404 protein-coding genes, 12 tRNA genes and 8 pseudogenes (2 of these 424 running past the window's edge) are annotated in these 453,740 nt (G+C 74.1%); 206 read left to right on the forward strand and 218 right to left on the reverse strand.

What is annotated here, in order from left to right; all coding sequences use genetic code 11:
* Positions 1-864, reverse strand: partial view of an amidophosphoribosyltransferase gene (gene purF / locus QSK52_RS03840; RefSeq protein WP_285733576.1) — the 5' portion only. 717 nt of this gene lie to the left of the window's left edge; only the first 864 of its 1,581 coding nucleotides appear in the window; it begins with the start codon at positions 862-864; its stop codon lies off the left edge, out of view.
* 194 nt (positions 865-1,058) lie between these two features.
* Entirely contained in the window at positions 1,059-1,874 is an 816-nt protein-coding gene (locus QSK52_RS03845; protein WP_352230266.1) for a diacylglycerol kinase, read from the reverse strand.
* A 126-nt stretch (positions 1,875-2,000) separates the two neighbouring features.
* On the opposite strand from QSK52_RS03845, the gene QSK52_RS03850 reads away from it, so the two are divergent.
* Both QSK52_RS03850 and QSK52_RS03855 read left to right on the forward strand, forming a co-directional pair.
* A complete protein-coding gene (locus tag QSK52_RS03850; RefSeq protein ID WP_285733578.1) occupies positions 2,001-3,284 on the forward strand; it encodes an adenylosuccinate synthase in 1,284 nt (427 codons plus the stop codon).
* A gap of 131 nt (positions 3,285-3,415) precedes the next feature.
* Positions 3,416-4,009: a GNAT family N-acetyltransferase gene (locus QSK52_RS03855; RefSeq protein ID WP_285733580.1), complete on the forward strand. Its 594-nt coding sequence runs from the start codon at positions 3,416-3,418 to the stop codon at positions 4,007-4,009.
* Between the two features lie 10 nt (positions 4,010-4,019).
* On the opposite strand, the gene QSK52_RS03860 is transcribed toward QSK52_RS03855, so the two are convergent.
* The 3 genes from QSK52_RS03860 to QSK52_RS03870 all read right to left on the reverse strand — a co-directional run bounded on the left by QSK52_RS03860 (position 4,020) and on the right by QSK52_RS03870 (position 5,885).
* Positions 4,020-4,442: a DUF350 domain-containing protein gene (locus QSK52_RS03860; RefSeq protein ID WP_285733582.1), complete on the reverse strand. Its 423-nt coding sequence runs from the start codon at positions 4,440-4,442 to the stop codon at positions 4,020-4,022.
* Positions 4,443-4,535: 93 nt separating this feature from the next.
* Positions 4,536-5,027, reverse strand: a complete 492-nt coding sequence (locus QSK52_RS03865; RefSeq protein ID WP_285733584.1) for an LURP-one-related/scramblase family protein — start codon at positions 5,025-5,027, stop codon at positions 4,536-4,538.
* A gap of 69 nt (positions 5,028-5,096) precedes the next feature.
* Complete coding sequence (locus tag QSK52_RS03870) at positions 5,097-5,885, reverse strand: aminoglycoside 3'-phosphotransferase (RefSeq protein ID WP_285733586.1); 789 nt, start codon at positions 5,883-5,885, stop codon at positions 5,097-5,099.
* A 119-nt stretch (positions 5,886-6,004) separates the two neighbouring features.
* Between QSK52_RS03870 and QSK52_RS03875 the strand changes: the two genes are divergently transcribed.
* Positions 6,005-6,748 (forward strand): phosphotransferase, encoded by a 744-nt coding sequence (locus tag QSK52_RS03875; RefSeq protein WP_285733589.1) that lies wholly within the window; start codon positions 6,005-6,007, stop codon positions 6,746-6,748.
* A 15-nt stretch (positions 6,749-6,763) separates the two neighbouring features.
* On the opposite strand, the gene QSK52_RS03880 is transcribed toward QSK52_RS03875, so the two are convergent.
* Positions 6,764-7,888 carry a hypothetical protein gene (locus tag QSK52_RS03880; RefSeq protein ID WP_285733591.1) on the reverse strand — a complete coding sequence of 375 codons (1,125 nt, stop codon included), beginning with the start codon at positions 7,886-7,888 and terminating at the stop codon, positions 6,764-6,766.
* A gap of 142 nt (positions 7,889-8,030) precedes the next feature.
* Here QSK52_RS03880 and QSK52_RS03885 point away from each other — a divergent pair, with 142 nt between their 5' ends.
* The 3 genes from QSK52_RS03885 to QSK52_RS03895 all read left to right on the forward strand — a co-directional run bounded on the left by QSK52_RS03885 (position 8,031) and on the right by QSK52_RS03895 (position 11,469).
* Positions 8,031-8,741, forward strand: coding sequence for a hypothetical protein (locus tag QSK52_RS03885; protein ID WP_285733593.1), 711 nt, complete (start codon positions 8,031-8,033; stop codon positions 8,739-8,741).
* Between the two features lie 108 nt (positions 8,742-8,849).
* Complete coding sequence (locus QSK52_RS03890; RefSeq protein WP_285733595.1) at positions 8,850-9,467, forward strand: hypothetical protein; 618 nt, start codon at positions 8,850-8,852, stop codon at positions 9,465-9,467.
* Between the two features lie 181 nt (positions 9,468-9,648).
* Positions 9,649-11,469 (forward strand): NHL domain-containing thioredoxin family protein, encoded by a 1,821-nt coding sequence (locus QSK52_RS03895; RefSeq protein WP_285733597.1) that lies wholly within the window; start codon positions 9,649-9,651, stop codon positions 11,467-11,469.
* A 52-nt stretch (positions 11,470-11,521) separates the two neighbouring features.
* Here the strand turns inward: QSK52_RS03895 and QSK52_RS03900 are convergent, their stop codons facing one another.
* Together QSK52_RS03900 and QSK52_RS03905 are read right to left on the reverse strand one after the other, a co-directional pair.
* The gene (locus QSK52_RS03900; RefSeq protein WP_285733599.1) at positions 11,522-12,823 is read right to left on the reverse strand and encodes a M18 family aminopeptidase; all 1,302 of its coding nucleotides are present in this window, start codon (positions 12,821-12,823) and stop codon (positions 11,522-11,524) included.
* Between the two features lie 253 nt (positions 12,824-13,076).
* Complete coding sequence (locus QSK52_RS03905) at positions 13,077-14,906, reverse strand: acyl-CoA dehydrogenase (RefSeq protein WP_285733601.1); 1,830 nt, start codon at positions 14,904-14,906, stop codon at positions 13,077-13,079.
* A gap of 213 nt (positions 14,907-15,119) precedes the next feature.
* On the opposite strand from QSK52_RS03905, the gene QSK52_RS03910 reads away from it, so the two are divergent.
* The 7 genes from QSK52_RS03910 (at position 15,120) to QSK52_RS03940 (ending at position 21,168) form a co-directional block, all read left to right on the forward strand.
* On the forward strand, positions 15,120-15,608 hold the full coding sequence (locus QSK52_RS03910) for an SseB family protein (protein ID WP_030459265.1): 489 nt from the start codon (positions 15,120-15,122) through the stop codon (positions 15,606-15,608).
* 138 nt (positions 15,609-15,746) lie between these two features.
* Positions 15,747-16,703: a pirin family protein gene (locus QSK52_RS03915; RefSeq protein WP_285733603.1), complete on the forward strand. Its 957-nt coding sequence runs from the start codon at positions 15,747-15,749 to the stop codon at positions 16,701-16,703.
* Positions 16,704-16,880: 177 nt separating this feature from the next.
* Positions 16,881-17,453, forward strand: a complete 573-nt coding sequence (locus tag QSK52_RS03920) for an excalibur calcium-binding domain-containing protein (RefSeq protein WP_285733605.1) — start codon at positions 16,881-16,883, stop codon at positions 17,451-17,453.
* A 143-nt stretch (positions 17,454-17,596) separates the two neighbouring features.
* Positions 17,597-18,100, forward strand: a complete 504-nt coding sequence (locus QSK52_RS03925; protein ID WP_285733607.1) for a SigE family RNA polymerase sigma factor — start codon at positions 17,597-17,599, stop codon at positions 18,098-18,100.
* 106 nt (positions 18,101-18,206) lie between these two features.
* Complete coding sequence (locus QSK52_RS03930) at positions 18,207-19,079, forward strand: hypothetical protein (protein WP_285733609.1); 873 nt, start codon at positions 18,207-18,209, stop codon at positions 19,077-19,079.
* 149 nt (positions 19,080-19,228) lie between these two features.
* Positions 19,229-20,395: a hypothetical protein gene (locus QSK52_RS03935; RefSeq protein ID WP_285733611.1), complete on the forward strand. Its 1,167-nt coding sequence runs from the start codon at positions 19,229-19,231 to the stop codon at positions 20,393-20,395.
* Between the two features lie 107 nt (positions 20,396-20,502).
* Positions 20,503-21,168 carry a class I SAM-dependent methyltransferase gene (locus QSK52_RS03940; protein ID WP_285733614.1) on the forward strand — a complete coding sequence of 222 codons (666 nt, stop codon included), beginning with the start codon at positions 20,503-20,505 and terminating at the stop codon, positions 21,166-21,168.
* Positions 21,169-21,184: 16 nt separating this feature from the next.
* Here QSK52_RS03940 and QSK52_RS03945 read toward each other — a convergent pair whose 3' ends face one another.
* On the reverse strand, positions 21,185-22,057 hold the full coding sequence (locus tag QSK52_RS03945; protein ID WP_285733616.1) for a hypothetical protein: 873 nt from the start codon (positions 22,055-22,057) through the stop codon (positions 21,185-21,187).
* Positions 22,058-22,152: 95 nt separating this feature from the next.
* Here QSK52_RS03945 and QSK52_RS03950 point away from each other — a divergent pair, with 95 nt between their 5' ends.
* Complete coding sequence (locus QSK52_RS03950) at positions 22,153-22,707, forward strand: maltokinase N-terminal cap-like domain-containing protein (protein ID WP_285733618.1); 555 nt, start codon at positions 22,153-22,155, stop codon at positions 22,705-22,707.
* 28 nt (positions 22,708-22,735) lie between these two features.
* Here the strand turns inward: QSK52_RS03950 and QSK52_RS03955 are convergent, their stop codons facing one another.
* Positions 22,736-23,557 (reverse strand): integrase, encoded by an 822-nt coding sequence (locus tag QSK52_RS03955; protein WP_285733620.1) that lies wholly within the window; start codon positions 23,555-23,557, stop codon positions 22,736-22,738.
* Between the two features lie 167 nt (positions 23,558-23,724).
* On the opposite strand from QSK52_RS03955, the gene QSK52_RS03960 reads away from it, so the two are divergent.
* Together QSK52_RS03960 and QSK52_RS03965 are read left to right on the forward strand one after the other, a co-directional pair.
* Positions 23,725-23,871: a hypothetical protein gene (locus QSK52_RS03960; RefSeq protein WP_285733621.1), complete on the forward strand. Its 147-nt coding sequence runs from the start codon at positions 23,725-23,727 to the stop codon at positions 23,869-23,871.
* Positions 23,872-23,980: 109 nt separating this feature from the next.
* A complete protein-coding gene (locus QSK52_RS03965; RefSeq protein WP_285733623.1) occupies positions 23,981-24,223 on the forward strand; it encodes a DUF5302 domain-containing protein in 243 nt (80 codons plus the stop codon).
* Positions 24,224-24,309: 86 nt separating this feature from the next.
* Here QSK52_RS03965 and QSK52_RS03970 read toward each other — a convergent pair whose 3' ends face one another.
* From QSK52_RS03970 to QSK52_RS03995, 6 genes are all read right to left on the reverse strand, one after another.
* Positions 24,310-25,212 (reverse strand): alpha/beta hydrolase, encoded by a 903-nt coding sequence (locus tag QSK52_RS03970; RefSeq protein WP_285733625.1) that lies wholly within the window; start codon positions 25,210-25,212, stop codon positions 24,310-24,312.
* 88 nt (positions 25,213-25,300) lie between these two features.
* Positions 25,301-25,921, reverse strand: a complete 621-nt coding sequence (locus tag QSK52_RS03975) for a TetR/AcrR family transcriptional regulator (RefSeq protein WP_285733627.1) — start codon at positions 25,919-25,921, stop codon at positions 25,301-25,303.
* 106 nt (positions 25,922-26,027) lie between these two features.
* Entirely contained in the window at positions 26,028-26,264 is a 237-nt protein-coding gene (locus QSK52_RS03980) for a hypothetical protein (protein ID WP_285733629.1), read from the reverse strand.
* An 86-nt stretch (positions 26,265-26,350) separates the two neighbouring features.
* Positions 26,351-26,749, reverse strand: a complete 399-nt coding sequence (locus tag QSK52_RS03985; protein WP_285733631.1) for a YciI family protein — start codon at positions 26,747-26,749, stop codon at positions 26,351-26,353.
* Between the two features lie 119 nt (positions 26,750-26,868).
* Positions 26,869-28,107 (reverse strand): MFS transporter, encoded by a 1,239-nt coding sequence (locus QSK52_RS03990; protein WP_285733632.1) that lies wholly within the window; start codon positions 28,105-28,107, stop codon positions 26,869-26,871.
* Between the two features lie 103 nt (positions 28,108-28,210).
* The gene (locus tag QSK52_RS03995; RefSeq protein ID WP_285733634.1) at positions 28,211-28,879 is read right to left on the reverse strand and encodes an ATP-binding protein; all 669 of its coding nucleotides are present in this window, start codon (positions 28,877-28,879) and stop codon (positions 28,211-28,213) included.
* A 230-nt stretch (positions 28,880-29,109) separates the two neighbouring features.
* Here QSK52_RS03995 and QSK52_RS04000 point away from each other — a divergent pair, with 230 nt between their 5' ends.
* The 9 genes from QSK52_RS04000 (at position 29,110) to QSK52_RS04040 (ending at position 39,387) form a co-directional block, all read left to right on the forward strand.
* Positions 29,110-29,949 (forward strand): hypothetical protein, encoded by an 840-nt coding sequence (locus QSK52_RS04000; protein ID WP_285733636.1) that lies wholly within the window; start codon positions 29,110-29,112, stop codon positions 29,947-29,949.
* 141 nt (positions 29,950-30,090) lie between these two features.
* Complete coding sequence (locus tag QSK52_RS04005; protein WP_285733638.1) at positions 30,091-30,822, forward strand: YcnI family copper-binding membrane protein; 732 nt, start codon at positions 30,091-30,093, stop codon at positions 30,820-30,822.
* Between the two features lie 96 nt (positions 30,823-30,918).
* The gene (locus tag QSK52_RS04010; protein ID WP_285733640.1) at positions 30,919-31,599 is read left to right on the forward strand and encodes an SCO family protein; all 681 of its coding nucleotides are present in this window, start codon (positions 30,919-30,921) and stop codon (positions 31,597-31,599) included.
* Complete coding sequence (locus tag QSK52_RS04015; RefSeq protein WP_285733642.1) at positions 31,596-32,075, forward strand: copper chaperone PCu(A)C; 480 nt, start codon at positions 31,596-31,598, stop codon at positions 32,073-32,075. The genes QSK52_RS04010 and QSK52_RS04015 overlap by 4 nt, the downstream gene beginning before the upstream one ends.
* Positions 32,076-32,108: 33 nt before the next feature.
* On the forward strand, positions 32,109-34,436 hold the full coding sequence (locus QSK52_RS04020; protein ID WP_285733644.1) for a copper resistance CopC/CopD family protein: 2,328 nt from the start codon (positions 32,109-32,111) through the stop codon (positions 34,434-34,436).
* Complete coding sequence (efeB, locus tag QSK52_RS04025; RefSeq protein WP_285733646.1) at positions 34,433-35,656, forward strand: iron uptake transporter deferrochelatase/peroxidase subunit; 1,224 nt, start codon at positions 34,433-34,435, stop codon at positions 35,654-35,656. Before QSK52_RS04020 ends, efeB begins: the two co-directional genes overlap by 4 nt.
* Positions 35,657-35,777: 121 nt before the next feature.
* Positions 35,778-36,713, forward strand: coding sequence for a prephenate dehydratase (gene pheA / locus QSK52_RS04030; RefSeq protein WP_285733648.1), 936 nt, complete (start codon positions 35,778-35,780; stop codon positions 36,711-36,713).
* A 547-nt stretch (positions 36,714-37,260) separates the two neighbouring features.
* On the forward strand, positions 37,261-38,541 hold the full coding sequence (gene serS / locus QSK52_RS04035; protein WP_285733650.1) for a serine--tRNA ligase: 1,281 nt from the start codon (positions 37,261-37,263) through the stop codon (positions 38,539-38,541).
* 30 nt (positions 38,542-38,571) lie between these two features.
* Positions 38,572-39,387 carry an HAD family hydrolase gene (locus QSK52_RS04040; RefSeq protein WP_285733652.1) on the forward strand — a complete coding sequence of 272 codons (816 nt, stop codon included), beginning with the start codon at positions 38,572-38,574 and terminating at the stop codon, positions 39,385-39,387.
* Positions 39,388-39,472: 85 nt separating this feature from the next.
* Here the strand turns inward: QSK52_RS04040 and QSK52_RS04045 are convergent, their stop codons facing one another.
* Positions 39,473-41,257 (reverse strand): LCP family protein, encoded by a 1,785-nt coding sequence (locus QSK52_RS04045; protein WP_285733654.1) that lies wholly within the window; start codon positions 41,255-41,257, stop codon positions 39,473-39,475.
* A 360-nt stretch (positions 41,258-41,617) separates the two neighbouring features.
* On the opposite strand from QSK52_RS04045, the gene QSK52_RS04050 reads away from it, so the two are divergent.
* A complete protein-coding gene (locus tag QSK52_RS04050; RefSeq protein WP_285733656.1) occupies positions 41,618-42,337 on the forward strand; it encodes a FadR/GntR family transcriptional regulator in 720 nt (239 codons plus the stop codon).
* A gap of 69 nt (positions 42,338-42,406) precedes the next feature.
* Positions 42,407-43,654: a CynX/NimT family MFS transporter gene (locus QSK52_RS04055; RefSeq protein WP_285733659.1), complete on the forward strand. Its 1,248-nt coding sequence runs from the start codon at positions 42,407-42,409 to the stop codon at positions 43,652-43,654.
* A 63-nt stretch (positions 43,655-43,717) separates the two neighbouring features.
* On the opposite strand, the gene QSK52_RS04060 is transcribed toward QSK52_RS04055, so the two are convergent.
* From QSK52_RS04060 to QSK52_RS04105, 10 genes are all read right to left on the reverse strand, one after another.
* Positions 43,718-44,434 carry an ABC transporter permease gene (locus tag QSK52_RS04060; RefSeq protein WP_285733661.1) on the reverse strand — a complete coding sequence of 239 codons (717 nt, stop codon included), beginning with the start codon at positions 44,432-44,434 and terminating at the stop codon, positions 43,718-43,720.
* 10 nt (positions 44,435-44,444) lie between these two features.
* Positions 44,445-45,362, reverse strand: a complete 918-nt coding sequence (locus QSK52_RS04065) for an ABC transporter ATP-binding protein (protein ID WP_285733664.1) — start codon at positions 45,360-45,362, stop codon at positions 44,445-44,447.
* A 9-nt stretch (positions 45,363-45,371) separates the two neighbouring features.
* Positions 45,372-46,265, reverse strand: coding sequence for an ABC transporter permease (locus QSK52_RS04070; protein ID WP_285733666.1), 894 nt, complete (start codon positions 46,263-46,265; stop codon positions 45,372-45,374).
* Positions 46,262-47,278, reverse strand: coding sequence for an ABC transporter ATP-binding protein (locus QSK52_RS04075; protein WP_285733669.1), 1,017 nt, complete (start codon positions 47,276-47,278; stop codon positions 46,262-46,264). The genes QSK52_RS04070 and QSK52_RS04075 overlap by 4 nt, the downstream gene beginning before the upstream one ends.
* 124 nt (positions 47,279-47,402) lie before the next feature.
* Positions 47,403-48,422 carry a hypothetical protein gene (locus tag QSK52_RS04080; protein WP_285733671.1) on the reverse strand — a complete coding sequence of 340 codons (1,020 nt, stop codon included), beginning with the start codon at positions 48,420-48,422 and terminating at the stop codon, positions 47,403-47,405.
* Positions 48,419-49,192: a hypothetical protein gene (locus QSK52_RS04085; protein ID WP_285733673.1), complete on the reverse strand. Its 774-nt coding sequence runs from the start codon at positions 49,190-49,192 to the stop codon at positions 48,419-48,421. The genes QSK52_RS04080 and QSK52_RS04085 overlap by 4 nt, the downstream gene beginning before the upstream one ends.
* The gene (locus QSK52_RS04090) at positions 49,189-50,184 is read right to left on the reverse strand and encodes a hypothetical protein (RefSeq protein ID WP_285733675.1); all 996 of its coding nucleotides are present in this window, start codon (positions 50,182-50,184) and stop codon (positions 49,189-49,191) included. The genes QSK52_RS04085 and QSK52_RS04090 overlap by 4 nt, the downstream gene beginning before the upstream one ends.
* Before the next feature lie 34 nt (positions 50,185-50,218).
* On the reverse strand, positions 50,219-51,094 hold the full coding sequence (locus QSK52_RS04095) for a hypothetical protein (RefSeq protein ID WP_285733678.1): 876 nt from the start codon (positions 51,092-51,094) through the stop codon (positions 50,219-50,221).
* A gap of 245 nt (positions 51,095-51,339) precedes the next feature.
* Positions 51,340-52,701, reverse strand: coding sequence for a glycerophosphoryl diester phosphodiesterase membrane domain-containing protein (locus QSK52_RS04100; protein WP_285733680.1), 1,362 nt, complete (start codon positions 52,699-52,701; stop codon positions 51,340-51,342).
* A gap of 244 nt (positions 52,702-52,945) precedes the next feature.
* Positions 52,946-56,218: a discoidin domain-containing protein gene (locus tag QSK52_RS04105; protein ID WP_285733682.1), complete on the reverse strand. Its 3,273-nt coding sequence runs from the start codon at positions 56,216-56,218 to the stop codon at positions 52,946-52,948.
* A gap of 477 nt (positions 56,219-56,695) precedes the next feature.
* Between QSK52_RS04105 and QSK52_RS04110 the strand changes: the two genes are divergently transcribed.
* The 8 genes and pseudogenes from QSK52_RS04110 to QSK52_RS04140 form a co-directional block, all read left to right on the forward strand.
* Positions 56,696-57,745: a hypothetical protein gene (locus QSK52_RS04110; RefSeq protein WP_285733685.1), complete on the forward strand. Its 1,050-nt coding sequence runs from the start codon at positions 56,696-56,698 to the stop codon at positions 57,743-57,745.
* Between the two features lie 66 nt (positions 57,746-57,811).
* On the forward strand, positions 57,812-58,336 hold the full coding sequence (locus QSK52_RS04115; protein ID WP_285733686.1) for a hypothetical protein: 525 nt from the start codon (positions 57,812-57,814) through the stop codon (positions 58,334-58,336).
* A 651-nt stretch (positions 58,337-58,987) separates the two neighbouring features.
* Positions 58,988-61,597: a class III lanthionine synthetase LanKC gene (gene lanKC / locus QSK52_RS04120; protein WP_285733688.1), complete on the forward strand. Its 2,610-nt coding sequence runs from the start codon at positions 58,988-58,990 to the stop codon at positions 61,595-61,597.
* Positions 61,598-61,704: 107 nt separating this feature from the next.
* Entirely contained in the window at positions 61,705-61,842 is a 138-nt protein-coding gene (locus tag QSK52_RS04125; RefSeq protein ID WP_176189324.1) for a SapB/AmfS family lanthipeptide, read from the forward strand.
* Positions 61,843-62,054: 212 nt separating this feature from the next.
* Positions 62,055-63,893 (forward strand): ABC transporter ATP-binding protein, encoded by a 1,839-nt coding sequence (locus QSK52_RS04130; protein WP_285733693.1) that lies wholly within the window; start codon positions 62,055-62,057, stop codon positions 63,891-63,893.
* Positions 63,894-63,972: 79 nt separating this feature from the next.
* Positions 63,973-64,260: a colicin E3/pyocin S6 family cytotoxin gene (locus QSK52_RS39425; RefSeq protein ID WP_352230269.1), complete on the forward strand. Its 288-nt coding sequence runs from the start codon at positions 63,973-63,975 to the stop codon at positions 64,258-64,260.
* On the forward strand, positions 64,257-64,520 hold the full coding sequence (locus QSK52_RS04135) for a DUF7683 domain-containing protein (RefSeq protein WP_285733695.1): 264 nt from the start codon (positions 64,257-64,259) through the stop codon (positions 64,518-64,520). The genes QSK52_RS39425 and QSK52_RS04135 overlap by 4 nt, the downstream gene beginning before the upstream one ends.
* Positions 64,521-64,530: 10 nt before the next feature.
* A pseudogene (locus tag QSK52_RS04140) lies at positions 64,531-64,697 on the forward strand (LLM class flavin-dependent oxidoreductase); the annotation flags it as partial.
* Here the strand turns inward: QSK52_RS04140 and QSK52_RS04145 are convergent.
* Positions 64,690-64,776, reverse strand: a pseudogene (locus tag QSK52_RS04145) (DNA-binding protein); the annotation flags it as partial. The pseudogenes QSK52_RS04140 and QSK52_RS04145 overlap by 8 nt on opposite strands.
* A 215-nt stretch (positions 64,777-64,991) precedes the next feature.
* On the opposite strand from QSK52_RS04145, the gene QSK52_RS04150 reads away from it, so the two are divergent.
* The 4 genes and pseudogenes from QSK52_RS04150 to QSK52_RS04165 all read left to right on the forward strand — a co-directional run.
* The gene (locus tag QSK52_RS04150) at positions 64,992-65,717 is read left to right on the forward strand and encodes a WXG100 family type VII secretion target (RefSeq protein ID WP_285733697.1); all 726 of its coding nucleotides are present in this window, start codon (positions 64,992-64,994) and stop codon (positions 65,715-65,717) included.
* Positions 65,714-69,481 (forward strand): RHS repeat-associated core domain-containing protein, encoded by a 3,768-nt coding sequence (locus QSK52_RS04155; RefSeq protein ID WP_285733699.1) that lies wholly within the window; start codon positions 65,714-65,716, stop codon positions 69,479-69,481. The genes QSK52_RS04150 and QSK52_RS04155 overlap by 4 nt, the downstream gene beginning before the upstream one ends.
* Positions 69,481-70,110 carry a hypothetical protein gene (locus QSK52_RS04160; RefSeq protein ID WP_285733701.1) on the forward strand — a complete coding sequence of 210 codons (630 nt, stop codon included), beginning with the start codon at positions 69,481-69,483 and terminating at the stop codon, positions 70,108-70,110. Before QSK52_RS04155 ends, QSK52_RS04160 begins: the two co-directional genes overlap by 1 nt.
* A 224-nt stretch (positions 70,111-70,334) precedes the next feature.
* Positions 70,335-70,577: pseudogene (locus QSK52_RS04165) on the forward strand (LLM class flavin-dependent oxidoreductase); the annotation flags it as partial.
* A gap of 38 nt (positions 70,578-70,615) precedes the next feature.
* Here QSK52_RS04165 and QSK52_RS04170 read toward each other — a convergent pair.
* The 3 genes from QSK52_RS04170 to QSK52_RS04180 all read right to left on the reverse strand — a co-directional run bounded on the left by QSK52_RS04170 (position 70,616) and on the right by QSK52_RS04180 (position 72,557).
* Positions 70,616-71,008 carry a type II toxin-antitoxin system VapC family toxin gene (locus tag QSK52_RS04170; protein ID WP_285733703.1) on the reverse strand — a complete coding sequence of 131 codons (393 nt, stop codon included), beginning with the start codon at positions 71,006-71,008 and terminating at the stop codon, positions 70,616-70,618.
* Positions 71,005-71,286, reverse strand: coding sequence for a hypothetical protein (locus QSK52_RS04175; protein WP_285733705.1), 282 nt, complete (start codon positions 71,284-71,286; stop codon positions 71,005-71,007). Before QSK52_RS04175 ends, QSK52_RS04170 begins: the two co-directional genes overlap by 4 nt.
* A 92-nt stretch (positions 71,287-71,378) precedes the next feature.
* Positions 71,379-72,557, reverse strand: a complete 1,179-nt coding sequence (locus QSK52_RS04180; protein ID WP_285733707.1) for a hypothetical protein — start codon at positions 72,555-72,557, stop codon at positions 71,379-71,381.
* 83 nt (positions 72,558-72,640) lie between these two features.
* On the opposite strand from QSK52_RS04180, the pseudogene QSK52_RS04185 reads away from it, so the two are divergent.
* Positions 72,641-72,880: pseudogene (locus tag QSK52_RS04185) on the forward strand (LLM class flavin-dependent oxidoreductase); the annotation flags it as partial.
* Between the two features lie 48 nt (positions 72,881-72,928).
* On the opposite strand, the gene QSK52_RS04190 reads toward QSK52_RS04185, so the two are convergent.
* Both QSK52_RS04190 and QSK52_RS04195 read right to left on the reverse strand, forming a co-directional pair.
* Positions 72,929-73,330, reverse strand: coding sequence for a DNA-binding protein (locus QSK52_RS04190; protein WP_285733711.1), 402 nt, complete (start codon positions 73,328-73,330; stop codon positions 72,929-72,931).
* The gene (locus QSK52_RS04195; protein WP_030906175.1) at positions 73,327-73,575 is read right to left on the reverse strand and encodes a type II toxin-antitoxin system CcdA family antitoxin; all 249 of its coding nucleotides are present in this window, start codon (positions 73,573-73,575) and stop codon (positions 73,327-73,329) included. Before QSK52_RS04195 ends, QSK52_RS04190 begins: the two co-directional genes overlap by 4 nt.
* A 61-nt stretch (positions 73,576-73,636) precedes the next feature.
* Between QSK52_RS04195 and QSK52_RS04200 the strand changes: the two genes are divergently transcribed.
* Entirely contained in the window at positions 73,637-74,524 is an 888-nt protein-coding gene (locus tag QSK52_RS04200; protein WP_285733714.1) for an LLM class flavin-dependent oxidoreductase, read from the forward strand.
* Between the two features lie 15 nt (positions 74,525-74,539).
* On the opposite strand, the gene QSK52_RS04205 is transcribed toward QSK52_RS04200, so the two are convergent.
* On the reverse strand, positions 74,540-75,013 hold the full coding sequence (locus QSK52_RS04205) for a hypothetical protein (protein WP_285733715.1): 474 nt from the start codon (positions 75,011-75,013) through the stop codon (positions 74,540-74,542).
* Positions 75,014-75,177: 164 nt separating this feature from the next.
* Here QSK52_RS04205 and QSK52_RS04210 point away from each other — a divergent pair, with 164 nt between their 5' ends.
* Positions 75,178-76,245, forward strand: a complete 1,068-nt coding sequence (locus QSK52_RS04210) for a ParB/Srx family N-terminal domain-containing protein (RefSeq protein WP_285733717.1) — start codon at positions 75,178-75,180, stop codon at positions 76,243-76,245.
* A 76-nt stretch (positions 76,246-76,321) separates the two neighbouring features.
* Here the strand turns inward: QSK52_RS04210 and QSK52_RS04215 are convergent, their stop codons facing one another.
* Complete coding sequence (locus QSK52_RS04215; RefSeq protein ID WP_285733719.1) at positions 76,322-77,056, reverse strand: SDR family NAD(P)-dependent oxidoreductase; 735 nt, start codon at positions 77,054-77,056, stop codon at positions 76,322-76,324.
* A gap of 70 nt (positions 77,057-77,126) precedes the next feature.
* On the opposite strand from QSK52_RS04215, the gene QSK52_RS04220 reads away from it, so the two are divergent.
* The 4 genes from QSK52_RS04220 to QSK52_RS04235 all read left to right on the forward strand — a co-directional run bounded on the left by QSK52_RS04220 (position 77,127) and on the right by QSK52_RS04235 (position 80,562).
* Entirely contained in the window at positions 77,127-78,068 is a 942-nt protein-coding gene (locus QSK52_RS04220; RefSeq protein WP_285733721.1) for a LysR family transcriptional regulator, read from the forward strand.
* A gap of 136 nt (positions 78,069-78,204) precedes the next feature.
* Positions 78,205-78,648, forward strand: a complete 444-nt coding sequence (locus QSK52_RS04225) for a hypothetical protein (protein WP_285733723.1) — start codon at positions 78,205-78,207, stop codon at positions 78,646-78,648.
* Between the two features lie 95 nt (positions 78,649-78,743).
* The gene (locus QSK52_RS04230; RefSeq protein WP_285733726.1) at positions 78,744-79,673 is read left to right on the forward strand and encodes a hypothetical protein; all 930 of its coding nucleotides are present in this window, start codon (positions 78,744-78,746) and stop codon (positions 79,671-79,673) included.
* Positions 79,674-79,749: 76 nt separating this feature from the next.
* Entirely contained in the window at positions 79,750-80,562 is an 813-nt protein-coding gene (locus QSK52_RS04235) for an HAD family hydrolase (RefSeq protein ID WP_285733728.1), read from the forward strand.
* Positions 80,563-80,575: 13 nt separating this feature from the next.
* On the opposite strand, the gene QSK52_RS04240 is transcribed toward QSK52_RS04235, so the two are convergent.
* From QSK52_RS04240 to hisC, 13 genes are all read right to left on the reverse strand, one after another.
* Complete coding sequence (locus QSK52_RS04240; protein ID WP_285733730.1) at positions 80,576-81,478, reverse strand: DUF72 domain-containing protein; 903 nt, start codon at positions 81,476-81,478, stop codon at positions 80,576-80,578.
* 51 nt (positions 81,479-81,529) lie between these two features.
* Complete coding sequence (locus QSK52_RS04245; RefSeq protein WP_285733733.1) at positions 81,530-83,320, reverse strand: sensor histidine kinase; 1,791 nt, start codon at positions 83,318-83,320, stop codon at positions 81,530-81,532.
* Positions 83,321-83,378: 58 nt separating this feature from the next.
* The gene (gene cydD, locus QSK52_RS04250) at positions 83,379-86,822 is read right to left on the reverse strand and encodes a thiol reductant ABC exporter subunit CydD (RefSeq protein WP_285734412.1); all 3,444 of its coding nucleotides are present in this window, start codon (positions 86,820-86,822) and stop codon (positions 83,379-83,381) included.
* Between the two features lie 34 nt (positions 86,823-86,856).
* A complete protein-coding gene (gene cydB, locus QSK52_RS04255) occupies positions 86,857-87,864 on the reverse strand; it encodes a cytochrome d ubiquinol oxidase subunit II (protein WP_285733734.1) in 1,008 nt (335 codons plus the stop codon).
* 12 nt (positions 87,865-87,876) lie between these two features.
* Complete coding sequence (locus tag QSK52_RS04260; protein WP_285733735.1) at positions 87,877-89,418, reverse strand: cytochrome ubiquinol oxidase subunit I; 1,542 nt, start codon at positions 89,416-89,418, stop codon at positions 87,877-87,879.
* 269 nt (positions 89,419-89,687) lie between these two features.
* On the reverse strand, positions 89,688-91,151 hold the full coding sequence (locus QSK52_RS04265) for a sensor histidine kinase (protein ID WP_285733736.1): 1,464 nt from the start codon (positions 91,149-91,151) through the stop codon (positions 89,688-89,690).
* Between the two features lies 1 nt (position 91,152).
* Complete coding sequence (locus tag QSK52_RS04270) at positions 91,153-91,914, reverse strand: response regulator transcription factor (protein WP_285733737.1); 762 nt, start codon at positions 91,912-91,914, stop codon at positions 91,153-91,155.
* A 149-nt stretch (positions 91,915-92,063) separates the two neighbouring features.
* Positions 92,064-92,708: a DUF5666 domain-containing protein gene (locus tag QSK52_RS04275; RefSeq protein WP_285733738.1), complete on the reverse strand. Its 645-nt coding sequence runs from the start codon at positions 92,706-92,708 to the stop codon at positions 92,064-92,066.
* Between the two features lie 12 nt (positions 92,709-92,720).
* A complete protein-coding gene (locus QSK52_RS04280) occupies positions 92,721-93,923 on the reverse strand; it encodes an ABC transporter permease (protein WP_285733739.1) in 1,203 nt (400 codons plus the stop codon).
* The gene (locus tag QSK52_RS04285; protein ID WP_285733740.1) at positions 93,920-94,696 is read right to left on the reverse strand and encodes an ABC transporter ATP-binding protein; all 777 of its coding nucleotides are present in this window, start codon (positions 94,694-94,696) and stop codon (positions 93,920-93,922) included. The genes QSK52_RS04280 and QSK52_RS04285 overlap by 4 nt, the downstream gene beginning before the upstream one ends.
* On the reverse strand, positions 94,696-96,057 hold the full coding sequence (locus QSK52_RS04290; RefSeq protein ID WP_285733741.1) for an efflux RND transporter periplasmic adaptor subunit: 1,362 nt from the start codon (positions 96,055-96,057) through the stop codon (positions 94,696-94,698). Before QSK52_RS04290 ends, QSK52_RS04285 begins: the two co-directional genes overlap by 1 nt.
* Positions 96,058-96,253: 196 nt before the next feature.
* Positions 96,254-97,549 carry a TrpB-like pyridoxal phosphate-dependent enzyme gene (locus QSK52_RS04295; protein WP_285733742.1) on the reverse strand — a complete coding sequence of 432 codons (1,296 nt, stop codon included), beginning with the start codon at positions 97,547-97,549 and terminating at the stop codon, positions 96,254-96,256.
* A 97-nt stretch (positions 97,550-97,646) separates the two neighbouring features.
* On the reverse strand, positions 97,647-98,723 hold the full coding sequence (gene hisC, locus QSK52_RS04300; protein WP_285733743.1) for a histidinol-phosphate transaminase: 1,077 nt from the start codon (positions 98,721-98,723) through the stop codon (positions 97,647-97,649).
* A gap of 286 nt (positions 98,724-99,009) precedes the next feature.
* Here hisC and QSK52_RS04305 point away from each other — a divergent pair, with 286 nt between their 5' ends.
* From QSK52_RS04305 to QSK52_RS04315, 3 genes are all read left to right on the forward strand, one after another.
* A complete protein-coding gene (locus tag QSK52_RS04305; protein WP_285733744.1) occupies positions 99,010-100,167 on the forward strand; it encodes a LacI family DNA-binding transcriptional regulator in 1,158 nt (385 codons plus the stop codon).
* A gap of 151 nt (positions 100,168-100,318) precedes the next feature.
* Positions 100,319-101,476, forward strand: a complete 1,158-nt coding sequence (locus QSK52_RS04310; RefSeq protein ID WP_285733745.1) for a metallophosphoesterase — start codon at positions 100,319-100,321, stop codon at positions 101,474-101,476.
* Positions 101,477-101,639: 163 nt separating this feature from the next.
* Complete coding sequence (locus QSK52_RS04315) at positions 101,640-102,506, forward strand: hypothetical protein (RefSeq protein WP_285733746.1); 867 nt, start codon at positions 101,640-101,642, stop codon at positions 102,504-102,506.
* Between the two features lie 183 nt (positions 102,507-102,689).
* On the opposite strand, the gene QSK52_RS04320 is transcribed toward QSK52_RS04315, so the two are convergent.
* Entirely contained in the window at positions 102,690-104,081 is a 1,392-nt protein-coding gene (locus QSK52_RS04320) for an MFS transporter (RefSeq protein WP_285733747.1), read from the reverse strand.
* A gap of 122 nt (positions 104,082-104,203) precedes the next feature.
* On the opposite strand from QSK52_RS04320, the gene QSK52_RS04325 reads away from it, so the two are divergent.
* Positions 104,204-105,199 (forward strand): Lrp/AsnC family transcriptional regulator, encoded by a 996-nt coding sequence (locus QSK52_RS04325; protein WP_285733748.1) that lies wholly within the window; start codon positions 104,204-104,206, stop codon positions 105,197-105,199.
* A 16-nt stretch (positions 105,200-105,215) separates the two neighbouring features.
* On the opposite strand, the gene QSK52_RS04330 is transcribed toward QSK52_RS04325, so the two are convergent.
* Both QSK52_RS04330 and QSK52_RS04335 read right to left on the reverse strand, forming a co-directional pair.
* Complete coding sequence (locus tag QSK52_RS04330; RefSeq protein ID WP_285733749.1) at positions 105,216-106,430, reverse strand: M20 metallopeptidase family protein; 1,215 nt, start codon at positions 106,428-106,430, stop codon at positions 105,216-105,218.
* Between the two features lie 85 nt (positions 106,431-106,515).
* Positions 106,516-107,118 carry a TetR/AcrR family transcriptional regulator gene (locus tag QSK52_RS04335; protein ID WP_285733750.1) on the reverse strand — a complete coding sequence of 201 codons (603 nt, stop codon included), beginning with the start codon at positions 107,116-107,118 and terminating at the stop codon, positions 106,516-106,518.
* 97 nt (positions 107,119-107,215) lie between these two features.
* On the opposite strand from QSK52_RS04335, the gene QSK52_RS04340 reads away from it, so the two are divergent.
* From QSK52_RS04340 to QSK52_RS04350, 3 genes are all read left to right on the forward strand, one after another.
* Positions 107,216-107,740: a carboxymuconolactone decarboxylase family protein gene (locus QSK52_RS04340; RefSeq protein WP_285733751.1), complete on the forward strand. Its 525-nt coding sequence runs from the start codon at positions 107,216-107,218 to the stop codon at positions 107,738-107,740.
* On the forward strand, positions 107,737-107,937 hold the full coding sequence (locus QSK52_RS04345; RefSeq protein ID WP_285733752.1) for a hypothetical protein: 201 nt from the start codon (positions 107,737-107,739) through the stop codon (positions 107,935-107,937). Before QSK52_RS04340 ends, QSK52_RS04345 begins: the two co-directional genes overlap by 4 nt.
* Before the next feature lie 156 nt (positions 107,938-108,093).
* A complete protein-coding gene (locus tag QSK52_RS04350) occupies positions 108,094-109,386 on the forward strand; it encodes a hypothetical protein (protein WP_285733753.1) in 1,293 nt (430 codons plus the stop codon).
* A gap of 93 nt (positions 109,387-109,479) precedes the next feature.
* On the opposite strand, the gene QSK52_RS04355 is transcribed toward QSK52_RS04350, so the two are convergent.
* Both QSK52_RS04355 and QSK52_RS04360 read right to left on the reverse strand, forming a co-directional pair.
* Positions 109,480-109,899 (reverse strand): LppU/SCO3897 family protein, encoded by a 420-nt coding sequence (locus QSK52_RS04355; protein ID WP_285733754.1) that lies wholly within the window; start codon positions 109,897-109,899, stop codon positions 109,480-109,482.
* A 168-nt stretch (positions 109,900-110,067) separates the two neighbouring features.
* Positions 110,068-110,820: a DUF6585 family protein gene (locus tag QSK52_RS04360; RefSeq protein ID WP_285733755.1), complete on the reverse strand. Its 753-nt coding sequence runs from the start codon at positions 110,818-110,820 to the stop codon at positions 110,068-110,070.
* Between the two features lie 451 nt (positions 110,821-111,271).
* Between QSK52_RS04360 and QSK52_RS04365 the strand changes: the two genes are divergently transcribed.
* A complete protein-coding gene (locus QSK52_RS04365) occupies positions 111,272-111,478 on the forward strand; it encodes a hypothetical protein (protein ID WP_285733756.1) in 207 nt (68 codons plus the stop codon).
* A gap of 30 nt (positions 111,479-111,508) precedes the next feature.
* Here the strand turns inward: QSK52_RS04365 and QSK52_RS04370 are convergent, their stop codons facing one another.
* Positions 111,509-112,264, reverse strand: a complete 756-nt coding sequence (locus tag QSK52_RS04370; protein WP_285733757.1) for an SDR family NAD(P)-dependent oxidoreductase — start codon at positions 112,262-112,264, stop codon at positions 111,509-111,511.
* Positions 112,265-112,334: 70 nt separating this feature from the next.
* On the opposite strand from QSK52_RS04370, the gene QSK52_RS04375 reads away from it, so the two are divergent.
* From QSK52_RS04375 to QSK52_RS04410, 8 genes are all read left to right on the forward strand, one after another.
* Positions 112,335-113,195 (forward strand): LysR family transcriptional regulator, encoded by an 861-nt coding sequence (locus tag QSK52_RS04375; protein WP_285733758.1) that lies wholly within the window; start codon positions 112,335-112,337, stop codon positions 113,193-113,195.
* 356 nt (positions 113,196-113,551) lie between these two features.
* Positions 113,552-113,743, forward strand: a complete 192-nt coding sequence (locus QSK52_RS04380) for a hypothetical protein (protein ID WP_285733759.1) — start codon at positions 113,552-113,554, stop codon at positions 113,741-113,743.
* A gap of 97 nt (positions 113,744-113,840) precedes the next feature.
* On the forward strand, positions 113,841-114,374 hold the full coding sequence (locus tag QSK52_RS04385) for a MauE/DoxX family redox-associated membrane protein (RefSeq protein WP_285733760.1): 534 nt from the start codon (positions 113,841-113,843) through the stop codon (positions 114,372-114,374).
* Between the two features lie 70 nt (positions 114,375-114,444).
* A complete protein-coding gene (locus tag QSK52_RS04390) occupies positions 114,445-114,948 on the forward strand; it encodes a TlpA family protein disulfide reductase (protein WP_285733761.1) in 504 nt (167 codons plus the stop codon).
* Positions 114,945-116,813 (forward strand): ABC transporter ATP-binding protein, encoded by a 1,869-nt coding sequence (locus QSK52_RS04395; protein ID WP_285733762.1) that lies wholly within the window; start codon positions 114,945-114,947, stop codon positions 116,811-116,813. The genes QSK52_RS04390 and QSK52_RS04395 overlap by 4 nt, the downstream gene beginning before the upstream one ends.
* A 22-nt stretch (positions 116,814-116,835) precedes the next feature.
* On the forward strand, positions 116,836-117,279 hold the full coding sequence (locus QSK52_RS04400; protein WP_285733763.1) for a S26 family signal peptidase: 444 nt from the start codon (positions 116,836-116,838) through the stop codon (positions 117,277-117,279).
* A 39-nt stretch (positions 117,280-117,318) separates the two neighbouring features.
* Positions 117,319-120,093, forward strand: a complete 2,775-nt coding sequence (locus tag QSK52_RS04405; RefSeq protein WP_285733764.1) for an ABC transporter permease — start codon at positions 117,319-117,321, stop codon at positions 120,091-120,093.
* Between the two features lie 6 nt (positions 120,094-120,099).
* Complete coding sequence (locus tag QSK52_RS04410; protein ID WP_285733765.1) at positions 120,100-120,789, forward strand: ABC transporter ATP-binding protein; 690 nt, start codon at positions 120,100-120,102, stop codon at positions 120,787-120,789.
* 226 nt (positions 120,790-121,015) lie between these two features.
* Here QSK52_RS04410 and thiC read toward each other — a convergent pair whose 3' ends face one another.
* On the reverse strand, positions 121,016-122,821 hold the full coding sequence (gene thiC, locus QSK52_RS04415; protein WP_285733766.1) for a phosphomethylpyrimidine synthase ThiC: 1,806 nt from the start codon (positions 122,819-122,821) through the stop codon (positions 121,016-121,018).
* 277 nt (positions 122,822-123,098) lie between these two features.
* On the opposite strand from thiC, the gene QSK52_RS04420 reads away from it, so the two are divergent.
* From QSK52_RS04420 to QSK52_RS04450, 7 genes are all read left to right on the forward strand, one after another.
* A complete protein-coding gene (locus QSK52_RS04420) occupies positions 123,099-123,299 on the forward strand; it encodes a hypothetical protein (protein ID WP_285733767.1) in 201 nt (66 codons plus the stop codon).
* A 186-nt stretch (positions 123,300-123,485) separates the two neighbouring features.
* Positions 123,486-124,979, forward strand: coding sequence for a flotillin family protein (locus QSK52_RS04425; RefSeq protein ID WP_285733769.1), 1,494 nt, complete (start codon positions 123,486-123,488; stop codon positions 124,977-124,979).
* Positions 124,980-125,124: 145 nt separating this feature from the next.
* Entirely contained in the window at positions 125,125-126,132 is a 1,008-nt protein-coding gene (locus QSK52_RS04430; RefSeq protein ID WP_285733771.1) for a 3-oxoacyl-ACP synthase III family protein, read from the forward strand.
* Positions 126,129-126,884, forward strand: coding sequence for a glycosyltransferase family A protein (locus QSK52_RS04435; protein WP_285733773.1), 756 nt, complete (start codon positions 126,129-126,131; stop codon positions 126,882-126,884). The genes QSK52_RS04430 and QSK52_RS04435 overlap by 4 nt, the downstream gene beginning before the upstream one ends.
* 221 nt (positions 126,885-127,105) lie before the next feature.
* The gene (locus QSK52_RS04440; RefSeq protein ID WP_285733775.1) at positions 127,106-128,581 is read left to right on the forward strand and encodes an AMP-binding protein; all 1,476 of its coding nucleotides are present in this window, start codon (positions 127,106-127,108) and stop codon (positions 128,579-128,581) included.
* A gap of 130 nt (positions 128,582-128,711) precedes the next feature.
* The gene (locus tag QSK52_RS04445) at positions 128,712-129,749 is read left to right on the forward strand and encodes a cytochrome P450 (RefSeq protein WP_285733777.1); all 1,038 of its coding nucleotides are present in this window, start codon (positions 128,712-128,714) and stop codon (positions 129,747-129,749) included.
* Positions 129,750-129,786: 37 nt separating this feature from the next.
* Positions 129,787-130,695, forward strand: coding sequence for an NAD-dependent epimerase/dehydratase family protein (locus tag QSK52_RS04450; RefSeq protein WP_285733779.1), 909 nt, complete (start codon positions 129,787-129,789; stop codon positions 130,693-130,695).
* Here the strand turns inward: QSK52_RS04450 and QSK52_RS04455 are convergent.
* The 3 genes from QSK52_RS04455 to QSK52_RS04465 form a co-directional block, all read right to left on the reverse strand.
* Positions 130,692-130,892, reverse strand: a complete 201-nt coding sequence (locus QSK52_RS04455) for a hypothetical protein (RefSeq protein WP_285733781.1) — start codon at positions 130,890-130,892, stop codon at positions 130,692-130,694. The two genes, QSK52_RS04450 and QSK52_RS04455, sit on opposite strands and share 4 nt — an antisense overlap.
* A 177-nt stretch (positions 130,893-131,069) precedes the next feature.
* Positions 131,070-131,726 (reverse strand): thiaminase II, encoded by a 657-nt coding sequence (gene tenA / locus QSK52_RS04460; protein WP_285733783.1) that lies wholly within the window; start codon positions 131,724-131,726, stop codon positions 131,070-131,072.
* 37 nt (positions 131,727-131,763) lie between these two features.
* Positions 131,764-132,081: a cupin domain-containing protein gene (locus tag QSK52_RS04465; RefSeq protein ID WP_033217784.1), complete on the reverse strand. Its 318-nt coding sequence runs from the start codon at positions 132,079-132,081 to the stop codon at positions 131,764-131,766.
* Positions 132,082-132,174: 93 nt separating this feature from the next.
* On the opposite strand from QSK52_RS04465, the gene QSK52_RS04470 reads away from it, so the two are divergent.
* Complete coding sequence (locus QSK52_RS04470; RefSeq protein WP_285733788.1) at positions 132,175-132,555, forward strand: phage holin family protein; 381 nt, start codon at positions 132,175-132,177, stop codon at positions 132,553-132,555.
* 102 nt (positions 132,556-132,657) lie between these two features.
* Here the strand turns inward: QSK52_RS04470 and QSK52_RS04475 are convergent, their stop codons facing one another.
* Together QSK52_RS04475 and QSK52_RS04480 are read right to left on the reverse strand one after the other, a co-directional pair.
* Complete coding sequence (locus QSK52_RS04475; protein WP_285733791.1) at positions 132,658-133,086, reverse strand: SsgA family sporulation/cell division regulator; 429 nt, start codon at positions 133,084-133,086, stop codon at positions 132,658-132,660.
* A gap of 308 nt (positions 133,087-133,394) precedes the next feature.
* On the reverse strand, positions 133,395-134,207 hold the full coding sequence (locus QSK52_RS04480) for an IclR family transcriptional regulator (protein WP_285733795.1): 813 nt from the start codon (positions 134,205-134,207) through the stop codon (positions 133,395-133,397).
* A gap of 363 nt (positions 134,208-134,570) precedes the next feature.
* Here QSK52_RS04480 and QSK52_RS04485 point away from each other — a divergent pair, with 363 nt between their 5' ends.
* On the forward strand, positions 134,571-135,098 hold the full coding sequence (locus tag QSK52_RS04485) for an NUDIX domain-containing protein (RefSeq protein WP_285733797.1): 528 nt from the start codon (positions 134,571-134,573) through the stop codon (positions 135,096-135,098).
* Between the two features lie 21 nt (positions 135,099-135,119).
* Here the strand turns inward: QSK52_RS04485 and QSK52_RS04490 are convergent, their stop codons facing one another.
* The 4 genes from QSK52_RS04490 to pdhA (QSK52_RS04505) form a co-directional block, all read right to left on the reverse strand.
* Entirely contained in the window at positions 135,120-136,787 is a 1,668-nt protein-coding gene (locus QSK52_RS04490) for a globin domain-containing protein (protein ID WP_285733798.1), read from the reverse strand.
* Positions 136,788-137,091: 304 nt separating this feature from the next.
* The gene (locus QSK52_RS04495) at positions 137,092-138,417 is read right to left on the reverse strand and encodes a dihydrolipoamide acetyltransferase family protein (protein WP_285734415.1); all 1,326 of its coding nucleotides are present in this window, start codon (positions 138,415-138,417) and stop codon (positions 137,092-137,094) included.
* A 5-nt stretch (positions 138,418-138,422) separates the two neighbouring features.
* Positions 138,423-139,430, reverse strand: a complete 1,008-nt coding sequence (locus tag QSK52_RS04500; protein ID WP_285733800.1) for an alpha-ketoacid dehydrogenase subunit beta — start codon at positions 139,428-139,430, stop codon at positions 138,423-138,425.
* Positions 139,427-140,587: a pyruvate dehydrogenase (acetyl-transferring) E1 component subunit alpha gene (pdhA, locus tag QSK52_RS04505; RefSeq protein ID WP_435053154.1), complete on the reverse strand. Its 1,161-nt coding sequence runs from the start codon at positions 140,585-140,587 to the stop codon at positions 139,427-139,429. Before pdhA (QSK52_RS04505) ends, QSK52_RS04500 begins: the two co-directional genes overlap by 4 nt.
* A gap of 147 nt (positions 140,588-140,734) precedes the next feature.
* On the opposite strand from pdhA (QSK52_RS04505), the gene QSK52_RS04510 reads away from it, so the two are divergent.
* On the forward strand, positions 140,735-141,202 hold the full coding sequence (locus QSK52_RS04510; protein WP_285733805.1) for an Lrp/AsnC family transcriptional regulator: 468 nt from the start codon (positions 140,735-140,737) through the stop codon (positions 141,200-141,202).
* 9 nt (positions 141,203-141,211) lie between these two features.
* On the opposite strand, the gene QSK52_RS04515 is transcribed toward QSK52_RS04510, so the two are convergent.
* Together QSK52_RS04515 and QSK52_RS04520 are read right to left on the reverse strand one after the other, a co-directional pair.
* The gene (locus QSK52_RS04515; protein ID WP_285733806.1) at positions 141,212-141,736 is read right to left on the reverse strand and encodes a hypothetical protein; all 525 of its coding nucleotides are present in this window, start codon (positions 141,734-141,736) and stop codon (positions 141,212-141,214) included.
* Positions 141,733-142,317, reverse strand: coding sequence for a TetR/AcrR family transcriptional regulator (locus tag QSK52_RS04520; protein ID WP_285733808.1), 585 nt, complete (start codon positions 142,315-142,317; stop codon positions 141,733-141,735). Before QSK52_RS04520 ends, QSK52_RS04515 begins: the two co-directional genes overlap by 4 nt.
* A gap of 164 nt (positions 142,318-142,481) precedes the next feature.
* Here QSK52_RS04520 and QSK52_RS04525 point away from each other — a divergent pair, with 164 nt between their 5' ends.
* Positions 142,482-143,747 (forward strand): glycosyltransferase family 39 protein, encoded by a 1,266-nt coding sequence (locus QSK52_RS04525; protein ID WP_285733810.1) that lies wholly within the window; start codon positions 142,482-142,484, stop codon positions 143,745-143,747.
* A 140-nt stretch (positions 143,748-143,887) separates the two neighbouring features.
* Positions 143,888-145,582 (forward strand): phenylacetic acid degradation protein PaaN, encoded by a 1,695-nt coding sequence (gene paaN / locus QSK52_RS04530; RefSeq protein ID WP_285733813.1) that lies wholly within the window; start codon positions 143,888-143,890, stop codon positions 145,580-145,582.
* Between the two features lie 106 nt (positions 145,583-145,688).
* On the opposite strand, the gene QSK52_RS04535 is transcribed toward paaN, so the two are convergent.
* A complete protein-coding gene (locus tag QSK52_RS04535; protein WP_285733815.1) occupies positions 145,689-146,924 on the reverse strand; it encodes a glycosyltransferase in 1,236 nt (411 codons plus the stop codon).
* Between the two features lie 125 nt (positions 146,925-147,049).
* On the opposite strand from QSK52_RS04535, the gene QSK52_RS04540 reads away from it, so the two are divergent.
* The 4 genes from QSK52_RS04540 (at position 147,050) to QSK52_RS04555 (ending at position 153,673) form a co-directional block, all read left to right on the forward strand.
* Positions 147,050-148,528 (forward strand): FAD-dependent monooxygenase, encoded by a 1,479-nt coding sequence (locus QSK52_RS04540; RefSeq protein ID WP_285733817.1) that lies wholly within the window; start codon positions 147,050-147,052, stop codon positions 148,526-148,528.
* Positions 148,529-148,704: 176 nt separating this feature from the next.
* On the forward strand, positions 148,705-150,873 hold the full coding sequence (locus QSK52_RS04545) for a protease pro-enzyme activation domain-containing protein (RefSeq protein ID WP_285733819.1): 2,169 nt from the start codon (positions 148,705-148,707) through the stop codon (positions 150,871-150,873).
* A gap of 248 nt (positions 150,874-151,121) precedes the next feature.
* Positions 151,122-152,120 carry a hypothetical protein gene (locus QSK52_RS04550; protein ID WP_285733821.1) on the forward strand — a complete coding sequence of 333 codons (999 nt, stop codon included), beginning with the start codon at positions 151,122-151,124 and terminating at the stop codon, positions 152,118-152,120.
* A gap of 275 nt (positions 152,121-152,395) precedes the next feature.
* The gene (locus tag QSK52_RS04555; RefSeq protein ID WP_285733823.1) at positions 152,396-153,673 is read left to right on the forward strand and encodes a peptidoglycan-binding protein; all 1,278 of its coding nucleotides are present in this window, start codon (positions 152,396-152,398) and stop codon (positions 153,671-153,673) included.
* Positions 153,674-153,695: 22 nt separating this feature from the next.
* Here the strand turns inward: QSK52_RS04555 and QSK52_RS04560 are convergent, their stop codons facing one another.
* Genes QSK52_RS04560 through QSK52_RS04580 form a run of 5 tightly spaced genes read right to left on the reverse strand, consistent with a single transcriptional unit; the run spans position 153,696 to position 159,419 of the window.
* Positions 153,696-154,355, reverse strand: a complete 660-nt coding sequence (locus tag QSK52_RS04560) for a TrmH family RNA methyltransferase (protein WP_285733826.1) — start codon at positions 154,353-154,355, stop codon at positions 153,696-153,698.
* Positions 154,352-156,502 (reverse strand): FUSC family protein, encoded by a 2,151-nt coding sequence (locus QSK52_RS04565; RefSeq protein ID WP_285733828.1) that lies wholly within the window; start codon positions 156,500-156,502, stop codon positions 154,352-154,354. The genes QSK52_RS04560 and QSK52_RS04565 overlap by 4 nt, the downstream gene beginning before the upstream one ends.
* 51 nt (positions 156,503-156,553) lie before the next feature.
* Positions 156,554-157,570: an HTTM domain-containing protein gene (locus QSK52_RS04570; RefSeq protein ID WP_285734417.1), complete on the reverse strand. Its 1,017-nt coding sequence runs from the start codon at positions 157,568-157,570 to the stop codon at positions 156,554-156,556.
* Positions 157,571-157,611: 41 nt separating this feature from the next.
* Positions 157,612-158,247, reverse strand: a complete 636-nt coding sequence (locus QSK52_RS04575; RefSeq protein ID WP_285733830.1) for a DUF5819 family protein — start codon at positions 158,245-158,247, stop codon at positions 157,612-157,614.
* 50 nt (positions 158,248-158,297) lie between these two features.
* The gene (locus tag QSK52_RS04580; RefSeq protein ID WP_285733832.1) at positions 158,298-159,419 is read right to left on the reverse strand and encodes a rhodanese-like domain-containing protein; all 1,122 of its coding nucleotides are present in this window, start codon (positions 159,417-159,419) and stop codon (positions 158,298-158,300) included.
* A gap of 214 nt (positions 159,420-159,633) precedes the next feature.
* Between QSK52_RS04580 and QSK52_RS04585 the strand changes: the two genes are divergently transcribed.
* Entirely contained in the window at positions 159,634-162,294 is a 2,661-nt protein-coding gene (locus QSK52_RS04585; protein WP_285733834.1) for an ATP-binding SpoIIE family protein phosphatase, read from the forward strand.
* A gap of 25 nt (positions 162,295-162,319) precedes the next feature.
* Here the strand turns inward: QSK52_RS04585 and QSK52_RS04590 are convergent, their stop codons facing one another.
* Positions 162,320-163,090 (reverse strand): hypothetical protein, encoded by a 771-nt coding sequence (locus tag QSK52_RS04590; protein WP_285733836.1) that lies wholly within the window; start codon positions 163,088-163,090, stop codon positions 162,320-162,322.
* Positions 163,091-163,296: 206 nt separating this feature from the next.
* Positions 163,297-165,039, reverse strand: coding sequence for a phosphatidylglycerol lysyltransferase domain-containing protein (locus QSK52_RS04595; RefSeq protein ID WP_285733838.1), 1,743 nt, complete (start codon positions 165,037-165,039; stop codon positions 163,297-163,299).
* 217 nt (positions 165,040-165,256) lie between these two features.
* Here QSK52_RS04595 and QSK52_RS04600 point away from each other — a divergent pair, with 217 nt between their 5' ends.
* The gene (locus QSK52_RS04600) at positions 165,257-165,925 is read left to right on the forward strand and encodes a response regulator (protein WP_285733840.1); all 669 of its coding nucleotides are present in this window, start codon (positions 165,257-165,259) and stop codon (positions 165,923-165,925) included.
* The gene (locus tag QSK52_RS04605; RefSeq protein ID WP_285733841.1) at positions 165,922-167,079 is read left to right on the forward strand and encodes a sensor histidine kinase; all 1,158 of its coding nucleotides are present in this window, start codon (positions 165,922-165,924) and stop codon (positions 167,077-167,079) included. The genes QSK52_RS04600 and QSK52_RS04605 overlap by 4 nt, the downstream gene beginning before the upstream one ends.
* Before the next feature lie 110 nt (positions 167,080-167,189).
* Here the strand turns inward: QSK52_RS04605 and QSK52_RS04610 are convergent.
* A tRNA-Leu gene (locus QSK52_RS04610) sits at positions 167,190-167,273 on the reverse strand.
* A gap of 353 nt (positions 167,274-167,626) precedes the next feature.
* On the opposite strand from QSK52_RS04610, the gene QSK52_RS04615 reads away from it, so the two are divergent.
* From QSK52_RS04615 to QSK52_RS04635, 5 genes are read left to right on the forward strand one after another with little or no spacing between them, the layout of a single operon-like run.
* A complete protein-coding gene (locus tag QSK52_RS04615; RefSeq protein ID WP_285733843.1) occupies positions 167,627-168,496 on the forward strand; it encodes an FhaA domain-containing protein in 870 nt (289 codons plus the stop codon).
* Between the two features lie 12 nt (positions 168,497-168,508).
* The gene (locus tag QSK52_RS04620) at positions 168,509-169,033 is read left to right on the forward strand and encodes an FHA domain-containing protein FhaB/FipA (RefSeq protein WP_285733844.1); all 525 of its coding nucleotides are present in this window, start codon (positions 168,509-168,511) and stop codon (positions 169,031-169,033) included.
* Between the two features lie 45 nt (positions 169,034-169,078).
* Complete coding sequence (locus tag QSK52_RS04625) at positions 169,079-170,602, forward strand: PP2C family protein-serine/threonine phosphatase (RefSeq protein ID WP_285733846.1); 1,524 nt, start codon at positions 169,079-169,081, stop codon at positions 170,600-170,602.
* Between the two features lie 35 nt (positions 170,603-170,637).
* On the forward strand, positions 170,638-172,146 hold the full coding sequence (locus tag QSK52_RS04630) for an FtsW/RodA/SpoVE family cell cycle protein (RefSeq protein ID WP_285733848.1): 1,509 nt from the start codon (positions 170,638-170,640) through the stop codon (positions 172,144-172,146).
* Positions 172,143-173,600 (forward strand): peptidoglycan D,D-transpeptidase FtsI family protein, encoded by a 1,458-nt coding sequence (locus QSK52_RS04635; protein WP_285733850.1) that lies wholly within the window; start codon positions 172,143-172,145, stop codon positions 173,598-173,600. The genes QSK52_RS04630 and QSK52_RS04635 overlap by 4 nt, the downstream gene beginning before the upstream one ends.
* A 92-nt stretch (positions 173,601-173,692) precedes the next feature.
* Here the strand turns inward: QSK52_RS04635 and QSK52_RS04640 are convergent, their stop codons facing one another.
* Entirely contained in the window at positions 173,693-173,836 is a 144-nt protein-coding gene (locus QSK52_RS04640) for a hypothetical protein (protein WP_285733852.1), read from the reverse strand.
* 44 nt (positions 173,837-173,880) lie between these two features.
* Here QSK52_RS04640 and pknB point away from each other — a divergent pair, with 44 nt between their 5' ends.
* Positions 173,881-175,929 (forward strand): Stk1 family PASTA domain-containing Ser/Thr kinase, encoded by a 2,049-nt coding sequence (gene pknB / locus QSK52_RS04645; RefSeq protein ID WP_285733855.1) that lies wholly within the window; start codon positions 173,881-173,883, stop codon positions 175,927-175,929.
* A 76-nt stretch (positions 175,930-176,005) separates the two neighbouring features.
* On the opposite strand, the gene QSK52_RS04650 is transcribed toward pknB, so the two are convergent.
* The 5 genes from QSK52_RS04650 to QSK52_RS04670 form a co-directional block, all read right to left on the reverse strand.
* Positions 176,006-176,737, reverse strand: coding sequence for a class E sortase (locus QSK52_RS04650; RefSeq protein WP_285733857.1), 732 nt, complete (start codon positions 176,735-176,737; stop codon positions 176,006-176,008).
* A gap of 18 nt (positions 176,738-176,755) precedes the next feature.
* On the reverse strand, positions 176,756-177,700 hold the full coding sequence (locus tag QSK52_RS04655; protein ID WP_285733859.1) for a class E sortase: 945 nt from the start codon (positions 177,698-177,700) through the stop codon (positions 176,756-176,758).
* A 3-nt stretch (positions 177,701-177,703) separates the two neighbouring features.
* Complete coding sequence (locus QSK52_RS04660) at positions 177,704-178,366, reverse strand: aminodeoxychorismate/anthranilate synthase component II (RefSeq protein ID WP_285733861.1); 663 nt, start codon at positions 178,364-178,366, stop codon at positions 177,704-177,706.
* A 59-nt stretch (positions 178,367-178,425) separates the two neighbouring features.
* A complete protein-coding gene (locus QSK52_RS04665; protein ID WP_033254177.1) occupies positions 178,426-178,596 on the reverse strand; it encodes a hypothetical protein in 171 nt (56 codons plus the stop codon).
* A 151-nt stretch (positions 178,597-178,747) separates the two neighbouring features.
* Positions 178,748-179,518 carry a DUF881 domain-containing protein gene (locus tag QSK52_RS04670; RefSeq protein ID WP_285733863.1) on the reverse strand — a complete coding sequence of 257 codons (771 nt, stop codon included), beginning with the start codon at positions 179,516-179,518 and terminating at the stop codon, positions 178,748-178,750.
* A gap of 154 nt (positions 179,519-179,672) precedes the next feature.
* Between QSK52_RS04670 and crgA the strand changes: the two genes are divergently transcribed.
* A complete protein-coding gene (gene crgA / locus QSK52_RS04675) occupies positions 179,673-179,927 on the forward strand; it encodes a cell division protein CrgA (RefSeq protein WP_285733865.1) in 255 nt (84 codons plus the stop codon).
* A gap of 256 nt (positions 179,928-180,183) precedes the next feature.
* Here crgA and QSK52_RS04680 read toward each other — a convergent pair whose 3' ends face one another.
* Both QSK52_RS04680 and QSK52_RS04685 read right to left on the reverse strand, forming a co-directional pair.
* Positions 180,184-181,131 (reverse strand): rhomboid family intramembrane serine protease, encoded by a 948-nt coding sequence (locus QSK52_RS04680; protein ID WP_285733867.1) that lies wholly within the window; start codon positions 181,129-181,131, stop codon positions 180,184-180,186.
* 123 nt (positions 181,132-181,254) lie between these two features.
* Positions 181,255-181,782, reverse strand: coding sequence for a peptidylprolyl isomerase (locus QSK52_RS04685; protein WP_285733869.1), 528 nt, complete (start codon positions 181,780-181,782; stop codon positions 181,255-181,257).
* A gap of 170 nt (positions 181,783-181,952) precedes the next feature.
* On the opposite strand from QSK52_RS04685, the gene QSK52_RS04690 reads away from it, so the two are divergent.
* Positions 181,953-182,852, forward strand: coding sequence for a DUF5324 family protein (locus QSK52_RS04690; protein WP_285733871.1), 900 nt, complete (start codon positions 181,953-181,955; stop codon positions 182,850-182,852).
* Between the two features lie 282 nt (positions 182,853-183,134).
* Here the strand turns inward: QSK52_RS04690 and QSK52_RS04695 are convergent.
* From QSK52_RS04695 to dnaA, 14 genes are all read right to left on the reverse strand, one after another.
* Positions 183,135-183,207 (reverse strand) — tRNA-Ala (locus tag QSK52_RS04695).
* A 110-nt stretch (positions 183,208-183,317) separates the two neighbouring features.
* Positions 183,318-183,446 carry a DLW-39 family protein gene (locus QSK52_RS04700; RefSeq protein WP_014137031.1) on the reverse strand — a complete coding sequence of 43 codons (129 nt, stop codon included), beginning with the start codon at positions 183,444-183,446 and terminating at the stop codon, positions 183,318-183,320.
* Between the two features lie 100 nt (positions 183,447-183,546).
* A complete protein-coding gene (locus QSK52_RS04705; RefSeq protein WP_352230268.1) occupies positions 183,547-183,936 on the reverse strand; it encodes a DUF6191 domain-containing protein in 390 nt (129 codons plus the stop codon).
* Positions 183,937-184,012: 76 nt separating this feature from the next.
* Positions 184,013-185,035 (reverse strand): hypothetical protein, encoded by a 1,023-nt coding sequence (locus QSK52_RS04710; RefSeq protein ID WP_285734452.1) that lies wholly within the window; start codon positions 185,033-185,035, stop codon positions 184,013-184,015.
* A 293-nt stretch (positions 185,036-185,328) separates the two neighbouring features.
* Positions 185,329-185,402 (reverse strand) — tRNA-Ile (locus QSK52_RS04715).
* 16 nt (positions 185,403-185,418) lie between these two features.
* The gene (locus QSK52_RS04720) at positions 185,419-186,813 is read right to left on the reverse strand and encodes an SAM-dependent methyltransferase (protein WP_285733873.1); all 1,395 of its coding nucleotides are present in this window, start codon (positions 186,811-186,813) and stop codon (positions 185,419-185,421) included.
* Positions 186,814-187,045: 232 nt separating this feature from the next.
* Complete coding sequence (locus QSK52_RS04725) at positions 187,046-187,690, reverse strand: DUF3566 domain-containing protein (RefSeq protein WP_285733875.1); 645 nt, start codon at positions 187,688-187,690, stop codon at positions 187,046-187,048.
* A gap of 150 nt (positions 187,691-187,840) precedes the next feature.
* Entirely contained in the window at positions 187,841-190,441 is a 2,601-nt protein-coding gene (gyrA, locus tag QSK52_RS04730; RefSeq protein ID WP_435053155.1) for a DNA gyrase subunit A, read from the reverse strand.
* A gap of 37 nt (positions 190,442-190,478) precedes the next feature.
* Positions 190,479-192,470: a DNA topoisomerase (ATP-hydrolyzing) subunit B gene (gene gyrB / locus QSK52_RS04735; protein ID WP_285733876.1), complete on the reverse strand. Its 1,992-nt coding sequence runs from the start codon at positions 192,468-192,470 to the stop codon at positions 190,479-190,481.
* A gap of 273 nt (positions 192,471-192,743) precedes the next feature.
* Positions 192,744-193,256 carry a DUF721 domain-containing protein gene (locus QSK52_RS04740; protein ID WP_033254171.1) on the reverse strand — a complete coding sequence of 171 codons (513 nt, stop codon included), beginning with the start codon at positions 193,254-193,256 and terminating at the stop codon, positions 192,744-192,746.
* 67 nt (positions 193,257-193,323) lie between these two features.
* Complete coding sequence (recF, locus tag QSK52_RS04745; protein WP_285733878.1) at positions 193,324-194,460, reverse strand: DNA replication/repair protein RecF; 1,137 nt, start codon at positions 194,458-194,460, stop codon at positions 193,324-193,326.
* A 34-nt stretch (positions 194,461-194,494) separates the two neighbouring features.
* Entirely contained in the window at positions 194,495-195,421 is a 927-nt protein-coding gene (gnd, locus tag QSK52_RS04750; protein ID WP_435053156.1) for a phosphogluconate dehydrogenase (NAD(+)-dependent, decarboxylating), read from the reverse strand.
* Between the two features lie 92 nt (positions 195,422-195,513).
* A complete protein-coding gene (gene dnaN / locus QSK52_RS04755) occupies positions 195,514-196,644 on the reverse strand; it encodes a DNA polymerase III subunit beta (protein ID WP_285733882.1) in 1,131 nt (376 codons plus the stop codon).
* A gap of 1,207 nt (positions 196,645-197,851) precedes the next feature.
* Positions 197,852-199,726 (reverse strand): chromosomal replication initiator protein DnaA, encoded by a 1,875-nt coding sequence (dnaA, locus tag QSK52_RS04760; protein ID WP_285733884.1) that lies wholly within the window; start codon positions 199,724-199,726, stop codon positions 197,852-197,854.
* Between the two features lie 434 nt (positions 199,727-200,160).
* Here dnaA and rpmH point away from each other — a divergent pair, with 434 nt between their 5' ends.
* The 9 genes from rpmH (at position 200,161) to QSK52_RS04805 (ending at position 206,769) form a co-directional block, all read left to right on the forward strand.
* Positions 200,161-200,298, forward strand: a complete 138-nt coding sequence (rpmH, locus tag QSK52_RS04765) for a 50S ribosomal protein L34 (protein WP_043915359.1) — start codon at positions 200,161-200,163, stop codon at positions 200,296-200,298.
* Between the two features lie 19 nt (positions 200,299-200,317).
* Positions 200,318-200,746: a ribonuclease P protein component gene (gene rnpA, locus QSK52_RS04770; RefSeq protein ID WP_285733891.1), complete on the forward strand. Its 429-nt coding sequence runs from the start codon at positions 200,318-200,320 to the stop codon at positions 200,744-200,746.
* A complete protein-coding gene (gene yidD / locus QSK52_RS04775; RefSeq protein ID WP_033214182.1) occupies positions 200,743-201,057 on the forward strand; it encodes a membrane protein insertion efficiency factor YidD in 315 nt (104 codons plus the stop codon). Before rnpA ends, yidD begins: the two co-directional genes overlap by 4 nt.
* A 3-nt stretch (positions 201,058-201,060) precedes the next feature.
* Positions 201,061-202,233 (forward strand): membrane protein insertase YidC, encoded by a 1,173-nt coding sequence (gene yidC, locus QSK52_RS04780; protein WP_285733893.1) that lies wholly within the window; start codon positions 201,061-201,063, stop codon positions 202,231-202,233.
* A 57-nt stretch (positions 202,234-202,290) separates the two neighbouring features.
* A complete protein-coding gene (locus QSK52_RS04785) occupies positions 202,291-202,812 on the forward strand; it encodes a protein jag (RefSeq protein ID WP_285733896.1) in 522 nt (173 codons plus the stop codon).
* A gap of 139 nt (positions 202,813-202,951) precedes the next feature.
* Positions 202,952-203,728 carry a 16S rRNA (guanine(527)-N(7))-methyltransferase RsmG gene (gene rsmG / locus QSK52_RS04790; protein ID WP_285734422.1) on the forward strand — a complete coding sequence of 259 codons (777 nt, stop codon included), beginning with the start codon at positions 202,952-202,954 and terminating at the stop codon, positions 203,726-203,728.
* Between the two features lie 201 nt (positions 203,729-203,929).
* Positions 203,930-204,964 carry a ParA family protein gene (locus tag QSK52_RS04795; protein WP_435053165.1) on the forward strand — a complete coding sequence of 345 codons (1,035 nt, stop codon included), beginning with the start codon at positions 203,930-203,932 and terminating at the stop codon, positions 204,962-204,964.
* Positions 204,961-206,031: a ParB/RepB/Spo0J family partition protein gene (locus QSK52_RS04800; protein ID WP_285733898.1), complete on the forward strand. Its 1,071-nt coding sequence runs from the start codon at positions 204,961-204,963 to the stop codon at positions 206,029-206,031. Before QSK52_RS04795 ends, QSK52_RS04800 begins: the two co-directional genes overlap by 4 nt.
* 120 nt (positions 206,032-206,151) lie before the next feature.
* The gene (locus QSK52_RS04805) at positions 206,152-206,769 is read left to right on the forward strand and encodes a GNAT family N-acetyltransferase (RefSeq protein WP_285733900.1); all 618 of its coding nucleotides are present in this window, start codon (positions 206,152-206,154) and stop codon (positions 206,767-206,769) included.
* A 233-nt stretch (positions 206,770-207,002) separates the two neighbouring features.
* Here the strand turns inward: QSK52_RS04805 and trxA (QSK52_RS04810) are convergent, their stop codons facing one another.
* The 7 genes from trxA (QSK52_RS04810) to QSK52_RS04840 form a co-directional block, all read right to left on the reverse strand.
* Positions 207,003-207,329, reverse strand: a complete 327-nt coding sequence (gene trxA, locus QSK52_RS04810) for a thioredoxin (RefSeq protein ID WP_285733902.1) — start codon at positions 207,327-207,329, stop codon at positions 207,003-207,005.
* A 140-nt stretch (positions 207,330-207,469) separates the two neighbouring features.
* Positions 207,470-208,438: a thioredoxin-disulfide reductase gene (trxB, locus tag QSK52_RS04815; RefSeq protein ID WP_285733904.1), complete on the reverse strand. Its 969-nt coding sequence runs from the start codon at positions 208,436-208,438 to the stop codon at positions 207,470-207,472.
* Positions 208,439-208,591: 153 nt separating this feature from the next.
* Positions 208,592-209,518 (reverse strand): hypothetical protein, encoded by a 927-nt coding sequence (locus tag QSK52_RS04820; RefSeq protein ID WP_285733906.1) that lies wholly within the window; start codon positions 209,516-209,518, stop codon positions 208,592-208,594.
* On the reverse strand, positions 209,515-210,333 hold the full coding sequence (sigM, locus tag QSK52_RS04825; protein ID WP_285733907.1) for an RNA polymerase sigma factor SigM: 819 nt from the start codon (positions 210,331-210,333) through the stop codon (positions 209,515-209,517). The genes QSK52_RS04820 and sigM overlap by 4 nt, the downstream gene beginning before the upstream one ends.
* A 121-nt stretch (positions 210,334-210,454) precedes the next feature.
* Positions 210,455-212,617 carry a serine/threonine protein kinase gene (locus QSK52_RS04830; RefSeq protein WP_285733909.1) on the reverse strand — a complete coding sequence of 721 codons (2,163 nt, stop codon included), beginning with the start codon at positions 212,615-212,617 and terminating at the stop codon, positions 210,455-210,457.
* Positions 212,618-212,908: 291 nt separating this feature from the next.
* The gene (murJ, locus tag QSK52_RS04835) at positions 212,909-215,299 is read right to left on the reverse strand and encodes a murein biosynthesis integral membrane protein MurJ (RefSeq protein WP_285733911.1); all 2,391 of its coding nucleotides are present in this window, start codon (positions 215,297-215,299) and stop codon (positions 212,909-212,911) included.
* A gap of 51 nt (positions 215,300-215,350) precedes the next feature.
* A complete protein-coding gene (locus QSK52_RS04840; RefSeq protein ID WP_285733914.1) occupies positions 215,351-217,660 on the reverse strand; it encodes a DUF6049 family protein in 2,310 nt (769 codons plus the stop codon).
* Between the two features lie 295 nt (positions 217,661-217,955).
* Here QSK52_RS04840 and QSK52_RS04845 point away from each other — a divergent pair, with 295 nt between their 5' ends.
* Positions 217,956-219,392: a CCA tRNA nucleotidyltransferase gene (locus QSK52_RS04845; RefSeq protein ID WP_435053166.1), complete on the forward strand. Its 1,437-nt coding sequence runs from the start codon at positions 217,956-217,958 to the stop codon at positions 219,390-219,392.
* A 28-nt stretch (positions 219,393-219,420) separates the two neighbouring features.
* Here the strand turns inward: QSK52_RS04845 and QSK52_RS04850 are convergent, their stop codons facing one another.
* Both QSK52_RS04850 and QSK52_RS04855 read right to left on the reverse strand, forming a co-directional pair.
* Positions 219,421-220,107, reverse strand: coding sequence for an LppU/SCO3897 family protein (locus tag QSK52_RS04850; protein ID WP_285733915.1), 687 nt, complete (start codon positions 220,105-220,107; stop codon positions 219,421-219,423).
* Between the two features lie 65 nt (positions 220,108-220,172).
* Positions 220,173-221,477, reverse strand: a complete 1,305-nt coding sequence (locus QSK52_RS04855) for an MFS transporter (protein ID WP_285733917.1) — start codon at positions 221,475-221,477, stop codon at positions 220,173-220,175.
* A 165-nt stretch (positions 221,478-221,642) separates the two neighbouring features.
* Here QSK52_RS04855 and QSK52_RS04860 point away from each other — a divergent pair, with 165 nt between their 5' ends.
* Positions 221,643-222,413 carry a peptidoglycan-binding domain-containing protein gene (locus QSK52_RS04860; RefSeq protein WP_285733919.1) on the forward strand — a complete coding sequence of 257 codons (771 nt, stop codon included), beginning with the start codon at positions 221,643-221,645 and terminating at the stop codon, positions 222,411-222,413.
* A gap of 112 nt (positions 222,414-222,525) precedes the next feature.
* Here the strand turns inward: QSK52_RS04860 and QSK52_RS04865 are convergent, their stop codons facing one another.
* A complete protein-coding gene (locus QSK52_RS04865; RefSeq protein ID WP_285733922.1) occupies positions 222,526-223,608 on the reverse strand; it encodes an inositol-3-phosphate synthase in 1,083 nt (360 codons plus the stop codon).
* Between the two features lie 144 nt (positions 223,609-223,752).
* Positions 223,753-224,415 (reverse strand): PadR family transcriptional regulator, encoded by a 663-nt coding sequence (locus QSK52_RS04870; protein WP_285733924.1) that lies wholly within the window; start codon positions 224,413-224,415, stop codon positions 223,753-223,755.
* 578 nt (positions 224,416-224,993) lie between these two features.
* Here QSK52_RS04870 and QSK52_RS04875 point away from each other — a divergent pair.
* Both QSK52_RS04875 and QSK52_RS04880 read left to right on the forward strand, forming a co-directional pair.
* Entirely contained in the window at positions 224,994-227,438 is a 2,445-nt protein-coding gene (locus QSK52_RS04875; protein ID WP_285733926.1) for a transglycosylase domain-containing protein, read from the forward strand.
* A 91-nt stretch (positions 227,439-227,529) separates the two neighbouring features.
* A complete protein-coding gene (locus QSK52_RS04880) occupies positions 227,530-229,137 on the forward strand; it encodes a glycosyltransferase family 87 protein (protein ID WP_285733928.1) in 1,608 nt (535 codons plus the stop codon).
* 99 nt (positions 229,138-229,236) lie between these two features.
* On the opposite strand, the gene QSK52_RS04885 is transcribed toward QSK52_RS04880, so the two are convergent.
* The 3 genes from QSK52_RS04885 to QSK52_RS04895 all read right to left on the reverse strand — a co-directional run bounded on the left by QSK52_RS04885 (position 229,237) and on the right by QSK52_RS04895 (position 231,925).
* Positions 229,237-230,268, reverse strand: a complete 1,032-nt coding sequence (locus tag QSK52_RS04885; protein WP_285733930.1) for an alanine racemase — start codon at positions 230,266-230,268, stop codon at positions 229,237-229,239.
* Positions 230,269-230,299: 31 nt separating this feature from the next.
* Positions 230,300-231,418 (reverse strand): lipid II:glycine glycyltransferase FemX, encoded by a 1,119-nt coding sequence (locus tag QSK52_RS04890; RefSeq protein ID WP_285733932.1) that lies wholly within the window; start codon positions 231,416-231,418, stop codon positions 230,300-230,302.
* A gap of 186 nt (positions 231,419-231,604) precedes the next feature.
* Positions 231,605-231,925 (reverse strand): hypothetical protein, encoded by a 321-nt coding sequence (locus QSK52_RS04895; protein WP_285733934.1) that lies wholly within the window; start codon positions 231,923-231,925, stop codon positions 231,605-231,607.
* Between the two features lie 237 nt (positions 231,926-232,162).
* On the opposite strand from QSK52_RS04895, the gene rpsF reads away from it, so the two are divergent.
* The 4 genes from rpsF (at position 232,163) to rplI (ending at position 233,910) form a co-directional block, all read left to right on the forward strand.
* Complete coding sequence (gene rpsF / locus QSK52_RS04900) at positions 232,163-232,453, forward strand: 30S ribosomal protein S6 (protein ID WP_030457607.1); 291 nt, start codon at positions 232,163-232,165, stop codon at positions 232,451-232,453.
* Positions 232,454-232,554: 101 nt separating this feature from the next.
* Entirely contained in the window at positions 232,555-233,142 is a 588-nt protein-coding gene (locus tag QSK52_RS04905) for a single-stranded DNA-binding protein (protein ID WP_285733937.1), read from the forward strand.
* Between the two features lie 67 nt (positions 233,143-233,209).
* Complete coding sequence (gene rpsR / locus QSK52_RS04910; protein WP_030457605.1) at positions 233,210-233,446, forward strand: 30S ribosomal protein S18; 237 nt, start codon at positions 233,210-233,212, stop codon at positions 233,444-233,446.
* A gap of 17 nt (positions 233,447-233,463) precedes the next feature.
* Positions 233,464-233,910, forward strand: a complete 447-nt coding sequence (gene rplI, locus QSK52_RS04915; RefSeq protein WP_285733940.1) for a 50S ribosomal protein L9 — start codon at positions 233,464-233,466, stop codon at positions 233,908-233,910.
* Positions 233,911-233,982: 72 nt separating this feature from the next.
* Here rplI and QSK52_RS04920 read toward each other — a convergent pair whose 3' ends face one another.
* On the reverse strand, positions 233,983-235,320 hold the full coding sequence (locus QSK52_RS04920; protein WP_285733942.1) for an MATE family efflux transporter: 1,338 nt from the start codon (positions 235,318-235,320) through the stop codon (positions 233,983-233,985).
* Between the two features lie 523 nt (positions 235,321-235,843).
* Here QSK52_RS04920 and dnaB point away from each other — a divergent pair.
* The gene (gene dnaB / locus QSK52_RS04925; RefSeq protein WP_435053167.1) at positions 235,844-237,388 is read left to right on the forward strand and encodes a replicative DNA helicase; all 1,545 of its coding nucleotides are present in this window, start codon (positions 235,844-235,846) and stop codon (positions 237,386-237,388) included.
* A gap of 35 nt (positions 237,389-237,423) precedes the next feature.
* Here the strand turns inward: dnaB and QSK52_RS04930 are convergent.
* Together QSK52_RS04930 and QSK52_RS04935 are read right to left on the reverse strand one after the other, a co-directional pair.
* A tRNA-Gln gene (locus QSK52_RS04930) sits at positions 237,424-237,501 on the reverse strand.
* 50 nt (positions 237,502-237,551) lie between these two features.
* Positions 237,552-238,763 carry a GNAT family N-acetyltransferase gene (locus QSK52_RS04935; protein WP_285734429.1) on the reverse strand — a complete coding sequence of 404 codons (1,212 nt, stop codon included), beginning with the start codon at positions 238,761-238,763 and terminating at the stop codon, positions 237,552-237,554.
* Positions 238,764-238,882: 119 nt separating this feature from the next.
* On the opposite strand from QSK52_RS04935, the gene QSK52_RS04940 reads away from it, so the two are divergent.
* A complete protein-coding gene (locus QSK52_RS04940; protein ID WP_285733946.1) occupies positions 238,883-239,434 on the forward strand; it encodes an HD domain-containing protein in 552 nt (183 codons plus the stop codon).
* On the opposite strand, the gene manA is transcribed toward QSK52_RS04940, so the two are convergent.
* On the reverse strand, positions 239,431-240,627 hold the full coding sequence (manA, locus tag QSK52_RS04945) for a mannose-6-phosphate isomerase, class I (protein ID WP_285733948.1): 1,197 nt from the start codon (positions 240,625-240,627) through the stop codon (positions 239,431-239,433). The genes QSK52_RS04940 and manA overlap by 4 nt on opposite strands.
* 207 nt (positions 240,628-240,834) lie before the next feature.
* Between manA and QSK52_RS04950 the strand changes: the two genes are divergently transcribed.
* The 4 genes and pseudogenes from QSK52_RS04950 (at position 240,835) to QSK52_RS04965 (ending at position 244,004) form a co-directional block, all read left to right on the forward strand.
* On the forward strand, positions 240,835-241,791 hold the full coding sequence (locus tag QSK52_RS04950; protein ID WP_285733950.1) for an MBL fold metallo-hydrolase: 957 nt from the start codon (positions 240,835-240,837) through the stop codon (positions 241,789-241,791).
* A 10-nt stretch (positions 241,792-241,801) separates the two neighbouring features.
* A pseudogene (mobA, locus tag QSK52_RS04955) lies at positions 241,802-242,370 on the forward strand (molybdenum cofactor guanylyltransferase); the annotation flags it as partial.
* A gap of 132 nt (positions 242,371-242,502) precedes the next feature.
* On the forward strand, positions 242,503-242,778 hold the full coding sequence (locus QSK52_RS04960) for a DUF6457 domain-containing protein (protein WP_435053168.1): 276 nt from the start codon (positions 242,503-242,505) through the stop codon (positions 242,776-242,778).
* A 35-nt stretch (positions 242,779-242,813) separates the two neighbouring features.
* Positions 242,814-244,004 (forward strand): molybdopterin molybdotransferase MoeA, encoded by a 1,191-nt coding sequence (locus tag QSK52_RS04965; protein WP_285733952.1) that lies wholly within the window; start codon positions 242,814-242,816, stop codon positions 244,002-244,004.
* A gap of 132 nt (positions 244,005-244,136) precedes the next feature.
* Here the strand turns inward: QSK52_RS04965 and QSK52_RS04970 are convergent, their stop codons facing one another.
* Positions 244,137-245,195 (reverse strand): potassium channel family protein, encoded by a 1,059-nt coding sequence (locus tag QSK52_RS04970; protein WP_435053169.1) that lies wholly within the window; start codon positions 245,193-245,195, stop codon positions 244,137-244,139.
* Positions 245,196-245,395: 200 nt separating this feature from the next.
* Between QSK52_RS04970 and QSK52_RS04975 the strand changes: the two genes are divergently transcribed.
* From QSK52_RS04975 to QSK52_RS04995, 5 genes and pseudogenes are all read left to right on the forward strand, one after another.
* Positions 245,396-246,382, forward strand: a complete 987-nt coding sequence (locus QSK52_RS04975) for an NAD(P)H-quinone oxidoreductase (protein ID WP_285733954.1) — start codon at positions 245,396-245,398, stop codon at positions 246,380-246,382.
* Positions 246,383-246,707: 325 nt separating this feature from the next.
* A complete protein-coding gene (locus QSK52_RS04980) occupies positions 246,708-247,781 on the forward strand; it encodes a hypothetical protein (protein ID WP_285733956.1) in 1,074 nt (357 codons plus the stop codon).
* A gap of 82 nt (positions 247,782-247,863) precedes the next feature.
* Positions 247,864-248,484 (forward strand): bacterial proteasome activator family protein, encoded by a 621-nt coding sequence (locus QSK52_RS04985; protein WP_388027796.1) that lies wholly within the window; start codon positions 247,864-247,866, stop codon positions 248,482-248,484.
* Positions 248,485-248,589: 105 nt separating this feature from the next.
* A pseudogene (locus tag QSK52_RS04990) lies at positions 248,590-249,879 on the forward strand (protein kinase domain-containing protein); the annotation flags it as partial.
* Positions 249,880-250,073: 194 nt separating this feature from the next.
* A complete protein-coding gene (locus QSK52_RS04995; protein ID WP_285733958.1) occupies positions 250,074-251,789 on the forward strand; it encodes a protein kinase domain-containing protein in 1,716 nt (571 codons plus the stop codon).
* Between the two features lie 14 nt (positions 251,790-251,803).
* Here QSK52_RS04995 and QSK52_RS05000 read toward each other — a convergent pair whose 3' ends face one another.
* Positions 251,804-252,889, reverse strand: coding sequence for a phosphotransferase enzyme family protein (locus QSK52_RS05000; protein WP_285733960.1), 1,086 nt, complete (start codon positions 252,887-252,889; stop codon positions 251,804-251,806).
* Between the two features lie 56 nt (positions 252,890-252,945).
* Positions 252,946-253,605 carry a response regulator gene (locus tag QSK52_RS05005; protein ID WP_285733962.1) on the reverse strand — a complete coding sequence of 220 codons (660 nt, stop codon included), beginning with the start codon at positions 253,603-253,605 and terminating at the stop codon, positions 252,946-252,948.
* A 303-nt stretch (positions 253,606-253,908) separates the two neighbouring features.
* Between QSK52_RS05005 and pdhA (QSK52_RS05010) the strand changes: the two genes are divergently transcribed.
* From pdhA (QSK52_RS05010) to QSK52_RS05020, 3 genes are read left to right on the forward strand one after another with little or no spacing between them, the layout of a single operon-like run.
* The gene (gene pdhA / locus QSK52_RS05010) at positions 253,909-255,060 is read left to right on the forward strand and encodes a pyruvate dehydrogenase (acetyl-transferring) E1 component subunit alpha (protein ID WP_285733965.1); all 1,152 of its coding nucleotides are present in this window, start codon (positions 253,909-253,911) and stop codon (positions 255,058-255,060) included.
* Complete coding sequence (locus tag QSK52_RS05015) at positions 255,060-256,034, forward strand: alpha-ketoacid dehydrogenase subunit beta (protein WP_435053157.1); 975 nt, start codon at positions 255,060-255,062, stop codon at positions 256,032-256,034. The genes pdhA (QSK52_RS05010) and QSK52_RS05015 overlap by 1 nt, the downstream gene beginning before the upstream one ends.
* Positions 256,035-256,047: 13 nt before the next feature.
* Positions 256,048-257,508: a dihydrolipoamide acetyltransferase family protein gene (locus QSK52_RS05020; protein ID WP_285733967.1), complete on the forward strand. Its 1,461-nt coding sequence runs from the start codon at positions 256,048-256,050 to the stop codon at positions 257,506-257,508.
* Between the two features lie 114 nt (positions 257,509-257,622).
* Here the strand turns inward: QSK52_RS05020 and QSK52_RS05025 are convergent, their stop codons facing one another.
* On the reverse strand, positions 257,623-257,886 hold the full coding sequence (locus tag QSK52_RS05025) for a helix-turn-helix domain-containing protein (RefSeq protein WP_285733968.1): 264 nt from the start codon (positions 257,884-257,886) through the stop codon (positions 257,623-257,625).
* Positions 257,887-258,179: 293 nt separating this feature from the next.
* Here QSK52_RS05025 and QSK52_RS05030 point away from each other — a divergent pair, with 293 nt between their 5' ends.
* Positions 258,180-259,376 (forward strand): M64 family metallopeptidase, encoded by a 1,197-nt coding sequence (locus tag QSK52_RS05030; RefSeq protein WP_285734438.1) that lies wholly within the window; start codon positions 258,180-258,182, stop codon positions 259,374-259,376.
* Positions 259,377-259,440: 64 nt separating this feature from the next.
* On the forward strand, positions 259,441-260,802 hold the full coding sequence (locus QSK52_RS05035) for an MFS transporter (RefSeq protein WP_285733970.1): 1,362 nt from the start codon (positions 259,441-259,443) through the stop codon (positions 260,800-260,802).
* 45 nt (positions 260,803-260,847) lie between these two features.
* Here QSK52_RS05035 and QSK52_RS05040 read toward each other — a convergent pair whose 3' ends face one another.
* Positions 260,848-261,675 (reverse strand): maleylpyruvate isomerase family mycothiol-dependent enzyme, encoded by an 828-nt coding sequence (locus tag QSK52_RS05040; RefSeq protein ID WP_285733972.1) that lies wholly within the window; start codon positions 261,673-261,675, stop codon positions 260,848-260,850.
* 158 nt (positions 261,676-261,833) lie between these two features.
* On the opposite strand from QSK52_RS05040, the gene QSK52_RS05045 reads away from it, so the two are divergent.
* The 3 genes from QSK52_RS05045 (at position 261,834) to QSK52_RS05055 (ending at position 264,360) form a co-directional block, all read left to right on the forward strand.
* Positions 261,834-262,631, forward strand: coding sequence for a carbon-nitrogen family hydrolase (locus QSK52_RS05045; RefSeq protein WP_285733973.1), 798 nt, complete (start codon positions 261,834-261,836; stop codon positions 262,629-262,631).
* Between the two features lie 134 nt (positions 262,632-262,765).
* Entirely contained in the window at positions 262,766-263,668 is a 903-nt protein-coding gene (locus tag QSK52_RS05050; RefSeq protein ID WP_285733974.1) for a GntR family transcriptional regulator, read from the forward strand.
* A 44-nt stretch (positions 263,669-263,712) separates the two neighbouring features.
* Entirely contained in the window at positions 263,713-264,360 is a 648-nt protein-coding gene (locus QSK52_RS05055) for a hypothetical protein (protein ID WP_285733975.1), read from the forward strand.
* A 77-nt stretch (positions 264,361-264,437) separates the two neighbouring features.
* On the opposite strand, the gene QSK52_RS05060 is transcribed toward QSK52_RS05055, so the two are convergent.
* Positions 264,438-265,223 carry an SLATT domain-containing protein gene (locus QSK52_RS05060; protein WP_435053158.1) on the reverse strand — a complete coding sequence of 262 codons (786 nt, stop codon included), beginning with the start codon at positions 265,221-265,223 and terminating at the stop codon, positions 264,438-264,440.
* A gap of 483 nt (positions 265,224-265,706) precedes the next feature.
* Between QSK52_RS05060 and purD the strand changes: the two genes are divergently transcribed.
* The 4 genes from purD (at position 265,707) to QSK52_RS05080 (ending at position 271,542) form a co-directional block, all read left to right on the forward strand.
* Positions 265,707-266,951: a phosphoribosylamine--glycine ligase gene (purD, locus tag QSK52_RS05065; RefSeq protein ID WP_285733976.1), complete on the forward strand. Its 1,245-nt coding sequence runs from the start codon at positions 265,707-265,709 to the stop codon at positions 266,949-266,951.
* 441 nt (positions 266,952-267,392) lie between these two features.
* Positions 267,393-268,880: a hypothetical protein gene (locus QSK52_RS05070; RefSeq protein WP_285733977.1), complete on the forward strand. Its 1,488-nt coding sequence runs from the start codon at positions 267,393-267,395 to the stop codon at positions 268,878-268,880.
* 162 nt (positions 268,881-269,042) lie between these two features.
* Entirely contained in the window at positions 269,043-270,584 is a 1,542-nt protein-coding gene (locus tag QSK52_RS05075; protein WP_285733978.1) for a N,N-dimethylformamidase beta subunit family domain-containing protein, read from the forward strand.
* A 58-nt stretch (positions 270,585-270,642) separates the two neighbouring features.
* Positions 270,643-271,542 (forward strand): phosphoribosylaminoimidazolesuccinocarboxamide synthase, encoded by a 900-nt coding sequence (locus QSK52_RS05080; RefSeq protein WP_285733979.1) that lies wholly within the window; start codon positions 270,643-270,645, stop codon positions 271,540-271,542.
* 40 nt (positions 271,543-271,582) lie between these two features.
* Here the strand turns inward: QSK52_RS05080 and QSK52_RS05085 are convergent, their stop codons facing one another.
* The 7 genes from QSK52_RS05085 to QSK52_RS05115 form a co-directional block, all read right to left on the reverse strand.
* Entirely contained in the window at positions 271,583-272,197 is a 615-nt protein-coding gene (locus tag QSK52_RS05085; protein ID WP_285733980.1) for a response regulator transcription factor, read from the reverse strand.
* A complete protein-coding gene (locus QSK52_RS05090; RefSeq protein WP_285733981.1) occupies positions 272,194-273,441 on the reverse strand; it encodes a sensor histidine kinase in 1,248 nt (415 codons plus the stop codon). The genes QSK52_RS05085 and QSK52_RS05090 overlap by 4 nt, the downstream gene beginning before the upstream one ends.
* Before the next feature lie 39 nt (positions 273,442-273,480).
* Positions 273,481-274,302: an ABC transporter permease gene (locus QSK52_RS05095; RefSeq protein ID WP_285733983.1), complete on the reverse strand. Its 822-nt coding sequence runs from the start codon at positions 274,300-274,302 to the stop codon at positions 273,481-273,483.
* Positions 274,299-275,288: an ABC transporter ATP-binding protein gene (locus QSK52_RS05100; RefSeq protein ID WP_285733985.1), complete on the reverse strand. Its 990-nt coding sequence runs from the start codon at positions 275,286-275,288 to the stop codon at positions 274,299-274,301. The genes QSK52_RS05095 and QSK52_RS05100 overlap by 4 nt, the downstream gene beginning before the upstream one ends.
* A 157-nt stretch (positions 275,289-275,445) precedes the next feature.
* A tRNA-Gly gene (locus tag QSK52_RS05105) sits at positions 275,446-275,521 on the reverse strand.
* Positions 275,522-275,565: 44 nt separating this feature from the next.
* Positions 275,566-275,638 (reverse strand) — tRNA-Gly (locus QSK52_RS05110).
* 151 nt (positions 275,639-275,789) lie between these two features.
* Positions 275,790-276,107: a histone-like nucleoid-structuring protein Lsr2 gene (locus tag QSK52_RS05115; protein ID WP_033250394.1), complete on the reverse strand. Its 318-nt coding sequence runs from the start codon at positions 276,105-276,107 to the stop codon at positions 275,790-275,792.
* Positions 276,108-276,553: 446 nt separating this feature from the next.
* Here QSK52_RS05115 and purS point away from each other — a divergent pair, with 446 nt between their 5' ends.
* From purS to QSK52_RS05135, 4 genes are all read left to right on the forward strand, one after another.
* On the forward strand, positions 276,554-276,808 hold the full coding sequence (purS, locus tag QSK52_RS05120) for a phosphoribosylformylglycinamidine synthase subunit PurS (protein ID WP_033250393.1): 255 nt from the start codon (positions 276,554-276,556) through the stop codon (positions 276,806-276,808).
* Positions 276,805-277,482 (forward strand): phosphoribosylformylglycinamidine synthase subunit PurQ, encoded by a 678-nt coding sequence (purQ, locus tag QSK52_RS05125; RefSeq protein ID WP_285733987.1) that lies wholly within the window; start codon positions 276,805-276,807, stop codon positions 277,480-277,482. The genes purS and purQ overlap by 4 nt, the downstream gene beginning before the upstream one ends.
* Positions 277,482-279,737 (forward strand): phosphoribosylformylglycinamidine synthase subunit PurL, encoded by a 2,256-nt coding sequence (gene purL, locus QSK52_RS05130; RefSeq protein ID WP_285733990.1) that lies wholly within the window; start codon positions 277,482-277,484, stop codon positions 279,735-279,737. The genes purQ and purL overlap by 1 nt, the downstream gene beginning before the upstream one ends.
* A 77-nt stretch (positions 279,738-279,814) precedes the next feature.
* Complete coding sequence (locus QSK52_RS05135) at positions 279,815-280,627, forward strand: maleylpyruvate isomerase family mycothiol-dependent enzyme (protein ID WP_285733992.1); 813 nt, start codon at positions 279,815-279,817, stop codon at positions 280,625-280,627.
* A gap of 26 nt (positions 280,628-280,653) precedes the next feature.
* On the opposite strand, the gene QSK52_RS05140 is transcribed toward QSK52_RS05135, so the two are convergent.
* The 5 genes from QSK52_RS05140 to QSK52_RS05160 all read right to left on the reverse strand — a co-directional run bounded on the left by QSK52_RS05140 (position 280,654) and on the right by QSK52_RS05160 (position 285,006).
* The gene (locus QSK52_RS05140; protein WP_285733994.1) at positions 280,654-281,502 is read right to left on the reverse strand and encodes a DUF3152 domain-containing protein; all 849 of its coding nucleotides are present in this window, start codon (positions 281,500-281,502) and stop codon (positions 280,654-280,656) included.
* A 190-nt stretch (positions 281,503-281,692) separates the two neighbouring features.
* Complete coding sequence (locus QSK52_RS05145; protein WP_285733996.1) at positions 281,693-282,559, reverse strand: nucleic acid/nucleotide deaminase domain-containing protein; 867 nt, start codon at positions 282,557-282,559, stop codon at positions 281,693-281,695.
* A 58-nt stretch (positions 282,560-282,617) separates the two neighbouring features.
* Complete coding sequence (locus QSK52_RS05150) at positions 282,618-283,262, reverse strand: SUKH-4 family immunity protein (RefSeq protein WP_285733998.1); 645 nt, start codon at positions 283,260-283,262, stop codon at positions 282,618-282,620.
* A gap of 59 nt (positions 283,263-283,321) precedes the next feature.
* Entirely contained in the window at positions 283,322-284,239 is a 918-nt protein-coding gene (locus QSK52_RS05155) for a nucleic acid/nucleotide deaminase domain-containing protein (RefSeq protein ID WP_285733999.1), read from the reverse strand.
* On the reverse strand, positions 284,236-285,006 hold the full coding sequence (locus QSK52_RS05160) for a WXG100 family type VII secretion target (RefSeq protein ID WP_285734001.1): 771 nt from the start codon (positions 285,004-285,006) through the stop codon (positions 284,236-284,238). The genes QSK52_RS05155 and QSK52_RS05160 overlap by 4 nt, the downstream gene beginning before the upstream one ends.
* 114 nt (positions 285,007-285,120) lie before the next feature.
* Here QSK52_RS05160 and QSK52_RS05165 point away from each other — a divergent pair, with 114 nt between their 5' ends.
* On the forward strand, positions 285,121-286,911 hold the full coding sequence (locus QSK52_RS05165) for a WD40 repeat domain-containing protein (protein ID WP_285734003.1): 1,791 nt from the start codon (positions 285,121-285,123) through the stop codon (positions 286,909-286,911).
* 316 nt (positions 286,912-287,227) lie between these two features.
* Here the strand turns inward: QSK52_RS05165 and QSK52_RS05170 are convergent, their stop codons facing one another.
* Positions 287,228-287,653: a DUF3151 domain-containing protein gene (locus tag QSK52_RS05170; RefSeq protein ID WP_285734004.1), complete on the reverse strand. Its 426-nt coding sequence runs from the start codon at positions 287,651-287,653 to the stop codon at positions 287,228-287,230.
* A gap of 106 nt (positions 287,654-287,759) precedes the next feature.
* Positions 287,760-288,782: a class II fructose-bisphosphate aldolase gene (fbaA, locus tag QSK52_RS05175; protein ID WP_285734006.1), complete on the reverse strand. Its 1,023-nt coding sequence runs from the start codon at positions 288,780-288,782 to the stop codon at positions 287,760-287,762.
* A 277-nt stretch (positions 288,783-289,059) separates the two neighbouring features.
* Between fbaA and QSK52_RS05180 the strand changes: the two genes are divergently transcribed.
* A complete protein-coding gene (locus QSK52_RS05180) occupies positions 289,060-289,782 on the forward strand; it encodes a DedA family protein (protein ID WP_285734008.1) in 723 nt (240 codons plus the stop codon).
* 97 nt (positions 289,783-289,879) lie between these two features.
* On the opposite strand, the gene pyrE is transcribed toward QSK52_RS05180, so the two are convergent.
* The 4 genes from pyrE to QSK52_RS05200 all read right to left on the reverse strand — a co-directional run bounded on the left by pyrE (position 289,880) and on the right by QSK52_RS05200 (position 293,959).
* Positions 289,880-290,416, reverse strand: coding sequence for an orotate phosphoribosyltransferase (gene pyrE / locus QSK52_RS05185; protein WP_030905690.1), 537 nt, complete (start codon positions 290,414-290,416; stop codon positions 289,880-289,882).
* A gap of 34 nt (positions 290,417-290,450) precedes the next feature.
* Complete coding sequence (locus QSK52_RS05190) at positions 290,451-291,356, reverse strand: CoxG family protein (RefSeq protein WP_285734010.1); 906 nt, start codon at positions 291,354-291,356, stop codon at positions 290,451-290,453.
* Between the two features lie 205 nt (positions 291,357-291,561).
* Positions 291,562-293,265, reverse strand: coding sequence for a spermidine synthase (locus QSK52_RS05195; protein ID WP_285734012.1), 1,704 nt, complete (start codon positions 293,263-293,265; stop codon positions 291,562-291,564).
* Between the two features lie 79 nt (positions 293,266-293,344).
* Positions 293,345-293,959, reverse strand: coding sequence for a DUF2617 family protein (locus QSK52_RS05200; protein ID WP_285734014.1), 615 nt, complete (start codon positions 293,957-293,959; stop codon positions 293,345-293,347).
* 378 nt (positions 293,960-294,337) lie between these two features.
* On the opposite strand from QSK52_RS05200, the gene QSK52_RS05205 reads away from it, so the two are divergent.
* On the forward strand, positions 294,338-294,736 hold the full coding sequence (locus QSK52_RS05205) for a hypothetical protein (RefSeq protein WP_285734016.1): 399 nt from the start codon (positions 294,338-294,340) through the stop codon (positions 294,734-294,736).
* A 69-nt stretch (positions 294,737-294,805) separates the two neighbouring features.
* On the opposite strand, the gene QSK52_RS05210 is transcribed toward QSK52_RS05205, so the two are convergent.
* From QSK52_RS05210 to QSK52_RS05230, 5 genes are all read right to left on the reverse strand, one after another.
* Entirely contained in the window at positions 294,806-295,975 is a 1,170-nt protein-coding gene (locus QSK52_RS05210; RefSeq protein ID WP_285734018.1) for a pyridoxal phosphate-dependent aminotransferase, read from the reverse strand.
* A gap of 67 nt (positions 295,976-296,042) precedes the next feature.
* Positions 296,043-297,356 carry a DUF4419 domain-containing protein gene (locus QSK52_RS05215; RefSeq protein WP_285734020.1) on the reverse strand — a complete coding sequence of 438 codons (1,314 nt, stop codon included), beginning with the start codon at positions 297,354-297,356 and terminating at the stop codon, positions 296,043-296,045.
* A 234-nt stretch (positions 297,357-297,590) separates the two neighbouring features.
* The gene (locus QSK52_RS05220; protein WP_285734022.1) at positions 297,591-298,154 is read right to left on the reverse strand and encodes a YbjN domain-containing protein; all 564 of its coding nucleotides are present in this window, start codon (positions 298,152-298,154) and stop codon (positions 297,591-297,593) included.
* 167 nt (positions 298,155-298,321) lie between these two features.
* Positions 298,322-300,925 (reverse strand): ATP-dependent chaperone ClpB, encoded by a 2,604-nt coding sequence (gene clpB / locus QSK52_RS05225; RefSeq protein ID WP_285734024.1) that lies wholly within the window; start codon positions 300,923-300,925, stop codon positions 298,322-298,324.
* 101 nt (positions 300,926-301,026) lie between these two features.
* Entirely contained in the window at positions 301,027-301,968 is a 942-nt protein-coding gene (locus QSK52_RS05230) for a LysR family transcriptional regulator (protein WP_285734027.1), read from the reverse strand.
* A 70-nt stretch (positions 301,969-302,038) separates the two neighbouring features.
* Here QSK52_RS05230 and QSK52_RS05235 point away from each other — a divergent pair, with 70 nt between their 5' ends.
* From QSK52_RS05235 to QSK52_RS05275, 9 genes are all read left to right on the forward strand, one after another.
* Positions 302,039-303,139, forward strand: a complete 1,101-nt coding sequence (locus QSK52_RS05235; protein ID WP_285734030.1) for a C4-dicarboxylate ABC transporter — start codon at positions 302,039-302,041, stop codon at positions 303,137-303,139.
* 656 nt (positions 303,140-303,795) lie between these two features.
* Positions 303,796-305,013, forward strand: a complete 1,218-nt coding sequence (locus QSK52_RS05240; RefSeq protein ID WP_285734032.1) for a LuxR family transcriptional regulator — start codon at positions 303,796-303,798, stop codon at positions 305,011-305,013.
* Positions 305,006-306,082 (forward strand): helix-turn-helix transcriptional regulator, encoded by a 1,077-nt coding sequence (locus QSK52_RS05245; protein ID WP_285734034.1) that lies wholly within the window; start codon positions 305,006-305,008, stop codon positions 306,080-306,082. Before QSK52_RS05240 ends, QSK52_RS05245 begins: the two co-directional genes overlap by 8 nt.
* Positions 306,075-307,091 carry a LuxR C-terminal-related transcriptional regulator gene (locus tag QSK52_RS05250; protein WP_285734036.1) on the forward strand — a complete coding sequence of 339 codons (1,017 nt, stop codon included), beginning with the start codon at positions 306,075-306,077 and terminating at the stop codon, positions 307,089-307,091. Before QSK52_RS05245 ends, QSK52_RS05250 begins: the two co-directional genes overlap by 8 nt.
* Entirely contained in the window at positions 307,084-308,040 is a 957-nt protein-coding gene (locus QSK52_RS05255; RefSeq protein ID WP_285734038.1) for a LuxR C-terminal-related transcriptional regulator, read from the forward strand. The genes QSK52_RS05250 and QSK52_RS05255 overlap by 8 nt, the downstream gene beginning before the upstream one ends.
* Complete coding sequence (locus tag QSK52_RS05260) at positions 308,037-308,990, forward strand: LuxR C-terminal-related transcriptional regulator (protein ID WP_285734040.1); 954 nt, start codon at positions 308,037-308,039, stop codon at positions 308,988-308,990. Before QSK52_RS05255 ends, QSK52_RS05260 begins: the two co-directional genes overlap by 4 nt.
* Positions 308,987-309,940 (forward strand): LuxR C-terminal-related transcriptional regulator, encoded by a 954-nt coding sequence (locus tag QSK52_RS05265; protein ID WP_285734042.1) that lies wholly within the window; start codon positions 308,987-308,989, stop codon positions 309,938-309,940. The genes QSK52_RS05260 and QSK52_RS05265 overlap by 4 nt, the downstream gene beginning before the upstream one ends.
* On the forward strand, positions 309,937-310,959 hold the full coding sequence (locus tag QSK52_RS05270; RefSeq protein WP_285734045.1) for a LuxR family transcriptional regulator: 1,023 nt from the start codon (positions 309,937-309,939) through the stop codon (positions 310,957-310,959). The genes QSK52_RS05265 and QSK52_RS05270 overlap by 4 nt, the downstream gene beginning before the upstream one ends.
* Positions 310,956-311,933 (forward strand): LuxR C-terminal-related transcriptional regulator, encoded by a 978-nt coding sequence (locus QSK52_RS05275; RefSeq protein WP_285734047.1) that lies wholly within the window; start codon positions 310,956-310,958, stop codon positions 311,931-311,933. The genes QSK52_RS05270 and QSK52_RS05275 overlap by 4 nt, the downstream gene beginning before the upstream one ends.
* 7 nt (positions 311,934-311,940) lie before the next feature.
* Here the strand turns inward: QSK52_RS05275 and QSK52_RS05280 are convergent, their stop codons facing one another.
* The 6 genes from QSK52_RS05280 to dnaK all read right to left on the reverse strand — a co-directional run bounded on the left by QSK52_RS05280 (position 311,941) and on the right by dnaK (position 318,628).
* Positions 311,941-312,555: a hypothetical protein gene (locus QSK52_RS05280; RefSeq protein ID WP_285734049.1), complete on the reverse strand. Its 615-nt coding sequence runs from the start codon at positions 312,553-312,555 to the stop codon at positions 311,941-311,943.
* 577 nt (positions 312,556-313,132) lie between these two features.
* On the reverse strand, positions 313,133-314,137 hold the full coding sequence (locus tag QSK52_RS05285; protein ID WP_285734051.1) for a hypothetical protein: 1,005 nt from the start codon (positions 314,135-314,137) through the stop codon (positions 313,133-313,135).
* Positions 314,138-314,352: 215 nt separating this feature from the next.
* Positions 314,353-314,892, reverse strand: coding sequence for a heat shock protein transcriptional repressor HspR (locus tag QSK52_RS05290; protein WP_285734052.1), 540 nt, complete (start codon positions 314,890-314,892; stop codon positions 314,353-314,355).
* A gap of 7 nt (positions 314,893-314,899) precedes the next feature.
* Positions 314,900-316,045, reverse strand: a complete 1,146-nt coding sequence (dnaJ, locus tag QSK52_RS05295) for a molecular chaperone DnaJ (RefSeq protein WP_285734055.1) — start codon at positions 316,043-316,045, stop codon at positions 314,900-314,902.
* 145 nt (positions 316,046-316,190) lie between these two features.
* Positions 316,191-316,781: a nucleotide exchange factor GrpE gene (gene grpE, locus QSK52_RS05300; protein ID WP_285734057.1), complete on the reverse strand. Its 591-nt coding sequence runs from the start codon at positions 316,779-316,781 to the stop codon at positions 316,191-316,193.
* Positions 316,778-318,628 carry a molecular chaperone DnaK gene (dnaK, locus tag QSK52_RS05305; RefSeq protein ID WP_285734059.1) on the reverse strand — a complete coding sequence of 617 codons (1,851 nt, stop codon included), beginning with the start codon at positions 318,626-318,628 and terminating at the stop codon, positions 316,778-316,780. Before dnaK ends, grpE begins: the two co-directional genes overlap by 4 nt.
* 315 nt (positions 318,629-318,943) lie before the next feature.
* On the opposite strand from dnaK, the gene QSK52_RS05310 reads away from it, so the two are divergent.
* The 5 genes and pseudogenes from QSK52_RS05310 to QSK52_RS05330 all read left to right on the forward strand — a co-directional run bounded on the left by QSK52_RS05310 (position 318,944) and on the right by QSK52_RS05330 (position 325,750).
* The gene (locus tag QSK52_RS05310) at positions 318,944-321,157 is read left to right on the forward strand and encodes a (Fe-S)-binding protein (RefSeq protein WP_285734061.1); all 2,214 of its coding nucleotides are present in this window, start codon (positions 318,944-318,946) and stop codon (positions 321,155-321,157) included.
* A 110-nt stretch (positions 321,158-321,267) separates the two neighbouring features.
* Positions 321,268-322,332, forward strand: a complete 1,065-nt coding sequence (locus QSK52_RS05315) for a LamG domain-containing protein (protein ID WP_285734063.1) — start codon at positions 321,268-321,270, stop codon at positions 322,330-322,332.
* A gap of 202 nt (positions 322,333-322,534) precedes the next feature.
* Positions 322,535-323,608: pseudogene (locus tag QSK52_RS05320) on the forward strand (sugar phosphate nucleotidyltransferase); the annotation flags it as partial.
* A 182-nt stretch (positions 323,609-323,790) separates the two neighbouring features.
* Positions 323,791-324,786: a Yip1 family protein gene (locus tag QSK52_RS05325; RefSeq protein ID WP_285734065.1), complete on the forward strand. Its 996-nt coding sequence runs from the start codon at positions 323,791-323,793 to the stop codon at positions 324,784-324,786.
* Positions 324,787-324,856: 70 nt separating this feature from the next.
* Positions 324,857-325,750, forward strand: coding sequence for a metal-dependent hydrolase (locus tag QSK52_RS05330; protein WP_285734068.1), 894 nt, complete (start codon positions 324,857-324,859; stop codon positions 325,748-325,750).
* 133 nt (positions 325,751-325,883) lie between these two features.
* On the opposite strand, the gene dcd is transcribed toward QSK52_RS05330, so the two are convergent.
* Positions 325,884-326,459 carry a dCTP deaminase gene (gene dcd, locus QSK52_RS05335; protein ID WP_285734070.1) on the reverse strand — a complete coding sequence of 192 codons (576 nt, stop codon included), beginning with the start codon at positions 326,457-326,459 and terminating at the stop codon, positions 325,884-325,886.
* Between the two features lie 71 nt (positions 326,460-326,530).
* Positions 326,531-326,752, reverse strand: a complete 222-nt coding sequence (locus tag QSK52_RS05340; protein WP_285734454.1) for a hypothetical protein — start codon at positions 326,750-326,752, stop codon at positions 326,531-326,533.
* 157 nt (positions 326,753-326,909) lie between these two features.
* Here QSK52_RS05340 and QSK52_RS05345 point away from each other — a divergent pair.
* Both QSK52_RS05345 and QSK52_RS05350 read left to right on the forward strand, forming a co-directional pair.
* Positions 326,910-326,983: transfer RNA gene (locus tag QSK52_RS05345), tRNA-Gly, on the forward strand.
* Between the two features lie 346 nt (positions 326,984-327,329).
* Positions 327,330-327,536 (forward strand): hypothetical protein, encoded by a 207-nt coding sequence (locus tag QSK52_RS05350; protein WP_285734072.1) that lies wholly within the window; start codon positions 327,330-327,332, stop codon positions 327,534-327,536.
* A 1,003-nt stretch (positions 327,537-328,539) separates the two neighbouring features.
* On the opposite strand, the gene QSK52_RS05355 is transcribed toward QSK52_RS05350, so the two are convergent.
* On the reverse strand, positions 328,540-328,932 hold the full coding sequence (locus QSK52_RS05355) for a hypothetical protein (protein WP_285734074.1): 393 nt from the start codon (positions 328,930-328,932) through the stop codon (positions 328,540-328,542).
* A gap of 110 nt (positions 328,933-329,042) precedes the next feature.
* Between QSK52_RS05355 and QSK52_RS05360 the strand changes: the two are divergent.
* Together QSK52_RS05360 and QSK52_RS05365 are read left to right on the forward strand one after the other, a co-directional pair.
* Positions 329,043-329,809 (forward strand): annotated as a pseudogene (locus QSK52_RS05360) (transposase).
* A gap of 324 nt (positions 329,810-330,133) precedes the next feature.
* The gene (locus QSK52_RS05365) at positions 330,134-330,385 is read left to right on the forward strand and encodes a hypothetical protein (RefSeq protein ID WP_285734076.1); all 252 of its coding nucleotides are present in this window, start codon (positions 330,134-330,136) and stop codon (positions 330,383-330,385) included.
* A gap of 5 nt (positions 330,386-330,390) precedes the next feature.
* Here QSK52_RS05365 and QSK52_RS05370 read toward each other — a convergent pair whose 3' ends face one another.
* The 3 genes from QSK52_RS05370 to QSK52_RS05380 form a co-directional block, all read right to left on the reverse strand.
* Positions 330,391-331,683: an MFS transporter gene (locus tag QSK52_RS05370; protein ID WP_285734080.1), complete on the reverse strand. Its 1,293-nt coding sequence runs from the start codon at positions 331,681-331,683 to the stop codon at positions 330,391-330,393.
* A 7-nt stretch (positions 331,684-331,690) separates the two neighbouring features.
* Complete coding sequence (locus QSK52_RS05375; protein WP_285734082.1) at positions 331,691-332,425, reverse strand: pyridoxamine 5'-phosphate oxidase family protein; 735 nt, start codon at positions 332,423-332,425, stop codon at positions 331,691-331,693.
* 152 nt (positions 332,426-332,577) lie between these two features.
* A complete protein-coding gene (locus QSK52_RS05380; RefSeq protein WP_285734084.1) occupies positions 332,578-335,889 on the reverse strand; it encodes a BTAD domain-containing putative transcriptional regulator in 3,312 nt (1,103 codons plus the stop codon).
* Between the two features lie 319 nt (positions 335,890-336,208).
* On the opposite strand from QSK52_RS05380, the gene QSK52_RS05385 reads away from it, so the two are divergent.
* Complete coding sequence (locus tag QSK52_RS05385) at positions 336,209-337,498, forward strand: flavin-containing monooxygenase (protein WP_285734086.1); 1,290 nt, start codon at positions 336,209-336,211, stop codon at positions 337,496-337,498.
* 119 nt (positions 337,499-337,617) lie between these two features.
* Here QSK52_RS05385 and QSK52_RS05390 read toward each other — a convergent pair whose 3' ends face one another.
* The 10 genes from QSK52_RS05390 to QSK52_RS05435 form a co-directional block, all read right to left on the reverse strand.
* Positions 337,618-338,673, reverse strand: coding sequence for a tryptophan dimethylallyltransferase family protein (locus QSK52_RS05390; RefSeq protein WP_285734089.1), 1,056 nt, complete (start codon positions 338,671-338,673; stop codon positions 337,618-337,620).
* A gap of 283 nt (positions 338,674-338,956) precedes the next feature.
* On the reverse strand, positions 338,957-340,276 hold the full coding sequence (locus tag QSK52_RS05395; protein ID WP_285734091.1) for a cytochrome P450: 1,320 nt from the start codon (positions 340,274-340,276) through the stop codon (positions 338,957-338,959).
* 15 nt (positions 340,277-340,291) lie between these two features.
* On the reverse strand, positions 340,292-340,903 hold the full coding sequence (locus QSK52_RS05400) for a GTP-binding protein (RefSeq protein WP_285734093.1): 612 nt from the start codon (positions 340,901-340,903) through the stop codon (positions 340,292-340,294).
* The gene (locus tag QSK52_RS05405; RefSeq protein ID WP_285734095.1) at positions 340,878-341,258 is read right to left on the reverse strand and encodes a DUF742 domain-containing protein; all 381 of its coding nucleotides are present in this window, start codon (positions 341,256-341,258) and stop codon (positions 340,878-340,880) included. Before QSK52_RS05405 ends, QSK52_RS05400 begins: the two co-directional genes overlap by 26 nt.
* Positions 341,255-341,656, reverse strand: coding sequence for a roadblock/LC7 domain-containing protein (locus tag QSK52_RS05410; protein WP_285734097.1), 402 nt, complete (start codon positions 341,654-341,656; stop codon positions 341,255-341,257). The genes QSK52_RS05405 and QSK52_RS05410 overlap by 4 nt, the downstream gene beginning before the upstream one ends.
* Positions 341,653-342,912, reverse strand: coding sequence for a sensor histidine kinase (locus QSK52_RS05415; RefSeq protein WP_285734100.1), 1,260 nt, complete (start codon positions 342,910-342,912; stop codon positions 341,653-341,655). Before QSK52_RS05415 ends, QSK52_RS05410 begins: the two co-directional genes overlap by 4 nt.
* A 492-nt stretch (positions 342,913-343,404) precedes the next feature.
* Positions 343,405-345,102 carry a proline--tRNA ligase gene (locus tag QSK52_RS05420; protein WP_285734102.1) on the reverse strand — a complete coding sequence of 566 codons (1,698 nt, stop codon included), beginning with the start codon at positions 345,100-345,102 and terminating at the stop codon, positions 343,405-343,407.
* A 138-nt stretch (positions 345,103-345,240) separates the two neighbouring features.
* Complete coding sequence (locus tag QSK52_RS05425) at positions 345,241-345,840, reverse strand: LppU/SCO3897 family protein (RefSeq protein ID WP_285734103.1); 600 nt, start codon at positions 345,838-345,840, stop codon at positions 345,241-345,243.
* A 170-nt stretch (positions 345,841-346,010) separates the two neighbouring features.
* On the reverse strand, positions 346,011-346,664 hold the full coding sequence (locus tag QSK52_RS05430; RefSeq protein WP_285734105.1) for a hypothetical protein: 654 nt from the start codon (positions 346,662-346,664) through the stop codon (positions 346,011-346,013).
* Between the two features lie 44 nt (positions 346,665-346,708).
* Positions 346,709-348,229 (reverse strand): LCP family protein, encoded by a 1,521-nt coding sequence (locus QSK52_RS05435; RefSeq protein WP_285734106.1) that lies wholly within the window; start codon positions 348,227-348,229, stop codon positions 346,709-346,711.
* A gap of 222 nt (positions 348,230-348,451) precedes the next feature.
* Here QSK52_RS05435 and QSK52_RS05440 point away from each other — a divergent pair, with 222 nt between their 5' ends.
* From QSK52_RS05440 to QSK52_RS05450, 3 genes are read left to right on the forward strand one after another with little or no spacing between them, the layout of a single operon-like run.
* Complete coding sequence (locus tag QSK52_RS05440; protein ID WP_285734108.1) at positions 348,452-349,555, forward strand: sugar ABC transporter substrate-binding protein; 1,104 nt, start codon at positions 348,452-348,454, stop codon at positions 349,553-349,555.
* A gap of 31 nt (positions 349,556-349,586) precedes the next feature.
* Positions 349,587-350,369: an ATP-binding cassette domain-containing protein gene (locus tag QSK52_RS05445; protein ID WP_435053159.1), complete on the forward strand. Its 783-nt coding sequence runs from the start codon at positions 349,587-349,589 to the stop codon at positions 350,367-350,369.
* On the forward strand, positions 350,366-351,685 hold the full coding sequence (locus QSK52_RS05450) for a sugar ABC transporter permease (protein ID WP_435053160.1): 1,320 nt from the start codon (positions 350,366-350,368) through the stop codon (positions 351,683-351,685). The genes QSK52_RS05445 and QSK52_RS05450 overlap by 4 nt, the downstream gene beginning before the upstream one ends.
* A gap of 50 nt (positions 351,686-351,735) precedes the next feature.
* On the opposite strand, the gene QSK52_RS05455 is transcribed toward QSK52_RS05450, so the two are convergent.
* Entirely contained in the window at positions 351,736-351,963 is a 228-nt protein-coding gene (locus QSK52_RS05455; protein WP_033214328.1) for a hypothetical protein, read from the reverse strand.
* A 162-nt stretch (positions 351,964-352,125) separates the two neighbouring features.
* On the opposite strand from QSK52_RS05455, the gene QSK52_RS05460 reads away from it, so the two are divergent.
* Positions 352,126-353,319 carry an ROK family transcriptional regulator gene (locus QSK52_RS05460; RefSeq protein ID WP_285734114.1) on the forward strand — a complete coding sequence of 398 codons (1,194 nt, stop codon included), beginning with the start codon at positions 352,126-352,128 and terminating at the stop codon, positions 353,317-353,319.
* A 153-nt stretch (positions 353,320-353,472) separates the two neighbouring features.
* Here QSK52_RS05460 and QSK52_RS05465 read toward each other — a convergent pair whose 3' ends face one another.
* The 4 genes from QSK52_RS05465 to QSK52_RS05480 all read right to left on the reverse strand — a co-directional run bounded on the left by QSK52_RS05465 (position 353,473) and on the right by QSK52_RS05480 (position 357,266).
* Complete coding sequence (locus QSK52_RS05465) at positions 353,473-354,351, reverse strand: PhzF family phenazine biosynthesis protein (protein WP_285734116.1); 879 nt, start codon at positions 354,349-354,351, stop codon at positions 353,473-353,475.
* Between the two features lie 394 nt (positions 354,352-354,745).
* Positions 354,746-355,987, reverse strand: coding sequence for an RNA polymerase sigma factor (locus QSK52_RS05470; protein WP_285734118.1), 1,242 nt, complete (start codon positions 355,985-355,987; stop codon positions 354,746-354,748).
* Complete coding sequence (locus QSK52_RS05475) at positions 355,984-356,337, reverse strand: YciI family protein (protein WP_285734121.1); 354 nt, start codon at positions 356,335-356,337, stop codon at positions 355,984-355,986. Before QSK52_RS05475 ends, QSK52_RS05470 begins: the two co-directional genes overlap by 4 nt.
* 128 nt (positions 356,338-356,465) lie before the next feature.
* A complete protein-coding gene (locus QSK52_RS05480; RefSeq protein ID WP_285734123.1) occupies positions 356,466-357,266 on the reverse strand; it encodes a GNAT family N-acetyltransferase in 801 nt (266 codons plus the stop codon).
* An 85-nt stretch (positions 357,267-357,351) separates the two neighbouring features.
* Between QSK52_RS05480 and QSK52_RS05485 the strand changes: the two genes are divergently transcribed.
* From QSK52_RS05485 to QSK52_RS05510, 6 genes are all read left to right on the forward strand, one after another.
* Entirely contained in the window at positions 357,352-357,768 is a 417-nt protein-coding gene (locus QSK52_RS05485; protein ID WP_285734126.1) for a MerR family transcriptional regulator, read from the forward strand.
* Positions 357,769-357,799: 31 nt separating this feature from the next.
* Positions 357,800-358,123 (forward strand): thioredoxin, encoded by a 324-nt coding sequence (gene trxA, locus QSK52_RS05490; protein ID WP_285734128.1) that lies wholly within the window; start codon positions 357,800-357,802, stop codon positions 358,121-358,123.
* Between the two features lie 104 nt (positions 358,124-358,227).
* Positions 358,228-359,301, forward strand: a complete 1,074-nt coding sequence (locus QSK52_RS05495; RefSeq protein WP_285734130.1) for a hypothetical protein — start codon at positions 358,228-358,230, stop codon at positions 359,299-359,301.
* A 54-nt stretch (positions 359,302-359,355) separates the two neighbouring features.
* Positions 359,356-359,778 (forward strand): MarR family winged helix-turn-helix transcriptional regulator, encoded by a 423-nt coding sequence (locus QSK52_RS05500; protein WP_285734132.1) that lies wholly within the window; start codon positions 359,356-359,358, stop codon positions 359,776-359,778.
* A 25-nt stretch (positions 359,779-359,803) separates the two neighbouring features.
* A complete protein-coding gene (locus QSK52_RS05505) occupies positions 359,804-360,238 on the forward strand; it encodes a PPOX class F420-dependent oxidoreductase (RefSeq protein WP_435053161.1) in 435 nt (144 codons plus the stop codon).
* Between the two features lie 82 nt (positions 360,239-360,320).
* Positions 360,321-361,106 (forward strand): MerR family transcriptional regulator, encoded by a 786-nt coding sequence (locus tag QSK52_RS05510; protein ID WP_285734136.1) that lies wholly within the window; start codon positions 360,321-360,323, stop codon positions 361,104-361,106.
* Between the two features lie 73 nt (positions 361,107-361,179).
* Here the strand turns inward: QSK52_RS05510 and QSK52_RS05515 are convergent, their stop codons facing one another.
* From QSK52_RS05515 to QSK52_RS05525, 3 genes are all read right to left on the reverse strand, one after another.
* Positions 361,180-362,196: a helix-turn-helix domain-containing protein gene (locus tag QSK52_RS05515; RefSeq protein WP_285734138.1), complete on the reverse strand. Its 1,017-nt coding sequence runs from the start codon at positions 362,194-362,196 to the stop codon at positions 361,180-361,182.
* Positions 362,197-362,580: 384 nt separating this feature from the next.
* Positions 362,581-364,074: an aminopeptidase P family protein gene (locus tag QSK52_RS05520; RefSeq protein ID WP_285734140.1), complete on the reverse strand. Its 1,494-nt coding sequence runs from the start codon at positions 364,072-364,074 to the stop codon at positions 362,581-362,583.
* Positions 364,075-364,212: 138 nt separating this feature from the next.
* The gene (locus QSK52_RS05525) at positions 364,213-365,646 is read right to left on the reverse strand and encodes a PP2C family protein-serine/threonine phosphatase (RefSeq protein ID WP_285734143.1); all 1,434 of its coding nucleotides are present in this window, start codon (positions 365,644-365,646) and stop codon (positions 364,213-364,215) included.
* A gap of 437 nt (positions 365,647-366,083) precedes the next feature.
* On the opposite strand from QSK52_RS05525, the gene QSK52_RS05530 reads away from it, so the two are divergent.
* Positions 366,084-366,746: a bifunctional DNA primase/polymerase gene (locus QSK52_RS05530; RefSeq protein WP_285734145.1), complete on the forward strand. Its 663-nt coding sequence runs from the start codon at positions 366,084-366,086 to the stop codon at positions 366,744-366,746.
* Positions 366,747-366,975: 229 nt separating this feature from the next.
* On the opposite strand, the gene QSK52_RS05535 is transcribed toward QSK52_RS05530, so the two are convergent.
* From QSK52_RS05535 to QSK52_RS05550, 4 genes are all read right to left on the reverse strand, one after another.
* On the reverse strand, positions 366,976-367,953 hold the full coding sequence (locus QSK52_RS05535; protein WP_285734147.1) for a DUF5926 family protein: 978 nt from the start codon (positions 367,951-367,953) through the stop codon (positions 366,976-366,978).
* A 76-nt stretch (positions 367,954-368,029) separates the two neighbouring features.
* Positions 368,030-368,524: an ATP-binding protein gene (locus QSK52_RS05540; protein ID WP_285734442.1), complete on the reverse strand. Its 495-nt coding sequence runs from the start codon at positions 368,522-368,524 to the stop codon at positions 368,030-368,032.
* A gap of 246 nt (positions 368,525-368,770) precedes the next feature.
* Entirely contained in the window at positions 368,771-369,517 is a 747-nt protein-coding gene (locus QSK52_RS05545; RefSeq protein ID WP_285734444.1) for a glycerophosphodiester phosphodiesterase, read from the reverse strand.
* A gap of 141 nt (positions 369,518-369,658) precedes the next feature.
* Positions 369,659-370,996, reverse strand: coding sequence for a purine-cytosine permease family protein (locus QSK52_RS05550; RefSeq protein ID WP_285734149.1), 1,338 nt, complete (start codon positions 370,994-370,996; stop codon positions 369,659-369,661).
* Positions 370,997-371,474: 478 nt separating this feature from the next.
* Here QSK52_RS05550 and QSK52_RS05555 point away from each other — a divergent pair, with 478 nt between their 5' ends.
* Positions 371,475-373,175 carry a S1C family serine protease gene (locus QSK52_RS05555; protein WP_285734151.1) on the forward strand — a complete coding sequence of 567 codons (1,701 nt, stop codon included), beginning with the start codon at positions 371,475-371,477 and terminating at the stop codon, positions 373,173-373,175.
* 59 nt (positions 373,176-373,234) lie between these two features.
* Positions 373,235-373,320: transfer RNA gene (locus QSK52_RS05560), tRNA-Ser, on the forward strand.
* A gap of 152 nt (positions 373,321-373,472) precedes the next feature.
* Here QSK52_RS05560 and QSK52_RS05565 read toward each other — a convergent pair.
* Positions 373,473-373,694: a hypothetical protein gene (locus QSK52_RS05565; protein ID WP_285734153.1), complete on the reverse strand. Its 222-nt coding sequence runs from the start codon at positions 373,692-373,694 to the stop codon at positions 373,473-373,475.
* A 106-nt stretch (positions 373,695-373,800) separates the two neighbouring features.
* Here QSK52_RS05565 and QSK52_RS05570 point away from each other — a divergent pair, with 106 nt between their 5' ends.
* Positions 373,801-375,165, forward strand: coding sequence for an FAD-binding oxidoreductase (locus tag QSK52_RS05570; protein WP_285734155.1), 1,365 nt, complete (start codon positions 373,801-373,803; stop codon positions 375,163-375,165).
* A 522-nt stretch (positions 375,166-375,687) separates the two neighbouring features.
* Positions 375,688-376,020 (forward strand): hypothetical protein, encoded by a 333-nt coding sequence (locus QSK52_RS05575; RefSeq protein ID WP_285734158.1) that lies wholly within the window; start codon positions 375,688-375,690, stop codon positions 376,018-376,020.
* A 286-nt stretch (positions 376,021-376,306) separates the two neighbouring features.
* Here the strand turns inward: QSK52_RS05575 and QSK52_RS05580 are convergent, their stop codons facing one another.
* Entirely contained in the window at positions 376,307-377,263 is a 957-nt protein-coding gene (locus QSK52_RS05580; protein WP_285734160.1) for an EamA family transporter, read from the reverse strand.
* 140 nt (positions 377,264-377,403) lie between these two features.
* Here QSK52_RS05580 and QSK52_RS05585 point away from each other — a divergent pair, with 140 nt between their 5' ends.
* From QSK52_RS05585 to QSK52_RS05595, 3 genes are all read left to right on the forward strand, one after another.
* Positions 377,404-378,474, forward strand: coding sequence for a DUF1906 domain-containing protein (locus QSK52_RS05585; protein ID WP_285734168.1), 1,071 nt, complete (start codon positions 377,404-377,406; stop codon positions 378,472-378,474).
* Positions 378,475-378,650: 176 nt separating this feature from the next.
* Complete coding sequence (locus tag QSK52_RS05590) at positions 378,651-380,324, forward strand: long-chain fatty acid--CoA ligase (protein WP_285734170.1); 1,674 nt, start codon at positions 378,651-378,653, stop codon at positions 380,322-380,324.
* Positions 380,325-380,446: 122 nt separating this feature from the next.
* Positions 380,447-381,022 carry a DUF4396 domain-containing protein gene (locus tag QSK52_RS05595; protein WP_285734172.1) on the forward strand — a complete coding sequence of 192 codons (576 nt, stop codon included), beginning with the start codon at positions 380,447-380,449 and terminating at the stop codon, positions 381,020-381,022.
* A 58-nt stretch (positions 381,023-381,080) separates the two neighbouring features.
* Here the strand turns inward: QSK52_RS05595 and QSK52_RS05600 are convergent, their stop codons facing one another.
* Positions 381,081-381,821 carry a PepSY domain-containing protein gene (locus QSK52_RS05600; protein ID WP_285734175.1) on the reverse strand — a complete coding sequence of 247 codons (741 nt, stop codon included), beginning with the start codon at positions 381,819-381,821 and terminating at the stop codon, positions 381,081-381,083.
* Positions 381,822-381,957: 136 nt separating this feature from the next.
* On the opposite strand from QSK52_RS05600, the gene QSK52_RS05605 reads away from it, so the two are divergent.
* Positions 381,958-382,635: a response regulator transcription factor gene (locus tag QSK52_RS05605; protein ID WP_285734178.1), complete on the forward strand. Its 678-nt coding sequence runs from the start codon at positions 381,958-381,960 to the stop codon at positions 382,633-382,635.
* Entirely contained in the window at positions 382,628-384,079 is a 1,452-nt protein-coding gene (locus tag QSK52_RS05610) for a HAMP domain-containing sensor histidine kinase (RefSeq protein ID WP_285734180.1), read from the forward strand. Before QSK52_RS05605 ends, QSK52_RS05610 begins: the two co-directional genes overlap by 8 nt.
* A 7-nt stretch (positions 384,080-384,086) precedes the next feature.
* Here QSK52_RS05610 and QSK52_RS05615 read toward each other — a convergent pair whose 3' ends face one another.
* Positions 384,087-387,434, reverse strand: coding sequence for a PAS domain-containing protein (locus QSK52_RS05615; protein ID WP_285734182.1), 3,348 nt, complete (start codon positions 387,432-387,434; stop codon positions 384,087-384,089).
* 201 nt (positions 387,435-387,635) lie between these two features.
* Here QSK52_RS05615 and QSK52_RS05620 point away from each other — a divergent pair.
* From QSK52_RS05620 to QSK52_RS05630, 3 genes are all read left to right on the forward strand, one after another.
* Positions 387,636-387,726: transfer RNA gene (locus tag QSK52_RS05620), tRNA-Ser, on the forward strand.
* Between the two features lie 238 nt (positions 387,727-387,964).
* Positions 387,965-388,040: transfer RNA gene (locus tag QSK52_RS05625), tRNA-Arg, on the forward strand.
* Positions 388,041-388,075: 35 nt separating this feature from the next.
* A tRNA-Arg gene (locus tag QSK52_RS05630) sits at positions 388,076-388,151 on the forward strand.
* Positions 388,152-388,258: 107 nt separating this feature from the next.
* Here the strand turns inward: QSK52_RS05630 and QSK52_RS05635 are convergent.
* Positions 388,259-389,458 carry a globin domain-containing protein gene (locus QSK52_RS05635; RefSeq protein ID WP_285734184.1) on the reverse strand — a complete coding sequence of 400 codons (1,200 nt, stop codon included), beginning with the start codon at positions 389,456-389,458 and terminating at the stop codon, positions 388,259-388,261.
* A gap of 10 nt (positions 389,459-389,468) precedes the next feature.
* The gene (locus QSK52_RS05640) at positions 389,469-389,945 is read right to left on the reverse strand and encodes a globin family protein (protein WP_285734187.1); all 477 of its coding nucleotides are present in this window, start codon (positions 389,943-389,945) and stop codon (positions 389,469-389,471) included.
* Positions 389,946-390,184: 239 nt separating this feature from the next.
* Between QSK52_RS05640 and QSK52_RS05645 the strand changes: the two genes are divergently transcribed.
* From QSK52_RS05645 to QSK52_RS05655, 3 genes are all read left to right on the forward strand, one after another.
* Positions 390,185-393,682: an Ig-like domain-containing protein gene (locus QSK52_RS05645; protein ID WP_285734189.1), complete on the forward strand. Its 3,498-nt coding sequence runs from the start codon at positions 390,185-390,187 to the stop codon at positions 393,680-393,682.
* A gap of 212 nt (positions 393,683-393,894) precedes the next feature.
* Positions 393,895-395,274, forward strand: coding sequence for an SPFH domain-containing protein (locus QSK52_RS05650; RefSeq protein WP_285734191.1), 1,380 nt, complete (start codon positions 393,895-393,897; stop codon positions 395,272-395,274).
* Positions 395,271-396,233, forward strand: a complete 963-nt coding sequence (locus tag QSK52_RS05655; protein ID WP_285734193.1) for a C40 family peptidase — start codon at positions 395,271-395,273, stop codon at positions 396,231-396,233. Before QSK52_RS05650 ends, QSK52_RS05655 begins: the two co-directional genes overlap by 4 nt.
* A gap of 122 nt (positions 396,234-396,355) precedes the next feature.
* On the opposite strand, the gene QSK52_RS05660 is transcribed toward QSK52_RS05655, so the two are convergent.
* Complete coding sequence (locus tag QSK52_RS05660; RefSeq protein WP_285734195.1) at positions 396,356-397,312, reverse strand: aldo/keto reductase; 957 nt, start codon at positions 397,310-397,312, stop codon at positions 396,356-396,358.
* 150 nt (positions 397,313-397,462) lie between these two features.
* Here QSK52_RS05660 and QSK52_RS05665 point away from each other — a divergent pair, with 150 nt between their 5' ends.
* Together QSK52_RS05665 and QSK52_RS05670 are read left to right on the forward strand one after the other, a co-directional pair.
* Positions 397,463-397,666, forward strand: a complete 204-nt coding sequence (locus tag QSK52_RS05665) for a hypothetical protein (RefSeq protein WP_285734197.1) — start codon at positions 397,463-397,465, stop codon at positions 397,664-397,666.
* A gap of 104 nt (positions 397,667-397,770) precedes the next feature.
* On the forward strand, positions 397,771-398,619 hold the full coding sequence (locus tag QSK52_RS05670) for a tyrosine-protein phosphatase (protein ID WP_285734200.1): 849 nt from the start codon (positions 397,771-397,773) through the stop codon (positions 398,617-398,619).
* 29 nt (positions 398,620-398,648) lie between these two features.
* On the opposite strand, the gene QSK52_RS05675 is transcribed toward QSK52_RS05670, so the two are convergent.
* The 8 genes from QSK52_RS05675 to QSK52_RS05710 form a co-directional block, all read right to left on the reverse strand.
* Positions 398,649-399,515: an RNA polymerase sigma factor SigF gene (locus QSK52_RS05675; RefSeq protein ID WP_285734202.1), complete on the reverse strand. Its 867-nt coding sequence runs from the start codon at positions 399,513-399,515 to the stop codon at positions 398,649-398,651.
* Positions 399,516-399,671: 156 nt separating this feature from the next.
* Entirely contained in the window at positions 399,672-400,589 is a 918-nt protein-coding gene (locus QSK52_RS05680; RefSeq protein WP_285734204.1) for an RNA polymerase sigma factor SigF, read from the reverse strand.
* Positions 400,590-400,792: 203 nt separating this feature from the next.
* Positions 400,793-401,086 carry a Dabb family protein gene (locus QSK52_RS05685; protein ID WP_285734206.1) on the reverse strand — a complete coding sequence of 98 codons (294 nt, stop codon included), beginning with the start codon at positions 401,084-401,086 and terminating at the stop codon, positions 400,793-400,795.
* A gap of 76 nt (positions 401,087-401,162) precedes the next feature.
* Positions 401,163-401,327, reverse strand: a complete 165-nt coding sequence (locus QSK52_RS05690; protein WP_199811186.1) for a hypothetical protein — start codon at positions 401,325-401,327, stop codon at positions 401,163-401,165.
* A 379-nt stretch (positions 401,328-401,706) separates the two neighbouring features.
* Positions 401,707-401,796, reverse strand: a tRNA-Ser gene (locus QSK52_RS05695).
* A gap of 52 nt (positions 401,797-401,848) precedes the next feature.
* Positions 401,849-402,439, reverse strand: a complete 591-nt coding sequence (locus QSK52_RS05700) for a nucleoside deaminase (protein WP_435053162.1) — start codon at positions 402,437-402,439, stop codon at positions 401,849-401,851.
* 29 nt (positions 402,440-402,468) lie between these two features.
* The gene (locus tag QSK52_RS05705) at positions 402,469-403,035 is read right to left on the reverse strand and encodes a hypothetical protein (protein WP_285734209.1); all 567 of its coding nucleotides are present in this window, start codon (positions 403,033-403,035) and stop codon (positions 402,469-402,471) included.
* Positions 403,036-403,321: 286 nt separating this feature from the next.
* Positions 403,322-403,558, reverse strand: a complete 237-nt coding sequence (locus tag QSK52_RS05710; RefSeq protein WP_285734211.1) for a hypothetical protein — start codon at positions 403,556-403,558, stop codon at positions 403,322-403,324.
* Between the two features lie 156 nt (positions 403,559-403,714).
* Between QSK52_RS05710 and upp the strand changes: the two genes are divergently transcribed.
* Entirely contained in the window at positions 403,715-404,350 is a 636-nt protein-coding gene (gene upp / locus QSK52_RS05715) for a uracil phosphoribosyltransferase (RefSeq protein ID WP_285734213.1), read from the forward strand.
* 102 nt (positions 404,351-404,452) lie between these two features.
* On the opposite strand, the gene QSK52_RS05720 is transcribed toward upp, so the two are convergent.
* The 3 genes from QSK52_RS05720 to QSK52_RS05730 form a co-directional block, all read right to left on the reverse strand.
* Positions 404,453-405,145 (reverse strand): LytR C-terminal domain-containing protein, encoded by a 693-nt coding sequence (locus tag QSK52_RS05720; RefSeq protein WP_285734216.1) that lies wholly within the window; start codon positions 405,143-405,145, stop codon positions 404,453-404,455.
* A gap of 204 nt (positions 405,146-405,349) precedes the next feature.
* Positions 405,350-405,646 carry a type II toxin-antitoxin system VapB family antitoxin gene (locus tag QSK52_RS05725; RefSeq protein WP_014136828.1) on the reverse strand — a complete coding sequence of 99 codons (297 nt, stop codon included), beginning with the start codon at positions 405,644-405,646 and terminating at the stop codon, positions 405,350-405,352.
* A 145-nt stretch (positions 405,647-405,791) separates the two neighbouring features.
* Positions 405,792-406,955, reverse strand: a complete 1,164-nt coding sequence (locus QSK52_RS05730; protein ID WP_285734217.1) for a hypothetical protein — start codon at positions 406,953-406,955, stop codon at positions 405,792-405,794.
* Between the two features lie 94 nt (positions 406,956-407,049).
* Here QSK52_RS05730 and QSK52_RS05735 point away from each other — a divergent pair, with 94 nt between their 5' ends.
* Together QSK52_RS05735 and QSK52_RS05740 are read left to right on the forward strand one after the other, a co-directional pair.
* On the forward strand, positions 407,050-407,898 hold the full coding sequence (locus QSK52_RS05735) for an alpha/beta hydrolase (RefSeq protein WP_285734219.1): 849 nt from the start codon (positions 407,050-407,052) through the stop codon (positions 407,896-407,898).
* Positions 407,899-408,078: 180 nt separating this feature from the next.
* Positions 408,079-408,600, forward strand: a complete 522-nt coding sequence (locus tag QSK52_RS05740) for a YbhB/YbcL family Raf kinase inhibitor-like protein (protein WP_285734221.1) — start codon at positions 408,079-408,081, stop codon at positions 408,598-408,600.
* A 3-nt stretch (positions 408,601-408,603) separates the two neighbouring features.
* On the opposite strand, the gene QSK52_RS05745 is transcribed toward QSK52_RS05740, so the two are convergent.
* The gene (locus tag QSK52_RS05745; protein ID WP_285734223.1) at positions 408,604-409,098 is read right to left on the reverse strand and encodes an FBP domain-containing protein; all 495 of its coding nucleotides are present in this window, start codon (positions 409,096-409,098) and stop codon (positions 408,604-408,606) included.
* A gap of 114 nt (positions 409,099-409,212) precedes the next feature.
* Between QSK52_RS05745 and QSK52_RS05750 the strand changes: the two genes are divergently transcribed.
* Both QSK52_RS05750 and QSK52_RS05755 read left to right on the forward strand, forming a co-directional pair.
* Entirely contained in the window at positions 409,213-409,734 is a 522-nt protein-coding gene (locus QSK52_RS05750) for a SixA phosphatase family protein (protein ID WP_285734225.1), read from the forward strand.
* A gap of 26 nt (positions 409,735-409,760) precedes the next feature.
* Positions 409,761-410,357, forward strand: a complete 597-nt coding sequence (locus tag QSK52_RS05755; RefSeq protein WP_285734227.1) for a hypothetical protein — start codon at positions 409,761-409,763, stop codon at positions 410,355-410,357.
* On the opposite strand, the gene QSK52_RS05760 is transcribed toward QSK52_RS05755, so the two are convergent.
* Positions 410,348-411,313 carry a hypothetical protein gene (locus QSK52_RS05760; protein WP_285734228.1) on the reverse strand — a complete coding sequence of 322 codons (966 nt, stop codon included), beginning with the start codon at positions 411,311-411,313 and terminating at the stop codon, positions 410,348-410,350. The genes QSK52_RS05755 and QSK52_RS05760 overlap by 10 nt on opposite strands.
* 211 nt (positions 411,314-411,524) lie before the next feature.
* A complete protein-coding gene (locus tag QSK52_RS05765; RefSeq protein WP_285734230.1) occupies positions 411,525-412,646 on the reverse strand; it encodes a hypothetical protein in 1,122 nt (373 codons plus the stop codon).
* A gap of 311 nt (positions 412,647-412,957) precedes the next feature.
* Here QSK52_RS05765 and QSK52_RS05770 point away from each other — a divergent pair, with 311 nt between their 5' ends.
* Both QSK52_RS05770 and QSK52_RS05775 read left to right on the forward strand, forming a co-directional pair.
* Positions 412,958-413,755 (forward strand): VOC family protein, encoded by a 798-nt coding sequence (locus tag QSK52_RS05770; RefSeq protein ID WP_285734232.1) that lies wholly within the window; start codon positions 412,958-412,960, stop codon positions 413,753-413,755.
* A 3-nt stretch (positions 413,756-413,758) separates the two neighbouring features.
* Positions 413,759-414,280, forward strand: a complete 522-nt coding sequence (locus tag QSK52_RS05775) for a DinB family protein (RefSeq protein ID WP_285734234.1) — start codon at positions 413,759-413,761, stop codon at positions 414,278-414,280.
* A 30-nt stretch (positions 414,281-414,310) separates the two neighbouring features.
* On the opposite strand, the gene QSK52_RS05780 is transcribed toward QSK52_RS05775, so the two are convergent.
* Complete coding sequence (locus QSK52_RS05780) at positions 414,311-415,282, reverse strand: NADP-dependent oxidoreductase (protein ID WP_285734236.1); 972 nt, start codon at positions 415,280-415,282, stop codon at positions 414,311-414,313.
* A 117-nt stretch (positions 415,283-415,399) separates the two neighbouring features.
* Between QSK52_RS05780 and QSK52_RS05785 the strand changes: the two genes are divergently transcribed.
* The gene (locus tag QSK52_RS05785) at positions 415,400-415,975 is read left to right on the forward strand and encodes a TetR/AcrR family transcriptional regulator (protein ID WP_285734237.1); all 576 of its coding nucleotides are present in this window, start codon (positions 415,400-415,402) and stop codon (positions 415,973-415,975) included.
* Positions 415,976-415,988: 13 nt separating this feature from the next.
* Here the strand turns inward: QSK52_RS05785 and QSK52_RS05790 are convergent, their stop codons facing one another.
* Positions 415,989-416,381, reverse strand: a complete 393-nt coding sequence (locus QSK52_RS05790) for a MerR family transcriptional regulator (protein WP_285734239.1) — start codon at positions 416,379-416,381, stop codon at positions 415,989-415,991.
* Entirely contained in the window at positions 416,378-417,364 is a 987-nt protein-coding gene (locus QSK52_RS05795; protein WP_285734241.1) for a helix-turn-helix transcriptional regulator, read from the reverse strand. Before QSK52_RS05795 ends, QSK52_RS05790 begins: the two co-directional genes overlap by 4 nt.
* A gap of 106 nt (positions 417,365-417,470) precedes the next feature.
* Between QSK52_RS05795 and QSK52_RS05800 the strand changes: the two genes are divergently transcribed.
* The 5 genes from QSK52_RS05800 (at position 417,471) to gap (ending at position 422,006) form a co-directional block, all read left to right on the forward strand.
* On the forward strand, positions 417,471-418,076 hold the full coding sequence (locus tag QSK52_RS05800; RefSeq protein ID WP_285734243.1) for a DinB family protein: 606 nt from the start codon (positions 417,471-417,473) through the stop codon (positions 418,074-418,076).
* Positions 418,077-418,220: 144 nt separating this feature from the next.
* Entirely contained in the window at positions 418,221-419,114 is an 894-nt protein-coding gene (locus QSK52_RS05805) for a sigma-70 family RNA polymerase sigma factor (protein WP_285734245.1), read from the forward strand.
* Positions 419,115-419,133: 19 nt separating this feature from the next.
* Positions 419,134-419,802, forward strand: a complete 669-nt coding sequence (locus QSK52_RS05810) for an NAD(P)-dependent oxidoreductase (RefSeq protein ID WP_285734247.1) — start codon at positions 419,134-419,136, stop codon at positions 419,800-419,802.
* Between the two features lie 113 nt (positions 419,803-419,915).
* Positions 419,916-420,872, forward strand: coding sequence for a GlxA family transcriptional regulator (locus QSK52_RS05815; RefSeq protein WP_285734248.1), 957 nt, complete (start codon positions 419,916-419,918; stop codon positions 420,870-420,872).
* Positions 420,873-421,007: 135 nt separating this feature from the next.
* Complete coding sequence (gene gap / locus QSK52_RS05820) at positions 421,008-422,006, forward strand: type I glyceraldehyde-3-phosphate dehydrogenase (RefSeq protein ID WP_285734250.1); 999 nt, start codon at positions 421,008-421,010, stop codon at positions 422,004-422,006.
* A 49-nt stretch (positions 422,007-422,055) separates the two neighbouring features.
* On the opposite strand, the gene QSK52_RS05825 is transcribed toward gap, so the two are convergent.
* Positions 422,056-422,415, reverse strand: a complete 360-nt coding sequence (locus QSK52_RS05825; RefSeq protein WP_285734252.1) for a VOC family protein — start codon at positions 422,413-422,415, stop codon at positions 422,056-422,058.
* A gap of 73 nt (positions 422,416-422,488) precedes the next feature.
* Between QSK52_RS05825 and QSK52_RS05830 the strand changes: the two genes are divergently transcribed.
* Positions 422,489-423,496 (forward strand): sigma-70 family RNA polymerase sigma factor, encoded by a 1,008-nt coding sequence (locus QSK52_RS05830; protein WP_285734255.1) that lies wholly within the window; start codon positions 422,489-422,491, stop codon positions 423,494-423,496.
* Between the two features lie 24 nt (positions 423,497-423,520).
* On the opposite strand, the gene QSK52_RS05835 is transcribed toward QSK52_RS05830, so the two are convergent.
* The gene (locus tag QSK52_RS05835; protein ID WP_285734257.1) at positions 423,521-423,949 is read right to left on the reverse strand and encodes a hypothetical protein; all 429 of its coding nucleotides are present in this window, start codon (positions 423,947-423,949) and stop codon (positions 423,521-423,523) included.
* A 161-nt stretch (positions 423,950-424,110) separates the two neighbouring features.
* Here QSK52_RS05835 and QSK52_RS05840 point away from each other — a divergent pair, with 161 nt between their 5' ends.
* Positions 424,111-424,689 carry a SigE family RNA polymerase sigma factor gene (locus QSK52_RS05840; RefSeq protein ID WP_285734259.1) on the forward strand — a complete coding sequence of 193 codons (579 nt, stop codon included), beginning with the start codon at positions 424,111-424,113 and terminating at the stop codon, positions 424,687-424,689.
* Positions 424,686-425,564, forward strand: coding sequence for a hypothetical protein (locus QSK52_RS05845; protein ID WP_285734261.1), 879 nt, complete (start codon positions 424,686-424,688; stop codon positions 425,562-425,564). The genes QSK52_RS05840 and QSK52_RS05845 overlap by 4 nt, the downstream gene beginning before the upstream one ends.
* 552 nt (positions 425,565-426,116) lie before the next feature.
* Here QSK52_RS05845 and QSK52_RS05850 read toward each other — a convergent pair.
* The 3 genes from QSK52_RS05850 to QSK52_RS05860 form a co-directional block, all read right to left on the reverse strand.
* Positions 426,117-426,896 (reverse strand): ABC transporter permease, encoded by a 780-nt coding sequence (locus tag QSK52_RS05850; protein WP_285734263.1) that lies wholly within the window; start codon positions 426,894-426,896, stop codon positions 426,117-426,119.
* Complete coding sequence (locus QSK52_RS05855; protein ID WP_285734265.1) at positions 426,893-427,891, reverse strand: ATP-binding cassette domain-containing protein; 999 nt, start codon at positions 427,889-427,891, stop codon at positions 426,893-426,895. The genes QSK52_RS05850 and QSK52_RS05855 overlap by 4 nt, the downstream gene beginning before the upstream one ends.
* A 184-nt stretch (positions 427,892-428,075) precedes the next feature.
* The gene (locus QSK52_RS05860) at positions 428,076-428,747 is read right to left on the reverse strand and encodes a DUF4097 family beta strand repeat-containing protein (protein WP_285734267.1); all 672 of its coding nucleotides are present in this window, start codon (positions 428,745-428,747) and stop codon (positions 428,076-428,078) included.
* A 246-nt stretch (positions 428,748-428,993) separates the two neighbouring features.
* Between QSK52_RS05860 and QSK52_RS05865 the strand changes: the two genes are divergently transcribed.
* Positions 428,994-429,758 (forward strand): helix-turn-helix domain-containing protein, encoded by a 765-nt coding sequence (locus QSK52_RS05865; RefSeq protein WP_285734269.1) that lies wholly within the window; start codon positions 428,994-428,996, stop codon positions 429,756-429,758.
* Positions 429,759-429,945: 187 nt separating this feature from the next.
* Positions 429,946-431,262 carry a cellulase family glycosylhydrolase gene (locus QSK52_RS05870; RefSeq protein WP_285734271.1) on the forward strand — a complete coding sequence of 439 codons (1,317 nt, stop codon included), beginning with the start codon at positions 429,946-429,948 and terminating at the stop codon, positions 431,260-431,262.
* A gap of 66 nt (positions 431,263-431,328) precedes the next feature.
* Here the strand turns inward: QSK52_RS05870 and QSK52_RS05875 are convergent, their stop codons facing one another.
* Positions 431,329-432,186: a helix-turn-helix transcriptional regulator gene (locus QSK52_RS05875; RefSeq protein WP_435053163.1), complete on the reverse strand. Its 858-nt coding sequence runs from the start codon at positions 432,184-432,186 to the stop codon at positions 431,329-431,331.
* Positions 432,187-432,449: 263 nt separating this feature from the next.
* Between QSK52_RS05875 and QSK52_RS05880 the strand changes: the two genes are divergently transcribed.
* A complete protein-coding gene (locus tag QSK52_RS05880; protein ID WP_285734276.1) occupies positions 432,450-433,523 on the forward strand; it encodes a class I SAM-dependent methyltransferase in 1,074 nt (357 codons plus the stop codon).
* An 82-nt stretch (positions 433,524-433,605) separates the two neighbouring features.
* On the opposite strand, the gene QSK52_RS05885 is transcribed toward QSK52_RS05880, so the two are convergent.
* Positions 433,606-435,576, reverse strand: a complete 1,971-nt coding sequence (locus tag QSK52_RS05885) for a lamin tail domain-containing protein (protein WP_285734277.1) — start codon at positions 435,574-435,576, stop codon at positions 433,606-433,608.
* Positions 435,577-435,797: 221 nt separating this feature from the next.
* Here QSK52_RS05885 and QSK52_RS05890 point away from each other — a divergent pair, with 221 nt between their 5' ends.
* Entirely contained in the window at positions 435,798-436,760 is a 963-nt protein-coding gene (locus tag QSK52_RS05890) for a LysR family transcriptional regulator (protein WP_285734279.1), read from the forward strand.
* 27 nt (positions 436,761-436,787) lie between these two features.
* Here QSK52_RS05890 and QSK52_RS05895 read toward each other — a convergent pair whose 3' ends face one another.
* The 3 genes from QSK52_RS05895 to QSK52_RS05905 form a co-directional block, all read right to left on the reverse strand.
* Complete coding sequence (locus tag QSK52_RS05895; protein WP_435053170.1) at positions 436,788-437,993, reverse strand: metallophosphoesterase; 1,206 nt, start codon at positions 437,991-437,993, stop codon at positions 436,788-436,790.
* Between the two features lie 188 nt (positions 437,994-438,181).
* Positions 438,182-440,980: a helix-turn-helix transcriptional regulator gene (locus tag QSK52_RS05900; protein WP_285734281.1), complete on the reverse strand. Its 2,799-nt coding sequence runs from the start codon at positions 440,978-440,980 to the stop codon at positions 438,182-438,184.
* Positions 440,981-440,990: 10 nt separating this feature from the next.
* On the reverse strand, positions 440,991-442,649 hold the full coding sequence (locus QSK52_RS05905; protein ID WP_285734283.1) for an MFS transporter: 1,659 nt from the start codon (positions 442,647-442,649) through the stop codon (positions 440,991-440,993).
* Positions 442,650-442,823: 174 nt separating this feature from the next.
* Here QSK52_RS05905 and QSK52_RS05910 point away from each other — a divergent pair, with 174 nt between their 5' ends.
* Positions 442,824-443,408 (forward strand): NADPH-dependent FMN reductase, encoded by a 585-nt coding sequence (locus tag QSK52_RS05910; RefSeq protein ID WP_285734285.1) that lies wholly within the window; start codon positions 442,824-442,826, stop codon positions 443,406-443,408.
* A 78-nt stretch (positions 443,409-443,486) separates the two neighbouring features.
* Here the strand turns inward: QSK52_RS05910 and QSK52_RS05915 are convergent, their stop codons facing one another.
* Positions 443,487-444,698 (reverse strand): hypothetical protein, encoded by a 1,212-nt coding sequence (locus tag QSK52_RS05915; protein WP_285734287.1) that lies wholly within the window; start codon positions 444,696-444,698, stop codon positions 443,487-443,489.
* 222 nt (positions 444,699-444,920) lie between these two features.
* On the opposite strand from QSK52_RS05915, the gene QSK52_RS05920 reads away from it, so the two are divergent.
* Complete coding sequence (locus QSK52_RS05920; protein WP_285734289.1) at positions 444,921-446,198, forward strand: MFS transporter; 1,278 nt, start codon at positions 444,921-444,923, stop codon at positions 446,196-446,198.
* 167 nt (positions 446,199-446,365) lie between these two features.
* On the opposite strand, the gene QSK52_RS05925 is transcribed toward QSK52_RS05920, so the two are convergent.
* Both QSK52_RS05925 and QSK52_RS05930 read right to left on the reverse strand, forming a co-directional pair.
* Complete coding sequence (locus QSK52_RS05925; RefSeq protein ID WP_285734291.1) at positions 446,366-448,867, reverse strand: ABC transporter permease; 2,502 nt, start codon at positions 448,865-448,867, stop codon at positions 446,366-446,368.
* Positions 448,864-449,598 (reverse strand): ABC transporter ATP-binding protein, encoded by a 735-nt coding sequence (locus QSK52_RS05930; RefSeq protein WP_285734293.1) that lies wholly within the window; start codon positions 449,596-449,598, stop codon positions 448,864-448,866. Before QSK52_RS05930 ends, QSK52_RS05925 begins: the two co-directional genes overlap by 4 nt.
* A gap of 85 nt (positions 449,599-449,683) precedes the next feature.
* Between QSK52_RS05930 and QSK52_RS05935 the strand changes: the two genes are divergently transcribed.
* Positions 449,684-450,292 carry a response regulator transcription factor gene (locus QSK52_RS05935; RefSeq protein WP_285734295.1) on the forward strand — a complete coding sequence of 203 codons (609 nt, stop codon included), beginning with the start codon at positions 449,684-449,686 and terminating at the stop codon, positions 450,290-450,292.
* Between the two features lie 20 nt (positions 450,293-450,312).
* Here QSK52_RS05935 and QSK52_RS05940 read toward each other — a convergent pair whose 3' ends face one another.
* From QSK52_RS05940 to QSK52_RS05950, 3 genes are all read right to left on the reverse strand, one after another.
* Positions 450,313-452,658, reverse strand: a complete 2,346-nt coding sequence (locus QSK52_RS05940) for a histidine kinase (protein WP_285734297.1) — start codon at positions 452,656-452,658, stop codon at positions 450,313-450,315.
* A 137-nt stretch (positions 452,659-452,795) separates the two neighbouring features.
* Positions 452,796-453,338, reverse strand: coding sequence for a carboxymuconolactone decarboxylase family protein (locus QSK52_RS05945; protein WP_285734299.1), 543 nt, complete (start codon positions 453,336-453,338; stop codon positions 452,796-452,798).
* Positions 453,335-453,740, reverse strand: the 3' portion of a protein-coding gene (locus QSK52_RS05950) for a class II aldolase/adducin family protein (RefSeq protein WP_285734333.1). The gene runs 260 nt beyond the window's last position; only the last 406 of its 666 coding nucleotides appear in the window; its start codon lies off the right edge, out of view; the stop codon is at positions 453,335-453,337. The genes QSK52_RS05945 and QSK52_RS05950 overlap by 4 nt, the downstream gene beginning before the upstream one ends.

Here is a 453,740-nt window from a genome sequence, read left to right on the forward strand (position 1 = left end):
CCGGGAGAGGTGCACGTTGCGGCCGGAGATGGTGGTGTCCGGGCGGGCCAGGTAGACGTACTCGAAGACGCAGCCCTTGGGCTTGGCCTCGGCGAAGCGCGAGGTGCGCATGCCGTTCTCGTCGATGGCGATCAGCTCGCCGGGCTCGACCTCGCGGATGAAGCTGGCGCCGACGATGTCGAGGGCGGAGGTCTCCGAGGCCACCACCCAGCCGCGCTCGATCCGGCCGAGCACCAGCGGGCGGATGCCCTGCGGGTCGCGGGCGGCGTAGAGCGTGTGCTCGTCCATGAAGACCAGCGAGAAGGCGCCCTTGACGCCGGGCAGCACCTTGCGGGCCGTCTCCTCGATCGTCAGGTCCGGGTGGCCGGCCAGCAGGGCGGTCAGCAGGTCGGTGTCGTTGGTGGCCGCGGTCCGGCCGGAGCGGGAGACGTGCTCCTCGCCCGGCAGTTCGGCGACCATCGCCGCGAGTTCGGCGGTGTTGACCAGGTTTCCGTTGTGGCCGAGGGCCAGCGAACCGTGGACGGTCGCGCGGAAGGTCGGCTGGGCGTTCTCCCAGACCGAGGACCCGGTGGTCGAGTAGCGGGCATGTCCGACGGCGATATGCCCGTGCAGCGACCCCAGGGAGGTCTCGTCGAAGACCTGGGAGACGAGTCCCATGTCCTTGAAGACGAGAATCTGGGAGCCGTTGCTCACTGCGATGCCCGCGGATTCCTGTCCGCGGTGCTGCAGGGCATAGAGGCCGAAGTACGTGAGCTTCGCGACCTCTTCGCCGGGAGCCCAGACACCGAAGACGCCGCAAGCGTCCTGGGGGCCCTTCTCGCCGGGGAGGAGGTCGTGGTTGAGTCGTCCGTCACCACGTGGCACGTCTCCGAGTCTAGGGCAGCCTGGGCGAACGGCCTGATGGCAGCCTGCTGGTACGCGCGTAGATACCGCCTCTTACCAGTTTTCCGCCCGCGGGGTGGCCGCCTTCACGCCCTTGTCATCGGGCCTTCGCACGGTGGACGGGCGGGCGAACGTGAGCCTGCTCACCCTGGGTGACCGGGAGCGGTCGCGGGCGCTCAGGCGGCGGGCAGCAGCAGCCGCCAGGAGGCGGGGCGGACCGTCCAGGTGCGGTGCCGGACCGGGCCGACCGGGCAGCCGTCGGCCTCGTAGCCGAAGTCGCGCCCGGCGACGGTGAGCAGGCCGGCCCGGTGGCGCTGCGGGCGGCCGTCGAGGTCCAGGGCGAGCTCCATCGCGCCGTCGACCATCGCCACCCGCAGGTGGCGGACCCGCTGGTGGACGTCGGCCAGCAGGCGGCCGTCCGCCTCGATCCGCAGTTCCTCCGGGCCGGAGGGGCTCGCCTGCTCGGCCGCAGCCAGTTTCGCCCATAGCGAACGCCAACCACCCGTCCGGCCCTGGCGCGGCCCGGTGAAGCGCACCTCGGCCAGCACCACGCCGCCGCCGTCGTCCAGCAGCAGGTCCAGGCGCCGGGCGGTGCCGCCCAGCACGGCCCGGGCCGCCGCGACCGGCTCGGCGGGCACCCCGAGCAGCCGGGCGGTGGCGGTGGCCACCGGGCCGCCGACCGGGACGAGGCCCACCGGGTCGGCGTCCAGCTCGCGCTGCCGGTGCAGGGCCTGCAGCACCCGCTGCAGCGCCTGGTCGGACCCGATCACCACGGCCCGCCGCCGCCCCCGGTGCGCCAGCACCCGGTCCAGCTCGGACGGGCTCTCCGGCAGCGCGACCTTCACGTCGGCGCCGCCGCACAGCACGTCCTTGGCGATCCGCACCGACTCGCCGTCGGCCTCCCGCGCCGAGGGGTCGAGCAGCACCAGCAGCGGCCCGGGGCCCCCGGTGTCGTCCGGGGGGCGGGATACGGGCGTGGACAGCGACGACACGACCGGTCCTTCCTCAGGTAATCTCTCGGTGCAAGAGCCCCTTGCGCCATTGCGCTAGGGGCTTCGTCCATCTCGGGCCAGACTGCGGTCTACGCAGGATGCCCCAACCGGAAGGGGTGTACGCCTGTGCCGGCACTCGTGCTCGTTGGTGCCCAGTGGGGAGACGAGGGCAAGGGGAAGGCCACCGACCTCCTCGGCGGCTCCGTCGACTACGTCGTCCGCTACCAGGGCGGCAACAACGCCGGTCACACGGTGGTCATCGGCGACCAGAAGTACGCCCTGCACCTGCTGCCCTCCGGCATCCTCAGCCCCAACGTCGTGCCGGTGATCGGCAACGGCGTCGTGATCGACCCGGGCGTGCTGCTCTCCGAGCTCAAGGGCCTGGACGAGCGCGGCATCGACACCTCGAAGCTGCTGATCTCCGGCAACGCGCACCTGATCACCCCGTACCACCGGACGCTGGACAAGGTCACCGAGCGCTTCCTCGGCAAGCGCCGGATCGGCACCACCGGCCGCGGCATCGGCCCCGCCTACGCCGACAAGATCAACCGCGTCGGCATCCGGGTCCAGGACCTGTTCGACGAGTCGATCCTGCGCCAGAAGATCGAAGCCGCGCTGCACGACAAGAACCAGCTGCTGGTGAAGCTCTACAACCGGCGCGCGATCCCGGCCGAACTGGTGCTCGAGGAGTACCTGGGCTACGCGGACAAGATCAAGCCGTACCTGGCCGACACCACCCTCGTCCTGGACGAGGCGCTGAAGGCGAACAAGGTCGTCCTGCTGGAGGGCGGCCAGGGCACCCTGCTGGACGTGGACCACGGCACGTACCCGTTCGTCACCTCGTCGAACCCGACCTCCGGCGGCGCCTGCACCGGCTCCGGCATCGGCCCGACCAAGATCGACCGGGTCATCGGCATCCTCAAGGCGTACACCACCCGCGTCGGCTCGGGCCCGTTCCCGACCGAGCTGCTGGACGCCGACGGCGACGCGCTGCGCCGGATCGGCGGCGAGCGCGGCGTCACCACCGGCCGCGACCGGCGCTGCGGCTGGTTCGACGCGGTGATCGCCCGCTACGCGACCCGGGTCAACGGCCTGACCGACTTCTTCCTCACCAAGCTGGACGTGCTGACCGGCTGGGAGCAGATCCCGGTCTGCGTCGCGTACGAGATCGACGGGCAGCGGGTCGAGGAACTCCCGTACAACCAGTCGGACTTCCACCACGCGAAGCCGATCTACGAGAACCTGCCCGGCTGGAGCGAGGACATCTCGAAGGCGAAGACCTTCGCCGAGCTGCCGAAGAACGCGCAGGCGTACGTGAAGGCGCTGGAGGAGATGTCCGGCGCCCCGATCTCGGCGATCGGCGTCGGCCCCGGCCGGACCGAGACCATCGAAATCAACTCCTTCCTGTAGGCCCGGAAGGCGCCCGCGGAAGGCCCGGCACCCCTGCTGCAGGGGTGCCGGGCCTTCCGCATGCCCGGGAAGGTTTGCACTAGTGCATATATCGCTTGCTACTGGTGCAATGAGGCCCTACGGTGGGGCGCATGACCGCGAAGCTGCCCGCACCCGTCGTCCTCACCGGCCGCCACGTCCGGCTGGAGCCGCTCACCCGCGCCCACGTGCCCGACCTGTTCGCGGCCGGCGGCGGGGACGAGGAGGTGTGGCGGTGGATCCCGGTGCCCGTGCCGCGCACCGAGGCGGAGATGGCGGAGGTCATCGACGACCGGCTCGCCGACCGGACCTGCACGCCGTTCGCGGTGGTGGCGGTGGGGAGCGGGCGGGCGGTCGGGGTGAGCTGCTACTTCGACGCCAGTGCCGAGGAGGAGCAGCTGGAGATCGGCGGCACCTGGTACGGCCGCGCGGTGTGGCGCACGGCGGTCAACACCGAGGCCAAGCTGCTGCTGCTCGCGCACGCCTTCGAGGACCTCGGCATGGGCCGGGTCTGCTGGAAGACCGACCACCTCAACGAGCGCTCGCAGAACGCGATCCGGCGGCTCGGCGCCTCCTACGAGGGCACCTTCCGGCGCGCCAAGCGGCGGCCGGACGGCAGCTGGCGCGACAGCGTGTACTTCTCGATGCTGGCCGACGAGTGGCCCGCCGCCAAGGCCCGGCTGGCCGGGCGGCTGGCGGCCGGCTGAGGACCGGGGGTCAGTAGATGGCGGCGGAGACGATCGCCGCCACGGCCAGGTTGGTGGAGGCGGTCACCCAGACCGCCGGGTGCGGCTCGGGGTCGACCAGCAGCTCGCCGAGCCGGCCGGGCGTGACCAGGTCCAGCACCCAGAACGAGACCGCCATCAGCAGCAGGCCGAACAGGCCGAACACGGCGGCCGCGACCAGGCCCTTCACGAACTCCTGGTAGGTCGACACCACCGCGGTGAACACGATCGCGCCGATCGCCAGCAGCGCCGAGCTGAGCACCACGGCCGCGTTGCGGTTGCGGTCGATCCAGATCTGGCGGCGCAGCTCACCGGGCGTCAGCGCGTCCACCAGCAGCACGCCGAGCAGCAGCAGCACCAGGCCGACCGCACCGTACGCCGCCGCGTAGCCCAGCTGCTGAAGGATGTCGTCCATCCGCTCCGCCCCTCCTGCCCGTCCGCTCGCCGGCCCCGTGCCGAGGACCGGCACAACATAGCGCACGGGGCGGGCGGAGGCGGGGGCCGTGCCTCAGTCGTTGTGCTCGACCAGGCGGTCCAGGCAGACCGCGATCGCGATCATCAGCGGGACGTCGACGCCGTCCTCGACCTCCACGCCGTAGGTGTCGCGGATCCGGAACCACTTGCGGGAGACCTCGGCGAGGCGGTGGCCGTCGCCCTTGACGGTGTACTCCTTGTCGATCAGGTCGCCGTGCACCTCGTACTCGCCGCCGCCCTCCAGCTCCACGTGGTACTTGTCGTGGAACGGGGTGAACAGCTTCTTGCGGACGGTCGCGACCACGTCCCCGTCCGCGTTCTCGATCTTCATCGCGTCGCGGACGGTCAGCACCTTCTCCCGGATGGTGGCGACCGTGTTGCCTTCGGTGTCCTGCAGCTCGAAGGTGTCGCGGACCCGCAGCACCTTGCCGTCCACCAGGAACGCCTTCTCGCCGTGCTCGTCCTCGACCCAGTAGTCGTCGCCGACCGCGAAGAGGCGCTCCTTGACCACGAACTTCCGACCCATGTCCCCGACTCCTCGTCTGGTGCTCGCCGGCCCGCCGTCGGGCGGCACCCGACATGGTGCCACCGGCCCCTACGTCAGGTCCCACAACAGGCGGTAGTAGGCGAGGCGTTCGGCGTCCGGCTCGACGCCGTACGCCTCCAGCAGGGGACGCTCCCAGCCCAGGCCGTAGTTCCACACCGTGCTCCAGGAGGCCACCGCCAGGTCCGCCCAGCGGTCGGCGGTGCCCAGGGCGCCCAGGTCGACGTGGCCCGAGAAGCGGCCGTCGTCGCCGACCAGGGTGTTGGGCGCGCAGGCGTCGCCGTGGCAGACCACCTCGACGTCGACCGGCGGCGGGTCGGCGAGCACCGCCAGCGCCCGGTCCACCGTGCCGTGGTGGCGCACGTCCTCGTGCCAGTCGGCCGGGTCGCGGCGCAGCGCGACCGCCCGGGCGACCCGGCCCGGCGCCGACCAGTCGTACGGGCACTCCGCGACCGGCAGCGCCTCGTGGAAGGCCCGCAGGCCCTCACCGACGGCCCGCACCGCCGTCGCCGGATCCCGCCCGAACGCCTCGTCGACGGCCGAACGCCCCGGCAGGCCGGCCGTCAGCAGCCAGCTGCCGCGCTCGTCGCCGCCCAGCCCCAGCACCTCCGGGACGGTGGTGAACCGCCGCGCCCAGCCCAGCCGTTCGGCCTCCGCCGCCAGGTCCGCCGGGCTGCCGGACGGCGCCCACTTCACGAACCGCCGCCCCGGCCCGTCCCCCAACCGGAACGTCAGGCCGTCCAGCACGTTGCGCCACACCGCGACGATCGGCTCTCCGGCGGCCAACTCGACGACGGCGGGCGGAACTTCGGTGTCACCCTCCGGTACGTACGCGATCATCCGGCCATTGTCGCGCGGGCGGCGGCCGGGCGTCACCCGGGTTTCCGGCGCGGAACCGGGGCCGCCCCCGGGGCGTACTAGCGGCTGGCGGCTGGCGGTACGGAGAACGGAGGAAGCACGTGCTCGACGGTGTCCACGACGCACCACTCGGCGAACTGCTCGGCGAACCGCCCGGCGAACTGCTCGGCGCCGGTCGGACCGCCGACGTCTTCGCGCTGCCCGACGGCCGGGTGCTGCGCCGCTACCGCACCGGGGCCGACGCCCGCGGCGAGGCCGAACTCATGGCGCACCTCGCCGGGCACGGCTACCCGGTGCCCGCGGCGTGGCCCGGCGAACGGTCCACGGACCTGCTGATGGAACGGCTGGACGGCCCCACCCTGGCGCAGGCCGTCATCACCGGCACGCTCGCGCCCGACGCCGCCGGACGGATGCTCGCCGACCTGCTGCGCCGCCTGCACGCCGTCCCGCCGCGCACCGCCGCCCGGCCCGGCGACCGGCTGCTCCACCTCGACCTGCACCCCGAGAACGTCCTGCTCACCGCCCGCGGGCCGGTCGTCATCGACTGGGCCAACGCCGCCGAGGGCGACCCCGGCCTGGACGGCGCGATGAGCGCCCTCGTACTCGCCCAGGCCCTGCTCGGCATGCCGCCCGCGTACGCCGAGGCCGCCACCGCCGTCCTGGTCCCCCTGCTGCGCGGCCTCCCCCCGCTCACCGCCCACCACCTCGCCGCCGCCCGCGAGCGCCGCGCCGCCGACCCGGCGCTCGACGCCGCGGACCACGGCCGACTGGACGCGGCCCTCGCCCTGGTCCGCGCCTGCGCGGCGGAGGCGGCAGAGCAGAGGGGTAGCGGGGCAGCGGGGTAGCGGGCGGGTTGCCGGTCAGGCGTCTGCGGTTTCGGCTTCGGCTTCGGCTTCGCCGAGCAGTCCGGTCAGGAACTCCAGCCGGGCGCTCGCCGGGCCGGTCCTGCGGGCCGCGGCCAGCGCGGTGCGGGCCTCCTCGGCCCGGCCCGCCCGGTGCAGGGCCAGCGCCAGCGTCGCGTACGCCATGCTGCGGCGCAGCGGAGGGCTGGCGACGGCGGCCGCCGAACGGGCCTCGTCGACGGCCGGTCCGGTGCGGCCGTTGGCGAGGTGGTCCAGGGCGATCAGGTCGGTGCCGGTGCGGTAGTCGCGCGGCAGGAGGCGGGCGGCGGCGTACTGGGCGCGGAAGGCGGCGCGGTCGGCATCGGTGGCGGCGCCGGTCTCGTCCAGGTAGGCCAGCGCCCGGGCGTGCAGCAGGGCGGCATGGTCCACGCCAGTGGCGGCCAACTCCACTGCCAGGTCGGCGAGTTCGCGGTAACGGCCCTCGGCGAGCAGCACGCTCAGGGCGACCGCCCCGGTGTCGGGGCCCTCCCCCTCCGGCAGCGCGTCCAGCAGGCGACGGGCCTCGGCGACGTCGCGCTGCAGCACCTCCGCCACTTCCGGCAGGCCCGCCGGGGCCGGCTCGGGGGCGGGGACCGCACTGACCGCGACCGTCAGCAGCACCGGCCGGACCACCGAGAACAGGCACATCACCGCGGCGGACCGGCCGAAGCTCCCGCCCGCCAGGGCCAGCAGCTGCGAAGCCAGCACGGCCACCGTGAGGAACAGCAGCAGGGCGGGGACCAGCCGTCCCGGCCGCAGCGGCCTCCCGGGCCGGGCGCCGAGGGCGACGGGGGCCAGCACCGGCAGCGGGATCCGCCGCAGGTACCGCGGCCCGCTCCGCCCGAGCGTGGCGCGCACCACCCTCCCGACGCCGAACGACCAGCCGGCCGCCTGCAGCCCGAACCACCGCCCCGGCCCGGCCAGGTAGCCGGCCCACAGCCACCGCAGGGCGTACGTCCCGGCGAGGGCTCCGGCGGCGGGCGGCAGCACCGTCTCCGCGCCGCCGCCCACGTAGGGCAGGCACAGCGCCGCCGTGGCCGCGACCAGGAGCACCCGGTAGGTCTTGTCCACCAGCGTCCAGCGCCGGAGCAGCAGGTTCCTCACGGCGGGCGATCGTGCCAGAGCCCCCGCCGCGGTCCGCGCCCGGGGTCTCCAGACCGCGGCTTGCCGAAGCTTTGCCCGGCGGCCCGGGACGCGGCCGCCGGACCCGCAGTAGCCTCGCCCGGCGTACTCGGGGGGAGCGGCGATGACGAGCAGAGCCCAGCGCAGGAAGCGGACGCAGCCGGGGCGGCGCGCCCCCGTGCCCGCTCCCCTCGGGCGGCGGGACGCGGCGCTGTCGGCCCGGGCCGGGGCGAACGGCGTCCCGGCCCGGCGGACGCGCCAGCGGCTGCGGGCCGGGTGGGCGGTGATCGCGCTCGGGGCGGCGCTCTGCCTCGTCGGGCTGGAGGCGCTGCGCCGGGCGCACCTGCTGCCCGGGGACGCGCTGTTCTTCCTGGGGGACGGGCTGGTCGGCATCGTGCTCCAGGGGCTGCTCTGGTCGACGGTCGAGGGCCGCACCGTCGTCCACGGCCCGGGCGGACGGCTGGCCACTGCCCGGACCCTGATCGGGCTCCGGACCCTCCGCCTCGACCTGCCCGCCCGGGTCCGCCGGGTGCGGCTGTGGGGGCGCCCGCGGGTCTGGGACGGGCTGTGGGTCACCGACCGCCGGGGGGTGACCCTGCTGCTGGACGACGCCCGGGCGGTGGCCCGGATCGGCGCGGCGGTGCGCGCGGCGCAGCAGGCGGGGGAGCCGGTCCGGGTCTCCCGGTCCGCGGCCGTCCGGCTGGGTCTGGAGCCGCCGCCGGGCCGGGTGCGGCGCACCGTCCGGGGCGTGGTCGACTTCTCCCTGCAGATCGCCGTGCCGCTCGGGACGGTCGGACTCTGCGGCCTGTTCAGCTGGGTGCTCACCTTCGGCTGACCCGGCTCCCCGGAACCGGACACCGTCCCGAACCGTCTTGCACGGGTGGAGAGTTTGAACACGAAGGGCCCGACCGGGACCGACACCGCGAACGGCCAGGAGACGACGATGCGGTTCCCGCGGGTGCCGGAGCACCACCGGCGCCGGACGGGCGTGCTGCTCGCCGCCGCCTCCCCGCCCGTCCTGATCGGCCTGGGCCTGCTGAGCACCGGCGCGGGCCACGAGGACGTCTGCGCCGCGGCGGGCCTCGCCGTGCTGGCCGTCTCCCTGCTCGGGCTGGCCGCGCTGCGGGCGGGCCGGGCGCGGACGGCGGCGGCCGGGCTGTGCGGGTTAGCGCTGCTGCTGGTGCCGGGGTGGCTGCTCACCGACCAGCTGCGGCACCACCGGGGGGTGCTCGCCGAGGTCACCGTGACGGGGGCACACCGCACGGACGGCCTGTTCTCCGCCCCGTCCTGGGCCTGCGACGTCCGACGCACCGACGGACGGCCGCTGGCGCACCCGGTCGTCCCCCGCTGCGGCCCGTCCGACCTCGGCACCACGGTGACCCTCCTGGTGGACCCGGACGGCTGGCTGCCCCCGGCCTCCGCCGAGCGCAGCAACTGGGACGACCCCTCCCCCGCCCCGGACCTCGCCCTGACCGCCCTCGCCCTGACCGCCTGGGCCCGGATCACCCTGCGCACCACCGCGCCCGCCCGGCCCGCTGAAGGCGCCCGGGGCGCTCGCTGACGTCACGCCCCGGCCGGGGGACGGGCGCACTCCTCCCCGGCTGCGGCCGGCGCGTACAGCCGCCGCCGCTCCTCCTCCACCCCCGCCGGGTCCTCCCCGTCCACCACCGACTCCTCCCGTCGAGCTCCCGGCGAGCTCCCGCGCGGAATGCTGCCGCCGCGCGATGGGGTTGACTGGGGTCATGACTTCTCGTGCACGCGTCCGCGCCCCCGAACTGGTGGGCAAGGGCGGATGGCTGAACACCGGGGGCAAGGACCTGTCCCTGGTGGACTTCCGCGGCAAGATCGTGATCGCGGACTTCTGGACCTTCTGCTGCATCAACTGCCTCCACGTCCTGGACGAGCTCCGGGAGTTGGAGGAGAAGCACCGGGACACCGTGGTGATCGTCGGCGTGCACTCGCCGAAGTTCGTCCACGAGGCCGACCACCGGGCGGTGGTCGACGCGGTGGCCCGGTACGAGGTGCACCACCCCGTGCTGGACGACCCCGAGCTGGTGACGTGGAAGCAGTACGCGGTGCGGGCCTGGCCGACGCTGGTGGTGATCGACCCGGAGGGGTACGTGGTCGCCCAGCACGCGGGCGAGGGGCACGCGCACGCGATCGCGAAGCTGGTGGAGGAGCTGGAGGCCGAGCACGCGGCGAAGGGGACGCTGCGGCGCGGCGACGGGCCGTACGTGGCGCCCGAGCCGCAGGCGGGCGACCTGCGCTTCCCGGGGAAGGCGGTGTGGCTGCCGGACGGCCACTACCTGGTCGCCGACTCGGGGCACCACGCCCTGGTGGAGCTGGACGCGGACGGCGAGCGGGTGGTGCGGCGGATCGGCGACGGGGTGCGCGGGCTGGTGGACGGCGCCGAGCCGCGGTTCAGCGAGCCGCAGGGTCTGGCGCTGGTGCCGGAGGGGCTCGACCTGGGCTACGACGTGGTGGTGGCCGACACGGTGAACCACGCGCTGCGCGGGGTGCGGCTCGCCGACGGCTCGGTGACCACGCTGGCGGGCACCGGCAAGCAGTGGTGGCAGGGCTCGCCGACCGCCGGTCCGGCCCGCGGGGTCGACCTGTCCTCGCCGTGGGACGTCGCGTTCTTCGACGGCCGGGTGTGGATCGCGATGGCGGGCGTGCACCAGCTGTGGTCCTTCGACCCGGCGACGGGGACGGTGGAGGTCGCGGCCGGCACCACCAACGAGGGCCTGGTGGACGGCCCGGCCGACCAGGCCTGGTTCGCCCAGCCCTCCGGCCTGGCGGTGTCCGCGGACGGCGAGCGGCTGTGGGTGGCCGACTCGGAGACCTCCGCGCTGCGCTGGGTCTCCCGTGGGACCCACGAGGTGCGCACCGCCGTCGGCACCGGCCTGTTCGACTTCGGCCACCGCGACGGCGCCGCCGAACAGGCGCTGCTGCAGCACCCGTTGGGCGTGACCGTGCTGCCGGACGGCTCGGTGGCGGTCAGCGACACCTACAACCACGCGCTGCGCCGCTACGACCCGGCGTCCGGCGAGGTCAGCACGCTGGCCACCGACCTGCGCGAGCCGTCCGGCGCGGTGGTGGTGGACGGCGACATCGTGGTGGTGGAGTCGGCCCGGCACCGGCTGACCAGGCTGCGGCTGCCCGAGGAGGCCGTCCGGGTCGAGGCGGTGGCGCACCGCACGCAGCGGGCCGCGACCGAGGTCGCCCCGGGCGCACTGCAGTTGGACGTGGTGTTCTCCGCGCCGACCGGCCAGAAGCTGGACGAGCGCTACGGCCCGTCGACCCGGCTGCTGGTCAGCTCGACCCCGCCCGAGCTGCTGGTCTCCGGCGCGGGCGCGGACAGCGCGCTCAGCCGCGAGCTGGTGCTCTCCGCCGAGGTCGCCGAGGGCGTGCTGCACGTCTCGGCGATGGCGGCGTCCTGCGACGACGACCCGGAGGTCGAGTACCCGGCCTGCCACGTGCACCAGCAGGACTGGGGCGTGCCGGTGAAGCTGGTGGCGGGCGGCGCGAGCCGGCTGCCGCTGGTGCTGGCCGGGATGGAGTGAGACGCGGACGGGGGCGGGCCCGCGGGCCCGCCCCCGTCGTCCGGGAGGTCGTTCAGCCCTCCAGGAAGGCCTTGATCGCGCTCGCCAGGTAGTGCGGGTCCTCCGCGCCGCACAGCTCGCGGGCGGAGTGCATGGACAGCGCGGCGATGCCGCAGTCCACCGTGGTGATGCCGAGCCGGGCCGCGGTGATCGGGCCGATCGTGGTGCCGCAGGGCATCGCGTTGTTGGAGACGAAGGACTGCCACGGCACGCCGGCCTTCTCGCAGGCGGCGGCGAACACCGCCCGGCCGACCCCGTCGGTGGCGTACCGGTTGTTGACGTTGACCTTGAGGATCGGGCCGCCGTTGGGCATCGGGTGGTGGCCGGGCTCGTGCCGCTCGGTGTAGTTCGGGTGCACGGCGTGGCCCATGTCGGAGGAGAGGCAGACGGTGCCGGCCAGCGCGCGGGCGCGGTCCTCGAAGCCGCCGCCGCGGGCGTGGCAGGAGCGCTCCAGCACGTTGCCCAGCAGCGGGCCCTGCGCGCCGGTGTCGGACTCGCTGCCGGTCTCCTCGTGGTCGAACGCGGCCATCACCGGGATGTACGGCAGCTCGCCGCCCGCCTCGGCGACGGCGGCCAGCGCGGCGGTGGCGGCGTGCACGGACAGCTGGTTGTCCAGCCGCGGCCCGGCCAGCAGCTCGCGGTCGCGGCCGAGGTAGGCGGGCGGCTGGATGTCGTGCGCCATCAGGTCCCACCCGGCGACGTCGGCGGCGGCCAGGCCGGCCTTCTGCGCGACGTACTCCAGCAGGGCGCCCTCGCTGGTGCCGCCGATGCCCCAGACCGGCGTCAGGTGGCGCTGGCGGTCGAGCTTGAGGCCGTCGTTGACCCCGCGGTCGAGGTGGATGGCGAGCTGGGGGATGCGCAGCAGCGGCTCGTCCAGGTGCACCAGCCGGGTGCTGCCGTCGCGCAGCGCGAGCCGGCCGGACAGCCCCAGGTCCCGGTCGAGCCAGGTGTTGAGCGGGACGCCGCCGTAGATCTCCACCGCGACCTGCCGCCAGCCGGCCGAGCTGGTGTCGGGCACCGGCTTGACCCGCAGGTTCGGCGAGTCGGTGTGCGTGCCGGCCACCCGGTAGGGCGTCGCCGCCGTCGCGTTCTCCGGCACGTACCAGGCGACCATCGCGCCGCCGCGCACCAGGTAGCGGCCCCCGCTGCCGCCGTCCCAGGCGTCCGTCTCGCTGACCCGGCGGAAGCCGACCCGCTCCAGCCGCTCGGCCGCGCTCGCCACCGCGTGGTACGGGGACGGGGAGGAGGCGAGGAAGGCGATCAGGTCGTCCGTGTGCTTCCGGTCGAAGTGGGCCGTGCGGGCGGCGGTCGACATTTTGCTCCTGGGTAGAGGGCGGGGCGGGCCTGGTGGGGTTGCGGGTCCGCCCCCTGAGCATATGCCCGTACACGGACAGGACCGCCGGAAGTCCGCAACGGTGACACAACGGTGAACACCGCGCGACCCGGCGCGGTGCGCCCGCCCCCGGAGCCGGGCGGGGCGGGCCCGGTACGACGCCGCGGGGCCCGGTGCAGTACCGGGCCCCGCGGGGTGAGGGTGGGTCAGGCGGTCCTGTGGGGGCCGCGCCGGGTCAGAACGCCTCCTCGGCCAGCTCCATCAGCTCGTTGTCGACGGCCTCGGCGATCTGGCGCTGCGCGGCGGTGGTCGGCAGCACGGTGCGGGCGAAGTGCTTGGCGGCGGCGACCTTGCCCCGGTAGAACGGGACGTCCTTCTCGGAGGCGCCGGCCTCCAGCTTGGCGAGGGCGACCGCGGCCTGGCGCAGCAGCAGCCAGCCGACCACCACGTCGCCGGAGACCATCAGCAGGCGGGTGGTGTTCTGGCCCACCTTGTACATGTTCTTGACGTCCTGCTCGACCGCGGTCAGGTCGGCGATCAGCTTGCCGACGATGGCCTCCAGGTCGCCCGCGGCCTTGGCCAGCAGGTCGCGCTCGGCGGCCAGCTCGGCGCCGCCCTCGCCGGTGGCGAGGAACTTGGCGATCTGCTCGTTGACCGCGGTCAGCGCCTGGCCGCCGTCCTTGACGATCTTCCGGAAGAAGAAGTCCTGGCCCTGGATGGCGGTGGTGCCCTCGTACAGGGTGTCGATCTTGGCGTCCCGGATGTACTGCTCGATCGGGTACTCCTGCAGGTAGCCGGAGCCGCCGAAGGTCTGCAGCGACTGGGCGAGCTGCTCGTAGGACTTCTCCGAGCCGTAGCCCTTCACGATCGGCAGCAGCAGGTCGTTCAGGCGCTCGGCGGCGGCGTCGTGCTCGCCGCGCAGGCGGGCGGCCAGCATGTCGTCCTGGACCGAGGCGGTGAACAGCACGAGGGCGCGCATGCCCTCGGCGTACGCCTTCTGGGTCAGCAGCGAGCGGCGCACGTCGGGGTGGTGGGTGATGGTGACGCGCGGCGCGGTCTTGTCCATGAACTGCGAGATGTCGGCGCCCTGCACGCGCTCCTTGGCGTACTCCAGCGCGTTCAGGTAGCCGGTGGACAGGGTGGCGATGGCCTTCGTGCCGACCATCATCCGGGCGAACTCGATGATCTTGAACATCTGGCGGATGCCGTCGACGGTCTCGCCGAGCAGCCAGCCCTTGGCCGGGTGCTTGGCGCCGAAGGTCATCTCGCAGGTGTTGGACGCCTTGAGGCCCATCTTGTGCTCGACGTTGGTGGCGTAGACGCCGTTGCGCTCGCCGAGCTCGCCGGTCTCCCAGTCGAAGTCGAACTTCGGCACGATGTACAGGCCCAGGCCCTTGGTGCCCGGCTTGCCGCCCTCGGGGCGGGCCAGCACCAGGTGGATGATGTTCTCGGACATGTCGTGCTCGCCCGAGGTGATGAAGCGCTTGACGCCCTCGATGTGCCAGGAGCCGTCCTCCTGCTTGATCGCCTTGGTGCGGCCGGCGCCCACGTCGGAGCCCGCGTCCGGCTCGGTCAGCACCATGGTGGCGCCCCACAGCCGCTCGACCATGCGCTGGGCGACCTTCTGCTGCTCCTCGGTGCCCTCGTCGTAGACGACGCCGGCGAAGGCCGGGCCGGAGGAGTACATCCAGATCGCCGGGTTGGAGCCGAGCACCTGCTCCGCGTACGCCCAGACCAGGGAGTTCGGGGTGACCTGGCCGCCGATGCCCTCCGGGATGCCCAGGCGCCACCACTCGGCGTCCATGAAGGTCTGGTAGCTCTTCTTGAAGGTCTCCGGGATCGGAGCGGTGTTGGTCTCCGGGTCGAACACCGGCGGGTTGCGGTCGGCGTCGACGAACGAGGCGGCGAGGTCGTTCTCGGCCAGCCGGGCGATCTCGCTGAGGATGTTCTTCGCGGTGTCGACGTCCATCTCGGCGAACGGACCGGTGCCGTACACCTGGTCGCGGCCGAACACCTCGAAGAGGTTGAACTCCACGTCCCGCAGGTTGGACTTGTAGTGACCCATGACCGTTTCTCCGGTTCGTCTGCTCCACGGGCGGCCGCTTCCGGCGCACCGCTTACCCACCAGTACGCCCCATGATGCTACCCGTTGGTAACTTGTTCAAGCCCCCTGACGTGACGGGGCTATGAACGTGGTCACGTCCCACAATGGCGCCCCGGCCGGGATTGTGCGGATCACCCGCCCCCAAGCGGGGCGCGGCCCGATAGCCTTGTCCCCGTGTACGGCTACGAGCAGAGCGCCTACCAGGACCCCTACCAGCAGCAGATGCAGCAGGGGATGTCCGGCATGCCCGGCCCCGGGTACGGCGACCCGCAGGCCGCCCAGCAGTCGCTCTACCCCGAGCCCTCCCCGCCCTCCCTGGCGGACGCGGTGCGCGCCTTCACCACCGGCGCGATGCCCGTGGAGGACTTCCAGGCCATCTTCATCACCTCCAAGGTGTACTGCCCGCGCGGCGACCGCCCCGGCTTCCTGGCCCTGCACAACACCCCGACGCCGGTGATCCCGATGTTCAGCTCGCTCAAGGAGCTGAAGCGGTACGCGGGCAAGGAGTCCAAGCACTTCTCGGTGACCGGCGCCGAGGTCCTCGACCTGCTGCCCACCGGGTACGGCTTCGCCCTCGACATGGAGGGCGAGCACCGGATGGTCTTCGACGCCCGCGCGGTCGAGCAGATGGTGGACTTCACCATGCGCCGCATGTACGGCTGACCCGCCCCCCTCCCCCCGCCCTCCCCGTCTCCGCCCGGGCGGGAATGCGCCCACATAGTTCAACGTTCAACCTTGCGAGTGGTTGAGAGTTGAACTACTGTGGTGGACGTAGGCCACAGACCGCCGAAGGAGGCCGACATGCCCGCCGTGACCGTCGAGAACCCGCTGATCCTGCCGCGCATCGCCGCCCCGGCCGAGGGCACCGCCCCCCGCCCGGTGCTGACGGTCGCCACCGCGCCCGAGGGCTTCGAGGGCGAGGGCTTCCCGGTCCGCCGCGCCTTCGCCAAGATCAACCAGAAGTTCCTGGACCCGTTCATCATGATGGACCAGATGGGCGAGGTGGACTACCAGGCGGGCGAGCCCAAGGGCACCCCCTGGCACCCGCACCGGGGCTTCGAGACCGTCACCTACATCATCGACGGCACCTTCATCCACCGTGACTCGCACGGCGGCGGCGGCGTCATCACCGACGGCGACACCCAGTGGATGACCGCGGGCTCCGGCCTGCTGCACATCGAGACCCCGCCGGAGTCGCTGGTGATGTCGGGCGGCGTCTTCCACGGCCTCCAGCTCTGGGTGAACCTGCCCGCCTCCGACAAGATGATCACGCCGAAGTACCAGGACATCCGCGGCGGCAGCGTCAAGCTGCTCGCCTCCGCCGACGGCGGCGGCCTCGTCCGGGTCATCGCGGGCGAGCTCGACGGCCACCAGGGCCCCGGCACCACCCACACCCCGATCACCATGATCCACGTCTCGGTGAACCCCGGCGCCCAGGTCACCCTGCCCTGGCGCCCGGACTTCAACGCCCTGGCCTACGGCCTCGCGGGCAGCGGCTCGGCGGGCGAGGAGCGGCGCCCGTTCCGGATGGGCCAGGCCGTGGTCTTCGGCGACGGCGACAGCCTCACCATCCGCGCCGACGAGAAGCAGGACTCCCGCTCGGCCAACTTCGAGGTCGTCCTCCTCGGCGGCCTGCCGATCCGCGAACCCCTCGCCTGGTACGGCCCGTTCGTGATGAACAGCCACCGCGAACTCCAGCAGGCCATGGAGGACTTCCAGGCCGGCCGCCTCGGGACCGTCCCGGCCGACGAGAACTGACCCGTCGGCACCCCCCGAACGCCCGCGCCGCTCCCCTACCCCGAGGGGCGGCGCGGGCTTTCGCCGTGCCCAGGGGCGGCTCCGTTCCGGTGAGGCAACGCGGCCAGGGCGCCATGTGCCCGGCACTGCGGGTACGGATGCGGGTCCACGCACCGCTGAGCCGAGGGAGGATCGCCGGTGCACCCTCACGAAACATCGCCCGAGCCGGAGAAGAGGAGCGTAGGGCACCTGTGGGGGCGGATCGCCCTGCTGGTGCTCCTGCCACCGGTTGCCCTGGTGCTGGTGTGGCGCTCGCACCGACTGCGGCGGACCGAGCAGGTTCTGCTGACGGTGCTGTGCGGGCTCTGGACGGTGCTCCTGCTCGCACTGGTCATCAACTCGTTCGCAGGGAAGGACGCCCCCGCCCCGACCGGGAACGACCCCTCGCCGCCGCCCGGCAGCAGCTCCGGCCCGTCGAGCCCGAGCCCGCCGCCCAGCCCGAGCCCGCCGACCAGCCCGACCCCGCCGTCCAACCCGACATCGAGCCCGACGACCGGTGCACCGACGGCCGTCGTGAGCCCGCCCGCCGTGGTGACGCCGACGACCGAAACGGCCGCACCCGAGTCGGCTGCCAGTAGCGCGTCGGCCAGGCCGTACTACGGCAATTGCGCGGAGGCGAAGGCCGCAGGCGCAGCCCCCCTGCACGCGGGACAGCCCGGCTACCGTCCCGGGCTGGACCGGGACGGTGACGGGGTGGCCTGCGAGAAGTAGGCGTCCGGCCGGTGGAGGAGCCCGTCCCCGACCGCTGCGAGGCGGTGGGGCGGGCTTCTCCGCGTTCCGGGCTCAACCTTCCGGAGGGTTCGCGCATTGAGAACGGTTGACAGGGGCGGGTCGCCGGAGGGGCGGGGGAGCGGATGCGCGGGCAGGACGAGTTGAGCTTCGAGGAGTACGCGGCGGTGTGCGGGCGCCGGCTGTACCGGACGGCGTACCTGCTGTGCGGGGACGTCCACCGGGCCGAGGACCTGGCGCAGGCGACGCTGGCCAAGCTGTTCGCGCACTGGCGGCGGGCGTCGCGGATGGAGCACCTCGACGCCTACGCCAGGACGGTGCTGACCCGGACGTTCCTGGCCGAGCAGCGCAGACGGGCGGTGGCCCGGCGGCTGGGCCTGCTGGCGTCGCGGCCCGAGAGCTCGCCCGGCGAGGACACCGACCTGCGGGTGACGCTGATGAACGCCCTGGCCGAACTACCGGTCCGGGCGAGGGCGATGGTGGTTCTGCGCTACTGGGAGGACCTGAGCGTGGAGACCGTCGCCGACCTGCTCGGGTGCAGCACCGGCACCGTCAAGAGCCAGTGCTCGCGCGCCCTGGCCAGGCTCCGCGAGCAGCTGGGCGAGTCCAGCCCGTACGCGGCCGCCTGAGCGCCCGTTCGCACGCCCCCCCTTGCCGCACGAGGCACGTAGGCACGAGCTCGGGTGCGCGGCGGACGCCGGGCCCGAGGACGAGACACCGTGAAGGAGCTTCGACATGCAGGATCAGGAGCAGGTCCCCGGGGCGCTGTTCGTCAGAGGGGCGATGGGCCGGGTCACCGACGGCCTGGCCGAACCGGTCGGGCTGACGGCCGGGGCGGTGCGGCGGGGGCGTCGGCGGCGGCTGCGGGCGCGGCTGGCGGTCGGCGGGGCGGCGGTGTGCACGGCGGCGCTGGCCGCGGCGGGGCTGGCCCTGCTGCCCCAGCCCTCGGGCGGGGGCGCGGGGTCGGCGCCGTTGCAGATGGCCGCGGCGCCGACCGCGAGTCCGCGGGCGTTCCCCACCACGACGGTCGCCCCGACCGCGTCCCCCGACCCCTCGCGGTCCGTCCCGGTGGTCCCGGAGGCCGAGCGGCTGCGGATCGAGGACTTCCGGCAGCGGAGCGCCGCCGTGCTGCAGGACCTGCTGCCGCCGGAGGTCGGCGCGGTCAGCCTGCTCAGCGACCGCGTCTCCGACTACCTGGGGAGGTCCGCGCAGGGCGACCTCCTGCTCCGGTTCTCGGTGCGCCCCCACAGTGACGCGGGTCCGCCGAGCACGCTCTGCGCCGACACCCCGATCGGGCAGGAGGTGCAGGTGAAGGGCTCGACCTGCAAGCGGGTCCAACTGGCCGACGGCCGCACGGGCACCGCCTGGACGGGGCTGGACAGCGACGGGCGGACCTCGACCAGCGTCGTCTTCCGGCTCGGCAACAGCGACGTGGACCTGAGCGTCGGCCCGTACGCGCACGGGGGCGGCACCCCGGTCTCGTCCCCGCTGACGGTCGACCAGGTGGTCGCCTTCGCCCAGCAGCCCCGGGTGACGGCCCTGCTCGACGAGGGCGACCTGCACCCGGTGGAGGAGGCCCAGGTCCACTCCCCCGCGTACGAGGAGTAGGCCCCGCCCGCACCGGACGGCCGGGCGGGTCTTCCGGCCCGGTCCCTCCCGCCCCGCCCCTCGGCCGCCGCACCGGCGACGGCTCGCGGCACATGTCTGTCATGCCCATGCACACACGGCGTTCGACGTCCGACGAAGGAGAGAGACCGTTGAAGCACCGCACCGCCACGGCCGCCCTGCTGCTGGCCGCCGCCCTGTCGGCCACCGCCGCCCCCGCGGGCGCGCAGTCCGTCCCGCCGCCCGGGGAGCGGGTCCGGGTCTGGACGGTGGACGCCTTCCCGGCGTCCGACGTCCGCCTCCAGGACGCGGCCCGCAGCGGCGGCGGGAGCTGGGCGGTCGGTGCCCGGGTGGCCCCGCAGGGCCGGGGCGAGTCCGTCTCCCCGGTGGCCTTCACCCGGGGCGGCGCCGACCGCCCCTGGCGCGAACTCGCCCTCCCCGCGGGCCTGGAGGCGGACACCGTCGCCCCCGACGGCTCCGGCGGCACCTGGGTGACCGGCAGCCGGCGGGGCGGCGGCGTCCCGATCGGCCACTACCGCGCCGGGCGCTGGCAGGTGCAGGACGCGCCGCTGCCCGCGCACGCCGTCGGCGGCGGGTTCGGCGGCATCACGACGGCCGGCGGCCCGGACGACGCGTGGGCGGTGGGCTCCTACCAGCCGGACGACCTGCTGACCTTCTACGGCGTGATCGAGCACTGGGACGGCGCCTCCTGGCGGCAGGTGCCGACCCCCGACCTCGGCACCGACTACTGGACGCTCTCCGACGTGGCCGCCACCGGCCCGTCCGACGTCTGGGCGGCCGGCTCGGTCGGCACCCCGGAGGGCTGGCCGCGCCCGCTGCTGCTGCACTACGACGGCCGCGCCTGGAGCCGGGTCGCCGCCCCCGACCTGGACGCCCGCTACGGCGAACTCACCCGGCTGGTCGTGGCGGGCCCCGGCGACGTCTGGGCGGCGGGCACCGAGAACGACGCCTCCCGCACCAGCTACCGGCCGCTGGTGGCCCGCTTCGACGGCCGCGCCTGGACGCACCAGGACACCGGCATCGCCGGGGGCCGTCTGAGCGGCCTCGCCCGCACCCCCGGCGGGGTGGCCGTGGTCGGCTCGGTCGCCGTCGACGGCGTCTCCCGCCCGACCGGCGCCCAACTGACCCACCGCGGCTGGGAACCGCTGGACCTCCCGCAGGGCACCGCCCCCGGCGGCCGCGTCCCCCGCGGCGTGGTGAGCGTCGACGGACGGCTGACCGTCGTCGGCCTCGACTCCGCGGGCACGGACGCGGACGGCCGACCGCTGCCGCCGCAGCCCTTCTCGGTGACGCGCTGACCCGGTGCCGCCCCGACGGCCCCTTCGCGCGCAACCCTCCGGGCCCGGACCCGCGTCCGGAGGGTTTCCGCACGAACCGTTCGTGCGGCCGCGGAAGGACGGCACACGTGCACGACGACCACCCCGGCGACTACCTCGACGCCACCGTCCGGGCCTACGACCTGGACCCCGCCCGCTACGAGCGGGCCACCGCCGCCATGCTGCCCACCACCGAGATCGACGCCTTCGTCCGGCTGCTGCCCGACCCCGCCGGGCGGGTGCTGGACGTCGGCTGCGCCTTCGGCCGCGACACCGCCCTGCTCGCCGACCGCGGCCTGCGCGCCCAGGGCGTCGACCTGTCGCCCGCCTTCGTGGCCCGCGCCGCCGAACGCCGCCCCGACCTGAGCTTCCGGGTCATGGACGCCCGGCAACTCGACTTCCCGGACGGGCACTTCAGCGGCATCTGGTGCCAGGCCGTGCTGCTCCACCTCAAGGACCACGACATCCGCACCGCCCTGGCCGGCTTCCGCCGGGTGCTGGCCCCCGGCGGCGCGCTGTTCGCCAGCTTCAAGGAGGGCGAGGGCGAGGAGGAGGTCGTCGAACCCTTCAGCAGCGACGCGTCCCGCTTCTACCGCTACCAGTCCGTGGCCCGGGTCACCGACCTCCTCACCGCCGCGGGCTTCCGCCCCGCCGCCGTCGACCGCTCCCACGAGTCCGAGCGCTACGGCCCCGGCCACCGGGACCTGACCTGGCTGCACGCCTTCGCCACCGCCCCGGCCGGGGCGGTGGGCTGACCCGCTCGACGGGCGGTCAGTCCCGGGGCGGGCGCCGGGCGTCCAGCTGTTCCAGTTCGGCGAGGGCGGCGGCGCCCACCTCGGCCTTGCTCCGCCCGGCGTCGGGGTCGGCCTCGGCCTCGGGGTCGGTGGCGCGCAGGCGGCGGAGGGCCTCGGCGAGGCGGTCGGTGGCGCCGCGGAGCTGGGCGGCGCGTTCGGCGTGCAGGCCGGTCATCGGGTCGTCGACGACGGTGACCGGGACGCCCCGCTCCCGGGCGGCGGCGAGCAGGGCCTCGCCCGCCTCCGGGATCAGGGTGAGCGCGGAGGCCGCGAACAGGCCGCCCGCCAGGTTCTTCGGACGGCCGATCAGGTTCTTCGCGACGATCTCGCAGGGCAGCGAGCGCTCCTGGCGCTCGGCGGCGGCGCTCGCCGCGAGGGCGACCGTGAGCAGCGCCTCGGCGGCCCTGGTGACCAGCCACCTGCGGCCGGGGACGGGCGGCAGGAACTCGCGGATCCGGTCGACCTCGCGCTCGACCACCACGTCCGGCAGCAGGTCGACGGTGCTGTGGCAGCGGATCTCCAGGACCTTGCCCCAGGCGACCGACTCCCCGTCGAAGCCGACCTCCTCCGGCCCGACCGCGACCTGGCCGAGCCCGTCCAGCAGGTGCAGCAGCCGCACCGCCGGGCCGGGGACGTGCGGGAGGCGGCCGATCAGCCCGGCGAGCGAGACCTCCCACTCCTCCTCCAGCGGCACCCCCGGCTTCGGGTGCGTCTCCAGGGCCCGCCGCGCCCAGTCCGGCCCGGCCTTGGCCCGCGCCGAGGCGACCGCCCCCGAGACCGCGCCCGTCACGGCGCCCGACACCGACCCCAGCGCCGCGCCGACCCCCTCGCCGACCTGCCTGATCCCCACGACCGCCCTCCCCGCGTTCCGTCCGGCCCACCACGCTACCGGCCCGGGGTTCGTAGGCTGGGGCCGACGGGAACCATCGGAGCGAGAGGCCGGCCATGGCGACGATCCACCACACCACGATCGAACCGGGGAAGCTGGAGCTGCTGGCGGCGTGGCTGCCGGCACAGAGCTGGTTCCGGCCCGGAGGAGGGGAGTTGACCCGGGCCGGCGGGTTCCGGCTGGACGATCCGGCGGGCGAGGTGGGCATCGAACTGCTGGTGGTGACGGACGACCGGGACGCCTACCTGGTGCCGATGGCGTACCGGGGCGTGCCGCTGGCGGGGGCTCCGGAGGGGGCGCTGATCGGGACGGCCGAGCACGGGGTGCTGGGCACCCGCTGGTTCTACGACGGGGCCCAGGACCCGGTGGTGCGCGCGGAGTTGGCGCGGCTGCTGCGCGGGGAGACGGTGCCGCAGCAGCAGTCCGAGAGCGACGCGGTCGACACGAGCGTGACGGTCGCACCGGTGGCGGGCGCGGTCGAGCCGGTGGTGCACCGGGTGCTGGCACCGGTCGAGGAGTCCGCCGGGGAGCCCGTGGCGGGCCGGGTGGTGGCCGGGTACACCGCACCGGACGGGTCGGCGCGGCGCGCGGTGTTCGTGACGGCGGGCTGACGGCGGGCCGACGGCGGCCGACTCCGGGTCAGAGGCGGGCGTAGAGCGCGGCGGCGTCGTCGTGGGCCTTGCCGCGGGGCCAGCGCAGGCAGGCGGAGTCGGAGCGTTCGGCGGCCCGGACCTGGGCGATCAGCTCGGCCGGGCCCGCCTCCGCGAGCAGCCGCACCGCGTCGGCCCAACTGCCCAGCTCCAGGCGGTCGGTGTAGCGGGCCGCGCCGTCGGAGAGGGCGGCCACGCCGTGCAGGTCGGCCCGGACGACGGTGCCGGTCTCGGCGTGCTCGGCGGCGTGCGGGGTGGCGGCGGCGATCCACGGGCCGTGGCCGGTGTTGCGGGCGGCCCGGACGGCGACCGCGTACCGCAGGTAGAGCGCGGCGCGTTCGGCGGTGCCCGGGACGGTCGACCAGATCTGTCGGCGCAGCGCCTCGCCGCCGGGGAAGCGCTGGTTGTCGCCGATCACCCGCGGCGGGCCGTCCTTGAGGTGCAGCACCAGCAGGGAGTCGCCGAGCGCCAGGTACTCCAGGGTGTCCTCGCGCAGCCGGGCGGCGACCACCATGGCGGCGGGGGTGGCCGGGTTCGCCAGGTCGCAGCCGCCGCCGTGCAGGGCCGCGGTCTCGGCGATCGCGTCGGCCAGGCAGTCGGCGATCGGCCGGTCGGCCCGGTCGGTGAGCCTGGCCAGCAGGTGGACGCCGAGGCGGCGCACGTACCAGGCGATGCCGTGGGTGCAGCCGGACGGCAGGGTGTCCGGGGCACTGGAGCCGTCCAGGAGGACGAACGCCTCCGGGGTGGCGACCGCGAAGTCCTCGTTGGCCCGGTCGGGGCGGCGCGCGTCGACTGCCAGCTCTACCCGCATGCCCTCCAGTCTGCGGCCGCGGCCCGGTCCCGAACAGGGGTCCGACCACGATCCGTCCCGGGAGTGGCCGGGAGCGCGCGGGAGTGGCCGGGAAAGATCGGACATAATGGTGCGAAGCCGGTCAATCGGCCTCGGCTCTCCCGACGTCCCGCGACAGGAGCGACCCCATGGTCTGGCAGTTCTTCGTACTGGTGATCGCCTCGATCGGCTTCCCGACGCTCACCCTGCTGTTCATGATCGGCGGTCTGGAGTACCGCGAGGACCGGCAGCACCCGAAGGCGGGCGCCGACCGGGGCGCCCACCGGGTGGCATAGCGCCGGCACGGCGCGCCGGGGGCGCGGACGCCGATATCGGCTGACAGCACCCCCGGTCGGCATGGCAGGGTGTGCTGCAGCACACCCGCTCCCCGTCCAGGAGGTCCCCATGAGCAGCGACACCGCCCCGGCCGCCGAGCCCGCGCCGGACGCCACCGCCGACGCCGAGACCGGCACCGGCGCCGGGGCCGCCGCCCCGGACGACCAGAAGGCCAAGTTCCTGGCCGCCCTGCAGCGCAAGGGCAGCGGCAACCGGAGCACCGGCGGCGGCCCCGGCGGCGACTCGAAGATCCACGGCACCCACGGCGCGGCGGGCGGCAAGCGCACCTTCCGCCGCAAGAGCGGCGGCTGAGCGCCGTCCGCCCACCCGTCGCACCTCCGGACGGCCGGTCCCGCGCACGCGGCGCGGGACCGGCCGTCCGGCGTTCCGACCCGCCGTCAGGCGGCGGGCACCGCGGGCCCGACCGGCGCCGACGCCTCCGGCCCGACCGGCAGCGGTTCGGCCAGGAAGGCCAGCACGTTGTCGACCACCGTCGGCTCGGTGAGCACCCGGCGGTGCCCCAGGCCCCGGGTGGTGACCAGCCGCACCTGCCCCTCGCCGTACGCCGCGCGCAGCAGTTGCGACTGGCGGTACGGGACGACGTCGTCCTCCTCGTCGTGCACCGCCAGGATCGGCGCGGTGACCAGCTCCGGGCGGCGGGTGGCGTCGAAGCGCCGCCAGACGTCCCCGGCGCCGGGCAGCAGGACCTGCTCGATCCGGCGGACCAGGTCCCGCTCCAGCCGCTCGTTCAGGCCGGTCACGGCGCTGAACGCCTCGACCAGGTAGCCGAATTCGGCGAGCCCGGCGATCGAGGCGAACCGCCCGACCGGCACGCCCTCGGCCATCGCCAGGAAGGTGCAGCAGGCCCCGAAGGAGTGCGCCACGGCGGCCTCGAACGGCCCGTACCGCTCGGCGAGCCGGACGATCAGCTCGTGGTACTCCAGGATCGTGACGGTCCGTCCGCCCGAGTCGCCGTGCCCGGGCGCGTCGAAGGCGAACGGGCTCATCCCGAGGTCCAGCAGCCCCTGCACGTACGGGGTGAACCGGGACGCCCGGGAGCGCCAGCCGTGCACCAGCAGCACCGGCCGCCGCCCGTCGCCCCAGCGGTAGACCCGCACCCGCTTGCCGTTCACCGACAGCTCCTCGGTGACCGCGCGGTCGTGCAGCTCGCGCTCGGCGGGGCGGACCCGGCTGCGGCGGATCGGGTGCCGGAAGAGCTCGAAGGCCACCCGGCCCGGCGGGGCGGTGGCGACCCGGGAGGTGGCGTTCAGCGCGGTGCGGACGAGAGCGGAAGCGGCCATGGGCGGGATATTAGCACGACCGTTCGTACAGTTTTAGGGGCGGCCGCAGAACCCGGCGGTCGGGCGGGAAGGCCCCCGGAGCGGGCGGTCAGGCCGGCGGGAAGCCCAGCAGGCGGCGGATCGCGCGCATCGTCCGGTCGTAGCGGGACGGGTCGTCGTGCAGCACCGCGAGGCTGTTGGCGCTGTCCATCAGGCCGGTCAGCAGCATCGCCAGCTCCTCCGGGTCGGGGCCCGGCGGCAGTTCGCCGGCCGCCCCGGCCTCCCGGGCCAGGTCGACCACCAGGCCCTCCCACTCCAGCGCCGACCGGGCCAGCGCGTCCCGCACCGGACCGGGCTGGGCGTCGAACTCGGCCGTCACCGAGTAGAAGAAGCAGCCGCCGTCGAAGACCCGGCCCCGCGAGTACTCCAGCCAGTGCTCGCACAGCGCCAGCAGCCGGGACGCCCCCGCGGGCCGCTCCAGCGCCGGGGCCACCACCCGGTCGTGGAAGATCCGCCGCGCCGCCCGGACGGTCGCCAGCTGCAGCTCCTCCTTCGAACCGAAGCCCGCGAACACGCCGCTCTTGCTCAGCCCCAGGTCCGTCGCCAGCCGCCCGATCGACAGCGCCCCCAGCCCCTCGACCGAGGCGATCTGCACCGCCCGGCCGAGCACCGCCCGCCGGGTCTCGTTGCCGCGCTGGACCCGGCCGTCGGTGGTGGAGTCGATGACCACGGGAGCACCTCCGGCGGAACGGGTCGGGACACCCGCCAGGGTACGCCGGGGCCGACGACCGCCGGGGCCCGGCGGTCGTCGGCCGTCAGCCGTCGTCCTTCGGCCGTCAGCGCTCGTCGTGCTCGTCCGGCAGGTACGGGGTCTCGCGCAGGAACAGCGCCCCGCAGGTGTGGCAGTTGTGGTCGGGGTCGACCGTCCAGCGGGCGGCGTCCTGGACGGGCGCGGCGGCGGCCAGTTCCCGGCCGCACAGCGCGGTGAGGTCCGCGTTGCGGACGATGTGCCAGCTGACCACGGAGTCCGTGGCGCCGGCGGGGTCGGTCTCGGCGCGCATCTGGTGCATCATGATCACCATGGTCCGCCGCCCGGACCGCCCCGGCAATTCGCGCGGGGAGCGGCGGCACGGCGGCGCCGCGCCACCGCTCCGCCCCCTCAGCCCTGTGCCGGGGGCTCCGACATCAGCTGGCGGACCTCGATCGGCATGTTCATCGGCTTCCCGTCGTGCCCGGGCGCGGCGGAGATCCGGGCCGCGATCTCGACCGCCCGGGCCTCGTCCGCGCAGTCGACCAGCCACCAGCCGAACAGGAACTCCTTGCTGCTCGGGAACGGCCCGCCGGTGACGAGCGGTGCCCCGTCGGTGGCCCGGACGATCCGGGCGGTGTCGGGCATGGCGAGGCCGCGGGCCTCGACCAGCTCGCCGGTGGCGGTCAGGTCGGCCACCGTCCGCCGCATGTGCGCGACGTGGACGGCCACGGCTTCGGGGCTCCAGGTGGGGATCGGCGGGACGGCGGTGTCGTCCTGGCTGAAGTGCATCTGCAGCACGTACGTCACGGCGGGGGCTCCTCGTGGTGCGGTTCGGTGTCTTCCGCACCTGGGTCGGAGCCGGGACGCCGTTCTCGACGTCCCGCTGCCGGGCGGCACCCCGCGGTCCGGCGCGGGTCCGGCGCGGGTCAGGTGTTCGGGCGCAGGGCCCGCCAGGCCGCCAGGGTGGCGAGCAGGAGGGCGGTGCCGGAGAGGGAGAAGCCGAGCCGGGCGTCGACGTGCTGGGAGACGGCGGTGACGACGAGGCCGGTGACGGGGAGGGTGCCGGTCATCGCGCTGCCCCACAGGGACATCACGCGGCCGCGCATCTCGGGCGCGGAGCGCAGCTGGGCCAGGGTGTTGGCGGTGGCGATGAACCAGATCGAGGTGAGGCCGACGGCGGCCAGGCCGGGCACGGCGACGTAGGTGTTCGGCGCCAGGGCGGTGAGCAGGATCGCGGCGCAGGTGGCCAGCGACAGCGTGCGCACCCGGCGCGGGGTGGGTTCCGGCGAGGCCGCGGCGAGCAGGGCACCGGGCAGGCCGCCGATGCCGAACGCGGCCATCAGCAGGCCGTACCCGCCGCCGCCCCCGTGCAGGGAGTAGCTGACCAGCGGAGGGAGGGTGAGCCCCATCGCGAAGATCAGGCCGCTGGCGGCGGACATCGGCAGCAGGCCGCGGACGAGCGGGGAGCGCCAGGCGTACGAGAGCCCCTCGCGGGCCTTCGCCCTGGGCGCCCGGACCCGCTCGCGGCGCGGACCGCCGCCCGCCGGGCGGAGCCTGACCAGGGCGACCATCGGGGCGGTGTAGGAGAGCGTGTTGAAGGCGAAGCAGAACGCGGGGCCGCTGGTGGCGAGCAGGGCGCCCGCGATGCTGGGGCCGATCACCCGGGAGGCGTTGAGCGCGACCTCCCAGAGCCCGACGGCGCTGGCCACCGCGCCGGAGCCGACCAGGTCGACCACGAAGACCTGGCGGGCCGGGGAGTCGACGGTGGTGATCAGCCCGGTGCAGGTGGAGAGCGCCAGCAGCACCCACAGGTTGAGGCCGCCGAAGGCCGCGATCAGGGCCAGGGCGAGGCTGACGGCCGCCATCAGGCTCTGGGTGACCAGCAGCAGGCGGCGCCGGTCCGCGCGGTCGACCAGCGCCCCGGCCCACGGGCCGAGGACCAGGGTCGGGCCCCAGGCGCAGGCCGTCTGGACCGTCAACCAGACGGCGTTGTGCGTGAGTTCGAGGATCGTCCAGGAAGTCGCGACACCCTGCGCGAGGGCGCCGGACGCGGAGGTCAGCTGGCCGTGGAACCAGAGCCGGAAGTCGCGCCCCTGCAGGGCCTGGCCCATCCGGGACAGCGCGCGACGGGAGGCGGAGGCGGGCTCCGCAGCAGTGGTGGTCATGGTCCCCTCCGGTGGCTGGTCCAGACCATAACCGGCGGCCTCGGAGACCCCGCCAGCGAATTTCGGACCGTGAGACGCCCGGGAGGGGGCGGGGCGCGACCGGTCAGGAGGCGGTGCGCAGCAGGGCGGCGGCGGGGCGCGGGGTGAGGAGCTTGTCGAAGCTGACGGTGGCGCCGCGCAGCGGGTGGGTGCGCAGCTGGACGTGGTCGGCCAGGGCGTGGATCAGGAACAGGCCGCGGCCGCACTCGGCGTCCAGGTCGGGCAGGCCGTCGGGGGCGGACAGCACGGGGCGCAGCACGGGGGGCAGCACGTGGGTGTCGTACGGGGCGGGGCGGTCCGCGGCGGGGCGGTGCGCGGTGAGCACCCGGGCCGGGACGGAGGCGCGGCCGCGGCGGGTGCGGCAGCGCGGGGCGGGGCGCTCGGCGGCGGGTCGGCGCGGGGCGGCCGGACGCGGGGCGGGGCGGTCGGCGGGCGGGCGCTCGGCGAGCGGGACGCCGAGGAGGGCGGGGGCGGGCGCGGCCGGACTGGCGTTGGCGACCTCGATCCGCAGCAGGTCGCCGCTGCGCGAGACGGTGACCTGGAAGGTGTCCCCGGCGGGGGCGGGAGCGGCGTGCTCGACCGCGTTGGCGCAGGCCTCGGTGAGGGCGAGGCCGAGGTCGAAGGCGACCTGCGGATCGACCCCGGCGGAGTCCATCGCCCCGAGCAGGATGCGGCGGGCGAGCGGCACGCTGGCCGGTTCGCGCTTGAGGTGCAGAGTCCACCAGATTTCCACGGGAGATCCCTCCTGGCTGCGGCTCCACATACAACTAGCTATCTCCTCGGCGGTGCACGGCGAACCGTCCGCACGAGCCAAGCCCGCCCGTTCGGCGGATGGACTGGTCCCGTCGGGTGTGCCGATCAGCGCGCGGACGGGTGAGTGCGCCGGTCGGTTTCTCGCCATTCGGGGCCGGTTCACGCCCCTGCCCGGGGGCCGGGTGTAGGCGGTGAGATGATGTCCCGGCCATGACCGTATCCACCGCCGCCGCCCGCCGGGGCGCCGCCGTGCCCGCCGGACGGGTGCCGGTGGCGGCCTGGGACCTGCGGCTGCTGCGGGCGGTGCCGTTCGCGCTGGTGTGCACGCTGGTCGCGGCCCTCGGGCACGCGCGGGCGGGTGGCACGGTGGCGCCGGACGTGCTGCTGCTGGGGTTCGCCGCGGTGTGCGCGGCGGCGGCGCTGGTCGGCGGGCGGGAGCGCTCGCTGCCGGCGATCGCGGCGGCGCTGGGCGCCGGGCAGCTGGGACTGCACCTGCTGTTCCACTTCCTCGGCGGCGGCCTGGGCGGCGGTGCGCCGATGGCGCACGCGCAGATGGCGGGGATGGCCGGTTCCGGTCCGGCGGACCCGCTGACGGTGGTCGCCGGTCGGCTGCTGTGCGACGACGCCCCCGGCAACGGGCTGACGGTCGTCCCGCTGGACACCACGCCGGAGCAGGTGGTGAGCGCCGCGGGCCTGGACCCGCAGGCGCTGGTCGCGGCCGCGGCGCCGCACGCGGCGTCCGGCTGGATGGGGCTCACCCCCGGCATGCTGCTGGGCCACCTGGCGGCCGCACTGGTCGCGGGCTGGTGGCTGCGGCGCGGCGAGGCCGCGCTGTGGCGGCTGCTGCGGACGGCCGCGCTGACCGCCCGGGAGTGGGCGGCCCCGCTGCGCACCGCGGTGGCGCTGCTGACGGCGCTGGTGCTGGGTGCCGAGCGCCCGGCCGCGCCGCGCCCGACCGGGCGGGCGGAGGACTGGCCGCTGCCGGTGGCGGCGGCGCTGCGGCACAGCCTGCTGCGCAGGGGACCGCCCGCGGTGGCGTTCGCGCGCTGATCGGGTCCGGGGCAGACGCCGGGGCCCGGGCGCGCACCGCTGCCGCCGTGCCCGCGCCGTGAGCGGGCCGGACGAGTCCCCGCACCTCCCCCCGTGCCGACGCGGCACCGCCGCTCGGCCCCCTTCCTCAGGAGTCCCCTGATGCGTTCGCTTTCCGCCCGTCGTTCCCTCGGCGCGCTCGCGCTGGCCGCGGGCGCCCTGCTGGCGTCCGCCGTCCCCGCCTCGGCGCACGTGACCGTCCAGTCGAACAGCGCCCAGCAGGGCGGGTACACCGCCGTGGCGTTCCGGGTGCCGAACGAGAGCGACACCGCCTCCACCGTGAAGGTCGAGGTCAACCTGCCGCTGGACCACCCGATGGCCTCGGTGCGCACCCAGCCCGTCCCCGGCTGGACGGCCGTGATGGAGAAGTCGAAGCTCGACAAGCCGCTGAGCTCGCACGGCCAGCAGATCACCGAGGCCGTCTCGAAGATCACCTGGACCGCGAACGACGGGACCAGGATCGGGCCCGGGCAGTACCAGGACTTCGCGGTCTCGCTCGGCGCGCTGCCGACCGACACCGAGCAGCTGACCTTCAAGGCGCTGCAGACGTACGACAACGGCGACGTGGTCCGCTGGATCGAGGAGGCCAAGGACGGGCAGCCCGAGCCGTCCAAGCCCGCCCCGACGCTGAAGCTGACCAAGGCGGCTGGCGCGGCCTCCGCGGCCGCCGACCACCACTCGACGGACTCCTCCGGCACCCAGCAGGCCGCCGCGTCCGACGCAAAGGCCTCCGACGCGACGGCCCGCACCCTGGGCGTGGTCGGCATCGTGGTCGGCGTGGTCGGCGCGGCGCTCGGCGTGGCCGGGCTGCGCCGCCGCTCCGCGCAGTCCTGAACCACCGCCGGGACGGGGCCGCGCGCCCCGTCCCGGCGCTCCTCCCCCTTCCGTGGACGTACGCTCCCCCGCACCCCGCACGAACAGGAAAGTCCCTTGGCTCCCCTCCACCGCCCCCGCCCCCGGCTGCTGACCGCCGCCGCCCTCGTCCTCGGCGCCTCGCTGGCGCTGTCCGCCTGCTCCTCCTCCGGTGGCGGCGGGGAGAGCACCGGGGCGGCGAAGGTCAGCCGGAAGGCGTCGACCAGCCAGTACCAGGGCACCGTGCTCAGCAAGAACTTCGAGAAGCCGGACCTGGTGCTGAACGACACCTCCGGGCAGCCGTACGACCTGCGGGCCAGGACCGCGGGCAAGACGGTGCTGCTGTTCTTCGGCTACACCAGCTGCCCGGACGTCTGCCCGACCACGATGGGCGACATCGGCGTCGCGATGTCGAAGCTGACCGCCGAGGAGCGGGAGAAGCTGGCGGTCGTCTTCGTCTCCACCGACCCGGAGCGGGACACCCCGCAGGTGCTGCGGACCTGGCTGGACTCGATGGGCAAGGACTTCGTCGGGATGACCGGCGACCTGGCGAAGGTGAAGGCCGCGGCCAGGCCGCTGGGCATCGCGGTCGAGGACCCGGTGGTGGACGCCAAGGGCGCGGTCACCTCCACCCACGGCGCGCAGGTGCTGGCGTTCCTGCCCACCGACGACAAGGCGCACCTGCTGTACATGGCGGGCACCTCGATCGACGTCTACCGGCACGACCTGGAGCTGATGGCGAACGGGGTGGCGGTGTGAGCAGCCGATCGTTCCGGCGCTCCGCGCTGCTCGGGGCGGGGCTGGCGGCCGCGCTCGCGGTCGGCGCGGGCGCGGTGGCGTACCGGTCCGGGGACGACGACGGCGGCGCGCCGCGGCTGACCGTCGCGGACCCGTACATACCGCTGCCCGCCACGCCCGGCGGGATGGGCGCGGGCTACCTGACCGTCCGCAACAGCGGCGGCGCGGACACCCTGGTCAGCGTGAGCAGCCCGGCCGCCGGGTCGGTGACCATGCACCGCTCGACCGACACCTCGATGGAGCCGGTCGACCGGATGGACGTCCCGGCCGGCGGCACCCTCGACCTGTCCCGCGGCGGCGCGCACCTGATGATCATGGACTGGACCGCGCAGCCCGCGCTGGGCGACGAGTTGGAGCTGGACCTGCAGTTCGCCAGGGCGGGCCGGGTCGTGGTCAAGGTTCCGGTGAAGCCGCTGACGTACCGTCCGGGTAGCTGATCGGCGATGGCGACGAGGAGAGGCACGCACGTGGTGACAGGGGCGAGGCGGCGGCTGGGCGCGCTGCTGGCGGTGCTGGTGGCGGCGCTCGGGCTGGTGCTCGGCGGGGCGACGGCGGCGTCCGCGCACGCCACCCTGGAGGGCACCGACCCGGAGCGGGGCTCGGTGGTGGCGACCGCGCCCACCGCCGTCACGCTCACCTTCAGCGAGGGCGTGTCGCTGTCCACGGACTCGGTCCGGGTGCTCGACCCGCAGGGCAACGCGGTCGACGACGGCAAGCCCGAGCACGTCGACGGCCGGGCCGCCACCGCCCGGGTCGCGCTGCGCTCCGGCCTCGCCAACGGCACCTACACGGTCGCCTGGCGGGCCGTCTCGGAGGACTCGCACCCCGTCGGCGGCGCCTTCACCTTCTCCGTCGGGGCCCCGTCCGACACCTCGGTGAACGCCGCCGCCGTCCAGGGCGCCGAGGCCGACGACGCGGTCGCCCTCGCCTACGGCACCGCCCGCACCGTCGCCTACCTCGCGTTCGCGCTGCTGGCCGGGGCCGCCGCGTTCGTCCTCGCGGTCTGGCCCGGCGGCGCGGCCGTGCGCGGCGTGCAGCGACTGCTGATGACCGGGTGGGTCGCGCTGCTGCTGTCCACCGTCGCCGTGCTGATGCTGCGCGGCCCGTACGAGCGCGGCACCGGCCTCGGGCAGTCCTTCGACCTCTCGCTGGTGCGCGCCACCCTGGACGAGCGGATCGGCACCGCGCTCGCCGCCCGGCTGCTGCTGCTCGCCGCCGCGGGCGTCTTCCTCTCGCTGCTGGTCGGCCAGTTGGGGACGCCGCAGCCGAAGCCCGCCCCCGCCGCGGGGACCGCGGGGACCGAGGAGCCCGCGGAGACCGAGGAGCCCGCGGACGAGGAGGAGGCGGAGCTGCGCCGGCTGGAGCGGGCCGCCGCCGAGCGCCCGCAGCGCGACGCCCGGCTCGGCCTCGGCCTGGCCGGACTCGCCCTCGCCCTCGCGCTGGCCGCGACCTGGGTCGGCGCCGACCACTCCTCGGTCGGCATCCAGGTGCCGCTGGCGCTCCCGATGGCCGCCCTGCACCTGCTCGCGATGGCCGGCTGGCTCGGCGGCCTCGCCGCCCTCGCCGTCGGTCTGCGTCACGGCCTGCCCGCCGCCGCCGTCGACCGCTTCTCCAGGCTGGCGTTCTGGCTGGTCGCGGTGCTCGCGGTGACCGGCGTCTACCAGTCCTGGCGCGGCCTCGGCTCCTGGAGCGCCCTGGTCGACACCGAGTACGGGCGGCTGCTGCTGATCAAGGTCGGCTGCGTGGCGGCAATGCTCGGCGTCGCCTGGATCTCCCGCGCCTGGACGGCCAGGCTGCGCACCGCCGACGAGACGGCGGCGGTCACGGCCGGGGCAGCCGGGATCGGCGGGGCTGCTGGGGCGGCCGGTGCCGGGGGCGGCGCGAACACCGCGGTCACCGCGGGCGCGGGAACTGCCGCGGACGTCGACGGCGGGGCCGTCGCGGACGGGGAAACCGTCGCGACCGGGGCGGAGCGCGCCGCGCGGGCGGCCGGCGCCGCGGGCGTGGCCGGTGCGGCGGGCGCGGACGCCCAGGACCGTTCGGCGGCCGTCGCGGGTGCCGACCCGGAGCGGGCCGCGCGGGCGGCCGGCGCCGCGGACGGGGCCGGTGCGGGCGCGAACACTGCGGTCACCGCGGGCGCGGGAACCGCCGCGGGCGGGGCCGGTGCGGCGGGCGCGGACGCGGCCGTCGCGGGTGCCGACCCGGAGCGGGCCGCCCAGCTGGCCCGGCAGCGGGCGGCGCGTGACCGGGCCCGGGGCGAGCGGGCCGCCGACGGCTCCCCCGCCCGGGCCGGGTTGCGGCGCAGCGTGGTGGTGGAGACCGCGGTGGCGGTGCTGGTGCTGGTGGTGACCACCATGCTGACCAACTCGCCGCCCGGACGCGTCGCGCAGGCCGTCGCGGGCGCCCCCGCCGCGTCGACCCCGTCGGCCGGGGCCCCGTCGGTGCCGGGGCGGACCGAGGAGCTGAAGCTCCCATACGACACCGGTGGCCGCACCGCCGGTGCCAAGGGCACCGCGGTCGTCACCGTCAACCCGGTCGCCACCGGGCCCAACGCCGTGACCCTGACGCTGACCGACTCGGCCGGGCAGCCCGCCGAGGTGCCGGAGCTGGAGCTGGCCTTCACCCTCCCCGACCGCGATCTCGGCCCGCTGCCGGTGGCCCTGCAGGCGCAGGGCACCGGCCGGTGGACCGGCACCGCGCAGCTGCCGCTGAACGGGGTGTGGGTGGTGTCGGTGACCGTCCGGTCCTCCGACATCGACCAGGTCACCGCCACCCAGCAGCTGAAGGTGGGGCAGTGAGCGGCGGTGCGGTCGGGCCGTCCCGGCGGGCGGTGCTCGGCGGGGCCGGGGCCGGGCTCGCGGTGGGGGCGGTCGGCGGGGCGTGGGGCGGGCGGGCGTCCGCGCACGCCCCCGCCGACGGGGGGACGCCGGGCGCGGCCCGGGTGCCGTTCCACGGGCCGCGGCAGGCCGGGATCGTCGAGCCCGCCCAGGCCCGGGTGGAGTGGGCCGCGTTCGACCTGCTGGCCAGCACCGGGCGGGACGGGCTGACCGCGCTGCTGCGCGGCTGGTCGGCGGCGGCCGCCCGGATGGCCGCGGGCGAGCCGGCCGCGGAGGGCGAGAACCAGATCGCGCTGGACGCCGGACCGAACTCGCTGACCGTCACCTTCGGCTTCGGCGCGTCCCTGTTCGACAAGGTCGGCCTGGCCGACCGCCGTCCGGCGGCGCTGGCCGCGCTGCCCGCCTTCCCGGGCGACGCGCTGGACCCGGCCCGCTCCGACGGCGACCTGTGGGTGCAGGTCGGCGCGGACGACGCCCTGGTCGCGGTGCACGCGCTGCGGGTGCTGGTGCGGCTGGCCACCGGGCTGGCCGCGCCGCGCTGGCTGATGTCGGGTTTCGCCCGCACGCCCGGGGCGACGCCGCACCCGATGACCGGCCGCAACCTGATGGGCCAGGTCGACGGCACCAACAACCCGCGCCCGCAGGACCCGGACTTCGCCGCCACCGTGTTCGCCACCGGCCCGGACTGGATGGCCGGCGGCAGCTACGCGGTGCTGCGCCGGATCCGGATGCTGCTGGAGGGCTGGGACACCCTGCCGCTGGACAAGCAGGAGCGGATCATCGGCCGCCGCAAGAGCGACGGCGCCCCGCTCTCCGGCGGCCCCGACGCGGTCGAGCGCACCCCGGTCGACCTGGCCGCCACCCACGCCGACGGCACCCTGAAGATCGCCCCGGACGCGCACGTCCGGGTCGCCGCGGCGGTCTCCAACGGCGGGGCGGCGATGCTGCGGCGCGGCTTCTCCTTCCACGACGGCCTGCTCGCCGACGGCTCCCCCGACGCCGGGCTGCTGTTCGCCGCGTACCAGGCCGACCCGGCGCGCGGCTTCGTGCCCGTGCAGCAGCGGCTGTCCCGGGGCGACGGCCTGTCCCGGTACCTGCGGCACGAGGCGTCGGCGCTGTTCGCGGTGGTGCCGGGCGCGCCCGCGGGCGGGTACGTGGGACAGCAGCTGCTGGAGGGCTAGCCCCCGGTCCGGTCCGCTGCCCGCAGAGCGGGACGGGGCCGGGCGGGGCCGGGAAAGTGGCTATGGTGACGGGGTGGGCCGGGGATGCCCACGCGTACGCGCAGTGAGTTCGGAGGCGGTCATGTCGGCGACCCGTTACACCTACCTCGGGCCCGCGGGCACCTTCACCGAGGCGGCGCTGCGCACCCTTCCGGAGGCGGCGACCCGGGAGCTGACGCCGGTGGCCTCGGTGTCGGCGGCGCTGGACGCGGTGCGGGCCGGCGAGGCCGCGGGCGCGATGGTGGCGATCGAGAACTCGGTGGACGGCGCGGTCACCACCACCAGCGACGAGCTGATCAACGGCAGCCCGCTGATGATCTACCGCGAGGTGCTGCTGCCGATCTCGTTCGCGGTGATGGTCCGGCCCGGCACCACCGCAGGCGACGTCAAGACGGTCAGCGGCCACCCGGTGGCGCAGCCGCAGGTGCGGCACTGGCTGGCCACCAACCTGCCCGACGCGCAGTGGGAGTCGGCGGCGTCCAACGCGGAGGCGGCCCGGCTGGTGCAGGAGGGCCGCTACGACGCGGCGGTGGCGGGGGCGTTCGCGGCCGAGCTGTACGGGCTGGAGGTGCTGTCGGACGAGATCCACGACGCGGCCGCGCCGACCACCCGGTTCGTGCTGGCGGGCCGTCCGGGGCGGGTGTCCTCGGCGACCGGCTGGGACAAGACCTCGATGGTGGTCTGGCTGCCGGACGACCACCCGGGCGCGCTGCTGGAGCTGCTGCAGGAGTTCGCGGTGCGCGGGATCAACCTGATGCGGATCGAGTCCCGGCCGACCGGCGAGGGCATGGGCAACTACTGCTTCCTGATCGACTGCGAGGGGCACCTGAGCGAGCGGCGGGTCAGCGAGGCGCTGATGGGCCTGAAGCGGATCTGCCCGCAGGTGCGCTTCCTCGGCTCCTACCCGCGGGCCGACAAGGGCACCGCCTTCCCGCTCCGCAACGGCACCTCGGACCTGGACTTCGCGAACGCCGCGGACTGGCTCTCGCGCTGCCTGGACGGGCGCGGCGAGCTGTAACCGGGCCGTTCTCCGGGCGGGGCCGCCCGTTCACCTCCGGCCCGCCCGGAGGTCACCCGCCCGGCGCAGCCCCGTTCACCTGGGGCGCGGTCGGCCCGGCCGGTCCGGGCGGCGGGCGGGGCGGTTCATCCACAGGCGGACGGGCGGCGTCCACAGGCCCGGTTGTCCCCAGCTGACGGGCAGTTATCCACAGGCCTCGGCCGGAGTCGACAAAGCGGTAAGGAAACCCCCAGAGCCGGTCAGATCATCTACTAGCGGCGCGGAGTGGACTTATCGGACCAGAGTCGCCCCCGCAGTGACAAATCACCTGGGCGAGCGAGCGAATTCCCTCACTCGGGAAGCCGAATCGAGGTTTGAAACCTGCAATTCGCGGTTCGGACGTCTGCGGACCTTTGCTCCCCCACTGTCCACAGGATGACGTGCGGTCCTGTGGATAACCCGCTCCCGGAAGGGTTTTCCACCGGGGTTATCCACAGGCGGAGCGCAGTTATCCCCAACCCCGGGCGGCGTCCCGGAACGGCCCCCGGCCACCGGTAGGCTGGAGCGCGTGATCGACCTCCGCCTGCTCCGTGAAGACCCCGAGCGAGTGCGCGCCTCGCAGCGCTCCCGTGGTGAGGACGTCGACCTGGTCGACGCCCTGCTCTCCGCCGACGAACGCCGCCGCGCGTCCGGCACCCGCTTCGACGAGCTGCGCGCCGAGCAGAAGCAGCTGGGCAGGCAGGTGGCCGCCGCCAAGGGCGAGGAGAAGGCCGCCCTGCTGGCCCGCACCAAGGAGCTGGCCGCCGAGGTGAAGGCCGCCGACGCCGCCCAGGGCGAGGCGAAGGAGGAGGCCGAGCGGCTGCAGCGCGCGCTGGCCAACCTGATCGACCCGGCCGCCCCGGTCGGCGGCGAGGAGGACTTCGTCACGCTGGAGGAGATCGGCACCCCGCGCGACTTCGCCGCCGAGGGCTTCGAGCCCCGCGACCACGTCGAACTGGGCCAGCTGCTCGGCGCGATCGACACCGAGCGCGGCGCCAAGGTCGCCGGTGCCCGCTCCTACTACCTGACCGGCCCCGGCGCGCTGCTGGAGCTCGCCCTGGTCAACATGGCGATGGCGCAGGCCACCGCGGTCGGCTTCACCCCGATGATCACCCCGGCGCTGGTCCGCCCCGCCGCGATGGACGGCACCGGCTTCCTCGGCCAGGCCGCCGAGAACGTCTACTACCTCGCCGACGACGACCGCTACCTGGTCGGCACCAGCGAGGTCCCGCTCGCCGCCTACCACATGGACGAGATCCTGGACGCCGAGCGGCTCCCGCTGCGGTACGCCGGCTTCTCCTCCTGCTTCCGCCGCGAGGCCGGCACCTACGGCAAGGACACCCGCGGCATCATCCGCGTCCACCAGTTCGAGAAGGTGGAGATGTTCGTCTTCACCACCCCCGAGGACGCCGAGGCCGAGCACCGCCGCCTGCTCCAGTGGGAGAAGGACTTCCTGAACGCGCTGGAACTGCCCTACCGGGTCATCGACGTCGCCTCCGGCGACCTCGGCGCCTCCGCCGCCCGCAAGTTCGACATCGAGGCGTGGGTTCCGACCCAGGGCAAGTACCGCGAGGTCACCTCCACCTCCAACACCACCGAGTACCAGGCCCGCCGGCTCTCCATCCGGATGCGCGACGGCGAGGGCGTCCGCCCGCTCGCCACCCTCAACGGCACCCTGGTCGCCGTCCCCCGGGTGATCGTCGCGCTGCTGGAGAACCACCAGCGGGCCGACGGCTCGGTGGTCCTGCCCGAGGCGCTGCGACCCTTCCTCGGCGGGAGGTCCGTGCTGGAGCCCGTCGCCGCCCGGTAACCCCACCTTCGTCCAGGAGCACCCCGCGCCATGAGCACCGCCCCCCTGCCCTACCGGCTGGTCGCCACCGACCTCGACGGGACGCTGCTCACCAGCGCCGAGAACGTCTCCGCCCGCACCCGCGAGGCCCTGGGCGCGGTCACCGCGCTCGGGGCGAAGCACATCATCGTCACCGGCCGCTCGGCCGGCTGGACCAGGCCGGTCCTCGACGAGATCGGGTACACCGGGATAGCGGTCTGCGGGCAGGGCGCCCAGGTCTACGACGCGGGCGCGCACAAGCTGCTCACCTCCGTCACCCTGGACCGGCAGCTGGCCGCCCTCGCCCTCGCCAAGATCGAGGCCGAGACCGGCCCGCTGGCCGTCGCCGCCAACCGGGACGGCCTGGACGGCGAAGTGGTCGCCGGGCCCGGCTACCGACTGCGGATCGGCACCGACCTGCCGATCCGGCCGGTCGCGCCCGAGGAACTGCTCGCCGCCCCCGTCAGCAAGCTGTACATCCAGCACCCCGACCTGACGGACGACCAACTCGCGGAAGCCGCACAGGCGGTGGCCGGGCAGCTGGTCAACGTCACGATGGCCGGCGAGAGCATCGTCGAGCTCCTCCCGCTCGGTCTGACCAAGGCCACCGGCCTCTCGCTGGCCGCCCGCCGCCTGGGCGTCACCGCCGCCGAGACCATCGCCTTCGGCGACATGCCCAACGACGTCCCGATGTTCCGCTGGGCCGGGTACGGCGTGGCGATGGGCAACGCGCACGAGCAGCTGCGCGCGGTGGCCGACGAGGTGACGGTCGGCAACGACGAGGACGGCGTCGCCGTGGTGCTGGACCGGGTGTTCGGGCTGCGCTGAACCCCGCGCCCGCGCCCCGCGCACGGCCGTCGCCGGGCGCGGGGAGCCGGACGCGGGGAGCCGGGCGCGGGGTTCCGACGGGCCGTCAGCCGAAGGACAGGTCGGAGCAGGCGTCCTGGTCCGCGGAGCGGGCCCCCTCGGCGACCTGGGAGGGGACCGGGCCCGGGTTGGTGGCACCGGCCGAGGCCGTCCCGCCCCCGGCCGCGGCCGCGTAGTCCTTGCCGAGCACCAGCGAGATGCCGGACGCCCCCCCGGCCTCGACCGTCGCGCCGGGGAACAGCGCGGCCACGGCCTGCGCACGCTCCTTCAGCGCGGCCGAGGCGTACTGGACCACCGTGGTGGCGTGGCTCTGGCTGGGCGCGTTGCCGGTCGTGGTGACGGTGTAGTTGGCGGCCTTGAGCGTCGCGGCGGCCTTGTTGCCGAGGCCGCCGGTGGTGGTGCCGTTGTAGACGGCGACCTTGACGCCGGTGCCGTCCGCCGGCGGGGCGGGCGTCGCGGTGGGCGTCGCGGTGGGCGTCGCGGCCCCGGCCGGGGACGGGGAGGCGCTGCCGGCGCTGGCGTCCCGGTTGTCGAGGGTCCGGTCGGCCTTCAGCGCGGCCCACAGCTGGTCGACCTCGGGGTGGTCGAGGCCGATCTTGGCGCCCTCGTAGTGCCAGGGGGTGGTGACGAACTTGATGTCGTGCAGGTCGATGCCCTTGAGCGTCATCGCCAGGTCGGTCAGCTTCTCGACGCTGTCCAGGTCCTCGTCCACGGTCAGCGACCTGGTGGCGGCGTCGGCCAGCGGGTACAGGCTGGTCGGGCTCATCCCGTTCGACTTGACCTGCTTGATCAGCGCCGAGAGGAAGGCCTGCTGGCGCTTCATCCGGCCCACGTCGGAGCCGTCGCCGATGCCGTGCCGCAGTCGGACGTAGTCCAGCGCGCCCTGGCCCTCCACCTTCTGGACGCCCTTGTGGTAGATCAGCTTGCCCTTGTGGCCCAGGTTGGGGTTGAGGTCGCCCTCGTAGATGTCGTTGGGCAGGCAGACCTGGACGCCGTCGACGGCCTTGGTCATCGAGGAGAAGCCCTCGAAGTTGACCACGATGGTGTGGTCGACCCGCAGGTCGGTGAGCTTCTCCACGGTGTTCTGGGTGCAGGCCGGGTTGCCCTGCTCGGTGTTGCCGACCGAGAAGGCGGCGTTGAACCGGGTGCCGGTCTGCTCCTTGGTCCACGTCTTGTTCGGCAGCTTGCAGCTGGGGATGGTGACCAGCGCGTCGCGCGGGATCGAGACGCCGACGGCGTGCTTGTGGTCGGCGTAGACGTGCAGCAGGATCGTGGTGTCGGAGCGGGCGCCGCCGTCCTCGCCGCCGCCGAGGTCCTTGTTCGCGCCGTCGCGCGAGTCGGAGCCGATCAGCAGGATGTTCATCGGCTTGTTGCCGTTGGCGTCGGCCGCCGCCTCCGGGGGGCGGCTCTGGCTGACGCCGGACTTGTCCCAGGAGGAGAGGTTGGAGTTCAGCCGCCAGTAGAGGAAGCCGCCGGTGCCGACCACCGCGAGACTGGTGCCGACCAGGCTCCAGACCACGATCCGCTTGGTCCGGCGGGGCTTGCGGCGCCCCTGCGCCGCCCGCCGGGCCCCGGCCCGGCCGCCCTCCGGCGGTCCGCCCGCGTCCGCGCCCTGGGTCCGCCGTCCGCTCCGCCCCTGCGCGGCGCGGCGCGCCTCGGCCCGGCCCCCGGTGGGGGCGGCGTCGTGGCTGCCGGTGCGGCTGCGCGGCACCCGCGGCCCGGGTGCGTCGTCGCGCTGGGGCGCGTCCTGCCGGTACGGATCACCCTGCGGGGTGAGGTCCTCCCACCACCCGGGGTCCTCACCCGGCGCCCCCGCCCTGCGGCCTGTCATACCTGCACCCTTCACCGGAGGCGGCCTTCGGGCGCCTCTGCCACCGCTCGCCGCCGCACGCGTCGTCGCCGACGGGCGGAAGGAGCCGGAGAGCGGAGCATACAAAGGGATCATTTCCGAGTCACTGCCCGGGGCACGCTCCGTGCAGTGGAACGCCCGTGCGCGGACCGCCGGTTCCCGGACCGGGGTGTGAGGCGCGCAACGCCCGGCGGCGGGACGGGCGTTCGCCGCTCCCGGCGGCGGGCGGCGAACGCGCGTCCGGGACGCGGCGCCGGGGTCCGGATCAGTTGTAGGATGACCGGGCAAGCAGTTGTAGGATGACCGGGCAGGTCGGCGGTGAGCATGGAGAGGAGTCCGGACGTGGAGGGGTTGCAGGCGGCGGGGCGGCGGTCGCTGGTGGATGCCGCGATCGAGCAGCTGCGCGAGCAACTGGCGTCCGGGGTCTGGGCGGTGGGGTCGCGGATCCCGACCGAGCACGAGCTCGCGGAGCGGCTGCAGGTGGGGCGCAACACGGTGCGCGAGGCGATCCGGGTGCTGGTGCACGCGGGGATGCTGGTCTCCCGGCAGGGCGAGGGGACGTTCGTCCGCTCGACCAGCGACCCGGCGGCGGTGCTGCGCGGGGTGCAGCGCTCGGGGGTGCGGGACGTGCTGGAGGTGCGGGCCGCGCTGGAGACCGAGGCCGCCCGGCTGGCCGCCGAGCGGCACACCCCGGAGGACCTGACCCGGATGCGGGCCGCGCTGGCGCGCGAGGCCGAGGTGATGGCCGCGCACCCGGAGCGGGCCGGCCGGGAGGCCACCGTCGAGCACGACCTGGAGTTCCACACGGCCGTGGTGGAGGCGGCGCACAACCCCGCGCTGACCGAGGTGTACCGGTACTTCGGGGCCTCGGTGCGGGAGTCGATGCGCACCGCGTTCGGCGACCACGACATGCCGGAGGTGGTGATCGCCACCCACGCGGCGCTGGTCGACGCGATCGAGAGCGGCGACCCGGAGCGCGCCGAGGCGGCCTGCCGGGCGCTGCTGGCGGAGCCGACGGCGGCGGTGGAGCACCTGCTCGCCGCGATCGCCGCGCGGAAGTGACCCGCGGCCCGCTCCCGCCGTCCGCGCCGTAGCCAGTAGCACCACCGAGCACAGAGAGTCAGTCCAGCCATGTCGGTCACCCGTGCCGTTCAGCCCGCCCTCGACCGGAAGGTCGGTACCCGAACCGCCGCCCGCTTCGCCCACCCCGCCCTGCTGCTGGCCGGGATCGTGCTGGTGGCCCTGAACATGCGGGCCTGCCTGGCCGCGGTCTCGCCGATGGTCGCGGAGATCCAGCGCACCTTCGGCCTGTCCGCGACCGCCAGCGGCCTGATCACCACCGTGCCGGTGCTGTTCCAGGGCGTGGGCGCGCCGCTGACCCCGCGGCTGACCCGGCGCTTCGGCACCGAGCGGGTGGTGCTGGGCGCGGTGCTGGCGCTGGGCGCGGGCGTGCTGCTGCGGGTGCTGCCCTCGGTGGCGGCGCTGTACGCGGGCTGCGTGGTGATCGGCGTGGCGATCGCGGTGCTGAACGTGTCGATGCCGGGCCTGGTGAAGCGGGAGTTCCCGCACAAGGCGGCCATGATGACCGGCGTCTACTCGACCACCATGCTGGTCGGCGCGACCATGGCGGCCGCGCTGTCGGTGCCGCTGGAGCACGCGCTGGGCGGCGGCTGGCGGGCCTCGCTGGGCGCCTGGTCGGTGCTGGCGCTGGTCGCCGCGGTGGCCTGGCTGCCGCAGGTGCTGCGGGCCCGGCAGCAGCGCACCGTGCCGGTGCAGGCGGTCGGCGCGGTGCCCGCGAAGGCGGTCCCCGGCAGCCCGTGGAAGTCCCCGCTGGCCTGGCAGATCAGCGTGTTCATGGGGATCTCCTCGCTGCTGGTGTACACCCTGGTGGCGTGGATGCCGACGATCCTGTCCGACCACGGGATGCCGCGCGGCGAGGCGGGCCTGGTCTTCGCGTTCAGCAACCTGGTGCAGGTCGCCGGGGCGTTCCTGGTGCCGCTGCTGGCGGGCCGGATGACCCGGCAGCGCGCCCTGGCGCTGGCGATGGCCGGGCTGAACGGGGCGGGCGTGCTGTGGCTGCTGCTGGCGCCGGTCTCCGGGGCGTGGTTCTCGGCGACGCTGCTGGGCCTGGCGCAGGGCGGCTCGCTGGGCCTGGGCCTGGCGTTCATCGTGCTGCGCACCGACAGCGTGCTGGGCGCGGCCCGGCTGGGCGGGATGAGCCAGGCGGTGGGCTACCTGGTCGCGGCGGCCGGCCCGGTCGGCGCGGGCGCGCTGCACCAGCTCACCGGCGGCTGGGACGCGACGCTGCTGGTGCTGCTGGTGCTGGCCGCGGTCGCGGCGGTGGCGGGCTGGGGCGCGGGCCGCAACCGGACGGTGTGAGGCACGGGAACGGGCGGGGACGGTCGGCACGACCGTCCCCGCCCGTTGCGCGTCCGGCCGGGCCTACTCCTCGCCGCTGAGCGTCAGCCCGGAGAGCTTGACCGAGGCGTACGCGGTGGCGCCGACCCCGACGATCACCAGCAGCCACAGCGCGGTGCCCAGGCCGACCGGGGCGATGACGGTGCCGTCGGCGGCGATCGCCTCGGCCAGCGACAGGCCCCACTGCTGGACGGAGAGGGTCTGGGCGCCCTCGACGTAGCTGCCGATCAGGCTCTCCCAGATCAGCGCGTAGGCGAGGCCCGCGATCACCGCGTGCCGGGTCAGCACGCCCAGCAGCAGGAACAGCGCGCTGTACGCGGCGCCGGAGGCGAGCGCGCCCACGGTGTAGCCCAGCACGACCCGGTCGCCGGTGCCGTACAGGAGCAGTCCGGCGACGTAGAGCGGGACGGCGGAGAGCAGCCAGGTGCTGCCGACCGCCACGACCAGCTTGGTGGTGACGATCTTCCAGCGGGGCAGCGGCTTGGCGAGCAGGTAGACGATCGAGCCGTCCTCGATCTCGGTGGCGATCACGCCGGTGCCGACGATCAGGCCGGTGATCGGGACGAGCGTGCCGAGGGCGAGGGTGCCCAGGACGCGGTGCGCGAGGTCCAGCTCGTCCAGGCCGCTGCTGCGGGCGAGCACGGAGACGACCAGCAGCAGGACCGGGACGGCCAGCAGGATCAGGACCCGGCGGCGGCCGAACAGGCCGCGCGCGGTGAGCCTGGCGACGGTGGTGTTCATCGGGGGCCCTTCAGGACGAGACCAGGTACGAGAAGACGCTTTCCAGCGACTCGTCGGCCGGGGAGACGGTGTACAGGCGGATGCCGGCCGCCCGGGCGACCCTGGGCAGCAGGGTGGTGAAGCCCTGGAAGTCGACCGCCTGGATGCGCAGGGCCTTCTCGGAGGCGTCGAACTCGATGCCCGCGGTGGAGCCGTCCGCGATCAGCGCCGAGGCGAGCTGCCGGTCGTCGCTGGAGCGCACCAGGTAGCGGTGCGGGCGGTCGGTCATCAGGCGGCGGATCTCGCGGAAGTCGCCGGAGGCGGCGTGCCGCCCGGCCACCACCACCTCGATGTGGCGGGCGAGCTGCTCGACCTCCTCCAGGATGTGCGAGGAGAACAGCACGGTGCGCCCGTCGGCGCCGAAGCGGCGCAGCAGCTCCATCAGGTGCAGGCGCTGGCGCGGGTCCATGCCGTTGAACGGCTCGTCCAGCAACAGCACCGAGGGGTCGTGGACCAGCGCGGAGGCCATCTTGACGCGCTGCTTCATGCCCTTGGAGTAGGTGCCGGTGTGCCGGTCCTGGGCGTAGCCCATCTCGACCAGGGCCAGGGCCCGCTCGGCGGCGGCGCCCGGGTCGGCCAAGCCGTGCAGTTCGGCGTTGGCGAGGACGAACTCCCAGCCCGTCAGGTAGTCGTACATCGACTCCTTCTCGGGGACGAGGCCGATCTCCCGGTACACCTCCTGGTTGCGCCAGATCCGGGCGCCGTCGAGGGTGACGGCACCGGCGGAGGGGGCGAGGAACCCGCTCATCATGTGGATGAGGGTGGACTTCCCGGCGCCGTTGGGGCCGAGCAGGCCGGTGATGCCCGGCCCGATGGTCATCGTGACGTCGTTGACGGCGACCACGTTCCCGAACCAGCGGGAGACCTTGTCGATGGTGATGACGGCCATGGCTGCCTCTCAGACGTTCCGGTAGCGGCGCAGCGTCAGCGCGTAGCCGCCGGCCGTGAGGGCGAGGAGCACCGCCAGGAAGACCGCCGCACCGGCCCCGGTGGGGGCGTGCAGGGCGGAGAAGTCGTCGGTGCTCAGGTCGAAGAGCCGGTTGACCAGGGCCTCCACCGAGGCGGACGGCGAGATCAGGAACGCCCAGGAGGAGGAGGTCCGCGCCGGGTTGAAGCCGCCGTTCAGGGCGTAGGTGAGGTTGGCCAGCGCGAAGCTGATCATCAGCACGCCCATGATCGCGGCCACGCCGAAGCCGCGGCGCGGGGTGGCGGCGGCGATCAGCAGGCCGAGCGCGGTGTACACCAGCGCGTACAGCACCGCCGCGACCAGGCCGTACAGCAGGTGCAGCAGGTTGTCGCCGACCGGGAACTTCGCCAGCATCGCGCCGGTGAACAGCAGCAGCAGCGGCAGCGCCAGCACGATCATCAGCGCGCTGAACATCGCCGCGAACTTCGCCGCCACGTAGTCGCCGCGGGTGGCCGGGCGGGAGAAGTACAGCGGGACGACGTGGTGCCGCAGGTCACGGGACATCAGCACCGGGGCCTGCGCGGCCAGGAAGATCTGCGGCAGCACCGAGAACGAGGCCAGGTAGTCGACGTAGTCCTTCGGCATCCTGTCCAGGTGCGCGAACAGCGCGATCGCCAGCATCACCAGCGCGGGCGCCGCCATGCCGCCCAGCAGCAGGAACGGCAGCACCTTGGACCGGCCGGAGCGGCCCAGGCCGAACGCGGCCCGCAGGCTCTGCACGTACAGCGAGCGGGTGGCGTACCGGCGGCCCAACCGCGGCCCGGTGTACGGGCGGTAGCCGATGTCGTGGATGACGCCGCCGTGGGCGTCGGAGCGGGTGGTCATGCCTGCTCGCCTCCTGCGGCCGCGGCCCGGTGCGCGTCCGCGCCCGCGTGCCCGTGCTCGTGCCCGTACTCGTCCGCGTCCTCGTCGGACCGGGTGCTGAAGATCTCGGCGACCCGGTGGCGGCGCTGCTCCAGCCGGACCAGGCCCAGGCCGAGGTCGTCCACGGCGTCGCGGACGGTGTCGTACGTGTCGTCACCGGTCAGCTCCACCAGCAGGATCCGGCTGCCGTCGCCGCGGACGGACAGGCCCGCCGCGGTCAGCCGCTCGGTCAGCACCGCGTCGGCGTCGAAGGCGCGGTCCACCGGGTGATCGGTGACCTCGACGGCCAGCAGCTGGGTGGTGCCGGTGAACGAGGCGGTGGAGGAGGAGCGCAGCAGCTTGCCGCCGTCGATGACCACCAGGTGGTCGCAGGTCCGCTCCAGCTCGCCCAGCAGGTGGGTGGTGACCAGCACCGAGATGCCGAAGTCGGCGTGGATGCGGCGGATCAGCCCGAGCATCTCGTCCCGGCCGACCGGGTCGAGGCCGTTGGTCGGCTCGTCCAGCAGCACCAACTGCGGGTCGTGGACCAGCGCCTGGGCCAGCTTCACCCGCTGCTTCATGCCGGTCGAGTAGCCGCCCATCGGGCGGTAGCGCTCCTCGTACAGGCCGACGTGGCGGAGCGTGTCGGCGGTGCGCTCGCGGGCCGCGGAGGCGGGCAGGCCGGACATCCGGGCCATGTGCACCACGAACTCGGTGGCGGACACGTCCGGCGGCAGGCAGTCGTGCTCCGGCATGTAGCCGACCCGTTCGCGGATCGCCGGGCCCTGGGTGGCGATGTCCAGGCCGAGCACCTGGCCGGTGCCCTCGGTGGCCGGGGACAACCCGAGGAGGATCTTGATGAGAGTGGACTTTCCCGCACCGTTCGCCCCGACCAGGCCGACCACACCGGGCTCCACCTCCACGGTGAGCCGGTCCAGCGCGGTGACCCCGGGGAACCTCTTGGTGAGGCCGTCCGTCTTGATGACTGTGGACACGGGCTCAACGTAGCCGTCCGGCCCCACCGTGCGGAATGCGCTGCGGAGCCCGGGTTGCCTCCCTCCACGGGATGACCTCCCCGGTCCGCCCCCTAGGGGACGGCGGCGGACCGGGCCGCGGCGCTCAGGCCAGCAGGCTGCTCTGCAGGGCGACCACCTGCCGGAACGCCTGCGCGGGGACGCCCTCGGGGTTGGTCATCTGGATCAGCGCGACCACGTCGCCGCTCTGCAGCCAGCACAGGCTCCCGGTCGGTGCCCCGCCGGCCTTCTCCTCCGACAACCGCACGTCCAACTGCCCCGCCGCGGCCGGGTACTTCCCGTCGCTGTCCAGGGTGGTCGTGCCGATGTCCTTCGTCCCGTTCATCATCCGGGCGCCCGCGAAGTAGTCGGCGGCCTCGTCGGACGACCCGAAGTGGAACAGCCGCAGCTCGGTGCGGGTGCCGTCGGGGGTCGTCCAGCCCTGCGCGGCCGCGCCCCGGCAGGCGTCCTTGGTCAGCCGCAGGGTGTACGTGTCGTCCGTGGCCAGCATCGCGTCCCGGTCGCACGGGATCCAGCGGCCCGCCACCGACGGCAGGCTCGGCATCGGGGACGCCGGGCCGGACGGGGACGCGGACGCCGGAGCGGACGGGGACGGGGACGCCGGGGCGGACGGGGCGGCCGAGGCGGACGGGGCGACCGACGGGCCGGTGGCGACCGCTCCCGCCGGGAGCGGCAGCAGCAGCCCCCGCAGGTCCGCCGCGTGCGTCTTCAGCTTGGAGTCGGCCGGCGCCGACGCGCCCACCGGCAGCGGCGGCAGCGTCAGCTCCGGGAAGGCGTACCGGCCGTCGTTCGGCGTGGCCAGGCCCGGAACGTCGGTGCGCTCCGGCAGGGTCACCAGCACGGCCGCGGCCGCCCCGGTCACCACCGCCAGCAGCAGCGCCCCGCCGACCTGCCAACGGCGGCGGCGCTCGGCCCGCGACGGCCCCGCCGGGGCGCCCGGCTGCTGCGAGGGGTCCTGCCACGGGGCCTGCCACGGGTCCGACGGGTCCTGTGCAGGGCTCTGCGGCGGGACCGGCGGGGGCGGCGGGGTCTCCTCGACGACCGGTCCGACGGCCGGCTCCGACCCGGCGTCCGGCCCGCTCTGGGGGGTGGTGTCACTGCTCATGCGGAGGCTCCCGGTCGGGCCAGTCGGTCCAGTTGCTGACGGAACAGGTCCACGACCTTGTTCTGGTCGAGGGGCGCGACCCCCGAGACCCGCATCCCCACCAGCAGGTCGCCCTCGGCGGAGTAGCAGGACATGTAGTCGAGCTGGTCGCCCGCGACCAGCGGCGGCAGCGCGCAGCGCGCGTCCGGGTGGCCCGGCACGTCCGGCCCGCGCCGGAACAGGTCGGTGTCGTCGACCAGCGCGCCGAACAGCGCGCCCCGCTCCGACACCGCCAGCTGGTTGAACTGGGTCAGCTTCAGCACCACCATCAGCCGGTCGTCGGTCGGCACCAGGGTGCGCACCCCGAGGCCGGTGAAGTGCAGGCTGGTGAGCGCCTCCTTGTACTGGCCCCGGTACTTCTCCGGGACCGCGGACAGCTCCTCCTCCTGGGCCTGCTCCAGGGTCCCGGCGAACTCGCCGTCGTTGCCGAGGCCCTTGTAGTCCGGCCCGAGCCGGTACCCGTCGGGCACCGGCAGCAGCAGGTCGCGCAGGCTGCCGAAGTGGTTGCCGTTCGACTTGGCGCCCCACGGGGCGGTCCCGCTCGCCGACGGCGCCGGGGCGGGCGCCGCGACCGCCGGGCGGTCCGGCCCGTCCTCGTAGTGCACCTTGATGATCAGCTCGCCGACGCCGACGCCGACCAGCGCCGCCGCGAGCACCGCCGCGAGCGCCCTCGGCGCCCGCCGCCGCGGCTTCGCCGGGACGGCCGTCCCGGCGGATTCGATGTCGGTCACGCGAGCTTCTCCCACTGGCGCTTGGCGATGTCTTCGAGTTGCGCCCGGTCCACCGGGTTCTTGGCGTAGACCGCGACGGTCATCACCACGTTGCCCTTCCGGGCCAGCGCCTCGCCGTAGTAGTAGGTGTCGGTGCTGCGCGCGTAGTGCAGGGGCTGCTTGCCGATCACCAGGTAGCTCTCGGAGTTGCCCGGGATCGCCGTGACCTCCGAGTCGCGGGTCGAGTTCGGGGCGGCGTTGGTGATCGCCTTCAGCGTCGACTCCGGCGCGTACTGCACCAGCGCGACCTGGTACAGGTCGTCGCCCGACTTCCAGGCCACCGAGGCGGCCCGGCGGAAGCCCTCCGACAGCATCGAGCTGAACTGGCGTGCGCTGTCGCCGTAGTTCTCCGCCACGTCGGCCGGGGACACCCAGCCGTCACCGTCGCCGTCGGTGCGGTCCTCGGTGCCCGCCGGACGCTCGATCAGCAGCTTGCGCAGGTCGCCGTCGATGTCCAGCGGCTGCGGCCCGGCCGCGGCCAGCGCCTTCGGGTCCACCCGCTCGGCCGGGTAGGACAGCTTCGGCGCGGCGATCTTCGGCAGCGGCGTCGGCGGCCGGGACGCCTGGATCGCGTACCCGACCCCGGCCCCGACCACCGGACCGGCCAGGACCGCCGTCAGGAACAGCGTGCCCGCCCCGAACCGCGGCTTCTTCCGGACGGGTTCGGCACCGGCCTCGATCACCTCGACCGCGCCGAAGGCCCCGGGGACCGCGGAGGTCTCGGGGACCGCGGAGGTCCCGGGGACCGCGGGCGGAGCGGGCGGCGTGGAGGTCCCGGGCGGCGCGGAGGGCCCGGGCAGGGACGGCCGGGCGAACGGGTTCGCGGGCTGCGGCGCGGCCGCGGCGGGCGGGGCGGCGGGCGGGGCGGCGGGCGGGGCGGCGGGCGGCGGGGTGGACGGCTCAGCGGCAGCGGCCGTCCCGGGCTCCGCCGCGTCCGCGGATTCGGTGCTCAACTCTGGCTCCTGGGAAGGGGGTTCGGGTCGGCCGTCAGCCGTTGGCGAGGCGGTCGCGGGTGCGCTTCATCGCATCGGCGAGCAGCGCCTTGTCGGGGTCTCCCTGCACGTCGACGGTGACCTCGTAGACCACGTCGCCGACCACGCCGATGCCGATCAACTCACCGGTGTACGCCTGCTGTTCGGGCTTGAAGACGTAGCCCTTGGCGTTCGGCACCCCGTCGACGTCGAAGGACTCCCGGTCGTAGCTGCTGTGGTCGGCGAAGCCCTGGGCCCGGTCGGTGCGCTTGAAGCGCTTGAGCTCGACCCGCACCTCGGTCTTCCCGTCCCGGGTGCGGTAGGTGCGGGTGGCCGCGTCCTTGAAGTCCCAGGAGTCGAGGATCTCCTTGATGTCGACGTCCTTGCCGTACCCGGCCTGGATGTCGTCCATGGTCATCATCGCGCCGTCCGGGGAGCCGTACGGGTCCGCGTCGTCGGGCACCGGCAGCAGGAAGTAGCGCAGGTCGCCGCTGTGCTTGCCGCCCGAGACGCTGCCCTGCAGGGTGCTGGCCGGGCGCGGGGCCACGGTCGGCGACGGCGTCGGGCTCGGGGTGGGCGTGGGCGTCGGGCTCGGGGAGGCCGACGGGGACGGGGCGGTGCTCGCGACCGCGCCCGGCGAGGCCGCGGCGACGGCCTGCCCGGGGTGGTCCGGCCTGCCCACCGCGACGGTGACGGCCGCGCTGGCCGCGGTCACCGCGAGCAACCCGGCCACCGACAGCGCCACCCCGACCGCCCGGGGCAGCCGCCGCGGGGCGTCCGGCGCGGACACGGGCCCGGCCCCGCTCGCGGGTTCGGCCGCAGCTGCGGGCACGGTCGCGAGGGCGGGGTCGGGCTCGGGTGCGGCCGCGGCCGCCGGTTCGAGCGCGGGCACGGGTTCGGGACCGGCCGCCGGTTCAGGGGACGGTTCGGGAACGGACAAGGGTCTCCCCCCAGGGTTCACATGGCTGCCCGCGCCGCAGTACGAGCCGTCCCCCCGGTCGGCTCGAACGTGGTCGTCTACACGCGGTGCACGAATTATGTGAGACCTGTGCTCCCGTCAACAACAGGGTTCCGGGGCCCATTTGCCGTAATGGCGGCCAATCGGGCAGCCCGTGACTGAACCGCAACCAGCCGCGGTCAGCTGTCCTCCGACCGCTCGTCCGCGGGGCGCCCGTCCGCGGGCCCCCCGTCCGCGGGCCGCTCGGCGGTCGGCGCGGGCTGCGCGGGGGCGGGCGGCGCGGGCTGCGAAGGCACCGACGGGGCGGTCGGCGCGGGCTGCGCGGGCGCGGCCTGGGCGGGGACGGGGGCCTGCTGCGGGTAGCCGTAGGACTCGGCGAGGTGGATGCCCGCGGCCTCGGCCAGCGCGATGTCCAGGCGCTCCCTGCGGATCCGGCGGTCGATGTAGAGCACGCCGTTGGCCAGCGGGACCAGCGGGCCGGTCGCCACCGCGGTGAGCAGCGCGATGCCCGTGCTGAGCATCAGCACCAGGGTCATCGTGCCGTGGGTGACCTGCCCGCCCAGGGCGCTCCCCGCGTAGTCGGTGGTGGTGGTGGTGTCGAACGGCAGGGCCAGCGTCACGACGATCCGGAGCGGGAGGCTGACGAGGCCGGCCGCGAACGCGCCGGCGATCGAGGTCACCGTGACGAGGCCCAGGGAGCGCCACCAGTTGCCCTTGTTGAGCTGCCAGGCCCGGCGGATCGCGGTCTTCGGGCCGCTCTCCTCCAGCACCACCACCGGCACCTGCAGGGTCAGCCGGACGATCGCGTACAGGGCGCCGACCATGAGCGCCCCGAACAGCAGGAGCAGGGCCAGCGCCCCCAGGTCCCCGTCCACCAGGCCGATCAGGAGCCCGGCGGCCACGACCAGCAGGTACCCCAGCAGCACCCCGCCGAACAGCAGCGCCGTCACGGCGGCGGTGGTCCGGAGCCGGGGACGGGTCTCCCGCCAGGCCTGGCCGGGCGTCAGCTTGCGCCCGAGGGTGGCGGCCCGCAGCACCACCGTGGCCAGCGGACCGGCGACCACGTACTGCACCACGAGCGCCAGCAGGTACAGGCCGCCGAGGACCAGGACCGGGCGGACCACGTCCCACAGCTGTTCGGAGGTGGCGTCCGCGGGGTCCGTGGGGAACGCTTCGAGCGCGTCCGCCAGGGGCCCGGCCAGCATGGCGCAGGCCACCAGCAGCGGCACCGCGAGGATCGCGGCGAACACCGCCAGCGGCAGGTAGAGCGCGGCGGCGTAGCGGCGCACGGTGTCGACCACGGCGCTGAACATCTCGCCGAACCCGAGCGGGCGCAGCGGCAGCACGCCGGGCTGCGGCGCGACCGGGGGGAGGCCCCACGGGCCCTGGCCCCAGCCGCCGCCGGTGTTCCACCCCGGCTGCCCGTAGGCCGGCCCGTACCCCGGCCAGTGGCCCGGCCCGCCGGTCGGCCCCTGGGCCCCCGGCCCGTACGGCTGTCCGCCGTGCTGCTGCTGACCCGGACTGCCGCCGTCCCCGCTCATCCGTACCCCTCCATGAGGCCGTCGGGCCCGACGTTCGGGCTCCGGGTCCGAGCCTAGGGCCCGGTTCGGACCCTCGTGGAGGCGCCCCGGCGTCGATGCCCGGGACGCGGCACGGCTCGAAACCGGACCGGCACGGACCCCGGCCCCGCACGGGCGGACCACCGCACCGGTCCGCTCCCTGCGCGACCTGGTGGGCGACCGGGAGCGCTTCCGGCCGGCCCGCGGGCCGGCCGGAAGGCTGGTCTCAGCTGCTCACGGACATCTCACCGAGCTGCAGGTAGGACGTGCCGAACTGGTCGGCGCTGAGCTTCGTCCCGCTGACCTTCACGTACCGGGCCGTGACCGCGGGGAACGTGAAGCTCTGGACGGCCGTGGTGGGCCGCGGGTACCCGGTCCGGGTGACCACCGTGGTCCAGTTCACGTTGTCCGGTGACACCTGGACGGTGAAGTCGACCGGGAAGCCCAGTCCGGTGTTGGCGCCGTCGGTCCGGGCCGTGAGGTCGACCCTGCTGACCGGAGTGGCACCGCCGAGGTCGACCGTCGCCCACTCCGCTCCGGTCGCGGTGCTCGCCCGGCTGCTCCACCCCATCGAGTACCCGAGGTTCGAGGCGACCGAGCCGTCCGTCAGGGCCGGGCGGACCCAGCCCGCGCCGTAGTCGTCGACGGAGCTGGAGGCGCTGACCGGACGGCCGAGCGCGAGGTCGCCCCCCGCGGCCTGGATCTCGGCGAACTGCATGTAGTAGTGGCCGAGTTGGTCGGTGCTCAGCTTGGTGCCGGTCACCTTGACGAAGCGGACGTCGGTCGTGGCGAACGGGAAGGACTGGGCTCCGGCGCCCGGCCGGGGACTGCCCGTCACCGAGGCCACGGTGGTCCAGTTGGTGTTGTCCGCGGAGACCTGGACGGTGAAGTCCACGGGGAAGCCCATCCCGGTGTTGGCGCCGTCGCTGCGCGGGAACAGGTCGATCCGGCTGAGCGGCTTGGCGGTGCCAAGGTCGGCGGTGATCCACTCGGTGCGGGCGGGGGTGGTGCCGAGCGCGCTGGACCAGCCCATGGAGGCCGGGCCCGACCCCTTGGCGCCGTCCACGGCCGCGCCCGCGCTCCAGCCGTCGGCCTCGTACGAACTGGAGACGGTGACCGCGGCGGCCTCCACCGGATTCACCATCGGGTTGATCCGCACGTTCGAGAACTTGGCGCTCGCCCCACCGGTGGCCAGGCCGATGCTGCCGACCGGGAAGCTGCCGTCCGTGACGGTGAGCAGCGGGGCGGTTCCGTTGGCGTACACCTGGATGGTGCTGCCGCGCGTGACCACGCGCAGGTGCACCGGCTGGCCGGCCGTGTAGCCGGGGACGGTGGTCGAGGCGAGCTGGGTGCCGCTGCGGTAGACGAACAGACCGCCGTTGTTGCGCACGGCGACCAGGTATCCCGAGTCCGTGTCGGTCGGGTTCAGGCTGTGCACGGTCAGACCGGCCCAGTTGCTGTTGCCGCCGTCCGCGGTGTTGACCCCGGTGATCTGCAGGTCGACCGCGGCCGCCACGTCCCGGTAGGCACGGCCGGCGACGGCTGACACCACGTCCCAGGAAGCGGTGCCGGTGCTGCTCTGGACGTACGCGGGGTCGGCGGTGACGGACCAGGAGCCGTTGAGGTGGCGCCAGTTGGCGTCGTTGCCCGAGCTGAAGTCGTCCGCGAACGGGAAGCTCGCGTCGCCGCCCGGCGCGACCAGGGCGTCGAGGATCTGCTTGTGGCGCTGGTCGATGTCGGCGCCCGAGGTGTCGTAGGTCGTGGTGTTGGTGACCAGCGTGTTGAGCAGGGCCCGGGCGGTCACCGGCTTGACCGCGGAGAGCTGGTGCAGCAGCTCGTAGTCCTGCAGGCCGTAGAGCTGGGCCTCGCTGCGCACGCTGTCGTAGATGCCGTAGGTCGCCTTGTCGGGACGCACCAGCATGTAGTTGCCGCTACTGGCGCTCGCGGTGACCTGGTTGGAGTAGTTGAAGGTGTCGAGGGTGACGAAGCCCTTGCTGTAGTCGTTCCAGTCGAGCGGGTCCACCCAGTAGTTCCAGCCCCAGTGCAGGTAGCCGACCGCGCCGACGCTCGACTCCATCAGCGGGATGAGCCGCGACTCCGCCAGCGGGTAGCTGATGAAGCGGTTCAGGTGGTCGTCGATCGGGTGGTCGGCGTCGTACAGCCACAGGTCCTTGCCGGCCAGGCGCTGGCTCTGGTAGTAGGCGTAGTGGGCGTCGAAGTCGGTGTCGTTGCCGACCGGCGTCAGCGTGGAGAGCCGCTGGTGGTCGCTCGGCGCGATGTTGTACTGGGCCTCGTTGGTCATCCCGCCCGGGAAGTGGGCGTGGTACCGGTCGTAGAGCCAGTTGGCCGCGGCCATCTGCGCGGTGTCCGCGTTGGTCGGCTCGTCGACGGCGCTCATGTAGAGGACGTCGCTCCAGCGCCGGCCCGGCGCGCAGGTGGGGGTGGTGTCGAGGCACTTGCTGTCCAGGTGGGCCTTGAGGGCGGCGAACACCGTGTCGAGGTAGGCCGTGGCGGCGGCGGTGTTGGCCGGGGCCCGGACGTGGCCGAGCACGCCGTTGACGTTCTGCAGCTCGTGCAGTTGGGGCGAGCCGTAGGTCCCGCCGATCAGGGGCGTCTGGTAGATGTACTGGAGCGCGCCCGCGTCGATGAAGGTCTGGATGAAACGGTCGTACGTGTCCCAGCCGAAGGTGTAGTTGCCGTTCGCGTCCTGGCTGGAGTTCGGGATCAGCAGCGCCTGGAAGTCCGCCCAGATCACGTTGTTGCGGTGCTTGGCGTGGTCGGCCGCGATGTTGCCGATGACCTTCCACCAGTTGGCGTCGTACATCTTGACGCCGTACTGGAGCGGGATGGCCTGCTCGGTGCCCGCGTAGTCCCAACCCGCCGAGGTGAACCAGTTGTTCATCCGGAAGGTCGACCGGTTCGTCGGCGGCACCGTGACGTCGTACACGGTGACGCTCACCGGGACGGACACGTTGCCGAGCGAACTCTGCACGGTGGCCGTACCGGAGTAGACGCCGGGCGCCTGCCCGGTCGGGACGGCGACGCTGTAGTAGTACGGCTGCGTGTAGTTGGCGGCCAGCGCGCTCGGGGTGTTCTCGACCAGGGCGTCGTAGTAGTTGCTGCTTCCGTCGGGCGGGTTCTGGGTCTGCGCGCCCGGCTTGTTGACGTTGGGGTGGTTGTACTCCGACGACACCGTGATGTCGGCGGCCGGAATGCTCGCTCCGCCGGGACCGGTGAGGTCACCGGCCACCACCGAGACCCCGGTCGCGTTCGAGGTCGAGCGGACCGCGATCTGCGCGGCCTGGACCTCGTTGCGGGCCGCGTACAACGCGATGCCGGTGACCGGCGCCGACGGCCGCACGGAGGACGAGAAGACGTGGTCGGAGGCGCTCTGGACCCAGACGGACGGAGTGGCCGCGAAGGCCGGCCCCTGGGCGAGCCCGGCGAAGAGTGCGGACGCTGTCAGGAAGACCGACGACTTGAGCAGGCGTCTGCTCATGTTTCCCCCCTCGGATGACGCAGCAGCCGCTCGTGCTTCGGACGAGCGGCTCGGATGCGCGCATGGTATCGATGCGTGCACGGCCGGTCCTGCCGATATCGACCCCGGCCGGAATCCGCAGGCCACCACGCCGGGGGCGTCCAACAGGCGGACACCGATGAGCAGTTGGCCCGCGCGGACAGCGTGGTGCTTCGCACCGTGCCGCGGCCTCCCGAGCCGACGGCACGCGTGCGAACCGAACCTCTCGGACGGATCGGGCGATACCGCCGGCCGCGTTTCTCACATGCCGAGAAGCTTCGGAAGTTCGACCCCGTTCAATCAAATCCCGTGCCAGGCTCATGAATTGACAAAGAGCCGGTAAAGGACCGCCCCCGCGACAAACCCGTCCGCCCCGCCGCCGGCCCGGCGCTCGGGGCGATCGCCCCCCAGAAGGTCCGGGACCAGAGCGCCGCCCAGGAACTGGCCGACCGGATCACCGTGCTGGCTCGCACGCAGCCGTCGACCGGGTTCACCGGCCTGACCGTGACTCCCGACGGGCTCACCGTGCACTGGAAGGGCCGCGTTCCGGCCCAGGTGCAGAAGCTGGTCGACGCCTCCCCGGTCGCCGTGACGATACGGCCGACCGCGTTCTCCCTCGCCGAACTGGACCGGGCGGCCCGCGAGCTGGCCGACTCCGTCGCGGCGTCGGGCGCAGCGGCCTCCCGGATCGGGCCGTCGGCCGATTTCTCGGCCATCGAGGTGTCGGCCGCATCGCCGGTCAGCACGCTGGCGGCGCAGCTCGCGGCAGGCCGGAGCGGCATCCCGGTCCGGTACGTCGTCGAGCCGGAGGCCGTCCCCGCCTACGGCCGCTGGGACGACACGTCGCCGTTCTGGGGCGGCAACGCCATCGACCGCCTGACCGACCCGATCCTCCGCCACTACACCTACTGCACCACCGCGTTCTCCGTGACGAAGCCCAACGGCACCTCGGGCCTCCTCACCGCCCAGCACTGCGGCACCAACGAGGAGTGGCGCACTCCTTACGGCGACGCACTGGTCGGCACCAGCGACGGCGGCAACACGACCCTCGACTCCGTGGTGATCACCGGGAGCTCCTACGCGCCCGTCGTCTACGTCGGCGACACCAACTCCTCCAGCGGTGCGGCCGTGACCGGCGCGGCCAACCCCGGGGTGGGGTCGTACGTCTTCGCCTCCGGTTCGTGGTCCGGCGCCTCCGTGCTCAAGGTCACCGCGGTGAACCAGTACGCGGTGGCGGACGGCGTGACGCACGGCCCCGGCTTCTGGGCCGTCAACGAGGAGGGCGTCGCGAGCGTCGGGCAGGGGGACAGTGGTGGACCGGTCGCCGGGGTGAACAGCGACCTGCAGACGGTCAGTGCCCGCGGTCTGATCTCCATGGTGTCCACCGGCTCCTACCAGGGCGCCTGCGTGGGCCGCACCTCTGACGGGCGCATCTGTTCCACGCGTTCCTTCCACATCAACATCGACGCGGTCACCTCCGGTCTCGGAGTCTCCGTGGCCACGCTCTGACCGAACGGTTACGGTGAAGTCATGACTCCTCTTTGGAATCGTCAACTCGCTTACCACGCAAGGTTGTTGGCCGCTTCCTTGGCTCTGGCCGCCTGCGGGACGGCCGGCAGTCCGGAGGGTGCGGCGACCAAGCCCTCCCTCCCGGCGAGCGCGTCCCCGCCCGGGGCGGGCACGCCGACTGCCGGGGACAGGAGCGCGGCCGTCGCGGAGTTCGCGCGTCGACAGTTCCCCGAGGTGTTCAGCGGCCTGACCGTGGACCGCGACGGCACGACCGTGCACCGGGTCGCGCGGGGTGCCGCCGCCCTGGAGCAGGCGCTCGCCCGGGAGTTCCCGGGCGAGCGCCTGCGCTTCGCGGACTCCCCCCGCACCGCGGTCGAACTCGACGACCTCGCCCGCCGGGTGGCCGCCGACGTGCCCGGGCTGCAGGAGGAGGGCGTCAGCGTCACGGAGGTCGGCCCCGATCCCGCGCTCGGCACCGTCAGGGTCACCGTCGAGGACCCGGACGCCGCCCGGGACCGGCTCGCCGCCCGCTACGGGCCCGGCGTCACGGTCACCGGTCCCGGCCCGGACGCCGTCCCCGCCGGGGGGTGAACGAGGCCCGGTCAGGGCGGACGGCCCGGAGACCGGGCGGCGGAACCGTTGTAGGCCGTCCGTGTCGCCGGTGTTCACGGTGACGTCGCCGCGTGCTCTTCGCGGGCGCCCGTCGTCGAGGAGTCCACAGGGGCGTTCACCGGTTGCGGAGACACCGGGTTCACGCCTCCACGTGCAGTGTCGGATCCGGTTCGGCCCGGTGCGGATTCGCCGGACCGGCCGGTGGAAGGCATTTGTGTGAACAAGAAAGCGAATCTCGTGCATTCTCTCGTTCGCAGGTGATGGCACCTTCGCGCGCCGGTGGCTCCCCGGCGACCGGGCTCCGGCGACCGGGCGGCCGGGGCCGCGGACGTCCTCCAACCGGCAGCTCAGGACGGTGTTCGGGGGCCGGACCGACGGCCGGCCGAGCCCGTGGTCGGCGACGGAGAAGGCGGCGCACCAGCAGGGGCGCACATGTCGGCGCTACGGATCGTCCGGGGGACGAAGCACGCGCCCGGTGCGTTTATTGCGCCGGAACGGAATCCGCACTCCGTTGCCCACGGAATCATCGGGAATAAATACTTCTGGTTGTCGCATCGACGGCGAAGGGATTTCCCTCACCGCCGACCCGGCGTCACGGCCCGTCCGCACCCCCGCGCCGAGGAGGTTTCGTTGGACAACCGCTACGAGGCGTACGCCTACGCGGACCCGCTCTTCTACGACTCGCCCCGCCGCTGGGGGGCCGCCGAGGAGTTCGACGCCGTCACCCGCCCGCTGCCGGCCGGTTGGGAGCGCGGCGACCTGGAGATCTGGGCCGTCGTCAGGCCCACCGGGGTGCGGCTGCCGGACCAGGGCTGGAAGGTCCACGTGTCCTCGTGCGCCGAGGACGCCGAAGAGGTGCTGGAGACGGTCTTCGCGTACTGCCTGCGCGAGCGGATCGCCTTCAAGTTCCTGCGCGGACTGCCGATCCTCCAGGTCCAGAACTCCAAGTACGCGGCGCGTGGTGCCAGCGGCAAGTTCTGCACGATCTACCCGGTCGACGACCACGCGCTGGAGCGGTGTCTCGACGGCCTCGGCGCCCTCCTGGCGGGTCGGCGCGGCCCCTACGTCCTCAGCGACCTGCGCTGGGGCGAAGGGCCGCTCTACCTGCGGTACGGCGGCTTCGCCGAGCAGTACTGCCGCAACGAGGCGGGGGAACGGGTGCTCGCGCTCACCCGCCCCGACGGCCGACAGGTGCCCGACGTGCGCGGGCCCGGGTTCGCCGTCCCCGACTGGGCGCCGGTGCCGTCCTTCGTGGCCGCCGCCGTCGCGGCCCGCGCCGCCCAGCACGACGACCAACTGCCCTACATCGTCGAGCGGGTGCTGCACTTCTCCAACGCCGGCGGCGTCTACCTGGGCCGCGCCGCCGAGGGGGACGGCCCGCAGGTGGTGCTCAAGGAGGCCCGGCCGTTCGCCGGCCTCGACCAGCGCGGGGTGGACGCCGTCACCCGGCTGCGCAACGAGCACCGGATCCTGACCCGGCTCGCCGGCCTGCCCGGAGTGCCCGAGCAGTACGGGCTGCTGACGGTCTGGGAGCACGAGTTCCTGGTCCAGGAGTACGTCGAGGGCCGATCGCTCAGCGAGTGGCTGACCGCCGAGTACCCGCTCGTCCACCCGGACGCCGGCCCGGAAGCCGTCGCCGCCTACACCCGCGACGCCCTCGGGATCGTCGACCGGCTGGAGCGGACCCTGGCCGGCCTCCACGCCCGCGGAGTGGTCTTCGGCGACCTCCACCCCCGCAACCTGATCCTGCGCCCGGACGGCGAGCTCTGCTTCATCGACTTCGAACTGGCCAGCACCGTGGAGGAGTTCGTCCGCCCGGCGCTCGGGGCCGCCGGCTTCACCGCACCGAGGGGCTACACCGGAGCGGAGATCGACCGCTACGCGCTCGCGGCGGTCCGGCTCTGGCTGTTCTACCCGCTGGCACAGCTCCCCGCGCTCGACCCCGGCAAGGCCGGGGAACTCGCCGACGCGATCGAGGCCCGCTTCCCGGTCCCGGCCGGGTTCACGGACCCGATCCGCCGCTACCTCGGCGCCGCCCCGCACGACGGGCGCGCCGAACGGCCCGCGCTGGGCCGGGGGCGGGCCGAGGCGCACGCCCTGCTGGCCGCGGCGGAACCGGACTGGCCCCGGATCAGGGACGCCCTGGCCGACGGGATCACCGCCACGGCCACCCCCGACCGCGCCGACCGGCTGTTCCCCGGTGACGTCGCCCAGTTCACCCACGGCGGGCTCGGGATCGCCCACGGCGCCGCGGGCGTCCTGTACGCCCTGCACGTCACCGGAGCCGCCGTCGACCCCGGCCACGTCCGCTGGCTCACCGACGCCGCCCGCACCCGCGGCACCACGCCCGGCCTGTACCACGGCGGCCACGGCGTCGCGTACGTCCTCGACCTGCTCGGCGAACGCGAGACGGCCCTCGGCCTGCTCGAACGCGCGGCCCCGCCGGGCACCCGGCAGAGCCGCGGAGCGGCCGACGAACGGGCCGACGGGGACCCGGGCACCGGGCTGGCGACGGGCGCGCCCGGCATCGCCCTGACCCTGCTGCACTTCGCGACCGTCACCGGCGACGAACGGCACCTGGACGACGCCCTCGCCCTCGCCCGCTCCGCGGCCGCCACCCTGGAGAAGGCCGGACGGGCGGATCCCGGGCGGCGCGCCGGACTGCTCGCCGGTGCCTCCGGCGCCGCCCTGGCCCTCGTCCGGCTGGCCGAGCACACCGGGGACCGGGCCCTGCTGGACCAGGCCGAGGCACTCCTCGAGCTCGACCTCGACCGCTGCGCCGCCGTCGCCGACGGCACCGTCCAGGTCGTCGACGGGCGCCGGGTCCTGCCGTACGTCGAGACCGGCAGCACCGGCATCGGGCTCGCCGTCGACGCCCTGCTCGCCCACCGGCCGGACAGTCCCGCCGGACGGCACCAGGCGGCGATCCGCGGCGCCGCGGCACCCGAATTCATCATCCAGCCCGGCCTGTTCAACGGTCGGGCCGGACTGATCGGCTACCTCGCGCTCACCCAGCACCGGGCCGCGGACCCCGACGACCGGACGCTGCTCGACCGTCACCGTGCCCTGCTGACCCTGCACCAGACCACCTACCGGGGCCACCCCGCCTTCCCCGGCGACCAGTTGCTGCGGCTGTCCGCCGACCTGGCCACCGGCTCCGCCGGCATCCTGCTCGCCCTGGGCACGGCCCTGGCCGGGACACGGTTCCTGCCCTGGACCGGCGCCGGCGGGCAGGACTGACACCGCGGCGGGAACGGCCGCACGCCACCACCGGGCGCACCCCGCGCCCCCACCGAACTCCCGGCCGTCCGGCCGGGTGGGTCACTGTAGTGAGAAGGAGAAACGTCATGGCGATCCTCGACCTCCAGACCATGGAGCTGCCCGAGACCGAGGCGGCCCCGATCGACGACACCCTCGCCAGCACCAGCTCCCTGAGCGTCCTCAACTGTGGGACCAGCACGGTCAGCACCCTCCTCTGCCTGTGATCTGATCCCGCACCGTTCGCGGCGCGGAAGGGCAGGAACGCCGGTCGGGTCCCTCGCACCACGGGGCCCGGCCGGTCTCCGGGCCGCAGCTCACCGCTGCGGCCCGATCCACGTCCGGGCCGCGCCCCGCCCGGCCCCGCGCCTGCGCCCCGCCGAGCAGCGCACCCGGTGCCGCCCACGAACCGAGTCCCGTTCGAGCAGAGAGGTTGGCCGTGGCCGTCGACCGTTCCCCCCGGACCACCCCGCGCACCGCCGACCCGGCACGGCTCCGGCTGCGCCGCGAACTCACCTCCCACCCGGTCCGGCTGTTCTGCGCCCTGCTGTTCGCCCTCGCCGCCACCGGCGCCGGCCTCTCCCTCCCGCTCCTGGTTCAGGAGGTCATCGCCGACTTCTCCGCCCACCGCCCGCTCGGCCCCGACGTGCTGCTGATGTGCGCGGCGGCCGTCGCCGGCGCGCTCGCCCAGACCGGCTCGGGTTTCCTGCTCGCCAGGATCGGGGAGCGGCTGGCGTACCGGCTGCGGACCCGGCTGATGGAACACACCCTGCGGCTGCCGCTGGCCGTGGTCCGCGCCCAGGGCGTCGGCGAGCTCGCGGCCCGGATCACCTCCGACGCGCTGCTGCTGCGCCAGGTCGTCGAGGTCGCCACCCAACTGCCACTGGCCGCCCTGACCGTCCTGGCGACGCTCCTCGTGATGGTGTGGATCGACTGGGTCCTCACCGCGGTCACGGTCGCCGCGCTCGGCGTGCTCACCGCCCTGGTGCTGCTGATCGTGCGCCGGATGAAGGGCAACGTGACCGGGCAGCAGGACGCCGTCGGCCGGATCGCCCAGCGCTTCACCGCCACCCTCGACGCCCTGACCACCGTCAAGGCGTACCGCGCCGAGCCGGTGGCCGCGCGGGCCCTCGCCGCTGACGCCGAACGGCTGCGGGTGGTGTCGCTGCAGGGCGCGAGGCTGAGCGCCCTCGTTCCTGCGGCGCTGACCCTCGGCAACCAGTTCGCGATGATCGCCGTGATCCTCACCGGCGGTGCCCGGCTGGCCTCCGGGGACCTGGAGGTCGGTGCGTTCGCGGCGTTCCTGCTGTACCTCCTGCAGACCGTCCCGGCGGTCAGCACGCTCGCCACCGGCTTCGGCCGCCTCCAGGCCGGTCTGGCCGCCCGCGACCGCTGCAACGACCTGCTCGCCCTGCCGCCCGAGGCCGACCCTCAGGACACGGCGCGGCCCGCGCCCGTCCCCGTCCCGGACGCGCCCGCCGTGGTCTTCCGCGGCGTCAGCTACACCCACGCCGGTGCCACCGACGCCGCGCTGCGCGGCGTCTCCTTCACCACCGCCCGCACCGGTCTGACCGCCGTGGTGGGCGCCTCCGGTGCGGGCAAGAGCACCACGCTCGCCCTGATCGACCGGTTCATCCACCCGTCGAGCGGCTCGATCACCGTCCTCGGGCACGACGCCGCCCACTGGCCGCTCGACGCCCTCCGGGCCCGGATCGCCTACGTCGACCAGGCGTTCACCCTGCTCGAGGCCACCGTCCGGGAGAACCTCCAGCTCGGACGCCGCAGCACCGCCACCGACCACGACCTCGACGCCGCGCTGGAGGCCGTCGGACTCGGCGAGGACGTCGCCCGTCTGCCGCAGGGCCTCGACACCCCGATCGGACGCGAGGCCGACCTGTCCGGCGGGCAACGACAGCGGATGGCCCTGGCCCGTGCGCTCCTCTCGGACGCCGAGATCATCCTCCTCGACGAGCCCACCAGCCAGCTCGACGGCCTGAACGAACAGCGCTTCCGCGGCATCGTCGGCCGTCTCGCCGCCACCCGGGCCGTCATCGTGGTCGCCCACCGGCTCTCCACCGTGCAGGACGCCCAGCACGTGGTCGTGATGAACCAGGGCGCCGTCCTCGACGCCGGCGACCACCGCACCCTGCTGGGGCGCTGCGCCCCCTACCGGGACCTGGTCGCCAGCCAGGCGCCCGCCCCGCGCGCACCCGGACCGGGTGGTCCAGAGCGCCCCGCCCTCGTCGTGACCCGTCGCGCCACCGGACCGCGCGCGTAGGGCTCGGCACCACCGTGGTCAGCTACGGTTACGACGCGCGGCCGACCGGGTCGGCAAGGGGCACGGGTCGGGCGGGGCCCTGGAGGCGACGTTCACCTACGACGGAAGCCCCGTCCCCACCGTCACCGACCGGGCCGGACCGACCACCGCACTCACCGACCCGCCCGGTCACGCCAAGAAGAAGCGATCGGGTGGCGGCGGCAACCTGCGGCCCCGCCGGGAGGACGGGAGGCACATCCACGAGTGGGACTCGCGGCACGGTGAGATCGGGAAGTGCACCAAGCAGGGCAAGCACCTCGGCGCCTACGATCCTGTCTCCGAACAGCAGCTCAAGGGCTCCGATCCAGGGCGGAAGTGCGTGAAATGATCTGGGCGGTACTCGGTTTCGACCGGAACAGCGACTCCGTGGTGGTGGAACGGGAGCTGCCCGCGAGCTTCACCGAGGACGACGCGGCACGGCTGGTCGGACCGCACCCCGACCTGGTCGGGTCGTCCTTCCCGCTCTCGGAGAGTCAGCTCGCAGCGGTCGCCCCGCTCCTGGGGGTCAAGCCGGACACCGATCGGATCGCCTACTTCCTCGAAGCACAGGACGATTCGTGGGGGACCCACTGGTCCTTGGTGACGTAGGGACGCCGACATGCGTCCGAGTACGGTGACCCTCCCCGTCCACCGGTGGAGCGAGGGCAGAAGGTGTGGCGGCGGGCCGAGGAACTCGGCTTCCACGCCGCGTGCACCTACGACCACCTGTCGTGGCTGTCGTTCCGGGGCGAGCCTTGGTTCTGCTCGGTGCCGACCCTCACCGCTCGGCCATGTCGTCGACGTCCGAGGTGAGCACGGCAACCGGCCCCGGCTGGCGGAGCGCCCTCTCGGCGACAGTGGCGTCGGCGCCGATCACCAGGGGGTTCCGTCGAGTGGAGAACCCTGATCATCGCGAGCCCGTCCCGGTCAGGGCGTCCGTCGGAGCCGGCCGACAGTCGTGCCCCGCCCGTGAACGGAGGCTTCCCGTCCACGGTCAAGACTGGGAAAAGTCCGCCTGTCGGCCGCCGTTGCTGGCTAGGGTCGGGCGAACGTGCGTTCGTCTTCGGGGGAGGGCTTGGCGTGGCGATCGAACTGCCGGGTGAGGTCGTGGAGTTGCTGTCGTTCTTCGGCATCAACTGGCCGACGGTGAACGAGGACAGGGTGCGCGAGTTCGCCGCGCACGTGCGGGAGTTCGCGCAGAACGTCGAGTCCTCGCACCAGGAGTCGACGGCGACGGTGCAGCGGTTGGGCGAGGCGTACGAGGGGGCGTCGTACGAGGCGCTGCTGGCGAAGTGGGCGTCGGTCTCGGACCGGCACCTGAACGAGCTGGTGCAGGCGTGCCACGTGGTGGCGGAGGCGTTGGACGTCGCGGCGGGCGTGATCGTGGCGATGAAGGTCGAGACGATCGCCGAACTCGTCGCGCTGGCGGCGGCGTTGGTGGCGGACCAGGCCGCAGCGGTGGCCACCTTCGGGATCGCGGAGGCCGCGGTGCTGGCGATCGAGGAGGCCGCGAAGCGTCTGATCAACTACCTGGAGCAGCAGTTGGAGCAGTACATCATCGCCCAGGTGGTGGAGGCCGCGATCGGCCCGCTGGTGGACACGGTCGCCAACGCGGTGAGCGGGCTGGTGTTCCAGGCGGCGGAGTCCGCGCTGGGGGTGTCCGGCGGCGGGGGCGGCGGCAGCGGGTTCCGGATCGACCCGGACGCGCTGGAGGAGCACGCGCGGATGATGCACGACCACGCGGAGACCGTCGCCGGGCACGCCGAGGTGTTCCAGTCGAAGGTTGCGGGGGTGAGCTTCGAATGAGCAACCAGATCGTCAGGGCGCTGGAGCACGCGGCGCAGAAGCTCGGCAAGACGCTGGCCGAGGACGCCGGGAAGGCGCTGAAGGGCTTCTACCGCAAGGCCGGCGACAACATGAGGAAGGTCGCCAAGAACGTCCGCGAGGTCGAGGAGAAGCACGCCAAGGACCTCGCGAAGATCATGCGCGGCGAGGGCAGGGACGGCGTCCCGCACCCGCGTTCGGGCGGCGGGCGGCGGCCGGGCCGGGGCGGCTCGCACCCCAGGGGCCGCGGCCGCGACCAGGTCAAGAGCCCCCGCACCGAGGGCCGCCCGCAGGACACCCGCTGCGGCGGCGGCGAGCCCGTCGACATGGCCACCGGCCGGATGTACATCGACCAGGTCGACGCCTCGCTGCCCGGCTCGCTGCCGCTGCTGTTCACCCGCAGCTTCGACTCCGGTCTGCAGACGGGCCGTTGGATGGGCACGCGCTGGATCTGCACCTTCGACGAGCGCCTGGAGATCGACGCCGACGGCGTCGTCCACGTCCGCCCGGACCGGATCACCCAGGCGTACCCGCACCCCGAACCAGGCGACCCGGTCCACGCCTCGGCCGGCTCCCGACACGAACTCGACCTCGTCGAAGGCCGCTTCACCGTCACCGACCCCTCCACCGGCCTGGTCAAGACCTTCATCCCCACCCCCGACGGCGACGAGGCCCTGCTCACCGAGGTCCGCGACCGCCACGGCCGCCACTACACCCTGGCCTACGACGAGGACGGCGTCCCGCTCTCGATCACCCACTCCGGCGGCTACCGGCTCCTCGTCACCGTCGACAACGACCGCATCACCGCCCTGCGCCTCGCCAACGCCACCGAGAGCGGCGGCGACGCGCTCCTGATGCGCTACTCCTACACCGACGGCCACCTCAGCGCCGTCTACAACTCCTCCGGCAAGCCGATGCGCTTCACCAACGACGCCACCGGACGCCTCACCTCCTGGACCGACCGCAACAACTCCCAGTACCGCTACACCTACGACCACCTCGGCCGCGTCACCGACGAGGGCGGCACCACCGGCGCCCTGCGCTTCACCTTCACCTACTCCGACCCCGACCCCGCCACCGGCCTGCGCACCCACACCGAAACCAACGCCCTCGGCCACACCACCACCTACACCGTCAACGACCACGCCCAGATCACCGCCGTGACCGACCCGCTCGGCCACACCACCACCTACGAACGCGACGAGTACGACCGCCTCCTCGCCGAGACCGATCCCCTCGGCCGCACCACCCGCTACGACTACGACGGCGCCGGCGACCTCGTCCGCATCACCCGCCCCGACGGCGAAGAGTCCACCGCGCAGTACACCGACCGGTTCAGCCTGCCCACCGTCATCACGATGCCCGGCGGTGTGACCTGGGAGCAGACCTATGACGAGAGCGGTCGCCGACTCACGCTCACCGACCCGCTCGGCGCCACCACTCAGTACGACTACGACGACCTGGGTCACCCGGTCTCGGTCACGGACGGGCTCGGCGGTGTCACCCGGCTTCGGTGCAACCCGGCCGGCCTTCCGATCGAGGTGACCGGCCCCACGGGGGCCACCGCCTACTACCAGCACGACGTCTTCGGACGCACCGTCGCCATCACCGATCCTCTCGGTGGTGTCACCCGCATGACCTGGGCCGTCGAGGGTCACCTGGTCAGCCGGACCACCCCCGACGGCGCCACCCGGACCTGGACGTACGACGGCGAGGGGAACCGGCTCACCCACACCGACCAACTGGGCCGTACCACCACTTTCGAGTACACCCACTTCGAGACCCTCGCCGCCCGTACCACCCCCGACGGCGCCCGCTACACCTTCGACTACGACGCCAACATGCAGCTGACGGCAGTCACCGATCCGCTCGGTCGACAGTGGACCTACGGCTACGATCCGGCCGGACGGGTCATCGCCGAGAGCGACTTCAAAGGGCGCGGTACCACCTGCGGGTACGACGCGGCCGGTGGCTTGACGGAGGTGACCGATGCCCTCGGCCAGCAGACCCGGTACCGGTACGACCAGCTCGGCCGGGTCGTCACCAAAGAGATCGATGATCGTGTCACGACATACGACTACGACGCTGCCGGACACCTGATCGGTGCTGCCAATCCGGACGCGGAGATCTCCCGGACCGTCGACGCGCTCGGCAATCTGCTGAGCGAGACCGTCAACGGGCGCACCCTGGTTCAACAGCGCGACGTCCTCGGCCGCCGGACCCGGCAGATCACCCCGACCGGGCACACCAGCACCTGGACCTACGATGCGGAGGGCCGGCCGACCGAACTGTCCACGTCCGGAGGCAAGTTCGACTTCGCCTACGACGCCGGCGGCCGCGAGTACGAACGAACCGTCAGCGGCACCCTGACCCTCACCAGCGCCTGGGACGGGCGGCACCGGCTCACCGGCCAGGCCCTCCGCAGCAGGTCCGCCACCCTGCAACGACGCAGTTACCACTACGAGGCCGACGACAGTCTCGTCGGTATCACCGCCCAGGTCGGCGGCGAGCGCACCTTCGAGCTGGACAGGGCCGGCCGGGTGACCGCCGTCCGGGCCGAGACCTGGACCGAGAGCTACGCGTACGATCAGACCGGCAACCTCGTCGACGCTCATTGGCCCGCCGGTGAATCGGCGGGTGCCGCCCTCGGTGCCCGCACCTACGAGGGCACCCAGCTCGCGACCGCCGGCCGGGTCCGCTACGAGTACGACGCCTCGGGGCGCACGGTTCTCCGGCAGAAGACGCGCCTTTCCGGCAAGCGCGACACCTGGCGCTACACGTGGAACGCCGAAGACCGGCTGACCGGCGTCGTCACCCCGGACGGCACCCTTTGGCGCTACCGCTACGACCCGCTCGGTCGCCGCATCTCGAAGGAACGGCTCGCAGCCGACGGCTCGACGGTCGAGGAGCGCGTCGAGTTCACCTGGGACGGCTCGCGCCTCGCTGAGCAGACCACCCACGCCCCGTATCTGCCCGGACCCTACACGCTCAGCTGGGACCACCAGGGGCGGCACCCGCTCGCCCAGACCGAGACGATCACCACCAACAGCGCCTCGCAGGACCAGGTCGACCGCCGGTTCTTCGCCATCGTCACCGACCTCGTCGGCACACCCACCGAACTCGTCGACCCGACCACCGAGACCGTGTCATGGAGGAGCCTCGCGACCTTGTGGGGCAACACCACCTGGCCCAGCGACAGCGCCGCGTACACACCGTTGCGCTTCCCCGGCCAGTACTTCGACCCGGAGACGCGGCTCCACTACAACCTGCACCGGTACTACGACCCGGAGACCGCCCGCTACACGTCCCCGGACCCGCTCGGCCTCGCTCCCGCACCGAATTCGGACACCTACGTCCACAACCCGCACACCTGGTCCGACCCGCTCGGCCTCTCCCCGCACCCGCCGCGACCGCCCATGCGGTGGGATCCCAAGAACATCGACGCAAAGTACGACAAGCACGTCCTGGGACAGGGGAAGCGTCCCGGGGAGAAGGCCGACATGCCCGAGTACAAGGACCGGGACAAGAACGACGACGGCTTCGGCCGGTACGAGCAGGACGCGGAGGACTTGATGAACCGTCCCTTGGGCCCTGACATCAGAGAGGCGGTTCGCGCGAGCGACGGCGCCGTCCTCCGCCTGCACACGCCCACGGGCCGCCTCGTGTTCGGCCAGAACGGTAAGATCACCAACTTCTTCCGGCCGGACGACGCGCTCGAGTACATGGAGAAGGAGAGCAACAGATAGTGGGATCGGATTTCGATCGGGAGTTCTCACTCGCCTTCGCCGAACAGGGGTGGCGCACCGAGACCTCCCCTCGGGAGGCCCTGAACCAGTGGCAGCGGTTCGCCGCCGACTGCACGGCCGGGTTCCCCTGGGACCTTGAGGACTACCTCAACGACCTGTCGCTGCGGACCGTCCTCTCGAAGGTCCTGCCGGAACTGACCGGCCCGGAAGCCGACGGTGTCCGCGACGCCGTCGAGCGGGCCGACGTGGATGTCCGGCAGGTGCTGACCCAGGAGTCGTTCCTGTCCTTCCCGAACGACCAGTGGTGGCTGCGGAACAGTCCGTCGTACGCCGCCCGGCATTTCTGCGAGGAGTTCGAGTCCGCATACGGTGTACGGATCCGTGCGCGGTCACGCTTCGACGACGACGTGGCCGCGTTCTCCCTGCTGGTCGCCGACGGGTTCGAGCCCGCCGACGCCTGCCTGCGCTTCCGGAGCTCCGGCCGCTACGCCACCACCGCGAACGGGCTGTTCCTGCGTGCCGCCAGGGAGGCCCTCGGCCTTGACCGGAGAGCCGCCAGGACAGTCTGGTCATGGCTCACCGGCGAGATCACGGACGACGAGTTCCGGGCGTCCCTCCGCGCGGCGTGACGATCCTCCCGCCAGAGCCGGCGGCGGGACTGCCTGGGGAACCCGCTGGACGTGTCCGGTCAAGTGCCCGCCCGACAGCGTCAAGGAAGGGCATCTGACCACCGAGGCCCTGCGAGGAAAGGTCGGGGCGGGTGAGCGGAGCAGAGGGGGACGGGTCGGCCGGAGACGGCACCGTGGCTGCGCCTGGGAGGGCGGGGGCCGCCCCGCGACGTAGGGTCGCCCATATGCGACTGAGTACGGTGATCCTCCCCGTCCACCGGTGGAGCGAGGGGCAGAAGGTGTGGCGGCGGGCCGAGGAACTCGGCTTCCACGCCGCGTACCCGTACGACCACCTGAGCTGGCGGAGCTTCCGGGACGAGCCCTGGTTCGGGTCGGTGCCGACGCTGACGGCGGCGGCGTGCGCGACCGAGCGGATCAGTCCGGGGACGCTGGTGACCTCGGTCGAGCCTCGTTCACCCATCACGATCTGACCTGCGAAGACGCGGCAGGTCGTCGAGTGGGGTGCTCAGATCGGCTCGACCGCCACCCGTGGGTGGCAGAGTCGGCGGAGGTCGTCGGTGTCGCTCGTGACCACGGTGACGTCGCCGCGTTCAAGGTGGGCCGTGGCCGCGAGCATCGCGTCGATGGCGTACTTGTGGCCGTGCAACCCTTCGGTCGCAAGGAGCTTGCTCGCGGCGCGTGCGATCTCCTCCGTGACGGGGCGCACCTTGGCCAGGGAGACGGCGTGGTCGAACGCGGCTTGCGGCACTTTCGGATCACGGGCCTCCACCAGGGTCGCCGCACTGGTGACGACCAGGAGGTCGAGGGTGCGGGCGACGTCCAGCCAGACCGTCATGTCACGGTGGCGCCGGGAGAGCTTGGAGAGCGCTTCGCTGTCGAGGACGAGCGTTCCGCTCACGCCGCGTCCGCCGGAGCCGAGCTGCCGCGCCGGGCGGCGTGGTGGGTGCGGATGCGTTCCACTCTGGCCGCCACTTCGGCCGGATCAACAGGGCCGTGCTCCGCTTCAGCGGTGGCGATGTACTCGTCGATGGCTTCGCGCTGGAGCTGACGCTGCACGGCCTCCTCGATGTACGAGGAGACCCCCTGCTTCCCGGCGCGCGCGCGGATCGCCTCCAGCGTCTCGGCGCGCAGGGAGACGCTGGTGACCCGGGTCTTGCCGGCGCGGGGAGCATCCATGGGAAAATTGTAGTACACCACTTGTGAATCGTGCGGCGACGCTCCGCATTCCGGAGACCCGGGCGATCCCGACGGCAGTGCACCGCCCGGTACTACCGCCGACCGGCGGCGAGTTCGGCGAGGCGATCGCCGATCACGGAGACACCGGGGCGGGGCTCGTTCTCGTAGTACCAGGGCTTGCGCCGACGCAGCAGTTCCTCACCGTGCTCGGCCCAGCTGAATCCGGGTTGCCGCAGCAGTTTCCGGAAGACCGTGTCGACGGTCCCCGGGTGGGCGGCGGCGAGGCGGCGGATCGGCAGTGGTGTGATCGAGTCCTCGCGCAGGTAGGTGCGCAGCAGGTCCTGGTGCTTCCGGCGGCCCGTCAGGTTCGGGTCGGCGAACAGGTCTCGCAGCATCCCGTAGTCGGCGTAGAAGTTGAGCCCGTCGATCTCGTCGTAGATGATGCCGACGGTGTCCGCGTCCGCGAGGTCGGGCGGCAGTTCGAAGGACGGGAAGTCCGGATCGGGCAGCCGCTTTCCCCGTGCGCGGCCGGGGTGCGCAGCAGCGGTGGTCTCCTGCCGGTGCCGGTAGTAGGCGTTCAGCAGTTCCTCGGCGTCGCCCGGGGAGAGGACGAGTTCGCCGGCGCCGCAGAACTCGACGAAGGCGGTCCGGTCCTCCCGCATCTGCTGCCAGCCCTGTTCGATCTTCTCGGGGTTGCGGAAGACCAGTTCGGGCCGACTGACTGCCAGGTGGAGCGCGGCCTGGGCGATTTCGGCGGCGCCGGCCCCGAGGTAGTGCTCCATGGCGCCCGAGACCAGCCAGGCCCCGTCGGCCGGGACGAGGGGCACCAGGCAGGTGAGGAGGAACCCTCCCTCGGACACGCCGCGGAACGCGGCCTGCCCGACGTTCGAGTACGTGCGGTACTCCAGGTCGTCGACCAGGTTCAGCAGGACGACGGCGTCGCCGTCCTTGCGCCGCACCTCGAAGATCCCTTCGACCGGCTCGCGCCAGCCGAGCAACAGCTCCCGGTCAGCCTCGGTCAGGTCCCGCCGTCCGGCGACGAACCGGTCCACCACGGTCGCACCGTCCGGTAGGCGGTACCGCAGGAGGAAGTGGTCGATGATCCGGATCGCCTCGGTCTCGTCCAACTTCAGCTCCGGGCCGGCGGCCTCCAGCAGCAGCGGCGTCAGCCACCGGTCGAAGCGCGCGCTCTGCCCGAAGGCAACCAACTCACCCTTCAACTCGGCACTGCGGTCGATCAGGTTGGCAAACACGCGCGCGTCCGAGTCCACGGCACCACGTTAGCGATCGCCCTGGCGCCTTCGCTCCGCGTTGCCCGGTCCTCACCCGTAGCGGCTCGCGTAGGGTCGGGGCCATGCGACTGAGTACGGTGATCCTCCCCGTCCACCGGTGGAGCGAGGGGCAGAAGGTGTGGCGGCGGGCCGAGGAACTCGGCTTCCACACGGCTTACACGTACGACCACCTGAGCTGGCGGAGCTTCCGGGACGAGCCCTGGTTCGGGTCGGTGCCGACGCTGACGGCGGCGGCGTGCGCGACGGAGCGGATCAGGCTCGGCACGCTGGTGACCTCGGTCAAGCCTCGTTCACCCATCACGCACTGACCTGCGGGAACGCGGCCGTGAACGCCCTGACCTGCTGTCGGCTCACATCGCGATGAGCTGGATCCGGTCACCGCAGAGCTTGGCCATGTCGTCGACGTCCGAGGTCAACATGGCCACCGGACCTGGCTGGCGGAGCGCCATCTCGGCGACGGTGGCGTCGATGGCGTACTTGTGACCGTGCAGACCCGCCTGCTTGAGAAGCGCCGCGGAGGCTCTGGCCGCGTGCTCGGTCACGGGCTCGATCCTGACCTGCGAGAGCACCCAGTTCAGGCGAGCGGTGTTCGCCCTGGCGTGCGAGATCTCCACGATGGTGTTGGCGCCAATGACCAGGCCGGCCCCCATCGAGTGGAAAGCCTTGATCATCGCGAGCACGCCCCGGTCCTGCGAGATCCAGGCGGACATTCCCTGGGAGTCCAGCACGACGGTCTCGATCCGCACGCTCACGCGGCAGCCGCTCCGCTGCCCGGCTCGGACGAACCGAAGATCCTTGCGTGCGCGGCAGCAAGCTCCTCTTCCGTGAACGCGCCGTGCTCCTCCTCGTACTGACGGAGTTCCTCCGCGAGCAGTTGGTGCCTGATCTGCCGGGCCACCGCTTCCGCGACGTAGCCGGAGACGTTGTCGGTGAGCTTCTTCAGCTCGGCCACCTGCTCAGTGGGCAGGGTGACCGTGATGCGCGTGGTAGCCGCCATGAAGCAAGCATACCGCCGGTATGCACGTTCCGGCTGGTCTTCGGCGGCATAGTGTCGGGCCATGCGACTGAGTACGGTGATCCTCCCCATCCACCGGTGGAGCGAGGGGCAGAAGGTGTGGCGGCGGGCCGAGGAACTCGGCTTCCACGCCGCGTACACGTACGACCACCTGAGCTGGCGGAGCTTCCGGGACGAGCCCTGGTTCGGGTCGGTGCCGACGCTGACGGCGGCGGCGTGCGCGACGGAGCGGATCAGGCTCGGCACGCTGGTGACCTCGCCCAACTTCCGGCATCCGGTGACGCTGGCGAAGGAGCTGATCACGCTGGACGACGTCTCGGGCGGGCGGTTGACGCTGGGGATCGGGGCGGGCGGGGTCGGGTTCGACGCGACGGCGCTGGGGCAGGAGGCGTGGTCGGCGAAGGAGCGGGCGGCGCGGTTCGGGGAGTTCGTGGGGCTGCTGGACGCGCTGCTGCGCAACGACGCGGTGACCCGGGAGGGGCAGTACTACTCGGCGGTGGAGGCGCGGAACGTCCCCGGGTGCGTGCAGGCGCCGCGGGTGCCGTTCTACGTGGCGGCGACCGGTCCGCGCGGGCTGAAGCTGGCGGCCGAGCACGGGCAGGGCTGGGTGACGTACGGGGACCCGCGCGGTCCGGCGGACGTGCCGGTCGAGCAGGCGCCGGAGGTGATCGCCCGGCAGGTCGAGAAGCTGGCGGCGGCCTGCGAGGCGGCCGGGCGGGACGTCGGCGAGTTGGAGAAGGTGCTGCTGCAGGGGTCGACGGCGGAGAAGCCGCTGCAGTCGGTGGACGCGTTCGTGGACTGGGCCGGCCGGTACCGGGAGTTGGGGATCACCGAGCTGGTGATCCACTGGCCGGTGCCCGGATCGATCTTCGAGAACGACCTCGGCGTCTTCGAACGGATCGCCACCGAGGGCCTGGCGCAACTGGGCTGAGCCGGGGCGGGCCGGTCAGCGGCGGCGCCGGACCCGCTGGAGGAGCGAGCCGAGCGGGTCGGCGCAGCCGTAGTACAGCCGCTGCCCCAGGCCCTGCACCCCGGACACGCACCGGCGCCACCGGAACCACGGGGGCAGCTCGGCCCACGGGACGAAGGTGAGGACGTCGAGGACGGCGTCCTGCGCCTCGTGGTGTGGGCCGAGTTCGCGCAGCCGGGCGTAGATGCCCGGGGAGAGGCGGCCGAAGACCCGGGTCATGTCCCCGGCGGCGACGCAGCCGAGTTGGCGGGTGTAGAGGTCGGGCGCGTGCAGGGCGCGCTCGACCCGGGGGGCGACCAGGGCGAGGTCGGGGCAGCGGAGGACCATCCGGATCACGGCGGTGCCGGCCAGCCGGTCGCCCCGGTCGAGGGAGGCGTCGACTTCGGCGGGGGTGCGGACGGCGTCCAGTCGCCGGTCGAGTTCGGCCGCGGTCGCGTCGTGGTCGGTCACGGGTGCTTCCTCTCGGGGCGGGCCGTCAGGAGAACGGTAGGACGGGAGAGGGGCGCGGTCGGATCGTTCATCCGCGTTCTCCCGGCGTCCACGGCGGTGCCTCCGGGTGTTGGCCGGTCGCTGGCACGCTCACGGCCACATCCAGCCGTCCCGCAGGGAGCACCATGCGATTCCGAGTCCCGTCCGCCGTGCCGCTGCTGGCGGTCGGCGCGGCCCTGGTCAGCGTCGCCACCACCGCGCCGGCCGCGTTCGCCGCGCCCGGCGCGCCGGGTGAGCGGCCGTCGTTCTGCGGCCACGACAACCGCAGCACGCCGTTCGCCCCGTACCTGTGCGCCCGGCCGGGCCAGTTGCTGGACGTGCGGATCGGCGACGTGCACCCGACCCAGCCGTCGCTGGGCTACGACGAGGTGTACTACAAGCTCGGCCGCTACACGCTGGGCAAGGACGCGATCAACAAGAAGTTCAGCGACTGGTGCGAGGCCGACGGCCGGGTCGAGGCGGTCGCGGTGCAGCCGGGCGCACGCCTGGACGACCCGTCCTCGTTCACCTGCGCGCTGCCGGTGGGCGGCGAGACCGCGGACAGCACCGCCGCGATGAAGACCGTGGTGATCGGCCCGGGCGGCGAGCCGTTCCTGACGGACGGCCACCACACCCTGACCTCGTTCTACGAGACCCCGGACGGCGGCGCGGACCTGCACGTGCGGCTGCGGGTGCTGGCCAACCTGAGCACGCTGACCCGGAAGGACTTCTGGGCGCAGATGCAGGCGAACAAGTGGGTGTACCTGAGCGACCCCGCGGGCCGCCCCGTCGAGGTCAACCGGCTGCCGAGCTCGGTCGGGCTGGCGAACTTCCAGGACGACGCGTACCGCAGCCTGCTCTACTTCGGCCGCGACATCGGCTACACCCAGGACTCGGTGCCGTTCCAGGAGTTCTACTGGGGCAGCTGGATCCGCGACCGCTCCGGCGTCGACCTGTCCGGCTGGGACCGGAACGACCTGACCAGCTACCTGGCCGCGGTCGAGGCCACCACCCGGGCGATGACCGCACTGCCGAGGACCGCCCCGGTCGACAGCGGCTTCACCGCCGGCGACCTGGACGCGCTGGACCGGTGGAACGCCGGGAAGGCCGCCGACAAGGGCGAGTTCGGCAAGCTGAGCAAGCCGTACGCGGACGCCAAGCCGGGCAAGCTGGCGTACGCGCTGGAGTACAAGCGGGTCAACGGCCTGGGCTGACCGGCCGCTCGAACGCCCCGCCGGTGCGCGGTTCCGGCACCGGCGGGGCGTTCGCCCGCGCACGGGCGGCGCGCTCTCACCAGGGGATCGGCCCGTCCTCCGTCAGCAGGGCGCCCGTCGGGCCGTCCTCGCCCACCGTCGCCAGGGCGACCGCGACGGCCGCGCCCTCCCCCGCCGTGCGCACCCCGCTGTGCCGGTTGAGGTCGGTCGCGCAGTAGCCGGGGCTGACCGCGTTGACCAGGATGCCTTCGGCGCGCAGTTCGTTGGCGTAGAGCACGGTGACCGCGTTCAGCGCGCTCTTCGAGGTGCAGTACGGGAGCAGGACGGCGGTGTAGGGGGCCCACGGGCCGTCCGGGTCGGACAGGTGGGAGAGCGAGCCGAGTTCGCTGGACATGTTGACGATGCGTCCGGCGGCGGAGCGGCGCAGCAGCGGGAGCACGGCGTTGGTCACCGCGATGACGCCGAACACGTTGGTCTCGTAGACCTCCCGGACGGTGGCGGCGGAGGTCTCGCTCGGCCTGCGGTGCCCGACGGCGATCCCGGCGTTGTTGACCAGGACGTCGAGGCGGCCGAAGGCGGCGTCGATCCGTTCGGCGGCGGCCCGGACCGAGCTCTCGTCGGTGACGTCGAGCGGGAGGAAGCGGGCGTCGGCGCCGTCGGCGCGGAGCTCCTCGGCGGCCGCCTCGCCGCGCTCGGCGTCGCGGGCGCCGATCAGCACGGTGGTGCCGAGGGCCGCGAGTCCGCGCGCCGTCTCCTTGCCGATGCCCTTGTTGGCGCCGGTGACCAGGGCGATCTTCTGCGGTGTCGTCATGCCCCAACCCTCCCTTCTCCCACGGCCGGTGGGGAAAGACCGGGAGGCTCTGGACCTATAGTCCACGGGTATGAACGAGCTGGAGGTACGGGAGCTGAGGTACTTCGTCGCGGTCGCCGAGGAGCTGAACTTCAGCCGGGCCGCGCAGCGCCTGCAGATGGCGCAGCCCCCGCTGTCGAAGGCGATCGCGCAGTTGGAGTCCCGGCTCGGCGTGCGCCTGTTGGAGCGCACCACCCGGCAGGTGCGGCTGACCGCCGCCGGGCAGGTGCTGCTCGACGAGGCCCGGCTCGTGGTCGACGCGGTGCGGGCGGCGGCCCGGCGCACCCGCCGGGCCGGACGGCCGACGCCCCGGCTCGTCGTGGCGGTCAAGCCGGGCGGCGACGCCGGACTGCTGGGGGAGGTCCTGGCCGCCTACCGGGGGGCGGACCCGCGGCTGCCGCCGCCCGAGGTCGTGGTCGGCGGCAGCGGGGAGCCGGTCGCCATGCTGCGGGACGGCCGGGCCGACGTGGCGCTGCTGCGCAGCCCGTTCGACGGGCGGGGGCTGGACTCCCAGCCGCTCGTGGTCGAGCCGCGGCTGGCCGTCCTGCCCGCCGCGCACCGCCTGGCCGGTCGTCGGCGGCTGCGGCCGGGCGACCTCGCGGGCGAGCCGGTGCCGCGCTGGCAGGGGGCCGACCCGGCCGACGCCGCCTACTACGCGGGGCGCGACGGGACGGGCGACGGCCGGACCGGCCCGGTGCCGGACGACGCTCCCGAGGGGCCGCTGGTGGCCAGCGTCGAACAGCTCCTGGAGGTGGTCGCGCTGGGCCAGGCGGTGGCCTTCCTGTCGCTCTCCACCACCGAGCGGCACCGGCGTCCGGACCTCGCCTACCGGCCGGTGGTCGGCCTCAGCCCCAGCACGGTCGTGGTCGCCTGGCCGGAGACCTCGCGGTCCGCTGCGGTCGCCGCCTTCGTCCGGGCCGCCCAGGACGTCGCCGCCCGGCAGCCCGACCCGCTGGCCGACCCGGCCCTCTGACCGGGGCCCTCGCCGGAGCCTCCCGCACGACCGCACGACTGCACGACCGCACGGCCGCACGACCGGACGACCGCACGACCGGACGGGCATGCGGACGCACGGTCGTTCGATACCGGGAGGGGGTATGGTGAGCGGGATGACGGAGTGGACGGCGCGGGCCACGGGAGCGGCACCGGCCGGGCGGACGGCCGCCCGGTGGACGGTGCTGTGCGCCCTGCTGCTCGGGCTGTTCCTGATGCACGGCAGCCCGGCGAGCGCCACCGGCTGCCACCCCGCACAGACCCCCCGAACCGCGCACCCCGCGCACCCCGCACGGACCGCCCACCCCGCCCGGCCCGGGCACGCCGCGGACCACCCGGCCGTCAGCACGCCGCTCCCGCACGGGAGTTCGGCGTCCGCCTGCGTCTCCACCCCGGCCCGCGACCGGCTGCCGCTGCCCGCCCCGGGCCCGGCCCTGCCGCCCGCCCCGCCGCACCCGCAGCTCGCGGGGCCGCCGGGCACCGGCGCGGAGCGGGGCGGACGGGCGCCGCCGGACGGCGGGCGGGACCTGCTGCTCCTGGTCTGCGTCGCCCGCAGGTGAGGGCGCCTCCCGGCCCGGTCCGCACCCGCGCGACCGGCCGGGCGCCGCGTCCTGTCCGTGACCGCGCACCCGCGCGCACCCTGGAGCGACCTCCGATGACCCGTACCACCACCCCCCGCCGCCGCGCCCTGCTCGCCGCCGCCGCGGCCGCCGCGCTCTCCCTCACCCTGGCCGCCTGCGGCGGCGACACCGACGGCACCGACGGCACCGGCGACATGAGCGGCATGCACCACGCCGCCTCCCCCGCCGCCACCGCCTCCCCCACCGGCCACGACATGGCCGGGATGAGCCACGGCCCGGACGGCGCGGGCAGCGGTGGCGCCGCCGACGGCCCGGCCGCCGAGCGGGGCGGCTACCGGCTGGACGGCGCGCTGTCCGGCGCCGAGTACCGGTTCACCGTGACCGGCCCGGACGGCAGGGCGCTGACCTCGTACCGGCCCGAGCAGACCAAGGAGATGCACTTCTACGCGATCCGCTCCGACCTGTCCGGCTTCCGGCACCTGCACCCCGCGATGGCGCCGGACGGCACCTGGACGGCCCCGCTGGAGGGCCTGGAGCCCGGCGACTGGCGGGTGTACGCCTCGTTCGTCCCGGGCGCGGGCAGCGGGGCGGGCACCGGCCTGGTGCTCAGCCGCACCGCGACGGTGCCCGGCGCGGCCACCCCGGTGCCGCTGCCGCCCGCGGCCACCAGCACCACCGCGGACGGCTACACGGTGACCGTGGCGGGCACCCCGAGGGCCGGGGCGGCCGGGGAGCTGACCGTCACCGTCAGCAAGGACGGGCAGCCGGTCACCGACCTGCAGCCCTACCTGGGGACGTACGCGCACCTGACCGCCTTCCACGCGGGCGACCTGGCGTTCGCGCACCTGCACCCGGAGTCGGAGGCCGCCGGGAGCGCGGGCGGCGGCCCGACCCTGGCCCTGCACGCCGAACTGCCGCAGCCGGGGAACTGGCGGCTGTTCCTGCAGTTCCAGACCGGCGGCACGCTGCACACCGCGGCGCTCACCCTGGACGTCGCGGCCTGACCCCGGCCCGGCCCCGGACCGGACCCGCCCGCACCGGGCGGGTCCGGTTCCCCGGCGAGTGCGCGAAGATGGACGGATGACCGCCTCCCCGCGCCCCCGTCTGATCGCCACCGACCTCGACGGCACCCTGCTGTGCTCCGGCGGCACGGTGACCGCCCGGACGGCCGCCGCGCTGGCCGCCGCCGAGGCCGCCGGGGTGCAGGTGGTGTTCGTGACCGGGCGGCCGCCGCGCTGGATGCGGCACCTGGGCGCGCACATCGGCGGCCACGGCGTGGCGATCTGCTCCAACGGCGGCGCGGTGGTCGACGTCCGGCGCGGCGAGCTGCTGGAGACCTACCCGCTCGACCCGGCCGGGACGCTCACCGTGGTGGACCGGCTGCGGGCCGAACTGCCCGGCACCGCCTTCGCGTTCGAGTTCCCCGGCGGCTTCGCCCGGGAGCCGGGGTACGACGTGCTGATGTGGGAGTCCGACCAGGAACACCCGGTCGGCACCGCCGCGGAGCTGCTCGCCGCCGGGCAGGTCGAGGGCCTGTTCAAGATCCTGGGCAAGCACCCCGACCTCTCCCCCGACGCGTTCCTGGACCGGGCCCGGGCCGCGGTCGGCCCGCTCGCCGAGGTGACCCGCTCCAGTCCGATCCCGCTGGTGGAGATCAGCGCCCCCGGTGTCACCAAGGCCAGCAGCCTGGCCCGCTGGTGCGGCCAGCAGGGCATCGACGCCGCCGAGGTGGTGGCCTTCGGCGACATGCCCAACGACCTGGAGATGCTCGCCTGGGCCGGGCAGTCCTACGCCGTCGCCAACGCCCACCCGCTGGTGCTGGCCGCGGTCGGGCAGCACACCGTCAGCAACGAGCAGGACGGCGTCGCCGCGGTCATCGAGACCCTGCTCTGACCTCCGCCCGCCCTCACAGGCCCAGGTCCAGCTCCGGCTCCCGGGGCGGCTCCGGCTCCCGGGGCGGGTCCAGGCCGAGCAGGCCGGTCATCGTCTCGGCGGCCCGGACGGCGGCGTCGGCGCAGCAGTTGTTGAACAGCACGTGCACCTCCCGGGCCCGGTCGGCCATGGCGCGGACCCGCTCCACCCAGGGGGCGAGTTCCGCGGGCGCGTAGTCGTGGCGGAAGCGGTCCTCCTTCGAGCCGGTGCCCCAGGCGGGGCTGCGGCCGTGGAAGCGGACCACCGCGAGGTCCGGGGAGGTGACCGGGGCGACCGGCGGCATCGAGGTGGGCAGGCCCTGGGCGGTGTCCACGGCCACCGCGGCCGCGTCCAGCTCGGTCAGCAGCGCGCGGGTGTCCTCGGCGAGCTCCGGGCGCCACCAGTCGGGGTGGCGGAACTCCACCGCCAGCGGCCAGCCCGCGGTGCGCTCCCGGCAGGCCCGCAGCACCGCCCGGGCGGGGGCGCCCGGGGTCAGCCGCGGCGGGAACTGGAAGAGCAGGGTGCCCAGGCGCCCGGCCGCCCGCAGGGGTTCGAGGGCGCCGCTGAACCGGGCCCACGCCTCGTCCAGCAGCCCGGGGTCGTCCCGGCGGGCCGTCCGCAGGTCGGCGGGGAGCGCGGCGGCCCGGGTGGGGTGGCCGGTGAGCAGCGAGAACGCCTTCACGTCGAAGCGGAAGCCCGCGGGGGTGCGCTCGACCCACAGGGTGCTGTTGCGGGTGCTGGGCAGCGCGTAGTACGTGGCGTCGACCTCGACGACCGGGAACCTGCTCGCGTAGTGGCGCAGCCTGCCCTCGGCGTCCCGGTGGCCCGCCGGGTACCAGCCGCTGGCCAGCAGCTCCCGGTCCGTCCAGGAGCACGCACCGACCCTGATCTCTCCCATGCGGCCGCGCCTTCCCCGTCCGGGCCCGGTGTAACGGCCGGGCCGCCGTCGTCAGAGCCGGGCGGTCCAGCGGACCCGGGTGCCCTTGCCGTGCGGTCCGGCCTCGTGCCAGGCATCGCCGCCGAGGGCCTCGGCGCGGCGGGTGAGGTTGCGCAGGCCGGAGCGGCGGCCGCCCTCGGGGATGCCGACGCCGTCGTCGGTGACGGTGAGCAGGACGCCGGGCGGGCCGGTGCGGCCCGGGGCGGGCGAGAGCGGGCGGCCGTCCTCGCCGAGGTGGACGGTGGCGTCGAGCTCGACGGCGACCCGGGAGGCGCGGGCGTGCCGGGCCGTGTTGGAGAGCATCTCGCGCAGCGCGGCCAGCAGTTGGCGGGAGGTCTTCTCGCCGACCAGGCTCTCCACCGGGCCGGTGAAGGTGACGGTGGGCCGGAAGCCGAGCGCCGCCGCGGCCTGGCTGCCCTCGCGCAGCACCCGGGTGCGCAGGGTGTCCGGCTCGTCGTCGGTGTCGCCGTGCTGGAGCGCGTAGATGGTGGTGCGGACCTCCTGGATGGTGGCGTCCAGCTCGTCCACGGCCTGGCCGATCCGTTCCTGCACCTCGGGGACGACGGCCCGGCGGGCCGCCGACTCCAGCATCATGCCGGTGGCGAACAGCCGCTGGATGACCAGGTCGTGCAGGTCGCGGGCGATCCGGTCGCGGTCCTGGAACACCGCCAGGCGCTGCTGGTTGCGCTGGTACTCGGCCAGCCGCAGGGCCAGCGCCGCCTGCGAGGCGAAGGTCTGGGAGAGCTGCCGCTCGGTGTCGGTGAACGGCACCGTCCCGGCCTCGCGCCACACGCACAGCGCGCCCAGCACCCGGCCCGCGGAGACCATCGGCACCGCCATCGCCGGGCCGAACTCCCGTGCCAGCCGGTCGAACTGGGCGTCGGAGCCGGTCTCCGGCGCGGTCGCCAGGTCGTCCAGGTAGACCGCCTCCCCGGCCAGCAGCCGGGGCGCGAAGCCGTCCTCCGGCAGCAGTTCGCCGGTCAGGTGGTCGGCCCGCTCGCCGGAGGCGTGCGCCACCCGCATCCGGTCCTCCCCCGCCGGGAGCAGGATCATCCCCAGGGCGCCGTCGGCGAGTTCGCGGACCTGCTCGGCGGCGACGGTGAGCGCGACCTGCGCCTCGTCGGTGGACAGCAGCGAGGTGGTGACCGCGGCCGCGCCGGTGATCCAGCGCTCGCGGCGGCGGCCCTGCTCGTACAGCCGGGAGTTCTCGATCGCCACGCCCGCGGCCGCGCCGAGCGCCAGCACCACCTGCTCGTCCTCGGGCGTGAACGAGCCGCCGCCCTTCTTCTCGGTCAGGTACAGGTTGCCGAACACCTCGCCGCGGACCCGGATCGGCACCCCCAGGAAGGACACCATCGGCGGGTGGTGCGCCGGGAAGCCGACCGAGCGCGGGTCGGTGGACAGGTCGGTCAGCCGCAGCGGCCGCGGGTCGTCGATCAGCGCGCCCAGGATGCCGCGGCCGGTCGGCAGGTGGCCGATCTCGGCGGCCGTCGCGTCGTCGATGCCGATGTGGATGAAGTCCGACAGGCCGCTGCCGTTCGGGTTCACCACGCCCATCGCCGCGTACGTGGCGTCCACCAGCTCGGCCGCGCCCGCCGCGATCCGCTGCAGCGTGGCGTGCGGGTCCAGGCCCGCGCCGACCGACACCACCGCCTCCAGCAGCCGCTGCATCCGGTCGGTCACCGCGGCGGCCGACTGCAGCCGCTCGGAGACCTCGGTGACCAGGGTGTCCAGTCCGAGCGAGGAGATCTCGGGGATGCGCGGCCGACCGCCCGTGGCGGCCGGCTCCTCCGGCGTCTGCATGCCACCAGTGTGCACGTACGTCCCGGTTTGACCCGTTTCCCGGGACGGTCGGGCCCGGTCAGGCCGCCACCCGCTCGCCCGCCCGTTCCCGCTCCGCCATCGCGGCCAGCCGACCGCCGGGCCGCGCCACCAGCTCCGACCAGCGGCCGCGCTCGACCACCCGTCCGCCGTCCAGCACCAGCACCTCGTCCACGCTGCCGTCGTCCAGACCGGCCAGCCGGTGCGTGATCAGCAGCGTGGTGCGGCCCGCGGTGGCGGCCAGCAGGTCGGCGGTCAGCGCGTCCGCGGTGGCGACGTCCAGGTGCTCGGCGGGCTCGTCCAGCACCAGCACCGGGAAGTCGGCGAGCAGCGCCCGGGCCAGCGCCAGGCGCTGGCGCTGGCCGCCCGACAGCCGGGCCCCGTGCTCGCCGACCATGGTGTCCAGGCCCTCCGGCAGGCCGTCCACCCAGTCCAGCAGCCGGGCCGCGGCCAGCGCCGCCCGCAGCGCCGCCTCGTCGGCGTCCGGCCGGGCCAGCCGCAGGTTCTCCCGCACCGAGCTGTCGAAGACGTGCGCGTCCTGCGCGCACAGCCCCACCACCCGGCGGACGTCCTCGCCCGCCAGCTCCCGGGTGTCGGTGCGGCCCCCCAGCAGCACCGCCCCCGCCGACGGCTCGACGAAGCGCAGCAGCGCCTGCGCCAGCGTGGTCTTGCCCGAACCGGACGCCCCCACCACCGCGACCCGCCGCCCGGCCGTCAGCTCCAGGTCGACCCCGCGCAGCGCGTCCCGCCCGGCGCCGGGCCACCGCACCGTCAGGTCCTGGACGGAGACCGGCAGTCGTACGGCGGGAAGCGGCTGCGGCGCGTCCGGCTCGCGGACCGGGAGCGGCGCGGCCAGCACCTGCTCCAGCCGCTCCCGGGCGGCCCGGGCCCGCTCCCGGTGGCGCACCGCCGTCGGCATCCCCGCCACCGCCTCGAACGCCGCCAGCGGCGTCAGCACCACCACCGCCAGGCACACCCCCGGCAGCGCCCCCGCCGCCACCGCGTGCACCCCCGCCGCCGAGGCCGCGACCACCGTCAGGCCCGACACCAGCGCCACCAGCCCCGCCGAGAGGCCGCCCGCGGCGGCCGAGCGGGCCGCCAGCCGGGTCAGTGCGCCGTCCGCGTCCGCCGCGGCGGCCAGCCGCCGCGGCAGCGCCCCGGCGACGGTCAGCTCCGCCGTGCCGGTCAGGGTGTCGACCACCGCGGTCGCCAGCTCGCCGCGCGCGGGGGCGTGCCGCCGCTCCGTCCGGCCCGAGACCCACCGCTCCAGCGCCGGGACGGCCGCGCCCGCCAGCAGCAGGCCCAGCGCCAGCACCAGGCCCGCCAGCGGCAGGAACGCGGCCAGCGCGGCCGAGGCGCCCAGCGAGACCAGCACGGCGACGGCGGCGGGCAGCCGCCAGCGCAGGTGGAAGTCCTGGACCGCGTCCACGTCCGCGACCAGCCGCGACAGCAGGTCGCCCCGCCGGAACTGCGGCAGCCCGGCCGGGGCCAGCCGCTCCAGCCGCCGGTAGACGGCCGTCCGGACGCCGCCGAGCGCCTTCAGCACCGCGTCGTGCGCGACCAGCCGCTCCGCGTACCGGAACACGCTCCGCCCGATCCCGAACGCCCGCACCGAGGTCACCGCGACCATCAGGTACAGCACCGGCGGCATCTGCGAGGCCCGCGAGATCAGCCAGCCGGAGGTGCCCATCAGCGCGACGGCGCAGCCGAGCGCGAGGGCGCCGAGGACGACGGCGAGCCAGAAGCGGGGGACGCGCTGCCGGGCGGCCCCTTCGGGCGGCAGGTCGTCGTCGTGCCGGGGCCGCGGGGCGGGTCCTTCCGCTCCGCGCAGTTCCTCGCGCCCCTGGTTTCGCCCCTGGTTTCGCCCCTGCGGGGCGGCGGTCGGCCCCGGCAGGTGGACGTGGTGGTCGGCGAGGGCCGTGAGCGCGGGGCGGTGGGTGATGAGCAGGACGGTGCGGTCCAGGGCGCGCAGGGTGTCGAGGAGGGCGGCCTCGGTGACGGGGTCGAGGTGGGCGGTGGGTTCGTCGAGGATCAGGACGGGGCGGTCGGCGAGCAGGGCGCGGGCCAGCGCGAGGCGTTGGCGCTGGCCCGCGGAGAGGCCGTGGCCGTTCTCGGCGAGGGGGGTGTCGGGGGTGGTGAAGTCGACGTGCGCGGCGGCGAGGGCGGCGGCGAGTTGGGCGTCGCTCGCGTCGGGGCGGGCCAGGCGGACGTTCTCGGCGACCGTCCCGGCGAACAGGTGGGGGTGCTGCGGAACCCAGGCGACCTGGGCGTGCCAGCTGGCCCGGTCGGTCTCGGCGAGGTCCTGCTCGCCGAGCAGGACGCGTCCGCCGTCGGGGCGGGTGAAGCCGAGCAGGGCGCTGACCAGGGTGGTCTTGCCCGCGCCGCTGGGGCCGGTGAGGACGGTGGTGCGCCCGGCCGGGACGGTCATCGAGAACCCCGACAGCGTCTCGCCGCCGCGGCCGGGGTGGCGGACGGTCAGCCGCTCGACCCGCAGGTCGGTGCCGGTGGGGGCGGGTCGGGTGCCGTCCGCGGGGAGCGGGGTCTCCAGGACCTCGAAGATCTTCCCGGCGGCGGCCAGGCCCTCCGCGCTGGAGTGGTAGAGGGCGCCGACCTGGCGGATCGGCAGGTAGACCTCGGGGGCGAGGACGAGGACCAGCAGCCCGGTCTCCAGGTCGAGGGTGCCGTCCACCAGCCGGAAGCCGATCGAGACGGCGACCAGGGCGACCGAGAGGGTGGAGAGCAGTTCCAGGGCGAAGGAGGAGACGAAGGCGAGGCGCAGGGTGCGCAGGGTGGCGCGCCGGTAGTCCTCGGTGATCCGGCCGATCGCCCGGGTCTGGGCGCGGGCCCGGCCGAAGACCTTGAGGGTGGGCAGCCCGGCGACCACGTCGAGGAAGTGGTGGGAGAGCCGGGCGAGTCCGGCGAACTGGCGGTCGGTGCGGGCCTGGGTGGCGTACCCGATCAGGACCATGAACAGCGGGATCAGCGGCAGGGTGACGCAGACGATCGCGGCGGACTCCCAGTCGGCGCCGAGGATCCGGGCCAGCACGACGAGCGGGACGACCACGGCGAGGGCCAGCTGCGGGAGGTAGCGGGCGAAGTAGTCGTCGAGGGCGTCGACGCCGCGGGTGGCGAGGGTGGCGAGGTCGCCGGTGCGGCGGCCGGTGAGGTGGGCGGGGCCGAGGGCGGTGGCGTGGTCGAGCAGGCGGCGGCGCAGGGTCGACTTGACGGTGGCGACCGAGCGGTGGGCGGTGAGTTCGGTGAGCCAGGCGACCAGGGCCCGGCCGAGGGTGACGGCGGCCAGGCCGAGCAGCTGCCCCCACAGGGGGGAGCGCCCGTCCTGGAACGCGCCGACCACCAGGGAGGCGATCAGCGCGGCCTGGGCCACCAGCAGGACCGCGCCCGCCCCGCCGAGCAGGACGGTGCCGACGAGGAAGGCGCGGGTGGTGCGGGCGTGCGCCAGCAGCCGGGGGTCGATCGGACGCATCCGCTGCTGGCGGTCCATGGGTTCTGCTCCTGCGTCAGTGGTGGGCGGCGGCGGGGATGTGCTGGACGCCGATCCGGCGGCGGAACACCCAGTACGTCCAGCCCTGGTAGAGCAGCACGAGCGGGGTGAAGACCACGGCGACGACCGTCATCACCTTGAGCGTGTAGCCCGAGGAGGAGGCGTTGTCGACGGTCAGCGACCAGTCGGGGTTCAGCGTGGAGGGCATCACGTCGGGGAACAGCGACAGGAAGAGCATCGCGACGGCGGCCACGATGGTCAGGCCGCTGAGCGCGAACGCCCAGCCCTCGCGGGCCAACCGGTTGGCGCCGAGCGCGCCGAGCAGGGCGAGCACGGCGACCACCAGCGCGGCCAGGCTCCAGCCGTTGCCGGAGTGCGCCTGCGTCCAGACCAGGAAGACCAGGGCGAGCACGGCGGTGGCCAGGCCGAGCCCGGTGGCCTGGGCGCGGGCCCGGAGCCGGATCTCGCCGCTGGTCTTGAGCGAGGTGAACACCGCGCCGTGGAAGGTGAACAGCACCAGGGTGGTGAGCCCGCCGAGCAGCGCGTACGGGTTGAGCAGGTCCCCGAGGGTGCCGACGTAGTTCTTGTCGGCGTCGATGTCGACGCCGTGCACGATGTTGCCGAAGGCGACGCCCCACAGGAAGGCGGGCAGCAGCGAGGTCCAGAAGATCGCCAGCTCCCAGTTGCGCTGCCAGCGTTCGCCGCTGCGCTGGTGCCGGTACTCGAAGGAGACGCCGCGGACGATCAGGCAGACCAGGATCAGCAGCAGCGGGACGAAGAAGCCGCTGAACAGGGTGGCGTACCAGTCGGGGAAGGCGGCGAAGGTGGCGCCGCCCGCGGTGAGCAGCCACACCTCGTTGCCGTCCCAGACCGGGCCGATGGTGTTGATCAGGACGCGGCGTTCGGCGGTGTTCCGGGCCAGCGTGCGGGTGAGGATGCCGACGCCGAAGTCGAAGCCCTCCAGGAAGAAGTAGCCGGTCCACAGGACGGCGATCAGGATGAACCAGAGGTCGTGCAGGTGCATGGTGATCCGTCCTCAGTACGCGAAGGCGAGGGGTCGGTCGGCGTCCTCGTCGTCGGAGGGTCCGCGCAGGGTCGGGTCCTTGGCGGGCGGCTGCTCGCCGGTGTCGGGCCCGGCGGCGGCGTACTTGGCGAGCAGCCTGACCTCGATGACGGCGAGGACCGCGTACAGCACGGTCAGCGTGGTCAGGCCGACCAGCTGGGTGCCGACGGTGACGTTGGGGGAGACCGCGTCGCGGGTGCGCATCAGGCCGAACACCACCCAGGGCTGGCGGCCCATCTCGGTGAAGATCCAGCCGAAGCTGTTGGCGACCAGCGGGAAGCCCATGGTGAGGATGCCGATCCGCCAGCTCCAACGGGTGAAGAAGACGTTCATCTCGCGGTTCCGGGTGAGCATCAGCTTCGGCGGCTCGTCCTCGCCGGTGCGGTGCTCGGGGGCCAGCCAGAACTTCCGGCGGGTGGTCCACAGGCCGATCAGGGCGGCGGCGAAGGAGGTCATGCCGAAGCCGATCATCAGCCGGAACCCCCAGTAGGTGACGAAGATGTTGGGGATGTAGTCGTTCGGCTGTCCGCCGTACTTCGCGGCTTCGGCGGCGGCGGTGTCGTTGATGCCGGGGACGGCGGAGGAGAAGTCGCTGTGGGCGAGGAAGGACAGTATCCCGGGGATCTCCAGCTCGACCGAGTTGTGGCCCTTGGACACGTCGCCGATCGCGAACACCGAGAACGGGGCGGGCGCCTGGGTGTCCCACAGCGCCTCGGCGGCGGCCATCTTCATCGGCTGCTGCTCGAACATCACCTTGCCGAGGGTGTCGCCGCTGATCGCCACGCCGAGGCCGGCCACCACGGCGATGGCCAGGCCGACCCGCAGCGAGGTGCGCATCGCGGCGGTCCGCTTCCGGTCGGTCTCCTTGCCGCGCTTGGCCCGCCACAGGTGGTAGCTGGCGATGCCGACCACGAAGGCGGCGCCGGTGAGGAAGGCGGCGGTGAGGGTGTGGAAGACCTGGACGACGGTGGTGTTCTGGGTCAGCACCCGGACGATGTCGGTGAGCTGGGCCTTCCCGGTGGCCGGGTCGATCCGGTAGCCGACGGGGTGCTGCATCCAGGAGTTGGCGGCCAGGATGAAGTACGCGGAGAGCGCGGTGCCGATCGCCACCAGCCAGATGCAGGCCAGGTGGACCTTCTTCGGGAGCCGGTCCCAGCCGAAGATCCACAGGCCGATGAAGGTCGACTCGAAGAAGAAGGCGATCAGCGCCTCCATCGCCAGCGGGGCGCCGAAGACGTCGCCGACGAAGCGGGAGTAGTCGGACCAGTTCATGCCGAACTGGAACTCCTGGACGATGCCGGTGACCACGCCCATGGCGATGTTGATCAGGAAGAGCTTGCCCCAGAACTTGGTGGCGTGGAAGTACTTCTCCTTGCCCGTGCGGACCCAGGCGGTCTGCAGACCGGCCACGATCGAGGCCAGGCTGATCGTGAGGGGCACGAAGAGGAAGTGGTAGACGGTGGTGATGCCGAACTGCCATCGCGAGATGGTCTCGTGAGCGACTGCTAGGTCCACTGCGCCCTCTCTCACAGGGGTTGTGCCACATACCGGACGAAAGGGAAGATCTAGCACGCAAGCGTGCCGAAGCATCCCAAGCTTGTCCGCTTGTGAACGTGAACACGTTCACAAGGGAAGTATCCACGATGCTTATCAGTGCGGTGGCAGGGGGGTTGGGTGTTGTGCGACACACCGATGATCCGGCCTCCCGCCGACCGCCCACAAGCGGCAGCCGGGCAGGCCGGGTGTACCGAACGGCGCTTGACGCGGACGCCCCTGACGGGACGTCAGTACTGGCGGGGCAGCGTGAGCCGGAAGGCCGCGCCGTGGCCCGGGGCGGTGCGCAGGGACAGCTCGCCGCCGTGCGCCGAGACCAGGGCGTTGGCGATCGCCAGGCCCAGCCCCGATCCCCCGCTCTCGCCCGCCCGGCGGCTGCGCGAGGCGTCCGCCCGGTAGAAGCGCTCGAAGACCAGGGCCGCCTGCTCCTCGGTCAGGCCGGGACCGCGGTCGGCGACCTCCAGCAGGCAGCCGCCGTCCGCCCGGCCCACGCCGATCCGGACCGCGGTGCCGGCCGGGGTGTGCTTGACCGCGTTGCCGACCAGGTTGGTCACCACCTGGCGCAGCCGGGCCTCGTCGCCCAGCACCGGGGCGGGCTGCGGGGCGCCCTCGCCGCCCGGGCCGGTCAGGGCGACCGGGCGGCCCGGGTCCAGGGCGGTCAGGTCGTGCAGGGCGTCGGCGGCCAGCGTGCGCAGGTCCATCGGGGCCAGGTTGAGCGGGCGCTCCTCGTCCAGGCGGGCCAGCAGCAGCAGGTCCTCGACCAGGGCGCCCAGGCGCACCGCCTCCGACTCGATCCGGTCCATCGCCCGGTCCACGTCCTGCAGCGCGCCCATCCGGTGCAGCTCGGCGAAGCCGCGGATCCCGGCCAGCGGGGTGCGCAGCTCGTGCGAGGCGTCCGCGACGAAGCGGCGCATCCGCTGCTCGGAGGCGGCCCGGGCGGCGAACGCGGTCTCGATGTGGGTGAGCATCCCGTTCAGCGCCGCGGACAGCCGCCCCGCCTCGGTGCGGACCGGCAGCTCCGGCATCCGGTACGACAGGTCGCCGTCGGCGATCCGCTGGGCGCCCGCCTCCAGCTGGCGCAGCGGCCGCAGCCCGGCCCGCACCGCGAGCGCACCCAGGCCCGCGAGGCCGACCAGCACCGCGCCGCCGATGGTCAGGAAGGTGGTGCGCAGGTGCGAGATGGTCGACTGGACGTCCGCCAGCGGCACCGCGACCTGCACGTACCGGGGCGCGGTGGGGTCGTTGGCGGTGGCGCGCTGCAGCGGCTTCACCATCGAGCGCCACTCGCTGGAGCGCGGCCCCGAGGCGGTGAACGGCTCGTCCAGCCGGTCGGTCAGCCCCTTGCGGTCCAGGGCGGGCAGCTGCGGGGCCGGGTCGGACTCGCTCAGCGGCTGCCGGATCACCGACAGCACCGTGCCGTCCTCGGCCAGGTAGCGCACCACGTACTCGCTGGGCAGGCCCTGGCCGGTGCGGCGGCCGGGGGTCTGGGTGCTGCTGAACACCGAGGCGGTGCTCTGCTTGGTCGGCGCGCGGCGCGACAGCGGCTCGGCGAACCGGTCGAGCTGCTCGTCGGCCCGGTCCACCAACTGCCCGCGGACGGTGCCCAGCACCAGGGTGTCGCTCACCACCAGCCCGGTGGTGACCAGCAGCAGCGCGAGCACCAGCAGGCGCACCCGCAGCGAGAAGCGGGCCATCTCAGCTGTTCGGCGGGCGGCGCAGCGCGTAGCCGATGCCGCGCACCGTGTGGATCAGCTTGGGGCCGTGCGCCGGACCGGAGTCGAGCTTGCGGCGCAGGTAGGAGATGTACGACTCGACGATCGACAGGTCGCCGCCGAAGTCGTACGCCCACACGTGGTCGAGGATCTGCGCCTTGGAGACCACCCGGCCGACGTTGGCCATCAGGTAGTGCAGCAGCTTGAACTCGGTGGGGGAGAGCGAGACCGGGACGCCGCCGCGGGTGACCTCGTGCGCGGTCGGGTCCAGGGTGAGGTCGGCCACCACCAGGCGGCCGTCGTCGGCCGGGCCGCCCGCCCGGCGCAGGATCGCCCGGATCCGGGCGATCAGCTCCTCCAGGCTGAACGGCTTGGTGACGTAGTCGTCGGCGCCGACCGCCAGGCCCTGCACCTTGTCGCCGGTGCCGTCCTTCGCGGTCAGGAACAGCACCGGGACGTGCTCGGGGCTCTGCGGCCACTGGGCCTGGTCGCGCAGCCGCTGCACCACGGTGAAGCCGTCCAGGTCGGGCAGCATCACGTCCAGCACGACCAGGTCGGGGCGCTCGGCGGCGACCGCGTCCAGGGCCTCCTGGCCGGTGGCGGCGGAGGCCACCCGGAAGCCGGAGAAGCGCAGGCTGGCCGAGAGCAGCTCGCGGATGTTGGGTTCGTCGTCCACGACCAGGAGGAAGGGCTCGCCCCCGACCTGGGTCGCCGCCGCCGGGCTCGACTGCACTGCGCCTGACACGATTGCTCCGCCTCCCGGCCGGACGAATGGGCCACCCCCGGACACCGCGGGGTCTGTCCGACGGCGCCCGCCGGGTTGCACCCCGGCGGAAACCGTCGTACAGACCCTAGCCCGGGCAGGCTACGCGAAGGGAATGAAGATTGGATTAGTCATCCGGTCGTGCCCGAACCGGTACCCGCGCCGCCGCCGTTCCCGCCGGTGCCGCCGGTTCCGCCGCCCGCGCCGCGGCCGCCGAAGCCGCCCGCCGCGTTGCCCTCGGTGAGCTGGGTGGCGCTGTAGGAGCCGTCCGCGCCCTTGCTGCCCAGCACGGTCACGGTCTGGCCGGGCTGCAGGTCGCCGACCTTGCCCTCCTTGGTGGTGGTGACCTTGGTGGAGTCCTGGGTGGTGACCTTGACGGTGTTCCCGTTGGCGTCGGTCAGGTAGACGGTGCTGCCCTCCACCGACTTCACGGTGCCGCGGGTGAAGCCGCCCGCCGCACCGCCGGGGAACTGGCCGCTGCCGCCGGCGCCCTGGCCGGCGCCGGCACCGTAACCACCGCGGCCGGTGCCGGCGCCGTAACCACCGCGGCCGGTGCCGCCGGCGAAGCGGTCGCCGGAGGCGCCCGCCCGGTTGCCGGTGCCGCTGCCGTCGTCCTTCTGGTACCAGACGCCGCCCGCGAAGGAGAGCACCGCGATGACGCAGCCGGCCAGCGCCAGGGTGGGCCAGGGGAGCTTGCGGCGCGGCGGCGCGGCCAGCTCGGCGGTGATGTCGCGGGCGTCCGGCGCGGTGGCCAGCAGCTCCTGGTCGTCAGACACGGGGGTCTCCTTCTACTCGTGCCGGAGGGCGTCGATCGGGCGCAGCGCGGCGGCCCGGTTGGCGGGGTAGCTGCCGAAGAACAGGCCGATGGCGACGGCGATGCCGAACGCGCCGAGCACCGACTCGGGGATCACCACCGGCTTGATGCCGACCACCGAGAAGTGCGAGCCGACGATGCCCGCCAGCACGCCCAGCCCGGCGCCGATCACCGACAGCAGGGTGGACTCGGCCAGGAACTGGCCGAGGATGACCGCGCGGGGCGCGCCGAGCGCCTTGCGGATGCCGATCTCCTTCGTCCGCTCGGTGACGGTCACCAGCATGATGTTGGTGATGCCGATGCCGCCGACCAGCAACGAGATCGCGGCGACCGCGCCGAGCAGGACGGTGAAGGTCCTGGTGGTCGACTCGCGGGCGCTCAGCAGCGAGGTCTGGTTGCTGATCCGGAAGTCGACCTTGGTGGCGTCCTTGACGGCGTGGGTGCCCATCAGGATCCGGGTGATGTCGGCCTGCGCCTCGGTGGTGCTCTCGGCGGAGGACGCCTGCACCAGGATCTGGTTGACCGAGCCGAAGCCGGTGAACGCGTTCTGCACGGTCGGCAGCGGGGCGATCACCACGTCGTCGGGGTCGTTGAAGCCGGTGGAGCCCTTGGTCCTCAGCACGCCGACCACGGTGAACGGGGTGCCGCCGATGGTGATCCTCTTCCCGACCGGGTCCTCGGTGGCGAACAGCTCGGTGGCGGTGGTCGAGCCGAGCACCGCGACCTTGCGGGAGTTCAGCACGTCGTCGGCGGAGAAGTAGTCGCCCTTGTCGACCTTCAGGTTGGCGGTCTCGAAGTAGGCGGGGTAGGTGCCGACGATCTGCCCGGGCTGGTACGAGACGTTCCCGTACAGCGCGGTGCCGCTGGTGGTGACCACCGGGGCGACCGACTTGATGGACGGGGCGTCCGCGGCCGTGGCGAGCGCCTTGGCGTCCTCCACGGTGAGCTTCTTCGCGGCGGTCGCCGATCCGCGCGAGGAGGCCGAGGAGACGGTCAGCGCGTTGGTGCCGAGCGAGGTGATCGAGTCCTTGACCGCGACCGAGGAGCCGTTGCCGACCGCGAGCAGCAGGATCACCGAGGCCACGCCGATCAGCACGCCGAGCATGGTCAGCGCGGAGCGGACCTTGTTCGCGGCCAGGCCGGCCACCGCGAAGCGGAGCATCTGCCAGGCGATCACGCGACCACCCCCGCGGCGGCCAGCGCGGGCGGCGGCCCGTCGACCGGGGCCTGCCGGACGTCCGAGACGATCGCGCCGTCGACCAGCCGCAGCACCCGCTTGGCGTGCAGCGCGACCTCGTCCTCGTGGGTGATCACCACCACGGTGCGGCCGCGCGCGTTGAGTCCGTCGATGATGCCCAGCACCTCCTCGGTGGAGCGGATGTCGAGGTTGCCGGTGGGCTCGTCGGCGAGCAGCATCGCGGGCGCGGTGACCAGTGCCCGGGCCACCGCGACGCGCTGCTGCTGGCCGCCGGAGAGCTGGTTGGGCTTGTGCCCGGCCCGGTCGGCCAGGCCGACCAGGCCCAGCGCGGCCATCGCCCGGCGGCGCCGCTCGGCGGACCGCACGCCCGCGTAGGCGAGCGGCAGTTCGACCTGGGCCAGCGCGGTGGTGCGGGGCACCAGGTTGAAGGACTGGAACACGAAGCCGATCTTGCGGTTGCGGACCAGGGCGAGCTGGCCCTCGTCGAGGTGGCCGACGTCGGTGCCGTCCAGCAGGTAGCGGCCGGAGGTCGGCACGTCCAGGCAGCCCAGGATGTTCATCAGGGTCGACTTGCCGGAGCCGGAGGAGCCCATCACCGCGACGTAGTCGCCCTCCGCGACGTCCAGGTCGACGCCGAGCGGCTCGCCGCCGCCGGTCACCGGCCCGCGCAGGGCGTGCACGACGGCGTCGCCGTGGCCGTACGACTTGGTGACCCGGCGGATCTGGATCACCGGGGGCTTGGCGGTGCGCATCAGCGGGTGCCTCCGGCGCCGCCGTTGCGGGTGCCTCCGGCGCCGCCGAAGCCGCCCGCCGCGCCGCCCGCGCCCGGGAACTGGCCGGACGGGAAGCCGTTGCCGGTGCCCGCGGTGGTGGAGGTCAGCTCGACCTTCTCGCCCTCGGTCAGGCCCTCGGTGACCTGCACGGTGCTGTCGCCCTCGATGCCGACGGCGACCTGCACCCGCTCGGTGGAGCCGTCGTCGTGCACCACGGTCGCGGTGCGGGTGCTGCCGGTGCCCTGCAGGGCCGCGGTGGGCACCGACAGGGCGTTCTCGGCGGAGCCGGTGGTCACCGAGATGGTGGCGCTCAGGCCGGTGCGCAGGGTCGAGGTGTCACCGGTGATCTGCAGCGTCGCGCCGTACTGCACGGCCCCGTTGGTGGAGCTGGAGGGCAGCGAGCTGACCGACAGGACGGTCGCCTCCAGCTTGGTGTCGGACTGCGCGTTCAGGGTGACGGTGGCCGGCTGGCCCTTCTTCAGCTTGAGCGAGTCCAGCTCGGAGAAGTTCGCGGTGACCTCCATCCCGGTCGGGTTGGTCAGCACGATGAAACCGGACGGGGTGGTGCTCGAACTGCCGCTTCCGGTACCGGTCTTGGTGCCCGAGGAGGAGCCGCCCGAGGAGCCGCCCGCAGAGCCGCCGGAGGAGGACGAACCGGAGGAGCCGGTGCCGGGGACGGTGTCGCCGACCTTGCCGGAGATCGAGGCGACGGTGCCGTCGGTGGTCGCGGTGAGCGTCGTCCCGGCCAGCGCCTCCTTGGCGTTGGTCAGCGTCGTCTCCGCGTTGTCGACCTGCTGCTGGGCCGCGGCGACCTGCGCCTGGTCCACCTTGACGGTGGTCGTGGTGGTCGGCTGCGGGGTGCTCTGGGCTCCCGCGCCGCCGGAGGCCGCGCCGCCGCGGCCGGAGCCGGAGGAGCCCGCGGAGCCGGCCACCGTGGTGGTGACGCTCTCGCCCGCCTCGGCCTTGGTCAGGTTCGCCTCCGCCGTGTTCAGCGCGGACTGCGCCTGGTCGACCTGCTGCTGGGCCGCGGTGGTGTCGACGGTCGCCAGCACCTGGCCCTTCTTCACCGCGTCGCCGACCGCGACCTTCACCGAGGTGAGCCTGCCCCCGGTGACGAAGTCCTGCCCGGCGTCGGAGGGCGAGAACAGCGTGCCCGAACCGGACACGGTGGCCTGGACCGTCCCCTTGGCGACCGTGGCGGTCCTGACCCTGGACGTGGTCGCGGCCTTGCTGCTGCCACTGTCCAGGGTGGTGTACGCCAGCGCGACCCCGCCCAGCAGGGCCACGCCGAGCGCGGAGTTGACGAGGACGGCCCCACGCCGTCGCGGAAGCACCTTCATGGCGCAGAAGCATCGCCCCGCGCTCTTGCGCCGCCCTGTGCGGATCCTGGACGCCCGCTGTGACCAGCGATCCGGACGGACCGGCACGAAACGACCGCCCGGGGGCCGGTGGTCTACCGGCCGACCACCAGCCCTTGACCCGGCTCCCAGAAACCTCCCAGCGAAGTCCCGTCACCGCTTCACGCGGGCCCGGCGGTCAGTCCGTGAGCCGCCCCGCGAAGTGGTCGAGGTACGCCTGCATGTCGAAGTGCCCGTGGCCGGACAGCGCGAACACGATCGCCTTCGACTCGCCGGACTCCCGGCAGGCCAGCGCCTCGTCCACGGCCGCCCGCACCGCGTGGGTGGACTCCGGCGCGGGCACGATGCCCTCGGCCCGGGCGAAGGCCACGCCCGCCTCGAAGCAGGCGGTCTGCGGCACGGCGACCGCCTCGACCAGCCCGAGCTCCTTGAGGTGGCTGACGATCGGCGACATGCCGTGGTAGCGCAGCCCGCCGGCGTGGATCGCGGGCGGGGTGAAGCCGTGCCCCAGGGTGTGCATCTTCATCAGCGGGGTGGTGCCCGCGCTGTCGCCGAAGTCGTAGTCGTAGCGGCCCCGCGTCAGCGAGGGGCAGGACGCGGGCTCCACCGCGACCGCCCGCACCGCCCGGCGGCCCGCCAACTGCTCGCCCAGGAACGGGAAGGCCAGACCGCCGAAGTTGGAGCCGCCGCCCGCCGCGCCGATCACCACGTCCGGGTAGTCGTCGATCCGGGCGAACTGGGCCAGCGCCTCCTGTCCGATCACCGTCTGGTGCAGCAGCACGTGGTTCAGCACCGAACCGAGCGCGTACTTGGCCGCGCCGCCCGCCGCCGCCACCGACTCGACCGCCTCGGAGATCGCCAGCCCCAGGCTGCCGGTGGCCGCCGGGTCGGCCGCCAGCGCGGCCCGCCCGGCGGCGGTCAGCTGGGAGGGCGAGGCGTGCACCGCGGCGCCGTAGGTCTCCATCAGGGCCCGCCGGTACGGCTTCTGGTCGTAGGAGACCCGGACCATGAAGACCTCGCAGTCCAGCTCCAGGAAGGAGCAGGCCAGTCCGAGCGCGCTGCCCCACTGCCCGGCGCCGGTCTCGGTGACCAGCCGGGTCACCCCGGCCCGCTTGTTGTAGTACGCCTGCGCCAGCGCGGTGTTGAGCTTGTGCGAGCCGGTCGGGTTGCCCCCCTCGTACTTGTAGTAGATGCGGGCGGGGGTGCGCAGCGCACGCTCCAGGCGCTCGGCGCGCACCAGGGGCGCGGGGCGGAAGCGGCGGTACAGGTCGAGGACCGGGCCGGGGACGTCGACCTCGCGGGGGCCGCCGAGTTCCTGGGCGACGAGTTCGGCGGGGAACAGCGGGGCGAGGTCGTCGGCGGTGACCGGCTCCTTGGTGCCGGGGTGGAGCATCGGCGGGAGGGGCTCCGGCAGGTCCGGCAGGATGTTGTACCAGGCGGTGGGGGTGAGGTCGGCGTCGTGCTGGGTGGTCATCCGGGCTTCTCCCTGTGGTGCGTGGGCCTGCCCCCGGAGTCCTTCCACCGCGGCGGGGCGGGCAACCGCGCTGCTCGCCCCGCCTTCTGACGAGCGCTCAGAGCTCCTTGCGGAACGCCTCCGCGGCGCCCAGGAACAGGTCGTTGCCCTTGACCTCGCCGATCGAGACCCGCACGCCCTCGCCCGCGAAGGGGCGGACCACCACGCCGGCCTCGGCGCAGGCGGCGGCGAAGTCGAGGGTGCGCTCGCCGAGGCGGAGCCAGACGAAGTTGGCCTCGGAGTCGACGACCGTCCAGCCCTGGGCGCGCAGCGCGGCGGTGACCCGGGTGCGTTCGGCGACCAGCGCCTCGACCCGCTCCAGCAGGGCGTCCTCGGCGCGCAGCGAGGCGACCGCGGCGTCCTGGGCGAGCTGGCTGACGCCGAACGGGACGGCGGTCTTGCGCAGCGCGTCGGCGACCGGCTCGTGGGCGATCGCGAAGCCGACCCGCAGGCCGGCCAGGCCGTACGCCTTGGAGAAGGTGCGCAGCACGCAGACGTTGGGGCGGTCGCGGTAGAGCTCGATGCCGTCGGGGACGTCGGCGTCGCGGATGAACTCGCGGTAGGCCTCGTCCAGGACGACCAGCACGTCGGCCGGGACGGCGTCCAGGAAGCGGACCAGCTCCTCGCGGTGGATGGCCGCGCCGGTCGGGTTGTTGGGGTTGCAGACGAAGACCAGCCGGGTGCGGTCGGTGATCGCGGCGAGCATCGCGTCGAGGTCGTGGGCCTCGTCGTCGGTCAGCGGGACGGGCACGGGGGTGGCGCCGGCGACCTGGGTGATGATCGGGTACGCCTCGAAGGAGCGCCAGGCGAAGACCACCTCGTCGCCGGGGCCGGCCGCGGAGAGCACCAGGGACTGGGCGACGCCGACCGAGCCGGTGCCGGTGGCGACGTGCTCGGCGGGGACGCCGAAGCGCTCGGCGAGTTCGGCGACCAGGCCGCTGACCGCCATGTCGGGGTAGCGGTTGAAGTCGCCCGCGGCGGCGACCGCGGCCTCCAGCACGCCGGGCAGCGGCGGGTAGGGGTTCTCGTTGGAGGAGAGCTTGAAGGCGTCGGCCCCGGCGGGCTTGCCCGGCTTGTAGCTGGGGATGCCGCCCAGGCTGGGCCGCAGGCGGGGGCCGTGTTCGCGCTGAACCACGGGGTTCTCCGTTTCTCGTTACTCGGCGGTGGCGCCGTTCCGCCCCGGTCGGGTGCCGCGAACGATACCGGCCGCCCTCACCCGTGCGGGTGAGATGCTCGTCCGGGTTACGGGTGCAGTTCGGCCATTCTGCCGGGTTCCTTTGGCACATGTCAGAGGTATCCCGGCCGGAAAACCGTGGCGATCGAAGGGCACCCACCCAAGGCGTTCATGGAGAAACGTATCTCCGGCCTCCTGTAGCGAACCGGTCACGCAGCGCCGTCACGAGCCATACGATCGGTCCGCCATGACAGCAGCAGCCAACCAGAACGGTCGACGGGCCACCGCGTCCCGGCGCCTGGAGCGGGCCGGCATCCGGGACGTCGCGGCGGCCGCCGGCGTGTCCATCACCACCGTCTCGGACGCCCTGAACGGCAAGGGGCGCCTCCCCGACGAGACCCGCAGCCGGGTCCGCGAGGTCGCCGAGCGACTCGGGTACCGGCCGTCCGCGGCCGCCCGCACCCTGCGCACCGGCAGGTCCGGCCTGATCGGCCTGACGGTCACCACGTACGGCGAGGAGCCGTTCACCTTCACCGAGTTCGCCTACTTCGCCGAGATGGCCCGGGCCGCCACCAGCGCCGCGCTCGGCCGCGGCTACGCCTTGGTGGTGCTGCCCGCCTCCTCCCGGCACGACGTCTGGAGCAACATCGCGCTCGACGGCACGGTGGTGATCGACCCGCCCGACCAGGACCCGCTGGTCACCGAGCTGTACCGGTCCGGCGTCCCGGTGGTCTCCGACGGCAAGCCCGGCAACTGCCCGGTCACCGCCTGGGTCGACAACGACCACGAGGCCGCCGTGCTGAACATCCTGGAGCACCTCAGCGAGGCCGGGGCCCGCCGGATCGGCCTGCTCACCGGCACCTCCACCGACACCTACACCCGGCTCTCCACCGAGGCGTACCTCGCCTGGTGCGACCGGGTCGGCCAGGAGCCCGTGTACGAGGCCTACCCGGCCCACGACCCGGCCGCCGGGGCGGTGGCCGCCGACCGGCTGCTGGCCCGCCCCGACCGGCCCGACGCGGTGTACGGCCTGTTCGACCCGAACGGCACCGACCTGCTGGCGGCCGCCCGCCGCTACGGGCTGCGGGTGCCCGACGACCTGCTGCTGGTGTGCTGCAGCGAGTCCGACGTGTACGCCAACACCGAACCCCCCATCACCACGCTGTCGCTGAAGCCCCGTCGGATCGGCACCACCGTGGTCAACCTGCTGATCGACGCGATCGAAGGGGTCGACGCGGGCACCGGCACCGCCACCGGACGGCTCTTCCCGCCGCGCTACCGCACCGCCGGGACCGGCCCGCCGCCCGGCACCCTGATGCCCACCGAGCTGCTCGTCCGGGCCTCCTCGCAGCGCCGCACCCCGCGCACCACCGTCAGCCCGCCCCGGGCCCCCGGCGAGGGGTAGCCGCGGGCCCGGCGGCCCCGGCCCGGACCACCCCAGACCGGTACGGACCGGACGGCCGGAGGGCCCGTGCGGGGCCGGCCGGGCGGGCCGACAGGAATCGGATGGCAACCAGGTGAGGACGACGGGAGAGTGCGCTTCCTATGATGGGCGAATGACACCCGAGGACCTCTTCCGCGAACCCGAGCACCCGCACTCGGGCCCCCGCCCCCGCCAGGACCTCGACGTGCTCCCGCAAGGCTCCTACTTCGAACCCGCCGAGCCCGCCGGGTACCCGTACGAGGAGACGTACAGCACCTACGGCGGCGCCCGCTACCTGGAGCAGCACTGGGCACCGGCGGGCCAGTTCGGCGCCGACGCGCCCCCCGCGCCCGGCCAGCCCGGCCACTACGCGCCCACCGGCGGGGCCCCGCACGAGGACCCGCCGACCATCGAGCTCGGCCCGCCGATCGACACCCCGCCGGTCGAGGTGCACTTCCCCTACCCGCAGCCCGAGCCCGGCGAGGGCCCCGGACCGCTGTTCGTCATCGGCGACGTCCACGGGTACCTCGACGAGCTGCTCGCCGCCCTCCACCAGCAGGGCCTGATCGACACCGAGGGCCACTGGTCGGCCGGCCGCTCCCGGGTCTGGTTCCTCGGCGACTTCACCGACCGCGGCCCCGACGGCATCGGCGTCATCGACCTGGTCATGCAGCTGGCCGCCGAGGCCGCCGCGGCCGGCGGCTACTGCCGCGCCCTGATGGGCAACCACGAACTGCTCTTCCTCGGCGCCTCCCGCTACGGCGACGAGGCCGTCCAGTCCACCGCCGGGACCGCCTCCTTCCTCGCCGCCTGGCGCCTCAACGGCGGCCAGCAGCACGACCTGGAGCGCCTGCAGCCGCACCACATCAGCTGGCTCTCCCGGCTGCCCGCGATGGCCCTGGAGGACGGCCACCTGCTGCTGCACTCCGACACCACCGCGTACCTGGAGTACGGCGAGACCATCGCCGACGTCAACGACGCCGTGCACGCGCTGCTCGCCGACGAGGGCATCGACGAGTGGTGGGACGCCTTCCGCAAGTTCACCAAGCGCTTCGCCTTCCGCGGCCAGGCCGGCACCATGGCCGCCCAGGAACTGCTCGCCGTCTACGGCGGCTACCGGGTCGTCCACGGCCACAGCCCGATCCCGTACCTCACCGGCGACCAGCCCGAGGACGGCACCCCGCCGCACGTCCCCGGCCCCTACATCTACGCCGACGAGCTGGCCATCGCGATGGACGGCGGCGTCACCATGGACGGACGCCTGCTGGTCGCCCGGCTGCCGCTGAACTGACACCCGCGGGCCCGGCCCGGAACTGAACAACTGAACGGCACGCGCCTTGTCCGGCAAGGGAACTGAGCACCCGGAAGTTCCGGAAAGAGGCTGTCGGCCCGCTCCCGCGCGCCCCTACCATCGAGGCCACTGACCTCCGTCGACCTCGCGGAACGGGGTACCCATGAGCAACCCCCCGCGCCTGCTCGCCGAGGACCGCGCCGACTTCGCGCGGCTGCTCGACGAAGCGCTGCGCGACACCGGCGTCCGCCAGGCCCTCGCCGGGCCCGGCGAGCACCTCACCGCCGAACAGCTCCACACCAAGGCGCTCGCCGACGCCGACACCGTCGCCGCACCCGCCGCCCCCGAGTACGCGCACTACCTGGCGCTGCGCACCGCGCTCGCCGAGCACCCCGGCAGCGCACCGCCCGCCGGGGCCGGGCTGTTCCCCGTCCTCACCGTGCTCACCCCCGTCCTGGCGGGCGCCGCCGGGCTCGTCCTGCTGCTGCTGGGCTGGCTGCTGCGCGCCGCCGCGCCCGACCTCGCGCTCGGCCGCTCCACCGTCACCGCCGGGGTCGTCGCCCTCGCCATCGCCGCCGCCGCCCTGCTCGTCGGCGGCGCCGGGCTCGTCCTCACCGCGCTGCGCGACGCCTCCACCGGCCCCGGCCACGTCGACCCCCAGCAGCACGCCGACCTCGCCGAGGCCCGCGAGGCCTGGCGCACCGCGCTGCGCGAACGCGCCCTGCTGCCCTGGCTGCACGCCAACCTGTCGGCCGCGCCCGTCGCCCCGCTGCCGCCCGCCCGCACCGCCCCGCCCGACCTGCACAGCCCCGGCTACAGCCGCGCCGCCTACTCCTCCCCCGGCTTCACCAGCCCCGGCGTCGAGGGCCTCACCGACGACCGGGGGCGCCCCCGCGAACGCTCCGCGGAGTTCACCGGGCCCGGCTACTCCTCCCCCGACTTCACCAGCCCGGGCCCGGAGGGGCTCACCGACGACCGGGGGCGCCCCCGCCCCGAGGGCCCGGGGTTCACCGGCCCCAACGAGGTCTGAACGCCCGGAGGCCCCGTCAGGGGCTCGGGGAACGGCGAGTCCGAGCTGCTGACGGCCGGAGCCCATCGGAATGTCCGTGCTGCTTCGGGCCGTGGTGACAGAACCCGAAGCCCATGGCACGCACCGGCAGTGCACCAGCCAGCAGGCCCGAGCCCGCCGTTCCCCGGGCCCCTGAAGGGCCCTTCAGCAGCGGGCCCGCAGGGCGACCGGCACGCCCAGGGCGCACAGCAGCGCGCAGCCCGTCCACAGCAGGGTGTACGCGCCCTCGGTGGGCACGCCCGTCCGGAGCACCAGGTGGTTCAGGACCGCGGCGGCGACCACCCCCGCGGCCGCGCCCGCCAGGGACTTGAGGGTGTTGTAGACGCCGGTGCCGATGCCGGTCCGGTCGGCGGGCAGCCGCTGCATGAGGAGGGCCGGGAGCAGGCTCAGCCCCAGCCCGGCGCCGTAGCCGGCCAGCGCGCCGCCGAGGACGAACTGCCAGGCGGCCGCGTGCCCGAGGGCGATGGCGCCGTAGCCGGTGGCGCACAGCGCGAACCCGGCGGCGAGGACGGCGGCCGGGGCGCGGCGCCGGGTCAGCCGGTGGGCGGTGAGGGCGCCGAGGGTGGCGGCGGCGGTCTGCGGGAGGACCAGCAGGCCGAGCACCAGCGGCACCGCGCCCAGCCCGTAGCCGGTCTCGGCGGGCTCGGCGGCCTGGAAGGCCAGGGTGGGGCCCTGGGCGCCGTACAGGGCGCAGCCGAGCAGGAAGCTGAGGGCGAGGACGGGGGCGGTGGCCCGGCGGACGAGCAGCCGGACGTCCACCGTCGGGGTGTCGGTGCGCAGTTCCCGGCGGACGAACAGCGCCAGCAGGGCGGCGCCCGCGGCCAGCAGCGGCAGGGTCGCGGTGACCGGCAGCACCCCGCTCGCGCCGAGGGCGGACAGCAGCAGGGTCAGGCCGAGCGAGAGCAGGGCGGTGGCCGCCCGGTCGACCCGGCCCGCGGCCCTGGTCCGGGACTCGGGGACGAGCCGCCACACCACCGGCAGGGCCAGCGCCGGGAGCACGGCCAGGGCCCACAGCAGCGGGCGGGTGGCGGCCGGGTCGGCGCCGAGGCCGCCGACCGCGAGGGCGCCCAGGGTGGAGCCGACGGTCAGCGAGCCGACCAGCGGGCCCACCGCGCGTCCGCCGCGCTCCTCGCCGAGGCGGTCGCGCAGGATCGCGAACTCCAGCGGCAGCCAGCAGGCCAGGAACCCGGCCAGGGCCCGTCCGGCGAGCAGGACCGGCAGGTCGGGGGCGAGGGCGGTGACGACCGAGCCGAGCAGGGTGAGCAGGACGGTGGCGCGCAGCAGGCGGCGGTGGCCGTACAGGTCGCCGAGCCGGGAGGTGAGCGGCACGGCGACGCCCGAGACCAGGAACTCGACGCCCAGCGCCAGGCTCAGGTCGGCGGCCCGCAGGCCGAGGTGGTCGCCGAGGCGGGGCAGCAGGATCGGGAAGCCGCCCTGCAGCACGCCGCTGGCGAACTCGACCAGGGCCAGCAGCAGGACGGCGGAGCGGACGGGGCGGGCGGAACGGGCGGGCGGGGGCACGACGGTGGCGGTCATCGGCGGTTCCGTGGGGGTGCGGAGGGGTGGTGGGGGTGGCGGCCAGGATGGCTAACCTGGAGGCCACCGCACCGCCCGCGCACGAATCCGTTCCTGCGGCCGACCCCGCGCAAGGATCAGCCATGATCGACGAACTCGACCTGGCGCTCGTCGACGCCCTCCGGGTCGACCCGCGAGCGCCGTGGTCCCGGCTCGCCGCCCCGCTCGGCGTCGACCCGGCGACGCTCTCCCGCCGCTGGGCGCGGCTGACCGCGGACGGGGACGCCTGGGTGACCTGCTACCCGTCGGCGGACCGGATCGGCCGCGGCCTGACCGCGCTGGTCCAGGTCGACTGCCCCGCCGACCGGGTGGGCGCGGTGGCCGCGGCGGTGGCCCGGCACCCGCAGACCGCCAGCATCGAGCTGGTCACCGGCGACGCCGACCTGCTGCTGACCGTCGCCGCGTACGACCACGGTTCGCTGACCTCGTACCTGCTGGAGCGGCTCGGCGCGGTGCCCGGGGTGCTGCGCACCCGGACCGCGCTGGTGGAGCGGACGCCGGTGGAGGGCAGCCGCTTCTCCAACGGGGCGCTGGACGCCGAGCAGCGGCGGGCGATCGCGGCGCCCGTGCCGGGGGCGGCCCGGCCGGTGGCGGACCGGCGGGTGGAGGAGGACCTGGCGCTGATCCGGGCGCTGGGCGCGGACGGCCGGATGTCCTACGCGGAGCTGTCCGCCCGCACCGGGCTGCCCGCCAGCACGGTGCGCCGCCGGCTGGCCGACCTGCGGGACTCCGGGCGGGCGGTGCTGCGCTGCGACGCCTCGCCGCGGGTCACCGGCCATCCGGTGGGCGCGATGCTGTGGCTGGACGTGCCGCCCGCGGACCTGCCCGACACGGTGCGGCGGCTGACCGCGCTGCCGCAGACCCGGATGTGCGCGGTCACCGTCGGCCCGGCGAACCTGGCGCTGTACCTGATCGCCCCGCAACTGCCGGACCTGCGGCGGATCGAGCAGGAGCTGGCGCGCCACCACCCGGCGATCCGGGTCCACGACCGGCACGTGACCCTGCGCACCCTGAAGCTGGTCGGGCACCTGCTGACCGCGGACGGCCGCCGGACCGGCTACGTCCCGATCGAGCCCTGAGCCTCCCGCGGCCCGGCTACCGCAGCCGGCCGAGCGCCAGCGCCGCCAGCAGGGCCGCCGCGTCGCCGAGGACGCCGTCGTCGAAGCGGGCCTCGGCGGAGTGGTTGTAGGCGGCGGTGAACGGGTCGGCGTCGGCGGGGCAGGCGCCGACCATGACGTACGCGGCGGGGACGTGCTCGGCCAGCACGCCGAAGTCCTCGGACCCGGCCAGCGGGCGGGGCATCTCGACGTAGCGGTCCTCACCGAGGAGTCGACGCACGGTGCGTTCGGCGTACGCGGCCTCGGCCGGGTCGTTGACGGTGACGGGGTAGCCGGGCTCGACCACCGCGTCGACCTGGCAGCCGTGCGCCTCGCCGATGCCGCGGACCACCCGGACGGCCTCGGCGAGGACCAGTTCGCGGGCGGCGGGGGAGAAGGAGCGGACGGTCGCGCCGAAGGCGGCCTCGTCGGGGATGACGTTCTCGGCGGTGCCCGCGTGGAAGGTGCCGACGGTCAGCACGACCGGGTCGAAGGCGTCGAAGCGGCGGGTGACCATGGTCTGCAGGGCGAGCACGGCCTCGCAGGCGACCGGGACGGGGTCGGTGGCCAGGTGCGGGCTGGAGCCGTGGCCGCCGCGGCCGCGCACCACGACCCGCAGGGTGTCGGAGGCCGCCATGATCGGCCCGGGCCGTCCGGCCACGTACCCGGCCGGGAGCAGCGCGGCGCCGACGTGCAGGGCGTACGCGGCGGCGACCCGCTCCCCGGCCGCGTCCAGCACGCCGTCCTCGACCATCAGGGCGGCGCCGCCGCCGCCCTCCTCGCCGGGCTGGAACGCGAGCACCACGCTGCCGGACAGTTCCTCGCGGCGGGCGGCGAGCAGCCGGGCCGCGCCGACCAGCGCGGCGGTGTGCAGGTCGTGGCCGCAGGCGTGCATCGCGCCGGGGGCCTGGGAGGCGTACGGGAGGCCGGTGTTCTCCTGCACGGGCAGGCCGTCCAGGTCGGCGCGGAGCAGCACCGCGGGGCCGGGGCGGGCGCCGCGCAGCACGGCGGTGACGGAGGAGAGCCGCTCGCCGAGGGTGACCTCCAGCGGGAGGCCGTCCAGGGCGGCGAGGACCCGGGCCCGGGTGCGGGGGAGGTCGAGGCCGATCTCGGGTTCGCGGTGCAGGGCGCGCCGCAGTGCGACGAGTTCGGGGTGGAGCGCGGCGGCGTCGCGGCGGAGTCCGTCGAGCGGGGGGTGAACGTCGGCCGACATGGGTGCGCCTCCTGGGTGGACGGGGAGCGGACGGTTCCCCGGCATCCTCGTACCGCCGCGCGTGCGCCCGGCCCGGGCGCACGGATCACCCGCGGGCGGCGGGCTCCGCGCACGGATCTTCCAGTCCCGGTCCCGGCGGCTCGGCGGCCAGCAGGGCGGCGGCGATCGTCCGGGCCTCGGCGGCGGGGGCGGGGGTGCCCTCGCGCAGGGCGGTGACGATCGCGCCGTCCATCAGCAGGACGATCCGGTGGGCGAGGGCGGCGGCCCGGTCGGCCGGGTGGCCCCGGTCGGCGAGCAGCGCGGCGACGTAGTCGACGACCTGCTGCTTGTGGGCGGCGGCGACCCGGTGGGCGGGGCTGTCGGGGTCGGCGGTCTCGACCATGGTGTTGATGAAGGCGCAGCCGCGGAAGTCGGCGCGGGCGAAGCGTTCGGCGAGGGCGTCGAACACGTCGAGGGGGCGGCCGCCGAGGGCGGTGACGCGGTCGGCGAGCCAGTCGCGCCAGGCCCGGTCGCGGCGGGTGAGGACGGCGACGACCAGGGCGTCCTTGCCGGTGAAGTGCCGGTAGAAGGAGGCGCGGCCGACGCCGGACTCGGCGAGGATCCGCTCGACCCCGACCGCGCGGATCCCTTCGGCGTAGAACAGCGCCTCGGCGGTGTCGAGCAGGCGGGCGCGTGCGTGGGTGGCCATGTCCCCCAGGCTAGCGGGTGGTTGACGGATTTCGGTACCGATCGGTACCGTCTTGTCGCGTCAGAACGGAACCGATCGGTACCATCTGGAGGGGACGATGCCACGCCTGCCGCAGCTCACCGAGGACCCGGACGGACTGCTGGAACGCACCCGCGCCCGCCTCGGACGGCTCCCCAACCTGTACGCCACCCTCGCCAACTCCCCTGCCGCCCTGGGCGGTTACCTCGCCCTGCACGAGCACCTCGGCAACGGCGCCCTCACCCCGAAGCTGCGCGAGCAGCTCGCCCTGCTGACCGCCCAGCACAACGAGTGCACCTACTGCGTCAGCGCCCACACCCTGCGCGGCCGCCGCCTGCTCGGCCTCAGCGAGGAGCAGCTCGCCCGCACCCGCCGGGGCGCCGACGACACCGACCCGCACGCCGACGCGGTGCTGCACCTGGCCGACCGCGTCCTGCACAGCCGCGGCCGGGTCACCGACGAGGAGCTCGCCGCCGCCCGCGCGGCCGGGGTCACCGACGCCGAGCTCGCCGAGATCACCGCCCACGTCGCGCTCAACACGCTCTCCAACTACTTCAACCACCTCGCGCAGCCCGCGCTCGACTTCCCGGAGGTCCCGGCATGACCCCCGCCCCCCGCCGCGGCACGGTCGAACTCCGCCCCGGCTACACCGTCCTGGACGCCACGGGCACCCCCGTCGACCGCGCCGAGGACGTCGAGTTCACCCTGGAGGGCGGCTTCGCCCACCTCCGGCTGCCCGGCACCGACACCGTCCAGGTGGTCTCCGCCCCGGCCGTCCACCGCCTCACCCACCCGGCCTGATCCCACCCCGGCCCGCGCTCCCCGCGCCCACCCCGCTCCGCCCGGCCCGCCGCCCAGGACGGCTAGGATGTGTGCCAATTGTGTTCGGGGGGCGATGTGGGTGCTCCCCCGTATCCGGGGAGATCGTCTGTGAACGCACCGAACATATCCGGTGGAGTGCGGGGAGCACTGTCGAAGCCGCCGGTCCGCCTGTTGCTGGCCGTCGTCGTCGTGGCGGCCTGCCTGGTCGCCCGGCTGCCGAAGTGGCACGCCGAATCGGTGGACTACCAGGTCTTCCTGCAGAACTGGTACCACTACATCGCGGACCACGGCGGCCTCCGGGCGCTCAGCGACCCCGGCTTCGCCGACTACAACGTCCCGTACCTGTACCTGCTGGACGGCCTGACCCACCTCCCGGTCTCCGCGCTCACCGGGATCAAGGCGCTCTCCGTCGCCTTCGACCTGCTGCAGGCGTTCTTCGTGTTCAAGCTGGTGGCCCTGCGCTTCCCGGGGCGCTCCGCGTGGCAGCCGTTCGCGGCGGCACTGCTGGCCGTGCTGCTGCCGACCGTCGCCGCGAACAGCGGGTGGTGGGCGCAGGCCGACTCGATCTACACCTCGTTCGTGGTGGGCGGCGTCTACTTCGTGCTCCGACACCGCCCGTGGTGGGCCTGCACCCTGTTCGGCCTGGCCTTCGCGTTCAAGCTCCAGACCATCTTCGTCTTCCCGTTCCTGCTGGTCATGGTGGTCACCCGGCAGGTCAAGTGGCAGAGCCTGCTGGCGATCCCGGCCGTCTACCTCGCCCTGGACGTCCCGGCGCTGCTGGTCGGCGCGGACCCGGTCCAGCTGCTCACCGTCTACAGCCGCCAGACCGGCAGCTACCAGAGCCTGGCCCTCAACGCCCCGTCGCTCTACCACTTCGTCAAGACCCCCGGCAGCACCGGGACAGCCGACCTCGTCCGCACCGTCGGCGTGGCGTTCGCGGCCGCCGTGGTGATCGCCCTGACCGCGTTGGCCGTGTTCTCCCGGACCGGCCGCCGCGCAGTACGCCGCGCCTCCACCGGGGCCTCGCTCACCCCGAACCAGGTCCTGCTGACCGCGCTGGCCTCGGCGGTCACCGTGCCGATGCTGCTCCCCTCGATGCACGACCGGTACTTCTACATCGCGGACGTGCTCAGCCTGGTGGTGGCCTTCCAGCTGCCGCGCCGGCTCTGGTACGTGCCGGTCCTGGTGCAGGCTGCCTCGCTGGCCAGCTACCTGCCGTTCCTGTACTACGAACTGCCGGGCCACTACCGGAAGTACCACTGGTCGGCGAACGAATGGCGGCTGATCTCCGGCCTGATGATCCTGGCCGCCCTCGCCGTCCTGACCGCCGCCGTCCGGGAGTACCGCTGCGGCCCCGCCGAGTCCGCCCGGGCCGCCTCCGCCCACGACTCCGACCAGCCCCCGGCCGAAGCCGCGCTCTCCCGCTGACGGGGCCCCGGCCCGCAACGCACGCGGCCCCGGCGGGATCTCCCGCCGGGGCCGCGCCGTCACTGCTCGCGCCGCGTCACTTCTCGCGCCGCGTCACTTCTCGGTCGGCGTCAGGCACAGCACGAACTTCTCGGTGCCCTTCTGCTGCGCGATGGCCACGAAGTCGTCGCCGCAGGCGTTCACGTCGAAGCTGTTGTCGATGACCTTCGAGACCTTGGTGTTGGCCTTGGCGTCGTCGCAGCCCACGACCTTGAAGTCCGGGTCCTTGTCGGTGCCCGCGACCACGGCGCAGTCGCCGACCTTGGCGCGGACCGGGTCGTCGCTGAACAGCGAACCGACGCCGACCTTGACCGCGACGATGAGGGCGATCGTCCCGACGGCGGCGAGCACCTTCTTGCCCTTGCCGCCCTTCTTGGGAGCCGCGGCGGCCTGCGCGGCGGCGTACTCGAAGGGGGCGGCGGGCGCCGCGGGAGCGGCCGGGGACTCGGGCTGGGGGGTCTGCGGAGTGGACATGGGTTCCTCTGGTCTGGGTCGCCCTGCGACGATGGTGCGCGCACCCTATCCAGGTCCGAATCGGGCCTTCCCGGCATTCACCGCGATATCCAGCGGGCGTGACCCAAAAGAAATGCAAAGAATTCCCAAAGGGATTCCCGGGCCTTCCGCCGGTCCCGGCCCGGATGCCTACAATGCGCCGTTCCGGGCCCGGAGTTCCTCGACCACGCAGAGGAACAGGAAGAAGTTCGGGATCTTGTGGACCGGGGTGTTCGACCAGGGCAGCCACTTCCCCGCCCGGCGCACCGCCACCGTGCCGCGCCGGACCTCGACCTGCTCGACCTCGCCCCACGGCACACCGTTGCGGTTGGCCGTCGCCACCCCGGCGGCGTTCACCACCATGTCGCCGAAGTGGACCGTCCCGCCGCCGCCCAGCAGGCCCAGCACGCCCGGCAGCTGGGCCCGGGTGATCTCGTGCTGCACGGCCGCTCCCCACACCTCCGGGTCGGCGTAGAAGCCGGTCAGCCGGGCCTTCACCCCGTCCGGCCGGAACAGCCGGTACTCGTAGGACGTCCCGACGTAGATCCCGTTCACGTACCGCCGGGTGATCCGCTGCAGCACCGAGAGCGCGTCCCAGCGGAACGCGAGCGGGCCGCCCGGCTCGTCCAGCACCAGCCCGTGCTCGAAGCAGTGGATCCGGCGGGCCGCCTGCCTCCGGTTGACGTTGGGCGTCTGCCAGAGCTGCCACAGGAAGAACAGGCCCGGCAGCACGAAGACGAACAGGCCGAACAGGCCGAACACCGCCAGGCCCAGGATGCTCCAGGCACTGCGGCGCTTCGGGGCGAACGAGGCGCGGAGCCCGCCCAGTCCCTCCGCGGCCGCCAGGGCGGCCACGTCGTCGGAGAACGGCTGCCCGGCGGGCGGGGCCTGTACGTCGTGCACGGAATTACCTCTTCACTGCGCATCACCACCGACAACACCGCAGGTCAGCGGCGGAACCGGATGCTACTGGCAATCGGCCGCCCCGAACAGGCCCTTTCCAGGGGGAGGACGACGCCCGTTCCGGCGCCTTACGGTCGGGTGCGGAATTCCCTTTCCGGCCCCGCCGCCCCTTCCGCGGAACCGGTCCGCGCCCATCCCGCCGACCGCCGGACCGACCACCACGAAGCACCCGCGCCGCACCGCCGACTCCGCCGCCCTGCTGCTCGTCTGCGCCCTCGGCACCGCCGCCTGCGCCTCCGACCCCGCACCGCCGCCGCCCGCTTCACCGTCCGCCCCCACCGACCCGGCCGCACCCACCGGCCCCCGGACCACGACCACCTTCACCACCGACCGGCCGCTGAGCGCCGACGCGCTCGACCGGGCCACCGAACAACTGCGCCACCGGGCCGAGTTGCTCGACCCGGCCGACCCGAAGGTGACCACCGCCGACGGCGACGTCCTCTCCCACCCCCTACGTCAGCCAGGCCATCACCGGCGGACAGGCCGTCGCTCCGGCTCCTTCAGCGAGGAGGAGGCCCAGCAACTGGCCGCCCAACTCGCCACCCCCGCCCTCCCGCCCGGCCTCCACCCGAGCAGCACCACCACCCCCGCCCCCTGAGCCCGACCGGCCCGCCGACCCGGTCGCCGGTCACCAGCGGACCGGGCCGTCGTCCTCGAAGAAGCCGCCGGTCGGCCCGTCCGGCCCGAGGGTGGCCAGCCGGACGGCGACCGCCGCACCCTCGTCCGCGGTGCGGGTGACACCGCGGGCGAAGGGGAGACCGCTGGTGAAGTCGGTGGCGCAGGCGCCCGGGGCGGCGGCGTTGACCAGGATGCCCTCCGGTCGGAGCTCCCTCGCGTACTGCACGGTCAGCATGTTGAGCGCGGCCTTGCTCACGGGGTAGGCCGCCATCGGCGGCAGGCCGGACACGTAGTGACCGGGGTCGGTCTGCCGGTCGAGGGAGCCGAGCCCGCTGGACACGTTGACGATCCGGGCCCGGGCGGAGCGCCGGAGCAGGGGCAGCATCGCGTTCGTCACGGCCAGCACCCCCAGGACGTTCGTCCCGAGGACCGCGCCCACCTCCTCCGGCGTTGCGGCGCTGGGGGGTCGGCGGTCCACCGCGCCGGAGATCCCGGCGTTGTTGACCAGGACGTCGAGCCGGCCGAACCAGGCGTCGACCTGCCGGGCGGCCTCCCGGACGCCGGACGGGTCGGTGACGTCCAGGGTCAGCGGCCGGGCCGCGGCCCCGGCGGCACGCAGCCGCTCGGCGGCGGCCGCGGCCCGCTCCGGGCTCCGGGCGGCCACCAGGACGGTCAGGCCGCGTTCGGCGAGTTGCCGGGCGATGGCGAACCCGATGCCCCGGTTGGCCCCGGTCACCAGTGCGAAGGTGCTGCTGTCATCGGTCATGCCTCCAGCCCACCACCCCCAACACACCGGCGAACAGGACCAGTTGGGTCGCGAACGATACCGTGGCGGTATGGACCGACCGGAGACCCGCGAACTGGCGTACTTCCTGGCCGTCGCCGAGGAACTGCACTTCGGCCGGGCCGCCCGACGCCTCGGCATGGCCCAGCCCCCGCTGTCCCGGGCGATCCGCCAACTGGAGCGGCGCATCGGTGTCCCGCTGCTGTTGCGCGAGCACCACCGGCTGACGCTGACCGAAGCGGGCCGGGTGCTCGCCGAGGAGGCCGCCGCGGTCCTGGCCGCGGCGAGCGCGGCGGTCCGCCGCACCCGGCGGGCCGGACGGCCGGATCCCCGCCTGGTGGTCGCCCTGAAGTCCGGCGGGGACGGCGACCTGCTGCCCGCCCTCCTCGCCGCCTTCCCCACCGCACCGGAGGCCGTCCCGGTCGAGGTCCTGCTGTGCGACGTCCCCGACCGGGCCCGCCTGCTCCGGGACGGCACCGCCGACGTCGCGTTCCTGCACGCCCCGTACGAGGACTTCACCGACCTCGACACCGAACCGCTGCTCACCGAACGCACCGTGGCGGTCCTCCCCCGCTCGCACCGGCTCGCCGACCGCCCCCGCCTGCACCCGGCCGACCTGGCCGACGAACCCACCGCCCGCTGGCAGGGCCGGCCGGGCACCGGCCCCGAAGTCCGCGACCTGGCCCAGCTGATGCACCTCGTCGCCCTCGGCCGCGCCGTGGCCCTCGCCCCCGCGTCCGTCCGCACCCAACTCCGCCGCGACCTGTGCTGCGTCCCCGTCCCCGACGCCGCCCCGACCACCCTGGTCCTCGCCTGGCCCTCCCGCTCCCGCTCCCCGGCCCTGGCCGCCTTCGTCCGCACCGCCGCCGCGGTGGCCGCCGGACACCGGCCCCCGGCGGGCCCGAACGGCTGATCCGGCCGCGAGGGATTCGGCTGTCGAGGCCCCATATCTGTCAGGATCAGAACAACAATCGCGGGAGCCCGGCGGCGCGGGTCGGCGCGGCCTCTGTTCCGAGTGTCCGGAATGGCGCCATATCCGGCGTTCACGCGCCCGAAATACTACTTGGCTGCAGACTGTCGCAATTGCCGACCGGAATTACCCGTTCCGCATCCCTCCGGAGCCGCTCCGACCGCGGCAATATTCTGGTCTAGACAACGTATCGATACGTCCTATAGCCTCGGTCCCGCGAGCTCGCCGGCAATGCAACACCGAAGAACCGGAATTTTCGCCCGTCAATGGGGGTTGGAATGCTTCAGGCAATGAAGGCCATGGCTGACCAGATGCTCGGGAAGCTGCTCAGGGAGGAGACGGCCGAGGCCGACGGGTCCGCCGGCTGCCTCCGGTACACCGGCACGGAGGGGTGCAGCGCGGGCGGCTGGCGCTGCCGCTACGCCTGGTACTCCTGGAACTGCGCCGCGCAGCCGCAGCTCGTCTGCGCCGAGTACAGCGTCCGCTGCTAGTCGCAGGCGGCGTCGGCCGCTGACGGCCGAACGGCCGACCGCCCCCGGTGCCGTCCACGGGTGGCACCGGGGGCGGGTGCGCGGAATGGGGGAAATCATGAACGACCAGCTCCTCCTGGTCTGTCGTGCCGTGATGACGATCGTCTTCGCGGCCTCCGTACTCGGGAAGGTGCGGTCGCCGGGGGCGTTCGCGGCCGCGGTGCGGGTGATGAGGGTGGTTCCGGCGCGGCTGGCCGGCCCGGTGGCGGCCGCGGTGCCGGTGCTGGAGGCGGGGCTGGCGCTGGCGGTCTGGGTGCCCGTGCTGACCGCCTGGGCGTTCGGCGCGGCCGCGGTGACCCTGGTCGCGTTCACGGCGGCCCTGGTCGCGGTGCTGCGGCGGGGGATCGACGCCTCGTGCTCCTGCTTCGGGATTTCCGCGGCCCCGGTCGGGCCGGCCCAGGTGGTGCGCAACTGCGTTCTCCTCGCATTCTCCTCCACCGGCCTGGCGACGGCGCTGGCCGCCGACGGCGGAGCAGTTCCGGCGGATCACGGGAAAATCCTGCTCGGAATTCTCGTCGCCGCCCCCCTGAGTATTCTTCTCATTTTTTCCGAGGTCCTTCACGAGGTCTTCGGCAGATCAACGGTGAAATGACACCGGACTGTCGGGGCGTGCTTTCCGGATTGCCTGATCGGGGTTCCCTGTGTTGGTCGCTGCAGTTGTCGTGATCGCTCTTCTGTCCGTTTTCAACCTGGTCCTCACGTTCGCGGTGGCCCGCAGGATCTCCGGCACCGCGCAGCAGACCCCCGCGCTACCGGGCAACCGGTTGCTCAGCGGGTCCCCGCTGCCGGAGTTCGCCGCCGTCACCCGCTCCGACGGCCCGGTCACCCGGGCCGACCTGAGCGGGGAGGCGTTGATCGGCTTCTTCTCCAGCACGTGCGAACCGTGCCTGGAGCAGGCGCGCGAATTCGTCGTCACGGCGCGTGCGCTGCCGGGCGGACGCGACGCGGCGCTGGCCGTGGTCAAGGGCGGCGGCCCGCTGGAGGAGGAGCTGGTGCAGCTGGTCGAGCCGGCGGCCCGGGTGGTCGTGGAGTCGTCCGGCGACGGGCTCATCGACGCGTTCGGCATCAAGATCTGGCCGAGCTTCCTCTCGGTGGGCCCCGAGGGGAACACCGCCTGGGTTCCGCCGTCCGGCGGCCGACTCGTGTCCGCCGGCGGGGCCGGGTGAACGGCCCCCGCCCCGAACGGCGCTCCGAGCACCGGCTCCTGGGGTCCGCCGCCCGGGCGGCGGTCCTGGCGTGGAGGTCGGGAAGGGCCCTGCTCCTGGGCTCCCTGGCCGGGAGCGTGCTGGTCGGCCTGCTGCCCACCGGAACGGCGCTGCTGGTCCGGGACCTGTTCGACACGGTCGTCCGGAACCCCTCGGACGACCGCCTGTGGCGCACCGCCGGCCTGTTGGCCGCCGCCACGCTGGCCATGGCGGTACTGCCCGCGCTCACCTCCTACCTACAGGCCCAGCACGCCCGCCGGGTGCAGCTGCGGGTCCAGGACGAGCTGTTCGAGGGCGTCAACCGGCTGCCCGGCCTGCGGCACTTCGAGGACCCGGCGTTCCAGGACGAGCTGCGGCTCGCCCAGCAGTCCGGGCAGACCGTACCCTCCCAGCTGATCGGCTCCGCCGTCTCCGCGCTCCAGGCCGCGGTCACCCTGGCGGGCTTCCTGACCACCGTGTTCGTGCTCAACCCGGTGCTCGGGGCGCTGGTCGTCCTGGCCGCGCTCCCGGTGCTGGGCACCCAGCTCACCGCCGGGCGCCGCCAGGCCGTCCTGCAGCAGGGCATCACACCGGCCCTGCGGCGGCAGATGTTCTACGGGAGCCTGCTCACCGACGTCGACGCGGTGAAGGAGATCAGGCTGTTCGGCCTGCAGGACTTCTTCCGCGGCCGGGCCCACCAGGAGCTGGCCTCGGCGGTCGAGGCCGAACGCCGCACCGCCCGGCGCAACCTGCTGTGGCAGCTCCCGCCGTCGGTCCTGGTCGCCGTGGTGTACGGCGTCGGCCTGTTCTGGGCGGTGCGGGAGGCCCGGGCGGGGGCGCTGTCCCTCGGCGACGTGTCGGTCTTCCTGGCCGCTGTCGCCGGGGTGCAGGGCGGGGTCACCCAGATCGCCGGCACCGGCGGCTCCGTGTACCAGGGACTGCTCACCTTCGGGTCCTACCGCGCGGTGCTCGGCACCACGCCCGACCTGGCCCTGCCCGGGACGGCCGTCCTCCCGGTCTCCCCGGTGTCGGCGATCACCGTCGAGGACGTCTGGTTCCGCTACCACGAGGACGCGCCGTGGGTGCTGCGCGGCGTGGACCTGACCATCCCGGTCGGTGGGACGCTCGCCCTGGTCGGCCTGAACGGCGCGGGCAAGAGCACCCTGGTCAAGCTGCTGTGCCGGCTGTACGACCCGACCCGCGGCACGATCCGCTGGGACGGCACCGACATCCGCGAGTTCACCCCGGAGCAGTTGCGCGAACGGATCGGCGTGGTCTTCCAGGACTACTGCCACTACGACCTGACGGCCGGCGAGAACGTCGGTCTGGGCCGGATCGACCGGCTCCACGACGCCGAGGCCGTCGCCGACGCGGCCCGCGCCGCCGGCATCCACACCCGGCTCACCGAGCTCCCGGACGGCTACCGCACCCTGCTCAGCCGGATGTTCGCCCCGGACCCGGGGCAGGGCGGCAGCGCCTCGGGCACCTCGCTCTCCGGCGGGGAGTGGCAGCGCGTCGCGGTGGCACGGGCGTTCATGCGGCGCGACTCCGACCTGCTGATCCTGGACGAGCCCAGCGCCGGCCTGGACGCCGAGGCCGAGAAGGAGATCCACGACCACCTGCGCACGCTGCGCGCCGGCACCACCGCCGTGGTCATCTCGCACCGGCTCAGCTCCGTCCGCGACGCCGACCGGATCGCGGTGCTGCGGGACGGTCGGATCGCCGAACTCGGCGACCACCGGAGGCTGATGGAGCTCGGCGGGGACTACGCCCGGCTGTTCGACGCCCAGGCCGACGGCTACCGCGACCCGGCCGACGACCGGCAGACGATCGGCGCGTCGAGGTGAGCGGCGCGGAGAGGAGGGGGACGTGATCGAGGGCTGCGTGCTGGTGGCGACGGTGCTGGCGGCCGCCGCCGGGACGGCGGTGCTGCTGCGCCGGTCGTTGGTGCGGCTCCGGATCAGCGGACCGAGCATGGAGCCGACCCTGCGCAGCGGTCAGCGGGTGCTGTACCTGCGCTCCCGTCGGCTCGCGGCGCGCCCCGGACGGATCGTGGTCGCCACGGTGCCCGCGGACCTGCGGGGCGGCCGGAGCGGCCTGGTGGTGAAGCGGGTCGTCGCGACCGCCGGGCAGCCGATGCCGGACGAGGTCTGCGCCGCGGCGGGGCTGCCCGCCGGGTCCGCGGTACCGCACGGGCAGGTCGTCCTCCTCGGCGACAACATGTTCGCCAGTCGCGATTCCCGGCTCTGGGGACCGGTCCCGGTGTCCGGCGTGGTCGGCGCGGTCATCGGTGCGAGCGGACCGCGAGGTTGACGGAACGATGAGCGGAACGGGCGGTTCGGCGTGTTGTTGATGGTGCGTTCGCAGGTGCGGCACCGGTGGGGCCGGGCGGTGGCGTTGATGTCGGGGATCGCGGTGGCGACCTCGGCGTTCACGGTGCTGACGGGGGCGGCCCGGACGCAGGAGTTGCAGGTCGAGGAGACGGTGGAGGCCAACTCCCGTTCCTCGTACGACATCCTGGTCCGGCCGGTGAACGCGCGCAGCGCCACCGAGCGGGACCAAGGGCTGGTACAGGCCGGGTTCCTGTCCGGGATCTTCGGCGGCATCACCCTCGACCAGTGGCACCGGATCCAGCAGGTCCCGGGGGTGCAGGTCGCCGCTCCGCTGGCGCTGGCGGGCTACATCACCCCGGAGGTCGCCGTCCCGATCGAGCTGGAGTCCCAGATCCCGGCGGGGCAGGACAGCGCGCTGTTCCGGGTCACGGCCACCACCACGACGGACGGCGGCCGCAGTCGGCTCCCCACCGGCACCACCTACCTGTACCTCACCCGCAAGGGCCTGGTCCGGCAGACCGGGGACCCGACGCACCGCCTTCCGGTGCTGGAGGAACAGCCGGACGGGACCCGGGTCGAAGCCTGTCCGGTGGACGACCCGGGTGTCGGCAGCGGTCCGTTCGACCGGCCCGACCGGGTCGCCTGCGACTCCACCGCCGGGTCGCGGACGGAAGCGAACGGAGAGGCGCTCCCGGGCGGCGGGGCACCGGCCGGTCCGGTGGGCTACCGGGCCGAGATCCCGACGCCGATGCTGATCGGTGCGATCGATCCGGCCTCGGAGGCGGCACTGGACGGCCTCGACCGCGCCGTGGTCTCCGGCCGGTACCTCGCCGACCACCAACTGCCCGGCACCCACGAGGTGCCCGCCACCGTGACGGGCGGGAGCACCACCACGGTCCAGACCCTCACGATGCCGACCTTCCCGGTGCTGGCGGCGAACCGCAGCGACCTGGACAGCACCGTCGACATCACCGTCCAGCGGCTGGACGGCACCGGCGGCCGCACCCCGCTCCAGCTCGGCCGGGACGTCCTGGGCACCCTGACGGGCCGGCAGGTGGCGGCCCGGACGGTCACCGCGGGCGAGGCGTACGACCGGGCGCTGGCCGACGCCGCGAGCGGCGAGCCCGGTTCGATCAGCAACAACAGCTTCTACGCGGCGTTCACCGTCGGCCCGGTCCGGTGGAGCACCGGCCCCGACGGGTCCCTGGTGCCCGCTCCGGTCGACAACCCCGACGACACCTGGTCGGTGACGGACCAGGGCACGACCTGGATGAACGTGCCGCGGAGCAACGCGGACACCGCGGTGCGCGAGGTGCGGACCCACCGGTCGGCCTCCCTGTCCTGGCCGCTGCCCAGCATCGAGGGCGTCTACGACCCGGCGAGGCTGGCGGCCGTCAACCCGCTGACGGCCGTTCCGCTCGGCGCGTTCGACGCGCCGGTCACCACGGGGGCCGACGACGCCTCCCGGCAGGCGCTCGGCGGGCAGCCGATGCGGCCCGACGGCAACATGGCCGGGCTGCTCACCCAGCCGCCGCAGCTGCTCACCACGCTGGACTCGCTCCACACGATCACCGGCGGTGCGTACGCGGGGAACATGCACTTCGGGGATCCGATCAGTTCGATCCGGGTGAAGGTGGCCGGGGTGACCGGCACCGACCCGGTGAGCCGGGAGCGGGTGCGGCTGGTCGCGGAGCAGATCCAGCAGGCCACCGGGCTGCTGGTGGACGTCACCTACGGTTCCTCGCCCCGGCCCGTCCGGATCGCGCTCCCCGCGGGCGAGTTCGGTCGGCCGGCGCTGCTGCTCGACCAGAACTGGGTGAAGCTGGGGGTGGCGTTCACGGTGCTGGACGCCCTCGACCGCAAGAGCCTGACGCTGTTCGTGCTGATCCTCGCCGTGTGCGCGTTGTTCGTCGTCAACTCGGTCTCAGCAGCGGTCCGTTCACGGCGCACCGAGCTGGGTGTGCTGTCCTGCCTGGGCTGGACGGCGGGCCGGATCGGGGCGACGCTGCTGGGCGAGGTGGCACTGCTCGGGCTGGTCGCCGGGCTGGCGGGTGCCGGGCTGGCGTGGCCGGTGGCCGGGTTGTTCGGCCTGCACGCGACCCTGCTGCGGGCCTCCCTCGCCGTACCCGGCGCGGTGGTGCTGGCGCTGCTCGCCGGGGCGGTACCGGTGTGGCGGGCCTCCCGGGCGGTCCCCGCCGAGGCCGTCCGGGAGGCCGTGTCCGACCCGCGCCGGACCCGGCGCAGCCGCGGACTGCCGGGTCTCGCCGCGGGGAACCTGCGCCGCACCCCCGGACGGAGCCTGCTGGGCGTGCTGAGCGTGGCGATCGGCAGCACCGCGCTGACGGTGCTGCTCGGGATCACCTGGGCGTTCCGGAACTCGCTGGTGGGCTCGCTGCTGGGGCAGGCCGTCTCGTTCCGGATCCGGGGCATCGACTACGCGGCCGTGGGCACCGTGCTGGTGCTCGGCGCGCTCGCCGTCGCCGACGTGCTCTACCTGGGCCTGCGCGAACGCGCCGGGGAACTCGCCGCGCTGGCCGCCTCCGGCTGGCGCGACGGCGAACTCGGCCGACTCGTCCTCGCCGAAGGCTGTCTGCTCGGCCTGACCGGCGCCCTCGGCGGGGCCGCCGCCGGGACGGCCGTCACGGCAGTACTGGCCGGACGGCTGCCCGCCCCCCTGCTCGCCACCGCCGCTCTCGTCGCCGCCGGAGCCGTCCTGGTCACCGTGCTGGCCTCCCTCGTCCCGGCCGCCCTGCTGCGCCGCATCCCGCTCGGCCGACTGCTCACGGAGGACTGACCCCCCATGACCGAGACCCAGCTCCCCCGGGGCGCGAAGGTGGTCGTCACCGACGTCCGCAAGACCTTCCGGACCGGCGGCGACCAGCAGCTGGCCGCCGTCGACGGCGTCAGCCTGCGGATCGAACCGGGCCGGCTGGTCGCCCTGACCGGCCCCTCCGGCTCCGGGAAGTCGACGCTGCTGCACCTGCTCGGCGCCATCGAGCGCCCCGACAGCGGCAGCATCGAAGTGGCCGGAACCGACATCGCCGCACTCGGCCGCCGAGCCCTCGCCGACTACCGGCGCGGCATCGGCATCGTCTTCCAGCGCTTCCACCTGCTGCCCGCACTCACCGCCCTGGACAACGTGATCGCCCCCGTCCTGCCCGTCCGCACCACCTACGACAAACGCGCCCGCGCCCGCGAACTCCTCACCGCCGTCGGCCTCGCCGGACGGGAGGACGCACTGCCCTCCAAGCTCTCCGGCGGCCAACAGCAACGGGTCGCGATCGCCCGCGCCCTGATCAACTCACCCGCCCTGCTGCTCGCCGACGAACCCACCGGCAACCTGGACAGCCGCACCGGCGCCGAAGTGGTCCACCTGCTGAAGGAACTGCGCACCACCCACGGCACCACCATGGTCATCGCCACCCACGACCAGGACCTGGCCGACGGCTGCGAACAACAGGTCCGACTGCACGACGGCCGACTGCTCTGAGTCACCGCCCGGGAGGAGTTGCCCGCTCCTCCGGCACGTCCGCGTCGCTCACCCCTGCCAGCGCGTCCCGGACCGAGGCGTCGGGCTCCACCCCCCACCCGGTCCTCCGTCAGCCCCAGTGGACCAGGCCCGACCGGCACCGGCACCGACCGGGACACCGCACCGGGGCACCGCGCCGGGAAGCCCCCTCCTGCCTCCCGGTGCGGTGCCCCGGTGAGCTGCGTCGTCAGTCGGCCAGCGGGAGGTAGACCCGGTTGCCCCGGGCGGCGAACTCGGCGGACTTCTCGGCCATCCCGGCCAGCGCGACGCGTTCGGCCTGTTCGGCCTCGCCGCCGTGCTCGTCGCGGATCTGGCGGCTGATCTTCATCGAGCAGAACTTCGGACCGCACATGGAGCAGAAGTGCGCGGTCTTGGCGGGTTCGGCGGGGAGGGTCTCGTCGTGGAAGGCGCGGGCGGTCTCCGGGTCGAGGGCCAGGTTGAACTGGTCCTCCCAGCGGAACTCGAAGCGGGCGTCGGAGAGGGCGTCGTCCCAGGCCCGGGCGCCGGGGTGGCCCTTGGCGAGGTCGGCGGCGTGGGCGGCGATCTTGTAGGTGATGACGCCGGTCTTGACGTCGTTCCGGTCGGGCAGGCCGAGGTGTTCCTTGGGGGTGACGTAGCAGAGCATCGCGGTGCCCCACCAGGCGATCATCGCGGCGCCGATGCCGGAGGTGATGTGGTCGTAGCCGGGTGCGACGTCGGTGGTCAGCGGGCCGAGGGTGTAGAACGGGGCCTCGTCGCAGATCTCCTTCTGCAGGTCCATGTTCTCGCGGATCTTGTGCATCGGGACGTGCCCGGGGCCCTCGATCATCACCTGGACGTCCTTGGCGCGGGCGATCCGGCCGAGTTCGCCGAGGGTGGTGAGTTCGGCGAACTGGGCCTCGTCGTTGGCGTCGGCGATGGAGCCGGGACGCAGGCCGTCGCCGAGCGAGAAGGTGACGTCGTAGGCGCGCAGCAGGTCGCAGAGCTCCTCGAAGTGCGTGTAGAGGAAGTTCTCCCGGTGGTGCGCCAGGCACCAGGCGGCCATGATGGAGCCGCCGCGCGAGACGATGCCGGTCTTGCGGCGGGCGGTCAGCGGGACGTACCGCAGCAGGACGCCCGCGTGCACGGTCATGTAGTCGACGCCCTGCTCGCACTGCTCGATCACGGTGTCCCGGTAGACCTCCCAGCTGAGTTCCTCGGCCCGGCCGTCGACCTTCTCCAGCGCCTGGTAGAGCGGGACGGTGCCGATCGGGACGGGGGAGTTGCGCAGGATCCACTCGCGGGTGGTGTGGATGTTGCGGCCGGTGGAGAGGTCCATGACGGTGTCGGCGCCCCAGCGGGTGGCCCAGGTCATCTTCTCCACCTCCTCCTCGATGGAGGAGGTGACCGCGGAGTTGCCGATGTTGGCGTTGATCTTCACCAGGAAGTCGGTGCCGATGACGGCGGGTTCGACCTCGGGGTGGTTCACGTTGACCGGGATGACGGCCCGCCCGCGGGCCACCTGCTCGCGCACGAACTCCGGTTCCAGGCCCTCCCGCAGGGCCACGAACTCCATCTCGGGGGTGATCAACCCGCGCTTGGCGTACGCGAGTTGGGTGACAGCAACGCCGTCGCGGGCGCGCAGCGGCCGGCGCGGGCGGCCGGGGAAGACGGCGTCCAGGTTGCGCAGGTCGCCGCCGCGCGGGGCGGTGTGCCGGATGCCGTCGTCCTCGGGCCGGGCCTCGCGGCCCTCGTACTCCTCGACGTCGCCGCGCTGGCGGATCCAGGGGTCGCGCAGCGCGGCCAGGCCCCTTCGGACGTCGGTGGGTTGCGACGGGTCGGTGTACGGCCCCGAGGTGTCGTACAGCGGGACGGTGCGCCCGTCGGTGAGGTGGACCTCGCGGTAGGGCACCCGCAGGTCGGGGCGGCTGCCCTGGCGGTACGCCTTGCGCCAGGCCGGGGTCGGGTACCCGGTGGCGGACGGCCGGTCGGCGGACGGCTGGTGGGCAGACGTGTGCTCGGTGAATGCGGTCATGCGACCTTCAACTCCCTACGCCGGCATTACCCGGTCAGGTTCCTGCGGTCGGCGCAGCAGGTGGTACGCGGGCCCGCGTACCGTCAGCGCCCTCTCAGCCCGGTGCTCCGAGCTCCCGTTCCGCGCAGGGGCGTGCGCCACCTGCGTTCGCCGACCACGGTAGGGCACCGGACGGGCACCGGTCCAGGGCGCCGCAGCCGGTACGGGCGCGCGGGGGTAGAACTCCCGGGCGGGGCTTCGCTGTTCACACCGGCGCCCCGAGGGGGAGAATCCCGGTGTGATCGGACTGGTGGGGCGGGTGACGGGACGGATCGGCGCGGGCCTGGTCGGCGAGGTGATGGTGCACGTCCCCGAACGGCTGGGCACCGAGGCGTTCCTGGCGTACCGGGCCGTGCCGGGCGAACCGCTGCTGCCCGGCACCATGGTGGTCGTGGTCGATTACCAGCCACCGCGCACGGTGTACGTGGAGCCCTTCTGACCTCTCCCCGCCAACCGCGGGCAAACCCCCTGCAACAGTTTCGGGACAGTGAGGGCCACCACCGTCGCGTCCCCTTCCCCCGCGATCACGACAGGCGCAGAATGCGGCTGCCACCGGGTTCCGCGCCCACGAACTGCACCACCCAGCGCAGCCACGGACCGGTGTGCCACGAAGGGGGAGATCGCGATGCTGATCGGCATCGTCGGAGCGGTTGTTGCAGGACTCGTCCTGATCGTCCTGCTTTTCAAGCTGATGTGGCGCGTTGCCGAACCCAACGAGGCCCTGGTCATCTCGGGTTCCAAGCACGGCGAGGGCCTCGGCTTCCGCGTGGTCACCGGACGGGGCACCTTCGTGGTGCCCGGCGTCCAGGTGGTCCGGCGGCTGTCGCTGGACCTCAACGAGGCCGCGCTGGACGTCGAGTGCGTGACCTCGCAGGGCATCCCGGTGCACGTCAAGGGGGTCGTCATCTTCAAGGTCGGCGACGACCCGGCGTCGATCGCCAACGCCGCCCGCCGCTTCCTGGACCAGCAGAAGATGATGGGCCAGCGGGTGCACAACGTGTTCGCGGGCCACCTGCGCTCGATCGTCGGCGGGCTGACCGTCGAGGACATGATCCGCGACCGCGAGCGGCTCACCGGGGAGACCCGCTCCGCCTCGGGCATCGAGATGGAGAAGCTCGGCCTGATCATCGACTCGCTGCAGATCCAGGAGATCCTGGACCCGACCGGCTACATCACCAACCTGGCCGCGCCGCACGCCGCCGCCGTCCAGCGCGACGCCCGGATCGCGGCCGCCGAGGCCGACCGCCGGGCCACCGAGGCCGAGCAGGAGGCGTTCGCCCGCAAGGCCGAGGCGACGCGCAACTCCGGCATCCAGCAGGCCGGTTACCAGGCCGAGATGGACACCGCCGCGGCCCGCGCACTGCAGGCCGGGCCGCTCGCCCAGGCCGCCGCCCGACAGGAGGTCGTGGTCCAGGAGACCAAGGTCGCCGAGCTGGAGGCGCACCGCAAGGAGCAGCAGCTCCAGGCCGACGTCCGCAAGCCCGCCGACGCCCGCGCGTACGAGACCCGCACCAAGGCCGAGGCCGACCGCGACGCCCGGATCTCCGCCGCCGAGGCGCTCTCCCGGGAGACCGAGCTGAAGACCGCCGCCGAGGCCAACCGGGTCAAGGTCGCCGCGGCCGCCGAGGCCGAGGCCACCCGGGCCCGCGGCCTGGCCGCCGCCGAGGCCACCCGCGCCACCGGTGAGGCCCAGGCCGCCGCCGAGGCCGCGAAGGGCCTGGCCGAGGCCGAGGCCGCCCGCGCCAAGGGCCTCGCCGAGGCGGAGGCCACCCGGGCCCAGGGTCTGGCCGAGGCCGAGGGCATCAAGGCCCGCGCCGCGGCCCTGGCCGAGAACCAGGAGGCCGTCGTCGCCCAGCAGTTGGCCGAGAACTGGCCCGCCATCGTCCGGGCCGGTGCGGACGCCTTCGGCAACGTCGAGCACATGGTGCTGCTGAACGGCGCCGAGGGCATGTCCGAGATGTTCGCCAAGGCGCTCACCATGGGCGGCACCGGCCTCGGCCTGGCCCGCCAGCTGCTCAACTCGATGAACGCCCCGGCCCCGGCCGAGGCCCCGGCACCCGCCCCGGCCCCGGCCCCGGCCACCCAAGTCATCCCGGTCCAGGCCGGCAACGGCGACTGACGCACCCGCGCACCACGGCCCGTACGGCAGCACCACCGCCGTACGGGCCGCGCCGTCCCCGCACCCCGCGCCGTCTCCGCATCCCCGGCCCCGGCTGAGTACCCGTACTCACGCCCCGCCCGCCGCCCCGGACGACCATCGGGGCATGGACCTGCTGCCCCGCGTCGGAATCACCGCCGTCGGCTCCCACCTCCCGCAACGGACCGTCACCTCACGGCAGTTGCAGGACGAGGTGGCCGCCGGTGCCCGCCTCCCGCTGCCCGACGGCATGTTCGAGAAGGCCACCGGCATCCGCACCCGCCGCTTCGCCGGACCGGACGAGCACCCCTCCACCCTCGCCCTCGGCGCCGCCCGCACGGCCCTCGCCCGCCGCGGACTGGACCCCGCCGACCTCGACCTGCTGCTGTTCGCCTCCGCCTCCCGGGACGTCTGCGAACCCGCCACCGCCCACCTCGTCCAGGCCGAACTCGGCTCCCGGGCCCACGCGTTGGACGTCTCCAACGCCTGCAACAGCTTCCTCAACGGCATCGACACCGCCCGCGCGATGATCCTGGCCGGCCGGGCTACCCGCGCCCTGGTCGTCACCGGCGAGACCCCCAGCCGCGCCATGCGCCGCGACCCCTCCGGCCTGGCCGAGTTCCGGGAGGGCTTCGCCGGGTACACCTTCGGCGACGGCGCCGCCGCCGTCCTGGTCGAACGCGTCGAGCGCGGCGGCATCCTCGACGTGGAGACCCAGACCGCCTCCGAGCACTGGGAGGTCGGCGGCATCCCCGGCGGCGGCTCCCGCCACCCGCGCGGCGACGAGTGGAGCTACTTCCGCGGCGGCGGCAAGGAGTTGCGCGGCGTCTTCGAGCAGATCGGCGCCGACATCCTCACCCGCGTCGCCGCCCGCACCGGCCTCGGCTGGGACGCCTACGCCCGCGTCCTGGTCCACCAGGTCACCCTGCCCTACCTGGAGCGCTTCGTGGAGCTCACCGGCGTCCCCGCCGACCGGCTGGTCGTCACCGTCCCCGAACTCGGCAACCTGGCCTCCGCCACCATCGGCGTCCAACTCGACCTCGTCATGGACGAGTTGGACGCCGGTGACCGCGTCCTGATGGTCGGCCTCGGCGGCGGCGTCAGCCTGATCACGATGGTCTGGGAGAAGTCGTGACCGAACCCCGCACGACCGACCTGTGGGTGGTCGTCCCCGCCTACCAGGAAGCCGCCCGCATCGACGGCACCCTGCACGCCCTCGCCGCCCAGCACGACCGCGACTTCACCCTGCTGGTCGTCGACAACGGCTCCACCGACACCACCGGCGACCAGGTCCTCGCCTTCGCCCGCACCGCGCCCTTCCCCGTCCACCTGATCACCGAACCCGAGAAGGGCGTCGGCTGCGCCGTCGACACCGGCTTCCGCCACGCCATCGCCCGCGGCGCGAGCCTGCTCGCCCGCACCGACGCCGACTGCCTCCCCGAACCCGGCTGGACCGGTGCCGCCCGCGCCGCCATGCTGGCCTGCGGCGGCCTGGTCTGCGGACGCGTCACCGCCCGCCGCGACGAGCACGGCCCCCTCGGCCGCGCCGTCTTCCGCGTCCTGGTCGCCCTCGGCGCCCTCTTCGGCCGCCTCCGCCCCGCCCACCACCGCCGCCACGGCTACCTCACGCCCTACCGCATGCACGCCGGCAACAACATGGCCGTCACCGCCGCCCTCTACCTCGCCACCGAGGGCATGCCCCGCCGCCCCTCCCCCACAGACCGCACCTTCATCAACCGCGTCCGCCGCCACACCACCGCCATCGTCCACCGCCCCGACATGGTCGTGCAGAACTCCACCCGCCGCATCCGCGCCTACGGCCTGCGCGGCACCGCCCGCTGGTACCTCGAACGCGGCCCGGGCCACCGCGACGTCGACATCAGGTGAGGGAGCCCCGCCGGGGAGCCCCACCAGGGGCTCGGGGAACGGCGAGTCCGTGCTGCTGGCGGCCGGAGCCCGTCGAGGTGTCCGTGCTGCTTCGGGCCGCCCGAACAGAACCCGGAGCCACCGCACGCAACGGCAGTGCACCGCCGGCAGCCCCGAGCCCGCCGTTCCCCGGGCCCCTGACGGACCCTCTCCTCCCCCTCCGACTGCCGAAAGGTGACGCCGTGCTCGACCAGCTCGCCCGCACCCTGCACGAGGGCGCCTCCCGCCCCGCCCTCCTCGGCACCACCCGCCGCGGCGCCCCCCGCGTCCTCGCCCGCTGCGGCGACCTCGCCGCCCTCGCCGAGCGCTACGCCGCCGCCCTGCACCACGCCCACGGCCTGCGCCCGGGCGACACCCTGGGGGTGGCGGTGCGTCCGGGCCCGCGGGCCCTCGCGGTGCTGCTGGCGGCGCACCGGCTGGGCCTGCGCAGCGCCGTGCTCGACCCGGGCGCCGGGCCGGAGGTGCTGCGGGCGCGGCTGGCGCTGGCCCCGCCCGCGCTGGTGCTGGCCGACGCGACCGCGCAGGCCGTCGCGGGGTGGGCCCGTCCGCTGGCCCGTCGCGCGCGGCTGGAGCTGCCGCCGCTGAGGACCCTCGGCCCGGTGGCCACCGTCGGCCCCCGCCACCCGTGGTGCGCCCGCCCGCTGACCGAGCACGCCGCGCCCGCCCCGGCCGCGTACGAGGGCGACGGCGACGCGGTGGTGGTGTTCACCTCCGGCACGACGTCCGCGCCGCGCGCGGTGGTGCACTCGCGGGCCTCGCTGGCCGCCGGGATGCGGGCGGTCGACGCGCTGGTGCGGCCCCGGCCGGGGCGCACGGTGCTGGGCGGGACGACGTTCGTGCTGGTCCCGGCGCTGGCCGCGGGGGCGACGGTCGCCCTGCCGGCCCGCCGCCCTGCCGTGCTGCAGCGCCAGGTCGACCGGCTCGCCCCGGACGAGACCTACCTGACGCCGCCGCAGCTCCGTCCGCTGACCAGGCTCACCGGCCGGGTCTGGACGGGCTCCGCCCCCGCCGACGCCGCCCTGCTGCGCCGGGCGAAGCGGGCGGGCGCGAGCGAGGCGTGGGGGGTGTACGCGCTGACCGAGCTGTTCCCGGCCGCGGCCGTCGAGGAGCGCGACAAGAGCGCCCACGACGGCCCGGGTGACCTGCTGGGCCACCCACTGCCGGGCGTCCGCACCCGGCTCGGCGCGGACGGCGAACTGCTGCTCGCCGCCCCGTCCGCCCGCGACCGCTACCTCGGCGAGGCCCCGGACCGGTGGGTGCGCACCGGCGACCTGGCCCGCCTGGACCCGGCCGGGCGGATCGTGCTGGCCGGGCGCCTCAAGGACATGGTGCTGCGCCGCGCCGAGAACATCTACCCGGGCCTGTACGAGCCCTCCCTGCACCTGCCGGACGTCGAACTGGCCGTCCTGGTGGGCGTTCCGGCCCCGGACGGCGACGAACGGCTGGTCGCCCTGGTGCAGCCCCGCCCGGGCGCCGACCCGCACCGCCTGCGCGCCGCCCTGCACGTCCCGCTCGCCCGGATGGGCACCGCCCGCCCCGACGCCCTCCTGCTGGGCCCCGTCCCGCTGACCGGCCGCTCCCGCAAACCCGACCGCCCCGCCGCCGCCCGCTACTGCGCCGCCCGGCTCGCCGACTCCCGCTCCCGGAACACCCGTTGACCCGCACCTCAACTCAACACCGCTTCCCAGCAGTCCCGTTGCCCACCTCTGCCCAGCAACCCGCCCCCCCGACACCCCCGTTGCCCCGCCACACTCCCCAGCTCGTCAACTACCTTCCCCGGAGCCCCCGTTGACCCGAGCCAGCCGCTCCGACCGCACCGTCTACCTGCGCAGCCACCCGCTGCTGTTCGCCCTGCTCGCCGCGACCAGGCGGCGTCCGCTGCTCCGGCTCGGCCGCACCGTACTGGTCCACCACCCGGACGCCTACCGCGAGGTCCTCACCCGCGTCCCGCTCGACCGGACGGCCGCGCGCACCACCGGCGGCACCGCCGCCCGCCTCACCGGCGGCAGCCTGCTCTTCGACCAGCAGGGAGCCGAACACCGCACCGCCCGCCGCGAGTTGGCGCACCTGCTGGGCCCGGCGGGGGTGGCCGCGCTGCAGCCGCTCTGGCAGCGGATCCTCGACCGGCACCTGGGCGGCCTGACCGCGCCGGTCGACCTCGTCCCGGCCGTCCGCGAACTGGCCGGCGCGACCGCCGCCGCGCTCACCGGCAGCGACGCCGACCCCGTCCGCCTCGCCCTGGCCGCGGAACGGGCCGCCGCCGCCACCGCCCGCGCCCACCTGCCCGCCCTGCTGCCCCGCCCGGGCCGCGGCCGCCGCGCCCGCCGGGCCGCGCTGCGGCTGCAGGAACTGCTGCCCGACCCGCGGGACGCGATGCTCGCCGTCGCCGCGGTCAACACCACCCTCGCCGCGCTGCCCCGCGCCGCCGCCTGGTGCGCCCGCGACCGCCTCTGGGCGCAGGCCCGCCACGACGCCCCGGCCCTCGCCGCGGAACTGCTGCGCCGCACCGCGGCCTCCCCCGTCCTCCCGCGCGCCGCGGCCGCCGACGCGACCGTCCTCGGCCACCGCATCCGGCGCGGCGACCGCCTCCTGCTGGTCGCCCGGCACGCCGCCCAGTCCCACCACGACACCCCCACCCACTCCCACGCCGTCCGCGCCCCCTTCGGCCTGGGCCCGCACGCCTGCCCCGGCGCGGCCCTCGCCCGCGCCCAACTCACCCTCCTGCTCAGCACCCTGGCCCCCCACCGCCCCCGCGTCCTGCGCACCGCCCCGCACCCCGCGGGCGCCCTCCCCTCCTACCGCACCTGCATCGTCCGGGCCTCCTGAGCCCTCGGCAGCGGCCCCCGCCGGAAGGAATCCCGCCGTGTCCCTCACCCTCGCGCTGACCGGTGCCACCGGCTTCTGCGGCTCCCACCTGGCCGCCCTCGCCACCGCCCGCGGCCACCGCGTCCTGGCGCTCGGCCGCCGCCCGCCCCGCCACGGCACGCACGTCCCCTGGGACGCCACCTCCGCCGCCCCCGTCCCGCCGGAGGTCCGCGCGGCGGACCTCGTGGTGCACTGCGCCGCCGCCGTCGGCGACCACCCGCCCGGGTCGCCCGCGGAGCGGACCCAGCACCTGGTGAACGTGGTGGCGACCGAGCGCCTGCTGGCGGCCGCCGCCGGTCGGCCCTTCGTGTTCGTGAGCAGCGCGAGCGTCTACGACCCGCGCCGGGACCGCTCCTCGGTGACGGAGGAGCACCCCACCACCGGCGGCCACCTGAACGCGTACGGGCGGACGAAGTCGCTCGCGGACGCCCTCGCGCTGGCCGCGGGTGCCGTGGTGCTGCGCCCGCGCGCGGTGTACGGGCCCGGGGACCCGCACCTGGTGCCGCGGCTGCTGGCGTCCGTCCGGTGCGGGGTGCTGCCGCTGCCGGGCGGGGACGTGGCGCTCAGCCTGACGGCGGTGGAGAACCTCGCCGAGGCGTGCCTGCGGGCGCGGGACTGGCCGCCGGGGGCGTACAACGTCGCCGACCGCGCCCCGTACGCCCGGGACGCCGCGCTGCGCGCCGTCCTCGCCGCGCACCGGCGGCGGGCCCGGCTGCTGCACGTCCCGCCCCGGCTGGCGGCGCTCGCGGTGGGCCGCCGACCGCACCTCACCGCGTACGCGCTGGACCAGTTGGCGCACCGGGTGGTGCTGGACACGCGGAAGTCCCGGTCCCGGGGCTTCACCCCGGGCCGGGACCTCGACGACTACCTGGCGGGCCTGGCCGCCCCGGCCCGCGGGGGCCGCTAGCTCCTGGCGGCCTTCTTGAGCAGGATCACCACGACCGCGGCGATGCCGACCAGCACCAGCACGTTGATCGCGAACCCGATGATGCCCGCCACCACGGCGAGGATCGCCGTGAAGATCTTCCAGGCGAGCACCAGCAGCAGGATCGGCACCACGATGTTGCGCACCCACGAGGGCAGCGACTTCCAGAGCTCGGCCATGTCCGTGCCTTCTCCTCTCGGGGTCGGTGCCGGTGGTTCCGGCTGCGTTCCCGCTCCCTCGATCTCGACACGTCGATCGTAGGCGGGGCCGGGAGCCGAAATCGAGGGGGAACGGCCCGGAGAGAACCCGGAGATCCTTCCCTGACCCGGGGCCCGGTCCGGCCTCGGGGAGAACCCTCAGACCGGCCAGGTCTCGCCGCGCCAGGCGGCGTCCCAGAACATCCACTCGTAGCGCGAGGTGGTGGTGAAGTGCCCGACCACGCGCCGCCGTTCGGCCGCGGACAGCTCCTCGCCGACCCGGTCGGTGAGCTCCAGGACGCGGCGCACCACGGTCTGGAAGCCCTCGTCCCCGTAGGCGGCGATCCACTTGGCGTAGAGCGGCTCGGGGGAGGAGCGGCGGGCCAGCTCCTCGCCGACCCGGGCGTAGATCCAGTAGCAGGGCAGGACGGCGCCGAGCGCCTCGGCGAAGGAGCCGCCGTACGCGGTGGCCAGCAGGTAGGAGGTGTAGGCGCGGGTGGTGGGCAGCACCACCTCGTCGCCGTCGGCGGCGCCGCCGAGCGCGGCCATGAACTCGCCGTGCATCTCCTGCTCGGCGGCGATCGCGCCGACCGCGTCGTTGGAGAAGGCCAGCACCTCGTCCTCGCCGGGGGCCTTGGCGGCGCAGACGGCCAGCGCCCGGGCGTAGTCGCGCAGGTAGTGGGAGTCCTGGACGACGAAGTGCCGGAACGCGGCGCGCGGGAGGGTGCCGTCGGCGAGGCCGAGCAGGAAGGGGTGGTCGAGGATCCGGCGGTAGGTCGGCTCGGCGGCCGCCCACAGTTCGTCGGTGAGCTTCACGGGTTCGTCCTCCTGCGCGGGTGCGGCCTCGGCACGGTCAGTCCTCCGGCGGGGAGAAGACCACGAGCACCCGCAGTTCCTCGGTGATGTGGTGGAAGCGGTGCTCCGTCCCGGCGGGGACGAACACCACGCTGCCGCGCCCGACCGTGGCGGTCTCCCGGCCGACGGTCAGCTCGGCCCGGCCGCTGACCACCAGGTAGATCTCGTCCTGGGCGTGCGGGGTCTGCGGGTCGGTGTCACCGGGGGAGAGCGCGTACAGCCCGGCGGACATCGTCGGCTGCTTCAGGAAGCGCAGGTACGCGCCGTCGCCCGCGGCGCGCTCGGCGTCGAGTTCGTCCAGCCGGAACAGCTTCATCGGGGCTCGGCTCCTCTCCCGGTCGGGCCCCATTCAACAACACCGCCCCGGAGAGCTTCCGCCCACCCGTCCGGGCCTGTCACCATCCGCAGCATGAAGAATTTCGTGATCAAAACGCTCATCAACGCGGCGGCGATCTGGGTCGCCGCCTGGATCGTCACCGGGATCACGCTCACGGGGGACAACGACGACTGGCAGCACAAGGCGCTCACCGTGATCGGGGTCGCCCTGGTCTTCGGCGTGATCAACTTCCTGATCAAGCCGCTGGTGAAGCTGTTCTCGCTACCGCTGTTCGTCCTCACCCTGGGGCTGATCACCTTCGTGATCAACGCCCTGATGCTGTGGCTGACCTCCTGGGCCTCGGACAAGCTGAACCTGGACTTCCACGTGGACGGCTTCTGGTCGGCGCTGCTCGGCGCGCTGATCATCAGCCTGGTGTCCTGGGGCCTCAACCTCGCCTTCGGCGACGACTGAGCCGACCGGAACGACCGGGACGACCGACCGGCCGGTCCTGCGACGGGTGCACCGTCGGAGGACCGGCCGGTCCTGCGGGCCGGCCCCGGAACGCACCCGGGGTCAGCCCGCGTTCTCGTGCCCGGTGGTGGAGAGGATCGAGGCGAGTTCCTCGTCCAGCTCCCCGCCGGCCAGCTCCTGGCCCATCGGCACCAGCCGGTCGGTGCGGGCCAGGAAGGCCAGCAGCGGCGGTGCGGCCGCGCGCATCAGGGCGTCGCCCTCGGCGGAGCGCAGCACCAGGCAGACCTCGGCGAGGTCGTCGCCGACCGGGTGGATGTGCACGTCGCCCTCACCGGTGGGGCGGCTCATCCCGTCGACCAGGAGCTCGCGGGCGAACACCCAGGTCACCGGTTCGTCGCCGGGCAGGTGGAAGGTGAAGCGGACGGCGAACGGGTCGTCACCGTCGTAGTCCAGGTCGACCGCGATGCGGAAGGAGAGCTCGCTCGACACCACGAGGTGCATCGCCGTCTGGGCTTGGACCGTGCTGTGCATGCGCCAGTACCTCTCGTTCTGCCCGCCCGGTGCGCCGAGGGTCGAGCGGTGGGCGGGCATATCGGTTCGATCTTGTTCGCTGTGCTGGAACGGCACCCCGGTGGGGCTGGCCCGTCAGGTCGTGCGGGTACCTGCGGACGGGTGGCTGCATCTGTGGGGCTTTGTCCCCTGATTCCCCGTTCGAACCTCATCGTCCACGTTTGCCAGCGATGCGGACAAGGTTCGCTTTTTCAAATGGTGAACGAACACGACACGGAATCACCGCACGGGAGCACCCCTCCACCACCTCCTCCACCGCGCGGGGCCCCTCACCGCACGAACGCCGGGAACATCGCGCCGACCAGCGAGCGCAGCCGGGCCGCCGCGGGGCCGAGCCGGTCGGCCTGCTCCAGCGGCAGCGAGATGGCCATGGTGGCGACCACCGAGCCGACGGTGATCGGGACGGCCGCGCAGACCGTGCCGAGCGCGTACTCCTGGCGCTCCAGCACCGGCATGGTCGGACGGACCCGCTCCAGCCTGCGCAGCACCGCCCGGACGTCCCCCGAGGTGGACGGGGTGAGGGCGGCCGGACGGTGCCGGGAGAGGTGGTCGAGCTGCTCCTCGGTGCCGAGCTGGGAGAGCAGGCAGAGCCCGATCGCGTGCGCGTGCGCGGTGGACCGGAAGTCGGCCCACTCCTCGACCTGCGGCTGCCCGGTGCCGGAGACCACGTCGACCACCCGCACCTCGCCCTCCTGGTAGACCGCGTAGTAGACGGCGGCGCCGAGCTCGTCGCGCAGCTCCTCCATCCGTCCGTGCAGGTCGACGTGCTCGGACTGCCGGGTGTCGGCGCGGCTGATCCCGTCGACCGAGGCGCCGTAGTAGAACCGGCCGCCCTCGCGCCGCAGGTAGCCCTCGTGGGTGAGGGTGCGCAGCAGGTGGTAGGTGGTGCCGAGGGGGAGCCCGGCGGAGCGGGCCAGCTGCTTGGCGGTGGCGCCGTGGACGTGCGAGCCGACCGCCTCCAGCAGGCGCAGGGCGCGCTGCACCGAGGTGATCAGGGTGGGCGCCCGCGGCGCGCGTATGGCGCTGTCGGTCGTCGAAGCCGTCCCCCGGCCCGCGGGTTCCCCGATCCGGTGCATGCTCATCCCCATCCCCCGGGCGTCGACTGGCACTCGGAGGAGGCTGCTCCGAATCCGCCCGGCAGGCGGACATTTGAGCACAGGGCGGGCATCGCCGCAATGACAATGATGTACACATCGGGCAATTCGCCTTCAATGCGAAGGATACACCCCAAGTATGTCGATAGATTACAAGGCGTCAGTTCGCAGGGCAGGACGAATCGAAGATCCATAGCGGATGTGTCCATCGCCACGGCCTGACACCCCCGGGCATGCCGGTGCGCCCGTACGGCGCAACAGGTCCCGCCGATTCGTCCCCGTGTGCGAGTTTCGCGCCCTCCGCCGCGCGGCAGACTCCCGCACAACGCTCGCGCCCCGGAGGTGGCAGCCATGTCGGGCCCGGTCCGTCCTGTCGTCAAACGCACCGCCCGCGCGATCCTGCTGGAGGTCGATCCGGACGACCCGCACGCGCCCGCCTCGCTGGTGCTGATCCGCCGGGTCCGCCCCGGTTCCCCGCGCCCGTACTGGATCACCCCCGGCGGCGGCGTCGAGCCGACCGACCCGACGGTGGTCGCCGCCCTGCACCGGGAGGTGGACGAGGAGCTGGGCGGCAAGGTCACCGACGTGGTGCCCGCCTTCGTCGACACCGTGGCGCACTCCCACCACGAGGACGGCACCCCGGCGCACCCGCACGGCGTCAAGGTGCAGCACTTCTTCGTCTGCCGCCTCGCCGGGATGGACGAGTCCCGTCGGCACGGCCCCGAGGTGGAGCAGCCGAACGGCGAGTACGCGATCGTCCGCGTCCCGTTCACCCGCGAGGGCGTCACCTCGGTCAACGTGGTCCCTCCCAGCCTCCGCGCCTACCTCGCCGCCAACATCGAGGGCGTCCGCGCCCTGCTCGCCCCGGACCTGGGCTGACCGGACGTCAGCCCGGTCCCGTCAGTCCCGCCCGTCCTCCCGCGCCGCCAGGTCGTGCCGGACGCTCCCCTCCGGCACCCCGCAGCGCCGCAGCACCGCCGCCCCGGACCGCACCATGGCCGCCGGGCCGCTCAGGTACGCCGCGAAGCCGTGCCAGGGCGCGTAGCGGGCCACCGCGTCCGGCAGGTCGCCGAGCAGTGCCCCGGCCGGGGCGCCCGCCGCCTCCGACACCACCGGGCGGACCGTCAACCAGGCGTGCCGGTCCGCCAGTTCGCGCAGCTCCTCCAGCCGGTACAGCTCCGCGGCCCGCCGCGCCCCGTAGAACACCTCCACCCGGCGCCCGGCCGCGCCGCGCTGCGCGACCTCCTCGACCAGCGCCGCGACCGGCCCGATCCCGGTGCCGCCGCCCACGCACAGCAGGTCCTCCCCCGCCGCGTGGTCCACCGTCATCGTCCCCTCCGCCGCCCCCAGCCGCAGCACGTCGCCCGGCCGCGCCCGGTGCACCAGCGCGTTGCTCACCCAGCCCGCCTGCACCGCCTTCACGTGCAGCGTCAGCAGCCCGTCCGGCCGCGGCGCCGAACCGAACGAGTACGGCCGCCACACCCGCGGCCACCACGGCGTCTCCACCGCCGCCCACTGCCCGGCCCGGAACGGGTACGCCTGGTCGGGGCGGAGCGTCAGCACCGCCACGTCCGGGGTGGCCTGCCGGTGCTCCACCACCTCCGCCTGCCACCACGGCGGGGCCGAGCGGGCCTCCTCCTCCGCACCCTCCACCATCAGCCGGGACACCAGCGCCAGCAGCCGCCGCCAGGCCGCCTCGGTGCGCCCGTCCCAGCCGCTGCCGCCGTACCTGGCCAGCGCCGCCACCAGGCAGTCCGCCACCGAGGCGTAGTGCCGGGACAGCGCCCCGTACTTGCGGTGCCGACGCCCCAGCGGGCCCAGGTACGCGCGCAGCGCCTCCGGGTCGCCCGCCCGGGACGCGCAGAGCCGCAGGGCCTGGAACAGCCGGGTGCGCTGCTCGTCCATCGCGGCCGGGAACATCGCCCGCAGCTCCGGGTGGCGCAGGAACATCAGCGCGTGGAAGTGCGCCATCGCCCGGTCCGCGTCCGGTGCCACCGCGGCCAGGCAGGCCCGCACCAGCACCAGGTCCTCGGCCCCCGGCGGCTCGACGTCCGCCTCCGCGGCCCCCACCGGCTCCAGCGCGGCGGGCGCCTCCACCGCCGTCTGCACGCCCCAGGCCCTGGTCCACCGGTCGTCCGGGCCCACCCAGTTCAGCGCCGGGGCCTGCCGGAACAGCGGCTCGAACGGCGCCGCGGCGGGCGCGACGGCCACGGCGGGCGCGGCGGGCGCGGGCACCGCGGGCGCCCAGGTCGGCTTCGCCGGAACGGCCGGCACCGGGGTCAGCCCCGGCGGCCGCACCGGCCCGAGCGCCGGCGGCGGCACCGCGGAGACCGACCGCGACCCCACCACCACCGCCGGGGCCGACTCCGCCCCGGCGGCCGGCTGCTCCGCCGCCCCGGACGGCTCCCGCGGCTCCGGCGCGGTCGGAGGTTCGTCCGCGGGCTCGGCCGGGGCGGACGGGCTGGCGGGAGCGGCTTCGGCACCGGGCAGCACGGGGCCGGCCGCGGTGCCCCGGCCGACCCCTGCCTTCGACGGCCTGCTCTCCCGTACGAGCTGACGAGTGCTCAAGAGAATCGTTTCGCTTCCGATCGACCTGTGTACTGACGCCCCAGCACACTGACACCGACCGCACAGCTCATCAGACGAATCCAGCGAACCCCGGACACCCGGGCCGTCCACCCGCTACCCTCCCCCGCGCCACCCCGGGACGCCCCCTACAACGCCCGCACCAACACCCCCGGCCGCTCCACGCAGTCCGCCACGAACCGCAGGAACCCACCCGCCGTCCCCCGTCGCACACCCCGCTCCCCCACACCCGCCCCGCGGCGCCGCGCAGCGCCCCCCACCCCGCGCAGCGCCCCGGAACAGCCCCTTACAACGCCCGCACCAACGCCCCCGGCCGTTCCACGCAGTCCGCCACGAACCGCAGGAACCCGCCCGCCGTCCCCCCGTCGCACACCCGGTGGTCGAAGGTGAACGACAGCTGGGTGACCTGGCGGACCGCCAACTCCCCCTCGTGCACCCACGGCTTGGGCGCGATCCGCCCCACGCCGAGCATCGCCGCCTCCGGGTGGTTCAGGATCGGCGTCGAGCCGTCCACCCCGAAGACCCCGTAGTTGTTCAGGGTGAACGTCCCGCCGGTCAGCTCCGCCGGGGCCAGGGTGCCCGCCCGGGCGCCCTCGGTCAGCCGGGCCATCTCCTGCGCCAGCCGCTCGGTGCCCAGCCGCCCGGCGTCGCGGACCACCGGCACCAGCAGCCCGCGCGGGCCCTGCGCGGCGAAGCCCAGGTGCACCGAGGCGTGGCGCCGCACCGCCTCTCCCTCGACGCTCGCGTTCAGCTCGGGGAAGCGCTCCAGCCCGGCCAGGCAGATCCGGGCCAGCAGCGCGAGCACGCTCAGCTTCGGCCCCGGAGCCCGGTTCGACTCCGCGCGCAGCGCCATCAGCGCGGTGGCGTCGGCGTCCACCCAGCAGGTCGCGGCGGGGATCTCCCGGTGGCTGCGGGTCAGCTTCTCGGCGACCGCCCGGCGCAGCCCGCGCAGCGGCACCAGCTCGTCCTCCGGCCCGGTTCCACGTGGAACAACCGCGGGCTCGGGCGCGGAGGTTGCCGCGATCGCCCGCTCCACGTCCCGCCGGGTGACCAGTCCGTCCGGCCCGCTGCCGGGCACCGCGGCCAGGTCGAGGCCGTGCTCCCGGGCGATCCGGCGCACCAGCGGCGAGATCACCGCCACCACGCCCGGAGCCGCCGCCGCGGCCGGAGCCACGCCCGGAGCCGCCGCGGCCGGAGCCACGCCCGGAGCCGCCGCGGGCACCTCAGCAGGCACCGCGGGCACCGCAGGGACCTCCGCAGACGCCCCGGCCGGTCGCACCCGCCGCCGCCCGGCCCGCCGGGTCTCGGCGACCCCGTACCCGACCAGCGGCCGCTCCACCGCGGGTTCGTCCGCACCCCCCGGCACGGGCGCGACCGCGACGGTCACCAGCGGGGCGCCGACCGGCACCTCCTGCCCGACCTCGCCGTACCGCGCGGTCACCACCCCGCCGTACGGGCAGGGCACCTCGACCACCGCCTTGGCGGTCTCCACCTCCACCACCGGCTGGTCGACGGCGATCACCTCGCCGACCTCGACCATCCAGCGCACCACCTCCGCCCCGGTGAGTCCCTCACCGAGGTCGGGCAGCGTGAACTCGCGGACCACCGGCATCGCCATCACTCCTCCCATTGGAGCCGGGCGACGGCGTCCAGGATCCGGTCCACCCCGGGCAGGTGGTGGTGCTCCAGCATCGGCGGCGGGTACGGGACGTCGAAGCCGGTGACCCGCAGCACCGGCGCGGCCAGGTGGTGGAAGCACTTCTCGGTGAGCCGGGCGGCGATCTCCGCCCCGGCCCCGCCGAACCCGGCCGACTCGTGCACCACCACGGCCCGGCCGAGCGAGCGGACCACCTCGCAGGCGGTGGCCTCGTCGAACGGCACCAGGGTGCGCAGGTCGAGCACCGCCAGGTCCCACCCCTCGGCCTTCGCGGCCTCGGCGGCCTCCAGGCAGACCGGCAGCGAGGGCCCGTAGGTGACCAGCACCGCGGAGCGGCCGGGGCGGCGCAGCACGGCCCTCCCGATCGGTTCGACGGCCGCCGCCGGGTCCCACTCCGCCTTGCCCCAGTAGAGCCGCTTGGGCTCCAGGAACACCACCGGGTCGTCGGAGGCGATCGACTCCCGCAGCAGCCCGTACGCGTCGGCGACGGTCGCGGGGGTGACCACGTGCAGGCCGGGGGTGTGCGCGTAGTACGCCTCGGAGGCGTCGCTGTGGTGCTCGACGCCGCCGATGCCGCCGCCGTACGGGATGCGGACGGTGATCGGCAGCGGGAGCTTCCCGGCGGTGCGGTTGCGCATCTTGGCGACGTGCGAGAACAGCTGCTCCAGCGCCGGGTAGGCGAAGGCGTCGAACTGCATCTCGACCACGGGGCGCAGCCCGTACATGGCCATGCCGACGGCGGTGCCGAGGATGCCGGCCTCGGCCAGCGGGGTGTCCAGGCAGCGGTCGGGGCCGAACTCGGCGGTCAGGCCGTCGGTGATCCGGAAGACGCCGCCGAGCGCGCCGACGTCCTCGCCGAGCACGTGGACGGTCTTGTCGGCGCGCATCGCGTCGCGCAGCGCGAGGTTGAGGGCCTGCGCCATGGTGCCGGTGCGCAGGCCGGACTGGTCGCGGACGGCGGTGCTCATCGGCTGTGCCCCCCGCTCCCGGCCTCGGCCTCCGCGGCGAGTTCGGCCGCCAACTGCTCGGCCTGCTCGCGCAGTTGCTGGGTGGGTTCGGCGTAGACGTGCGCGAACAGCGACATCGGGTCGAGCTCGGGGTCGGCGTGGAACTCGGCGCGCATCCGGGCGGCCAGCTGCTCGGCCTGTTCGGCGGCGTCGGCGGCCAGTTGCTCGTCGAGCAGTCCGCGGCCGCGCAGCGCGTCCTCCAGCAGCCGGACGGGGTCGTGCGCCCGCCAGGCGTCGACCTCCTCGGCCTGCCGGTAGCGGGTGGCGTCGTCGGCGTTGGTGTGCGCGTCGAGGCGGTAGGTGAGCGCCTCGACCAGGGTGGGGCCGCCGCCGCTGCGGGCCCGCTCGACGGCCTCGGTGAGCACCTGGTGCACGGCGAGCGCGTCGTTGCCGTCGACCAGCCGCCCGGGCATGCCGTAGCCGACCGCCTTGTGGGCGAGGGTCGGCGCGGCGGACTGCCGGGTCAGCGGGACGGAGATCGCGTAGCCGTTGTTCTGCACCAGGAACACCACGGGCGCGTGCAGCACGGCCGCGAAGTTCAGGCCCTCGTGGAAGTCGCCCTCGCTGGTGCCGCCGTCGCCCAGCAGGGCGAGCGCGACGGTGTCGTCCCCGGCCAGCCGGGCGGCGTGCGCCAGGCCGACGGCGTGCGGGACCTGGGTGGCCAGCGGGGTGCACAGCGGGGCGGTGCGGGTGGCGCGCGGGTCGTAGCCGGTGTGCGCGTCGCCGCGCAGCAGGGTGAGCGCCTGCAGCGGGTCGACGCCGCGGGCGACCACGGCGAGGGTGTCCCGGTAGGAGGGGAACAGCCAGTCCTGGGGGCGCAGCGCGAGCGCGGCGGCGACCTGGCAGGCCTCCTGGCCGGTGGAGGCCGGGTAGACGGCGAGGCGGCCCTGCTTGGTCAGGGTGGTGGCCTGCTGGTTGTAGCGGCGCCCGGCGACCAGGCGCCGGTACAGCTCGCGCAGCAGCTCGGGGTCGGCCGCGTCGGCGGCGGCGGTGCCCAGCGCGCGGTGCGGTTCGGGGTCGGGCAGCAGCGGGGCGGGGTCGGTGCGGGGCGCGGTGGCGCCGGGCCGCCAGCCGGGCACGGCCGCTACCGGGTCGTTCCTGTGGTCCAGGACGGTCATCTGGGGCACCTCCGGGGTGGTGGGGGCTCCCTACCGATTGTTCGGTCGTCTGTTCATCTTGACCATAACCCCGTCAAGACGGTGGACAGTCGGCCGAAAGGGAGGTCTGCTGGGGCCAGCACGTCCAATCGCGAGGGGTGGGGGGCCATGTCGGCTGAACAGGTGTCCAGACTCGACCGTGTCGACCGGTCGATCCTGCGGCTGCTGCGGCAGGACGGTCGCGCCTCGATCCGCTCGGTGGCCGAGCGGGTGCACGTGTCCCGGGCGAACGCGTACGCCCGGATCTCCAGGATGGTCGAGGACGGGGTGATCCGCGGCTTCACCGCCCGGGTCGACCACGAGAAGGCCGGGCAGGCCGCGTCCGCGTACGTCACGCTGCGGATCGTGCAGAACTCCTGGCGCACGGTGCGCGAGCAGCTGCTGCGGCTGCCGGGGGTGGCGCACATCGCGCTGGTCGGCGGCGACTACGACGTGCTGATGCTGGTCCACACGGCTGACAACCGGGAGCTGCGCGAGCTGGTGCTGGGCAGCATCCAGTCCATCCCGGAGGTGCTGAGCACCCGCACCATGCTGGTGTTCGAGGAGACCGACCAGATCCCGGCGGACGGGCTGTGACGCCCCGGCTCAGTCCTCGCCGGTGGCGACGGCCACCACCGTCCGGCCGCCCCCGATGCCGACCAGCGCGGCGTCGAAGGTGAACGGGGTGACCGGGCTCCAGCTGCGGTTGCCGCCCGCGGGCGCGGGGTGCGCGGCGTAGCCGTTGGCCCGCCAGTCGGCGTCCGGGCCGAGCAGCTCGACGATCGGCTCGGCCAGCGCCCGGGCGTTCGGGCTCGGGCCGCCCGAGCGGTGCACCAGGCTCCCGCCGAGCGTGTGGGTCATCCAGGCCGGTGCGTCCGCCGCCGGGACCCGCACCCGCAGCCGCTCGTGCATCAGCCGGTCGTCGTGCGGGACGCTGTGCCAGCCGGGGTCGCGGCACCAGCATCGGGGGCCGACCAGCCCCGCCGCGCCGAGCACCTCCCAGCACAGCGCGCCGTGGTCGAGCCCGCGGTCCTCGCCGATCTCCACCACCAGGTCGGAGTGCTGGTGGGCGGCCCAGTCGGCCAGCAGCTCGCGCAGCGCCGCCAGCTCGTCCGGCAGGTGCAGGCTCACCGGGCGCGCAGGCCGTCGAAGGCGAAGCGGGCCACCGCGTCGGGCAGCCCCTCGGCGCCGCGCTGGCCCGGCCGGTACCACTCGACCAGCGAGTTGACGGTGCCGAACAGCAGCCGGGTGGCCAGCCGGGGCTCGACGTCGGCGCGCAGCTCACCGGCGGCGACGGCGGCCTGGACGAGTTCGGCGACCCGGTGGTCGAAGTCGCGGCGGCGCTCCAGCGCCCACTGCTCGGTGGCGGTGTTGCCGCGCACCCGCAGCAGCAGCGTCACGTACGGGAGTTCGGCGAGCAGCACCTCGGCGGTGCGGCGCACCACGTGCTCCAGCCGGTCCACCGGGCGGCCCGCGGCGGCGCCCGGCTCGTCCAGGATCGCGAACAGCGCGTCCAGCGCCCGGCCGACGGCGAGCCGCAGCAGCTCCTCCTTGCCGCGCACGTGGTGGTAGATCGAGGACTTGGAGATCCCGGCCGCCCTGGACAGGTCCTCCATCGAGGTCCCGTCGTACCCGCGTTCGTTGAAGACCCGCACGGTGACCGCGAGGAGCGACTCGACGGTGTAGGCGGCGCGCGTGGAGTGGTCGGCCATGCGACGAGTATCCCCGGGGCGCCGCGGCACCGCCCCGGGGGGTGGCCCCCGGGAAAGGGCGCAACCGCACGCCGTGCGACCAGGTACAGACCAGGGGTGCGTGCCGTAGGCTCGCCCGAGCATCCTGGTGGCCCGGCGCGGCCCGAGAATCCGGACAGGACCTGATGGCGATGGCAGTGAGCCCCGACACCGAAGTGGCCGAACGACCCGAGCCGCCCGCGGACGCCGACGCACCGGAGACGGGCCCCCGCGCCTGGCTGCGGCGCGCCGTCGAGGAGTACGGGCCGGCCCTGGCGGTGTTCGCGGCGGTCCGGCTGATCGCCTTCACCGTCTTCATGTGGCTGCTGTCCTGGTCCGGCGAGTACCTGACGAAGAACCCGAGGTTCGGCGGCGGCAAGAACGTCTGGGACGTGCTGGGCGGCTGGGACGGCTGGTGGTACCAGCAGGTCGCGCAGAACGGCTACGACCCGAAGCTGCTGCCGTCCGCCTCCGGCCCGTGGACGCTGGAACAGAACTCGGTGGCGTTCTTCCCGCTCTACCCCGGCCTGATCAAGATGGTCTCCACCGTGACCGGCCTGAACTCGCTGGGCGCGGGCATCCTGGTCTCGGTGCTGACCTCGTTCGTCGCGGCGGCCGGCATCTACGCGGTGGCCAAGCTGGTCTCGGGGCGCCGGACGGCGGTGATCGCGGCGGGCGTCTGGGGCCTGTTCCCGGGCTCCGGCGTCGAGTGGGCGGTCTACTCGGACTCGCTGTTCGTCGCCCTCGCCGCCTGGGCCTGCTACTTCGTGATGACCCGCAACTGGCTGGCCGCCGGCGTCACCTCCTTCGTCGCCGGACTGAACCGCCCGACGTCGGCCGCCCTGGCCGCGGCGATCGGCGTGGCCGCCCTGATCGCCCTGTTCAGGCGGAAGGACGGCGTGCTCGGCCCGCTGTCCGCCATCGTGATCGCCCCGCTCGGCTTCGTCGGCTACATCGCCTGGGCGAACTGGCGGATGGGTAGTTGGACCGCCTACTTCGACCTCCAGCGCGGTGCCTGGCTGCACTACTTCGACTGGGGCAAGCACACCGAGAACGTGATCCGGAACATCCTGTTCGGGCAGCACGACTACATCTTCGGCTACCCCACCGAGGACCTGATCGCCCTGCTCCTGGTGTTCAGCCTGCCGGTCCTGCTCTACCTGCTGATCCGGATGCGCCCGCCGGTCCTCCTGGTCGTCTACACCTGCGTCACCGTCGTCCTGGTCCTCGGCAGCCAGCAGATCTTCGGCAACACCTCCCGCTACCTGCTCCCCTGCTTCCCGCTCTTCCTCCCGATCGCCGAGGCCCTCAAGCGGCTCTCCCGCACCTCACTGGCCGTCACCCTGGGCACCGTCGCCGCACTCTCCGGCTGGTACGCCGGCTACGTCCTGTTCGAACTGGGCATCCCGTAGGACCCGCACCCCGCCGCGGACCAGGTCGTCACCCCCTGGACCGGGCGCTCCTCCCGGAAAGCGCCGCGGGCCCCTTGCACCGACCGATCGTTCGGTTACGCTGAGGAGCGTCCCGCCCAGCCCCCCGTGAGGAGCGCACCATGGCCGCTGCGACCCCCGCCCTGCCGGTCGCCGAACTGCTCGCCCGCCACCAGGACACCCTGGACCGCGCGCTGGCCGCGATCGCCGCCCGCGACTACTGGTCCCCGTACCCGGAGTTCCCCAAGGCGTACGGCGAGGGGGCCGCCGCCGACGGCAAGGCCGCCTTCGAGGCGCTGCTGGGGCGGGAGTTCGAGCTGCCCGGCCACCCCGGCGGCGGCGAGCCGGTGACCGGCGAGGCGAGCCCGTACGGCCTCGAACTGGGCGTGAGCTACCCGCACGCCGAGCCGGACGCGCTGCTGGCCGCGCTGGAGGCGGCCCGGCCGGGCTGGGCGCGGGCCACCCCCGCCGAGCGGGCCGCGGTCTGCCTGGAGGTGCTGGCCCGGATCAACGCCCGCTCGCACGAGTTCGCGCAGGCGGTGATGCACACCACCGGCCAGGCGTACGGCATGGCCTTCCAGGCGGGCGGCCCGCACGCGCAGGACCGCGGCCTGGAGGCGGTGGCGTACGCGTACGCCGAGCAGACCCGGCTGCCCCGCTCGGCGAGCTGGTCCAAGCCGCAGGGCAAGCGCGAACCCCTGGTGCTGACCAAGGAGTTCACCGCGGTGCCGCGCGGCACCGCGCTGCTGGTCGGCTGCAACACCTTCCCGACCTGGAACGGCTACCCCGGCCTGTTCGCCTCGCTGGCCACCGGCAACGGCGTGCTGGTCAAGCCGCACCCGCGGGCGGTGCTGCCGCTGGCGCTGACGGTGCGGATCGCCCGCGAGGTGCTGGCCGAGGCCGGGTTCGACCCGAACCTGGTCTGCCTGGCCGCCGAGCACGAGGGCGCGGCGGTCGCCAAGGTGCTGGCGCTGCGGCCCGAGGTGAAGCTGATCGACTACACCGGCTCCACCGGCTTCGGCGACTGGCTGGAGGACAACGCCCGGCAGGCGCAGGTCTACACCGAGAAGGCGGGCGTCAACACCGTCGTCATCGACTCCACCGACGACTACCGCGGCATGCTGGACAACCTGGCGTTCGCGCTCAGCCTGTACAGCGGCCAGATGTGCACCACCCCGCAGAACCTGCTGATCCCGCGCACCGGCATCCGCACCGAGGACGGCGAGCGCAGCTACGAGCAGGTCGTCGCCGACCTGGCCGCCGCGGTCGAGGGCCTGCTCGGCGACGACGCCCGGGCCGCCGCGATCCTGGGCGCCGTGGTCAACCCGGGCGTGCTGGCCCGCAGCGCCGCCGCCGCGGGCGGCGAGTACGGCGAACTCGCCCTGGCCCCGCGGGTGGTGGCCTCCCCCGAGTTCCCCGGCGCGACCATCCGCACCCCCGCCCTGGTGAAGGCCGACGCCGACAAGCCGGACGACCGCGCCCGCTTCCTGACCGAGTGCTTCGGCCCGGTGGCCTTCGCGGTCGCCGTGGAGTCCACCGCCGCCGCCGTCGAGCTGCTGCACCGCACCACGGTCGAGCACGGCGCGATGACCGCGGGCGCCTACACCACCGACCCGGCGGTGGCGGACGCCCTGGTCGGGGCCTGCCTGGACGCCGGGGTCTCGCTCTCGCTCAACCTGACCGGCGGCGTCTACGTCAACCAGACCGCGGCCTTCTCCGACCTGCACGGCACCGGCGCCAACCCGGCCGCCAACTCGGCGTACTGCGACGCCGCGTTCGTGGCCAACCGCTTCCGCACCGTCGAGATCCGCAAGTAGCCCGGCCCGGCAGCGAAGAGCGGGCCCGGTCGCCGTCCCACAACGGCGTCCGGGCCCGCGCCCTGTCCCGGGAGGGGGGAGAAGGGACAGGGGGTCGGGGGAGCGGCTACGCGCGCCGCGGGTGGAACACCCAGGCCCGCAGCAGCACGAAGCGCACCAGCGTCGCCGCCGCGTTCGCCGCCACCAGCACCGCCAGTTCCACCCCGTGCCCGGCGTCCGGCGCGGCCGCGTGCAGCCCGGCGACGGCGCCGCTGCTGAGCACCAGCCCGACCAGGAAGGCCAGCCCGCCCTCCAGTTGGTGCCGGAGGGCGCCCCGGCGGCCCGTCACGCCGAAGGTGAAGCGCCGGTTCGCGGCGGTGTTGACCACCGCGGTGACGGCCAGCGCCAGCGCGTTGGCCGCCAGCGCGGGCACCACCTGCCGCGCCAGCAGGAACAGCAGCAGGTACGCCAGCGTGCACAGGCCGCCGACCACCGCGAAGCTGACGGCCTGTCGGCCCGGCCCGGGCGGCACCCGCGCGCCGCGCCCCCGCCCGGGCAGGTCGACGCTCCCCTTCCCGGCCAGGGTGCGCCGGGCGACCCGGGCCATGCCCCTGAGGTCGTCGACGACGGTGCGGACGATGTCGACCCGGCTGTCCGGGTCGTCCACCCAGTCCACCGGCACCTCGTGGATCCGCAGCCCGGAGGCCTCGGCCAGCAGCAGCAGTTCGGTGTCGAAGAACCAGGCGTTGTCCTCGACCTCCGCCAGCAGCCGCTTGACCACCTCGGTGCGGCCCGCCTTGAACCCGCACTGCGCGTCGGAGAACCCCGCCGCCATGGTGGCGCGCAGCAGCAGGTTGTAGGTGCGCGAGATGAACTCCCGCTTCGGGCCGCGCACCACCGCCGAACCGCGGTGCAGCCGGCTGCCGATGGCCAGGTCGCTGTGGCCGGACAGCAGCGGTGCGACCAGTGGCAGGAAGGCGTCCAGGCCGGTGGACAGGTCGACGTCCATGTAGGCCACCACGTCGGCCCCGCTGGCGCCCCACACCTCGCGCAGCGCCCGGCCCCGGCCCTTGAGGTCCAGGTGCACGGCCCCCACCGGCGCGAGTTCCGCGGCGAGCGCGGTGGCGACCTCCCAGGTGCCGTCGACCGAGGCGTTGTCCGCCACCGTGATCAGGTAGTCGTACGGGAAGGTCTCCGCCAGGTAGGCGTGCAGCTCGCGGACGCAGCGCTCCAGCGAGTGCTGCTCGTTGTACACGGGTACGACGACCTCCACGAGCCTGGTCCCCACCACGGTGTCGGCCCGGTCCCGGCCGTCCACCGCCGGGACGGGGCGCAGGTTTTGGCGCATCGCTGGCTGTGTCATGGGAAGGAGGTTCACAGCCCCCCATGGGCCCGCGATGATGTGAGTCTGAGAGCGCGCTGAGAACCCGGGCGCCGTGACTCCGGCCGGTGACCGCCGGCCCTGCTGCAAGACGAGGGGAGAGACGGATGTCCGAGACGGAGTTCACCGCCGACGTGCTGGTGGTCGGCGCGGGCCCGACCGGCCTGCTGCTGGCCGGCGACCTGGCGGCGGCCGGGCTGCGGGTGACGGTGCTGGAGAAGCGGACCGAGGAGTCCGGCCTGACCAGGGCGTTCGCCGTGCACGCCCGCACCCTGGAGCTGCTGGACGCCCGCGGCCTGGCCGACGAGCTGATCGCCACCGGGACGGCGATGTCCTCGCTGCACCTGTTCGGCCGGATCCGGGTCGACCTGGCCCACCTGCCCACCCGCTTCCCGTTCGTGCTGGTGACCCCGCAGTACAACACCGAGCGGGTGCTGCGCGAACGGGCCGTCAAGGCCGGGGCCGACCTGCGCCGCGGCACCGAGGTGACGGGCCTGCGGCAGGACGCCGAGGGCGTCACGCTGACCGCCCGCACCGCCGACGGCACCGAGCAGGGCTTCCGGGCCCGCTACGCGGTCGGCGCGGACGGCGTCCGCTCCGCGGTGCGCGACCTGCTGGGCGTCCCGTTCCCCGGCGAGTCGGTGGTGCGCTCGGTGATGCTGGCCGACGTCCGGCTGGAGCACGCGCCCGAGGAGCCGCTGACGGCCGGAGCGGGCGACGCCGGGTTCGCCTTCCTCGCCGGGTTCGGCGACGGCTGGTACCGGGTGATCGGCTGGAGCCGCGAGCACCAGGAGCCGGACTCCGCACCGGTCGACCTGAGCCGGCTCGCGGACCTGGTACGCGAGGTGACGGGCCGTGACCACGGCATGGGCGAGGCCCGCTGGACGTCGCGCTTCCACAGCGACGAGCGGCAGGCCCCGAGCTACCGCTCCGGCCGGGTGCTGCTCGCGGGCGACGCCGCGCACTGCCACTCCCCGGCGGGCGGCCAGGGCATGAACACCGGCCTGCAGGACGCCGCGAACCTGAGCTGGAAGCTGGTCTCGGTGCTCCGCGGCTGGTCCCCCGACGCCCTGCTGGACACCTACCAGACCGAGCGCCACCCGGTCGGCCGGGCGGTGCTGCGCTCCTCCGGCGCCCTGGTCCGCCTCGCCCAGGGGCGGCACGCCCCGACCCGGGCGCTGCGCTCGGCGATCGGCGCGGCCGCCGGGCACCTGGCCCCGCTGGCCGAACTGGGCGCCAAGCAGGTCTCCGGCATCGGGTACGCCTACCCGGCGGAGAAGGGCGCCCACCCGCTGGTCGGCCGCCGCGTCCCCGACCTGCGCCTGGCGGTGGACGCGCCGGGCGGCCCGGCCCGGCTGCACGAGGCGCTGCGCTCCGGGAAGGCCGTGCTGGTCAGCAACGACGAGCTGTCGGTGGCGGACTCCTGGGCGGAGCGGGTGGTCACCGCCGCCCCGGCGGACCCGCACGGCAAGCTGCGCGACACCGTGCTGCTGGTCCGTCCGGACGGGTACGCGGCCTGGGCCTGCGCGGACCCGACCCGGGGCGAGCTGCGGGCGGCGCTGAGCCATTGGCTGGGCCGCCCCTGACATTCAGTTTCCACCGCACCGGAATTGAATCAATTCACTGAATTGCCGTCCGTTTCACAGTTGACTGTTTTTTAGTAAGCAATTGCTCAGGCATGGGCCTTTTCCTGCGAGTTCTCTGAGAGATTCTGGCGAGCGTTTTCGAAACCCGGAACGCCGCCAGATTTCCGGAGGAGCCCGTGCGACCCCGCTCGCTCGCCCTTGCCGCCGCCCTCGCGGTCCTTCCCCTCGCCGCCCTCTCCCTGGGCACCGCGACCGCCCAGGCCGCGCCGACCCCCAACGCCGCGGCCCGGGTGGCCCTGCCGCAGACCGTCACCCCCGCGGTCGCCCGCTCCCACAAGCAGGGCGACGTCCCCGCCGACCGCCGGATATCCGTCGCGGTCTCGCTGAAACTGCACGACACCGCCGCACTGGACCGTTTCCTGACCGCGGTCGCCACCCCCGGCACCGCCGATTACGGGCACTACCTGACGCCCGCCCAGTTCACCGAGCGCTTCGGCCCGACCGCGGCCGACGTCGAGCAGGTCCGGGCGTTCCTCACCGCCCAGGGCCTGACCGTCGACGCGGTCAGCGCCAACCGCCAGGTGGTGGACGCCACCGGCACCAGCGCGCAGCTGGCCGCCGCCTTCGGCACCCACGAGTCGACGTACACCGACCCGCAGGAGAACGGCCGGACCTTCTTCGCCAACGACGCGGCCGCCTCGGTGCCCGCCGCCCTGGCGGGCGTGGTCGAGGGCGTCAGCGGCCTGAACGACCACACCGTGCGCACCACCCGGATCGCCAAGCCCTCGGCCGCCACCCCGCAGGCCACCCCGTCCGGCTACGGCCCGGCGACGTACGACGGCGCCTACCGGCTGAACCAGCTGGGCGCCGACGGCACCGGCTCGACCGTGGCGCTCTGGGAGTTCGACGGCTACAAGTCCTCGAACCTGACCACCTACGACAGCCAGTTCGGCCTGTCCGGCCCGGCGGTGAGCACCGTCTCGGTGGACGGCGCGAACTACGACGCCAGCCCCGGCCAGGGCCAGGGCGAGGTGGAGCTGGACTCCGAGATCGTCCGCGGCGTCGCCCCGAAGGCCACCCAGCTGGTGTACGAGGCGCCCAACAGCGACCAGGGCGAGATCGACATGGCCGCCAAGATCGTCGCGGACAACCGGGTCTCGGTGATCTCCATCTCCTGGGGCTCCTGCGAGCCGGACACCACCGCCTCCTCGATGACCGCGGTGAACAACTCCTTCAAGCAGGCCGCCGCCCAGGGCATCTCGATCTTCTCGGCCTCCGGTGACGACGGCTCCCGGGACTGCACCCGCTCGACCTCCGGCTCGACCGTGAAGGCCGTGGACTTCCCCGCCTCCAGCCCGTACAACACCGGCGTCGGCGGCACCAACCTGAAGGTCTCCGGCACCACCTACAGCTCGGAGAGCGCCTGGTCGACGGCGGGCGGCGGGGTCTCCACCCAGTTCGCCAAGCCGAGCTGGCAGACCGGCACCGGCGTCAGCGGCACCATGCGCACCGTTCCGGACGTCTCCTCCAACGCCGACCCGAACAGCGGCTTCGCGATCTACACCCAGGGCAGCTCCGCCCCCGGCTGGCAGGTCTACGGCGGCACCTCGGCGGCGGCCCCGCTGTGGTCCGGCTTCGCGGCGCTGTACAACCAGAAGGCCAAGGCCGCCACCAAGCCGGTGCTGGGCGAGGCCAACCCGAAGATCTACGCGGTCACCACCTCCGCCTCCTACGGCAGCGCCTTCCACGACGTCACCAGCGGCGCCAACCAGGACTTCTCCACCAGGACCGGCTACGACCAGGTCACCGGCTGGGGCAGCCCGATCGCCGACGGCCTGGCCACCGCCCTGCTGGGCGGCGGCGGCACCACCCCGCCGCCCACCGGCTCCTGCACCGCCGCCCAGCTGCTGGGCAACCCGGGCTTCGAGACCGGCACCGCCTCCCCCTGGACCGCCTCCTCCGGCGTGGTCGACAACTCCTCCTCCGAGGCCGCTCACAGCGGCTCCTGGAAGGCCTGGATGAACGGCTACGGCTCCGCCCACACCGACAGCCTCGCCCAGACGGTGTCCGTCCCGGCCGGCTGCACCGCCAAGCTGAGCTTCTGGCTGCACGTGGACACCGCGGAGACCAGCACCACGACGGCGTACGACAAGCTCACCGTCTCGGTGAACGGCACCACCGTCGCGACGTACTCCAACCTGGACAGGAGCACCGGCTACGTGCAGAAGACGATCGACCTGAGCTCCTACGCCGGGCAGAGCGTCACGGTGAAGTTCAACGGCGTCGAGGACGCCTCGCTGCAGACCTCGTTCGTGGTCGACGACACCGCGCTCAACGTGTCCTGACCCCGCATCGGCCCGGGTGCCGGGGGACCCTCCGCGGGTCCCCCGGCACCCGTGTGTCGGCAGTGTTGCCGGTTCGGTCCGCTTGCGAAATGCTTGTCGTGACCACTGTCATATGTCCTGATTAATGACGTAGCCTCTCAACCCTCATAGGGTTCCCACACGCTCGGCGGCGCACCACCGACGCACCGTCCGAGCACCGTGGAGCCGGGGGTGATCCCGCCGAACCCGCCGGGTGGGGAAGGTGTCGCATGGGCTCGCAACAACCGCAGCACGCCGGCCGGCTCCGACTGGTCGGCCAGCGCGACCACAGCGGCGAGCAGCCGCCACCGCCGCCGACCGGCCCCCCGGCCCCGGCGGGCGGGTTCGCCGAGGCGCTCAACGCCGCCATCGAGAGCAGCGGACTGAGCCTGGACCGGATCCGCGCCGCGCTCGCCAAACAGGGCGTCAGGATCAGCGTCACCACCCTCAGTTACTGGCGCCGCGGCCGCAGCCAGCCCGAGCGCGCCACCTCGCTGCGCGCCGTCCACCTGCTGGAGGAGCTCCTCGGCCTGCGCCACACCGCGCTGACCGCCCTGCTCGGCCCGCCCCGCCCGCGCGGCCGCTGGGTCACCCAGGGTCCGGCCCCGGACGGCCTGCGGCTGGAGCAGGTCTGGCCCGGCCAGGCCGAACTGGTCGAGGTGTTCGCCGAGCTGGACGCCCCGCCGGCCGGCCAGCTGGAGCGCCAGTCCATCCACGACGCCTACTACGTCGACGCCTCCCGCCGCGGCCACCTGCTGCGGATGCGCCAGGTGGTGCGCGCCACCGTGGACGGGGTCACCCGGCACGTGGTCGTCCACCAGGCCGACGAGGGCGTGGAGAGCTGCCCGGAGATCACCTCTGTCCGGCACGCCCGCCTCGGCCGGGTCCGCCGCCGCCCGCTCAGCGGGCTGCTGGTCGCCGAGCTGCTGCTCGACCGGCCGCTGGCCCTGGGCGACTCCACCGTCCTCGAGTACGAGGTGCAGATCCCCGACTCCGGCCCGACCACCGACTACGGGCGGTTCTTCCCCGCCCCGGTGCGCGAGTACGTGCTGCAGGTGCACTTCGACCCGGCCGCCGTGCCGGTGCAGTGCGAGCGGTTCGACCGCACCCCCGGCACCGAGGTCGACCGGCACCGCGAGCCGCTGTGGATCGGCGCCTCCGCCAGCGCCCACGTGCTCACCGCCGACCAGCAGCCCGGCCAGGTCGGCATCCGCTGGCAGTGGGAGTAGCCCCCGCCGCCCCTCCGCTTCCCTCCTGGTCCTTCCCTATCCTTCCCTTTCCCTCCCATTCGCTCCCTTTTATTACCTTTCCTTCAATTTCGTTCACTTTCGCCCGTTTCACCCCGTTGGCCCCGTTTCGCCCCTCGCCACGCCCGACCCCGCGGTGCGCGCGTTCACCCGAACCGCCCTGCCGGACGCCCCATCAGGTGGTCCGCACCACCGGCCGCGGGGAACGTGAGTCCCACTCAGCGAGCTCACCGAGGAAAGGCGGGACCCCCGTGCTGATGGAGTTCAGCGATGTCGAGCCGGACGACTCCTGCACCTGCGGCGGCTGCACCGACCGCCGCCGGGCCCGGTCGCACGCCGTCCGCTCCCCCCGCCACCGCCCCCTGCGGGCCCGCCAGGCGGCCGTCCTGCTCGCCGCCGTCGGCGGCGTCCTGGGCGGCTCCGCCGCCTCCCTGGCCGCGGCCGCGCCGCGCACCGACAGCAGCCCGCTGATACCCGACTCCCCGCAGGGCGAGGTGGCGGGCCCGTACGGCGAGGACGCCCGGGCCCGCACCTCGATAGCCGCCCAGCCCGCCACCACCCGGGCGGAGATCCTGCGCCGGGCGCAGGTCTGGGTGGACCGGAAGGTGCCGTACAGCATGGCCGCGTACTGGTCGGACGGCTACCGCCAGGACTGCTCGGGTTTCGTCTCGATGGCCTGGGGCCTGGGCAGCAGCCAGACCACCTGGACGCTGCCGGACTTCGCCGACCGGATCACCAAGGACGAGCTGCAGCCCGGCGACGCGCTGATCTACAACAACCCCAAGGACCCCGAGGGCGGCTCGCACACCGTCCTGTTCGGCGGCTGGGTCGACGCGGCGCGCACCAGGTACACCGCCCTGGAGCAGACCCGCCCGGGCACCACCAAGCGCAGCACCCCGTACGCGTACTGGAGCAACGCGAGCGGCTACCTCCCCTACCGCTACAAGGGGCTGAGCCAGCCGATGCCCGCGCCGGACGACCCGGACGCCTTCCCCGGGGCGGACAAGTTCGGGCCGGGCAAGGTCAACGCGTACGTGACCAGGCTGGGGAGGATGCTGGTCGAGCGGGGCGGCGGGCGGTTCTACCACGAGGGGCCCAGCCCGGACTGGGGCGAGGCGGACCGGAAGGCCACCGAGGCGTTCCAGCTGGCGCAGGGCTGGCGCGGCGCCGAGGCCGACGGCTACCCGGGCAAGGACACCTGGGACTACCTGGTGCACCACAGGGGCAAGGACATCCCGCCCGCGACCGCCCCCGCCCCGGCCCCCGGCACCCCGAAGCCCCCGCCGCCCGCGCAGGCCCCGGCCTTCCCCGGCGCCGACCGCTTCGGCCCCGGCCGGGTCAACGACGACGTGCTGCTGCTCGGACGGCAACTGGTCGCCAAGGGCTTCGGCGCCGCCTACCGGGAGGGCCCCAGCCGGGACTGGGGCGAGGCCGACCGCCTCAACGTCGCGGCCTTCCAGCGCGCCCAGGGCTGGAGCGGCGCCGAGGCCGACGGCTACCCCGGCCCGCACACCTGGCGGCTGCTGTTCTCCTGAGCCCGGCCCGGCGGGAGCGCGCTCAGGACGGCGCGGCGTGCTCCCGCACCCAGGCGTGCATGGCGATCGCGGCGGCCGCGCCCGCGTTGATCGAACGGGTCGAGCCGAACTGGGCGATCGAGCAGACCGCCGCCGCGTGCTCCCACGCCTCGGCGGTCAGCCCCGGCCCCTCCTGCCCGAACAGCAGCACGCAGCGCTCCGGCAGCCGGAAGGTCTCCAGCGGCACCGCGCCCGGCAGGTTGTCGATCCCGATCACCGGCAGCCCGCGCTCCGCCGCGTAGGCGGCCAGCGAGGCCACCGAGCCGTGGTGGCGCACGTGCTGGTAGCGGTCGGTGACCATGGCGCCGCGCCGGTTCCAGCGCCGCCGCCCGACGATGTGCACCTCCTGCGCCAGGAAGGCGTTGGCGGTGCGCACCACCGACCCGATGTTGAAGTCGTGCTGCCAGTTCTCGACCGCGACGTGGAAGCCGTGCCGCCGGGTGTCCAGGTCCGCGACGATCGCCTCGTGCCGCCAGTAGCGGTAGCCGTCGACCACGTTGCGGCGGTCCCCGGCGGCCAGCAGCTCCGGGTCCAGCCGGGGGTCGTCCGGCCACGGCGCGGGGTGCGGGCCGACGCCGATCTCCCGGTCGTCGCCAAGGTCGTCGTACTGCTCGCCCAGCTGGGGCACCGAGGTGTCGCTCACGCCCCCAACGGTACGGGCTCGGGCCTGGTCGGCCGCGTCCGCGTCCGCACCGAGCGCTCCAGCTCGGTGAGGGCCTGCATGACCAGCCGGGCTCCCGCCCGGGTGACGTCGATCCGGTCGTCCCGGGGCAGCGCGGCCAGCTGGTGGTCCCAGGTGCGGTGGGCGTCGCGCAGCTGGGCGAAGTCGACGTCCTGGCCGAGCAGGACGGCGGCGGCGGCCAGCGCGGTGGCGTCCCGCAGCTCCTCGCCGAACGCGGCGGCGCCCGGCACCGGCGGGGCGTCCTCGCCCGGCAGGTGGGCCTCCAGCAGGACGGTCGAGCGGTCCAGCATGCCGACCGCCGAGCGGGCCTTGTCGAACTGCTTGCGGGTCAGCTCCCGCAGCACCTGCTCGTCGTGCCGCACCGGTTCCACCTCGGCCCGGTCCAGCGCCGCCAGCATCTCGCTGCGCGCCTCCCGCACGTCCAGCAGCGCGGGCCGCACGTCCTGCTCCGCGTGCCCGCCCGCCGGGTCCCCGTACGCGGTGAACACCGCCGCCGCGTACCGCCCCGCCGAGGCCAGCCACTCAGCCAGGCGCTCCGGCAGCCGGGCGGTCTGCCAGGTCGGGAACAGCGCGTACGCGGCGAGCGCGACGAACCCGCCCAGCAGCGTCATCGACACCCGGTCCACCGCCAGCCGCACCGGGTCGCCCGGCTGCAGGCCGAGCAGGAACACCACGTACGAGGAGATCGCCACCGTGGTCACCGCGTACCCGGTGCGCATGGTCAGGTACGCCAGCCCCATGCAGCACACCGCCAGCACCGCCAGCACCCAGTCCCCCGGGTCGAACAGCTGCACCACGGCGGTGGACAGCAGCACCCCGGCGGCCGTCCCGGCCACCCGGGCGACGCCGCGGCTGAAGGTCTGCGCGAAGTCCGGGCGCATCACCATCGCGGTGGTCATCGGCGCCCAGTAGCCGTGCTCGATCCGCAGCAGCCGGGCCGCCAGGTAGGCGGAGGTGACCACCACCGCCATCCGCGCCGCGTGGTGGAAGATCGCCGAGTGCCGGTGCAGCTGCCGCCCGACGGTGGCCAGCGCGGCGGGCGCCACCTCGACCAGCGGCGGGCGGCGCAGGCCGGTGGTGGGCTCGGTGCGGGCCTGGACGGTGCCGCGGTCCTGCCGGTCGAGCCGGTCGGCGGCCCGGCCCAGCAGCCCGGACAGCCGGCGGGCCGAGCGGCGGGCGCCGCCGCGCAGCAGGTCCTCGCCGCTGCCGCTGCCCGGGCGGGCCAGCGCCAGGCCGGGGGTGTCCTTGGGCAGCCGGAGCGGGTCTCCGCTGCGGATCGCCCGGGTCAGCGCGTCGAGCACCTCGGCGGCGGCGGCCAGCACCTCGCGGGCCCGGTCCCGCTCCGGCCCCTCCTCGGCGGCCCCGACCCGCGGGTCGGCCAGCGCGGCCAGCGCCGGACGGATCCGCTCGGCGATGGTGCGCAGGCCGCGCAGCTCGGGCGGGCGGCGCCGGGCCTGCCGGGCGGTCAGCTTGGCGGCCTGCCGCCCGACGATGAACGGCTCCGGGTCGACCTGCGCCACCGGGTCGTGCCGCAGGCGGCGGGCGTAGTCGCCGAGCCCGGCGTAGATGTCGGCGAGCGCGTCGCGCTGGGCCCGCCAGCTGTCGATCGGCCAGAGCGTGACCACCAGGGCCTGGACGGCGCCGCCGACCGAGCAGAGCAGCCCGTGCTCGACCGCGGTGGGCACCGACACCGGCAGCTGCACCACCACCATCATCACGGCCAGCGTGTTCGCGGCCACCACGCCCGCGGTCGGCCCGATCGCCCAGGCCAGCCCGGCCCCGAACGCCCACAGCGCCAGCAGTACCGGGTACGCGCCCGGGATGCCGACCGCGACGTAGCCCAGGAAGGTCGACAGCCCCAGCCCGGCGGCCGCCACCAGCGCCAGCGAGGCGCGCGGGCGGAAGGAGCGCTGGAAGGTCGCGGTGCCCGCGATGAACGCGCCCATCGCGGCCGAGGTGGCCTGCGCGGGGCCGAACAGCAGCAGCGTCGGGAAGACCACCAGCGCGGCGGCCACCGCCCCGCGCAGCGCCCGCTTGGGGTTGGTCAGCGAGCGGTCCACGGTCAGCCCGGCCTTCGCGGTGTCGCGCAGGGCCGTGAACCAGGACATACCGCGAGCTTAACGACTTTTCGCCCACCGGCCCGTCGGTCGCCCGGCCCGTCAGCCGTCGGCCCCGCCCACCGGCTCGACCTCGGCGTCCACGGGCCGGGCCGTCTCCCCGGCCGTCTCCCCGGCCGTCCGGCCCGCCCGCCGGGCCGCCCACCAGCCCGCCGCCCGCCCCTGCACCGCCAACAGGAAGGCCGTGGGCAGGAACACCGCGTCCGCCGAGACCATCGCCAGCGAGAAGAACGGCAGCCCCAGCAGCAGCGCGATCGCCAGGTGCTCGACCACCATCACCGCCAGCAGCACGTTCTTCAGCCGCCGGGCGGCCAGCGAGAACGGGAAGCCGACCTGCATGACCACGGTGCCGTAGGTCAGCACGAAGGTCACCAGCAGGCTGCCGCCGAGCAGCCCGGACAGCTCCGGCCAGGGCGTGAAGTAGTCCAGCTGCAGCGGGTAGAAGACCGCGGTGCCGTCCTGCCAGCGGCTGCCCTGCACCTTGTACCAGCCGGCCGTGGCGTACACCAGCACCACCTGGACGGCGATCACCAGCATCGCGCAGTTGTGCAGCATCGCGGCCAGCGCGTCGGCCAGCGCCCGCGGCTCGCCCCACTCGGCCGGGTCCCTGCCCGGCCGGCGGGCCCGGCGGCGGGCGTCCAGCGACCAGACCGCGCCGCAGCGGGTGAACACCAGGTAGATCGCCATCAGGTGGACCAGGTTGTCGCCGCCGTCGCCGAGGAACACGTTCCGGTTCTGCAGCGACAGCACGGTCAGCGCGAACAGCACCGTGGACGCCCGGGTGCGCCAGCCCAGCGCCACCGCCCCGGCCGAGAGCAGCGCCAGCAGGTACACCGCCTCGAACCACCAGCGGCCGTCGCTCCAGGACAGCGCGGTGAACGCGTGGGTGTCGGCCAGCAGCCGGTCGTTCAGCTCCGCCGACCAGGGCGAGCGGTCCCCGTACAGCACCCGCCGGTTGCCCCACTCGCGCAGCAGGTAGGCGCCCCACGTCCCCGCGGTGCCGATCCGCACCACGGCGGCCTGGTACGGGGCGAGGGTGGTCAGCAGGCGCGGCAGCACGGACCGGACGTCGGCAGGAGCGGGGGCAGGGGCGGGGGCGGTCACGACAGGCCCTTCCCGTCCTCGGGCTGGACCGGCCACCAGGGCAGCTCGCGCACGTGCGGGGCGGTGTCGACCTGCTCCCGGCTCCAGGCGGGCGGGGCGACGGCGGTGACGGTGACCCGCAGCTGGACCTGGATCACCCGGCCCCCGGCGGAGACGATCCGCTGCAGGGCGATCCGCTCCAGGTACCGCTCGGCCAGCTGCCCGCGCGAGCCCGGCACCGCCCGCGCGTCGCCCTCGCCGTGGGTCGACTCGTAGAAGTCCCAGGCCCGGCGCAGCAGGTTCTGGTCCCGGTGGCTGGGCGCCGGGTCGTGCCGGATCGCCGCCCAGTCCTCGGCGCTCAGGCCGTGCCAGTCGCCGGTGACCACCGTCCCGTCCGGGCCGATGCTCTGCACCCGGGCGTCCACCGCGACGTTGCGCTGCAGCGGGTCCGGCGCGAACAGCTTCCAGTTCTGCTCGAACTCCGGGTACACCAGCCGGTCGACCTGGGTCCGGTACTCCTTCGACAGCGAGTTCGCGGGCGCCACGTGCAGGAAGAGCGCGCCGAGGAACGCCAGGACGCAGGCCCCCAGGCCCACCCCGGCGACCACCAGCACCACCCGGGCGGGCTTGGACCAGACGCGCACGGCGGACATCCTGCCGCACCGCCCACGCGTTCGAACAGGGGCCGGAGCCCTTGCGGCCGCTACAGGACGAACGGCTCCTGCCCGGTGCCGCTCACCATCGGACGGCCCGCGGCCTCCCAGGCGAACATCCCGCCGTGCACGTTGACCGCGTCCCGGCCGCCCGCCACCAGGTACTGCACGACCTGCGCGGAGCGCCCGCCGACCCGGCACAGCACGTACAGCCGCCCCTCGGGCAGCTCGTCGAGCCGGGCCACCACCTCGCCCATCGGAATGTGCAGCGCGCCCTCCACGTGCCCGGCGTCCCACTCGTCCTGCTCGCGGACGTCGAGCAGGACGGCGTCGTCGGGCACCGAGGCGGCGTCGGCGGTGGGCAGCTGAGCGAACATCGGGGGGGTCTCCTGAGGGGTGTCGGACGGTGTGTTCCCGCCATTGTCGGGCAGCAGCGCGGCCAGCCTCGCCTGCCGGTCGGCGGCGGTGGCCAGCAGCTGCTCGGCGAGCTCCTCCAGCAGCCGCTCCGGCTCGTCGGGGCGCAGCAGCAGCAGCTCGCCCATCGGGGTGCGCTCCAGCCGGACGCGCTCCACCGCCAGCGCGGTGATCCGGCCGGTCAGCCACTCCAGGCGCTGGCGCAGCCAGGCCAGCCGGTCGGGGGAGTCGGCGGCGGGCGCCGAGTCCGGGGAGGTGGACCACTCATCGGCCAGTCGCTCCAGCCCGTCGGTGTCGGCCAGCGCGTACGCCTCGTTGACCCGGGCGATGAACGCCGAGCGGCGCTCCTGCTCGGCCGGGTCCGTGGTCAGGTCGGGGTGGGCGCGGCGGACCAGCTCGCGGTAGACCCGCTGGGCGTCCTTGTCGGGGCGCACCCGGCGGGCCTCCGGCTCGCCCTCGCGCGGGCCGCGCTCCTGCGGCGGCTCGACCCGCTCCCGGGCCTCCCGGGCCCGCCGCAGGTCCTCCGGGTCGCCGCTGAGCGCCGCCACCGACTCGGCGATCAGCGCGTCCAGCTCGTCCAGCTCGGCGTACAGCGGGCCCAGCAGCTGGTGGTGCGCCAGCGCGAAGTTGTCGATCTCCACCCGCAGGGTGGCCACGTCGACGTCCAGGGTCAGCCAGGCCAGCTCGGCCGCCGCGACCCGCTCCTCCAGCTCCTGCCGCTCCGGGTCCGCCCACACCTCGACGCTCGGTACGCTCACCCTGGCCACCCTACCGGGGTCCGCCGCGCACCCGATCGGGTGACGTAGCAGCAGTCCGGGGCGTACGCCGGACGACACGCAACTGATACTGACGAATCTGCCCGATTAACTACCTCCCCCCGGCATCTCCGTGCTTCATTGGAGGGCGCGTGCAAGGACGCGCGCACCGGCCAGGAGGAGCAGCAAGCACAACAAAAGGGGCAGACCGATACCCATGGTGGACCAGCCCGACTCCCCACCCCCCTCCGGAGTGGTCGCCCTGCTCCGGGTCGCCGCCGTGCTGGTCGACCCGGACGGCCGGATCGCCCTGTGGAACCGCACCGCGGAGGAGCTGTTCGGCCACCGGGCCGAGGTCGCCCTCGGCCGCACCGCGCACGGTCTGCTGCCCGCCGTCGAGCCCCGCCCGGACGGCGCCGTCCCCGCCCAGCGCCACGACGCCCTCGACACCCTCGACGACCTCGTGCTGGACGGCCCGTGGGCCGGTCCGATGGCCGTGCACGACCGCGAGGAGCGGCTGCGCGACGTCCTGTGGTGGGCCTACCCGCTGGTCGAACCGTCCGGCCGCTCGCTGCTCGCGCTGGCCGCCGACGCCCGCCCGCTGCGCACCGCCGGGCCGCGGATCGCCCTCGGCGAGCGCCTCGTCCCGTACGCCGCCGCGCCCGCCGCGGCCCGCCCGCAGCAGGTCGCCGCCGCGTTCGCCCCGCCCGGCCCGGCCGCCGCCGAGGCGCTCGCCGCGCTCCTCCCGACCACCTCCGAGGAGCGCCGCCGCCGCCTGCTGGACGCCCTCGCCCAGGCCGGCCCGCCCGCCCTGCAGGTGGACGCCGCGACCCGGCTGCCGGTGGTGCCCTACCAGTCCTCCCCGGAGGGCACCGGCACGGCCAGGGTCGCCGCCGGGATCGGCCGCCGCTACCCGACCCCGCAGCAGCGCGCCGCCCGCCGCGCGGACGCCGCCGCGCCGGGCACGGGTGCCCAGGGCGGCGCCGGGGTACGGATAGCGCCTGCCGGGTCCGCCGCCGCCCCGCAGGGCGCGCCGGGGACCGGCCGCACCGTCCCCGGACAGCGCGAAGCCGCCGCCCACCGCCCGAACCCGGGAGGCCCCGCCATCGACCCCGCAGCCGCCGCCCCCGAACCGACCGCCGCCCCCACCGCCGCCGTCCCGCCCAGCCGGACGGCCGACCCCGGCACCGGCGTGGAGGTGGTCCGCGGGCTGCCCGACGACGGCGACCTCGCGCTGCTGGCCTCGGTCGGCAGCCAGGTCGGCACCACCCTCGACCTGGACACCACCGCCCGCGAACTGTGCGAGGTGCTGGTCCCCCGGGTCGCCGACTTCGCCTGCGTCGACCTGCTCGACGGCCTGATCTCGGACGGCGAGCTGCCCGCCGCCTCCCCCGACGACACGGCCGTGCTGCGCCGGGTGGCCCGCACCTTCAACCCGTCCTCGCAGCGCTGGAACCACGTCCTGGACGAGGGCGCGCTGCTGACCATGCCGCGCTCCACCCCGCCCGGCCTGGCCCTGCAGGAGAACCAGCCGGTCCTGGTGCCGCTGATCTCGCCGGACGTCGCGGTCGACTACGCCGCCTCGCTCGGCGGCCCCGAGCTGGAGCCGACCGTGGTGGGCCGCTCGATGCTGGTGCTGCCGCTGTCCGCCCGCGGCGCCGTACTGGGCATCCTCAAGCTGCTGCGGCTCTCCGACCGGGCCCCGTTCGGCCGCTCGGACGCCGACACCCTCAAGGAGATCGCCGCCCGCGCCGCGCTCTCGCTGGACAACGCCCGGCTGCACCGGGCCGAGTCCAAGGTCGCCACCACCCTGCAGCGCTCGATGATCCCGACCCGCCCGCCGAAGATCCCCGGCGTGCAGGTCGCCCACCGCTACATGCCGGGCGACCGCAAGGCCGAGGTCGGCGGCGACTGGTTCGACGCCATCCAGCTGCCCGGCAGCCGAGTCGCCCTGGTGGTCGGCGACGTGATGGGACACGGCCTGCACTCGGCCGCCGCGATGGGCCGCTTCCGCACCGCCATGCAGACCCTGGCCGCCCTCGACCTGCCGCCCGGCCAGCTGCTTCGCCACCTCGACAACCTGGCCCACAAGCTCGGCGACGACCACCTGGCGACCTGCCTGTACGCCGTCTACGACCCGATCAACCGCACCTGCGAGCTCGCCTCCGCGGGCCACGTCCCGCCGGTCCTGGTGCACCCCGACGGCCGCGGCGAGCTGCTGGAGCTGCCCTCCGGCGCACCGATCGGCGTCGGCGGCGTCCCGTTCCAGACCAAGAAGATCGACGTCTCGGACGGCTCGATGCTGGTGCTGTGCACCGACGGCCTGGTCGAGGTCCGGGGCGGCGACATAGGGGAGGGCCTGGCGGCGCTCTGCGGCAACCTGATCGACCCCAAGCAGACCCCCGACGAGGCCTGCGACACCGTCCTGAACACCCTGCACTCCGACGACCGACAGGACGACATCGCCCTGCTGGTGGCCCGCTTCGACGGCGTCCCGCCGACCGAGGTCGCCACCTGGCAGCTCGGCGTCACCGAGCTGGAGGTCGGCCGGGCCCGCCGCCTGGTGCGCGACCAGCTCACCGCCTGGCAGCTGGACCCGCTCGCCGAGACCGTCGAACTCCTGGTCTCCGAACTGGTCACCAACGCGGTGCGGGTGGCCCGGGCCGAGGTGCAGCTGCAGCTGATCCGGGTCGACAAGCTGCTGGTCGAGGTCAGCGACGACAACCACAACCTGCCCTCGCTGGAGCCCGCCGAGTCGATGTCCGAGCACGGTCGCGGACTCAACCTGGTCAGCAAGCTGGCCGAGAAGTGGGGCACCTCCCGCAAGGCCGTCGGCAAGGTCGTCTACTTCGAGATGCCGCTGCCGCGCAGCACCTGACCGCCCGACCCCGCCGACCGCCGGATCAGGGGGTGATGACCGCCCTGGTCCGGCGCTGCGCGGCCACCGCCGCGGCCGCCCCGACCCCGGTCAGCACCCGCGGCCAGTAGTCGCCGAACACCTCGACCCACACCGCGATCAGCACCGCCGCGCTGATCGCCACCAGGTGCTCCAGGCCCGCCAGGTTCGGCAGCACCAGCGCCTCCAGCGCCATCGCCAGCACCACCGCCCCGCCCGTCCACCACGCCCGGCAGCGGAACGCCACCACCACGGCCAGCGCCACCACCGCCGCCGAGGGGCCGGTGTCCCGCACGTGCGCCACCCAGCGCGGGAAGCCCAGCGCGTGCTGCGGGCCCAGCGCCACCCCGACCCGGGCGAACAGCGTGCCCGCCACGGTGCAGACGTACGCCACCACCAGGGTCAGCCGGCGGCCCAGCACGATCTCCGCCACGCCGAACACCAGGAACACCTGCGCCAGCGCCCCCCACACCGGCAGGTCCAGCGCCGGGACGTACAGCGACAGCGGCGTCCGCAGCAGCGACACGTCCAGCGGCAGGGCCGCCTTCACCACGCCGATGTCGGACACGAACCTGTCCCCGCCCGGCAGGTGCTGCACCACCGAGAACAGCAGCACCAGCGCGGTCGCCGCGGTCGCCAGCGGCACCGCGGCGAATTTCCGCCGCACCACCCTTTCCTTCACGGAGGCGAAGAGCTCCCCCCACTCGGCGACCGCGGCCCGGCGGAATACCGCCCACCGCTCCGGCCGCGCGCCCCCCGCGCGGGTGATCAGCTTCACGAGCCCGTTTCTCCCGTCCGATCCGGTACCTCTCCGAACCACCGCTTCTTCTACGCCTCGTACCCGAGGCTACGCACCGGATTAACCGGCGGCATCAGCTTCGATGACCATTCGCCTCATCCTTTCGGAGGGGGTGCGGGGCCCGCTCCGCCCCCCGGCGGAGGGACCACCCCCGTCCCGTGCCGTGTCCGGCCGGGAAGCGCTCCTCACCCGTGGCGGCGGCGGAACAGCACCGGCATGCTCGGCGCCGTGATGAACCCCTCGGCGCGGGCGCTGGCGATGCCGATCCGGGGAATCTCGCTGCTCTTCTCGAAGAGCAGGTAACGCGGTTCCCAGATCGGCCGGTATTTCGCGTTCGCCCGGTAGAGCGACTCGATCTGCCACCAGCGGGAGAAGAAACCCAGCACCGAACGCCACAACCGCAGCACCGGCCCGGCGCCCAGCTTCGACCCGCGCTCGAAAACCGACCGGAACATCGCGAAATTCAACGAGACCCGTTCCAGCTCGACCTCCTTCGCGCGCTGCAGGAGCTCGATCACCATGAACTCCATCAGCCCGTTCTCGCTGTCCCGGTCGCGCCGCATCAGATCCAGCGACAGCCCGTGCTCCCCCCACGGGACGAAGCTCAGCAGCGCCCGCAGCTCGCCCTCCCCGTCGAAGCACTCCAGCATCACGCAGCGCCCGTCGCCCGCGTCCCCGAGCCGGCCCAGCGCCATCGAGAACCCGCGCTCGGTCGCCCCGTCCCGCCAGTGGTCGGCCTTGGCCACCAGCTCGGCCATCTCGCACTCGGGGATGTCGCCGTGCCGGCGGATCCGCACCGTGTACCCGGCCCGCTTGACCCGGTTGTACGCCTGCCGCACCACCCGCATCGCCCGGCCGTCCAGCGAGAACTCGTCCAGCTCGACGATCGCCTCGTCACCCAGCTCCAGCGCGTCCAGCCCGTGCCGGGCGTAGATCACCCCCGCCTCCTCCGAGGCGCCCATCACCGCCGGCACCCAGGCGTGCTCGCGGGCCTCCGCCAGCCACGCCTCGATCGCCCCCGGCCAGGCCTCCGGGTCGCCGATCGGGTCGCCCGAGGCCAGCGTCACCCCGCCCACCACCCGGTAGGCCACCGCCGCCTTCCCGGAGGGGGAGAACACCACCGCCTTGTCCCGGCGCAGCGCGAAGTAGCCCAGCGAGTCCCGCTCGCCCTGCTTCTCCAGCAGCCCGCGCAGCCGCTCCTGGTCCTCGTCGCTCTGCAGCTCCTCGCCGCGCGGCGAACGGAACGCCACCCACAGCACGAACAGGAACAGCACCGCGCTCATCGCGTTGATCGCCGCGTTCACCCAGGTCGGCACCGAGACCACGTCCTGGACCCGCTCGGACGGGTTCAGCGTGATCATCCGGTGCACCGCGTAGCTGAAGCGCATGCCGAAGCCCGCGCCGGAGACCTCGTTGGTCGCCTGCACCAGCACCGAGCCGACCAGGCCGCCCAGCAGCAGCCCGCCCACCGCGGCGGCCGCGGCGGTCTTCGGGTTGGAGCGGTCGCCCTTGGAGGTGAACTCCCGGCGGGAGACCAGCAGCGCCACCAGGAACAGGCCGGTCAGCGCCACCGAGAAGTAGTTCCAGGGATGGTCCTTGTAGCGGTCGCCCCAGGCCAGGAAGGCCAGGTACCCGAGGAACGTCACCCCGGCCAGACCGGTGTTGAAGATCCACGCCGCCCGCTTGCGGCGGCGCATCGCCACCGCCAGGAACAGCGACGCCAGCACGAAGGTCAGGCCGCCGGTCATCAGGTAGGGGGTGAAGTACTCCCCCTCGCGGTGGCGCTCCACCTGGTCCCGGAACGGCACCGAGAGCACCGCCACCAGGTTCAGCAGGGCCATCAACCGCAGGTACCAGACGGTCGACGCGGCGGCCCGCGGCCGCCACCGTGCCAGCGGCCCGGGGTCCTCGCCGTTGGTGGGGGACACGGCAGAGGAAGCCGTCTTCACAGTGGACACAGCAACCATTCCAGACGATCGATCAGCGGGGCGCATCCGCTCGCGGTCGCGCGCACTCCACCCCGATTTCCATGGTTGCCCAGCGGAGATGAGAATTGCGTGAATCCGGTAGCGGATTCCCACCCCCGCCGATCGGCGGGGGTGCCGGAGCGCCACCGGGACCGAACCCGCCCCACCAGGGAGAGACATGCCGCCCACCCGGGTCCTGATCGTGGACGACGAGGTGCTGGTCCGCTCCGGACTCGGCCTGATCGTCGGCAGCGCACCCGACCTGGAGGTGGTCGGCGACTGCTCCGGCGGGCAGGCCGAGCAGCTCACCCGCGAGCTGGCCCCGCAGGTCGTCCTGCTCGACGTCCGGATGCCCGACCTGGACGGGATCAGCGTGCTGCGCCGCCTGCGCACGCTGCCCGAGCCGCCAGCCGTCGCGATGCTCACCACCTTCGACACCGACGAGCACATCGGCACCGCGCTGCGGGCCGGGGCCGCCGGGTTCCTGCTCAAGGACACCGCCCCCGACCAGCTGGTGCACGCCGTCCGGGTGCTCGCGGCCGGCGGCAGCGTGCTCTCCCCGTCCGTGGCCCGCACCGTGATCAGCGGCTACGTCGAGGGGGGCGCCCCCGACACCGCCGCCGCCTCCCTCGCCGGACGGCTCACCGGCCGCGAGCTGGACGTCCTGGCGCTGCTCGGCGAGGGCCTGTCCAACGCCGAGATAGCCGACCGGCTGTTCCTCGGCACCGGCACCGTCAAGGACCACATCAGCGCCATCCTCGCCAAGCTCGGCGCCGCCAACCGCGTCCAGGCCGCCGTCCTCGCCCACCGCGCCGGACTGGTCCGCGACCGGCGGGACGGCGCGTGACCCCCGAGGAGCCCGCCGCCCCGCGCCGCCGGACCCCGGCCTGGCTGCGCTCCCCGCGCACCGCGCTGCTGGCCCCGGTGCTGCTCGCCGCGATGGACTCCGCCCTGGTCGCCAAGGACTCCGCGCCCTGGCAGCTGGCGCTGTCCGCGCTCTCCGTCCTGGTCCTGCTGTGGCGCCGCCGCCACCCGCTGCCGGTGGCCCTGCTCACCCTGCCCGGCGCCTTTTTCAACGAGATCTGGCTGGCCCCGATCACCGGCGTCTACTCGGTCGCCGCCGCCTGGCCCCGCCCCCGCGTCCCGGTCGCCTGCGCCACCGCCTTCGCCCTGGTCGAGTTCTTCCACTGGCCCTTCGACCCCGGCCTGTTCGAACTCAGCCGGGACAACGCGCTGTACGCCATCCAGTCGGTGATGCTCGGCGCCGGACCGGCCGCCCTGGGCGTGCTCGCCCGCACCCGCGGCGAACTCGCCGACCGGGTCACCGAGCTCACCGCCGGGCGCCAGCGCGAGAGCCGGCTGCTCGCCGAGAAGGTGCTGTCCGCCGAACGGGCCCGGCTCGCCCGCGAGATGCACGACGTGGTCTCGCACCAGGTCAGCCTGATCTCGATCCAGGCCGGGGCGGTGCAGGTCTCCAGCACCGACCCCGCCGCCCGCGAGGGCGCCCGCACCATCCGCGAGCTGTCCGTCCGCACCCTCGAGGAGCTCCGGCAGATGGTCGGCGTGCTGCGCGCCGCGGGCGTCCCCGGCACCCCGCTCGCCCCGCAGCCCACCCTCGCCGACCTGCCCCGGCTGATCGACGGCAGCGGCCTGGCCGTCACCAGCCGCCTCGACCCCGGCCGCCGGCCCTGGCCCGAGGCGGTCGAGCGGGCCGCGTACCGCACCGTCCAGGAGGGACTGACCAACATCAGCAAGCACGCCCCCGGCGCCCCCGTCACCGTCCGGGTCACCGCCCGCGGCGGCAAGCTGCACGTCGAGGTCCGCAACGGCCCCCCGCCGGCCCGCACCCCGCACCCCGACCCGGACGACGCCCCCCTCCCCGGCGGCGGCCACGGCCTGATCGGCCTGCGCGAACGCGCCGCCCTGCTCGGCGGCACCTTCAGCGCCCGCCCCGCCCCCGACGGCGGTTTCGTCGTGCACGCGGTGCTGCCCGCCCACTGAACCCGGACGGTCCAACCCGGACGGTCCGCCCCGCCGCCCGCCCGGTCGGCCCGTTCCGTCCCGGAGAACGAGAAAGCCCCCCAGATCCGGAGATCTGGGGGGCTTCGCTGTGCGCGAGGGGGGAGTTGAACCCCCACGCCCTTTCGGGCACTGGAACCTGAATCCAGCGCGTCTGCCTATTCCGCCACCCGCGCATGGGTGTTGTCTTCAGTTGCTTACCGCTTCTTCCGACCTGTCGAGAAGCTTACCGCATCTCTCGGGGTCTTCCGTTCGGCTCCCTCTCGGGCGCCCCTTCCGACATGGAAAACATTAGCACGCCCCGAGCCGTACCTGCGAATCCATTCCCCGCGGCCCCCCTGCACGGCCCCCGACGGCCCGCAACCGGAGGCGGGGCGAACGAGTGAGCGGGCCGCCCGGCGGGTACCCCTCCGGGCGCGACCTAGGCGGGGAACCGTACGGAAGGGCCGGGCGTGGATACGATCAGTACGGAAGTACCGCTTTCCAGCCGACGAGCCGGCCCGTCCGACGCCCTGAGAGGGGGTGCCCCGTGGGAGTCCTGAAGAAGTTCGAGCAGCGACTCGAAGGTCTCGTGAACGGCACCTTCGCGAAGGTGTTCAAGTCCGAGGTCCAACCGGTGGAGATCGCCGGCGCCCTGCAGCGCGAGTGCGACAACAACGCCACCATCTGGAACCGGGACCGCACGGTCGTCCCGAACGACTTCATCGTCGAGCTCAGCCCGCACGACCACGAGCGGCTCAGCCCCTACGCCACCCAGCTCGGCAACGAGCTCGCCGGGATGGTCCGCGAGTACGCGGAGGCGCAGCGCTACAGCTTCATGGGCCCGCTGCAGGTCGCCCTGGAGAAGGCCGACGACCTGGACACCGGCCTGTACCGGGTGCGCAGCCGCACGCTGGCCGCCGAGGACCCCCAGCGGGCCCAGGCCGCCCAGCCGCCCGCCGCCCAGCCCGGGTACGGGCGCCCGCCGACGCCGCCCGCGCCGGGCGCGCCCTGGCAGCAGGGGGCGGCCGCCGCCCCGTACGGCGCCCCGCCGCCGCCCGCCGCCCCGCCCGCGATGCCGTCCGCCCCGCCGGCGGGCAACGTCCGGCCCTTCCCCGGCGCGGGCCACGGCGGCGCCGGCACCCGGCGCTGGGTCGAGGTGAACGGCGCCCGGCACCAGATCAGCCAGAACGCGGTGGTGCTGGGCCGCTCCACCGAGGCGGACATCCGGATCGACGACCCCGGGGTGTCCCGCAAGCACGCGGAGATCCGTCCCGGTACGCCCGCGATGGTCCTGGACCTCGGCTCCACCAACGGCATCGTGGTGGACGGGCAGCACACCCAGCGCGCTACGCTCCGCGACGGCTCCCGGATCGTCCTGGGGTCGACCACCATCGTCTACCGACAGGTCGAAGGGTAGAAGCGGGCCGGTATGTCTGATCTGACCCTGACGGTCATGCGGCTGGGCTTCCTCGCCGTCCTCTGGCTGTTCGTCATCGTCGCGGTGCAGGTGATCCGCAGCGACCTGTTCACCACCAAGGGCACGGCGCGGACCGCCCAGCGGGCCGCCGCCCCCGCCCCGGCCGGGGCGGGCCGTCCGCCGCAGGGCCAGGGCGCCCCCGCGGCCGCCGCCCAGCAGGCGCAGGCCCGGCAGCGCCGCGGCCAGCCCACCCACCTGGTGGTGGTCCAGGGCTCGCTGGCCGGGACGACCGTCGCGCTGCAGGGCCAGACCATCACGCTGGGCCGGGCGCACGACTCCACGATCGTGCTCGACGACGACTACGCGTCCTCGCGTCATGCCAGGATCTACCCCGATCAGGCTGGGCAGTGGACGGTGGAGGATCTAGGCTCCACCAACGGCACCTATCTCGACCGGCAGCGGCTCACCACGCCGATGCCGCTCCAGATCGGCGTGCCGATCCGAATCGGCAGGACCGTCATCGAGCTGCGGAAGTAGTCAGCGCATGAGGACCAGCTCCACCCGAAGGAGGGCCCGGACAGCATGAGTCTCGTGCTGCGCTTCGCCGCCGGCTCGCACAAGGGCCTGATCCGCGAGGGGAACGAGGACTCCGGCTACGCCGGGCCCCGGCTGCTCGCGGTGGCCGACGGCATGGGCGGGGCGGCGGCCGGTGAGGTCGCCTCCTCCGAGGTCCTCGGCTCGATCGTCCGGCTCGACGAGCCGCACCCCGGCGCCGACCTGCTGAGCCTGCTCAACGAGGCGGTGCAGACCGCCAACGAGCGGCTGCGGCAGATGGTCGAGCAGGACCCGCAGCTGGAGGGCATGGGCTGCACCCTGACCGCGCTGCTCTGGGACGGCCAGCGGATGGGCCAGGTGCACATCGGCGACTCCCGGGCGTACCTGCTGCGCGACGGGCGGCTCGACCAGATCACCCAGGACCACACCTGGGTGCAGCGGCTGGTCGACGAGGGCCGGATCACCGCCGAGGAGGCCGAGACCCACCCGCAGCGCTCGCTGCTGATGCGCGCCCTGGACGGCCGCGGCCAGGTCGAGCCCGACCTGTCGATCCGCGAGGTCCGGGCCGGCGACCGCTACCTGATCTGCTCCGACGGCCTGTCCGGCCCGGTCAGCCACCAGACCCTGGAGGAGACGCTCGGCAGCTACTACGCGCCCGAGCAGACCGTCCAGGAGCTGATCCAGCTGGCGCTGCGCGGCGGCGGCCCGGACAACATCACCTGCATCGTCGCCGACGTGATCGACGTCGGCGCCACCGACCCGCTCAGCGGCCAGGCCGCCGAGGCGCCGGTCGTGGTCGGCGCGGTCGCCGACAGCCAGCCGCACCACTTCCACGACCCGCAGCTGCTGGACACCCCGGCCGGCCGCGCCGCCGGTCTCGGCCGCGGCCCGGCCCCGCAGGCCCCGCAGGGCGCCTTCGGGCCCGCCCAGGGCTACGAGGGCGGCTACGAGCAGCAGCAGCCCGGCTACGGCGCCCCCGCGGGCGACTTCGGCCCGGCCGAGGGCTACGGCGCCCCCGCGGGCGACTTCGGCCCCGCCGAGGGCGGCTACGGCGGCGAGGCGGGCTACGGCGCGCCCGGCGAGGAGTTCGACCCGGACGCCCCGGTGGACCGCCGGAAGAAGAAGCGCGGGCTGAAGCTGACCCTGATCGGGGTGCTGGTGCTCGCGGTGCTCGGCGGCGCCGGCTTCTTCGCCTGGCAGTGGAACCAGGACCAGTACTACGTCGGCGCCCAGGACGGCCACGTCGTGGTCTACCGCGGCCTGGACCAGAACCTGGTCGGCATCGAGCTGAGCTCGGTCTACCAGCAGTTCTCCGACGTCCAGCTCAAGTACCTGCCCGCCTACCAGCAGGACCAGATCGCCAAGAAGATCCAGGCCGAGGGCCTGGCCGACGCCCGCAAGCAGGTCGACGTCCTGCGTGCGCAGGCCGCGGTCTGCAAGAAGGTCGAGGATTCCAGGAACGCCCCGGCCACCGGCGAGGGCACCCAGCCGTCGGCACCGCCGCTGACCGAGCAGGAGCAGCAGCTCGCCGCCGCCTGCCCGGCCCAGTAGGACCGCGGTCCAAACCCGGGGGGTTTCACACAGGCATGAGCACCTTCGACGTGAGCGGCGGCCGCACGCCCGCCGCCGGACGCCGCCGCGCGACCGGACGCGGCAGCACCGCGGAGACCGTCCCGAACCGGCGCAACACCGAGCTGCTGATGCTGCTCTTCGCGGTGGCCGTCCCGGTCTTCGGGTACGCCAACGTGGGCCTGGCGATGGACGGCACGCTGCCCGCCAACATCCTCGCGTACGGCCTGGGCCTGGGCGTGCTGGCGGGCGTCGCGCACCTGGCGGTGCGCCGCTTCGCCCCGTACGCCGACCCGCTGCTGCTGCCGCTGGCGACGCTGCTGAACGGGCTCGGCCTGGTGATGATCTGGCGGCTCGACAAGGCCGGCAAGCTGCTGAGCAACAACTTCCCGGCGACCACCAACCAGCTGATGTGGTCGGGCCTGGGCATCGCGCTGTTCATCGGCGTGATGTGGCTGCTCAAGGACCACCGGATCCTGCAGCGCTACACCTACATCTCGATGGTGGTGGCGCTGGTGCTGCTGGCCGCACCGGCCTTCTTCCCGTCCCGGAAGGAGGACTTCGGCGCGAAGATCTGGATCCGCTTCGGGTCCTTCTCGATCCAGCCCGGCGAGTTCGCCAAGATCATCCTGACCATCTTCTTCGCCGGCTTCCTGATGGTGAAGAAGGACGCCCTGGCGCTGGCCAGCCGCAAGTTCATGGGCCTGTACCTGCCGCGCGGGCGCGACCTCGGGCCGATCGTGGTGGTCTGGCTGCTGTCGATCATGATCCTGGTGTTCGAGACCGACCTCGGCACGTCCTTCCTGTTCTTCGGCCTGTTCGTGGTGATGCTGTACGTCGCCACCGAGCGGACCAGCTGGATCGTCTTCGGTCTGCTGATGTCCTTCGGCGGCGCCGCGCTGGTGGCCACCAGCGAGCCGCACGTGAAGACCCGGATCAACGCCTGGCTGGACCCGATGGCAGCGTTCGCGCCGAACCACCCCAAGGACTCCTCGGAGCAGATCGGCCAGACCCTGATGTCGCTGGGCTCCGGCGGCACCGTCGGCACCGGGCTGGGACAGGGCCGCAGCTGGCTGATCCAGTTCGCGGCGAAGAGCGACTTCATCCTCGGTTCGTTCGGCGAGGAGCTGGGCCTGACCGGCCTGATGGCGATCTTCCTGGTCTACGGCCTGGTGGTGCAGCGCGGCCTGCGCACCGCGCTGGCGGCCCGCGACCCGTTCGGCAAGCTGCTGGCGGTCGGCCTGAGCTCGGCGTTCGCGCTGCAGGTCTTCGTGGTCGCGGGCGGCGTCACCGGCCTGATCCCGCTGACCGGCATGACGATGCCGTTCCTGGCCCAGGGCGGTTCCTCGGTGGTCGCCAACTGGGCGCTGATCGCCGTCCTGATGAAGATCAGCGACACCGCCCGCCGCCCGGCCGCCGAACCGACCGCCGAACCCGCCCCGGCCATCCCGGAGCCCGCCGGTCCCGACCGGTTCGGGCCGCCCGGGTACGGCGCGCCGGGCCAGAGCAGGGGAGCGTCCTCGTGAACAAGCCGATCCGCCGGGTGTCGATCTTCTGCCTGGTGCTGATCCTGGCGCTGATGGTCCGGGTGAACTGGGTGCAGGGCGTGCAGGCCTCGGCCTGGGCGAACAACAAGCACAACGAGCGGACGAAGTACGACCGGTACGCCACCCCGCGCGGCAACATCATCGTCGGCGGCCAGCCGGTCACCAAGTCCGACTTCGTCAACGGCCTGCGCTACAAGTACAAGCGCGCCTGGATCGACGGGCCGGTGTACGCCCCGGTCACCGGCTACTCCTCGCAGATCTTCGACGCCACCCAGCTGGAGAAGCTGGAGGACCCGGTGCTCTCCGGCACCGACTCCCGGCTGTTCTTCCGCAACACCCTGGACATGCTGACCGGCAAGCCCAAGCAGGGCGGCGACGTGGTCACCACCATCGACCCGAAGGTGCAGAAGGCCGGCTTCGAGGGCCTCGGCAACCGGAAGGGCGCCGCGGTGGCGATCGACCCGAACACCGGGGCGATCCTGGCGCTGGTCTCCACCCCGTCCTACGACCCGGGCACCTTCGCCGGCGGCACCGACGCCGACTCGGCCGCCTACAACGCGCTGAAGGACGACCCGAACCAGCCGCTGCTGAACCGGGCGCTGCGCCAGACCTACCCGCCCGGCTCGACCTTCAAGCTGGTCACCGCGGCCACCGCGTTCGAGACCGGCAAGTACAAGAACCCGGGCGACGCCACCGAGACCCCGGAGACGTACATCCTGCCCGGCACCAGCACCCCGCTGGTCAACGACAGCCCGGACGAGGACTGCGAGAACGCCACCCTGACCTCGGCGCTGGCCATCTCGTGCAACACGGTGTTCGGCAAGCTCGGCGCCGAGCTCGGCCGGGACGCGCTGCGTGCGCAGGCCGAGAAGTTCGGCTTCAACAACGACAAGGTGGACGTCCCGATCCGGGCCGCCGCCAGCTACTACCCCAGCGGCTCCTCCCCCGACGGCACCGCGATGGACGCCATCGGCCAGCACGACACCCGGGCCACCCCGCTGCAGATGGCCATGGTGGCCGCGGCCATCGCCAACAACGGCTCGCTGATGCAGCCGTACCTGGTCGCCCAGGAGGGCGCGCCCGGCCACGCCATCTCGACCCACTCCGAGCACCAGATGAGCCAGGCCGTCTCGCCCGCCACCGCCCAGAAGCTGCAGCAGATGATGGAAGCGGTGGTGAAGGACGGCACCGGCAGGCGGGCGAACATCCCGGGCGTGACGGTCGGCGGCAAGACCGGCACCGCGCAGCACGGCCAGGACAACGCGGGCAAGCCGTTCGCCTGGTTCGTGTCCTACGCCAAGGACTCCTCCGGCAAGCAGGTCGCGGTCGCGGTGGTGGTCGAGGACGGCGCCGCGCAGAGCTCCGAGATCTCCGGCGGCTCGCTGGCCGCGCCGATCGCCAAGTCGATGATGCAGGCGGCGCTCGGCAAGTAGGCCGGTCGCATGCGTCACATTCCGGCCGCCGGGGCTCGCTCGGCGGCCGGAATTGTCACAATGGGACGGTCCCGGTCGGTACCGGTCTGGTCTCAGCTGACGGCCTGCTCGGGTCCGCTCAGGTTCGCCCGGTAGCGTATCCGCCAGCAGCGGGTGTACCCGCGGCCGGAGATCGTGGCCTCGACCGTGAAACCGCGGCCGCGGCCGACGCGTCCGAAGAGAGCGTGCGGGGACACCTACGTCACATCCTCACCGACCGGTGGGGGAGAGGGTCGGAGATATGGAAGAGCCTCGTCGCCTAGGCGGCAGGTACGAGCTCGGCGGCGTCCTCGGGCGCGGTGGCATGGCCGAGGTGTACCTCGGCCACGACACCCGGCTCGGCCGCACCGTCGCCGTGAAGACCCTCCGCACCGACATGGCCCGCGACCCGTCCTTCCAGGCCCGGTTCCGCCGCGAGGCGCAGTCCGCGGCCTCGCTGAACCACCCGGCCATCGTCGCGGTCTACGACACCGGCGAGGACTACATCGACGGGATCTCCATCCCGTACATCGTGATGGAGTACGTCGAGGGCTCCACCCTGCGCGAGCTGCTGCACACCGGGCGGCGGCTGCTGCCCGAGCGGGCGCTGGAGATGACCATCGGCATCCTGCAGGCGCTGGAGTACTCGCACCGGGCCGGCATCGTGCACCGCGACATCAAGCCCGCCAACGTGATGCTGACCCGGCAGGGCAACGTCAAGGTGATGGACTTCGGCATCGCCCGCGCCATGGGCGACGCCGGCATGACGATGACCCAGACCTCCGCGGTCATCGGCACCGCCCAGTACCTCTCCCCCGAGCAGGCCAAGGGCGAGACCGTCGACGCCCGCTCCGACCTGTACTCCACCGGCTGCCTGCTGTACGAACTGCTCACCGTGCGGCCGCCGTTCGTCGGCGACTCGCCGGTCGCGGTGGCCTACCAGCACGTCCGCGAGGAGCCCGCGCCGCCGTCCTCGTACGACCCCGAGGTGCGCCCCGAGATCGACGCGATCGTGCTCAAGGCGCTCGCCAAGGAGCGGGACTACCGCTACCAGTCCGCCGACGAGATGCGCGAGGACATCGAGCGCTTCCTCGACGGCCTGCCGGTCAACGCCGCCCAGCAGGCGGCCTACGGCATGGGCGCCGCCGGGTACGGCTACGACCAGGGCGGCAACCAGTACGACCCGTACGGCCGGACCAACGTGCTGCCCCAGCAGGGCGGCGGCCCGACCACCGTGCTGCCGCCGGTCGGCAACCAGCAGCCCGCCCCGTACGGCGGCTACCAGGACAACGGCTACGGCGGCAACGGCGGGGACGGCTACGACAACGGCTACGAGGGCCGCGGCAGCCGTCGGCGCGAGGAGCAGCCGAAGAAGAGCAACACCTCCTGGATCGTGCTCGCCGTCGCGGCGGTGCTGGTCCTGGTCGGCGCGTTCTTCGTGGTGCAGTCGATGCTGAAGAGCGGCAGCGCCACCGCCGGGAAGACCGGCGTCCCGAACCTGTCCGCGCTCTCGCTGGCCGACGCCGAGAACGCGGCGAAGGCGCAGAGCCCCACCCTCAAGGTGGTCGCCGGGGCCCCGGCCGCCACCTGCCCCGACACCAAGGTCCAGAAGGACCAGGTCTGCACCCAGGAGCCGGCCGCCGGCGGCACGATGGCCGCGGACGGCACGATCACCGTGCACCTGGCCGCCGCCGCGGCCCAGGTCGACGTCCCGGACGTCTCCGGCCAGTCCAAGGACGCCGCGACCAAGGCGCTCAAGGACCAGGGATTCGACGTCAAGGTCACCTACGCGAACGACGACAAGGTCGACCAGGACAAGGTCGTCTCGCAGGACGTCAAGGGCAAGGCCGCCCCGGGCACCACGATCACCCTGACGGTCTCCTCCGGCCAGCAGAAGGTCCCCGTGCCGAACGTGATCGGCAAGGCCCAGGACGAGGCCACCCAGATCCTCACCACCGCGGGCTTCACCGTCACGCCGACCAACCGGACCGTCACCGACCCCACCCAGGCCGGCCAGGTCCTCGACCAGAGCCTGAAGAACACCCAGGCCAAGCAGGGCACCGCGATCACCCTCACGATCGGCCAGCTGGCCGAGAAGGTGAGCATGCCGCCGCTGCAGAACGTCAAGCTCGGCCAGGCCACCAAGCAGCTCGACGGCATGAAGATCGGCTACCAGATCTCCGGCCCGCAGGACCCGAACGCCACCGTGGTGGCCACCAGCGTCCCGGCGGGCACCCCGCTCACCCCGGGCGTCGACCGGGTCACCCTGGTCACGCAGTCCACGCCCAAGACCGAGGACCCGAAGCCGTAACCGCGGCAGCAGCGACGCCGAGGGGCCGCACCGTCCACTGCGAACGGTGCGGCCCCTCGGCCGTCCTGACGCCCGGTCAGCGCAGTTCGGGCGGCGGGGTGCGCTTCGCGTCCACCGGGTCGACCCGGACGAGCTGCGCCCAGACCGCCATCCGGTAGCGGGAGGTGTACACCGGCGTGCAGGTGGTCAGCGTCAGGTAGCGGCCCGGGCCGGTGAACGGCGAGCCCTCGGGGACGGGCGCCACCACGCCCACGTCGTACTTGGAGGTCTGCGGCAGCGTCCCGGCGACCCTGTAGACGTACCAGGCGTCCTTGGTCTCCACCACCACCGGGTCGCCCACCGCCAGCTTGTCCAGGTCGTGGAACTTCGCGCCGTGCCCGTCCCGGTGCGCCGCCAGCGCGAAGTTGCCCTCCGCGTCCCAGGGCATCGCCGAGCGGTAGGGCTCCTCGTACACGCCCGCCACGCCCTCGTCGAGCACCTCCGCGGTGGTGCCCATCCGGATCAGCGTCTGGTCGTCCCGGCCGAAGGCGGGGACGTGCAGGAAGCCCACCCCGTCGCCCGCCGCGTACTGCGGCGCCGGGGCGGCGCCGGTGGTGCCCCCCGGGGGCGCCGCCGGGGCGGACCAGGTCTGCCGCAGCCGGTCCCCCGCCCGCCCGGCGGCCCGGTCGGCCACCACGTCCGTCCACCACAGCGAGTACCCGACGAACAGGGCCAGCACCAGCCCCAGGGTGATCAGCAACTCCCCCAGCAGCCCCAGGGCCGTCCCCAGCCGTCCGCGCCGCCGCCCGCCCCGAATGGCTGTGCCCATGGTGCCGTGCCTCGCTGCTCAGTGGTGCCCGGTCAGCGCCTCCGGCTGCCCCTGGCTCCTCGGCCGTTCCTCGACCATCTTGCCAAAGACGATCAGCCTTCCCCGGGCACTGAACTCCGGCGTGCATGTCGTCATGGTCAGGTAGCGGCCCGGCGCGGTGAACGGCGAGCCCTTCGGGACCTTCTGCAGCACCGTCACGTTGCTCGGCGGGGTCTCCGGGATGCCGCCCGCCACCTCGTACGTGTAGTAGGAGGTCGCGGTCTCCACCACGACCTTGTCGCCCGGCACCAGCTGGCCGATCTTCCGGAACGGCTGCCCGTGCGTGGTGCGGTGCGCGGCGACCGCGAAGTTGCCGTCCGGGTCGGACGGCATCGCGGTGCCCGTGTAGTGGCCCACCAGGCCGTGGTCGAGCACCTTCTGCTTGTCGGTGCCCTCGGCGACCGGGTAGTCCAGGCCCAGCTTCGGGATGTGGATGATGGCGAAGCCCTGCCCGGGCTCGAACGTGCCCGGCGGGGCCGGGGTCGCCCCGCCGGACGGCGCGACGGGCTGCTGCGCCCACTGCTGCTCCAGCTTGTCGCTGGCGGCGCCCGCGTCCCGGTCGGCCATCACGTTGGTCCACCACAGCTGGTACGAGACGAACAGCAGCATCACCGCGCCGAGGGTGATGAACAGCTCCCCCAGCAGCCGGGCCAGCACCACCCGCTTGCGCTCCTTGGGGCGCGGCGGCCGCGGCCCGGTGCGCTTGCCGGTGGCCCGGCGGCGGCCGGTGCCCGCGCCCCGGCGGCGGTCCGCCCGGCCGCCCGCCGGGCGCGCCCCGGGCACCGACCCGGGTGCCGCTCCGGCGCCCGCGGTGTCGGACAGCCGCAGCTTCAGGGTCTGCTCGGCCGGGGCCTCGTAGACGCCCCACTCCTCCGGCTCCCCCAGCTCCTCCGGGACGCCCCCCTCCGGGCGCACGGCGGTCACCCGTCAGCTCCGGCCGATGACCGGGGCGAGGCCGGCCGAGCGGCCCACCGCCTCCGGGAAGCCGCACTCGGCGAGCCAGTTGGCCAGCATCCGGTGACCGCCCTCGGTGAGCACCGACTCCGGGTGGAACTGGACGCCCTCGATGAGGAGTTCGCGGTGCCGCAGCCCCATGATCACGCCGCTGTCGGTGCGCGAGGTCACCACCAGCTCGGCGGGCACGGTGTCCGGGTCGACCGCCAGCGAGTGGTAGCGGGTCGCGGTCAGCGGCGAGGGCAGGCCCGCGAACACGCCGCCGTCCTCGTGCAGCACCGGCGAGGTCTTGCCGTGCAGCAGCTCGGGCGCCCGCCCGACCACCGCGCCGTGCGCCACCGCGATCGACTGCAGCCCCAGGCACACCCCGAACAGCGGCAGCCCGGTCCGCGCGCAGTGGTGCACCATCTCCACGCACACCCCCGCCTCCTCGGGCGTGCCGGGCCCGGGCGAGAGCAGCACCCCGTCGTAGCCCTCCTCGCCCGCCCGCGGCCGGGCGTCGGCCACGGTCAGCTCGTCGTTGCGGACCACCTCGCAGACCGCACCCAGCTGGTACAGGTACTGGACGATGTTGAAGACGAAGCTGTCGTAGTTGTCGACCACGAGGATCCGGGGCGCTCTGCCGACGGAGGTCATCGCTACTCCTGGGGGTACGGGTGCGTCGGGGGACGGACTGGCTCGCAACGGCGCCGGGATCAGCCGCCGTTGCCCTGGTCCACCGTCACGTTCCCGAAGGGGAGCAGCGGCTCGGCCCACGGGAAGACGTACTGGAACAGGACGTAGACCACCCCGAGGACGAGCAGCAGGGCGATCAACGCGCGCACCGGCGCGGGGCCCGGGAGATGCCGCCAGATCCAGCCGTACATGGTGCTCCTCGGTGTTGCGGGTCTGCACAAGCGTAGACGCCCGACCACCCGGCCCAGGAGGGTATCCGGGCAACCGGGCCGCCCGCGGTGCGGGCGGCCCGGCGGCGGGCGGACCGGCGGCGGGCGGACCGCCGACGGACGGCGGGAGGGCTCAGGGCGCGGAGGCGGCCCGCAGGTCGGCGGAGCCGGTGTAGCCGGGCAGGGTCAGCTCACCGCTCTCCTGGACCTTCCAGCCCAGCCCGTACGCGGCCACGTAGCCCAGGTAGTTGCGGATCGTCGGGTCGGCGTCCACCGCGGAGCGCAGCGCCTCGGTCCGGCCGACCGCGCGGATCACGTACGGCGGCGAGTAGACCCGGCCCTGCAGCAGCAGCGTGTTGCCGACGCAGCGCACCGCGCTGGTGGAGATCAGCCGCTGGTCCATCACCTGGATCCCCTCGGCGCCGCCCCGCCACAGGGCGTTCACCACAGCCTGGATGTCCTGCTGGTGGATCACCAGGTCGTTGACGTCGGGCTCGGGGACGCCGGGGATCCGGGCGGTGGCGTTCGGCGGGGCGTCGTCCAGGGTCACGGTCAGCCCCGGCCCGCGCAGCGCGTCCAGCCCGGCGGCCTGCTGCAGCTCGGCCAGCTTCGCGGCGTCGTCCGGGCTCTGCCCCTGCTGCCGGGCCAGCCGGTCGGCCCGGTCCTGGTCCGCGGAGACCTGCTCGGAGAGCTGCTGGTTCTGGGTGGAGCGCTGCTGTATGACGTCGCTGAGCTTGAGCAGCGAGTTGTCGGTGCGCAGGTCGGTGCCGTGGGCGGTCTGCGCGCTGACGTAGAAGAGCAGCCCGGCGAGGGCGAAGACGGTGCAGGTCAGGGCACGTCCGACAATTCGCCCGCGACGGGGGCGCGGAGTCGGGGACGGCGAAGAAATCGTGGAATCAGGCACCGTACCCTTATCTCCTTACGACCCGGCGAGCCACTACGCTAACGGACGCCGGTGGCATGTGCGGACGACCAACCGTACGGACCGGCCCGCCATTTGCCGCCCGCCCACGCTGACCCACCCGCGCGGTCACAGCGCATCGACAGGAGAACCCCTCGTGCCGAAGTCTCGACTCCGCAAGAAGGCCGACTACACGCCGCCCCCGAGCACCGCGACGGCCGTGAAGATCAGTTCCGGCCGGAGCTGGGTGGCACCACTGATGCTGGTGTTCTTCCTGGTCGGCCTGGTCTGGATCGTCACCTACTACGTGACCAGTGGCGACTGGCCGGTCGGCAGCTGGGGCAACTGGAACATCCTGGTCGGCTTCGGCTTCATCGCGGCGGGCTTCGGCGTCTCCACGCAGTGGAAGTGACACCGGCCCCGCCCGCCCGGCGGACCGGCTGACCGCAGCACCCGCGCGACACCCGCACCGCTCCGGACACCCGCTCCGGGGCGGTGCGCGGGCTGCCCGGGCGCGGGCCGTGACGGAGCGTCCGAACGTTTATCCACAGGGTTGTCCACACTGGGGAAAACTCCGCCCGGCCTGTGGATAACTCGCAACGCAGCAGCATAACGCGCGTAGAGCCGAGAAATCCAATCGACGGGCGCGCCCCGGCTGTGGACAAACCTCAGCCGGGCAGCCGCGCCGTGCCGACCAGCAGCATCAGCAGGACCACCGCCACTCCCCCGGCCACCGCCAGCCCCTGCACCAGGTTCCGGCGCTCCCGCGGGGCGTAGAACATGCCGATGGCGACGGCCGCGCCCATCACCAGGCCGCCGACGTGCGCACGCCAGTCGATGTTGATCGTGTTGGATCCGGCCGGACCGTTCCCGTGCAACGCGAAGCTCAGCACCAGGTTGACCACCAGCAGCGCGATCACCGGCTGCATCGGCGTCCTGGTCGCCTTGAACAGCACCGCGGTGGCGCCCAGCAGGCCGAAGATCGCACCGGAGGCGCCGACCGTGAACATCTCCCCGCCGACCAGCAGGTAGGCGAACGCGTTGCCCGCCAGCCCGGACAGCAGGTAGAGGGCCAGGAACCGGAGGCGGCCGAGCACCCGTTCCAACTGCGGTCCGAGCACCCAGAGCGAGAACATGTTCGTCGCGATGTGCAGCAGCCCGGCGTGCACGAACATCGCGGTGACCAGCCGGTACCACTCCGTCGGCCCCTGGGCCACGCCACCCCGCCCCGGCAGGTTCGGCGCCGACGCCCAGCTGACCATCCCCAGCCGAAGCTGCCACTCAGGTGCCAGGTACTGGGTGAGCAGGAACACCGCCAGGTTGATCCCGATCAGCACCTTGGTGACCAGCGCCCCGTCGCCGAGCGCCAGCAGCGCCCCGGCCGAGGTCCTGGGCCGCTGCCGGGCCCGCTCCTCGCGGGCGGCGGTGCCGTGCACGCAGTCCGGGCACTGGAAGCCCACGGCGGCGGGCACCATGCACTCCGGGCAGACCGGGCGCCCGCACCTGGTGCAGCCCACCCCGGTCTCCCGCTCGGGGTGGCGGTAGCAGCCGGGCAGCCCGCTCCCCGCGCCCCGTCCGTCCGCCGGCGTCGGCCGCCCGGGCTCCTCCGGATGCATCGCCGCTGTTCCTCCCTCAACGAAGACGGTCCCGGCGCCGCCACCGCCGAGAACGGGGCACCGCCGGGACCGCCCAGGCTACTGCGCGCCGCCCGCGCGGGGCGGCCGGGCGCGACGTCCGCGTCAGCCGCGCGAGATGACGACCTGCTGGATCACCACGTCCTGGACCGGGCGGTCGTACGGCTTGGTGGTGGGGGTGGTGGCGATCGCGTCCACGACCTTCTGGCTGTCCGCGTCCACGACCTCGCCGAAGATGGTGTGCTTGCGGGTCAGCCAGGTGGTCGGGGCGACCGTGATGAAGAACTGCGAACCGTTGGTGCCCGGGCCCGCGTTGGCCATCGCCAGCAGGTACGGCTTGGTGAAGGCGAGGTCCGGGTGGAACTCGTCGGCGAACTTGTAGCCCGGGCCGCCGGTGCCGTTGCCCAGCGGGTCGCCGCCCTGGATCATGAAGCCCTCGATGACCCGGTGGAAGACCGTGCCGTCGTACAGCGGCTTGGCGGCCAGCTCGCCGGTCTCCGGGTTCTTCCACTCGCGGGTGCCCTCGGCCAGCTCGACGAAGTTGGCCACGGTCTTCGGAGCGTGGTTCGGGAAGAGCCGGACCACGATGTCACCGTGGTTGGTCTTCAGGGTGGCGGTGAGTTCCTCGGCCACGACAGCACCTTCCTCAAAATCTTCCATACGACTATCCGAGGAATCATCCCACGCGGCTCGCGGACGGCTCAGCCGAAGGTGCCCGGCGGCCGGACGGGATGCATGATCTCCTATCAGGTGGAAAGGTGCAGACCGGACAACGCCGGACACCCGCCGAGAAGGAGAAGCCCGTGAGCCGTACGGACACCGCGCGCGAGACCGCCGGACGGGCGAAGGACGCCGTCGCGCCCTACGCCGCCTCCGCCAAGGAGACCGCCCTGCACTACGCGGAGGAGGCCAAGCAGGTGCTCGGCCCCAAGCTGGAAGCGCTCGCCCCGAAGGCCGCGGCCGCCGGGGCGCAGGCCAAGGCCGGGGCGGGCCACGCCGCGGCCGTCGCCCGGGTGCAGTACGTCAAGCACCTCGCCCCGCACCTGGAGCACGCCTTCACCAGCCTCCCCCCGGAGACCCAGAAGGCCGCGCTCCGCGCCGTCCACCGGGCCCAGGAGGCGGCGCTCGCCGCCAAGCTGTCGGCCGGGCAGGCCGCCGGACACGCCAAGGCCACCGTGGCGCCCAAGGTCGTCGAGACCTTCCAGGCCGCCAAGGACAGCGTCACCCCGATCGCCCAGGAGGCGCAGACCCGCGGCGCCGCGGCGGTCACCGCGCTGCACGGCAACGTCAGCGCCGCCGAGATCAGCGCGCTGGCCGCGAAGAACGCCAAGAAGCAGCACCGCAACGGGTGGGCCACCGGGCTCGCGGTGGCCGGGACGCTGGCCATCGGCACCGGCGTGCTGGCCTGGCAGTGGTACCGCAAGCAGAACAACCCCGAGTGGCTGACCGAGCCCCCGGCTCCGGTCACCCCGCCGAACGGCACCCCGGCCGGGGCCCCGTCCACCGTCGCCGCCCCCTCCACCGCGACCTCCGAGCCCTCCGCGGCCGCGCCCGGCACCGCCGCGGGCCGCCCGGTCGGCGGCGCCGTGCTCAACGGCTCCGTCCCGCACGAGGAGCCCGGCCCGGCCGACGGGCCGAAGTCCGAGGCCAAGCCCGCCGACGACGACCGCCCCAAGCCGCACGACCCGCGCAAGCCGCACTGAGCGCGTCCCCGGACCCGCGCGAACACCCCAGCGGTCCCCGCCCCCGGGCCTCCCCCGGCGGCGGGGACCGTTCCGCGTCCGGCCCCGCTCAGCGGCGGACCGGCACGTCCCGCACGGCAGCCTCCGCTACCCGCACCCGGCCTCGCCGAGGACGACGGCTGGAACACCTCAAGCGGCTCGGCAGTCGGCTCGGCGGAACCGTGCGACCCCGGCACGGACCGGCCCCGGACACGCGAACGGCCCCCGACCTGGGGAACCAGGTCGGGGGCCGTTCGGCGACTGTGGAGCCTAGGGGAGTCGAACCCCTGACATCTGCCATGCAAAGACAGCGCTCTACCAACTGAGCTAAGGCCCCGAGCAACGGGGGATAGCCTACCCGCTCCCGGGCGGCCGCCCACGCGGGTTTCGGACCGGCCGCGGCCCGTGCTCCGCGGGCCGGCCCGGGAAGACTTCGTCAGTCGGCGCTCAGCGGCCGGCGGGGACCGGGTCGGTGGCCTCGGTCCACAGGTCCTGCTCGGCGCGGTCCGCCTGGACCTGACGGTAGACAAAGAAGCCGCCGAGGGCGACCAGGGCGACCAGGAGGAGCTTCTTCACCGCGGGACCTCGTCCTTCTTGCTTGCTTGGATGGGGGAGCACGAACCAGCGGTCAGGGTGCAGACCGCCCTGGGGCCGATGATACACACCGGTAACCGGTTCAAGAGCGGCCCCCGCCACCGCCAACCGACCGATCCGCCACCGGCTTTGACACCCCACCATCAGTGCGATCTTCGGACCGCGGACCCGCGGCCCGGATCACCGCCACCCCGCCGTCCAGGTCGACCGTCGAGCGCGGCGGGGCGCCCTCGCCCTCCTCGTCCCGGAGCATCAGGGTGGTCTTCCGCTGCTCCAGTTCGGCCTGCTTCCCGGCCGCGAACTGGGCGTGCAGCTGCTCGAACCCGGTCGCCGAGACCTGCCCCTCCCGCCCCGACCCGCGCCAGGGCACCCAGCGACTGCGGCTGGCCCGCAGCGCGACCTGGTCCACGAACGCCAGCACCACCAGCGCGCAGACCAGGCCCGGCAGGCTCATCGCCCAGAACACTCCCATGCCCGCGACAACGCGCCCGGGCGCGCCGCCGTTCCCGCCCGACGACACGCCCGCGCGCACGACCGACCGCTACCGGCTACCCCCGGCGCCGCCGCAGCCGGGCCAGGTCGCGCCGGATCGCCCGGACGTCCTCGACCAGGCCGTCCAACCGGGCGTCCACGACGTCGATCCGCACCTCCTGCCGGGCGATCCGCTCACCGATCGCGGTGATCACCACCCCCTGGGCCTCCAGCCGCCGCTCGACCGCCCCCACCGACACCACCAGGCCCCCGACCACCGTCGGCAGGTCCTCCAGCGTGAACGCGTACTCCGGCCCCTCCGCGTACGGCGGGACCACCGGCTCGTCCTCCTCCGGCAGGTACGCCCCGAACGGCTCCAGCCCGTCGATCCGCCGCCGCCAGGCCGCCACCGACGGGTCCCGCCGGCCCGCCTCGTGCTCGTCCCACCGCAGCTCGCTCCACCGCCGCCACGGCCGCGCCCGGAACGCGTGCACCACCGGCGGCTCCACCACCGGCCGCACCGCCGCCTCCACCGCGTCCAGCAGCCGGGCGCGCACCCGCCGGGCCACCTCGCTGTCGCGCAGCAGCATCGCGACGTTCAGCACGGCCCGCCGCGAGTAGAGCGCCACGCCGTTGCCGCCGCCCTGCGGACGGTCGTAGGGGTTTTCCACAGGCGGGACGGGGCCGGAGGGGGTTCCGTCACCTCCTCCGGCACCGCTGACCTGCCAGACCTTCGTTTTGAAGGTCTGGTTCTCGGGGTTATCCACAGGGTGCACCGGTCGCTCGGCCCGGTCGGACCGCCGGTCACCCCCCTGCAGGTCGCTGACCTGCCAGCCATTCGTTTTGAATGTCTGGTTCTCGGGGTTATCCACAGGCCTGAGGACGGTGAACCCGTTGCTCTCCAGCTCCTGCCGGTGGCGGCGGAGCAGGCTGTAGATCGCGGGCTCGTGGACCTCGAAGTAGTCCGCCACCATCCGCGTGGTGACGTACAGCCCGTCGGGGAGCAGGACGAGGGCCTTGACCTCGTCGAGGACTTCGGTGCGCTCGCACAGGCCGCTTCGGAGCGTCCTGGATTCGAGCAGCGCGGCTTCCATGGACATGGGAGGTGCCTCACAGGGTGAACGAAGACATGACGTGGGAACCGCCCTGTCGCCCGGGGCGGGCGGGGCCGGGTCATCCGCCGGCCGGAGCAGAGGTCGCGCTACGTCCCACGTCACCCAATGGCCGGTTCTGTCGCCCGGCTATCCCCGACTTCACATCAGTTTCGAGTCAGCTCACCCTGTGTTGCCTCTGCGCACCGGGCCCAACGAGCGGGCGGGGCACGGGTTACGGGCGGAACGGGGGCAACACGTCGAAGGCCCCGATCACCAGGTGATCGGGGCCTTCGCGCCGGTGGGCCTAACAGGACTTGAACCTGTGGCCTCTTCCTTATCAGGGAAGCGCTCTAACCGTCTGAGCTATAGGCCCTTGCCGCACTGAAAGATTAGCGGACCGACGGCCGATCTCCCAAATCCGTATCCCGGGCCCCCTCCGAACGGCCCTGCTCGCGGTGCTGCTCAGCGGCCCCGGCGGCCCCGGCGAGCCACTGCGGGCGGGTCGGCGGGAGGCCGGAGGCGCCCGCGGGGGTGGGGCGGACGGCGAGGACCTGGTTGATGCCGATGTGGTTCTGCTCGAAGGAGACGGCGGAGGCGGCCATGTAGAGGCGCCAGACCCGGGCCCGGTTCCGGCCGACCAGGGCGACGGCCTCGGGCCAGTGCGCCTCCAGGTTGGCGACCCACTCGCGCAGGGTGCGGCCGTAGTGCTCGCGCAGGGCCTCGACGTCGCGGACCTCGAAGCCCGCCTCCTCCAGCCGGGAGACCGTGGTGCCGACGGGGGAGAGCTCGCCGTCGGGGAAGACGTACCGGTCGATGAAGGGGGAGAGCCGGTACTCCTCGCCGGGGGGCAGCGGACGGCGGGCGATCTGGTGGTTGAGCAGGCGGCCGCCGGGGGCGAGCAGCTCGTACAGGTGGCGGGCGTAGACCAGGTACTGGGCGGAGCCGACGTGCTCGGCCATGCCGACGCTGGAGACGGCGTCGAAGGGGCCGTCGGGGATCTCGCGGTAGTCCTGGAGCCGGATCTCGATCCGGTCGGCGAGGCCCGCCTCGGCGACCCGCTGCCGGGCCAGGGCGACCTGCTCGGTGGAGATGGAGACGCCGACCGCGCGGACGCCGTAGTGGCGGGCGGCGTGCAGGACCAGGGAGCCCCAGCCGCAGCCGACGTCCAGCAGGCGCATGCCGGGGCGCAGGCCGAGCTTGCGGCAGATCAGGTCGAGCTTGGCGGCCTGGGCGTCCTCCAGGCTCTTGGCGGCAGGCTCCCAGTAGGCGCAGGAGTAGACCAGGCTGGGGCCCAGGACGAGCCGGTAGAAGTCGTTGCCGACGTCGTAGTGGTGGCTGATCGCGGCGCGGTCGCGGCGGCGGCTGTGGGCCCGGCCGCGGCGGTGGCGGACCTCCTCGGGCGGGGGAGCGGGGTTCGGGCCGACGGCGCCCAGCCGCAGGGCGGTGGTGAGCAGGCGGCGGCCGGGGGCGCCCAGGAGGTCGCGGGGGCCGATCCGCGGCCGGGGGACGGCCGGGTCCTCGGCGAAGGCGGTGACGGCGGCCAGCACCTCGTACAGGTCGGTGTCGGGGGCGAGTTCGAGGTCGCCGGAGACGTAGGCGCGGGCCAGGCCGAGCTCGCCGGGGGCCCAGAGCAGGCGGCGCAGCGCGCGGCGGTTGCGCAGGACGACGGTGGGGGCGCCGGCCGGGCCGGCCTGGGAGCCGTCCCAGGCGCGCACCCGCAGGGGGACCGGGCGTCCGAGCAGTTCCTCCACCGCGCCGACCAGTTGCTGTGCGTGCTGCCCCATGACGGACCTTCCGACCAGTCGTACCCGTCGGGTCGCCCGGTGACCGCCGGAAGCGGCCGGGCGGCCCGCTGGACCGTTCCCGTTCTTCCATCTGTGCACGGCGGGCCGCGGCGCAAACCCCGGCGCGCCGGGTGGTCACCCGATTGCCCCGGGGACGGCGAAGGGCCCCGGAGGCGTCAACGGCCTCCGGGGCCCCGGGAATTCCGCCGGACCGACCCGGGTCGGCGCGGGGTCAGTCCTCTTCGGCGAGGGTCAGCTCGATGCCGCCGGTGAAGCCCGCCGCGGAGTTGTAGATGAAGGCGGCGAGGGTGGCCAGGGCGGTCATCAGGACGATGTCGACCAGGGCGATCAGGGTGGTGAAGAGCATCACCTTGCCGAACCCGATGTAGCTCATCAGGTCGAAGGCGCCGGAGCTGTCGCTGCCGCTGCCGGTGACGTCCTTCAGGGTGCCGTTCAGCGAGGAGAAGACACCGAGGCCGTCGAGGGTCATCCAGAGCACCGCGGCGGCCACGATGATGATCACGCCGAGGGCCAGCGAGAGCAGGAAGCTGACCTTCATCACCGACCACGGGTCGGCCTTGGTGACCCGCAGCCGGGCCTTGCGGGTGCGGCCGGTGCCGCCGCCGGAGGGCGGCGGGCCGGGACGGCGGGGCTGGCCGCCGGGGCCGCCGGGAGCCCCCGGGGCGCCGGGGACGCGGGTGCCGCGCGGCGGGGTGGGCTGGCCCTTGGCGTACGTGGTGGGCTGGGAGAAGCCGCCCGCGGGCGGGGCGCTCGGCGGGGGCGGCGGGGTCTGACCCCCGTAGGGCTGCTGGGCGGTTCCGCCCGGCCCGCCCGCCAGGCCGCCCGTGGCACCTCCAGCACCCGTGGCTCCGCTCACCGTGGTCCTCCCGAACCGTCCGCCAGGACGGTGGCACACCGTCCTGGTCCGTTTTGTGCTCCTGTGCCGCGTGCCCCGGTGGCCCGCGGTTCAACCCGTGGTGCCCGCTCCGCCGGGGGCGGGGCGGGCACCACGGTGCGCGTCCGGGCGTCAGCCCTGTTCGGGCGTGCCGTCCGCGTCCTGCTCTGCGGGGGTTGCGGACCCCGTCTCGTCGACGGCGTCGTCCGCGCCCTCCTCCTCGTCGGCCTCCGCGTTGCGGGCCATGCCCACCACCGCGTCGCGCTTCCCGAGGTTGATCAGTTGGACGCCCATGGTGTCACGTCCGGTTTCACGCACTTCGGAAACCCTGGTCCGGATCACGCCGCCGGACAGCGTGATGGCCATGATCTCGTCGCTCTCCTCGACCACCAGGGCGCCGACCAGCGAGCCCCGGCCCTCGACGATCTTCGCCGCCTTGATACCGAAACCACCGCGCCCCTGGACACGGTACTCGTCAACCGAGGTCCGCTTGGCGTACCCGCCGTCGGTGGCGGTGAAGACGTAGGTGCCGGGCCGCACCACGTTCATCGAGAGCAGTTCGTCGTCCTCCCGGAAGGCCATGCCCTTCACCCCGGAGGTGGCCCGGCTCATCGGGCGCAGCGCCTCGTCGGTGGCCTTGAAGCGGATCGACTGGGCCTTCTTGGAGATCAGCAGCAGGTCGTCGTCGGCGGAGACCAGCTCGGCGCCGATCAGCTCGTCGTCCCGGCCCTCCTCGTCCTGGCGGAGGTTGATCGCGATCAGGCCGCCGGAGCGCGGGGAGTCGTAGTCCTTGAGCAGGGACTTCTTGACCAGGCCGCCGCGGGTGGCGAGGACCAGGTACGGCTTGTCCTCGTAGGTGCGCACGGCCATCACCTGGGTGATGTGCTCCTCCGGCTGGAAGGCCAGCAGGTTGGCCACGTGCTGGCCGCGGGCGTCGCGGCCCGCGTCGGGGAGCTCGTAGCCCTTGGCGCGGTAGACCCGGCCCTTGTTGGTGAAGAACAGGATCCAGTTGTGGGTGGTGGTCACGAAGAAGTGGTCGACGATGTCGTCCTGCTTCAGCTGCGCGCCGCGCACGCCCTTGCCGCCGCGCTTCTGCGAGCGGTAGAGGTCGGAGCGGGTGCGCTTGACGTAGCCGCCGCGGGTGATGGTGACCACGATGTCCTCCTCGGCGATGAGGTCCTCGATGGAGAGGTCGCCGTCGGAGGGGATCAGGGTGGAGCGCCGCTCGTCGCCGTACTTCTCGACGATCGCGGTGAGCTCCTCGGAGACGATCTCGCGCTGCCGGGCGGGCGAGGCGAGGATCGCGTTGTACTCGTTGATCTTGGCCTGGAGCTCGTCGTGCTCGCTGAGGATGCGGGCGCTCTCCAGGGCGGCCAGGCGGCGCAGCTGCATCTCGAGGATCGCGTTGGCCTGCAGCTCGTCGATGGCGAGCAGCTGCATCAGGCCGGTGCGGGCGGCGTCGGCGCTCTCCGAGGCGCGGATCAGGGCGATCACGGCGTCGATCTGGTCGAGCGCCTTGAGCAGGGCGCGCAGGATGTGCGCACGCTCCTCGGCCTTGCGCAGCCGGAAGGTGGTCCGGCGGACGATGACCTCGATCTGGTGGGCGACCCAGTGCCGGATGAAGGCGTCCAGCGAGAGGGTGCGCGGCACGCCGTCGACCAGGGCCAGCATGTTGGCGCCGAAGTTGGTCTGCAGGTCGGTGTGCTTGTACAGGTTGTTGAGCACGACCTTGGCGACCGCGTCCCGCTTGAGCACGATGACCAGGCGCTGGCCGGTGCGCGAGGAGGACTCGTCGCGGACGTCGGCGATGCCGGCGATCCGGCCGTCCTTGACCAGGTCGGCGATCTTGAGGGCGAGGTTGTCCGGGTTGACCTGGTAGGGCAGCTCGGTGATCACCAGGCACTGGCGGCCCTGGATCTCCTCGACCTCGACCACGGCGCGCATGGTGATCGAGCCGCGGCCGGTGCGGTAGGCGTCCTCGATGCCGCGGCGGCCGACGATCAGCGCGCCGGTCGGGAAGTCGGGGGCCTTGATCCGCTCGATCAGGGCCTCCAGCAGCTCCTCGTTGGAGGCCTCGGGGTGCTCCAGCGCCCAGAGCGCGCCGGAGGCGACCTCGCGCAGGTTGTGCGGCGGGATGTTGGTGGCCATGCCGACCGCGATGCCGGTGGCGCCGTTGATCAGCAGGTTGGGGATGCGCGAGGGAAGGACGGTCGGCTCCTGCTGCCGGCCGTCGTAGTTGGCGGCGAAGTCGACGGTCTCCTCGTCGATGTCGCGCATCATCTCCATCGCCAGCGGCATCATCTTGCACTCGGTGTAGCGCATCGCCGCCGCCGGGTCGTTGCCCGGGGAGCCGAAGTTGCCGTTGCCGTCGACCAGCGGCATCCGCATCGACCAGGGCTGGGCGAGGCGGACCAGGGTGTCGTAGATGGAGGTGTCGCCGTGCGGGTGGTAGTTGCCCATCACGTCGCCGACCACGCGGGCGCACTTGTAGTAGCCCTTCTCGGGCCGGTAGCCGCCGTCGTACATCGCGTAGAGCACGCGCCGGTGCACCGGCTTGAGGCCGTCGCGGACCTCCGGCAGGGCGCGCGAGACGATGACGCTCATCGCGTAGTCGAGGTAGGAGCGCTGCATCTCGGTCTCGAGCTCGATGAGCTCGACCCGGTGGCCGCTCTGGGCGGGGATGGTGCTGTCCTCGGGCTGCTCGCCGCCGTCCGGACGGTTGTCGTCGACCACTGGTGGTCAGTTTCCTTTCAACGATCCTGGGCGGACGTCAGACGTCCAGGAAGCGGACGTCCTTGGCGTTGCGCTGGATGAAGGAGCGGCGGGCCTCGACGTCCTCGCCCATCAGGACGGAGAACAGGTCGTCGGCGCGGGCGGCGTCCTCCAGGGTGACCTGGAGCAGCAGCCGGTGCGCGGCGTCCATGGTGGTGACGCGCAGCTCCTCGGCGTTCATCTCGCCGAGGCCCTTGAAGCGCTGGATCGCGTCGTCCTTCGGGAGCCGTCGGCCGGCCTCGACGCCGGCCGCGATCAGCGCGTCGCGCTCGCGGTCGGAGTAGGCGTACTCGAACTCGTCCCGGCCCCACTTGATCTTGTACAGCGGAGGCATCGCCAGGTAGACGTAGCCGGCCTCGACCAGCGGGCGCATGAAGCGGAACAGCAGGGTCAGCAGCAGCGTCCGGATGTGTTGTCCGTCGACGTCGGCGTCGGCCATCAGCACGATCTTGTGGTACCGCAGCTTCTCCGCGTCGTAGTCCTCCTGGATGCCGCAGCCGAAGGCCGAGATCAGCGCCTGGACCTCGGTGTTCTGCAGCACCTTGTCGATCCGGGCCTTCTCGACGTTCAGGATCTTGCCGCGGATCGGGAGGATCGCCTGGGTGCGCGGGTCGCGGCCCTGCTTGGCGGAGCCGCCGGCCGAGTCGCCCTCGACGATGAAGATCTCGCACTCGGACGGGTCCTTGGACTGGCAGTCCGAGAGCTTGCCGGGCAGCGAGGCCGACTCCAGCAGGCCCTTGCGCCGGGTCAGGTCGCGGGCCTTGCGGGCGGCGACCCGGGCGCTGGCGGCCTGGATGGACTTGCGGACGATGTCCGCGGCCTCATTGGGGTTGCGGTCCAGCCAGTCGGCCAGGTGCTCGTTGACCACCTTCTGCACGAAGGTCTTGGCCTCGGTGTTGCCGAGCTTGTCCTTGGTCTGGCCCTCGAACTGCGGCTCGCCGAGCTTGACCGAGATGATCGCGGTCAGACCCTCGCGGATGTCCTCGCCGGAGAGGTTGTCGTCCTTCTCGCGGAGCAGCTTCTTGTCGCGCGCGTAGCGGTTCATCAGACCGGTGAGCGCGGCCCGGAAGCCCTCCTCGTGGGTGCCGCCGCCGTGGGTGTGGATGGTGTTGGCGAAGGAGTACACGCCCTCGGTGTAGGACGAGTTCCACTGCATGGCGATCTCGACCGAGATCGTCTTGTCCTTGTCCTCGGCCTCGAAGTCGATCACCGAGGGGTGGACCACCTCGCCCTTGCGGGAGTTGAGGTGAGCCACGAAGTCCGCGATGCCGCCGTCGTACCGGTAGGTGACGGAGAGCGGCTTGCCCTCCTCGTCCAGGTGCTCGGGGCGCTCGTCGGTCAGCGCGATGGTCAGGCCCTTGTTGAGGAAGGCCATCTCCTGGAAGCGCCGGGAGAGCGTCTCGAAGGAGTAGACGGTGGTCTCGAAGATGTCCGGGTCGGCCCAGAAGGTGACCGTGGTGCCGGTCTCCTCGGTCTCCTCGTGCCGCGCCAGCGGGGCGGTCGGGGCACCGGACTTGTACTCCTGCGTCCAGCGGGCGCCGTCGGTGCGGATGTCCACCGCGAGGCGGGTGGAGAGCGCGTTCACCACCGAGATGCCGACGCCGTGCAGACCGCCGGAGACCGCGTAGCCGCCGCCGCCGAACTTGCCGCCCGCGTGCAGGACGGTCAGCACGACCTCGACGGCGGGCTTGTCCTGGCCCGGCATGATGCCGACCGGGATGCCTCGGCCGTTGTCCACCACCCGCACGCCGCCGTCGGCCAGGATCGTGACGCCGATGGTGTCGGCGTGCCCCGCCAGCGCCTCGTCGACCGAGTTGTCGACGATCTCGTAGACGAGGTGGTGCAGGCCGCGCTCACCGGTCGAGCCGATGTACATGCCCGGGCGCTTGCGGACGGCGTCGAGGCCCTCCAGCACCTGGATCGCGCTGGCGTCGTAGGCCTTCTGGTCGGACGGGTCTGGGGTCTGGCTGGGGTTGCCGGAATCGGCCACGAAGCGCCCTCTCTGGCACAGCGCGGGCCGCGCCCCCGTCCGGCTGTCCGGGCAGGTGTGCGACCACGGCGTTTCGACTCTGTTGCTCCACGCAACGTTGTTTGCTCTTCAGTCTACCGGTACGACCGACAGAGAGGGGCGTTTGGCAGCCTCTGAGGGCAGATGTGCCGCCCTGAATCCCCTCGGGACGTGTCCCGATACTCGCCAGGGGGGCTCAGAGCGCCTGGCAGGGCCGCCAGCGATTCCGGAAGATCCCGGTCCGCTCCGTCCGGCTCAGCCCCAGGTGTCGCCCGGCCCCTTGCTCCCGGGCGCCCGCAGCCGCCCGTACCCGCGCACCGGGGCGTCCGGTCCCAGCACCTTGATCACCCGGACCGTCCCGTGCCCCAGCTCGTGGTTCAGCCGGGCCACCAACTGCCTTGCCAGCAGGCGGAGTTGAGTCGCCCAGGCGGTGGAGTCGCACTGCACGGTGAGCACCGCCTCGTCCTCCGCGTACGACTTCGGCTCGCAGTGCGCGGCGATGTCCGGCCCGACGATCTGCGACCAGCGGCCCATCACCCCGCCGACCGCGGCCGGGGCCTCCCAGCCGCGCTCGGTGATCAGCCGGTTCAGCGCGGCCCCCAGCGGCACCGGGTCCCGCCCGTCCGCCCGGGCGCCGCTGCGCAGGCCGGTCCGCTTGGCCTCCCGCCGCTCGCGCACCTGCTCGCCGCGCTGCCGCGCCTGCTCCTTGGCGGCGCGCAGCGCCACCCGGGCCAGGTCCACGCCCGAAAGCTCCGGCCCCTCCGCCATCACGCTCCATCCCCAGGCTGTGGACAACTGTTCCGACGAGCCGCCCAGGCTACGTGGTTCCCGGGGCTCACGGGGTCAGCCGGTCCACCGAGCCGCCCGAGACGCCGTACCGGGCGCCGTGCAGCGCCTTCGGCACGTCCTCGGCCACCGCGGCGGTGACCAGCACCTGCTCGCCCCCGGCGACCAGCTCGGCCAGCCGGTCCCGGCGGCGGGCGTCCAGCTCGGCGAAGACGTCGTCCAGCACCAGCACCGGCTCCCCGCCCTCGGCGCGCAGCAGCTCGTACGAGGCCAGCCGCAGCGCCAGCGCGTAGGACCAGGACTCGCCGTGGCTGGCGTAGCCCTTGGCGGGCAGCGGGCCCAGCCGCAGCAGCAGTTCGTCGCGGTGCGGGCCGACCAGGGTCAGGCCGCGCTCGACCTCCTGCTTGCGGGCGCCCTGCAGGGCCGCCAGCAGCTGCTGCTCGGCCTGCTCGCGGCTGGTGGGCAGCTCGCCCTCGAAGGAGGAGCGGTACTCCAGGACGGTGTCGCCGCCACCGGGGGCGAGCTGCCGGTACGCCTCGGCGACCAGCGGCTGCAGGGCGGCCACCAGCTGGATCCGGAAGGCGGTCAGCTCGGCGCCGGCCCGGGCCAGGTGGCCGTCCCAGACCTCCAGGGTGGCCAGGTCGGCGGACTTGCCGCCGCCCGCCCGGCGGGCCATCGCGGCGGTCTTCAGCAGGGCGTTGCGCTGCTTGAGCACCCGCTCGTAGTCGGAGCGCACCCCGGCCAGCCGGGGGGCCCGGGCGGTCAGCAGCTCGTCCAGGAAGCGGCGGCGCTCGCCCGGGTCGCCCTTGACCAGGGCGAGGTCCTCGGGGGCGAACAGCACGGTGCGCAGCACGCCCAGCACGTCGCGCGGGCGGACGTTGTCGGAGCGGTTCAGCCGGGCCCGGTTGGCCTTGCCCGCGGTCAGCTCCAGCTCGACCAGGGTGGTGCGGCCGCCCTGGGAGACCACGCTGGCCCGGATCACCGCCCGCTCGGCGCCGAGCCGGATCAGCGGGGCGTCGGTGGCCACCCGGTGGCTGCCCAGGGTGGCGACGTAGCCGACCGCCTCGACCAGGTTGGTCTTGCCCTGGCCGTTGGGGCCCACGAACGCGGTGACGCCCGGGTCGAGCGGGACCTCGACCCGGGCGTAGGAACGGAAGTCGGCGAGCGACAGGTGCGCGACGTGCATGGCTGGACTGCGCTCGCCTTCTGTCCGGGGCTGCTTACTTGGACTCGACCGCGTGGCCGCCGAACTGGTTGCGCAGCGCGGCGATCATCTTCATCTGCGGGGAGTCCTCCTGGCGGGAGGCGAAGCGGGCGAACAGCGAGGCGGTGATCGCGGGCAGCGGCACCGCGTGGTCGATCGCGGCCTCGACCGTCCAGCGGCCCTCGCCGGAGTCCGCGGCCCAGCCCTTGAGCTTGGCCAGGTGCTCGTCGTCGTCCAGCGCCCGGACGGCGAGGTCGAGCAGCCAGGAGCGGATGACGGTGCCCTCCTGCCAGCTGCGGAACACCTCGCGCACGTCGGTGACCTCGGGGGCCGCCTCCAGCAGCTCCCAGCCCTCGGCGAAGGCCTGCATCATCGCGTACTCGATGCCGTTGTGGACCATCTTGGCGAAGTGGCCGGCGCCGACCTTGCCCGCGTGCACCGAGCCGAAGTCGCCCTCGGGCTTGAGCGCGTCGAAGACCGGCTGGACCTTGGCGACGTCGGCCGCCTCGCCGCCGTACATCAGCGCGTAGCCGTTCTCCAGGCCCCAGACGCCGCCGGAGACGCCGCAGTCGACGAAGCCGATGCCCTTCTCGGCGAGCAGCTCGGCGTGCTTGACGTCGTCGGTCCAGCGCGAGTTGCCGCCGTCGACCACCACGTCGCCGGGGGAGAGCAGCTCGGCCAGGTGCTCGACGGTCTCCTGGGTCGGGCCGCCGGCCGGGACCATCACCCACACCACGCGGGGGGCCTCCAGCTTGGTGACCAGCTGCTCGACGCTGTCGACGTCGGCGAGGTCCGGGTTGCGGTCGTAGCCGATGACGGTGTGGCCGGCGCGGCGGATGCGCTCGCGCATGTTGCCGCCCATCTTGCCGAGACCGATGAGGCCGAGCTCCATGACAAGTCCTTCACTGTGGTGTCGTGCCTGATGGCGGCGCCGTTGCCGCACCCACTGAGCCTACGCCGACGCCGAGGGCGCGCCGGGCAGCCACAGGGGCGCGGGGGCTGTCCGCCCCTCGCGCCCCTGGTGGTGACGGCCGGTCAGCCGGAGAGGCGGACCGGCATGATCAGGTACTGGTAGGCCTCGTCCGGCTCCGCGTCGACCGCGGGCTTGCCGGTGAGCAGGGCCGGCTTGGTCGGGGTGGTGAAGCTCAGCTGCGCGTACGCGGCGTCGATCGCCTTGAGCCCCTCCTCCAGGTAACCCGGGTTGAAGGCGATCGAGATGTCGTCGCCCTCCAGGTCGGCGTCGATCCGCTCGGTGGCCTGCGCGTCGTCGCCCGAGCCGGCCTCCAGGGTGAGCACGCCCTGCTCGAAGTTCAGCCGGACCGGGGTGTTGCGCTCGGCCACCAGCGAGACGCGCTTGAGCGCCTCCAGGAAGGGCTGGGTCTGCACCGCGGCGACCGCCGAGAACTCGGTCGGGAAGATCGACCGGAACTTGGGGAACTCGCCCTCCAGCAGGCGCGTGGTCGTCCGCCGCCCGGCGCCCTCGAAGCCGATCAGGCCCTCGCCCGCGCCGCCGGTGGACAGCGCGATGCTGACCTGGTCGCCGCTGCCCAGCGACTTGGCGATGTCCTGCAGGGTCTTGGCGGGGACGAGCGCGACCGCGTTGACGTCGTCCTGCTCGGGCTTCCAGAGCAGCTCGCGGACGGCGAAGCGGTACCGGTCGGTGGCGGCCAGGGTGATCCCGCTGCCGTTGATCTCGACCCGGACGCCGGTGAGCACCGGCAGGGTGTCGTCGCGGCCGGCGGCGACCGCGGCCTGGCTGACCGCCGAGGCGAACACGTCGCCCGGGACGGTGCCGGTGGCGGTCGGCATCTGCGGCAGCGCCGGGTACTCGTCGACCGGGAGGGTCGGCAGGGTGAAGCGGGAGGTGCCGCAGACCACGCTGACCCGGGCGCCGTCGGTGGAGATCTCCACCGGGCGGTTCGGCAGGTTGCGCGAGATGTCGTTGAGCAGGCGGCCGGAGACCAGGACGGTGCCGGCCTCCTCCACGTCCGCCTCCAGCTCGACCCGGGCCGACACCTCGTAGTCGAACCCGGACAGCGCCAGGCTGCCCTCCTGGGCGGTCAGCAGCAGGCCGGCCAGCACCGGCACCGGCGGCCGCGCGGGGAGGCTGCGGGCAGCCCAGGCCACCGCCTCCGCGAGGACATCACGCTCCACCCGGAACTTCACCGGTAACCGCCTCCTGGCTGCTGTCGCCGCACGGCGGCCGGTACCGCCCGCCGTGCTGTTGATCGTCTGATCCTCTTCCGGCCCCCGGGAGGCACCGGGCGGATCCGCTCCGCCCCGGCCTGCTTCCGGTTGCCGAAGGACAGTCTGACGTACTCGGCTGACAGCCGGGGCAGATGGGCACAAGCGGGCCGAACAAATGTCGGGGCCCGGTTGTCCACAGATTCGGGCCACCCCCACTGTTGATCAAGCTCCGAGCTCTCTATGTGTAGCAGTAGTAGTAGGGCCTGTGGATACCGTGGATAACCCCGTTTTCGCAGCTCAGGGGCCAGATTTTGTCCACAGGACCTGTGGACGGCGGCTGTGGACAACCAGGCCCCGCTGTGGACAGCGGAGAGTAATCCACAGGGCACGCTGAGTATCCACAGGTTATCCACAGCTGTGTCCACAGAAATCCCCGAAGTTATCCACCGCTCCCGATCAACATCACGTGACGCCTTTCACACCCAGGGCTGACAAGGGAGTTGATGTTGCCGAACTGTGGACGCAGCTGTGGAAAACCTGGGGATAACTCACCCGTTCCTGTGGACAGCCGGTGGATAACCCTGTGGACCGGCTGACGGGGCCTCAGTTCTCCACAGCCTGTGGATAACTGTTGTGCACAAGTCCACAGGTGGTTGACCTGCGCCGAAGAGCGTAGCGGCGATCCACCTGTGGAGGAACCTCGGGATAACTCGGCCCCGCGCACCCTGTGGACGGGGAAGACCCACCCGTTCCTGTGGAAAACCGGGGTGCGCACCCGAATCGTTCGAATTGCTGCGCAAGCGTTCGGTGCGGCGGCGGGCCCGGAGAACGGGCCGACACGCGGATCCCTGCCCCGCCGCAGGCCCTTCCACACCCACCGGGCCCGCCCGGCCGCCCCCGACCGGCGCGATCCGGCCACCGCCGGAGCCGTTCCGCGTTCGATCGGCCGCCCCCTACTACGCGGCGGCCGCCGCAGTCCGCGGAAGGGGCCCGCGTGCACTCGGACGAGTGCTTCCGGCCGCGGGCCCACCACTCGTCCGGGTAACGCTCCGGGGCTGCGAAAGGGGAGCCGGGCCGCCCTGGCCCGACTCCCCTACGTGTCGTCAACTGCTCTTCCGGCAAAGGTTATTGACCGTTGCGCGTGGTGCCGCCGCGGCCGCTCCGCCCGGTGCCGGACTTTTGTTAGCTAGCTCTTGATGCGGTTGGTCAACTCGGTGACCTGGTTGTAGATGGACCGGCGCTCGGCCATCAGCGAGCGGATCTTGCGGTCCGCGTGCATCACCGTGGTGTGGTCCCGGCCGCCGAACTGGGCGCCGATCTTCGGCAGCGACAGGTCGGTCAGCTCCCGGCACAGGTACATGGCGATCTGCCGGGCCGTCACCAGCACCCGGCTGCGCGAGGACCCGCACAGGTCCTCGACGCCCAGGCCGAAGTAGGCGGCGGTCTGCTGCATGATCACCTGGGCGGTGATCTCCGGCCCGGCGTCCTCGTCCCCGCCCGGGATCAGGTCCTTCAGGACGATCCCGGCCAGCTCCAGGTCGACCGGGGCCCGGTTCAGGTTGGCGAACGCGGTGACCCGGATCAGCGCGCCCTCCAGCTCCCGGATGTTGCGGGTGATCCGGGAGGCGATGAACTCCAGCACGTCGGCCGGGGCGTTCAGCTGCTCCTGGATCGCCTTCTTGCGCAGGATCGCGATCCGGGTCTCCAGCTCCGGCGGGGTGACGTCGGTGATCAGCCCCCACTCGAAGCGGTTGCGGAGCCGGTCCTCCAGGGTGATCAGCTGCTTGGGCGGCCGGTCCGACGAGAGGACGATCTGCTTGTTCGCGTTGTGCAGGGTGTTGAAGGTGTGGAAGAACTCCTCCTGCGTCGACTCCTTGCTGGCCAGGAACTGGATGTCGTCGACCAGCAGGATGTCGATGTCCCGGTAGCGCTTGCGGAACGCGTCCGCCTTGCCGTCCCGGATCGAGTTGATGAACTCGTTGGTGAACTCCTCCGAGCTCACGTACCGCACCCGGGTGCCCGGGAACAGGCTGCGCGAGTAGTGCCCGATGGCGTGCAGCAGGTGGGTCTTGCCGAGGCCGGACTCGCCGTAGACGAAGAGCGGGTTGTAGGCCTTGGCGGGCGCCTCGGCCACCGCCACCGCCGCGGCGTGCGCGAAGCGGTTGGAGGCGCCGATCACGAAGGTGTCGAACAGGTACTTGGGGTTCAGCCGGGCGTTCGGCTCGTCCTTGCGCGGGCCGCCCGCCGGGGGAGCGCCGGGCGGGGCCGGGACGCCGGGGGGCCGCTCGACCTGGGCGTGCTGCGGCTGGGCCGCGGGCCGGGCGCCGCGGCGGGAGCCGCCCTGGCGCGGCCGGTCCTCGTCCGGGGAGCCGAGCGCCCCGCCGAACAGGTCGCCCTGCGCCGAGTCCGGGCCCGGCCGGTGCGAGCGCCGCGGGGCCGGGTCCGGCCGCCGCTCGGGCACCGGGGCCGACTCGCCCCAGCCGCCGGCCTCCGCGCCGGGCTGGTGGTCGCGGTACGGCGCCTGGGCGGGCGCCCGGTAGGGCTCGGCCGCCGGGTAGCCCGGGGGCTGGTACGGCGGGTGCTGGTAGTCGTCCCCGCCCCGGCCCGGCCAGGCGCCGGGCGGCGGGCCCGGCTGCTGGTAGCCCCCCGGCCCGGCCGGGTAGGGCTGCTCGACGCGGCCGGGGTACGGCTGCTCGACGCGCGCCGGGTACGACTGCTCGGGGCGCGGGTGCGGCCACTCCGGCACCGGCTCGGGGTCGAGCTCGGACTCCTGCTCCGGCTCGCCGACCGGGGCGGCGTTGGCGTCCACCATCACCGCGATCCGGACCTGCCGCCCGAACTCCTGCGAGATGGCGTCGGTCAGCTGCGGCAGCAGCCGTCCCTCCAGCACCTGCTTGGCGAACTCGTTGGGCGCCGCGAGCAGGGCGGTGTCGTGCATCATCCACATCGGCTGGGTGCGGCGCACCCAGTTCTTGTCCTTCTCCACGACGTCGCTGTCGCTCACCAGTCGCTCGACGACCCTCGACCACATCAGGACGAGATCGCTGTTGACATCAGCCACTGGTACACGCTTTCTCGTTCCCCGGACAGGGGGAGCCAGGCAAGGTCAAGGAAGGGGGAGGGGTTCGGGTGGCGCGGCGCCGGTGCGGTCGCGGGCACAGAACAAAAGAGACAAGTCCTGCAACGGTAGTCAGCGCGCAGAGCTGATTCAAGTTTCTGTCCACAGGCTGTGGGCAACGGCGTGGCGGCCACCTGGTTTGACCCTCGGACCCGCTCCCGCGTACCGTAACCAGGTCGAGTTGTCGATGGCCGCTGCCGCATGTCCGCGGGTCCGCCCGCTTCCATGACGCGCGCAGCACGGGCGCCGTGGTGGTCCCAACCCAGCAGATCTGGGGCCGGGTACCGGATTTCCCAGTGCAAGGGGAGATCGCGCGGACGCACGGTGACGGCCAAGCGATTCCCCGTCATCCTACGATTCACCCCAGGAGCCCCCGAGTGAGCAAGCGCACCTTCCAGCCGAACAACCGTCGTCGCGCCAAGACCCACGGCTTCCGGCTGCGCATGCGTACCCGTGCCGGCCGCGCCATCCTGGCGTCGCGCCGCGCCAAGGGCCGCAGCGCCCTGTCCGCCTGATCCGCGCAGAGGGTCTGCCGTGCTGCCCACCGAGAATCGGCTGCGGCGGCGCCAGGACTTCGCGACCGCGGTGAAACGCGGTCGCCGCGCAGGTCGGCCCCTGCTGGTGGTCCACCTCCACAGAGAGGTGGACCCCGACACGGGCGCCGACCGGAACAGCGACTCACACCCGCACGTCGCCGAGGGGCTTCCTCCGGCGCGTGCGGGTTTCGTCGTGAGCAAGGCAGTCGGGCCGGCGGTGGTCCGCAACGCGGTGAAGCGTCGGCTGCGTCACCTGGTCCGCGAGCGCCTGTCCCGGTTGCCCGCAGGTAGCCTGATAGTGGTACGGGCGCTGCCGGCTGCGGCGACGGCCCCGTACCCGGACCTCGAGCACGACCTGGACGCGGCCCTGCGCCGTCTTCTCAGGTCGGAGCCGACCGGCGGTGCCCCGACGGGAACAGGGCGATGAAGTACCTGCTGATGGGCCTGATCAGGCTCTACCAGTGGACCATCAGTCCGCTGCTCGGTCCGGTGTGCCGTTACTACCCCTCGTGCTCGCGCTACGGGTACGAGGCGGTTCGCGTCCACGGCGCGATCAAGGGCGGTTGGCTGACCGGCTGGCGCATCCTGCGCTGCAACCCTTGGTCTCCCGGTGGGGTTGACCACGTTCCGCCGCGAAAGCACCCGGTGTGGCACCGCCGGTTGCGCAATCTGCTGAACCCCACGAGCGGGACCGCCGAGCCGGAGCCGGTGGCGAAGCCCGATGCCCAAGGAGTCTGACCGGTGACCTTCGGTTTTCTGAGTCCCCTCTACACAGCGGTGTCCTGGATCATCGTCCAGTTCCACTCGCTGTTCAGCCACGTCTTCGACCCCGACGGTGGCCTGGCGTGGGGTCTGTCCATCGTGATGATGGTGGTCGTCATCCGGATCTGCCTGATCCCGCTCTTCGTGAAGCAGATCAAGGCGACCCGGGCCATGCAGGCGATCCAGCCGAAGATGAAGGCCATCCAGGAGCGCTACAAGAACGACAAGCAGCGCCAGTCCGAAGAGATGATGAAGCTGTACAAGGAGGCGGGCACCAACCCGTTCTCCTCGTGCCTTCCGATCCTCGTGCAGGCGCCGTTCTTCACCGCCCTCTACGGCGTGCTGGCCTCGATCGCCAACGACAAGACGATCGGCGTGATCGACCAGCCGCTGCTGGAGAGCGCCAAGCAGGCGCACATCTTCGGCGCCCCGCTGTCGGCCAAGTTCGTCGGTGCGGACAGCATCCACATCCAGATCGTCTGCGCGGTCATGATCGTGCTGATGTCGCTGTCGCAGTTCATCACCCAGCGCCAGCTGATGACCAAGAACGTCGACCTCTCGGTCAAGACGCCGTTCATGCAGCAGCAGAAGATGCTGATGTACGTCTTCCCGGTCATGTTCGCCGTGATGGGCATCAACTTCCCGGTCGGTGTGCTGGTCTACTGGCTCACCACCAACGTCTGGTCGATGGGCCAGCAGCTGATCGTCATCCGCAACAACCCGACGCCGGGCAGCCGGGCGTGGGACGAGCGCCAGGCGCGGCTGAAGAAGGCCGGGCGGATCAACCCGGACGGCTCGATCCAGAAGGTCGGCCTGGTGGCCATGCTCACCGGCTCCAAGAACCCCAAGGGTGCGGAGGCGGCGGCCCAGGCGGCGGTGGCGGAGAGCGTGCAGGTGCGCCGCCAGCAGCCGCGCAAGCAGAGCAAGGCCCAGCGGCAGGCGACCGCCGCCCACCAGCCGCACACCGCGGAGCAGGCGGACGCGCCGGACGCGGCGCCGGTGGCGGACCAGGCGGAGGCCAAGCCGGCCGCGTCGACCGGGGCCGGGAAGCCCGGCACGAAGGCGGGCGGGTCGAAGCCGGGGGCCCAGCCGGGCCAGCGCCAGCAGCCGCGGCGCGGTGGCCAGACCGGCCAGCGGCCGAAGAAGAAGTAGAGTCCCACCCTCGTTCTCGGCCCCACCCGAGGGCCTCGTTTCCGAAGGAGTCCACCTGTGACGGATGGCACCACCTCCGCCGTCGACACCGCCCCGGCCGGTGAGAGCGCCCTCTCGCGTCTGGAGCACGAGGGTGACATCGCCGCCGACTACCTGGAGGGTCTGCTGGACATCGCGGACCTGGACGGCGACATCGACATGGACGTCGAGGGGGACCGGGCGCTGGTCTCCATCGTCAGCGAGGGCGACGACCGGACGCTGCAGCGGCTGGTGGGCCAGGACGGCGAGGTGCTGGAGGCGCTCCAGGAGCTGACCCGGCTGGCCGTGCACCGGGAGACCGGTGAGCGCAGCCGCCTGATGCTGGACGTCGCGGGCTTCCGGGCGCGCAAGCGGGCCGAGCTGGCGGAGCTGGGCGCGGAGGCGGCCGAGCGGGTCAAGAGCACCGGCGAGCAGGTCAAGCTGCGGCCGATGACCCCGTTCGAGCGCAAGGTGGTGCACGACGCGGTGGCCGCCGCGGGTCTGCGCAGCGAGTCGGAGGGCGAGGAGCCCCAGCGCTGCGTGGTCGTGCTGCCGGCCTGACGCCGGTGGTGCTGCCGTTCCGGCGTCCGACCCCGCCCGCCTCGCGCGGGCGGGGTCGTCGGCTCTGCGGCGGAGTGGCGTTTCACGTGGAACAGTGCTGGTACGGCGGGTGGATTCGACGGTGAGCGGAGAGGCAGAGATGGACAGGGACGGCACGGAGGCCGAGGCGCCGCTGGAGGGGCCGGGTCAGGCTCCGGAGGCGGCGGGACGGATCTTCGGCGATCGGCTGCCGCAGGCCGTGCGCTACACCGAGCTGCTGGCGACCGCCGGGGTGCAGCGCGGGCTGATCGGCCCGCGCGAGGTGCCCCGGCTGTGGGACCGGCACGTGCTCAACTGCGCGGTGCTGACCGAACTGCTGCCCGCAGAGGTCTCGCTGTGCGACGTCGGCTCGGGCGCCGGTCTGCCGGGCATCCCGGTGGCGCTGGCCCGGCCGGACGTCTCGGTGACCCTGCTGGAACCGCTGCTGCGGCGCACCACCTTCCTGGAGGAGGTGGTCCGCGAGCTCGGTCTGGAGAACGTCACGGTGCTGCGCGGCCGGGCCGAGGAGACGGTCGGCAAGCTGGCGGTGGACGTGGTGACCGCCCGCGCGGTGGCGCCGCTGGACCGGCTTGCCGGCTGGGGGATGCCGCTGCTGCGCCCGTACGGGCAGATGCTGGCGCTGAAGGGCGACACCGCCGAGCAGGAGCTGGCGGACTCGCGGGCGGCGCTGACCCGGCTCGGTGCGGTGAAGTGGTCGGTGATCGGCGTCGGCGAGGGCGTGCTGGTGACCCCGACCCGGGTGGTGCGGGTGGAGGCGGGGGAGAGCCCCGGCGGCGTGCGGGCGGCCACCCGGCGGGCCAAGGCGGCCCGGGCGGGGCGCGGCGGCAAGGGCGGCGAGGGCGCGGGTCGGCGCAGTGGCGGTCGCGGGCGGCGCTGAGTCCGCTGGTACTGGTGTTCGGGGTGGGTGGCCGGTGGGCCGCCCGCCCCGTTTCCGTTGGGGTTCCGATGGTGCCGGACTCGGAGTGTCGAGGCGGTTGATCCCGACATTCCGGGCATCGTGTTCCACGTGAAACGTCGCTTCCTGCTCTCCGGCGTACTTGATCAAGACCGCAACCGGGCCCGGGACCGTCACCCGGAGGTGACTGTCGCGGGTCAGGTTTCACGTGAAACACTGACCCCCATGCAGGAGTCGGAGATCGTCGATCAGGTGGATGACACCCCCGCCGCCCGGGCCGCGCACGGCGCCGCCCCGGCCGTCGGGCACACCGGGGAAGCGCTGCCCCGGCCCGCCGCGACCCGGGTCATGGTGGTCGCCAACCAGAAGGGCGGGGTGGGCAAGACCACCACCACCGTCAACCTGGCCGCCGGTCTGGCCATGCACGGGCTGCGGGTGCTGGTCATCGACCTCGACCCGCAGGGCAACGCCTCGACCGCGCTCGGCATCGACCACCACGCCGAGGTGCCGTCGATCTACGACGTGCTGGTCGAGGGCAAGCCGCTGGCCGACGTGGTGCAGCCGGTGGTCGAGGTGGAGGGGCTGTTCTGCTGCCCGGCCACCATCGACCTGGCGGGCGCCGAGATCGAGCTGGTCTCGCTGGTCGCCCGGGAGAGCCGGCTGCAGCGCGCCATCGCCGCCTACGAGCAGCCGCTGGACTACGTGCTGATCGACTGCCCGCCCTCGCTGGGGCTGCTGACCGTCAACGCGATGGTGGCCGGGCAGGAGGTGCTGATCCCGATCCAGTGCGAGTACTACGCCCTGGAGGGCCTCGGCCAGCTGCTGCGCAACGTGGAGCTGGTGCGGGCGCACCTGAACCCCTCGCTGCACGTGTCGACGATCCTGCTCACCATGTACGACGCCCGGACCAGGCTGGCCGCGCAGGTCGCCGAGGAGGTGCGGACGCACTTCGAGAAGGAGGTGCTGAACACCGCCATCCCGCGGTCGGTGCGCATCTCCGAGGCGCCCAGCTACGGACAGACCGTGCTGAGCTACGACCCGGGTTCCACCGGTGCGCTCTCCTACCTGGAGGCGGCGCGCGAGCTGGCGCTGCGGGCCGAGGTCGCCAAGACGACGGTCGGGCGGCACCGGGCGGGTGCGGCGGTCGTTCCGCCGCGCAGCGGCGGGGAGACGTCCGCGCCGACGGCACAGCACAGTTCGATGGAGGGCAAGCGGTGAGTGGCACGCGCAGGGGTCTGGGCAGGGGTCTGGGGGCGCTGATCCCGGCGACCCAGCCGGCGGCCGCCGGGGGAGCTCCGGCCGAGCCGGCCGAGCCCGGGACGGTCACGGTGGTGCCGGTGGTGCCGGTGCCGACCGACCGCGGCACGGTGGCCGCCAAGGCCGCCGCGGAGAGCCTGCGGGAGCTGGCGGGCGACCAGCGCCGCAGCGTCCTGGAGGCGGCGCTGACCCCGGTGAACGGCGCCCAGTTCGCCGAACTGCCGCTGGAGTGGATCCGGCCCAACCCGCGCCAGCCGCGCGAGGTGTTCGACGAGGAGAAGCTCGCCGAACTGGTCACCTCGATCAAGGAGGTCGGCCTGCTGCAGCCCGTGGTGGTCCGTCAGACCGGTCCCGACCGGTACGAGCTGATCATGGGTGAGCGTCGCTGGCGGGCCTCCCGGGAGGCCGGTCTCGACACCATCCCGGCGATCGTCCGGGCCACCGAGGACGAGAAGCTGCTGCTGGACGCGCTGCTGGAGAACCTGCACCGGGCCGAGCTGAACGCGCTGGAGGAGGCAGCCGCGTACGACCAGCTGCTGCGCGACTTCGGCTGCACGCACCTCCAGCTGGCGGAGCGGGTCGGCAAGTCCCGGGAGCACGTGTCAAACACGCTGCGGTTGATGAAGCTTCCGGTGTCGGTGCAGCTGAAGGTTGCGGCCGGAGTGATCACCGCCGGGCACGCCAAGGCGATCCTGATGGTGCCGGACGCGGAGCGGCAGGAGAAGCTGGCCGAGCGGGTGCGGGCCGAGGGGCTGTCGGTGCGCTCCACCGAGGAGGCGGCCAAGCTGCTGGCGGGCATCGAGCCGAAGAGGCGGGCCCCGCGCGCGGAGCGGCTGCCCACCCCGGCCTTCGAGGAGCTGGCCGGGCGGCTCTCGGACCGCTTCGAGACCCGGGTCAAGGTCGAGGTCGCCCAGAGCGGCGGCAAGTTCGGCAAGGGCAAGGTGGTACTGGAGTTCGGTTCGGTCGAGGACCTGAACCGGATCCTGGACAGTCTGGCCCCGGGCGAGCAGGGTCTGCCGCTCTCCTGACCCCGGGACCACGATCGGCGAACCAACGGGTGCATGTTTCACGTGAAACGTGCACCCGTTCCGTCGGGCGGAGCAGACTGGAGGTCTGGACCGTTTCCGCCTGGAGGAGGAGGTGCGGGCGTGGGACGGAGGGTCGTTCCGCTGACGCTGGACAACCTCTCGGATCTGCCGAACACCTGCCGCTCCTGCGTCTTCTGGGAGCTCGACCCGGTCAGCGGGCGGGACGCGCAGGACGCCGGCAAGGGGGAGTTGGAGAAGGAGGGGTGGATCTCCGCGGTGCTGCTGGAGTGGGGCTCCTGCGGGCGGGTCGCCTACGTGGACGACCGCCCGGCCGGGTTCGTGCTCTACGCCCCGCCCGCCTACGTGCCGCGCGGGCAGTCCTTCCCGACCAGCCCGATCTCGCCGGACGCGGTGCAGCTGATGGTGTCCCGGGTGCTGCCGGACTTCCAGGGGCAGGGCCTGGGACGGGTGCTGGTGCAGTCGGTGGCCAAGGACCTGGTCCGGCGCGGCTTCCGGGCGATCGAGGCGTTCGGCGCGCAGGGGCGGGAGGTGCCGAGCTGCGTGCTGCCCGCCGACCACCTGCTGGCGGTGGGCTTCAAGACCGTCCGGCCGCACCACCGGTACCCGCGGCTGCGCTTGGAGGCGCGCACCACGCTCTCCTGGAAGGAGGACGTGGAGGGCGCGTTGGAGCGGCTGCTCGGCGGGCGGCGCACCGAACCGGCGCTGCGGCCGTTCTGAGCGGGCTCCCGGGGGCTTCCGTGGGAGCGGTTCTCCGCTGCGGGGCGGCCGCCCGCGGTGGGATGCCGCGGCGCTGAGGGCTTCTCAGCGAAGCCTCCGGAGCACCGGGCCCGCGACCGGACGGAGGCCGTCGCGCTCCCGGGGCCTCCTGACGAAGCCTCGGACCACCCCGGGAACGCCGAGGCGGCCCGGACGGATCATCCGTCCGGGCCGCCTCGGCGGTGCGGGAGGACCTACAGGTACTCGGCGAGCTCGCGCAGCAGCGCGGCCTTCGGGCGGGCGCCGGTGATGGTCTTCACCAGCTCGCCGCCCTTGTAGACGTTGAGCGTCGGGATGGAGATCACGTTGTACGCCGCCGCGGTCTCCTGGTTGGCGTCCACGTCGAGCTTGACGACGGACAGCTTGTCGCCGTGCTCGGCCGCGATGTCCTCCAGGACCGGAGCGACCTGGCGGCACGGGCCGCACCAGGTGGCCCAGAAGTCGACGAGGACGGGCTTGTCGCTCTTGAGGACCTCGGCCTCGAAGGTGGCGTCGGTTACTTCCTTGGTGGCGCCGGCCACGGGAACTCCTTGGGGTCGGAGGAGAGGTGCGTCAGTGATAACAACGGCGGGGGCGGATCTGTTTCTGCCTCCTCCGCCCGGACGGGCCTGTTGCTGCGTCAGGCCCGTCACGGACGCCGGGTGCTGCGGGTACGGCCGGGTCAGACCGCGGCGACGGCGGCCGGGGCCTCCTCGGCGTCGGACAGCGCGGCGAGGTAGCGCTCGGCGTCCAGCGCGGCGGAGCAGCCGGTACCGGCGGCGGTGATGGCCTGGCGGTAGGTGTGGTCCACCACGTCGCCCGCGGCGAAGACGCCGGGGAGGTTGGTGCGGGTGGAGGGGGCGTCGACCTTGAGGTAGCCCTCGGCGTCCAGGTCGAGCTGGCCCTTGAACAGCTCGGTGCGCGGGTCGTGGCCGATCGCGATGAACAGGCCGGTGACGGGCAGCTCGCGCAGGTCGCCGGTGTTGGTGTCGCGCAGGGTCAGGCCGGAGAGCTTCGGGTCGCCGTGGATCTCCTCGACCGCGCTGTCCCAGGCGAAGGTGATCTTCGGGTCGGCGAAGGCCCGCTCCTGCATCGCCTTGGAGGCGCGCAGCGAGTTGCGGCGGTGGATCACGGTGACGCTGCGGGCGAAGCGGGAGAGGAAGGTGGCCTCCTCCAGGGCGGTGTCGCCACCGCCGACCACCGCGATGTCCTGGTCGCGGAAGAAGAAGCCGTCGCAGGTCGCGCACCAGGAGACGCCGCGGCCGGAGAGCTTGTCCTCGTTCGGGAGGCCGAGCTTGCGGTGCTGCGAGCCGGTGGCGACGATCACGGCGCGGGCGCGGTGCACGGTGCCCTCGGAGTCGGTGACGGTCTTGATGTCGCCGGTGAGGTCGACGGCGACGACGTCGTCCGGGACCAGCTCGGCGCCGAAGCGCTCGGCCTGGGCACGCATGTTGTCCATCAGCTCGGGGCCCATGATGCCGTCGCGGTAGCCCGGGAAGTTCTCCACCTCGGTGGTGTTCATCAGCGCGCCGCCCGCGGTGACCGCACCCTCGAAGACCAACGGCTTCAGGGAGGCACGCGCGGTGTACAGCGCAGCGGTGTACCCGGACGGGCCGGAACCGATGATGATCACGTTACGGACGTCGCTCACTGCTTCTCCTGGTTCGCCTGGCGTCCCGCTCGCGCGGTGGAGGGCGGTCTGCTCCGCCGCCCCGGACAACGACTCACCAGTCTCCCGCATTCCCAGGCCCGACCGCACCCACCGCCCGCACTCCGGTCGCGGCGGGCCCGGCCGGGCGAGGAATCAGGGGGCCGGAACGGTGCTGTGCAGCAGGATCGTCGAACCGGGGCAGTCCGGGGTGGCCAGGTAGACGTCCAGGGGACCGCTGCCGCCCGGCGGGCGGAACACCAGGGCCAGCACCGGTCGGCCCTGGTAGCGGCCGGGGCCGACGGCGGCGGGCTGCTCGCCCGGGTGCCCGGCGGCCTCCAGCACGCAGGACGCGGGCACCGACGCCGCCTCGGGGGTGGGCGCGCCGAGCTGGTGCGGGGCCTTCCCGTCCAGCAACTGCCGGACCTGGGCGGGGAGCCGGTCGGGGGTGAAGTCCGGCCCGGTCGCCTCGGCGCCGTTGCCCGGGGCGACCTGCCGGGGGGCGGTGGGGTCGCCGCCGGTGGTCTTGTCGGCCTGGGAGCCGTCGGCGGCCGTCACCGGCGCGTGGGCACTGGCGGCGCCGGAGTCCCGGCTGCTGCCGCGGTCGAGCAGCGCACCGCCCAGGCCCGCGCCGAGCGCCACCAGGGCGACGGCCGCGGTGGCGAGCAGCAGCCGGGCCCCGCGCCGACGGCGGCGCGGCGGGCGTCCGGGGCCGGTGGTCGCGGGCGGCGCGCCCGCCGGGGAGCCGGTGCGGGCGGGGGCGGACGGGGTGGACGGGGGAGTGGGGCGGGGCGGCTCGGCCGGGGTCGCTGCCGGGGTCTGCGGCCGGGCCTCGGCGCGGGCGGCCGACTCGGCGGCCAGGGCGGCCGCCAGCCGGTCCGCGAGGTCCTGCGGCATGGCGGGCACGGGGGTGTCGGCCAGCAGGTCCGGGAGTTCGCGCAGCAGGGCGAAGTCCTCGGCGCAGGCCGGGCAGGCGGCCAGGTGCGCGTGCAGCGCGGCGGCCCGGTCGGGCGGCAGCAGCTCCTCGGCGAGGTCGGCGAGGGCGTCCGGGCCGGGGTGGTCGGAAGGCGGGTGCGGCGTCATCGCGGGGTCGCATCTCCTTCCAGCGCGGGCGAGGGATCCGTGGGTGGGACGGGGGAGGGCGGGTTCGGGTTCCCGCCCCGGGGAGCGGGCGGGGAGGCGGTGCTCCGTGCCGGTGTTCCACGTGGAACACCACCGGGCGGTCGGAGCGGTGTTCCACGTGGAACACCGGCGGCGGGTGCGCCGGGCGCGGCGGCCGTTCCACGTGGAACCGGGGCGCTCCCGTCGGGTTCGGTTCCACGTGGAACCGAACCCGGGCCGAGGTGGCGCAGCAGCGGCAGCAGCCGGGCCCGGCCGCGGGCGCAGCGGCTCTTGACCGTGCCGACCGGGACGCCGAGCACCTCGGCGGCCTCGGCCACCGGGTAGCCCTGCATGTCGACCAGCACCAGGGCGGCCCGCTGCTCGGCGGGCAGTTCGGCCAGCGCCTCGGCCACCTCGCGGCGGGTCTCGGCCCGTTCCGCGTGCTGCTCCGCGTCCTCGGCGCTGCCGAGCGCGCGTTCCGCGGCGCCCCCCGGTCGCTGGTCGAGCGGCTCGGCCCGGCGGACCGCACCGCGACGGGCCCGGTCCAGGCAGGCGTTCACCACGATCCGGTGCAGCCAGGTGGTGACCGCCGAGCGGCCCTGGAACCCGGCGGCGGCCCGGAACGCGGAGACCAGGGCGTCCTGCAGGGCGTCGGCGGCCTCCTCGCGGTCGCCGAGGGTGCGCACCGCGACCGCCCACAGGCGGTCCCGGTGGCGGTGCACCAGCAGCCCGAAGGCGTCCGGGTCGCCCGCGGTGTGCCGGGCGAGCAGTTCGGCGTCGGTGGGCTCCTCGGCCATCCGCCCCCTCCTCGCGGTTCGGCCGTCCGCTGCGGCGGCGGCCCGGGGCGCGCCGTTGCGGCCCCGGGTCACATCGTTGGGGATGGGCCGGAACGGATCAAGGGGTGTTCGGTAACGGGGCCTAACCGTTGACCTGGATCTCGGCCACCTTGCCGCGGAAGCCGCCGCCGTCGTCGTTGACCGGGACGTTGGTCAGCCAGAGCAGCAGGTACCGGGTGGTGACCGGGCTGTCCGGCCGCAGGGTGACCCTGGTGCCGGAGCCGGCCGCCACCGAGGCGCCGAAGCTGCGGAAGCCGGACTCGTCGGCGGTCGGCGGGACGGCGGTGCCGGTGGGGGCGGCCTTCAGCTCGGCCTTGGTGTCGCCGAGGAACTGGACGTCCACCGAGCCGACCCGGCGGGCCGAGCCGAGGTCGATCAGGATGCCGGTGCCGGGCCGGTAGGCCCCGCCGAACTGGTCGTTGTAGCGCTGGGTGGTCCAGGCGGTGGACGGGTTGCCGTCGGTGGCGTTCGGCAGCTCGCTGCTGTGCTCGTCCTTGGTGTCGCCGAAGGCGTTGAACGGGGCCAGCGAGGCGATCGTGAGCTTCTCGCCGGTGCCGGCGGCCGCCGACCCGGTCGGGGCCGGCGCGGGGCTGCTCTGGGTGCTGCCCGCCTTGTCCTGCTGGTCGTTGACGTACTGGGCCAGCTGCCAGGAGCCGACCGCCACGGTGGAGAGCGCGACCAGCGCGGCGGTCCACTTCAGCAGGCGGCGCAGTACGCGGCGGCGCGGCGCGGGGGCCGGGACGGGCCCGGTGGGCGCGGCGGGCTCGGTGCGGGGGAGCGCCTGGGTCGGTGCGCCGGCGGCGTAGCGCGGCCGGGCGGCGGGCAGCGCGCGCAGCGCGGGCGGGACGGGCTGCTCGGGCTGCCGGATCTTCGGCATCCGGTTGATCTCCGCCGCCAGCTCGGCGGGGCTGGTGATCGGCTCCTTGTGGTTCGGGGGCTGCTCGCACAGGATCCGCGCGGCGAGCTCCGCGAGGCCCTTGTGGACACCCGCCCGGACCTGGTCCGGCGGGAGGCAGCCGAGGCCCTTGGGCAGGCCCTGGAGGTCGTAGCGGTCCTCGGGGTAGGGCCAGCGGTGGGTGAGCGCCGCGTACAGCAGCGCGCCGATCGCCCGGACGTCGGTCAGTTCGGCGTCCTCGGCGGGCAGGCCGCGCAGGGCCGCGTCCACCGCGATGCCGTTGATCCGGTACTGGCCGCCGTCGGTGCGCAGCACGCACTTGGGGGTGAGCCGCAGGTGCGCCTGGCCGCGCTCGTGGGCGGCGGCGATCGCGTCGGTGACCTGGCGGACCATCTGGTACGCGTCGTAGGGCTCCATCGGGCCGTCGGCCAGCAGTTCGCCGAGGTCGTGGGCGCCGGGCAGCCACTCGCGGATGACGTAGACCAGCTCGCCCTCCTGCACCGCGTCCAGCACCTGGACGAAGCGCGGGTCGCCGAGCAGGGCGGCGCTGCGGGCGGCGGTGAGCACCGACTTGGCGCGGCGGTGGCCGGCCGCGAGCAGGTGGACGCCGACGGCGCGGCGGAGCTTCTCGTCGACGGCGCGCCAACTGGTGAAGGTCTCCGACTCGGAGATGCACTCCTCCAGTCGGTAGCGGGCGCCGATCTTGTCGCCGCTGTGCCGCTTCGGAGCGGGCAGCACGGTCGGCAGGGTGGCGGTGTCGGCGTCCAGGGTCTCGGTGCTGGTGGCGGGGGCGGGCTCGGCCGGCTCGAGCGGCGGCAGCGGGCGGCGCACCCCGCGGCTGCGGGAGGGGCGGTCGGGGCGGGCGCCCTGGGCGGCGAGCTCGGCGTCGATCTCCTGGGCGGAGAGCGGGGCGGTGGCCTCGGGGGGCAGGCCCTGCGGCTGCTCCGCGGAGCCGTCCCGGGCGGGTGCGGCCGGTGCGGCGGCGGGTGCGGCGGGGGCGGGCGCGGGGGCGGCTGCCTTCGGACGGGCCGGGCGCAGCGGGGTGGTCTTCGGGTCCGCCTTCGCGGTGCCCTTGCCGTTGCTCCGGCCGCCGTTCCTCGCGGTGCCCTTCGCTGCGCCCTTCGCCGTGCTGCCGTTGGCGGTGGCCTTCGTCGCGCCGTTCACCGCGCTCTTTGCCGCGCCCTTCGCCGGCTCCTTCGCCGAGTTCGCGGCGGCGCGGTCGGGCGCGGGCGCGGGGTCGGACCCGTGGTCGGAGCCGGCGCCGGGCTCCGGGCCCGTCGTCGGCGCGGCCTCGCTCGCCGCCCCGCCCGTCTCGGACGTGTCGACGATCGCCTTGGTGCCGTCAGCCACCGTGGTCCTGCCTCCCCTTGAGTCGCCCCGGTCCATCCCTGGACGGTCGACGTTCCGTTGCCTGCCGGAGCGGTCGGCCGTGCAGGGTCAATTGTGCCCACTTCCGGACCCCAGGTACGACCTCTGGGAGTGGCGGGAGGTTGCCCGGTGCCCCACTTCCGGCGGAACAGCAGACGAACGGGCCGGAGCCGGGGGCGAACCCCGACTCCGGCCCGGGAGAAGCGTACTGAGGATCCGACGGTTCGTCCGCGTCCGGGTTGACGGCTCGTCAACGCGGCGCCCGCGGGCGGTTCAGCGGCCGAGCCGCCTGCGGACCATTCCGGTGAGCGCGCCGAGCTCCTCGATGCGCATCTTGCGGGCCAGCACCAGGAAGACCGCGAGCTGCGCGCCGCCCGCGACCAGCAGGGTCAGCACGTTGCCGATCCAGCCGTCCAGCACCTGCAGGGCGAGCAGTTCGAGGGCCAGGCCGACGGCGGCGGCGGGCAGCGAGGCGATCGCCAGCCGGACGTAGGTCTTGGTGATCCGGGCGGTGTCCAGGCCGCCGACCTTGGCCTTGAGCTTCGGCACCGCGACGGACACGCCGACCGCGTAGGAGAGGCCGTAGCCCAGCGCCATGCCGGTGACCGCCCACTGCGCGGGCAGCACCAGCCAGCACAGCACCGCGGTGGCGGCCTGGGTGAGCGCCACCCAGACGGTGTTGGAGAACGGCGTGCGGGTGTCCTCGTAGGCGTAGAAGCCGCGCAGCAGCACGTACTGCACCGAGTACGGGACCAGGCCGAGGGCGAAGGCGGAGAGCATGTAGCCGACCGCGGTGGTGCCGTGGGCGACGGCGCCGCCGTTGCCCAGGCCGTAGATCGAGGAGCCGATCACCGGTCCCAGCGACAGGAACAGGAACGCGGCCGGGACGATCGCCACCGCCGAGGTGCGCAGGCCGTACGAGAGGTCGTCGCGGACGGCGCCGGAGTCCTGGTCGGCGGCGGCCCGGGAGAGCCGGGGGAGCACCGCGCTCATCACCGAGACGGTGATGACGGCCATCGGCAGCTGCCAGATCAGCAGCGCGTTGGAGTACGCGGCCAGGCCGACGCCGAGGTGGCCGTCCTGCTCGGCGGCCTTGCCGGCCGCGGTGGCCAGCTGGGTGACCACCAGGAAGCCGGCCTGGTTGGCCAGCACGAACAGGAAGGTCCACTTGGCGAGGCGGGCGGCCTTGCCCAGGCCGTGGCCGCGCCAGTCGAAGCGCGGCCGGAAGGAGAAGCCCGCCGCCCGCAGGTACGGGATCATCGCCAGCGCCTGCACGGCCAGGCCCAGCATGGTGCCGATGCCGAGCAGCCGGACGCCCTCGGGGGAGATCGACTGCGGGGTGACCTCGGTGTGCTGGAAGGTGCCGTACACCGCGATGTACATCACGAAGGTGAAGATCACCACGACGTTGTTCAGGACCGGCGTCCACATCATCGCGCCGAACCGGCCGCGCGCGTTGAGGATCTGGCCCATCACCACGTGCACGCCCATGAAGAAGATGGTCGGCAGGCAGTACCGGGCCAGCGCCACCGTGGTGTCGGCGCTCGCCTGGTCGCGCATCAGTGCGTGCGAGATCAGCTGCACCAGCACCGGAGCGGCCAGCACCGCCACGAACACCACGCCCGCCAGGCCGGTCACCACCAGGGTGAGCAGCCGGTTCGCGTAGGCGGTGCCGCCGTCCTCGTCGTTCTTCATGCTGCGCACCAGCTGCGGCACGAACACCGCGTTCAGCGCGCCGCCGCCGATCAGGATGTACAGCAGGGTGGGCAGGGTGTTGGCGGCGTTGTACGAGTCGCCCATCGAGGCGACGCCGATCGCGGCGGCGATCACCATGGTGCGCAGGAAGCCGGTGCCCCGGGAGACCAGGGTGCCGGCCGCCATCACGGCGCTGGAGTTCAGCAGCCCGGCGACCCGGCCGCCGCCGTCGGCGGGGCGGTCCGGCTCCGCGGGGGCCTCCGACGGGGCCGGCCCGGGCGCGAGGGCGGGTGTCGCCGGGCCGGTGGGCGCGGCCGCGGCGGCGGCCGCGTTCGCCTCCAGCACGGCGGCGTCGGCCTGCAGCACCGCCTCCTCCTCGGACAGCGGGGGGTCGAACTCGATCGGCGGCACGTACGGGCGCCGCTCCTCCTCCGCGGCGGGCCCGGGCCGCTCCGGCCCGTCCTCCGCGGGCCCGTCGGCGGTCGCCGACAGCAGGGAGTCCACCCCGACGTAGTCCTCCGCGGGCTCGGGGTCGGTCTCGACCTTCCACCGCGGCCCGGCCGTGCCGTCCTCCGCGTCGGCCTCCGTGCCGTTCTCCGCGTCGGCCTCCGGCTCGGGCCGCGCCTCGGTGCCCGCCTGCGCCGCGACCTCGGCGGCGATCGACGCCCAGCGCGGGGCCGGGGCGGTCAGCTGCAGGGTGGCCTCGGGCCCGCGCTCGCTCTGGCCGGGCACCGCGGCCGACCCCTCGGGGGTGTCCGTCTCGTCGGGGCCGGCCCCCGGCAGGTCGATCGCGCCGTACGGGTCCGCGCTCCCGAACGCCTCGGCGGCGTACGGGTCGTGGGCGTAGGTGTCGGCGACGTACCAGTCGGCGGCCGGGTCCGCGGGGGCGGCGGACCGGGTGCCGCCCGGGCGCTCCTGGGGCGGGCCGCCGCCCTGGTCCTGGGTTGCTCGCTCGCTCCGCTCGTTCATGCCACCAATCCACGTCAGAGAGGGGGATGGGCGCCCGGGGGGTGGGGCGGCCTAGTGATCCACCTTCTCATCACCGGCGACCCGATCGGTGTCATCCGCAGCGGACGAGGGGTCCGCGTCGGACGGCGCCGCGGGGCCGGACCCGGCCCCGCCGGGGCCGTCGGCCGGGCGGTCCGGGTCCTCGTCGACCTCGCCGGCCGCCCGGCGCTTCTTGCGCTGCAGGGAGAACCGCACCCCGGCCAGGACCATCAGCACGGTGCCGCCGGCGATCACGTACATCACGCCGCTGGCCACCGAGGTGACGTCGACGGTGAACTCCATCGCCTCGCCGTAGGGGCGGGCGTCCGGACCGGTGGTCCACAGCTGGGCGGTCACCTGGACCGGGCCGTTGACCTGGGCCTCGACCGGGAAGCGGAGCGAGGAGTTGGTGGTGGCGTCCAGCACCAGCGGCTGGATCGGGTAGTCGATCCGCAGCCGGTTCGGCTGGGTGGAGACGACGCGCAGCTCCAGGTTGCCGACCGACTGGGTCAGCCCGTTCTTGACGCTGACCAGCATCGTCGCGTTGTCGCCGGGCAGCGTCACCACGCTCTTCTGGACCACCCGGACCGCGGCCTTCAGGTTGTCCAGGTAGGTGCGCACCCCGCTCCGGTACTCGGTGCCGGCCTTCGGCTGGTCGCGCCACTCGGTGGACATCGAGCGCACCATCGCGGCGCTGAACGACTCCCGCACCCGCTCCGGCCGGCTGAGGATCATCATCAGCTGGTCCACGCCGTCCTGGAGCTGCATGGTGGCCGTCAGCTCGGCGGTGGACAGCTCCCCGGCGGCCGCGTCGGACGGGTAGGACCCCGGGACGGCGGTGTTCGCCTCCTCGTCCGCGGTCATCCCCGCGACCTTCTCCAGCGTCGCCCGGGCCACCCAGCCCCCGGCCGCGGCCTCCCGCACCGACTCGCTCAGCGCCTTCGCGGTGCCGACGGTCAGCGCGCGGGGCGGCAGCACCAGCAGGCCGCGCGGGTGCTCCGGCTGCTGGTGGGCGATGGCCATGGTCTCGGCGAGGAAGTGCTGCTCGGTCAGGGTGCGGTCGTGCTCCGAGACCAGGTCCGACTGGAACATCGCGGCGAGCACCTGGTCGGAGACCACCGCGGTCTGCCCGTTGCCGATCGGCCGGGCCGCGCCCGGCGTGAAGGGCAGCTTGTCGGACTCCGGCAGCGACGTGCCGTCGACCAGCACGATCCGCCCGCCCGCGACGGCCGCCACCGACGCGGTGCGCTGGTCCAGCAGGCCCCGGTACGGCCAGGCGACGTCCGAGCGGGCGTCCACCGACAGCCGGGCCTCGGTGGTGATCTGCCCGGCCGTCACCGCCTTGCGCAGCGCGTTGTCCATCCCGTTCAGCCCGGCGCCGTGGTGCGCGATCGAGGCCAGGTCGGGGTCGGCGTACGGCAGCGAGACCACCGCGCTGCCCGGGGCGGCCAGCGCGGTGCGCAGCTTCGCCAGCCAGGTCGTCGCCGCGTCGCGGCCGGTGCCCGGGACGGTGTTCTCCTCGCTCGCGGACTCGCCGGAGGTGCCGGGCTTCTGCACCCGGTACGACTTGGTCATCGCGTACACGGTGTCCAGCAGGTTGGGGTCGATCGCCCAGGTCAGGTTCGGCATGTCGGTGCCGAGCTCGACCAGCTGGTTCAGCCGCCCGTCGCCGGTCAGCTCGGCGGCCAGGCTGTCGTCGCGCAGCACCGGCGTCTGGTCGGCGTCCGCCATCGTCTGGGCGACCAGCACCGGCGCGTGGGTGAGCGGCCAGACCACGGCCAGCTGCGAGGGCTGGGCGCTCTCCTTGCCCTGGTACGGCAGGTACGTCCGGCCGATGCCCAGCGGGTGGGGCTGCTCGCCGCCGGTGCTGCCCCAGACGTCCACCGCCAGCTCGTAGGGGCCGGTGTCCCTGACGCTCAGCGCGGAGACCGGCACGGTCAGGGTGAAGTCCTCGCTCTGGCCGGGCGCCAGGTCGCCGACGGCCTTGGTCGGCTGGTCCAGGGACAGGCCGTCCAGGGTGCTCGGGGTGGTGCGGGACTCGGCCAGGTCGATCTCGCTGCGGGTCTTCATCGGCCGGGCCTGCGGCTTGCGGACCTTCACGGTCGGCGCCTTGAGGGTCGCCTGGCCGGAGTTGAGGACCTTGCCGGTGATCGTCACGTTCCCGTTCTCGTGCGCGACCTTCGGCGCCACGGCGTCGATCTCCACCACGGCCGGGTAGTCGGCCGTCGCGGCCGGTCCGGCCGCCGCCGGGGCGGCGCACAGGACGCCGACCAGCCCGCTCGCGAGCAGGGCGGCGGAGGCCCTGGCCAGCAGGCCCGTCCACCGTCCGCGACGCGCCGTCACTGCCGCGTTCCGCCCGGTCCGCTCGTCCACGCGCGTCCTCGCCGTTCCCGATCGTCTCGATCACTCCACGCACCGCCGCGGCCGCCCCGACCGCGCGGGCCCCTGCCGAGGAGCGCCCACCCGGCATGGTAACGACGCCGTCCGGCCCGCAGTGTCGCGGCCCGGGAGCTGCCGGGGCGGCCCGGCGGCGCGAAACGGGAGGGCGGCGGAGCGGGCCGGGCACGTACCCTTGTGAGCCGTGTCCACTGCCAATGCGTCCAGCGCCAATCATTCCAGCTCCGCCGACCGGGTCGCCCTGCCGGGGCTGACCGAGGCGCAGACCCTCGGCCTGCAGGAACTGCTGCGGGTCTCCCCGGTCGCCGACGAGATCGCCCGCCGCTTCCAGGAGGCCGGCCACCGGCTGTCGCTGGTCGGCGGGTCGGTCCGGGACGCCCTGCTCGGCCGGCTCGGCAACGACCTCGACTTCACCACCGACGCCCGCCCGCAGCAGATCCTCAAGCTGGTCAAGGGCTGGGCCGACGCGGTCTGGGACGTGGGCATCGCGTTCGGCACCGTCGGAGCCCGCAAGGACACCCCCGAGGGCTCGTTCCTGATCGAGATCACCACCTACCGCAGCGAGGCGTACGACCGCACCTCGCGCAAGCCCGAGGTCAGCTACGGCGACTCGATCGAGCAGGACCTGGTGCGCCGCGACTTCACCGTCAACGCGATGGCCGTCGACCTGCCCGGCCGCGGCTTCGTCGACCCGCACCGCGGCCTGGAGGACCTGGAGGCCCGGGTGCTGCGCACCCCCGCCACCCCCGAGGAGTCCTTCTCCGACGACCCGCTGCGGATGATGCGGGCCGCCCGCTTCGCCGCCCAGCTGGACTTCGACCCGGCGCCCGAGGTGGTCGCCGCGATGACCGCGATGGCCGAGCGGATCACCATCGTCTCGGCCGAGCGCGTCCAGGCCGAGCTGAACAAGCTGCTGCTCGCCGAGCACCCGGTCAAGGGCCTGCGCCTGCTGGTCGACACCGGCCTGGCCGACTTCGTGCTGCCCGAGCTCCCGGCGCTGCGCCTGGAGAGCGACGAGCACCACCGGCACAAGGACGTCTACGAGCACTCGCTGACCGTCCTGGAGCAGGCCATCGCGCTGGAGACCGAGGGCCCCGACCTGGTGCTGCGGCTGGCCGCGCTGCTGCACGACATCGGCAAGCCGCGCACCCGCCGCTTCGAGTCGGACGGCCGGGTCTCCTTCCACCACCACGAGGTGGTCGGCGCCAAGATGACCCGCAAGCGGATGCGCGAGCTCAAGTACTCCAACGAACTGGTCGGCGAGGTCTCCCGGCTGGTCGAGCTGCACCTGCGCTTCCACGGCTACGGCGGCGGCGAGTGGACCGACTCCGCGGTGCGCCGCTACGTCACCGACGCCGGGCCGCTGCTGACCAGGCTGCACAAGCTGACCCGCTCCGACTGCACCACCCGCAACAAGCGCAAGGCCGCCGCGCTGGCCCGCACCTACGACTCGCTGGAGGAGCGGATCACCGCGCTCCAGGCGAAGGAGGAGCTGGACGCGATCCGTCCCGCGCTGGACGGCAACGAGATCATGCAGCTGCTCGGCCTGCGCCCCGGACCGGCGGTCGGCCGGGCCTACAAGCACCTGCTCGAACTGCGCCTGGAGAACGGCCCGATGGAGCACGAGGAGGCGGTGGCCGCCCTCCGCGCCTGGTGGGCGGAGCAGCCGCAGGACTGACGCCCGCCCGGCGCCGCCCCGCGGTGGGTCAGTGCTTGCCCGCGGTGGCGCCGGGCGCGGGCGCGGCGTTCACCGGGCTCAGGCAGAGCCGGTAGCGGGTGGTGTGCTTCCGCGACCGGTACTGGCCGTCGTAGGGGGTGGTGCCCGGGCGTTCGCTGGCGCAGTTGAGCAGGGAGATGGTGCCGTTCTTGCGGTAGTCGACCCTCCACCTGGCGTCCGAGGCGGTGCAGGACACCTTCTTGTGCTGGGCGCTCAGGCAGTCCCCGACGTTCGGTCCCTTGTTGACGCTGCCCAGGAACACGATCCACAGGACGCCGACCGCGATGCCGAGCAGCACCACGCCGAGCGCCACCCGGCGGACCACGGTGCGGGCGGTGACCGGCCCGGCGGGCTTGACCGGCGCCCGCGGCGGCTCCTGCCCCCAGGCGGGCAACTGCCCCTCCCCGGCGGGCGGTTGGCCGTACGCGGGCGGCTGTTGGCCGTACGGGGGCGCCGGGGGTTGCTGCCCGTACGCGGGCGGCTGGCCGTAGCCGGACGGGGGCTGCTGCCCGTACGCGGGGGGCTGCTGGCCGTAGGCGGGTGCGGGGGGTTGCTGCCCGTACGCGGGTGGCTGGGCGTAGCCGGAGGGGCCGCCGTACGCGGGCGGCGGCTGCTGGCCGGGCGGTCCGTACGGGGTGGGCTGTCCGTAGGGCCCGGGTGGCTGCGGTGTGCTCATCTGATGATCCCCCCTGCGGCGGTTAGGTTGCCGTGCGCCCACGTACCCTAGCGGCCGACCCCCCGTCAGGGACGGCGGGTCGCGCGGAAGTAGAGCACCGCCCCGAGCGCGTACAGCCCCGACAGCGCCAGCAGCACCGGCACCGAGCGGCCGTCCAGCGGCAGCACCAGCGCGGTGACGGCGGCCGCGGCGACGTACGAGACGTTCATCAGCACGTCGTAGATCGCGAACACCCGGCCGCGGTACTCGTCCTCCACCGACTCCTGCACCAGGGTGTCGGTGCAGATCTTGGTGCCCTGGGTGACCACGCCCAGCAGCAGCGCCGCCGCCATCACCGGGGCCTCCCGGAAGGTCAGGCCGAGGGTCGGCACGGACACCGCGGCCCCGGCCAGGCAGATCGTCATCCAGCCGTGCAGGCCGAACCGGCGGGTGGCCCACGGGCTGGCCGCCGCCGCCAGGAAGAAGCCCACCGCGGACATCACGACCGTCAGGCCCAGGGTGGCCAGGCCGCCGTCGACGTCCTCGGCCCGGTTGAAGGTGTAGCGGCACAGCATCAGCACCACCACGGTCAGCACGCCGTAGCAGAACCGGGCCAGGCTCACCGCGGCCAGCGCACGCACCGCCGGGCGGCAGTCCCGCAGCAGGTGCCGCAGTCCGGCCCGCAGGTCGTGCCAGGCGGTCGCCAACGCCTGCCGCAGCGGCGGGAGTTCGAGGTGCAGGTCGGGGCCCAGCTCGTCCGGCGCGATCGGGCGCACCGCCAGCGCGGCGACCAGGTACAGCAGCGCGGAGAGCCCCACGGTCAGGGCGGTGGCGGTCGAGCCGGAGGCCAGTGCGCCCCCCACCAGGCCGAGGGAGCCGCCGACCGTCGCCGCGACGGTGCCCAGGGTCGGCGACACCGCGTTCGCGGTGACCAGCGCCGACGGGTCCGCCACCACCCGGGGCAGTGCGGCCGACAGCCCGGCCAGGATGAACCGGTTGACCCCGATCACCACCAGCGCCGCCGCGTAGAACACCCAGCGCGGCAGCCCGCCGAGCAGCAGCAGGGCGGTCAGCAGGCAGAGCGCGCAGCGGAGCAGATTGCCCGTCAGCAGCACCTGCCGCCGCCGCCAGCGGTCCAGCATCACCCCCGTGAACGGCCCGACCACCGAGAACGGCAGCATCACCACCGCCAGCGCGACGGCGATCTCGGCGGGGGAGGACTGCTTGTCGGGGGAGAAGAGCGCGTAGGTGGCCAGCGAGGCCTGGAACACCCCGTCCGACAGCTGCGAGAGCAACCGGACCGTCAGCAGCCGCCGGAAGCCGGGACCGCGCAGCAGGCCGAGCAGCAGCGCGGGCGGGGTGGCCTCCCGCGGGGCCCGTTCGGTGATCACCCGCCAAGGGTGCCACGCGACCGACCCTGTTTCACGTGGAACATCCGCCGACTTTCCGGCGGCCGGACGCCCCCCGCGTGCTCCCGCACCACCGATGACCTCGCCGCCGCGAGGTCGTTGACCACTCCGGGAGGGAAGAACCACCTCGGACAACGGGAGGCTCCCATGCGAGAAGAGTTCACCGCCCTGCTGCTCGGACAGGTCGGCCAGCACGAAGGCCGCGACCCCGACGGCACCTGGAACAACCGCCAGCGCTACAGCACCGAGACCCCCGGGCTGGAATGGTCCGACGGCCAGCCCTGGTGCGCCACCTTCGAGGCGTGGGCCGCCCACCGGGCCGGCATGGACGCCCTCTGGCCGATGACCGCCTCCTGCCTGACCGCGGTCGCCTGGTGGCGCGAGCGCGGCCGCTGGAGCGAATACCCCGTCCTCGGCGGCCCCTTCTACCTCGGCCCGGACGGCGGCACCCACACCGGCGTCGTCGTCGCCTACGACGCCGACACCATCAGCACGGTGGAGGCCAACACCAACGACAGCGGCTCCGCCGAGGGCGACGGCGTCTACCTCAAGTCCCGCCCGCGGCGCGGCCCCGGCTCGCCGTACGGCTACGGCGTCCCGGCCTTCCCGGAGGGCACCGTCTCCGCCGACCCGGCGCTCGGCGGCGTCCCCGCGGCCCGGACGTCGGCCCAGGCGACCGCCCCCGCCGCCGGGGCGCCGCGCTGGCCCGGCCGCTACCTGCGGGTGCGCACCCCGATGCTGCACGGGGACGACGTGCTGATGTGGCAGCGGCGGATGGCCGCCCGCGGCTGGTCGATCACCGCGGACGGCTGGTACGGCCCCGCCTCCGCCCGGGTCTGCCGGGCCTTCCAGCAGCGCCACGGCCTCGCCGTGGACGGCGTGGTCGGCCCGGCCACCTGGGCCGCGACCTGGTCCTGAACGCACCGGAGGGCCGCCCCGCACGAAGCGGGACGGCCCTCCGGCCACACCTGGCGTCGACTCGGTCAGCGCTCAGCGCTCACCCACCAACAGCGAGCAGGCTTCGCTGCGCTCAGCGCTCGACCTCGCCGCGGATGAACTTCTCGACGTTCTCCTTGGCCTCGTCGTCGAAGTACTGCACCGGCGGGGACTTCATGAAGTACGAGGACGCGGAGAGGATCGGGCCGCCGATGCCGCGGTCCTTGGCGATCTTCGCGGCGCGCACGGCGTCGATGATGACACCGGCCGAGTTCGGGGAGTCCCAGACCTCGAGCTTGTACTCGAGGTTCAGCGGGACGTCGCCGAACGCGCGGCCCTCGAGGCGGACGTACGCCCACTTGCGGTCGTCGAGCCACGCGACGTAGTCGGACGGGCCGATGTGGACGTTCTTGGCGCCCAGCTCGCGGTCGCGGATCTGGGAGGTGACCGCCTGGGTCTTGGAGATCTTCTTGGACTCCAGGCGCTCGCGCTCGAGCATGTTCTTGAAGTCCATGTTGCCGCCGACGTTCAGCTGCATGGTGCGCTCGAGGATGACACCGCGGTCCTCGAAGAGCTTCGCCATCACGCGGTGCGTGATGGTGGCGCCGACCTGCGACTTGATGTCGTCGCCGACGATCGGGACACCGGCCTCGGTGAACTTGTCGGCCCACTCCTTGGTGCCGGCGATGAACACCGGGAGGGCGTTCACGAAGGCGACCTTGGCGTCGATGGCGCACTGGGCGTAGAACTTGGCGGCGTCCTCGGAGCCGACCGGCAGGTAGCAGACCAGGACGTCGACCTGGCGGTCCTTGAGGACCTGCACGACGTCGACCGGAGCCTCGTCGGACTCCTCGATGGTCTCGCGGTAGTACTTGCCGAGGCCGTCGAGGGTGTGGCCGCGCTGCACGGTGACGCCGGTCGGCGGCACGTCGCAGATCTTGATGGTGTTGTTCTCGCTGTTGCCGATGGCGTCGGCCAGGTCGAAGCCGACCTTCTTGGCGTCCACGTCGAACGCGGCGACGAAGTCGACGTCCTTGACGTGGTAGTCGCCGAACTGGACGTGCATCAGGCCGGGGACCTTACCGGCCGGGTCGGCGTCCTTGTAGTACTCGACACCCTGCACCAGCGAGGCGGCGCAGTTGCCCACGCCGACGATGGCTACGCGAACCGAACCCATTCCGGTTGCTCCCTGAATCTCATGAGGTCCGCCGTGCTGCGGCGGCAACCTCGTTCCACATCTGTTCTTACTGTCTGATCGGGCGCGCGGGGCGCCCGCGCCTCGCCGCGGGCGGCGTGGCCGGCGCGGTGGTGCAGCGCTCCGCTAGGAGCGCCCCGGGCGGTCGTACGGTGGCCCGGGCGGGTCGGAGGACCCGTCGGCCGGACCACGGCCGTCCGAAGTACTGGGGGACGCGGCGTTGCGTCCGGTCCGGGTGGCCCGCTCGGTCTCGATCAGCTCGTTGAGCCAGCGGACCTCGCGTTCCACGGACTCCAGGCCGTGGCGCTGGAGTTCGAGGGTGTAGTCGTCGAAGCGTTCGCGGGTGCGGGCGATGGAGCTGCGCATCCGCTCCAGCCGCTCCTCCAACCGGCTGCGGCGGCCTTCGAGCACGCGCATCCGGACCGCCCGGTCGGTCTGGCCGAAGAAGGCGAAGCGGACGCCGAAGTGCTCGTCCTCCCACGCCTCCGGGCCGGATTCGGCGAGCAGCTCCTCGAAGCGCTCCTTGCCCTCCGGGGAGAGCCGGTAGACGATCTTCGACCGCTTGCCGTTGAGGGCGGTGGCCGGGACGTACTCGACGTCCGGGTTGTCCTCCACCAGGAAGCCCTGGGCGACCAGGCTCTTCAGGCAGGGGTAGAGCGTTCCGTACGAGAAGGCCCGGAACGAGCCCAGCAGGACGTTGAGCCGCTTGCGCAGCTCGTACCCGTGCATGGGCGCGTCGTGGAGCAGGCCGAGGACGGCGAATTCGAGGACGCCGGAGCGTCGGCTCATACCGCCTTCCTCCTTCCGTGAGGGTTCCTGCTCGTCGGGTGCGGGCCCCGGCTCGGCAGTGTATGCCGAACCGATGTGTCGCGCCGATGTATCGGCTCGATATATCGGCAACAGTAACCCTGGGTCACGGATGGAGCAAGAGGGGCACGCGTAACTGCGATCACAAGGCCCCTGGGCAACGGGCGTGTAATGAATCGCAGTCAGTTCGTCCTGGTTGGCTTCCAATGTCCGATTAGGTGGTTTTTCGGGAGCCGTACTCTTTCGCCTGTGCACCCTGACCGAGGAGCTGCGGAGAGATGAGCGAACACCGGCGCAGGTCGGCCAACCCCGGAGGCGAGCAGCCGCCTCCGCGGCGGTCCGACTCCGGAAGGCCGTATGCGTACGGGAACCCGGTCGAGGGCGCACCCGAGTACGGCCGTGGCGGGCCGGGCCGTCCGGGGGCTCCGGGCGGCGGGCAGCCCGGTCTGGGCCGGGCCGGTCGTCCCGGGCAGGTGCCGGGCCAGGGCGGTCCGGGCGGCCCCGGTGGTCGGCGCGCCGCGCGGGAGACCGCCGAGCAGCCCCGGCTGACCCGGGCGGAGATGCGCAAGCAGTCCCGCAAGGGCGGTGGCGGTGGCGGCAACGGCGACGGACCGCAGGGCGGCCGCGCCGCCGGGCGCAACGGCAAGCCGGGCAAGAAGCGGCTGATCGACTACCCGCGGTACGGCAAGCAGGGCTTCCGGCGCTGGATGCCGTCCTGGAAGCAGGTGCTGAGCCTGTTCCTGGTCTTCTTCGGCGGCAGCGTGGCCGCGGTCGGCCTCGCCTACGCGATGGTCCAGGTGCCGAACGAGAAGACCCCGCTGGAGATCCAGAGCAACGTCTACTACTGGGCCGACGGCAGCGAGATGGCCCGCACCGGCACCGAGAACCAGCAGCTGGTGGAGCTCTCGCAGATCAGCCGCCCCGCCCAGGACGCGGTCATCGCGGCGGAGAACGCCACCTTCCGCACCGACTCCGGCATCGACCCCAAGGGCATCGCCCGCGCCGTCTACAAGATGGCCACCGGCGGCGAGACCCAGGGCGGTTCGACCATCACCCAGCAGTACGTGAAGAACGTCTACCTCTCGCAGGACCAGACGCTCTCCCGGAAGGCCAAGGAGTTCTTCATCACCCTGAAGGTCAACGGTGAGAAGACCAAGGACCAGATCCTCGAGGGCTACCTGAACACCAGCTGGTTCGGCCGCGGCGCGACCGGCATCCAGGCGGCCGCGCAGGCGTACTACGGCGTCGACGCCAGCAAGGTCGACGTCTGCCAGGGCGCCATGCTGGCGGGCCTGCTGAAGGGCGCGGGCCTGTACGACCCGAGCCTGAGCAAGGCCAACCACGACCGCATGGTGGACCGCTGGAACTGGATCCTGGACCGGATGGTCACCACCAAGGTGCTGTCCGCCGAGGACCGGGCCAAGTGCAAGGACTTCCCCGAGCCGGTCGACGCGCAGAAGGTCACCAAGACCACCGGCGAGACCACCTACCTGGTCCAGATGGCCAAGCAGTACGTCAGCGTCAAGGACCCGAGCATCACCCCGGCGGCCCTGGACCGCGGCGGCTACGAGATCCACACCACCTTCCAGAAGGACAAGGTCGACGCCCTGAAGAAGGCCGTGGACGACTTCTCGGCGGCCACCCTGAAGCCGGACCGGGACAAGGACAAGAACGTCCAGGTCGGTGCCGCCTCGGTGCTGCCGGGCGACGGGGCGATCGTGGCCGTCTACGGCGGCCCGGGCGCGGAGAACGGCCACTACAGCAACAACGCGGACGGCTCGGTCCTGGTCGGCTCGACCTTCAAGCCCTTCGTGCTGGCCGCCGCGATGGAGAACGGCGTCCTCACCAAGAACGGCCCGGACGGCAAGCCGGCCAAGATCAACCCGGACTCCCGCTACCTGGCCGACGACATGGCGCAGATCTACCGCGCCGACGGCAGCAAGGCGATCGGCGACGACGGCCAGCCCTACCGCCAGAAGAACAGCGACCCCGGCAACAAGGGGTACGTGACGCTGCGGACGGCCATGCAGTGGTCGTACAACGTGCCGTTCGTGCAGCTGGGCCAGGACGTCGGCGGCGACAAGGTCGTCGCGATGGCGGAGAACCTCGGGCTGCGCAAGGAGACCCTGGCGGGGGCCAACACGCTGACCCTGCCGCTGGGCACCTCGACGCCGAGCTCGATCCGGATGGCCTCGGCCTACTCGGTGTTCGCGGCGCACGGCCAGCAGCTCGACCCGTACTCGGTGACCTCGGTGAAGTTCCGCGGCAAGGAGCTGACGCAGTTCACCAAGCCGACGCCGAGGACGGCGCTGGACCCGCTGGTCGCCGACACCATCACCGACGTGCTGCAGAACGCGGCGAAGAACGGCACCGGCAGCAAGACCGCCGAGCTGGGCTTCCCGGTGGCCGGCAAGACCGGCACCACCGACCACAGCGTCTCGGCCTGGTTCGTCGGCTACACGCCGAGCCTGTCCACCGCGGTCGGCATGTGGCGCGACGACGTGAACGACAAGGAGAAGAAGGAGCCGCTCACCCTGGAGGGCACCGGCGGCAAGAAGGAGGTGCACGGCGGTGACTACCCGGCGGACATCTTCACCCGCTACATGAAGATGGTCGGCCCGGGCAACCCGCGCAACTTCACGCCCCCGTCCGGCACCTGGGGCGAGGAGGTCGACTCCTCCGGGGCCCCGGCCACCGCCTCGCCCTCGGCCTCGGCCTCCAGCTCCGAGTCGCCCACGGCCCCGCCGACCGAGCAGGTGCCGAGCGAGACGCCCGACCCGTCGCCGTCCCCGTCCGACCGCCAGAGCGGCAAGCCGACCGGACGTCCGACCTCGCCGACCTCGCCCCCGCCGAGCTGCCTGATCCCGAGCCTGTGCCCGACCTCCAGCCCGAGCTCGGGGACGAACGGCGGGACGAACGGCGGCACGACCGGCGGCACGACGGGCGGCACGACCGGTGGCGGCGGCAAGAACGGCGGCACCACCGCCGGCACCACCACGCAGTAGCCGCCGCATCCCGGCGCAAACACCGCAGAGGGGCACGGATCGCGAGGGCGATCCCGTGCCCCTCTTCGATTGCGCACAGCGGTGCGGCAGTATGTGCGCCATGACCTCCAGCCTTCGTGACGAGACCTCGCCGCCCGGCCCCGCGCAGGCCGACGGTCCGCTGCCCAACACCGTGGTGGTGCCCGCGGACGAGGACCCGGTCGCGGAGGCGGGCAGCGAGCTGTTCGGCGGCCCGCCCGGGCGCCGGGCACTGCTGGGGGTCTCCTGGTGGACGCCGGCCAAGTTCCTCGCGCTGGCGGTCATCGCGGTCTACGTGCTGGGCCTGTTCCAGAAGGCCCCGTGCTACACCGACGGCTGGTTCCACGGCGCCACCACCCAGTACACGAAGGCCTGTTACAGCGACATCCCGCACCTGTTCTCCGGCCGCGGCTTCGCCGACGGGCTGCACCCGTACCTGGACCCGATCCCGCAGGGCTCGCCGGACATGCAGTACCTGGAGTACCCGGTGCTGACCGGCCTGTTCATGCAGGTCGCGGCCTGGCTCACCACCCGCAGCGGCGACCTGATGAGCCGTGAGCAGTGGTTCTGGATGGTCAACGCCGGGATGCTGATGATCTGCGCCGTGGTCGCGGTGGTCGCCACCTCCCGCACCCACCGCCGCCGCCCGTGGGACGCGCTGCTGTTCGCCCTGGCCCCGGCCCTGGCGCTGAACGCCACCATCAACTGGGACCTGCTGGCGGTCGCCCTGGCCGCGGTGGCGATGGCCTACTGGTCGAACTCCAAGCCGGTCTGGGCGGGCGTCTTCATCGGGCTGGCCACCGCCGCCAAGCTCTACCCGGTGCTGTTGCTGGGCCCGCTGCTGGTGCTCTGCCTGCGGGCCGGCAAGTGGAAGGAGCTCGGCCAGGCGTTCGGCGGCGCGGTCGGCGCCTGGCTGGTGGTCAACCTGCCGATCATGCTGGCCAACTGGAAGGGCTGGGTGACCTTCTACAGCTTCAGCCAGACCCGCCGGGAGGACTACGGCTCGTTCTGGCTGATCCTGATGCAGGGCATCCGCGAGGGCAAGGCCCTGGAGACCCTGAACACCTGGATCGCCGTCCTGCTGGTGCTCAGCTGCCTGGCGGTCGGCTGGCTGGCGATCAGCGCCCCGCGCCGCCCGCGCTTCGCCCAGCTGGCCTTCCTGGTGGTGGCGGCGTTCATCCTGACCAACAAGGTCTACTCGCCGCAGTACGTGCTCTGGCTGATCCCGCTGGCCGCGCTGGCCCGGCCGCGCTGGCGCGACTTCCTGGTCTGGCAGGCCTGCGAGGTGCTGTACTTCCTCGGCGTCTGGTCGTACCTGGCCTACAACGGCGACGGCAAGCACCACGGCATCGACCAGCAGTGGTACCACTTCGCCATCGCCCTGCACCTGGTCGGCACCCTGTACCTCTGCTACGTGGTGGTCCGCGACATCCTGCAGCCCGACCGCGACCCGGTCCGCTGGGACGGCAGCGACGACCCCTCGGGCGGCGTGCTGGACGGCGCCCCGGACCGGTTCGTGCTCGGCTCCGCCCGCGCCCTGCGCGAGCAGGAGACGTACGCGGCGTACGCCCCGGAGGGGGACTGGCTGAGCAAGGAGCCGGAGCCGGAGCCGGAGCGGGAGCTGGAGGTCCGGGTCGAGCCGGGCGTCGGGTCCGGCCCCGGGCCGGAGGCCGCGAAGTAGCCGACCGCCGCGCCCCGGACGCACCGGAGCCCGCCCGCCGTGGTCCGGCGGGCGGGCTCCTGCGTCGTGCGGGCTCCTGCGTCGTGCGGGCTTGGGCCCCTACTGCTCGACCACCCGGTCGAAGTGGGTGGTGGTGTGGCGGACGGTCAGCGCCAGTTCGTCGCCGATCGCGGGCGGCTTGAGCTCGCCGGGCAGGAACAGGATCGACACCTGCATGTGCGGCGGCTCGGCGAACCACAGCTGCTTGCCCTGCCAGGAGTACGGCGAGAGCGTCCGGTTGACGGTGGCCAGGCCGGCCCGGGCCAGCCCCTTGGCCCGCGGCAGCACCCCGTGCACGTACTTGGGCGCCTCCAGGCCGACGCCGTGCGCGGTGCCGCCGCCGACCACCAGCAGGTGGCCCTCGGAGGGGGCCTTGTGCTGCCGGTAGCCGTAGCGCTCGCCGCGGGCGACCGGGGTGACGTCCAGGACGGCGGCCCGGGAGGACAGCGCCTCCACCTCGCCCAGCCACAGCCGGGTGCCGATCCGGGAGCGGAACGCGGTGTCGGGGTGCCGCTCGGCCAGCCGCAGGCCGTCCTTGGCGGACAGGTGGCTGAGGTAGACGGTGCCGGTGGGCAGCCCGGCCTCGGCGAGCGCCCGGACCAGCCGGTCCACCTCGTCCACCGGGTCGGAGCCGTCCGGCCGGTCCAGCGGCAGGTGCAGGGCGAAGCCCTCCACGGTCAGGTGGCGCACCGGCAGCCGGGACAGCTCGCCGACCGCGACGCCGTGCCGCCGCATCGAGGTCATGCACTCGACCACGACCCGCGTCCCGGCGGGCAGCGCGGCCAGCGCCTCGGCGTGCGCGACGGTGCGCACCACCCGGCCGGCGGGCAGGTCGACCTCGGGCTCGCCGGGCCGGTAGGGGGTGAGCACCAGCAGGTCGCCGGGGAAGGCGTCGGCCACCGCGGCCGCCTCGTCCGCGCTGCCGACCGCCAGCATCGGGACGCCCAGCCGGGCCGCCTCGGCGGCCAGCCGGACGTTGCCGAAGCCGTAGCCGTTGCCCTTGGCGACCGGGACCAGCCCGGCGAACTCGGCCAGCAGCCCGCGCTGGTGCGCCCGCCAGCGGCCGGTGTCCACGTACATCGTCAAGGTCATGGCGTTCTCCCCGTGGTGTTCTTCAGGTGGCTCAACGACGCGACATGTAGAGGTCGAGCGCCTTGTGCAGCAGCTTGTTCAGCGGGTAGTCCCACTCGCCGAGGTACTCCGCGGCCTGGCCGCCGGTGCCGACCTTGAACTGGATCAGACCGAACAGGTGGTCGTCCTCGTCCAGGGTGTCGCTGATCCCGCGCAGGTCGTAGACGCTCGCGCCGAGCGCGTAGGAGTCCCGGATCATCCGCCACTGGATCGCGTTGGACGGCTTGACCTCGCGCTTGTGGTTGGCGGAGGCGCCGTAGGAGTACCAGACGTGCTCGCCGACCACCAGCATCGTGGTGGCGGCCAGCGGCTCGCCCTCGTGGTAGGCGACGTAGAGCCGCATCCGGTTCGGGTCCTCGGCGGTGAGGGCCTGCCACATCCGCTGGAAGTAGGAGAGCGGCCGGGGCGTGAAGTGGTCGCGCTCGGCGGTGACCACGTACAGCTTGTGGAAGACCGCGAGGTCCTCGTAGCGGCCCTGGACCACCTCGACGCCACTCTTCTCGGCCTTCTTGATGTTGCGCCGCCACAGCTGGTTGAAGCCGCGCTGCACGTCGTCCAGCGAGCGGCCGCCCAGCGGCACCTGGAACACGTACCGGGGCTGGACGTCGCCGAAGCCCGCGCCGCCGTCCTCGCCCTGCAGCCAGCCGGACCGGCGCAGCCGCTCGGCGGTCTCCAGGGCGCGCGGCTCGGCGAAGTCCGGGTCGACGTCGCGCAGCCGCTTGGCCTGCTTGCCCGCGATGGCGTCCTTGATGGTGCTGGCCTCCCAGCGGCGGACCACCACCGGCGGGCCCATCTTCACCGAGAACGCGCCCTGCGACTTCAGGTGCGCCAGCATCGGCTTGAGCCAGCGGTCGAGGTCCTGGTCGAACCAGTCGATCACCGGGCCCTCCGGCAGGTACGCCAGGTACCGCTTCACCTTCGGCAGCTGGCGGTAGAGGACCAGTCCGGCGCCGACGATCGCGCCGGAGGCGTCGAACCAGCCCAGGCTCTCCGCGCGCCACTCCGCCTTCACGTCCGCCCAGGAGGGCACCTGCATGTGGCTGGCCGAGGGCCGGCTCTCGATGAAAGCCAGGTGCTCCTCGCGCGTGATCGTCCGCAGTCGCAGGCTCATGCCGCGTGCTCCTCCTCGTCGGATCTACCCATGGTGACCCTATCGCCCGAATGGTCCGATTCGACCGGGAACCGACCCGACATGATGATGCCCCCCCGCACGCACCCGCTGGTACAGGTACTACGCCGGGAGGGCATCGGAGGTTGCGCGGCGGGCCGCAGGTTCACCCCCCGCCGCGCCCGGGGGTCACCACACGCCCCCGAACAGGCCGCCGTGCGCGACCCCGAGGAAGAGGCCGAACGCGGCGGCGCCGGTGCCGATGACGACCGCGAAGCGCTCGGCGGTGGTCACCGAGACGAACAGTCCGGTCAGGCCGGTGATCACGCCGATCAGGCCGGTCCACGAGGTCAGGATGTGCAGGTTGTGGAAGAACGAGGTGACGAAGGCGATCGCGCCGAGCAGCACGGTCACGCCGACCAGCGCGTTCTCCCGGGGGTGCGGGTGCCCGTCGGTGTTGAGGGTGAACTGCGGCCGGTGGTGCTGCGGCCTGGGTGCGGCCTGTGCCATGGGGGCCCACCTCCTGGGGGAGGGAACGTTCGTTCTGTCCAGGTTGCGACCGATGTGACCGAGATGACAACCCGAGCGGGCAACTGTTTTGTCCGCCGGTCGGCTCACCCGGTAGGCTGGCCCCTCTGCACTGGTGTAGGGGCGTGCCCGCATGCCCGCAACCACCGGTGCCGACGCGCACAACCCTCCTGCCACGGAAACGCCGTGGCCGTTGAGTCCAAAGGAGGTGGGTTACACATGCGTCACTACGAGGTGATGGTCATCCTCGACCCCTCGGTCGAGGAGCGCGCTGTCTCCCCCCTGATCGAGAGCTTCCTCAACGTCGTCCGCACCAGCGGCGGCAAGGTTGAGAAGGTCGACACCTGGGGCCGTCGTCGCCTGGCGTACGAGATCAACAAGCAGTCCGAGGGCATCTACTCGGTCATCGACCTCAAGGCCACGCCCGAGGTCGTCAAGGAGCTCGACCGCCAGTTCAGCCTGAGCGAGTCGGTTCTGCGGACCAAGGTCCTGCGCCCGGACACCCACTGAGCCCACTCCCGGCGTCCGCGCCGGAGGGTTCACGTCCGGTGTTCCACGTGGAACACCGCTGACGAGCACCGCAGAACTTCTTTCCGAGAGGTCATCACCACATGGCAGGCGAGACCGTCATCACCCTCGTCGGCAACCTCGTCGACGACCCCGAGCTGCGCTTCACCCCGTCGGGTGCCGCGGTGGCCAAGTTCCGTATCGCGTCCACCCCGCGCACCTTCGACCGCCAGACCAACGAGTGGAAGGACGGCGAGAGCCTCTTCCTCACGTGCAACGTCTGGCGCCAGCCGGCGGAGAACGTGGCCGAGTCGCTGCAGCGCGGCATGCGCGTGATCGTGCAGGGCCGACTGCGCCAGCGGTCTTACGAGACCAAGGAGGGCGAGAAGCGGACGGTCTTCGAGGTCGAGGTCGATGAGGTCGGCCCGAGCCTGCGCTCGGCGACCGCCAAGGTCACCCGCGCCAACCGGACCGGCGGTCCGGGCGGTGGCGGCGGCTTCGGCGGCGGCCAGCAGGGTGGCGGCGGCTTCGGCGGCGGCAACCAGGGCGGCGGCGGCTGGGGTGGAAACTCCGGCGGCGGCAACCAGGGTCCGTCCGACGACCCGTGGGCGTCCAGCGCCCCCTCGTCCAACCAGGGCGGCGGCTGGGGTGGAAACTCCGGCGGCGGCTACTCGGAAGAGCCCCCGTTCTAAGCGGTGCACGGCCGGGCCCCCGCGGGCCCGCCGATGCTGACAGATCTCGTACCTAACGGAGCACACAATGGCGAAGCCGCCTGCTCGCAAGCCGAAGAAGAAGGTTTGCGTCTTCTGCAAGGACAAGGCCACGTACGTGGACTACAAGGACACGAACCTGCTGCGGAAGTTCATCTCCGACCGCGGCAAGATCCGTGCCCGCCGGGTCACCGGCAACTGCACCCAGCACCAGCGTGACGTCGCCACGGCCGTGAAGAACAGCCGTGAGATGGCGCTGCTGCCCTACACCTCCACCACGCGCTAAGAGAGGGTGACCGAAGAATGAAGATCATCCTCACTCACGAGGTTCCCGGCCTCGGCAGCGCCGGTGAGGTCGTCGAGGTCAAGGACGGCTACGCCCGCAACTTCCTGGTCCCGCGCGGCTTCGCCATCCGCTGGACCAAGGGCGGTCAGAAGGACGTCGACGCCATCCGTCGCGCCCGGAAGATCCACGCCATCCAGACCCTGGAGGCGGCCAACGAGGTCAAGGCCAAGCTGGAGGGTCTCCAGGTCAAGCTGGCCGTCCGCTCCGGCGAGGCCGGCCGCCTGTTCGGCTCGGTGACCCAGGCCGACGTCGTGGAGGCCATCAAGGCCGCCAGCGGCCCGGCCGTGGACAAGCGCGCCGTCGCGATCGCCTCGCCGATCAAGACCGTGGGCAGCCACAAGGTCTCGGTCAAGCTGCACGCCGACGTCCAGGCCAACCTCGACGTCAACGTCGTCGCCGCCTGAGCGCAGCAGTAACGCAGTCCGGAGGGCCGGACCCCGTGCGCGGGGTCCGGCCCTCCGGCCGTTCCCCGCGGTTCATGACCGGACGGCGCCGGTGACCATCCAGTGGCCGGTGCGCACCCGGCCGGCCAGGAACCCGGCCCGGGTCAGCATGAACAGGTTCATCGCCCACCACAGCCCGGCCAGCCCCAGGCCCAGCGCGGGCACCGCCAGCGCCGCCGGGACGAAGACCAGCAGGGTGGCCAGCATCGCCCAGGCCAGGTAGCGGCCGTCGCCCGCGCCCATCAGCACGCCGTCCAGCACGAACACCAGCCCGCCCACCGGCTGGGTCAGCGCGGCCAGCAGCAGCGCCGCGGACAGCTGGTGCTGCACGGCCGGGTCGGAGCTGAACAGCGGGACGTACAGCGGTCGGCCCAGCACCATCAGCAGCCCGAACAGCACGCCCGCGCCCAGGCCCCACTCGACCATCCGCCGGGTGGCCGCCCGGGTGCCCGGCAGGTCGCCCGCGCCCAGGTAGCGGCCGATGATGGCCTGCCCGGCGATCGCCACCGCGTCCAGCGCGAAGGCGACGAAGGACCAGACGGTCATGGTGATCTGGTGGGCCGCCACCTCGGCGTCGCCCAGGTGGGCGGCCACCGCGGTGGCCAGCAGCAGCACCGCGCGCAGGCTCAGGGTGCGCACCAGCAGCGGGCCGCCGGCCCGGGCCGAGGCGCGGATGCCGGGGGCGTCCGGCCGCAGGGTCGCGCCCTCCCGGCGGGCGCCGCGGACCACCACCGCGACGTACACCGCGGCCATCGCGTTCTGGGCGATCACGGTGCCCCAGGCGGAGCCCGCCACGCCCAGGCCCGCGCCGTACACCAGGCCCAGGTTGAGCAGCAGGTTGGCGGTGAAGCCGCCGACCGCCACCAGCAGCGGGGTGCGGGTGTCCTGGAAGCCGCGCAGCACGCCGGTGGCGGCCAGCACCAGCAGCATCGCGGGGACGCCGAGCGCGCTGATCCGCAGGTAGGTGACGGCGTGCGGGGCGGCGGTGGCGGAGGCACCGAGCAGCCGGGCGGCCTGCGGGGCCAGCAGCAGGGTCAGCGCCACCACGCCGACCGAGAGCAGCAGCGCCAGCCAGATCCCGTCGACGCCCTGCTGCACGGCCGCCCGCCGGTCGCCCGCCCCGATCCGGCGGGCCACCGCGGCGGTGGTGGCGTACGCGAGGAAGGCGAACACGCCGACGACGGTGGTGAGCGCGGCGGAGGCGACGCCGAGGCCGGCGAGCTGGGCGGTGCCGAGGTGCCCGACGATCGCCGAGTCGGCCATCAGGAACAGCGGCTCGGCGACCAGGGCGCCGAAGGCCGGGACGGCCAGGGCGAGGATCTCCCGGTCGTGGCGGCGGCGCTCGGCGGCGGCGGGGGATCTGGCGGGCATGGAGTCAGCCTACTCATCCACAGGTAATGGGTACAGAGGTATTTGGACTCTTACCCGGGCTGTGGACGGCGGATGTGTCGAACACCTCTTCGGCGCGGGCTCCGGCCGTGTGAAGAATTTCTCATGCACAGGCTAAGTGGGGAGTAGTCGCAGGTCAGCGGGTTGACATCGGGCCGATAGGATGGTTATCCACAGGGTTGTGCACAGCTTTGGCGGGGTTCTCCACAGTCTCGGAGCGGTTATCCACACCCCCTGTGGATAACATCACCCGGCGCGTCGGCCCCGCGTACCGTGGCGCGGGCCGGACCGGCGGCCCTTCAGGGGCGACCCGCGCGGGGCGGGTGCTGTCGGCTCGGTACCGTAAGAAGGACAGGCGCCGCAGACGGTACGTCACCGGCCCGGCCCGTACCAACTTCGCACGCTCGCTGATCGGGGAACACGCGTGACCGGCCCCCAGTACGACGACCACGACGCCCCGCCGCCGCCGGAGGACGACTGGCAGCCCTCCGACGACGCCTTCCCGCTGGACGCCTTCCCCGACGTCCCGGGCGACCGCCTGCCGGTCACCCGCCGCTCCGGCGGCCCGGCCGGGCGCGACGGCGGCTCCGGGTCCGGCGGCCCGGGCGGTTCCGGCGGCTTCCAGCGGCGCGACGGCGGCAAGGGCGGCGACCGCTTCCCCGGCAAGGGCGAGCGCCGCGACCGGGACGGCGAGCGCGACGGGGGCTTCGGCGGCGAGGGGTTCGAACGCGTCCCCCCGCAGGACCTCGCGGCCGAGCAGTCCGTGCTCGGCGGCATGCTGCTCTCCAAGGACGCCATCGCGGACGTCGTCGAGGTGCTCAAGCCCGCCGACTACTACCGCCCCGCCCACGAACTCATCCACGGCGCGATCCTCGACCTCTACGCCCGCGGCGAGCCCGCCGACCCGATCACCGTGGCCGGCGAACTCACCAAGCGCGGCGAGCTGGCCCGCGTCGGCGGCGCCTCCTACCTGCACACCCTGGTCAACTCCGTCCCCACCGCGGCCAACGCCGAGTACTACGCCGAGATCGTCCACGAGCGCGCCGTCCTGCGCCGTCTGGTCGAGGCCGGCACCCGCATCGCGGGCATGGGCTACGCCGCCGAGGGCGACGTCGACGACATCGTCAACGCCGCCCAGGCCGAGATCTACGCCGTCACCGAGCAGCGCACCAACGAGGACTACGCCCCCCTCGCCGACATCATGGAGGGCGCCCTCGACGAGATCGAGGCCATCGGCTCCCGCTCCGGCCAGATGTCCGGCGTCCCCACCGGCTTCGCCGACTTCGACCAGCTCACCAACGGCCTCCACCCCGGCCAGATGATCGTCATCGCGGCCCGCCCGGCCATGGGCAAGTCAACGCTCGCGCTGGACTTCGCGCGGGCGTGCTCGATCCACAACAACCTGCCGAGCGTGATCTTCTCGCTCGAAATGGGGCGCAACGAGATCGCCATGCGACTGCTGTCGGCGGAGGCGCGGGTGGCGCTGCACCACATGCGGTCGGGCAACATGACGGACGACGACTGGACGCGGGTGGCCCGGCGGATGCCGGAGGTCAGCGCGGCGCCGCTGTACATCGACGACTCGCCGAACCTGTCGATGATGGAGATCCGGGCCAAGTGCCGACGGCTCAAGCAGCGCAACGACCTGCGGCTGGTGGTCATCGACTACCTGCAGCTGATGCAGTCCGGCGGGTCGCGGCGGGCGGAGAGCCGGCAGCAGGAGGTCTCGGACATGTCCCGGAACCTCAAGCTGCTGGCGAAGGAGCTGGAGATCCCGGTGATCGCGCTCTCCCAGCTGAACCGCGGCCCCGAGCAGCGCACCGACAAGAAGCCGATGGTCTCCGACCTGCGCGAGTCCGGCTCGATCGAGCAGGACGCCGACATGGTCATCCTGCTGCACCGCGAGGACGCCTACGAGAAGGAGTCCCCGCGCGCGGGCGAGGCCGACCTGATCGTCGCCAAGCACCGCAACGGCCCGACCGCGACCATCACCGTGGCCTTCCAGGGCCACTACTCGCGCTTCGTCGACATGACCAGGGACGTGACCTGACGTCAGCGGGTGTGGCGTCGGACCGCTTCCACGGGGCGGGCGGAGGGAGGTGAACCCTCGGCCCGCCGCCCCGGGCCAGAGGCGGCTGCCCTGGACGGTCGAGCTACGCCCGCAGGGCCCGGTGGCGGGTCGTCGGCAGGGCGGACGCGGCCGTCGGTGCCGGTCAGAACCAGTGCAGGCAGTGCGGTTCGCGGTCGGAGCGGAACAGGGCGTCGGCGCGGGCGGGGACGTCGGCGTGGTGGGGGTGCAGGTGGCCGGCGCGGACCAGGGTGCTGGGGGTGGTGCCGCCGAGCAGGATCGAGCCGAGGTCGCTGACGTCGAGGGAGAGGTCGGGCGCGAGGTCGGTGGGGGTGCACTCGGCCCTGCCGTCGCGGACGGTCAGCAGGTGGCGGTGGTGCTCGCCGAGGAACGGGTCGTCGACGTCGAGGACGAGCGTGCCGTCGGTGCTCCAGCCGCGGGCGGTGAGCGCGCCCGGGACGTCCAGCACCCGGGCCCAGAGCCAGTCGGTGTGCTTGCCGGGCTGGGCGGCGTTGTAGTCGGCGAGCTGCCAGGGCAGCGGGCTGTCCGGCGGGACGTGCCGGAACACCACCTCCTTGACCAGGTCGTGGCCGAGCAGGTAGCGGACCAGGGCGGTGTACCCGGCGTCGGTGACGGCGACCGTCTCGTCGACGACCAGGCTGCGCTCGTCCGCGACGGAGTAGCTGGCGTACCCGTCGGGCTCGCCGTCGGCGTCCCGGTGCAGGGCGACGTAGCGGGGCTTGGGGGCGACCGGGGGCTGGCCGGCGCCGCGGGCCCACCAGCGGTGGGGGCGGGAGACCGAGCCGGGGCGGGTGCGCCGGTAGCGGTCGTAGACCTGCTCCAGCAGTTCCACCGCCTTGTCGCGGTGCAGCAGTTCGACCGTCCCGGCGGGCTCGGCCCCGGCGCGCGGCGGGGTGAGGGCGGCCTTGTGCCGGGGGACGGTCAGCGCCCGGGTGTAGGTGGCGGGGCCGTAGCCGAAGCGCCGGTAGATCACCGACTCGGAGGCGAGCAGGACGGACAGCACCTCGCCGCGGGCCCGCAGGTCGGCGAGTTGGCGGCGCATCATCGCGGTGAGCACGCCCTGCCGCCGGTGCGAGGGCAGCACGCCGACGGCCGTCACCCCGGAGACCGGGACGATCCGCCCGCCGGGGAGGGTCAGTTCGAAGGTGTACGCCCCGGCGGTGCCGATCGGCCGGCCGTCCGCGTCGCGGGCGAGCAGGCCGCGCTCCGGTTCGAAGGCCGACCACCAGACGCCGCCGCCGTCCTCGCCGGGCGGGTCGACGAACAGGCCGAACGCGGCGTGCATGGTCTCGACGAAGAGTTCGTGGTCCTGCTCGGTGGTGGGCCGGATGTCGATCAACTGCCGCTGCCTTCCCGGGGTCGCCGTCGCTGCTGCGGATCAGTGCAGCCGTCTGGAGCGTGCACGGTCAAGTGGTTAAACGGGGCCGCCCCGAGGGTGGGGTAGGGTCGCCCGCCATGGACGAGGACCTGGAGCTGTGCCCGCTGCCGGACGAAGTGCTGGTGCTGCTGGGCGAGTTGGCGGCGCCGCCGCGGCTGGTGGCGCACCTGCGGCTGGTGCACGACGTGGCCCGGCAGCTGGCCGACTGGGTCGCGGAGCGCTGCCCGGAGCTGGGCCTCGACCGGGACGCGGTGCTGTTCGGCGCAGCCACCCACGACATCGGGAAGACGGTGCACCGGGGCGAGCTGTCCGGCCCGGGCTCGGCGCACGAACCGGCCGGACGCGACCTGCTGCTCGCCGCTGGCGTGCCGCCCCGGCTGGCCCGGTTCGCGGCCGGGCACGCCGACTGGGGCCCGGCCGCCACCGCCGAGGACCTGCTGGTCAGCCTGGCCGACAAGGTGTGGAAGGACCGGCGGGTGCCGGAGCTGGAGGACCTGCTGGTCGACGCCCTGGCCCGGGCGGGCGGCGGCGAGCGCTGGTCGTGGTTCCTCGCCCTGGACGAACTGCTGTCCGCCGTCGGCGAGTCGGCGGCGGCGCGCCTGGCGTACCAGGCGCGCCACCCGCTCTAGCGGAGCGTGACGGTGCTGCGGAAGACCGTCGCCCCCGGGCCGGTCAGGACGGTCGCGGTGCCGCGGGCGGGGAGGAACGCGGACTCGCCCCGGCGGAGCGTCAAGGTCTCTCCTGCGGAGGCGAGTTCGGCCGTGCCGGCGGTGCACAGCAGGATCTGCGGGGCGTCGCCGGGCAGGGTGGCGGGGCGGTCGGCGAGGTCGTAGCGGGAGAGCCGGAACTCGTCGATCGGCACCGGGTAGAGCCGCTCGCCGTCCGCAGCGGGCTCGGGGCGCAGGACCTCCGGGAGGCCGCTGCGGAAGTCGACCACCCGGAGCAGCTCGGGAACGTCCACGTGCTTGGGGGTGAAGCCGCAGCGCAGCACGTTGTCGGAGTTGGCCATGATCTCGACGCCGGTGCCGCGCAGGTAGGCGTGCGGCAGGCCGGCTCCGAGGTAGAGCGCCTCGCCGGGCTGCAGCAGGACGTGGTTGAGCAGCAGTCCGGCGACCAGCCCGGGGTCGCCCGGCCACTTGGCGGCGGCGAACGCGTACCCGGCCAGCTCGCCGGTCGGGTCGGACGGGGCGGCGGCGGTGACGGCGCGGGCGACGGCGTCCACGGTCTCCCGGCCCGCGGCGTCGGTCAGCCCGAGCGCCCCGGCGAGCGCCCCGGCCAGGGCCTCCGCCTCCGGCTTGGTGCGCAGCAGCTCGATCAGCGGGTCCAGCCCGGGGACGCCGAGCGAGGCCATCAGCGCGGCCGCGTCGGCGGGCGGGCGGAAGCCGCACAGCCCCTCCAGCCCCTCGTCGAGCGCGCAGATCAGCTCCGGCTTGTGGTTGTCGTCCTTGTAGTTGCGGTGCGGTGCGTCGATCGGGACGCCGCGGGCCTCCTCGTCCGCGTACCCGGCCCGGGCCTGCTCGCGGGTCGGGTGGACCTGCAGGGAGAGCGGCAGGGCCGCGGAGAGCACCTTCGCCAGGAACGGCAGCGTCGTCCCGAACCGCTCCACGGACGCGGCGCCCAGCTCGCCGACCGGGTCCGCGGCGATCACCCGGTCGAGGGCGACCGGCCCGTCGCCGCGGTCGACCAGGGACGGCGCGCCGGGGTGGGCGCCCATCCACAGCTCGGCCTGGGGCGCACCGGTGACGGGGCGGCCGAGCAGCTCCGGGATCGCCGTGGACGAACCCCAGGCGTAGTCACGGACGGTGTTGTCGAGCCGGTCCATCAAGTTCTCCCGGAATGGTGGGTGCCGAACTGCCAGGTACGAGGAGAGCACCGACAATAGTCGACGCCCCCGGGCCGCCCGCCCGCTCGGTGATCACCCTCCTGGGCGTGCCCACCCGGCGGCACCCGGGTCTTCCGGCCAGGCTGTTCGGTACGGGACCGCCCTCGGGCCCGCCGCACCGACCACCGGACCGAGCAGGGAGCAGCCGTGAACGCGTCACCGCCCGACGAGAGCGCCCACGGCCGCCCGACGGGCGCCGCCCCGGCCCCCCGCCCGCTGCAGGTCGAGGTCTTCACCGGCCCGGAGAGCGCGTTCTTCGCCACCTCCAGCCTGATCATGGGCGAGCGCACGGCGATCCTGGTCGACGCCCAGCTGACCCGCAGCGCGGGCCGGGAGCTCGCCGAGTGGATCGCGGGCAAGGGCCGCGACCTGCTCGCCATCGTGGTCACCCACCAGCACCCCGACCACTACTTCGGCGCCGAGGAGGTGCTGCGGCTCTTCCCGACCGCGCACCTGCTGGCCGCGCCCTCGGTGGTCGAGGGCATCGGGCGGACCGCGGCGGCGAAGGTCGCTCAGTGGAAGCCGGTCTACGGCGACGACGTCCCGGACCAGCCGCTGCTGCCCGCGCCGCTGCTCCCGCAGCCGCTGATGATCGACGGCCAGCTGATCCGCGTCCTGCAGCTCGGCCAGGGCGACAGCGCGGGCTCCACCGTCGTCCACCTGCCGAGCATCCGCACCGTGGTCGCGGGCGACTTCGTCTACAACGGCACCCACGTCTGGACGGCCGACACCGATCCCGACGCCCGCGGCCAGTGGTCGCACAACCTCGGCCTGATCGCCGACCTCGGCGTGGACCGGGTCGTCGCCGGGCACCGCGCCCCCGGCGCGGACGACGCCGCGCACCGGGTGCTCGCCTTCACCGCGGGCTACCTGCGCGACTTCGACGAGGCGCTGCACGACCACCCGGACGACCCGGAGGCGCTCGTCGCCGCGGTGAACGCCCGCTACGGCGGTCTGACCCTGCCGGCGATCCTGGAGCACGGCGCGGCGGCGAACACCGCCCGCCGGGAGATCCCGACCGAGCCGACCGGGCCGACCGGGCCGGACGGGGAAACCGCGGAGGACGGGGCGGTCGAGGCCGAGGTCGGCGACGGCGAGCGGTGATACTGCCGGGGTGACGGAGAGCGGGTACGACGCGGTGGTGGCGGCCGGCGGTGCGGGGCGCCGGCTCGGCGGGGCGGACAAACCGGCGCTGACGGTCGGCGGCCGTCCGCTGCTGGACCGGGTGCTGGCGGCCTGCCCGGACGCCCGGGCGGTGCTGGTGGTCGGCCCCGAGCGGCCGACCGAACGGGGCGGGGTGCGCTGGCTGCGCGAGGACCCGCCGGGCGGCGGGCCGGTCGCGGCGGTGGCCGCCGCCCTGCCCGCGGTGACCGCGCCGCGGGTCCTGCTGCTCGCCGCGGACCTGCCGTTCCTGGACGCCGCGACGGTGCGGCGGCTGCTGGCCGCGCTCGACGACCCCGCCCGCGACGGCGCCCTCCTGGTCGACGCCGCGGGCCGCGACCAGCCCCTGGCCGCCGCCTACCGCACCGCCCCGCTGCGGGCCGCGCTCGCCGCGCTGGGCGACCCGGCCGGGCGGCCGCTGCGCCGCCTCCTCGACGGTCTGCGCCTGGCCCGGCTGCCCGATCCGGCGGGTGCCTCCTTCGACTGCGACACCTGGGACGAGCTGGCGGCGGCCCGCGAGCGGGCGGGCGACTGAGCGCTCGGGGCCCGCGGGCGGGCGTCTCACGGCGGGCGGGGGCGGGCGGTGAGCGAAACGAACCGCGGTGCTCACCGGGGAAGCGGCGTGCCGGGGGCCGGATCGGGCAGCATGGCGTCATGGAACGCACACTGGACGACTGGATGGCCGCGGCCGCTGCCGAACTGGGCGTGGAGCTGGACGTGGACGTCCGCGGGCTGCTGGACATGACCCGGGTGGTCGCGCACGGCGTCGAGCGCCCGGCCGCGCCGCTCACCGCGTTCCTGGTCGGCTACGCGGCGGCCGCGGGCGGCGGCGGGGCGGCGGCGGTGGCCGCGGCGAACGCCAGGGTGACGGAGCTGGCCGGGCGCTGGGCCGCGGAGACCGACCGGGCGGACGGGGCGGACGGGCGGTGAGCCGGGCGGCGGCGGAACGGGCGGAGGAGGTCAGGGTGACCTCCGGGGCGACCACGTTGCGCGGGTGCCCGTGGCCGGCGGCCCGGCAGGCGGCGCGGTCGGCGGCCCGCCCGCTGCCGGTGGAGCGGGTGGAGCTGGCGGCGGCGACCGGGCGGACGCTCGCCGAGCCGCTGGTGGCGCTCACCGACCTGCCCGCCTTCGACACCTCGGCGATGGACGGCTGGGCGGTGGCCGGGCCGGGCCCGTGGCGGCTGTCCGGCCGGGTGCTGGCGGGCCAGGACTGCGCGCCGCTGGCGGACGGTGCGGCGGTGGAGATCGCCACCGGCGCCCAACTACCGCCCGGCGCCACCGGGGTGCTCCGGCGCGAGCACGGCGTGCGCACCGAACTCCCGGACGGCACCGCCCAGCTGCGCGGCGAGGTGGTGCCCGGCCAGGACGTCCGGCCGCGCGGCCAGGAGTGCGGCCGGAGCGAGGAACTGCTGCCCGCCGGGCTGCCGGTGACCCCGGCGGTGCTCGGGCTGGCCGCCGCGGCCGGGCACGACCGGCTGGCGGTGCACCGGCGGCCGACCGTGGAGCTGCTGGTGCTGGGCGACGAGCTGCTGGTGTCCGGGCTGCCCGGGCCGGGGCGGGTGCGGGACGCGCTGGGCCCGCTGCTGCCGCCGTGGCTGGCCGGGGCGGGGGCCGAACTGCTGGGCAGCCGCCACGTCCGGGACGACTTCGGACTGCTGCGGGACGCCGTCCGGCACTCGCCCGCCGACCTGGTGCTGACCACCGGCGGGACGGCCGCCGGGCCGGTGGACTTCCTGCACGCCGCGCTGGAGGCGACCGGCGGGCACCCGCTGGTGGACGGGGTGGCGGTGCGGCCCGGGCACCCGATGCTGCTGGCGGCGCTGCCGGGCGGACGCCACCTGGTGGGCCTGCCCGGCAACCCGCTGGCCGCGGTGGCGGGCACCCTCACGCTGGCCCTGCCGCTGCTGCACGCGCTGTCCGGCCGCACCGCCCCGGCCGCCGGACCCGCCGAGCCGCTGGCCGTCGCGCTGCCCGGCCACCCGGCCGACACCCGGCTGCACCCGGTGCGCCGCACCGCCGCCGGGCTGGCCCCGCTGCCGCACGACGGCCCGGCGATGCTGCGCGGCCTGGCCCGGGCCGAGGCGCTGGCGGTCGTCCCGCCCGGCGGCCTGGCGGCGGGGGAGTGCGCCGAGGTGCTGGCGCTGCCGCTGTCCTGAGGCCCGGGCGGGATGTTCCACGTGGAACCGGACCGCTCGCGTCCGGGGAGCGCGGCGGGGGAACGCGGTGGGAGAACGCGTCCGGGAGCGCGTCGGCCTCGGTTCCACGTGGAACCGAGGCGTCGGCGGGCGTCAGTGGGCGACCGGGGTGCCCGGCTTGATGACGATCAGGCGGTCGGTGAGCTGCAGGGTGGCGGCCTCCGGCTCGGTGTAGTTGAGCACCCGGCGGCCGCGGACCACCGCCACCACCAGGTCGTCCAGCTCGCGCGGGTTGCGTCCGGCCTCGGCCTTGGTGACGGGGCGTTCGGCGACGTCCAGGCCGTTGCCGTAGGTCAGCAGGTCCTCCATCACCGACCCCGCGTTCGGGCTGAGCATCGACATGCCGAGCAGTCGGCCCGCGGAGCTGGACGAGGTGACCACCACGTCCGCGCCGCTCTGCCGCAGCAGCGGGGCGTTCTCGTCCTCGCGGACGGCGGCGACCACGGTGGCGCCCTTGTTCAGCTGGCGGGCGGTCAGCGTGATCAGGGCGGCGGTGTCGTCCCGCTCCGGGGCGACCACCACCTGCGCGGCGCGCGGCAGTTCGGCCCGGAGCAGGGTCGCGGCCCGGGTCGCGTCGCCGAGCACGCCGACCAGCCCGTCGTGGGTGGCCTGGTCGATCGCCTTGGCCTGCGGGTCGACCACCACGATGGACTCCTTCGGGACGCCCTGCCCGAGCAGGGTGTCCACGGCGCTGCGGCCCTTGGTGCCGTAGCCGATGACGACGGTGTGGTCCCGCACGGTCTGCCTCCAGCGTTCGATCCGCCACTGCAGGCGGGTGCGTTCGGTGAGCACTTCGAGAGTCGTGCCGACCAGGATGATCAGGAAGAGCACGCGCAGCGGCGTGATCACGAAGATGTTCACCAGCCGCGCGCTGTCGCTCACCGGGGTGATGTCGCCGTACCCGGTGGTGGAGAGGGTGACGGTGGCGTAGTACGCCGAGTCGAGCAGGCTGACCGAGGAGTCCGCGTTGTCGTGGTAGCCCGCGTGGTCCGCGTACACGATCAGCGTGGTGGCCACCAGCACGCCCAGGGCCAGCAGCAGGCGGCGGGCGACCTGGCGCAGCGGCGGGCGGGTCCGCCGGGCCGGCAGGGCGATCCGCCGGGTGGGGTCGATGGTGTCGGTGCCCGTGTCCCGGAAGCGGTTGAGCGTCAGGCGGGACGGCCGGGCACCCGTGTCGTGGGGCGGCGTGGAATTCGGCACAGGCACAAGGATGGGGGGTCCGAACGGCGCCGGGGGGCGGTGGGGGCGGAGTGTCGCCACCCTGTCACCGGGGCCCCGCCGACCCTGACGGACTGTCCGTTGACGGCGAGGGGGCCGGGGTGCGAAGGGGACGGGGGCGTAGCGTGGCGGCCATGCGAGCCATCACGATTCCCGAGCCCGGCGGCCCCGAGCGGCTGGTCTGGGCCGAGGTCCCCGATCCCGTCCCGGCGGCCGGCGAAGTGCTGGTCGAGGTCGCCGCCACCGCGGTCAACCGGGCCGACCTGCTGCAGCGCCAGGGCTTCTACGACCCGCCGCCCGGCAGTTCGCCGTACCCCGGCCTGGAGTGCGCGGGCCGGATCACCGCGCTCGGCCCCGGAGTGGCCGGCTGGGCGGTCGGCGACGAGGTCTGCGCGCTGCTCGCGGGCGGCGGGTACGCGCAGCAGGTCGCCGTCCCGGCCGGTCAACTGCTGCCGGTGCCGAAGGGGTTGACCGCCCAGCAGGCGGCGGCGCTGCCCGAGGTGGCCTGCACGGTGTGGTCCAACGTGTTCCAGGTCGCCCACCTGCGCCCCGGCGAGACCGTCCTGCTGCACGGCGGCGCCAGCGGCATCGGCACCATGGCGATCCAGCTCGCCAAGGCCGTCGGCGCCCGGGTCGCGGTCACCGCGGGCAGTCCCGAGAAGCTCGCCCGCTGCGCCGAGCTCGGCGCCGACCTGCTGATCGACTACCACCGGCAGGACTTCGTCGCGGAGGTCGCCGCGCTCGGCGGGGCCGACGTGATCCTCGACATCATCGGCGCCAAGTACCTGCAGCGGAACGTCGACGCACTGGCCGTCAACGGGCGCCTGGTGGTGATCGGCCTGCAGGGCGGCGTCAAGGCCGAGGTCAACCTCTCCACCCTGCTCGGCAAGCGCGCCGCGCTGGTCGCCACCAACCTGCGCGGCCGCCCGCTCGGCGAGAAGGCCGCCATCGTCGCGGCCGTCCGGGAGCACGTCTGGCCGCTGGTCGAGGCGGGCGTGGTCCGTCCGGTCGTCGACCGCGTCCTGCCGATCACCGACGCGGCCGAGGCCCACCGGGTGGTCGAGGACGGGGACCAGGTCGGCAAGGTCGTGCTGGAGGTCCCGGGCGGCCCGCAGGACTGACCGGCGGGGTGGCGGGGCGTCCGGGCCGGCGTCGCGCTCGCGGCCGTGCAGCTGCCCGGTCGGTCCTCGACCTGCTCCGCCTCGACGGCCGACGGCCGACGGCCGACGGCGTCGTCGGGGCGCGAGTGCCGGGCCGGCGGACGGCGGTCTCCGGAGGCCCCGGGGGCCCGGTCCCCGCCCCGCTCCCCGGTGGCGGTGCGGAGCGGCGGTAGCAAGGCCGGGGCGCCCGATATGCCTGGTTCGCGATGGTATGTGAGTCTGGTCACAAGCTGTTCCGCCTCCGCCCGCATCCCCCTGCGGCGGCCGTCGGGAGGACCTGCTTTCCATGCTCGCTCGCCGCCGCTCCGTGCCCGCCGCCCCGGTCCGCGCCACCGTCGCCCGTCCGCTCGCGCTGCGCCGTTGGGCGGCGCTGACCGGCGCGGCGGTGCCGCTGCTGCTGGCCGTTCCGGCCCTGGCCGCCGATCCGGCGGCCGCCGCCCGGCAGCAGGCGCAGGCGCAGCTGGACGCGGCCCGGCAGCAGGCGCGGGCCCAGCTGGACGCGGCCCGGCAGCAGGTGGCGGGGCTCGCGGCGGGGGTCACCGCGCTGCCCGGGAGCCCGCTGCCGAGCGGCGCGCTGCCCGGCAGTCCGGCGCCCGGCAGTCCGGAGCCCGCCGCGGGGCGTCCGCCGGGCGGCGCGATATCCGGGACGGCGGTGCCGTCGGCCCCGGCCACCGGGACCGCCACGGCCACCCGGGCGGCCGCCTCGCCGCTCGTCCCGCCGGTCGTCGCACCGCTCCCGTCCGCCCCGGTCGAGCCCTCGCAGCCCGCGCGGCCGTCGGAGGAGCCGCAGCCGGCGCAGTCGCCGGAACCGTCCCCGTCCCCCTCTCCTTCCCCTACGCCCGCGCCCACTCCGACGCCCCCGGCGCCCTCCGGTACGGCCGGGGAGCCGCAGCCGTCCACGGGCCCCGGGCACGGGCGGCACCAGCAGCCGGTGGTGCCGATGTTCCCCGCGGAGCCGTGGACGCCGTGGACGCCCGGAGCGGGTGGGGCGGGCGGGCCGGACGGCGGCCGGCCGGGGGTGCCGGACGCGGGGGAGGAGGGGGACGCGGCCACCGCCCCGCCGAGCACGCACACGGGCACGGGCACGGGCGAGACCCTCGGCCCGGACGCGGACACCGACCCGGGCGCGGCCCTGGGAGCGGACCCGGGCGTCGGCACCGCACCGGACGACCTGGCGGGCGCGCCCGCGGAGGAGTCGGCCGCGGCGGGCGGGGTGCTGGCCGCGGGCCCGGTGGTGCCGGTGCTCCCGTCGCTGCACCACCGGAGCGACCCGTCCGCCCGGCTGCTGCCGCTGGGCGTCGGTCTGGGGCTGATGGGCCTGGGCCTGGGCCTGGTGGGGCTGCGGCTGCGCCGCCGCTAGGCCGTGCCCGGCCGTCCGGTCCGGGACGATCGGCGGGTCAGCTTCGTTGACCATCGTGGTGGACGAAGCATATGAAGGAGCTATGACCAACCCGATGAACGAGCGGTCGCAGCAAGAGTCCTTCCCGGCGTCGCAGGCCGCGGCGGGCGGGAGGGCGGAGGACAGTCCGAAGGTGCTGATCGTCGGACCGGACGGGATGGCGGTGGGCACCGCGTCGGCCGGCGGGCTCGGGCGCGGCGGCGAGGAGGACGAGCCGCGCGAGCTGCCGGTGACCGAGATGGTCGAGCAGCCGGCGAAGGTGATGCGGATCGGCAGCATGATCAAGCAGCTGCTGGAGGAGGTGCGGGCGGCGCCCCTCGACGAGGCGAGCCGGGCGCGGTTGAAGGACATCCACGCCAGCTCGATCAAGGAGCTGGAACTGGGCCTGGCCCCGGAGCTGGTCGAGGAGCTGGAGCGGCTGTCGCTGCCGTTCGCCGACGACACCATCCCGACCGAGGCCGAACTGCGGATCGCCCAGGCGCAGTTGGTGGGCTGGCTGGAGGGCCTGTTCCACGGCATCCAGACCGCGCTGTTCGCCCAGCAGATGGCGGCGCGTGCCCAGTTGGAGCAGATGCGGCGGGCGCTGCCCCCGGGCCTGCAGGGCGCGGAGGGCGAGCACGAGGAGGGCCCGGGCCGCGGGATCCGCTCCGGTCCGTACCTGTAGCCCTACCCACGGTGGCCTCGTGGGGGCCGCGTCTCGGCGCGGCCCCGAACCGCTACCCTGACCGGTGTCCGGAGTAGTACCGCGCGCCGAGGGGGAGCTGGGACGATGACAGAGGGCACCACCGAGGGGCACTCGCTCGGGCACGGCCGGTACGTGCTGCAGCGGCTGCTCGGGCAGGGCGGCATGGCCTCCGTCCACCTCGCCTACGACACGGTGCTGGACCGTCAGGTCGCGGTGAAGACGCTGCACACCGAACTGGGCCGGGAGGCCTCGTTCAAGGAGCGGTTCCGGCGCGAGGCGCAGGCGGTGGCGCGGCTCCAGCACACCAACATCGTCTCGGTGTTCGACTCCGGCGAGGACGTCGCGCCGGACGGCTCGACCACGCCGTACATCGTGATGGAGTTCGTCGAGGGCCGTTCGCTCAAGGACGTGCTGGACGAGCAGGTCACCACGCTCGGCGCGATGCCCAACGAGCAGGCGCTGAAGATCACCGGTGCGGTGCTGGCGGCCCTGGAGGCCTCGCACGACCAGGGGTTGGTGCACCGCGACATCAAGCCGGCCAACGTGATGGTGTCCACCAAGGGCGTCGTCAAGGTGATGGACTTCGGCATCGCGCGGGCCCTGCAGTCCGGCGTCACCTCGATGACGCAGACCGGCATGGTGGTCGGCACCCCGCAGTACCTCTCGCCGGAGCAGGCGCTCGGCAAGAGCGTGGACGCCCGTTCCGACCTGTACTCGGTCGGCTGCATGCTGTTCGAACTGCTCAGCGGGCAGCTGCCGTTCGACGGCGACTCGGCGTTCTCGATCGCGTACAAGCACGTGCAGGAGACCCCGCCCGCGCCGTCCACGCTGAACCGGGCGGTCACCCCGGCGATCGACGCGCTGGTGGAGCGGGCGCTGCGGAAGGACCCGGCGCACCGGTTCCCGACCGCGGAGGCGATGCGCGAGGAGCTGGAGCGGGTCCTGGCGGGGGCGCAGGGCGGCGGCAACACGCCGCTGCAGGCGTCCACCCCGCTGGTGATCGGCGAGGGCCCGCGCTCGGTGCACGCCGCGCCGTCGCTGACCAACTTCCCGCCGGTGCCCGGTCCGCAGGGCCCGCCGTCGGTGCAGCAGCCGTACCAGCCGGTGCCCGGCCCGTCGACCCCGCCGCCGTACGCGGCGCAGACGCCGCCGCCGTTCCCGCAGGTCGCGCAGACCCCGCCGCCGTTCCCGCAGCAGGGCTTCCAGCAGCCGTTCCCGCAGGCCACCCCGGCGCCGTTCCCGGCGCAGGCGCCGATGCCGTACCCGGCCCCGGCGGCGAGCGGGCGCAACGGCTGCTCGACGGCGGCGATCGTCATCTGCGTGATCGCGGGCGTGCTGCTGCTGGGGTTCATCATCCTGGTCGTCGTGCTGGCCAGCGCGAACAGCTGACGCCCGGGCGCACCCGCCCGACACGGTACTCGAACCCGCTTCCCCCGCGGGCCCGCGGTGTCCGATCCCACCCCCGCGCGCGTGCTCCCGTTCCACGCCGGAGGGCGCGAGACGGTAGCGTGCTGGGGAAGAACCGACAGGGCGAGCGCACGCCGAGCGGGTGCCCGGGGCGAGGAGCGATGGGTCAGAGCGAACGACCGGACGACGGCGGGGAACAGCGGCGGGACGTGCCGGGCGGGGACGCCCGGGACGGGGACGCGGAGCGGCCCGAGGAGGCCACCGGACCCACCGAGGTCATCCCGGCCGGGCCCCGAACTCCCGGACGGGGCAGCTCGGTTCCGTTCCCCACGGTCGGTGACGGCCGCTACCGGCTGACCCGGCGGCTGGGCCGCGGCGGGATGGCCGAGGTGTTCGCCGCCCAGGACATCCGGCTGGGCCGCACCGTCGCCGTCAAGCTGCTGCGCTCGGAGCTCGCCGAGGACGACACCGCCCGGCTGCGCTTCACCCGCGAGGCGCACGCCGTCGCGGCGCTCAACCACCACTCGATCGTCGCGGTCTACGACACCGGCGAGGAGCAGCACGGCGGGGAGTCCACCCCGTACATCGTGATGGAGCTGGTCGAGGGCCGCACCGTGCGCGAGCTGCTGGTGGACGAGGAGGCGCCGCCGGTCGACCAGGCGCTGATCATCACCGCCGGGGTGCTGGAGGCGCTGGCCTACAGCCACCGGCACGGCATCGTGCACCGCGACATCAAGCCCGCCAACGTCATCATCACCACCACCGGCGCGGTCAAGGTGATGGACTTCGGCATCGCCCGGGCGCTGGCCGGCGGCGCCACCACCATGACGCAGACCGGCATGGTGATGGGCACCCCGCAGTACCTGTCGCCCGAGCAGGCCCTCGGCAAGGCCGTCGACCACCGCTCCGACCTGTACGCGGCCGGCTGCATGCTGTACGAACTCCTCACCCTGCGGCCGCCGTTCGTCGGCGAGACGCCGCTCTCGGTGGTCTACCAGCACGTCCAGGACGCGCCGGTGCCGCCGTCCCGGGTCAACGACCGGGTGCCGCCGCAGCTGGACGCGCTGGTGCTGCGGGCGCTGGAGAAGAACCCGGACGACCGCTTCCAGAGCGCCGACGAGTTCCGCGCCCACGTGCAGCACGCGCTGCGGCAGATGCACGGCGCGGCCGGTGCGGGCTACCCGGCGGGCGCCGCGGGCCTGGCGGCGGCCGCCGCGGCCGGGGCCTGGGAGCAGACCCCGCCGGTCGGCTCCGCCTCGCTCACCGAGCCGCTGAACCCGGTGGCGGGCGGTGCCGACGCGACCGAGGCGCTGCCGTACCAGGTCACCTCGGCGTACCGGACGCCCGGGCAGCCCTACCCGGCCGTGCCCGGGGCGGGCGGCGGCGGGGAGGACGGGAACGGGGGCGGCGAGGAGCCCGGGAAGCCGCACCGGCGCAACCCGTGGGGCTGGGTGCTGGGCGCGGTCGCGCTGGTGCTCGCCGCCACCATCGGGGTGGCGCTGGCGCTGACCGCCAACGACCGCGGGAAGGAACCGAAGGACCAGAAGCCGACGGCGCCGGTGCAGACCGCCACCGCCCCGACCACCGACGAGCCGGTCGAGCGGCCCACCACGGCGGCGCCGACCCGCGCCCCGAGCAGCAGCCACCAGCCGGAGACGCCGGGCAGCACGCCCCCGCCGACCGCCTCCCGCCCGGCCAGCCCGTCGGCCTCGGCCTCGGCCAGCGCCTCGCGCTCGTCCTCGGCCAGCAGTTCGGCGTCGGGGAGCGCGAGCCACAGCCCCAACCCGTCCGGCAACGCGAGCACGTCGAGCACCGCCAACCCGGCGCCGAGCACCACCGGGTCGGGGGGCAAGGTGAACCTGCCGATCCCCGGGTAGCCGCTGCGGGCGGGTCAGTTCGCGAAGGCGTCCATGACCTGCTCGTACTCCTGGCACCACCAGGTCAGCTGCTCGGCCGCGGCCGGGAACAGCGGGTCGGCGCGGTGGTCGCGGCGCTGGTAGCGCCACTGCAGCATCCACAGGTCGTTCAGCCGCTCCCACCAGACCCGGTGGACGGCGCGGGCGACCTGTTCGGCGTCCGCGGCGCCGGTGGCGCGGTAGGCGCGGGCCCAGTGGCGGACCCGGGGCAGGTCGAGGACGCCGGTGGTGCGGTCGTTGAACAGCAGGGTGGCGGCCCGGACGGCCTCCTCGGCGACCGGGTGCGGGGCGAGCTTGTCCCAGTCCAGGACGGCGCTGACGGCGTCGCCGCGGTGCAGCAGGTTCAGGCCGTGGAAGTCGCCGTGGGTCCAGCCGGTGGGCGGGGCGTCGGCCGGACCCGGGCGGCGGTGGCGGTGGGCGGCGAGCAGCTCCAGGCGCTGGGCGAGGTGCTGTTCGGCGAGCCGGTCGAAGGCGTCGTAGGGGCGGTGGGCCCGGGCCAGGGCGCGGAGCTCGGCGACGATCAGCGCGGTCTCCTCGACCTCGGCGCTGAGCACCCCGGCGGGTTGCCGCAGGGGGGCGCAGACCTCGGCCAGTGCGCCGTGCAGGGTGCCGAGCAGCGTGCCGAGGTCGCCGCACCGGGCGGGGTCGAGTTCGGTGCCGTGCCGGTGGTTTCCGGCCACCCAGGGGTAGAGCGCGAACAGCCGTCCGCCGTGCGCGGTGACGGTGCTGCCGTCCGCGTTGGCGAGCGGGGCGGGCACCGGCAGGCCGCGGGCGGCCAGCGCGGCGGTGGCGCGGTGCTGGGTGGTGATCGCGGACCGGTGGGCGGTGGCCGGGTCGACGTAGCACTTGAGGAAGTAGTCGCCGTCCCCGGTGGTGACCCGGTAGCCCCGGTTGAGCAGGCCCTCCGCGACCGCGGTGACCGCGGTGGGCGGCGGGGTGCGGTAGGCGCGCAGGACCCCGGCCACGGCGGCGTGCGCGACCGGGGGACTGAGGGTTCCGACGGGGGGAGCGGTGGCGTCCGGGCGGGCCGGCGCGAGGGAGAGGGTCTGTCCGTCCGTCACGCACCGAGCGTATTACTCGGCGTGATGGTGACTTGACACAGCGTGTGCGAACGTGCTCAGTGGTGCTGGTCGACCTGGCGGCGGGCCACGTAGGCGGCGGCCTGGGTGCGGCGCTCCATGCCCATCTTGGCGAGCAGGCTGCTGACGTAGTTCTTCACCGTCTTCTCGGCCAGGTGCAGCTCGTTGCCGATCTGCCGGTTGGTCATCCCCTCGCCGATCAGGTCGAGGATCCGGCGCTCCTGCTTCGTCAACTGCGCGATCCGCTCGTCCTCCTTCTCGCCGCCGTCGCGCAGCCGGGCCAGCACCCGGCTGGTGGCCACCGGGTCGAGCAGGGACTTGCCGGCCGCGACGTCGCGCACCGCGGAGAGCAGGTCGGTTCCGCGGATCGCTTTCAGGACATATCCGGAGGCCCCGGCCATGATCGAGTCGAAGAGCGCCTCGTCGTCGGAGAAGGAGGTGAGCATCAGGCATTTCACCGAGGGGTCCTGGGAACGGATCTCGCGGCACACCTCGACGCCGTTTCCGTCGGGCAACCGGACGTCGAGGACCGCCACGTCCGGGTGGACCGCAGGGATGCGGTTGAGCGCCTCGGCCGCCGTCCCGGCCTCGCCCACCACCTCGATGTCGCCCTCCATGGAGAGCAGGTCGTGCACGCCGCGCCGGACCACTTCGTGATCATCGAGGAGAAAGACCCTGATATGTCCGTTATCCGTCATTTGCAAAGCGTCGCACAAATCGATGCCGGTTACCCCCTATCGCAGCGGCCCGTGCCCGGATACCGTGCGCTGGTGTCCTGACCGGAACGGCCGAGCCGCACCACATCCACGGTTCAACAACTAGGACGTCCTAGCGCAAAGGCGCCGGGGGGCGTCGCTGGGTAACGTTCTCGTGAGGGACGCCGTCGGAAAGGGAACACCGCCCGCCCGCACTGGTGCGCACACCCAAGCGCACGAGCCGGAAGGGCGATCCGGACCGGCCACCGGCGACCCCGGGCGGGCCGGACAGACCGAGGAGTGAACGTGACCGTCAAAAGCACGTCGAGGGCGCGCAAGAAGGCCGCCCCCGGCGTCCCCGACCCCGCCCGGGCCGGCGTCGGCGCCGAGCCGGAGCTCGTCCAGCTGCTGACCCCCGAGGGCGACCGGGTCGAGCACCCGGAGTTCCCGCTGACCGTGACGCCGGAGGAGCTGCGCTCGCTCTACCGGGACCTCGTCCTGGTGCGGCGCTTCGACGCGGAGGCGACCTCGCTCCAGCGTCAGGGCGAACTGGGCCTGTGGGCCTCGCTGCTGGGCCAGGAGGCGGCCCAGGTCGGCTCCGGGCGCGCGATGCGCCCCGGCGACTACGCCTTCCCCACCTACCGCGAGCACGGCGTGGCCTGGTGCCGCGACGTCGACCCGCTGAACCTGCTCGGCATGTTCCGCGGCGTGAACAACGGCGGCTGGGACCCGAACGAGAAGAACTTCCACCTCTACACCATCGTGATCGGCGCGCAGACCCTGCACGCGACCGGCTACGCGATGGGCATCACCAAGGACGGCGCGGACGACGCGGTGATCGCCTACTTCGGTGACGGCGCCTCCAGCCAGGGCGACGTCAACGAGGCCTTCACCTTCGCCTCGGTCTACAACTCGCCGGTGGTGTTCTTCTGCCAGAACAACCAGTGGGCGATCTCCGAGCCCACCACGGTGCAGACCCGCATCCCGCTGTACCGCCGCGCCTCCGGCTTCGGCTTCCCCGGCGTCCGGGTCGACGGCAACGACGTCCTCGCCGTCCTCGCGGTCACCCGCTGGGCGCTCGACCACGCCCGCACCGGCCAGGGCCCGGTCCTGGTGGAGGCGTTCACCTACCGGATGGGCGCGCACACCACCTCCGACGACCCGACCCGCTACCGGCAGAGCGAGGAGACCGAGGCCTGGAAGGCCAAGGACCCGATTCTGCGGCTGAAGGCCCACCTGGAGAAGGAGGGCCTCGCCGACGAGGCGTTCTTCGCCGAGGTCGAGGCCGAGAGCGAGAAGCTGGGCCTGCGCGTGCGGGAGGGCGTCCGCTCGATGCCCGACCCGGACCCGACCCTGATCTTCGACCACGCCTACAGCGAGCCGCACCCGCTGGTCGACGAGGAACGCGCCGAGTACGAGGCGTACGCCGCCTCCTTCGAGGGTGGGGAGCACCACTGATGGCCGGCCAGCTCAGCATCGCCAAGGCGCTCAACGAGGCGCTGCGCAAGTCGCTGGAGAGCGACCCGAAGACCGTCCTGATGGGCGAGGACATCGGCAAGCTCGGCGGCGTCTTCCGGATCACCGACGGCCTGCAGAAGGACTTCGGCGACGACCGGGTGATCGACACCCCGCTCGCCGAGTCCGGCATCGTCGGCACCGCGATCGGCCTCGCGCTGCGCGGCTACCGCCCGGTGGTGGAGATCCAGTTCGACGGCTTCGTCTACCCGGCCTTCGACCAGATCGTCTCCCAGCTCGCCAAGATGCACGCCCGGGCGCTCGGCCACGTCAAGATGCCGATCACCGTGCGCATCCCGTTCGGCGGCGGCATCGGCGCGGTCGAGCACCACAGCGAGTCGCACGAGGCGTACTTCGCGCACACCGCCGGTCTGCGGGTGGTCAGCCCGTCCAACGCGCACGACGCGCACTGGATGCTGCGCCAGGCCATCGAGTCGGACGACCCGGTGGTCTTCCTGGAGCCCAAGCGCCGCTACTGGGACAAGGGCGAGGTCGGCGAGGACCCGATGCTGCCGCTGCACTCGGCGCGCGTCGTCCGGCCCGGCACCGACGCCACGCTGATCGCGTACGGCCCGATGGTCAAGGTCTGCCAGGAGGCCGCGCAGGCCGCCGAGGAGGACGGCCGCCGGCTGGAGGTGGTCGACCTGCGCTCGCTGTCGCCGATCGACTTCGCCACCCTGGAGGAGTCCGTCAAGCGCACCGGCCGCGGCATCGTCGTGCACGAGGCCCCGGTCTTCCTCGGCCTCGGCGCCGAGCTCGCCGCCCGGCTCACCGAGCGCTGCTTCTACCACCTGGAGGCGCCGATCCTGCGGGTCGGCGGCTACCACGCGCCGTACCCGCCGTCGCGGGTCGAGGAGACCTACCTCCCCGACCTGGACCGCGTGCTCGACGCCGTCGACCGCGCGCTCGCGTTCTGAACAGGGGGACGGGATGACCACTGACGTTCACTCGCTCCGCGAGTTCAAGATGCCCGACGTGGGCGAGGGCCTCACCGAGGCCGAGATCCTCACCTGGTACGTGAAGCCGGGCGACACCGTCACCGACGGGCAGGTGGTCTGCGAGGTGGAGACCGCCAAGGCCGCCGTCGAGCTGCCGATCCCGTTCACCGGCGTGGTCGAGGCGCTGCACTTCCCGGCGGGTGCCACCGTCGACGTCGGCACGCCGATCATCGCGGTGGCCGTGGCGGGCGCGGCGCCCGCCGGGGCCGGTGCTGCTGCCCCTGCTGCTGCGCCCGCGCCCGCCGCCGCCGAGGCGCCCGCCGCCGAGGCGGAGCCGGAGCGGCGCGAGGTGCTGGTCGGGTACGGGCCGCGCACCGGTTCGGTGCAGCGCCGGGCCCGCCGCACCAACGGGACGGCCGCCGCGGCCGCCGCCCCGGTGGCCCCGGCCGCTCCGGTGGCGCCCGCTGCTCCGGTGGCTCCGGCCGCTCCGGCGGCTCCGGCGCCCGCCGCCCCGGCCGTTCCGACCGGGGAGGGGGAGCGCCCGCTGGCCAAGCCGCCGGTGCGCAAGCTCGCCAAGGACCTCGGGATCGACCTGCGCGCCGTGGTGCCGACCGGCCCCAACGGCGTGATCACCCGCGAGGACGTGCACGCCGCGGCGAGCACCGCCGCCGAGGCGGTCGTCGAGCCGGTGGCGGCCCCCGCGGAGCCGGTGGCCGAGGCGGCGCCCGCGCTGCCGGTGCCGAGCGCGGCCGGGGACGTCCGGGTGCCGGTGAAGGGCGTGCGCAAGGCCACCGCGCAGGCGATGGTGGCCTCCGCGTTCACCGCGCCGCACGTCACCGAGTTCGTCCAGGTCGACGTGACCCGGACGATGAAGCTGGTGCGCCGGCTCAAGGAGAGCGGCGAACTCGGCGCCGGGGTGCGGGTCAGCCCGCTGCTGCTGGTCGCCAAGGCGCTGCTCACCGCCGTCAAGCGGCACCCGGAGATCAACGCCAGCTGGGACGAGGCGGCCCAGGAGATCGTCATCCGGGGCGCGGTCAACCTCGGCATCGCCGCGGCCACCCCGCGCGGCCTGATCGTCCCGAACATCAAGGACGCGGGCTCCCGCACCCTCTCCCAACTGGCGATCGCCCTCGGCGAGTTGGTGGAGACCGCGCGGCAGGGCAAGACCTCCCCGGCGGACATGTCGGGCGGCAGCATCACCATCACCAACGTCGGCGTGTTCGGCGTCGACACCGGCACCCCGATCCTCAACCCCGGCGAGGCCGCCATCCTGGCCTTCGGCGCGGTCCGGGAGCTGCCGTGGGTGCACAAGGGCAAGGTGGTGCCCCGCCAGGTCACCACGCTGGCGCTCTCCTTCGACCACCGGTTGGTCGACGGCGAGCTGGGCTCCAAGGTGCTGGCGGACACCGCCGCGATCCTGGAGCACCCGAAGCGCCTGATCACCTGGGGCTGACGCCGCCCCGCCCGCAGGACCCCGCCGGGCCCCGCTCCGCAGCACGCCGGAGCGGGGCCCGGTGCGTACGGGGCCGGTGCGGTGCGTGCAGGGTCGGGGCGTGCGGGGCCGGGCTCAGGGCCGGGCGGAGCGCCAGCTGGCGCCGGCCAGGGCGTGGAAGCCCTCGGCGGCGGGGCGGCCGAGGCCGAGGGCGGTGCAGAGCAGGGCGGCGGTGGCGGGGCGCGGCCCGGCCACGCCGCGTTCGAGGTCGGACAGGGTGCGGATGCCGACCCCCGCCTTGGCGGCCAGCTCCTCCTGGGTCAGCCGGGCGGTCCGCCGGTGCGCACGCAGTGCGCGGCCGAACGTCTCGCGCGGGTCGTTCTCCCGTCGGGTCTCCACGGCCTCGCCCCCCCTGTCGTTCCCCCGTCCGGCAGCGTATCCCGTCCGGACGGGAGCCGTTCGCCTTTCCAACTCGGCTGCGGGCATGCGGAATTGGCGGTTCCGTCGGCGGCCTAGCGGAAATCACCCGGCCGGGTCCGGCATTGGGCCGCCCGAGGGAGTTTCGCGCCGCCCCCGCCCGGGCCGGGGCCGCGACGGGTACGTGTGTGCGACCAAGCCGCCCGCGCAGCCAGGCCGGGCGGCCGTCGCAGCGAGGACCCCCGCGTATGCCGACTGGTGCTCCCGGCCCCGTGATGCGTTCTGCGGCCGCCCTGCTCCTGGTGGCCGCCGCCGTGCTGCCCGCCGTGGTGGAACTGGCCTCGCCCGCGCCCTCGACGGCGATAGGGCCGCCGCCCGGCCCGGACCGGGCGCTGCCGCCGGTCTCCCACCCCGACCTGCGGCCCCCCGGCGCGCCCTCGGTCGACCTGCGGCTGACCGGCGACGCGTCCAACCGGATCACCCTGGTGCTGCTCGGCGACGGCTACACCGCGGCCCAGCAGCAGCTGTTCCACGAGCAGGCGGACCGGGCCTGGCGGGCGCTGCTGGAGATCGAGCCGTTCCGCACCTACCAGGGGTTCTTCAACATACGGCGGGTGGACGTGGTCTCCCCGGTGCCCGGCATCGCGGAGACCGAGAGCGCCGGGAAGTCCACCGCCACCCCGCTCGGGATGCACTTCTGGTGCGAGGGCACCGCCCGCCTGCTGTGCGCGGACGAGCAGGCCACCGCCCGCTGGGCCGGGCAGGGCGACGGGCCGCAGTACCTGATCGCGCTGGCCAACTCCACCGAGTACGGCGGCGCGGGCGGCACCGGCGTGACCACCCTGGCGGGCGGCAGCCCGGACGCCGGGCGGATCATCCAGCACGAGATCGGGCACACCGTCGGCACCCTCGGCGACGAGTACGACTCGGCGCCGAACGACCCGGACTACCCGAACCTGTCCGCGGTGGACGCCGAGGAGATGCTGCGCGAGCGGACCAAGTGGTGGCGCTGGCTGGGCGCCGAGTCGCCGGACGGCGGCGGGACGGTCGGTGCGTACCGCAGTGCCAACGGCCTGTACCGGCCGACCGCCGATTCGGTGATGCGCACCCTGGGCAGCACGTACAACCTGCCCTCCCGGGAGGCGATCGTCGAGCAGCTGTACCGCCGGGTGAAGCCGACCGACGACCCCGAGCCGGCCCCCGGGCAGGTCGACGGGCGGCCCAAGCTGCACGTGCGGCCGCTGGCGCTGACCGGCCCGCGGCAGCTGCGGGTCAGCTGGTCGCTGGACGGGAAGCCGGTGGAGGCCAGCAGCGCGGACGGCACCTGGCTGGACAGCGGGACGCTGGCGCTGGAGCCGGGCGGGAAGCACACCGTCACGGCGACCGTCCAGGACACCACCGACTGGGTGCGCGACGAGGCGTTCCGCAACCAGTACATGACCCGGACGGTGAACTGGACGCTCACCGGTTGAAACCGGACGTTCCGTCGACCCCGGCCCAAAGGTCAGGTCATGGGATGACTAGCCTGGTCCCACTATGAGCGTGGACCCCGCCCGCACCGCACCGTCCCTGTCCGCCCCCGCTCCCCGCCGCCCGGCCGACGCCCCCGTCGACGCCCCGGGCGCCGTCGCCGCCCCGGCGGCCGCCGTCTTCCACCCGCCGGGCGGCCGGGCCGCCTGGTTCGCCTGGACGGTCGGCGTCAGCGTCTACGTCCTCGCCGTCGTGCACCGCACCAGCCTCGGCGTGGCCGGGATGGACGCCGCCGCCCGGTTCGGCATCGGCGCCTCGGCCCTGTCCACCTTCTCGATCCTGCAGGTCCTGGTGTACGCCGGGATGCAGGTCCCGGTCGGCCTGCTGGTCGACCGGATCGGCCCGCGCCGGGTGCTGATGCTGGGCGTGGCGCTGATGAGCGCCGGGCAGCTGGCCTTCGCCTTCTCCACCGCGTTCGCGCCCGCGCTGGCCTCCCGGGCGGTGCTCGGCTGCGGCGACGCGATGACCTTCATCAGCGTGCTGCGGGTCGCCGCCCGCTGGTTCCCGGCCGCCCGCAACCCGTTCGTCGCCCAGCTCACCGGCCTGGTCGGCACCGGCGGCAACCTGTTCACCACCGTGGTGCTCGCGCAGGCGCTGCACACCGCCGGGTGGAGCACCACCTTCGGCGCGATCGCGCTGACCGGTGCGGTGGTCTTCGTCGCCGTGCTGGTGCTGCTCAGGGAGGCCCCGCCCGGCGCGCCGCAGCCGATCCGGCACGAGAGCCTGCGGCTGCCGGTCGGGCAGCAGATCCGGGCTGCCTGGTCCGAGCCCGGCACCCGGCTCGGCATGTGGGTGCACTTCACCACGGCCTTCCCGGCGTCCGCGTTCGGCCTGCTGTGGGGGATGCCGTACCTGGTCGAGGGGCAGGGCATGTCCCACGCCGGGGCGGGCGGCCTGCTCAGCCTGCTGGTGCTCAGCGGGATGGCCTTCGGCCTGCTGTTCGGCCGGCTGGTCTCCCGGTCGGCCGCCGCCCGGCTGCCGATCGCCTTCGCCGTGCTCGCCGTCACCGCGCTCTGCTGGACCGCCACCCTGGCCTGGCCGCACGGCCACCCGCCGCTGTGGCTGCTGGTGGTGCTGATGCTGGTGATGGGCAGCAACGGCCCGGCCTCGCTGATCGGCCTCGACTACGCCCGTGCGTACAACCCCGCCGAGCGGATGGGCACCGCCTCCGGGATCGCCAACATGGGCGGGTTCATCGGCTCGATGATCACCCTGCTCGGCATCGGCGTCCTGCTGGACGCGCTCGCCGACCCGGGCAGCGACGGCTACGGCGCGCACGCCTACCAGCTGGCGTTCTGCTTCCAGCTGGTGCCGCTGCTGCTCGGGACGACGATGATCCTGCGGCTGCGCCGCAAGCTGGACCGGTAGCGGACCGGTAGCGGACGGGGGCCCGGGGGCGCGCTCAGCGGGCGTTCAGGGGGTGCTCGCCAGGTGGGCGAGCACCCGGGCGCCGAGCTCCTGGTCGCCGATCACGTTGACGATCGCGGTCTCCGGGCGGACCCGGCCGCAGCACAGCCGGACGAAGGTCTGCCAGTCCATCGACAGCCGCACCTCGGGGGCCAGCACCACCGACTCGTCCACGGTCCCGCGGCCGTCCGGGCCGATCCGCACGGTGCGGTGGAACGGCAGCGCGCCCGCGACGTCGAAGGCCACCGTGCTGCCGATCGGGGCGCCCGCCCCCTTGGCGACCTGCTTGGGAAGCGTCCCGATCAGCCAGTCCCGGGTGACCAGCGCGGCCGGGGAGTCCAGGTTGCCCGGCGTCTGCAGGGCGCGCCGCAGGTCCTGCTCGTGCACCCACACGTCGAAGGCCCGCAGCCGGAGCAGCGTCGCGTACGGGACGTCCCGGGCCAGCGGGCCGCCGGGGAAGCGCACCAGGTCCTCCGGCTCGTGCTTGGCGTTGCGCAGCGCCCGGGAGCGCCGGATGACCGTGTACTCCAGCTCGCTGGTGATCTCCACCGGCGTCCAGCAGCGGCGCTTGTCGACCGGCAGCTCCATGTACCGGGTGAACTCGTCGGTGACGTGCCGCAGGTCGCGCGGGAGGGCGTGGATCGGGCGCGGGTCGCCGAGCAGCTCCGACTCCACGCCGATGATGTGCGAGACCACGTCCCGCACCGACCAGCCGGGGCACTCGGTGGCCCGGTTCCACGCGTCGGTCGGCAGTGCGGCGAGCAGCTCGGATATCGACTCGATCGACTGCGTCCACGCGTCGGTGTACGCCTGCACGCTCTGCTTGTCCGTCACGGGTATCTCCGGCCCCTCCGTCGGCTTGCGTCGTCCCACGTCGTCCGGGCTGCCGAGACCTCGCACGGACGCGCATACGGCACGTTACGCTGCCGGGTGAGAGCAGGGCAGCGCTTTCGGGTGACGATCGTAGGACTCTTGCCGTGGACGGTGGTACTGTGCGCGCTTCATTGATCCAACTCGCCGTGTCGGACGCCGAGCCGCCCGCCGAGCGACGGGCCAGGGCCGCGGCGCTGGTCCGCGCCCAGGAGGGCGCCGACCTGGTGGTGCTGCCCGAGCTGTGGCCGGTCGGCGGCTTCGCCTACGACGCCTGGCCGACCGGTGCCGAACCGCTGGACGGCCCCACCGCCGAGACGATGTCCGCCGCCGCGAAGGCGGTGGGCTGCTGGCTGCACGCCGGGTCGATCGTCGAACGGGACCCGGACGGTCCGATCTACAACACCTCGCTGCTGTTCGCCCCCGACGGCGAGCTCGTCCGCACCTACCGCAAGATCCACCGCTTCGGCTTCGACAGCGGCGAGGCCGTCGCGATGGGCGCCGGGCAGGAGATCGTCACCGCGGACGCCGGGTTCGCCGTGCTGGGCCTGGCCACCTGCTACGACCTGCGCTTCCCCGAGCTGTTCCGGGCGCTGCTGGACGGCGGCGCCGAACTGCTGGTCGTCCCGGCCGCCTGGCCCGCCCGCCGGGCCGAGCACTGGAACCTGCTGGCCCGGGCCCGGGCCGTCGAGGAGCAGGCCCTGGTGCTGGCCTGCAACACCGCGGGCACCCACGGCGGGGTCGAGCAGGCCGGGCGCAGCATCGTCGTCGACTCCTGGGGCCGGGTGCTGGCCGAGGCCGGGCCGGACGAGCAGGTGCTCACCGTCGACTTCGACCCCGCCGAGGTCGCCAAGTGCCGGGCCGACTTCCCGGTCCACCGGGACCGGCTGCTCGGCATCCCCGCCCCCGTGCAGCGCTGAGCGGACGGAACCGACGGCAAGGGCACGGATTTTTCCGCGCCCTTGGTCCGGATTGACCATTCCGGGGTACTCTGTGCGCGTTTTGTGAGCCGGGTCCCGGCCGTACGAGGGTGCGGCACGGAGAGGGGGCGGCCATGACCGCTGCGGGAGCCGGGGGCGGGCGCGCCCTGATCCGGCGCAACAGCCTGCGCGAGCAGATCGCCGACGCCCTGCGCGACGAGATGATGGCCGGGCGGCTCCCGGCCGGGCGCAACTTCACCGTCAAGGAGATCGCCGACATCTACGGCGTCTCCGCCACCCCCGCCCGCGAGGCCCTGGTCGACCTCGCCGCCCAGGGGCTGCTGGTCAGCGAACCGCACCGCGGCTACACCGTCCCCGAGTACACCTGGGACGACTTCCTGGAGATCTTCGAGGCCCGCACCCTGCTCACCGACAACGCGCTGCGCCACCTGGGCGCCCGCGGCGAGCACCGCTACGACCGGGCCCGGCTGCCCTCGCTGCGCCGCCGCGCCGACGCCGCGGCCCGGGCCGCCCGGGCCGGGCAGCTCGACGTCCTGGTCGGCTGCGACCTGCGGTTCTGGCAGGAGGCCGCCGCGGTGCTGTGCAACGACCGGATCGCCGACTACCTCGGCTGGCTGCGGATCCAGTCCTGGATGTTCGCCGCCCCGCACCTGCGGGCCCCGGGCGACGACCTGGCCGGCGTCTGCTGGGACAGGCACGGCGAACTCGTCGACCGGATCGAGGCCCGCGACCGGCACGGCGCGCACCGGGTCGTCAACGACTACAACCTGTTCACCGTCGAGCTCCTCGCCCGGCGGCTCGGCCGGTCCCTGGAGGACGTCGCCGTGCTCCGGCTGCTGCGCGAACCGGTCGGCCCGCCGCCCGCCGCGACGGTGGCGCAGCCGCCCGCGACCGGTCCCCGGCCCGCGTCCACCGCCGTCGGGTTGGGCCGGGTGCCGATGCCCCGCTTCGTGCCGCCCGGACGGTTCGCCCGGCCGTTCCGCCCGGGCAGCGGCGAGCCCGCCACGGGCCGGTAGGGTTGGGGCCCGTTGCCCCGCCACCCGAGAGGATGAGCCGGCCCATGGCCTGCGACCTCTGGCTCGTCCCGCTCGTGGACGTGCTCTCCCACAGCCCCGAGAACCCGTTCCGCGAGGACCTCGACCGCTACGACGCGGTGCTCGCCCAGCACGGGCTGCCGCCCGTCCCGGTCCACCCGTACGTGCCGGGGTTCTCCGGGGACGTCGAGGCGATAGCCGCGTTCGACTACGACTCGCTCCACTTCCTGCGCCGCGCCTACCTGTTGGGGCTCACCGGGTTCGAGGTGACGCCGGTGGACGCGCTCGGCAGCGACTACGAGCAACTGCTGGAGATGTTCGAGGCCACCGCCGAACAGTCGCACCTGGTCTGGCACTTCGACCACGCCGGGGCGTACCTGCCGGTCGACTTCCACGTCCCGCTGGTCGCCGACGAACTCCTGGCCGCGGGCGGGCCGTTGGGGTCCTCGTACGGGCTGCTGCGCGAACTCCAGGCGGTCGCACCGCTGTTGGGCATCGACCCGCTCGACCCCCCGCAGCCCACCCGCCCGCTCGGCCCCACCCAGCTGGAGCAGCCCTTCGGGCCCCCGATCGACGACTTCCACCCCTACGCGAGGGAGCGCCACGCCTGGGCCGGGCTCTACACGGCGGCGACCCGGAGCGTCACCCAGGGCTCGATGATCGTCTTCGCCTGAGGCGAGAGGCGAGAGGCGATGGGCGAGAGGCGAGGGGCGGCACCGGAGGGCGGCACCGGCTCCGCCTCCTGGCCGCTCTAGCGCAGGGGGCCCTCCGGGGGGCGCTGGCGGGGCATGGTGGGGCGGGTGCCCGGCGGGGGCAGGACGCGGACCTGGGCGCCGGAGCCGCCCTCGTTGCGGCCGCCCCAGGAGCCGGGGGCCTGGGTGGGGAGCTGGCTCATGCCGGCCCGGAACTCCAGCATCCACTCGGAGGTCTCGGTGCGGACCATGTCGGAGACGTCCTCGCAGAAGCGGCGCAGCACGCCGAGGCAGCGCTCGGCGGCCTCGCCCGCGGTGCCCTCGGTGGGGCCGAGGACCTCGCGGACGCACTCGGAGGCCCAGTCGAACTGGAAGGCCTCCAGGCGCCGCTGCAGGGCCTGCGCGGTGGAGACGTCGCGCATCCAGCCGGAGGTGAGTCCGAAGGCGCGGTCGGCCAGCAGCGAGGCGGCGGCGAGGGCGAGGCCGGTGTAGCCCCACTCCATGGCGTGCGGGAGCTCGCCGGTGAGGGAGGCCAGCGGGGCGGTGACGCCGCCGACGGTGAAGACCGCGGCGGAGAAGCGCAGCAGGCGGGCCCAGCGGCGCTTCCAGACCCGGTCCCGGCGGTACCAGTCGATCGCCTCGACGGCCCGCTCCTCCGACCAGCGGTAGAGCTCCTCCAGGCGCTCGGCGGGCTCGCCCCAGTCGCCGAGCGGGAACTGACGCGCGCTCAGGTCGGCGCGGCGACGGGTCGGGGTCCGTCCGCCGACGCCCGGGACGGGCTGGTCGTCGTCGGCGACCTCCTTGCCCCAGGGGCTCTCCTCGGGCTGCATTTCCGGCTGGCTCACCTGTGGCGCTCCCTGTGGCGGGGTGACTGCGGAGGCCCGGCGGGCACCGGGACTGAACGGTACGGGGGACGGTCGTCCGGGGGGTCGGACGGCCGGCCCGTGGGACTGGTGGTTCGTGGCACGGCGGTGCGGACCCGTGGCGCCGAGCGCGGGTCGCAGCCGCCCATGGTGCCGTGCCCGGCGGTGCGGCCGGGTCCTGGTCCAACAGCACTTCTTACCGCCAAATGGCTGACCGTGGGGGCGCTTCCGCAGTGATCGTTATGTGATTTCACCTCCGGAAGCCGAGGTGGGAGGGTTGCGGCGGGTGGCCGGATTTCACCCGTCCGAGCGAGGGCGGCCGGGGTCGTCGGCGTGACGGCACGGCTGTTCGGGAGATCTCCTGTGCCTTCCTACGAATCCGGACCGGGGGAGGGCCGCCCGGTTCGGAGCTTCCGCCGGAGCCGCCGACGGTGCGGAACCGGCCACCGACTAGGCTTGGCAGGCGTGAAGGTCCTCGTCATCGGAACCGGCGCCCGCGAACACGCCCTGTGCCGCTCACTGTCCCAAGATCCCGCCGTCAGCGAGCTGCACTGCGCCCCGGGCAACGCCGGGATCGCGCGGGTGGCCACCCTGCACCCGGTCGACCAGCTGGACGGCGCCGCGGTCACCGCGCTCGCCCAGGAGCTGGGCGCCGACCTGGTGGTGGTCGGCCCGGAGGCCCCGCTGGTGGCCGGCGTCGCCGAGCCGCTGCGGGCGGCCGGCATCCCGGTGTTCGGCCCCGGCAGGGAGGCCGCCCAGCTGGAGGGCTCCAAGGCGTTCGCCAAGGACGTGATGGCCGCGGCCGGCGTCCCGACCGCCCGCTCCTACGTCTGCACCACCGAGCAGGAGGCCGCCGAGGCGCTGGACGCGTTCGGCGCCCCGTACGTGGTGAAGGACGACGGCCTGGCCGCGGGCAAGGGCGTCGTGGTGACCGAGGACCGGGCCGCCGCGCTGGAGCACGCCGTGGCGTGCGGCCGGGTGGTCATCGAGGAGTACCTGGACGGCCCGGAGGTGTCGCTGTTCGCGATCACCGACGGCACCACCGTGCTCCCGCTCGTCCCGGCGCAGGACTTCAAGCGGGCGTTGGACGGCGACCTGGGCCCCAACACCGGCGGCATGGGCGCCTACTCGCCGCTGCCCTGGGCCCCCGAGGGCCTGGTCGCGGAGGTGCTGGAGAGCGTCCTGCAGCCGACCGTGGACGAGCTGCGCCACCGCGGCACCCCGTTCTCCGGCCTGCTGTACGCGGGCCTGGCGCTGACCTCGCGCGGCACCCGGGTGATCGAGTTCAACGCCCGCTTCGGCGACCCGGAGACCCAGGTCGTGCTGGCCCGGCTGCGCACCCCGCTGGCCGGGGTGCTGCTGGCCGCCGCCAACGGCACGCTCGGCGAGCTGGAGCCGCTGCGCTGGTCCGAGGAGGCCGCGGTCACCGTGGTGATGGCCTCCGAGGGGTACCCGGCGAGCCCGCGCACCGGCGACCCGATCGAGGGCCTGGACGCGGCGGAGGCCGACGGCACCGCCTTCGTGCTGCACGCCGGGACGGCGCCCGGCCCGGACGGCGAGGTGCTGACCGCGGGCGGCCGGGTGCTGTCCGTCACCGCCGTCGGCGCGGACCTCGCCGAGGCCCGGGCCAAGGCGTACGCGGGCGTCGCGGCGATCTCCTTCAAGGGCGCCCAGCACCGCACCGACATCGCGGCCAGGGCCGCGCAGTAGCGGCACCCGTAGCAGACCGCTCCCGCGGGGCGCTGTGCCCGGACCGACCCGTCCGGACGCAGCGCCCCGCGGCGTTTCCCGAGGTCGCGGCGGTCAGCCCGGCGCCCGGAAAACCAGCCCTTCGGGTGATGACCCGGGCATCCTGCTGACGGGGCGCGAGCGCGGGCCTTAGGGTGCGCTGCATCGCGCCGGGGCGGGGGTCCGGGCGCGGACGCGGCTCGTCCCCTCGGCGCGCCGGGGGGATGCTGGGAGCGGTGGCGCGCCCCGCCGCGGTGTCACCAGGACGGGTGGAATCGCCGGAGTTCCGGAACACCCGCCCGCACCGGGGCGTCGAGACTGGCAGGAGAGCGCCACGCGAGTCGTACCACCGGGTTCGGCATCCGCCGCTTCCCGTACCGGAATTGATCGAGTCGAGTCGGCTGCGAAGGGGGTGCCGCGGCGATGACTGCAGTGGACACCGCACGCGCACGAGCCCAGGCCGTCCTGCGTCTGCGCGGACGGGCCGTGGCCGCCGCCGCGCTGCCCGCCGCCTGCGCGGTGGTGCTGCTGGCCGGGCGGTTCACCGGACACATAGGCGCCCCCGGGTCGCCGGACGCCCCGCTCTGGGACGGCATCCGCTGGGCGGTCTGCGCGGTCGCCGCGCTGACCCTGGCGCTGGCCGCCCTGGTGGCCCGGGCGCACCGCCGGGCGGTGCCGCCGGTCACCCCCGCGGTGGCGCTGGCCCGCACCGAGGCCCCCGAGCTGTACCGGCTGATCGAGGAGCTCGCCGAGCGACTGGACGTCCCGGCGCCCGCCGCGATCGCGCTCACCCCCGACTGCGACAGCTGGCTGGAGGAACCGCACCGCCCCGGCGGCCGCGGCCCGGCCGCACCGGTGCTGGTGATCGGCTCCCCCTTCCTGTGGTGGATGCGGGCCGGGGAGCTGCGCGCCCTGCTCGCCCCCGTGGTGGCCGGCACCGCCGCGGCCGCCGACCCGGAGATCGCCGCCGCACGCCGCTGGGTGCGCACCCTGGACGCCTCGCTGGGCGAGCGCCGCCGCGGCCCCGCCGCGCTGGTCGGCCTGGTCGACCGGCGGCTGCTGGGCGCCTGCCGCGAGCACTCCGCCGAACTGGAGCACGCCGTGGCCGCCCGGGCCTCCGAGCGGGCCAGGGCCGTCGACTACGGGCCGCGGATCGCAGCCCAGGCCCAGGTCGGCCTGGCCTACGCGGGCTGGGACCGCCTGCTGACCCGGGTCGCGCTGCCCGCCTGGCGGCTCGGCCTGCACCCCGCGCACCTGAACGCGGGCGTGGTCTCCGCGCTCACCGAGCTCTCCCGCCGCGACCGGCTCGCCGACGACTACGAGCACCGGCTCGGTGACCGCCCCGCCTGCGACCTGCTGGAGGAGCCCGGCCTGGTCGACACCCGGGTCTCCCGGCTGGCCGCCGAACTGCTGCACGAGGAACCGGCCGGCGGCTGGCAGCCGCTCGACTGGGAGGACTACCCGCAGCGGGTGGTCGACCGCGGCTGGCGCGCCCAGGCCGCCGCCCTGCAGGCCGCGCTGGGCGACGACCGCCCGCACACCGGCCCGGCCCTGGACAAGTTGCTGGCCCGGCTGGCCGCGGGCGAGGCCGAGGAACTGGCCGCCGCACTGGCCGGCCGGGTGGCGCGTGCCGCCGAGGTCGCGCCCCCGCTGCCCCCCGTGCGCAGCGGGCGCGACCTGCTGGTCGAGCACCTGGTGGCCACCGTCTGCTGCGCCGCGGTGGACGCCGGGACGGCCACCGCGGGCCTGGACTGGCTGGACGGACCGGTGCTGCTCTGCCCGGCCGCGCCCCGGGCCGAGTTGGCCCCCGCGGTGGCGATGGCCGTCGAGGACGGGCAGGACGGGCCGCTGCGCGGCTGGCTGGAGCGGGCCGGTGTCCGGGTCGAGCGGCCGGTGCGCCTTTCGGGCTGAACCGGGACGGTTTCGGACCGTCCCGGGAAACCCGGTTTCATTCGTACCAATTGCTACGGTGGGGTGACGCTTCGCCGACCAACTGTGGTGTGCTGGTCCGCACGCACATCCGCATGGCAAATGCCAACCCTCGGCGGACGGGCGCAGGGTGGGGAGGGGCGCGTGGGGACGGAGACCAACCGCCGGTGGGAGTCCGGCACGTTGGCGCACGGGGTGTCCGACCCGTTCGGGCAGGGCCCGCTGCCCTGGCTGCGCAGCCCCGACCACTACCTGGCCGACGGCGAGGGCGTGGTCCCCTGGTACGTGAGCGTGGACGCCCCCGGCCAGCGGCCGCTCGACGGCCAGGCCCGGCCGCGCCCCGCGGTCAGCGGCCCGCGCAACGCGGACGACGTGCGCCGGCAGATCAAGGGCTTCGCCTCGGCGGGCGTGGTCCGCCCCGGCGGTGCGGTGGACCTGCGGGTGACCGTCAACCCGCCGCAGGAGTTCCAGGTCGACGTCTACCGGATCGGCCACGACGGCGGCGACGGCGCCCGGCAGGTGTCCTCCAGCCCGCTGATCTCCGGCCTGGCCCAGCCCGCGCCGATGGTCGCCGACCGCACCGTCTCCTGCCACCACTGGTGGCAGTCCTGGCGGTTGCAGGTGCCCGCCGACTGGCGCTCCGGCGCGTACGTCGCCGTGCTGACCACCGCCGACGGCGGCCACCGCAGCCACATCCCGTTCACCGTCCGGGACTTCGGCCCGGCCGACCTGCTGCTGGTGCTGCCCGACGTCACCTGGCAGGCGTACAACCTGTTCCCCGAGGACGGGCACCTGGGCGCCAGCCTCTACCACGCCTGGGACGAGGCCGGGCAGTTGGTGGGGGAGGGTGAGGCGGCCGTCACGGTCTCCTTCGACCGGCCGCACGCCGGGGCCGGGCTGCCGCTGCACGTCGGGCACGCCTACGACTTCATCCGCTGGGCCGAGCGCTACGGCTACGACCTGGGCTACGCCACCGCGACCGACCTGCACGCCGGGCTGGTGGACGCCTCCCGCTACAAGGCGCTGGTCTTCCCCGGGCACGACGAGTACTGGTCGGAGCCGATGCGCCGGGCCGCCGAACGGGCCCGGGACGGCGGCACCTCGCTGGTGTTCCTGTCCGCCAACAGCCTGTACTGGCGGGTCGAGCTGTCGCCCGGCCCCGACGGCGAGCCGGCCCGGCTGCTGAACTGCCGCAAGCGCCAGCGGGTCGCCGCCGACCACCCCGCCGCCGGGGTGCCGGGCGCCGCCTCCGCGCTGTGGCGCGACGCCGGGGAGCCCGAGCAGCACCTGCTGGGCATCCAGTACGCGGGCAGCGTGCCCGCGCCGGTGCCGCTGGTGGCCCGCAACACCGGGCACTGGCTGTGGCAGGGCACCGGCCTGGCCGAGGGCGAGGAACTGCCCGGCCTGGTCGCCGGGGAGGCCGACCGCTACTACCCGAAGGTCCAACTGCCCGCGCACACCGAGCGGGTGCTGCTCGCGCACTCCCCGTACCGGGACGCGAACGGGCGGGCCACCCACCAGGAGACCTCGCTCTACCGGGCGCCCAGCGGCGCGTACGTGTTCGCCGCCGGGACGTTCGCCTGGTCGCCCGCGCTGGACCGGCCCGGGCACACCGACGAGCGGATCCAGCGCGCCACCGCCAACCTGCTGGACCACCTCTGCAAGGAGGGGCGCACCGGTCCCTGACCGGGCGGGCGTGAAAGACTCGGTCGCAGAGCCCCCCAGCTGTGAGGACTGACTGAGCGTGAGCGGATTCGTCACCAAGCCCGAGCCGGTCCAGGTGCCCGGCCTGGTCCACCTGCACACCGGCAAGGTGCGCGACCTGTACCGGGACGCCGACGGGAACCTGGTGATGGTCGCCAGCGACCGGACGTCCGCGTACGACTGGGTGCTGCCCAACGAGATCCCCGACAAGGGCCGCGTCCTCACCCAGCTCTCGCTGTGGTGGTTCGAGCGGATCGCCGACATCGTCCCCAACCACGTGCTCTCCACCGAGCTGCCCGCGGGCGCCCCCGCCGACTGGGCCGGGCGCACCCTGGTCTGCCGCAGCCTCGACATGGTGCCGGTGGAGTGCGTGGCCCGCGGCTACCTGGCCGGCTCCGGCCTGGAGGAGTACCGAGTCTCGCAGACCGTGTGCGGCGTCGCGCTGCCCGAGGGCCTGGACAACGGCTCCGAGCTGCCCGGCCCGATCTACACCCCGGCGCTCAAGGCCGAGGTCGGCGAGCACGACGAGAACGTCCCCTACGAGGAGACCGCCCGCCGGGTCGGCGCCGAACTCGCCGCCACCCTGCGGCAGACCACCCTCGCGGTGTACTCCCGGGCCCGGGACATCGCCCGCGACCGCGGCCTGATCCTCGCCGACACCAAGTTCGAGTTCGGCCTGCTGGACGGCGAACTGGTCATCGGCGACGAGGTGCTCACCCCCGACTCCTCGCGCTTCTGGCCCGCCGACGCGTGGGAGCCCGGCCGCGACCAGCCGTCCTTCGACAAGCAGATCATCCGCGACTGGCTGACCTCGCCCGCCTCCGGCTGGGACCGCAGGAGCGAGAACCCGCCGCCGCGACTGCCCGACGAGGTCGTCGCGCACACCCGGCAGCGCTACATCGACGCGTACGAGAAGCTCACCGGGCTCGCCTGGAAGTGACGCTCCGGCACGGCCGGCTGTGCGGCCCCTCCCCGGGACGTCACAGCCAGCCGTGCTCGCGGGCGATCCGGACCGCCGCGTGGCGGTTCTCCGCGCCCAGCTTGCCCGCCGCCGAGGACAGGTAGTTGCGCACCGTGCCCGGCGAGAGCGCGGCCCGCTCGGCGATCTCGGCGACCGGGGAGCCGTCCGCGGCCAGCTCCAGCACGTCCGTCTCGCGCGGGGTCAGCGGGGAGTCGCCCGCGCTGATCGCCTCCGCGGCCAGCTCCGGGTCCACGTAGCGGCCGCCCGCCCGGACGGTGCGGATGATCCCGGCCAGGTCGGAGGCCGAGACCGTCTTCGGCAGGAAGCCGCGCACCCCGACCTGCAGGGCCCGCTTCAGGTAACCCGGGCGGCCGTGCCCGGTCACGATCATCACCCGGCACTCCGGCAGCCGGTGGCGCAGCTCCGCGGCCACCTCCAGGCCGTCCAGGCCCGGCATCTGCAGGTCCAGCACCGCCACGTCCGGGCGGTGCGCGGCGGCCATCGCCAGCGCCTCCGGCCCGGAGGCCGCCTCGGCGACCACCGTCAGGTCGTCCTCCAGCGCCAGCAGCGCCGCCAGGGCGCCGCGGATCAGGTGCTCGTCGTCCGCGAGCAGCACCCGCACCCGGTCGTTCACTCCACCGACTCCTTCGCTGTGACCGGTAGTTCGGCGGTCAGCCGGAACCGCCCCGGGCCGCCGCCCGCCGTGCCCAGGGTGCCGCCGTGCGCGGCCAGCCGCTCGCCCAGGCCGCGCAGGCCGTTGCCCGCGCCCTCCGCCCGCGGCGGCGGCACCGCCGGGACGCCGTCGTTCTCCACCTCCAGCAGCGCGGTGCCGCCCGAGACCCGCAGCCGGAACAGGCAGTTCGCGGCCTCCGAGTGCCGCAGCACGTTGGTCGCCGCCTCCCGCACCACCCAGCCCAGCACCGACTGCGCCGCGGCGGGCAGCCCGTCCGCGCCGGACAGCTCGGTGCGGCAGTCGACGTTCGCGGCGCGCAACACCGAGGCGGCACCGGCCAGTTCGGTGTGCAGCTCGACCGTGCGGTAGCCGCGCACCACCTCGCGCACCTCGCGCTGGGAGTCCTGCGCGATCCGCTGCACCTCGGTCATCTGGTCCACCGCCTCCGGGCGCCGTCGGCGGGCCAGCTGCACGGCCAGCTCGCTCTTCAACGCGATGGTGGCCAGGTTGCGGCCCAGCACGTCGTGCAGGTCGCGGGAGAAGCGCAGCCGTTCCTCGGCGACCGCCAGGCGGGCCTGCGCCTCCCGGGCGGCGTCCAGCTCCCAGACCACCTTCGCGTTCCAGGCCGAGCCGCGGGCGGTGCAGGCGGCGATCGCCGCCCCGACCAGGCAGCCCAGCAGCATCCCGGTCACGAACCCCGGGGGGACGCCCGTCAGCAGCAGCGGCAGCGCGAGCAGCAGCAGGCCCGCCACCGCGGCCGCGGCCGTCTCCAGGGCCGGGAGCGCGACCGAGGTGGTGGCGATCCAGAAGGTCATCGTCACGATCGCGACCGACAGCGGGAACGAGGCGCCCTCCGCCTCCACCGGCGGCCCGGTCAGCAGCGTCGCCACCGAGACGGCCACCGCCGCCACCCCCGCCGCCACCACCCGGCCGTAGGGGCGGGGCCGCCGGCCCAGGTAGGCGGCCAGGCCGCCGCGGACCAGCGCCGCGTTCAGCGCCGCCGCCAGCAGCGAGCCGACCGCACCCGTCGCCGCCGTCCCCTCCGACACCTCGCCGCGGCCGACGCTCCCGCCCACCAGACCGAGCGTCACCACCGGCTGCATCACCGCCACCGCGTACAGCGACCAGCGCACGTACAGCTCGTTGCGCTGCGGCTTGGACAGCTTCCGCCAGCGGCGGACCGGTCGCGGCCTGCTGACCCGCACGGCGTGGCCCCCTCGTTCCTCGGTGGTCGTCGGACGAATCTAGCGGCGCGGCTCCCAGCGGAACCAGCGGCGGGCGCCCCAGGCCGCCGCGCCCGCCCAGGCCGCGGCCAGCAGCAGCGGCAGGGCGGCCTGCCGCCACGTCCCGGCGAAGCCCCCGGACGGGCCGGTGCCGTCGGTGCCGAGCCAGCCGATGTGCAGGAGCTGGAGCGCGGGGGTGGTCGGGAGCAGGCGGCAGAGGTCCGCCACGGTGTCCGGCAGGGACTCCAGCGGGATCATCAGGCCGGAGCCGAACTGGGCGGCCAGCATCAGCGGCAGGGTGGTGATGCCGGCCGTCTCGACCGTCCTGGTGACCGCGCTGGACAGGGCGGCCAGCGCGGTCAGCAGCAGCGCGGACAGTGCCAGCCCGGCCAGCACCAGCAGCGGGTTCGCGGGCGCCCGCAGGCCGAGCAGGGCCAGGCCGCCGACGCCCAGCAGCAGGCACTGGAGCAGCGCCAGGGCGATCGAGGGGACGGCGGTGCCGAGCAGGACCTCGCCGTCCGCGGCCTCGCCGGTGCGCAGCCGCTTCAGCACCAGCTCGTTGCGGCGGGCGGTGTAGGCGGTGGTCAGGTTGGTGTAGACGACGACCAGCAGGACGATGCCCATCGAGCTGGTGACCAGGTTGCCGTTCACGTCCAGGCCCGGGGTCCGCTCGGCGGCGGCCCGCAGGATCGAGCGGAGCGAGCCGACCAGGACGAACGGCAGCACCAGGGCCACGAACACCGCGGTGCGGTTGCGGCGCAGCAGGACGGTCTCGGCCCGGCCGAGGGCCAGCAGCCGGGAGAGCGGGGTCGTGGCGGGGGCGGGGGCGGTGGCGGCGGTCATGCGGCACTTCCGAGGCTCTCGGTGCGGACGGGGGCGGCGGCCGGGTCGGCGGAGGCGGCGACGGCCAGGAAGGCTTCCTCCAGCGAGGCGCTGCGGGCGTCCAGCCGGGCCAGTTCGACCCGGTGGCGGGCGGCCCAGCCGAGCAGCTCGGTCAGGGTGCCCTGCAGGTCGGGGGTGCGCAGCAGCACCCGGCGGCCGTCCAGCTCGGTGCTGGTGCCGGGCAGCGGGGGCAGCGCCAGGGCGGCGTGCGCCCCGGTGCGCTCGGGCAGCTCGAAGGCGATCCGGGCGGGGTGCGCGGCCAGCACCTCGGCGACGGTGCCGCCGGTGACCACCCGGCCGTGGTGCATGATCGCCAGCCGGTCGGCCAGCTCCTCGGCCTCCTCCAGGTAGTGCGTGGTGAGCACCACCGTCGTCCCGGCCGCCCGCAGCCCGCGGATCAGCCGCCACACCGCGGCCCGGGCCTCCGGGTCCAGCCCGGTGGACGGCTCGTCCAGGAACAGCACCTCGGGGCGGCCCAGCAGGGCCATCGCCAGGTCGAGCCGCCGCCGCTCGCCGCCGGACAGCTGCTTGACCCGCACGGTGCGCCGGGGCAGCAGGCCGACCAGGTCGAGCGCCTCGTCCACGGCCCGGGCGCCGGTGGTCAGGCCCGCCCAGCAGCGGCCGGTCTCGGCCAGGGTCAGCTCGCCGGGGAAGCCGCCCTCCTGCAGCATGACGCCGATCCGCGGACGCAGCGCGGCCCGTTCCCGGAGCGGGTCCAGGCCGAGCACCCGGACCTCGCCCGCGCTCGGCGCGGCCAGGCCCTCCAGCACCTCCAGGGTGGAGGTCTTGCCCGCGCCGTTGGTGCCCAGCAGGGCGAACAGCTCGCCGGGGGCGACGTCGAGGTCCAGGCCGCGGACGGCCTCGAAGCCGCCGGAGCCGGACGGTCCGTAGCGGCGGTGCAGTCCGCGGGCCGCGACGGCGGGGCGGGGACGGCTGGTGTCGGTCATGGCTCCAGCCTCCCGGCGGCCGGGGCCCGCCAGTAGTGCGGTCCTTCACCGGGCGCCGGTGCGGGCGCACGGGTCGGCGGTGACAAATGTCACCGGTGCCCGGGAGGCGGCGCAGGAACGCCGAAGGCCCCCCTCGCTGGAGGGGGGCCTTCGGAACTGGAGCGGACGACGAGATTCGAACTCGCGACCCTCACCTTGGCAAGGTGATGCTCTACCAACTGAGCCACGTCCGCAGGTTGTTGAATTGTACTGCACCAGTCTGTTCACGCTGACTGCGAGCGGACGACGAGATTCGAACTCGCGACCCTCACCTTGGCAAGGTGATGCTCTACCAACTGAGCCACGTCCGCACGGCGCCTGGGCGCCGGCCGCCCCGCTCGGGTTCCCCCGGTTGCGGCGACGAGAAATACTCTACAACATCGATCGGCCTGCTCGCCCCACCCTTCCCCGGCGGCGTGGCCGGGGAAGGGCGGCGGGCCCGCAACGGGCCCGTGGCGACGGTCAGTTCTCCTCGGCGAACGCCTCGTACACGTGCTTCGGGATGCGGCCGCGGGCGGGCAGCTCGTGCCCGTTCGACTGCGCCCACTTGCGGACCGCGGCCGGGTCCGGGGTGAGGGCGGTGCGGCGGAAGGACTTTCCGCTGCGGCTCTGCCGGCGGCCGGCGGCGACGAACGGGGCGAGGGCCTCCCGGAGCTTTTCCGCGTTGTCGGCGGACAGGTCGATCTCGTACGACTTCCCGTCCACGCCGAAGTGAACGGTTTCCGCGGCGGTGCCGCCGTCCAGATCGTCGGAGAGCGTGACGACTACACGCTGAGCCATGGGTGTCAATCCTCTCGGGCAATTCGGCCGTCGGGGGTCTCGGATGCCCCGCCGGTCCGTTGGGCCGGGACCGCGGCATCCGCCGGCGGGCAGGGGAGCCCACGCCGAGATGCGGCGCGTTCGGCTGCCGGTCGCCCTATTCTGCACCCGATGGACGGTGAAATCGTAGAGTTGGGGATTCCTTTTTTCTGGATATTCACGGGCTTCCCCCCGGTGCCGATACCCGCGGCCATACCCGGGCCCATACCCCCCTTGATAGCCGCCCGTTGCAGACGGGATTAAAGCGGCGAAATCGGGTGCCCGGGAGGGGAGTCGAGGGCTCCGGACCCTTGGGGCGTAAGGGGTGTGGGTCTACGCGCGTTACCGCCGGTGGCCCGCAAGAAGGCCCCGGGGCCCAGGTAGTCTGGAGTTCCCCCGCCTTCACGCAATCACCACCGGGAGTGCCAGTGGCACGCGTCGTAGTCGACGTCATGCTCAAGCCGGAGATCCTCGACCCCCAGGGCCAGGCGGTGCAGCGTGCACTGCCGCGTCTCGGGTTCGCCGGGATCGCCGACGTCCGCCAGGGCAAGCGTTTCGAGCTGGAGCTGGAGGGGCCGGTCGACGACGCCGCGCTCGCCCGCATCCGCGAGGCCGCCGAGACCTTCCTCGCCAACACCGTGATCGAGGACTTCACCGTCCGCGTCGAGGAGGAGGGCAAGTGACCACCCGCATCGGCGTCGTCACTTTCCCGGGTTCCCTCGACGACCGCGACGCCCAGCGCGCGGTCCGGCTGGCCGGCGCCGAGCCGGTCGCCCTCTGGCACCGTGACAAGGATCTCCACCAGGTCGACGCCGTCGTCCTGCCCGGCGGATTCTCCTACGGCGACTATCTGCGCTGCGGTGCCATCTCCCGCTTCTCCCCGGTGATGGACACCGTCATCGAGCAGGCGAAGCTCGGAATGCCGGTCCTCGGTATCTGCAACGGCTTCCAGGTGCTGTGCGAATCGCACCTGCTGCCCGGGGCGCTCACCCGGAACGACTCGCTGCACTTCATCTGCCGCGACCAGAAGCTCCGCATCGAGAACGCCGGCACCGCCTGGACCCGGGATTACTCGGCCGGCCAGGAAATCGTCGTTCCGCTGAAGAACGGCGAGGGCCGGTTCGTCGCCGACGAGCGCGTCCTCGACGAACTGGAAGCGGAGGGCCGCGTCGTGGCCCGCTACCTCGATGTGAACCCGAACGGTTCGTACCGCGACATCGCCGGCATCACCAACGCGGCCGGCAATGTCGTCGGCCTGATGCCGCACCCGGAGCACGCCGTGGAGCCGCTCACCGGTCCGACCACCGAGGGCCTGGGCTTCTTCACTTCCGTCCTGAAGCAGCTGGTGAACGCCTGATGAGCCTCGACACCGTCAAGAACGCCGAGCAGACCCCGGACGCGGCCCAGCCCTGGGCCGAACTCGGCCTCAAGGAGGACGAGTACGCGCGGATCCGGGAGATCCTGGGCCGCCGCCCGACCGGCGCCGAGCTCGCCATGTACTCGGTGATGTGGTCGGAGCACTGCTCGTACAAGAGCTCCAAGGTCCACCTCAAGCAGTTCGGCGAGAAGGCCCCGCAGAACGACGCCATGCTGGTCGGCATCGGCGAGAACGCGGGCGTCGTGGACGTCGGCCAGGGCTACGCGGTCACCTTCAAGGTCGAGTCGCACAACCACCCGTCGTACATCGAGCCCTACCAGGGCGCGGCCACCGGCATCGGCGGCATCGTGCGCGACATCCTGGCGATGGGCGCCCGCCCGGTCGCCGTGATGGACCCGCTGCGCTTCGGTGCGGCCGACCACCCGGACACCCGGCGCGTGCTGCCCGGGATCGTCGCGGGCATCGGCGGCTACGGCAACTGCCTGGGCCTGCCGAACATCGGCGGCGAGGTCGTCTTCGACTCCTGCTACCAGGGCAACCCGCTGGTCAACGCGCTCTGCGTGGGCGTGATGAAGCACGAGGACATCCACCTCGCGCAGGCCTCCGGCCCCGGCAACAAGGTCATCCTGTACGGGGCCCGCACCGGCGGCGACGGCATCGGCGGCGTCTCGGTGCTCGCCTCGGAGACCTTCGACGCGACCGGCCCGGCCAAGCGCCCCGCCGTCCAGGTCGGCGACCCGTTCCAGGAGAAGCTGCTCATCGAGTGCACCCTGGAGATCTTCAAGGAAGACCTCGTCGCGGGCATCCAGGACCTCGGCGGCGCCGGTCTGTCCTGCGCCACCAGCGAGCTCGCGAGCGCCGGCACCGGCGGCATGCGGATCGAGCTGGACACCGTGCCGCTGCGCGACCACACGCTCTCGCCCGAGGAGATCCTCATGAGCGAGTCGCAGGAGCGCATGTGCGCGATCGTCGAGCCCGGCAAGGTCGACCGCTTCCTGGAGATCTGCGAGAAGTGGGACGTCATCGCCACCGTCATCGGCGAGGTGACCGACGGCGAGCGCCTGGAGATCTTCTGGCACGGTGAGCTGGTCGTCGACGTGCCGCCGCGCACCGTCGCCCACGAGGGCCCGACCTACCACCGCCCGTACGCCCGCCCGTCCTGGCAGGACGCCCTGCAGGCCGACGCCCCGACCGCCGAGCGGCTCGCCCGCCCGAGCAACGGCGCCGAGCTGAAGGACGCGCTGCTCAAGGTCGTCGGCTCGCCGAACCAGGCCTCCAAGGCGTGGATCACCGACCAGTACGACCGCTACGTGCTGGGCAACACGGTGCTCGCCACCCCCGAGGACTCCGGCATGATCCGGATCGACGAGGAGACCAACCTCGGCGTCTCGGTCGCCACCGACGGCAACGGCCGCTACGCCAAGCTGGACCCGTACACCGGTGCCCAGCTGGCCCTGGCCGAGGCGTACCGCAACGTCGCGGCCGGCGGCGCCAAGCCGCTCGCGGTCTCCGACTGCCTCAACTTCGGCTCCCCCGAGGACCCGGACGTGATGTGGCAGTTCGCCGAGGCCACCCGCGGCCTGGCCGACGCCTGCCAGGTGCTCGGCACCCCCGTCACCGGCGGCAACGTCTCGCTGTACAACCAGACCGGCGACGTCGCCATCCACCCGACCCCGGTGGTCGCGGTGCTCGGCGTCATCGACGACGTCACCCGGCGCACCCCGGTCGGCTTCGCCGAGGAGGGCCAGCTGCTCTACCTGCTCGGCGACACCGCCGACGAGCTGGGTGGCTCCGCCTGGTCGCAGGTCGTGCACGACCACCTCGGCGGCCTGCCGCCCAAGGTCGACCTGGAGCGCGAGCGGCTGCTCGGCGAGATCCTGATCGCCGCCTCCCGCGACGGCATGGTCGACGCCGCGCACGACCTCTCCGACGGCGGCCTCGCGCAGGCCCTGGTGGAGAGCTGCCTCAAGGGCGGCAAGGGCGCCCGGGTGGTCGTCCCCGAGGACATCGACCCGTTCGTGTTCCTGTTCTCCGAGTCCGCCGGTCGCGCCGTGGTGGCCGTCCCGCGCAGCGAGGAGCTCCGGTTCAACGACATGTGCGGTGCCCGCGGCCTGCCCGCGACCCGGATCGGCGTGGTGGACGGCGAGGCGCTGGAGGTGCAGGGCCAGTTCACCGTGACCCTGGCCGAGCTGCGCGACGCCCACACCGGCGTGATCGAGGCGCTGCTCGCCTGACGTCCCGTCAACCCGGCGGGCGGTCGGACCGGATCTATTCGGCCCGGCCGCCCGTCGGCGTTTTGTACGCTGCGGGCATGCCCACCGTGAAGCCCCGAACCTACGACCCGGTGAAGGTGCGCGCCGCACTCACCGGGCAGCTCGACGCGATCGCCGCAGCCGTCCGAGCCCTGGACGACGCCCAACTGGCCCTGCCCACCCGGCTGGGGGAGTGGCGGGTGCGCGAACTCGTCGCCCACCTCGGCATGGTGGCGAGCTGGGTGCCGCTGCACCTGCACGACCCGCTGCCGCCGCAGGCCCCGATCACCCCGCTGTACTGGGCCTCGCGGACCCGCACCGCGGCCGCCGCCATCAACTCCACCGCGGTCGAGCTGGTGGCCGAGCAGTTCGCCGGGGACGCCGCCCAGGTGTCCGGTGAACTCGACCGGCAGATCGGCGAGTTGTGGAAGGCGCTGGACAGCGACGCGGGCCGCGAGCCCGGCCGGGTCATCCCGATGCGGTTCGGCCCGATGCCGCTGGCGGACTTCCTGGTCACCCGGCTGGTCGAGACGGTGGTGCACGCCGACGACCTGGCCGCCGCGCTCGGTCTCGACGCCTTCCCGCACGACAGGTTCGCGCTGGCCTCCACCGCCCGGCTGCTCGCCGACGCCTTCGCCGTCCAAGTGCCGGGCGGCGCGGTCGAGTTGCGCGTCCCGCCGTACGCGGTGGTGCAGGCCGTCGAAGGCCCCCGGCACACCCGGGGCACCCCGCCGAACGTGGTGGAGACCGACCCGCTGACCTGGATCCGGCTGGCCACCGGCCGCCTCGCCTGGGCCGACGCCCTGGACACCGCGCTCACCGCCAGCGGCGAGCGCAGCGACCTGTCCGGGTACCTGCCGGTGCTGGGCTGAGGGGGGACGGACCGCGGCGGGACGCCTCAGGGGACGGACGGGCCCCTGAGGTACGTCCCGTTCGCGTCGTAGGGCCAGGCGTTGGCGGTGCAGCCCTTGAGGCCGTAGATCTGCTGCATCATCGCGGGCGCGGGCCTGCCGGGCCCCGGGCAGGTCTCGTGGCCGTGGCCGATCCGGTGGCCGACCTCGTGGTTGACGATCAGGGCCCGGTAGTCGTCCAGGCTGCCGTCGAACTGCGGCGAACCGGTCAGCCAGCGCCTGGAGTTGACCACCACCTGCTTGCCGACGTCGCAGTTCACCTCGCCGCGGGTGTCCAGGCCGCCGGTCGCGCAGATCGCGTCCGCGGTGTCGGGGGAGGCGATCTTGACGGTGAAGTCGTAGCTGCCGGAGGAGACCAGCTGGAAGCTGTCGCGCCCGTCGGTGGTCCAGCTGCGCGGGTCGGACAGCACGGCCTGGACGGCGGCCGCGGCGGTGTTCGGGTCGATCCCGGTGCCGTCCTCCACCTCCACCCGGTAGCGGCGCAGGACGCTGCCGGTGCCGACCCGGCCGCCGGTGGCGGTGGCGGCGGTGAAGCTGCCGTCGCCGTGCTCGACGACCGTCGGCGGGGCGGCGCTGCTCGGCGGTGCGACGGACGGTTCGACGGACGGCTCGACGGACCGCGGGGCGGCGGACGGCTCGGCGGAAGGCTCGGTCAGCGGCGGAACGGCCCGGGCCTGGGTGGTCGGGCCCTCGGAGGCCGTCCGCGCGGAGCCCGGGGCCAGGGCGGCGTACCCGCCCGCACCCAGGGCGACGAGCAGCGCGGCGCAGCCCAGGACGACGGCTCGCTGCCGCCGCCGACGGGCGGCCCGGCGGGACGACCGGTGGGTTGCGCGCATCTGGACCTCCCTCGGGGCGGCGGGGCGGCGGCGCGTTAGTTGCGCACGGGGCCGCACCGAGAACATACGCGGTATGGACCCGTTCGGTTCCGGGAACCGTCCGATCCGGATGTGGAACGTCGGTCGGAGCGGCCCGGGGGAACCCCCCGACCTGCGGTTCCGGGCGCGGCCCCCGGTCCCGGGCGGCGGCTCAGCCGTTGCGGGCGGTCAAGGCCTCGGCGAGCTCCCGGATGCCGGCCTCGCGCTCGGCGGCCGTGTCGCCGTAGTCGAAGCTGTGGGTGAACTCGGCCTGCGGGAACGCCTCGGCCATCCACACGCTGCAGTAGTGGCCGGGCATGAAGCACGCCTGCAGCTCGGTGTAGACCTCCAGGACGTCCTCGGGCTGCGCGCCGCCGTCGGCCAGCCGGTACCAGAGGGCCTCTTCGGGGTGCAGGGCGAGCGAGCCGTTGGCGGTGAGGATCTGCTCGCCGCCCTGCCCGTCGCGGTACTTGAACGCGGCGTACCCGGGCACGCCGCGGGTGTGCCGGACGTCCTCCAGCACCCGGGGCCACCAGTTCTCGTCGCTCTCGAAGGCCCGCAGGTCGGTGCCGCGCAGCCGGCCCTCGACCGCGCCGAAGAGCTCGAAGACCTCCTGCGGCTGCTCGGCGGCGGCCAGCCGGCGCAGCGTGTCGTCGAGTTCGGCGAGCGAGTCGAGGAAGGCGGCGAGGCTGGTGTTGACCAGGATCGGGCGTTCCCGGAAGGCGACGAAGACGGCCCACACCCGGCCGGACGGGTCGACGCACAGCTCGGCGCCGCGGTCGGTGCCCAGCCGGGCCCAGCGGTCCTCGCCGCCGGTCGGCGCGGGGAGCTCCTGCTGCTCGGCGAAGGCGGCCAGCGCCAGGGCGTCGTCCGCCGCGGTGGCGAAGTACGGACCGACCTGGACGGGGAGGCCGCAGTCCGCGAGCAGTCCGGCGGCCTCGGCGGGGAGGTCGGCCGTCGCGAGGTCCGCCGCCGGGACGCGGCGCAGGCCGCCGGGGCCGAAGCGGTCGAGCAGGCGCCGGGAGAGTTCTGCGGTCATGCGGAGAGCCTATCGGTGCGGGGGCGGACGGACGGCGGGACGGTGGGGTGCCGGGCGCTCAGCGCAGGTGCGGGGGGACCCAGAACTCGCCGTCGCCCAGCGGCGCGGGCTCCTCGACCGAGAAGTCGGTCCACTCGTCCTCGAAGCCCTGGAGCAGCCGGGCCCAGGTGCCCTCGGGGTCGGCGAAGGCGGCGGGTTCGATCGCGCGCAGCTCCTCGCGGACGCGGTCGATCTCCGCGCGCGGGTCGAGCCCGTCGTCCTCGCCGTCCTCGGGGCCGTAGAGCGCGGCCTTCTCCCGCTGCAGGACGTAGAGGAACAGGCCGAGGGTCTCGATCCGGTCGAAGCACGGCGTGATCTCGTCCTCCCCGTTGGGGAAGAACCACAGCCGGCCGGACTCGCCGTCCAGCGCCAGCACGTCGTCCGCGACCTCGCCGACCACCGTCCAGTCCGGGGCGCCCTCCGGCAGGTCGACCATGTCGTCCAGGTACGGGTTGACCTCGCCGACGGTCTTCAGCGGCTCGCCCGCCTTCCACACCGGCGGCAGGAAGAGCCAGTTGTAGACGGCCGGGAGCCCGACGGTGGTGAGGTAGGCCCGGCTCGGGGCGTGGGTGAGGGAAGCCGGGAGGCTCGCCTCCGGGAACCGGAGCACCTCGTCCTCGGCGAACACCGACCTGAGCAGCTCGTACGTCACCTGCGGTGCCATCTGGATGCAGCCTCTCGAATCTCCGTCGGCCGGGTCCGGCCCTTCCCCGTTTCCCGAGCCTATCTGCCGTGGTGCTTCCTCAGGGCTTCCAGATACGGCTTCATCTCCACGTTGCCGCCCACGAAGCTGTGGCTGACGTTGATGTGCGGGACGAAGTGCTTCAGCCACGGCGAACAGCTCGGGCAGGGGGCCCGTTCGGTGTAGAGGTCCCGGACGTTCCCGGACTTCTGGTCACGGAGCAGCGGAATGCCGATGATCGGTTCGGAGTGCCGGGGGTTCTTGCTCCGGCCGACCAGGATGAACTCCTTGTCCCCGTCCTGGTAGCGGACGGCGGCGTAGTTGTTGCTGGTGAACGTGCTGCCCCGCTGGTTGCCGTAGTCGTTGTTGGCGTAGCGCGCCAGCTGGGTGGCCCGGGCCAGCGGGGTGGTGCCGTGGTCGACCTTGGCGGAGCTGGTCTGCGGGCGCTGCACCGCGGCGTCCGCCTTCTTGCGGCTCTTCGGCGGGAGTTTGAACTCGCCGGCCTGCGGCGGCTGCATCGCGCCGTTGTGCAGGATGTCGTGTATCCCGGACGGGTCGTCGTGGGCGATCTTGTGGGTGCTCCCGTCCTCGCGCAGCCGGCTCACCGAGCCGTCGTCGTGGAGCAGGTACATCGGGGTCCGGCCGCTGGAGTTGATCCGGGTGAACGCCTCGCCGAGCCCGTGGTCGTTCTCCTGGTGGTTCCGGCTCATCTGCCGGATGCCCTGGGAGGTGTCCCCGGAGTGCTTGACGAAGCTCTTGAGCGCCTTCTCGACCACGCCGAGCCCCCGGTCGGCGAGGCCGGAGACGATGTTCGCCAGCGGGTCCTTGCCGCGTCCGGCGGCCGCCCGGGCCCGGTGCCGGCCGGTCCTGTCGTGGTGCTCGGAGAGCCGGTCGCCGTGCTTCTCGAAGGACCTGGCCAGCGCCTCGGCCTCGTCGTAGTCGTGCGAGATGTCGCTCATCGGGTGTGCCCCTTCCCGCTCGGGGCGCCACCGGCGGCGGCGCCGGAGACGGTGTTCTGGGCGAACTGCTTCGCGGCCCCCGCCGGATCCTCGGCGTAGCCCTTGACCTGGTCGACGGACTGCTGGACGCCGTCCTTGAAGCCCTCCTTGCCGGCGTCGGCGGCCCGGTTCCAGTCGATGCCCTTCTGGGTGCCCAGCGCGTTCCCGGCCAGCTGGATCACCAGGTTCTCCGCGACGCCTTCCAGGGCGGCGAAGACCGGGCCCTCGACCAGCGACACCAGCTCGGACATCAGTTGCTGCTCGGCCTCCTTGAGCAGCCGTCGGACGATCACCCTGGTCGCCTGGGTGGCGCCGAGCGCCCCGGCCTCGGACAGGCCGAAGGTGAACGGCGCGGCGGCCTGGGCCGCGATCACCTCGGCGGCCAGGATGCCGAGTTGGACCACCGCGGCGACCTTCGCGCCGGTGATCACGATCGCCGCGCCGTCCAGCCCGGTGGCCAGCAGCTCCAACCCCTTGCCGACCTGCGGCATGTGGGTGCCGGCCACCTTGTTCCAGTGCGCCTGGAAGGCGTCCGCGGCCGGTCCCTTGGTGACGCCCAGGAACCCCTCCACCGCACCGGAGATGACCTGGGTGTCCGAGGTGAGCGTCTGCGCGAGGTCGCGGAGCTCGTCCGCCATCTCCCGGTACTCGTCCTCGTCGACGTTCGGCCAGTTGATCCCGATCAGGTCCAGCACCCAGGCAAGTTCGTCGGGCAGCACCACGCCCATGGCATCCCTCCCCCGTCAGAGCCGTGTTGACGAAACCCCGCCATTCACGGCAAAGATGACTATCCATAACGGTCTGGCTGGTGGTCAAGCGCCGAGCAAGAGGGGGACGAAGGCATGGGCGAGGGCGGAAGCGGCTTCCCGCCGCTGCGGGCCGGTCGGCGGCCGGCCGGCCTGGCACTGCTGGGCTGGCTGGACGACCGGCGGGCCCCGCGGCTGTGCCGGGTGGAGGGGGCGCCGGGGTCGGGAAAGAGCCACCTGCTCGCCTGGCTGACCGCCGGGTGCACCGCGGACGGGGCGCCCGAGGGCCGCCGGATCCACCTGGTGCTGCCGGCCGCGGGCCTGAGCCTGCGGGCCGCCGCCTGGCAGCTCGGCAACCAGCTGGACACCGTCGCGCGCACCCCCGGGGACGTCCTCGCCGTGCTGGCCGCCGACGACCGCCCCACCACGGTCTGCGTGCCGGAACTCAACCGGGCCGCCGAACCGGACCGCCTGGTCGCCGAACTGCTCGACCCGCTCCTGGAACTGGACACCGTCCGGCTGCTGGTCGAGGCGCCCGGGGCGGCCTTCACCCGGGAGCCGTCCCCGGCCGTGCTGGACCTCGACGACCCGCGCTGGACCGACCGGGAGCGCTTCACCGCCTGGTGCACCGGGCAGGACGCCGACCCCGCCGCCTACCCGAACCCCGGCCGGGCCCTGGGCACCGCCGCCCCGGCCGGGCCCGCACCGCTCGCCGACCTGCTCGCCCGCGTCCCGGACGGACCGGCCGGCCTGCCGGGCGCGGGCGCCGGAGCGCTCACCGCGCTCTGGACCGCCGCCCGCCACGAGGGCGGCCACCCCCCGCTGCTCGCCGACCCGCTGCTGTACGTGCTGCCCGACCCGGCCGCCGTCACCGCCGGCCTCGACGCGGCCGGACTGGACGCCGCCGGGGCGCGGGCCGCCGGGCACCCGCTCGCACTGGCCTGGGACGCCGCCGGGCCCGCCCTGGTCGACACCGCCGACGCCCCCGTCCGGGCCCACCTGCTGCGCGCCCGGCTGCTGGGCGGCGGGGAGGAGGCCCGCGCCGCCGCCGAGCGGCTGTCCGGCGCCCCGGGCGCCTGGGCGGCCCGCTGGGCCCGCTGGGAGCCCGGCCAGGCGGTGACCGCGGCCCCGGGAGCCGGGCCGCACCGGGGACAGTGGCTCACCGCCGACGGCAACGGCACCGTGCGCGTCCTGTCCGCGGCCACCGGCGAACCGCTCGGCCGCCCCGCCCTCCCGGCCCCCCGCCCGCTGCGCGGCCTGGCCGTCACGCCGAGCGGCACCCTGCTGCTGCTGGACGCCGAGGGCGGCACCGAACTGCTGACCGCCGACCGGCCCGCGCCGGGCCTGGACCGGTACGCACTGGAGGAGGCGGTGAGCCGGCTGCGGGACGCCGCCGGGGCGCCCGCCGCCGTCGCGGCGGCCGGCCGGCTGCCCGGGGCGGCCCCGGCGCTGGCCGACGCCGACGGCGCCGTCCACTGGTACCAGGACGGCCGGGTGCACGGCGAGCGGCTGCACACCGGCCCGGTGACCGCGCTGGCGGTGGCGGCGCTCGGCGCGGACGACCCGCGCGGCGGCCTCCCGCTGCTGGTCAGCGGCGGCTACGACGGGACGGTCCGGCTCTGGGGGCCGGGCAGCGCCCCGATGGCCGAGCCGCTGGACGCCCGGCCCTGCCCGGTGGTCGCGGTGGCCGCCGACGAGGGCCCGGACGGCCTGCGGGTGGCGGCGGCCTGGGCGGGCGGCCTGGTCCGGGTGCACCGGCCGGGCGACCCGGCGGGCGTCCTCGAACTGCGCCCGGGCTCGCCGGTGCGTGCGCTCGCCCTGGACGGCCGGCTGCTGCTGCTCGCGCTGGCGGACGGGCTGCTGGCGGTCGACCTCCAGCAGCCCTGAGCACCCCCGCGGGAAGGGCCGACGCGGAGCAGCAGAGGGGAGCGGGCACGTAGGGGTGTCGATCGCCCGGCGGGCCGTCGCCGCGGAGGTCCCGGCGGGCGGGCTGCTGCGGCCGGACGGCCTTCGTCGAGGACGCCGACGGGGAGCGCGAACCGGCCCACCGGGCCCCTCCCCGCCCGGGACGACCTGCCGTTCCGCAGCGGGGCGCGGTCCCGGGCGGCGTGCCCCGACCCCCGCCCGGTGCTCCGAGCGGCCCCGCGCGGACGGCGACGGGCCGCCCCCCGCGCGGGGGACGGCCCGTCCGGTCGTCCGGCTCCTACTGCTCCTGCTTGAGCACGGTGTACGCCTCGGCGCTGCTGTCCTTCAGGAACTGCCAGCAGCGGGCCTCCTCCTCGGTCTCCTTGATCGCCCCGGCGGCCCGGGCGAGCGCCGCCAGGCAGCGCAGGAAGCCGCGGTTGCCGCGGTGCTCCCACGGCACCGGGCCGTGCCCCTTCCAGCCGTTGCGGCGCAGCGCGTCCAGGCCGCGGTGGTAGCCGGTGCGGGCGTAGGCATAGGACTCCACGGTCCGTCCGGCGCTGAACGCGTCGTCCGCCAGCATCGCCCAGGCCAGGCAGAACGCCGGGTACTCGGCGGCGACCTGGGTGGGCGAGGCCGACTCCTCGGCGAGCATCCGGTACGGCTGCTCCTCCTCGGGGAGGAAGGTCGGCGCGGGGCCGTCGAGCAGGTTCTTGTGCATCTCCATGGTGTGCCAGTCTGCCATCCGGCCCGGGCGGGCGGCCGGGGCCGGACGCGCCGGTGCCCCCGCACCCGGGCGTTCCGGGGGCGGGGGCACCGGCTGCGGCAGTGCCTTACTTCATGCGCTTGCCGGCCGAGCGCAGCTGCTGCGCGGCCTGGGTGACGCGGTGGGCCATGCCGGCCTCGGCCAGCTTGCCCCAGGTACGCGGGTCGTAGGTGTTCTTCTTGCCGACCTCGCCGTCGACCTTCAGCACGCCGTCGTAGTTGCGGAACACGTGGTCCACGACGGGGCGGGTGAAGGCGTACTGGGTGTCGGTGTCGAGGTTCATCTTGACCACGCCGTTCTCCAGCGCGGTCAGGATCTCCTGCTCGGTGGAGCCGGAGCCGCCGTGGAAGACGAAGTCGAACGGGTCCTGCTTGCCGTACTTCTTGCCGATCTCGGCCTGCAGGTCGGCGAGCAGCTCCGGACGCAGCACCACGTTGCCGGGCTTGTACACGCCGTGCACGTTGCCGAACGAGGCGGCCAGCAGGTAGCGGCCCTTCTCGCCCAGGCCGAGCGCCTCGGCGGTGCGCACCGCGTCGGCGACGGTGGTGTACAGCTCGTCGTTGATCTCGTGGCTGACGCCGTCCTCCTCGCCGCCGGTCGGGGTGATCTCGACCTCGAGGATGATCTTGGCGGCGGCGGCCTGGGCCAGCAGCTCCTGGCCGATGGCCAGGTTGTCGGCCAGGGTCTCGGCCGAGCCGTCCCACATGTGCGACTGGAACAGCGGGTTCTCGCCGCGGGCCACGCGCTCGGCGGAGATCGCCAGCAGCGGGCGGACGTAGCCGTCCAGCTTGTCCTTCGGGCAGTGGTCGGTGTGCAGCGCCACGGTGACGTCGTACTTGGCCGCGACGATGTGCGCGAACTCGGCCAGCGCGACCGCGCCGGTCACCATGTCCTTGTTGTACTGGCCGCCGAGGAACTCCGCACCACCCGTGGAGATCTGGACGATGCCGTCGCTCTCGGCCTCGGCGAAGCCGCGCAGCGCGGCGTGCAGGGTCTGAGTCGAGGTGACGTTGATGGCCGGGTAGGCGAACTTGCCTGCCTTGGCCCGGTCGAGCATCTCGTTGTAGGCCTCGGGAGTTGCGATGGGCATGCGGATCCGCTCCTGTCGGTGTGGGGCGATCGGACGACGCTGTCCGAAGGCTCGATACGCCTGTGGTTCACGACATCGGCGCGGTGCGAGCGAGAGGGTGGTAGCTCGACCGCGGGCCGGACACCTCGGCCATCTTCCCAGACTCCCCCTCCGGGCACACCCAGCGGCCCGCCACTTGGGACGGCCCGCCGTCCGGGGCCTCCGCAAGGGGCGCCCGGAGGCGGTCCGGAGGCCGCCAGTTAAGGCTTCGCAAAGCAGTACGGGCTATCCTGCGCGCGTGGAACACATCCAGCTAGCCGTCAACGTCCTTGACGCCAAATCGCTCGTCGCCTCCGTCGGCGCCATCGGGATCCTGGCGATCATCTTCGCCGAGACCGGCCTGCTGGTCGGGTTCTTCTTCCCCGGTGACTCCCTGCTCATCCTGGCCGGTGTCGCCGCCTCCAGCGCCGCCGACAAGGTGCTCGGCGAGGGCGCCCAGATGAACATCGCCCTGCTGCTGATCGGCGCACCGGTCTGCGCGATCGTCGGCGCCCAGCTCGGGCACCTGCTGGGCCGGAAGGTCGGCCCGCGGATGTTCGACAAGCCGAACTCGAAGATCCTGCGGCCCGAGTACGTGGAGAAGGCCGAGGAGTACTTCGAGAAGTTCGGCCCGGCCAAGGCCGTGGTGATGGCCCGCTTCATCCCGATCGTGCGGACCTTCCTCAACCCGGTCGCCGGCACCCTGCAGATGCCCACCAAGACGTTCTTCGTCTGGAACGTCGTGGGCGCGGTGCTGTGGACCGAGACCATGCTGCTGATCGGCTACTTCACCGGCGACCAGCTCGCCCCGGTGATCGACAAGTACCTGCTGCCCGCGATGGCGCTGATCATCCTGATCTCGGTCTCGCCGATCTTCGTCGAGGTCATCCGCGAGCGGAAGAAGAGGAAGGCCGCCGCCGCGGACGGCACCGCCGCGCAGGAGGGCGAGCCGGTCTCCAGCGGCCGCCACCGCAAGAACTGAGCGCAACGGCGAGGGCCCCGACCACCACCCGGTGGTCGGGGCCCTCGCCGTTGCCGCCGTTGTTCCACGTGGAACGCCGGGCCGCGGACTCAGCCGCTCACAGGCCCAGGTCGTCCAGGGTGTACGCGGTGACGTACGGCAGGCCCGCCTCGGCGATCGCCGGGGCCGCGCCGCGCTCCACGATCACCGCGACGCCGACCACCTCGGCGCCCGCCTCGCGCAGCGCCTCGACCGCGGTGAGCACCGAGCCGCCGGTGGTCGAGGTGTCCTCCACCGCCAGCACCCGGCGGCCCTTCACGTCCGGGCCCTCGATCCGGCGCTGCAGGCCGTGCGCCTTGCCCGCCTTGCGGACCACGAACGCGTCCAGCTTCCGGCCGCGGGCCGCCGCCGCGTGCAGCATCGCCGCGGCCACCGGGTCGGCGCCCAGGGTCAGGCCGCCCACCGCGTCGAACTCCAGGTCCGCGGCCGCGTCCAGCATCACCTTGCCGACCAGCGGCGCCGCCTCGGCGTCCAGCGTGATCCGGCGCAGGTCGACGTAGTAGTCGGCCTCCCGGCCGGAGGAGAGGGTGACCTTGCCGTGCACGACGGCCTTGTCCTTGATCTGCGCCAGCAGGGCGTCGCGGTCGTTGCTCATGGACAGCCAGCTTAGTGGGTGCCCGTCCGGGGGCTCAGCGCCGCCGCAGGGCCCGGACCAGCACCACCGCGCCGCCGATCAGCGCCACCCCGCCGCCGATCATCCACGGCAGCGCGCTGCGCTCGCCGTGCGCGCCCGGCAGCAGCGTCGGCTCCGCTCCGCCCCAGCGGGAGGCGGCCCGGGCGCGGGCGCTGTGGGCGGGCGGGGCGGGCGCGTACCGGCCGTGCGGCGGGGCGTGGTCGACCTCCTCGGCGGAGCGGCCGACGATGCTGCGCCGCACCGGGGCGCCCTCCTGGTCGTAACCGGCGGGCTCCGGGCGCGGGGCGGCCGGGACGGGGGCGGGCAGGTCGTCCGCGTCGTCGAAGGAGATCAGGTCGGACAGGTCGTCGTCCAGGTCCTGGCCGCGGTCGCGGTCCCGGTCGTGGTCGTCGAGGAAGAGCACGGTCGCGCCCTTCGCGGGGTCGTCGTCCTCCCCGTCGTCCGGGCCCTCCCCGTCCTGCCCGTCCGGTGCGGAGAGTTCGGCGACCAGCGCCGCCACCGCCCGGTCGATCAGGCGGCGGCCGGTCGACTCCAGGGCCTCGTCCTCGAAGCCGGCCAGCCGCCCGGAGGCGGTCAGGGCGGTGGCGAAGCGGACCACGGTCTCGCCGGTCCGCTCGGCCAGGGTGATCCGCAGCTCGGCGGCGACCGGGGCCGCGCCGCGGATCTCCTCGCCGCTCAGCCGCAGGTCGAGTGCGTCGCCCTGCCAGGTGCCGACGGTCAGCCGACCGGCGAAGGTGATGGTGGACCCGGCGATCCGGACCTTGAGCCGGCTGTCCGCCGCGGGGGCGGACGCCGACGCGACCGCGCTCAGCCCCGGCACGCAGCGGGCCACCAGTTCGCGGTCCACCAGCGCCTCCCGGACCACCTCGGCGGGCACCGGGACGACAACCTCATGCTCCATACCGGCGAGCCTACCGACCGCCCGCCGCCGTGCCGAGTCCTCCACGCGAAGCCGGGACGACCAACCCGCCAATGGATGCACCGCGCACCGGGGGCACCGCCCCCGGCCCCCCGCCGCCGGGGCCGAACTGGCGGGTGCCGGAAGCGTCTTCACGGTCCGGCCGGGGTGCGGCGCGGCTCCGGACCGGCCCCCGGGCGGGCGCGCCTCACGGCCCCAGCAGGCTGTGCGGCGGCGGCAGCGGGGACGGGCGGGCGGCCGCCAGGCGGGCCCGGGAGGTCTGCAGGGCGGCCACCGTGAGCGAGCGCGGGGCCGGGGCGTCCGGGGCCAGGCCCAGGGCGGGGACGGTGCGGGCGGCCAGCAGGAAGGCCGGGGCCGGGCCGGGGCGCCCGCAGTCCGCGGCGGCCGGGGCGCCGCCCTGGTAGGCGACGGCGGCCAGCCCCGCGGCGTCCAGGCCGGCCTCGGCCGTCCAGAGCCCGTCCTCCGGGCTCCCGGCCCGGACCGCCAGCCGTCCCGCCGGGACGAGCCGCCGGGCGGCCAGGCCGAAGAACTCGCGGGAGCGGTACTTGCCGCCCGCGGCCGCGCCGTCCAGGTCCGAGACGATCACGTCGAAGCGCTCCCCGGAGCCGCGCAGCCAGCCCATCGGCTCGGCCCGCACCAGCCGGACCCGCGGGTCGTCGAAGGAGTGCCCGGTGAGCGCGGCGAGCGCGGCGTCCCGGCGGGCCAGCGCGGGCAGCGCCGGGTCGCGCTCGACCACCAGCACGCTGCGCACCGCCGGGTGGCGCAGCACCTCGCGCAGCGCCAGGCCGTCGCCGCCGCCCAGCACCAGCACCCGGCCGCTCGGCCCGGCGGCCAGCGCCGGGCGCACCAGCGCCTCGTGGTCGCGGTACTCACCGGGTCCGCAGACCGCCAGCCGGCCGTCCAGGAACAGCTCCAGCGGCGGCGCGGTGCGCTGCCGGGGCACCCGGGACGCGTCCTCGGAGCGCCCCGGCGCCGCGTCCCCGGGGCCGCCGGTCAGCACGATCTCCTGGTAGCGGCTCTGCGCGGCGAACCGGATCGGGCCGCCGTACAGCGCGTGCCGGGCGGCGCGCTCGATCGCGCCGGTGCAGGCGGCGGCCAGCGCGAGCAGGGCCAGCACCAGGCCGCAGCCGGTCCACAGCAGCAGGCGGGCGCGCGGGGCGGGCTCGGCGCGGAACAGCCAGAGCACCACGACGGCGCCCGCCACCGCGTTCACCGCGCCGGTCAGCAGCGCCCCGGCGGTCTGGCCGAGGGCGGGCAGCAGCACGAACGGGAAGGCCAGGCCGCCGACCAGCGCGCCCACGTAGTCGGCGGCGAACAGGTCGGCGACGGCGCGGCCGGCGTGCTCCCGGCGGATCCGCTGGATCAGCGTCATCAGCAGCGGGATCTCCGCGCCGATCAGCAGGCCGATCAGCACGGTGGCGGCGATCAGCGCCACCAGGGTGGCGCGCGGCTGGTGCAGCCAGGCCCAGCCGCAGTACAGGGCGAGCGCGGACAGGCCGCCGACCAGCGACAGCGCGTACTCGACCAGGGCGAAGGAGGTGGCCGGGCGGCGGGTGAGGCCTTTGGCGAGCAGCGAGCCGACGCCCATCGCGAACACCATCACCGACAGCACCACGGAGGTCTGGGTGACCGAGTCGCCCAGCAGGTAGCCGCCCAGGGCGACCAGTTCGAGCTCGTACACCAGGCCGCAGGCCGCGCAGACGAACGCGGCCAGCAGGACCAGCACGCGGGCCGGGCGGGGGGCCAGGGCCAGCGGTACGGCGCCGCCGACCCGGACCGCGCCGCCGGGGCCCGCGGTGCGGGGGGCGGTGGGCCGGGGGGCGGCCGCGGGCGGGGGAGCGGCGGCGTCCGGACCCGGCTGCGCGGGCCGTCCGACCGGGTGGTTGATCATGAATGAACGCTAGGCGAGAGTCCGGGTGAATGGCTGCACCCATCCGGGGGACAGGCCGGGGTGCCGGGTTGACGTCCGCTCACCATCCGACCTGCGCCGGGGAGCCCGTCGGGGCCCCCGCCGCCGCGGTGCCGGCGGCCCGGGCGGTTTCGGGGCGGCCGGTGCCGGGCAGCGAGAGCGAGGAGCGGGTGCACACCAGCCGGCCCTCCTGCGGGTAGGCGTGCCACGTCCGCCAGTGCACCCGGCGGTCCTCGCAGTGCGCGACCAGCGCGGTGAAGGCGCTCGGATCGCCCGGGAAGACGCCCGCCAGCGCCCGCGGGTGCCCCTGGACCAGGGCCAGCAGCTCCTGCGCCCGGGCCTCGAACACGTGCGGCGGGAGCTCCTCGATCCGGGCGGCGAACTCGTACTCCCAGCCCGCCACCTGCTCCGCGACCCGGGCGGGCAGCGGGGTGCGGCGGCCCGGCAGGCAGGCCACCGTCTCCAGGCAGTCGCCCGGCCCGGCCGCCAGCACCACCTGGTGCGAGGCGCCCAGCAGCCGCAGCTGGAGGGTGCCGCGGAGGCCGTCCGGGGCACCGGAGGCGTCGTCGAGTCTGAGGTCGCGGACGGCCAGCGCGGGCAGCGGCTCACCGCCCAGCTGCCAGGCCAGGTCGCCGGCGCGGGTGTCCGTGTAGGAGGTCTGCAGGGTGGTGAGCATGCTCGGCTCCGCGTTTCAGCTCCGTGCGCGCCCCCGGTGCGACCGGTGTCCGCCCTCATCCGTGAGGCTGTTCGAGACTGTCCGATCCGGGGCGCGGCCGACCGTGGAAGGAAGGATTCCGGCTGGAGATTCAGCAGCAGAGAAGCACGAATTCTCCGGGTCCGTCGGGGATTTACCCATGTTTGGCACTCATTCACCGTTCTGAGGCCTGTGTCCGACTGGGTGTGATCGGTCCCGAGTTGCACTCTGCCCGCCGCACCCTCCCGCGCCGGTTCCGCGCGCCGTGCACGCCGGTGCCACGCCCCCCGCACGCCCGCGCGCGACCCGCACCACCCGCCCTCGCGTCCGCCCGGAACCGTCCGCGAGTTCGGCCGGGGCGTGCAGGAGGCGCACGACGACACCGACGCCCTGATGAGGGACCTCGGCGGCGCGTTCGAGGGCGTCTCCCGCGAGGCGGTGCCGACCCGCTGGGGACAGGCGTCCGGCTCGCACACGACCGTGCGGGTCGCCAGGGACACGGTGATCGCCCAACTCGTCACGAGGGCAGTCGAGATGGCCGCCGCGGTCGCCACCACGGGCATCGCCGCGGCGGCCGGGGCCGCGATCGAGGAGGCGGTCTCCGGCCCGGACGTGCCGGGACGGACCGCCGCTTCGTGCACTTCTGCGCCGGGGCGCTGGGCGCGGAGGCGGTCGACGGCCTCGGCGAGTTGCGCGGGACCTTCGACGGAGCGTGGCCGGACGACCGGGAGGTGGTCCGGGCCGGGCTGCTGCACCTGATCGGGCACCGCCCGCCGACGGTGGGCCGGTGGTACGCGCTGACGCCCGTCCCGTTCCCGGACGGGCGGGTCAGCCGGTGCGCAGGGCGTGCAGGCGGGAGACCGCCTCCTCCAGGACCTCCACCTTCTTGCAGAAGGCGAAGCGGACCTGGCTGCGACCGGCCTCGGTGTCGTCGTAGAAGACCGCGTTGGGGATGGCGACCACGCCGCAGCGTTCGGGCAGGGAGCGGCAGAACTCCAGGCCGTCCTTCTCGCCGAGCGGGGTGATGTCGGTGGTGACGAAGTAGGTGCCCTGCGGTGCGAAGGCCCGGAACCCGGCTGCGGTGAGGCCGTCGACCAGCAGGTCGCGCTTGCGGTGCAGGTCGGCGCGGAAGTCGGCGTAGTAGCCGTCGGGGAGGCGCAGGGCCTCGGCGACGGCGTACTGGAACGGGCCGGCGCTGACGTAGGTGAGGTACTGCTTGGCGGTGCGGACGGCGGCGACCAGGTCGGGGGTGCCGGTGACCCAGCCGACCTTCCAGCCGGTGAAGGAGAAGGTCTTGCCCGCGGAGGAGATGGCGACGGTGCGTTCGCGCATGCCGGGCAGGGCGGCGAGCGGGTGGTGGGCGCCGGCGAATACCAGGTGCTCGTAGACCTCGTCGGTGACGACCAACAGGTCGTGCTCGACGGCGAGTTCGGCGACGGCGGCGAGTTCCTCGGGGGTGAGGACGGTGCCGGTGGGGTTGTGCGGGGTGTTGACCAGCAGCAGCCGGGTGCGGGGGGTGATCAGGGCGCGCAGCTCGTCCAGGTCCGGCCGGAACGCGGGGGCGCGCAGGGTCAGCGGGACGCGCCGGGCCCCGGCCATCGCGATGCAGGCGGCGTAGGAGTCGTAGAACGGTTCGAAGGCGATCACCTCGTCGCCGGGCTCCAGCAGGGCGAGCAGCGCGGCGGCGATCGCCTCGGTGGCGCCCGCGGTGACCAGCACCTCGGTGTCGGGGTCGTACGTCAGGCCGTAGAAGCGCTGCTGGTGCTCGGTGATCGCGGCGCGCAGCTCGGGGACGCCGGGCCCGGGCGGGTACTGGTTGCCGCGGCCGTCCAGCACGGCGCGGGCGGCGGCCTCGGCGACCTCGCGGGGCCCGTCGGTGTCCGGGAAGCCCTGGCCGAGGTTGATCGAGCCGGTGGCGGTGGCCAGCGCGGACATCTCGGCGAAGATGGTGGTGCCCATGCCCGCCAGACTGCGGTTCAGCAGCGGCCTCGTGCTCATCGGTGGCTCCTCGCGAAGGGTGGTGGGGCCATCATCCAGGGGTTCGCGGCGGGGCGTCGAGGGGGCCTCACCGGGTGACGGAGCGGAGGGCCTCGGCGAGGGGGGCGCCGGTGGGGCGGACGGCCACGCAGGTGGGGCCGACGCACTCGGCCGGGTACCAGAGCCCGTCGTGCTCCAGCAGGGCGGGGCAGGTGCCGTCCTCCTGCGGGCCGAAGAGCAGGACGCGGGTGGCGGACAGCGGGCGCCACTCGGTGCTGACGCAGCGGACCCCCTCGCCCGGGTGCAGGGTGACGTCGGTGCGGCCGGTGGCGGCCCGGACGTCGTCGAGGGTCCAGTCGGCGGGCAGCGGCGGGGCGGTGAGGTGGAGGACGGCGAAGCCGAGGCGGGGGCGGACCCACTCCTCGTCGCGCTCGATGCCCAGGACGCCGCCGACGAAGGCCATCCGGCGCTCGCCGTCCGGCAGCTGCCAGGTGAACGGGACCACGGACAGGTGGGCGGGGAAGTGCCCGTCCTCGATCCCGTCGGCGGTGGCCGGGACGGGGGTCCGGTCGTCGTAGCGGTGGGCGAAGAACCGGGTGATCCAGCCGGTGACCCGGTCGGAGCCGGAGCGGGACTCCCACTTGTAGAGCGAGCCCCAGAACTCCGGGTCGACCGGCCCGCCGGCCGCGGTGGCGGCGATCTCGGCGAGCACCGGCCGCAGCGCGTCCAGCCAGGGCCGCAGGCCCGCGAAGCGCTCCGCCAGCCCGTCCACCCGGTCGGCCAGCAGCCGCCAGTCCTGCCCGGTGCCCTCCAGCCGGACGCGCGGGATGCCGCACCTGGTGACCCAGCGGAAGTCGTAGTACGGGCTGACCACGTCCATCAGGGCGACCAGGGCGGCGGAGGCGTCGGCGGGGGTGGTGGTGGAGAAGGCCGGCTGGAACAGGTCGGCGACCCGTTCGCCGATCCGCTCCCGCAGCGGCCCCTGCACCAGGTGCAGCGAGCGCTGCCAGTCGGCGCCGCCGGTCAGTGCGTCGTCCCGGACGACGAGGGTCCGCCTGCTGCCGGGGGTGTCGGTGAAGACCCCGGCGTAGGCGTCGGCGTTCAGCCGGACGTGGGTGGCGACCTCGTGCACCACGGCGTACCAGAGCACGTCGGGGGAGAGGCTCAGCGGCAGGTGGGCGGCGAAGCACAGGTGCAGGGCGCGGACCAGCAGGCTGGCGGCGGAGTCGTTCCCGCGGACGTCCGGGTCGCCGAGCAGCCGGTCGGTGGAGCGGTGCCGGACGGTGAACGGCTCGCGGACGGCGGCCCGCAGGAAGGCGTCGTTGCCCAGCTCGCGGAGCCGGGAGGCGAGGGCGGCCGCGTGCGGGTCCTCGGCGAGCGGCAGGGTGAGGTCGACGGCCATCGCGGTCCCCCCGGGGGCGTGCTCGGGCTGGGCCCGCGGGAGTCGCGGGGCGAGCAGATCCTAGTGCCGCGTCGGGCGACCGCTGCCGTCGAGGAGCGGGTTCCCCCGGCGGGGGGCGGGCCGTCGACCCTCGGGCGAACGCCCGGACGGGGCACGGGAGTTCACCACCACGCGGACGGGCCCGCCCCCTGCACGCGCAGGGGGCGGGCCCGTCGGGCGCTGCGGGGGAGGGGCTCAGGCCTCGTCGGCCGGGCCGTCCTCGGCGGGGGCGGCGTCGCCCTCCGCGGACTTGGTCTCGCCCAGCTGCTCGGCCATCCACTGCTCGAAGCCGACCGCGGCCTGCGTCCAGTTGGCGGTGGTGCCGACGAAGTACTCCAGGTTGACGCCGTTGCCGACGATCATCTGGGACTCGCCGATCAGCCGGACCACGCCGTCGTCGTGGGTGTGGGTGTAGACCTTGGGCCACAGGGTCTCGCGGTTCCACTCGTCGATCAGCGCGAGGACCTCGGACTTCTGCTCCACCGAGAAGGAGCGGTCGTAGAACGCGCGGACCGCGAACAGCTCCTTGTGGTCACCGCGGAACATGTAGTACACGCGGAAGTTCTCCCAGGGGGCGGTGAGGTCGCCCTCCTCGTCCACCACGTGCTTCAGCTGCATCTGGTCCAGCAGCTGGGCGACCAGGTCCTGGTTGGGGACGATCACCGGCGGCGGCCCGGCCGGCGCTCCACCGGGCTGGCCGCCCCCCTGCGGCGGCTGGGGCAGGCCGAAGGACGGGATGGACGACGGGTCGATGCTCACGGGGGTGTCCCTTTCACGGTGCACGGTCGGCTGCCGATGGGGGGCCGCCTCTCCTGGGACCATCCTGCCTCATTAGGCGCCCGCGGCACAGGGTGCACCCCGCTGCGTGAGCGCGTCCCTGCGGGTCGTGGTGCCCCCGCCCGCGGGCGGGGGCACCACGACCCGGCTCACTTCGCGAGCGGGTCGCGCGGCCCGACGCTCAGCCGGTCGGAGGTGCCGTCGTGGTCGACCACCACCGTCGAGCCGTCGTGCACCCGCCCGGAGAGGATCTCCTTGGCCAGCTGGTCGCCGATCGCCGACTGCACCAGTCGGCGCAGCGGCCGGGCGCCGTACGCCGGGTCGTAGCCGGTGAGGGAGAGCCAGTCCCGGGCGGCCGGGGTGACCTCCAGGGTGAGCCGGCGCTCGTGCAGGCGGCGGGAGAGCGCGGCGACCTGTAGGTCGACGATCCGGCTGAGCTCCTCGGTGCCCAGCGGGTCGAAGACCACGATGTCGTCCAGCCGGTTCAGGAACTCCGGCTTGAAGGACCGGCGGACCGTCTCCAGCACCAGCTCCTTCTTCCGCTCGTCCGGCGTGCCCGGGTCGACCAGGAACTGCGAGCCCAGGTTGGAGGTGAGGATCAGGATCGCGTTGCGGAAGTCGACCGTGCGGCCCTGGCCGTCGGTGAGGCGGCCGTCGTCCAGCACCTGCAGCAGCACGTCGAACACCTCGGGGTGGGCCTTCTCCACCTCGTCCAGCAGGACCACGCTGTACGGGCGGCGGCGGACCGCCTCGGTGAGCTGGCCGCCCTCCTCGTAGCCGACGTACCCGGGCGGGGCGCCGACCAGGCGGGAGACCGAGTGCTTCTCGCCGTACTCGCTCATGTCGATCCGGACCATGGCGCGCTCGTCGTCGAAGAGGAAGTCCGCCAGGGCCTTGGCCAGTTCGGTCTTGCCGACGCCGGTCGGGCCGAGGAAGAGGAACGAGCCGGTCGGCCGGTCCGGGTCGGCGATGCCGGAGCGGGTGCGGCGCACCGCGTCGGAGACGGCCCGGACGGCCTCGTGCTGGCCGATCAGGCGGCGGCCGAGCTCCTCCTCCATCCGCAGCAGCTTGGCGCTCTCGCCCTCCAGCAGGCGGCCGGCCGGGATGCCCGTCCAGGACGCGACCACGTCGGCCACGTCGTCCGGGCCGACCTGCTCCTTGACCATGGTGGTGCTGGGCTCGTCCGCCGCGCGGTCCTGCGCCTCGGTCAACTCCCGCTCGGCGGCCGGGATCTCGGCGTACAGCAGCTTGGAGGCGCGCTCGAAGTCGCCGTCGCGCTGGGCGCGGTCCAGGGCGCCGCGCAGGCCGTCCAGGCGCTCCTTGAGCTCGCCGACCCGGTTGAGCGACTTCTTCTCCTGCTCCCAGCGGGCGTTGAGGGTGCTCAGCTGCTCCTGCTTGTCCGCGAGGTCGCGGCGGAGCTTGCCGAGCCGCTCGACCGAGGCCGGGTCGGACTCCTTCTCCAGCGCCAGCTCCTCCATCCGCAGCCGGTCGACGGAGCGCTGCAGCTCGTCGATCTCCACCGGGGAGGAGTCGATCTCCATCCGCAGCCGGGAGGCGGACTCGTCGACCAGGTCGATCGCCTTGTCGGGCAGGAAGCGGGCGGTGATGTACCGGTTGGACAGCGTCGCCGCGGCGACCAGGGCGGCGTCGGTGATCTCCACCTTGTGGTGCGCCTCGTAGCGGCCCTTGAGGCCGCGCAGGATCGCGATGGTGTCCTCCACGGTCGGCTCGCCGACCATCACCTGCTGGAAGCGGCGCTCCAGGGCCGGGTCCTTCTCGATCCGCTCGCGGTACTCGTCCAGCGTGGTGGCGCCGACCATCCGCAGCTCGCCGCGGGCCAGCATCGGCTTGAGCATGTTGCCCGCGTCCATCGCGGAGTCGCCGCCCGCGCCCGCGCCGACCATGGTGTGCAGCTCGTCGATGAAGGTGATCACCTGGCCGTCGGAGGCCTTGATGTCGTTCAGGACGGCCTTCAGCCGCTCCTCGAACTCGCCGCGGAACTTCGCGCCCGCGACCATCGCCGCCAGGTCGAGCGCGACCAGGCGCTTGCCGCGCAGCGACTCCGGCACGTCGCCCGCGACGATCCGCTGGGCCAGGCCCTCGACCACGGCGGTCTTGCCGACGCCGGGCTCGCCGATCAGCACCGGGTTGTTCTTGGTGCGCCGGGAGAGCACCTGCACCACCCGGCGGATCTCCTGGTCGCGGCCGATCACCGGGTCGAGCTTGCCGTCCCGGGCGGCCTGGGTCAGGTCGGAGCCGTACTTCTCCAGGGCCTTGTAGGTGCCCTCCGGGTCCTGCGAGGTGACCCGGGCGCTGCCCCGGACCTCCTTGAACGCGGCCAGCAGCGCCTTGGCGGTGGCGCCGTGCTGCTTCAGCAGGTCCGCGACCGGACCGCCCTCGGCGGCCAGGCCGACCAGCAGGTGCTCGGTGGAGACGTACTGGTCGTCCAGGTCGGCGGCGCGCTTGCCCGCCTCCTCCAGCACCGCGAGGGTGTCGCGGGAGAGGTTGGGCGCGGCGACCGTGGAGCCCTGGGCGGCCGGGAGCGCGGCGGCCTGCTGGCGGGCGGCGGCGGCGACGCGCGCGGCGTCCGCCCCGACGGCCTCCAGCAGGGGGCGGGCCAGGCCCTCCGGCTGGTCGAGCAGGGCCAGCAGGATGTGCACCGGCTTGACGTCCGGGTTCCCCGCGGCGCTGGCCTGCCGGATGGCGGAGGACAGGGCCTCCTGCGTCTTGCTGGTGAACTTACTGGCGTCCACTGCGGGCATACCCCTTTCGGCTCGGGACTGGTGCGGGTCTGCTGACTACAGCATGCCGTAAGTTGAGTCTATTCCGCTCAAGTTTAGCGAAGGTCGCCCGCTCAGTTCTTCCGGGCGCCCCCGTCCTTCCGGGCGCCCCCCGAGGGCGACCGGGTCAGCCCCAGCAGCTCGCGGGCCGGTCCCGCCGGGCGCTGGCCCGCGGGCCAGACCGCGCGCAGCGGGCGCTGCAGCTCCAGCCCGTCCAGCGGCACCGCCACCAGGCGGCGGGTGGCCAGCTCCTCCGTCACCGCCAGCTCGCTCAGGCAGACCGGGCCCGCGCCGGTCATCGCGGCCGCCTTCAGCGCCGTCGAGGAGGCCAGCTCCAGCCGCGGCGCGGCCGGGCCGCCGTACGGGGCGAGCGCCTCCTCCAGCACCTCCCGGGTGCCGGAGCCGACCTCGCGCAGCACCAGCGGGGTGGCGGCCAGCTCGGCGCCGGTGACCGGGGCGCGGCGGCGGGCCCAGCGGTGCTCGGGGGAGACCACCACCACCAGCCGGTCGGCGGCCACCACCGCGCCGGACAGGCCGGGCGGGGTGGAGGTGCCCTCGACGAAGCCCAGGTCCGCCTCGCCCGCCAGCACCTGGGCGGCGACGTCGTGCGAGTTGGCGGTGCGCAGGGTGACGGCGGTGCCCGGGCTGGCCTCGTTCAGGGCCAGCAGCCACCCCGGCATCAGGTACTCGGCGACGGTCAGGCTGGCCACCACCCGCAGCCGGGCGTCCCGGCGGCCGCGCAGCGCGTCGATCCCGGCGTCCAGGGCCTGCGCGGCCTCCACCACCTGCCGGGCCCACTCGACCACCAGCCGACCCGCCTCGGTGGGCCGGGAGCCGCGCGGCGAGCGCTCCAGCAGCGGCACCCCGATCTGCCGCTCCATGCCCTTGATCCGGGCGCTGGCGGCGGGCTGGCTGACGCCCAGCTCGGCGGCGGCCCGGCCGACGCTGCCCAGCCGCGCCACCGCGAGCAGCAGCTCCAGGGCGCCGAGTTCCGGGACGTGCGGGGAGAGGGCCATAGGCCCAGGCTATGTCCTCATAGCGGACGTCCCGCTACCCGCGCCCCCCGCACCGGCGCAGGGTGGGGCCATGGCAACCCTCCTCGCCCCGCGCGCCACCCTGCGCGGCCTCGACCTGTCCCGGCTCGGCCCCAACTGGTACGCCACCGTGATGGGCACCGCGATCACCGGCAACGCCGCCGCCGCCCTGCCGGTGGACCTGCCCGGCCGGACGGCCTTCGCCGAGGCGGTCTGGACGCTCTCGCTGCTGATGCTGGCCGCCCTGCTGGCCGGTCGCGCCGTCCACCTGACCCGGCACCGCGAGCGGGCCCGGCGCACCCTGCTGGAGGACCCGTCCGCCGCCGTCTTCTACGGCTGCCCGCCGATGGCCCTGCTGGCCGTCGGCCACGGCGCGCTGACCGTCGGCACCCCGCTGCTCGGCACCCGCGGCGCCCTCGCGCTGGACGCGCTGCTGTGGACGGTCGGCACCGGGTACGCGCTGGTGGTGGCCGCCGGGCTGCCCTACCTGATGATCACCCGGCACCGGCTGTCCGCGCTGGAGGCCAACCCGACCTGGCTGCTGCCGGTGGTCGCCCCGATGGTGGCCGCCGCGTGCGGCCCCGCGCTCGTCCCGCACCTGCCGGAGGGGGCGGCCCGGCAGGCGGTGCTGTACGGCTGCGCGGCGATGCTCGGCGCCAGCCTGCTGGCCACCCTGGCGCTGCTGCCGGTGGTGCTCGGCGGGCTGCTGCACAGCAAGCTGCCCGCCCTGGTGCTCACCCCGTCGCTGTTCCTGGTGCTCGGCCCGCTCGGCCAGTCCACCACCGCCGTCCAGAAGTTCGCCGACGCCGTCCCGCTCGCCCTCCCCGGTGCCGGGGAGGGCGCGGTGGCGGTCGCCCGCGGACTGGCCGAGGTGTACGGCATCGCGGTCATGGGATTCGCCCTGCTGTGGTTGGCGGTGGCGCTGGCCGCCAACCTGCGGGCGCTGCGGGCCGAAATGCCGTTCGCGATGACCTGGTGGGCCGCCACCTTCCCGGTCGGAACGCTCGTCACCGGCGCGGCCGGACTCGCCGCCCGCACCGGATTCGCCGGATTCACCGCGCTCGCCGTCGCGCTCTACCTGCTGCTGTTCGCGGTCTGGGCGGTGGCCCTGGCGCGCACCGCGGCCGGCCTGCGGGCGGGTCGCCTGCTGTGACCTGCGCTTCCGCGGGGCCCGCCGGGGCGGATGGCCGGGCGGCGGCATTCGGCGGGAGCGGTTCCGAATCTGTGGATCCGGCGAAGGATTGCTGAATTCCGGTCCTGGGCAGTGACATTCCGGGCCGCCGCGACGCCACCGGTCCGGGCGCCCCGGCCCCCTTTCGAATAACTGTTCGGAACAGGGGGGGCAATACCGAGAAATGCGCTATTCCGGACACCGCACCGAGGAGTTTGCTGCAGGTTCCTGCACTTGCGGGAACCTGCAGCCGGAGAGCACTTGTTCGGAGTTCGCCCCGCTGTGAGGGTGTAGTCACGCCAAGTCGTCCGGGGCAGCCGCAGCCCGAGTCGGCGACTTGCTCTTCGCGTGGGGGCGACAGGTGCGTTCGTATCTGCGCAACGGGGGGAAGAGCACCGGCCGGTACGCCACGTGTGGTGGTGGCTGCCGTGACCGGATCGGTGAGGCGTTGCTGCTCCGCCTCGCCGAAGCGCCATGACGCTGGCGTAACACGAGCGGGTCCTCCGGGGTCCGGGTGCCGACGGCACCCGCCCCGGGGGACGCGCCCGTAGCCGCGGTGACGACTCCCGCCGTCGATCCCGACGGCGCTGCTGAGATCATCATCCGCAAACGGAGGAACACGGCAGGGAGCGCTCGACGTGGCAGCGGACCACCCGGAGTCCGAACCGGACACCGTACCGTCCCACCCGGACACCGCCCCGTCCCACCAGGACGGCGGGTCCGCGCACCAGGACACCGCACCGGCCCCTCCGGGCCTCGTGCCGTCCCCGCCGGAACTCGTGCCGTCCCTGGCGGGCGCCGCACCGTTCCTGGCGGACGCCGCGCCGTCCCGTGCGGGCGTCGCACCGTCCCGTGCGGGCGCCGCGCCGTTCGACCCGGACGGCGGCCTGCCCGAGGAGGACGCCGCCCGGCTCTACCTGGCCGTCCTCGCCGCGGGCGGCCGGATCCCGCTCGACGCCCCGCCCCAGCCCGGCACCGGCCTCACCCCCGAACGCCAACAGGCCATGCTGGACCAGCTGGTGGCCGTCGGACTGGTCCTGCTCAACCGGATCGACCACTGCTACGTCGCGGTCAGCCCGCGCGCCGTCGCCGACCGCCTCGGCGCCGACCTGCGCGCCCGCGCCACCCGCCTGCTGCTCGACGCCGACCGGCTGCCCGCCGCGCTCGACCCGCTCGCCCGCGCCTACGACGCCGTCCCCCGGCCCGCCGACCGGACCAGGCAGGCCGTCTACGTCGACGGGCAGGAGGACATCCGGCTGCGGATCGCCCGCCTCGTCTCCGACTGCCGCCTCGAACTGCTCAGCGCCCAGCCCGGCCTGCGCCCGCCCGCCGTCCTCGAACTCGCCCACACCCAGGACCAGCGGATGCTCGGCCGCGGCGCCACCCTGCGCGCCCTCTACCAGCCCGTCGCCCTCACCGAGGACAGCGCGGTCCGGCACGCCACCGCGATGAGCGAGCACGGCGCCCAACTCCGGGTCCTGGACGAGCCGTTCCTCCGCCTGATCGTCATCGACCGGCGGGTCGCCGTCATCCCCGCCGCCGAGGACCACAGCCGCGCCGCGTTCGTCGAGGACCCCGCCGCCATCGCCTACCTGGTGGCCGGGTTCGAGCGCGACTGGGCCCGCGCCGAACAGGTCCACTGGCAGCACCTCGACCCCCGCGCCCTCACCCGCAGCATCACCCACCGGGTCGGCCGCCTGCTCGCCCAGGGCCTCACCCAGCGCGCCGTCGCCACCCGCCTGGGCCTGTCCGAACGCACCGTCGCGGGCCACATCTCCCGGCTGCGCGACCTCTACGGCGCCGGCACCCTGTTCCAACTCGGCTGGCTGATGAGAGGCGGCGACGGCCGTGGCTGACCCGACCCCCACGACCGTTCCCGCCCCGGCGCCCGCCGCCACCGTTCCCGCCGCCACCGCCGTCCCCGCCGCTGCCGCCACCGCCGTCCCCGCCGCCGTGGAGCGCGGGCCGATCGACGAGGGGGCCCGGCGCCTCTACCTGGACGTGCTCGAAGCGGGCGGCCGGATCGCGGCCGACGCCGTCGCCGCCCTCGCGCCCGCCCCCGGGCTGTCGCAGACCTTCGCCGAACTCCTGCGCACCGGCCTGCTGGTGCACGACGGCATGGACGGCTCCTACCTGGCCGTCAACCCCCGCTTCGTCGCCGAGACGCTCAGCACCGAGATGAACTCCGAGGCCGCCCGCCTGCTCAACCGGGCCGAACGCCTCACCGCCGACCTCGACCCGCTGATCGCCGCCTACGACAGCGTGCCCCGGGCCGTCGAACCCACCACCGCCGATGTCCAGGTCGCCGGACGCGAGCACATCCGCCAGCGGATCGCCCAGCTCGGCTCCACCTGCCGGGAGGAGGCGCTCACCGCGCAACCGGGTCAACCGGCACCCGCCACCCTGGAACTGTCGCTGAGCCAGGAACTCCCGGTGCTGCGCCGCGGCTGCCGGATCCGAACCCTCTACCAGCCCGTCGCGCTCACCGTACCCGCCGTGATCCGCTACGCCGCCACCGTCACCCGGGCCGGCGGCGAGGTCCGGCTGCTCGACGAGCCCTTCCAGCGCGTCCTGGTCTTCGACCGCACCACCGCCGTGGTGCCCGTCGCCGCCGACCTCAGCCGGGCCGCGGTGATCTCCGACCCCGCCACCGTGGCGATGATCGTCGCCAACTTCGACCGCGACTGGGACCGGGCCGAACGCGTCTGCTGGAACAGCCTGCTCGACAGCGCTCCCGCCCAGGCCGCCGCCGACCAGATCGCCCGCCTGCTCGCCCAGGGCCTCACCCAGAAGGCCATCGCCACCCGCCTGGGCCTGTCCGAACGCACCGTCGCCGGCCACATCTCCCGGCTGCGCGACCGCTACGGCGCCGACACGCTGTTCCAACTCGGCTGGCTGATGCGGAGGGGCGAGCACGATGCCTGACCTCCCCCCGGGCACCCCCGCCCCGCCCCGCCCCGCGCCCCCACCGGACTCCGGGCCCTCGTACGCGGTGCCGCCCGGCCCGGCCGAGAAGGAGCTGTACCTGTCCGTGCTGCGGGCCGGTCGGGTCTCGCTGCGGGAGCTGATGGAGCAGGACGCGGCCGCCACCGCCCGGCTGCTGGAGCTCGGCCTGCTGGTCCCGTACACCTCCAACGGCTGGGCGGTGGCCGTGAATCCGCGGGCGGCCATCGCCAAGCTGTCCGCCGCGCTGCGGGCGGACGCGGGCGACCTGCTGGCCCGGGCCGAGACCGCGGGCGCCGACCTCGAAGACCTGTCCGAGTCCTACGACGCCGCCCAGCGGCGCGCCGAACCGGCCGAGCGGATCACCCATGTGTACGGGGTGGAGGCCATCCAACAGCGGCTGCTGGTGATCGAGTCGGACCGCTGGGAGGAGTGCCTGGCCGCCCAGCCCGGCGTCCGCCCGCCCGAGTACCTGGACGACGACAGCCGGATCCGCCAGGCACTGGCCCGCGGCGCGGTGACCGACGTCCTGTACCAGCCGGTCTCCCGCCGGACCCCGCACACAGCGGCTTACGCAGCGACGGCCACTGACTGGGGCATGCGGCTGCGGGTCCTGGACGAGCCCTTCGCCCGGATGCTGATCTTCGACCGGCGAGTCGCGGTGATCGCCACCGTCGACGACAACCGCAGCGGCGCCGCGTTCATCGGGGACCGCGCGGTGGTCGAGCACCTGGTGCGGCTCTTTCTCCGCGACTGGGAGCGTGCCGTCCGCGTCCCGTGGCACGACGAGGTGGGCCGCGAAATGCCCCAACCCCTGCGCAGGGTAGGCGAGTTGCTGGCCGAAGGGCTGACCCAGCGGGCCGTCGCCTCCCGCCTGGGCCTGTCCGAGCGCACCGTGGCCGGGCACATCGCCCGGCTGCGCGAGCGCTACGACGCCGAGACGCTGTTCCAGCTCGGCTGGCTGATGCGGGACGGTGGCCGACATGGCTGAGCCGGTCGCCGAGCAGCCGCCGGGCCCGGCGGAGAAGGAGCTGTACCTGTCCGTGCTGCGGGCGGGCGGCCGGGTGTCGGTCCGGGAGGCGACCGAGCAGGACGCCGCCGCCACCGCCCGGTTGCTCGCGCTCGGACTGCTGGTCCACCACGACGAGAGCGAGCAGCTCACCGCCGTCAACCCGCGCACCGTCAGCATGCGGCTGAGCCGGCAACTGCGCCAGGCCGGCACCCGGCTGTTCGAGGCGGCCGAGCACGTCCCCACCGAACTCGACGTCCTCACCGACGCGTACGACAGCGCCGCCCGGCGCGAGGACCACGGGCGGCAGATCACCCACGTGCTGGACGTGGACCGGATCCGGCACCGCCTGCTGCAGATCGAGGCGGACTGCCGCGAGGAGGTGCTGGCCGCCCAACCCGGCCGACGGCCGGTGGTGTACCTGGAGAAGAGCGCCCGCACCGAGAAGGCGCTGGCGGACGGCGCCCGGATGGACATCCTCTACCAGCCCGTCAGCAAGTCCGACCCGGCGGTGATCGACTACGCGGTGCGGGCCACCGGCTGGGGCATGCGGCTGCGCTCCCTGGACGAGGACTTCACCCGGATGCTGATCTTCGACCGCCGGGTGGCGATCATCTCCGCGTCCGCCGACAACCGCGCCGCCGCCTTCGTCGAGGACCCGGCCGTGGTCGACCACCTGGTGCGGCTCTTCCTCCGCGACTGGGAGCGCGCCGAACGCGTCCCCTGGCACGACCTCGCGGGCGGCAGCGTCCCCCCGGCCCTCGAACAGGTCGGCCGCCTGCTCGTCGCGGGCCTGACCCAGAAGGCGATCGCCTCCCGCCTGGGCCTGTCCGAGCGCACCGTCGCCGAACACATCGCCCGGCTGCGCGAGCGCTACGACGCGAAGACGCTGTTCCAACTCGGCTGGCTGATGCGGGAGGGCGCCCGGTGACCGCGCACCTGCTGAACGACGCCGAGCGCGCCCTGTACCGCGAGGTCCTGGCCCAGGGCGGTCGGGTGATGTTTCGCGAGGCCGTGCAGCAGGCCCCGGACGCCACCCTGCGCCTGATCGAACTCGGTCTGCTGGTCCACTTCGAGAACGACGAATCGCTGACGGCCGTCAACCCGCGCACCGTCGGCGCCCGGCTCAGCGCAGACCTGCGAGCCGACGCCAGCCGCCGCCTCGCCGAAGCGGACCGGGCCGCTGCCCAACTCGACGACCTGTCCCAGGCGTTCGAGGCGGCGACGCCGCGATCGAGCCGCACCACCGTGGTACGGCACGTCGACCGGTGGGAGGAGATCCGGCACCGCGTGCTGCAGATCGAGGCCGACGCGCACGAGGAGATCCTCGCCGCCCAGCCCGGCGGGGCCCGCCCGGTCGCCCGGATGACGAAGACCCGGCAGCACAACGAGGCCTCCCTCGCGAGCGGCATGGAACTGCGCACCCTCTACCAGCCGGGCGCCGCTGCCGACCGCCCCACCGCCGCCTACGCAGCCGAACTCTCCGACCGGGGTCAGCGCTTCCGCGTGCTGGACGAGCCGTTCCGTCGGATGCTGATCTTCGACCGCCGCACCGCGGTCGTCCCGGCCGCCGCCGACGACGCCAGCGCCGCCTTCGTCGAGGACCCGGTGCTGGTCGCCCTGCTCGTCGAACGCTTCGAGCGCGACTGGGCCCGCGCCACCATCGTCGACTGGCACGCCCTGGCGGGCCGCCCGCGCGAGAGCGGCGTCCCCCCGGAGCTGACCGGCCTGCTCGCCGCCGGTCTGACCCAGAAGGCGATCGCCTCCCGCCTGTCCCTCTCCGAGCGCACGGTGGCCGCCCACCTCGCCCGGCTGCGCGAGCACCACGGCGCCGAGACGCTCTTCCAGCTCGGCTGGCTGATGCGGGAGGGGGCCCGGTGACCACCGACCTCCCCGACGCCTCCGACCGCGCCCTCTACCGCGAGATCGTGTCGCGCGGCGGCCGAATGATGTGGCACGAGGCCATGGCACAGGCGCCGGAAGCCACCCGCCGCCTGCTCGACTTCGGCCTGCTGGTGCACCACGCCGTCGACGAGTCGCTGACCGCCGTCAGCCCGCGGACCGCCGTCGGCCGACTCGGTGCCCGGATGCGCGCGGAGGGTGCGGGGCTGCTGCTGCGCGCCGAGGAGACGCCCGCCGCCCTCGAACCGCTCAGCCAGGCGTACGAGTCGGCGTTCGGCCGGGTCGACCGCTCCAGCCTGGTGCGCCACGTCCAGGACATGGAGCAGATCCGGCACGGCATCCTCCAGGCCGAGTCGGAGGCCCGCGAGGAGATCCTCGCCGCCCAGCCCGGTGGCGCCCGTCCGCACCAGTTCCTGCAGCAGTCGCTGGAGCTCACCCGCAACCACCTCGCCGCGGGCATCGCCCTGCGCACCCTCTACCAGCCGGGCGCCCTCGCCGACCCGCCCACCACCGCCTACGCGGCCGACGTCACCGACCTCGGCGAACGCGTCCGCGTGCTGGACGAGCCGTTCACCCGCCTGCTGATCTTCGACCGCCGCACCGCGATCATCCCGGCCGCCGCCGACAACACCAGCGCCGCCTTCATCGAGGACCCGACCGTGGTCGCCTCCCTGGTCACCCTGTTCGAACGCGACTGGGCCCGCGCCGCCATCGTCGACTGGCACGCCCTGGCGGGCCGCCCCCGCGGGACCGGCGTCCCGCCCGAACTCACCGACCTGCTCGCCGCGGGCCTGACCCAGAAGGCGATCGCCTCCCGCCTGAACCTCTCCGAGCGCACCGTCGCCGCGCACCTCGCCCGGCTGCGCGAGCACCACGGCGCCGAAACCCTCTTCCAGCTCGGCTGGCTGATGCGGGAAGGAGCCCGGTGACCACCGACCTGCCCACCGCCTCCGAACCCGCCCTCTACCGCGAAGTCCTGGCCCAGGGCGGCCGGGTGACGTTCCGCGAGGCCGTGCAGCAGGACGCCGAGGCCACCCTCGGCTTGATCCGCACCGGCCTGCTGGTGCACGTCGACCACGACTCCTCCATCACCGCGGTCAATCCGCGCTCGGTCACCGGACGGCTCAGCGCCGACCTGCGCAGCGCGGCGTCCGAGAAGCTGGCGCAGGCCGCACGGACCGCCGCCGAGTTGGACGACCTGGCCCAGGCGTACGACGCCGCCCCGCGCCGCACCGAGTCCTGGCAGGGCGGTGGGCAGGTGGTGGAGCGGTTGGTGGGCGCGCAGCAGTTCCGGCACCGGATCATGCAGATCGAGTCGGAGATGCACGAGGAGACGCTGGCGGCCCAGCCTGGCGGAGCCAGACCGGTCGAACAGACGGGCCAGTCCCTGGGACGCTCGCTGGAGGTCCTGGCCCGCGGCATCGAACTGCGCACCCTCTACCAGCCCGGCGCCGCCACCGACCCGCCGACCGTGGACTACGTGGCGTCCCTCTCCGCCGCGGGCGAGCGCTTCCGCGTCTTGGACGAGCCCTTCCAGCGGATGGTGATCTCCGACCGCAAGGTGGCGGTCGTGATCGACTCCACGGACAGCCGCGCCGCCGTGTTCGTCGAGGACCCGGCGGTGCTCGTCACCCTGGTCGGCCTGTTCGAACGCGACTGGGCCCGCGCCGTCGTCGACTGGCACGCCCTGGCGGGCCGCCCGCGCGGGACCGGCGTCCCGCTGGAGCTCACCGACCTGCTCGCCGCGGGTCTGACCCAGCGGGCGATCGCCTCCCGCCTGGGGCTCTCGGAGCGGACGGTGGCCGGTCACATCGCCCGGCTGCGGGAGTTCTACGATGCGGAGACCCTGTTCCAGCTCGGCTGGCAGCTGCGCGGGGTGTCCGGACGACCCGCCGCGCCGCCGGGGCAGGACCCGGGACGGTCGGCCGAGAAGGAGTGGGACCTGTGAGCGAGCCGAACGGAGCCGTCCTGCCGAGCGAGTCGGAGCGGCGGCTGTACCAGCAGATCCTGGACCAGGGCGGCCGGGTGTCGTTCCGCGAGGCGGTCGAGCAGGACCCGACCGGGGTGCTGCGGCTGATGGAGCTCGGGCTGCTGGTGCACGACGCGGCCGAGCAGGTGCTGACGGCGGTCAACCCGCGCGCGGTCAGCGACCGGATCAGCGCCGAGCTGCGCGCCGAGGGCACCCGGATGCTGCTGCGCGCCGAGGAGATGCCGACGCTGCTGGAGGACCTCACCCACGCCTACGACGCGACCCCGCGCCGGGCCGACCGCTCCAGCGTGGTGCAGCACGTCGACCGGACCGAGCAGATCCGGCACCGCGTCCTGCAGTTGGCGAGCGAGGCGTACGAGGAGGAGCTGTCCCTGCACCCGGGGGGCGCCGGACCGGCCGACCTGCTGGAGCAGGCGCTGGACCGCACCCGCCGCTTCCTGGAGCGGGGCGGGAGCATCCGCACCGTCTACGAGCCGACCGCGCTGCTGGACGAGCCGACCGTCCGCTGGGCGGAGAGGGTCACCGGCTGGGGAGGCCGGTTCCGCACCTTGAGCGAACCGTTCAGCAGGATGTTGATCTTCGACCGCCGGGTCGCCGTCGTCCCGGCCTCGGCCGACAATTCGAGTGCCGCCTTCATCGAGGACCCGGCCGTGGTCTCGTTCCTGGTCGCCGCCTTCGAGCGGGACTGGGAGCGGGCCGAGCGGATCCAGTGGGGCTCCGCCGAGCACGAGGGCGAGAGCGTGGTGCCGGTCCACGAGCAGGTGGGCCGACTGCTCGCCCAGGGCCTGACCCAGAAGACCATCGCCTCCCGGCTGGGCCTCGGCGAACGCACCGTCGCCGCGCACATCTCCCGCCTGCGCGAACTCCACGACGCGGAGACCCTGTTCCAACTGGGCTGGCAGATGCGCGGAGCCGGGGAACCGCAGAGCTGACCGGACGTCAGCCGGTCGCGATCTCCGGGGACCAGAAGCCGTACGGGCCGGTGCCGGTGGGCTCGCGGCGCTGGCGCGGGAACTGCTCGCCGGGCGCGGTCCAGAAGCCGCCGCGCAGCGACAGCGCCATCCCGGCCCAGTCCAGCGCGGTCTCCACGGTGTGGTGCAGCGCCTCCTGCGACCAGGTGTCGTCGAACACCAGCGGCAGCACCGGCGAGACCTGCTCGATGGTCGCGATCAGCGGGTTGTGCGTGATCGCCTCGTCCACCAGCAGCACGATCGGCTTGCGCAGCGCCGAGGCCCAGCCGAGCTCCAGGCTGACCCCGGCCGACAGCGGCGCGCCCACGTACGCGAACACCAGGTCCGCGCTCTGCATCGCCCGGAAGTCCGACGGCACCCGCTGCTCCGGCGCCCGCCCCGCGACCGTCCACGCATCGCTGTGGTGAGCGCTGTACACCGCCGCCCCGCTGTCCAGCAGCGTGCCGCGCAGCGTGGTCAGCCGGGTCCGGCTCGCCAGCGTCACCACACTGTCCGCCGGCCCGGTCAGCCGCATCAGCGGCGCGGCCAGGAAGACCCGTGCGCGACGCCCCTCGGTGCGGTGTTGTAGGTGCTGCTCACTCATGTCGACTCCGGGTGTGGTGTTTCGGCCGTCGCACCTGCACGTCCCTGCTTGCCGGAACGGTGGGGTGGGTGCCCGAAGATTGCCGCACTTCGGGTCCGTCGGCCGTGGTGGACGCGCTGATTCTGCTACTGCAGTTACAACTAGCTGATCGTCCATCGCCGGGTGTCAGTGAGTCCACTGGCGCACGGTGGCATCTGGCTGCCTGGCGGATAGATGACACCTCGGCCGGGGACCTCGCCCGCCGCCGCCGACATGCACATTTCAGTGACCGGGTGACCCGCAGTTGAGGGGTGGGGTGACGTAGGGACGGTCGATGAGGAATCATATGTCGGAAATTGGTGCGGCCATCGTTCGGGCGGACGGTGGTCGTGATGGATTTGTCCCGAAAGGAGTGATGTTGTGCTGAAGGTCCGTCGTATCCTGGTCTCGGCTGTTCTGCTGGGCATCACTGTGTTTCTCGGAGTCAGCCCGGCGAGTGCGGACTCCTACTGGAGGACCTCCGAGACTGCCGTGGCGCCGGTGGCTCTCATGGACATGGACAGCCACTGGTAGGCCTGCCGCCGAGGGGCCGTCGAGTTCAGTCCGCTGTCGGCCCCTCGGCGTGGGCGATCTTCCAGCCGAGCTGGAAGAGCGTCTCCACCCCGTACTCCTCGCGCATTTCGGCGATGTGTCGGGCGAGGGTGCGTTCGCTGAGCCCGATCCGCCGGGCGATCGTGCGGTGTGCGATGCCTTCCAGCATCATGCGGACGATTTGCTTGCGCATGCTGGACACCACCTGTGGCGGTATTTCGTGCCCTCCGGTGAAGGGGATGGCCCTTTCCCATTGACTGTGGAAGACGCCCACGATGTAGTCGATGACGGCGTCGTCCCGCACGAAGGCCGCGCGGTCGCGGTTGTGCTCGTCGCCGACGGTTATCACGGCGACCTTACGGTCGATCACGATCAGCTTGGCGAATGCCTCGTCCAACGTTCTCACCTGGCACCCTTCCTGGGTGACCGCCTGGACGTAGCTGATCGTCGGGTTCGAATAGCGAGCGCTCGGCTGGTAGATCGTCCTGATCGTCCCGCCGCGCTCCACGAATTCCATATCGCGGGCGATCGCTATTTTCAGGGCTTCCTCGCCCCGTCCGCCGCCGGGCTGTGCCGTGAGCATTTCGTTCGAGGCTCCGGCCATGATTGCCGCCAGGGTCTCATTGATGTTTCCCCGCCCCTGGACGTATTCGATGGCCCCCCCGGCCTCGGGGTGTGCGATGTGGGTTTGGTATTCTTTCTGGAGTTCTTGCAGCGCATGGCTCATCGCGATGGACCGGTGGAGGATCCGGGTGGCTTCCAGTTGGAAGCCCAGCGTCAGCGTCTCGGCCAGTTGCTGGGGGGCCTTGACTGCGTACGTCCCCACTGGTCCCACCTCGGGCTGTAGGAGCCCGAGTTCCAGCAACTCGTGGAGCGCGGCCTCCTCTTGCTCCGCGGGGAGGACGTGGACTCCGGCCAGCTTCCCCCCGCTTCGCACGGCCTGGTTGTAGAGGACCTTGGCCTCCGGGGAAAGTGCGGGGGCTGCGGCGGGATTCCTCCGCTCAGTGCTCATGTCCATGACTCCTTGCCTGAGCTGGGGCCTTTGACGGATCCGGCGCGTGCCCTCCGGCCCGCATCATAGAGCGAAGGCTTCCCGGCCCCCTCGGATTACCGGACTGCGGACGGGCTGACGGCACTTCCGGAAAGAACTCTGGCAGGACGACGCCGCCGCCGACACCCCCCGATGGACAGGGGTGTCGACGGCTCGGCGTCGGGTTCCGGCTGTGCTCAGCGCTTGGGCCGCCACACCACCAGCGCGCTGGACTGCTGGACCTGCTGGTAGGGCACCAGGTCGCGGCGGTAGGAGGCGTGGACGGCGGCCTCGCGCTGCTGCAGGGTCGCGGCGGCGCCCTCCAGGGCGTCGACCAGTTCGCTGACGCGGGACTGCAGGGCGGCGACCTGGTTCTCCAGCTCGATGATCCGCTTGATGCCGGCCAGGTTGATGCCCTCGTCCTGGGAGAGCCGCTGGACCTCGCGCAGCTGCTGGATGTCCCGGGCCGAGTAGCGGCGGCCGCGCCCGGCGGTGCGGTCGGGGCTGACCAGGCCGAGGCGGTCGTACTGGCGGAGGGTCTGCGGGTGCAGGCCGGAGAGCTCGGCGGCGACGGAGATGACGTAGACCGGGGTGTCCTCGGTGAGGACGTACGGCGGGGCGGCGGCGCGCGGGCGGCCGCCGCCGGGCAGGCCCTCGCCGAGGCCGGGGCCGGGACCGATCCGGCCGGTGACGCCGGGGCCGTCGCCGCCGTGGCTACTGTCGGGGTGGGGACTCATCGGGATCTCACGCTCCCTCCGCCGCCTTGAACAGGGCGGCTCGCGGGTCGTCCGAGGCGGTGGCCTCGCGGTACTGCTCCAGTGCGGTCAGCGCGTCGCCGGTGACGTGCTTGGGCACCGTGACCTCCACGGTGACCAGCAGGTCACCGCGGGTGCCGTCCTTGCGGGTGGCGCCCTTGCCGCGGGCCCGCATGGTCAGGCCGTTGGCGCTGCCGGGCGGCAGCTTGAGCTTCACGGCCGGACCGTTCAGGGTCGGCACCTCGATGGTGCCGCCGAGCGCGGCTTCGGGGAAGCTCACCGGCACCGTCACCGTCAGGTTGTCACCCTTGCGCCCGAACACCGGGTGCGCGTCCACGTGCACGGTGACGTACAGGTCGCCGGGCTGGCCGCCGCGCTCGCCCTGGGCGCCCTTGCCCTTGAGCCGGATGCGCTGGCCGTCCTGCACCCCGGCGGGGATGCGGACCTGCATGGTGCGGGCCGAGGAGGCCCGGCCGCTGCCGTGGCAGACGGTGCACGGGTCGTCGACGATCATGCCGCGGCCCTTGCAGTCCCGGCAGGGCTCGGAGAGCGCGAAGGCGCCCTGGCCGCGGCTGACGGTTCCGGCGCCGACGCAGGTCGGACAGACCCGCGGGGTGGTGCCGGTCTTGGCGCCCGTCCCGGCGCAGGCGCGGCAGGCGGCCTGGGAGGTCATCCGCAGCGGCACGGTCGCGCCGTCCACGGCCTCCTCGAAGTTCAGCGTGACCTCGGTCTCGACGTCCGCCCCGCGGCGCGGCTGGGCGGCCTGCCGGCCGCCGCGGTTGAACAGGCCGCCGAACACGTCGCCGATCCCGCCGCCGGCGCCGCCCCCGCCGTTGAACAGGTCGCCGAAGTCGAAGCCCCCGGCCGCACCCGCCCCGCCGGGCCGGAAGCCGCCGCCCGCGAACAGCGAGCGGGCCTCGTCGTACTCCTTGCGGCGCTTCTCGTCCGAGAGCACGTCGTACGCCTCGGAGATGTCCTTGAAGCGCTCCTCGGCCTTGGCGTCGCCCTTGTTCGCGTCCGGGTGGAACTCGCGGGCCAGCTTGCGGTAGGTCTTCTTGATCTCTGCAGCGGTGGCGTCCTTGGGCACGCCGAGGACCTTGTAGTAGTCCTTCTCCACGTAGTCCTTAGCGCTCATGGCCTTTGACCGCCACCTCCCGTTGCGTCTGTCGCTGCTGCGCAGCGCCTGGTTGCGGCACCGCGGTGCAGTGCCGTGATACGGCGCTGCGGAGCCGGCCGCCGTACTGGACGACGTACGACTCCGCAGCGCACGGGGACTCTACTCAGCTGTCGGACGAACCGTCAGCCTTGTCGCCGTCCGGCTCGCCGGTGGTCTGCGTGCCCGGCTGGGGCTCCGCGACCGCGACCATCGCCGGGCGAATGATCCGCTCGCCGATCCGGTACCCGGGCTGGAGGATCTGCACGCAGGTGTCCTCCGTCACGTCCGACGAGTAGCTGTGCATCAGCGCCTCGTGGATCGTCGGGTCGAAGGGCTCGCCCTCCTTGCCGAACTGCTGCAGCCCGAGCTTGGCGACGACCGTCTCCAGCGACTCGGCGACCGACTTGAAGCCGCCCGTCACCTCGCCGTGCTCGCGGGCGCGGCCGATGTCGTCCAGCACCGGGATCAGCGACTCCAGGATGTTGGAGACGGCGATCTCGCGAACGGTGGAGCGGTCGCGCTCGACCCGCTTGCGGTAGTTCTGGTACTCGGCCTGGAGCCGCTGCAGGTCGGCGGTGCGCTCGCTGGCCTCGCGCTTGGCGGCGGCCAGTTCGTCGGCACCCGCACCCGCGACGGCCTCCTCGGCTGCCTTGAGCACGGCCTCCTCGGCGGCGGAGTCGTCGCCGGGCTGCTCGCCCTGCGGCTTCTCCGTCATGCCGCACCGCCCTTGGGCTTCTCGTCGTCGACGATCTCGGCGTCGACCACGTCGTCGTCCTTGGCGCCCGCGTCACCGGCCGCGCCGGCCGCACCGGCCGCCGCGCCCGCACCGTCGGCCTGCGCGTACAGCGCCGCGCCGAGCTTCTGGGCGGTGGTGGAGACCTTCTCGGTGGCGGTGCGGATGGCCGCGACGTCCTCGCCCTTGAGGGCTTCCTTGAGCTCGCCGATGGCGGACTCGACCTCGGTCTTGACGTCGGCCGGGAGCTTGTCCGAGTTGTCCGCGATGAACTTCTCGGTCGAGTAGACGAGCTGCTCGCCCTGGTTGCGGGTCTCGACGGCCTCGCGGCGCTTGGTGTCCTCCTCCGCGTAGCGCTCGGCCTCCTCGCGCATGCGGTTGACCTCGTCCTTCGGCAGCGAGGAGCCGCCGGTGACGGTCATCTTCTGCTCCTTGCCGGTGCCGAGGTCCTTCGCGGCCACGTGCATGATGCCGTTGGCGTCGATGTCGAAGGTGACCTCGATCTGCGGCAGGCCGCGGGGGGCCGGCGGCAGGCCGGTCAGCTCGAACATGCCGAGCTTCTTGTTGTACGCCGCGATCTCGCGCTCGCCCTGGTAGACCTGGATCTGCACGGAGGGCTGGTTGTCCTCGGCGGTGGTGAAGATCTCCGAGCGCTTGGTCGGGATCGTGGTGTTGCGCTCGATCAGCTTGGTCATGATGCCGCCCTTGGTCTCGATGCCGAGGGACAGCGGGGTGACGTCGAGCAGCAGGACGTCCTTGACCTCGCCCTTGAGCACGCCGGCCTGCAGCGAGGCGCCGATCGCGACGACCTCGTCCGGGTTGACGCCCTTGTTGGCGTCCTTGCCGCCGGTCAGCTCCTTGACGAGCTCGGCGACGGCGGGCATGCGGGTCGAGCCGCCGACCAGGACCACGTGGTCGATCTCGGACAGCTGGATGCCGGCGTCCTTGATCACGTTGTGGAACGGGACCTTGCAGCGGTCCAGCAGGTCGGCGGTGAGCTGCTGGAACTGGGAGCGGGTGAGCTTCTCGTCCAGGTGCAGCGGGCCCTCGGCGGAGGCCGTGATGTAGGGCAGGTTGATCGAGGTCTCCGAGGAGGAGGACAGCTCGATCTTGGCCTTCTCGGCGGCCTCGCGCAGGCGCTGGACGGCCATCTTGTCCTTGGACAGGTCGACGCCGTGGCCGGCCTGGAAGACCTTCACCAGGTGGTCGACGACCCGCTGGTCCCAGTCGTCGCCACCGAGGTGGTTGTCGCCGTTGGTGGCCTTGACCTCGACCACGCCGTCGCCGATCTCCAGCAGCGACACGTCGAAGGTGCCGCCGCCGAGGTCGAAGACCAGGATGGTCTGGTCGTCCTTGTCCAGGCCGTAGGCCAGGGCGGCCGCGGTCGGCTCGTTGACGATGCGCAGGACGTTCAGGCCCGCGATCTCGCCGGCCTCCTTGGTGGCCTGGCGCTCGGAGTCGTTGAAGTAGGCCGGGACGGTGATGACGGCGTCGGTGACCGTCTCGCCCAGGTAGGCCTCGGCGTCCCGCTTGAGCTTCTGCAGGACGAAGGCGGAGATCTGCTGCGGCGTGAAGTCCTTGCCGTCGATGCCGATCTTCCAGTCGGTGCCCATGTGGCGCTTGACCGAGCGGATGGTGCGGTCGACGTTGGTGACCGCCTGCCGCTTGGCCACCTCGCCGACGAGCACCTCGCCGTTCTTGGCGAAGGCGACGACGGACGGCGTGGTCCGAGCGCCCTCGGCGTTGGTGATGACCGTGGGCTCACCGCCCTCAAGAACGCTGACGACGGAGTTCGTCGTACCGAGGTCGATGCCGACCGCGCGTGCCATCGTGAATACCTCCGGGGAGAAGTTGAGCAGTACGGACTCAAGGATGCACGACCGATCGGGCCGCGTCAACGGCTTTGAGTCGGTGTCGCTCAACTTTACTGAGCGCTTATGTCGCCGGAGCCGTCGCGGCTGCTCCGGGCGGGTGAGTCCTGGCTTAGTGACTGCCGCCATACCTTGAACATCTTCTGGCTGGGTGTTAATGCGCGGTAATGTCCGGCGCGTCGACCCTTGAAGTTACTGACCAGTACAATCCGGGGAGACTAGGGGAGCCCGGGAAGACGGAGACCGGGCCGGAGCCGCTGGAGACGGAGAGCGATGCAGCTAGCAGCGATCGTCATCTCGCTGGTCACCTTCGTGATCGGCACCGCGCTCGCCGCCCGGGCGGCGCTGTACATCTACAAGGTGGTGCGCACCGGCTCGGCCGACGCCACCCGGTTCGGGCAGCCCGCGCAACGGGCCGCCACCGTGGTCAAGGAGTTCCTCGGCCACACCCGGATGAACCGCTGGGGCGTCGTCGGCGTCGCCCACTGGTTCGTCGCGGTCGGCTTCTTCTCCCTGGTGCTGACCCTGGTGAACGCCTTCGGCCAGCTCTTCGACGCCGAGTTCGTCCTCCCGGTCATCGGCCACTGGCTGCCCTGGAACGTCTTCGTCGAGCTGATCGGCACCCTCACCACCCTGGGCATCCTCACCCTGATCGTGATCCGCCTGCTCAGCCTGCCCTCCCGGGCCGGCCGCAAGTCCCGGTTCGCCGGCTCGATCGCCTGGCAGGCCTTCTACGTCGAGTACACGATCCTCGGCATCGGCCTGTGCATCCTGATGCTCCGCGGCCTGGAGGGCGCCCTGGAGGGCGTCGACTCCTACGACCCGGCCTACCTGGTCTCGTACCCGATCGCCGCCGCCTTCCACGGCACCGCGCACGGCACCCTGGCCAACCTGGTCTACCTGTTCGCGATGCTGAAGATCTGCATCTCCTTCGCCTGGGCGATCACCATCGGCGTCAACCCCTCGATGGGCGTCGCCTGGCACCGCTTCCTGGCCTTCTTCAACATCTACTTCAAGCGCGAGGACGACGGCGCCACCGCGCTCGGCGCACTGCGCCCGATGACCAGCAACGGCGCCCCGATCGACTTCGAGGACCCGGCGGACGACGCCGTGTTCGGCGTCTCCCAGGTCGAGCACTTCTCCTGGAAGGGCATCCTCGACTTCTCCACCTGCACCGAGTGCGGCCGCTGCCAGTCGCAGTGCCCCGCCTGGAACACCGGCAAGCCGCTGTCGCCCAAGCTGCTGATCATGAGCCTGCGCGAGCACGCCTTCGCCAAGGCCCCCTACCTGCTGGCCGGCGGCGGCAAGTCGATGGAGGGCGAGGAGCGGGCCACCGCCGAGCAGCTCGCCGGCGTCCCCGCCGCCGCCCTGGCCGAGGCCGAGCGCCCGCTGATCGGCACCGCCGAGGAGAACGGCGTCATCGACCCCGACGTGCTGTGGTCCTGCACCACCTGCGGCGCCTGCGTCGAGCAGTGCCCCGTCGACATCGAGCACATCGACCACATCGTCGACATGCGCCGCTACCAGGTCATGATCGAGAGCAGCTTCCCGACCGAGGCCGGGACGATGCTCAAGAACCTGGAGAACAAGGGCAACCCGTGGGGCCTGGCCACCAAGGCCCGCCTCGACTGGGTCAAGGAGCTCAAGAAGGAGACCGGCATCGAGGTGCCGGTGATCGGCGAGGACATCGACCCCGCCGAGGTCGAGTACCTCTACTGGGTCGGCTGCGCCGGCGCCCTGGAGGACCGGGCCAAGAAGACCACCAAGGCCTTCGCCGAACTCCTGCACACCGCGGGCGTGAAGTTCGCCATCCTCGGCAAGGAGGAGACCTGCACCGGTGACTCCCCGCGCCGCCTGGGCAACGAGTTCCTGTTCCAGATGCTCGGCGCACAGAACGTCGAGACCCTGAACGCCGCCCTGGAGGACGCGCCCACCAAGCGGATCGTCGCCACCTGCCCGCACTGCTTCAACACCATCGCCAACGAGTACCCGCAGCTCGGCGGCCACTTCGAGGTCATCCACCACACCCAGCTGCTCCAGCACCTCATCGACGAGGGCAGGCTGCTGCCGGTCAACCCGGTCGAGGGCCTGATCACCTACCACGACCCCTGCTACCTCGGCCGCCACAACAAGGTCTACACCCCGCCGCGCGAGATCATCGGCAAGGTGCCCGGCCTGCGCAACGAGGAGATGCACCGCCACAAGGAGCGCGGCTTCTGCTGCGGCGCCGGCGGCGCCCGGATGTGGATGGAGGAGCGGATCGGCAAGCGGATCAACACCGAGCGGGTCGACGAGGCGCTCTCCCTCAACCCCGACATCGTCTCCACCGCCTGCCCGTTCTGCCTCGTCATGCTCTCCGACTCGGTCAACGGGAAGAAGAACGAGGGCGCGGCCAAGGAGCACCTCAAGGTCGTCGACGTCGCCCAGCTGCTGCTGGAGTCGGTCAAGGCCACCCCGGCCGCCGAGGCGGAGCCGGTCGACGCCTGACACCCCCTCACCGACCGGACCCCGGGCGCCCGCCGCGGCCCCGGGGTCCGGCCGTGCCGGGGCGGAACCGGCCGTACCCGGCCCGCGGACGATGTCCTAGCATCGGCCGCATGACTGCAGACGGGGGAACACCGGGGCCCGGCGGGCCCGCCCACCTGCCGCCGGTGAGCACCACGCCCGACTGGGCCGCGCTCGCCGAGGCCCGCGAGCGCGAGGAGCGCCGCCGCCGGACGCTGCGGGCCGCCGGCGGCGCACTCGCCGTCGCGGTGGTCGCCGGACTGGTCGCCGGAGCCCTGGTGCTCACCCGCCCCTCCACCACCCCCGCGGCCGCGCCCGTCGGCACCGCGCAGCCCGACGGCCCCGCCCCCACCGCCGACGACACGCCCGGAGCCGCGCCCACCATCGACCCCTCCGCCGGCCCTTCCACCGGCCCCTCCGCGGCCCCCTCCGCGTCCGGCAGCGGCAAGCCCACCGGCAGCCCGACCGGGAAGGCCACCGCCACCCCCGGCCGCGACAAGCAGCCCTCCGGGACGCCCGCCACGCTGCCCGGCCTGCTGCTGGGCGGCGGCGCCACCATCGGCCGGACCGAGGGCCACGACGGGCCCACCATGGTGCTCTACGGCAACGGCGTCGGCTGGGCCGACAGCCAGACCCCGGTGGTCGACACCTCCCGCTCCTTCACCGTCTCCGCGGTGGTCCGCAACAACGCCCCCACCGGCGGCCGGGCCGTCGTCACCCAGGGCGGCGACAGCTACTACTCCTTCTACCTCGGCCGCGACTACTGGGGCACCCACAACCAGTGGGTCTTCAAGGTCCAGACCGCCGCCGGGGCCCAGGACAACACCACCTACCAGGCCTTCAGCACCGCCCCCGCCACCACCGGCCGGTGGACGCTGCTCACCGGCGTCTACGACGCGTCCGCGAAGAAGATCCTGCTGTACGTCAACGGACAGCTCCAGCAGTCCACCCCGGTCACCGGCATCTGGCAGACCACCGGCGGCCTGCAGCTCGGCCGGGTCCGCTACAAGTCCCAGTGGACGGACTTCTGGGACGGCGCGATCTCCGACGTCCAGGTCTGGGACCAGGCCCTGCCCGCCTCCGCCGTGGGCCGCCTGCAGGGCTCCGGGGGCACCACCGCGGGCACCGCCCCGGGGCGCTCCTGGCTGCTGCCGTAGGGCGGGCGCGCCGATCCGCACACCGGATCGACCAGGGCGGTGGCAACCGGACGCTGTTCGGGCAAATAGAGTATGCGGCGGAGCCGGGGAAAGGTCCGGCTCCGTCGAAGGCCATGTCATGCTGCCTCGACCAGTTCCACCGAGCGTGCGCACCGGACCCTGTCGTGCCGGGCCGCCGGAATACGACCACGGGAGACAGCACATGACCCAGGCGATCATGCTGGTCGGCGGGAAGGGCACCCGACTCCGCCCGTTGACCACCCACACGCCGAAGCCCATGCTGCCGGTCGCCGGCGTCCCCTTCATCGCCCACCAGCTGGCCCGCGCCGCCGCGGCCGGCGTCACCCGCGTGGTGCTCGCCACCTCCTACCTGGCCGAGGTCTTCGTCGACCACTTCCAGGACGGCAGCCCGTACGGCATCGAGCTGGTCTACCTCACCGAGGAGGAGCCGCTCGGCACCGGCGGCGCGATCCGCAACGCCGCCACCGGCCTGACCTGCGGCCCCGACGAGCCGGTCCTGGTCTTCAACGGCGACATCCTCTCCGGCCTGGACATCGCCGCCCTGCGCGACGGCCACAGCGCCTCCGGCGCCGACGTGACCCTCCACCTCACCCGGGTGGCCGATCCGCGCGCCTTCGGTCTCGTCCCGACCGACCCGGACGGCCGGGTGCTCGCCTTCCTGGAGAAGCCGGAGACGGCCGAGCAGATCGTCACCGACCAGATCAACGCCGGCTGCTACGTCTTCACCCGCTCGGTGATCGACCGCATCCCGGCCGGCCGCGAGGTCTCCGTCGAGCGCGAGACCTTCCCCGAGCTGCTGGCCGAGGGCGCGCTGCTGCGCGGCGTCGTCGACACCTCGTACTGGCTCGACCTGGGCACCCCCGGCGCGTTCGTCCGCGGCTCCGCCGACCTGGTGCTCGGCAAGGTCGACTCCCCGGCCGTCCCCGGCCCCACCGGCGAGGCGCTGCTGCTGCCCGGCTCGACCGTCGACCGGGCCGCCGTGCTGGGCTCCGGCACCGTGGTCTCCGCGGACGCCGAGATCGCCGCCGGAGCCATCGTCGAGGGCAGCGTGGTCCTGCCCGGCGCCCGGATCAAGGCCGGGGCGTACGTCAAGGACTCCATCGTCGGCGCCTACGCCGAGATCGGGGAGCGCTGCTCGCTGGACGGCGTGGTGATCGGCGACGGCGCCGTCCTGGAGGCCGAGAACGAGCTCCCGGCCGGCCTGCGGATCGCCTGCGGCACCCGGCTCCCGGTCGGCTCCGTCCGGCTGTCCGCGGGCCCCGGCGGCTGCGAGGCCGGCCTGAGCAACGCCGCCGCGGTGCACGCGCCCGGCGCCCGCGTCAGCGGCTGACACCCCCCCGCACGGGGCCGGACCGCAGCGTCACAGGACGGCTGCAATCCGGCCCCGCCGCCATGATCACCCGACGGGGGGTCAGCCGTTGCGGGTACCGTCGAGACGTGGCTGGCAATCGACACGACGACGGACGGGGCGCCGACCCCCGGCACGGCTGGTCGGCACCCCGGACGGGCGCCCCCCAGAACGGCGACCCGTACCAGGGCGCGCCCACCGGCACCCCCGAGTACTTCACCGCCCCGCACCCCGCCCACCCGGGGCCGCCCGCCCCCGGCGACCAGCCCGGCCACACCAGGGCCTTCGCGCTCGGCGAGCAGCCGTACGAGCCGCACCCGTACGGCGGGCAGCCCTACGGGGACCAGCCGTACGGGGACCAGCCCTACGAGCCGCACCCGTACGGCGAGCACCCCTACCCGCCGGGCCCGTACGGGTACGGCTACGACCACGGCCGGAGCGGCGACCAGGGCCACGACGGCTACGGCTACGAGCAGGCGCCCCCGGTGGACAACGTCGCCGTCTACCGGGCCGGTGGGCAGGCCGCACCGCACGCCGGCGGCCCCCGGCTGCCCTGGCGGGAGCTGCTGGTCGGCATCTACCGCCGCCCGAGCGCCACCTTCGACCGGATGCGCGACCACCAGGTGTGGCTGCCCGCGCTGTGCGTGTCGCTGCTGTACGGCGTGCTCGCGGTGTTCGCCATCGACTCCACCTACGACCAGGTGGTGCACTCCACCTTCGCCGTCGCGCTCTGGGCGATCGGCGGCGCCGCGCTCGGCTTCACGCTGGCCGGCGCGGTGCTCTCCGCGGTCACCTACGCCCTGGCCCGGCAGTCCGGCGGCGACGGCCCCTGGCAGTCCACCGTCGGCCTGGCCGCCCTGATCAGCTGGACCACCGACGCCCCGCGGCTGCTGCTCGCGCTCTTCCTGCCGGTCGGCAACCCCGTCGTGCAGGCGGTCGGCTGGGCGACCTGGATCGGCTGCGCCGTGCTGCTGACCACCATGGTGCGCCGGATCCACGACCTGCCCTGGGGCAAGGCCGCCGGGGCGGCCGCGGTCCAGCTGCTGGCGCTGCTGGTGCTGATCAAGCTGCCCACCCTGGGCTGAGGACGCGCCCGGACCCGTTTGTAGGGTGAGGTGGTTCCGCCCACCCTCACTTCCCGTCCGGAGCCCGCGCATGAGCCTGCCCACCACCCACGTCAGCTTCCCGGCCGGGGCGGTGACCGGCGAGTCGCCGGTCCTCGCCGTGCACGCCCTGCCGGACGGCCGCACCGCGGTGGTCACCGCGGCCACCCCGTTCCACCCGGTCGACCACACCTGGCCCGACCAGCCCGCCGACCACGGCACCCTCACCCTCGACGGCACCGCCCACCCCGTCCTCGACTGCCTCACCGGCGCGCACGGCCCCGACGGCGAGTTCGCGGTCGGCAGCGACATCCCGGTCCGGCGCGGCGACGAGGACTGGGCCTGGCTGGTCCTGCACGTGCTGCCCGCCGGGGCGCTCGGCCCGGAGGCCGTCGGACGCACCGCGCAGCTTGCCGTCGACACCGACCGCCGCGCCGCCCTCAGCGCCGCGCACACCGGCTGCCACCTGCTCGCCCTCGCCCTCAACGCCGCGCTCGCCCCGCGCTGGCGCAAGGACCCCGGCCGCGCCGACGCCCTCGGCCACCCCGACTTCGACAGCCTCGCCATGGACAGCTCGGTGATGGACACCGCCGCCAGCACCGACACCTACCGCATCGGCAAGTCCCTGAAGAAGAAGGGCTTCACCACCGACGCCACCGACGCCCTCCCGGCCCTCGCCGACGCCCTGCCCGCCCTCACCGCCGAGGTCAACGCCCGCCTCGCCGCCTGGGTCGCCGCCGACGCCCCCGTCCGGATCGACACCCCCGGCCCCGAGCTCACCGCCCGCCGCCGCTGGCACACCGACCTCCCCGAGGGCCCGGCCGCCATCGCCTGCGGCGGCACCCACCTCCACCACCTCGGCGAACTCACCGCCCTGCGCACCGAACTCGCCCTCTCCCCGGACGGCACCGAACTCACCGCCGTCACCACCCCCGTCCGCGCCTGACCCGCCCGCGCGCACGGCGAGGGCCGGCCCCGTTCACCGGGACCGGCCCTCGCACCGGGTGTCCGCGCCCTCGCGCCGGGCGTCCGTGCCCTCGCGCCGGGCGTCCGTGCCCTCGCGCCGAGTGTCCGCGCCCTCAGACCTGCGTGCGGTGGAAGTTCAGGTAGGAGCGGGACGCCGTCGGGCCGCGCTGCCCCTGGTAGCGCGAGCCGTAGCGCTCCGAACCGTACGGGTGCTGGGACGGCGAGGAGAGCCGGAACAGGCACAGCTGCCCGATCTTCATCCCCGGGTACAGCTTGATCGGCAGCGTCGCCACGTTCGACAGCTCCAGCGTCACGTGCCCGCTGAAGCCCGGGTCGATGAAACCCGCCGTCGAGTGCGTCAGCAGCCCGAGCCGGCCCAGGCTCGACTTGCCCTCCAGCCGCGAGGCCACGTCGTCCGGCAGCGTGATCACCTCGTAGGTGGACGCCAGCACGAACTCGCCCGGGTGCAGGATGAACGCCTCGTCGCCCTCCGGCTCGACCAGCCGGGTCAGGTCCGGCTGTTCCTCGGAGGGGTCGATGTGGGGGTAGCGGTGGTTCTCGAAAACCCGGAAGAACCGGTCCAGTCGGACGTCGATGCTCGACGGCTGGACCATCGACGGCTCGAACGGGTCGATCACGACCCGCCCCTTGTCGATCTCGGCACGGATGTCGTTGTCGGAGAGCAGCACGCCCCGAGCGTACGTGCCGCGGGGCGGGCGCCCCAAAAGCGCCCGCCCCGTGGACCTGCTCCCGCGACCGGCTACGACAGCGACTCCACTGCCACCAACCGCAGCCCGCGCGCCAGTTCGTCCGCCGACAGCTCCGACACGTCCGCCGGCACCGAACTCCGCAACCGCCCGCACCGCGGGCACCGCAGCAACCGCCCGGGCCCCAGCCGGCCCGCCTGCAGGTGCTGCATCGGGAACGCCGTCGTACTGAACACGTGCCCCTCGGCACAACGAACCACGGTGCGCTGTTCCATCGGTCCCCTTCCCGTACTTCCGCCGACAGCGTCACATTAGGGGATCTACCGGACACCGCTCACCCAGGCTCGCCGCCACCGGGAACCCTGCCCTCACCACCCCGCGGGATGGGGTACAGTGGTCCTTGATCGGGCCGTCACTGACGGGCCGTCAGATGCGGGTGTAGTTTAATGGTAGAACATGAGCTTCCCAAGCTTAGAGCGCGAGTTCGATTCTCGTCACCCGCTCCAGCAGAAAGCCCCAGGTCAGCGACCTGGGGCTTCTTCGTTGTCCGGACCAATTCCGGGATCACGTGTCCCCGACGTGCCCTACGCCCGCCCCGAGGGGGCCGTGCCCCCGCCGAGCTGCCGGGCGATCTCGGCGTCCATGCCGTCGGCGATCTTCCGATCCCGCTCGCCGAGGAGGACACCAGCCCCGGCGGCAGCCACAAGCGGCTGGAGGAGAAGGGGTAGCGGCTCACCAAGTTCCGCGAGGAGATGGAGGCGCGGATGCCGACGCCGGACCAGCACCAAGCCGGAAGCCGCGGACCGGGCCGTCACGGCGAGCTTCCCCCTGGCGGACGTCGAGAGCTTCGGCATGGTCACCGACGGCGTCTCACGCCTGGTGGAGCGCTACGGCTGGACCTGGGAGCGGCTGTTGGACATGCTCGCCAAGCAGGGCCCCGAACAGGCCGTCCAGGCCATCCGCGACGCCGAGTTGACCACCGAGCCGGGCACCTTCCGGGGCAAGCGCCACGACGACGTGACAGCCGTCTACGGCCGGCCCAAGCCCGGCGGGGAGTAGATCAAAAGACAGGGGTGGTGGAGCCGTTACGAGTTTCGCTACTTCATCAAGGCGTGCACAGCGCGCCAGCGCGCGGCCCTGGCCGCTCGCTGACGCTCCTGTCTTCGCTCCGCTCCGGCGGCGGCCCGGCCGCGCACGCGGCAAGTCCGAGAGCGAGGGCAGAGCCCAGAACCCCGCCGTGGCTGGGGCGGGCGGCTCCACGGTTTTACCCACCTGCCAGGGCCGGGCCCCGCGTCGAGCAAGAACGGGGGGCCACTCGGCCACATTGCGGTCAGGCCCCAAAAGCCCTGACCGAGTCGCAACAGCTTATGGCCCCCGATCATGCTCGACCCCAGACCAGGCAGGACACCGGCCAAAACCGCTCCACCGCCATTGTGGGCTCGCTCATGGGGGTGCTCGCGCGATAACCGCAAAGGTTGTCCGGCTCAATGCAGCAGCAGTACAGTTACAGGTATCCGTGATCCCTGGCTGGGGGCGGTCCCAGTTCGACCCTGGGACTTCCAGGGGTGGGTGAGTGGAAGCTGCTAGCAATCGGTTTCGTCGTCAGGGTTCTCCTGGCATGGGTCATCAAGCGAGTCCTCACGCGAGTGAAGGTGAAGCAGACCAAGGTGGTAAAGACCACCGCAAAGGCGAAGATTCGAAAGGTGGTGGTGGACATGATCCCTAAGTCCGTCGCATGGCTCAGTAGCGTCATGATCGTCCATGTGATCAAGGAAGTTGGAGTAATCGGCAGCTCGTCCCCCACCCAGGGATCACGGACTTCTCTCTTCTTGCCTCAGGCGTGCCCCAGTAAGCGGTAAGTGGCGGGCAATAGCGGTTCAGGCCGAAGCGCTAAACAGCCACTTCCTCAAGGGTTTCCACAGATCAACGCCAGGTTAAGGCTTGTCCCGCAACGCCTGACCGCAGTTGAGATCTCGCCAGAACGCCTGCCGCCTCGGCCTATTCCTCGAAGCTGAAGTACTGCAGGTAGTGGCGGACGAGCAGAGGTCGGATGCGGATCAGCTCAGGACTCGAATGAGTCCTTCGCCCTGTCCCGCCGACGCTTGACGCCGCTACACGCCAAGAGTTCGGTCCCGGTGGCGTCGAAGTACAGAGTGAAGAACCAGACCCGGTCTACTGAGTCGATGATCCCGGTGCGCAGTTGCTCACCGCGGTGCTGTGCAAGGATCTCAACGGTCTCGTCGAGGCCAATGATCTCTTGCCGGCCACGGGCCAAGGTCCGCCTCAATCTTGCTGCGGCGATACCGGCGACCATCCACTGGGGCACCTCCTTGTCCCAGATCGTCACGTCGGCGCCGGCGGCGATGGCCTCGCGTGCCGGCTTGCAGGCGCTGGTCTGGTCGGTGAGCATCGCGGCGATGTCGAGCCGGTGCGGGGGCTCGTCTTCGGTTGCCATGCGGTGACTGTAGAGACCGAGCGGAGGCGTCGCCACAGGATTCGGCGGGGCCAGAGCGAGGGAGACAGAGGATCGCAATGTTGCGCCGGGCATTGTGAAACGATCTTGTGATGGCTGGTGTGATCACGGCGTCGGAGCCGTCCTGGATATCCCCGTTCACCGGGCTGGGCCCGCGCGACTTCCGGAAGCTGGTCACGATGCTTCGCCGCGAGGGCGCCGACGCGATGCGCCGAGGCCGCCCGTGGAGTCTGCCGTTGGAGGACCGGGTTCTGCTGGTTGCCACCTACTGGCGTACCAATCTGACGCTGCGGCAGCTCGCGCCGCTGTTCGGGGTGTCGAAGTCTGCCGCTGGCCGGATCATCGACCACATCGGGCCCTGCTCGCACTCCATCCGCGGCGCCGGTTCCGCAAAGGCACCGTGCTGATCGTCGACGGCACCCTGGTCCCCACCCGCGACCACACGATCGCCGAGCAGTCGAAGAACTACCGGTACTCCACCAACCACCAGGTCGTCATCGACGCCTGCACCCGGCTCGTCGTTGCGGTCGGCAAGCCCCTGCCGGGCAACAGGAACGACTGCAAGGCCTGGGACGAGTCCGGTGCGAAGGCCGCAGTCGGCAGGACGACGACCATCGCCGACGGCGGCTACCCGGGCACAGGCCTCGTCATCCCGCACCGACGCCCCAGGGGCGGCGAGCTCACCGAGTGGCAGGCCGACCACAACCGCGAGCACAAACAGGTCCGAGCCCGCGTCGAGCACGTCTTCGCCCGGATGAAGACCTGGAAGATCCTCCGCGACTGCCGCCTCAAGGGCGACGGCGTCCACCACGCCATGCTCGGCATCGCCCGGCTCCACAACCTCCTCCAGACTACGTAGGCGAAGCCAACCTTGAAGCGGATCACCCGGCCCCGATCCACCGAAGATCAATTATGGGACGACCCTTAGCGTTGTTAGACGGCGAGATTCCCAAGCTTAGAGCGCGAGTTCGATTATCGTCACCCGCTCCAGCAGAAAGCCCCAGGTCAGCGACCTGGGGCTTTCGCCTTGTCCGGGCGGCGGCCGCTCGGTGGAGGGGAGCAGGAACCTGCCGCGGCGCGCTCCGGCCTTCGGGAGGGTGTGGGCCTTCGCGGCCCCCGAGAGGGGGAGGACCTCGGTCGCGCCGGGGCGATCCGGTCGCTGGCGAGGAGGCGGAGGGTCTCGGTGAGGTGTTCGCCGCTCCGCTCCGGGCCCGTCCGGTGGACCGAACTCGCCCTGGCGGTGCTGGACCCCGGCGAAGACGGCGCCCGCGAAGGTGCCCTGCACGGTGACCCGGCCCGCGGTCGGTACCGGCTCGGGCAGGTCGAGTTCCTCCGGTACGTCGACGTCCCCGTTGGCCCGGAATCCGACCGCCCGCACCTGCCGCTCCCGCTCGTCCGCCCCGGGAAGGGACGGCAGCTGGCCCAACTCCGCTGAAGGAGTCAGTTGTTGGCGGGGTCGGCGGGACGGTCGGGGACGCGGGGGAGGGTACGGACCGGACGGGTGAGCAGGAGGGCGAGTGGGGTCAGCAGGGCCACCACGACGCCGGTCGCGAGCACCTCGGAGGTGCCGAACGCGCGGGCGGCGGGGCCCGCCAGGGCGGAACCGAGGGGGTACAGGCCGACCGACCCGGCGACCTCGTAGGCGTGGACGCGGTTGAGGACCTCGCCGGGCACCTGGGTCTGGACGGCCGTGGACCACATCACGCCCCAGACGCCGATGCCGGTGCCGACCAGCACCTGGGCGGCGGCGAGCAGCCAGACCGGGGCGTGCAGCAGGACGGCGAGGGGGTAGAGCGGGTAGGCGAACATGGCGACCGCACCGGCCGCGAGCGGACGGCGCGGCTTGTAGCGGATGGCGAGCAGGCCACCGGCCACGGTGCCCGCACCGAGCGCGCAGTTGACCAGGCCGAACGCGGCGGGACCGTGCTCGGGCACCACGATGCCCGCGGCGAGGGAGAGCTGCGGGCCCCAGGCGAGGACGGCGTAGACCATCCAGACCAGGATGACGCTCCACAGCCAGCTCCGGGAACGGAACTCCCGCCAGCCGACCGCCAGGTCGTGCCGGAACGAGTGCCCCGCGGGCGGGGCAGGGACACGGCCCAGCCGCAGCGCGAACAGGCAGACCGCACTGGTGGCGTAGGCGAGCGCGGACAGCGCCATCACCCAGCCGGTGGAGCCGAAGCCGACCAGGACGCCCGCCAACGCGGGCCCGCCGAGACCGGTGAGCGCCTCGGAGGTGCGCAGCACGCCGTTGGCGCCCTGCACGTCGCGGGCCACCAGCGGCACGGTCGAGGACGCGCCGGGCTGGAACAGGGCGTTGGCCGTGCCCGCCACTGCCAGCAGGGCGTACAACTGCCAGAGGCGGTCGACGCCGTGCCAGAACAGGACGGCCAGCAGGACGTGCGCGGTGAGGTTGGCCAGGTCCGCGACGATCATCATCCGGCGGGCGGTGAACCGGTCGGCGAGGACGCCCCCGAACAGCACCAGCCCCGCGAACGGCGCGACCAGGAAGGCCATCGCGTAGCCCGCGGTGTCCAGGCCGTGCCCGGCGGAGAGCAGCCCCGCCGAGACGGCGACCGGGAGCATCGCCCAACTGAGCAGGCCCGCGCTGCGGGCGGTGAAGTAGCGGCGGAAGTTGCGCGACCAGATGGCGGGTTCGGGCGCGGGGGCGGGAGGAGGGGCAGTGGCGGTCGGGGCGGTCGGGGTGGACGGGGCGGACGAGTTGGCGGGCACGGCGGGGTCAGTCCTTCGTGTCGGCGCGGGGCGGACGGGGGGCTGCGGTGGTGGCCGCGGCGGCGAGTTCGGCGCGCAGGTGGGCGTTCTCCCGTTCCAGCCGGGCGAGCCGGTCGCGGACCGGGTCCAGGGCGTCGGCGAGTTCGCGTTCGGTGAAGCGCGGGGTGATGTGCTGGGGGCAGTTCCAGGCGTACGCCTCGACGCGGACGGTGACGAGCTGTTCGACCCGGCCGTCGGTGCGCGGGGAGGCGAGGCGCTCGGCGAGGGCCGGGTCCCGGTCGACGGGGACGGCGGTGGCGCGGCCGAAGACCTTGAGCCGGGCCTGCCGGGCGTGGTCGAGGAAGAACAGGGCGACCCGGCCGTCCCCGCCGCGCAGGTTGCCGGTGGTGAGGTACTGCCGGTTGTCGCGGACGTCGAGGTAGCCGAGGGTGTGCGGGTTCAGGACGTGGACGAAGCCGGGCGGGCCGCCGCGGAACTGGATGTACGGCCAGCCGTTCTCGTTCACGGTCGCGAGCAGGAAGCCGTCCAGGCCGCGGACGAAGGCGGCCTCGGCGTCACCGAACGGTTCGGGACGGTCGTCGAGCTGGTCGGGGGAAGGGGAAGGCGCGGAAGAGGAGGGTGCGGAAGAGGAGGGCACGGAAGGGGAGCGGGCGCGCAGGCGGCGGGCGGCTGCGGCGCTGCCCATCTCCTGCTGGAGGCGGCGTACGGCGGGGGTGTGGGCGAGGCGGTCGTAGCGGCTCAAGGTGTCACCTCGGGGTCCGGGGCGGGAGGTGCGAACACCGTAAGGAGCCGGGCTGTACGGGCGGCCGGAGCGGGACCAGAAGGCGGGAGGGGCCCGGTGGGGGTGCTGAGCTGGGGTGACGGGCCGGAGTGGAAGTTCGGTGGAACTTCCGGTCAGCGCAGTGGGGTTCCGCCCGTCGCGCGGGCGACCCGCAGGGCCTCCCGGCGGTGCCGGACGGCGTCGGCGTCGGCGCCCAGGGCGGCGGCGGCCAGGGCGAGGGCGAGGTGGGTCCGGGCCTCGCCGGGGAGGTGGCCGGTGGCGCGGTGCAGGGCGAGGGCGTCGGCGCCGAGGGACCGGGCGGCGTGCGGATCGCCGAGCCGGGTGCGGACGTGGGCCAGCACGGTGAGGGCGTTGCCTTCGAGCACCCGGAACCCGGCCTCGCGGGCGAGCCCGAGGGCGCGCTCGGCGCAGCGCAGCGCGGCGCGCGGATCGGTGTCGAGCAGCGCGGCGGCGAGGCCGGACAGGGCGGCGGCCTGCGGGTGGCGGTCGCCCGCGGCCTCGGCCAACCGCAGCGCCTCGCGGTGCGCGGTGGCCGCCTCGGCGGCGCGGCGGGCGCGGAGGTGCGCGGCGCCGAGGGCGAGTTGGGCGTTCGCCTCCAGCGCCCGGTTGCGCACGGCGCGGGCGGTGGTGAGCGCGCTGTGGGCGAGCAGTCGCCCGGTGGCGTGGTCGCCGAGGTCGGTGTGGGCCGAGGAGAGGCAGGTCAGCGCGACGGCCTCGCTGAACCGGTTCCGGTGCCGGCGGTGCACCGGCAGGGCCTCGCCGATCCCGCGGATCGCCTCCCCGGGCTGCCCGAGCGCCCGCTGCACGACGGCCAGGTTGGTCCGGGCGATCGCCTCCCGGTCGGCCGGGCCGTCGAGGGCGTCGAGGACGTCGAAGGCTTTGAGGGCCCCGACGGTGCGGGCGGCGTGCGCGAAGTGCTCGGCGGCCTCGGGCAGGCGGCCGAGCTTCCAGCAGATCAGGCCCAGCACGGTGATGTCGTCGGGGTGCGGGCCCTGCTGCTGTGCGGTGGTCGGCCGCTCGGCGTCGCACACCCGGGCGGCGGCTTCGGCCAGCTGTCGACGGTCCGACAGTTTCCGGTGGTCGGGCGGCGGTGCGTCATCGGTCGGGCGATCGAGGTCAAGAAGGTGATTGACGCCAAGGTGGCGGTTGACGTCAAGGGGACGGTTGACGTCAAAAGGGCGACCGACGTCAATCAGCGGGTCACGGCACGTCTCCTGCGCGGCCTCAATCAGTGGATTGACGTCAATCCCCCGCCGCTCGTCGGCGCCCGCCCCCACCCCCGCCGCGTACGGGTGGAGCAGGCCGGGGAGGTGGTGGTGGCCGGGCGGGTGCTCCCGGACGAGGTGGGCGTCGGCGAGGCGGGCCAGCAGGGTGGTGGTCTCGGCGGGGGTGGTGGCGAGTTCGGCGGCGGCGAGGGCGGTGACGGCGGCGGTGCTGAGGCCGGGGGCGGGGGCGTGGCCGAGGAGGCGGAACAGGTGCCGGGCGGGGGCGGGGAGGGCGCGGTAGGAGCGGTCGAAGGCGGCGCGGAGGCCGGTGTGCGGGTCGTCGGCGAGGTCGAGCCGGGCGAGCAGGGTGGCGTCGGGGTGGGCGGGGGCGTGGTCGGCGAGAGCGGTGCCGCGGGTGGCCAGGTCGGCGGCGGCGATCCGCAGGGCGAGCGGGAGTCCGCCGCAGGCCCGGACGAGTCGGCGGGCGGCGGCCGGTTCGGCGGCGACCCGGTCGGGGCCGAGGACGGTGCCGAGCAGCAGGCTGCCCTCCGTGAGGTCCAGCGGGTCGAGGCCGAGGCGGCGGGCGCCGTGGCCGACGAGCAGGCCGGTGAGCCGGTTGCGGCTGGTGACCAGGACGGTGCAGCCGGGGGCGCCGGGGAGCAGGGGGCGGACCTGTTCGGCGTCGCGGGCGTCGTCGAGGACGATCAGCAGGCGGCGGTCGGCGAGCAGGGTGCGGTAGAGCGCGGCGGCCTCGTCCGGGTCGGCGGGCAGTCGGTCGGGCGGTGCGCCGAGGGCGCGCAGGAAGCGGGCGAGCACGGCGTCCGAGTGCTGCGCGGGCTGGTGGGAGTGGCCGCGCAGGTCGGCGAAGAGCTGCCCGTCCGGGAAGCGGTCGCGGCGCCCGTGGGCCCAGTGGGTGGCGAGGGCGGTCTTGCCGACGCCGGGTGGCCCGACCACCGCGACGAGCGGCGTCCGGACGGCCGGGGCGGGAGAGGCGTGAAGGGCGTCGGGGGAGGCCGGAGCGGCCGGGAGCAGGGCGTCGAGTTCGCGCAACTGTCGGCGGCGTCCGACGAACTGGTCCGGAAGGAAGGGGAGTTGGGCTGGCGGGGGCAGTCGCGGTGACGGCGTCGCGGGAGCCCGGGTGGTAGCCCGGGGGGTGGCCGGGGTGGTGGCCCGGGCCGGGGCCCGGTGGGGGAGGTGGCCGCGCAGGACGCGCAGGTGGGCGTCGTGGAGTTCCGGGCCGGGGGTGACGCCGAGTTCCTCGTCGAGTCGGGTGCGCAGCCGGGCGTAGGTGTCGAGGGCGGCGGCCTGGCGGCCGTCGGCGGCGAGGGTGAGGATCAGCCGGGCGTGCAGGCCCTCGTGGAGGGGTTCGGTGTGGGCCAGTTCCCAGAGCAGCGGGACGGCGTGCTCGGAGCGGTGCAGCAGCAGGGCGGTGTCGGCGTGCAGCAGGGCGGCGCGGAGGCGGCGTTCGTTGGCGGCGACCGCGGCGGGGTGGCGGCGCAGGACGGGGTCGGCGTCGGCGAGGACGGGGCCGCGCCAGTACCGCAGGGCGCGGGTGAGGTCCCGGTGGGCGGCGTCGGGGTCGGGGGCGTGCTGCAGGCTGGTGGTGCGGGCCAGCAGGTCGTCGAACCGGCCGAGGTCGGTGCGGTGGCGGGGCAGGCCGAGTCGGTAGCCGGTGGGGGTGCGCAGGACGCCGGACCGGGGGTCGTCGGGGGCGAGGAGTCGGCGCAGTCGGCTGACGTGGGTGTGGACCAGGCTCTGCTGGGAGTCGGGCGGGCCGTCGGGCCACAGGGTGTCGGTGATCTCCTGCCGGGTGGCGGCCGCGGGGTGGGTGAGGGCGAGCAGGCCGAGCAGGCGGCGCAGGGTGGGGCTGTCGATCGGTACGGTGGCGCGGCCGCGCCGCAGCAGCAGCGGGCCGAGCAGCAGCAGGGTGGTGCGACCGTGCCCGGCGGTGGTGGCGGCGTCGGAACCGGCAGCGTGGTCGGCCGCGGCGGCGGCCCGCAGCTCGGCGGCCTGATGACCGGTCAGTCCGAGGGCCTCGGCGAGTCGTCGGACGGTGTTCTCGCGGGGCCGCCGTACGCGTCCGTGTTCGAGGTCGCGCAGGGCCCGGGCGCTGAGCCCGGCGCGGGCGGCGGCGGCCTGCTGGCTGGTTCCGGTGCGGGTGCGCAGCTCGCGGAGCAGCGGGCCGAAGGCGGGCGGGTCGGCCGCCCCGTGCTCCGTCATGATGCTCCTCGCCCCCGGTGCAGCCCGCTGCCGCCCTGCCGTCCGCTGCCGCCCTGCCGCCCGGTGCCGCCCCTGCCGCTCTCAGTCGACCGGTGTCGACCGGTGTCGACCGGTGTCGACCGGTGTCGGTCAGTGTCGCCGTAGTGCACCGCGTCGGGCAAGGCAGGCCGGCGGCGGCCGCCGGGAGCGGCGGGGCGGCCGCCGGGAGCAGGGAGGTGGTGCCCCTGGGAACGGGTGTGCGGCCTGCATATGCTGAGGCGTCAAGATCGCCGGGGGAACGGTGAGTTAGGGATTCACCACTGACTGTCTGGAGGGCACGGTGTCTGTCTGTGTGATCGGTGCGGGTCTGTCGGGGCTGGCGGCGGCGTACGCGCTGCGCGAGCGCGGGCTGGACTTCGTCTGCCTGGAGAAGTCGCCCGGGGTGGGCGGGATCTGGCGGCGGCCGTCGGCGGGCGAGCCCGGCCCGGCGTACCAGGCGCTGCACCTGAACAGCGCCAAGCAGCTGACCTGCTTCGAGGCGTTCCCGATGTCCGACGAGCTTCCGCTCTACCCGAGCCACCGGGACATGGCGGCGTACCTGCAGGAGTTCGCCGAGTGGGCGGGCCTGCTGCCGCGCGTCGAGTTCGACACCGAGGTGGTGTCGGTGCGTCAGGACGGCTCCGGGGGATGGACGGTGGTGAGCCGGGACGCCTCGGGGGCGGAGACCCGGCGGGTGTTCGACCAGGTGGTGGTGGCCGCGGGGCACCACAACGTACCGGCGCTGCCGGACCCGCTGCCGACGGGCGCGGAGTCCTTCACGGGGGCGCTGCTGCACTCCTCGGACTTCATGGACGGCCGGGACTTCGCCGGGCAGCGGGTGGTCGTGGTGGGCATGGGCGCGTCCGGGGTGGACATCGCGGCGGACCTGTCCCGGTACGCGGCCCGGACGGTCCTCTCGGTGCGCCGGGGCCTGCACGTCATCCCCAAGCAGCTGTACGGCATGTCGGTGGACCTGATCGCGGAGGCGCCCTGGTTCACCGCCAAGTCCCTCGAGGAGCAGCGGGAGTTCGTGGAGCAGGCGCTGGAGGTGGCGCGCGGCCGGATGTCGGACTACGGGCTGCCCGAGCCGGACCACCGGATCTTCTCCTCGGCGGTGACCATCTCGGACGAGATACTGAGCCGGATCCGGCACGGCGCGGTGCTGCCGAAGCCGGGTGTCGCCTCGTTCGACGGTCCCACCGTCCGTTTCACGGACGGGAGTTCGACGGAGGCGGACGCGGTGGTGTTCTGCACCGGCTTCGACTGGCGGTTCGGGTTCCTCCCGGACGGGCACCCGGCGGGGGCGGCCGGTCCGGTGCGGCTGTACCGGCGGGTGGTGGCGCCGGAGCTGCCGGGTCTGCTGTTCCTGGGGCTGATCCGTCCGGTCGGGTCGATCACCCGGCTGGTGGAGGCGCAGGCGCAGTGGGTGGCCCGGCTGCTGGCGGGGGAGGCGTCCCTGCCCGCGACGGACGTGATGCGGAAGGAGATCGACGGGCACCTGGCCGGCATCGAGCGCCGGTACGGGTTGTCGACGGGCTCCTCGATCCAGGTGGACGTCGGCTCGTACCTGCGGGACCTGCGGGAGGCGTAGCCGCGCCGGGGGTGCGGAGCCGCCCGCGGGGTGTGGGTGCCACGGGCGGCTCCGCCCGCGTCCCGTTCGGGGGTGCGGGCACGTGGGCGGCGGTCACAGGGGAGGACGGCCGCCCGGGGTCAGCGGATGTTCGGGGGGCGGACCCGGTACGCCTCGGAGGAGAGGTACGCGGTGACCCGTGGCGAGCGGCCGTCCTGGTGGGCGAGGGCCAGGTAGGAGATCAGGCCGACGCCGTCCTCCAGCGGGCGCGGGGTCAGCGCGCCCAGGGCGTCGCGCAGTGCGGCCGGGTCGATGCCGTGGCGGTCGAGGAGTAAGACCGCGCGGTCGAGCACCTCGCCGTCGTGCCGGGCGTAGTCGCGGACCGGCACGTACATCGTGAACGCCCGGGCGGTGCCGGTGGTGTCGGTGTAGCCGTGGCAGGTCTGGACGGGGCGCAGCGCGAGTCGGGGGTTGTCGCGGGGAGCGACGCCGGCGGCGGTGCGGAGGAAGGACTCCAGTTCGTCGGGGGTGGGACCGCCCGGCATCCGGCCGAGGGCGCGGGCGCCGGTGGGGGTGAGGCCGTGGTGGGTGGTGTAGATCTTGAGCCGGGGTTCGGGCCAGTCGCCGAGGTCGAGGGCGAGGAAGAGCAGCTGGTCGCCCTCGGGCAGGTCGGCCTCGGCGTGGTGGTGGCCGAGTCGGCGCAGGGCGGCGCGGACGGTCCGCTCGGCGTGCTGGGCGCCGTTGGCTGCCGGGTTGAGGTAGGCCTTCATCCGGGGGGCGCTGCCGGGGAGCAGCTCCAGGGCGATCCACAGGGAGAAGGCGCCCTGCGGCTCGTCCGGGAGGAACAGGTCGCTGACGGCGTCGAGCTGTTCGGTGGAGATCCCCCAGTGGCCGGCCAGTCGGTGCAGGGCCCGCTGGGCGAGGAGGCTGCTGTCGGCGGGGGTGCCGAAGCCGCTGGCGGGTTCGAACAGCACGCGGAGGGTGGGTGCGCGGCCGGGGGAGAAGGAGAGCGAGAACTCGACGGGGGTGTGGTCGTCGGAGAGGAAGGAGGGGAGGACGGGTGGGAGGTTGAGCGGGCGTTCGGAGACCGGTCCGAGGGCGGCGTTGACGGCGCGGGCGTAGGCGGCGGACTCGGCGGCCCCCAGGCCCGCGAGGTCGCACAGGGCCAGGAGCTGGCGGGCGGTGTGGGCGCCCACCGTCCTGGTCGTCGGTCTGGACGGGTGGAGGAGCGGTTCTTCGTGTTCGGCGGGTCGGAGGAGAGGACGGGGCGGACGGCCGCCGCCCCCTCGTACCGGGCCGGGTATCGGCGGGTGCGAGGGGGCGGCGGTCGGAGGCCAGGCGTCCTTGGAGACTCTCTCCACGACACCCTCCTGTTCTCGGTCAGTGGACAACCGCATGTGGCGGAGGCAATTGCGCAGCTGAATACCCGAGTCGGTCAATGTTCATGCCGTGAAAGGAACATGATTACTGTTGCAAAGATCACCTGGTGAGCCAGTTGAGGAACTGGCTCCAACGTCCCGTCTTCTCACCGGCCTTGGAGCTTTCCTGACGCGCCGTCGTGTTCTCGGCGGGAACCGGACGGGCCGCCTCGACCGGGGTGAACCGGGTGGGCAGTGCGACCAGTCCGCGGTTGAACGGGCCCGGACGCCAGCTCAGACTGCTCTCCGGGACGGCCAGTTCGATGTCCGGCAGCTTGTTGAACAGGTTCTCGATCGCGGTCATGGCGATCTGCCGCGCCGGGTCCTTGGACGGGCAGGCGTGCGGCCCGGCGCTCCAGGCCAGGTGCGCCCGGCTGCCGACCTTCCGCTCACTGGCCAGGATCGGGCTGCGGTTGGCGGCGGCGAAGGAGACCAGCATCAGGTCGCCGGCCTTCAGCTGCTCGCCCGCGAACTCGGTGTCCACCGCCGGGTAGTGCGGGGCGAGGTTCGCCATCGGCGGGTTCTCCCACAGCGTGTCGTCGAGCGCCTCGTCGATCAGACCGCCCTGGTGGGCGTACGCGTCGTGGGTGAGCAGCCGGTGCAGGGCGGACCCGATGAAGTTGCCCTCCGGGTCGGTGCCCGACAGCAGCAGGGCGAGCTGGTGGACCATCTCCTCGTCGGAGAGCCGGGCGGAGTGCTGCATCATCCAGGAGGTGACGTCGTCGCCCGGGCGGCTGCGCTTGAGCGCGACCAGTTCGCCGACGGCGCCGTACAGCACCTCGGCGGCCTGCTCGGCGTTGATGCCGTCGAACATGCCGGAGATGCCGAACAGCACCCGGTCGCCGATGTCGGCGGGGGCGCCGAACAGTTCGTTGAAGACGAACAGCGGCAGTTGCCGGGCGTAGCTGCTGACCAGGTCGACCGAGCCCCGGTAGTTGAACTGGGCGATCAGGAAGTCCGACACCTGCTGGGTGACCCGGGACAGGCGGCGGGGGTCGATCCGGGCCATGGTGTCGGTGATCGCCTGGCGCAGCCGCAGGTGCTCGGCTCCGTCGGCGAACATGGCGTTGGGCCGGTGCATGAGCAGCGGCACCACCGGGCTGTCCATCGGGACGGCGCCCTCGTTGAACTCGCGCCAGCGCCGCCCGTCCTTGCGGAAGGTGGCGGAGTCCTGCAGCAGTTGCAGGGCGGCCGAGTACTCGGTCACCAGGGTGGCGTTGACCCCGGGGGCGAGTTCGACCGGAGCGGTGGGGCCGTAGTGCCGCAGGTAGTCGTAGTACGACTGCGGGTTGGCGGCGAACTCCGGCCCGTACAGCGGCACTCGGCCGCCGTGGGCCGGGCACCCGGGCGGGGGCACCGGGGCGGGGGAGTGAGTGTCCATGGCTGCGTGTTGCTCCTAGCTGGCGCGGTCCAGCAAATAGCGGACGAGAGTGGTGAGTGCGGCGGCCGACGACTTCTCGTTGCGCGCGTCGCAGGTGACGACCGGGGTTTCGTCGAGCAGGTCGAGGGCCTCCCGCAGCGCCCGTTCGGCGCGCTCCGGGTTGCCGTCGAAGTGGTTGACGGCGATGGCGTAGTCCAGTCCGTACTGCTCGATCAGGTCGATGACGGGGAAGGAGTCGGCGAGCCGTTCGGGGTCGACCAGGATCAGCGCGCCGAGCGCGCCGCGGGCCATGTCCTCCCACATCTGGACGAAGCGGGTCTGGCCGGGGGTGCCGAACAGGTACAGCACCACGCGTTCGCTGAGGGTGAGCCGGCCGAAGTCGAGCGCGACCGTGGTGGTGGTCTTGCCCCGGACGCCCTTGAGGTCGTCGACGGCCTCGGCGGCCTGGGTCATGGTCTCTTCGGTCGACAGCGGTTCGATCTCGGAGATCGAGCCGATGAAGGTGGTCTTGCCGACGGCGAAGTGGCCGACGACGAGGATCTTCACGGCGGTCTGGGTGGCGCCGCCCGAGACGTAGTCGTCGGTGGTCAGCCCGACCCGGTCATCCGAACTTGCGGTGAAGCCCATTGAGCACCTCCTCCAGAAGGTCCTTGTCGGCGTTCCGGGCCCTCGGGACCGGCGGTCGGGTCAGCAGGTGGCCGCCCTCGGCGAGGGCTGCCAGGACGATGCGGACCACGCCCAGCGGGAGCCGGGTGTGGCCGGCCACCTCGGCGACCGACAGGTAGCCGGCCGAACAGATGTCCAGCAGGCGCTGCTCCTCCGGGGTGAGCCGGGCGGGGCGGCGGCCGTCCTGCGGGGCGGCGGTGACCAGGGTGATCAGGGACAGCTGCTGCTCGTCGGGCAGCTCCCGCCCCTTGGTGATGACGTAGGCGCGGACTAAGTCCGCCGGCTCGAACTCGAAGTCCTCGCCGCCCGCCCTCACCGGCGCGCCCCGATGTCCTCGCGGGGCGGCGCGGCGAGGAACTTGCCGAGCTGGCCCACGAGTTGCTGCATCCGGAAGGTGATGTCCTGCATGTCGACGTCCGGCAGCGCAGACACGCCCAGGTAGGCGCCGTCACCGGCGGAGATCAGGAACACCCAGCCGCCGTCGAACTCGACCAGGGTCTGCTGCCAGCGCTGCGTCGGGTTGTCGCAGAAGAAGCCGAGCGAGCGGGAGAGCGACTGCACGCCGCTCATCGCGGCGGCCACCCGGTCCGCGTTGTCCTTGTCGATGTCCCTGGTGCGGGCCATCAGCAGGCCGTCGGCGGAGATGAGGACCGCGTGCAGGGCACCCGGGATCTCCAGCGCGCTGTCGAGCATCCAAGACAGATCGTCGTTCACGAGAACTCATGCCCTTCACTGCTTGCACCGCGGGTGCTGGTCGTCTGGTTCGCGTCGTCCCGCTGGATGGCGCGACCGGACCTGGTGCCGCGCTGGAAAGCCCCCAGGATCGCCGCGGTCTGCTCCCCGGAGCGGGTGGCGGAGGCGGCGGGCGCTGCGGGCGCGCCGTAGGGGGCGGATTCGGTGGGCGGGACGATCGCCATCGGCCGCTTGCGGCGGCGGATCGGCAGACCGTCCTCGGTGGAGCCGTACGACTCGACCGCCGGGGCGGGGGCCGCGGCGGCGGGGAGCGCGGCCGGCTGCGCCGCCGGCCGGGCCAGAGGGGCGGGCGCCGGAGCCGGAACCCGTTCGGCCACCGGGGCGGACGCGGCGGGCGGCTGGGTGCGCCGCTCGGGCATGCCGGTCAGCAGCTCGTGCGGCAGCAGCAGCACGGAGCGGACGCCGCCGTACGGGGAGGCGGAGTCCACCGAGACCTCGAAGCCGAAGCGCTCGGAGAGCACGCCGATCACGGCGAGGCCGAACTGCGGCGGGTTGCCGAGGCCGCCGACGCCGCTGACCCGTTCGGTCGTCAGGAGCCGCTGGGCACGGGCCCGTTCCTCGTCGTTCATGCCGACGCCGGCGTCGTCCACCACGATCACCACGCCCTTGGGCACGGTGCGGATGTTGATCTCGACGACGGTGTCGGGGCTGGAGTACGAGGTCGCGTTGTCGAGCAGTTCGGCCAGCGCCAGGGCGACCGGTTCCACCACGCGGCTGGAGACGCCGAAGTCCACCTGGGAGAGGATCTCCACCCGGCGGTAGTGGCGGATGCGGCCCTGGGCGGAGCGCACCACGTCGTACACCGAGGCGACGTCGCGGTGGCGGCCGAGCCAGCCGCCGCACAGGACGGCGATGGACTGGGCGCGGCGGCCGAACTGGGAGTTGGTGTGGTCGACCTCCAGCAGGTCCTGCAGGATCACCGACTCGCCGTACTTGTCCTGCAGCCGGGAGAGGATCAACTGCTGTTCCGCAGCGAGGCCCTGGAGCGTCCGCATGGCGGACTTCAATACCGTTTTGGTTGCTTCGTCCGCTTGTTCCTGAGCGGAGGCGACCGACTGCGTATAGTGGTGCTCCAGGTCGGTGTAGTGCTCCCGGAGCCCGCTGATCTCCTGCCGGAGTGCCGCGGCTGCCTTGCGCTGGCGGACCACGACGAGGACCGCGGCGGCCAGGACGAGGAAGAGAACCCAGAGCAACGGGTTCGCTGTGTATTTCGTCATAAGACTCTCTTCAGGCGACTGGCGGCCGACTGCTGAATCCCCGTCATCGCAGGGTGAACCCGCCGCTCCCCCAAGCGGGATGATCGTATCATCGGGCGAACAGGTGAACGATCGTCCACGTGAATGTGAAGATCCGTCTCCTCCGGCGTGCACAAGGGTAGTTGGAACCCCAGGTCAGTGCCCTGATCGGACGTCAGTCCGATCCGCCGCTACACCGCCCCGGCCACCGCACCGCCTCCGACCGGGCCTTTTATCACAGGACGCGCCGTCTGGCGGAGCTCGACACGCCGGTTCCCGGATTTTCCGACGAAGCGTCAAGGAGCGCGCCGCTGCCCTGCTAAGGGGGGCCGGATGGGAAGAACGTCACACCGCGCAACCCGCCGTTAAGGTGCGGACACCCGGCACACCCCCTGCTCCCCCGCCGGGCACCGCTTCTCCACGGAATCCGGCGCCTGTGCGCACCGCGCGCACGGGCGCCGGACCCGGCCCCGCTCAGCCGACGACGGCGCGCAGCTCCCGCACCACCGCGTCCAGCGCCACCTCGCGGACGGCGCCGTCCGCCCGGGCGGTCAGCTCCACCGCGCCCGCGGCCAGCGCACGCGCACCGACCGTCAGCCGCCAGGGCACGCCGATCAGTTCGGCGTCGGCGAACTTCACCCCGGGGCGCTCCGCCCGGTCGTCCAGCAGCACCCGCACCCCCGCCGCGCCCAGCTCCGCGTACAGCCGCTCGGCCGCCTCGGCCACCGCGCCGTCCTTGCCGGGCAGCACCGTCAGCACCAGGTCGAACGGGGCGACCGCGGCGGGCCAGCGGATGCCCCGCTCGTCGTGGTGGGCCTCCACCAGGGCGGCCAGCACCCGCTCCACGCCGATGCCGTAACTGCCCATCAGCGGCACCACCCGCTCGCCGCCCGGTCCGGAGACCGCCACGTCCAGCGCCTCGGTGTAGCGGCGGCCGAGCTGGAAGATGTGGCCGACCTCGATGGTGCGCAGCACCTCCAGGGCCGCCCCGCACTCCGTGCAGGCCTCGCCCGCCGCGACCTCCCGCACGTCCGCCCAGTGGTCGACCGCGACGTCCCGCCCGATCGACACGCCGCGCAGGTGGAAGCCGTCCCGGTTGGCTCCGCAGGTCAGGTCGGTGCGGCCGCGCAGCGCCTCGTCGGCGAGCACCGGCAGGCCGTGGGCGCCGAGCGGGCCGAGGCTGCCGGGCGAGGCGCCGAGCGTGCTCTCGACCTCCTCCGCGGTGGCGGGCCGGGCGGCGGCGGCACCCAGCGCGTCCAGCAGCTTCTGCTCGACCAGGGCGTGGTCGCCGCGCAGCAGCACCAGCACCGGCTTCCCGTCCACCACCTGCACCAGGGTCTTCAGCTGCCGCTCCGGCGCGACGCCGTGCAGCCGCGCCAGCTCCTCGATGGTGCGGGCCTCGGGCGTCGCGAACTCCTCCGGCGCCCCGGCACCGGGCAGGTCCGCGACGGCGGGCAGCGCGGACAGCGCCTTCTCGGTGTTCGCCGCGTACCCGCAGCCGGGGCAGCGCACCACCAGGTCCTCGCCCGCCGCGGAGGGGCTCATGAACTCCACCGAGGCGCTGCCGCCCATCGCCCCGCTGGAGGCCCGCACCCCGAACGCGGGCAGCCCGAGCCGCTCGAAGATCCGCAGGTACGCCAGCCGGTGCGCCTCGAAGGAGCGCTCCAGCCCGGCCTCGTCCAGGTCGAAGCTGTACGAGTCCTTCATGGTGAACTCGCGCACCCGCAGCAGGCCCGAGCGGGGCCGCGCCTCGTCCCGGAACTTGGTCTGGAACTGGTACCAGACCTGCGGCAGCTGCCGGTACGAGCGCAGTTCCCCGGCGAGGTGCGCGAACACCTCCTCGTGGGTCATCCCGAGGGCCTGCTCGGCGCCCTTGCGGTCGGTCAGGCGGAACATCTCCTCGCCCATCGACTCCCAGCGCCCGGTGCGCCGCCACAGCTCCGCCGGGTGCAGCGCGGGCAGCAGGAACTCCTGCGCCCCGATCCGCTCCATCTCCTCCCGCACCACCGCGACGATCCGGGCCCGCACCCGGACCGCCAGCGGCAGCAGCGAGTAGTGGCCCGCGGCCAACTGCCGCACGTACCCGGCGCGGACCAGCAGGCGGTGGCTCGCGGCGTCGGCGTCGGACGGGGCCTCCCGCAGGGTGGGTACGTACAGCTGCGACCAGCGCATGGGGAACACCGTCCTCTCGGCCCGCGGAAAAGGAGTTCGGAGTCTAACCGTCGAGGGGAATCCCCGGCTCCGAATAAATCCGCGTCCGCGCGGGCCGGAGGTGGTGCGCGGGCCCGGCGCCGGGCGCCGGGCCGGGCCTCAGGGGGTCTTCGGGACGAAGCAGACCGTGAAGCTCTTGTGCTTGGACGTCCTCGTGTACCACCCGGGGTGGCCCGGCATCTCGCTGCAGGCCGACGTGTCGCTGCTCTGCACCACCTTGACCACCTCGTAGGCGGCCTTGGCGTCGGTGCACGGCACCACCGTGAGGGTGGGCCGGACCGAGGTGCCGCCGGACTTGTACATGCAGTCGCCGACCTTCGCGGTGTCCACGCCGTCGTCCGACCCGAACAGCCAGAACGCCCCCATGAGGATCGCGCCCAGCACGGCCCCGACCACCGACAGGACCTGCCGGGGCCGCCAGCGCGACACGGTGCGCGCCCCGTAGCCGCCGGGAGGCGGGTACACGACCGGCTGGGCGGGCGGCGGGGCGTACTGCCCCTGGGGCGGCGGGTACTGGCCGGGCGGAACGTACTGGCCCTGGGGCGGCGGCGGGTACTGGCCGGGCGGAACGTACTGGCCCTGGGGCGGCGGGTACTGGCCGGGTTGGGCGTACGGGCCGGGCTGGGCGTACGGGCCGGGCGGCGGCGGGTAGCCACCGGCCTGCGGCGGGGGGTACTGGCCGGGCTGGGGAGTGCTCACGGAGTGTTCCTTCACGGCGCGAAAGGCGTACGGCCGACGAAGCCTAGCCACGCGGCCGGGAAGGAATGTGGCAACAACGGGAGAATTATTGCCTGCTCTTTACTCAAGAACCGTCCGCAATCCGGCATTTGCCCGCGAATTGCCGGGCTTTGCGTGGCGCCCCGGAGTGGTTATTGCCGCTCCGGACCGGTGCGAACCGCCCCGTCCGCGACGGCTCCCGGCGCGGGCTCCGGCCCGGAGCGCAGGAAGGGCCGCAGCCCGCGCTCCAGCAGCGCGGCCCGCCAGGCGGCGCGGGCGGCGGTGACCCGCTGCTCGTGCTGCGGGTCGCCGCAGGGGGCGTCGCGCCGCCACGCGGCGGTCAGCAGCAGGCCGAGCAGCCCGACCAGGGCGCCGGTCACCGCGATCGCGACGGTGGTCCAGGCGGCGGTGCGCAGCGGTGTGGTGAGCCCGGCGTGCGGGCGGGACAGGCCGAGGACGGCGCCGAGCAGGAAGAACACGGCGGCGGCGCTGCCGCTGACGACCGGTACGACCAGGGCCAGTGCGCCCAGCCAGCCGGTCAGCCGTTCGCCGGGGTCGGTGCTCCGCCCGGCGGGCGCCGGGGGCGCAGCGTCGCGCAGTCGGCGGTAGGCCAGGTACTCGGGTTCGGCGGCGGCCAGGATCCGGGCGGCGTGCTGCCGGGCCAGGGCCCGCAGCCGGGCGTCCTGCCGGGGGTCCGGGGCGGTGCGGGCGGCGCGCAGGGCGGGGTCGGCCAGGGCGAGGCCGAGGGCGTGCTCGAAGTCGGCCCGGTCCTGCTGGGTGGGTCCGTTGCCGGTGTGCGGTTCCATCGCCGCGGTCCCCCGGGGGTTCGGTGGTGGGTTCGGGCGCGGTGTCAGCCGTAGGTGAGGTCGGAGCAGGCGTCGTCGTCGGCGGAGCGGGCCTGGCTGACGCTGGTGGGCAGCGGGCCGGTGGGGAGGGGCGGGGCGGCGGTGGTGCCGCTGCCGTTCGCGTAGTCGGCGCCGAGGGTGAGGGCGATGCCGGCGGTGCGGCCGTCGGCCTGCAGGACGGCGCCGGGGAACAGGGCGGCGACCTTCTCGGCCCGGTCCTTCTCGCCGGGCCCGTACTCGACCAGGGTGCTGCGGTGGGTGCGGGCGGCGGCGTTGGCCCGGCCGGTGACGGTGAACCCGGCGTCCTCCAGGGCCTGGGCGGCCCGGGTGGTGAGCCCGGCGGTCTCGGTGCCGTTGTAGACGGCGACCTTGATGCCGGTGCCGACGGGCTTCGGGGCGGTGGCGGGTGCGCTGCCGGACGCGGCGGGGCTCGGGGCGGCGGCCGGGGCCGCGGAGGCGTCCTGTCCGTCCAGGGTGCGGTCGGCCCGGAGCGCGGCCCACAGCTGGTCGACGTCGGGGTGCACCAGGGCGACCCGCTCGCCCTGGTAGCGCCAGGGGACGGTGAGGAACTTGATGTCGTGCAGGTCGACGTCCTTGAGCGACATCGCGAAGTCGATCAGCTTGGCGGCCGAGCCCAGGCCCTCGTCCACGGTGAGCGACTTGGTGGCGGCGTCGGCCAGCGGCAGCAGCGTGGTGGGGTCCATGCCCTGCGACTTGACCTGCTTGATCAGCGAGGAGAGGAAGGCCTGCTGGCGCTTGGTGCGGCCGATGTCGGAGCCGTCGCCGAGGCCGTGCCGGATCCGGACGTAGTCGAGGGCGGCCTGGCCGGAGAGGGTCTGGTGGCCCTGCTGGAACAGTTCCTTGCCGCGGTGGCCGAGGTTGGGGTTGAGGTCGCCCTCGTAGACGGCCTTGGGGAGGCAGACGTCGACGCCGCCGACCGCCTTGGTCATGTCGGCGAAGCCCTGGAAGTTGACCACCATGGTGTGGTCGATCCGCAGTCCGGTGAGCTTCTCCACGGTGTTCTGGGTGCAGGCCGGGTTGCCCTGCTCGGTGTTCCCGACCGAGAAGGCGGTGTTGAACATGGTGCTGGGCTGGTCCTTGGTCCACGTCTTGTTCGGCAGCAGGCAGGGCGGGACCTCGACCAGCGAGTCGCGCGGGATGGAGACCCCGACGGCGTGCTTGTGGTCGGCGTAGACGTGCAGCAGGATCGCGGTGTCCGAGCGGGCGCCGCCGTCCTCGCCGCCGCCGAGGTCCTTGTTGCTGCCGTCGCGCGAGTCGGAGCCGATCAGCAGCAGGTTGACGGGGGTGCGGCCCTGGGCGTCGGCGGACGCGGCGGCGGGGCGGTCCTTGCTGACGCCGTCCTCGCCGAAGGTGCTCAGGTTGCCGTTGAGCCGGTAGTACACCAGGCCGCCGGCCAGGACGGCCAGCGAGACGGTGCCCGCGGTGGTCCACAGGGCGATCCGCCGGGCCCGGCGGCCGCGGCCCGGTGCGCCGCCGTGACTGCCCTTCGCCCTGCGTGCGGACATGACGCCCCCTCACCCGTTGCCGCCGATCGAACTTCTACAGAGCTGTAGAGGCCGAGCGAAGCATACAAACCCGACCGGGTGAAGTCACACCCGCCTCCGTCTACCCCCCGTCCGGACCGCCGAACGGCGTGGCGCCACCCGCTCGGCCCAGTCCCGATCGTGGCGGCCGCCGCTCGTTCTCACACTCGGTGACGGGGGCGACATCCAGAGGAAGAGGGCATCATGCACACCGGTCTCCGTCGGATCGCCGTCGCCGCCACCGCGGCCTCGCTCGCCGTGGGCCTGGCCGCCTGCGGCAGCGCCAAGCAGTCCTCCGGCTCCTCGGGCTCCTCGGGCAGCGCCAACCAGGCGGTGAAGATCGGTCTGCTGCTGCCGGAGTCCAAGACCACCCGCTACGAGCAGTTCGACCGCCCGCTGATCGAGGCGAAGATCAAGTCGCTGGCCCCGAACGCGCAGATCGACTACTACAACGCCAACCAGGACGCGACGCAGCAGCAGACCCAGGTGGACACCGCGCTGACCAAGGGCGACCAGGTGCTGATCCTGGACGCGGTCGACTCCAAGGCGATCCAGTCCTCGGTGCAGAAGGCGCACGACGCGGGCGTCAAGGTGATCGCCTACGACCGGCTCGCCCAGGGCCCGGTGGACGCGTACGTCTCCTTCGACAACCACAAGGTCGGCGAGCTGCAGGGCGAGGCGCTGGTCAAGGCGGTCGGCGACAAGGCGGGCAGCGGCCAGATCATCATGATCAACGGCTCGCCGACCGACCCGAACGCGGCCGACTTCAAGGCCGGCGCGCACAGCGCGATCGACGGCAAGCTGAAGATCGGCAAGGAGTACGACACCCCGCAGTGGGACCCGAACACCGCCAACCAGGAGGCCGCCGCCGCGATCACCGCGATCGGCGCCCCGAACGTGGTGGGCGTCTACTCCGCCAACGACGGCATGGCGGCGGGCATCGCCACCGCCCTCAAGGCCGCCAACCTGAGCGTCCCGCTGACCGGTCAGGACGCCCAACTCGACGCCGTGCAGCGGATCCTGGCCGGGACGCAGACGATGTCGATCTACAAGCCGTACAAGCCGGAGGCGGACGCGGCGGGCGAGATGGCGGTGCAGTTCGCCCAGGGCCAGAGCCTGGGTGCCTCGCTGAAGCCGACCACCTCCACCAACGGCAGCGGCACCAAGGTCGACTCGCTGCTGATCGCCCCGACCGTGCTCACCAAGGACAACATCAAGTCCACCGTGATCGCCGACGGCCTCTACACCGCCCAGCAGATCTGCACCCCGGACTACGCCGCCGCCTGCCAGGCCGCCGGGATCCAGTAACCGCCTTCGACCGGGAGAGGAGGTGGTCGCGGTGACGGGCGAGACCGTACTGGCACTGCGGGGGATCTCGAAGCGGTTCGGCGCCGTCCAGGCGCTCACCGGCATCGAGCTGGAGGTCCGGGCCGGCGAGGTGGTCGCGCTGGTCGGCGACAACGGCGCCGGGAAGTCGACCCTGGTGAAGACCATCGCCGGGGTCAACCAGCCGGACGAGGGAGTGATCGAGTGGGAGGGGAGGCCGGTGGCCATCCACCGGCCGCAGGACGCCCAGCACCTGGGCATCGCCACCGTGTACCAGGACCTCGCGCTGTGCGACAACCTGGACGTGGTCGGCAACCTGTTCCTCGGCCGGGAGCTCAAGCAGTTCGGGCTGGTCCTGGACGAGGTGGGGATGGAGAAGCGCTCCCGGCAGCTGCTGGACAGCCTCTCCATCCGGATCCCCAGCGTGCGGATCCCGATCGCCTCGCTCTCCGGCGGCCAGCGCCAGGTGGTGGCCATCGCCCGGGCGCTGATCGGCTCGCCCAAGGTGGTCATCCTGGACGAACCGACCGCCGCGCTCGGCGTCGAGCAGACCGCGCAGGTCCTCGACCTGGTCGAGCGGCTGCGCGACCAGCGCCTCGGGGTGATCCTGATCAGCCACAACATGGCCGACGTGATGGCGGTCGCCGACACCGTCGCGGTGCTGCGGCTGGGGCGCAACAACGGGGTCTTCGACAAGCGCTCCACCAACCAGGAGCAGATCATCTCGGCCATCACCGGCGCCACGGACAACGCCGTGACCCGTCGGCAGGCCCGCGGCGAGGGAGGCGAACGATGAGCGGGGACACCCCGGAGCCCGGGCACCGGCCGCTGCCCGAGGACTCCATGCCGACCGGCGGCGTCAACGCGCCCGTCCCGGTCGCGGCGGAGGCCACCCCGGCCGTCGACCCGCGGCTGATCGTCCGGCAGGAGGGCCTCAAGGGCTACCTGATCGAGTTCAAGCGCCGGCTGACCAGCGGCGAGCTCGGCTCCGCCCCGGTGGTGGTCGCGCTGATCGTCATCTGGGCCGTGTTCGGGTCGCTGAACAGCAGTTTCCTGTCGGCGCAGAACCTGTCCAACCTGTCCCAGCAGATCGTCGGCACCGGCATGATCGCGCTGGGCGTGGTGTTCGTGCTGCTGCTGGGCGAGATCGACCTGTCGGTCGGCTCGGTCAGCGGCCTGTGCGCGGCGATCTTCGCGGTCATGAACGTCACCCACGGCGTCAACCAGTGGGTGGCGCTGCTGTCCGCGGTGGCCGGCGGCGCGCTGGTCGGCCTGGTGCAGGGCCTGTTCTTCGCCAAGGTCGGCGTCCCGGCGTTCGTCGTCACGCTGGCCGGCAACCTCGGCTGGAACGGCCTGATGCTGCAGATCCTCGGAGCCAGCGGCACCGTCAACCTGTCCGGCAAGGACATCGTCTCCCGGCTGTACTCCACCATCTACGGGCAGCAGATCGCCGCCTACGGCATGGCGGCGGCCGGGGTGGTGCTGTTCCTCGGCTCCTCGCTGCTGGACACCCGGCGGCGCAAGGCGGCCGGCGTCCCGTACCGGACGCTCACCGACGTCCTGGTGCGCACCGCGGCGCTCGCCGTGGTCGGCTTCCTGGTGGCGTACACGCTCAACCAGTACAAGGGCCTGCCGCTGGCGCTGCTGGTGTTCGTGGTCTTCGTGGTGGTGCTGGAGTTCGTGCTGCGCCGCACCCCCTACGGGCGGAAGGTGTTCGCGCTGGGCGGGAACATCGAGGGCGCCCGGCGGGCGGGCATCAACGTCTCGCTGGTACGGATCACGGTGTTCATGATCTGCTCCACCATGGCGGCGATCGGCGGCCTGTTCCTGGCCGCGCAGATCCAGTCGGCCTCGCAGACCTCCGGCGGCGGCAACCTGCTGATGAACGCGATCGCGGCGGCCGTCATCGGCGGCACCAGCCTGTTCGGCGGGCGCGGGTCGACCTGGTCGGCGCTGCTGGGTGCGCTGGTGATCGGCTCGATCCAGTCCGGGATGAACATCCAGGGCCTGAGCAACGCCATCCAGTTCATGATCACCGGCGCGGTGCTGCTGGCCGCCGTGGTGATCGACTCGCTGGCGCGGCGGACCCAGAAGTCGGCCGGACGGGCGTAGCGTCCCGCAGCAACGGCGGATCCCCCGTCGGCCCGGTGGCCGGCGGGGGATCAGTGCGTGCGGAGCAGTCCCAGGTGGACGACGGTGACCTGGGCCAGGTCCAGGTCGGCGTCGCGGCGGTGGCGGCGGGCCTCGGCGGACTCGGCGCGCTCGATCGCCTCGCGGCGGGCGTCCTCCTCCTCGGCGGCGTCCACGATGAACAGGTGGCGGCCGGAACGCACCTCGTTGGCGTGCGGTATCTCCACGCACCAGCGATGACGGCTCTGGGTGGCGTTCATCGGCCTTCCTCTCCCGGCGCGTCCCTGCGACCGGCGCATGAGGTGCTACTGCTGCCCCTGACCATAGGTATAGGCCAATTAATCCGTCAAGAGGACGAGCAGAATGTCAAATAATCCGTTCAAAGGTGAAAATGGGGGTCGGAGTCCGCTACCGTTCCGTGCATGACAGCGCTCGCCACCCCGGCACCCTCGGCCCGCCGCCTGCGCACCCGGGCCACCCTGCTCGCCGTCCTCAGCGAACACGGCACGCTCAGCCGCGCCGAGATCAGCCGACTCACCGGGCTCTCCCGCTCCGCCGTCAGCAGCGCCGTCACCGACCTGCTCGACGAGGGACTCGTCAGCGAGACCACCTCGCCCGCCCCCGCCACCGCGGGCCGCGGCCGCCGCGCCGCCGCCGTCACCCTGCGCCGCGCCCACGCCCTGGTGCTCGCCTTCGACTTCGGCCACACCCACGTCACCGCCGCCGTCGCCGACACCACCGGCACCGTCCTCGGCGAGGCCACCGCCCACCTCGACGTCGACAACCACCCGCGCGAGGTCCTCGACGCCGCCGAGAGCCTCGCCCGGCAGGCCCTGGACGCCGCCGGGCACCGCCTCGACGAGATCACCGCCCTCGCCGCGGGCATCCCCGGCGCCCTCGACACCCGCACCAACGTGGTCCGCGCCCCCTCCACCCTCTCCCAGTGGATCGGCATGGACCCCGCCGCCGAACTCGGCCGGGTCTTCGGCCGCCCGGTCGCCGTCGGCAACGACGCCGAGATGGGCGCCCGCGGCGAACGCGCCTACGGCACCGGCCACACCGTCAACGACCTCGTCTACGTCAAGGCCTCCACCGGCATCGGCGCCGGGCTCCTGCTCGACGGACGCATCTACCGCGGTGCCAGCGGCATCTCCGGCGAGATCGGCCACATCCAGCTCCCCGACACCGGCACCTGGTGCCGCTGCGGCAACCGCGGCTGCCTGGAGTCCGTCGCCTCCATCGTCGAGGTCCGCCGCCGCCTGGTCCACGTCCTCGCCCCCGGCGCGCGTCCCGGCGAGACCGTCGACCTCCCCCCGCTCGACCGCCTCGCCGACGTCCCCGCCGCCGCCCGCGTCATCGGCGAAGCCGGGCGCACCATCGGCCGCGTCCTCGCCGACCTGGTCAACTGCCTCAACCCCGCCGCCATCATCATCGGCGGCGAACTCGGCCAGGCCGGCGACCCCCTCGTCCACGGCATCCGCGAATCCGTCGACCGCTACGCCCAACCCGCCGTCGCCGAAGCCGTCGACATCCGCGCCACCCGCCTCGGCCTCCGCTCCGAGCTCTACGGCGCCATCGACGCCGCGATCACGGTCGCCACCACCCGCACCCACTGAACCCCGCTGCGCGGGTGGCCCGTCTCACGTTGGTTCGACGTGCCTCATCGAAGTCGGACCGACTCTCCATGACCTTGGCTCAGTGCGTGCCGCACCGGCGCTCCCGGCCACCGGCCCGCTGCAGCGTGGACCCTAGGAGGGCGTCGTGTCCGTCTACCGGGTTCGACCGGCCGCGCCATCCAGCGCGAGCCGCCCCTCGACCAAGGTGCGTACCCCGCCGCCGACAGCGGCGAGCAGGCCTCGGTCGGCGCGGTCGCGGGCCTCCACCCGGATCCTGGCGAAGCCGAGTTCGGCCGTGCCCTGGACGACGTCGAACGCCAGGTGTTCCTCGGGCTGCCCCCGGTGCGCGAACCACCCGGCCATTGCCAGCGCGGCCGAACCGGTGGCCGGGTCCTCCGCGCACACCGGCTCGGGAACGAAGACCCGGGCACGGACTTCGGGCAGCTGAGGTACGAACACCGCCACCCCGAAGACGTCGGCCAGCCCGGGGACCCGTTCGGGGAGTGCCTCGACCTCCAGCGGCAGGGCCCGGGCCGATCGGAGACCGGCGGCGTCCACCGGGAGACAGGCGAACCCCAGACCGGCGGAGGCCGGCAGCACCGGCCCCACGGCCGCGTCCGGGGCGAGCCCCACCGCCGCGCACACCAGGTCCGACGCGACGGGCGGACCCACCCGGCAGGGCCGTTCCTCCAGGGTGGCGCCCTCCGCTCCCGGCTCCACCCGCGCGCGAACGGTCCCGCCCCGTGTGCGCATCGCCACCCGGCCGGGCGCGGCCAGCCCCCACCGGACCGCCACGGCGGCCGCTCCGACCAGCGGATGGCCCGCGAAGTCCAGCTCCACGTAGGGGGTGAAGATCCGCACGTCCACCTCCCCGTCGTCGCCCCCGCTCAGGAAGACGGTCTCCGGCGCGGCCAGCCGGGCCGCCAGCCGCTGCATCAACGCGTCGTCGCACGCGCCCTCGCACCTGACCACGCCGAGCGGCCCCCCGCTCAGCGGTCCGCTCCCGAACACCTCGACCAGCTCGAACTCCATGCGCGCCCCATCAGATCCGTCCCGTGCCCGGCCGAAGCAACGCCCGCGCCGGATTCTCGCCGTCACCGTCACCGTACTGAACGCCAACCGCCGTGTCGGCGAGCTCGCGCCCTGCGCAGCCGGTGACGTGTCCCGTCCCGCTGCCAGCGGCGGAGCACCTTGCTGACCGCCGCCCCCGCACTACCTGCTCAAGTCGCTGCTGCGCCAGGAACAAGCACGCAGCACAGGCCGAACCCGCCCTCTACGAGAACCCCAACGCGATCGAGGACGACACCTCCTGAACCCACGGTCGAACTTCGATGAGCCAAACCGCCACCGGTCGAACTTCGGTGAGACGGGTCAGCGGGGATGTGCCGGTCGGCCCGTTCTCGGGGGAGGGGTGTGCCGGGGGTTGTCAGGGGAGCAGTCGGGCCCGTTCCGTGAGGTAGCGGCGTTCCGGGAGGGTGGGGGCCAGGGTGGCGGCGCGGCGGAAGGCTTCGGTGGCGGCGGGGGTGTCGCCGGTGCGCAGCAGGAGTTCGGCGCGGACGGCGTGGTAGCGGTGGTGGCGGGACAACTCGCCCTGCAGGGCGTCGAGTTCCTTGAGGGCGAGGGCGGGGCCGTGCACCTCGGCGAGGGCCACGGTGCGGTTGAGGGCGGGCATCGGGCCGGGGGCGACCCGCAGCAGGAGGTCGTACAGGGCGAGGATCTGCGGCCAGTCGGTGGCGGCCACGTCGGGGGCCTCGTCGTGCAGCGCGGCGATGGCGGCCTGCAGTTGGTAGGGGCCGACCCGGCCGGCCGGGAGGGCGCGTTCGACCAGGGAGACGCCCTCGGCGATGGCGGCGGCGTCCCAGCGGCTGCGGTCCTGCTCGGGCAGCGGGACGAGTTCGCCGTCGGGGCCGGTGCGGGCGGGGCGGCGGGCGTCGGTGAGGAGCATCAGGGCGAGCAGCCCCATCACCTCGGCGTCCCGGGGGAGCAGCCGGTGCAGCAGCCGGGTCAGCCGGATCGCCTCGTCGGTGAGTCGGGTGGCGGTGAGGTCCTCGCCTCCGGTGGCGGTGTAGCCCTCGTTGAAGACCAGGTAGAGCACCTGCAGGACCTCGCGCAGCCGTCCGTCGGCCTCGTCCGGGCCGGGGAGGGCGAACGGCAGGCCGGAGGTGCGGATGGTCTGCTTGGCCCGGCTGATCCGCTGCGCCATGGTGGCCTCCGGCACCAGGAACGCGGCCGCGATCTGGGCGGTGCTCAGGCCGCCGACCGCGCGCAGGGTCAGGGCGATCCGGCTGGGCGCGGTCAGGGCGGGGTGGCAGCACAGGAAGAGCAGGGCCAGCGAGTCGTCTCGGTCGGTGTCCGGGTCGGCGTCGGCGGGGCGGCCGAGCAGTTCGGACTGCGGGGTGGCGAGGAAGAGCCGCTCCTCGCGCTCGCGCCGGGCCCGGTCGGCGCGGACCAGGTCGACCAGCCGCCGGGAGGCCACCGTCACCAGCCAGCCGCGCGGGTTGTCGGGCCGCCCGTCCCGCGGCCACTGTTCGGCGGCGGCGAGCAGCGCCTCCTGGACGGCGTCCTCGCAGGCGTCGAACGCCCCGGCGTGGCGGCGCAGCAGCGCCGCCAGGACCTGCGGCGCGAGTTCGCGCAGCAGGTCCTGGTCGGCGGGAGCGGGGAGGCTCACTTGGCCTCGTGCAGGATCGGCCAGAGCTCGACCGGTTCGCGGTCGGCCCAGGGCATGTCGGCGGCGATCTCCAGGGCGCGCTCCTCGCTGTCGACGTCGAGGAGGTAGAAGCTGGCCATGTACTCCTTGGTCTCCAGGTAGGGGCCGTCGCTGACCACCGGCAGCCCGTCCTTGCGCCCCACCATCCGGCAGGCCGCGGCGTCGCCGAGACCGTAGGCGCCGATCAGCTCGCCGCTCTCCTGGTAGCGCTTGTTGAAGGCGTCCTGCTGGGCGATCGCCTCGGTCCAGCCCTCGGCCGGCAGCGAGTCCCACTTCTCCTGGTTGCCGTAGGTCATCAGCAGGTACTTCACGGGGACCACGTCCTCTTCGTCTCGTCGTGCGGTGCGTGCTTGCGTCCAGTGGTCGGAGCCGGGGGGACGGTCTCTACATGCGGCCGGAGGTTTTTCGAAGGAATCTTCCGGCGGCGCGTCCTCGCAGGTCAGACGGCGGGCGGGGTCCAGACGTACGGGGTGGTGGTGGTCACGGCGTGCATGCCGAGGCGGCGGAGGATGGGGGTGCTGTCGGGGGAGGCGTCGACCTGGAGGTGCCGGATGCCGTGGTCGAGGGCCCAGCGGGCGCGGTGGGCGACCAGGGCGCGGTAGATGCCGCGGCCGCGCCAGGCGGCGAGGGTGGAGCCGCCCCAGAGGCCGCCGAAGCCGGTGCCGGGGGTGCTGGTGAGCCAGGCGGCGGAGACCACCTCGGGGCGGGGGGCGTCGGTCTCGGCGACCAGGACGAGGAAGTTCCCGGTGTCCGCGGCGCGGGAGGCGAGGTCGTCGGCGAGCCAGGACCAGTCCTCGCCCCAGACCTCGGTCTCCATCGCGGCGATCCGCCGCATGTCGGCGGGGTCGGTGACCCGGCGGACGGTGACGCCCTCGGGGGCGGGGGTGGGGACGGCGAGTTCGGCGGCGAGGCCGATCAGGACGGTCTCGGGCTCCTCGCCGACGAACCCGGCGGCGGTGAGCCGCTCGGGGAGGTCGGCGGGCAGGTCGTGGCCGCGGGTCTTCCACTCGACGGCCTCGCCGCGGGCGGCGAAGAACTCGCGCTGGCGGGCGATGAGCGCGTCGAGCTCCTCGCCGCGCAGGCCGAGGTCGGGGCGGGGGGAGGTGACGAAGCCGCGGAAGCCGCCGTACTTGCGCAGCAGCGGGCCGTCGCTGTCGTGGGTCTCGCCCTCGCCGCGGGCGCCGAGTCCGCGCATGTGCTCGTCGTAGGCCGCGAGCAGGGCCGTGGTCAGTTCGGTCACCGGGCGAGCGTAACGATCACCGCGGGGCGGTGGACAGGGAGAAGGGGCTGGCGTTGACGTCGGGGTGAAGGTCTAGCGTCGTGGCATGCGGATCGGCGAACTGGCACGGCGGGCGGGCACCACCACCCGGGCGCTGCGTTACTACGAGTCGCGCGGGCTGCTGCCCGCGCGGCGCGGGGGCAACGGGTACCGGGCGTACGACGAGGAGGACCTGCGGCTGCTGCGGCAGATCCGGGTGCTGCAGGACTTCGGGTTCGAGCTGGAGGAGACCCGGCCGTTCGTGGAGTGCCTGCGGGCGGGTCACCCGGCGGGTGACTCCTGCCCGGCCTCGCTGGAGGTGTACCGGGCGAAGCTGGCCGAACTGGACGCGATGGTGGCCCGGTTGAGCGAGGTCCGGGAGGTGCTGGCGGGGCAGCTGGCGCAGGCCGAGGCGGCGCGCGACGCGCTGGCCGGGGCCGGGCCGGGGGAGCCGCGCTGCGAGCTGGTCCGCACCGAGGAGTGACGACGGGGACGACGAGCGTCAGGAGGACGCGATGGGTGGCGTGCGCAGTGTGACGGACCGGGACTTCGCGAGCGAGGTGCTGGCGGCCGAGGGGCCGGTGCTGGTGGAGTTCACCGCCGAGTGGTGCCCGCCGTGCCGGCAGTTGGCGCCGGTGCTGGCGGAGCTGGCCCGGGAGCAGGAGGGGAGGCTGGCGGTGGTGGCGCTGGACGTGGACGCGAACCCGGAGACCCGGGCGGCGTACGGGGTGCTGTCGATGCCGACGTTGATGGTGTTCAAGGGCGGCGAGCCGGTGCGGTCGATGGTGGGGGCGCGGGCGAAGAGCCGCCTGCTGCGGGAGCTCGACGACCTGCTGTAGCGGGTGAGGTGCGTCACGGGGGCGGGGTCCGGGTGGATGCGAAGCACTGTCGCGTTGTAAAGTGCAACTAAATATTAGTTGTATTTGCCAACCATGGAGTTGCGATGTCCTCGCTCCCGGCAGCCTCCCGCCCCGCCCTCCGGCACGTCCTCACCCACCTGGTCACCCCGCTGCTGATGTGCCTCGGCATGGGGATCGCCTACCTCTCCGCCTTCCACGCCCCCGCCCCGCACCAGCTGCCGGTCGCCGTGGTCGGCCAGGGCCCGCAGACCCAGGTGCTGGCGCAGACCCTCAAGGACAAGGCGGGCGACGGACTGGACGTCACCACCGTGGCCGACGCCGACGCGGCCCGCACCCGGCTGCTCGACCGCGAGCTGGTCGCCGCCTACGTGCCGAGCGCCGACGCGCCGACCCTGCTGGTGGCCTCGGCGAACTCGGACACCTCGGCCACCGTCGCCGAGAAGGTGTTCACCAAGGTCGCCACCCAGCAGGGCAAGCCGCTGACCGTCCAGGAACTGACCCCGCTGCCGGCCGGTGACCCGACCGGGCAGGGCCTGTTCTTCCTGCTGGTGGCGCTGAGCATCGGCTCCTACGGCTCGGTCGCGGTGCTCGGCGCGGCCGGTGCGGCGCTGGGCATGCGGGTGCGGGCGCTGCTCGGCCTCGGCGTGGCGCTGGTGGTCAGCCTGTTCGGCGCGGCGCTGGCCGGGCCGGTGTTCCACCTGGTCGACCACGGCCTGCTCGGCGTCTGGGCGATGAGCTGGCTCTACTCGGCGGGCATCATCGCGATCGGCACCGCCCTGCACACCTTCCTCGGCCGGTGGACCACGCTGACCATGATGGCGCTGTTCGTGATGCTCAACTTCACCAGCTCCGGCGGCATCTTCCGGCCCGAGCTGCAGAACGGCTTCTTCGGCGCCCTGCACTCCTTCTGGAACGGCGCGGGCTTCCTGGAGGGCGTCCGCGACCACGTCTACTTCGGCGGCCGGGCCGGGTTCGGCGGCCACGTCGCCACCCTGTTCTGCTGGCTCGCGGCGGGTGCGGTGCTGCTCCTGCTGGCCGCCCGCACCGAGCGGAGGCGGACCCTCGCGGCGGCCCCGGCGCAGCCCGTCGAGAAGGCCGCCGACGAGCCCGCCGACGAGCCCGCCGAGGAGGAGATGGAGGAGGCGGTCGGCGTCTGAGTGCGGCTACCCCTACCGTGGTCCGCAACACCGCACGACGAAGGAGCCACCGCCATGCCCGACCGCGACGCCGCGCTGGAGACCATCCAGCGGGAGCTGACCGCGTTCGCCCGCCGGGCCCGCCACAAGGCAGCCCAGCTGCACCCCGAGCTCTCGCTGGTCACGTACAGCATGCTCGACCTGGTCAAGGAGCGCGGTTCCTGCCGGGGTGCCGACCTGGCGGCGCACTTCATGCTCGACAAGTCCACCGTCAGCCGCCAGGTCGGCGCGCTGGAGCGGCTCGGGCTGCTGGGCCGCAAGGCCGACCCGGACGACCAGCGCGGGCAGCTGTTGCACCTGACGGCCGCCGGGGAGCAGCTCCTCGCGGACGCGTACGAGCAGCGGCGGCGGGCCTTCACCGACCGCTTCACCTCCTGGGGCGACGAGGACCTGCACCGGTTCGCCGCCTACCTGGTCCGCTACGGCGAGTCCGAGTAGGCGGCGCGGGGCGGGAGCCGGGAGGATGGCGGCCATGGCCACGATGACCGAGCCCGAGTGGCGCGCCTTCCTCTCCCACGGCACCCGCACCGGCAAGCTCGCCACCACCCGCGCCGACGGCCGTCCGCACCTGGCCCCGGTCTGGTTCCTGCTCGACGGTGACGACCTGGTGTTCAACACCGGCCGGGACACCGTCAAGGGCCGCACCCTGCGCCGCGACGGCCGGGCCGCGCTGTGCGTGGACGACGACCGGCCGCCGTTCGCCTTCGTGCTGGTCGAGGGCGTGGCCGCGGTCAGCGAGGAGCTGGACGAGGTCCGGCACTGGGCGGGCCGGATCGCCGCCCGCTACATGGGCGAGGAGCGGGCCGAGGAGTACGCCGCCCGCAACGGCGTCCCGGGCGAGCTGCTGGTGCGGCTGCGGATCGGCAAGGTGCTCGCGCAGAGCGGCGTCGCCGACTGAGGACCCGCCCGGATCCCGCTTGACCCTCACGCCGCGTGAGGCCCCAGGCTGGTCGCAACAGCGGCGGGAAGGAGGGAACGCGGTGGACGAGGGCTACACGGTCGGACGGCTGGCGGCGATCGCCAAGGTCACGGTGCGCACCCTGCACCACTACGACGAGATCGGCCTGCTGTCGCCGAGCGGCCGCACCCCGGCCGGCTACCGGCGCTACAGCGAGGCCGAGCTGGACCGGCTGCAGCAGATCCTGTTCTACCGCGAACTCGGCTTCCCGCTGGAGGAGATCGCGGCGATCCTGGACGACCGGACGGTCGGCCCCAGCGAGCACCTGCGCCGTCAGCGCGAGCTGATCGGCGACCGGATCCGCAAGCTGGAGGAACTCGCCGCGGCAGTCGAGCGAGCGATGGAGGCGAGGACCTTGGGGATCCAGTTGACCCCGGAGGAGAAGTTCGAGGTGTTCGGCCAGGACTACCAGGAGAGCTGGGAGGACGAGGCCCGGCAGCGCTGGGGCGAGACCCCCGCCTGGAAGCAGTCCCAGGAGCGCACCGCCCGCTACACCAAGGCGGACTGGGAGCGGATCAAGGCCGAGGCCGACGGCATCAACGACGCCCTGGTGGCGGCGTTCACCGCCGGGGCCGCCCCGGACGGCGAGCAGGCGATGGCGGCGGCCGAGCAGCACCGGCAGCACATCGGGGCGAACTTCTACGACTGCGGCCCGCAGATGCACCGCTGCCTCGGCGACATGTACGTCGCCGACCCGCGGTTCACCGAGACGTACGAGAAGCTCGCCCCGGGCCTGGCGCCGTGGCTGCGGGACGCGATCCACGCCAACGCCGACCGGCTGGAGCGGGAGCAGGAGCAGCAGGGCTGACGGCGGCCCGGTCCCGGACGGCCCGGCATCAGGCCGTCCGGGCTCAGGCCGTCCGGGCTCAGGCCGTCTGGGCTCAGGCCGCCCGGCCGAAGGTGCGCCGGTAGGCGGTCGGGGAGGTGCGCATGGTGCGGCCGAAGTGGTGGCGGAAGGTCGCCGCCGACTCGAAGCCCACCGCCGCGGCGATCTCCTCCACGCTGCCCTCCGGCGACTCCAGCAGCGGCAGGCTGGCCGCGATCCGCTGGATCGCCACCCAGCGCATCGGGCTCACCCCGTTGCGGGCGGTGAAGTGCCGCAGGTACGAGCGGTCGGACATGCCGGCCGCCCGGGCCAGCAGCGGCACGGTCAGCGGCCGGGCCAGGTGCTCCAGCGCCCAGCGCATCGAGCGGGCCACCCCGTCCTCCGGCTCCTCCACCGGTCGCACCGCGGCCTGGATGAACTGGGCCTGCCCGCCGTCCCGGTGCGGCGGGACGACGAAGCGGCGGGCGACGGTGTTGGCGACCTTGGCGCCGTGGTCCTGCCGGACCAGGTGCAGGCACAGGTCGATGCCCGCGGCGCTGCCCGCGCTGGTCAGCACCTGCCCGTTGTCGACGTACAGCACGTCCGGGTCGACCTGCACGCCCGGGTAGCGGCGGCGCAGTTCCGCCGCGTACCGCCAGTGGGTGGTGGCGGGCAGGCCGTCGAGCAGTCCCGCGGCGGCCAGCGCGAAGGCGCCGGAGCAGATCGAGACCACCCGGGCGCCGCGGGCGTGCGCGGTGCGCAGGGCGGCGGTGACCGCGGGCGGGACGTCGCCGTACGGGTCGGGCACCCCGACCACCACGACGGTGTCGGCGGCGGCGAGCTCCTCCAGGCCGTACCGGGGGGTCAGGGAGAACCCGCCGACCGCCTCCAGCGGGTGGCCGGGGCGCTCGGCGCACACCCGGACGTCGTACCAGGGGGCGGAGAGCAGCCCGGCGAGCTCGGGGCGGGCGAGGGCGAACACCTCGACCACCACGCCGAGTTCGAACGGGGCCATGCCCGCGAAGGCGTACACCGCGACGGTGTGCACCGGCGCCGGGCGCCTTCCGATGGTGATGGGCACGGGCTCGGCCATCTGGTGCTCCTGGTGCGGCCGTCGGCGGTTTCGCGCCGAGTGTAGCGGCCCGGCCGACGGCGGCGCCGGGGGCACCGGCCGGGTGGACGGGTGCGCACGGACGGCGGCGGAGGCTGACCGGACGGGGACGGAGCACGGCGGAAAACCTTTGGAATCCGGAGGCAACCTCCCGGGAGGATGAGGAGTCATCACTCGGGGGGTCGGTGCGGCCACTCCCCGTGTCTCTTCCCTGCCACGTCCGGAGAACGTCCGATGCCCATGTCGATCCGTGTCCGTTATGCGAAGAACGTCACCGTCTGCTCGGCCGCCTCGGGCTGGGGCCGACGCCACTGAGGGCCCGGCCGGAGGGGAGCTCCGGCCGGGCCCTCGGGGCGCCGGGGCGGGTCAGGAGGTCAGCGAGGCCATCCAGGACTCGACCTCGTCGGCCTGCCGGGGCAGGCCCGCGGAGAGGTTCTCGTTGCCGTCGGCGGTGACCAGGATGTCGTCCTCGATCCGCACGCCGATGCCGCGGTACTCCTCGGGGACGGTCAGGTCGTCGGCCTGGAAGTACAGGCCGGGCTCGACGGTCAGCACCACGCCGGGCTCCAGCAGCGCGTCCACGTACTCCTCCCGGCGGGCGTGCGCGCAGTCGTGCACGTCGAGGCCGAGCATGTGGCCGGTGCCGTGCAGCGTCCAGCGGCGCTGCAGGCCGAGCTCCAGGACCTTCTCCAGGTCGTACACCGAGGCGTCGATCAGGCCCCACTCCAGCAGGCGCTCGGCGAGCACCCGCTGCGCGGCGTCGTGGAAGTCGCGGAACCGCGCGCCCGGCCTGACCGCGGCGATGCCCGCCTCCTGGGCGTCGTACACCGCGTCGTAGATCTTGCGCTGCAGCGGGGTGAAGCGGCCGTTGACCGGCAGGGTGCGGGTCACGTCGGCGGTGTAGAGGGTGTGGGTCTCCACGCCCGCGTCCAGCAGCAGCAGTTCGCCGGGGCGCACGTCGCCGTCGTTGCGCACCCAGTGCAGGGTGGTGGCGTGCGGGCCGGCCGCGGCGATCGTGCCGTAGCCGACGTCGTTGCCCTCGACCCGGGCACGGCGCCAGAAGGTGCCCTCGATCCAGCGCTCGGAGGTGGCGACGGCCCGGTCCAGCTCGCGCACCACGTCGGTGAAGCCGAGCACGGTGGCGTCGCAGGCGGCCCGCAGCTCGCCGATCTCCCACTCGTCCTTGACCCTGCGCAGCCCGGACAGGAACACCGTCAGCTCGTCGTCCTTCTCCGCGTCGAGCTGCTCGGCCAGCGCGGCCTCCAGCGCGGCGTCGTAGCCGCGGACGATCCGGGTCGGGACGGTGGTGGCGGACAGCTCCTCGGCAACCTTGCGCACGTCCCGCACCGGCAGGCCGTACAGCTGCTCGGACTCGGCCAGCGAGTGGCGGCGGCCGACCCACAGCTCGCCCTGGCCGCTCAGCCAGAACTCGCCGTTCTCCCGGTCCGAGCGCGGCAGCAGGTACAGCGCGAACGCGTGGCCGCCCTCGACCGGCTCGCCGACCAGGACGGCGTCCTCGGTCCGGTTGCCGGTCAGGTGGACGTACTCGCTGGCGGCGCGGAAAGCGTACTCGGTGTCGTTGGCCCGGGTGCGCAGGTTGCCCGCGGGGACGACCAGGCGCTCGCCCGGGAACGCGGCGGACAGCTTCGCGCGGCGCGCGGCCGCGTACGGGGCCTGCACGTCGGGGGTCAGGCCGCGCAGCTCGGTGTCGGCCCAACCGGTGCGCATGGACGCGGCGAGCTCGTCGGAGACGCCGTCGTACAGGCCGTTCTTGCGGCTCTTGACCGGCTGCTCGTCCTTCTCGCCCTCGGCGGAACCCTCGGGGTTCTCGGACACCGCCGGGCTGCGGTCCTCGGTCACTACGTCGCCTCCTCGCGCACGCTGCCGCCCGCCCGTCCCCGGGTCGCGGGGGGTGCGGGCGGATGTCGCCCCCATGGTACGTAGGGGCGTTCGAACGGAGGAAGGGCGTCCGGTATCCGGGGTTCCCGGGGGCGCGGCCTACTCGAAGCGGACGGCCAGCAGCACCAGGTCGTCCACGCCCGGCTCGGTGCCGCCGGCCTGCTCCAGCAGGTGGGTGCAGAGCCGGTCCGGGTCGAGCCGGACGTCCCGCGGGGCGTCGGCGGCGGCGCGGCGCAGGGCGCTCTGCCCGGCGTGCAGGTTGGCGGCGAAGCGGCGGGCCAGGCCCTCGGTGTACAGCACCAGGACGTCGCCGCGCTCCGCGGTGAGCTCCACCCCGGGGGCCTCCCAGCAGCTGAGCATGCCCAGCGGCGCGGACAGCGAGGTCTCCACGAAGTTCGCGCCGTAGCGGGTGAGCAGCACCGGCGGGCAGTTCGCCGCCCCGGCCAGCGCGATCCGGCGCTCGGCCGGGTCCACGCAGGCGTACACGGCGGTGGCGGAGCGGGTCGGCTCGGTGGTCTTCAGCAGCAGTTCGAGGTCGCCGAGCACCGAGACCGGGTCCTCGCCCTCCAGCACCGCGTAGGCGCGCAGTGCGGCCCGCACCCGGCCCATCGCGGCGGCCGCGCTGGTGCCCGCGCCGGGGCCGGCGCCCGGGCCGCCGCCGAGCACGCTGCCCACGGTCAGGCCCATGGTGTCGTCGGGCAGCGCGATCGCGTCGTACCAGTCGCTGCCCGCGGCGCGCTCCAGGGCGGCGGGCACGCAGCGGGCGGCGACCTTCAGGCCGGGGCGGGCGGGCAGGTGGTCGGGCAGCAGCGAGCGGCGCAGCGCCTCCGCGGCGCGCACCGCCCGGTCCGCCTCCAGCTGGCGGGCCAGCAGCGGGGCGGCGAACTCGCAGTAGCGGCGCACCAGGTGCTCGCGGCGCTCGTCCGGGCTGCCGGGCTCGTCGTAGAACCAGGCGGCGGCGCCGAGCGGGCCGTCGGGGCCGGTGGCCAGCGGCAGCGCGTAGCAGGCACCGAGGCCGAGCTGCGCGGCGACCTCGCGGAAGCGGGGGCCGACGGCCGGGTCGGCGGCCAGGTCGGCGATCAGCAGCCGGCCCTCGGGGCCGGGGCGGCCGAGCAGCCCGGCGAACGGGCCGTGCTCGACCGGGACGGTCTCCAGCGTGCCGAGCATCGCCCGGTCCAGGCCGAGGCCGACCGGTCGGGCGGGCTGCCGGTCCGGGCCGGGCGGCAGGGTGACCACCAGGCCGCGGCGGGCGCCGAGCAGGGCCGCGCCGGAGTCCAGCAGCGCGTCGAGGGTGCCGCCCAGGCCGTCGGCCCGGGCCAGCAGCTCCAGGTGCTCCTGCAGGCTGGTGAAATCGGACAGCCATCCGGCCAAACGGTCCTGCAGGTCGGCCGCGGGCACCTCGCCGAGCTCCGGCAGCAGCACCGGGTCGACGAACGGCGCGGGCGTCGGCGCACCGGCCGCGGGCGCCGGGGCAGTGGCTGCGGGCACCGCGGCCGCGGGCGCCGGGGACGTCAACGGGTGGACGTCGGTCATGTCGCAACTCCCCACAATCCGGAACGTGTCACGCAAGACCACCGAGACCGACCGAAACGATGTCTTTACTCACTACTCGGCAGGTTTCCCCCACTTGTACACAGGCCGATCGGGGCATGTCCAGGAGTGCGGGGGCCGAACGTGCAGGGATCGTATGCGCAGGCCGCCGGGGCACCACCCGGGGCGACCCGGGCTCACTCGTACGGTGGAACCGGGGCCCGGGCGGCCGCGTCCATCCGGACGTATGGGGGATTCTCGTTCCAGCGGCGGGTAGTCGAGACGCACACGCACCGCCCGCCGCCCCGATCCACGCCGTCCGACCGATCGGACGATCGCACCGAACCGTGCCGCGCGCCCCGGTACGGACCCGGCCCCGGCGCCGACCGGAGCCGGGGCGGACGCGGAACCGAAGCGAACGCGGAAAGGAACGAGCCGCCATGCGCCCACCCCGCCGAGAGCCGCTGTCCGAGCGCGTCGGCCGCTGGTGGCCGGGCCGCCGGAGCCGTTCGCTGGCGCTCGCCGCCGCCCTGGAGGCCGCCGCCGGGCGCGGCTGGCCGGTGGTGCCGGGCGCGCGGGCGCTGCGCGGGGCGGCGGGGCCGTGCTCGTGCGCGGACCGCTCCTGCGCGGTGCCCGGCGGCCACCCGGACGACCCGCCGCTGGAGGCGGCCACCACCGACCCGCGGATGGTGCGCTGGTGGTGGGAGCGGCGCGCCCCGGGCGCCCCGGTGCTGGTGGCGACCGGACGGGCGCTGGGCGCGGTGAGCCTGCCGCGCCCGGCCGGGCCGTGGCTGCTGCGGCACCTGGAGGAGATCGGCGTCCCGTACGGGCCGGTGCTCGGCACGCCGGGCCGGTTCGTGCTGCTGACCGCGCCGTACACGCTGGCGGAGCTGGGCGGGCTGCTGGCCGAGCGGCCGTGGGTGCCGGGCGTGCTGCGCTACCACGGACCGGGCGGCTACCTGGTGCTGCCGCCGTCCCGGACGGGGGCGGGGCCGGTGCACTGGGTGTGCAGGCCCGGGCCGGGGCGGCCCTGGCTGCCGGAGGTCGGGACGCTGCTCGGCGGGCTGATCACGGCCAGTGCGGTCGCGCTGCCGCAGGGCTGAACCGGTCCTCGGACGGCCCGGTTTGATGATGCTCAGTCAGATATGCTGTGCGGAGCGGCCCGGAACGAGAAATGTCCGACCGCTGGCGACGGGGGATGCACCAGCGGTCGGACTGGTCAAACAGTAACAAAGATCCGGCTCCGCGCCAATTTGTCCGCGCCGGAAGGTCTTTGGGATTTCCGGCGGCCTTCCGGTGAACGACGGACAATGTGACGCCGGTCACTCCGGACTAGTTCAGGGTGATCTGACGGCTCACCAGGTTGGCCCGGGCCCGGCGCTCCTCCGCGGTCAGCGGTGCGGGCGCGGCCAGCACCTCGGCCAGCTTCGCGGCGAACTCCACCGCGGGCTTCTCCACCTCCGCGGCGGTCATCTCCACCGGCAGGTCCCACACCGGGACGGTCAGGCCGTGCGCCCGGAACGAGCCCACCAGTTTGGTGCCCTCGCCCAGCGAGCTGTCCCCGGCCGCCGACAGCCGGGCCAGCGCGTCCAGCAACTGCTCCTCGGGGACGGTCATCACCCAGCGCAGGTGGTTCTTGTCCGGGGTGCCGCACCAGTACGCGGAGTCCACCCCGGCGAGCTTCTCGGTCGGGATCGCGGAGGCGTTGGCCCGCTCCAGCGAGGCCGCCACCTCGCCGGTCGCCGCCTCGGCGTCCTCCAGCCAGAACTCGAAGCCGGTGTGCACCTCGGGCTCGAACGCGGCCGTGGTGTCCAGCAGTTCCTGCAGGCGGCGGCCGCCCGGGTTGGTCCGGCGGGCCGGCACCGGGGTGCCCGGCTCGGTGGCCAGCGCCAGCTCCAGCGCGTCCGCCAGGTCGCGGCTCAGGTCGCCCGAGGAGGACTGCGTCTGCAGACCCAGCAGGATCGACCCGTCCGCACGGCGCAGGGCCGGCCAGGCCAGCGGCAGCACCGTCGCCAGCGTCACCGACGGGACGTCGCCGACGGCCTCCTCGGCCACCCCGGCGGCCAGCACCAGCGGCACCGTGGCGGCCGGGACCAGCTCACGCAGGGCCACCCAGTCGGCCTCGCCCGGCAGGCCCTCGAACGGGCGGTGCACCAACTCCTGCACCGCGTGCGCCGCCTGGCGGCCGTGGCACGCCTTGTAGCGGCGGCCCGAACCGCACGGGCACGCCTCGCGCGCCCCGACGACCGGGACCTCGCCCTCGACGGCGGTGGACTGGCTGGGCTGCTTCTTCGCGGCCTTCTTGGCCATGGTGCGGCTCTCCCGGGGACGTCGGACGTTGCTCCGGGCAGCCTACTTCGCCCGGGCGGCCCCGCCCGGGCCCCGCTCAGGCGCTGCGCCGCCGCCCGCCGCCCGCGACCTGCCCGAACGCCGGGAGCTCCGCCCACACCGTCACCTGACCGGGTGCGTGCCGCACGCCCCAGTCCCGGGCGAGCTTGCCGACGATGCTCAGGCCCCGGCCGCCGTGCGCCGTCACCGAGGGGCTGGCCGGGACCGGCCGGGTCGCCGCCCCGCCGTCCGTCACCTCCAGGGTCAGCAGGCCGTCCCCGCGCATCTGCCAACTCACCAGCACCGTACCGCCGTCGGCCTCCTGCTCGGCCGCGCCGTCGTCGTGCTCCAGCGGTCTCGCGTGCCGACAGGAATTGCTGAGCAGTTCGGAGAGGATCAACACCGCGTCGTCAATCACCGCTTCCGGTATCGACCGGTCGCCGAGATCGCTGCGCAGCCTGCGCCGCGCGGTCGAAACGCTGGCCGGTCCGTGCGGAACCGCCATGGCCGATGAGGTCGACCCGGCCTGAACTGGCACAGCTCGCGCCACCATCAACGCCACCCCCGGACCTCCTTCAGCTTCTGCCGAGGGATGGATGCCCGCCGGTAATGCGTCGGAAACGGACGTTCGACGATCCGATGGCGGCATTAACGACATCCGCCCGGACCCCGGCCAAAAGGTGAGGGGTGTCTCACGTTCAGCGGCCGTGATCGACAGGAAACACCGCCCGGAAATACCCCGTTCGGTATTTCTGTCACGCGATTGGGCCCCGGGTGCCACCCGGCGCGGGCGGCGCGGTCAGCGGCCGAGCTGGGCCAGCACCTCGGCCGGGCGGTTGGTGATCAGCGCCGCCACGCCGAGCTCCAGGCAGAGTTCGACGTCCTCCGGCCGGTCCACCGTCCACACGTGCACCGGGTGCCCGGCCCGGCGCAGCGCCGTCACCAGGCCCGGGTTCCGCCGCACCAGCTCGATGCCCGGCCCGGCGACCGCCGCGCCGCCCGGCAGCGACCTGGTCCGGCCCAGCACCGGCAGCCGCCGCTCCCACAGGTACACCCGGGGCACCGCCGGGGCCGCCCGCCGGACGCGGTGCAGGGCCAGCTCGGAGAAGCTCATCACCCGCACCGTCGACTCCTCCGGCGCGGCCGGCAGCAGCCCGAACCGGTCCAGCACCCGCAGCAGTTCGGCCTCCACCCGGCCCGCGTACCGCACCGGGTGCTTGGTCTCGATCGCCAGCTCCACCCGCCGCCCGGCGTCCGCGACCAGCTCCAGCAGCCGCTCCAGGGTGAGCACCGAGCTGCGCCGCGGCTCCTGCGGGTGCTTCCACGAGCCGAAGTCCAGCGCGGAGAGTTGAGCCAGCGTCATCGTCGACACCGTGCCCCGCCCGTCCGAGGTGCGCGCCACCGTGCGGTCGTGCACGCACACCAACTGCCCGTCGGCGGTGACCCGGACGTCGCACTCCAGCCCGTCCGCGCCCTCCTCCAGCGCCCGCCGGTAGGCCTCCTCGGTGTGCTCCGGCAGCGCCGCCGAGGAGCCCCGGTGGGCGATCACCTTGACCGCCGAGCGCTCGACGCGGTCCGTCCGGGCGGCGGGCGAACCGGCCGCGCTGTGCTGGGTGTCCACGCCGACCACCGTACGCGGCGCCAGGTGGCCGCCGTCCCCCGGCACGGCGACCGGCGGGTGAACAGATCAGGGGCGCTCGACGGCCCCCGGGCGCTCCAGCGCCGTCACCGCGAGCGTGACCAGCGCCGCCACCAGGAACGAGAACAGCGAGGCCGAGGTCCACGCCCGCGGGGTGAAGTGCACCGCCCGCTGGACGTCCCCCCAGAACCCGGTCCACCAGCCGCCGATGGCGGACGGGGCCAGCAACTGGTACACCGCGAAGCCCACCGCCCACGGCAGCAGCATCAACCGGCGCGCCGGGGCGTCCTGCGCCAGGTTCCAGCCGCGCCGGCCCGCGCCCAGGAAGTAGTCCGCCGCCAGCACCGCGAACAGCGGCACGAACACCGAGCCGATCAGGCCCAGGAACCCGTAGTACGAGTCGGTGAACTCCTTGATCTGCAGCGCCAGCACCGTCACCAGCACGCCGATCCCGCCGGTCAGCAGCCGGCGGTCCACCCGCGGCAGCAGGTTGTGGATCGACATCGCCGTCGAGTACACGTTCGCGAACGACTGGTCGGTCTCCCGCAGCACCAGCACCAGCAGGAACGCCCAGCCCGCCGCGACGCCGGTGAACGACTCGAAGATCCGGTCCGCGTCGCCGCCCGACTGCAGCAGCGCCACCACGCCCAGCACGTAGCACCACACCTGGGCCACCGAGTAGCCGGAGAACGTCGCCCAGAACGCCTTCGACGAGCTGCGCGCGTGCCGGGTGTAGTCCGCGGCCAGCGGCACGAAGGACACCGACACCGCGATCACCGCGTCCGTCGCGTGCAGGAAGCCGTGCCAGTTGCCCGCGCCCGGGTCCGGGAAGCCCTGCCGGGCGAACTGCACCGTGAAGTACACCATCGCCGCGCCGACCGCGACCGCCACGTACTTGCGCAGCACCGCGATCGCGCCCAGCGGCCAGATCGTCAGCACCGTGGTCAGCGCGCCCGCCAGCAGCACGAACAGCCAGCGCCAGCCCGCGGTGCCGGACACGGTCTGCGCGCCCCAGGCCACCACCGTCAGCTCGTACACGCCCCAGCCGACGCACTGCACGATGTTCAGCACCGTCGGCACGTACGACAGCCGGGTGCCGAACAGGCCGCGCAGCACCGCCATCGCCGGGGCGCCGGTCCGGGCGCCCACCAGGGCCGCCACCGCCAGCATCGCGGTGCCGATCACGGTGCCCGCGACGATCGCCGTCACGGCGGCGGCGAAGCCCAGCTCCTGGCCGGACTCGCCGAGCACCGTCGCGGCGCTGGTGAAGCCGATCAGGCTCACCCCGAGGTTCGCCCACAGCGCGAACAGCGCCCGGAAGTCCAGGGTGCGCGGCGGGGCGGTGTCGAGGGTCAGCGGGGCCTCGGGGCGCGCCCCGGGGTCCACCTCGGGGCCCGCCCCGGGGGTGCGCTCGGAAAACTGGGCAGACGGAACAGCCGTCATGGCCGATACTCCCTACGCCGGCATTACCCGGACAGGTTCCGGCGGTCAGCGCCCCCTCGGCCGTGGTGGCGTCACCGCCATGCCCTACGGTCGAACCGGCGCACTCTCAGCCTGGCTGGTCCAAGCTCCCGCGACGTTCTTCGGTTTACAGGAGCGACAGGCTAGCCTCCGACCGGGGGAACGCCAAGACCGGGGGCCCGGCCGTCCGCATCGCGGGACCGCGGACGGGCAGGTCGGAGGGCGGTCCGGAGGGCGGTTCGGTGGGCATGTCAGGGCGGCCTAAGGCTTCTCATGATTTCTTCAGGGGGCCGCTTACGGTGTCCGAATCCGACATAGGAAAAACTGTGCCCCGAGGTTGAGGACCGTGACCCCGGCGCCGCGGTTCGCGGCCGAAGGTTCTGTTCAGCGATGGAGGTCGTCCGTGAGCACCGAGCACGCGAGTGGTACCACCCCGCCGGAGAAGGCCGCCGAGCCGACCGGCACCGAGGCGGTGGCCGCCGGGTCCGGTACGCCCGCCGCACCGGCTCCTGCGCCCGCACCCGCACCCGCCCCGTCCTACCTGGACGCTCCGCCGCCGGTGCTGCCCGCGGCCGAGCAGACCGTCCAGCTCGGCAAGGTGCCCGAGGCCCCGGCCGCCCCGGTGGACGCGCCGCCGCCGTTCCGGAACCCGTACGGCTCGGTCTCCGAACCCGCGGGCCCGTACGCCCGCCCGGACGAGCCGGTCAGCCCGTACGCCCGCCCGGACGAGGCCGCCACCGCGGTCGCCCCGGCGCTGCCCGCCCCGGCCCTGCCCACCCCGGTCCTCCAGGACGGCGGCCAGGCCGCACCCGGCGACCCGAACGCCCCCCAGCAGCCGCAGCACCCGTTCGGCGCCGGCCACCCGGTCGGCGGCTGGGGCCACCCGGCCGGCGGGGACGCCACCGGCGGCGCCGGCACCGGCGGGCCCGGCGCGCCGTGGGGCACCGTCCCGCAGCCCGGCGCGGGCGGCCCCGGCAAGCGCAAGCGCGGCTCGCTGATCGCTCTGGTCGCGGCCGTCGCCCTGGTCGCGGGCCTGGCGGGCGGCGCGATCGGCGCCTCCGTCACCGACAACGGCAAGGGCAACGGCGGCAGCAGCGCCAGCCACAACAGCACCACCGTCACGGTCGGCAACACCCACCAGAACCTCGACCGGGCCCCCGAGTCCGTCGCCGGGATCGCCGCGAAGGCGCTGCCGTCCACCGTCACCATCAAGGCCGAGGGCTCCAGCGAGTCCGGCACCGGCACCGGTTTCGTCTTCGACACCGAGGGCCACATCCTCACCAACAACCACGTGGTCGCCCCCGCCGCCGACGGCGGCAAGCTCACCGTCAAGTTCTCCGACGGCTCCTCCTACAGCGCCTCGGTCGTCGGCCGCGCCCAGGGCTACGACGTCGCCGTCGTCCGCCTGGACAATCCGCCCACCGACAAGCTCACCCCGCTGCCGCTCGGCGACTCCGACAAGGTCGCCATCGGCGACGCCACCATCGCCATCGGCGCCCCCTACGGCCTGGAGGGCACCGTCACCACCGGCATCATCTCGGCCAAGGACCGCCCGGTGGCCTCCGGCGACGAGACCGGCGCCCAGGCCTCCTACATGAACGCCCTGCAGACCGACGCCTCGATCAACCCGGGCAACTCCGGCGGCCCGCTGCTCGACGCCTCCGGCTCGGTGATCGGCATCAACTCGGCGATCCAGTCCAACACCAGCGGCACCGGCCGGGCCGGCTCCATCGGCCTCGGCTTCGCCATCCCGATCAACCAGGCCAAGTGGGTCGCGCAGACCCTGATCAAGGACGGCACCCCCGTCTACGCGATCCTCGGCGTCCTGCGCAACGACAAGTACAACGGCGACGGCGCCCAGATCTCCACCACCGCCGTCCAGGGCACCCCCGCGGTCACCCCGGGCGGCCCCGCCGACCAGGCCGGCCTCAAGCCCGGCGACGTCATCACCAAGCTCGGCGGCATCACCATCGACAGCGGCCCCACCCTGGTCAGCGAGATCTGGACCCACAAGCCCGGCGAGAAGGTCGAGGTCGAGTACAAGCGCGACGGCAAGGCCGCCAAGACCACCGTCACCCTCGGCGAACGCAAGGGCGACAACTGACCCGGCCCGAAACGGTGTGCACCTGGGCCGCTCCGACCCGTTAGGCTGGCCTCCGCCTAGGAGGGTTGCCCGAGCGGCCTAAGGGACCAGTCTTGAAAACTGTCGTGGCTTCGCGCCACCGTGGGTTCAAATCCCACACCCTCCGCCCGGGGACGGCCCCCGACCAGCAGCGATGCGGTCGGGGGCCGTCGTCGTCCCCGGGGCCGGTGCGGCAGGAGGCGGTGGACCCGGGCGAGGGCGGCGAGGGGCGGGGCGGCGGCGAGGCGGGTGGGGGTGGTCCCGCGGGGCGGTCGGGCGTCAGAACAGGGTGGGCGGGACGTCCGGGCCCGGGAGGCCGGGGAGGGACTCCTGCCACAGGGTGGCGTCGGTGAGCGGGAGTTGGCGCATGCTGCCGGGGCAGAGGCTGAGCGAGCGGCGGTCGCGCTTGTGGTCGTGGATGACGCCGTAGCCGGTGCGGCGGGTGGGCATGAGGGCGACCGGTCGGTCGCAGTCGGGGCACTGGATCCGGGGTGCGCGCATGGGACCAGGGTGCCGCAGCGGGCCGACAGCGGGGAGGGGGCGCCGGGCGGTTGCCGGGGAGGCGGCGGGGGAGGAGAGTGCGCACTGGGTCGAAGTGGAGGTTGCGGTGGGCGAGTTGGTCGAACGGTTGCGGGCGGGGCTGCCGGAGGGGGCGGTCGCGGTCGACCCGGACGTGACGGCCGCGTACGCGCGGGACATGGCCGGGTTCTGCGCGGCGGGCGAGCCTGCGGTGCTGGTCTTCCCGGAGACGGTCGAGCAGGTGCAGTTCGTGCTGCGGACGGCGTCCGAGCTGCGGGTGCCGGTGGTGCCGCAGGGCGCCCGGACGGGCCTGTCGGGCGGGGCGAACGCGGTGGACGGCTGCGTCCTGCTGTCGCTGACCCGGATGGACCGGATCCTGCGCATCGACCCGGTCGACCGGATCGCCGTGGTGCAGCCGGGCGTGGTCAACGCCGAGCTCTCGCGCGCCGCCGAGGCCCTGGGCCTGGCCTACCCGCCGGACCCGTCGAGCTGGGAGTCCTGCACCATCGGCGGCAACATCGGCACCGGCGCGGGCGGCCTGTGCTGCGTGAAGTACGGCGTGACCAGCGAGTACGTGCTCGGGCTGGACGTGGTGCTGGCCGACGGGCAGCTGCTGCGGACGGGGCGGCGCACCGCGAAGGGCGTCGCCGGGTACGACCTGACCCGGCTGCTGGTCGGCTCGGAGGGCACGCTGGGCGTGGTGGTCGAGGCGGTGCTCGCCCTGCGGCCCGCGCCGGGACCGCAGCTGGTGCTGGCCGCGGAGTTCGACTCGGTGGACGCCGCCGGGGCGGCGGTGTGCGAGGTGGTGGCGGCCGGGCACACGCCCTCGCTGATGGAGCTGATGGACACCACCACCGTCCGGGCGGTGAACGAGATGGCCCGGATGGGGCTGCCGGAGTCGACCAGGGCGCTGCTGCTGGTGGCCTTCGACGGCCCGGACCGGCGGGAGCGGCTGGCCGCGGTCGGGGAGCTGTGCACCGCCGCCGGGGCCACCGCCGTGGTGCCGGCCGAGGACCGGGCGGAGTCCGAGCTGCTGCTGCAGGCCCGGCGCCTGTCGCTGCCCGCGCTGGAGCGGCTGGGCACCACGATGATCGACGACGTGGCGGTGCCGCGCAGCGCGCTGGCCGCGATGCTGAACGGCGTCGCGGAGATCGCCGACCGGCACCGGCTGACCATCGGCGTGGTCTCGCACGCGGGCGACGGCAACACCCACCCGGTGGTGATCTTCGACGCCCGGGACGTGGACGAGACGGCCCGGGCCCGCAGCTCCTTCGACGAGATCATGGCGCTCGGCCTGGAGCTGGGCGGGACGGTGACCGGGGAGCACGGCATCGGCCTGCTGAAACGCGAGTGGCTGGCCCGGGAGCTCGGCCCGGCCGGGCTGGAGCTGCAGCGCCGGATCAAGGCGGCGTTCGACCCGCTGGGCATCCTCAACCCCGGCAAGGTGCTGTAGCCGCTGTAGCTGCTGTGGCCGGAGAGATTTCCCGACCATCACAAGATGATGGTCGGGAAATTCTCATGCCGTTTACCCGATCATCATCATCTGCCATCTGGATGGTATGAGGATGTCGATGGGTGGCGGAATGGCGGAATGGCGAAATATCGACTTCGAGGGGCCGTCGCACCCCACCTGGGCGTGAACGGACGGTTCGTGCGCCCCGGGGCTCGCGCGACTCGCCGGAAACCCCCGCCCGCGCGCCCACCCGGACGGGGTCCGTGCTGCCGCCGTCCGGGCGAAACAGCAGCTGGTGGGCGGTGTGTCTGTCGACGAACCGATCGGCCCCGGATTATGCGCCACTGCCGCCGCGTCACGCTAACGGGGGAAAAGGCTCAGTGGTGCTGGTGCTTTGTCGATTTGTTGCGGAAGTCTGTCCCTCGGCGTCGCAGCCCCGGAGCCTCGTCTGGCCGCGAACTCCGGAACCTTTCACTCGGCAACACCCGGACACACCCGGCAAAGAACCACGGAGGAAAACGCATGGCGCGCTTCCGCACCACACGCCTGGCCGCGCTGGTCGCGTCCGTCCCGCTCGCAGCCGGTCTGCTGCTGGCCGGGGCGGGTGCCGCGACGGCCGACAACGGTGCGGCTGCCGGCCACGGCTCGAACAGCAGCGTGGTCTCGAACTTCGGCAGCGGCAACATCTTCGGATCGGTCGACGGCAACTACAGCTCCACCCAGCAGACGGCGACCGGCGCCGGTGCGTCGAACCAGAACAACACCCTCGGGGTGAAGGACAACTCGGGCGTCGTCTACGCCGACCAGTCCAACAAGAACTTCAACTTCGTCTTCGCGCCGGTCTACTCGTACTGACCCACCGGCGGGACGTGCGGACGGACCGGCGGGGGCGCCGGGCCGGACGGAGCACGGACCGCCGGGGCACCCGGGAGTGGAAAGGGTCACCGCCTCGGGGCACACCACGGACGACGATCGGAACCCCTCGGGGGCGCGGTGCCGCAACGACGGCCGCCGCGCCCCCGAGGCGTTCCCGGGCCCGCCCCCACGGGGGCCGGTCGCCCGGTCGCCCGGTCGCCCGGTCGCCCGGGCTGGTCGGTCAGGTCGGTCAGGTCGGGCCGACCGACCCGCGCGGAGGCCCGTCTCAGCGGCGCGCGGTGAGCGTCGCCCCCACGCTGGCGGCGACCACGCAGCAGATGCCCAGCACCTGCGGCAGCCCCAGCACCTGGCCGAGCACGAGCAGTCCGACCAGGGCGCTGACCGCCGGGTCGAGGCTGACCACCACGCTGAACACCCGCTGCGACATCCGGCGCAGCGCGGTCATCTCCAGCGCGTACGGCAGCACCGGGAAGAGCAGGGCGACGCCCGCGACGGCGAGCAGCAGCAGGGCGGGGGAGCCGGATCCGGACAGGCCGTGCACCGCCTCGGCGGCGCCGAACGGGGCGAGCACCACGGTGCCGATGGTGAACGAGACCGCCAGGCCCTCGAAGCCACGGAAGGTCGCGCCGACCTTGTCGGTGAACAGGATGTATCCGGCGTAGCAGGCGGCCGCGCCGAACGCGCAGGCCAGGCCGACCGGGTCGAGGCCGCCGGAGCCGCCCCCGCCGCCGAGCAGGGTGAGCAGGGCGACGCCCGCCGCGGCCAGCACCGCCCACAGCACGTGTCCGGCGCGGCGGGCGAAGACCAGGGCCACGGCCAGCGGGCCGAGGAACTCGATGGTGGCGGCGGTGCCCATCGGCAGCCGGTCGACGGCACCCGCGAACAGCAGGGTCATCCCGGCGGAGGCGACGCCGAGCAGTCCGGCCATCGCCAGGTCGCGGGCGCTGCGGCCGCGCAGCCGGGGCCGGGTGACGGCGAGCAGCACCACGGCCGCGAAGGAGATCCGCAGGAAGGTCGCACCCGCCACGCCCAGCGTCCCGAACAGCGGCTTGGACGCCGCCACGCCGAGCTGCACCGCCAGCATCGACACCAGGCACAGCACCGGCGCCGGCACGCCCCCGAGCCGGGGCCGGGCCCGGGCCGCACCGGAATCGACCTTCGAAACGGAGGTGATGCTCGGGAGTTCGCTTGTGCTTTCAATGGTGAGGGAGGTACCTGACATGCGATCGAGTTTGGCGTAAGGAGTGGAAATGGTCAAAGACGGTTACCGGTGAGCTGTGCCGCAGGGCCGCCCGGGTGACCTGACGGCGTCGACGGCGTGTCCCGCCGGACGGACTGACGGCCCGTCAGTAGTTCTGGAAGATGCGCTACCTCGGCCCGGCGGCCCTGACGGCCGCGTCGCTCGTCCTGCTGCTCGCCACCGACCGGGACGCCGTCGGAATGCTGGCGGACGGAGCACCCGCCGCGTCCCGGCCCGCGGCCCAGCCGCGATCCCAGCCCCAGCACCGGCCCCCGGACCGGCCCCAGCCGCTCGCCCCCGAGCTCGCCGCCCAGGGCCTGCCCGCCGTGGCGCACCGGGCCGCCCCGCTGACGGCCGCCGGGGCGGCCGCCGGAGCGGTCGTCGAGGCGGTTGCCGGAGCCGCCGCCGAGCCGCCACCCGTCCGGTTGACCCGTACGGCGCTGTCCGACCCGCTGCGCTCGCGCCGGACCCCGCTGCCCGTCGAGGTGTTCACCGGTGCCGGGTTCGACGCCTGCACCGCGCCCCCGCTGGAGACCATGCGCGCCTGGTGGGGCACCTCCCCGTACGGCGCGGTCGGGATCTACACCAGCGGACGGCAGCGGTCCTGCGCGCAGCCCCGGCTGACCGCGGCCTGGGTGCGCGAGGTCCGGGCGCTGGGCTGGCAGGTGGTCCCGACCCACGTCGGCCGGCAGGCGCCGTGCATGAGGGCGAGCGGCAAGGCGCAGCGGATCGACCCGGCGAAGGCGGTGCAGCAGGGAAAGGAGGAGGCCGCCGAGGCGGTGCGCGCGGTGAAGAACCTCGGCCTGCGCACCGGCACCCCCGTCTACCTGGACATCGAGGCGTACCCGCGCGGCGACTCGGCCTGCAGCCAGGCGGTCATGGACTTCACCGTCGGCTGGACGCAGGCCCTGCACCGGGCGGGCTTCCGCTCCGGCTTCTACTCCTCCACCGACGCGGGCGTCGCCGACCTGGCCGCCGCCGCCCGGGCCGGGAGCGGGCCGCTGCCGGACGCGGTCTGGTACGCCCGCTGGGACGACCTGGCCACCACCACCGACGGCGCCGGCCGGCTCGGCGACGACCTGTGGGCCGACCACGCCCGGATCCACCAGCACCACGGCAACGTCCAGGAGACGTACGGCGGCGCCGCGCTGACCGTCGACCGCGACCAGCTGGACGGTCCGGTCGCCCGCTGAGCGGGTAGGAACAGGGAGGGGGTCGGCCGGGCGGACGCGCGCCGCGAGCCGTGGCGGAGCACTCGGTCTCATCTCGGTTGCGACTGCTGACAGCGGGGCCGCACCGGGGAAAGAATCGGAGGAATCGCCTTGCTACCTGCGAGTAGCAACGTGTCGGCCGGTCAAGGAGGACCCGCGTGTACAGCACGATGCAGGACGTTCCGCTCACCGTCGCCCGAATTCTGCAGCACGGCTCCACCATCCACGGCCGGTCGACCGTCACCACCTGGACCGAGGGCGGCCCCGTGGTGCGCACCTTCGCCGAGATCGGGGCCCGCGCCGCCCAGCTCGCGCACGCGCTGCGCGAGGAGTGCGGGGTGGTCGACGGTGAGCCGGTCGGCACCCTGATGTGGAACAACACCGAGCACCAGGAGGCGTACCTGGCGATACCGTCGATGGGCGCCGTCCTGCACACCCTGAACCTGCGACTGCCCGCCCACCAGCTGGTCTACATCGTCAAGCACGCCGCCGACCGGGTGGTGATCGTCAACGGCTCGGTGCTGCCGCTGCTGGCCGCGGTGCTGCCGCAACTGTCCGGAACGGTCGAGCACGTCGTGGTGGCCGGGGCGTACGACCCGGCGCTGCTGGCCGGGTTCGGCGGCACGGTGCACGCCTACGAGGAACTGCTCGCCGGCCGGCCGACCGACTACCCGTGGCAGACCGACATCGACGAGAAGCAGGCCGCCGCGCTCTGCTACACCTCCGGCACCACCGGCGACCCCAAGGGCGTGGTCTACAGCCACCGCTCGATCTACCTGCACTCGATGCAGATCATCGCCGCCTCCAGCTTCGGCCTCACCGCCCGCGACACCGTGCTGCCGGTCGTGCCGATGTTCCACGTGAACGCCTGGGGCATCCCGCACGCGGCGTTCATGACCGGCGCGAGCCTGCTGATGCCGGACCGCTTCCTGCAGCCCAAGCCGCTCGCCGAGATGATCGACCGGGTCAGGCCGACCTTCGGCGCCGCCGTCCCGACCATCTGGACCGGCCTGCTGGACGAGCTGGACGCGGGCGACTACGACACCTCCACCCTGGAGACCGTCGTCATCGGCGGCTCGGCCTGCCCGCCCGCCCTGATGCGGGCCTTCGAGGAGCGGCACGGCATCCGGGTCATCCACGCCTGGGGCATGACCGAGACCTCCCCGCTCGGCACCGTCGCCCACCCCCCGGCCGGCGTCACCGGCGAGGACGAGTGGGCGTACCGGGTCACCCAGGGCGTCTTCCCGGCCTCGGTGCAGGCCCGGCTGATCGGCCCCGGCGGCGAGCCGATGCCGCACGACGGCGTCGCCGAGGGCGAGTTGGAGGTGCGCGGGCCGTGGATCGCCGGGGCGTACTTCGGCGGCGCGGGCAACGAGGCCGACGCCTCCGAGGACAAGTTCAGCCCCGACGGCTGGCTGCGCACCGGCGACGTCGGCACCATCACCGCCGACGGCTACCTGACCCTCACCGACCGGGCCAAGGACGTGATCAAGTCCGGCGGCGAGTGGATCAGCTCGGTCGCGCTGGAGAACCACCTGATGGCCCACCCCGAGGTCGCCGAGGCCGCCGTGGTGGCCGTCCCGGACGAGAAGTGGGGCGAGCGTCCGCTGGCCACCGTGGTGCTGCGTCCCGGCGCCGCCGCCGGGCTCCCCGAGCTGCGGGCCTTCCTGGCCGAGCGGGTCGCCTCCTGGCAGCTGCCGGAGCGCTGGTCGCTGATCGAGTCGGTGCCGAAGACCTCGGTCGGCAAGTTCGACAAGAAGGTGATCCGCGCGGACTACGCGGCCGACCGCCTCGACGTGACGGTGCTCGGCAAGGCGGCGGACAAGGGCTGACGGCGGGCCGCCTCCCGACGGCCCTCCCCGGGAAGATCCGAAAACCGGCGTGGAATACCCCTGGGGGGTATAACGTTCCTCGTGACCGGGGGAACCCACCCGACCGGACGAGGAGGGCCGTCATGGAGCACAGCGCGCACACCGGACACGAGCACCACGAGCACCACGCGGGTCACGGCCACCACCCGGGCCACGAGGACCGTGCGGGCCACGGCGGCGGCGCGCACCACGACGGCGCGCACCACGGCGGCGGTGGCGGCGGCAGCAGTTGGCGCACCGCCGCGCAGGCGACGCTGCACTGCCTCACCGGCTGCGCCATCGGCGAGGTGCTCGGACAGGTGATCGGCGTCGGCCTCGGCCTGCACAACGGCGCGACCGTGGTGCTGTCGATCGCGCTCGCCTTCGTGTTCGGCTACGCGCTGACCATGCGCGGCGTGCTGAAGGCCGGCCTGCCCTTCCGGGACGCGCTGAAGGTCGCGCTGGCCGCCGACACCGTGTCGATCATCGTCATGGAGCTGATCGACAACGGCGTCATGGTGGCCGTCCCCGGGGCGATGGACGCGGGCCTCGGCCAGCTGCTGTTCTGGGCGTCGCTGGCCGGTTCGCTGGTGCTGGCCTTCGTGGTCACCGTCCCGGTCAACCGCTGGCTGATCGGCCGCGGCCGGGGCCACGCGGTGGTCCACGCCTACCACCACTGACCCCGGCCCGACCCGGGGCGCGGGCCTCAGCGCCCGCCCGCGACGGTGCCGGCGGGACTCAGCGCCCGCCCGCGACGGTGTTGCCGGTGACCGACCCGTCGGTGCCGTCCACCGTCACCAGGTGCCGGACGCCGTCCTGGCCGAGCACCTCCACCGACCAGGAACTGCCGCCGCCCTCGCGGGGGACCACCTCCAGCCCGGCGGCCCTGCCGTTCGGGACGGCCGCGACGGCCTTGGCCAGCGCCTGGTCGGCGGGGACGACCGGCAGCGCGGCGGGGGCGAGCCGGCGGCCCGGGTCGCCGTCGGCCTCGGAGCCGGACGGGCCGCCGGGCGCCTTGCCGACCACGACGGACCGGACGGAGCCGTCCTCCCCGCGGACCACCAGCTTCCCGGGCCCGCCCGGCAGGTCGGCGATGCCGCCCGGCAGACCGACGACGCCCGGTAGGCCCGGCGGGACCTTCCCGCCGCGGGCCCGGTCGAACACGGGCCTCCCGTGATCGCGGTGCTGCTCCCAGGCGGCCCCCGCGCCGACGGCCACCACGCCCAGCACGACCGCCACGGCGGCCCCCAGCGCCCACCGCGCCCCGCGCCGCTGCGGCAGCCGCAGCGGACGCCGCCGCGCGGCCCCGGCGGGCTCGGCGGGCTCGGCGGCCCCGGCAGCTCCGGTGGCCTCGGGCCCGGGCTCCGGCGGCGCGGGCTTGGTCAACCCGGTCGGCTCGGACGCGGACGCGGACGTGGACGTGGACCCGGTGACGGCCTCCGGCTCGGACGCGGGCTCCGGCGACTGCGATGCGGACATGTAGGTGCGACCCCCTCGTGGGACTGCGGCCGGGGACCGATCCCGTCCGGCCGGGCGCCCAGCATCGCGCCGCCTGCCTGAAGCCAGGCTGAAGCCGCCCGGTCCGTCCCGGAGGGGGCCTGCGACGCTGTCCTCCATGCGCGTACTGGTGGTGGAGGACGAACGGCGGCTCGCCGCCACGCTGCAGCGCGGGCTGCGGGCCGAGGGCTTCGCCGTCGACCTCGCCCACGACGGCGAGGAGGGGCTGTGGGCGGCGACCGAGCACGACTACGACGTGATCGTGCTCGACATCATGCTGCCGCGGCTGAACGGCTACCGGGTCTGCGCCCGGCTGCGGGCGGCCGGTGACGACACCCCGATCCTGATGCTCACGGCGAAGGACGGCGAGCTCGACGAGGCCGAGGCGCTGGACACGGGAGCCGACGACTTCCTCTCCAAGCCGTTCTCGTACGTGGTGCTGGTGGCCCGGCTGCGCGCCCTGGTCCGGCGCACCGGGCGCCGACTGCCGCAGACCCTGGAGTTCGGCGACCTGGCGATCGACCCGGCCCGCCGGACGTGCACCCGGGCGGGCACCGAAGTCCGGCTCACCACGCGGGAGTTCGCGGTGCTGGAGTGCCTGGCCAGGGCGTCCGGCGGAGTGGTGTCGAAGCGGGAGATCCTGGAGAGCGTCTGGGACTCCGCGTTCGACGGCGACCCCAACATCGTCGAGGTGCACATCAGCGCCCTGCGCCGGAAGATCGACGCCCCGTTCGGCCGCAGCGCGGTCGGGACGGTGCGCGGGGCGGGCTACCGACTGGCGGTGGACGGTGGCTGACCGGAGGGCGGCCCTGCGCCGCGCCCTGCGCCGCCTGGTGCCCCGCTCGGTGCGGGCCCGGGCGACCTTCGCCGCCACCGCCGTGGTGGCCCTCGCACTGGGCGGCACGGCGGTGGCGCTGCTCGGCGTGCTGCAGGCCAACCTGACCCGGGACGTCCGGGAGAGCGCCGCCCGGCAGGTCGACGAGGTGGCCGCGGTGGCGGTGCGCGAGCACCTGCCGCCGGTCATCTCGAACCCCGGCGGCGGCTCGGTCCGGGTGTTCGACGCCAAGGGGAACCTGATCTCGGCCACCCTCGACGTGGTGCCCCGGACCATCCCCCCGCCCCCCGGACCGCCGTCCGGCCCGGACGCGGGCGCCGGAGCGCCGTTCAAGCGCCAACTCCCGCACCGGCTCGACGAGAAGGCGGTCGTCAAGCTGGTCGACGGCAGCGGGCAGCGGGTGGTCTCGACGTCCGTCCTCGGCCCGGACGGGCCGGTCACCATCTACGCCGCGGTCTCGCTGGGCCCGGTGGACGCGGCCGGCCGGACCGCCGCCGCCGCGCTCGCCGTCGGACTGCCGCTGCTGGTGGCGCTGGTGGCGCTGGTGACCTGGCGGGTGACCGGCCGGGCCCTGCGCCCGGTGGAGGCGATCCGCTCCGAGGTCGCCGAGATCACCGGCCACGACCTGCACCGCCGGGTGCCGGTGCCGCAGACCGGGGACGAGGTCTCCCGGCTGGCCGTCACCGTCAACTCCACCCTGGACCGGCTGGAGGACGCCGGGCAGCGCCAACGCCGCTTCATCGCCGACGCCTCGCACGAACTGCGCAGCCCCATCGCGGTGCTGCGCACCCAGTTGGAGGTCGCCCTGGCCCACCCCGACCCGGAGCTGTGGCCGGAACTGCTCGCCGACGCCCTGCAGGACACCGTCCGCCTGCAGGACCTCGCCGCGGACCTGCTGCTGCTGGCCCGGCTGGACGCTGCCGACCCGGTCGCGACCGAACTCCTCGACCTGGACCTGCTGTTCGCCGACGTGCTGGCCGCCCGTCCCGCCGACCGGGTCACCGTCCGGGTCGAACTCGCTTCCGGGGCAAGGGTGCTGGGCAACCGGACCTGGCTGACCAGGCTGCTCACCAACCTGGTGGACAACGCCCAGCGCTACGCGGACGGCCTGGTGGAGGTCCAACTCGCGGTGCAGGAGGGCGAGGTGGTGCTGGAGGTGCGCGACGACGGGCCGGGCATCCCGGAGTCGGAGCGGGAGCGGGTGTTCGAGCGCTTCACCCGGCTCGACGACGCCCGCAGCCGCGAACTCGGCGGCGCGGGGCTGGGGTTGGCCATCGCCCGGGACCTCGCCGAACACCACGGCGGCACCCTGGTCGCGGCCGAACCGGACGCCGCTCAACACCCGCGCGGCGCCCGTCTGGTGGCCCGACTCCCGCTGGCCGAGCCACCCCTGTGCGGCAGTTGACGAACCGTCAGTGTGCGGCGCCGCTGCCCGCCGTCACGGCCTGTCCCAACGCGCCGATCCGGGCCAGCAGTTCGACGATCCGGCCCTGCACGTCCTCGGTGGTGGAGCGCTCGGCGAGGAACAGCACGTTCTCGCCGGTGCGCAGCCCGGCCCGGGCCTGCGGGTCCAGGTCGGCCGAGGTGTAGACGACCAGCGGGGTGCGGTGCAGGCGGTCGTTGGCGCGCAGCCAGTCGAGCAGCCCGAGGTGCCGGCGCTCGATCCGCTGCAGGTCCAGCACCACCAGGTTCGGCTGGATGCTGCTGGCCCGGGCCACCGCCTCGTTCTCGTCGGCGGCGTGCTCGACGTGCATGCCGCGCCGCTCCAGGCTGGCCACCAGCGCGGCCGCGACCTCCGGGTCGGACTCCACCAGCAGCACCCGGGCCGCGTGGTTCTCGCCGTCCCGCGGCGCCAGCGCCCGCAGCAGCACCGCCGGGTCGGCGCCGTACGCGGCGTCCCGGGTGGCCTGGCCGAGCCCGGCGGCCAGCAGTACCGGCACCCGCCCGGCCAGCGCGGCGGTGCGCAGCGACTGCAGCGCGGTGCGGGTGATCGGGCCGGTCAGCGGGTCGACGAAGAGCGCGGCGGGGGCCTGCGGCACCTGGGCGTCCACCTCCTCGCGGGAGGCGACGACGACCGGGCGGAAGCCGCGGACCTCCAGCGCGGCCCGGGTGGACGGGTCGGGCTCGGGCCACACCAGCAGCGGGCGCGGGCCGTCCGGCGCCTGCTCGCGGGCGGGGGCGAGCTCGGCGACCGGCCGGGGCGGGGTGCGCCCCTCGACCGCGCCGCCGCCGGACAGCGCCAGGGCCGCGCCCGGCCCACTGCCCTCGCCGGAGCCGTCCTGCGCGGCCTGCCCGTTCAGCCGCTGCCCGTTCAGTGCCGTGGGGTCGACCGCGGCCGGGGCGCCCCCGGCGGCGGGCAGCGCGTTCGCGGCGGGCGCCTGGCCCGGTGCCGGGGGAGGGGGGAACGCGGCCGGGAAGGCGGCCTGGAAGCCGCCCATCGGCCGCGGCGGCAGCAGCTCGCCGAGCCCGCTGCCGACCGGCTGCGGGCGCTGCTCCCCGGCGGAGCCGTCCGCGGCGGGCAGCGCCGCGGCGGCGGGCCGGGCGACCTCCAGCGCGGCGCCCTCCGGTGCGGCACCCTCCGGCGCGGCGGAGGGCGGCACGGGCGGCTTCGGCGGGGCGGTGGGCGCCGCGGGCGCCGCCGGTGCGGGGACGGCGGGGCCGCCGGCGGGGACGGGCGGCAGGACCGCCGTGACCTCCTCGGCGCTCTCCGCGGGGTCGGGGGGCAGTGCGAGCCGCCGCCGACGCCCGGTGGGCTGGGCGGTCGGGGTGACCGGCTCCGGCGTGGAGGCGGCCAGCGCGCTCTCCAGACCGGGGTAGACGGGCGTCCCGGGATCGGGCACGCCGGGGATGTGCAGCGCCCCGGAGCTGTCCCCGGCCGCGGCCTGCGCGGCGGCCCGGCGGGCCCGCCGCCCGGAGCGGCCGCCCTCGGCGCCCTCCACGGGGGAGCCGCCGGAGGTGTCGTCCGCGGACGGCCCCGCGCCGAGCGCGATCGGCCCGCGCGGGGCCTGCGCGGCCTGCGGCGCGTCCGCGGCGTCCCCGCCGCGGGCCCGGCGCCGTCCGGAGCCCTGGGTGTCGTCGGCACGGGCCTCGGCCCCGGCCCCGCCCTCCGCGTCCGCTGACGGCCCGTCACCGGCCGGTCGCAGCTCGGGCGGGACCTCCTGGCCCGGCAGGTCCGGGATCATCGCGGTGTCGGAGTCCTTGGGGACGTGCTGCTGCTTGTCCGGCGGGCCGGACGCGTCGCCGTCGGGGTCCAGCGGCAGTTCCACCACGTAGGTCGCCCCGGCCCCGGCGGGCAGGTCGTGGCGCTGCAGCACGCCGCCGTGCCGCTCGACGGCGGCCCGGGCGATCGGCAGGTGGACGGCGCTGGAGCTGCGGGCGGGGCCGCGGACCTCGACCCGGGCGACGTCACCGCGCCGGGCGGCGGCCAGCACCACCACGGGCGGCTGCTCGCCGGCCGGTGCGGGCCCGGCGAACGGCACCCCGGCGGGGGCGGTCTCCCCCTCCGCCCCGGCGGGCCCGGGGACGGGCGTGACGCCGCTGACGTCGGCGACCAGGTGGGCGAGCGCCTGGGCGAGCCGCTCGCGGTCGGCCAGCACCTTCACGGCGGCGGCGTGCACCGAGTAGCGCACCCGGCCGGCCCCGACCAGTTCCCCGGCCCGGTCGACGGCGAGCTGCACGACCTCGTCCAGGCCGACCCGCTCGCGCTCCAGGGCGGCCTTGCCGCGGTCGGCGGCGGCCTCGAAGCGCTGGTGCTCCAGGACGCCGTCGATCAGCTTCCCGAACCGGCGGCACTCGTCGGCGAGCCGGCGCAGCGTCCAGTTGGCCTCGGGCCACAGCTGTCCGGCGGGGTCGGCGGCGAGCGCGTCGATCCGGCCGTGCAGCGCGGTGAGGGCGCCGCCGAGCTCGGTCTCCAGGACGGCGGTGAGGTGCTCGTTGCGGGCGGCGAGGGCCAGCTCGTGGGTGCGGTCGGTGAAGGTCATCACGGCGCCGACCAGCTGCTCGCCGTCCCGGACCGGGGCGGTGGTGAGGTCGACGGTGACCGGACGGCCGTCCTTGCGCCACAGCACGGTGTTGCGGATCCGGTGCTTGCGGCCGGAGTGCAGGGTGTCCATCAGCGCGGAGCTCTCGGCGGCCAGCGGGCTGCCGTCGGGCTGCGAGTGCTGGATCAGCGGGTGCAGCTCGCGGCCGCCGAGCTCGCTGGCCCGGAAGTCCAGGATGTGCGCGGCGGCCGGGTTGACCAGCACCACGCGGCCCTCCAGGTCGACGCCGAGGACGCCCTCGGCGGCGGCCCGCAGGATCATCTCGGTCTGCTTGTGCTGGCGCCGCAGCTCGGTCTCCACGCCGAGCCGGGCCGACATGTCGCGGACCAGGAGCAGCAGCAGCCCCTGGTCGTTGGTGCTGAAGGACAGGAAGCCGTGTGCCTCCCCGCCGCCCTCGTCGGTGAAGTCGTTGCCGGACACCTCGACGGTGAAGGCGGTGCCGTCGGTGCGGCGGGCGGTCATTCGGACCGGGCGGTCCAGGCTCTCGGTCTCGCTCGCGGGGGGCCGCATGGAACCCGGGATCCGACTGGGGTCGAACTCCGGCAGCAGGTCCAGCACGCCCATTCCGACCAGCGAGGTGCCGGGTGCCTGCAGGCTCTCCACGGCGGCCTTGTTGACGTCGACCACGGTGCCGTTGCTGTTCACCAGCAGCAGCGGGTCGGGCAGTGCATCGAGTATCGCGGCGAGGCGAGCAGCGCCTCGGGTCGGCCTGCTGCTCACGTCGACAGGTCTCCTCACGGCTTCGGGCCGCCGCTGCCACGGGCGGCTCTGGCTCTCCTCGGAGACGGAAGTATCTCATTCTTCTTTGCGCCGTGGACGACCCGGCCAGTATCGTTGTGGTGGTTGGTGCCGGGGCCGTCGGCTATGGCATCATCGCAGTCGCACGGAACGCGCCGGAGTGCCGGTCGCGGTCCGGGTGTTGGAGGCGTCGCCTAGTCCGGTCTATGGCGCCGCACTGCTAATGCGGTTTGGGCTTTACCGTCCATCGAGGGTTCAAATCCCTCCGCCTCCGCTCTCCGGGAGCCCCGTCGGTCACTGGCCGGCGGGGCTCCTGCGTTCCCCGGCCCGCCGCCCCGGGCCGCCCGGCCGTCGCCGGATGTTCATCCGGGCGCCCGCCGGGGGTGCCCTTGACGGGGTCCGGCGGGCCCGGTCGGGGCTCCGGCGGGGCCCGGGCCAATCAATTTCGCCCCAGGTCGCCGGTCATGTAATGTTGTCCCCGCACCGCCCAGGAGGCCAGTCCGCCGGGGCGAGCGCTCATAGCTCAACGGATAGAGCACTTGACTACGGATCAAGAGGTTGCAGGTTCGAATCCTGCTGAGCGCACCAAAACTCCGCTCGCGGTTCCGCAAGGGGCCGTCCGAGCGCTCATAGCTCAACGGATAGAGCACTTGACTACGGATCAAGAGGTTGCAGGTTCGAATCCTGCTGAGCGCACCAGCCGAAGGCCCCGGGTTACCGCCCGGGGCCTTCGTCGTTCCCGCCCCGGGGCGGTCGCCGGTCCTGCCGCCCCCCGTTGTGGTGGTCGGGGGGCGGCAGGACCGGCGTCAGCCGAGTTCGGTCCGGTTGATCCAGGGCACGTCGCGCTCTTCGAGGAACCACTCCGCGGGGGTGAGCGGGCGGTTGCGGTTGAAGGTGGGCGTGGCCGGGTCGTGCCGGATGTGCTCGGGTTCGGCGCCCTGCTCCAGGAGTTGGGCGCCGAGGGCGGGGACGAGGTCGGGCGGGCCGGACAGGTGGATGTCGTGGCCGGAGCAGTCCCCGTACTCGCGCAGCCCTTCGCGCAGCAGCCGGGCGGCCTCGCTGCGGGAGGCGCCCCGTTCGGGGGCGGCGAGCACGGCGTGCAGCCAGGCGTGTTCCCTGACCATGGCGTGCACGGTGTCCAGGTCGTACTGGTCGTCGTCCCCGCGGGCGGCGACGAAGACCGTGGCGGGCCGTCCGCCGTCCTGGGCGAGCTGCTCCAGCAGGGCCTTGACCGGGGCCCAGCCCGTTCCGGCGGCCACCATCAGCAGCGGCCGGTCGGAGCCGGGGGCGAGCACGGCCTCGCCGAGCGGCGGCCCGAGCCGGACGCTCTCGCCGAGCCGGACGTCGTTGACCAGCGCGGTGGACACCAGCCCGTCGGGGACCCGGCGGACGTGCAGTTCCAGGGTGTTGTCGGGACGGGGGGCGCAGGCCAGCGAGTAGGGCCGCCAGACCTGCGGGCGACGGTCGGAGCAGACCGTCAGGTACTGGCCCGCGGTGTACGGGTACGGTCGGTCGGGCCGCAGGGTGAGCACCGCGAGGTCGGGGGTGGCCCGGCGGCGGTCGACGATCTCGGCGTTCCACCAGCGGGGGACGGAGTCGGGGACGGCCGCGGCGGCGTCGATCATGGCCTGCGAGATCACGGTGAACGCCTCGATCCAGGCCTTCTCGATCTCGGGGGTCCAGTAGTGGCCGGAGAAGTGCTTGAGCGCGGCGATCAGGCTGGCGCCGACGGCGGGGTAGTGCTCGGGCGCGGCCTGGAACTTCCGGTGGTCGCGCCCGAGTGCCGCCAGGTAGCCGGTGAGTTTCTCCGGTTCCTCCAGCCGCACCACGAGCTGGGTGAGTGCGGCGAAGAGGCGGTCGCGCTGTTCGGCGAGCCTGGCCGGAAAGAGCTCTTCGACACCTGGGTTGTTGGTGAACAGGTGGGCGTAGAAGAACTTGGTCAGCTGATCGGCGCGGCGCTCGACGACGGCGAAGCTGGCGCGGATGACCGCGGGGTCGAAGGGCACCGGGGGGCTCTCAGCCCGCGGCTTCTTCGGTGAGCGCCGCGCTCATGACATCCGTGACGACGCCGTAGAGCGCCGTCCACGCGGCCTCGATCTCCGGCGTCCAGGCGTCGCCGGCGAAGTGCGCGAGCGAGGCGAGCAGGCTGGCGCCGACGGCGGGGAAGTGCTCGGGGAGGGCGCCGTACCCGGCGTGCCGGCGGCCCAGGCCCTGGAGCACGTTGACCACGGTGTCGGTGTCCTCGAGCTTGTTGACCAGGGTGCCGATGGCGGCCCAGAGGCGGTCCTGCTGCTCGTTCATGTGCTCGGCGAAGAGCTTGCGCACACCCGGGTTGTGCTCGAACAGGTGCGCGTAGAAGTAGGCGGTGACCTCGCTGCCGTGGGGCTCGACGGCGGCGAAGCTGCTCTTGATGAGAGTGGGATCAATCGTCACGCCCGCCGACTCTACTGATAAACACACCAATTCGAACAGGCCGATGTGACAGCAGGTCAACAACTGGGCGGTAGCGTCCGATTGGTGCCGGTTCACGGGAGTTGACGGTGAGTCGGGCGGGTATCCCGATGCTGCTGACCGAGTGGCCACCATTCGGGTGGTATCGGTGCAGATGACCAGGTGTCGCGGTATGACCGAAACCCGATCGTGATTCCCTTTTGTCTGATCGTCATGAGCATTCGGGTGCATGGCGGTCGGGCCGCGATTCCGGCGGACGACGACACCGAGAGGAGAGCCGGATGTGCCGACAGTTCCCCCACCGGGCCCCGGCCCCCGACGCCCGCCCGGCCGACCGTGACCGGCCACGTCCCAGGATCGGCCGGCGCACCGCCGCCCTGATCGCCACCGGTCTGCTCACGGGCGCGCTCACCCCGCCCAGCGCCGCGCAGCAGACCCCCGACACCTGGTCCACCGATCGGCGCGCCGTGCTGCCCTCCGGCCTCGCCGTCCAGTTCGACTACGCGGCCGTCCCCGGGGTGAGCGTCGACGCCGCCCCCGGCAGGCTCGCCGACCGCCCCGGCGGCGGCAGCCCCTACACCGACGGCATCCACCCCGGCGACCCCGCCGAGACCTTCCTCGCCGCCGAGCGCCGCCCCCGCGCCGACGGCTCCTGGCGCACCCTCGGCACCCTCCAGCTCTCCTTCTCCCGCCCCGTCCGCAACCCCCGACTGCACGTCAGCGGCCTTGCCGGAACGGCTACTTCGAAGGACGGCAGCACCACCACCGACACCCGGCTGACCGTCACCGGCGGCAGCCCCGCCGCCCCCGCCCTGGTCGGCCGCACCGGCTGGCACGGCTGGACGGTCGGCTCCGGCGAGCTCGCCCCCGACCCCGGCGCGGACGCCGCCCCCGACGGCTCCGGAACCCTCGAACTCGCGGGCACCGTCTCCACCGTGTCGCTGCGCGTCGAGCAGCGCTCCACCGCCGAGAACGGCTCCACCACCCCGCCCGCCCCGCTCCGCCAGGCGTACACCGTCACCCTCGACGAGGGCCTCGGCAGCGCCCCGCAGGCGTACGGGAACGTCTCCCACCTGGTCTCCGACCTGTTCCTCGGGCAGGACGCCGCGACCTCGGCGAACCGGACCCGCCCCGGCCTCGCCCAGTCCGTCGAGGAGCCGCTGCAGCCCGGCCCGCCCGCGAGCCCGCCCCCGCCGTCCCCCGACGCGGGCCCGGTCGCCCCCAGCGTGGAACTCGACGGCGGGGAGGGCCGCCGCAGCCCCTGGGCCAGCCCGCCCCCGCCGATGCTGCAGCCCGGCCGCGCCGAGTACCAGGGCGCCGACCCGACGCTGCACTTCCCCGCCGAGACCGCCGTCGGCCGCTACTACCACCTGGACGTGCCGGTGAACCCGGGCGGCGGCCCCGCCGTGCTGGCGGGCTGGGTCGACTTCGACCACAACGGCCGCTTCGACCCGCTGGAGCGGGTGCAGGCCGACGTCCCCGCCGGGGCGGACCACGCCGCCCTGGAGTGGCAGGTCCCGGCCGGGGCCGCCAGCGGCGACACCTGGGTCCGGCTGCGCCTGGCCCGCAACGGCTCGCAGCTCGTCGTCCCCGGCGGCTTCGCCGACTCCGGGCAGGTCGTCGACCAGAAGGTCGGCCTCTCGATCGGCGCCGCCAAGCCGCAGGTCGGCCTCCCCGTCCCCGGCACCACCACCCGGGAGACCCGCCCCGAGTTCCGCGGCGACGGCGCGCTCGCCGGGGCGGCCGTCGCCGTCCAGGAGAACGGCACCACCCTGTGCACCGCCCGGGCCGGCAACGACGGCTCGTGGAGCTGCCGCCCCGACCGCCCCCTCGACGAGGGCACCCACACCCTCGTCCCGGTCGAGACCACCCGCAGCGGCATGGTGCTGCGCGGCGACGAGTTCCGACTGACCGTCAGGACGACGCCGCCCACCGCCCCCGTCCTCACCCTGCCCGCCTACACCAACGACCCCGGCCTGCTGCTCACCGGCCTCGGCGAGCCCGGGTCCACCGTCACCGTCACCGTCACCGCGGACGGCACCGGCCGCGACGGCGGCGAACTCTGCTCCACCGCGGTCGCCGCCGACGGCACCTGGTCCTGCCTGCCGGTCGAGAACCTCGACGACGGCCGCTACCAGCTCACTCCGCACGCCGTCGACGGCGCCGGGAACCGCTCGGACGGCAAGGCGGTCGCCCTCACCGTCGACACCGCCACCCCCGACCGCCCCCGCCTCACCTCCCCCGGCAGCGGCGAACTCCTGCACACCGCCCGCCCCCGGCTCACCGGCCGCGCCGAACCCGGCACCACCGTCACCGTCACCGCCGCCACCGGCCACGGCGACGAACGCACCACCGCCTGCAGCGCCGTCACCGCCCCCGACGGCACCTGGTCCTGCACCCCCACCCACGACCTCGCCCCCGGCGACCTCACCCTCCTCCCCACCGCCACCGACCCCGCGGGCAACGGCACCCCGGGCGATCCGGTGCAGGTCCGCGTCGCGGCGACGGCGACGGGGACGGCGACGGGGACGGCATCGGCATCGGCATCGGCGTCGGTGAGTTCGAGCCCGAGTGCGGTGCCGAGCGCCGAGGTGAGCGCGAGCCCGAGCGCAAGCGCGAGCGCGGTGCCGAGCCCGAGTCCGAGTCCGAGCGTGAGCGCGTCGCCGAGTGCCGAGGCGAGCCCGAGTGCGAGTGCGTCGCCGACGGGGGGCGCGTCGAGCGGGTCGGCCGGGCCGTCGGCTTCGGCTTCGGCGGTGGGCGTGCCCTCGGCGCCGGTGCCGCCGGAGGTGCTGCCGATCGTGGTGCCGTTGCCGGGTGATCCGGCCGGTGCTGCCGCGAGCCCGAGCCCGTCCGCCGCTGTCTCCGCGTCCGCTTCGGCTGCGGCGTCGAGCGGGTCGGCCGGTCCGTCGGGGTCGGCTTCGGCGGTCGGTGTGCCGTCGGCTCCGCCGGAGCCGGACGTGACGGCGCCGGTGCCGCCGGAGGTGCTGCCGATCGTGGTGCCGTTGCCGGGGGACCTGTCTGGTGCTGCCGCGAGCCCGAGCCCGAGCCCGAGCCCGTCTGCTTCTGCCGCTGCCTCCGCGTCCGCTTCGGCGGTGGGTGTGCCGCCGGTGCCGGTGCTGCCGATCGTGGTGCCGCTGCCGGGGGATCCGTCCGGTGCGGTCGCGAGCCCGGCGTCCGGGCCCTCGGCGTCGGCCTCGGTGAGCGCATCGCCGAGTCCCGGCCCGTCCGTGTCCGCGTCCGCGTCGGCGTCCTCCACGCCGTCGGAGGGACGGGCGGAGCCCGCGCTGACGTTGCCGGTGCCGGACAGGGGGACGTCGCCCGCGACCACGCCGCCGCCTGCTGCGACGCCTCCGGCCGGTACGCCGTCGCCGGTGGTGCCGAGCTCGACCCGGCGGGCTTCGGCCGCCGCGACGGTCCTGTCCGCGTCGCCGTCGCCGTCGCCGTCCGCGTCCTCGTCGTCGGTGCCGTCCCCCGCTGCTCCGCCGTCGGCTTCGGCGTCCGTGCTCCCGTCCGCTCCGGCCGGGGCTCCCGGTCCGGGGGCGGCGGAGGAGGGCGACGGGCCCGCCGCGGATGACGCGGGTGACGCGGATGCTCCGGCCGTTGCGGACGCCTCGCCGCGGAAGGTGGCCGGGCCGCCGCCGGACGCGGTGGCGGCGGCGCACCGGGCGGCGGCCACCGGGTGGCGCGGGCTGGCCTGCGGGGCGCTGCTGCTCGCGGCGGCCGTGGGGCTGCTGACCCGGCGGGTGTTCGGCCGGGGGAGTGGTACCCGGCGTCGCTGACGGGACGTCCGTCCCGGTCCCCGTTCCCGGTCGGCCCGCTCGTTCCCGCAGTTCAGGGCGGGCGGGCCGACTCGTACCCGCAGAGCGGACAGATCGACACACCGCCCACCAAATGTCGCATTTGATGACTTATCAACCTAGCCTGAGTCTGGCACTGCCCGTCAGATCCGGGCCGCCCGTTGCGCGACACTCTGAACCCCTAGGACACGTGCATGGACGTCACCCGCGACTCGTCGCCGCGACCCAACTCCCGGCCCTCCGCCGCACCCGAGCCCCCGGTCGGTGCGACCCAACTCACCAAAGCGGTCGCCAAGGCGGTGACCAAGCCGCTGATCACGACCGCCCCGCCCGCCGAGGACGCCCTCGACCGGGGGGCGGACACCCAGCCGCTCCCGGTGGTGGGCGCGGCCGTCGACCCGGCCGCGCTGGTGCCGGTCGGTGCGGACGACCCGGCCGCGTTCCCGCCCGGGCCCCGGGCCACCGCGGAGCCCGCGGCCGAGCCCGCGGCGTCCGCCCCGGCGGCCGCGGCCGCGTCGGGCGGGCTGCGCCGGTTGAGCGCGGCCACCGCGAAGCAGCCGACGGCGCACCCGACGGTCGCGGACGCCGCGACCCACCGCCGTCCGCCGCGCGCGGACCAGTCGCTGCGCGAGCGACGGGCGTTCGCGCTGCCGGGCTGGCTGCCGCTGCTGGTGCTGCTGGCCGGTGCGGCCGGGACGCTGCTGGTGCTGGCCCGGGCGGGGGTGCTGCCGCAACTGCCGGGGGTGCCCGACCTGCGCGACGCGGCGGCGAGGGCCGGCGGGGAGGCCGAGGTCGGCGACGGCACGCTCGCCGCGGTCAGCGCGATCGGGCTGGCGATGCTGGCCGCGCTCGGCGGCCTGCTGGCCAACCCGGGCGGCGAGACCCGGGTGCTGACCCGCTGGGGCCGCTACCGCGGCACCGTCCGCCGCACCGGCCTGCTGTGGGTGAACCCGCTGGTGCGCCGCCGCCGGGTGGACGTCCGGCTGCGGCACTGGCGCAGCGAGCCGGTGCACGTCACCGACCGGGCCGGGACGCCGCTGGTGGTGCGGCTGCTGATCGTGTGGCGGGTCAAGGACACCGCCCGGGTGACGCTGGGCATCGCCGATCACGAAACGTATCTGCGCGAGCAGGTGCAGGCCGTCCTCACCCGAACCGCCTCCCTGTTGCCGTGCGACTCCAACTCCGCGCCGGGGCCCGCGCTGCGCGACGGGCAGTGGTTCGCCGACGAGCTGACCCGGGCGCTGGCCGCCGAGACCGCCCCGGCCGGGGTCGAGGTGTACTCGGTGCAGCCGCTGGCCCTGGACTACGCGCCGGAGGTCGCCGAGTCGATGCGCCGCCGTCGGCTGGCCGACCTGGACGCCGGGCTGCGGACCGTCCTGGTGGACGACGCGGTGGAGGCCGCGGCCCTCGCGGTGCGGCGCCTGGAGCGCGCCACCGCCCACGAGTTGGACGACAGCGCACGCAGCGCCCTGATGGAGCAGCTGCTGGTCGCGTTCGTCGCCCCGGCCGGGGTCACCGCCTCGGTGCCCGCCCCGGCCGCCCGCCCGAACCGCAAGGAAGGGAAACCCGCGTGACGACCGCGCTCGCCTCGATATCCACCGACCCCGCCGACCTCCCGGACTTCTCCGGCGCCCCGCTGCTGGGCTTCGCCGAATCCGACGGTGCGTCAGCCTGCCGGTGCGCCTCGTGCGCCCGTCCGGCGGCCCGCACCGGCGGGTCCGCCGCGGCCGAGCGGCCGGGTCGAATACACCGCGCGGTGCGCTCGACCTGCCTGGTCACCTCGGTGCTGGCGGGCGCGGGAGCGGTCGGGCTCGGCCTCGGCGCGACCGCGGCGCAGGCGATGCCCGCGCCGTCCGGCCCGGGCTGGGACGGCAAGGTGTACTGGTTCAAGAACGCGGCCGGGGAGTGGCGCTACACCAAGTGGTACAACGTCTACCTCGACCGCACCGGCGGCGGGGGGAGCGCGAAGCCGCAGGCCCAGCCGTCGAACCAGGCCCCCGCGCAGTCCTCCGGCGGGATCCGGCAGGGCTGGGACGGCAAGGTCTACTGGTTCCGGAACGCGGCCGGGGAGTGGCGCTACACCAGCCACTACGACGTCTACGTCGCCCGGACCGGCGACCGCGGCGCCCCGCAGTCGGGCCAGTCCGCCCAGTCCGCGCAGCCCGCCGCGGGTGGCGTGGAGGCGGCGGTGTCCTACGCGCTGGCGCAGCTCGGCAAGCCGTACGTGTGGGGCGGCAACGGGCCGAACGGGTTCGACTGCTCGGGCCTGGTCCAGCAGGCGTTCCGCCGGGCCGGGATCGCCACCCCGCGGGTCGCCGACGACCAGTACCGGGCCGCCACCCCGATCTCCTCGGGGCAGCTGCAGCGCGGCGACCTGGTGTTCTGGTCCAGCAACGGCCGGGTCTCCGGCATCCACCACGTGGCCATCTACCTCGGGGACGGGACGTACGTGGAAGCGCCCCGCCCCGGCAAGGACGTCCGGGTCTCCCGCCTCAACAGCGGCTACTACCCGGACTTCTTCGGCCGCCCCTGAGGCCGGTCCGAGGCCGGTCACCGGCCGGTCCCCGGGACCGGCTCCCGGACGGCCGGGAAGCACGGCGGCCGCCCCTCCCCCCGCGTGGTGGGAGGGGCGGCCGCCGCCCGTGCGCGGACCGGTCAGTCGGAGGCCGTGGTGAGCAGCTTCAGCTCGGCCTCGGTCAGCCGCAGCGAGGCGGCGGCCAGCAGCGGGGGCAGCTGCTCGACGGTGCGGGCGCTGGCCAGCGGCGCGGCGACGGTCGGCCGGGCGGCCAGCCAGGCCAGCGCGACGGTGGCGGGCTGCACGCCGTGCGCGGCGGCGACCTCGTCCAGGGCGGCGAGCACCCGGAGGCCGCGCGGGTCGTCCAGGTAGCGGGCGGCGCCCTGGGCGCGGGCGGAGTCGACGGTCGTGCCCGGGCGGTACTTGCCGGTCAGGAAGCCCGAGGCGAGCGCGTAGTAGGGGACGACGGACAGGCCGTGCGCGGCGACGACGTCCGCCAGCGGGCCCTCGTAGGTGTCGCGGGAGACCAGGTTGTAGTGCGGCTGCACCGCGACGTACTTGGCCAGGCCCTCCCGCTCGGCGAACTCCAGCGAGGCGGCCAGCCGCTCCGGGCCGATGTTGGACGCGGCGACCTCGCGCACCTTGCCCTCGCGGACCAGCTCGTCCAAGGCCGTGACGATCTCCTCCACCGGGACGTCCGGGTCGTCCCGGTGGGTGTAGAACAGGTCGATCCGCTCCACGCCGAGCCGGCGCAGCGAAGCCTCGGCGCCGCGCTTGATCGTCTCGGGGCGCAGGTTGTCCAGGCCGGTCAGCATGCCGACCTTGGTGGCGACCACGATCTGCTCGCGGTTGCCCCGGCTGCGCAGCCAGTCGCCGATGACCGTCTCCGACTCGCCGCCGGAGTTGCCCGGCGCCCAGGCCGAGTACACGTCCGCGGTGTCGAGGAAGTTGCCGCCCGCGGCGGCGTACGCGTCGAGGACGGCGAAGGACTGCGCGGCGTCCGCCGTCCAGCCGAACACGTTGCCGCCGAGGGCCAGCGGGGAGACGGCGAGGTCGGAGGGGCCGAGGTTCACCCGGGGGGCGTCACTGTTGGTCATGACGGGACACAACCCGTTCGGGTCCGGCTTGATTCCGCCCGGCCGTGCGTCCACGTCCGGGTCGGCCGTGGTGAGGGGTCCGTGCAGACCGGTGGCCGGACGGGGTCCGGGGTGTCGGCGGGCCGCCCGGGGCGGCTAGAGTCCGGTGCCATGGCTGACAACGACTACGACCCCGCCGGGTCCACCCAGATGTTCCGGGCGTTCGTCGACGAGGCCCCGGCCCCGCAGGCCCCGGGCACCGTCACCACCTACGGCAGCAGCAGCTCCTCGTCGAGCCGCACCCCGCTGATCGTCATCGGGGCCGTGGTGGCCCTGGCGGTCGTCGTCGGCGTGATCTGGCTGGCCGTCAAGTAACACCCGCGCCCGTCCGCACGGGGCCGGCCGGACGCACCGGGCGGCCCCGCCGACGGGCGTGCCTACACTGGCCGGGTCCGCCGCACCGCCGCCAGGAGGCACCCGTGACCGCGCCGTCCACCGTGACCGCCAGGAGCCTCGGCCTGGCCGCCGCCGTCAACGCCCGCGACCTGGGCGGCTACCGCACCGCGGACGGCCGCACCGTGCGCGCGGGCGCGCTGCTGCGCGCCGAGGCGCTCAGCCGCCTCGGCGAGGACGACCGGGCGCTGCTGGGCGCGCTCGGGCTGCGCCACGTGGTGGACCTGCGCAGCCTGGACGAGGTCCGCCACCTGGGTGCCGACCTGGTGCCCGGGCTGCCCGCGGCCGTGCTACCGCCGGACGCGGCGGCGACGCTCACCGTTCCGGCCCTCGACGGCCTCGGGCCGACCCTGCACCACCTGCCGGTGTTCTCCGCGGACTTCGACCTGTACGTGGAGCTGCGGCGGGCGCTGGGCAGCGGCGACCCGGCGGCCGTGCACGCCGCGCTCGGGGACGGGCGGGGCGCCGCGATGATGACCGCGATGTACCGCTGGTTCGTCACCGACCCGGTCGCCCGCTCGCGCTTCGCCGCCGTGCTGCGGCTGATCGTCGAGGCGGACGGCGCGCCGGTGCTCTTCCACTGCACGGCGGGCAAGGACCGCACCGGGTGGACGGCGGCCCTGCTGCTCACCGCGCTCGGCGTCGACCGGGAGGCCGTCCGCGCGGACTACCTGCTCACCAACGAGCGCGCCGCGGCGCTGATCGCCCGCGTCGACCCGCTGATGGCGCCGCTGGCCCGCGCCGAGGCGGCCTACCTGGACGCGGCCTTCGAGGAGGTCGCCCTGGGCTGGACGGGCTTCGAGCACTTCTGGCAGGACGGCCTCGGGCTGACCGAGGAGCACCTGGTGCGGCTGCGGCGGGCCTGCACCGTCTAGCCCCGCCCGGCCGGGCGCCGCGGGGGCCCTCACTCGGCGGTGAGGCCCTCCCGGAGGTGGGCGAGGGTCTTGGTGAGCAGGCGGGAGACGTGCATCTGGGAGATGCCGATCTCCTCGCCGATCTGGGACTGCGTCAGGTTGCCGAAGAAGCGCAGCATGATGATCCGGCGCTCGCGGGGCGGGAGCTTGGCGAGCAGCGGCTTGAGCGACTCGCGGTACTCGACGCCCTCCAGGGCGAGGTCCTCGTAGCCGAGGCGGTCGGCGAGCGGGCCGTCGCCGCCGTCGTCCTCGGCGGGGCTGGAGTCGAGGGAGCTGGCGGTGTAGGCGTTGCCGACGGCGAGGCCCTCCACCACGTCGTCCTCGGAGACGCCGAGGTAGGCGGCGAGTTCGGGGACGGTGGGGGAGCGGTCCAGGCGCTGGGAGAGCTCGTCGCCGGCCTTGGTGAGGGCCAGGCGCAGCTCCTGGAGGCGGCGCGGGACGCGCACCGACCAGCTGGTGTCGCGGAAGAAGCGCTTGATCTCGCCGACCACGGTGGGCATGGCGAAGGTCGGGAACTCGACGCCGCGGTCCGGGTCGAAGCGGTCGATGGCCTTGATCAGTCCGATGGTGCCGACCTGGACGATGTCCTCCATCGGCTCGTTGCGGCTGCGGAAGCGCGCGGAGGCGTACCGGACCAGCGGCAGGTTGAGCTCGATCAGGGTGTCCCGGACGTAGGTGTGCTCCGCGCTGCCGCCCTCCAGCCCGGCCAGGCGGCGGAACAGCGCGCGGGAGAGCGTACGGGTGTCGAGGGCCCGGTCGGGGGCCTCGGCGGGACCGGCCTGGGCCGGGATCGTTACGGCGACGGCTTCGGCCTCGGCCTGGGCCTCGATGACCGCACTGCCCGGTTCTGTGAACACGGCGCCCACCCCCTCGTGACTGTCTGTCGAACGGTCGCCACCCCGCGGTGGTTCCCGGCTGACGGGTCTGACTCCTCCATACCGGCGCACCGGCCCCGGCAAACCCGATCGTCGCGACTCGTCACCCGCCGGTGACACGGGGCAACAGGAGGTGACTCACTCCTCCCAGGAGTTCCCGGTGCGCAGCCGGGACAGGATCCGCGACAGCAGCCGGGAGACGTGCATCTGGGACATGCCGAGTTCGGTGGAGATCTGCGACTGGGTGAGGTTGGCGAAGAAGCGCAGCATGATGATCCGCCGCTCCCGCTCGGGGAGCTGGACCAGCAGGTGGCGGACCATGTCGCGGTGCTCGACGTCGGTGAGGGCGGTGTCCTCGTAGCCGAGCCGGTCGAGCAGGGCGAGGCCGCCCTCGTGCTCCTGGGCGGCCTCCAGGGAGGCGGCGTTGTAGGCGCGGCCGGCGTCCAGGCAGGCCCGGACGTCCTCCTCGGGGATGCGCAGGTTGGCGGCGATCTCGGGGACCTTGGGGGCCCGGCCGTGGGTGACGGTCAGCTCCTCCATGGCGCCGCTGACCTGCACCCACAGCTCCTGGAGGCGGCGCGGGACGTGCATGGTGCGGACGTTGTCGCGGAAGTAGCGCTTGATCTCGCCGAGGATGGTGGGCAGCGCGTAGGTGGGGAACTGGACGCCGCGCCCGGGGTCGAAGCGGTCGATGGCGTTGATCAGTCCGATGGTGCCGACCTGGACGATGTCCTCCATCGGTTCGCTGCGGCTGCGGAAACGGGTGGCGGCGTAGCGGACCAGCGGGATGTTGATCTCGATCAGGGCGGCGCGGACCCGGGCGCGCTCGGGGGCGTCGGGCGGGAGTTCGGCGAGTCGTTCGAAGAGCACCCGGGTGAGGGTGCGGACGTCCACGGCACCGCGGTTCCCGGGGCGGCGGGCGGCGAGTTCGAGCGGGTCCGGCCGGTCCTCGGGCCGGTCCTCGGCCTGCGGCCCGCTCCGGTCAGTGCTCCGGTCCTCGATCCGGTCCTCGACCCGGTCCTCGGGCGCACTGCCCTGCTGCGTCCGCACGGACACGTCACCCCTCCCTTGAGAACCACCTCGCCAATTTCCGGCAAAACCGGTCATAGCATCACAAGTCGCTCTGTGGCCGGGCAAGTACCCGGCGAAGGCGTGTTGACGAACCGTCCAGCATTCGGCGGAGTGTGCTACGGCCCCCGCCCTCGGGCGGAGGGCGGGGGCCGCCGGGTCGTGCGTGTACGAGGGAAGGCGGGAGGGGGTCAGACCTCCAGGTCGGCGATCACCCAGGTGGCGAACTCGCGCCACTGCGCGGCGGCGGCCTGATGGGCCGGGTGGCCGAGGTACGCGGCCAGCGCCTCGCGGTCCTCGACCAGGCTGTTGATCGCGAAGTCCTGGGCGATGTCCCGCTCGGCGAAGTTCCAGCCGCACTCCCACTCGCGCAGCTCCGGGATCAGCGCGCCGAGCTCCGCGAACGCCTTCGCGCCCGCGACGGCCCGCGGGTCCTCCTTGGTGACGCCTTCGTTGAGCTTGAACAGGACCAGGTGCCGGATCACGATGCCGCTCCTCGCGGGTGGTGGAGGGCGCGCCCGCCCGCGGGAGCGCCCCGGAAGGACGAACCCCGCAACGGTACTAGCGCACCAGTCCGGTCATGAACGAGCCGACCGCCTTGGCGGCGTCCGAGATGCCCACGAAGCCGGACTTCACCAGGTCCGCCGAACGCTCCGGTGAGGTGATGATCGTGTAGATGACGAAGATGACCAGGATCCACATGGCCACCTTCTTCGCCTGAGCCATCGAACGGGCCTGCCTCCCTGAGTCGGGCCGCCGCCCTCTCCCCGTGCGGCCCTGCCACCCGGCAGCTTATCCACCGGACGGCGCAAGGAGTGAGGGGCGGGTTCACCCGCCGGGACGAAGGTCCTGCGCGGACGGGGCTTTCTCCGGATGTGCCCACCGGGGCGGGGCGGCAGGATGGTTGATGTACCGAGGATCTGGCAGGAATCCCCGGTACGGCGATCCGGAGGCCCCCGCTGTGGGACCGGGCGCCGCGGCTTCCCCCCGACGCGGCCCCGGTTGTGGGACCTCCGCCAGGGGCGGCAGCTCGTCCCCCCGGAGCTGCCGCCCCCACCGCGGGAACGCCGAAGGGCCCGACCGGAATCCGGTCGGGCCCTTCGAGTGGCGGTAGCGGTGGGATTCGAACCCACGGTGGAGTTGCCCCCACACACGCTTTCGAGGCGTGCTCCTTTGGCCGCTCGGACACGCTACCGAGGGGAACTCTACCGGATCGGGAGGACGGGGCGAAATCCGTTCCGGACGGGTCAGCGCCGGGTGTCGAAGAAGGCCAGCAGTTGGGCGGTGCACTCGTCGGCGAGGACTCCGCCGACCACCTCGGGACGGTGGTTGAGGCGGTTGTCGCGGACGACGTCGAAGAGCGAACCGGCCGCGCCCGCCTTCGGGTCGTAGGCGCCGAAGACCACCCGGGCCAGCCGGGAGAGCACGATCGCGCCCGCGCACATGGTGCAGGGCTCCAGGGTGACGACCAGGGTGCAGCCGCTCAGCCGCCACTCGCCCGCCCGTCGCCCGCCACCGCCCTCGTCGGACGCGCTCCGCGCGGCTTCGTTCAACGCGGCCGCGGCCCGGCGGATCGCCACCACCTCGGCGTGGCCGGTCGGGTCGCCCACCGCCTCGCGGACGTTGTGGCCCCGGCCGAGCACGGTGCCGTCCGGGCCCAGGACGAACGCCCCGACCGGAACGTCACCGGTGGCGGTGGCCAGGGCGGCCTCCTCGATCGCGAGGCGCATCCGGCCCGTCCACCGGTCGCGGACCGGATCGGGGCGTTCGGGGGCGGGCAGCGGGGCGATCCGCGGCCGTTCGCCCAGGGTGTCGGAGGGAAGGGGGACGGGCTGCATGGACCCAGTGTCGGGCACCGGGCCCGCCGCTACCGAACGGCCTCCAGGACTTCGCCGCAGCCGAGCGCCTCGGCGATCTCGCCGAGCGCGTCGCCGGGCACGGCGCCCTCCCCGGCCAGCTCCAGCAGGTCGGCGGCGGTCATCCCGAACTCGGTCAGCAGCTCGGCGTCGCCGATCGGCCCGATGGGGTTCGCGCCCCGCCCGACCGCCGGCTCCTCGTCGTCCTCGTCGTCGGCGGCCTCGGCGACCGCGTCCTCGTCCTCGTCGTCGAGCCCGGCCACGAGCCCGTCGAGGTCGTCGAAGTCGGCCTCCCCGTCCTGTTCGATCAACTCGTCGGTGAGCACGGCGCCGTACGAGCTGCGCGCCGCCGCGGCCGCGTCGGAGACGAAGATCCGCGGGTCGTCCTCACCGTCGATGCGCAGGACGGCGAACCACGCGTCCTCCTGCTCGATGAAGACCAGCACGGTGTCCTCGTCCTCGGCCGCCTCGCGGGCCAGGTCGGTCAGGTCGGCCAGGGTCTCTACGTCGTCGAGTTCCGTCTCGCTCACATCCCACCCGGCACCGGTGCGAGCAAGCACTGCAGCGAAGTACGCCACCAGGGACACTCCCAAGATTGGTCTCGGCTGTCGGCGATCTCGGGCGGGTGCGGTCCGGCCGCCCCCGCGCCAGAAGGCGGTCCGCTGTTCGGACCGTCCCACCGCATCGTGACAGAAAGGCCGCCGCTGCGGGGGGTGTTCGGCAGCGCGTCTTCGCAGGTCGTGTCGGAATGGTCGGCTTCCGGCCGCTCCGGGCGCGGATCTTGACCGTCGGACGTCTTGCGGCGGGGGCGCCGGGGCGCTCCCGGGGGCGCAACTCCGGTGCGGGGCGCGGTCCCGGGGACCGTCAGATCCGGAAGGTTCGCATCCGCAACGCCTCGCGCATCCGGCGCTCCTTCGTCCGCCTCGGCTGCACCCGGGCCCTCAGCTCCCGGGCCTCGGCCAGCTCGCGGAGGAACACGGCCCGGCGCTTGCGCCGCGCCGCGTCGGTCTCCGCCTCGGTCTCTGGTGTCGGACGGGACTCGTCTGTCGAGCCGGACCCGCCCGCGCCGGCGGTGGTCGCCCGCGTCGGGTTGCTCTTCATAGGTTCCGACTTTCCCAGATCGGCCCCGGGGATACCACAGGAGCGGTCCGACTTCCGTGATTCCGGACGCGCTCCCGGGTGGTGCGGCGGGTCGCCCCGGTCGTCCCGGTTCGTACGGAGTCGTACACACGTGCCGGTGGCCGTTACCGTTGGTCCATGCGTCTCCACGTCGTCGACCACCCGCTGGTCGCCCACAAGCTGTCCACCCTGCGCGACGAGCGCACGGACTCGCCGACCTTCCGGCGGCTCACCGACGAGCTGGTCACCCTACTCGCGTACGAGGCGACCCGGGACGTCCGCACCGACACGGTCGAGATCACCACGCCGGTCGCCGTCACCGAGGGCACCCGGCTCTCCTACCCGCGCCCGCTGGTCGTCCCGATCCTCCGGGCCGGCCTCGGCATGCTCGACGGCATGACCCGGCTGCTGCCGACCGCGGAGGTCGGCTTCCTCGGCATGGTCCGCAACGAGGAGACGCTGGAGGCGTCGACCTACGCGACCCGGATGCCGGACGACCTCTCCGGGCGGCAGATCTACGTCCTCGACCCGATGCTGGCCACCGGCGGCACCCTGGTCGCGGCGATCCGGATGCTGCTGGAGCGCGGTGCGACCGACGTCACCGCGGTGGTGCTGCTGGCCGCGCCCGAGGGCGTCGCGGTGATGGAGCGCGAGCTGGCGGGCCGGCCGGTCACGGTGGTCACCGCGGCGGTCGACCAGCGGCTCAACGAGCACGGCTACATCGTGCCGGGGCTGGGCGACGCGGGGGACCGGCTGTACGGGACGGCGGGCTAGGACGGGAAGAACGGATCCGGCCGGGGACGGGGTGCCGTCCTCGGCCGGATCCGGTGCGTTCGCGGGGGCGTGCGGTGCGGTTCCCCGCGCCCCCGGCGGGGTTCAGCAGTGGCCGGGCTCCGGGGAGGGGGAGGGCTTGGTGAGCTCGGCGAGGGCGGCGGCGGCCTGGGCGGGGTCGGCGAGGGCGCTGAAGGTGTCGCCGATGACGAAGTCGACGGTGGCGTCGGTGCGGGTGTCCTCGGTGGCGGTCGCGGCGGCGACCTGGGAGAGCAGCAGGGTGGCCGCGCCGAGGCCGCCGGGGCCGCTGAGGATCTGCGCGGTGCCGGGCACCTTCTTGTCGAGCGCGGCGGGCGCGTTGCCGACCTTGTCGACCACGAAGCCGCGCTTGCGCAGCTCGTCGGCGGTGCGGGCGGCCAGGCCGGACTTGTCGGTGGCGTTGTAGACGTTCACCGTGACGGCGGCGGGCTGCGGGACGGCGGTGTTGCTGGGGACGGGCGCCGGTGCGCCGGAGGCCGCGGCGGAGGCGGGGGCGCCGGCCGAGGGGGAGCTCTCCGGGGCGGCGAGCGGCTTGCCGGAGGCGGGGGCGCACGCCTGGGCGGTGGCGTCCTTGTGCTTGCCGGTGAAGACGTCGTACAGCTGCACGCCGCCGACCGTCACCAGGGTCAGGGTGAGGACGCCGCCCAGTCCGAGGGCGATCTTCCGGCCGCGGCGCGGGGGGCGGCCGAGGCGGGGGTAGGCGTTTCCGGTGACGCGGTACTGCTTCCCCTTCAAGCCCCGGGGAGTCAACATGCTCATGGTCTGTCTCCCCGTGGGTGCCAGGGTGGGGTGTCGGTGACCGCGGGGCGGCCGTGGGGGACGGGCCGCCTGACCGCTGTAGTCAGCAGACTAATCCGACAACGGGTGCGGAGGTACTGGATGATCATCGTCCGGGGGACGACGGCACTCGAAAGGACGTACCGGCACCGACCCCGGTTGCACCCGTCCGCGGGTGACCCGGGGTCAGTCCATCTCCAGCACGCGGGCGTGCAGGACCTGCCGCTGTTGGAGGGCGGCCCGGACGGCGCGGTGCAGGCCGTCCTCCAGGTAGAGGTCGCCGCGCCACTTCACGACGTGGGCGAACAGGTCCCCGTAGAACGTGGAGTCCTCCGCGAGGAGGGTCTCCAGGTCCAACTGGCCCTTGGTGGTCACCAACTGGTCCAGCCGCACCGGACGCGGCGCGACGTCCGCCCACTGGCGGGTGCTGGTCCGGCCGTGATCCGGGTACGGCCGTCCGTTGCCGATGCGCTTGAAGATCACACGGAAAGCCTACCGTTCGGGACGCTCCGGGCGCAGCAGGCGGGGCGAACGGTGCGTTGCCCGGCGGCGGGGACGGAGCGGTCGATACGGGTGCGAATGGTGCCGTTCCGGGCACCGGACGGGCGGTCGGACGGGCGGTCGGGGACTAGCGGAGGGCCTGGCCGATCCGGTCCAGCGAGGACAGTCGCATCAGGCCGTAGTGGTAGAACTCGACCTCCGGGACGCCCAGTTCGCGCAGGGTGGCGATCTTGGCGGTGAGGTTGGCGGGCCCGTCGCAGTCGGACGCCATCGGGCGCAGGATCACCGCCATGTCCTGCGGGCGGACGCCGTGCAGGGCGAAGGCGGCGACCTTCTCGCGGACGGCCTCCGGGGTCCTCGCGTAGCCGAGGGTCTCGATCTGGTGGGCGGCGCCCGCGAGCGAGGGCAGGTCGATGCCGGACAGCCAGCCGGTGCCGGGGCCGCCGCCGTCCATGAAGGTCAGCCGCATGCCGTGCTCGGCGGCGGTGGCGGCCAGTTCGGCGGCCAGCGAGGTCACGGTGCGGGCCGAGGCGTCGACGTAGGCGGCGAAGGCGCCGCCCGCCAGCTCGTCCAGTGCGGCCGGGGCGAGGGCGCGCGACTCGTCGGCGAGACGGGCGCGCAGCTCGGTGCGGACGGTGTCGCGGACGTGCTCGGCGGGGACGCCCGCGGCGGTCGCGGCGGCCAGGCAGTGCGGGCAGAAGCAGACCGACAGCAGGGCCTCGGTGACCGGGCCGAGCTCCTCGAAGTAGCGCTCGTGGTGGTAGCCGTGCGCCAGGCCGTGGAAGTGCAGCGACTCGGCGCGGACCGCGTCCACGCCGTAGCGGCCCAGCTCCTCGACCACGGTGCGGCAGTAGTCGCGGACCTCCGGGTTGGCCGGGCACAGCTCGGTCAGGTGGCGGTCGCCGAAGGCGTTGGCGGGCGCGCAGTCCGGGTGGGCGAAGCCGAGCCGGTCGTTGTGGCAGAAGACCGTCCAGGCGTGCAGCTTCAGGCCGCGGCGGCGGGTCTCCTCGGCGGCCTCGGCGAACGGGTCGCGCTCCCCGATCGCGGTGGAGGGCAGCGGGGCGAGCCGCCGCCCGGCCCAGCGCTCCGGGTCGGGGCGGAAGTACGCGGCGCCCGGCTCCAGGTAGCGCAGCGCCCGGCGCGGGTTGTGCGGGAAGACGTCCCGGGCCTCGTGGTAGACCGAGGCGAGCGTGACGCCGCCGACCCCGGCCCGGTCGGTAAGGTTGCCGAAGAAGGTGTCGGCCCCTTCGTCGAGCAGGTCGGTGGCGAAGGCGAGGACGGACGTCTCCACGGGGCAACTCCGGAGAAGGAAGTACGGGGAGTGACCACGCTAACCGTGCGCTCCCGTATTGGTCTATACCTGGTTGGGTGAGGAGAGCGGCGCCATGACGGTCTACCGGGGCTTCGACCAGCAGGAACTCGACCGGGAGTACTCGCCCAGCACCCGGGCCGCCGACTTCGACGCCGAACTCGCGGCGTACGCGGCCGAGAGCCGCCGGGCCCTGCGCGAACTCCCCGGGCACCGCGAACTGCGCTACGGGCCGGACGCGCCCGAGCTGCTCGACTACTTCCCCGCCGCCCGGCCCGGCGCGCCGCTGCACGTCTTCGTGCACGGCGGCTTCTGGCAGGAGCTCGGCAAGGAGGACTCCGCCTTCCCCGCGCTCGACCTCGTCCCGCACGGCACCGCGTTCGCCGCCGTCGGCTACGGGCTCGCCCCGCGGTGGACGGTCGAGCGGATCGTCGAGCAGACCACCTCCGCCGTGCGGTGGCTGGTCGACCACGCGGCGGAACTCGGCGTCGACCCGGAGCGGATCGTGCTCAGCGGCAGCTCCGCCGGGGCGCACCTGGCCGCGTCGGCGCTGCTCGACGAGCGGCTGCACGGACGGATCCGCGGGGCGGCGCTGCTCAGCGGCGTCTACGACCTGGAGCCCGTCGCCCTCAGCTACGTCAACCAGCCGCTCGGCCTCGATCCGGCCAGGGCCGCCGCGCTCAGCCCGCTGCGCGCGGGGCGGGCCGCGCTGGCGGCGCTGCCGCCGGTGGTGCTGGCGCTGGGCGAGCACGAGACGGACGAGTTCGGGCGGCAGCAGGCGGAGTTCGCGGAGGCGCTGCGGGAGGCGGGGGTGCCGGTGCACGAACTGCTGGTGGGCGGGCGCAACCACTTCGACCTGGTCTTCGACCTGGGGAGGGTGGGGACGGTGCTGGGGGCGGCGGTGGAGGGGCTCTGGCGGAGCTGAGAGCCTGCGGCGGCCTCGGGGCGCTGCTGCGAAGGCCCGGAGCAGCACGGACCTCCGGTGGGCTCCGGCCGCCAGCAGCTCGGACCCGCCGTCCCCCGGGCCCCTGACGGGGCGCTGGGGCGGGGGTTCGTGGATAGGCTGGGGCGGTATACCGAGGGCCTTCGACGAGGACGGTGACCGATGACCGGGCGCATTCCGCTTCCGTACGACTTCCTGCCGCCGGTGCCGGCGTTCCAGTTGCGCAGTGCGGACCTGGTGGACGGGGGGACGATGCCGGACGCCCACGTGCACGCGGCGGGCAACACGTCGCCGCAGTTGTCGTGGTCGGGGTTCCCGGCGGGGACGCGGTCGTTCGCGGTGACCTGCTACGACCCGGACGCGCCGACGGCGGCGGGGTGGTGGCACTGGCTGGTGGTGAACCTGCCGGCGGAGGTCACCGAGCTGGCGGCCGGGGCCGGGGCGAGCGACGGGGAGCTGCCCGGTGGGGCGTTCCACGTGCGCAACGACTTCCCGGGGCACCGGTACGACGGGGCGGCGCCGCCGCCCGGACCGGCCCACCGGTACGTGTTCGTGGTGCACGCGCTGGACGTGCCGGCCCTGGAGGTCGGGCCGGACACCCCGGCGGCGCAGGTCGGGTTCCACCTGACCGCGCACGCGCTGGGGCGGGCCCTGCTGACGGTGGAGTACCAGTCGGCGCCGTGAGGCTCAGGCCAGCACCTGGCGGAGGAACGCCTCCAGGTTGGTGACCGTCCGGGCGATCTGCTCCTCCAGCGGGAGCGACTCGTCCGGGCGGCTGACCGTGGCGGGGCGGCGCAGGCCGCGGACGTACAGCGAGCAGGCCAGGTCGGCGCAGAGGTAGGTGCCGACCGAGTTGCCCTCGCGGCCCGCCGCGCCCGCGCGGGGGGCGGTGAGCAGGGAGACGCCGCTGCCCGCGTGCGAGGTGATGCAGACCGAGCAGACGTTGGTGCGGGTCAGGCTGCGCTTCACGTTCGGCGAGCGGAGGGTGATGCCGACCGGGGCGTCGTCGAGGACGGCGACCAGGTAGGCCCGGTCGGGGGCGCCGAGGTCGCGCCAGCCGAGGAAGTCCAGGTCGGCCCAGCGGCGCTCGGCCAGGTCGCGCGGGACGGGCAGCCGCTTGGCCTCGCCCTTGGAGCAGTTGACGAAGGACGCCCGGATCTCGGGCTCGGTCAGGGCACGCATGCCCCCGACGCTAACCGAACCGGGGCGGGCGCGTCGTCCGGTTTTCCGCCGGTATCGCCCGGCGGCCCGCGCGTTGGGTGGAGCGCGGTTCGCGGTGCGGGCCACACTGGGGGGATGACCCAACAGCGGCGGTTGATCGTGCTGCGGCACGCCAAGGCGGACTGGCCGGACGTCCCGGACGAGCTGCGGCCGCTGGCCGAGCGCGGCCGGGCCGACGCGGTGGCGGCCGGACGGTGGCTGGCGGAGCACGGGTTGGTGCCGGACCGGGTGCTGTGCTCCACCGCGGTGCGCACCCGGCAGACCTGGGAGCTGGCCGAGCCGGAGCTCGGCGGCGCGCCCGAACTCGTCCTGGAGCCGCGGGCGTACCGCGCGGACGCGGACGAACTGGTGGAGCTGCTGCGGGAGTTGCCGCCGGTGGTGCGCACCGTGATGCTGGTCGGGCACCGGCCCGAGGTGCAGGAGTTGGTGCTGGGGCTGGCCCGGGAGAACGGGAACGGGCACCGGAACGAGGCGCTGGAGCGGCTGCGGGAGAAGTTCGCCACGGCCGGGATCGCGGTGCTGGACGTACCGGGCGAATGGGGGCAACTCGCACCGGGGAGCGCCGAGTTGGCCGACTACGCGGTGCCGCGCGGATGAGTGCGGGGACGTGATAGGCATGGGGTGTGCGCTTCGATGCCGTCCCCAAGCCGCCCGCCGTGGCGGCCCGCCCGCGTGACGAGCGGGGCTACCCGGTGCCCGCGATCACCCCGTGGGAGGACGGGCGGCCGCAGTTCGCGCTGACCGACCACGAGCGGTCGGCGGCCTGCGCCCGGGAGCGGCTGTGCTCGGTGTGCAACACGCTGATGCCGCGCGGGCCGGTGTGGCGGGTGGTCGGCGGGGCGGAGGCGGCGGCGATCGGCGAGGCGCTGGCGGCGGGCCGCCCGTACCGGAACATGGCGCCCACCACGGAGGGGCCGGGGCACCGGGCGTGCATGCTGTACGCCGCGATGGTCTGCCCGTACCTGGCCCGCTCCAACGCCCGCCGCCGGGTGTCGGCCGCGCAGGGCGACACCCCGGACGGGCTCACCGCGCACGTGGTGCGCGGGGCCGCCCGGGGTGACACGGGTGCGGTGGTCGGCTTCGACGAGTACGAGTTCGCGATCACCCCGACCAGGGTGCTGTTCCGCTTCCTGGACCCGGTCGAGTGGCTTCCGCACGACAACGCCGACCAGCAACTGCCGAACCTTCAGGAGGAGTTGGCACGGCTCGCTCAGCGGTAGGCGGGCAGGCCGACGGTGTCGGTCACCTTCTCCGGCTTCCCGCCCGTGAACGGGACGGTGTAGACGCCGTCCGGGCCGCGGAAGGCGACGGTCCTGCCGTCGTGGCTAATCGCGGGCTCGGTGCAGTCGACCGTCGCGTCCGGGGTGAGGTCGATCTGCTGGTCGGCGTTCTCGTCGCCCGGGCTGGCGAAGACGTGGCTGTGCCCCTTGGCGGAGCGGACGAACACCAGCGCGCCCTCGTCCGCCAGCGCGGGCTGCGAGCCCTTGGCGACGGCGCCGCCGTTGGTCCGGCTGACCACGTCGTGGAAGTAGACCTGGCCGTCGTCCTTGTTGGCGTACACCGTCATGCCGGACAGGCCGTTGGAGTTCGGCCACTGGTTGCCGGTCTCCGGGATCTGCGCGCCCTCGGAGTCGCCGACGTGCAGCACCTCGGGCTTGGCGCCCGCCCTGGCCTCGACCGACATCAGGCGCAGGCTCTTCTTGTCGTCCGCGGTGAACAGCAGGTAGGTGCCCGCGCCGTGCGGCTCGTCCGCGCCGAAGACCTGCCAGGTCGGGTGAGACCAGGTGGTGCCGGACGGGGCCTTGGCGACGACGACCTTGTGGCTGCCGTCCGGGTCGGAGGTCTCCAGGTTGCCGTTGCCGTCGACGAAGGCGGCGTGCTTGCCGTCCGGGGACCAGGCCAGGTCGCGGACCACGGTGCCGAAGTCGACGGCCTTGCCGTCCATCAGCACGGTGCTGGTGCCGGTGCTGACGGTCAGACGGGTGCCCGCGGTCCTGTTCAGCGAGCCGCCCCCGGCCGGGGCGGCGGTGGTCGCGGCGGTGGCCGGGGAGGAGGCGGCGGTGCCGGTGCCCTCGCCCTCCGGGTCGCAGGCGGTCAGCAGCAGGGCCGACCCGGTGGTGGACGCGGCCACCAGCAGGGCGGCGGCGGACCGGCGCAGACGGGCGCGTTCGTTCATGATGCGGTTCCCCCCGAACGGAATGCGGATGGCAGGCAAGGGAGTTCGGCCGACGGGCGGGCCCGGTGACCCGACCGCGGCCGGTGCTCCGGGCTCATCCTGGCAGCAGCGTGCGACAGCCCGGGCGGCGAGGCCGTCCGGGCTGTCGCACGGGCCCCGGTTCGCGGACCCTGAACGCGCGAACCGGGACGGGGTGGTGACGGGGCGTCGGTCAGCCGCGGTAGGCGGGCAGGCCGACGGTGTCGGAGACCTTGGTCGGGGTGCCGCCCTTGGCGGGGACGGTGTAGATGCCGTCCGGGGCGCGGAAGGCGACGGTCTTCCGGTCGGGGGAGAAGGCCGGCTCGGTGTAGTCGACGGTGGCGCCCGGGGTCAGGTCGCGCTCCGGCGCGCGGTAGTCGCTGCCCTTGGTGAACAGGTGGCTGTGGCCCGCGACGGAGCGGACGAACACGATGTCCCCCTCGTCGTCGCGGTCGGGCTGCGAGCCCTTGGCGACCGCCATGCCCTCCTGCCGCAGGTACTGGTCGCGGATGTACACCTGGCCGTCGTCCTTGTTCGCGTAGACCGAGGAGCCGATCCGCCCGGCGGCGTTGGGCCACAGGTTGCCGGTCTGCGGGATCGGCGCCGGGTCCTGGTCCGAGTAGGTGTTCAGGGCGATCGGGGCCGGGGTGCCGCCCTGCACGGGGACGGCGAGGATCCGCAGGGTGCCGTGGTCGTCCGCGGTGAACTGCAGGTCGTTCACGGCCGGGACGTGCATGGTGCGCTCGTCGGCGTTGGGCGTGAACACCTGCCAGGTCGGGTGCGACCAGGTGACGCCGGACGGGGCCTTGGCGACGACGGCCCGGTGGCTGCCGTCCGGGTCGGAGGTCTCCAGGTTGCCGTTGCCGTCGACGAAGGCGGCGCGCTTGCCGTCCGGGGACCAGGCCAGGTCGCGGACCACGGTCCCGAAGTCGACGACCTTGCCGTCCATCACCACGTAGCGGGTGCCGTTGCTGATGGTCAGCCCGGTGCCCTTGGTCAGGTTGAGGGCGGCCTGGACCGGCTGGGCCGACGGCTGGGCCGGGGCGGCGGTGGTCGCGGCGGCGGACGGGGAGGCGGGCGCGGTGGCGGAGGCCGGGGCCGACGGGGTGGCCGTGCCGGAGCCGGTCGCGGCGGCGGACGGGGACGCGGGCGCGGTCGGGGTGGCGTTGCGGGACGGGGCGGTGGCGGTCGGCCGGGTGGCGGCCCTGTCGTCGGCCGACGGGTCGCAGGCGGTCAGCAGCAGGGCGGAGCCGGCGGTGATCGCGGAGACGAGGGCGACGGCGGAGGAGCGGCGGAGGCGGGCGTGCGCGGACATGGATGGTTCCCCCCTGGAACGGATCCGACGGTGCGTGGTGTGGGTGCCCCCTGCCGGTTCTCGTGTTCCGTCGTCCGGGGCGGTGACCAGAGCTTCGCAGTCGGATGACCCTGTGGGGTGCGCGAATTGTCACTGCGGGGCAACAGCCGTTCGGGGGCCGCCGAGCGTGCCGTCGAGCGTGTCGCCGCGCGTGCCGCCGCGCGGTCGTCCGGGGCACTGGTTAGCGTGGCAGGGCATGTGCTTTCCCCCGGGGCGGCGGGCCCCGGGCGCGGCCCCGGGTGCGGGGCCCCGACAGCGGAGGGAGACGCACCGTGACGGCACCACCCGAGGGCACCCCGGTCTGGGCGGACGCGATGTTCGCCGACCCGGAGGTCGCCAAGGCGTTCTACGGACAGGTGCTGGGCTGGACGTTCGGCGAGGCCGCGTCCGAGCTCGGCAGCTACACGCAGGCCCTGAAGGACGGCAGGGCGGTCGCCGCGATCGTCCCGCCGCCGCCCGGGCAGGAGGGCCGCTCCGCGTGGGTGCTCCACCTGGCCACCGCCGACGTGGCGGCCGCCGCGCAGCGCGTCCGGGCGGCCGGCGGCACCGTGCTGATGGAGCCGGTGCGGGTCGGCAGCTCCGGCTCGATGGCGATCGCCCAGGACCCGGCGGGCGTCGTGTTCGGCCTCTGGCAGAGCGGCGACCACCGGGGCTTCGAACTGCGCGACGCACCCGGCAGCTACGGCTGGGCCGAGGTGTTCACCCGGGACACCGCCGCCGCCAACTCCTTCTTCCCGCAGGTGTTCCCGTACCGGGTGCGGAAGATCGTCGACGACAAGGTGGACTACAGCATCTACCACCTCGGTGACGCGCCCGTGCTCGGCGCGATGGGCATGGGGCCGGACGTGCCCGCCCAGGTGCCGCCGTTCATCAGCGTCTACTTCCTGGTGGACGACTGCGACGCCGCCGCCGGACGGGTCGCCCAGGCGGGCGGGCAGCTCGTCTTCGGGCCGATGAGCAGCCCGTTCGGGCGCTTCGCCTCCTTCGTCGACCCGCAGGGCGCGGCGTTCTCGCTGATCGACCCCGGCGCCGCCGAGGGCGAGCGGCCGAGCACGGTGGAGGTGGCCTGAGACATGGTCACCCCGCTCCCCGAGCTCACCGGCGAACGCGCCGACCTGCTGGCCGCCCTGGACAAGCAGCGCGGCTTCCTGCGCTACACCGCGCGCGGCCTCACCGACGAACAGGCCCAACAGCGCACCACCGTCAGCGAACTGACCCTCGGCGGGCTGATCAAGCACGTCGCCGGGGTCGAGGAGCGCTGGCTGCGGTTCGCCGTCGGCGGCGCCGAGGCGATGCGCGCCGAGGGCGCGCCCGACGACGCCGAGAGCTGGGCCGCGCAGTTCCGGATGACCGACGGCGAGACCCTGGACGTCCTGCTGGAGCGCTACCGGGCCGTCGCCGAGCACACCGACAACCTGGTCGCCACCCTCGACCTGGACAGTGAGCAGGCGCTGCCGGAGGCGCCCTGGTTCGAACCCGGCGCGGCGTGGAGCGTGCGGCGGGTGCTGCTGCACGTCATCGCGGAGACCTCGCAGCACGCCGGGCACGCCGACATCCTGCGCGAGGCGCTGGACGGGCAGCGGACCATGGGCTGAGGGCTGCCGGGAGCGCGCCCGGGCCCGGGCTCAGTCGGCGACGTGCAGGACCGACTTGCCCCGCAGGTGCCCCTGTTCGGCCCGGCGGTGGGCGGCGGCCGCCTCGACGAGCGGGAACACCCCGGTGACGGCGACCCGGACGGCGCCGGAGACCACCAGGGCGTCCAGTGCGGCGAGGTCGGCGCCGCTGGAGCGGACCTGCCAGCTGCGGTCGCCGAGGACCAGGCCGAGGTCGCCGGTGGCGTGCTCGGTGCGGTAGTCGCCGAAGAAGACCGGGGCGACCCGGCCGCCGCGGCGCAGCACCGGGAGCAGCCGGTGGGCGTCCGGGCCGCCGACGGTGTCGAACAGCAGGTCGGCGCCCCGGACGGCGTCCGCGACCGGCCCGGCGGTGTAGTCGACGAAGCGGTCGGCGCCCAGCTCGCGCAGGAAGCGCTCGTGGCGGCCGGAGGCGACCGCGACCACCTCCCCGGCGCCGCCCGCCCTGAGCAGCTGCACGGCGAGGTGGCCGACGCCGCCCGCCGCGCCGTTGACCACGGCGGTGCCGCCGGGCGCGGGGTCCAGGTGGCGGAGGTACTGGTAGGCGGTCAGGCCCGCCATCGGGAGGGCGGCCCCGGTCAGGTGGTCCAGGGCGTCGGGCAGCAGGGCCAGGTGGGCGTCCGGGACGGTCGCGTACTCGGCGTAACCGGCGCCCCGGCCGGGGAAGTTGACCAGGGCGTGGACGCGTTCGCCGACCTGCCGGGCCGAGCCCGGGCCGGTGGCGACGACCGTGCCGGAGACGTCGCTGCCCGGGACGAGCGGGAGCGCCGGGGTCGGCCGGATCGCGGCCGGGATGTTCGGGAAGCCGCTGCGGGCGTACCAGTCGGGCGGGTTGAGACCCGCCGCGTGCACCCGGACCAGCACCTCGCCCGGGCCGGGCACCGGGCGCGGCACCCGCTCGCGGACCAGCACCTCGGGTGCGCCGAAGGCGTGCAGGCGCACCGCCCACATGGTGTCGACGGTCATGGCGACTCTCCCCTCCGCAGGCCGGACGGCACTGCCGTAGAATCCGGAGCACTGCTCCGGAAAGCCGGGGCCAGTTTAGGCGGAGCACTGCTCCGGATGTCAACGACGGGACCAGGCATGGCTGTTGATCCGACCGCCCGGGCGCCGCGGGCGGACGCCAGGCGCAACCGGGACCGACTGCTGGAGGTCGGCGCGCAGGTGCTCGCCGAACAGGGCGCGCAGGCCTCGCTGCGCGACGTGGCCCGGCGGGCCGAGGTCGGACTCGGCACGCTCTACCGGCACTTCCCCAGCCGGGAGGCGCTGCTGGAGGCGCTGCTGGCCCGGCGTTTCGACCGACTGTCCGCGAGGGCGGCGGAGTTGGCGGGGGACGGGGCCGATCCGGCCGAGGCGCTCACCGCCTGGCTGCGGGAGTTCTGCGCCGGAGCGGGCGCCCACCAGGGCCTGCCGGAGGCCCTGCTGGCCACCCTGCGCGACCCGGCCTCGCCGCTGCACGCGAGCTGCACGGCGATGCGGGAGGCCGGGGGCGCCCTGCTGGCCGCCGCGCAGCGGGCCGGACGGATCCGGGCGGACGTCACCGGCACCGACCTGTTCGCGCTGGCCAACGCGGTCAGCTGGGCCGCCGGGCAGGCACCGGCGCTGGCCGAGCGGCAGGAGCGGCTGTTCGAGGTGGTGGTGGACGGGCTCCGGGCCTGAGGGGGCCGGGGGCTCAGTCGGTGGCGCCGTCGGCGGGCAGGACGCTCCGGTAGTAGTCGATCTTGTCGCGGAGGTGGGCGCGCTGGCGCTCCAGCAGGGCGATCCGGTCGTTGACGGCGCTGTCGTGGCGCTCCAGCAGTTCGATCCGGCCGAGCAGGCTCTCCGGGCCCTCGGTGCGGGCGAGTTCGGCGTAGCGGCGCATGTCGGCGATCGGCATGCCGGTGTCGCGCAGGCAGCGCAGGATGCCCAGCCAGCCGATGTCGTCCGGGCTGAACCGGCGGTGGCCGCTGGTGGCGCGGGTGATGGAGGTGAGCAGGCCGATCCGTTCGTAGTAGCGCAGGGTGTCCAGGCTGAACCCCGAGCGTTCGGCGGCCTCGGCGGGAGTGAGCAGCTGCGGTGTCGTCACCGTGCCGATTCTGCCCGGCCGTTGGCGCGCGTGCAGCGGGTGAAGCGTTCGCCCCAGGTGGCCAGCAGGGCGGACAGCTCCGGCGGGGAGACGATCTCGAAGTCCACGCCCAGCGAACCGAGCGCCATCGCGGGCCACTCCAGGGCGTCCGCCTGCATCAGCACCCGGCTGCGTTCCGGCCCGGCCTCCCGCACCTCGGCCCAGGCGCCGAGCTTCTCCCGGACGGCCGTCGCGGGCGCCTCCACGAGTGCCTCGACCCGGTGCGGGCGGGGCTGGCCCTGCAGGCCGGCCCGGACGAACTCGGCGGCGTCGGCGGCCGGGAGGGTGCGCGGCAGGAAGCGGGCCCCGGTCGGCTCGGGCCCGGCCAGGCGGTCCAGGCGGAAGGTCCGCCAGTCCTGGCGGGTGAGGTCGTAGGCGACCAGGTACCAGCGGCGGCCCAGCCGGACCAGGCCGTGCGGCTCGGCGTGCCGCTCGGAGGCGGCGCCCCCCGCCGCCTCGTACCGGAAGCGCAGCCGCTCGGTGTCCCGGCAGGCCAGGGCGACGGCGGTGAGGACGTCCGGGGCGATCCGGCCGGCGGTGTCCACCCGCCAGTCCGCCGGGACGGTGACCGTCCGCAGCGCCTCGACCCGGCGGCGCAGCCGGGCCGGCATCACCTGCACCACCTTCGCCAGCACCCGTACGGACGCCTCCGCGAGGCCCTCCACCGCGTTGTCCGCCGCCACCTGCAGCCCGACGGCCAGCGCCACCGCCTCCTCGTCGTCGATCACCAGCGGCGGCAGCGCCGCCCCCGCCGCCAGCTGGTAGCCGCCGTCCACGCCGCGCCGGGCCTCCACCGGGTAGCCGAGCTCGCGCAGCCGGTCCACGTCGCGGCGCAGGGTGCGCGGGGAGACGCCGAGCCGGGCGGAGAGCTCCTCGCCCGGCCAGAAGCGGTGGGACTGCAGCAGGGTGAGCAGGCGCAGGGTGCGGGCGCTGGTGTCGGCCATGGATCCCATCCTCCGCCCATTGCGGACGGAAGGTGACCGCAATGGTCCGTAGCGTGGAACACGAAGGAAGCGAGCAGCACCGCCGTGGCGATGGGAGAGCGACAGCATGAGCACCGAGACCGTCGAGACCGTTGAGAACGTCGAGGGCACCGGGGCCGACGGGACGGCGGAGGGCCAGTACCCGGACGCCACCGTCGAGGGCCCGACCCCCGAGCACGCCGACCTGATCGCGCAGCTCCGCGCCGCCCGGCACTTCCTGCGGTTCACCGCCCGCGGCCTCACCGACGAGCAGGCCGCCCGCCGCACCACCGTCAGCGAGCTCACCGTCGGCGGCCTGATCAAGCACGTCACCTCGATGGAGCGGGCCTGGGCGGCGTTCATCGCGGTCGGCACCTCCGCGCTGCCCGACTTCACCGCGATGGCCGAGGCCGACTTCCAGGCCCGCGCCGACGAGTTCCGGCTGCTGCCCGGCGAGACCCTGCTCGGCGTCCTGACCGCGTACGAGGCGGTGGCCCGCGGCACCGACGAGCTGCTGGCCGGCCTGGCCGACCTGGGCGTCTCGCACCCGCTGCCCGCCGCGCCCTGGTTCACCCCCGGGGCGAGCTGGTCGGCCCGGCGCACCGTGATGCACATCATCGCCGAGACCGCCCAGCACGCCGGGCACGCCGACATCATCCGGGAGTCCCTGGACGGGCAGAAGAGCATGGGCTGACCCTCCCGGGACCGACGCAGGGGTCCGGACCGCCGACGGCGGTCCGGACCCCTTCCCGGTTTTCTCCGCCCTCCGTGTCACACCCCGGGGGATCCGCCACTCTCGGGGTGCAGCCGGAAGCGGAAGACGGAGGAGACGGGCACGATGGACGAGGCCACCGAGGTGTTCACCAGCCACCGGGAACTGCTGTTCTCGATGGTCTACAACCTGCTCGGCACGGTCGCCGACACCGAGGACGTCCTGCAGGAGACCTGGCTCGCCTGGTCCGGCCGGCACCGCTCCAGCGAGGCCGGGCCGATCCTCCACCCGCGCGCCTACCTGGTGCGCACCGCCGTGAACACCGCACTGGCCCGCCGCGCCGAGATCAGCCGACGGCGCGAGAGCTACTTCGGGCCCTGGCTGCCCGAACCGCTGCTGGCCCCGGCCGAGGAGGACCCGGGCGAGCGGGCCGAGGCGGTCTCGATCGCGCTGCTGGTGGTGCTGGAGACGCTCACGCCGCTGGAACGCGCCGTGTTCGTGCTGCACGAGGTCTTCGGGTACAGCCACCCCGAGACCGCCGAGGTCCTCGGCCGCACCCCCGCCGCCGTCCGCCAGCTCGCCCACCGGGCCCGCGAGCACGTCCGCGCCCGGCGCCCCCGCCACCGGGCCGACCCGGCGGTGCGGCGGCAGGCCACCGAGCGGTTCGCGGCGGCCGTCGGCGGCGGGGACCTCGACGCGCTGCTGCGGCTGCTCGCCCCCGACGTCACGCTCTGGGCGGACGGCGGCGGCAAGGCGACGGCCGCCGGGGCGCACCCGGTGCACGGCCGCGGGAAGGTCGCCCGGCTGCTGGTCGGCAACGCCGCGCGGGCGCAGGGGGTGCGGGTGCGGTGGGCCACCGCCAACGGCGACCCGTCGGCGGTGCTGTTCATCGGCGAGGCCCCGTTCGCGGTGCTGGTGCTGGACCTCTCGGCGGACGGCGAGCAGGTCGAGGACATCTACTTCGTGACCAACCCGGACAAGCTGCAGGGCGTCAACTCCGTTGCTGCACAAGAGAACTGAGCGAGACGAGGAGGGAGCGATGAAACTGACCGTGGTGGCCGCGTCCGGAGGGATCGGGCGGCAGGTGCTGGACCAGGCACTGGCGGGCGGGCACGAGGTGACGGCGGTGGTGCGCAACCCGGACAAGCTCGGGGAGAGCGGCGCGCGGGTGGTGCGGGCGGACCTGGCGAGCGCCTCCCCCCAGGAGCTGCGGGCGGCGGTGGCGGGGGCGGACGCGGTGCTGTCCGGGCTCGGGGCGGTCGGGAAGGCCGGTGTCGGCGTCGCGGAGGCCGGGACGCGGGCCGTGGTGGCGGCGATGCGCGCGGAGGGGGTGCGGCGGCTGCTGGTGGTCAGCGCCGCGCCGATCGGCACGGTGGCCTCGCCGCAGCGGCCGCACCCGCCGCGGCACGACCCGGGCGAGGGGCCGTTCATGCGGTACGTGCTGACCCCGGCGGTCAAGCGGGTGCTGCGTGCGCACTACGCGGACCTGGCCCGGATGGAGGACGCGGTGCTGGCCTGCGGGCTGGACTGGACGGTGGTGCGCCCGCCCCGGCTCACCGACGGGCCGCTGACCGGCGACTACCGGGTCGCGTACGGGCAGAACCTGCGCGGCGGGTCGAGGGTCTCGCGGGCGGACGTCGCGCACTGCATGCTGCGCGCGGTCGGCGACCCGGACACCGTCGGGCGGATCCTCGGCGTCGCCCACTGACGGGCCGGCCGGGGGCGGGCGTCACCGGTGGGCGTCGTCGTCGAATCCCGTCCCCCTTCCGGCGCTGCCCGGCGAGGCTACGACACGGCCCGGACGGCGCCTACCCTGTGGGGGTGTCAGCTCCTCGTCTGCGCCGGGTGGCCGTGCTGGTCCTGGACGGCGCCAAGCCGCTCGACGTCGGGATCCCCGCGCAGGTGTTCTCCACCCGCGGCAGCATGCCGTACGAGGTGCGGGTGTGCGGGGCCGCGCCCGGGCTGGTCGCGGGCGGGGACGGCCTGTCGTACCACGTGGCGCACGGGCTGGAGGCGCTGGAGTGGGCGGAGTCGGTGTTCGTCCCCGGCTACCGGCACCCCGACCGGGACGACCCGCCGCCCGCCGTGGTCGAGGCGCTGTGCGCCGCGCACGCGCGCGGGGCCCGGCTGGCGGCGATCTCCACCGGGGCGTTCGCGCTGGCCGCGACCGGCCTGCTGGACGGCCGCCGGGCCACCACGCACTGGCACTACACCCGGGCGCTGGCCGCCAAGTACCCGAAGGTGCGGGTGGACGAGAACGTGCTGTTCGTCGACGAGGGCAGCGTGCTCACCTCGGCGGGCGCCGCGTCCGGCATCGACCTGTGCCTGCACGTGCTGCGCAGCGACCTGGGGGTGGCCGCGTCCAACCACACCGCGCGCCGCCTGGTCGCCGCGCCCTACCGCAGCGGCGGCCAGGCGCAGTACGTGCCGCGCAGCGTGCCCGAGCCGGTCGGCGAGCGGTTCGCGGCGACCCGCGAGTGGGCGCTGCACCGGCTGGACGAGCCGCTGACGGTGCGGACGCTGGCCCGGCACGCCGCCGTCTCGCCGCGCACCTTCTCCCGCCGCTTCGTCGAGGACACCGGCTACACCCCGATGCAGTGGGTGCTGCGGGCCCGCGTCGACCTGGCCCGTGAGCTGCTGGAACGCTCCGGACACAGCGTCGAGCAGATCGCCGCCGAGACCGGCCTGGGCACCGGCGCGAACCTGCGGGCGCACTTCCAGCAGATCCTCGGGACCACGCCCAGCGACTACCGCCGGACGTTCACCAGAGGCGAGTAGGCGCCCTTCCGCGGTTGGCACGATCCTTGCGAACAGTGGCACGGCCGCCACTGCCACCGGCCCGTCCGGCGAGCGACAGTGGAAGCACCACCCCGCGAGAACACCGCGCAAGAGCCGCAGAGAAGGGCACCACCCATGACCCGCATCGCCGTCAACGGATTCGGCCGCATCGGACGCAACGTGCTGCGCGCCCTGCTGGAGCGCGACAGCAAGCTGGAGGTCGTCGCCGTCAACGACCTGACCGAGCCGACCACGCTCGGCCGGCTGCTCGCCTACGACACCACCTCGGGCCGGCTCGGCCGCCCCGTCACCGTCGAGGGCGACACCCTGGTGGTCGACGGCCGCCGGATCAAGGTCCTCGCCGAGCGCAACCCCGCCGACCTGCCCTGGGCCGAGCTCGGCGTCGACATCGTGCTGGAGTCCACCGGCCGGTTCACCTCCGCCGAGGCCGCCCGCGCCCACCTCACCGCGGGCGCGAAGAAGGTCCTGGTGTCCGCCCCGTCCGACGGCGCCGACGTCACCCTCGCCTACGGCGTCAACACCGACGCGTACGACCCGGCCCTGCACACCGTCGTCTCCAACGCCTCCTGCACCACCAACGCGCTCGCCCCGCTGGCCGCCGTCCTCGACGAACTCGCGGGCATCGAGCACGGGTTCATGACCACCGTGCACGCCTACACCCAGGAGCAGAACCTCCAGGACGGCCCGCACCGCGACCCGCGCCGGGCCCGCGCCGCCGCCGTCAACATCGTCCCGACCACCACCGGCGCCGCCAAGGCGATCGGCCTGGTGCTGCCGCAGCTGGACGGCAAGCTGTCCGGCGACTCGATCCGGGTGCCGGTGCCGGTCGGCTCGATCGTCGAGCTGAACACCACCGTCGCCCGCGACGTCACCCGCGAGGAGGTGCTCGCCGCCTACCGCGAGGCCGCGGCGGGCAAGCTGGCGGGCGTGCTGGAGTACTCGGAGGACCCGCTGGTCTCCTCCGACATCACCGGCAACCCGGCGTCCTCGATCTTCGACTCGGAGCTCACCCGGGTCGACGGCCGCCACGTCAAGGTGGTCGCCTGGTACGACAACGAGTGGGGCTTCTCCAACCGGGTCATCGACACCCTGGAGCTGCTCGCCGCGAGCTGACGCCGCGCCGCACGGGGCCCGGACCGGGAGCGGTCCGGGCCCCCGCGCGTCACTTGCCCAGCAGGCCGACCGCGTTGCCGTCCGGGTCGGTGAACACTGCCAGGCGGTCGCCGCCCTGCACCGGCTGCGGCTCCAACCGGCGGGCCCCGCCCAGCTCGACGGCGCGCTCCAGGGCCGCGTCCAGGTCGTCCACCCGGAAGTAGACGGCGAAACCGGTGTACGGGGCCTCGGGCCCGGCCTGCCCGATGCCGCCGGTCGGCCGGCCCTCGCCGTCGTCGCCGACCAGCGCGTACGTCCCGTCCAGGACGTGCACCGGCCAGCCGAACAGCTCGCCGTAGAAGGCGCGGGCGCGCGGCGCGTCGGGGGAGGACAGGTCGAACCAGGCGGCGGTGTGCGGAGGGTTGGTCATCGGTAGCTCCTTCGTCAGGGAACGGAAAGCCGTTCGAGGAGGAGACCGGCGCGGTGCGGCAGAATCGTCGCCCATGAGCGAAGTTCCCCCGGAACGGGACGACCTGGCCCTGGCCCGGGCCGGGGACGACGCCGCGTTCACCCGGCTGATCGCCCCGCTGCGCCGCGAACTGCACGCGCACTGCTACCGGATGCTCGGCTCGGCGCACGACGCGGACGACGCCCTGCAGGAGGCGCTGCTGCGGGCCTGGCGCGGCATCGACCGCTTCGAGGGCCGCAGCTCGCTGCGCGGCTGGCTGTACACCGTCGCCACCCGCACCTGCCTGGACGCCGTGGAGCGGCGCGGCCGACGCGCGCTGCCCGTCGACCTCGGCCCGGCCAGCACCCGGGTCGTCCTGGACGGCCGACCGGACACCGAGACCGCCTGGCTCGGGCCGTACCCCACGCCGGAGGACCCGGCCGAACGCCACCAGCGGTACGAGGCCGTCGAGTTGGCGTTCGTCGCCGCGCTCCAGCACCTGCCCGGCAACCAGCGGGCCGCCCTGCTCCTGTTCGACGTGCTCGGGTTCACCGCCGCCGAGATCGCCGCGCTGATGGACACCACCCCCGGCTCGGTGAACTCCGCGCTGGCCCGGGCCCGCCGCCGGCTCGCCGACGCCGCACCCGCGCCCGGGCAGCAGCAGGTCCTGCGGATGCTCGGCGACGCCCGCGTCCGGGAGACCGTCACCGCGTACCGCACCGCCCTGGAGCGCGGCGACGCGGACGCCCTGGTCGCGCTGCTCACCGAGGACGTCACCTGGGCGATGCCGCCGCTGCCGCACTGGTACCGCGGCCGGGACGCCGTCACGGAGTTCGCCGTCGCCGTCCCGCTCACCCGCTGCCCCAGCTGGCGGACCGTCCCCGTCAGCGCCAACTCCCAACCTGCGGTCGCCTGTTACCTGGGCACCTCGGCCGCAGCGGTGCACACCGCCTGGTCGGTCACCGTCCTCGACCTGGCCGCGGACGGCCGGATCGCCGCCCTGACCTCCTTCCTCGGCGCCGAGCACGTCACCGCGTTCGGCCTGCCGGAGCAGTGGGCCTGAGCCGCCACCGGCACACCGCCCCGGTCAGGCACCGGGGCGGCGGCGGCTCGCGTACAGGGCACCGCCCGCGGCGACGGCCAGACCGGCGGCCAACGGCGTCGCGCGGGCCGGGACGCGGCCGGTGTCGTACGAGGAACCGTCGGACAGCACGCAGGAGAAGCCGACCACCGGGAACAGGTCGACCCGGTAGTCGACCACCTGCTCGGCGGGCTTCCCGTCGATCCGGCACGGCCACGGCGGGGAGGAGTCCGTACCGCCCTCCTCCGCCGAGGTGACGGCCCCCAGCAGGGGGTTCAGCAGCTGGCTCAGCGCCACGACGGCCGCCCCCGACAGCACCAGGGCCGCCACCCGCGGCCACCGCCGGTCCCAGGCCGCGCCGACGGCGAACACCAGCAGCACGGCCAGGGCCATCCAGGTGGCCGGTGCGAGCAGGACCAGGGCGAAGATCTCCACGGCGCGGCCTCCGGGGCGGTGGGCGAGAACCCGTCGCCGACAGGACCGCGGGGGAGGGCGGTCCGGTTCCGCACCGAGCGGTGCGGAACGTCCGGCGGCACCCGGAACGGAACGGTGCGACGGCTGACAACCTTTCCCCCGGGCCGGGGCGTCTGGTCGGTGTGAGCCGAGAAACCGAGGACGACGCCTACGCCGCTTTCGTCGCGACCGCCTGGCCCCGGCACCTGCGCACCGCGACGCTGATCGCGGGCGACCGGCACCGGGGCGAGGAACTGCTCCAGGACTGCCTGGTCAAGCTGTACGTGCGCTGGCGACGGATGCGGACCGACGATCCGCACGCCTACCTGCGGCGGATGCTGGTCAACAACCACATCAGCTGGTGGCGGCGTCGCCGCCGGGAACTGCTCATCGCCGAACCGCCGGACGGGCCCTCCGGCGGTGCGGCGGGGACGGAGACCTCGGACGAGCTGTACCGCGCGCTGCGCGAACTCCCGCCCAGACAACGGGCAGTGGTCGTGCTGCGGCACTTCGAGGACCTGACGGAGAAGGACGCCGCCGCGGTCCTCGGGTGCTCGGTCGGCACCGTCAAGAGCCAGCACTCCCGGGCGATGGCCCGGCTGCGCACCGTCCTGGCCCGCAACCCGTCCGGGGACGAGGAGAGCTCCGAGGACCCGGCGGGGAGCCACGCGCCGTACCAGCCGAAGAACCGATGGAAGAACCAGGAGAGTGCCGCCCGATGAACGACACCGAGCACCAGGAGATGTCCCACGCGCTGCGGGACCTGGCCGACCGGCACGGCCCCGCCGGGCCCGCCCCGGTCATCGAACTGCTGCACCGCGGCCGCCGCCGCCGCGGGCTGCGCACCGCCGCCGTCACCGGCAGCGTCGCCGCCGTCGCCGCGGTCGCGGTGTTCGGCGGGATCGCCCTCTCGGGCGGGCCGGCCACGACCGTCGCCGGTCCGGCCGCGTCCGCGTCCGTCTCCTCCACGGCCTCCGCCTCCGCCTCCGCGTCCGCTTCTGCCTCCGCCTCGGGGACGTCCGGCGGTGCGGCCCAGTCGGGCCCGGCCACCGGGGCGGAGGTCGCCGAACTGCTCAAGAGCCACCTCCCGCAGGGCTACCGGGTGGACGGCGAGCCGCTTCTGTTCAACGCGCAGGGCCTCGACCAGAGCCTTCTCGACAAGCAGCTCACCGAGGAGCAGCGGAAGCAGGCCGCCGAGCAGGGCGGGCTCCCCGGACGGCTTCGGGACGTCACCCCGGTCGGCGCCGGGTACACCATCGTCAAGGGGTCGAAGACGGGCACCGTGCAGCTCACCATCAACCGCGGGACGGGCCAACAGGCGCCGACCACGTGCCACACCAAGGGCTGCAGCCTCACCGGGCAGCCGGACGGCAGCACCCTGGAGCTCTACCTCCCGCCCGCCGCGGCGGGCGGCGAGCAGGTCTGGCAGGCGATCCTCTACCGCACCGACGGCACCATGATCGAAGCCGGGTCGAGCACCGTCCCGCTGCCCGGTCACGGCCAGAGCCTGTACGCCGGACCGCCCGTCCTGGACGGCCAGCAGCTCACCGCGCTCGTCCTCGACCCGGTCTGGGTCCAGGGGGCGTCCGGCCACTGATCCGGCGCCGGTCAGCGCCCCGACCCCCGCCGGCGGTGGGGCGGGACACCGGCCGGAACCAGGTACCGGCGGCGGAGGAGCTATTCGCCCAACGCCCGTACCAGCACAAGTAGTTCACGTGCAGCACGAGTCGGCAGCGCAGGCACCGCCCGCTCCAGGACGCTCCGCGCCTCCGCGGGCCCGGGGCAGCAGGACGGCTGACCGCAGCGGTCCCGGTGGAACGGCGGCGGGCTGAGCCCGGACGCCCGGGCGACCGACTCCCGGCGCTGCAGCGCCACCCTCCACGGCACCCGCCCCCCACCGCCCCCGCTCCCGCTCCGGTCGGGTCGACGCGGCGTGCGCCGGGCCGGGCGGCCGACCGGTCCGCGAGGATCCGCGCGGCGGCACCCGGCGGCACCCGGCGGCACCCGGCGGCACCCGGCAGCCCGAGGGGCGCGTACGCGGCAAGGCCCTTTCGACGGTTCGTCATCCCTTCACCCGGTCGGACACCAGCGGTGCCGGTCAGGCGGTTTGACGTGTCGTCGAAAGGGCCGGGGCGGTGCGGGGAGGGGGTTACTTCGGGTCGCGGTCGAACTGGGCGCGGGACCAGCGGTAGCCGAGGACGGTCAGGGCGAGGCACCAGACCAGGGCGATCCACCCGTTGTTGCCGACGTGGGTGCCCAGCAGCAGGCCGCGCAGGGTCTCGATGGCGGGGGTGAAGGGCTGGTACTGGGCGACCGGCTGGAACCAGCCGGGCATCGAGTGCAGCGGGACGAAGGCGCTGGAGATCATCGGCAGCAGGATCAGCGGCATCGCGGCGTTGCTGGCGGCCTCCGCGTTGGGGCTGCCCAGGCCCATGCCGACGGCGATCCAGGTCAGGGCGAGGGAGAACAGGACGAGCAGTCCGAACGCGGCCAGCCACTCCAGGGCGGTGGCGCCGTGCGGGCGGAACCCGATGGCCGCTCCGACCAGGCCGACCAGCACCACGCTGGCCACCGACTGCAGCACGCTGCCGGCCACCCGGCCGAAGAGCACCGAGTCGCGGTGGATCGCCATGGTGCGGAAGCGGGCGACGATGCCCTCGTTCATGTCGGTGGCCATCGAGACGGCGGTGCCGATCACGGTCGAGCCGACGGTCATCAGCAGGATGCCGGGCACCAGGTAGGCGACGTAGGCGGAGCGGCCCGCGCCGCCGCTCATCGCGCCGCCGAAGACGTACACGAACAGCAGGAGCAGCATCACCGGGGTGAGCAGCAGGTTCAGGGTGAGCGAGGGGTAGCGGCGGGCGTGCAGCAGGTTGCGCCGCAGCATGGTGGACGAGTCGCGGACGGCGAGGGCGAGCTGGCTGCTCATCGGGCGTTCTCCTCAGCGGCGGTCTGGTCGGCGGTGTTCTGGGCGGCGGTGGCGGTGCTCTGGGCGGGGAGGGCGGGGGCGCCGGTGAGGGCGAAGAAGACGTCGTCGAGGTCGGGGGTGTGGACGGTGAGCTCGTCGGCCTCGACCCCGGTGGCGTCGAGGCGGTCCAGGACGGAGCGCAGGGCGCGCTGGCTGCCGTCGCTGGGGACGTCGAGGGTGAGGGCGTCGTCGTCGCGGGCGGCCTCGGGCAGGGCGGCGGCGGCGGTGCGGTGGGTGGCGGGGTCGGTGAAGCGCAGGCGGACGTGGCCGCCGGGGACGAGGCGCTTGAGTTCCGCGGCGGTGCCCTCGGCGGCGATGGTGCCGCCGTGCAGGACGGCGATGCGGTCGGCGAGCTCGTCGGCCTCCTCCAGGTACTGGGTGGTGAGGAAGACGGTGGTGCCGTCGGCGACCAGCTGCCGGATGACCTGCCACATGGTGTGGCGGCTGCGCGGGTCGAGGCCGGTGGTGGGTTCGTCGAGGAAGATGATCCGGGGGTTGCCGACCAGGGTCATGGCGATGTCGAGGCGTCGTTTCATGCCGCCGGAGTAGGTGGAGGCGGGCTTGTCGGCGGCGCCGGTGAGGTCGAAGCGGGCCAGCAGTTCGGCGGCGACCTTGCGGCCCTCGGCCTTGGGCAGGTGGTGCAGGTCGGCCATCAGCAGCATGTTCTCGGTGCCGGTGATCAGGCCGTCGACGGCGGAGAACTGGCCGGTGACGCCGATCGCGGCGCGGACCTGCTGGGGGTGGGTGGCCAGGTCGTGGCCGCCCACGCTCACCTGTCCGGCGTCGGGGCGGACCAGGGTGGAGAGGATCTTGACGGCGGTGGTCTTGCCGGCCCCGTTCGGGCCGAGCAGGGCGAAGACCGTTCCGGCGGGGACGGCGAGGTCGACGCCGTTCAGCACGGTCTTGTCGCCGTAGGACTTGCGCAGCCCGCTCGCCGCGATGGCCAAGCCGGTCATGGGTGCTCCCTGTGGGTGTGGGGTGGTGCGGTGGAGTGGCGGTGCGGGGTGGTGCGGTGGGGTGGTGCGGTGGCGGTGCGGGGTGCTCTGGCGGTGGTGCTGGGGGCGGGGCGGCGCCGCCTCGGCGGGCGGCGCCGGTGCCGCGGACGGGCCCGGGGGCCGTGGGTGGGAGGGTGACGCCGGGTCAGGCGGCGGTGGCGGCGGAGATGTCGCCGTGCGCGGTGGTGGCGCGGATGGTGACGGCGGGGGCGTCGTCGGCGTTGCGCAGTGCGTTGTGGATGCGGCCGTGGCCGGTGCCGGCGTCCAGCGAGGCGGAGACGCCGCGGGCCACGCCGACCGAGATCGAGCCGGACCGGGTGGTGAGGTCGAGCGGGCCGCGCACCGCCTCGGTGACGGTCAGGTCGCCGCGCTGGGTGCTGAGGCCGCCGGGGCCGGTGAGGCGGCCGACCTCGATGCTGCCGTCCTGCAGGGTGAGGCTGGCGGCGGAGGCCTCGTCGAGCTTCACGGTGCCCCGGGCGCTCTCGAAGGAGACGTCGCCCAGCCGTCCCACGCCCCGGAGCCGGGCGTCCGCGCTCCTCGCCTCGACCTTCGAGCCGGAGGGCAGCTGCACGGTGACCTCCAGTGCGCCGGACGTTCCGAACAGGCGGTGCGCGGCGGAGTCGGTGACGATCCGCAGCACGCCGTCGGCGTAGCTGACCTCGGTCTGCTCGACGGCCTTCTCGTCGCGGCCCTTGGCCGGGTCGGCGGGCCGCAGGTCGACCACGGTGTCGGTGCGGTCGGCGGCGATGAAGCGGACCAGACCGGCCGGGACGTCCAGGACGACGGTGACCGGGGCGGGGGTGTCGAACTTCTGCACGGTGTGCTCCCTGGGGGTTTCGAGTGGTGCGTCGCTTCGTTTCTGACATTGGAAACGCTACGTTGCGTTCAAGGATCGGGCAACATACTTGTTGCAATCGAAGTGAATTTACGCAGGTGAAAGCCGGTAAATCGTTGCAACTGCCCTGAAGCTAACGCAACGTCAGGAGTGCTGGCCGTTGCAATGGAATGAGGGTGAACGCTATGCTGGGCGGGCAAGCGCCACGCGTCGCAGAAAGGGGCCCCGATGCCCGGAGGCCGGCTCACCCAGCAGGAACGCCAGCAGATCGCCCTGGGCCTGGCCGAGGACCTCGCCTACGCGGAGATCGCCCGCCGGATCGACCGTCCGACCTCCACCGTCACCCGCGAGGTCATGCGCAACGGCGGCCCGACCGGCTACCGGGCCGACCTCGCGCACCGGGCCACCGAGCGCCGCGCCCACCGCCGGGCCGCACCGGCCCGCGGCCCGCTCCCGGCCGACCGCTCGGCCGACCGCTCGGCCGACCGCCCGGCCGACGGGCGCGACCCCGTGGCGGTGGACGCCTTCGAGGAGGCGATCACCACCGTCTTCATGCACTCCGGCCTGAGCCGGATGCCCGCCCGGGTGCTGGCCGCGCTGCTGCTCACCGACTCCGGCAGCCTGACCGCCGCCGAGCTCGCCCGGCGTCTGCAGGTCAGCCCGGCGTCGGTGTCCAAGGCGGTGGCCTTCCTGGACGAGCAGTCGATGGTCCGCCGGGAGCGCGACGAGCGCCGCCGCGAGCGCTACCTGGTGGACGAGGAGATCTGGTACCAGTCCGCGGTGGCGAGCGCCCACGCCAACGCCACGGTGGCCGCCACCGCCCGCCAGGGCGTCTCCGTCCTCGGCTCGGCCACTCCCGCCGGGGTGCGGCTGGAGAACGTGGCCCGGTTCCTCGACCACCTCTCCGAGGTGCTGCTGCGCGGCGCCGAGCAGGCGCGCGAGGTGCTCTCCAGCAAGCCGGCGGGGGAGGGGCCGGTTGACCCCCGCGAATAGTTAACCGTTCTACTTGATGGCGGCGGAGTGCGGCTCATTTTTCTCGGGCGCAAGGTCAATTAATCGGTTAAGTCGAAACCGTTGACCGGGGTGGTTGGGCGTGCCAGGATCCCGCAGACAACGTTGCCAAGGCCCTGTTCTCCCGGGCCGGCCGCGTTCCCCCACCCACCCCCACCCGAGGAGAGTCATGGAAAAGCCGCCGAGCCGCAGGGCGCTCACGGCTGTCGGCGCGGCAGTCGCCGCCGTCTTCGGCCTGCTGTTCTCCGTCTTCGGATTCGCCCCCGGCAGCGCCGAGGCCGCCACCACCGGCATCCACGTCGCCAACGGCCGGATCTACGAGGCGAACGGCAACCAGTTCGTCATGCGCGGCGTCAACCACGCGTACGCCTGGTACCCCGGCCAGACCACCGCGATCGCCGACATCGCGTCCAAGGGCGCCAACACCGTCCGCGTCGTGCTCAGCAACGGCGACCGCTGGACCCGCACCACCACCGCCCAGGTCTCCGCGCTGATCGCCCAGTGCAAGGCCGCCAAGGTGATCTGCGTCCTGGAGGTGCACGACACCACCGGCTACGGCGAGGACGCCGCCGCCACCACCCTCGACCGGGCCGCCCAGTTCTGGGTCGACAACAAGGGCGCGCTGGACGGCCAGGAGGGGTACGTCGTCGTCAACATCGCCAACGAGCCCTGGGGCAACAACGGTTACACCGCCTGGACCGCGGCCACCAAGAGCGCCGTCGCCAAGCTGCGGGGCGCCGGGATCCACCACGCGCTGATGGTCGACGGCCCGAACTGGGGCCAGGACTGGTCGAACACCATGCGCGACAACGCCGCCTCGGTGCTCGCAGCCGACCCCGACCGCAACACGATCTTCTCGATCCACATGTACGGCGTCTACAACACCGCCGCCAAGGTGCAGGCCTACCTGAACGCCTACACCTCCGCCCAACTGCCGATCGTGGTCGGAGAGTTCGGCGCCCAGCACAGCGACGGCGACCCGGACGAGGACGCCATCATGGCCACCGCCCAGACCCAGGGCATCGGCTACCTCGGCTGGTCCTGGAGCGGCAACGGCGGCGGCGTCGAGTACCTCGACCTGGTCAACGGCTTCGACCGGAACGCGCTGACCGCCTGGGGCAACCGCCTCTTCAACGGCGCCAACGGCATCGCCACCACCGCCCGCACCGCCACCGTCTACACCGGGGGCACCCCGACCGCTCCGGCCCCGGCCTCCCCGACGGCGTCCCCGACCGCGACCAAGGCGCCGAACGGGTACCCCTACTGCGCCTCGGCCGCCTCGGACCCGGACGGGGACGGCTGGGGGTGGGAGAACAGCGCCTCCTGCGTGGTGCGCGGCGGCAAGGCCGACACCGGCGCGAGCGCGACCACCGCGCCGAACGGGTACCCGTACTGCGCCTCGGCCTCGTCCGACCCGGACGGGGACGGCTGGGGCTGGGAGAACAGCGCCTCCTGCGTGGTGCGCGGCGGCAAGGCCGACCACTGATCCCGTGATCCGGTGAATCCGTGACCCCGGCGACCCGCCCCCGCGCCCCGGCGTCGGCCCGGCTGCTCAGCGGTGGCTGCGGTGCGCGGTCGCCGGGCCGACCTCCCGCAGCCGGGCCAGCGCCTCCAGACTGCCGTCGGCGTCGGGCGGGGGCGTGAACAGGCGCAGCCGCTGGTCCGCGGCCTGGGTCTGCAGCAGCTCGTAGTCGAACTCGATCGGCCCGATGTCCGGGTGGCGCACCCGCAGCCGACTCGTCCGGCGCACCGCGACCTCGTGCCGCTGCCAGAGCCCGGCGAACTCCGCGCTGGCCGCGGTCAGCCGGTCGACCAGGGCGCGGGCGGGCGGGTCGAAACCGCGGCGGGTGGCGGCGGCGCGCAGTTCCGCGACGTGCAGGCGGCCGAGCGGTTCGCGCTCGTCGTCCGGGTACGCCTCCCGGACGGACGGCTCGGTGAACCACCGCCAGACGATGTTGCGGTCCGGCGCGGCGACCGTGCACACGCAGCCGAACAGGGCCTCGGCCAGGGCGTTCTGGAGCAGCAGGTCGCCGAGGTCGGTGAGCAGTTGGGCGGGCGTGTCGCCGAGCCGGTCGAGCAGGTAGCGCAGCGCGGGTCGGACGTGCTGCCCGGCGGTCGGGCCCTCCGGCGGGCGGTGGCCCGCGAGCAGGTGCAGGTGGTCGCGCTCGTCGCCGGTCAGTTGCAGGGCCCGGGCGAGCGCGCCCAGCAACTGGGGCGAGGGCTGCGAGCTGCGGGCCTGTTCGAGCCGCATCACGTAGTCGGCCGACACCCCGGCGAGCTGGGCGAGCTCCTCCCGCCGCAGGCCGGGCGTGCGGCGCCGGGGCCCGTCGGGCAGTCCGGCGTCCTGCGGCCGCAGCCGTTCGCGGGAGCGGCGGAGGAAGTCCGCCAGTCCGGTCCGGTCCATCTGCATGCCGTCCATCCTGCGCCGTCGGGGGCGCTTCCCGCACCGCTCCGGCGGAATTCGCCGACCTCCGGTGGAGTGCGGCGGGGTGGCCCGCTCAACAGGGCGCTCGGCGGTCGGAGGACTAGCGTGGCGGGGGAGAGGGGTGCTGCCCAGTCCACCGGGCCGCCGGTCGTGGGCACGGGCCCCGTGGCGCGGCTTCCGTGGTGGCGCCCCGTCGCGGTGCGTGCCCGCTCCCCCCGGCTGCCGGACCGGTGGCGGAAGGAGGAGTGATGGCTGTCGCCGTGGAACCGGACCGGGCGAAGCAGGAGGCGTTCGCGGGCCGGATGGTGGAGGTGCTCAACGACGCCTGCCTGGGGCTGATGGCCGGGGTCGGGCACGAGAGCGGCCTGTTCGACGTCATGGCGGGCCTGGAGCCGCCCGCCGCCACCGCCGCCGAGGTCGCGCGGGCCGCCGGACTGAACGAGCGGTACGTCCGGGAGTGGTTGGGCGCGATGGTGACGGGCGGCGTCGTGGAGTACGACCCCGGGCGGGAGACGTACCTGCTGCCGCCCGAGCACGCGGCCTCGCTGACCCGCGCCGCGGGGCCGGACAACCTGGCCCGGATCGCACAGGACCTCGGCATGCTGGCCGAGGTCGACCAGCAGGTGGTGGAGGCGTTCCGGACCGGCGCCGGAGTCCCGTACTCGGCGTACCCGCGCTTCCAGGCGATCCAGGCCGAGGAGTCCGGGGAGGTGTACGACCTCGCCCTGGTGGACGGGATCGTGCCGCTGGTGCCCGGCCTGCCGGACCGGCTGCGCGCGGGCCTCGACGCCGTCGACGTCGGCTGCGGGCAGGGGCACGCGGCCAACGTCCTGGCCGCGGCGTTCCCCGCCAGCCGCTTCCACGGCCTGGACCGTTCCGAGGAGGGCATCGCCGCCGCCCGCGCCGAAGCCGCCGAACTCGGCCTGCGGAACGTGGAGTTCCAGGTCGGCGACAGTGCCGAACTGACCGGCTCCTACGACCTGGTGACGGCCTTCGACGTCATCCACGACCTCGCCCGGCCCACCCGCACCCTGGCGGCGATCGCCGGGGCGCTGCGCCCGGACGGGGTCTTCCTGATGGGCGACATCGCCGCCTCCAGCCGCCTGGAGGAGAACGTCGACCACCCGCTGTGCCCGGCGCTCTACGCCTTCTCGGTGTTCTACTGCATGAGCGTCTCGCTCAGCGAGGGCGGCGAGGCCCTGGGCACGGTCTGGGGCGAGCAGACCGCCCGCCGGATGCTCGCCGAGGCGGGTTTCGGCCGGGTCGACACCCGCCGGGTCGAGGGCGACATCCTCAACGTCTACTACGTGGCCCGGCGTTGAGGGCGCCGGGGGTTCGAGGACGCCGCCGGGCCCCGGCCGCGGGTGCGGTCGGGGCCCGGCGGGTGGGCTCGGTGGCGGCCCGTCAGCAGGGGAACGTCCCGCTGTAGAGGGCGTGCCCGTACGAGGAGGTGCCGGGGCCGAAGCCGTAGATGCCGTCGTCGCTCCAGACCGCCTCGCGGAAGCCGTTCGCGCAGGTGGAGGCCGGTGCGAGGGCGAAGCCCTCCAGGTTGTCGACCGGCATCACGGCGGGGTTGGTGTAGGTCGCGTCCGGGACGATCGCGCCGGAGGCGTTGACCTTCAGGAAGGTGTGGGTCTCGCCGCAGGTGTTGTCGCAGGTGGCGACGATCCGCTGGGTGCCCGCGTCGTAGGTCACGTCCATCACGCCCGGCTTGCCGGTGGAGACGGTGCCGAAGGTGGTGAAGCTGCCGTCCGAGTTGAGGCCGTAGACGTGCAGGGTGCCGTCGTACTCCAGGCCGGCGAAGAACAGGCCGCTTCCGTGCAGCGGGTAGTTGGCCGGGTTGTAGGCGGCGCCGGTCAGCGGGTCGGTCCAGCCGTTGGCGGTCAGCCAGCTGTCGGGGACGAAGCCGACGCCCTCGAAGCCGAGGTTGGCGTCGTCCTTGCTGCCGGTGTTCAGCTGCGGGAACTGCGCGGTCATGTCCCACTGGTGCAGCGGGGTGAGGACGCTGCCGGTGGCGGCCGGGTCGAACTCCATGACGGTGTCCTTCGGCACGGTGTTGTTGCCGTTGTCGCGCTCGGAGGTCACGTAGAGGTGGCCGTTGCCGCCGACGGTCAGGCCCTCGGAGTCGGGCTGGCCGGTGCCGCCCGCGAAGCGGATCTGCTTGCCGGTCGCGCTCCAGGTCGCGTCCGGGACCCACTTGCCGTTGCTCTTGACCAGCTTGTACAGCCAGTTCTTGTTCTTGGCGGCCCACAGCACGGACGGGTCGGCCGGGTCGAAGGCCAGCCCGCTGACGTCGCGGCCCTCGGGCCCGGTGGAGGTGGTGAACGCGCAGACGTTGTCGGCGACGGTGACGTCGAGGCCGCCGGGCCAGGACAGGGTGCCGGACGGGGTGGCGCCGGTGCCGCTCGGGGCCTCCGGGGTGCAGCCGCTGGTGAGCGAGCCGCCGCCGCCGAGCAGGTGGCCGGTGCCGCCGCCCGTGCCGCCGCCGGGGGTGCTGCCGGAGCAGGAGTTCACGGCGCCGAAGGTGGCGTTCGCGGAGGTCTGGAAGCCGGTGGCGCAGCGCTCGTCGGAGGGCGAGGCGCCCGCGGCGGCCCAGGTGACCGAGTCCACGGTGTTGCCGCTGCCGTCGAGCAGGAACAGCGAGTCGTTGCCGCCCAGGCCGATGGTCGAGTTGAACGTGACGTAGCCGCCCGCGGGGATGCTGGTGGCGCTCGGCGCGGAGGCGGAGACCGACGCCGCGCCGTGCGAGGTGTCGCCGTCCACGTACTTCCACGTGCCGATGCTGACCGCGCTGGTGCCGCCGTTGTACAGCTCGACGGTGTCGGAGCCGTCCGAGCCGACCTCGTTGACCACGACCCGGCTCGCGGCCGGGACGCTCGCCGGGCAGCCCGCCGCGTTCGCCGCACCGAAGGTCGTCGCGGTGGTGGTGGTCACCCACGCACCGGTGCCGTCGCCGCCGCAGCGCGCCATCGCGGGCTTGGCCGCGTTGGTGGCCCAGTCGACCCGGTCGACCACCGTGCCGCCGGAGGTGTAGATCACCACCTTGTCCGCGTCACCCAGCCCCTTGGGCGAGTTGAAGGTGACGAAGCCGCCCGCCGGGATGCTGCTCGCGGACGGGCTGAAGGACTGCGGGGAGAAGCCGTCGTCGGCCATCTTCCAGCCGCTGATGCTCACCGCCGTCGGGCCGCTGTTGTAGAGCTCCACGGTGTCGTTGCCGGACGAGGTGACCTCGTTGATGCGCACGTTCTGGTAGCCGACGGGGTCCGCGGCAGCGGCGGGCTGCGCGGCGAACAGGCCGGTGACGAGCAGGCCGGAGAAGGCCAGGGACGCGGCGCACACGGAGGCGACGCCGACACGCGAGTGTGAGTTGGGCACGGGCCGGAACTCTGACGACCCGACGTGGAAACGGCGTGTACGCCGACTGAATCCCGGGCCCTTCCCGCCGGAACGCCAGGTGCTCGGGGAACGGTTCGCGCCAATCCGCCGCCGGGTCGGACTTACAACCAATGGTTGTGGGTGGTGTGGGTTTTCCCGCAGGTAGGACCGTCCTCGCCAGTGCTGGCCACAACCACGGATTGTCCACTAGGGTGGCCGCCGTGGACCTCGAAGCCGTACGCACCTACGTCGCCGTCGCGGAGGCGGGCCAGTTCCAGAAGGCCGCGACCGACCTGGCGATCACCCAGCAGGCCGTCTCCAAGCGCATCGCGGGGCTCGAACGCGACCTCGGCGTCCGGCTGTTCTCCCGCACCCCGCGCGGCGCCGAACCCACCGTCGACGGCCAGGCCTTCCTGCCGCACGCCCGCGAGCTGCTCCGGGCCGCCGACCGCGCCGCCGCCTCCGTCCGGCCCGGGAGCCGCCCGCTGCGCGTCGACGTGATCAACTCGCGCGGTGCGGCCTCCCGGCTGATGCGGGCCTTCCACCGCGCCCACCCCGGCGTCGAGTTGGACATCGTCATGCTGCTGGACATCGAGAGCGCCGTCGCCGCCCTGCGCTCCGGCGCCGTCGACGCCTCCTTCCGGGCCGTCGCCGCGCCCGGCATCCCGCTGCCCGAGGAGCTCACCGCCACCCGGGTCGTCGACGAGCCGCTCGACCTGCTCACCGGTCCCGGCCACGCGCTGGCCGCCGCCCGCTCGGTCCGGCTCGCCGACCTCGCCGGGCACCGGATCTGGATGCCCGGCATCCTGCCCGGCAGCGAGTGGGGCGCCTACTACGCGGCGCTGGCCGCCGAGTTCGGCCTCACCATTGAGTCCACCGGCCCCAACTTCGGCTCCGACGCCCTGCTCGACACCATCGCCGACACCCCCGCCCTGGCCACCTTCATGGGCGAGGACACCCGCCTGGTCTGGCCCGCGACGTACGGGCTGCGGCGCGTCCCGGTCACCGACCCCGTCCCGGTCTACCCGCACTCGCTGCTCCAGCACCGGGACAACCCGCACCCCGCCCTCCCGGCCCTGCACGCCCACCTGGCGGCGGCCGCCGCTCCGGCCGCATCCGGCGCCTGGGTCCCGGACTGGGTTCCGGGCTGGGGTGCGGACCGGGTTCCGGGCCGGGCGCGTTGAGGGTGTGGGCCGGGCGCGTCGGGCCCGCTACGCGGTGGCGCCGCCCGCGCGGAGGGTCAGCAGGGTGATCTCGCTCGGGGCGAGGACCCGGAACGGCGGGCCCCAGAAGCCGGTGCCGCGGCTGGTGTACAGCTGGGTCCGCTCGCCGTGGCGGCTCAGGCCCTGCACCACCGGCTGGTCCAGCCGGACCAGGTAGCGGAACGGCCAGATCTGGCCGCCGTGGGTGTGCCCGGAGAGCTGCAGGTCGATCCCGGCGGCCGCGGCCCGCGGGACGTACTTGGGCTGGTGGGCGACCAGTAGCACCGGCAGGTCGGGGTCGGCGCCGGCCAGTGCCGCGTCCAGGTCGGCCCGGTGGCCGGTGAGGCCGGAGGAGGCCGCGGTCACGTCGTCCACCCCGGCCAGGACCAGGGCGTCCCCGTCGCGTTCGACCAGCACGTGGCGGTTGTGCAGGGCCTCCCAGCCGAGCTCCGCCATCCGGTCCAGCCACCCCTGGGCCTCGCTGCCGTACTCGTGGTTGCCGGTCACGTACACCCGGGCCAGCCGGGCCCGGACCGCGCCGAGCGGGGCGGCCTGGTCGCGGCGCTGCTCGGGCGTGCCGTCCGCGATGTCGCCCGCGTGCACCACCACGTCCGGGTCCAGCGCGTTGACCGCCGCGGTGACCTCGGCGGACCAGGCCGCCCGGTCGATCGGCCCGTAGTGGGTGTCGGCCAGCAGGACGACCCGGGTGCCGTCCAGGCCGCGGCCGAGCCGGGGCAGGTGGACGTCCAACCGCCGGACCCGGGGCACCCGCATCGCCTCGTGGTGGCCCCAGGCCAGCAGGACGGCCGCCAGCAGGAGCACGGCCGCCGCGACCAGCCGGGCCCGGCCGGTGCCGCCGACGCCGAACCCGGCCAGCAGTGCGTCCGCCAGGGCGCCCAGCACCGAGCAGGTCCACAGCACCCACACCACGCCGAGGCTGGTGTCCGCGATCCGCGCGGCCCGGTCGTTGCGCGAGCGCGAGCGGTGCCCCGCGACCATCAGGAACGGGAAGCCCACCAGCCAGGCCGCCAGCACGGCCGTGCCCGCCAGCACCACCGGCAGCGGCCAGCCGGTGCCGGCCGCGAGCAGCGTCCACCACGGCGGCAGGCACAGCACCACCAGCACGAGCACCAGCACCGCCAGCCGCCGCGCCACCGCCCGCCGGGGCCTCCCGCCGCGGCCCGGCCCCGCGGCCGCCGCCCGCTGGCCGGGCACCTGCGCGGCGCCGGTGCCGGTGCCGGTGCCGGGGTCCGTGCCGGTGCCGGTGCTGCCCGGGGTCGGGCCCGGGCCCGGGCCGTTCAAGGTCTCGCTGTCCGCCACTGCGGTGCCTCCTCCTGTGCCGTGCGGTGCTGCCGTGCCGTGCTGGGTCGGGCGTTCTCCCCACCCTCCGGTACGGGCCCGGATCAGAAGGAGATCCGGGCCAGTTCCGTACGGGAGGCGATGCCGAGTTTCGCGTACGTGTGGGAGAGGTGGTAGCCCGCGGTGCGGGGGCTGATGAACAGGCGGCTGCCGATGTCCTTGTTGCTGAGGCCCTCCGCGGCCAGCCGGGCCACCTGGAGTTCCTGCGGGGTCAGCTGGTCCAGCGGGCCCGGCGCGGCGCTCTGGGAGGTGCTCTCGCCGGTGGCGCGCAGTTCGTTGCGGGCGCGTTCGGCCCACGGGCGGGCGGCGAGCTGTTCGAACGCGTGCAGGGCGGAGCGCAGTTGGGTGCGGGCCTCGGTGGTGCGGCGCAGGCGGCGCAGGCGTTCGCCGTACAGCAGCCGGGTGCGGGCGAGGTCGTACGGGGAGCCGCCGCCCTCCCCGTGCAACCGGACGGCCTCCTCGTAGTGCGCGACGGCGGCCTCCGGATCCTCGGTGAGCAGGGCGCGGCAGCGCAGGGCCAGGGCCTCGGCCCAGGGGTGGCCGCCGAGCGCGGCGTGGTCCCGGTACCAGGCTGCGGCGTCCCGGCCGTGGTCGGGACGGTCGAGGCGGGCGGCGGCTTCGACCAGGTCGGGCAGGGCGGCGATGATGCCCTGCCGGTCAGGGGAGGCGGCCAGGGCGGCGAGCCGGTCCAGGGCGGCTTCGGTGCGGCCCAGGCCCAGGTCGAGCAGGGCCAGGGCGGTGCCCGCGTGCACGGTGGACGGGGCGATCCCGCGGGCCAGCGCCTCTTCGGTGTGGGCCCGGCAGGCGTCCTCGTCGCCGCGCACGGCGGCCAGGTGCGCCAGCACGGTCGCGAGGTAGACCCGCACCCGGGTCTGTCCGCTGTCCTCGGCAGAGCGCAGCCCGTCGGTGGCGGTGCTGAGCGCGTCGCGGTGCCGCCCCAGCATCAACTGGGCCCGTGCCAAAAGCATTTGGGCCACCGCCAGGACGCCGAGCGCGCCGGTCTCCCGGCAGCGGCGCTCCACCGCGGCAGCCAGGTCGCGGGCCTGCTCGATCCGCCCGTCGAACAGGTGCCACCAGCCCGTCCGCACCGTCTCGCGCAGTGCGTGCGGGGAGTCCGACTCCTGTGCGGTGCGGGTGGGGTCGGTGTCGCTGGAGGTGGCGGGCGCGGCGCCGGACCCGCCCGCGCCGTCGAGGAGTTCGCGGACGGCGGCGGCGCTGTCGGCGAGTGGGGAGCGTTCCAGCCGGTGCTGTCCGGCGGCGAGCCGGGCGAGTGCGGCGATCCGGTCGGCGCCGGGCAGGGCGAGCGCGGCGGCCCGCTCGGCGCTCCGCTCGATCGCCTGCTGGTCACCCGCGTGCCAGGCGGCCTGCGCGGCCTGGAACAGCAGGACGCCCGCCAGTTCCGGGTCGGTTGACCCGGCCTCCCGGGCGGCTTCGGTGAACATCGCGTGGGCGTCGCGGGAGCGGTCCTGCTCGTCGGCGACGAGGGCGCGCAGCCGCACCGCCCGGGCCCGGCGCACCGGGTCGGCCAGGTGCGGCAGGGCTTCCAGGGTCAGGACGTCCGCCAGTTCCAGCTGCCCGGAGTCGGCGGCCGCCGAGGCCGCCTCGAACAGGCGGCGGCCGCGCTCGGCCGGGTCGGCGGTGAGCTCGGCGGAGCGCCGGTAGGTGGCCGTCACGGCGGCGAACGCGCCCCGGGAGCGGGCGTGTTCGGCGCTCCGCTCCAGCAGGCGGGCCGCCTCGGGATCGGGCCCGGTCGCGGCGGCGGCCAGGTGCCAGGCCCGCTGCCGGGCCAGGTCGGGGTCGTCCGGGTGCGCCCCGATGGCCTCGGCGAGCGCCCGGTGGGCGGCGACCCGGCGGCCCGCGGTGGCGCCCTGGTAGACGGCGGCGCGGATCACCGAGTGCCGGAACCGCACCCGCCCGTCCTCGACCGTCACCAGCCGGGCCCGTTCCGCGGCCTCCAGGTCGTCGAGCCCGGCGTCCAGCCGCTCGGCCGCGGCCAGCACGGCGTCCAGTCGGCCGTGCTCGTCGGCCGCCGCGACCAGCAGCACCGTCCGGGTGGCGGGCGGCAGGGCGGCCACGGACTCGGTGAAGGTCCGCAGCAGGCGGCTGTGCGCGGGCAGGCAGGCGACCCCGTACGGGGACGCGTAGTGCTCCGACTTCCTCTGTGCGGAGGGTAGTTCGAGCAACGCCAGCGGATTGCCCCGGGCCTCCCGGAGCACCAGCGCCCGGGCCGGGGCGGGCAGTTCGGCGGCTCCCGGCGCCGCGGCCAGCACCAGCTCCGCGGCGGCCCCGTCGAGCGGGCCCACCGGCAGCTCGGGCAGCCCCGGGGCGTCCGGCCCCTCCCCCTCGCGCCCGGCCAGCAGGACGGCGACCTGCTCCGCGCCCAGCCGCCGGGCCGCGAACAGCAGCACCTGCAGTGACTCCGCGTCCAGTTGGTGCGCGTCGTCCACGACCACCAGCACCGGCTGTTCGGCGGCCAGTTCGGACAGCAGGGTGAGCACCCCGAGGCCGGCCAGGAAGCGGTCGCCGGTCGCTGGGCCCGCCTGCAGGCCGAGGGCCCTCCGCAGCGCCCCGGCCTGTGCCCCGGGCAGCGAGCCGATCCGGTCCAGCACCCCCGAGAGCAGCAAGTGCATTGCGGCGAAAGGAAGTTCGCTCTCGCTTTCGACGCCCGAGCTGCGCAGCACCCGCATGTCCCGCTGCCCGCCCTGCTCCGCGGCGTGGTCGAGCAGCGCGCTCTTGCCGATGCCCGGCTCGCCTCGCAGCACCAGCGCCCCGCCGCGTCCCTCGCGGGCGTCGTCGAGTAGCCGGTCGATCGTGGCGGTCTCCGTCGTGCGTCCCTGCAGCATGCCGAGCAGCCTAGTTGGCGCTCCGTGCGGCCTTCGTGCGGTGCGTCGCGGCCGGGTGGGCGTTGGCGTTCGGGTGGGTGCCGGCGTTCGGGCGGGCACCGGCTGCCGGGCGGCCGTCGGGGCGCAGCAGGGTGGTGACGGCGGCCAGGGCGAGGGCGACCAGGGCGGCGACGGCCCACAGGACGGTGTGCCAGGCGGCAGTGAACTGTGCGGCGAGGAAAGCCCGTTCGCCACCGGTCAGGTGTCCGGAGACCACCTCGGCGGCCACCTGTGCGGAGCCGACCCGGGCGGTGACCAGGGTGAGCAGCGCCGCTCCGAGCGCGGCGATCACCATCGCCTGCCCGCCGCCGCGCACCGTGCTCAGGAACCCGGCGGCCATCCCGGCCCGGTCCGTGCCGACCCGGTTCATCGCCTGCCCGTCGACGATGCCGTTGGCCAGCCCGGTGCCGATGCCGACGGCCAGCAGCGGGCCGGCCAGCCGGGCGCTGCCCGCACCCGGTTCGAGGACGGTCAGCCAGGCGTTGCCGCCCGCGACCAGCGCCAGGGCCACGGTGATGACGGCCCGGGCCGGGACGCCGTGGGTCAGCAGCCGTCCACCGAGCAGCGGTGCGACCAGGACGGGCGCGGTCAGCCAGAGCATCGTCGCGCCGGCCTGCCCGGCGGAGAGCCCGTCGACGCCCTGGAAGTACGTGGGCAGGTGGGTCAGCGACCCGGCGAAGCCGACGGACGCCGACAGGCCGGCGACCGTCCAGGCCAGGTAGTGGCGGTCGCGCACCAGGGTCAGGTCGAGCAGGGGGCGTGCGGTGCGGGCCTGCTGCACCGCGAAGGCCGCCAGCAGGGCCGGACCCGCGGCGAGGGCGGCGAGCACCGGCGGGCTGGTCCAGCCCGTGGCGGGCCCCTGGGTGACCGCGGCCATCAGCAGTCCCAGGCCGAGGACGAACAGGGCCGCGCCCGACCCGTCCAGTTTCGCCCGCCCGTCCGGCTCGGCCCGCCCGTCCGGCCGTGTCTCGTCCGCGGCCCCGGCGCCGGCCGTGACCAGCAGACCGACGGCGGCGAACAGGCCGAACGCGACCCGCCAGCCCACCGAGCCGACCAGGGCGCCGGTCAGGGTCGGGCCGAGCGCCAGACCCACCCCGCCGGTGGTGCCGAGCGCGGCGAACGCCTTGGTCCGGGCCGCGCCCCGGAAGGCCGAGGCGAGCAGGGCCCCGCCGCCCGCCATCACGCCCGCCGCGCCCAGCCCGGCCAGCGCCCGGGCCGCGTCCAGGAACCCGATGCCGGGCGCGCACGCGCCCAGGCCCAGGCCCAGGGCGAACAGCACCGCCCCCGTCCGGTAGGTCCGGCGCCGCCCGACCAGGTCGCCCAGCGAGCCGAACAGCAGCATGAAGCTCGACGCGGTCAGGAAGTACCCGGTCACCACCCACTGCAACGAGGGCCCGGACGCGCCGAGTTCGGCCCCGATGTCGGTCAGTGCCACGGTCGTGCCGGACATCGACATCGACAGGGTGAGCATGCCCAGCAGCACCACCCCGAGCGTCAGCAGGTGCCGCCCGCTCCACCTGCTCGCCTCGTCGCCTCCGTGGGGTTCGCCGGCCCTGTCGCTACCGCCGGTCCTGTCGCTACCGCCGGTCCCGTCGGTTCCGGCCCGTCGCATCCGTGTGGTGTCGTCCATGCCGCCGACGCTACGAACCACCCCCGCCCCGCCACATCCGTCGGGCGACCGGGTCGCCGCCCCCGCGCCGGACCTGGTCATCCGACGGATGCGGGCCCGGTGCCCGCCTCCGTAGCGTTCTCGACGTCAACCCCGGCCGCCGCAGACGGCCCGACCACGGAGGGACGCCCGACCATGACCGCCGCCACCACCCCCGCACCCCTGAAGCTCGCCGTCGTCATCGGCTCCACCCGCGAGAACCGCTTCGGCCCGACCGTCGCCCACTGGTTCGCCGAACAGGCCCGCGCCTACGGCGAGTTCGCCGTCGACGTGATCGATCTCGCCGACGCCGACGTCCCGCACCGGCTGACCGGCGAACCCACTCCCGGCGTCGCGGCCCTCACCCCGCGGATCGAGGCGGCCGACGCCTTCGTCGTCGTCACCCCCGAGTACAACCACTCCTACCCGGCCTCGCTGAAGGCCGCCATCGACTGGCACTACAGCCAGTGGCAGGCCAAGCCGGTCGCCTTCGTCTCCTACGGCGGCATGGGCGGCGGTCTGCGGGCCGTCGAGCACCTGCGCCAGGTCTTCGCCGAACTCCACGCCGCGACCGTCCGCGACAGCCTCAGCTTCCACATGGCCTGGGAGAAGTTCGACGCCGACGGCCGGCCCCACGACGCCCCGGCCGCCAACGGCGCCGCCAAGCGGATGCTCGACCAGCTCACCTGGTGGGCCCGCACCCTCCGGGCCGGTCGTGAGCACACCCCCTACACCGCGTGAGCCGACGCCGGGGCGCAGCGGGCGACCGGAGCCCCGGCCGGGGAGGGCCGGGGCTCCGGTCGCCGTGCCGGGCGGGGCTCAGCCGCCGCCGTAGGTGGCCTGGGTGACGGCGAAGACGTTGCGGTTGCCCGGGGTCTCCTGCAGGGACCAGAGCAGGTCGGGTCCGGTGCTGTCCTCCCAGTAGGAGATGCTCTCGCCGCCGCCGACCCAGGCGAAGGTGGACGGGCCCGCGGTGGGCGTCCAGTAGTAGAGCTGCTTCTGGCCGGAGGAGTTGAACCACCAGCGGCCGTTGTGCGAGGCGACGCCGTTCAGCTTGTACCAGGGCAGTTGGAGGGCCTGGCTCGCGGTCGTCGTCGCGGCGAAGGTGGTGGCCCCGGAGGCGAACGGGAAGCGGACGGCCCGCGGCGGGCGGTTCGGGTAGGAGGTGCAGCCGGAGCCGGCCGGGCAGGTGTACTCCGTCATCACGATCGACTTGCTGACCCGGTCCAGCGAGATCGACGACCACGCCAGCTTGTCGGTGCCCGCGGCCTGCGCGGTGACGGTGCCGACCTGCGGCAGCACGTACGCGTAGTTGTGCGCGTAGTAGACCGAGCCGTACCGGCCGATCTGGTCGGCGGTGCCGCCGGTGTCGGTGTTCAGGATCTTGCGCATGTCGAAGACCCGCATGCCGACCCCGGTGTCGGCGACGTACAGGTAGTCGCCGTACCAGGAGACGCCGCCCGCGTGGATCGGGATGTCCTTGAAGCTCGGCGCCGCCGTGGTGCCGGTCGGTTCGACCAGCAGGATCTTGCGGTACTTGTTGGGGTACGTGGCGTCCCAGTCGACCAGGGTGATCCGGCTGCGCTGCTGCTTTCCGCCGCAGGCGTCGTCGGTGTACCAGCTGACCAGCACCAGCTGGTGGCCGTCGTAGTTGCCGCTGTTCGCGGTGCCGACCGCGTCCCGGCTGGTGGTGATGCCCTGGGGGTAGCTCTGGCAGTCGGAGTCGTCGCCGTCGTCGAAGCGGAAGCCGGTGGACAGCCCGGCGACCGAGAAGCCGGAGGCCAGGCCCTGCCGGTCGTGGTTGGCGTTGTCCATCACCGTGTGGACGGGGGAGGTCCCGAGCGTCGAGACCAGGGCCGAGTCGAGCGCGTCGAACTGGTGGTAGTCGGCGCTGAGCGTGTACGCGGACGCGTTCAGCACGGTCGGTGCCGCCGCGGCGGCCGACGCGCCCGGCGCCCCGGCCAGCGCGCCGGTGACGAGCACACCGGCCGCGAGCGCCGCCCGCAGGGTCGTTCTGACGTGACGGATCATCAGGTCGTGCCTCTCCATCTCGATCGGATCGCTCCAGGTGAATGGATCAACAGCCGTTCACGCTAGGCGCGTTGTGGGCATGTCCGCAACACTCGTGGCCCCCTGCCCCGGGCGTGTCGCCGGCGGCCGGAATGCGACCGCCCCCTGGCCGGACTGCCCGGACGGTGCTTGGCTGGTGCGTACGCGCAGCGTGGTCGGGCGTAGGGGCGGGAGGGCGGACGGATGGGGACGGACGCGGAGGCGGACGCGGAACCGCACGTACGGGACGACGCCTCCCGGACCGGCGCGTCGGCCCGTGGTGGCGCACTGGCCCGGATCGGGCAGCCGCTGCGCACGCCCGCCTTCCGCTGGTGGTTCGGCGCCCAGGTGCTGTCCGCCTCCGGCGCCATGACCCAGACCGTGGCGCTGTCCTGGCTCGTCCTCCAACGCACGCACAGCGCCTGGTGGTTGGGCCTGGTCACGGTCGTCACCTGGGTGCCGCTGCTGCTGCTCGGGCCGTGGACCGGTGCACTGGCCGACCGGGCGGACCGGCGCCGGATCCTGATCGCCACCCAGACCGCCTCCGTCCTCCTGGGGCTCGCCCTCGCCCTGCTCGCCCCGCTCCGGCCCCCGCTGCCCGTCCTGCTCCTGCCGACCGCCCTCGGCGGCGTGGTGACGGCCTTCGACGCCCCCGCCCGGCAGGTGTACGTGGTCGACCTGGTCGGCGCCGGACGGATCGCGGGCGCGGTGAGCCTCTACGAGGTGACGATGAACGCCTCCCGCGTGCTGGGTCCCGCCCTCGGCGGCGTGCTGCTGGGCACCGTCGGCGCCTGGGCCTGCTTCCTGGCCAACGCGCTGGCCTTCGCCCCGCCGCTCGCCGTCCTGCTGGCCGTCCGTCCCGCCACCGTCACCCCTGCCTCCCCGGCGAGGGCCCCCCGGGTGCGGGGCGCCGTCCGCGACGGGTTGCGCTACGTGCGGGCGGACCCGCCGATCCGGGCTTGCCTGCCGATCGCGGCCGCCTCCGGGACGCTCTTCAACCTCGGCGTCGCCCTCCCGGTGTTCGCCTCCCGGGCCCTCCACCTGGGCGGGGGCGGCTACGGGGCGCTGATGGCCGCCTTCGGCCTCGGCGCGCTGCCCGGTGCGGTGCTGGCCGCGGGCGGCGGCGACCCCACCGGACGGCAGGTCAGGAGGCTGGCGCTGGCCACCGCCCTGCTGACCCTCCTGCTGGCCTGCAGCCCGAACCCGCCGGTCGCCTTCGCGGCCGTCGCGGCGGCCGGGTTCGTCGGCATCCGCTTCGTCACCGCGGCGAACACGCTGGTCCAGCTCCGCTCCACCGACGCCGTCCGCGGCCGCGTCATGGCGGCCTGGTCGATGGCGCTGCCCGGCACCCTGCCCGTCACCGGCCTGCTGGTCTCCGCCGCCGTCCAACTCGGCGGCCCCCGGGCCGGTCTCCTGCTGTCCGCCGCCGCCCTGGCCGCCACCACCCTGCTCGGCTGGCGCGCCCTCCGGGCCGGGCCCTGAGCGGTCGGGCTCCGAGCGGTCGGGCCTTGAGCGGTCGGGCTCTGAGCGGTCGGGCCCTGAGCGGTCGGGCCCTGAGCGGTCGGGCTCTGAGCGGTCGGGCTCTGAGCGGCCGGGCCCTCCGGGACGGGCCCTGCGCGGGACGGCGGCCGGGCGGTGGCGAACGGTCCTCACGCCCGCCGTCGCAGGCCGCGCAGCGCGGCGCGGGCGGGGAGCCAGGTGCCGAGCGCGGCCAGGGCGGTGGTGCCGAGCAGGACCAGGGCGAGCTCGGTGAGCGGCGCGGCGGCCCCGGCGGTGCCGCGGGTGATGCCCTCGGCGTACGTGCTGAGCACCGCGGAGGCGACGGCCAGGCCCAGCCCGGTGGCGAGGACGACCGCGACCGCGGTCTCCCAGCCGAGCATCCGCCGGATCTGGCGGCGGGTGGCGCCGATCAGGGCGAGCGCCGCGAACTCCCGGCGGCGGTCGGCGATGCCCATCGCGAGGGTGTTCAGGACGGCGATCGCGACGAAGGCGACGATCAGGCCGAGGGAGACGTACCCGACCTGGGCGCCGGTCCGGTTCCCGTCCGCGGCCGCGGCGGTGGCGGAGGCGTGGTCGAGCACCCCGAGCCCGGGCGTCCCGTGCAGTGCGGCGGTGAGCGCCGCGCGGGTCAACCCCTCGCCGCGGACCAGCAGTTCGTCGTCCAGCGGTACGTCGACGTGGGCGGCGACCGGGTCGTGCGCCAGGGTGAGGTCGCCGAAGCCCAGGCCGCGGGCGTACAGCGCGACGACGGTGACCTCGGTCGGCGTGCCGTCGGCCAGGGTCAGCCGGACGCGCTGCCCCAGCCGGTAGCCCAGCCCGTCGGCGGCCGCCGCGGTGCCGTCCGCCAGCCGGCCGAGGTCGCCCGCGGTGACGCCCAGGTCGAGGGTGTCGGCCAGCCGCCCGGGGGTGACCGCCTGGACGCTGCGCCTGGTCAGGCCGTCCCGGACCTGGCTGTGCAGGACCCGGGTGACGGTCCGCACGCCGGGGACGGCGGCGAGCGCCGCGGCGGCGTCGGCCGGGACGCGCGGACCGACCGTGAAGTCGGCGACGGTGCCGCGGTCGCGCTGGGCGGCGGCCGCGTGGACGGTGGTGGTCTGGGTGAACAGGACGGTGCAGGCCATCGCGACCAGCAGGGTCAGCGGCGTCACCACCGAGGCCAACCGGTGCGCCCCGGCCCGCAGTTGGTGGACGGCCAGGTACCCGCCGACCCGGGACGCCCGCAGCGGCAGGCCCAGCACGGCCGTCCCGGCCCGGGCCACCAGCGGGCCGAGCAGCGAGAACGCGGTGCACCACAGCAGCACGGTGAGGAAGCAGACCGGCGTCGCGGCCTGGTCGGAGTGCAGGACGGTCAGCAGCGCGGTGAGCACCACGGCCCCGGCGGTGGCGAGCACCCCGAACCCGGTCCGGACCGCACCCGGCCGCGGCGGCCTGAGCTCCGCCTCGCCCAGCGCCTCGACCGGCTTGATGGCGGTGGCGCGCCGGGCCGAGACCCGGGCCGCACCCCAGCCCGCCAGCAGGGTGGTGGCCGCGGCGGCCAGCACTGGGAAGGGCGAGAGCACGACCGGCAGGTTCGCCGGGACGACGTCCAGGGCGACGAACCGCCCGTGCAGCCAACCGCCCAGCGGCAGACCGGCGGTGGCGCCGAGGACGCCCGCGGCCAGGCCGACCGCCAGCGCCTCGCCGCCGATCATCTTCCGGACCTGCCGACCGGTGGCGGCCACCGCCCGCAGCACCGCGATCTCCCGCTGCCGCTGCTGGATCGACAGGCCGAAGGTGCCGACCACCACCAGCAGCGCGACCAGCAGCGAGGTGCCGGCCAGCACGGCGCCGGTGCTGACCAGGCGCACCCCCGCACCGGCCGCGTCGGGGAACTCCGCCCGGCCGCGGTCGTCACCGGTGCGGGCCACCGCGGCCGGACCGGACGGGTCGTTGGCCGCGGTGGCCAGCAGCGCCTGGACGTCGGCGGCGGCACCGGCCGCGGACGCCCCGTCGGCCGGGAAGACGCCGATCGCGCTGACCAGCCCGTCGTGCCCGGCCAGCGCCCGGGCCCGGTCGGGGGCGAAGAACACCGCGGCCTGGCTGTCGAACCCCCGGTCGGTGACGCCGACCACCCGCAGGTCCAGCGCCCCGGCGGCCGTCCGGGCGGTGGTGGTGGCGCCGGGCGCCAGGTGGGTGCGGGCCGCGGTGGCGGCGTCCAGGACGACCTCGTCGGCGGCCGCGGGCGCCCGTCCGGCGGCGAGGGTGAGCCCGGCCAGCGGCGCGGACTCCCAACCGTGGCCCCAGGAACCGTCGGTGGGCCCGCCGGGCAGCAGCAGCGGGAACGTCACCTCGGTGGCCACGCCGCGCACCGACGGCAGGGCCGCGATGCGGTCGGCGAGGGCGGCGGGCACCCAGGCCCGTCCGGCGATCGGCTTGGCCTTCTCCTTGGTCTTCCCCTTGCCCTTGTCGACGGTGGCGTGCACCTCCTGGTCGCCGGAGACGACGACCGGCGCGGCCGCCCAGCGCTCCGGCCGGACGGTGCCGAACAGGCCGGTGACCAGCAGCGTCCCGCAGCCGCAGACCAGCGCGGCCGCGCAGAACAGGGCGACGAAGGCGCCCGCGAAACCGGCCCTGCGGTGCCGGAGGGTGGCGAGGGCGAGTCCCAGCATCATCGGTTCCACGCTCCCAGGCGGATCATCCGGTCGGCGACCTTCGCCGCGGTCGGGTCGGTCATGGTGTCGGCGACCCGGCCGTCGGCCAGGAACAGCACCTCGTCGGCGTAGGACGCGGCGACCGGGTCGTGGGTGACCATCACGATGGTCTGGCCGAGCTCGTCGACGGTCTGCCGCAGCAGGGCCAGCACCTCGCGGGCGGTCATGGTGTCCAGCGCGCCGGTCGGCTCGTCGGCGAACACCACCTCCGGGCCGGGCAGCAGCGCCCGGGCGATCGCCACCCGCTGCTGCTGGCCGCCGGACAGCTGGCCCGGCCGGTGGCCGGTGCGCTCCTGCAGGCCCACCCGGCGGACGAGTTCGGCCAGCCGCCCGGCGTCCGCCCGCCGCCCGGCCAGCCGCAGCGGCAGGGTGATGTTCTGCTCGGCCGTCAGCGCGGAGATCAGGTTGAACGCCTGGAACACGAACCCGGCACGCTCGCGCCGCAGTTCGGTCAGCTCCGTCTCGCTCAGCCGGGACAGGTCGGTCTCGCCGAGCCGCACCGTGCCGGAGGACGGACGGTCGAGGCCCGCCGCGCAGTGCAGGAAGGTGCTCTTGCCCGAACCGGACGGCCCCATCACGGCGGTGAAGCCGCCCCGGGGCAGCCGCACCGTCACCTCGCGCAGGGCCGCCACCGCGCCCCGCCCCTTGCCGTAGACCTTGCTCACGGCGTCCAGAGTGATCGCTTCGCTCATGCCTCCAGCCTGCCGACCTGCGAACTCCCTTCCCAGGGACGGGAACACGCGCGACCCGTGATCTCGTCACGGGTAGGGTCGGGACATGATCAGACTCCTGCTGGCCGAGGACCAGCACGTGGTGCGCGGCGCCCTGGTGGCCCTGCTCGGGCTGGAGCCCGACCTGGAGGTCGTGGCGGAGGCCGACTCGGCCGACGACGTGGTGCCGCGGGCGATGGTCTTCCGGCCGGACGTGGCGGTGCTGGACATCGAGATGCCCGGACGGCTCGACGGCCTGCAGGCCGCCGCCGCGCTGAAGCAGCAACTCCCGGACTGCCGCACGCTGATGCTGACCTCGCTCGGCCGCCCCGGACTGCTGCGCAAGGCCCTGGACGCCAAGGTCGACGGCTTCCTGCTGAAGACCACCCCGCCTGCCGACCTGGTCGCCGCCATCCGCCAGGTCGCCTCCGGCGGAAGGGTGTTGGACCCCGCGCTGGCCGTCGCCGCCTGGGACCTGGCGGACAACCCGCTCACCCCGCGCGAGAACGACGTCCTGCGGGAACTCGCCGAGGGCGCCGAACCGCCCGAGATCGCCGCCCGGCTGCACCTGTCCACCGGCACGGTGCGCAACGTGCTGACCGCCGTCGTCGGCAAGCTGAACGCCCGCAACCGGACGGACGCGGTGCGGATCGCCCGGGACGCGGGCTGGCTGTGACCGGCCCCGTCCCGCCGGGGTCAGCGCGGCGGGGCCTCGGCGCGCGGTGGCGTCCCGGCGGCCAGCGGTGCCTCGGCGGTCAGTGGCACCTCGGCCGGGGGCGGGACCTCGGTAGGGAGCGGCACCTCGGCCCGCAGTAGGTACCAGCCGTCGTCCGGTCCGGCCGTCAGGGTGCCGCCCGCCTCGGCGAGCCGGACCGACAGGCCGCCGATCCCGGACCCCGGGGCGGTGACACCCTCCGGGACGCCGTCGTTCTCCACCTCCAGGCGGACCGTCCCGGCGGCCGTCGAGACGGCGATCCGGACGTGCCGGGCCCGGCTGTGCCGCAGCACGTTGGTCACCGCCTCGCGCAGCACCACGCCCAGCACCGCCCCTGTTCCGGGCGGCACCGGCTCCTCCTCCAGTTCCACCGTGATCGCTGCCGCCTCCAACACCGCTGCCGCCGAGGCGAGTTCGCTGCCGAACGTCAGCCGGGGACCGTCGCCCGCCAGCGCGCCGAGCTCGGCCCGACCGCGTTCGGCCAGCCGCCCGATGTCCGCCAACTCGGCCCGGCAGCGCGGCGGATCGGACTCCACCAACCGCCGGGCCAGCTCGGCCTTCAGCAGGATCGCGGCCAGGCCGTGACCCAGCAGGTCGTGCAAGTCCCGTGCCGCACGCAGGCGTTCGGTGACCACCCCGGCGCGGGCCAACCCGGCCGCGGCCCGCTGCAGCTCCCGCACCAGCCGGACCAGCCGCAGCACCGCGTACACCACCGTGCAGGTGACCAGCGCGCTGACGGTGGTCAGCAGCACCGACCGGAAGCCGTCCCCGCCGCTCGCTCCGCCGCTCACCCCGCCGATCACCCCGGCGGCCACCGCCACCACACCGGCCGCCGCCGCACCCGCCCGCCGCGGCAGCGCGAACAGCAGCGAACCGGCCAGGATCCCGGCCGCGCCGATCCAGTTCCGGCCCAGCCACGGAAGCGGCAGCAGGGCCAGCAGCGTCGAGGCCAGCAGGGCCGGGCGGGCGTACCGGGTCGCGTCCAGGATCGAGAAACGGACCTGGAAGGCGCAGAACACCGCCGTGCACACCACGCCGAGGGCGAGTTGCGACGGCGGGACGAACATCAGCACCCGGAGGCAGAACACGACGAGCAGGAACCAGTACAGGCCGAGCGCGGTCCGCAGCTCGGGCGGGTCCACGGGCGGCGGAGCGGGCGTCGCGGCCACCGACGCCTCCACGGCGAAGCGCCCGTCGGCCTCCAGGCCCGCCGTCAACCGGCCGCCGACCGCCCGGACCCGCTCCGCCAGACCGTCCAGCAGGTCCGCACCGAGCGCCGCTGTCGGCACGCCGTCGCTCACCACCCGCAGCACCACCCGCCCCGCCCGCTCCTCGGTCGCCACCTCGCACCGCCGGGCGTCCCCGACCCGCACCACCGCGGTGACCGCCTCACGCAACACCGTCGCCAGCACCGTCCCGGCCGGACCGAGCGGCTCGCGGTGCCCGATCCGCAGCTCCGCCGTGACGCCCGCCGACGCCAGCAGCGCCCGCGCACTCGCCGCCTCCGGGGCCAGCGAGAGGCTGCGCAACTCGGCGGCGGTGGCCCGGGCGGCGGCCAGCGTTCGGCGCGCCGACGAGATCAGTTCGTCCAGGAGCGAAGTGTGCTGGTGGGTCGGCGGGGTTCGTTCGTCGGGCGTCGAAGGGTGCCGGTCCGACGACGGGAACTGTTCGCCCCGCAGCGAAGTGTCCCGGCGCGCCGCCAGCTCGCTGATCTCGGCCAGCCCGGCGTCCAAGGCGCCGACCAACCCCGAGGCGATCCGCAGCCGCTCGTCGGTGACCGCGGACGCGGCGAGGGTGAGCCGGGCGGTCCGGACGCGGTCCGCCAGTTGGGCGAGCGTGATGACGGCGTACAGCATGGTGCCGCCGAGCGCGATCGTCAGCAGCAGGTCGACGGCGTCCCGCGGGCCCGTGCCCCGGACCGTCTCGATCAGCCCTGCCCCGGCGAACAGCAGGAGCAGGGGCAGCAGTCGGCGTTCCAGCAGCAGCGAGGCGGCGGGCAGGCACAGCAGCCCGACCGACACGCCGAGCGGACCGACCAGGAGGAGGGCGACCGCCAGTTCCACGGCGATCCAGCCCGCCCAGTCGGCCCAGCCGGCCCGGCCCGTCCACCCCAACCACCCCGTCCGCCCGAGGTCGTCCCGGTGGTGCCGCGACTGCAACGCCACCAGGGCGAGGCATCCGACCACCACCGCCACTCCCGCCACCGGCTCCTCGGGCACCCGCCCGAGCCCTTTCAGCAGGTGTGCCGAGGCCAGCGCGGCAGCCACCGCGACCACCAGCACCCGCACCACGCGCGGTCCGACGTCCCGCCCCCGTTCGCCCTCCACGCCGCGCATCGTACGCCGAAGCGATCATCGCTCCCACGGCTTCGGCCCGGGCGAACGCCACCCTGGAGCAACTCCGGCTCCTGGAAGGGGCGTAGGGCCGGGCGGCCGGGCGTCCCCACGGCCGGGCGTCCCGATCGTCAGGCGACCCGGTCGTGGTCGTCCGGCAGGAGTTCGACGACGATCTCCAGGCCGAGCGCGTAGGACGGCGTGCCGGAGGTGATGAGCGCGGTCTCCGCGACCCCGATCAGGTCGGCGATCCCGGCACCCGCGTGGAGCGCCCCCCGGGCGTGGATCCGGGCCGGTTCCGCCCGGCCGAGGGCCAACAGCTGCCCGAAGTGGACCAGTTGCTGCACCCGGTCGCCGAGCGGGCTGTCCGCCAGGACGATGTCGCGCAGCACCGTGAACGCCTCCTCGGTGGGGAGCCGTCCGAACGCCAGGGCCACCCGCAGCCGGTCCTCCACGGCGGGAGGGACGGCCCCGAGCGTGCTGCGGTAGCGCTCCCGCAGGGCCTCGGAACGCTCGGCCTCGGAACGCTCGGCCTCGGAGCGCCCGGCGGCGCTGCGCTCGGCTTCGGAACGCTCGGTCCCGGAGCGCCCGGCGGCGGCGCGCTGGGCTTCGGAACGCTCGGTCCCGGAATGCTCGGCGGCGGTGCGCCCGGCGATGGTGCGCTCGCCGTTCACGCCGAGACCCGCGCGATCGAGGCCCGGACGGCTTCCAGGGCGCCCGCGGGGAAGTCCACGGCGCCGCCGATCGCCGCTGCGGCGATCTCGGCCTGGGCGCTCTCCTCGATGGCCACCACGAGGTGCCCGGCCGCCGCCGCGTCCGGGCCGAACACCAGCAGCCCGTGGTTGGCCAGGAGGACCGCGGCCGTCGTCGGGCGCCGCTCCAGGACCTCGGCGATGCCCCGGACCGACACGTCCGATCCGCGCGGTCCCCAGGGCACCACCGGCACGTCCTCCGGCTGCCCGAAGCGCAGCATCGGTTCGGTGCGGCACGGCAGCGGCCGGTGGGCCACCGCGAAGGCGGTCGCGGCGGGCGAGTGGGTGTGGATGATCGCGCCCACGTCCGGACGGGCGCGGTAG

The organism is Kitasatospora phosalacinea (assembly GCF_030268885.1).
Taxonomy (GTDB): Bacteria; Actinomycetota; Actinomycetes; order Streptomycetales; family Streptomycetaceae; genus Kitasatospora; species Kitasatospora phosalacinea_C.

Coding starts and splice junctions, on each gene's coding strand:
- QSK52_RS03855 (WP_285733580.1), top strand. CDS start 3,416: ATGACCGCGAAGCTGCCCGCACCCGTCGTCCTCACCGGCCGCCACGTC.
- QSK52_RS03860 (WP_285733582.1), bottom strand. CDS start 4,442: ATGGACGACATCCTTCAGCAGCTGGGCTACGCGGCGGCGTACGGTGCG.
- QSK52_RS03865 (WP_285733584.1), bottom strand. CDS start 5,027: ATGGGTCGGAAGTTCGTGGTCAAGGAGCGCCTCTTCGCGGTCGGCGAC.
- QSK52_RS03870 (WP_285733586.1), bottom strand. CDS start 5,885: ATGATCGCGTACGTACCGGAGGGTGACACCGAAGTTCCGCCCGCCGTC.
- QSK52_RS03885 (WP_285733593.1), top strand. CDS start 8,031: ATGACGAGCAGAGCCCAGCGCAGGAAGCGGACGCAGCCGGGGCGGCGC.
- QSK52_RS03890 (WP_285733595.1), top strand. CDS start 8,850: ATGCGGTTCCCGCGGGTGCCGGAGCACCACCGGCGCCGGACGGGCGTG.
- QSK52_RS03895 (WP_285733597.1), top strand. CDS start 9,649: ATGACTTCTCGTGCACGCGTCCGCGCCCCCGAACTGGTGGGCAAGGGC.
- QSK52_RS03900 (WP_285733599.1), bottom strand. CDS start 12,823: ATGTCGACCGCCGCCCGCACGGCCCACTTCGACCGGAAGCACACGGAC.
- QSK52_RS03905 (WP_285733601.1), bottom strand. CDS start 14,906: ATGGGTCACTACAAGTCCAACCTGCGGGACGTGGAGTTCAACCTCTTC.
- QSK52_RS03915 (WP_285733603.1), top strand. CDS start 15,747: ATGCCCGCCGTGACCGTCGAGAACCCGCTGATCCTGCCGCGCATCGCC.
- QSK52_RS03925 (WP_285733607.1), top strand. CDS start 17,597: ATGCGCGGGCAGGACGAGTTGAGCTTCGAGGAGTACGCGGCGGTGTGC.
- QSK52_RS03930 (WP_285733609.1), top strand. CDS start 18,207: ATGCAGGATCAGGAGCAGGTCCCCGGGGCGCTGTTCGTCAGAGGGGCG.
- QSK52_RS03950 (WP_285733618.1), top strand. CDS start 22,153: ATGGCGACGATCCACCACACCACGATCGAACCGGGGAAGCTGGAGCTG.
- QSK52_RS03955 (WP_285733620.1), bottom strand. CDS start 23,557: ATGCGGGTAGAGCTGGCAGTCGACGCGCGCCGCCCCGACCGGGCCAAC.
- QSK52_RS03960 (WP_285733621.1), top strand. CDS start 23,725: ATGGTCTGGCAGTTCTTCGTACTGGTGATCGCCTCGATCGGCTTCCCG.
- QSK52_RS03965 (WP_285733623.1), top strand. CDS start 23,981: ATGAGCAGCGACACCGCCCCGGCCGCCGAGCCCGCGCCGGACGCCACC.
- QSK52_RS03970 (WP_285733625.1), bottom strand. CDS start 25,212: ATGGCCGCTTCCGCTCTCGTCCGCACCGCGCTGAACGCCACCTCCCGG.
- QSK52_RS03980 (WP_285733629.1), bottom strand. CDS start 26,264: ATGATGCACCAGATGCGCGCCGAGACCGACCCCGCCGGCGCCACGGAC.
- QSK52_RS03990 (WP_285733632.1), bottom strand. CDS start 28,107: ATGACCACCACTGCTGCGGAGCCCGCCTCCGCCTCCCGTCGCGCGCTG.
- QSK52_RS04000 (WP_285733636.1), top strand. CDS start 29,110: ATGACCGTATCCACCGCCGCCGCCCGCCGGGGCGCCGCCGTGCCCGCC.
- QSK52_RS04005 (WP_285733638.1), top strand. CDS start 30,091: ATGCGTTCGCTTTCCGCCCGTCGTTCCCTCGGCGCGCTCGCGCTGGCC.
- pheA (WP_285733648.1), top strand. CDS start 35,778: ATGTCGGCGACCCGTTACACCTACCTCGGGCCCGCGGGCACCTTCACC.
- QSK52_RS04040 (WP_285733652.1), top strand. CDS start 38,572: ATGAGCACCGCCCCCCTGCCCTACCGGCTGGTCGCCACCGACCTCGAC.
- QSK52_RS04045 (WP_285733654.1), bottom strand. CDS start 41,257: ATGACAGGCCGCAGGGCGGGGGCGCCGGGTGAGGACCCCGGGTGGTGG.
- QSK52_RS04055 (WP_285733659.1), top strand. CDS start 42,407: ATGTCGGTCACCCGTGCCGTTCAGCCCGCCCTCGACCGGAAGGTCGGT.
- QSK52_RS04060 (WP_285733661.1), bottom strand. CDS start 44,434: ATGAACACCACCGTCGCCAGGCTCACCGCGCGCGGCCTGTTCGGCCGC.
- QSK52_RS04065 (WP_285733664.1), bottom strand. CDS start 45,362: ATGGCCGTCATCACCATCGACAAGGTCTCCCGCTGGTTCGGGAACGTG.
- QSK52_RS04070 (WP_285733666.1), bottom strand. CDS start 46,265: ATGACCACCCGCTCCGACGCCCACGGCGGCGTCATCCACGACATCGGC.
- QSK52_RS04080 (WP_285733671.1), bottom strand. CDS start 48,422: ATGAGCAGTGACACCACCCCCCAGAGCGGGCCGGACGCCGGGTCGGAG.
- QSK52_RS04100 (WP_285733680.1), bottom strand. CDS start 52,701: ATGAGCGGGGACGGCGGCAGTCCGGGTCAGCAGCAGCACGGCGGACAG.
- QSK52_RS04105 (WP_285733682.1), bottom strand. CDS start 56,218: ATGAGCAGACGCCTGCTCAAGTCGTCGGTCTTCCTGACAGCGTCCGCA.
- QSK52_RS04125 (WP_176189324.1), top strand. CDS start 61,705: ATGGCGATCCTCGACCTCCAGACCATGGAGCTGCCCGAGACCGAGGCG.
- QSK52_RS04135 (WP_285733695.1), top strand. CDS start 64,257: ATGATCTGGGCGGTACTCGGTTTCGACCGGAACAGCGACTCCGTGGTG.
- QSK52_RS04155 (WP_285733699.1), top strand. CDS start 65,714: ATGAGCAACCAGATCGTCAGGGCGCTGGAGCACGCGGCGCAGAAGCTC.
- QSK52_RS04175 (WP_285733705.1), bottom strand. CDS start 71,286: ATGGATGCTCCCCGCGCCGGCAAGACCCGGGTCACCAGCGTCTCCCTG.
- QSK52_RS04195 (WP_030906175.1), bottom strand. CDS start 73,575: ATGGCGGCTACCACGCGCATCACGGTCACCCTGCCCACTGAGCAGGTG.
- QSK52_RS04200 (WP_285733714.1), top strand. CDS start 73,637: ATGCGACTGAGTACGGTGATCCTCCCCATCCACCGGTGGAGCGAGGGG.
- QSK52_RS04210 (WP_285733717.1), top strand. CDS start 75,178: ATGCGATTCCGAGTCCCGTCCGCCGTGCCGCTGCTGGCGGTCGGCGCG.
- QSK52_RS04215 (WP_285733719.1), bottom strand. CDS start 77,056: ATGACGACACCGCAGAAGATCGCCCTGGTCACCGGCGCCAACAAGGGC.
- QSK52_RS04220 (WP_285733721.1), top strand. CDS start 77,127: ATGAACGAGCTGGAGGTACGGGAGCTGAGGTACTTCGTCGCGGTCGCC.
- QSK52_RS04225 (WP_285733723.1), top strand. CDS start 78,205: ATGACGGAGTGGACGGCGCGGGCCACGGGAGCGGCACCGGCCGGGCGG.
- QSK52_RS04230 (WP_285733726.1), top strand. CDS start 78,744: ATGACCCGTACCACCACCCCCCGCCGCCGCGCCCTGCTCGCCGCCGCC.
- QSK52_RS04235 (WP_285733728.1), top strand. CDS start 79,750: ATGACCGCCTCCCCGCGCCCCCGTCTGATCGCCACCGACCTCGACGGC.
- QSK52_RS04240 (WP_285733730.1), bottom strand. CDS start 81,478: ATGGGAGAGATCAGGGTCGGTGCGTGCTCCTGGACGGACCGGGAGCTG.
- QSK52_RS04245 (WP_285733733.1), bottom strand. CDS start 83,320: ATGCAGACGCCGGAGGAGCCGGCCGCCACGGGCGGTCGGCCGCGCATC.
- cydD (WP_285734412.1), bottom strand. CDS start 86,822: ATGCGTCCGATCGACCCCCGGCTGCTGGCGCACGCCCGCACCACCCGC.
- cydB (WP_285733734.1), bottom strand. CDS start 87,864: ATGCACCTGCACGACCTCTGGTTCATCCTGATCGCCGTCCTGTGGACC.
- QSK52_RS04265 (WP_285733736.1), bottom strand. CDS start 91,151: ATGGCCCGCTTCTCGCTGCGGGTGCGCCTGCTGGTGCTCGCGCTGCTG.
- QSK52_RS04285 (WP_285733740.1), bottom strand. CDS start 94,696: ATGCGCACCGCCAAGCCCCCGGTGATCCAGATCCGCCGGGTCACCAAG.
- QSK52_RS04290 (WP_285733741.1), bottom strand. CDS start 96,057: ATGAAGGTGCTTCCGCGACGGCGTGGGGCCGTCCTCGTCAACTCCGCG.
- QSK52_RS04295 (WP_285733742.1), bottom strand. CDS start 97,549: ATGACCACCCAGCACGACGCCGACCTCACCCCCACCGCCTGGTACAAC.
- QSK52_RS04305 (WP_285733744.1), top strand. CDS start 99,010: ATGACAGCAGCAGCCAACCAGAACGGTCGACGGGCCACCGCGTCCCGG.
- QSK52_RS04310 (WP_285733745.1), top strand. CDS start 100,319: ATGACACCCGAGGACCTCTTCCGCGAACCCGAGCACCCGCACTCGGGC.
- QSK52_RS04315 (WP_285733746.1), top strand. CDS start 101,640: ATGAGCAACCCCCCGCGCCTGCTCGCCGAGGACCGCGCCGACTTCGCG.
- QSK52_RS04320 (WP_285733747.1), bottom strand. CDS start 104,081: ATGACCGCCACCGTCGTGCCCCCGCCCGCCCGTTCCGCCCGCCCCGTC.
- QSK52_RS04325 (WP_285733748.1), top strand. CDS start 104,204: ATGATCGACGAACTCGACCTGGCGCTCGTCGACGCCCTCCGGGTCGAC.
- QSK52_RS04330 (WP_285733749.1), bottom strand. CDS start 106,430: ATGTCGGCCGACGTTCACCCCCCGCTCGACGGACTCCGCCGCGACGCC.
- QSK52_RS04335 (WP_285733750.1), bottom strand. CDS start 107,118: ATGGCCACCCACGCACGCGCCCGCCTGCTCGACACCGCCGAGGCGCTG.
- QSK52_RS04340 (WP_285733751.1), top strand. CDS start 107,216: ATGCCACGCCTGCCGCAGCTCACCGAGGACCCGGACGGACTGCTGGAA.
- QSK52_RS04345 (WP_285733752.1), top strand. CDS start 107,737: ATGACCCCCGCCCCCCGCCGCGGCACGGTCGAACTCCGCCCCGGCTAC.
- QSK52_RS04355 (WP_285733754.1), bottom strand. CDS start 109,899: ATGTCCACTCCGCAGACCCCCCAGCCCGAGTCCCCGGCCGCTCCCGCG.
- QSK52_RS04370 (WP_285733757.1), bottom strand. CDS start 112,264: ATGACCGATGACAGCAGCACCTTCGCACTGGTGACCGGGGCCAACCGG.
- QSK52_RS04375 (WP_285733758.1), top strand. CDS start 112,335: ATGGACCGACCGGAGACCCGCGAACTGGCGTACTTCCTGGCCGTCGCC.
- QSK52_RS04380 (WP_285733759.1), top strand. CDS start 113,552: ATGGCTGACCAGATGCTCGGGAAGCTGCTCAGGGAGGAGACGGCCGAG.
- QSK52_RS04385 (WP_285733760.1), top strand. CDS start 113,841: ATGAACGACCAGCTCCTCCTGGTCTGTCGTGCCGTGATGACGATCGTC.
- QSK52_RS04405 (WP_285733764.1), top strand. CDS start 117,319: ATGGTGCGTTCGCAGGTGCGGCACCGGTGGGGCCGGGCGGTGGCGTTG.
- QSK52_RS04410 (WP_285733765.1), top strand. CDS start 120,100: ATGACCGAGACCCAGCTCCCCCGGGGCGCGAAGGTGGTCGTCACCGAC.
- thiC (WP_285733766.1), bottom strand. CDS start 122,821: ATGACCGCATTCACCGAGCACACGTCTGCCCACCAGCCGTCCGCCGAC.
- QSK52_RS04425 (WP_285733769.1), top strand. CDS start 123,486: ATGCTGATCGGCATCGTCGGAGCGGTTGTTGCAGGACTCGTCCTGATC.
- QSK52_RS04430 (WP_285733771.1), top strand. CDS start 125,125: ATGGACCTGCTGCCCCGCGTCGGAATCACCGCCGTCGGCTCCCACCTC.
- QSK52_RS04455 (WP_285733781.1), bottom strand. CDS start 130,892: ATGGCCGAGCTCTGGAAGTCGCTGCCCTCGTGGGTGCGCAACATCGTG.
- QSK52_RS04465 (WP_033217784.1), bottom strand. CDS start 132,081: ATGAAGCTGTTCCGGCTGGACGAACTCGACGCCGAGCGCGCCGCGGGC.
- QSK52_RS04470 (WP_285733788.1), top strand. CDS start 132,175: ATGAAGAATTTCGTGATCAAAACGCTCATCAACGCGGCGGCGATCTGG.
- QSK52_RS04475 (WP_285733791.1), bottom strand. CDS start 133,086: ATGCACAGCACGGTCCAAGCCCAGACGGCGATGCACCTCGTGGTGTCG.
- QSK52_RS04480 (WP_285733795.1), bottom strand. CDS start 134,207: ATGAGCATGCACCGGATCGGGGAACCCGCGGGCCGGGGGACGGCTTCG.
- QSK52_RS04485 (WP_285733797.1), top strand. CDS start 134,571: ATGTCGGGCCCGGTCCGTCCTGTCGTCAAACGCACCGCCCGCGCGATC.
- QSK52_RS04495 (WP_285734415.1), bottom strand. CDS start 138,417: ATGCCGGTGGTCCGCGAGTTCACGCTGCCCGACCTCGGTGAGGGACTC.
- QSK52_RS04500 (WP_285733800.1), bottom strand. CDS start 139,430: ATGAGCACCGCCGTCCGCGACCAGTCCGGCCTGCGCACCGGCACCATG.
- pdhA (WP_435053154.1), bottom strand. CDS start 140,587: ATGACCGTCCTGGACCACAGGAACGACCCGGTAGCGGCCGTGCCCGGC.
- QSK52_RS04510 (WP_285733805.1), top strand. CDS start 140,735: ATGTCGGCTGAACAGGTGTCCAGACTCGACCGTGTCGACCGGTCGATC.
- QSK52_RS04520 (WP_285733808.1), bottom strand. CDS start 142,317: ATGGCCGACCACTCCACGCGCGCCGCCTACACCGTCGAGTCGCTCCTC.
- QSK52_RS04525 (WP_285733810.1), top strand. CDS start 142,482: ATGGCGATGGCAGTGAGCCCCGACACCGAAGTGGCCGAACGACCCGAG.
- paaN (WP_285733813.1), top strand. CDS start 143,888: ATGGCCGCTGCGACCCCCGCCCTGCCGGTCGCCGAACTGCTCGCCCGC.
- QSK52_RS04535 (WP_285733815.1), bottom strand. CDS start 146,924: ATGACACAGCCAGCGATGCGCCAAAACCTGCGCCCCGTCCCGGCGGTG.
- QSK52_RS04540 (WP_285733817.1), top strand. CDS start 147,050: ATGTCCGAGACGGAGTTCACCGCCGACGTGCTGGTGGTCGGCGCGGGC.
- QSK52_RS04550 (WP_285733821.1), top strand. CDS start 151,122: ATGGGCTCGCAACAACCGCAGCACGCCGGCCGGCTCCGACTGGTCGGC.
- QSK52_RS04555 (WP_285733823.1), top strand. CDS start 152,396: ATGGAGTTCAGCGATGTCGAGCCGGACGACTCCTGCACCTGCGGCGGC.
- QSK52_RS04565 (WP_285733828.1), bottom strand. CDS start 156,502: ATGTCCTGGTTCACGGCCCTGCGCGACACCGCGAAGGCCGGGCTGACC.
- QSK52_RS04575 (WP_285733830.1), bottom strand. CDS start 158,247: ATGTCCGCCGTGCGCGTCTGGTCCAAGCCCGCCCGGGTGGTGCTGGTG.
- QSK52_RS04585 (WP_285733834.1), top strand. CDS start 159,634: ATGGTGGACCAGCCCGACTCCCCACCCCCCTCCGGAGTGGTCGCCCTG.
- QSK52_RS04600 (WP_285733840.1), top strand. CDS start 165,257: ATGCCGCCCACCCGGGTCCTGATCGTGGACGACGAGGTGCTGGTCCGC.
- QSK52_RS04620 (WP_285733844.1), top strand. CDS start 168,509: ATGTCTGATCTGACCCTGACGGTCATGCGGCTGGGCTTCCTCGCCGTC.
- QSK52_RS04625 (WP_285733846.1), top strand. CDS start 169,079: ATGAGTCTCGTGCTGCGCTTCGCCGCCGGCTCGCACAAGGGCCTGATC.
- QSK52_RS04630 (WP_285733848.1), top strand. CDS start 170,638: ATGAGCACCTTCGACGTGAGCGGCGGCCGCACGCCCGCCGCCGGACGC.
- pknB (WP_285733855.1), top strand. CDS start 173,881: ATGGAAGAGCCTCGTCGCCTAGGCGGCAGGTACGAGCTCGGCGGCGTC.
- QSK52_RS04650 (WP_285733857.1), bottom strand. CDS start 176,737: ATGGGCACAGCCATTCGGGGCGGGCGGCGGCGCGGACGGCTGGGGACG.
- QSK52_RS04660 (WP_285733861.1), bottom strand. CDS start 178,366: ATGACCTCCGTCGGCAGAGCGCCCCGGATCCTCGTGGTCGACAACTAC.
- QSK52_RS04665 (WP_033254177.1), bottom strand. CDS start 178,596: ATGTACGGCTGGATCTGGCGGCATCTCCCGGGCCCCGCGCCGGTGCGC.
- QSK52_RS04680 (WP_285733867.1), bottom strand. CDS start 181,131: ATGCATCCGGAGGAGCCCGGGCGGCCGACGCCGGCGGACGGACGGGGC.
- QSK52_RS04705 (WP_352230268.1), bottom strand. CDS start 183,936: ATGGGAGTGTTCTGGGCGATGAGCCTGCCGGGCCTGGTCTGCGCGCTG.
- QSK52_RS04710 (WP_285734452.1), bottom strand. CDS start 185,035: ATGTCCATGGAAGCCGCGCTGCTCGAATCCAGGACGCTCCGAAGCGGC.
- QSK52_RS04720 (WP_285733873.1), bottom strand. CDS start 186,813: ATGGGGCAGCACGCACAGCAACTGGTCGGCGCGGTGGAGGAACTGCTC.
- QSK52_RS04740 (WP_033254171.1), bottom strand. CDS start 193,256: ATGGCGGAGGGGCCGGAGCTTTCGGGCGTGGACCTGGCCCGGGTGGCG.
- recF (WP_285733878.1), bottom strand. CDS start 194,460: ATGCACGTCGCGCACCTGTCGCTCGCCGACTTCCGTTCCTACGCCCGG.
- yidD (WP_033214182.1), top strand. CDS start 200,743: ATGAAGTACCTGCTGATGGGCCTGATCAGGCTCTACCAGTGGACCATC.
- rsmG (WP_285734422.1), top strand. CDS start 202,952: ATGGACAGGGACGGCACGGAGGCCGAGGCGCCGCTGGAGGGGCCGGGT.
- QSK52_RS04820 (WP_285733906.1), bottom strand. CDS start 209,518: ATGACGCCGCACCCGCCTTCCGACCACCCCGGCCCGGACGCCCTCGCC.
- sigM (WP_285733907.1), bottom strand. CDS start 210,333: ATGGCCGAGGAGCCCACCGACGCCGAACTGCTCGCCCGGCACACCGCG.
- murJ (WP_285733911.1), bottom strand. CDS start 215,299: ATGAACGAGCGGAGCGAGCGAGCAACCCAGGACCAGGGCGGCGGCCCG.
- QSK52_RS04850 (WP_285733915.1), bottom strand. CDS start 220,107: ATGAGCACACCGCAGCCACCCGGGCCCTACGGACAGCCCACCCCGTAC.
- QSK52_RS04860 (WP_285733919.1), top strand. CDS start 221,643: ATGCGAGAAGAGTTCACCGCCCTGCTGCTCGGACAGGTCGGCCAGCAC.
- QSK52_RS04865 (WP_285733922.1), bottom strand. CDS start 223,608: ATGGGTTCGGTTCGCGTAGCCATCGTCGGCGTGGGCAACTGCGCCGCC.
- QSK52_RS04870 (WP_285733924.1), bottom strand. CDS start 224,415: ATGAGCCGACGCTCCGGCGTCCTCGAATTCGCCGTCCTCGGCCTGCTC.
- QSK52_RS04875 (WP_285733926.1), top strand. CDS start 224,994: ATGCGCAAGCAGTCCCGCAAGGGCGGTGGCGGTGGCGGCAACGGCGAC.
- QSK52_RS04880 (WP_285733928.1), top strand. CDS start 227,530: ATGTGCGCCATGACCTCCAGCCTTCGTGACGAGACCTCGCCGCCCGGC.
- QSK52_RS04885 (WP_285733930.1), bottom strand. CDS start 230,268: ATGACCTTGACGATGTACGTGGACACCGGCCGCTGGCGGGCGCACCAG.
- QSK52_RS04890 (WP_285733932.1), bottom strand. CDS start 231,418: ATGAGCCTGCGACTGCGGACGATCACGCGCGAGGAGCACCTGGCTTTC.
- QSK52_RS04895 (WP_285733934.1), bottom strand. CDS start 231,925: ATGGCACAGGCCGCACCCAGGCCGCAGCACCACCGGCCGCAGTTCACC.
- rpsF (WP_030457607.1), top strand. CDS start 232,163: ATGCGTCACTACGAGGTGATGGTCATCCTCGACCCCTCGGTCGAGGAG.
- QSK52_RS04905 (WP_285733937.1), top strand. CDS start 232,555: ATGGCAGGCGAGACCGTCATCACCCTCGTCGGCAACCTCGTCGACGAC.
- rpsR (WP_030457605.1), top strand. CDS start 233,210: ATGGCGAAGCCGCCTGCTCGCAAGCCGAAGAAGAAGGTTTGCGTCTTC.
- rplI (WP_285733940.1), top strand. CDS start 233,464: ATGAAGATCATCCTCACTCACGAGGTTCCCGGCCTCGGCAGCGCCGGT.
- QSK52_RS04920 (WP_285733942.1), bottom strand. CDS start 235,320: ATGCCCGCCAGATCCCCCGCCGCCGCCGAGCGCCGCCGCCACGACCGG.
- QSK52_RS04940 (WP_285733946.1), top strand. CDS start 238,883: ATGGACGAGGACCTGGAGCTGTGCCCGCTGCCGGACGAAGTGCTGGTG.
- manA (WP_285733948.1), bottom strand. CDS start 240,627: ATGGACCGGCTCGACAACACCGTCCGTGACTACGCCTGGGGTTCGTCC.
- QSK52_RS04960 (WP_435053168.1), top strand. CDS start 242,503: ATGGAACGCACACTGGACGACTGGATGGCCGCGGCCGCTGCCGAACTG.
- QSK52_RS04975 (WP_285733954.1), top strand. CDS start 245,396: ATGCGAGCCATCACGATTCCCGAGCCCGGCGGCCCCGAGCGGCTGGTC.
- QSK52_RS04980 (WP_285733956.1), top strand. CDS start 246,708: ATGCTCGCTCGCCGCCGCTCCGTGCCCGCCGCCCCGGTCCGCGCCACC.
- QSK52_RS04985 (WP_388027796.1), top strand. CDS start 247,864: ATGACCAACCCGATGAACGAGCGGTCGCAGCAAGAGTCCTTCCCGGCG.
- QSK52_RS04995 (WP_285733958.1), top strand. CDS start 250,074: ATGGGTCAGAGCGAACGACCGGACGACGGCGGGGAACAGCGGCGGGAC.
- QSK52_RS05005 (WP_285733962.1), bottom strand. CDS start 253,605: ATGACGGATAACGGACATATCAGGGTCTTTCTCCTCGATGATCACGAA.
- QSK52_RS05015 (WP_435053157.1), top strand. CDS start 255,060: ATGGCCGGCCAGCTCAGCATCGCCAAGGCGCTCAACGAGGCGCTGCGC.
- QSK52_RS05020 (WP_285733967.1), top strand. CDS start 256,048: ATGACCACTGACGTTCACTCGCTCCGCGAGTTCAAGATGCCCGACGTG.
- QSK52_RS05030 (WP_285734438.1), top strand. CDS start 258,180: ATGCGTTCTGCGGCCGCCCTGCTCCTGGTGGCCGCCGCCGTGCTGCCC.
- QSK52_RS05035 (WP_285733970.1), top strand. CDS start 259,441: ATGAGCGTGGACCCCGCCCGCACCGCACCGTCCCTGTCCGCCCCCGCT.
- QSK52_RS05050 (WP_285733974.1), top strand. CDS start 262,766: ATGACCGCTGCGGGAGCCGGGGGCGGGCGCGCCCTGATCCGGCGCAAC.
- QSK52_RS05055 (WP_285733975.1), top strand. CDS start 263,713: ATGGCCTGCGACCTCTGGCTCGTCCCGCTCGTGGACGTGCTCTCCCAC.
- QSK52_RS05070 (WP_285733977.1), top strand. CDS start 267,393: ATGACTGCAGTGGACACCGCACGCGCACGAGCCCAGGCCGTCCTGCGT.
- QSK52_RS05095 (WP_285733983.1), bottom strand. CDS start 274,302: ATGACCGCCGCCACCGCCCCCGCCCCCGCCACGACCCCGCTCTCCCGG.
- QSK52_RS05100 (WP_285733985.1), bottom strand. CDS start 275,288: ATGACCGACACCAGCCGTCCCCGCCCCGCCGTCGCGGCCCGCGGACTG.
- QSK52_RS05115 (WP_033250394.1), bottom strand. CDS start 276,107: ATGGCTCAGCGTGTAGTCGTCACGCTCTCCGACGATCTGGACGGCGGC.
- purL (WP_285733990.1), top strand. CDS start 277,482: ATGAGCCTCGACACCGTCAAGAACGCCGAGCAGACCCCGGACGCGGCC.
- QSK52_RS05135 (WP_285733992.1), top strand. CDS start 279,815: ATGCCCACCGTGAAGCCCCGAACCTACGACCCGGTGAAGGTGCGCGCC.
- QSK52_RS05140 (WP_285733994.1), bottom strand. CDS start 281,502: ATGCGCGCAACCCACCGGTCGTCCCGCCGGGCCGCCCGTCGGCGGCGG.
- QSK52_RS05145 (WP_285733996.1), bottom strand. CDS start 282,559: ATGACCGCAGAACTCTCCCGGCGCCTGCTCGACCGCTTCGGCCCCGGC.
- QSK52_RS05150 (WP_285733998.1), bottom strand. CDS start 283,262: ATGGCACCGCAGGTGACGTACGAGCTGCTCAGGTCGGTGTTCGCCGAG.
- QSK52_RS05155 (WP_285733999.1), bottom strand. CDS start 284,239: ATGAGCGACATCTCGCACGACTACGACGAGGCCGAGGCGCTGGCCAGG.
- QSK52_RS05160 (WP_285734001.1), bottom strand. CDS start 285,006: ATGGGCGTGGTGCTGCCCGACGAACTTGCCTGGGTGCTGGACCTGATC.
- QSK52_RS05165 (WP_285734003.1), top strand. CDS start 285,121: ATGGGCGAGGGCGGAAGCGGCTTCCCGCCGCTGCGGGCCGGTCGGCGG.
- QSK52_RS05170 (WP_285734004.1), bottom strand. CDS start 287,653: ATGGAGATGCACAAGAACCTGCTCGACGGCCCCGCGCCGACCTTCCTC.
- fbaA (WP_285734006.1), bottom strand. CDS start 288,782: ATGCCCATCGCAACTCCCGAGGCCTACAACGAGATGCTCGACCGGGCC.
- pyrE (WP_030905690.1), bottom strand. CDS start 290,416: ATGAGCAACGACCGCGACGCCCTGCTGGCGCAGATCAAGGACAAGGCC.
- QSK52_RS05190 (WP_285734010.1), bottom strand. CDS start 291,356: ATGGAGCATGAGGTTGTCGTCCCGGTGCCCGCCGAGGTGGTCCGGGAG.
- QSK52_RS05195 (WP_285734012.1), bottom strand. CDS start 293,265: ATGATCAACCACCCGGTCGGACGGCCCGCGCAGCCGGGTCCGGACGCC.
- QSK52_RS05200 (WP_285734014.1), bottom strand. CDS start 293,959: ATGCTCACCACCCTGCAGACCTCCTACACGGACACCCGCGCCGGCGAC.
- QSK52_RS05210 (WP_285734018.1), bottom strand. CDS start 295,975: ATGAGCACGAGGCCGCTGCTGAACCGCAGTCTGGCGGGCATGGGCACC.
- QSK52_RS05215 (WP_285734020.1), bottom strand. CDS start 297,356: ATGGCCGTCGACCTCACCCTGCCGCTCGCCGAGGACCCGCACGCGGCC.
- QSK52_RS05230 (WP_285734027.1), bottom strand. CDS start 301,968: ATGGCCCTCTCCCCGCACGTCCCGGAACTCGGCGCCCTGGAGCTGCTG.
- QSK52_RS05235 (WP_285734030.1), top strand. CDS start 302,039: ATGGCAACCCTCCTCGCCCCGCGCGCCACCCTGCGCGGCCTCGACCTG.
- QSK52_RS05250 (WP_285734036.1), top strand. CDS start 306,075: ATGCCTGACCTCCCCCCGGGCACCCCCGCCCCGCCCCGCCCCGCGCCC.
- QSK52_RS05255 (WP_285734038.1), top strand. CDS start 307,084: ATGGCTGAGCCGGTCGCCGAGCAGCCGCCGGGCCCGGCGGAGAAGGAG.
- QSK52_RS05280 (WP_285734049.1), bottom strand. CDS start 312,555: ATGAGTGAGCAGCACCTACAACACCGCACCGAGGGGCGTCGCGCACGG.
- QSK52_RS05285 (WP_285734051.1), bottom strand. CDS start 314,137: ATGAGCACTGAGCGGAGGAATCCCGCCGCAGCCCCCGCACTTTCCCCG.
- QSK52_RS05290 (WP_285734052.1), bottom strand. CDS start 314,892: ATGAGTCCCCACCCCGACAGTAGCCACGGCGGCGACGGCCCCGGCGTC.
- dnaJ (WP_285734055.1), bottom strand. CDS start 316,045: ATGAGCGCTAAGGACTACGTGGAGAAGGACTACTACAAGGTCCTCGGC.
- grpE (WP_285734057.1), bottom strand. CDS start 316,781: ATGACGGAGAAGCCGCAGGGCGAGCAGCCCGGCGACGACTCCGCCGCC.
- dnaK (WP_285734059.1), bottom strand. CDS start 318,628: ATGGCACGCGCGGTCGGCATCGACCTCGGTACGACGAACTCCGTCGTC.
- QSK52_RS05310 (WP_285734061.1), top strand. CDS start 318,944: ATGCAGCTAGCAGCGATCGTCATCTCGCTGGTCACCTTCGTGATCGGC.
- QSK52_RS05315 (WP_285734063.1), top strand. CDS start 321,268: ATGACTGCAGACGGGGGAACACCGGGGCCCGGCGGGCCCGCCCACCTG.
- QSK52_RS05330 (WP_285734068.1), top strand. CDS start 324,857: ATGAGCCTGCCCACCACCCACGTCAGCTTCCCGGCCGGGGCGGTGACC.
- QSK52_RS05340 (WP_285734454.1), bottom strand. CDS start 326,752: ATGGAACAGCGCACCGTGGTTCGTTGTGCCGAGGGGCACGTGTTCAGT.
- QSK52_RS05350 (WP_285734072.1), top strand. CDS start 327,330: ATGGTCACCGACGGCGTCTCACGCCTGGTGGAGCGCTACGGCTGGACC.
- QSK52_RS05355 (WP_285734074.1), bottom strand. CDS start 328,932: ATGGCAACCGAAGACGAGCCCCCGCACCGGCTCGACATCGCCGCGATG.
- QSK52_RS05380 (WP_285734084.1), bottom strand. CDS start 335,889: ATGACGGAGCACGGGGCGGCCGACCCGCCCGCCTTCGGCCCGCTGCTC.
- QSK52_RS05395 (WP_285734091.1), bottom strand. CDS start 340,276: ATGGACACTCACTCCCCCGCCCCGGTGCCCCCGCCCGGGTGCCCGGCC.
- QSK52_RS05400 (WP_285734093.1), bottom strand. CDS start 340,903: ATGGGCTTCACCGCAAGTTCGGATGACCGGGTCGGGCTGACCACCGAC.
- QSK52_RS05415 (WP_285734100.1), bottom strand. CDS start 342,912: ATGACGAAATACACAGCGAACCCGTTGCTCTGGGTTCTCTTCCTCGTC.
- QSK52_RS05420 (WP_285734102.1), bottom strand. CDS start 345,102: ATGCGCTGGTCGCAGCTGTACGTACCCACCCTGCGGGAGGCCCCGTCC.
- QSK52_RS05430 (WP_285734105.1), bottom strand. CDS start 346,664: ATGGAACCGCACACCGGCAACGGACCCACCCAGCAGGACCGGGCCGAC.
- QSK52_RS05435 (WP_285734106.1), bottom strand. CDS start 348,229: ATGTCCGCACGCAGGGCGAAGGGCAGTCACGGCGGCGCACCGGGCCGC.
- QSK52_RS05440 (WP_285734108.1), top strand. CDS start 348,452: ATGCACACCGGTCTCCGTCGGATCGCCGTCGCCGCCACCGCGGCCTCG.
- QSK52_RS05450 (WP_435053160.1), top strand. CDS start 350,366: ATGAGCGGGGACACCCCGGAGCCCGGGCACCGGCCGCTGCCCGAGGAC.
- QSK52_RS05455 (WP_033214328.1), bottom strand. CDS start 351,963: ATGAACGCCACCCAGAGCCGTCATCGCTGGTGCGTGGAGATACCGCAC.
- QSK52_RS05460 (WP_285734114.1), top strand. CDS start 352,126: ATGACAGCGCTCGCCACCCCGGCACCCTCGGCCCGCCGCCTGCGCACC.
- QSK52_RS05465 (WP_285734116.1), bottom strand. CDS start 354,351: ATGGAGTTCGAGCTGGTCGAGGTGTTCGGGAGCGGACCGCTGAGCGGG.
- QSK52_RS05485 (WP_285734126.1), top strand. CDS start 357,352: ATGCGGATCGGCGAACTGGCACGGCGGGCGGGCACCACCACCCGGGCG.
- trxA (WP_285734128.1), top strand. CDS start 357,800: ATGGGTGGCGTGCGCAGTGTGACGGACCGGGACTTCGCGAGCGAGGTG.
- QSK52_RS05495 (WP_285734130.1), top strand. CDS start 358,228: ATGTCCTCGCTCCCGGCAGCCTCCCGCCCCGCCCTCCGGCACGTCCTC.
- QSK52_RS05500 (WP_285734132.1), top strand. CDS start 359,356: ATGCCCGACCGCGACGCCGCGCTGGAGACCATCCAGCGGGAGCTGACC.
- QSK52_RS05505 (WP_435053161.1), top strand. CDS start 359,804: ATGGCGGCCATGGCCACGATGACCGAGCCCGAGTGGCGCGCCTTCCTC.
- QSK52_RS05515 (WP_285734138.1), bottom strand. CDS start 362,196: ATGGCCGAGCCCGTGCCCATCACCATCGGAAGGCGCCCGGCGCCGGTG.
- QSK52_RS05525 (WP_285734143.1), bottom strand. CDS start 365,646: ATGACCGACGTCCACCCGTTGACGTCCCCGGCGCCCGCGGCCGCGGTG.
- QSK52_RS05530 (WP_285734145.1), top strand. CDS start 366,084: ATGCGCCCACCCCGCCGAGAGCCGCTGTCCGAGCGCGTCGGCCGCTGG.
- QSK52_RS05535 (WP_285734147.1), bottom strand. CDS start 367,953: ATGGCCAAGAAGGCCGCGAAGAAGCAGCCCAGCCAGTCCACCGCCGTC.
- QSK52_RS05540 (WP_285734442.1), bottom strand. CDS start 368,524: ATGGTGGCGCGAGCTGTGCCAGTTCAGGCCGGGTCGACCTCATCGGCC.
- QSK52_RS05565 (WP_285734153.1), bottom strand. CDS start 373,694: ATGCGCGCACCCCGGATCCAGTGCCCCGACTGCGACCGACCGGTCGCC.
- QSK52_RS05575 (WP_285734158.1), top strand. CDS start 375,688: ATGGCGCGCTTCCGCACCACACGCCTGGCCGCGCTGGTCGCGTCCGTC.
- QSK52_RS05580 (WP_285734160.1), bottom strand. CDS start 377,263: ATGTCAGGTACCTCCCTCACCATTGAAAGCACAAGCGAACTCCCGAGC.
- QSK52_RS05585 (WP_285734168.1), top strand. CDS start 377,404: ATGCGCTACCTCGGCCCGGCGGCCCTGACGGCCGCGTCGCTCGTCCTG.
- QSK52_RS05595 (WP_285734172.1), top strand. CDS start 380,447: ATGGAGCACAGCGCGCACACCGGACACGAGCACCACGAGCACCACGCG.
- QSK52_RS05600 (WP_285734175.1), bottom strand. CDS start 381,821: ATGTCCGCATCGCAGTCGCCGGAGCCCGCGTCCGAGCCGGAGGCCGTC.
- QSK52_RS05605 (WP_285734178.1), top strand. CDS start 381,958: ATGCGCGTACTGGTGGTGGAGGACGAACGGCGGCTCGCCGCCACGCTG.
- QSK52_RS05645 (WP_285734189.1), top strand. CDS start 390,185: ATGTGCCGACAGTTCCCCCACCGGGCCCCGGCCCCCGACGCCCGCCCG.
- QSK52_RS05650 (WP_285734191.1), top strand. CDS start 393,895: ATGGACGTCACCCGCGACTCGTCGCCGCGACCCAACTCCCGGCCCTCC.
- QSK52_RS05660 (WP_285734195.1), bottom strand. CDS start 397,312: ATGACCAACAGTGACGCCCCCCGGGTGAACCTCGGCCCCTCCGACCTC.
- QSK52_RS05665 (WP_285734197.1), top strand. CDS start 397,463: ATGGCTGACAACGACTACGACCCCGCCGGGTCCACCCAGATGTTCCGG.
- QSK52_RS05690 (WP_199811186.1), bottom strand. CDS start 401,327: ATGGCTCAGGCGAAGAAGGTGGCCATGTGGATCCTGGTCATCTTCGTC.
- QSK52_RS05700 (WP_435053162.1), bottom strand. CDS start 402,439: ATGCAGCCCGTCCCCCTTCCCTCCGACACCCTGGGCGAACGGCCGCGG.
- QSK52_RS05710 (WP_285734211.1), bottom strand. CDS start 403,558: ATGAAGAGCAACCCGACGCGGGCGACCACCGCCGGCGCGGGCGGGTCC.
- upp (WP_285734213.1), top strand. CDS start 403,715: ATGCGTCTCCACGTCGTCGACCACCCGCTGGTCGCCCACAAGCTGTCC.
- QSK52_RS05720 (WP_285734216.1), bottom strand. CDS start 405,145: ATGAGCATGTTGACTCCCCGGGGCTTGAAGGGGAAGCAGTACCGCGTC.
- QSK52_RS05735 (WP_285734219.1), top strand. CDS start 407,050: ATGACGGTCTACCGGGGCTTCGACCAGCAGGAACTCGACCGGGAGTAC.
- QSK52_RS05740 (WP_285734221.1), top strand. CDS start 408,079: ATGACCGGGCGCATTCCGCTTCCGTACGACTTCCTGCCGCCGGTGCCG.
- QSK52_RS05745 (WP_285734223.1), bottom strand. CDS start 409,098: ATGCGTGCCCTGACCGAGCCCGAGATCCGGGCGTCCTTCGTCAACTGC.
- QSK52_RS05750 (WP_285734225.1), top strand. CDS start 409,213: ATGACCCAACAGCGGCGGTTGATCGTGCTGCGGCACGCCAAGGCGGAC.
- QSK52_RS05760 (WP_285734228.1), bottom strand. CDS start 411,313: ATGAACGAACGCGCCCGTCTGCGCCGGTCCGCCGCCGCCCTGCTGGTG.
- QSK52_RS05765 (WP_285734230.1), bottom strand. CDS start 412,646: ATGTCCGCGCACGCCCGCCTCCGCCGCTCCTCCGCCGTCGCCCTCGTC.
- QSK52_RS05775 (WP_285734234.1), top strand. CDS start 413,759: ATGGTCACCCCGCTCCCCGAGCTCACCGGCGAACGCGCCGACCTGCTG.
- QSK52_RS05780 (WP_285734236.1), bottom strand. CDS start 415,282: ATGACCGTCGACACCATGTGGGCGGTGCGCCTGCACGCCTTCGGCGCA.
- QSK52_RS05785 (WP_285734237.1), top strand. CDS start 415,400: ATGGCTGTTGATCCGACCGCCCGGGCGCCGCGGGCGGACGCCAGGCGC.
- QSK52_RS05795 (WP_285734241.1), bottom strand. CDS start 417,364: ATGGCCGACACCAGCGCCCGCACCCTGCGCCTGCTCACCCTGCTGCAG.
- QSK52_RS05800 (WP_285734243.1), top strand. CDS start 417,471: ATGAGCACCGAGACCGTCGAGACCGTTGAGAACGTCGAGGGCACCGGG.
- QSK52_RS05805 (WP_285734245.1), top strand. CDS start 418,221: ATGGACGAGGCCACCGAGGTGTTCACCAGCCACCGGGAACTGCTGTTC.
- QSK52_RS05810 (WP_285734247.1), top strand. CDS start 419,134: ATGAAACTGACCGTGGTGGCCGCGTCCGGAGGGATCGGGCGGCAGGTG.
- gap (WP_285734250.1), top strand. CDS start 421,008: ATGACCCGCATCGCCGTCAACGGATTCGGCCGCATCGGACGCAACGTG.
- QSK52_RS05825 (WP_285734252.1), bottom strand. CDS start 422,415: ATGACCAACCCTCCGCACACCGCCGCCTGGTTCGACCTGTCCTCCCCC.
- QSK52_RS05830 (WP_285734255.1), top strand. CDS start 422,489: ATGAGCGAAGTTCCCCCGGAACGGGACGACCTGGCCCTGGCCCGGGCC.
- QSK52_RS05845 (WP_285734261.1), top strand. CDS start 424,686: ATGAACGACACCGAGCACCAGGAGATGTCCCACGCGCTGCGGGACCTG.
- QSK52_RS05850 (WP_285734263.1), bottom strand. CDS start 426,896: ATGAGCAGCCAGCTCGCCCTCGCCGTCCGCGACTCGTCCACCATGCTG.
- QSK52_RS05855 (WP_285734265.1), bottom strand. CDS start 427,891: ATGACCGGCTTGGCCATCGCGGCGAGCGGGCTGCGCAAGTCCTACGGC.
- QSK52_RS05865 (WP_285734269.1), top strand. CDS start 428,994: ATGCCCGGAGGCCGGCTCACCCAGCAGGAACGCCAGCAGATCGCCCTG.
- QSK52_RS05870 (WP_285734271.1), top strand. CDS start 429,946: ATGGAAAAGCCGCCGAGCCGCAGGGCGCTCACGGCTGTCGGCGCGGCA.
- QSK52_RS05875 (WP_435053163.1), bottom strand. CDS start 432,186: ATGCAGATGGACCGGACCGGACTGGCGGACTTCCTCCGCCGCTCCCGC.
- QSK52_RS05880 (WP_285734276.1), top strand. CDS start 432,450: ATGGCTGTCGCCGTGGAACCGGACCGGGCGAAGCAGGAGGCGTTCGCG.
- QSK52_RS05900 (WP_285734281.1), bottom strand. CDS start 440,980: ATGCTGCAGGGACGCACGACGGAGACCGCCACGATCGACCGGCTACTC.
- QSK52_RS05905 (WP_285734283.1), bottom strand. CDS start 442,649: ATGGACGACACCACACGGATGCGACGGGCCGGAACCGACGGGACCGGC.
- QSK52_RS05910 (WP_285734285.1), top strand. CDS start 442,824: ATGACCGCCGCCACCACCCCCGCACCCCTGAAGCTCGCCGTCGTCATC.
- QSK52_RS05915 (WP_285734287.1), bottom strand. CDS start 444,698: ATGATCCGTCACGTCAGAACGACCCTGCGGGCGGCGCTCGCGGCCGGT.
- QSK52_RS05920 (WP_285734289.1), top strand. CDS start 444,921: ATGGGGACGGACGCGGAGGCGGACGCGGAACCGCACGTACGGGACGAC.
- QSK52_RS05925 (WP_285734291.1), bottom strand. CDS start 448,867: ATGATGCTGGGACTCGCCCTCGCCACCCTCCGGCACCGCAGGGCCGGT.
- QSK52_RS05930 (WP_285734293.1), bottom strand. CDS start 449,598: ATGAGCGAAGCGATCACTCTGGACGCCGTGAGCAAGGTCTACGGCAAG.
- QSK52_RS05935 (WP_285734295.1), top strand. CDS start 449,684: ATGATCAGACTCCTGCTGGCCGAGGACCAGCACGTGGTGCGCGGCGCC.